The sequence below is a fragment of the Amycolatopsis sp. GA6-003 genome (assembly GCF_046267895.1).
In the GTDB taxonomy this organism is placed as follows: domain Bacteria; phylum Actinomycetota; class Actinomycetes; order Mycobacteriales; family Pseudonocardiaceae; genus Amycolatopsis.
The window spans coordinates 2,729,672-3,185,733 of sequence record NZ_CP176499.1 but is presented as its reverse complement, the minus strand read 5'-3'; the positions used below and the strand labels follow the sequence as shown (position 1 = coordinate 3,185,733).

At 70.5% G+C, this 456,062-nt stretch carries 414 protein-coding genes, 1 tRNA gene, 3 rRNA genes and 4 pseudogenes (2 of these 422 running past the window's edge); 246 read left to right on the top strand and 176 right to left on the bottom strand.

Going from position 1 to position 456,062, the window contains the following annotated elements; genetic code table 11:
* Together F9C12_RS13905 and F9C12_RS13900 are read left to right on the top strand one after the other, a co-directional pair.
* On the top strand, positions 1–127 hold the 3' portion of the coding sequence (locus tag F9C12_RS13905; RefSeq protein WP_409466143.1) for a Zn-dependent alcohol dehydrogenase. It extends 989 nt beyond the left edge of the window; 127 of the gene's 1,116 nt are visible here — the last part of the coding sequence; its start codon lies beyond the left edge, outside the window; it ends in the stop codon at positions 125–127.
* Positions 128–162: 35 nt separating this feature from the next.
* Positions 163–1,419, top strand: a complete 1,257-nt coding sequence (locus F9C12_RS13900; protein ID WP_409466142.1) for an aspartate aminotransferase family protein — start codon at positions 163–165, stop codon at positions 1,417–1,419.
* Between the two features lie 8 nt (positions 1,420–1,427).
* On the opposite strand, the gene F9C12_RS13895 is transcribed toward F9C12_RS13900, so the two are convergent.
* A complete protein-coding gene (locus tag F9C12_RS13895; protein WP_409466141.1) occupies positions 1,428–2,033 on the bottom strand; it encodes a TIGR03086 family metal-binding protein in 606 nt (201 codons plus the stop codon).
* Positions 2,034–2,088: 55 nt separating this feature from the next.
* A complete protein-coding gene (locus tag F9C12_RS13890; protein WP_409466140.1) occupies positions 2,089–2,970 on the bottom strand; it encodes an alpha/beta fold hydrolase in 882 nt (293 codons plus the stop codon).
* 72 nt (positions 2,971–3,042) lie between these two features.
* Between F9C12_RS13890 and F9C12_RS13885 the strand changes: the two genes are divergently transcribed.
* The gene (locus F9C12_RS13885) at positions 3,043–3,645 is read left to right on the top strand and encodes a TetR/AcrR family transcriptional regulator (protein ID WP_409466139.1); all 603 of its coding nucleotides are present in this window, start codon (positions 3,043–3,045) and stop codon (positions 3,643–3,645) included.
* On the opposite strand, the gene F9C12_RS13880 is transcribed toward F9C12_RS13885, so the two are convergent.
* Genes F9C12_RS13880 through F9C12_RS13870 form a run of 3 tightly spaced genes read right to left on the bottom strand, consistent with a single transcriptional unit; the run spans position 3,584 to position 6,890 of the window.
* Positions 3,584–5,761, bottom strand: a complete 2,178-nt coding sequence (locus tag F9C12_RS13880; protein WP_409466138.1) for a molybdopterin-dependent oxidoreductase — start codon at positions 5,759–5,761, stop codon at positions 3,584–3,586. The genes F9C12_RS13885 and F9C12_RS13880 overlap by 62 nt on opposite strands.
* A gap of 53 nt (positions 5,762–5,814) precedes the next feature.
* Positions 5,815–6,429 carry a glyoxalase gene (locus F9C12_RS13875; protein ID WP_409466137.1) on the bottom strand — a complete coding sequence of 205 codons (615 nt, stop codon included), beginning with the start codon at positions 6,427–6,429 and terminating at the stop codon, positions 5,815–5,817.
* Positions 6,430–6,482: 53 nt separating this feature from the next.
* Complete coding sequence (locus F9C12_RS13870; protein ID WP_409182383.1) at positions 6,483–6,890, bottom strand: MmcQ/YjbR family DNA-binding protein; 408 nt, start codon at positions 6,888–6,890, stop codon at positions 6,483–6,485.
* Between the two features lie 49 nt (positions 6,891–6,939).
* Between F9C12_RS13870 and F9C12_RS13865 the strand changes: the two genes are divergently transcribed.
* The 9 genes from F9C12_RS13865 (at position 6,940) to F9C12_RS13825 (ending at position 14,419) form a co-directional block, all read left to right on the top strand.
* Positions 6,940–8,478 carry a PucR family transcriptional regulator gene (locus tag F9C12_RS13865; RefSeq protein ID WP_409466136.1) on the top strand — a complete coding sequence of 513 codons (1,539 nt, stop codon included), beginning with the start codon at positions 6,940–6,942 and terminating at the stop codon, positions 8,476–8,478.
* 118 nt (positions 8,479–8,596) lie between these two features.
* Positions 8,597–9,859: an NAD(P)/FAD-dependent oxidoreductase gene (locus F9C12_RS13860; protein WP_409182381.1), complete on the top strand. Its 1,263-nt coding sequence runs from the start codon at positions 8,597–8,599 to the stop codon at positions 9,857–9,859.
* A 6-nt stretch (positions 9,860–9,865) separates the two neighbouring features.
* A complete protein-coding gene (locus tag F9C12_RS13855; RefSeq protein ID WP_409466135.1) occupies positions 9,866–10,057 on the top strand; it encodes a hypothetical protein in 192 nt (63 codons plus the stop codon).
* A gap of 87 nt (positions 10,058–10,144) precedes the next feature.
* On the top strand, positions 10,145–10,603 hold the full coding sequence (locus F9C12_RS13850; protein WP_409182379.1) for a GreA/GreB family elongation factor: 459 nt from the start codon (positions 10,145–10,147) through the stop codon (positions 10,601–10,603).
* Positions 10,604–10,631: 28 nt separating this feature from the next.
* Positions 10,632–10,862: a hypothetical protein gene (locus tag F9C12_RS13845; protein ID WP_116200055.1), complete on the top strand. Its 231-nt coding sequence runs from the start codon at positions 10,632–10,634 to the stop codon at positions 10,860–10,862.
* A 150-nt stretch (positions 10,863–11,012) separates the two neighbouring features.
* Positions 11,013–11,390, top strand: a complete 378-nt coding sequence (locus F9C12_RS13840; protein ID WP_409466134.1) for a hypothetical protein — start codon at positions 11,013–11,015, stop codon at positions 11,388–11,390.
* Between the two features lie 92 nt (positions 11,391–11,482).
* Positions 11,483–12,481 (top strand): NBR1-Ig-like domain-containing protein, encoded by a 999-nt coding sequence (locus F9C12_RS13835; protein ID WP_409466133.1) that lies wholly within the window; start codon positions 11,483–11,485, stop codon positions 12,479–12,481.
* A gap of 526 nt (positions 12,482–13,007) precedes the next feature.
* Complete coding sequence (locus F9C12_RS13830; RefSeq protein ID WP_409182376.1) at positions 13,008–13,838, top strand: choice-of-anchor P family protein; 831 nt, start codon at positions 13,008–13,010, stop codon at positions 13,836–13,838.
* A complete protein-coding gene (locus tag F9C12_RS13825; RefSeq protein ID WP_409182375.1) occupies positions 13,835–14,419 on the top strand; it encodes a class F sortase in 585 nt (194 codons plus the stop codon). Before F9C12_RS13830 ends, F9C12_RS13825 begins: the two co-directional genes overlap by 4 nt.
* Before the next feature lie 57 nt (positions 14,420–14,476).
* Here the strand turns inward: F9C12_RS13825 and F9C12_RS13820 are convergent, their stop codons facing one another.
* On the bottom strand, positions 14,477–14,971 hold the full coding sequence (locus tag F9C12_RS13820) for a MarR family transcriptional regulator (RefSeq protein WP_409466132.1): 495 nt from the start codon (positions 14,969–14,971) through the stop codon (positions 14,477–14,479).
* Between the two features lie 41 nt (positions 14,972–15,012).
* The gene (locus tag F9C12_RS13815; protein ID WP_409182373.1) at positions 15,013–15,255 is read right to left on the bottom strand and encodes a hypothetical protein; all 243 of its coding nucleotides are present in this window, start codon (positions 15,253–15,255) and stop codon (positions 15,013–15,015) included.
* Positions 15,256–15,357: 102 nt separating this feature from the next.
* Here F9C12_RS13815 and F9C12_RS13810 point away from each other — a divergent pair, with 102 nt between their 5' ends.
* Complete coding sequence (locus F9C12_RS13810; protein ID WP_409466131.1) at positions 15,358–16,731, top strand: FAD-binding oxidoreductase; 1,374 nt, start codon at positions 15,358–15,360, stop codon at positions 16,729–16,731.
* A gap of 144 nt (positions 16,732–16,875) precedes the next feature.
* The gene (locus F9C12_RS13805) at positions 16,876–18,642 is read left to right on the top strand and encodes an MFS transporter (RefSeq protein WP_409466130.1); all 1,767 of its coding nucleotides are present in this window, start codon (positions 16,876–16,878) and stop codon (positions 18,640–18,642) included.
* On the opposite strand, the gene F9C12_RS13800 is transcribed toward F9C12_RS13805, so the two are convergent.
* The 3 genes from F9C12_RS13800 to F9C12_RS13790 are packed head-to-tail and all read right to left on the bottom strand — an operon-like array spanning position 18,608 to position 20,816.
* On the bottom strand, positions 18,608–18,817 hold the full coding sequence (locus F9C12_RS13800) for a DUF1737 domain-containing protein (protein ID WP_409466129.1): 210 nt from the start codon (positions 18,815–18,817) through the stop codon (positions 18,608–18,610). The genes F9C12_RS13805 and F9C12_RS13800 overlap by 35 nt on opposite strands.
* Before the next feature lie 50 nt (positions 18,818–18,867).
* Complete coding sequence (locus tag F9C12_RS13795) at positions 18,868–20,226, bottom strand: DHA2 family efflux MFS transporter permease subunit (protein WP_409466128.1); 1,359 nt, start codon at positions 20,224–20,226, stop codon at positions 18,868–18,870.
* Positions 20,223–20,816 carry an NADPH-dependent FMN reductase gene (locus F9C12_RS13790; RefSeq protein WP_409466127.1) on the bottom strand — a complete coding sequence of 198 codons (594 nt, stop codon included), beginning with the start codon at positions 20,814–20,816 and terminating at the stop codon, positions 20,223–20,225. The genes F9C12_RS13795 and F9C12_RS13790 overlap by 4 nt, the downstream gene beginning before the upstream one ends.
* Before the next feature lie 65 nt (positions 20,817–20,881).
* Here F9C12_RS13790 and F9C12_RS13785 point away from each other — a divergent pair, with 65 nt between their 5' ends.
* A complete protein-coding gene (locus F9C12_RS13785; RefSeq protein WP_409182368.1) occupies positions 20,882–21,475 on the top strand; it encodes a TetR/AcrR family transcriptional regulator in 594 nt (197 codons plus the stop codon).
* A gap of 86 nt (positions 21,476–21,561) precedes the next feature.
* Here F9C12_RS13785 and F9C12_RS13780 read toward each other — a convergent pair whose 3' ends face one another.
* Both F9C12_RS13780 and F9C12_RS13775 read right to left on the bottom strand, forming a co-directional pair.
* Complete coding sequence (locus F9C12_RS13780) at positions 21,562–22,233, bottom strand: peptidylprolyl isomerase (protein ID WP_409182367.1); 672 nt, start codon at positions 22,231–22,233, stop codon at positions 21,562–21,564.
* A 41-nt stretch (positions 22,234–22,274) separates the two neighbouring features.
* Positions 22,275–22,529 (bottom strand): DUF2631 domain-containing protein, encoded by a 255-nt coding sequence (locus F9C12_RS13775; RefSeq protein WP_237598549.1) that lies wholly within the window; start codon positions 22,527–22,529, stop codon positions 22,275–22,277.
* 93 nt (positions 22,530–22,622) lie between these two features.
* On the opposite strand from F9C12_RS13775, the gene dxr reads away from it, so the two are divergent.
* The 3 genes from dxr (at position 22,623) to ispG (ending at position 26,464) form a co-directional block, all read left to right on the top strand.
* Positions 22,623–23,819, top strand: coding sequence for a 1-deoxy-D-xylulose-5-phosphate reductoisomerase (dxr, locus tag F9C12_RS13770; RefSeq protein ID WP_409466126.1), 1,197 nt, complete (start codon positions 22,623–22,625; stop codon positions 23,817–23,819).
* 172 nt (positions 23,820–23,991) lie between these two features.
* On the top strand, positions 23,992–25,194 hold the full coding sequence (locus F9C12_RS13765) for a M50 family metallopeptidase (RefSeq protein WP_409466125.1): 1,203 nt from the start codon (positions 23,992–23,994) through the stop codon (positions 25,192–25,194).
* Between the two features lie 118 nt (positions 25,195–25,312).
* On the top strand, positions 25,313–26,464 hold the full coding sequence (gene ispG / locus F9C12_RS13760; protein ID WP_409182364.1) for a flavodoxin-dependent (E)-4-hydroxy-3-methylbut-2-enyl-diphosphate synthase: 1,152 nt from the start codon (positions 25,313–25,315) through the stop codon (positions 26,462–26,464).
* A 265-nt stretch (positions 26,465–26,729) separates the two neighbouring features.
* Here ispG and F9C12_RS13755 read toward each other — a convergent pair whose 3' ends face one another.
* Positions 26,730–26,984, bottom strand: coding sequence for a hypothetical protein (locus F9C12_RS13755; protein WP_009074603.1), 255 nt, complete (start codon positions 26,982–26,984; stop codon positions 26,730–26,732).
* Positions 26,985–27,059: 75 nt separating this feature from the next.
* On the opposite strand from F9C12_RS13755, the gene F9C12_RS13750 reads away from it, so the two are divergent.
* Positions 27,060–27,875, top strand: a complete 816-nt coding sequence (locus F9C12_RS13750) for a helix-turn-helix domain-containing protein (protein WP_409466124.1) — start codon at positions 27,060–27,062, stop codon at positions 27,873–27,875.
* A 203-nt stretch (positions 27,876–28,078) separates the two neighbouring features.
* Entirely contained in the window at positions 28,079–28,483 is a 405-nt protein-coding gene (locus F9C12_RS13745; protein WP_409466123.1) for a VOC family protein, read from the top strand.
* Here F9C12_RS13745 and F9C12_RS13740 read toward each other — a convergent pair.
* Positions 28,468–28,803, bottom strand: a complete 336-nt coding sequence (locus F9C12_RS13740; protein WP_409466122.1) for a cupin domain-containing protein — start codon at positions 28,801–28,803, stop codon at positions 28,468–28,470. The two genes, F9C12_RS13745 and F9C12_RS13740, sit on opposite strands and share 16 nt — an antisense overlap.
* A 71-nt stretch (positions 28,804–28,874) precedes the next feature.
* On the opposite strand from F9C12_RS13740, the gene F9C12_RS13735 reads away from it, so the two are divergent.
* On the top strand, positions 28,875–29,810 hold the full coding sequence (locus tag F9C12_RS13735) for a GlxA family transcriptional regulator (RefSeq protein WP_409182360.1): 936 nt from the start codon (positions 28,875–28,877) through the stop codon (positions 29,808–29,810).
* Positions 29,811–29,856: 46 nt separating this feature from the next.
* Here F9C12_RS13735 and F9C12_RS13730 read toward each other — a convergent pair whose 3' ends face one another.
* Positions 29,857–32,466, bottom strand: coding sequence for a fibronectin type III domain-containing protein (locus tag F9C12_RS13730; protein ID WP_409466121.1), 2,610 nt, complete (start codon positions 32,464–32,466; stop codon positions 29,857–29,859).
* A gap of 235 nt (positions 32,467–32,701) precedes the next feature.
* Between F9C12_RS13730 and F9C12_RS13725 the strand changes: the two genes are divergently transcribed.
* From F9C12_RS13725 to map, 3 genes are all read left to right on the top strand, one after another.
* The gene (locus F9C12_RS13725) at positions 32,702–34,027 is read left to right on the top strand and encodes a glycoside hydrolase family 27 protein (protein ID WP_409466120.1); all 1,326 of its coding nucleotides are present in this window, start codon (positions 32,702–32,704) and stop codon (positions 34,025–34,027) included.
* A 254-nt stretch (positions 34,028–34,281) separates the two neighbouring features.
* Positions 34,282–35,136 carry a GNAT family N-acetyltransferase gene (locus tag F9C12_RS13720; RefSeq protein WP_409466119.1) on the top strand — a complete coding sequence of 285 codons (855 nt, stop codon included), beginning with the start codon at positions 34,282–34,284 and terminating at the stop codon, positions 35,134–35,136.
* Positions 35,137–35,177: 41 nt separating this feature from the next.
* Positions 35,178–36,035 (top strand): type I methionyl aminopeptidase, encoded by an 858-nt coding sequence (map, locus tag F9C12_RS13715; RefSeq protein ID WP_009074619.1) that lies wholly within the window; start codon positions 35,178–35,180, stop codon positions 36,033–36,035.
* A 71-nt stretch (positions 36,036–36,106) separates the two neighbouring features.
* On the opposite strand, the gene F9C12_RS13710 is transcribed toward map, so the two are convergent.
* Complete coding sequence (locus F9C12_RS13710; RefSeq protein WP_409182355.1) at positions 36,107–36,781, bottom strand: FadR/GntR family transcriptional regulator; 675 nt, start codon at positions 36,779–36,781, stop codon at positions 36,107–36,109.
* A gap of 48 nt (positions 36,782–36,829) precedes the next feature.
* Between F9C12_RS13710 and F9C12_RS13705 the strand changes: the two genes are divergently transcribed.
* The gene (locus F9C12_RS13705) at positions 36,830–38,104 is read left to right on the top strand and encodes a CynX/NimT family MFS transporter (protein WP_409182354.1); all 1,275 of its coding nucleotides are present in this window, start codon (positions 36,830–36,832) and stop codon (positions 38,102–38,104) included.
* Between the two features lie 56 nt (positions 38,105–38,160).
* On the opposite strand, the gene F9C12_RS13700 is transcribed toward F9C12_RS13705, so the two are convergent.
* The 3 genes from F9C12_RS13700 to F9C12_RS13690 all read right to left on the bottom strand — a co-directional run bounded on the left by F9C12_RS13700 (position 38,161) and on the right by F9C12_RS13690 (position 40,683).
* Positions 38,161–38,424 (bottom strand): hypothetical protein, encoded by a 264-nt coding sequence (locus tag F9C12_RS13700; protein ID WP_409182353.1) that lies wholly within the window; start codon positions 38,422–38,424, stop codon positions 38,161–38,163.
* Positions 38,425–38,513: 89 nt separating this feature from the next.
* Positions 38,514–39,908 carry a mycothione reductase gene (locus F9C12_RS13695; RefSeq protein ID WP_409466118.1) on the bottom strand — a complete coding sequence of 465 codons (1,395 nt, stop codon included), beginning with the start codon at positions 39,906–39,908 and terminating at the stop codon, positions 38,514–38,516.
* Between the two features lie 70 nt (positions 39,909–39,978).
* Complete coding sequence (locus F9C12_RS13690; protein WP_409466117.1) at positions 39,979–40,683, bottom strand: M15 family metallopeptidase; 705 nt, start codon at positions 40,681–40,683, stop codon at positions 39,979–39,981.
* Between the two features lie 328 nt (positions 40,684–41,011).
* Here F9C12_RS13690 and F9C12_RS13685 point away from each other — a divergent pair, with 328 nt between their 5' ends.
* Positions 41,012–41,830: a S1 family peptidase gene (locus tag F9C12_RS13685; RefSeq protein ID WP_409466116.1), complete on the top strand. Its 819-nt coding sequence runs from the start codon at positions 41,012–41,014 to the stop codon at positions 41,828–41,830.
* Between the two features lie 19 nt (positions 41,831–41,849).
* Positions 41,850–42,281 carry a GNAT family N-acetyltransferase gene (locus tag F9C12_RS13680; protein ID WP_409466115.1) on the top strand — a complete coding sequence of 144 codons (432 nt, stop codon included), beginning with the start codon at positions 41,850–41,852 and terminating at the stop codon, positions 42,279–42,281.
* A gap of 61 nt (positions 42,282–42,342) precedes the next feature.
* Here F9C12_RS13680 and F9C12_RS13675 read toward each other — a convergent pair whose 3' ends face one another.
* The 4 genes from F9C12_RS13675 to F9C12_RS13660 form a co-directional block, all read right to left on the bottom strand.
* Complete coding sequence (locus F9C12_RS13675; RefSeq protein ID WP_409466114.1) at positions 42,343–43,509, bottom strand: 8-amino-7-oxononanoate synthase; 1,167 nt, start codon at positions 43,507–43,509, stop codon at positions 42,343–42,345.
* A 784-nt stretch (positions 43,510–44,293) separates the two neighbouring features.
* Positions 44,294–46,018: a DEAD/DEAH box helicase gene (locus F9C12_RS13670; protein ID WP_409466113.1), complete on the bottom strand. Its 1,725-nt coding sequence runs from the start codon at positions 46,016–46,018 to the stop codon at positions 44,294–44,296.
* A gap of 320 nt (positions 46,019–46,338) precedes the next feature.
* On the bottom strand, positions 46,339–47,295 hold the full coding sequence (locus F9C12_RS13665; protein WP_409466112.1) for a serine protein kinase RIO: 957 nt from the start codon (positions 47,293–47,295) through the stop codon (positions 46,339–46,341).
* A gap of 931 nt (positions 47,296–48,226) precedes the next feature.
* The gene (locus F9C12_RS13660; protein ID WP_409466111.1) at positions 48,227–49,741 is read right to left on the bottom strand and encodes an FAD-dependent monooxygenase; all 1,515 of its coding nucleotides are present in this window, start codon (positions 49,739–49,741) and stop codon (positions 48,227–48,229) included.
* 92 nt (positions 49,742–49,833) lie between these two features.
* On the opposite strand from F9C12_RS13660, the gene F9C12_RS13655 reads away from it, so the two are divergent.
* Positions 49,834–50,436, top strand: a complete 603-nt coding sequence (locus F9C12_RS13655) for a TetR/AcrR family transcriptional regulator (RefSeq protein ID WP_409466110.1) — start codon at positions 49,834–49,836, stop codon at positions 50,434–50,436.
* 180 nt (positions 50,437–50,616) lie between these two features.
* On the opposite strand, the gene F9C12_RS13650 is transcribed toward F9C12_RS13655, so the two are convergent.
* Positions 50,617–51,603, bottom strand: a complete 987-nt coding sequence (locus tag F9C12_RS13650) for an aldo/keto reductase (RefSeq protein ID WP_409182343.1) — start codon at positions 51,601–51,603, stop codon at positions 50,617–50,619.
* A gap of 83 nt (positions 51,604–51,686) precedes the next feature.
* On the opposite strand from F9C12_RS13650, the gene F9C12_RS13645 reads away from it, so the two are divergent.
* On the top strand, positions 51,687–53,213 hold the full coding sequence (locus F9C12_RS13645) for a phytoene desaturase family protein (RefSeq protein ID WP_409466109.1): 1,527 nt from the start codon (positions 51,687–51,689) through the stop codon (positions 53,211–53,213).
* Positions 53,214–53,490: 277 nt separating this feature from the next.
* Here the strand turns inward: F9C12_RS13645 and yaaA are convergent, their stop codons facing one another.
* Entirely contained in the window at positions 53,491–54,234 is a 744-nt protein-coding gene (gene yaaA, locus F9C12_RS13640) for a peroxide stress protein YaaA (protein ID WP_409466108.1), read from the bottom strand.
* A 66-nt stretch (positions 54,235–54,300) separates the two neighbouring features.
* On the opposite strand from yaaA, the gene F9C12_RS13635 reads away from it, so the two are divergent.
* On the top strand, positions 54,301–55,266 hold the full coding sequence (locus tag F9C12_RS13635) for a GNAT family N-acetyltransferase (protein ID WP_409466107.1): 966 nt from the start codon (positions 54,301–54,303) through the stop codon (positions 55,264–55,266).
* 144 nt (positions 55,267–55,410) lie between these two features.
* On the opposite strand, the gene F9C12_RS13630 is transcribed toward F9C12_RS13635, so the two are convergent.
* Positions 55,411–55,767, bottom strand: coding sequence for a VOC family protein (locus tag F9C12_RS13630; RefSeq protein WP_409182339.1), 357 nt, complete (start codon positions 55,765–55,767; stop codon positions 55,411–55,413).
* 124 nt (positions 55,768–55,891) lie between these two features.
* On the opposite strand from F9C12_RS13630, the gene F9C12_RS13625 reads away from it, so the two are divergent.
* Both F9C12_RS13625 and F9C12_RS13620 read left to right on the top strand, forming a co-directional pair.
* Entirely contained in the window at positions 55,892–57,640 is a 1,749-nt protein-coding gene (locus F9C12_RS13625) for a proline--tRNA ligase (protein ID WP_409466106.1), read from the top strand.
* Between the two features lie 5 nt (positions 57,641–57,645).
* A complete protein-coding gene (locus F9C12_RS13620; RefSeq protein WP_409466105.1) occupies positions 57,646–58,566 on the top strand; it encodes a hypothetical protein in 921 nt (306 codons plus the stop codon).
* Here F9C12_RS13620 and F9C12_RS13615 read toward each other — a convergent pair.
* The 8 genes from F9C12_RS13615 to F9C12_RS13580 form a co-directional block, all read right to left on the bottom strand.
* Positions 58,506–60,677 carry a bifunctional lysylphosphatidylglycerol flippase/synthetase MprF gene (locus tag F9C12_RS13615; RefSeq protein WP_409182336.1) on the bottom strand — a complete coding sequence of 724 codons (2,172 nt, stop codon included), beginning with the start codon at positions 60,675–60,677 and terminating at the stop codon, positions 58,506–58,508. The genes F9C12_RS13620 and F9C12_RS13615 overlap by 61 nt on opposite strands.
* A gap of 233 nt (positions 60,678–60,910) precedes the next feature.
* Positions 60,911–61,612 (bottom strand): HAD family hydrolase, encoded by a 702-nt coding sequence (locus F9C12_RS13610; RefSeq protein ID WP_409467007.1) that lies wholly within the window; start codon positions 61,610–61,612, stop codon positions 60,911–60,913.
* A gap of 30 nt (positions 61,613–61,642) precedes the next feature.
* Positions 61,643–62,053 (bottom strand): YjbQ family protein, encoded by a 411-nt coding sequence (locus F9C12_RS13605; protein WP_409466104.1) that lies wholly within the window; start codon positions 62,051–62,053, stop codon positions 61,643–61,645.
* 16 nt (positions 62,054–62,069) lie between these two features.
* Positions 62,070–62,714 (bottom strand): response regulator, encoded by a 645-nt coding sequence (locus tag F9C12_RS13600; protein ID WP_409466103.1) that lies wholly within the window; start codon positions 62,712–62,714, stop codon positions 62,070–62,072.
* Between the two features lie 24 nt (positions 62,715–62,738).
* A complete protein-coding gene (locus F9C12_RS13595) occupies positions 62,739–63,992 on the bottom strand; it encodes a sensor histidine kinase (RefSeq protein ID WP_409466102.1) in 1,254 nt (417 codons plus the stop codon).
* 484 nt (positions 63,993–64,476) lie between these two features.
* Positions 64,477–64,695 (bottom strand): hypothetical protein, encoded by a 219-nt coding sequence (locus F9C12_RS13590; RefSeq protein ID WP_409466101.1) that lies wholly within the window; start codon positions 64,693–64,695, stop codon positions 64,477–64,479.
* An 8-nt stretch (positions 64,696–64,703) separates the two neighbouring features.
* Positions 64,704–65,813: a fatty acid desaturase family protein gene (locus tag F9C12_RS13585; RefSeq protein ID WP_409466100.1), complete on the bottom strand. Its 1,110-nt coding sequence runs from the start codon at positions 65,811–65,813 to the stop codon at positions 64,704–64,706.
* 17 nt (positions 65,814–65,830) lie between these two features.
* Complete coding sequence (locus F9C12_RS13580) at positions 65,831–66,919, bottom strand: ferredoxin reductase (RefSeq protein WP_409466099.1); 1,089 nt, start codon at positions 66,917–66,919, stop codon at positions 65,831–65,833.
* Positions 66,920–67,012: 93 nt separating this feature from the next.
* On the opposite strand from F9C12_RS13580, the gene F9C12_RS13575 reads away from it, so the two are divergent.
* The 3 genes from F9C12_RS13575 to F9C12_RS13565 are packed head-to-tail and all read left to right on the top strand — an operon-like array spanning position 67,013 to position 68,870.
* Positions 67,013–67,690, top strand: a complete 678-nt coding sequence (locus F9C12_RS13575; RefSeq protein WP_409182329.1) for a TetR family transcriptional regulator — start codon at positions 67,013–67,015, stop codon at positions 67,688–67,690.
* Between the two features lie 4 nt (positions 67,691–67,694).
* Positions 67,695–68,096, top strand: coding sequence for a VOC family protein (locus F9C12_RS13570; protein WP_409466098.1), 402 nt, complete (start codon positions 67,695–67,697; stop codon positions 68,094–68,096).
* Positions 68,097–68,141: 45 nt separating this feature from the next.
* The gene (locus F9C12_RS13565) at positions 68,142–68,870 is read left to right on the top strand and encodes a biotin/lipoate A/B protein ligase family protein (RefSeq protein ID WP_409466097.1); all 729 of its coding nucleotides are present in this window, start codon (positions 68,142–68,144) and stop codon (positions 68,868–68,870) included.
* Positions 68,871–68,952: 82 nt separating this feature from the next.
* Here F9C12_RS13565 and F9C12_RS13560 read toward each other — a convergent pair whose 3' ends face one another.
* Entirely contained in the window at positions 68,953–69,600 is a 648-nt protein-coding gene (locus tag F9C12_RS13560) for a histone-like nucleoid-structuring protein Lsr2 (protein WP_409466096.1), read from the bottom strand.
* A gap of 145 nt (positions 69,601–69,745) precedes the next feature.
* Between F9C12_RS13560 and F9C12_RS13555 the strand changes: the two genes are divergently transcribed.
* Complete coding sequence (locus F9C12_RS13555; protein WP_409466095.1) at positions 69,746–71,140, top strand: dihydrolipoyl dehydrogenase family protein; 1,395 nt, start codon at positions 69,746–69,748, stop codon at positions 71,138–71,140.
* Between the two features lie 25 nt (positions 71,141–71,165).
* On the top strand, positions 71,166–71,735 hold the full coding sequence (locus F9C12_RS13550) for a TetR/AcrR family transcriptional regulator (RefSeq protein WP_409466094.1): 570 nt from the start codon (positions 71,166–71,168) through the stop codon (positions 71,733–71,735).
* A 23-nt stretch (positions 71,736–71,758) separates the two neighbouring features.
* Here F9C12_RS13550 and F9C12_RS13545 read toward each other — a convergent pair whose 3' ends face one another.
* The gene (locus F9C12_RS13545) at positions 71,759–73,966 is read right to left on the bottom strand and encodes a hypothetical protein (protein ID WP_409466093.1); all 2,208 of its coding nucleotides are present in this window, start codon (positions 73,964–73,966) and stop codon (positions 71,759–71,761) included.
* Between the two features lie 268 nt (positions 73,967–74,234).
* Between F9C12_RS13545 and F9C12_RS13540 the strand changes: the two genes are divergently transcribed.
* Both F9C12_RS13540 and F9C12_RS13535 read left to right on the top strand, forming a co-directional pair.
* Entirely contained in the window at positions 74,235–74,738 is a 504-nt protein-coding gene (locus F9C12_RS13540) for a DUF3145 domain-containing protein (protein WP_101435050.1), read from the top strand.
* A gap of 23 nt (positions 74,739–74,761) precedes the next feature.
* Positions 74,762–75,361 (top strand): hypothetical protein, encoded by a 600-nt coding sequence (locus F9C12_RS13535; protein WP_409182322.1) that lies wholly within the window; start codon positions 74,762–74,764, stop codon positions 75,359–75,361.
* Between the two features lie 66 nt (positions 75,362–75,427).
* Here F9C12_RS13535 and F9C12_RS13530 read toward each other — a convergent pair whose 3' ends face one another.
* The 5 genes from F9C12_RS13530 to F9C12_RS13510 form a co-directional block, all read right to left on the bottom strand.
* On the bottom strand, positions 75,428–76,678 hold the full coding sequence (locus tag F9C12_RS13530) for a beta-ketoacyl-[acyl-carrier-protein] synthase family protein (protein WP_409182321.1): 1,251 nt from the start codon (positions 76,676–76,678) through the stop codon (positions 75,428–75,430).
* Positions 76,679–76,729: 51 nt separating this feature from the next.
* Complete coding sequence (locus tag F9C12_RS13525) at positions 76,730–76,975, bottom strand: acyl carrier protein (RefSeq protein ID WP_009074690.1); 246 nt, start codon at positions 76,973–76,975, stop codon at positions 76,730–76,732.
* Between the two features lie 70 nt (positions 76,976–77,045).
* Positions 77,046–78,029 carry a beta-ketoacyl-ACP synthase III gene (locus tag F9C12_RS13520; protein ID WP_409182320.1) on the bottom strand — a complete coding sequence of 328 codons (984 nt, stop codon included), beginning with the start codon at positions 78,027–78,029 and terminating at the stop codon, positions 77,046–77,048.
* The gene (locus tag F9C12_RS13515) at positions 78,026–78,889 is read right to left on the bottom strand and encodes an ACP S-malonyltransferase (protein ID WP_409467006.1); all 864 of its coding nucleotides are present in this window, start codon (positions 78,887–78,889) and stop codon (positions 78,026–78,028) included. The genes F9C12_RS13520 and F9C12_RS13515 overlap by 4 nt, the downstream gene beginning before the upstream one ends.
* 277 nt (positions 78,890–79,166) lie before the next feature.
* Complete coding sequence (locus F9C12_RS13510; protein ID WP_409182318.1) at positions 79,167–80,378, bottom strand: PucR family transcriptional regulator; 1,212 nt, start codon at positions 80,376–80,378, stop codon at positions 79,167–79,169.
* A 152-nt stretch (positions 80,379–80,530) separates the two neighbouring features.
* Between F9C12_RS13510 and F9C12_RS13505 the strand changes: the two genes are divergently transcribed.
* The 4 genes from F9C12_RS13505 (at position 80,531) to F9C12_RS13490 (ending at position 85,242) form a co-directional block, all read left to right on the top strand.
* On the top strand, positions 80,531–81,448 hold the full coding sequence (locus F9C12_RS13505) for an ABC transporter ATP-binding protein (protein ID WP_409466092.1): 918 nt from the start codon (positions 80,531–80,533) through the stop codon (positions 81,446–81,448).
* Entirely contained in the window at positions 81,445–82,659 is a 1,215-nt protein-coding gene (locus F9C12_RS13500) for an ABC transporter permease (RefSeq protein ID WP_409466091.1), read from the top strand. Before F9C12_RS13505 ends, F9C12_RS13500 begins: the two co-directional genes overlap by 4 nt.
* 725 nt (positions 82,660–83,384) lie before the next feature.
* A complete protein-coding gene (locus F9C12_RS13495; protein ID WP_409466090.1) occupies positions 83,385–84,254 on the top strand; it encodes a mechanosensitive ion channel family protein in 870 nt (289 codons plus the stop codon).
* Positions 84,255–84,603: 349 nt separating this feature from the next.
* Positions 84,604–85,242: a nicotinamide riboside transporter PnuC gene (locus tag F9C12_RS13490; RefSeq protein ID WP_409466089.1), complete on the top strand. Its 639-nt coding sequence runs from the start codon at positions 84,604–84,606 to the stop codon at positions 85,240–85,242.
* A gap of 1 nt (position 85,243) precedes the next feature.
* Here F9C12_RS13490 and F9C12_RS13485 read toward each other — a convergent pair whose 3' ends face one another.
* From F9C12_RS13485 to aceE, 3 genes are all read right to left on the bottom strand, one after another.
* On the bottom strand, positions 85,244–85,489 hold the full coding sequence (locus F9C12_RS13485; RefSeq protein WP_009074705.1) for a hypothetical protein: 246 nt from the start codon (positions 85,487–85,489) through the stop codon (positions 85,244–85,246).
* A gap of 76 nt (positions 85,490–85,565) precedes the next feature.
* Complete coding sequence (locus F9C12_RS13480) at positions 85,566–86,777, bottom strand: alpha-hydroxy-acid oxidizing protein (RefSeq protein ID WP_409182313.1); 1,212 nt, start codon at positions 86,775–86,777, stop codon at positions 85,566–85,568.
* 105 nt (positions 86,778–86,882) lie between these two features.
* Positions 86,883–89,678, bottom strand: coding sequence for a pyruvate dehydrogenase (acetyl-transferring), homodimeric type (aceE, locus tag F9C12_RS13475; RefSeq protein ID WP_409466088.1), 2,796 nt, complete (start codon positions 89,676–89,678; stop codon positions 86,883–86,885).
* 399 nt (positions 89,679–90,077) lie between these two features.
* Between aceE and F9C12_RS13470 the strand changes: the two genes are divergently transcribed.
* The 3 genes from F9C12_RS13470 to F9C12_RS13460 all read left to right on the top strand — a co-directional run bounded on the left by F9C12_RS13470 (position 90,078) and on the right by F9C12_RS13460 (position 91,146).
* Entirely contained in the window at positions 90,078–90,512 is a 435-nt protein-coding gene (locus tag F9C12_RS13470) for a DUF3052 domain-containing protein (RefSeq protein WP_009074710.1), read from the top strand.
* Between the two features lie 55 nt (positions 90,513–90,567).
* Positions 90,568–91,032, top strand: coding sequence for a peroxiredoxin (locus tag F9C12_RS13465; protein WP_409182311.1), 465 nt, complete (start codon positions 90,568–90,570; stop codon positions 91,030–91,032).
* A gap of 42 nt (positions 91,033–91,074) precedes the next feature.
* Positions 91,075–91,146: transfer RNA gene (locus F9C12_RS13460), tRNA-Val, on the top strand.
* Between the two features lie 1,154 nt (positions 91,147–92,300).
* Here the strand turns inward: F9C12_RS13460 and F9C12_RS13455 are convergent.
* Positions 92,301–93,485 carry an aminotransferase class V-fold PLP-dependent enzyme gene (locus F9C12_RS13455; protein ID WP_409182309.1) on the bottom strand — a complete coding sequence of 395 codons (1,185 nt, stop codon included), beginning with the start codon at positions 93,483–93,485 and terminating at the stop codon, positions 92,301–92,303.
* A gap of 46 nt (positions 93,486–93,531) precedes the next feature.
* On the opposite strand from F9C12_RS13455, the gene F9C12_RS13450 reads away from it, so the two are divergent.
* Complete coding sequence (locus tag F9C12_RS13450; protein WP_409466087.1) at positions 93,532–94,146, top strand: GntR family transcriptional regulator; 615 nt, start codon at positions 93,532–93,534, stop codon at positions 94,144–94,146.
* A gap of 4 nt (positions 94,147–94,150) precedes the next feature.
* The gene (locus F9C12_RS13445) at positions 94,151–94,912 is read left to right on the top strand and encodes a metallophosphoesterase (protein WP_409182307.1); all 762 of its coding nucleotides are present in this window, start codon (positions 94,151–94,153) and stop codon (positions 94,910–94,912) included.
* Here F9C12_RS13445 and F9C12_RS13440 read toward each other — a convergent pair.
* The 4 genes from F9C12_RS13440 to F9C12_RS13425 all read right to left on the bottom strand — a co-directional run bounded on the left by F9C12_RS13440 (position 94,902) and on the right by F9C12_RS13425 (position 99,796).
* Positions 94,902–96,527 carry a CocE/NonD family hydrolase gene (locus F9C12_RS13440; RefSeq protein ID WP_409466086.1) on the bottom strand — a complete coding sequence of 542 codons (1,626 nt, stop codon included), beginning with the start codon at positions 96,525–96,527 and terminating at the stop codon, positions 94,902–94,904. The two genes, F9C12_RS13445 and F9C12_RS13440, sit on opposite strands and share 11 nt — an antisense overlap.
* A 217-nt stretch (positions 96,528–96,744) precedes the next feature.
* Positions 96,745–97,689 (bottom strand): asparaginase, encoded by a 945-nt coding sequence (locus F9C12_RS13435; protein WP_409466085.1) that lies wholly within the window; start codon positions 97,687–97,689, stop codon positions 96,745–96,747.
* Complete coding sequence (locus F9C12_RS13430) at positions 97,686–99,122, bottom strand: amino acid permease (protein ID WP_409182304.1); 1,437 nt, start codon at positions 99,120–99,122, stop codon at positions 97,686–97,688. The genes F9C12_RS13435 and F9C12_RS13430 overlap by 4 nt, the downstream gene beginning before the upstream one ends.
* Entirely contained in the window at positions 99,119–99,796 is a 678-nt protein-coding gene (locus tag F9C12_RS13425) for a FadR/GntR family transcriptional regulator (RefSeq protein ID WP_409467005.1), read from the bottom strand. The genes F9C12_RS13430 and F9C12_RS13425 overlap by 4 nt, the downstream gene beginning before the upstream one ends.
* A gap of 399 nt (positions 99,797–100,195) precedes the next feature.
* Here F9C12_RS13425 and dnaE point away from each other — a divergent pair, with 399 nt between their 5' ends.
* The 7 genes from dnaE to rrf all read left to right on the top strand — a co-directional run bounded on the left by dnaE (position 100,196) and on the right by rrf (position 113,765).
* A complete protein-coding gene (gene dnaE, locus F9C12_RS13420; protein ID WP_409466084.1) occupies positions 100,196–103,783 on the top strand; it encodes a DNA polymerase III subunit alpha in 3,588 nt (1,195 codons plus the stop codon).
* Positions 103,783–105,252 (top strand): MFS transporter, encoded by a 1,470-nt coding sequence (locus F9C12_RS13415; protein WP_409466083.1) that lies wholly within the window; start codon positions 103,783–103,785, stop codon positions 105,250–105,252. Before dnaE ends, F9C12_RS13415 begins: the two co-directional genes overlap by 1 nt.
* An 843-nt stretch (positions 105,253–106,095) precedes the next feature.
* The gene (locus F9C12_RS13410) at positions 106,096–106,905 is read left to right on the top strand and encodes a MerR family transcriptional regulator (protein ID WP_409467004.1); all 810 of its coding nucleotides are present in this window, start codon (positions 106,096–106,098) and stop codon (positions 106,903–106,905) included.
* 102 nt (positions 106,906–107,007) lie between these two features.
* A complete protein-coding gene (locus F9C12_RS13405; protein ID WP_409466082.1) occupies positions 107,008–108,198 on the top strand; it encodes a low temperature requirement protein A in 1,191 nt (396 codons plus the stop codon).
* Positions 108,199–108,626: 428 nt separating this feature from the next.
* Positions 108,627–110,146, top strand: a 16S ribosomal RNA gene (locus F9C12_RS13400).
* Between the two features lie 302 nt (positions 110,147–110,448).
* Positions 110,449–113,566: ribosomal RNA gene (locus F9C12_RS13395) — 23S ribosomal RNA — on the top strand.
* A gap of 82 nt (positions 113,567–113,648) precedes the next feature.
* A 5S ribosomal RNA gene (gene rrf / locus F9C12_RS13390) occupies positions 113,649–113,765 on the top strand.
* Together the 16S, 23S and 5S rRNA genes form the textbook arrangement of a ribosomal RNA operon.
* Before the next feature lie 675 nt (positions 113,766–114,440).
* On the opposite strand, the gene F9C12_RS13385 is transcribed toward rrf, so the two are convergent.
* The 4 genes from F9C12_RS13385 to lipA all read right to left on the bottom strand — a co-directional run bounded on the left by F9C12_RS13385 (position 114,441) and on the right by lipA (position 118,477).
* Positions 114,441–115,634: an Ig-like domain-containing protein gene (locus F9C12_RS13385; RefSeq protein ID WP_409182299.1), complete on the bottom strand. Its 1,194-nt coding sequence runs from the start codon at positions 115,632–115,634 to the stop codon at positions 114,441–114,443.
* 127 nt (positions 115,635–115,761) lie between these two features.
* On the bottom strand, positions 115,762–116,631 hold the full coding sequence (locus F9C12_RS13380; RefSeq protein ID WP_409182298.1) for a patatin-like phospholipase family protein: 870 nt from the start codon (positions 116,629–116,631) through the stop codon (positions 115,762–115,764).
* Positions 116,632–116,688: 57 nt separating this feature from the next.
* Complete coding sequence (locus tag F9C12_RS13375; RefSeq protein ID WP_409466081.1) at positions 116,689–117,372, bottom strand: DedA family protein; 684 nt, start codon at positions 117,370–117,372, stop codon at positions 116,689–116,691.
* A gap of 103 nt (positions 117,373–117,475) precedes the next feature.
* Entirely contained in the window at positions 117,476–118,477 is a 1,002-nt protein-coding gene (gene lipA, locus F9C12_RS13370) for a lipoyl synthase (protein WP_409466080.1), read from the bottom strand.
* A 128-nt stretch (positions 118,478–118,605) separates the two neighbouring features.
* On the opposite strand from lipA, the gene F9C12_RS13365 reads away from it, so the two are divergent.
* The 4 genes and pseudogenes from F9C12_RS13365 to F9C12_RS13350 all read left to right on the top strand — a co-directional run bounded on the left by F9C12_RS13365 (position 118,606) and on the right by F9C12_RS13350 (position 122,166).
* A complete protein-coding gene (locus F9C12_RS13365; protein ID WP_409466079.1) occupies positions 118,606–119,514 on the top strand; it encodes an ABC transporter ATP-binding protein in 909 nt (302 codons plus the stop codon).
* Positions 119,511–120,284: an ABC transporter permease gene (locus tag F9C12_RS13360; RefSeq protein ID WP_409466078.1), complete on the top strand. Its 774-nt coding sequence runs from the start codon at positions 119,511–119,513 to the stop codon at positions 120,282–120,284. Before F9C12_RS13365 ends, F9C12_RS13360 begins: the two co-directional genes overlap by 4 nt.
* 34 nt (positions 120,285–120,318) lie before the next feature.
* Positions 120,319–120,709 (top strand): annotated as a pseudogene (locus tag F9C12_RS13355) (response regulator).
* A complete protein-coding gene (locus F9C12_RS13350) occupies positions 120,706–122,166 on the top strand; it encodes a sensor histidine kinase (RefSeq protein WP_409466077.1) in 1,461 nt (486 codons plus the stop codon). Before F9C12_RS13355 ends, F9C12_RS13350 begins: the two are co-directional and overlap by 4 nt.
* Here the strand turns inward: F9C12_RS13350 and F9C12_RS13345 are convergent.
* Both F9C12_RS13345 and F9C12_RS13340 read right to left on the bottom strand, forming a co-directional pair.
* Positions 122,147–123,091 carry an oxidoreductase gene (locus F9C12_RS13345; protein ID WP_409466076.1) on the bottom strand — a complete coding sequence of 315 codons (945 nt, stop codon included), beginning with the start codon at positions 123,089–123,091 and terminating at the stop codon, positions 122,147–122,149. The two genes, F9C12_RS13350 and F9C12_RS13345, sit on opposite strands and share 20 nt — an antisense overlap.
* 19 nt (positions 123,092–123,110) lie before the next feature.
* Positions 123,111–123,632, bottom strand: coding sequence for a hypothetical protein (locus tag F9C12_RS13340; protein ID WP_409466075.1), 522 nt, complete (start codon positions 123,630–123,632; stop codon positions 123,111–123,113).
* A 132-nt stretch (positions 123,633–123,764) separates the two neighbouring features.
* On the opposite strand from F9C12_RS13340, the gene F9C12_RS13335 reads away from it, so the two are divergent.
* Both F9C12_RS13335 and F9C12_RS13330 read left to right on the top strand, forming a co-directional pair.
* Positions 123,765–124,376 (top strand): TetR/AcrR family transcriptional regulator, encoded by a 612-nt coding sequence (locus F9C12_RS13335; protein ID WP_409182293.1) that lies wholly within the window; start codon positions 123,765–123,767, stop codon positions 124,374–124,376.
* 25 nt (positions 124,377–124,401) lie between these two features.
* Positions 124,402–125,337: an LLM class F420-dependent oxidoreductase gene (locus tag F9C12_RS13330; protein ID WP_409182292.1), complete on the top strand. Its 936-nt coding sequence runs from the start codon at positions 124,402–124,404 to the stop codon at positions 125,335–125,337.
* A 63-nt stretch (positions 125,338–125,400) separates the two neighbouring features.
* On the opposite strand, the gene lipB is transcribed toward F9C12_RS13330, so the two are convergent.
* The 7 genes from lipB to lpdA form a co-directional block, all read right to left on the bottom strand.
* Positions 125,401–126,144 carry a lipoyl(octanoyl) transferase LipB gene (gene lipB / locus F9C12_RS13325; protein WP_409466074.1) on the bottom strand — a complete coding sequence of 248 codons (744 nt, stop codon included), beginning with the start codon at positions 126,142–126,144 and terminating at the stop codon, positions 125,401–125,403.
* Positions 126,141–126,764, bottom strand: coding sequence for a phosphatase PAP2 family protein (locus tag F9C12_RS13320; protein WP_409466073.1), 624 nt, complete (start codon positions 126,762–126,764; stop codon positions 126,141–126,143). Before F9C12_RS13320 ends, lipB begins: the two co-directional genes overlap by 4 nt.
* Before the next feature lie 2 nt (positions 126,765–126,766).
* Complete coding sequence (locus F9C12_RS13315; protein WP_409466072.1) at positions 126,767–127,645, bottom strand: TIGR01777 family oxidoreductase; 879 nt, start codon at positions 127,643–127,645, stop codon at positions 126,767–126,769.
* A 15-nt stretch (positions 127,646–127,660) separates the two neighbouring features.
* Complete coding sequence (locus F9C12_RS13310; RefSeq protein WP_409182288.1) at positions 127,661–128,146, bottom strand: ArsR/SmtB family transcription factor; 486 nt, start codon at positions 128,144–128,146, stop codon at positions 127,661–127,663.
* Between the two features lie 5 nt (positions 128,147–128,151).
* Positions 128,152–129,252, bottom strand: a complete 1,101-nt coding sequence (locus F9C12_RS13305) for a serine hydrolase (protein ID WP_409466071.1) — start codon at positions 129,250–129,252, stop codon at positions 128,152–128,154.
* 113 nt (positions 129,253–129,365) lie between these two features.
* A complete protein-coding gene (gene sucB, locus F9C12_RS13300; protein WP_409466070.1) occupies positions 129,366–131,153 on the bottom strand; it encodes a 2-oxoglutarate dehydrogenase, E2 component, dihydrolipoamide succinyltransferase in 1,788 nt (595 codons plus the stop codon).
* A gap of 55 nt (positions 131,154–131,208) precedes the next feature.
* Positions 131,209–132,582, bottom strand: coding sequence for a dihydrolipoyl dehydrogenase (gene lpdA, locus F9C12_RS13295; RefSeq protein WP_409182285.1), 1,374 nt, complete (start codon positions 132,580–132,582; stop codon positions 131,209–131,211).
* Between the two features lie 193 nt (positions 132,583–132,775).
* On the opposite strand from lpdA, the gene F9C12_RS13290 reads away from it, so the two are divergent.
* Entirely contained in the window at positions 132,776–133,123 is a 348-nt protein-coding gene (locus F9C12_RS13290) for an oxidoreductase (protein WP_409466069.1), read from the top strand.
* Between the two features lie 422 nt (positions 133,124–133,545).
* On the opposite strand, the gene F9C12_RS13285 is transcribed toward F9C12_RS13290, so the two are convergent.
* Entirely contained in the window at positions 133,546–134,529 is a 984-nt protein-coding gene (locus F9C12_RS13285) for an SMI1/KNR4 family protein (protein WP_409466068.1), read from the bottom strand.
* A gap of 72 nt (positions 134,530–134,601) precedes the next feature.
* Positions 134,602–136,104: a leucyl aminopeptidase gene (locus F9C12_RS13280; protein WP_409466067.1), complete on the bottom strand. Its 1,503-nt coding sequence runs from the start codon at positions 136,102–136,104 to the stop codon at positions 134,602–134,604.
* 102 nt (positions 136,105–136,206) lie between these two features.
* Here F9C12_RS13280 and F9C12_RS13275 point away from each other — a divergent pair, with 102 nt between their 5' ends.
* Together F9C12_RS13275 and F9C12_RS13270 are read left to right on the top strand one after the other, a co-directional pair.
* Positions 136,207–137,064, top strand: coding sequence for a sulfatase (locus tag F9C12_RS13275; RefSeq protein ID WP_409466066.1), 858 nt, complete (start codon positions 136,207–136,209; stop codon positions 137,062–137,064).
* The gene (locus tag F9C12_RS13270) at positions 137,057–137,683 is read left to right on the top strand and encodes a DUF402 domain-containing protein (protein WP_409466065.1); all 627 of its coding nucleotides are present in this window, start codon (positions 137,057–137,059) and stop codon (positions 137,681–137,683) included. The genes F9C12_RS13275 and F9C12_RS13270 overlap by 8 nt, the downstream gene beginning before the upstream one ends.
* 1 nt (position 137,684) lies before the next feature.
* On the opposite strand, the gene F9C12_RS13265 is transcribed toward F9C12_RS13270, so the two are convergent.
* Positions 137,685–137,987 (bottom strand): hypothetical protein, encoded by a 303-nt coding sequence (locus F9C12_RS13265; protein WP_409182279.1) that lies wholly within the window; start codon positions 137,985–137,987, stop codon positions 137,685–137,687.
* A 96-nt stretch (positions 137,988–138,083) separates the two neighbouring features.
* Between F9C12_RS13265 and F9C12_RS13260 the strand changes: the two genes are divergently transcribed.
* Positions 138,084–139,187 carry a branched-chain amino acid aminotransferase gene (locus tag F9C12_RS13260; RefSeq protein WP_409466064.1) on the top strand — a complete coding sequence of 368 codons (1,104 nt, stop codon included), beginning with the start codon at positions 138,084–138,086 and terminating at the stop codon, positions 139,185–139,187.
* 66 nt (positions 139,188–139,253) lie between these two features.
* On the opposite strand, the gene cobT is transcribed toward F9C12_RS13260, so the two are convergent.
* Positions 139,254–140,324: a nicotinate-nucleotide--dimethylbenzimidazole phosphoribosyltransferase gene (gene cobT / locus F9C12_RS13255; RefSeq protein ID WP_409182277.1), complete on the bottom strand. Its 1,071-nt coding sequence runs from the start codon at positions 140,322–140,324 to the stop codon at positions 139,254–139,256.
* A gap of 79 nt (positions 140,325–140,403) precedes the next feature.
* Here cobT and F9C12_RS13250 point away from each other — a divergent pair, with 79 nt between their 5' ends.
* Complete coding sequence (locus F9C12_RS13250; RefSeq protein ID WP_409466063.1) at positions 140,404–141,096, top strand: 2-C-methyl-D-erythritol 4-phosphate cytidylyltransferase; 693 nt, start codon at positions 140,404–140,406, stop codon at positions 141,094–141,096.
* Here the strand turns inward: F9C12_RS13250 and F9C12_RS13245 are convergent, their stop codons facing one another.
* Together F9C12_RS13245 and F9C12_RS13240 are read right to left on the bottom strand one after the other, a co-directional pair.
* A complete protein-coding gene (locus tag F9C12_RS13245; protein ID WP_409182275.1) occupies positions 141,097–142,086 on the bottom strand; it encodes an aldo/keto reductase family protein in 990 nt (329 codons plus the stop codon). It lies immediately after the preceding gene.
* Positions 142,087–142,140: 54 nt separating this feature from the next.
* A complete protein-coding gene (locus F9C12_RS13240) occupies positions 142,141–142,806 on the bottom strand; it encodes a DUF3043 domain-containing protein (protein ID WP_409182274.1) in 666 nt (221 codons plus the stop codon).
* 144 nt (positions 142,807–142,950) lie between these two features.
* Between F9C12_RS13240 and F9C12_RS13235 the strand changes: the two genes are divergently transcribed.
* Complete coding sequence (locus tag F9C12_RS13235) at positions 142,951–143,328, top strand: HesB/IscA family protein (RefSeq protein ID WP_009074796.1); 378 nt, start codon at positions 142,951–142,953, stop codon at positions 143,326–143,328.
* Between the two features lie 64 nt (positions 143,329–143,392).
* Here the strand turns inward: F9C12_RS13235 and F9C12_RS13230 are convergent, their stop codons facing one another.
* Complete coding sequence (locus F9C12_RS13230) at positions 143,393–143,572, bottom strand: hypothetical protein (protein WP_409466062.1); 180 nt, start codon at positions 143,570–143,572, stop codon at positions 143,393–143,395.
* Between the two features lie 155 nt (positions 143,573–143,727).
* On the opposite strand from F9C12_RS13230, the gene F9C12_RS13225 reads away from it, so the two are divergent.
* Positions 143,728–144,717 (top strand): carbohydrate kinase family protein, encoded by a 990-nt coding sequence (locus tag F9C12_RS13225; protein ID WP_409466061.1) that lies wholly within the window; start codon positions 143,728–143,730, stop codon positions 144,715–144,717.
* Positions 144,718–144,995: 278 nt separating this feature from the next.
* Here F9C12_RS13225 and asnB read toward each other — a convergent pair whose 3' ends face one another.
* Positions 144,996–146,930: an asparagine synthase (glutamine-hydrolyzing) gene (gene asnB / locus F9C12_RS13220; RefSeq protein ID WP_409466060.1), complete on the bottom strand. Its 1,935-nt coding sequence runs from the start codon at positions 146,928–146,930 to the stop codon at positions 144,996–144,998.
* Positions 146,931–147,142: 212 nt separating this feature from the next.
* On the opposite strand from asnB, the gene F9C12_RS13215 reads away from it, so the two are divergent.
* Both F9C12_RS13215 and F9C12_RS13210 read left to right on the top strand, forming a co-directional pair.
* Complete coding sequence (locus F9C12_RS13215) at positions 147,143–148,090, top strand: cytochrome c oxidase subunit II (RefSeq protein ID WP_409182270.1); 948 nt, start codon at positions 147,143–147,145, stop codon at positions 148,088–148,090.
* 32 nt (positions 148,091–148,122) lie between these two features.
* Entirely contained in the window at positions 148,123–148,545 is a 423-nt protein-coding gene (locus tag F9C12_RS13210) for a cytochrome c oxidase subunit 4 (protein ID WP_037809532.1), read from the top strand.
* Positions 148,546–148,556: 11 nt separating this feature from the next.
* On the opposite strand, the gene F9C12_RS13205 is transcribed toward F9C12_RS13210, so the two are convergent.
* Positions 148,557–149,459, bottom strand: a complete 903-nt coding sequence (locus tag F9C12_RS13205; protein ID WP_409466059.1) for a DMT family transporter — start codon at positions 149,457–149,459, stop codon at positions 148,557–148,559.
* 83 nt (positions 149,460–149,542) lie between these two features.
* Here F9C12_RS13205 and F9C12_RS13200 point away from each other — a divergent pair, with 83 nt between their 5' ends.
* A complete protein-coding gene (locus F9C12_RS13200; RefSeq protein WP_409467003.1) occupies positions 149,543–150,508 on the top strand; it encodes a GlxA family transcriptional regulator in 966 nt (321 codons plus the stop codon).
* Positions 150,509–150,561: 53 nt separating this feature from the next.
* Here the strand turns inward: F9C12_RS13200 and trpD are convergent, their stop codons facing one another.
* The 3 genes from trpD to F9C12_RS13185 form a co-directional block, all read right to left on the bottom strand.
* Positions 150,562–151,605, bottom strand: coding sequence for an anthranilate phosphoribosyltransferase (gene trpD / locus F9C12_RS13195; RefSeq protein ID WP_409182268.1), 1,044 nt, complete (start codon positions 151,603–151,605; stop codon positions 150,562–150,564).
* A 5-nt stretch (positions 151,606–151,610) separates the two neighbouring features.
* A complete protein-coding gene (locus F9C12_RS13190) occupies positions 151,611–152,024 on the bottom strand; it encodes a hypothetical protein (protein WP_409466058.1) in 414 nt (137 codons plus the stop codon).
* Positions 152,025–152,085: 61 nt separating this feature from the next.
* Positions 152,086–152,511, bottom strand: a complete 426-nt coding sequence (locus F9C12_RS13185) for a ribonuclease E inhibitor RraB (protein ID WP_409182266.1) — start codon at positions 152,509–152,511, stop codon at positions 152,086–152,088.
* Between the two features lie 107 nt (positions 152,512–152,618).
* Between F9C12_RS13185 and F9C12_RS13180 the strand changes: the two genes are divergently transcribed.
* Genes F9C12_RS13180 through F9C12_RS13165 form a run of 4 tightly spaced genes read left to right on the top strand, consistent with a single transcriptional unit; the run spans position 152,619 to position 156,925 of the window.
* Positions 152,619–153,245 (top strand): heme-copper oxidase subunit III, encoded by a 627-nt coding sequence (locus F9C12_RS13180; protein WP_009074819.1) that lies wholly within the window; start codon positions 152,619–152,621, stop codon positions 153,243–153,245.
* 55 nt (positions 153,246–153,300) lie between these two features.
* Entirely contained in the window at positions 153,301–154,119 is an 819-nt protein-coding gene (locus F9C12_RS13175) for a c-type cytochrome (protein WP_037358179.1), read from the top strand.
* Entirely contained in the window at positions 154,116–155,267 is a 1,152-nt protein-coding gene (locus F9C12_RS13170; protein ID WP_409466057.1) for a ubiquinol-cytochrome c reductase iron-sulfur subunit, read from the top strand. The genes F9C12_RS13175 and F9C12_RS13170 overlap by 4 nt, the downstream gene beginning before the upstream one ends.
* Positions 155,264–156,925, top strand: a complete 1,662-nt coding sequence (locus tag F9C12_RS13165) for a cytochrome b (RefSeq protein WP_409466056.1) — start codon at positions 155,264–155,266, stop codon at positions 156,923–156,925. Before F9C12_RS13170 ends, F9C12_RS13165 begins: the two co-directional genes overlap by 4 nt.
* A gap of 62 nt (positions 156,926–156,987) precedes the next feature.
* Here F9C12_RS13165 and F9C12_RS13160 read toward each other — a convergent pair whose 3' ends face one another.
* The 3 genes from F9C12_RS13160 to F9C12_RS13150 form a co-directional block, all read right to left on the bottom strand.
* Complete coding sequence (locus F9C12_RS13160) at positions 156,988–157,440, bottom strand: GNAT family N-acetyltransferase (protein WP_409466055.1); 453 nt, start codon at positions 157,438–157,440, stop codon at positions 156,988–156,990.
* Positions 157,441–157,459: 19 nt separating this feature from the next.
* The gene (locus tag F9C12_RS13155; RefSeq protein ID WP_409182262.1) at positions 157,460–157,744 is read right to left on the bottom strand and encodes an Lrp/AsnC family transcriptional regulator; all 285 of its coding nucleotides are present in this window, start codon (positions 157,742–157,744) and stop codon (positions 157,460–157,462) included.
* Positions 157,745–158,304: 560 nt separating this feature from the next.
* A complete protein-coding gene (locus F9C12_RS13150; RefSeq protein WP_409466054.1) occupies positions 158,305–160,023 on the bottom strand; it encodes a DEDD exonuclease domain-containing protein in 1,719 nt (572 codons plus the stop codon).
* Positions 160,024–160,143: 120 nt separating this feature from the next.
* Between F9C12_RS13150 and F9C12_RS13145 the strand changes: the two genes are divergently transcribed.
* The 4 genes from F9C12_RS13145 (at position 160,144) to F9C12_RS13130 (ending at position 165,817) form a co-directional block, all read left to right on the top strand.
* Positions 160,144–161,541, top strand: a complete 1,398-nt coding sequence (locus tag F9C12_RS13145; RefSeq protein WP_409182260.1) for an NYN domain-containing protein — start codon at positions 160,144–160,146, stop codon at positions 161,539–161,541.
* Positions 161,542–162,486: 945 nt separating this feature from the next.
* Complete coding sequence (locus tag F9C12_RS13140) at positions 162,487–162,708, top strand: hypothetical protein (protein ID WP_037358162.1); 222 nt, start codon at positions 162,487–162,489, stop codon at positions 162,706–162,708.
* A gap of 429 nt (positions 162,709–163,137) precedes the next feature.
* Positions 163,138–164,199: a C40 family peptidase gene (locus F9C12_RS13135; protein WP_409182259.1), complete on the top strand. Its 1,062-nt coding sequence runs from the start codon at positions 163,138–163,140 to the stop codon at positions 164,197–164,199.
* Positions 164,200–164,659: 460 nt separating this feature from the next.
* The gene (locus F9C12_RS13130; protein WP_409466053.1) at positions 164,660–165,817 is read left to right on the top strand and encodes a glycosyltransferase family 4 protein; all 1,158 of its coding nucleotides are present in this window, start codon (positions 164,660–164,662) and stop codon (positions 165,815–165,817) included.
* Positions 165,818–165,823: 6 nt separating this feature from the next.
* On the opposite strand, the gene F9C12_RS13125 is transcribed toward F9C12_RS13130, so the two are convergent.
* On the bottom strand, positions 165,824–166,438 hold the full coding sequence (locus F9C12_RS13125) for a uridine kinase (RefSeq protein WP_409466052.1): 615 nt from the start codon (positions 166,436–166,438) through the stop codon (positions 165,824–165,826).
* A 53-nt stretch (positions 166,439–166,491) separates the two neighbouring features.
* On the opposite strand from F9C12_RS13125, the gene F9C12_RS13120 reads away from it, so the two are divergent.
* The 6 genes from F9C12_RS13120 to F9C12_RS13095 all read left to right on the top strand — a co-directional run bounded on the left by F9C12_RS13120 (position 166,492) and on the right by F9C12_RS13095 (position 173,469).
* Positions 166,492–166,899 carry an SRPBCC domain-containing protein gene (locus F9C12_RS13120; RefSeq protein WP_409466051.1) on the top strand — a complete coding sequence of 136 codons (408 nt, stop codon included), beginning with the start codon at positions 166,492–166,494 and terminating at the stop codon, positions 166,897–166,899.
* Between the two features lie 25 nt (positions 166,900–166,924).
* On the top strand, positions 166,925–168,154 hold the full coding sequence (locus F9C12_RS13115; RefSeq protein WP_409466050.1) for a cytochrome P450 family protein: 1,230 nt from the start codon (positions 166,925–166,927) through the stop codon (positions 168,152–168,154).
* A gap of 114 nt (positions 168,155–168,268) precedes the next feature.
* Complete coding sequence (locus tag F9C12_RS13110) at positions 168,269–169,489, top strand: adenosylmethionine--8-amino-7-oxononanoate transaminase (RefSeq protein ID WP_409467002.1); 1,221 nt, start codon at positions 168,269–168,271, stop codon at positions 169,487–169,489.
* 140 nt (positions 169,490–169,629) lie between these two features.
* Positions 169,630–171,804, top strand: a complete 2,175-nt coding sequence (locus F9C12_RS13105) for a bifunctional SulP family inorganic anion transporter/carbonic anhydrase (protein ID WP_409466049.1) — start codon at positions 169,630–169,632, stop codon at positions 171,802–171,804.
* An 85-nt stretch (positions 171,805–171,889) separates the two neighbouring features.
* Complete coding sequence (bioD, locus tag F9C12_RS13100) at positions 171,890–172,615, top strand: dethiobiotin synthase (protein ID WP_409466048.1); 726 nt, start codon at positions 171,890–171,892, stop codon at positions 172,613–172,615.
* 254 nt (positions 172,616–172,869) lie between these two features.
* Positions 172,870–173,469: a DUF2567 domain-containing protein gene (locus tag F9C12_RS13095; RefSeq protein WP_409182251.1), complete on the top strand. Its 600-nt coding sequence runs from the start codon at positions 172,870–172,872 to the stop codon at positions 173,467–173,469.
* 252 nt (positions 173,470–173,721) lie between these two features.
* Here F9C12_RS13095 and F9C12_RS13090 read toward each other — a convergent pair whose 3' ends face one another.
* Together F9C12_RS13090 and F9C12_RS13085 are read right to left on the bottom strand one after the other, a co-directional pair.
* Positions 173,722–174,438, bottom strand: a complete 717-nt coding sequence (locus tag F9C12_RS13090) for an LON peptidase substrate-binding domain-containing protein (protein ID WP_409182250.1) — start codon at positions 174,436–174,438, stop codon at positions 173,722–173,724.
* Between the two features lie 43 nt (positions 174,439–174,481).
* Positions 174,482–175,117, bottom strand: a complete 636-nt coding sequence (locus tag F9C12_RS13085) for an NUDIX hydrolase (protein WP_409466047.1) — start codon at positions 175,115–175,117, stop codon at positions 174,482–174,484.
* A gap of 153 nt (positions 175,118–175,270) precedes the next feature.
* Here F9C12_RS13085 and nadA point away from each other — a divergent pair, with 153 nt between their 5' ends.
* From nadA to F9C12_RS13065, 4 genes are all read left to right on the top strand, one after another.
* Positions 175,271–176,281 carry a quinolinate synthase NadA gene (gene nadA, locus F9C12_RS13080; protein WP_409466046.1) on the top strand — a complete coding sequence of 337 codons (1,011 nt, stop codon included), beginning with the start codon at positions 175,271–175,273 and terminating at the stop codon, positions 176,279–176,281.
* Positions 176,278–177,927 (top strand): L-aspartate oxidase, encoded by a 1,650-nt coding sequence (locus F9C12_RS13075; protein ID WP_409466045.1) that lies wholly within the window; start codon positions 176,278–176,280, stop codon positions 177,925–177,927. The genes nadA and F9C12_RS13075 overlap by 4 nt, the downstream gene beginning before the upstream one ends.
* A complete protein-coding gene (nadC, locus tag F9C12_RS13070; RefSeq protein ID WP_409466044.1) occupies positions 177,924–178,826 on the top strand; it encodes a carboxylating nicotinate-nucleotide diphosphorylase in 903 nt (300 codons plus the stop codon). The genes F9C12_RS13075 and nadC overlap by 4 nt, the downstream gene beginning before the upstream one ends.
* 61 nt (positions 178,827–178,887) lie before the next feature.
* The gene (locus tag F9C12_RS13065) at positions 178,888–180,057 is read left to right on the top strand and encodes a S8 family serine peptidase (RefSeq protein WP_409466043.1); all 1,170 of its coding nucleotides are present in this window, start codon (positions 178,888–178,890) and stop codon (positions 180,055–180,057) included.
* Positions 180,058–180,345: 288 nt separating this feature from the next.
* Here F9C12_RS13065 and F9C12_RS13060 read toward each other — a convergent pair whose 3' ends face one another.
* From F9C12_RS13060 to F9C12_RS13035, 6 genes are all read right to left on the bottom strand, one after another.
* Positions 180,346–180,723, bottom strand: a complete 378-nt coding sequence (locus F9C12_RS13060; protein ID WP_409466042.1) for a hypothetical protein — start codon at positions 180,721–180,723, stop codon at positions 180,346–180,348.
* A complete protein-coding gene (locus F9C12_RS13055) occupies positions 180,720–181,997 on the bottom strand; it encodes an alpha/beta hydrolase (RefSeq protein WP_409182245.1) in 1,278 nt (425 codons plus the stop codon). The genes F9C12_RS13060 and F9C12_RS13055 overlap by 4 nt, the downstream gene beginning before the upstream one ends.
* The gene (locus F9C12_RS13050) at positions 181,994–183,325 is read right to left on the bottom strand and encodes a WXG100 family type VII secretion target (protein WP_409466041.1); all 1,332 of its coding nucleotides are present in this window, start codon (positions 183,323–183,325) and stop codon (positions 181,994–181,996) included. Before F9C12_RS13050 ends, F9C12_RS13055 begins: the two co-directional genes overlap by 4 nt.
* Complete coding sequence (locus tag F9C12_RS13045; protein WP_009074866.1) at positions 183,322–183,705, bottom strand: hypothetical protein; 384 nt, start codon at positions 183,703–183,705, stop codon at positions 183,322–183,324. Before F9C12_RS13045 ends, F9C12_RS13050 begins: the two co-directional genes overlap by 4 nt.
* Positions 183,706–183,802: 97 nt before the next feature.
* The gene (locus F9C12_RS13040) at positions 183,803–184,102 is read right to left on the bottom strand and encodes a hypothetical protein (RefSeq protein WP_037809581.1); all 300 of its coding nucleotides are present in this window, start codon (positions 184,100–184,102) and stop codon (positions 183,803–183,805) included.
* 16 nt (positions 184,103–184,118) lie between these two features.
* Positions 184,119–184,424 carry a WXG100 family type VII secretion target gene (locus tag F9C12_RS13035; protein WP_037716812.1) on the bottom strand — a complete coding sequence of 102 codons (306 nt, stop codon included), beginning with the start codon at positions 184,422–184,424 and terminating at the stop codon, positions 184,119–184,121.
* A 249-nt stretch (positions 184,425–184,673) separates the two neighbouring features.
* Here F9C12_RS13035 and F9C12_RS13030 point away from each other — a divergent pair, with 249 nt between their 5' ends.
* Positions 184,674–185,636, top strand: coding sequence for a hypothetical protein (locus tag F9C12_RS13030; RefSeq protein ID WP_409466040.1), 963 nt, complete (start codon positions 184,674–184,676; stop codon positions 185,634–185,636).
* Positions 185,637–185,685: 49 nt separating this feature from the next.
* The gene (locus tag F9C12_RS13025; RefSeq protein WP_409466039.1) at positions 185,686–187,128 is read left to right on the top strand and encodes a class I adenylate-forming enzyme family protein; all 1,443 of its coding nucleotides are present in this window, start codon (positions 185,686–185,688) and stop codon (positions 187,126–187,128) included.
* A 54-nt stretch (positions 187,129–187,182) separates the two neighbouring features.
* Here the strand turns inward: F9C12_RS13025 and F9C12_RS13020 are convergent, their stop codons facing one another.
* Positions 187,183–187,887 (bottom strand): S1 family peptidase, encoded by a 705-nt coding sequence (locus F9C12_RS13020; RefSeq protein ID WP_409182241.1) that lies wholly within the window; start codon positions 187,885–187,887, stop codon positions 187,183–187,185.
* 239 nt (positions 187,888–188,126) lie between these two features.
* Here F9C12_RS13020 and F9C12_RS13015 point away from each other — a divergent pair, with 239 nt between their 5' ends.
* Both F9C12_RS13015 and F9C12_RS13010 read left to right on the top strand, forming a co-directional pair.
* Positions 188,127–188,519, top strand: a complete 393-nt coding sequence (locus tag F9C12_RS13015) for a hypothetical protein (protein WP_409466038.1) — start codon at positions 188,127–188,129, stop codon at positions 188,517–188,519.
* Between the two features lie 216 nt (positions 188,520–188,735).
* Positions 188,736–188,948 (top strand): hypothetical protein, encoded by a 213-nt coding sequence (locus tag F9C12_RS13010; RefSeq protein WP_409466037.1) that lies wholly within the window; start codon positions 188,736–188,738, stop codon positions 188,946–188,948.
* A 176-nt stretch (positions 188,949–189,124) separates the two neighbouring features.
* On the opposite strand, the gene eccCa is transcribed toward F9C12_RS13010, so the two are convergent.
* Positions 189,125–193,069 carry a type VII secretion protein EccCa gene (gene eccCa, locus F9C12_RS13005; protein WP_409466036.1) on the bottom strand — a complete coding sequence of 1,315 codons (3,945 nt, stop codon included), beginning with the start codon at positions 193,067–193,069 and terminating at the stop codon, positions 189,125–189,127.
* 136 nt (positions 193,070–193,205) lie between these two features.
* Between eccCa and F9C12_RS13000 the strand changes: the two genes are divergently transcribed.
* From F9C12_RS13000 to eccD, 6 genes are read left to right on the top strand one after another with little or no spacing between them, the layout of a single operon-like run.
* The gene (locus tag F9C12_RS13000) at positions 193,206–193,982 is read left to right on the top strand and encodes a WXG100 family type VII secretion target (RefSeq protein ID WP_409182238.1); all 777 of its coding nucleotides are present in this window, start codon (positions 193,206–193,208) and stop codon (positions 193,980–193,982) included.
* Between the two features lie 27 nt (positions 193,983–194,009).
* Complete coding sequence (locus tag F9C12_RS12995; protein WP_409466035.1) at positions 194,010–195,056, top strand: WXG100 family type VII secretion target; 1,047 nt, start codon at positions 194,010–194,012, stop codon at positions 195,054–195,056.
* Positions 195,057–195,059: 3 nt separating this feature from the next.
* A complete protein-coding gene (locus F9C12_RS12990) occupies positions 195,060–196,406 on the top strand; it encodes a WXG100 family type VII secretion target (RefSeq protein ID WP_409466034.1) in 1,347 nt (448 codons plus the stop codon).
* 5 nt (positions 196,407–196,411) lie between these two features.
* A complete protein-coding gene (locus F9C12_RS12985; protein WP_409466033.1) occupies positions 196,412–196,903 on the top strand; it encodes a hypothetical protein in 492 nt (163 codons plus the stop codon).
* Positions 196,896–197,219, top strand: coding sequence for a YbaB/EbfC family nucleoid-associated protein (locus F9C12_RS12980; protein ID WP_409182234.1), 324 nt, complete (start codon positions 196,896–196,898; stop codon positions 197,217–197,219). Before F9C12_RS12985 ends, F9C12_RS12980 begins: the two co-directional genes overlap by 8 nt.
* The gene (gene eccD, locus F9C12_RS12975; RefSeq protein WP_409466032.1) at positions 197,216–198,592 is read left to right on the top strand and encodes a type VII secretion integral membrane protein EccD; all 1,377 of its coding nucleotides are present in this window, start codon (positions 197,216–197,218) and stop codon (positions 198,590–198,592) included. The genes F9C12_RS12980 and eccD overlap by 4 nt, the downstream gene beginning before the upstream one ends.
* On the opposite strand, the gene F9C12_RS12970 is transcribed toward eccD, so the two are convergent.
* Positions 198,582–199,535: an Lrp/AsnC family transcriptional regulator gene (locus F9C12_RS12970; RefSeq protein WP_409466031.1), complete on the bottom strand. Its 954-nt coding sequence runs from the start codon at positions 199,533–199,535 to the stop codon at positions 198,582–198,584. The two genes, eccD and F9C12_RS12970, sit on opposite strands and share 11 nt — an antisense overlap.
* Positions 199,536–199,630: 95 nt before the next feature.
* On the opposite strand from F9C12_RS12970, the gene F9C12_RS12965 reads away from it, so the two are divergent.
* Positions 199,631–200,950, top strand: coding sequence for an MFS transporter (locus F9C12_RS12965; RefSeq protein WP_409466030.1), 1,320 nt, complete (start codon positions 199,631–199,633; stop codon positions 200,948–200,950).
* On the opposite strand, the gene F9C12_RS12960 is transcribed toward F9C12_RS12965, so the two are convergent.
* Positions 200,895–201,848, bottom strand: coding sequence for a helix-turn-helix domain-containing protein (locus tag F9C12_RS12960; RefSeq protein WP_409466029.1), 954 nt, complete (start codon positions 201,846–201,848; stop codon positions 200,895–200,897). The genes F9C12_RS12965 and F9C12_RS12960 overlap by 56 nt on opposite strands.
* An 85-nt stretch (positions 201,849–201,933) precedes the next feature.
* On the opposite strand from F9C12_RS12960, the gene F9C12_RS12955 reads away from it, so the two are divergent.
* Positions 201,934–202,518, top strand: a complete 585-nt coding sequence (locus F9C12_RS12955) for an NIPSNAP family protein (protein WP_409466028.1) — start codon at positions 201,934–201,936, stop codon at positions 202,516–202,518.
* Here the strand turns inward: F9C12_RS12955 and F9C12_RS12950 are convergent.
* Positions 202,457–203,224, bottom strand: coding sequence for a MerR family transcriptional regulator (locus F9C12_RS12950; protein WP_409466027.1), 768 nt, complete (start codon positions 203,222–203,224; stop codon positions 202,457–202,459). The two genes, F9C12_RS12955 and F9C12_RS12950, sit on opposite strands and share 62 nt — an antisense overlap.
* A 53-nt stretch (positions 203,225–203,277) precedes the next feature.
* Between F9C12_RS12950 and F9C12_RS12945 the strand changes: the two genes are divergently transcribed.
* Entirely contained in the window at positions 203,278–203,538 is a 261-nt protein-coding gene (locus F9C12_RS12945) for a hypothetical protein (protein WP_409466026.1), read from the top strand.
* A gap of 115 nt (positions 203,539–203,653) precedes the next feature.
* Here the strand turns inward: F9C12_RS12945 and F9C12_RS12940 are convergent.
* A pseudogene (locus F9C12_RS12940) lies at positions 203,654–203,896 on the bottom strand (IS5/IS1182 family transposase); the annotation flags it as partial.
* A 138-nt stretch (positions 203,897–204,034) separates the two neighbouring features.
* Positions 204,035–205,126: a type VII secretion protein EccE gene (locus tag F9C12_RS12935; protein ID WP_409182228.1), complete on the bottom strand. Its 1,092-nt coding sequence runs from the start codon at positions 205,124–205,126 to the stop codon at positions 204,035–204,037.
* Between the two features lie 152 nt (positions 205,127–205,278).
* Between F9C12_RS12935 and eccB the strand changes: the two genes are divergently transcribed.
* The 3 genes from eccB to F9C12_RS12920 are packed head-to-tail and all read left to right on the top strand — an operon-like array spanning position 205,279 to position 208,045.
* A complete protein-coding gene (gene eccB, locus F9C12_RS12930) occupies positions 205,279–206,685 on the top strand; it encodes a type VII secretion protein EccB (protein WP_409466025.1) in 1,407 nt (468 codons plus the stop codon).
* A gap of 38 nt (positions 206,686–206,723) precedes the next feature.
* Positions 206,724–207,395, top strand: a complete 672-nt coding sequence (locus F9C12_RS12925) for a response regulator (RefSeq protein WP_409187071.1) — start codon at positions 206,724–206,726, stop codon at positions 207,393–207,395.
* Positions 207,392–208,045, top strand: a complete 654-nt coding sequence (locus F9C12_RS12920) for a response regulator transcription factor (RefSeq protein WP_009074915.1) — start codon at positions 207,392–207,394, stop codon at positions 208,043–208,045. The genes F9C12_RS12925 and F9C12_RS12920 overlap by 4 nt, the downstream gene beginning before the upstream one ends.
* Before the next feature lie 7 nt (positions 208,046–208,052).
* Here the strand turns inward: F9C12_RS12920 and F9C12_RS12915 are convergent, their stop codons facing one another.
* Entirely contained in the window at positions 208,053–208,454 is a 402-nt protein-coding gene (locus F9C12_RS12915; protein ID WP_409466024.1) for a DUF302 domain-containing protein, read from the bottom strand.
* 37 nt (positions 208,455–208,491) lie between these two features.
* Positions 208,492–209,286 (bottom strand): carbon-nitrogen hydrolase family protein, encoded by a 795-nt coding sequence (locus F9C12_RS12910; protein WP_409466023.1) that lies wholly within the window; start codon positions 209,284–209,286, stop codon positions 208,492–208,494.
* A gap of 84 nt (positions 209,287–209,370) precedes the next feature.
* Between F9C12_RS12910 and hisD the strand changes: the two genes are divergently transcribed.
* From hisD to F9C12_RS12890, 4 genes are read left to right on the top strand one after another with little or no spacing between them, the layout of a single operon-like run.
* A complete protein-coding gene (hisD, locus tag F9C12_RS12905; protein WP_409466022.1) occupies positions 209,371–210,696 on the top strand; it encodes a histidinol dehydrogenase in 1,326 nt (441 codons plus the stop codon).
* Positions 210,693–211,802, top strand: a complete 1,110-nt coding sequence (locus tag F9C12_RS12900) for a histidinol-phosphate transaminase (protein ID WP_409466021.1) — start codon at positions 210,693–210,695, stop codon at positions 211,800–211,802. The genes hisD and F9C12_RS12900 overlap by 4 nt, the downstream gene beginning before the upstream one ends.
* Positions 211,799–212,398 carry an imidazoleglycerol-phosphate dehydratase HisB gene (hisB, locus tag F9C12_RS12895; protein ID WP_409466020.1) on the top strand — a complete coding sequence of 200 codons (600 nt, stop codon included), beginning with the start codon at positions 211,799–211,801 and terminating at the stop codon, positions 212,396–212,398. Before F9C12_RS12900 ends, hisB begins: the two co-directional genes overlap by 4 nt.
* Before the next feature lie 11 nt (positions 212,399–212,409).
* Entirely contained in the window at positions 212,410–213,150 is a 741-nt protein-coding gene (locus F9C12_RS12890) for a HEAT repeat domain-containing protein (RefSeq protein ID WP_409466019.1), read from the top strand.
* Between the two features lie 3 nt (positions 213,151–213,153).
* On the opposite strand, the gene F9C12_RS12885 is transcribed toward F9C12_RS12890, so the two are convergent.
* A complete protein-coding gene (locus F9C12_RS12885; RefSeq protein ID WP_409466018.1) occupies positions 213,154–213,891 on the bottom strand; it encodes an MBL fold metallo-hydrolase in 738 nt (245 codons plus the stop codon).
* Positions 213,892–213,908: 17 nt separating this feature from the next.
* Between F9C12_RS12885 and F9C12_RS12880 the strand changes: the two genes are divergently transcribed.
* A complete protein-coding gene (locus F9C12_RS12880) occupies positions 213,909–214,067 on the top strand; it encodes a hypothetical protein (RefSeq protein WP_162836028.1) in 159 nt (52 codons plus the stop codon).
* Between the two features lie 88 nt (positions 214,068–214,155).
* Here the strand turns inward: F9C12_RS12880 and F9C12_RS12875 are convergent, their stop codons facing one another.
* Both F9C12_RS12875 and F9C12_RS12870 read right to left on the bottom strand, forming a co-directional pair.
* Positions 214,156–214,800: a GNAT family N-acetyltransferase gene (locus F9C12_RS12875; protein WP_409466017.1), complete on the bottom strand. Its 645-nt coding sequence runs from the start codon at positions 214,798–214,800 to the stop codon at positions 214,156–214,158.
* A gap of 32 nt (positions 214,801–214,832) precedes the next feature.
* Positions 214,833–217,016 (bottom strand): MMPL family transporter, encoded by a 2,184-nt coding sequence (locus F9C12_RS12870; RefSeq protein WP_409466016.1) that lies wholly within the window; start codon positions 217,014–217,016, stop codon positions 214,833–214,835.
* Between the two features lie 195 nt (positions 217,017–217,211).
* On the opposite strand from F9C12_RS12870, the gene F9C12_RS12865 reads away from it, so the two are divergent.
* Both F9C12_RS12865 and F9C12_RS12860 read left to right on the top strand, forming a co-directional pair.
* Complete coding sequence (locus tag F9C12_RS12865) at positions 217,212–217,790, top strand: TetR/AcrR family transcriptional regulator (RefSeq protein ID WP_409182218.1); 579 nt, start codon at positions 217,212–217,214, stop codon at positions 217,788–217,790.
* A 44-nt stretch (positions 217,791–217,834) separates the two neighbouring features.
* Positions 217,835–218,650, top strand: coding sequence for a class I SAM-dependent methyltransferase (locus F9C12_RS12860; RefSeq protein WP_409466015.1), 816 nt, complete (start codon positions 217,835–217,837; stop codon positions 218,648–218,650).
* A gap of 45 nt (positions 218,651–218,695) precedes the next feature.
* Here F9C12_RS12860 and F9C12_RS12855 read toward each other — a convergent pair whose 3' ends face one another.
* Both F9C12_RS12855 and soxR read right to left on the bottom strand, forming a co-directional pair.
* Positions 218,696–219,244 (bottom strand): RNA 2'-phosphotransferase, encoded by a 549-nt coding sequence (locus tag F9C12_RS12855; RefSeq protein WP_409182216.1) that lies wholly within the window; start codon positions 219,242–219,244, stop codon positions 218,696–218,698.
* Positions 219,245–219,290: 46 nt separating this feature from the next.
* Entirely contained in the window at positions 219,291–219,752 is a 462-nt protein-coding gene (gene soxR, locus F9C12_RS12850; protein ID WP_037713059.1) for a redox-sensitive transcriptional activator SoxR, read from the bottom strand.
* Positions 219,753–219,805: 53 nt separating this feature from the next.
* On the opposite strand from soxR, the gene F9C12_RS12845 reads away from it, so the two are divergent.
* Positions 219,806–220,504, top strand: coding sequence for a thiamine pyrophosphate-dependent enzyme (locus tag F9C12_RS12845; protein ID WP_409466014.1), 699 nt, complete (start codon positions 219,806–219,808; stop codon positions 220,502–220,504).
* The gene (locus F9C12_RS12840; protein WP_409466013.1) at positions 220,504–221,394 is read left to right on the top strand and encodes a transketolase family protein; all 891 of its coding nucleotides are present in this window, start codon (positions 220,504–220,506) and stop codon (positions 221,392–221,394) included. The genes F9C12_RS12845 and F9C12_RS12840 overlap by 1 nt, the downstream gene beginning before the upstream one ends.
* Before the next feature lie 33 nt (positions 221,395–221,427).
* Here F9C12_RS12840 and F9C12_RS12835 read toward each other — a convergent pair whose 3' ends face one another.
* Entirely contained in the window at positions 221,428–221,613 is a 186-nt protein-coding gene (locus F9C12_RS12835; RefSeq protein ID WP_409182213.1) for a hypothetical protein, read from the bottom strand.
* A 131-nt stretch (positions 221,614–221,744) separates the two neighbouring features.
* Here F9C12_RS12835 and hisH point away from each other — a divergent pair, with 131 nt between their 5' ends.
* The 3 genes and pseudogenes from hisH to F9C12_RS12820 all read left to right on the top strand — a co-directional run.
* A complete protein-coding gene (gene hisH, locus F9C12_RS12830; RefSeq protein ID WP_409187070.1) occupies positions 221,745–222,368 on the top strand; it encodes an imidazole glycerol phosphate synthase subunit HisH in 624 nt (207 codons plus the stop codon).
* 201 nt (positions 222,369–222,569) lie between these two features.
* Positions 222,570–223,301, top strand: a complete 732-nt coding sequence (gene priA / locus F9C12_RS12825; protein WP_009074946.1) for a bifunctional 1-(5-phosphoribosyl)-5-((5-phosphoribosylamino)methylideneamino)imidazole-4-carboxamide isomerase/phosphoribosylanthranilate isomerase PriA — start codon at positions 222,570–222,572, stop codon at positions 223,299–223,301.
* Positions 223,302–223,466: 165 nt separating this feature from the next.
* A pseudogene (locus F9C12_RS12820) lies at positions 223,467–223,568 on the top strand (DUF1330 domain-containing protein); the annotation flags it as partial.
* A 1-nt stretch (position 223,569) separates the two neighbouring features.
* On the opposite strand, the gene F9C12_RS12815 reads toward F9C12_RS12820, so the two are convergent.
* From F9C12_RS12815 to F9C12_RS12800, 4 genes are read right to left on the bottom strand one after another with little or no spacing between them, the layout of a single operon-like run.
* Positions 223,570–223,953, bottom strand: a complete 384-nt coding sequence (locus F9C12_RS12815) for a PPOX class F420-dependent oxidoreductase (RefSeq protein ID WP_409466012.1) — start codon at positions 223,951–223,953, stop codon at positions 223,570–223,572.
* A 19-nt stretch (positions 223,954–223,972) separates the two neighbouring features.
* Entirely contained in the window at positions 223,973–224,404 is a 432-nt protein-coding gene (locus tag F9C12_RS12810) for a hypothetical protein (protein ID WP_409466011.1), read from the bottom strand.
* A 16-nt stretch (positions 224,405–224,420) separates the two neighbouring features.
* Positions 224,421–225,389, bottom strand: a complete 969-nt coding sequence (locus F9C12_RS12805; protein WP_409466010.1) for a hypothetical protein — start codon at positions 225,387–225,389, stop codon at positions 224,421–224,423.
* Positions 225,386–225,901, bottom strand: coding sequence for a SigE family RNA polymerase sigma factor (locus F9C12_RS12800; protein WP_409467001.1), 516 nt, complete (start codon positions 225,899–225,901; stop codon positions 225,386–225,388). Before F9C12_RS12800 ends, F9C12_RS12805 begins: the two co-directional genes overlap by 4 nt.
* Before the next feature lie 97 nt (positions 225,902–225,998).
* On the opposite strand from F9C12_RS12800, the gene hisF reads away from it, so the two are divergent.
* From hisF to F9C12_RS12785, 3 genes are read left to right on the top strand one after another with little or no spacing between them, the layout of a single operon-like run.
* The gene (gene hisF / locus F9C12_RS12795) at positions 225,999–226,772 is read left to right on the top strand and encodes an imidazole glycerol phosphate synthase subunit HisF (protein ID WP_037369977.1); all 774 of its coding nucleotides are present in this window, start codon (positions 225,999–226,001) and stop codon (positions 226,770–226,772) included.
* Positions 226,769–227,128 carry a phosphoribosyl-AMP cyclohydrolase gene (hisI, locus tag F9C12_RS12790; protein WP_409182208.1) on the top strand — a complete coding sequence of 120 codons (360 nt, stop codon included), beginning with the start codon at positions 226,769–226,771 and terminating at the stop codon, positions 227,126–227,128. Before hisF ends, hisI begins: the two co-directional genes overlap by 4 nt.
* On the top strand, positions 227,125–227,487 hold the full coding sequence (locus tag F9C12_RS12785) for a DUF1304 domain-containing protein (RefSeq protein ID WP_409466009.1): 363 nt from the start codon (positions 227,125–227,127) through the stop codon (positions 227,485–227,487). The genes hisI and F9C12_RS12785 overlap by 4 nt, the downstream gene beginning before the upstream one ends.
* A gap of 83 nt (positions 227,488–227,570) precedes the next feature.
* Here the strand turns inward: F9C12_RS12785 and F9C12_RS12780 are convergent, their stop codons facing one another.
* Entirely contained in the window at positions 227,571–228,176 is a 606-nt protein-coding gene (locus F9C12_RS12780; protein WP_409182207.1) for a TetR family transcriptional regulator, read from the bottom strand.
* A gap of 96 nt (positions 228,177–228,272) precedes the next feature.
* Between F9C12_RS12780 and F9C12_RS12775 the strand changes: the two genes are divergently transcribed.
* The 7 genes from F9C12_RS12775 (at position 228,273) to F9C12_RS12745 (ending at position 234,820) form a co-directional block, all read left to right on the top strand.
* Positions 228,273–229,835, top strand: coding sequence for an anthranilate synthase component I (locus F9C12_RS12775; RefSeq protein WP_409182206.1), 1,563 nt, complete (start codon positions 228,273–228,275; stop codon positions 229,833–229,835).
* A 172-nt stretch (positions 229,836–230,007) separates the two neighbouring features.
* Entirely contained in the window at positions 230,008–230,478 is a 471-nt protein-coding gene (locus tag F9C12_RS12770) for a Trp biosynthesis-associated membrane protein (RefSeq protein ID WP_409467000.1), read from the top strand.
* A 120-nt stretch (positions 230,479–230,598) separates the two neighbouring features.
* Positions 230,599–231,408: an indole-3-glycerol phosphate synthase TrpC gene (gene trpC / locus F9C12_RS12765; protein ID WP_409182205.1), complete on the top strand. Its 810-nt coding sequence runs from the start codon at positions 230,599–230,601 to the stop codon at positions 231,406–231,408.
* Complete coding sequence (gene trpB, locus F9C12_RS12760; protein ID WP_409466008.1) at positions 231,405–232,622, top strand: tryptophan synthase subunit beta; 1,218 nt, start codon at positions 231,405–231,407, stop codon at positions 232,620–232,622. The genes trpC and trpB overlap by 4 nt, the downstream gene beginning before the upstream one ends.
* On the top strand, positions 232,619–233,410 hold the full coding sequence (gene trpA / locus F9C12_RS12755) for a tryptophan synthase subunit alpha (RefSeq protein ID WP_409466007.1): 792 nt from the start codon (positions 232,619–232,621) through the stop codon (positions 233,408–233,410). The genes trpB and trpA overlap by 4 nt, the downstream gene beginning before the upstream one ends.
* Before the next feature lie 135 nt (positions 233,411–233,545).
* Positions 233,546–234,112, top strand: a complete 567-nt coding sequence (locus F9C12_RS12750) for a Uma2 family endonuclease (RefSeq protein WP_409466006.1) — start codon at positions 233,546–233,548, stop codon at positions 234,110–234,112.
* A gap of 48 nt (positions 234,113–234,160) precedes the next feature.
* Positions 234,161–234,820, top strand: coding sequence for a peptidoglycan recognition family protein (locus F9C12_RS12745; RefSeq protein WP_409182201.1), 660 nt, complete (start codon positions 234,161–234,163; stop codon positions 234,818–234,820).
* A 6-nt stretch (positions 234,821–234,826) separates the two neighbouring features.
* Here F9C12_RS12745 and F9C12_RS12740 read toward each other — a convergent pair whose 3' ends face one another.
* Positions 234,827–236,134 (bottom strand): glutamine synthetase, encoded by a 1,308-nt coding sequence (locus tag F9C12_RS12740; RefSeq protein ID WP_409466999.1) that lies wholly within the window; start codon positions 236,132–236,134, stop codon positions 234,827–234,829.
* Positions 236,135–236,894: 760 nt separating this feature from the next.
* Here F9C12_RS12740 and F9C12_RS12735 point away from each other — a divergent pair.
* The 4 genes from F9C12_RS12735 (at position 236,895) to lgt (ending at position 240,483) form a co-directional block, all read left to right on the top strand.
* On the top strand, positions 236,895–237,050 hold the full coding sequence (locus F9C12_RS12735; RefSeq protein WP_409466005.1) for a hypothetical protein: 156 nt from the start codon (positions 236,895–236,897) through the stop codon (positions 237,048–237,050).
* Positions 237,051–237,080: 30 nt separating this feature from the next.
* Positions 237,081–238,217: an amidohydrolase family protein gene (locus F9C12_RS12730; RefSeq protein WP_409466004.1), complete on the top strand. Its 1,137-nt coding sequence runs from the start codon at positions 237,081–237,083 to the stop codon at positions 238,215–238,217.
* Positions 238,214–239,386 carry a M20 family metallopeptidase gene (locus F9C12_RS12725; RefSeq protein ID WP_409466003.1) on the top strand — a complete coding sequence of 391 codons (1,173 nt, stop codon included), beginning with the start codon at positions 238,214–238,216 and terminating at the stop codon, positions 239,384–239,386. The genes F9C12_RS12730 and F9C12_RS12725 overlap by 4 nt, the downstream gene beginning before the upstream one ends.
* 95 nt (positions 239,387–239,481) lie before the next feature.
* Positions 239,482–240,483, top strand: a complete 1,002-nt coding sequence (lgt, locus tag F9C12_RS12720; RefSeq protein ID WP_409466002.1) for a prolipoprotein diacylglyceryl transferase — start codon at positions 239,482–239,484, stop codon at positions 240,481–240,483.
* A gap of 323 nt (positions 240,484–240,806) precedes the next feature.
* On the opposite strand, the gene F9C12_RS12715 is transcribed toward lgt, so the two are convergent.
* The 3 genes from F9C12_RS12715 to F9C12_RS12705 are packed head-to-tail and all read right to left on the bottom strand — an operon-like array spanning position 240,807 to position 243,706.
* Entirely contained in the window at positions 240,807–241,607 is an 801-nt protein-coding gene (locus tag F9C12_RS12715) for a hypothetical protein (RefSeq protein ID WP_409466001.1), read from the bottom strand.
* Between the two features lie 15 nt (positions 241,608–241,622).
* Positions 241,623–243,323 carry a hypothetical protein gene (locus F9C12_RS12710; protein ID WP_409466000.1) on the bottom strand — a complete coding sequence of 567 codons (1,701 nt, stop codon included), beginning with the start codon at positions 243,321–243,323 and terminating at the stop codon, positions 241,623–241,625.
* A gap of 41 nt (positions 243,324–243,364) precedes the next feature.
* Positions 243,365–243,706, bottom strand: a complete 342-nt coding sequence (locus F9C12_RS12705; RefSeq protein ID WP_409465999.1) for a hypothetical protein — start codon at positions 243,704–243,706, stop codon at positions 243,365–243,367.
* A gap of 397 nt (positions 243,707–244,103) precedes the next feature.
* Here F9C12_RS12705 and gltB point away from each other — a divergent pair, with 397 nt between their 5' ends.
* From gltB to F9C12_RS12685, 4 genes are all read left to right on the top strand, one after another.
* Positions 244,104–248,645, top strand: a complete 4,542-nt coding sequence (gltB, locus tag F9C12_RS12700) for a glutamate synthase large subunit (RefSeq protein WP_409465998.1) — start codon at positions 244,104–244,106, stop codon at positions 248,643–248,645.
* A 68-nt stretch (positions 248,646–248,713) separates the two neighbouring features.
* A complete protein-coding gene (locus F9C12_RS12695) occupies positions 248,714–250,222 on the top strand; it encodes a glutamate synthase subunit beta (protein ID WP_409182192.1) in 1,509 nt (502 codons plus the stop codon).
* A 183-nt stretch (positions 250,223–250,405) separates the two neighbouring features.
* Entirely contained in the window at positions 250,406–253,573 is a 3,168-nt protein-coding gene (locus tag F9C12_RS12690) for a hypothetical protein (protein WP_409465997.1), read from the top strand.
* A 52-nt stretch (positions 253,574–253,625) separates the two neighbouring features.
* Complete coding sequence (locus F9C12_RS12685) at positions 253,626–255,017, top strand: class II 3-deoxy-7-phosphoheptulonate synthase (protein ID WP_409182190.1); 1,392 nt, start codon at positions 253,626–253,628, stop codon at positions 255,015–255,017.
* A gap of 30 nt (positions 255,018–255,047) precedes the next feature.
* Here F9C12_RS12685 and F9C12_RS12680 read toward each other — a convergent pair.
* Positions 255,048–255,179 (bottom strand): annotated as a pseudogene (locus F9C12_RS12680) (wax ester/triacylglycerol synthase family O-acyltransferase); the annotation flags it as partial.
* On the opposite strand from F9C12_RS12680, the gene F9C12_RS12675 reads away from it, so the two are divergent.
* Positions 255,144–255,284: a 3-deoxy-7-phosphoheptulonate synthase gene (locus F9C12_RS12675; protein ID WP_409465996.1), complete on the top strand. Its 141-nt coding sequence runs from the start codon at positions 255,144–255,146 to the stop codon at positions 255,282–255,284. The pseudogene F9C12_RS12680 and the gene F9C12_RS12675 sit on opposite strands and share 36 nt — an antisense overlap.
* Before the next feature lie 30 nt (positions 255,285–255,314).
* Here the strand turns inward: F9C12_RS12675 and F9C12_RS12670 are convergent, their stop codons facing one another.
* From F9C12_RS12670 to pknB, 5 genes are all read right to left on the bottom strand, one after another.
* Positions 255,315–256,529 (bottom strand): wax ester/triacylglycerol synthase domain-containing protein, encoded by a 1,215-nt coding sequence (locus F9C12_RS12670; protein WP_409466998.1) that lies wholly within the window; start codon positions 256,527–256,529, stop codon positions 255,315–255,317.
* A gap of 183 nt (positions 256,530–256,712) precedes the next feature.
* Entirely contained in the window at positions 256,713–257,390 is a 678-nt protein-coding gene (locus F9C12_RS12665) for a hypothetical protein (RefSeq protein ID WP_409182188.1), read from the bottom strand.
* Positions 257,390–258,853 (bottom strand): SPFH domain-containing protein, encoded by a 1,464-nt coding sequence (locus tag F9C12_RS12660; protein WP_409182187.1) that lies wholly within the window; start codon positions 258,851–258,853, stop codon positions 257,390–257,392. The genes F9C12_RS12665 and F9C12_RS12660 overlap by 1 nt, the downstream gene beginning before the upstream one ends.
* 68 nt (positions 258,854–258,921) lie before the next feature.
* The gene (locus F9C12_RS12655; protein ID WP_409182186.1) at positions 258,922–259,131 is read right to left on the bottom strand and encodes a hypothetical protein; all 210 of its coding nucleotides are present in this window, start codon (positions 259,129–259,131) and stop codon (positions 258,922–258,924) included.
* The gene (gene pknB, locus F9C12_RS12650; protein ID WP_409465995.1) at positions 259,128–261,146 is read right to left on the bottom strand and encodes a Stk1 family PASTA domain-containing Ser/Thr kinase; all 2,019 of its coding nucleotides are present in this window, start codon (positions 261,144–261,146) and stop codon (positions 259,128–259,130) included. Before pknB ends, F9C12_RS12655 begins: the two co-directional genes overlap by 4 nt.
* Positions 261,147–261,238: 92 nt before the next feature.
* On the opposite strand from pknB, the gene F9C12_RS12645 reads away from it, so the two are divergent.
* The 3 genes from F9C12_RS12645 to F9C12_RS12635 all read left to right on the top strand — a co-directional run bounded on the left by F9C12_RS12645 (position 261,239) and on the right by F9C12_RS12635 (position 265,043).
* Complete coding sequence (locus F9C12_RS12645; protein ID WP_409182184.1) at positions 261,239–261,607, top strand: Rv2175c family DNA-binding protein; 369 nt, start codon at positions 261,239–261,241, stop codon at positions 261,605–261,607.
* Positions 261,608–261,756: 149 nt separating this feature from the next.
* Positions 261,757–263,928: a hypothetical protein gene (locus tag F9C12_RS12640; RefSeq protein ID WP_409465994.1), complete on the top strand. Its 2,172-nt coding sequence runs from the start codon at positions 261,757–261,759 to the stop codon at positions 263,926–263,928.
* Positions 263,925–265,043: a S8 family serine peptidase gene (locus F9C12_RS12635; protein WP_409465993.1), complete on the top strand. Its 1,119-nt coding sequence runs from the start codon at positions 263,925–263,927 to the stop codon at positions 265,041–265,043. Before F9C12_RS12640 ends, F9C12_RS12635 begins: the two co-directional genes overlap by 4 nt.
* A 17-nt stretch (positions 265,044–265,060) precedes the next feature.
* Here the strand turns inward: F9C12_RS12635 and F9C12_RS12630 are convergent, their stop codons facing one another.
* From F9C12_RS12630 to merB, 4 genes are all read right to left on the bottom strand, one after another.
* Positions 265,061–265,987 (bottom strand): phytoene/squalene synthase family protein, encoded by a 927-nt coding sequence (locus tag F9C12_RS12630; protein ID WP_409465992.1) that lies wholly within the window; start codon positions 265,985–265,987, stop codon positions 265,061–265,063.
* Positions 265,984–267,459 (bottom strand): phytoene desaturase family protein, encoded by a 1,476-nt coding sequence (crtI, locus tag F9C12_RS12625; RefSeq protein ID WP_409465991.1) that lies wholly within the window; start codon positions 267,457–267,459, stop codon positions 265,984–265,986. Before crtI ends, F9C12_RS12630 begins: the two co-directional genes overlap by 4 nt.
* Complete coding sequence (locus F9C12_RS12620) at positions 267,459–268,550, bottom strand: polyprenyl synthetase family protein (protein ID WP_409465990.1); 1,092 nt, start codon at positions 268,548–268,550, stop codon at positions 267,459–267,461. Before F9C12_RS12620 ends, crtI begins: the two co-directional genes overlap by 1 nt.
* Before the next feature lie 71 nt (positions 268,551–268,621).
* Complete coding sequence (gene merB, locus F9C12_RS12615) at positions 268,622–269,266, bottom strand: organomercurial lyase (protein WP_409465989.1); 645 nt, start codon at positions 269,264–269,266, stop codon at positions 268,622–268,624.
* A gap of 103 nt (positions 269,267–269,369) precedes the next feature.
* Between merB and F9C12_RS12610 the strand changes: the two genes are divergently transcribed.
* The 5 genes from F9C12_RS12610 to F9C12_RS12590 all read left to right on the top strand — a co-directional run bounded on the left by F9C12_RS12610 (position 269,370) and on the right by F9C12_RS12590 (position 274,694).
* Positions 269,370–270,254: a methylenetetrahydrofolate reductase gene (locus F9C12_RS12610; protein WP_409465988.1), complete on the top strand. Its 885-nt coding sequence runs from the start codon at positions 269,370–269,372 to the stop codon at positions 270,252–270,254.
* Positions 270,255–270,296: 42 nt separating this feature from the next.
* Positions 270,297–271,976 carry a DUF885 domain-containing protein gene (locus tag F9C12_RS12605; RefSeq protein WP_409465987.1) on the top strand — a complete coding sequence of 560 codons (1,680 nt, stop codon included), beginning with the start codon at positions 270,297–270,299 and terminating at the stop codon, positions 271,974–271,976.
* Positions 271,977–272,027: 51 nt separating this feature from the next.
* Entirely contained in the window at positions 272,028–272,522 is a 495-nt protein-coding gene (locus F9C12_RS12600; protein ID WP_409465986.1) for a GNAT family N-acetyltransferase, read from the top strand.
* 204 nt (positions 272,523–272,726) lie between these two features.
* On the top strand, positions 272,727–273,623 hold the full coding sequence (locus F9C12_RS12595) for a DMT family transporter (protein WP_409465985.1): 897 nt from the start codon (positions 272,727–272,729) through the stop codon (positions 273,621–273,623).
* Positions 273,624–273,701: 78 nt separating this feature from the next.
* The gene (locus F9C12_RS12590) at positions 273,702–274,694 is read left to right on the top strand and encodes a DUF3558 family protein (protein ID WP_409465984.1); all 993 of its coding nucleotides are present in this window, start codon (positions 273,702–273,704) and stop codon (positions 274,692–274,694) included.
* Between the two features lie 98 nt (positions 274,695–274,792).
* Here F9C12_RS12590 and F9C12_RS12585 read toward each other — a convergent pair whose 3' ends face one another.
* Positions 274,793–275,368, bottom strand: a complete 576-nt coding sequence (locus tag F9C12_RS12585; protein WP_409182172.1) for a GNAT family N-acetyltransferase — start codon at positions 275,366–275,368, stop codon at positions 274,793–274,795.
* On the bottom strand, positions 275,365–275,889 hold the full coding sequence (locus F9C12_RS12580) for a YbaK/EbsC family protein (protein ID WP_409465983.1): 525 nt from the start codon (positions 275,887–275,889) through the stop codon (positions 275,365–275,367). The genes F9C12_RS12585 and F9C12_RS12580 overlap by 4 nt, the downstream gene beginning before the upstream one ends.
* Positions 275,890–277,261: 1,372 nt before the next feature.
* Here F9C12_RS12580 and F9C12_RS12575 point away from each other — a divergent pair.
* The 4 genes from F9C12_RS12575 to F9C12_RS12560 all read left to right on the top strand — a co-directional run bounded on the left by F9C12_RS12575 (position 277,262) and on the right by F9C12_RS12560 (position 281,344).
* Positions 277,262–277,675, top strand: a complete 414-nt coding sequence (locus F9C12_RS12575; protein WP_409187066.1) for an SAV_6107 family HEPN domain-containing protein — start codon at positions 277,262–277,264, stop codon at positions 277,673–277,675.
* Entirely contained in the window at positions 277,665–278,429 is a 765-nt protein-coding gene (locus F9C12_RS12570) for a maleylpyruvate isomerase N-terminal domain-containing protein (RefSeq protein WP_409182170.1), read from the top strand. The genes F9C12_RS12575 and F9C12_RS12570 overlap by 11 nt, the downstream gene beginning before the upstream one ends.
* A 175-nt stretch (positions 278,430–278,604) precedes the next feature.
* On the top strand, positions 278,605–279,333 hold the full coding sequence (locus F9C12_RS12565; protein ID WP_409465982.1) for a VOC family protein: 729 nt from the start codon (positions 278,605–278,607) through the stop codon (positions 279,331–279,333).
* Between the two features lie 1,234 nt (positions 279,334–280,567).
* A complete protein-coding gene (locus F9C12_RS12560) occupies positions 280,568–281,344 on the top strand; it encodes an N-acetyltransferase family protein (RefSeq protein ID WP_409465981.1) in 777 nt (258 codons plus the stop codon).
* Here F9C12_RS12560 and def read toward each other — a convergent pair.
* From def to F9C12_RS12545, 3 genes are all read right to left on the bottom strand, one after another.
* The gene (gene def, locus F9C12_RS12555; RefSeq protein WP_009075052.1) at positions 281,277–281,777 is read right to left on the bottom strand and encodes a peptide deformylase; all 501 of its coding nucleotides are present in this window, start codon (positions 281,775–281,777) and stop codon (positions 281,277–281,279) included. The genes F9C12_RS12560 and def overlap by 68 nt on opposite strands.
* Positions 281,778–282,214: 437 nt before the next feature.
* Positions 282,215–286,873 (bottom strand): ATP-dependent helicase, encoded by a 4,659-nt coding sequence (locus F9C12_RS12550; RefSeq protein WP_409466997.1) that lies wholly within the window; start codon positions 286,871–286,873, stop codon positions 282,215–282,217.
* 81 nt (positions 286,874–286,954) lie between these two features.
* Complete coding sequence (locus F9C12_RS12545) at positions 286,955–288,157, bottom strand: hypothetical protein (protein ID WP_409465980.1); 1,203 nt, start codon at positions 288,155–288,157, stop codon at positions 286,955–286,957.
* 141 nt (positions 288,158–288,298) lie between these two features.
* Here F9C12_RS12545 and F9C12_RS12540 point away from each other — a divergent pair, with 141 nt between their 5' ends.
* From F9C12_RS12540 to F9C12_RS12525, 4 genes are all read left to right on the top strand, one after another.
* Entirely contained in the window at positions 288,299–290,125 is a 1,827-nt protein-coding gene (locus F9C12_RS12540; RefSeq protein ID WP_409465979.1) for an Hsp70 family protein, read from the top strand.
* Positions 290,126–290,159: 34 nt separating this feature from the next.
* Complete coding sequence (locus F9C12_RS12535) at positions 290,160–290,354, top strand: DUF3046 domain-containing protein (RefSeq protein WP_037713086.1); 195 nt, start codon at positions 290,160–290,162, stop codon at positions 290,352–290,354.
* Between the two features lie 249 nt (positions 290,355–290,603).
* Positions 290,604–291,647: a recombinase RecA gene (gene recA, locus F9C12_RS12530; protein ID WP_009075062.1), complete on the top strand. Its 1,044-nt coding sequence runs from the start codon at positions 290,604–290,606 to the stop codon at positions 291,645–291,647.
* Between the two features lie 456 nt (positions 291,648–292,103).
* Positions 292,104–292,649, top strand: coding sequence for a regulatory protein RecX (locus F9C12_RS12525; protein ID WP_409182164.1), 546 nt, complete (start codon positions 292,104–292,106; stop codon positions 292,647–292,649).
* 62 nt (positions 292,650–292,711) lie between these two features.
* On the opposite strand, the gene eda is transcribed toward F9C12_RS12525, so the two are convergent.
* Both eda and edd read right to left on the bottom strand, forming a co-directional pair.
* On the bottom strand, positions 292,712–293,335 hold the full coding sequence (gene eda / locus F9C12_RS12520; protein ID WP_409465978.1) for a bifunctional 4-hydroxy-2-oxoglutarate aldolase/2-dehydro-3-deoxy-phosphogluconate aldolase: 624 nt from the start codon (positions 293,333–293,335) through the stop codon (positions 292,712–292,714).
* Entirely contained in the window at positions 293,332–295,272 is a 1,941-nt protein-coding gene (gene edd, locus F9C12_RS12515; RefSeq protein ID WP_409465977.1) for a phosphogluconate dehydratase, read from the bottom strand. Before edd ends, eda begins: the two co-directional genes overlap by 4 nt.
* A gap of 254 nt (positions 295,273–295,526) precedes the next feature.
* On the opposite strand from edd, the gene F9C12_RS12510 reads away from it, so the two are divergent.
* The 6 genes from F9C12_RS12510 to F9C12_RS12485 all read left to right on the top strand — a co-directional run bounded on the left by F9C12_RS12510 (position 295,527) and on the right by F9C12_RS12485 (position 301,668).
* Complete coding sequence (locus tag F9C12_RS12510; RefSeq protein WP_409465976.1) at positions 295,527–296,426, top strand: helix-turn-helix domain-containing protein; 900 nt, start codon at positions 295,527–295,529, stop codon at positions 296,424–296,426.
* Between the two features lie 279 nt (positions 296,427–296,705).
* Positions 296,706–296,993 (top strand): hypothetical protein, encoded by a 288-nt coding sequence (locus F9C12_RS12505; RefSeq protein ID WP_409182159.1) that lies wholly within the window; start codon positions 296,706–296,708, stop codon positions 296,991–296,993.
* The gene (locus tag F9C12_RS12500) at positions 296,990–297,820 is read left to right on the top strand and encodes a hypothetical protein (protein WP_409182158.1); all 831 of its coding nucleotides are present in this window, start codon (positions 296,990–296,992) and stop codon (positions 297,818–297,820) included. The genes F9C12_RS12505 and F9C12_RS12500 overlap by 4 nt, the downstream gene beginning before the upstream one ends.
* 58 nt (positions 297,821–297,878) lie before the next feature.
* Complete coding sequence (locus F9C12_RS12495) at positions 297,879–299,795, top strand: fumarate reductase/succinate dehydrogenase flavoprotein subunit (protein WP_409465975.1); 1,917 nt, start codon at positions 297,879–297,881, stop codon at positions 299,793–299,795.
* Entirely contained in the window at positions 299,792–300,544 is a 753-nt protein-coding gene (locus F9C12_RS12490) for a succinate dehydrogenase/fumarate reductase iron-sulfur subunit (protein WP_409182156.1), read from the top strand. Before F9C12_RS12495 ends, F9C12_RS12490 begins: the two co-directional genes overlap by 4 nt.
* Positions 300,545–301,320: 776 nt before the next feature.
* Positions 301,321–301,668 (top strand): VOC family protein, encoded by a 348-nt coding sequence (locus F9C12_RS12485; protein ID WP_409465974.1) that lies wholly within the window; start codon positions 301,321–301,323, stop codon positions 301,666–301,668.
* A 67-nt stretch (positions 301,669–301,735) separates the two neighbouring features.
* On the opposite strand, the gene F9C12_RS12480 is transcribed toward F9C12_RS12485, so the two are convergent.
* From F9C12_RS12480 to F9C12_RS12465, 4 genes are all read right to left on the bottom strand, one after another.
* Positions 301,736–302,620, bottom strand: a complete 885-nt coding sequence (locus tag F9C12_RS12480) for an amino acid ABC transporter permease (protein WP_409465973.1) — start codon at positions 302,618–302,620, stop codon at positions 301,736–301,738.
* Complete coding sequence (locus F9C12_RS12475; protein WP_409182152.1) at positions 302,617–303,264, bottom strand: amino acid ABC transporter permease; 648 nt, start codon at positions 303,262–303,264, stop codon at positions 302,617–302,619. Before F9C12_RS12475 ends, F9C12_RS12480 begins: the two co-directional genes overlap by 4 nt.
* An 84-nt stretch (positions 303,265–303,348) precedes the next feature.
* Entirely contained in the window at positions 303,349–304,254 is a 906-nt protein-coding gene (locus F9C12_RS12470) for a glutamate ABC transporter substrate-binding protein (protein WP_409465972.1), read from the bottom strand.
* 130 nt (positions 304,255–304,384) lie between these two features.
* Positions 304,385–305,113, bottom strand: a complete 729-nt coding sequence (locus F9C12_RS12465) for an amino acid ABC transporter ATP-binding protein (RefSeq protein ID WP_409187064.1) — start codon at positions 305,111–305,113, stop codon at positions 304,385–304,387.
* Between the two features lie 280 nt (positions 305,114–305,393).
* On the opposite strand from F9C12_RS12465, the gene F9C12_RS12460 reads away from it, so the two are divergent.
* Positions 305,394–306,062 carry a response regulator transcription factor gene (locus tag F9C12_RS12460; RefSeq protein WP_409182150.1) on the top strand — a complete coding sequence of 223 codons (669 nt, stop codon included), beginning with the start codon at positions 305,394–305,396 and terminating at the stop codon, positions 306,060–306,062.
* Between the two features lie 3 nt (positions 306,063–306,065).
* On the top strand, positions 306,066–307,451 hold the full coding sequence (locus F9C12_RS12455) for an ATP-binding protein (RefSeq protein WP_409465971.1): 1,386 nt from the start codon (positions 306,066–306,068) through the stop codon (positions 307,449–307,451).
* Here F9C12_RS12455 and F9C12_RS12450 read toward each other — a convergent pair.
* Both F9C12_RS12450 and F9C12_RS12445 read right to left on the bottom strand, forming a co-directional pair.
* A complete protein-coding gene (locus F9C12_RS12450) occupies positions 307,448–308,365 on the bottom strand; it encodes a TAXI family TRAP transporter solute-binding subunit (RefSeq protein WP_409182148.1) in 918 nt (305 codons plus the stop codon). The two genes, F9C12_RS12455 and F9C12_RS12450, sit on opposite strands and share 4 nt — an antisense overlap.
* Before the next feature lie 19 nt (positions 308,366–308,384).
* On the bottom strand, positions 308,385–309,095 hold the full coding sequence (locus F9C12_RS12445; protein ID WP_409465970.1) for a heparin lyase I family protein: 711 nt from the start codon (positions 309,093–309,095) through the stop codon (positions 308,385–308,387).
* Positions 309,096–309,329: 234 nt separating this feature from the next.
* Here F9C12_RS12445 and miaB point away from each other — a divergent pair, with 234 nt between their 5' ends.
* From miaB to F9C12_RS12430, 3 genes are read left to right on the top strand one after another with little or no spacing between them, the layout of a single operon-like run.
* The gene (gene miaB / locus F9C12_RS12440; protein WP_409465969.1) at positions 309,330–310,808 is read left to right on the top strand and encodes a tRNA (N6-isopentenyl adenosine(37)-C2)-methylthiotransferase MiaB; all 1,479 of its coding nucleotides are present in this window, start codon (positions 309,330–309,332) and stop codon (positions 310,806–310,808) included.
* The gene (locus F9C12_RS12435) at positions 310,805–311,281 is read left to right on the top strand and encodes a hypothetical protein (protein ID WP_409182144.1); all 477 of its coding nucleotides are present in this window, start codon (positions 310,805–310,807) and stop codon (positions 311,279–311,281) included. Before miaB ends, F9C12_RS12435 begins: the two co-directional genes overlap by 4 nt.
* Before the next feature lie 50 nt (positions 311,282–311,331).
* Positions 311,332–313,413, top strand: coding sequence for an NACHT domain-containing protein (locus F9C12_RS12430; protein WP_409465968.1), 2,082 nt, complete (start codon positions 311,332–311,334; stop codon positions 313,411–313,413).
* Positions 313,414–313,464: 51 nt separating this feature from the next.
* Here F9C12_RS12430 and F9C12_RS12425 read toward each other — a convergent pair whose 3' ends face one another.
* Positions 313,465–314,778 (bottom strand): DUF349 domain-containing protein, encoded by a 1,314-nt coding sequence (locus F9C12_RS12425; protein ID WP_409182142.1) that lies wholly within the window; start codon positions 314,776–314,778, stop codon positions 313,465–313,467.
* Positions 314,779–315,003: 225 nt separating this feature from the next.
* On the opposite strand from F9C12_RS12425, the gene miaA reads away from it, so the two are divergent.
* Positions 315,004–315,924 (top strand): tRNA (adenosine(37)-N6)-dimethylallyltransferase MiaA, encoded by a 921-nt coding sequence (gene miaA, locus F9C12_RS12420; RefSeq protein ID WP_409465967.1) that lies wholly within the window; start codon positions 315,004–315,006, stop codon positions 315,922–315,924.
* A 9-nt stretch (positions 315,925–315,933) separates the two neighbouring features.
* Positions 315,934–316,767 carry a diaminopimelate epimerase gene (gene dapF / locus F9C12_RS12415; RefSeq protein ID WP_409465966.1) on the top strand — a complete coding sequence of 278 codons (834 nt, stop codon included), beginning with the start codon at positions 315,934–315,936 and terminating at the stop codon, positions 316,765–316,767.
* 54 nt (positions 316,768–316,821) lie between these two features.
* Here the strand turns inward: dapF and F9C12_RS12410 are convergent, their stop codons facing one another.
* The 3 genes from F9C12_RS12410 to F9C12_RS12400 are packed head-to-tail and all read right to left on the bottom strand — an operon-like array spanning position 316,822 to position 320,917.
* Entirely contained in the window at positions 316,822–317,136 is a 315-nt protein-coding gene (locus F9C12_RS12410; RefSeq protein ID WP_409465965.1) for a putative quinol monooxygenase, read from the bottom strand.
* A 10-nt stretch (positions 317,137–317,146) separates the two neighbouring features.
* Positions 317,147–319,654: a valine--tRNA ligase gene (valS, locus tag F9C12_RS12405; RefSeq protein WP_409465964.1), complete on the bottom strand. Its 2,508-nt coding sequence runs from the start codon at positions 319,652–319,654 to the stop codon at positions 317,147–317,149.
* A gap of 9 nt (positions 319,655–319,663) precedes the next feature.
* The gene (locus F9C12_RS12400; RefSeq protein WP_409465963.1) at positions 319,664–320,917 is read right to left on the bottom strand and encodes an MFS transporter; all 1,254 of its coding nucleotides are present in this window, start codon (positions 320,915–320,917) and stop codon (positions 319,664–319,666) included.
* A 59-nt stretch (positions 320,918–320,976) separates the two neighbouring features.
* Between F9C12_RS12400 and F9C12_RS12395 the strand changes: the two genes are divergently transcribed.
* Genes F9C12_RS12395 through F9C12_RS12385 form a run of 3 tightly spaced genes read left to right on the top strand, consistent with a single transcriptional unit; the run spans position 320,977 to position 324,027 of the window.
* Positions 320,977–321,483 carry an ArsR/SmtB family transcription factor gene (locus F9C12_RS12395; RefSeq protein ID WP_409182135.1) on the top strand — a complete coding sequence of 169 codons (507 nt, stop codon included), beginning with the start codon at positions 320,977–320,979 and terminating at the stop codon, positions 321,481–321,483.
* Between the two features lie 43 nt (positions 321,484–321,526).
* Positions 321,527–322,972 (top strand): GTPase HflX, encoded by a 1,446-nt coding sequence (hflX, locus tag F9C12_RS12390; RefSeq protein ID WP_409182134.1) that lies wholly within the window; start codon positions 321,527–321,529, stop codon positions 322,970–322,972.
* Between the two features lie 53 nt (positions 322,973–323,025).
* Complete coding sequence (locus tag F9C12_RS12385) at positions 323,026–324,027, top strand: hypothetical protein (protein ID WP_409465962.1); 1,002 nt, start codon at positions 323,026–323,028, stop codon at positions 324,025–324,027.
* A gap of 1,024 nt (positions 324,028–325,051) precedes the next feature.
* Here the strand turns inward: F9C12_RS12385 and lexA are convergent.
* Positions 325,052–325,711: a transcriptional repressor LexA gene (gene lexA / locus F9C12_RS12380; RefSeq protein WP_067593639.1), complete on the bottom strand. Its 660-nt coding sequence runs from the start codon at positions 325,709–325,711 to the stop codon at positions 325,052–325,054.
* 982 nt (positions 325,712–326,693) lie between these two features.
* Between lexA and F9C12_RS12375 the strand changes: the two genes are divergently transcribed.
* The 3 genes from F9C12_RS12375 to F9C12_RS12365 all read left to right on the top strand — a co-directional run bounded on the left by F9C12_RS12375 (position 326,694) and on the right by F9C12_RS12365 (position 330,940).
* Positions 326,694–327,287 carry a LysM peptidoglycan-binding domain-containing protein gene (locus F9C12_RS12375; protein ID WP_409465961.1) on the top strand — a complete coding sequence of 198 codons (594 nt, stop codon included), beginning with the start codon at positions 326,694–326,696 and terminating at the stop codon, positions 327,285–327,287.
* A gap of 307 nt (positions 327,288–327,594) precedes the next feature.
* Positions 327,595–328,086: a transcriptional regulator NrdR gene (nrdR, locus tag F9C12_RS12370; protein ID WP_409182131.1), complete on the top strand. Its 492-nt coding sequence runs from the start codon at positions 327,595–327,597 to the stop codon at positions 328,084–328,086.
* A 37-nt stretch (positions 328,087–328,123) separates the two neighbouring features.
* Positions 328,124–330,940: a vitamin B12-dependent ribonucleotide reductase gene (locus tag F9C12_RS12365; protein ID WP_409465960.1), complete on the top strand. Its 2,817-nt coding sequence runs from the start codon at positions 328,124–328,126 to the stop codon at positions 330,938–330,940.
* Positions 330,941–331,369: 429 nt separating this feature from the next.
* Here the strand turns inward: F9C12_RS12365 and F9C12_RS12360 are convergent, their stop codons facing one another.
* Positions 331,370–331,987, bottom strand: coding sequence for a TetR/AcrR family transcriptional regulator (locus F9C12_RS12360; RefSeq protein ID WP_409465959.1), 618 nt, complete (start codon positions 331,985–331,987; stop codon positions 331,370–331,372).
* Positions 331,988–332,111: 124 nt separating this feature from the next.
* Between F9C12_RS12360 and F9C12_RS12355 the strand changes: the two genes are divergently transcribed.
* Positions 332,112–333,071, top strand: coding sequence for a zinc-binding alcohol dehydrogenase family protein (locus F9C12_RS12355; RefSeq protein ID WP_409465958.1), 960 nt, complete (start codon positions 332,112–332,114; stop codon positions 333,069–333,071).
* Positions 333,072–333,110: 39 nt separating this feature from the next.
* Here F9C12_RS12355 and F9C12_RS12350 read toward each other — a convergent pair whose 3' ends face one another.
* Genes F9C12_RS12350 through F9C12_RS12340 form a run of 3 tightly spaced genes read right to left on the bottom strand, consistent with a single transcriptional unit; the run spans position 333,111 to position 334,605 of the window.
* Positions 333,111–333,494, bottom strand: coding sequence for a tautomerase family protein (locus F9C12_RS12350; RefSeq protein ID WP_409465957.1), 384 nt, complete (start codon positions 333,492–333,494; stop codon positions 333,111–333,113).
* Between the two features lie 11 nt (positions 333,495–333,505).
* Positions 333,506–334,027 (bottom strand): DUF4865 family protein, encoded by a 522-nt coding sequence (locus F9C12_RS12345; protein WP_409465956.1) that lies wholly within the window; start codon positions 334,025–334,027, stop codon positions 333,506–333,508.
* A gap of 5 nt (positions 334,028–334,032) precedes the next feature.
* Positions 334,033–334,605, bottom strand: a complete 573-nt coding sequence (locus F9C12_RS12340) for a TetR/AcrR family transcriptional regulator (protein ID WP_409465955.1) — start codon at positions 334,603–334,605, stop codon at positions 334,033–334,035.
* A gap of 26 nt (positions 334,606–334,631) precedes the next feature.
* On the opposite strand from F9C12_RS12340, the gene F9C12_RS12335 reads away from it, so the two are divergent.
* Genes F9C12_RS12335 through F9C12_RS12325 form a run of 3 tightly spaced genes read left to right on the top strand, consistent with a single transcriptional unit; the run spans position 334,632 to position 336,159 of the window.
* A complete protein-coding gene (locus tag F9C12_RS12335; RefSeq protein ID WP_409465954.1) occupies positions 334,632–335,033 on the top strand; it encodes a hypothetical protein in 402 nt (133 codons plus the stop codon).
* Between the two features lie 5 nt (positions 335,034–335,038).
* Positions 335,039–335,530: a hypothetical protein gene (locus tag F9C12_RS12330; RefSeq protein ID WP_409465953.1), complete on the top strand. Its 492-nt coding sequence runs from the start codon at positions 335,039–335,041 to the stop codon at positions 335,528–335,530.
* 53 nt (positions 335,531–335,583) lie between these two features.
* Positions 335,584–336,159 (top strand): hypothetical protein, encoded by a 576-nt coding sequence (locus F9C12_RS12325; RefSeq protein ID WP_409465952.1) that lies wholly within the window; start codon positions 335,584–335,586, stop codon positions 336,157–336,159.
* Here F9C12_RS12325 and F9C12_RS12320 read toward each other — a convergent pair.
* Complete coding sequence (locus F9C12_RS12320; RefSeq protein ID WP_409465951.1) at positions 336,156–338,165, bottom strand: prolyl oligopeptidase family serine peptidase; 2,010 nt, start codon at positions 338,163–338,165, stop codon at positions 336,156–336,158. The genes F9C12_RS12325 and F9C12_RS12320 overlap by 4 nt on opposite strands.
* 107 nt (positions 338,166–338,272) lie before the next feature.
* Between F9C12_RS12320 and F9C12_RS12315 the strand changes: the two genes are divergently transcribed.
* The gene (locus F9C12_RS12315; protein ID WP_409465950.1) at positions 338,273–339,178 is read left to right on the top strand and encodes a neutral zinc metallopeptidase; all 906 of its coding nucleotides are present in this window, start codon (positions 338,273–338,275) and stop codon (positions 339,176–339,178) included.
* Here F9C12_RS12315 and F9C12_RS12310 read toward each other — a convergent pair.
* On the bottom strand, positions 339,171–339,749 hold the full coding sequence (locus tag F9C12_RS12310) for a TIGR03086 family metal-binding protein (RefSeq protein ID WP_409465949.1): 579 nt from the start codon (positions 339,747–339,749) through the stop codon (positions 339,171–339,173). The two genes, F9C12_RS12315 and F9C12_RS12310, sit on opposite strands and share 8 nt — an antisense overlap.
* Positions 339,750–339,830: 81 nt before the next feature.
* Here F9C12_RS12310 and F9C12_RS12305 point away from each other — a divergent pair, with 81 nt between their 5' ends.
* Both F9C12_RS12305 and F9C12_RS12300 read left to right on the top strand, forming a co-directional pair.
* Positions 339,831–341,240, top strand: coding sequence for a PLP-dependent aminotransferase family protein (locus tag F9C12_RS12305; protein WP_409465948.1), 1,410 nt, complete (start codon positions 339,831–339,833; stop codon positions 341,238–341,240).
* Between the two features lie 98 nt (positions 341,241–341,338).
* Positions 341,339–341,770 (top strand): CBS domain-containing protein, encoded by a 432-nt coding sequence (locus tag F9C12_RS12300; RefSeq protein ID WP_409182118.1) that lies wholly within the window; start codon positions 341,339–341,341, stop codon positions 341,768–341,770.
* A 33-nt stretch (positions 341,771–341,803) separates the two neighbouring features.
* Here the strand turns inward: F9C12_RS12300 and F9C12_RS12295 are convergent, their stop codons facing one another.
* Positions 341,804–343,324: a DUF4139 domain-containing protein gene (locus tag F9C12_RS12295; RefSeq protein ID WP_409465947.1), complete on the bottom strand. Its 1,521-nt coding sequence runs from the start codon at positions 343,322–343,324 to the stop codon at positions 341,804–341,806.
* Positions 343,325–343,448: 124 nt separating this feature from the next.
* On the opposite strand from F9C12_RS12295, the gene F9C12_RS12290 reads away from it, so the two are divergent.
* On the top strand, positions 343,449–345,179 hold the full coding sequence (locus tag F9C12_RS12290) for a Xaa-Pro dipeptidyl-peptidase (RefSeq protein ID WP_409465946.1): 1,731 nt from the start codon (positions 343,449–343,451) through the stop codon (positions 345,177–345,179).
* On the opposite strand, the gene F9C12_RS12285 is transcribed toward F9C12_RS12290, so the two are convergent.
* Positions 345,155–345,796: a response regulator gene (locus F9C12_RS12285; protein ID WP_409466996.1), complete on the bottom strand. Its 642-nt coding sequence runs from the start codon at positions 345,794–345,796 to the stop codon at positions 345,155–345,157. The two genes, F9C12_RS12290 and F9C12_RS12285, sit on opposite strands and share 25 nt — an antisense overlap.
* Positions 345,793–346,929 (bottom strand): histidine kinase, encoded by a 1,137-nt coding sequence (locus F9C12_RS12280; RefSeq protein ID WP_409465945.1) that lies wholly within the window; start codon positions 346,927–346,929, stop codon positions 345,793–345,795. The genes F9C12_RS12285 and F9C12_RS12280 overlap by 4 nt, the downstream gene beginning before the upstream one ends.
* 92 nt (positions 346,930–347,021) lie before the next feature.
* Here F9C12_RS12280 and F9C12_RS12275 point away from each other — a divergent pair, with 92 nt between their 5' ends.
* Both F9C12_RS12275 and F9C12_RS12270 read left to right on the top strand, forming a co-directional pair.
* Entirely contained in the window at positions 347,022–347,873 is an 852-nt protein-coding gene (locus F9C12_RS12275; RefSeq protein ID WP_409465944.1) for a M23 family metallopeptidase, read from the top strand.
* A gap of 212 nt (positions 347,874–348,085) precedes the next feature.
* On the top strand, positions 348,086–349,174 hold the full coding sequence (locus F9C12_RS12270; protein ID WP_409465943.1) for a DUF4192 domain-containing protein: 1,089 nt from the start codon (positions 348,086–348,088) through the stop codon (positions 349,172–349,174).
* 550 nt (positions 349,175–349,724) lie between these two features.
* On the opposite strand, the gene galE is transcribed toward F9C12_RS12270, so the two are convergent.
* From galE to F9C12_RS12255, 3 genes are all read right to left on the bottom strand, one after another.
* On the bottom strand, positions 349,725–350,705 hold the full coding sequence (gene galE / locus F9C12_RS12265) for a UDP-glucose 4-epimerase GalE (protein WP_409465942.1): 981 nt from the start codon (positions 350,703–350,705) through the stop codon (positions 349,725–349,727).
* A gap of 90 nt (positions 350,706–350,795) precedes the next feature.
* The gene (galK, locus tag F9C12_RS12260; RefSeq protein ID WP_409465941.1) at positions 350,796–351,980 is read right to left on the bottom strand and encodes a galactokinase; all 1,185 of its coding nucleotides are present in this window, start codon (positions 351,978–351,980) and stop codon (positions 350,796–350,798) included.
* Entirely contained in the window at positions 351,977–352,699 is a 723-nt protein-coding gene (locus F9C12_RS12255) for a metal-dependent transcriptional regulator (protein ID WP_409182109.1), read from the bottom strand. The genes galK and F9C12_RS12255 overlap by 4 nt, the downstream gene beginning before the upstream one ends.
* A gap of 109 nt (positions 352,700–352,808) precedes the next feature.
* Here F9C12_RS12255 and F9C12_RS12250 point away from each other — a divergent pair, with 109 nt between their 5' ends.
* From F9C12_RS12250 to F9C12_RS12235, 4 genes are all read left to right on the top strand, one after another.
* Entirely contained in the window at positions 352,809–353,648 is an 840-nt protein-coding gene (locus F9C12_RS12250; protein ID WP_409465940.1) for a sulfurtransferase, read from the top strand.
* Between the two features lie 72 nt (positions 353,649–353,720).
* Complete coding sequence (locus F9C12_RS12245) at positions 353,721–354,446, top strand: DJ-1/PfpI family protein (protein WP_409465939.1); 726 nt, start codon at positions 353,721–353,723, stop codon at positions 354,444–354,446.
* Positions 354,447–355,027: 581 nt separating this feature from the next.
* Entirely contained in the window at positions 355,028–356,200 is a 1,173-nt protein-coding gene (locus F9C12_RS12240; RefSeq protein WP_409182106.1) for an acetoin utilization protein AcuC, read from the top strand.
* 365 nt (positions 356,201–356,565) lie between these two features.
* Positions 356,566–359,406 carry a GNAT family N-acetyltransferase gene (locus tag F9C12_RS12235; protein WP_409465938.1) on the top strand — a complete coding sequence of 947 codons (2,841 nt, stop codon included), beginning with the start codon at positions 356,566–356,568 and terminating at the stop codon, positions 359,404–359,406.
* Here F9C12_RS12235 and F9C12_RS12230 read toward each other — a convergent pair.
* Positions 359,390–360,418: an acyl-CoA dehydrogenase family protein gene (locus tag F9C12_RS12230; RefSeq protein WP_409465937.1), complete on the bottom strand. Its 1,029-nt coding sequence runs from the start codon at positions 360,416–360,418 to the stop codon at positions 359,390–359,392. The two genes, F9C12_RS12235 and F9C12_RS12230, sit on opposite strands and share 17 nt — an antisense overlap.
* Before the next feature lie 12 nt (positions 360,419–360,430).
* Complete coding sequence (locus tag F9C12_RS12225; protein WP_409465936.1) at positions 360,431–361,594, bottom strand: acyl-CoA dehydrogenase family protein; 1,164 nt, start codon at positions 361,592–361,594, stop codon at positions 360,431–360,433.
* A gap of 103 nt (positions 361,595–361,697) precedes the next feature.
* On the opposite strand from F9C12_RS12225, the gene F9C12_RS12220 reads away from it, so the two are divergent.
* From F9C12_RS12220 to F9C12_RS12160, 13 genes are all read left to right on the top strand, one after another.
* Complete coding sequence (locus F9C12_RS12220; protein ID WP_409182102.1) at positions 361,698–361,883, top strand: ferredoxin; 186 nt, start codon at positions 361,698–361,700, stop codon at positions 361,881–361,883.
* 124 nt (positions 361,884–362,007) lie between these two features.
* Complete coding sequence (locus tag F9C12_RS12215) at positions 362,008–362,889, top strand: 3-oxoacyl-ACP reductase (protein ID WP_409465935.1); 882 nt, start codon at positions 362,008–362,010, stop codon at positions 362,887–362,889.
* Between the two features lie 12 nt (positions 362,890–362,901).
* Complete coding sequence (locus tag F9C12_RS12210; protein WP_409465934.1) at positions 362,902–363,666, top strand: glucose 1-dehydrogenase; 765 nt, start codon at positions 362,902–362,904, stop codon at positions 363,664–363,666.
* A gap of 173 nt (positions 363,667–363,839) precedes the next feature.
* Entirely contained in the window at positions 363,840–364,631 is a 792-nt protein-coding gene (locus tag F9C12_RS12205; protein WP_344267887.1) for an ABC transporter permease, read from the top strand.
* A gap of 1 nt (position 364,632) precedes the next feature.
* On the top strand, positions 364,633–365,493 hold the full coding sequence (locus F9C12_RS12200; RefSeq protein ID WP_409182098.1) for an MlaE family ABC transporter permease: 861 nt from the start codon (positions 364,633–364,635) through the stop codon (positions 365,491–365,493).
* Complete coding sequence (locus F9C12_RS12195; RefSeq protein ID WP_409465933.1) at positions 365,490–366,845, top strand: MCE family protein; 1,356 nt, start codon at positions 365,490–365,492, stop codon at positions 366,843–366,845. The genes F9C12_RS12200 and F9C12_RS12195 overlap by 4 nt, the downstream gene beginning before the upstream one ends.
* The gene (locus F9C12_RS12190) at positions 366,842–367,879 is read left to right on the top strand and encodes an MCE family protein (RefSeq protein WP_409465932.1); all 1,038 of its coding nucleotides are present in this window, start codon (positions 366,842–366,844) and stop codon (positions 367,877–367,879) included. The genes F9C12_RS12195 and F9C12_RS12190 overlap by 4 nt, the downstream gene beginning before the upstream one ends.
* Entirely contained in the window at positions 367,876–368,907 is a 1,032-nt protein-coding gene (locus F9C12_RS12185) for an MlaD family protein (protein WP_409465931.1), read from the top strand. Before F9C12_RS12190 ends, F9C12_RS12185 begins: the two co-directional genes overlap by 4 nt.
* A gap of 34 nt (positions 368,908–368,941) precedes the next feature.
* A complete protein-coding gene (locus F9C12_RS12180; RefSeq protein WP_409465930.1) occupies positions 368,942–370,138 on the top strand; it encodes an MCE family protein in 1,197 nt (398 codons plus the stop codon).
* Positions 370,135–371,337, top strand: coding sequence for an MCE family protein (locus F9C12_RS12175; protein ID WP_409465929.1), 1,203 nt, complete (start codon positions 370,135–370,137; stop codon positions 371,335–371,337). Before F9C12_RS12180 ends, F9C12_RS12175 begins: the two co-directional genes overlap by 4 nt.
* On the top strand, positions 371,337–372,578 hold the full coding sequence (locus tag F9C12_RS12170) for an MCE family protein (RefSeq protein ID WP_409182092.1): 1,242 nt from the start codon (positions 371,337–371,339) through the stop codon (positions 372,576–372,578). The genes F9C12_RS12175 and F9C12_RS12170 overlap by 1 nt, the downstream gene beginning before the upstream one ends.
* Complete coding sequence (locus F9C12_RS12165) at positions 372,578–373,084, top strand: hypothetical protein (RefSeq protein WP_409465928.1); 507 nt, start codon at positions 372,578–372,580, stop codon at positions 373,082–373,084. The genes F9C12_RS12170 and F9C12_RS12165 overlap by 1 nt, the downstream gene beginning before the upstream one ends.
* Entirely contained in the window at positions 373,081–373,569 is a 489-nt protein-coding gene (locus F9C12_RS12160; protein ID WP_409465927.1) for a hypothetical protein, read from the top strand. The genes F9C12_RS12165 and F9C12_RS12160 overlap by 4 nt, the downstream gene beginning before the upstream one ends.
* Here the strand turns inward: F9C12_RS12160 and F9C12_RS12155 are convergent.
* A complete protein-coding gene (locus F9C12_RS12155; protein WP_409465926.1) occupies positions 373,547–374,488 on the bottom strand; it encodes a methylenetetrahydrofolate reductase in 942 nt (313 codons plus the stop codon). The two genes, F9C12_RS12160 and F9C12_RS12155, sit on opposite strands and share 23 nt — an antisense overlap.
* A gap of 25 nt (positions 374,489–374,513) precedes the next feature.
* A complete protein-coding gene (locus F9C12_RS12150; RefSeq protein WP_409182088.1) occupies positions 374,514–374,864 on the bottom strand; it encodes a MerR family transcriptional regulator in 351 nt (116 codons plus the stop codon).
* Positions 374,865–374,960: 96 nt separating this feature from the next.
* Here F9C12_RS12150 and F9C12_RS12145 point away from each other — a divergent pair, with 96 nt between their 5' ends.
* On the top strand, positions 374,961–375,839 hold the full coding sequence (locus tag F9C12_RS12145) for an NmrA family NAD(P)-binding protein (RefSeq protein WP_409465925.1): 879 nt from the start codon (positions 374,961–374,963) through the stop codon (positions 375,837–375,839).
* A gap of 38 nt (positions 375,840–375,877) precedes the next feature.
* Here F9C12_RS12145 and F9C12_RS12140 read toward each other — a convergent pair whose 3' ends face one another.
* Together F9C12_RS12140 and F9C12_RS12135 are read right to left on the bottom strand one after the other, a co-directional pair.
* Positions 375,878–377,023 (bottom strand): GDSL-type esterase/lipase family protein, encoded by a 1,146-nt coding sequence (locus F9C12_RS12140; RefSeq protein ID WP_409182085.1) that lies wholly within the window; start codon positions 377,021–377,023, stop codon positions 375,878–375,880.
* A 44-nt stretch (positions 377,024–377,067) separates the two neighbouring features.
* Positions 377,068–377,550 (bottom strand): hypothetical protein, encoded by a 483-nt coding sequence (locus F9C12_RS12135; RefSeq protein WP_409465924.1) that lies wholly within the window; start codon positions 377,548–377,550, stop codon positions 377,068–377,070.
* Positions 377,551–377,621: 71 nt separating this feature from the next.
* Between F9C12_RS12135 and F9C12_RS12130 the strand changes: the two genes are divergently transcribed.
* The 4 genes from F9C12_RS12130 to F9C12_RS12115 all read left to right on the top strand — a co-directional run bounded on the left by F9C12_RS12130 (position 377,622) and on the right by F9C12_RS12115 (position 385,755).
* Positions 377,622–378,860 (top strand): aminotransferase class I/II-fold pyridoxal phosphate-dependent enzyme, encoded by a 1,239-nt coding sequence (locus F9C12_RS12130; protein ID WP_409465923.1) that lies wholly within the window; start codon positions 377,622–377,624, stop codon positions 378,858–378,860.
* A 64-nt stretch (positions 378,861–378,924) separates the two neighbouring features.
* The gene (locus tag F9C12_RS12125; protein ID WP_409182082.1) at positions 378,925–380,019 is read left to right on the top strand and encodes an FAD-dependent monooxygenase; all 1,095 of its coding nucleotides are present in this window, start codon (positions 378,925–378,927) and stop codon (positions 380,017–380,019) included.
* 27 nt (positions 380,020–380,046) lie between these two features.
* A complete protein-coding gene (locus F9C12_RS12120) occupies positions 380,047–380,511 on the top strand; it encodes a YbjQ family protein (RefSeq protein ID WP_409465922.1) in 465 nt (154 codons plus the stop codon).
* A 105-nt stretch (positions 380,512–380,616) separates the two neighbouring features.
* On the top strand, positions 380,617–385,755 hold the full coding sequence (locus tag F9C12_RS12115) for an RHS repeat-associated core domain-containing protein (RefSeq protein WP_409465921.1): 5,139 nt from the start codon (positions 380,617–380,619) through the stop codon (positions 385,753–385,755).
* Between the two features lie 55 nt (positions 385,756–385,810).
* Here the strand turns inward: F9C12_RS12115 and F9C12_RS12110 are convergent, their stop codons facing one another.
* Positions 385,811–387,607 carry an AMP-dependent synthetase/ligase gene (locus F9C12_RS12110; RefSeq protein WP_409465920.1) on the bottom strand — a complete coding sequence of 599 codons (1,797 nt, stop codon included), beginning with the start codon at positions 387,605–387,607 and terminating at the stop codon, positions 385,811–385,813.
* Between the two features lie 112 nt (positions 387,608–387,719).
* Between F9C12_RS12110 and F9C12_RS12105 the strand changes: the two genes are divergently transcribed.
* From F9C12_RS12105 to F9C12_RS12075, 7 genes are read left to right on the top strand one after another with little or no spacing between them, the layout of a single operon-like run.
* Positions 387,720–388,130 carry a polyketide cyclase / dehydrase and lipid transport gene (locus F9C12_RS12105; protein ID WP_409182078.1) on the top strand — a complete coding sequence of 137 codons (411 nt, stop codon included), beginning with the start codon at positions 387,720–387,722 and terminating at the stop codon, positions 388,128–388,130.
* Positions 388,131–388,139: 9 nt separating this feature from the next.
* Positions 388,140–388,934 carry a metallophosphoesterase gene (locus tag F9C12_RS12100; RefSeq protein WP_409182077.1) on the top strand — a complete coding sequence of 265 codons (795 nt, stop codon included), beginning with the start codon at positions 388,140–388,142 and terminating at the stop codon, positions 388,932–388,934.
* 26 nt (positions 388,935–388,960) lie between these two features.
* Positions 388,961–389,398 (top strand): SRPBCC family protein, encoded by a 438-nt coding sequence (locus F9C12_RS12095; protein ID WP_409182076.1) that lies wholly within the window; start codon positions 388,961–388,963, stop codon positions 389,396–389,398.
* Positions 389,399–390,556, top strand: coding sequence for an ArsA family ATPase (locus tag F9C12_RS12090; protein WP_409465919.1), 1,158 nt, complete (start codon positions 389,399–389,401; stop codon positions 390,554–390,556). It abuts the gene before it with no gap.
* Positions 390,553–391,035: a hypothetical protein gene (locus F9C12_RS12085; RefSeq protein WP_409465918.1), complete on the top strand. Its 483-nt coding sequence runs from the start codon at positions 390,553–390,555 to the stop codon at positions 391,033–391,035. The genes F9C12_RS12090 and F9C12_RS12085 overlap by 4 nt, the downstream gene beginning before the upstream one ends.
* An 8-nt stretch (positions 391,036–391,043) precedes the next feature.
* Positions 391,044–391,970: an ROK family protein gene (locus tag F9C12_RS12080; RefSeq protein ID WP_409187061.1), complete on the top strand. Its 927-nt coding sequence runs from the start codon at positions 391,044–391,046 to the stop codon at positions 391,968–391,970.
* Between the two features lie 53 nt (positions 391,971–392,023).
* Positions 392,024–392,893: an NUDIX domain-containing protein gene (locus tag F9C12_RS12075; protein ID WP_409182072.1), complete on the top strand. Its 870-nt coding sequence runs from the start codon at positions 392,024–392,026 to the stop codon at positions 392,891–392,893.
* Between the two features lie 619 nt (positions 392,894–393,512).
* On the opposite strand, the gene F9C12_RS12070 is transcribed toward F9C12_RS12075, so the two are convergent.
* Complete coding sequence (locus F9C12_RS12070) at positions 393,513–394,301, bottom strand: SDR family oxidoreductase (protein WP_409465917.1); 789 nt, start codon at positions 394,299–394,301, stop codon at positions 393,513–393,515.
* A 109-nt stretch (positions 394,302–394,410) separates the two neighbouring features.
* On the opposite strand from F9C12_RS12070, the gene F9C12_RS12065 reads away from it, so the two are divergent.
* Positions 394,411–394,980, top strand: a complete 570-nt coding sequence (locus F9C12_RS12065) for a TetR/AcrR family transcriptional regulator (RefSeq protein WP_409465916.1) — start codon at positions 394,411–394,413, stop codon at positions 394,978–394,980.
* On the opposite strand, the gene F9C12_RS12060 is transcribed toward F9C12_RS12065, so the two are convergent.
* The 4 genes from F9C12_RS12060 to F9C12_RS12045 are packed head-to-tail and all read right to left on the bottom strand — an operon-like array spanning position 394,977 to position 397,911.
* Entirely contained in the window at positions 394,977–395,432 is a 456-nt protein-coding gene (locus tag F9C12_RS12060) for a YdeI/OmpD-associated family protein (protein WP_409465915.1), read from the bottom strand. The two genes, F9C12_RS12065 and F9C12_RS12060, sit on opposite strands and share 4 nt — an antisense overlap.
* Positions 395,433–395,451: 19 nt before the next feature.
* Positions 395,452–396,591: a glutamate--cysteine ligase gene (locus tag F9C12_RS12055; protein WP_409182067.1), complete on the bottom strand. Its 1,140-nt coding sequence runs from the start codon at positions 396,589–396,591 to the stop codon at positions 395,452–395,454.
* A 10-nt stretch (positions 396,592–396,601) separates the two neighbouring features.
* Entirely contained in the window at positions 396,602–397,147 is a 546-nt protein-coding gene (locus tag F9C12_RS12050; protein WP_409465914.1) for a hypothetical protein, read from the bottom strand.
* Positions 397,144–397,911 (bottom strand): alpha/beta hydrolase, encoded by a 768-nt coding sequence (locus tag F9C12_RS12045; protein ID WP_409182065.1) that lies wholly within the window; start codon positions 397,909–397,911, stop codon positions 397,144–397,146. The genes F9C12_RS12050 and F9C12_RS12045 overlap by 4 nt, the downstream gene beginning before the upstream one ends.
* Before the next feature lie 218 nt (positions 397,912–398,129).
* On the opposite strand from F9C12_RS12045, the gene F9C12_RS12040 reads away from it, so the two are divergent.
* Positions 398,130–398,891, top strand: coding sequence for a lysophospholipid acyltransferase family protein (locus F9C12_RS12040; protein WP_409182064.1), 762 nt, complete (start codon positions 398,130–398,132; stop codon positions 398,889–398,891).
* Positions 398,892–398,911: 20 nt separating this feature from the next.
* A complete protein-coding gene (locus tag F9C12_RS12035) occupies positions 398,912–399,400 on the top strand; it encodes a polyadenylate-specific 3'-exoribonuclease AS (RefSeq protein ID WP_409182063.1) in 489 nt (162 codons plus the stop codon).
* 408 nt (positions 399,401–399,808) lie between these two features.
* Here the strand turns inward: F9C12_RS12035 and F9C12_RS12030 are convergent, their stop codons facing one another.
* On the bottom strand, positions 399,809–400,903 hold the full coding sequence (locus F9C12_RS12030) for a 3-deoxy-7-phosphoheptulonate synthase (RefSeq protein ID WP_409465913.1): 1,095 nt from the start codon (positions 400,901–400,903) through the stop codon (positions 399,809–399,811).
* A gap of 291 nt (positions 400,904–401,194) precedes the next feature.
* Here F9C12_RS12030 and F9C12_RS12025 point away from each other — a divergent pair, with 291 nt between their 5' ends.
* The 3 genes from F9C12_RS12025 (at position 401,195) to F9C12_RS12015 (ending at position 404,024) form a co-directional block, all read left to right on the top strand.
* Entirely contained in the window at positions 401,195–402,220 is a 1,026-nt protein-coding gene (locus F9C12_RS12025) for a 6-phosphofructokinase (protein WP_409182061.1), read from the top strand.
* Between the two features lie 87 nt (positions 402,221–402,307).
* A complete protein-coding gene (locus tag F9C12_RS12020) occupies positions 402,308–403,579 on the top strand; it encodes a S41 family peptidase (protein ID WP_409465912.1) in 1,272 nt (423 codons plus the stop codon).
* Positions 403,580–403,589: 10 nt separating this feature from the next.
* On the top strand, positions 403,590–404,024 hold the full coding sequence (locus tag F9C12_RS12015) for a VOC family protein (RefSeq protein WP_409465911.1): 435 nt from the start codon (positions 403,590–403,592) through the stop codon (positions 404,022–404,024).
* A 45-nt stretch (positions 404,025–404,069) separates the two neighbouring features.
* On the opposite strand, the gene F9C12_RS12010 is transcribed toward F9C12_RS12015, so the two are convergent.
* Positions 404,070–405,815: a putative Ig domain-containing protein gene (locus F9C12_RS12010; protein WP_409465910.1), complete on the bottom strand. Its 1,746-nt coding sequence runs from the start codon at positions 405,813–405,815 to the stop codon at positions 404,070–404,072.
* Positions 405,816–405,949: 134 nt separating this feature from the next.
* On the opposite strand from F9C12_RS12010, the gene F9C12_RS12005 reads away from it, so the two are divergent.
* Entirely contained in the window at positions 405,950–408,790 is a 2,841-nt protein-coding gene (locus tag F9C12_RS12005) for an ATP-binding protein (protein WP_409465909.1), read from the top strand.
* A 30-nt stretch (positions 408,791–408,820) separates the two neighbouring features.
* On the opposite strand, the gene F9C12_RS12000 is transcribed toward F9C12_RS12005, so the two are convergent.
* Positions 408,821–410,257: an aromatic amino acid ammonia-lyase gene (locus tag F9C12_RS12000; protein ID WP_409465908.1), complete on the bottom strand. Its 1,437-nt coding sequence runs from the start codon at positions 410,255–410,257 to the stop codon at positions 408,821–408,823.
* A 10-nt stretch (positions 410,258–410,267) separates the two neighbouring features.
* The gene (locus tag F9C12_RS11995; protein WP_409466995.1) at positions 410,268–410,570 is read right to left on the bottom strand and encodes an ArsR/SmtB family transcription factor; all 303 of its coding nucleotides are present in this window, start codon (positions 410,568–410,570) and stop codon (positions 410,268–410,270) included.
* Positions 410,571–410,739: 169 nt separating this feature from the next.
* Between F9C12_RS11995 and F9C12_RS11990 the strand changes: the two genes are divergently transcribed.
* From F9C12_RS11990 to F9C12_RS11955, 8 genes are all read left to right on the top strand, one after another.
* Positions 410,740–411,966, top strand: a complete 1,227-nt coding sequence (locus tag F9C12_RS11990; RefSeq protein WP_409465907.1) for a glycoside hydrolase family 18 protein — start codon at positions 410,740–410,742, stop codon at positions 411,964–411,966.
* 60 nt (positions 411,967–412,026) lie between these two features.
* A complete protein-coding gene (locus tag F9C12_RS11985) occupies positions 412,027–412,692 on the top strand; it encodes a DUF2461 domain-containing protein (RefSeq protein ID WP_409465906.1) in 666 nt (221 codons plus the stop codon).
* A gap of 157 nt (positions 412,693–412,849) precedes the next feature.
* Positions 412,850–414,274 carry a pyruvate kinase gene (pyk, locus tag F9C12_RS11980; protein ID WP_409182053.1) on the top strand — a complete coding sequence of 475 codons (1,425 nt, stop codon included), beginning with the start codon at positions 412,850–412,852 and terminating at the stop codon, positions 414,272–414,274.
* Positions 414,275–414,310: 36 nt separating this feature from the next.
* Positions 414,311–415,213, top strand: coding sequence for an acyl-CoA thioesterase II (gene tesB, locus F9C12_RS11975; RefSeq protein ID WP_409182052.1), 903 nt, complete (start codon positions 414,311–414,313; stop codon positions 415,211–415,213).
* A 437-nt stretch (positions 415,214–415,650) separates the two neighbouring features.
* Positions 415,651–416,550 (top strand): helix-turn-helix domain-containing protein, encoded by a 900-nt coding sequence (locus F9C12_RS11970; protein ID WP_409182051.1) that lies wholly within the window; start codon positions 415,651–415,653, stop codon positions 416,548–416,550.
* A 13-nt stretch (positions 416,551–416,563) separates the two neighbouring features.
* Positions 416,564–416,767, top strand: coding sequence for a DUF397 domain-containing protein (locus tag F9C12_RS11965; RefSeq protein WP_409182050.1), 204 nt, complete (start codon positions 416,564–416,566; stop codon positions 416,765–416,767).
* 185 nt (positions 416,768–416,952) lie between these two features.
* Positions 416,953–417,159: a hypothetical protein gene (locus tag F9C12_RS11960; RefSeq protein WP_409182049.1), complete on the top strand. Its 207-nt coding sequence runs from the start codon at positions 416,953–416,955 to the stop codon at positions 417,157–417,159.
* 762 nt (positions 417,160–417,921) lie between these two features.
* Positions 417,922–420,933 carry a helix-turn-helix transcriptional regulator gene (locus tag F9C12_RS11955; protein WP_409465905.1) on the top strand — a complete coding sequence of 1,004 codons (3,012 nt, stop codon included), beginning with the start codon at positions 417,922–417,924 and terminating at the stop codon, positions 420,931–420,933.
* A gap of 12 nt (positions 420,934–420,945) precedes the next feature.
* Here the strand turns inward: F9C12_RS11955 and F9C12_RS11950 are convergent, their stop codons facing one another.
* Positions 420,946–422,556: a succinic semialdehyde dehydrogenase gene (locus tag F9C12_RS11950; protein WP_409465904.1), complete on the bottom strand. Its 1,611-nt coding sequence runs from the start codon at positions 422,554–422,556 to the stop codon at positions 420,946–420,948.
* A gap of 67 nt (positions 422,557–422,623) precedes the next feature.
* Positions 422,624–423,232, bottom strand: a complete 609-nt coding sequence (locus tag F9C12_RS11945; protein ID WP_409182046.1) for a TetR/AcrR family transcriptional regulator — start codon at positions 423,230–423,232, stop codon at positions 422,624–422,626.
* Positions 423,233–423,330: 98 nt separating this feature from the next.
* Here F9C12_RS11945 and F9C12_RS11940 point away from each other — a divergent pair, with 98 nt between their 5' ends.
* The gene (locus F9C12_RS11940; protein ID WP_409182044.1) at positions 423,331–424,482 is read left to right on the top strand and encodes an acyl-CoA dehydrogenase family protein; all 1,152 of its coding nucleotides are present in this window, start codon (positions 423,331–423,333) and stop codon (positions 424,480–424,482) included.
* A 27-nt stretch (positions 424,483–424,509) separates the two neighbouring features.
* Positions 424,510–425,652, top strand: coding sequence for a CaiB/BaiF CoA transferase family protein (locus tag F9C12_RS11935; protein WP_409182042.1), 1,143 nt, complete (start codon positions 424,510–424,512; stop codon positions 425,650–425,652).
* Positions 425,653–425,684: 32 nt separating this feature from the next.
* Here the strand turns inward: F9C12_RS11935 and F9C12_RS11930 are convergent, their stop codons facing one another.
* A complete protein-coding gene (locus F9C12_RS11930; RefSeq protein ID WP_409182041.1) occupies positions 425,685–426,206 on the bottom strand; it encodes a GNAT family N-acetyltransferase in 522 nt (173 codons plus the stop codon).
* A gap of 196 nt (positions 426,207–426,402) precedes the next feature.
* Between F9C12_RS11930 and F9C12_RS11925 the strand changes: the two genes are divergently transcribed.
* From F9C12_RS11925 to F9C12_RS11900, 6 genes are all read left to right on the top strand, one after another.
* Complete coding sequence (locus tag F9C12_RS11925; RefSeq protein WP_162836029.1) at positions 426,403–426,570, top strand: hypothetical protein; 168 nt, start codon at positions 426,403–426,405, stop codon at positions 426,568–426,570.
* A gap of 340 nt (positions 426,571–426,910) precedes the next feature.
* Positions 426,911–427,393 carry a hypothetical protein gene (locus F9C12_RS11920; protein WP_037713183.1) on the top strand — a complete coding sequence of 161 codons (483 nt, stop codon included), beginning with the start codon at positions 426,911–426,913 and terminating at the stop codon, positions 427,391–427,393.
* Positions 427,394–427,586: 193 nt separating this feature from the next.
* A complete protein-coding gene (locus F9C12_RS11915) occupies positions 427,587–428,072 on the top strand; it encodes a hypothetical protein (protein WP_409465903.1) in 486 nt (161 codons plus the stop codon).
* A 156-nt stretch (positions 428,073–428,228) separates the two neighbouring features.
* Positions 428,229–429,140 (top strand): lytic transglycosylase domain-containing protein, encoded by a 912-nt coding sequence (locus F9C12_RS11910; RefSeq protein WP_409465902.1) that lies wholly within the window; start codon positions 428,229–428,231, stop codon positions 429,138–429,140.
* A 567-nt stretch (positions 429,141–429,707) separates the two neighbouring features.
* Positions 429,708–430,094 (top strand): hypothetical protein, encoded by a 387-nt coding sequence (locus F9C12_RS11905; RefSeq protein ID WP_409465901.1) that lies wholly within the window; start codon positions 429,708–429,710, stop codon positions 430,092–430,094.
* Between the two features lie 26 nt (positions 430,095–430,120).
* On the top strand, positions 430,121–430,471 hold the full coding sequence (locus tag F9C12_RS11900; RefSeq protein WP_409182037.1) for a DUF3817 domain-containing protein: 351 nt from the start codon (positions 430,121–430,123) through the stop codon (positions 430,469–430,471).
* A gap of 72 nt (positions 430,472–430,543) precedes the next feature.
* Here F9C12_RS11900 and F9C12_RS11895 read toward each other — a convergent pair whose 3' ends face one another.
* Positions 430,544–432,145: a cation acetate symporter gene (locus F9C12_RS11895; protein ID WP_409182036.1), complete on the bottom strand. Its 1,602-nt coding sequence runs from the start codon at positions 432,143–432,145 to the stop codon at positions 430,544–430,546.
* Positions 432,142–432,579 carry a DUF485 domain-containing protein gene (locus F9C12_RS11890; RefSeq protein WP_409182035.1) on the bottom strand — a complete coding sequence of 146 codons (438 nt, stop codon included), beginning with the start codon at positions 432,577–432,579 and terminating at the stop codon, positions 432,142–432,144. Before F9C12_RS11890 ends, F9C12_RS11895 begins: the two co-directional genes overlap by 4 nt.
* 968 nt (positions 432,580–433,547) lie before the next feature.
* Between F9C12_RS11890 and F9C12_RS11885 the strand changes: the two genes are divergently transcribed.
* Genes F9C12_RS11885 through F9C12_RS11870 form a run of 4 tightly spaced genes read left to right on the top strand, consistent with a single transcriptional unit; the run spans position 433,548 to position 439,674 of the window.
* Positions 433,548–437,852 (top strand): nitrate- and nitrite sensing domain-containing protein, encoded by a 4,305-nt coding sequence (locus F9C12_RS11885; protein WP_409465900.1) that lies wholly within the window; start codon positions 433,548–433,550, stop codon positions 437,850–437,852.
* Positions 437,849–438,301, top strand: a complete 453-nt coding sequence (locus tag F9C12_RS11880; RefSeq protein ID WP_009075317.1) for a roadblock/LC7 domain-containing protein — start codon at positions 437,849–437,851, stop codon at positions 438,299–438,301. The genes F9C12_RS11885 and F9C12_RS11880 overlap by 4 nt, the downstream gene beginning before the upstream one ends.
* A 7-nt stretch (positions 438,302–438,308) precedes the next feature.
* The gene (locus tag F9C12_RS11875) at positions 438,309–439,079 is read left to right on the top strand and encodes a DUF742 domain-containing protein (RefSeq protein WP_409465899.1); all 771 of its coding nucleotides are present in this window, start codon (positions 438,309–438,311) and stop codon (positions 439,077–439,079) included.
* Complete coding sequence (locus F9C12_RS11870) at positions 439,060–439,674, top strand: GTP-binding protein (RefSeq protein ID WP_081654960.1); 615 nt, start codon at positions 439,060–439,062, stop codon at positions 439,672–439,674. Before F9C12_RS11875 ends, F9C12_RS11870 begins: the two co-directional genes overlap by 20 nt.
* 134 nt (positions 439,675–439,808) lie before the next feature.
* On the opposite strand, the gene F9C12_RS11865 is transcribed toward F9C12_RS11870, so the two are convergent.
* Positions 439,809–440,372 (bottom strand): dihydrofolate reductase family protein, encoded by a 564-nt coding sequence (locus F9C12_RS11865; RefSeq protein ID WP_409465898.1) that lies wholly within the window; start codon positions 440,370–440,372, stop codon positions 439,809–439,811.
* A gap of 168 nt (positions 440,373–440,540) precedes the next feature.
* On the opposite strand from F9C12_RS11865, the gene icmF reads away from it, so the two are divergent.
* On the top strand, positions 440,541–443,780 hold the full coding sequence (gene icmF, locus F9C12_RS11860) for a fused isobutyryl-CoA mutase/GTPase IcmF (protein ID WP_409465897.1): 3,240 nt from the start codon (positions 440,541–440,543) through the stop codon (positions 443,778–443,780).
* Positions 443,781–443,784: 4 nt separating this feature from the next.
* On the opposite strand, the gene F9C12_RS11855 is transcribed toward icmF, so the two are convergent.
* On the bottom strand, positions 443,785–444,489 hold the full coding sequence (locus F9C12_RS11855; protein ID WP_409465896.1) for a class I SAM-dependent methyltransferase: 705 nt from the start codon (positions 444,487–444,489) through the stop codon (positions 443,785–443,787).
* Between the two features lie 108 nt (positions 444,490–444,597).
* Between F9C12_RS11855 and F9C12_RS11850 the strand changes: the two genes are divergently transcribed.
* Positions 444,598–445,434, top strand: coding sequence for an LLM class F420-dependent oxidoreductase (locus tag F9C12_RS11850; protein WP_409465895.1), 837 nt, complete (start codon positions 444,598–444,600; stop codon positions 445,432–445,434).
* Positions 445,435–445,485: 51 nt separating this feature from the next.
* Here the strand turns inward: F9C12_RS11850 and F9C12_RS11845 are convergent, their stop codons facing one another.
* A complete protein-coding gene (locus F9C12_RS11845; protein ID WP_409465894.1) occupies positions 445,486–447,486 on the bottom strand; it encodes an acyl-CoA dehydrogenase family protein in 2,001 nt (666 codons plus the stop codon).
* Between the two features lie 144 nt (positions 447,487–447,630).
* Between F9C12_RS11845 and kstR the strand changes: the two genes are divergently transcribed.
* The 6 genes from kstR to F9C12_RS11815 all read left to right on the top strand — a co-directional run bounded on the left by kstR (position 447,631) and on the right by F9C12_RS11815 (position 454,237).
* On the top strand, positions 447,631–448,269 hold the full coding sequence (gene kstR / locus F9C12_RS11840; protein WP_409182026.1) for a cholesterol catabolism transcriptional regulator KstR: 639 nt from the start codon (positions 447,631–447,633) through the stop codon (positions 448,267–448,269).
* Positions 448,270–448,569: 300 nt separating this feature from the next.
* A complete protein-coding gene (locus F9C12_RS11835; protein WP_409465893.1) occupies positions 448,570–451,305 on the top strand; it encodes a DEAD/DEAH box helicase in 2,736 nt (911 codons plus the stop codon).
* Positions 451,305–452,456 (top strand): SWIM zinc finger family protein, encoded by a 1,152-nt coding sequence (locus F9C12_RS11830; protein WP_409465892.1) that lies wholly within the window; start codon positions 451,305–451,307, stop codon positions 452,454–452,456. The genes F9C12_RS11835 and F9C12_RS11830 overlap by 1 nt, the downstream gene beginning before the upstream one ends.
* A 58-nt stretch (positions 452,457–452,514) precedes the next feature.
* Positions 452,515–453,336: an SDR family NAD(P)-dependent oxidoreductase gene (locus tag F9C12_RS11825; protein WP_409465891.1), complete on the top strand. Its 822-nt coding sequence runs from the start codon at positions 452,515–452,517 to the stop codon at positions 453,334–453,336.
* Between the two features lies 1 nt (position 453,337).
* Entirely contained in the window at positions 453,338–453,889 is a 552-nt protein-coding gene (locus F9C12_RS11820) for a TetR/AcrR family transcriptional regulator C-terminal ligand-binding domain-containing protein (protein WP_409465890.1), read from the top strand.
* 9 nt (positions 453,890–453,898) lie between these two features.
* A complete protein-coding gene (locus F9C12_RS11815; protein ID WP_409465889.1) occupies positions 453,899–454,237 on the top strand; it encodes a hypothetical protein in 339 nt (112 codons plus the stop codon).
* Here the strand turns inward: F9C12_RS11815 and F9C12_RS11810 are convergent.
* Entirely contained in the window at positions 454,223–454,933 is a 711-nt protein-coding gene (locus F9C12_RS11810; protein WP_409465888.1) for a helix-turn-helix transcriptional regulator, read from the bottom strand. The genes F9C12_RS11815 and F9C12_RS11810 overlap by 15 nt on opposite strands.
* 142 nt (positions 454,934–455,075) lie before the next feature.
* On the opposite strand from F9C12_RS11810, the gene folE reads away from it, so the two are divergent.
* Positions 455,076–455,678 carry a GTP cyclohydrolase I FolE gene (folE, locus tag F9C12_RS11805; protein WP_182890725.1) on the top strand — a complete coding sequence of 201 codons (603 nt, stop codon included), beginning with the start codon at positions 455,076–455,078 and terminating at the stop codon, positions 455,676–455,678.
* On the opposite strand, the gene F9C12_RS11800 is transcribed toward folE, so the two are convergent.
* Positions 455,642–456,062: the 3' end of an alpha/beta hydrolase fold domain-containing protein gene (locus F9C12_RS11800; protein ID WP_409182019.1), read on the bottom strand. Its footprint extends 818 nt past the window's final position; only the last 421 of its 1,239 coding nucleotides appear in the window; the start codon falls outside the window, past its right edge — the gene reads right to left on this strand; the stop codon is at positions 455,642–455,644. The two genes, folE and F9C12_RS11800, sit on opposite strands and share 37 nt — an antisense overlap.

Sequence of the window (456,062 nt, the reverse complement as noted above, 5' to 3'; positions counted from 1 at the left end):
GCACTATCTGCACCACCGCATCGATCTCGACTCGCTGGTGACGCGCGTGATCGACCTGGCGGACGTCAACGAGGCGTTCGGCGACCTCGAGCGCGGCATCGGCATCCGCTCGGTGATCAAGTACTGACGCCCGGACTTCTCCCGAAAGGCACGGACCCTCGCATGGCTCTGGAATCGTCGCGCACCGCCTTCGAACGAGCCCGCCGCAGCGTCGGCGGCGGCGTGGGGTCCGGCCTGCGGGCCGCGATGCGTCCCCACCCGCTCTTCGTGCGGGAGGCCCGGGGCGCGCACGTCTGGGACCTGGACGGCGACCGGTACGTCGACTACGTGCTGGCCTGGGGCCCGCTCGTGCTCGGACACGGCGACCCGCGAGTGCTGGCCGCCGTGTCCGAGACCGCGGCGAAGATGCAGGTGGTCGGCACCGGCCACGCGCTCGAGTACCTCGCCGCGGAGGCAGTCCTCGAAGCCGTTCCGCACGGCGAGCGGCTGGTGTGGAGCAACACCGGAACCGAAGCGGTGCAGGTCGCCCTGCGCCTGGCTCGAGCCGCGACCGGCCGCCGCCGCGTCCTCAAGTTCGCCAAGAGCTACCACGGCTGGCACGACACCGTGTACGCCGGAATGTCCGAAGAGGACAGTGACCGGCCGGCGCGGCCGGGTGGCGAAGGACAGTCGCCCAGCGTGCTGGACGACCTGGTGGTGGGGCGCTTCAACGACGTGGCTCTGGCCGAACGTCTCCTGAACGAGGCCGCCGAACGAGACCTCGCCGCGGTGCTCGTCGATCCGGTGATGAGCAACGCCGGGGTCGAGGCGCCGGCCCCGGAGTTCCTGTCCGCCCTGCGAACTCTCTGCGACCGCCGCGGCGTCGTCCTGATCTTCGACGAGGTGATCGCCGGGTTCCGGATCGCGCGCGGCGGCGCGGCGGAGAAGTACGGCGTGCTTCCCGACCTTTCCGTGTACGGGAAGGCGATGGCCGGAGGATTCACCCAGAGCGCCGTCGTCGGCCGGGCGGACCTGATCGACCAGGTGACGGCGGGCGTCACCCACGCCGGGACCTTCAACGCCAACCCGGTCGCGCTGGCCGCCGTCGAGGCGACGATGCGCGTCTTGGCCGATCCGGAAGTCTACGAGGCGCTTGAGCGGACGTCGGCCGCCTTCGAAGCCCTCGTCGGCGGCGCGCTCGCTTCGGTTCCGGGCAGCGGCGGCTTCAACCGGGTCGGCTCGCTTCTCCAGTATGTCCCCGAGGGCGGGGCGACCGGGCTCCACGGGACGGGAGGGCTCTGGACGGTGCTCCTGGAAGGGATGCTGCGGGAGAAGTTCCTGTTCATGCCGTCCGGCAAGGTTTTCCTGAGCACGGCCCACATCGCGGCCGACCTCGAAGCGACGGCGGAGGCGCTGGAGAAGGTGTTGCGGCGGGCGTGAGCCGCTGGTCAGCTCGGCTGCCAGCCGGGGTCGCGACCCAGCAACCGCAGCAACCGGTCCTGCCCGGACGCTGACTCGCTCGGCGTCCCCGCAGCGGCGAAGAACCGGTGCGTCGTCTCGGCGGCGACCGGAGACTCCGCCAGCCCGGCATAGATCGTTTCGAGATCCTCGCTGATCCACGTGACCAGGGCCGGGTCGAGACGGTCGTTGCCGCCCAAAGCCCGCGCGAGATCCCAGGCGTGGATGGTCGAATCCGCGGCCCGCACGGCCAGCGCCTGGCGGCCGGTGACCTTGCCGAGCGGGTAGTCGAGCACCTCGTCCAGCGCACCGGGACGGCCGAAGGCGACGGCGACCAGCCGCACCGACGCGGGATACGCGGTGAGCGGGTCGTCGCCCAGGGCGTCCACGTCGCGCATGCGCAGGAACTCCTCGCGGGTGCCGCCGGCCAGGAGGTCGACGTAGTTGAGGTTGCCGCGCACCAGATGGTTCACGAGCTGGCGCACGTTCCATTCCGCGCAGGGCGTCGGAGCCGCCCACTGTTCCGGGCGGACGGACGACAGCCGCTGGTCGAATTCGGTGCTGGCGGCGAGGAACCGGCCGAGGACATCGCTCATGCTCGCCAGTCTGGAACCGCCAGGACGCTCTCGCTGGCGCAAATCCGACGTGGCGTTACCCGGCGGCTGCGACGAATTCGGTCAAGGCGGCCACGACCGCGTCCGGTTGCTCGTCCGGGATGAAGTGTCCGGCGTTCGGGAGGACGACGCCGGTCGTGTTGTCCGCCCACGGGCTGAGGGACGCGGCCATGTCGGGGATCGAGCCGTGGGAGCTGGAGATTCCCAGGACGGGGACGGTCAAATGCTGTCGTTCTAGCGCGGCCCGGTTCTGGCGTGCTGATTCCGCGGCCTCCCGGTAGTAGGCGAGGGACGCCCGGAGACCGCCTTCGGCGGCGAGCGCGGCGGCGTAGTGGCCGGTTTCGGTGCTGTCGAACGGGGTCAGGGATTTGGCGTTCAGGAACCAGTCGACGTACTCGCGTTCGCGGCCGGTGAGCAGGGTTTCGGGAAGGCCGGCCACGAGGTGGAACGCGAAGTGCCAGGTCTTCCAGGCTCGCTCGGGGTCCGTGGGGATGGACTCGGGGAGGGTGATTCCGGGGATGCCCGCGTCCAGCAGGGCGACTCCGTGCAGGCGGTCTTCGTGTTTCAGCGCCAGCGAGAAGGCGACCCACGCGCCGATGTCGTGGGCGGCGAGCCAGTACTTCGGCACGCCGAGCGCGGTCACCGCGGCCTGGACGCGCGACGCGACGGTGTGCGTGTCGTAGCTGTCGTGCGGGCGCTCGGAGTGGCCCTGTCCGGGCAGGTCGATCGCGACCACGCGGAAGCGTTCGGCGAGGCCGGGCATCGCTTTGTGCCAGGCCCACCAGGTCTGCGGGAATCCGGCGAGCAGGACGAGCGCGGGACCGTCCGTCCGGCCGCCTTCCACGGCATGGATCCCGTCGACCCAGCGGTGGGCGAATCCGGGCAGGTCGGGCAGCGGCAGTTCGGGGATCGGGTTCATGGCTCGAGCGTAACCCATCTTGAACCGATCAGTTCAAGATGGTTAGCATGGACACCACGACGGAGGTGCGGGATGGCCGGGAAGAAGCAGTTCGAGATGGACGTCGTGCTCGACGCGGCGATGGTCCAGTTCTGGCGGGCGGGGTACGCGGACACCTCGCTGGACGACCTGTCCAAGGCGACCGGGCTGAACCGCAGTTCGATCTACTCCTCGCTCGGCGACAAAGACGCGCTGTACCTGCGCTGCCTGGACCGCTACGCCGCGCGTTACGGGGACAAGTACGACCAGGCCCTGTCGAACGCGGCCGAGGATCCGGTGCGGGCGGTGCGGGAGTTCTTCGAAGTCACCCTCGGCCGCATCGCCGATCCAGACGTGCCGGACGGATGTCTCGTCGCCCAGACCGCGATGGCCATCCCGGTGCTGAGCCCGGAGATCGCGGCGCGTGCTGCCGAAGCGCTGGGCCTGCAGCACGCTCGGCTGCGGACCGCGTTGCGGGCCGCGAAACTGCCGCACGCCGACGATTTCGCGGTGCACCTCGCGGCGGTCAACCAGTCGCTGGCCGTGATGAGCCGGGCTGGGACGAGTCCGAAGCAGCTCCGCGCGATAGTCGAGATCAGTCTGGATGCGCTTTCGCGATCTCACAGAGCGAAGCCCGCAACGGAGAGCTGCCGCTGATCGGATCGCTCGGGCCTTGGCTCAGCACGAGGTTGAGGTTCGCGCTGCCTTCGCCGAACGGCGGATAGCCGGGCTGGCCGAGTTCCCCCGCGGGTTGCCACCAGCCGTGCTGGCCGCAGACGACGTTCGGGCGCAGGTTGCCGTTGAACTTCGCCTTCGCGCGGACGCTTCCCAACGGCGTCTCCAGCCGCACCCAATCCCCGGCGCCGATCCCGCGGGCGGCAGCGGTTTCGGGATGGACTTCGACGGTCGGCTCGGGCGCGGATTTGCGCAGGCTGGTGATTTCCCGATGCTGGGTTTCGCAGAAGAACAACGACTTCGCGCAGGTGAGGATCAACGGGTACCGCGTCGCCAGATCCGGGCGGGAAACCGGGCTGATCGACGGCTCGGTGAAGGTCGGCAGCGGCGGATAGCCGTGTTCCAGGAACGCTTCTGAGTACAACTCGACGAGGCCGGACGGGGTGCGGAAGCCGCGTTGCTCGTACTTGCGGTGGACTGTTTCCAGCGGCAGCCGGATTCCCTCCGGGGCGGCGCGCAGCCGGTCGAGCGTGAGACCGCTGGGTTCGAGCTGATACCGCCAGGCCGCCTCGATGTCTCCGTGGAAGAACTGGTCGCCGAGACCGAGCGCGACGGCGAGATCGAAGACGATCCGCAGATCCGGCCTTGCCTCGCCGCGCGCCGCCACCAGCGGCTGTCGCAATTGGACAGTCGACTGCGCGGCCTGGCTCGTCTCGAACCCGATCCGCAGCGCTTCGGCTTCCCACGCGCTGGTCGCGGGCAGCACGAGGTCTGCCTGTTCCGCGGTCGGGTTGAGGAACAAATCGGTGTGGACAAAGAAATCCAGCGCGCGGAGAGCGTCTCGGCCCCGCGCGCTGTCGCCGTGTGCCATGACCAGGTTGCCGCCGAAGTTGACCAGCGCGCGGGCCCAGTAAGGCACGCCCTCCAGAGCCGCGCGGTAGAAATCCTCGCCGGTGACGAACTCGAACCTCGCCGGGCCGAGCGGACGGTCCTGCACCCCGATGGCCTTGGCTCGCTGCTCGGGCGACAGCAGTTCCCGGCCGTCGATCGGGTTGGTCGGCACGGGGGTGAACAGCACGTTCCCGCCGGGCGCGTCGATGCATCCGGTGAGCGCGTAGAGCTGGCCGATGGCGCGTACGGTCTGGGTCGAGTTGCTGTGCTGCTCCAGTCCGCTCCAGGTGTAGAACGCGACCGGACGTTGTTCCCACAGCAGCCGGGCCGTGGCGACGATCTGCTCCGCGGGCACGCCGGTGATTTCTTGGGCGACCTCGGGCGGATACTTCGCGCATTCCTCGGCAATGAGGTCCCATACCCGGCTCGAGGTACCGACCGGCTGCCCCGCGTTGGTCCACCGTTCGACGAATTCCTTGTCGTACCAACCGTTGTCGATCATCACGTGCGTGAGCGACAACGCCAGCGCCGCGTCCGTTCCGGGACGCACGCGCAGCCATTGGTGGGCTTTGCTGGCCAGCCCGGCGCGCCGCGGATCGACCACGACGAGCTTGGCCCCGCGGCGCAGCGCGGCGGTGGTCGCGGTGGCGTGCGCGAGCCGCGAGACCGACGGGTTGTAGCCCCAGTAGAGGACGCACTGCGCGTGGTCGAGATCCGGCAGGTACGCGCCGGGCACCGGCTCGCCCCAGGTGTAGAGCGTGGCCAAGCGCCGGCCCCAGCCGCAGAGTTCCAGGTAGCTGACGAAGTTGGGACTCCCGAAGGCGCGCCGCAACCGGGTCAGCCATTCGACGGTGTCCGACATCGCCGACGTCGAGGGCGAGGAGCTGCCGAACACCACCGCTTCCGGACCGGATTCCTCGGCGATCGCGGTCAGCCGGGACGCCACGGTCGCCAGCGCCTCGTCCCAGCCGATGCGTTCCCACCCCGGGTCGGCCGCGCCTTTCGGGGCGGTGCGGCGGAGGGGATGCAGCAGCCGGTCCGGATGCGCGACGATCTCCGGCGCGGCCTTGCCTTTGACGCAGATCGCGGCGCCGGTCGGATGGCCGGGCAGCGGGCGGAGCGCGAGCAGCCGCCCGTCCTCGACCGTCGCGGTGGCCCCGCACCTCGACACGCACAGCGGGCAGAACGTCGGCACTTCGGTCGCCATCGCGCACCTCCTTGCTCGTGAGTGCGCGTGCCGGTTCTAACCGGCATAGCCACTCACGAGGCCAGAACCGAAGTCTCCCACACGAATCCGTCCGGGTCCGTGATCCGCCCGGCGTCCCCGCCGATGGTCAGCAGATGCGCGCCCGAACCCTCTTCGGGGACCCCGGCGTCCTTGGCCAGTGCCTTCCGGCCGTAAAGCGCCAGCTTGATCGGGCTCGTCTCGAATTCCACATACTTGCGCCCGTAGCTCTTGCCGACCGCGAGCCCGTGCGAGACGTAGAACTGCTTGGTCGCGGCGACATCCGAAGCGCCCAGCAGCAGCACCATCTGGTCGTACTCCCGGACTCCCGGGCCGGAGTCCTTCTTCGTGGAGGTCGCGACCTTCCAGATCGCGCCGTCCGGAGCCTGCACCACGCCGCCGAAACCCCACAGCGACTTGGCGGCCGGCTTCAGCGAAGCGGCCCCCGCGGCGAGGGCGGCGTCGAGGTAAGCGACGGCGTTGGCGGGCTGGGAAACGGTGAGCGACAAGGTGAATCCGCGGAACCCGGTGCTCGGCGCGGCGGCCTGCCGGAAGCGGAGCCGGTCGCCGAGGTCGAACGCGGCGGTGTAGAAGCGCTCGGCGGCGGCGACATCGGGAACGTCGAGGGTGACGAAGTCGAAGGAAGTCATGCCGTGAACGCTAAGTCCGGCACCAGCCCCGACGCTTCTTGATTCCTGATCGCTTATCGAGCCGGGCGTCCAGCCAGCCACGCCTCGCGCCGGCGCGGGGACGCCCGGGACAGCCAAGCGTCCTCGACGACCTCGGCCAGCTCCTGCCGGGTCAAGGAGCCGAGATGGGCGGCGCGGATCAGCACCGACGGGTGGCCGTCGAAATGCGGGGTGGTGAAAAACGGGCTGTCCGGGTCCTGGACCAGCGCCTGCTTGTCCGATTCGGACGGTACCCAGAACACGATCACGTCCGGGTATTTTTCCCCGGTCTCCGGATCGAACGCGTCCGGCCGCGGCGTCCGGAAGAACACGAACGACTTGCCGCCGACCTGGTAGACGGGGTTTCCTCGGGAGCCGCGCACCACCGTGACGTGGGGCATCCCCAGCGCCAGCTCGTGCACGTCCTCGACCCGCGCCCGCATGACCTGCACGATACGGCTCGAACCGCAGCGCGTCAGGTATGAACAGGGCATGGTCACGCTGGATCGGCTCGTCAACGTCCTCGGTGGGTACGGCGCGCGGTTGTGCTGCTGTCCCGTCGCGCGCGAGGTGGCGCTGCGGGACGTGGTGATGGACGATCCCGCCGACCCGCGCGGGTTGCGCGGCGACGTCTACCTCGCGGTCGGCGTCGATTCGGTGCTCGAAGCCGTCGAACGGGCTGCCGAAGCGCGGGCGTCGGTCGTGTTGGTGCGCGGAGCGACGCCGCCGGGGCCGGAGGCGGTGGCCAAGGCGGAGGACGGCCGGGTCGCGGTGCTGCTGGTGGACCCGGAAGTGTCGTGGGGACAGCTCGCGGGCGTGGTCTACGGCCTGGTGCTCGAAGGCCGCGAGACGGAATCCGGCCGCGGTCCGACCGATCTGTTCGCGCTGGCCGACAGCCTCGCCGACGCACTCGGCAGCGCGGTCACCATCGAGGACCAGCTGTCGCGAGTGCTCGCGTACTCCAGCCGTCAGCAGGGCGCGGACCGCGTGCGGCTGGAGACGATCCTCGGGCGGCGAGTGCCGGACCAGGTGCGCGAGCTGTTCGAGCGCCGCGGAGTGTTCGCGCATCTCGCCGGGTCGGACGAGCCGTTGTTCGTCGAGCCCGATCCCGAGCACGGGCTCACCGGGCGCATGGTCGTCGCGGTCCGGGCCGGGCGCGAGACGCTCGGGTCGATCTGGGTGGAGTGCGAGGAGCCGCTGTCCGACGTCCGGCGCACCGTCCTGCACGACAGCTCCCGCACGGTCGGGCTGCATTTGCTGCGGTCGCGGGCGAGCGCTGACCTCGAACGGCAGGTCGAATCGGACCTGGTGATCCGGCTGCTGGAAGGCACTCCGGACGCGGCCGCCGTGCTGAGCAGGCTCGGCTTGCCGCCCGGCCGGTTCCGCGTGGTCGCGCTCCAGGCGCACATCGCCGACGAACGGCATGCCGCGCTGCTGCTCGCGTTCGAGCGCGCGACCACCGGGTTCGGCTGGTCGCGGCCGGGCCGGAGCACGTTGTTCAGCAACACCGTCTACACCGTCCTGCCCGGCGAGGACGTCGAGACCGCTCGCGCGTGGATCGACGGGATCCGGGACGCGTTGCCCGCGCAGGTCACCGTCGCGGCGGGGATCGGCGCACCCGCGTCCACCGCGGAATTGCCCGCCAGCAGGCGGGAATCCGACGAATGCCTCGCGCTGCACGACGTCCGCCCGGAACCCGGCGCGACCGTCGCGTACGACGAGTCCTGGGACGACATCCTGATCCTCCGCCTGCGCGCCGCGGCGGCAGCGGGCCGGGCCCCGGCACGCGGTCCGATCGCCGACCTGGCCCGGCACGACGCGGTCAACTCGACCAGTTACGTCGCGACCCTGCGCGCGTGGCTGGAGACCCAGGGCGACCTCACCGAAGCCGCCGAACGGCTCGGCGTGCACCCCAACACCATCCGCTACCGGCTGCGCAAGATGGCCGACGTGACGCCGCTGCGGCTCGATCTGCCCGCGAAACGGCTGGCGATGATCATCGAACTGGCCGTCGCCGATCCGCAGGATTGACCGATCCGGACAAACCGCCCTGCGCCGATTGGCCGAACTCGACAAAGACCATCCGCCGGATCCGGGTCATCCTGGCCGCATCAGCACAACCAGCGGCACGGCATCGGCGGAGGAACACATGGGCGATCTCGACCGGAAAGGCGGCGAGCCGCGTTCGGCGATCGTGGTCGGCGCGGGCATCGTCGGCCTGTCGACCGCCTGGTTCCTGCAGGAACGCGGCGTGCGGGTGACCGTCGTCGACCGCGAGGGCATCGCGGCGGGCTCGTCGTGGGGCAACGCCGGCTGGCTCTCGCCAGGGCTGTCGATCCCGCTCAACGAACCCGCCGTCCTCCGCTACGGCCTGCGCACCCTGCTCGACCGGCAGGCTCCGCTGCACGTCCCGGCCACTCCGGACCCGAGGCTGTGGCAGTTCCTCGCCCGCTTCGCGGCGAACTGCACCCACCGCTCCTGGAACCGGGCGGTGCGCGCGAACCTGCCGTTCAACGAGCAATGCCTCGAAGCGTTCGACATCCTGACCGCGAACGGCGTGGACGCGCCGACCATCGACGCGCCGATCACCGCTCTGTTCGAAACCTCGGCGAAGGCGCAAACGCTGGTCAAGGAACTGGACCGGCTCGGCGACGCCGGGCAGAAGGTGTCCTGGACCCAGCTCGCCGGACCGGAGCTGCGCGAGCACTTCCCGCAGGTCACCGACCGGATCGGGGCCGGTATCCGGATCGACGGCCAGCGGTACGTCGACCCCGGCCGGTTCGTCGAATCGCTCGCCCGCGCGGTGGTCGGCCGCGGCGGCACGATCCGGCACCGGTTCGAGGTCGCCGCGATCCGCCGGCACGAGTACGCCTACACCGTGCTGTCGGCGAACGGCCAGACCGTCAATGCCAACGCCGTCGTGCTCGCCACCGGCGCGTGGCTCGGGCAGCTGGCGCACAAGTGGGGCGTGCGCGTTCCGGTGCGCGCCGGCCGCGGCTACTCCTTCACCGTGCCGACCGACGAGCCGGTGCCGAGCCCGATGTACCTGCCGGACATCCGGGTCGCGTGCACGCCGTACCAGGGCGGGCTGCGGGTGGCCGGGACGATGGAGTTCCGCAAGCCGGACGACCCGCTGTACCCGGCACGCGTCGACGCGATCGTCGCCTCGGCCCGGCCGCTGCTCAAGGGCCTGCGCTGGGACCGGCGCACCGACGTCTGGGTCGGCTCGCGCCCGGTCAGCGCCGACGGGCGGCCGGTGATCGGCCGGACCGGCGCGCCGGGGATGTACGTCGCGGGCGGGCACGGCATGTGGGGCCTGTCCCACGGCGCGATCACCGGGAAGCTGCTCGCCGAGCAGATCGTCACCGGCAGGCAGCCCGAAGCGCTGCGGCCGTTCGATCCGCTGCGGTGACCCGCGGTGGCTGAGCCGGGATTGCCCGCCGACCCCGCCGGTCCGCCGCTGACCGGGGACGAGCACGCCGAGCTGCTCTTCCTCCGCGCGGAGAACGCCTTGCTGCGCACCGAAAGGGACATCCTGGTGAAAGCGGCGGGCTGGTTCGCCGCCGACGCCGGCGTGCTCGACCGCCGCACCGAGCCCGAGCCCCGCTGACCGCCGCGGGACTCCTCGAAAGTCCGTGGGGGCTGGACGCCTCCTGCTTGCCCGGCCCCCACGGACGTCCTCCGAAAGGCGCCTCTCATGTCGACCACCTCTTCGCGTCCCTGGCTGACCGCCGACGCGCACGCCCGCCTCGCCGCGGAACTCGCCGCCCTGCAGCGCGAACCCGGCCTCGACGAGGGAGCGGCCGAGCACGACCGGCTCGACCGCAGGCAGCACCGGCAAGCGCGGATCCGGCAGCTCCAGGACCTGCTGCGGAACGCGGTCGTCGGCGAAGACCCGCCCGACGACGGGATCGCCGAGCCCGGGATGGTCCTGACCGTCCGCTACGACGACGGCGGGGTCGAGACGTTCCTGCTGGCCGCGCGCGCCGAGGCCGCCGCCGGTCTCGAGGTCTGCTCGCCGGACTCGCCGCTCGGGCGGGCGCTGCACGGCGCGAAGCCGGGGGAGCAGCGGGAGTACGAGGTGCCCAGCGGCGCGCTCGTGCGCGTCACCCTGGTCGAGGCTTATCCCTACGGGCGCTATCGGAACGACGGCTGAACCCGGTTTGGCGATTACCCTGACAGGGGTGACCGACGAAGAGCTCATCATCGAGTTCGCCCTCGCCCGGCTCGACAACCCGAGCCTCGACCTCGAGGAGGTCGCGGCGCTGCTCGTCCGCCGCGTCGGGCCGGACCGGATGCTCGACCTCGCCGCGCGCAACCTCGAGACGCGCGGCGAACTGCGCGGCGCGATGTTCGAGTCGGCGGTCGAACACGTCTTACGCGTCGTCCTGACGCTGCGCGGTCCGGCTGACTGATCCCTGGACAATTCGCTGACCTGCGTGGACAACTCCGGCCATTGACCGTGGACAGCCAGCGGTTGAGGACAAAACGGGCGGCGCGCTGGGATGAGTGCACCGGGATTTCCCGGCTGTACTCCATTTCCGAATTCGTCCGAGGGGACATCCGTGAAGATCGGCAAGACGCTGACGGCCGCCTCCGCGCTGGGGATCGCACTCGCCGGAATCGCCGCGCCCGCCGCGTCGGCGGAGACCGCGGCCGCGGCTCCGGCGAGCGCGCAGAGCAAGCACACCGCGAGCATCAAGTGCTCGAAGCCGTCCGGGAAGAAGGCCAACTACTCGTGGGGCGACGGGTTGACGAACGTCACCGTCTACTTCAACAACCACTGCTCGCACAAGGTGTCCGCGGGCATCGTGCTGAAGGACATGGACGGCGCGTTGAGCGTGCAGTGCATGACCACCAACGGCGGCACCAGCGGCAAGAAGAAGTTCCACATCGGCGCGGACCACACGGTCGCGCGGATCCAGAAGGGCTGCAAGCTCTGAGCACCGGCCGCTGAACCGCGGGCGGGCCCGGGCTGCGCCGTCCCGGGCCGCCTGGCAACCTCCAAGGGTCGATGTCGATCACGGGAGGTGTCATGAGCGAGCCCGCGGCCGGGCAGCCCCGGGCCCGCCGAGGCCGCAAGCACATCGTGCCCGACGCCGGCGCGGGTCCGGTCGCCCGGTTCGCCCGCGCGCTGCTGGACCTGAAGCGGGAAGCAGGCGACCCGTCCTACGACCGCATGCGCACCGAACTCGGCGCGGCCGCGTCGAAGTCCGCGCTTTCGGCGGCCACGCGCGGCCGCGGCGTCCCGTCCTGGCCGACGACCTGGGAGTTCGTCCGCAGCCTCGCAGTGACCGCCCTCGACCGCGACGAGGAGACGGTGCGGCGCGAATGGCTGGCGCGCTGGGAAGAAGCGGTCGAGGGGCGGTCGTTCGGGGATCCGTCCGGTGCGGAGGCCCGGACGTCTTCGGTGGGCGCACCTTTTGCAGCCCCGGATTCCGCGGCTGATGCTGGTGCGCCGCCGCCCGCTCCGGAGTCCCCGTCCGATGCCGGTGCGCCGCCGCCAGCTCCGGCCTTCGCCGCCGAACCGGTCGCGGCCCAGCCCCGTCGCTGGGGGTCGATCGTCGTCGCCGCGGCCGTGCTGGTCGTGCTCGGGCTCGTGGCCGCGGTGGTGGTCCTGGCCGCTCCGTCCTCTCGCGAGCGCGGGACCGCCGCCCCGGACTACCCGCTGCCCGGCGACGCGTCCGGCTTCGGCGGCGACGGCCTGCCCGGCGACGTCACCTTCCCGGACGGCGCGAAAGCCCGCTACGGCCAGACTTTCACGAAGACCTGGCGGCTGAAGAACACCGGCTCGGTGCCGTGGCGCGGCCGCTATCTGCAGGTCGCCGGAGGCACCACTGTGCTGTGCCCGTCGCCGCCGCGCGTCCCGGTCCCGGACGCCGAACCGGGCCAGCTGGTCGAGGTGAGCGTCCCGGTGACGCCGACCGGCACCGGAATCTGCCACGTCCTGTGGAAGATGACCGACGAACGGGGCGCGCTGGTGTTTCCGGACCGGACCGGGATTTTCTATCAGGTCACCGTCGCGGTGGAGTGATCGAGCGGCCAGGACAACGCGCCCGGAGTCCACAATCGCGGGTCGTCGCTGGTCACCGCCCCGGGAAAGAAAACCGTACCCTTTTCCCCGTTCGCTCGTTTCGCTCCCGCGCATTCCACTGTGGACAATTTCCGTCCGCGCCCGCCCCGTTCCCGGCGCGAATTGGCGGACCCGGAATGGGGCGGTAGCGGTCACATTACGGCGGGTGTCCGGCGCGGACCCTCCGAAGGATCACTCCTCCGGGTGGACCGAGGCGCAATCCGCCATCGGGGCCTCGGTTCTGGTAGCTCAGCGTGAGAAAACCGTCGCGAAGCCGCCGCGTTACATCACTCTTTAGTGGTGAAATTGCGATAATTGTGGTCACTGGAACCGTCTGGCGGGCGCGCTGCGCGACGGATCTTGCTTTGCGTTTCCCGGGCGCCTTGATAATGTCGCGCTCTGCCCGGGACCGGCAGTTGTGCTCGGTCACGCGTGGATTCGGGGATCCGTGCGCCGGCTTCATTCTTGATGTTCGGAAGGACAATTCATGCGTTCTGCCCTGCTGCGCGGACGGACCGTAGCGGTCGCCGTTCCCGCGCTGGCTCTGCTCGCCACCGCCGCCGCCCCGTCGGCGTTCGCCGCCGAGGCGCCCGCCGGCTCGGCCTACGGCGCTTCCGCCTCGGTCTCGCTGCTGCCCGGCGTGCTCGGAGACAAGGGGATCACCGTCGACACCGGCAAGATCGCGCCCTCCTCGACCGCGGGCCCGGAGTCCGCGCAGGTGGTGAACGTGCCACTGAAGGGCCTGGTCACGGCCAAGGTGATCAGCAGCTCGGCGAAGCAGGACGGCAGCACCGGGCCGGTCGACTCCAAGGCCTCGATCGTCGACGCCGCGCTCCCGGTGCTCGCCCCGCTCGCCGGCTCCACCCCCACCGCCCGCGTGATCAGCTCCGAGTGCAAGTCCACTCCGGACGGCATCACCGCCTCGTCCGAGCTGGCCGGCCTCGACCTCGGCAAGATCGGCAAGCTCCCGGTGTCGACCAAGCCGAACCAGAAGCTCGGCGTCGACGGCGTGCTGCAGGTGATCGTCAACGAGCAGATCAAGCACTCCGACGGCAGCCTCACCGTCAACGCGCTGCACATCAAGCTCCTCGGCGGCGACGTCACCGGCGCGCTCGGCAAGGGCGACATCGTCCTCGCCTCGGCCACCTGCGCCAAGGTCGCGGGCAACCCGAGCACCCCGCCCACCACCACGCCGCCGACCACCCAGCCGAGCAAGCCGGGCACCCCGCCCGCCGAGGGCCCGGGCCAGGTCAAGGTCGTGCCGGTCGGCGCGCCGGAGACCGGCGACGGCACGCTGGCCGCGGTGACCGCCCGGTGACGCGTTCCCGGTTCGGGCTTTTCGCGCTCCTGCTGGCTTTCGTCGCGAACTTCGCCCTGCTGGGCTGCGGTTCGGCGGATCAGGCTCCGCCCGCCGCGGCCCCGGCGAGTGCCGCGGCGGCCGCCCAGGAGGTCGCGGACCCGGTCTCGCTCGACGTTCCCAGCATCGACGCGCATTCGTCGCTGGTGCCGCTCGGCCTCAACGACGACAAGACCGTCCAGGTGCCGCCGGTGGACCAGCCGCTGCAGGCGGGCTGGTACCACTTCGGCCCGAAGCCGGGCCAGGTCGGACCGGCGGTCGTCCTCGGCCACATCGACGGCAACCACCAGAAGGGCATCTTCTGGCGGCTGCACGAGATGAAGAAGGGCGACAAGGTCGTCATCGGCCGCAAGGACGGGTCGAAGGCCTCGTTCACGGTGACCAAGGTGGACCAGATCGCGAAGAAGACGTTCCCCACCGAAGCCGTGTACGGCAACACGCCCGATTCGCAGATCCGGCTGATCACCTGCGGCGGCGCGTTCGACCCCGAGAAGAAGAGCTATCTCGACAACATCATCGTGTACGGCACGCTCGACAGCTGAGCGACTGATACCGGGGCCTCGTCGTTTCGCGCTCGGGCGAAGCGGCGAGGCCCTTCTTCATTCCCCGGAAAGCTCGTCGGTCGCGGCCCGGCCCGCTTCGGCGGTGCGGCGCAGGAATCCGGCGATCAGCAGGAGTTCGTCCTCGGTGTACCCGGCGCACAGGTCGTCCATCGCCGAACTCATCCCGCTGTACGCGCGGAACAGCTCCTGCGTGCGTCCCGGCACCGCGCGCACGGTGACCGCGCGCCGGTCGGCCGCGTCGGGATCCCGTTCGCGCACCACCCATCCGCCGCGCTGCAGCCGGTCGAGGATGCCGGTCACGGTCGCCGGGTGCAGGCCCGCCCGGCGGGCGAGCGCGCTCGGGCTCAGCGGTCCGGCCGACGAGATCAGTTCGAGGCAGTCGAGGTCGACGTCCTTGAGCTTCAGCCGTCCGCCGACCTGGTGGTTCAGCAGCGACAGCTGATTGCGCAGTTCCCGCAGGGACTCCTTGAGGGCCACCGTGGTGCGCCGCCTGCGCCGCGCCGTCTCCGTCCCGGATGCTCCGGACGCCATCTGCTCCGCCCTCCCGTTTCTCGCCGGTCAGCGTAGCCGGGTCAGGCGGCGGCGAGCAGCGCTTCCCCGGCCGGGGTCAGCACCGCGGGCACCGGCTGGCCGAGCGGCCCCGGTTCCGCGGCGCGCAGCAGACCGGCGCGGGCCAGCGCGTGCGCGGTGAACTGGTCGCTGCACGGCAGGCCGTCCACGAACAAATCCGGTTCGCAGCTGCAGGTCAGCCGTCCGCGCCCGGCGGCGACGGCACGCAGCATCGCGATCCCGCGGCGGGTGACGGTGGTGGTCATGGCTGCCTCCTCGAAGGTCGCTCTCACCGATACGTCGGACGAGCCGCCCGGATTTCGACCTAACCTGACGGGGAAAGCAGACCGGAAGAAGGCGGGAGCCCCATGCTGATCGACGACCTGCACACCGTCTTGCCGGACGACCGGATCGTGCGGGACCCCGACGTGCTGCGCGGCTACGCGCACGACGAAGCGGAATGGGCCCCGTACGGCGAACCGGCGGTCCTGGTCCGGCCGCGCACCGCGGACGAAGTGCAGGCGACCGTGCGGCAATGCCTCAAACACGGCACGCCGGTGGTGCCGCGCGGCGCGGGGACCGGGCTCTCCGGCGGGGCGAACGCGCTGTCCGGCTGCGTCGTGCTGGCGACCGACCGGATGACCGCGATCAAGGAAATCGACCCGGTGGAACGGCTCGCCGTGGTCGAACCGGGCGTGGTCAACGACGATCTCCGCGCGGCCTGTGCCGAACACGGGTTGTGGTATCCGCCGGACCCGGCCAGCTCGCCGTGGTCGACCATCGGCGGCAACGTCGCGACCAACGCGGGCGGCGTGTGCTGCGTGAAGTACGGCGTGACCCGCGACTACGTGCTCGGGCTGCAGGTCGTCACCGGCACCGGCGAACTCGTCCGGCTCGGCCGCCGCACCGCGAAGGGCGTGGCCGGGTACGACCTCGCCGGGCTGATGGTCGGGTCGGAGGGGACGCTCGGCGTCATCACCGAAATCACCGTGCGGCTGCGGGCGAAGCGCGCTCCGGAGGCGACCGTCGCCGGGTACTTCGACTCGACGGTCGCGGCGGGGGAGGCGGCCGCGGCGATCCGCGCGGCCGGGATCGTCCCGTCGGCGCTCGAGCTGGTGGACCGGCATTGCCTGGCCGCGGTGGACGCGTGGAAGAACATGGGCTTGTCCGCCGACGCGAACGTGGTGCTGCTCGGCCGCAGCGACGTGCCGGGCGGGCACGAGGCCGCGGTGATGGTGGAGTGCTTCGAAAAGGCGGGCGCGACCTGGGCCGCGCAGTCGACCGACGAGGCCGAGGCGGACGCGTTGTTCGCCGCCCGGCGGCTGGCCTACCCGGCGCTCGAACGGCTCGGCCCGGTGCTCACCGAGGACGTCTGCGTTCCGACGCATCTGGTGCCGGAAATGCTCGCCCGGATCGACGCGGCGGCGGAACGGCACAATACGCAAATCGCCAATATCGCGCATATCGGCGACGGAAATCTGCATCCGCTGCTGATCACGCCGGCCGGGGACGACGCCGCGCAGCGCCGCGCGCAGGCCGCGTTCGACGACATCGTCGCCGACGCGCTCGAACTCGGCGGGACGGTCACCGGCGAGCACGGCGTCGGCCTGCTGAAGCGGCCCGGCCTCGAAAAAGAGCTGGGACCAGCGGTTCTCGGCCTGCACCACGCGGTCAAGAACGCCCTCGACCCGCACGGGATCCTCAATCCGGGAAAGGTCGTGGCAGGTCCCGTCCCAAGGTGATTCGGGGGCGGAGTAAATAGTCCACAAAGGATAGCCACGCGTTTGTGACCCTTGTCTCCCCATCGTTTTCCGGCATTGATTGCCTGCCGCAACCAACTTGCTTAGCCTAGCTAAGGGAAGCGGCTGGGAGAGGGGTTTTCGACAGTGGCGGAGCGCAGGACGTATTCGATCGCGGAACTCGGTCCGCGGTACAAGTGGATCGCGCTGTCCAACACGACGCTCGGGATGCTGATCGCGACGATCAACTCCTCCATCGTGCTGATCGCGCTGCCCGACATCTTCAAGGGCATCGGCATCAACCCGCTGGAGCCGTCGAACACGAGCTACCTGCTGTGGATGATCATGGGCTTCCTCGTGGTCACCGCGGTGCTGGTGGTGGCGTTCGGCAGGCTCGGCGACATGTACGGCCGGGCCAGGATGTACAACCTCGGCTTCGCCGTGTTCACCGTTTCCTCGATCATGCTGGCGATCACCTGGTTCGACGGCGACGCGGCCGCGCTGTGGCTGATCGGCTGGCGGATCGTGCAGGGCGTCGGCGGCGCGTTCCTGATGGCGAACTCGTCGGCCATCCTCACTGACGCCTTCCCGGCCAACCAGCGCGGTCTCGCACTCGGCATGAACGGCGTCGCGGCCATCGCGGGCTCGTTCCTCGGCCTGGTCGTCGGCGGCGTGCTCGCGCCGGTGAACTGGAACCTGATTTTCCTGGTGTCGGTGCCGTTCGGCGTGATCGGCACGGTGTGGGCGTACGTCAAACTGCACGACACCGGCGTCCGCCAGCACGCGAAAATGGACTGGTGGGGCAACATCACCTTCGCGGTCGGCCTCATCGCGGTGCTGGTAGGGATCACCTACGGAATCCAGCCGTACGGCACGTCGCAGACCGGCTGGGGCAGCCCGATGGTGCTGTCCTGCCTGATCGGCGGCGCCGCGGTGCTGATCGCGTTCGTGGTGATCGAGACGAAGGTGCCGAACCCGCTGTTCCGGCTGTCGCTGTTCCGGATCCGCTCGTTCAGCTGGGGCAACCTGGCGAACCTGACGGCGTCGCTCGGCCGCGGCGGGCTGCAGTTCGTGCTGATCATCTGGCTGCAGGGAATCTGGTTGCCGCAGCACGGTTTCACGTTCGAGCAGACGCCGCTGTGGGCCGGGATCTACATGCTGCCGCTGACCATCGGCTTCCTGGTGGCCGCGCCGACGTCCGGCATCCTGTCCGACCGGATCGGCAGCCGCGCGCTCGCCTCCGGCGGCCTGGTGCTCACCGCGCTCACGTTCCTGTTGCTGACGCTGCTGCCGGTGAACTTCGACTACTGGGCGTTCGCCGGGATCCTGCTGCTCAACGGCATCGGCATGGGCATGTTCTCCTCGCCCAACCGCGCCGAGGTGATGAACAGCCTGCCCGCCGACGCGCGAGGTTCCGGCGCGGGCATGATGACGACCTTCCAGAACGCGGCGATGGTGCTGTCGATCGGTTTCTTCTTCAGCCTGATCATCGCCGGTCTGTCGGATCACCTGCCGGTCGCGATGTCGCAGGGCCTGACCCAGCACGGCGTCCCCGAGGCGGCCGCGAACCAGGTCGCGCACCTGCCGGCGGTCGCGGTGCTGTTCGCGGCGTTCCTCGGATACAACCCGATCCAGCAGCTGCTGGGCGGCCAGCTCGCGCACCTGCCCGCGGATCAGGCGAGCTTCCTGACCGGCCGCAGCTTCTTCCCGAACCTGATCTCGGGCCCGTTCCAGGACGGCCTCGCGGTGGCGTTCGGCTTCGCGATCGCGGTGTGCCTGATCGGTGCGGTGGCGTCGCTGCTGACGAAGGACCGGAAGAAGGCGTCGGAGTCGGTAGGGGAGGAACTGGCCGCGGTGGCCGGGGAATCCGGTAGCGGGCCTAGCGAGCTGGTTGCTCCGCAGAGCGATCGGTAGCGGGCCACAGTACGGCTTGGGCGACGATCACGTTCTCGCCGTTGAAGGTCAGCGCGGGGCCCTCGTGCAGGCGATAGCCGAGCGCGAGGGCTTCGCTGACCCGGCGGCAGAAGGCGGAATCATCGGGACCGGTGAGGACGCGGTAGACGGGGAGACCGTCTGGGGGTGTGCTCATGGGGCCATGGTGTCGTGAGTGCTAATCGCGGTTCTAACCGGGATTGCCACTCACGAGGCCCTCCGCACCAGCCACGCCGTCCCGAGCGCCCCCACCGCGCCTACGCTGATCGCCAAGAACCCCAGGCGGAATGCCGTGTCCACATCCGGCAACCGCCCCGCGATCAGCACCGCGAACACCGCGCCCCCGAGAGATCCGCCCACCCGCAGCAGGATCGTCACCTGCGCGGCAGCGTCCGGAAGCCGAGCCGGTTCAACGGTCTTGTACGCCGCGATCCCCATCGGCATGCTCACCAAAGCCACCGAAGCCCCGAACCCGGCCAGCAAAACCTGCACCAAAACCCCCGGCGCATCGACCGGCAGGAACACGAACGGCACCGTGCTCGCCACCGCCAGCACCGCGCCCACCAAAGCAACCGGTGCGGCACCGTACCGGTCCACCGCTCGCCCGGTCATCGGCGCGATCGCCGCCGTGGCACCGGCGAAGCCGAGCAAACTCAAGCCAGTGTCAACGAAATCCAGGTGCCGACCCAGCTGGAAATACAGCGTCACGACGATCCCGCTGCCGAAGATCAGCGCGCCGTTGAAGGCCGCGGCCAGGCTCGCCGCGCGGTAAAGGCGGTTGCGGTACAGGGAAAAGTCCAGCAACGGATGCGGATGCCGACGGCACCGCGCCACGAACCAAGCCAGCAAAACGAGACCCGGCAACAGAATCGGCCATTCGAGCCGTCCGGTGTCGCCCCACGTCGTGACGGTGTACAGGACCAGCGGCAACCCGGCGGCGATCAACGCCAGCCCGGCCCAATCGATCCTGCCGGTGACCTCTCGGGAGCCGCGCGGCACGTACCGGAGGCCGAGGAACAAGCCGACCGCTCCGATCGGCAGGTTGATCAGGAACAGCCACGGCCACGAAAGACCGTGCAGGATCAGGCCTCCGGCGAGCGGGCCGAGCGCGGGGGCGACGCTCACCGCGATCCCGAGCGTCGCCATCACCCGGCCCAGCCGTTCCGCGCCGACCTGTTGTCCCAGAACGGTTTGCCCGGCCGGGATCAGGATGCCGCCCGCCAAACCTTGCAGGAAGCGGAAAACGATGAGCAGCACGACGTCCGGCGCGACCGCGCACAATCCCGACGCCACGGTGAACCCGGCCAGCGCGACCAGCCACACGCGGCCGGCGCCGAAGCGTCGGGCCAGCCAGCCGGTCAACGGAAGCGAGAGGGCGAGCGCGAGCAGGTAACCGCTCGCGACCCATTGCGTCACCGAGAGATCCGCGCCAAGGTCGCTGCTGATCGAGTCGAGGCCGATCGTCACGACGGACGCGTCGAGCCCGCTCGCGAACGCGCCGAACACGATGATCCAGCAGATCCGCCAGGTCGCGCGGTCGATCGGGGCGGCGGTGGCGGGGGTCACCGCGAGACCCGCAGGGTGCGCAGCGCGGTCGACCAGTCGACAAGTTCCCCCAGCATCCGCGTCAGGATGCCTTCGTGGTGGTCGGCGGGGGCGAAGGTGCCGGGCTCGGCCATATCCGGAATGACGAAGTCGGTGAACAAACCCAGCGCGACTTGCGAGCGCACGCAGGCGACTTTCACCTCGGCGAGGGTGAGCCGCAGGTGTTCCACCGCGCGCGTGCCGCCGTTGGTTCCGTAGCTGACGAAACCGGCGGCCTTGTCGGCCCATTCGGAAAACAGGAAGTCGATGGCGTTCTTGAGCGCCGCGGGCATGGAGTGGTTGTACTCGGGGGTCACGAAAACGAAGCCGTCGAAGCTGTCGACGAGCTGTGCCCAGTGCCGCGTGTGGTCGTTGCGGTAGCCGCCGATCGCGGCGGGCATCGGCTCGTCCAGGAACGGCAGGTCGATCTCGGCGAGGTCGAGCACCCGCACCTCGGCCCGGTCGCCGAGGAAGGCGGCGGCGCGGTCGCGGGTCCATTCGGCGACCTGCGTGGCCCGGCGGCCGGGACGGGTGCTTCCGGAGATGACGGCGATGCGAAGCGGTGAAGTCATGTCCCGAAGGTACAACGGACGTTGTAGTTTTTGCAACGGTCGTTGTACTTCGGCATACTGAGCCAGTGCGGACGGACAAACAACGCGCTCTGCTCGACGGCGCCCTGCGGGTTTTCGCCCGGGACGGCTACTCGCGCGCCAGCATCGACGTGCTCGCGGCCGAGGCGGGCGTGTCCTCGCGGACGATCTACAACCACTACGGCGACAAAGCCGGACTGTTCCGCGCGGTGATCCTGGACAGCTCGGACCGGGTTGCGCAGCGGCAGATCGCGGTCGCCGACAAACTGCTCGGCCGGATCGTCGACCTGGAGGCCGACCTCGTGGAATTCGGCCTCCAGTGGGCGAAACGCGACCCGGAAACCGAACCGCACTGGGCGCTGGTGCGGCAGATTCAGGCCGACCTGGACCACATCGACCCGGAGACGGTCGCGGCCTGGAAGGAACGCGGCCCGACCCGGGTGCGGCTCGCGCTGGCCGGGCATCTGCGCAGGCTCGCCGCGGAAGGGCACCTGGAACTGGAAGACCCGTCGCTGGCCGCGGTGCACCTCGTCCAGCTCACCGCGGGCAGCGCCGCGGCGGCCGAGCCGGGGGAGGACTGGGAAACGGTGATCCGGTCCGGCGTGGGCGTTTTCCTGCGCGCTTACGCCCGGCCCTCGTGAGTGGCGATCCCGGTTCTAACCGCGATCGCCGCTCACGAGACCCAGCCCACCCGGATGCTTGACGGCCCCCGGCGAGGAGCCGGACCTCAGAAGCCGTAGGTGGCTCGCTCGATCCTGACCGGCTTGGCCGGGAGCCCGTCGAGCGGACCGCGTTCGCTCGGGATGATCCCGGCCGCCACGATCCGGTCCAGGACGTCCATGCCGCGCACCACCTTGCCGAGCACCGAATAGTTCGCCGGGATGTGCGCGAACGAGTGCACGATGAAGAATTCCGACCCGTTCGTGCCCGGGCCCTGGTTGCCCATCGCGACGGTGCCGCGTTCGTAGGTCTCCGCGCCGGTCACCTCGTCCGGGAATTTGTAGCCCGGGCCGCCCTTTTCGACCTCGTAGATGTCGCCGCACTGCAGGACGCCGAGGCGCGCGGAGTTCGTCAGCCGCCAGCACTGCGAGCGGTCGTAGAAACGCTGCAGCACCAGGCTGGCCATGTTCGCGACGGCGCACGGGGCGGCCCCGGCGCGGTCGAGCCGCACGGTGACCGGGCCGTAGTTGTAGTGGAAGGTGACGTCGACCGTTCCGCGGGTGAGCGCGAACGGCAGCGGGCGCAGCACGGGACGCGCCGCCGGGTTGTCCGGCGTCGGGGTGAAGGTGCAGCGCACCACAGGCGGCTTCATCGAGGGGGCAGCTCCGGCCGGGCTCGCGGTGCACAGGGAAAGACCGGCGATGACGGCGGCCGCGAGCGCGGCCCAGCGTGGCTTCATGGGCCCGGAAACTAGCGAAAGCGCGGTCCGGGCGCCAGGGCTTACTTGCGCCAGGCGGTGCGGCTCTTGCGCAGGTCGAGCAGCAGGAGCAGGACGATGAACGCGGCGAGTCCGACGAGCCACACGTTCTCGGTGTTGTTCTCGTGGTTGCCCTTGATCATCACAAGCAGGATGGCCGCGGACACCCAGCCGGCGATGCGGGTGGCCTTCGGGAACGAGCCGTGCCAGCCCCATTCCGCCGACGGCTCGTCGCGCGGGTCGACCTCGGGGCGCTTCTCGACCGCCTTGCCTGCCACGACCACTCCTTCACACCGCCTGACATTGTGCCCTCGCATGATCCCACACCGCTGGCCGCCGCACGGACACGACCCGGGCCATAATGCTTGCTGATGACTACTTCGCGAAGCGTCCTCGTGCTGGGTTCCACCGGGTCGATCGGGACCCAGGCGCTCGACGTCGCCGCACGTAACCCGCAGTTGTTCACGATCGCCGGCCTCGCCGCCGGCGGTTCCGATCCGGCGGCGCTCGCCGAGCAGGCGATCGCGCACGAAGTAGCGGCCATCGCCGTGACGAAGCCCACGGCGGTCGAAGACGTGCAGCTCGCGCTGTATGCCGAGGCGCAGCGCCGGGGGTACTCCCGGGGCGAGTTCCGGCTTCCGCGCATCCTCGCCGGTGCCGACGCGGTGGCCGAGCTGATCGATTCGGTCCCGGTCGACGTCGTGCTCAACGGGCTGCCCGGGTCCCAAGGCCTCGACCCGACGCTGCGCGCGCTCGCCACCGGCGCGACGCTCGCGCTGGCCAACAAGGAATCCCTCATCGCCGGCGGTCCGCTGGTGCTCGCCGCGGCGAAGCCGGGACAGCTGGTGCCGGTCGACTCCGAGCATTCGGCGATGGCGCAGGCGCTGCGGTCCGGCGACGGCAACGAGGTCGCGCGGCTCGTGCTCACCGCGTCCGGCGGCCCGTTCCGCGGGAAGAAGCGCGAGGACCTCGGCGAGGTCACCGTCGAACAGGCGATGGCGCATCCGACGTGGTCGATGGGCCGGTTGGTCACCATCAACTCGGCGACGCTGGTGAACAAGGGCCTGGAGCTGATCGAGGCGTCGCTGCTGTTCGGCGTAGAACCGGCCCGGATCGACGTCACGGTGCACCCGCAGTCGATCGTGCACTCGATGGTCACCTTCGCCGACGGCTCCACGATCGCCCAGGCGAGCCCGCCGGACATGCGGCTGCCGATCGCGCTGGCGCTGAACTGGCCGCACCGCGTGCCCGGCGCGGCAGCCGCGTGTTCCTGGGACACGGCGGCGAGCTGGACCTTCGAGCCGGTCGACAACGAGGCGTTCCCGGCCGTCGAGCTGGCGCGCGAAGCGGGCACCGCGGGCGGCTGCCTTCCCGCGGTTTTCAACGCGGCGAACGAGGAATCGGTGGCCGCGTTCCTGGCGGGCAAGGCCAAGTTCCTGTCGATTGTGGACACTGTGGCGCAGGTGGTGTCCGACGCGGGCGAATGGCGGCGCGAACCCCGCGACGTCGCGGACGTGCTCGCCGCCGAGCAGTGGGCTCGCACGCGGGCCGCCGAGCTGCTGGGATGAGCGCGACCGGTGCGCGAAGCCGCGCCGGACGATGCAACACTGGTTTCACGCTGGCGGCGGATACTTGAACCCGAAACTTCCCGGGTGGTCTCACCGCCGGAAGCCGTGGAAGACGACGAAACCTGCCGCCACCGCCTCGCGGGTCGCGGCTGAGGGGTGAGGTGCTGGGCCCGTGCTTGCCTATGTGATCGGCGTGGTGCTTTTCGCGCTCGCGATCTGTGTTTCGGTCGCGTTGCACGAAGCGGGCCACATGGTCACCGCCCGGATGTTCGGGATGCGGGTCCGCCGGTACTTCGTCGGCTTCGGCCCGACGGTGTTCTCCTTCCGGCGCGGCGAGACCGAGTACGGCCTCAAGGCGATCCCGCTCGGCGGCTTCTGCGACATCGCGGGCATGACCGCGCTCGACGAGGTCACGCCCGAAGAGGCCCCGCGCGCGATGTGGCGGTTCAAGGCCTGGAAGCGGACCGTCGTGATGTCGGCCGGTTCCATTACGCACTTCCTGCTCGGCTTCGTCGTGCTGTATGCGATGGCGGCCACGATGGGCCTGCCGAACGTCGACCAGAAGCCGATCGTCTCCACCATCTCCGACTGCGTGCGCGGCGGCACCACGGTCGCGCAGGTCAACAACCCGGTCTGCCAGCCCGGCGACCCGGCCCCGGCGAAGAAGGCGGGCCTGCTGCCCGGCGACGTCGTGGTCTCGGTGGCCGGCAAGCCGACGCCGACCTGGGACGCGATGGTGGCCCAGGTCAAGGCGGTCTCCGGGCCGGTCCCGGTGGTCGTCGAGCGCGGCGGGGCGCAGCAGACGTTCGTCGTGGACGTGCCCAAGGTGACCCGCCCGGCCGCGAACGGCGGCACCGAATCGGTGGGCGCGGTCGGCGTCGGGGTCGCGCGGAGCATCCAGTACAGCGCGGTCGGCGCGTTCGGCGGCGCGGCGTCGTTCACCGGCGACATGTTCGCCCGCACGTGGGACGGGCTGATGGCCTTCCCGAAGCGCATCCCGGCGGTCTTCAACTCGATCTTCGGCGGCGAACGCGACCCGGACACCCCGGTCAGCGTCGTCGGCGCGAGCCGGCTCGGCGGCGAGGCGGTCGAGGCCGGGCTCTGGCAGGTCTTCCTGCTGCTGCTGGCCAGCCTGAACTTCTTCATCGGCGTGTTCAACCTGCTGCCGCTGCTGCCGATGGACGGCGGGCACATCGCGATCGTCTGGTACGAGCGGGTGCGCGACTGGCTGCGCGGCCTGCGCGGCAAGCCCGCGGGCGGCCCGGTCGACTACACCAAGCTGTCCGCGATCACGATGGTGCTGGTGGTGATCGGCGGCGGCGTCACGCTGCTCACCGTCACGGCGGACATCGTCAACCCGATCCGCCTGCAGTAACCGCGCGCACCGGCCGGGTCACGCACGCGCCCCCGGCCGCCCGACCGGGGGTAACGCTGCTCACCGCGTCGGCTGACTTCGTTGAACCGCGCCCGGGTGGGGTGGGTACGCTGGAAGCGTGACCGTCGCGTTAGGTATGCCCGCTCTGCCCCCGCCCGTTCTCGCCGAGCGTCGCAAGACCCGCCAGCTGATGGTGGGGTCGGTGGGAGTCGGCAGCGACCACCCGATCTCGGTGCAGTCGATGACCACGACGCTGACCTCCGACGTCAACGCCACCCTGCAGCAGATCGCCGAGCTGACCGCGGCCGGCTGCGACATCGTGCGCGTCGCGTGCCCGTCGGCCGACGACGCCGAGGCGCTGCCCGCGATCGCGAAGAAGTCGCAGATCCCGGTGATCGCCGACATCCACTTCCAGCCCAAGTACGTGTTCGCCGCGATCGAGGCAGGCTGTGCCGCGGTGCGGGTGAACCCGGGCAACATCCGCAAGTTCGACGACCAGGTCAAGGAGATCGCGCAGGCCGCGAAGGACCACGGCACGCCGATCCGGATCGGCGTCAACGCCGGGTCGCTCGACAAGCGGCTGCTGGAGAAGTACGGCAAGGCCACCCCGGAAGCGCTCGCCGAATCGGCGATGTGGGAGGCCTCGCTGTTCGCCGAGCACGATTTCCACGACATCAAGATCTCGGTCAAGCACAACGACCCGGTCGTGATGGTGCGCGCCTACGAGATCCTCGCCGAACAGTGCGACTACCCGCTGCACCTCGGCGTCACCGAGGCCGGGCCCGCGTTCCAGGGCACGATCAAGTCCGCCGTCGCGTTCGGCGCGCTGCTGCGCCAAGGCATCGGCGACACCATCCGGGTGTCGCTGTCCGCGCCGCCGGTGGAGGAGGTCAAGGTCGGCACGCAGATCCTGCAGTCGCTGAACCTGCGGCCGCGGAAGCTGGAGATCGTGTCGTGCCCGTCGTGCGGACGTGCGCAGGTGGACGTCTACACGCTCGCCGACCAGGTCACCGCCGGGCTGGAGGGGATGGAAATCCCGCTGCGCGTCGCGGTGATGGGCTGCGTGGTGAACGGCCCCGGCGAAGCGCGCGAGGCCGACCTCGGCGTCGCGTCCGGCAACGGCAAGGGCCAGATCTTCGTGAAGGGCGAGGTCATCAAGACCGTGCCGGAGCACGCGATCGTGGAGACCCTGATCGAAGAGGCCATGCGCATCGCCGAGGAATCCGGCGAATCGATCGGCGAGGGTACGCCGAGCGTCACCGTCGGCTGAGTTTTTCTTCGCGGAAAGGGCTTCTCGGTTTCGGCCGAGGAGCCCTTTTCTTTTGGGCCGAAGCCGTGTGCCAGACGGCGATCGAAGCGGAGGACCCGTTCACGGACGCTAGTCGGCCGCCTCGGTTCTGAAAGCGATCTCGAAGACGACGCCGCGTTCGTGTGTCCGCCAGGACCAGCGCAGGCTCCTCGCTTTCGTACCGCTTAGGAAGAGCCGCGTGCCCAACTCCACGGACGCGGGGGCCGGGGCTCTTCACCCGGCCACCTCAGCCGCGCAGGTGGTGTTGCGCCGCCTCGCGGATCTGGATCCGGACGTTTTCCAGCGAAGCCGCGACCTCGTCGATCTGCCGGATCGCGATCTGCACCGAACCCTGGATCGCGGTCGCGGTGCCGGTTTCGCCGAGCAGACCGAGGACCTGGGCCTGCAGGTCTTCCAGCTCGCCCTTCGTGGCGAGCGCGATTCCGGTCGGCACCTGGTCGGCCAGCAGTTCGAGCTGCTGCGCCTGTTCCTGGATCGTCATCGGGGCTTCTCCTCGTCGTGGGGACCGCTCTCCCGTGGTAGCAGAATCCGCCCGATTCCGGGCTAGCCTGGTCGCGTGAGTCACAGCTGGGCCGTCCGTCCGCCGCATCCGGTGCTGCGGGGCCTGGTCACGCGGTATGTCGGCTACGCGCAGGAGAACGTCACCCTCGAGGTGCACCGCGGGTTGCCGTCGCGGCATCTCACGCTCGTGATCAGCCTCGAGGAGCCGATCCGGTACGCCGGGCTGGCCGGGGCCGGAGCGCTGCGGAGCGTGGTCGGCGGCCTGCACACCGAACCCGCGCTGATCACGCAGGATCGCGTGCAGCGCGGGGTGCAGCTGGAGCTGGATCCGCTCGGCGCGCGGACGCTGCTGGGCGTCACGGCCGCCGAGCTGACCGGCCGGGTGACCGACCTCGCCGACTTCGGCGGCGACCTCGCCCGGCTTCCGGACCGGCTCGCCGAGGCAGGCGATTGGCGCACCCGGTTCGCGATTCTCGACGAGGTACTGGCCGCGCGGGCGGTCGAGCCCGCCGAGCAGCCGCCGGAACTGGACCGGGCGTGGCACGAACTGCGCCGCAGCGGCGGACAGGTGCGGGTCGGCGAACTGGCGCGCGAGGTCGGCTGGAGCCGACGGCACCTGGGAGAGCGGTTCCGCGCCGAACTGGGCCTGCCCCCGAAACAGGCGGCGCGCGTGCTGCGCTTCGAACGCGCGGTCCGGCTGCTGCGGACCGGGCACCGCGATCTGGCTGGGATCGCTTACGCCGCCGGGTATTACGACCAGGCGCACTTCTCGAACGAGTGGCGCGCGCTGGCCGGGTGCTCGCCGCGGACGTGGATGGCCGAGGAGCTCCCAGCGCTGGGTTACCAGCCCGCCGACGGCGATCCCGCTTGAGCGCCACTGCTGAGCGAACGCCGAAGGGACGCCGCAGCTCAGGGCAGGAGTGCCTCCGGCGAGAACGAGGTGCTGGACGAGCCGAGCCAGCAATCCTCAGGCATCGCCGATCTGCGCAGCGCCCGGCTGACGGCTGGCGTTCTCCCCGCAGAGCTCCCGTTTCTCCAAGACGACACGAAGCCCGCCACCACAGAATCAATGGCATGACTCCACCACCGACAGTCTGGCCAGCCTTCCGCTACCGCGATGCCCGCGGCGCGATCCGTTTCCTCACCGACGTTCTCGGCTTCGAAGAAACCCTCGTGGTCCCGGGAGAAAACGGCGTCGCGCACGCCGAACTTCGTTGGCCGGAAGGAGGTGCCGTGATGCTGGGCAGCTGCGGCGGTCCCGCGGACGGCGTGCACGACGACATGAAACCCGGTGCCAGCGCGGTGTACGTGGTCTCGGACCGGGTCGACGAGATTTACGCGCGCGTGCGCGAAGCCGGTGCCGAGATCAGCCTGGAGCTGCACGACACCGGCTACGGCTCGCACACGTTCACCGTCCGCGATCCCGAAGGGAATGCTTGGACGATCGGGACTTACCGGGGCGCTCAGCCTTCGGGGTAGAAGACGAACAGCGTGCAGCCGGTCTCCGTCGCGGGGACATGCCACGACCCGGCCGGGGCGTGGATGAACGTGCCCGCCGGGTAGTCGCGGGCACCGTCGTTGAAGGTGCCGGACACGACGAAGACTTCTTCGGGACCCGGCTCGTGCACGTCGCGCTCCGGCCACGTGCTGCCGGGATCGAACTCGACCACGTTGGCGTGCGCGCCGTTTTCGCCCTTCCACAGCGGGCGGAGGCGGATGCCGGGGAACAGGTCCTTCACCGGGGCTTCGTCGACCGGGACCGACGTGTAGCCCGGCTGAGCAAGGATTTCGGAATGCATGGGTCCCAGCTTGGCTCCCCGTGCGCGCGCGGGACAGTGTCAGGAAAGACGTCATAGGGTACTTTCTTGCCATGCATCGCGTGGTCGCTCTGGTCCGGCCGGTGCAGTCGACGTTCGAACTCGGCTGCGGCGCCGAAGTGTTCGGCACGCCGCGGGACGGCGTGCCGCAGTACTACGAATTCGACGTGTGCACCGAGAATCCCGGCCCGGTGCCGACCTCGGCCGGGTATTCGATGCACGTCTCCCACGGGCTCTCCAGGCTCGCCACGGCCGACACCGTGCTGATCCCCGGCTGGCTGCCGGTCGAGACGCCGCTGTCTCCGAAGGTGCGCCGGGCTTTGCTGAACGCGCACAAACGCGGCGCCCGGCTGGTGACGATCTGCTCGGGCGTTTTCGCGCTGGCTCAGACCGGGCTGCTGGACGGACGATCGGCGACCACGCACTGGGCGCGAGCCGAGCAGCTGCGACGCGATTTCCCGGCAGTGCGCGTGGAACCGGACGTGCTCTACGTGGACCACGGCGACGTCGCCACGAGCGCGGGCGCGGGTGCGGGCATCGACCTGTGCCTGCACCTGGTCCGCCAGGATCACGGAGCGGCGCACGCGGCCCTCGTCTCGCGGCACATGGTGATGCCGACGCACCGCGAGGGCGGGCAGGTGCAGTACGCGCCGCCGCAAGCGTCCGCGGACGCGCTGGACGGCCTGCTCGACTGGGCGGGGGAGCGGCTGGACACGCCGTTGTCGGTCGAGGATTTGGCTGCCTACCTGCGGGTCTCCCCGCGGACGTTGGCCCGCCGGTTCGCGGATCAGCTGGGGACGAGTCCGGGCGCGTGGCTGCTGTCGAGAAGGGTGGCCGAGGCGCGGCGGTTGCTGGAGGAGACCGATCTGCCGGTGGACGCGATCGCGACGCGGGTCGGCCTGGTGTCGGCGGTGAATTTGCGCCGCCGGTTCCGCGCGCGGGTGGGGACGACTCCGGGGGCGTATCGGCGGGCGTTCCGCTTGCGGTGATCGGCGCGCACCGGCAGGGAGGTCCGGTACGCGCCGATCGGCCGGGTTACGCGGTGGTGGTTTGCACCGACACCGCGGGGCCGACGCCGGTTCCGGTGACGGCGGCGATGGTGAACGTGTACGCGGTGCCGGGCTTCAACCCGTCCACCACGCGGGTCAGGCCCTTCTGCGTGGGCTGGCTGACGATCGTGTCGCGTCCGGTGATCTCGATGGTGCGGCCGTCGGACACGGTGATCCGGTAGCCGATCACCGGGGTGGACCCGGTTTCCTTCGGCGGCGTCCAGCGGATGCTCGCCGCGTCGGTGCTCGGCAGCGCCTTCGCCCCGGTCGGGACGGCCGCGAGCTGCGTGCCCGGCTGCGCGACGGTGACCGGTGCCGACGGCAGCGACGGCAGGCCGATCCCGTACCGGTTCCGTGCGGCGACCGTGACCGTGTACGTCTGGCCGTCGGTCAGCTTCGGGATCACCGTGTACCCGGTGCGCGCGAAGTCCTTGGCAGACACCGAAGTCGTCACGCTGTGCTTGCCGTCCGAAGCGGTCAGCACGTAGTCCTGCACCGGGGCGCCGTTTTCCGCGACCGTCGGGTTCCAGGTCGCGTACAGCTGCCCGGACACCGAGAAGGTGCCGATCCGCGTCGGGGCCTGCGGAGCGGACGCGCCGTCGATCCGGCGGTTCAGCACCGAACGGTGGCCCGGTTCGATCCCCGCGTTGTCCACAATGGACTTAGGCGCGGCGGCCGGGTTGTTCAGCAGGTGGTTGCCGGACGTGATGACGCCCTTCTTGTTGCCGTCCGGATCGCCCTGCTCCCAGTAGTTGCCGGAGATGACGGTCGGGTCGTTGTTGCCGAGCGAATCGCGGTAGTCGACGTGCGTGGAGGCGACGTTGGCGTACGCCGCGTGGTAAAGCACGTTGCCGGAAACGGTTTCGTAGGTGCATCCGTTGTCGGTGTAGACCGATTTCCCGAGTCCCCACTGGTCGTAGATGACGTTCCCGGTCACCTTCTCGCCCTCGGCCTGCGACGGGCCGGTGATGCCCTGGGTGTAGATGCCGCCGCCGTCGTCCAGCGAAAGCATGTAGTCGTGGATCAGGTTGTTCGACACCACGTTGTTGCGCGAAACGTTCGGCGTCGCGGGCTGCTTGATCTTGTCCGGCCAGCCGCCCCAGCCCATCGAAATGCCGGAGTACGCCACGTGGTCGATCTGGTTGTGCGACACGACATTGTCCTGCGAATACCCGTTGACGATCGGGACCCCGCCGGTGAATTCGCGCGGCATGCCGTACAGGTGGGTGTTGGTCACCTTGACCCGCGCGGTCAGGTCCGCGCCCGCCGCGTTCGGCTTGCTGACCCCGCCGATTTCGACGCCGTTGCCGGAGATGTCGGTGAACACGCTGTCGGACACGGTGCTGTCCTGCGCGCCTTCGCCGAGGTCGAGCCCGGCCGCGCCGAGGTGTGCGAAGACGGTGTCGGTGAACTCGATCCGGTGCCCGTGCGACATCGAGACGTTGCCGGGTTCCTTCGTCCAGTCCGCGTACGGGCAGGTGCCGCCGGGCGTGAACTGGCACAGCCCCTGCGTGGCCCAGCCGCGTTCGCCGGTGATCCGGTAGCCGGCCTGGATTTCGGAGAAGCCTTCCGGCGACGACGGTTCCAGCCAGGTCGCGTAGGAGAACTGGATGCCGCGGAACGAGATGTCGTGGATCGGCGCTTCGGCGGTGCCGCGGCCGTCCACCAGCTTCTCCAGCGCGGGCATCTCGACGTCGGCCCAGTGCGGGTTCTCGCCCTTGCGCGGCAGGTAGTACACGGTGTGCGCGGAGCGGTCGAGGTACCACTCGCCGGGGGTGTCCAGCAGCTCGAACGCATTCTCCACATAGGACGGCTGGCGTCCGTTGGTGAGATCGCCGGGGCCGACCATGTTGACCGAACGGCCGGGGATGTCGGCGAACATCACGCGCCGGGTCGAGTTGTCCCAGCACGGCTGCGCCATGGTGATCGTCGTGCCCTGCGCCGAGGCGATCGGGCAGCGCGGCTCGGTCCACTGGCCGAGGCCGTTGCGCTCGACGTTCCACAGCTCCTCGCCGCTGGTGTAGACCAGCTCGAGGTCGCTCGGGTTCCGCCAGTGCGCCATGGTGTCCGCGGAGGCGGTGTATCCGGTGTCGGTCGCCTTCACGCTGACCGGGAGCCGGCCGGACGCCCGCTGCGCGCGGACACCGTCGACGTACAGCTGGCGGGTGTTGTCCAGCCCGGCGGGCGCGGGCGCGGAGTAAAGCCCCGGCCGCCCGGCGACCGGACGCCAGCCGGTGACCTGCTTGCCGCCGCTGACCACGGTGCCCGGCGAGCCCTGCCAGACGACCCGGTGGCCGTTCGTGCCGGAATCGGCCGCGTCGAGTTGCAGCGGTTTGTCGAGCCGGTAGGTGCCGGAGGCGACGTGCACGGTCAGGTCGGAATGCAGGTGCGCGGCGCGTTGCCGGACCAGCTGCTGGGCGCGGGGGAGCGTGCGCACCGGCGACCAGGCGGCCCCGGACCCGGAGTCGTTGCCCCACGGCGAGACGTACACGTCCTGGCTGCCCGGCCACGCCGCGGCCGCGCCGGCGGGCAGCAGCGCGGTCGCCGCCACCACCGCCGCGGCCAACCCGAGGGAGCGCGCTGGTCTGAGCTTCATCCGGGACCTCCGTGTTCGCCAGTGAACGACGCGAGCCTGCGCCGCAAGAAAGATAGGATCTATTGTCGACCGTGTCGAGAGGTCGCGAGCGAATATTCCCGGCATTCACGGTGGTGAACAGGGGTGGTCCGGTCGGCGGGTTCCGTCCCGGTTAACGGGCATTGATCTGATGAATCATTGCTGACCCCGGTTCGGCGCGCGTACAACGAAGCGATCCCCGGGAGAGGTGGTCGCGATGAAGCGAAGTCGGATCGGTGTGCTGGCCGCGGCGGCAGCGGTGCTCTTCGGATCGCTGGCCGGAACGGCCGCGGCGGACAGCCAGTCGGTCGAGTCCTGGACGCCGGTGGCGAGAACGCCGCCGATGGGCTGGAGCAGCTGGAGCGCGCTGCGCCGGAAGTTCACCGAAGAGACGATCAAGGCGCAGGCCGACGTCATGCACGACCAGCTCGCCAAGTACGGCTACCGGTACCTCAACATCGACGCGGGCTGGAACGACCACGTCGACGAGTTCGGCCGGGTCGCGGCGGACCCGAAGAAGTTCCCGAACGGCGTCGCCTCGCTGGCCAGGTACCTGCACCAGCGCGGCCTGAAATTCGGCATCTACCTGGTGCCCGGCGTTCCGGCGCAAGCGGTCGCGGCCGATTCGCCGATCGAGGGCACGCCGTACCGCGTGCACGACATCGTCATGCCCGGCGCGGGCAACACCGCGGACGACAAATCCGCGAAACTCGACTTCGGCAAGCCCGGCGCGGCCGCGTACGTCCGCTCGCAGGCGCGGCAGCTGGCCTCGTGGGGCGTCGACTACATCAAAATGGACTTCGTCGGCCCCGGCGGCGGAAAGATCCCCGCGGACAACCGCGAGGACATCCGGCAATGGCACGCGGCGATCCAGGCCACCGGCCGCCCGATCCACTTGGAACTGTCCAATTCGCTCAGCATCGCCGAGGCCGCGACCTGGCAGCGCTACAGCAACGGCTGGCGGATCGAGGGCGACATCGAGTGCTACTCGCACTGCGTCGGCCTGACGAACTGGGATGTCCGCGTCAAACTGCGCTTCGCCGACGCTCCCAAGTGGACGCAATTCGCGGGTCCGGGCCACTGGAACGACCTGGACTCGATCGAGGTCGGCAACGGCGAAGCGAACGGCATCACCCCGGACGAACGGCAGAGCGTCATGACGCTGTGGGCGATCGAAGCCTCGCCGCTGCTGCTCGGCACCGACCTGACCAAACTCGACCCGGACGACCTGAAACTGCTCACCAACCGCGAGGTGCTGGCTGTCGACCAGGCAGGACGGCCGGCGCGTCCGGTCTCGCAGGCGACCCAGCAGCAGGTGTGGTTCAGCCCCGACGGCCACGGCGGCGTGACGGTCGCGCTGTTCAACCTGGGTTCGACGGAAGCCCCGGTGACCGCGTCCTGGGCGGACCTGGGACTGCACGGCCCGGCGGCAGTGCGGGATCTGTGGACGCATCGGAACCTGGGCGTGAGCCGGGACAGCTTCACCGCGACGCTGGCACCGCACGCTTCGCGGCTGCTGCATTTGGTTCCGCGGCACCACTGAGCCCAACGTCCGTGAGGGAGCCATTCACGGACTCTGATTCCCCCAGGGTTCCCTTCACGGACCGCTGGGGAAGAAGCTCCGGAGGCACCCGGGCGGGGTGCCTCCGGAGCGCTTCGGCGTGCGCGCACCCGGTCCGGGCACGGTCGGTGGCGAGGCTCGCCGGGGCGCCGCCGTTCGGGTGCGAGGGCTGTTCATCTCAGCGTGTCGGCCGGCTCGCGTTCCGTTCACCCGGTTCATCTGGCACTCTGGACCCCGTGTTGCGGCTTGCAGGTGCACGGCTGCTCGACGATCGGGACTATCCGGCGGTGCGCGCTGCACTCGCCGCCGACCCGGTGGGCAGCTGCATGGTCAGCGCCCGGGTCGAGGCGGCCGGTCTCGACCCGTGGCGGCTCGGTGGCGAGCTGTGGGCGGCCGATTCCCGTCCGGTGCGCGCCGGACGGCTCACCGGGCTGTGCTTCGCCGGGCCCAACCTGATCCCGTTGCGCGGCAACGCTTCGGCGCTGCGGTCGTTCGCCGACCGGGCTCTGCGTCGCCAGCGCACCTGCTCCTCGCTCGTCGGTCCGGCGCCGCAGGTGCTCGGGCTCTGGGACGAGCTGTCGGCGGAATGGGGACCGGCCCGCGAAGTGCGCGGCGACCAGCCGCTGATGGCGCTGGAAGGCGACCCGCTCGTGCCCGCCGATCCGCAGGTCCGGACCGTCCGCCCGCACGAACTGGACCGCTACCTGCCCGCGGCCGTGGCGATGTTCATCGAGGAGGTCGGCGTCGACCCGCGCGCCGGCGACGGCGGGGCCAGCTACCGCGCCCGGGTCAGCGAGCTGATCTCCACCGGCCGCGCGTTCGCCCGGTTCGAGGACGGCGAGGTCGTGTTCAAGGCCGAGATCGGCGCGATGTCCGCGCGGGTCGGCCAGATCCAGGGCGTGTGGGTGCACCCGGACCGGCGCGGCAGCGGGCTCGGCACCGCGGGCACGGCGGCGGTGGTGAATCGCCTGGTCCACGGCCTCGGCCGGACCGCGAGCCTGTACGTGAACGGGTTCAACGCGCCCGCGCTCGCGGCGTACCGGCGGATCGGGTTCCAGCAGGTCGGCCAGTACGCGACGGTGCTGTTCTGAGCTGGCTGCGCCGCGGCCGGACGAGGTCGTAGGCTGGGGACATGTCCGTTCGCGCCCCGTTGAAGCCCGGTGTCCAGACGCCGCGCCGTGCCGTCCCCGCCGACATCGCCCGCCCCGAGTACGTGGACCGGCCGGCGCCGAAACGGGACACCGGCAACGGAGTGCGCACGCCCGAGGTCATCGAGGCGATGCGGGTCGCGTCGAAGATCGCCGCGCAGGCGCTCGAAGAAGGCGGCAAGGCGGTCAAGCCGGGCGCGACGACCGACGACATCGACAAGGTCGTGCACGAGTTCCTGCTCGACCACCACGCGTACCCGTCCACGCTCGGCTACCGCGGCTACCCGAAGTCGTGCTGCACCTCGCTGAACGAGGTGATCTGCCACGGCATCCCGGACTCGACCGTGATCGAGGACGGCGACATCTGCAACATCGACGTGACCGCCTACATCGGCGGCGTGCACGGCGACACCAACGCGACCTTCCTCGCCGGCGACGTCTCCGAGGAGGTGCGCCTGCTGGTCGAGCGCACCCGCGAGGCGACCGCACGCGCGATCAAGGCGGTCCGCCCCGGCCGTCAGCTCAACGTGATCGGCCGGGTGATCGAGGCGTACGCGAAGCGCTTCGGCTACGGCGTGGTCCGCGACTTCACCGGCCACGGCGTCGGCCCGGCCTTCCACACCGCGCCGACGGTGCTGCACTACGAGGAGCCCTCGGTGCAGACGCTGATCGAGGAGGGCATGACCTTCACGATCGAGCCGATGATCACGCTCGGCACCATCGACTACGACCTGTGGGACGACGACTGGACGGTCACCACGAAGGACAAGAAGTGGACCGCCCAGTTCGAGCACACCCTCGTGGTGACGGCTGACGGCGCGGAGATCCTGACGCTGCCGTAGGGGGTGTCGTGAGTGTTGATCCCGGTTCTAACCGGGATAAGCACTCACGAGGCCCGAACCGGATCTCCCGCTCACAACTCCTCGGCCCGCGCGATCAGCTCGTCCAGGAACCCGGCCGCTTCGGCGGCCGCCCGGTCGGCGTCGCGGGCTTCGATCGCGTTCACCAGCTCCCGGTGCCGGATCTCCTCCGCGTGCTCCGGATTGTCCGAAGTGGACGCCACGCTCGCGGTGATGGCTTCCATCAGTCCGCGGTACAGCTCCAGCAGCAGCCCGTTGTGCCCGCAGCGGACCACGACCTGGTGGAACTCCGCGTCGCTGCGGGCGAAATCGTCGAGGCGGCCTTCGTCCCAGTCGGTGTCGCGCCGGTTGAGGAGGACCCGCAGCTCGGCCAAGTCCTCGTCGGTGCGCGCGGTCGCCGCCAGCCGGGCGCCCTCGACCTCCAGCAGCCGCCGGACGTGCAGCACCTCGCGCAGTTCCGTCCCGCACAGGCGGCGGATCGCGCCGGACACTTCGCTCGTCGCGCGCACGTACGTGCCGTCGCCCTGGCGGACTTCCAAGATCCCGGTGTGCGCCAGCGCGCGCACGGCCTCGCGGACCGTGTTGCGCCCGACGCCCAGCTGCGCGGACAGCTCCGGCTCGGTCGGGATCCGGTGCCCGATCGGCCATTCTCCGGCGGTGACCGCCTCGCGCAGCTGCTCGATGACTTGGTCGACGAGTCCGGCGCGGCGGGTGGTGGCCAACGGCACAGCCTGATCCCTTCATCCAATCATCCTATGTATGGAATAGTAGCGCACATGCCCGCCGATTCCCCCGATTCCGCAGCCGTGTCCACCGCCACCTATTCCGACCGGCTCGAGCTCGAGCTGGAAGGCAGCCTCGAGGAGGAGGTGCCCGCCGGTCGCCGGCCGGGCGTGGTGGCAGGCGGCGTGCTGCTGGCGATCGCGGTGGTGCTGACGGCGATGAACCTGCGGCCGGCGATCACGAGCGTCGGCCCGCTGCTCGCGGAAATGCGCGGCACCCTCGGCGCGTCCGCGGTGTGGGCGAGCATCCTCACGACCCTGCCCGGCCTGTGCTTCGCCGGGGCCGGCCTGGCCGCGCCCGTGCTGTCGCGCCGTCTGGGCATCGGACCGGCGATCGGCCTGGCGCTGACCGTGCTGACCGCGGGCCTGGTGGTGCGGGTGCTCGACGGACCGTACGTCGTGCTCGGCGGCACGCTCGTCGCCACCGCCGGGATCGCGCTGGTCAACGTGCTGATCCCGGTGGTCATCAAGGATTCGTTCCCGGCCCGCGTCGGGCTCATGACCGGCGTCTACACCGCGGCGCTGCAGGGCGGCGGCGCGGCGGGTTCCGCGCTGAGCCCGCCGCTGGAATCGGCCCTCGGCGGCTGGCGGGCCGCGCTCGGCAGCTGGGGCGTGCTGTCGGCGATCGCGCTGGTCGCGTGGCTGCTCGCGGCGCGCGGCACCGGCCGTCCGCCGCGTCCGGCCGCGGGTTCGGCTCCCGCCCGGTCGCTGATGCGCAGCCCGCTGGCGTGGATCGTCACGATCTTCTTCGGCTTGCAGTCGTTCATCGCCTACGTCGTGATGGGCTGGCTGCCGCAGGTGTTCATCGACGCGGGCGTGAGCAAGGCCGACGCCGGCCTGCTGCTCGGCCTGATCTCGGTGATCGCGGTGCCGATCAGCCTGGTGATCCCGCCGATCGCGGCGCGGCAGAAGAGCCAGAGCCCGTGGATCGTCGGAATGGGCGTCTTCGGCGCGGCCGGCATGCTTGGTTTGGTCATCGCGCCCGGGTTCTCGCCGCTGCTGTGGAGCCTCCTGCTCGGCATCGGGATGAGCGTGTTCTCGCTGGCCCTGACGGTGATCGCGCTGCGAGCCCGCACCGGAGCCGAAACGGCGCGGCTGTCGGGAATGGCGCAGGGCTTCGGCTACCTGCTGGCGGCGGTGGGCCCGTTCGTCTTCGGCCTGCTGCACGACGCGACGGGCAGCTGGACGGTGTCGCTGATCGTGCTGCTGGTGGTGATGGTGACGCAGATGGTCTTCGGCGCACTGTCGGGGCGGCGGCGCTTCGTCTGACGAGGTTTCGTGAGTGTTCAAGCCGATTCGCCCCGGCTTGAACACTCACGCACCTGTCAGTTCAGCGCTGCCAGGAACGGCTCGGGCAACTGCCCGGTGCGCCGCACGTCGTCCAGTGCGGCCACCGCTACCGCGAGGCATTCCGCGGTCCATTCGGCCGGCTTCGCCCGCAGTTCCTCCAGCAGCGCCGCTGTCGCGGCCGTAGTCCCGAGTTCGGCTCGCCGCGCCGCGAACATCAGCTCGAGATCCGTGACCTCGCTCCAGCGAGCGGCCAATTCCTCCGCCGGCACCACGATTTCCCCGGCGATCATGTCCGTCATGTCAGTCCCCGCACCTCCGCGGGAACCCTAACAACGCGAGATCCTTGTTACCCGATTCGGGAATCGCTCCACTCTGGGTAGCGCCGGAGTCAGTCCAGCGGCAGATTCAGCAGCGCGTTCTCCACCAGTTCCGGCATCGCCGGGTGGATCCAGTACTGTCCGCGAGCCATCGACCGCGCGTCGAGGCCGAAGCTCATCGCCTGGATGAGCGGCTGGATCACCGTCGACGCCTGCGGTCCGATGATGTGCGCGCCCAGCAGCTGGCCGGTCGCCGGGTCGGCCAGCAGCTTCGCGAAACCGGTGGTGTCCTCCATCGCCCAGCCGTAGGCGATGCCCGCGTAGTCCTGCTTCGAGACCACAAAGGACAGTCCGCGTTCGGTCGCCTGCGCCTCGGTCAGCCCGACCGACGCCACCTGCGGCGAGGTGAACACCGCGTGCGGCACGAAGCGGTGGTCGGCCTGGATCCGGTCGTCCGGGTGCAGCAGATTGTGTTGCACCACCCGGGCTTCGTGGTTCGCGACGTGCTTCAGCTCCAGCGGCGACGAGATGTCCCCGAGCGCGTAAATGCCTTCGACGGACGTCTGCTGGTAGTCGTCCACCACGACGTGCCCGCGTTCGGTGGTGGCGACGCCGGTCGCGCCCACGTCGAGCAGATCGGAGTTCGGCTTGCGGCCGGTGGCGACCAGGATCAGGTCGGCCTCGACCGTCTCCGCGCCCTGCGGGCCTTCGAGGTCCAGCGCGACCCCGGTGTCCGTGCGGCGCGCGCGGACCGTCTTGCGGTCCAGCCGGACGTCGAACCGCTGCGAAGCCAGTTCGGTGAACCGGGCGCTGACGTCCGCGTCCTCTTGGCGCAGCAGCGCGCCGGAACGGTTGACCAGCGTGACCGCCACGCCGAACGACGCGAAGACGTGCGCGAACTCGGCCGCGATGTACCCGCCGCCGAGGACGACGATCCGCTGCGGCAGGTCGTCGAGCCGCATGATCGTGTCGGAGGTGTAGTAGCCGGTGTCGGCCAGTCCCGGCACGTCCGGGATCACCGGGCGCCCGCCCGCGGCGAGCACGAACTTCTCGGCGGTGACGACCTCGTCCGGGCGGCCGTCGGGGAAGCTGACGCGCAGCTGCCTCATCCCGGTGAACCGGCCTTCGCCGCGGTAGACGTCGACGTTGCGGTTGTCCTCGTGGTTCTCGCGGTACTCCGCGCCGCCCTCGGCGATCGGGTCGATCCGGCCGAAGATCCGGTCCCGGATGTCCGGCCAGCGCACCGCGGTGAGCTGCTCGTCCACGCCGAGGCGCGAGCTGCCCGCGGGCGTCGCGGCGACGTCGGCGGCGTAGACGAACATCTTCGTCGGGATGCAGCCGACGTTCAGGCAGGTCCCGCCGAACACGCCCTTCTCGACGATGGCCGTCCGGAGGTCGGCGAACTCCGGCCCGAGGATCGAATTGCCCGATCCGGTCCCGATGATCACCAGGTCGTAGTGCGGCACGGCGGTCCTTCCCGAAAGCGGTCTGCTGCCAGCCTAGTCAACTCCGGTACCCCGCCCGGGTGTTCCCGGATCACTCGCCGTTGGCTGTGAAGTGCATCCGGTCGACCGGCGACTTCCACGCCCCGCCCCACTGCCAGCCCGCCGCGGCGAACGCGCGTACGACCGGGCCGCCGGCGGTGACCATCCCCGGCCGCACCTTCGCGCGGTCGAGGTAGGCGGACGCCAGCTCCGGGAGGACGAGATCGTCCTTGGTGTAGGGATTGCAGAACGGATTGACGTCGACCGCGAGCCCGTACGCGTGCGCGGACCAGTTCTTCTGCCCGCGCATCGGACGGCAGACGAACGCGCTGGTGTCGTTGCCGTCGCCGGTCGGCGGAGCGCCGAGTTCGGCGGGGGAGGTGATGCGCATTTCCTCGATCGGGAACTGCTGCGCGTACAGCTCGCTGAACGCCTTGACCACCGCTGCCGCGGCGTCCTTGCGGACCAGCAGCTCGCCGGTGTGCGCGCGATGATCGAAGCCCCAGAAGGAAAGCGTGACGTACCGGAGGTCGGCCGCCGATACCGGACAGGCGGCCTGCCAGGTGCTGCGCTTGAGCACGGCGTCGGGTACTTCGGCGATCTTCGCGGTGTACGTCGTGCTGGCCGGCGGTGGGAGGAAGTCCTGGGTCGGCAGCGAACGGTTCACCAGTTCGGGTGGAGTCGGCTGGATCTGGCCGAAGCCGTCCGGGCGCAGCGGCAGCGGACGAGCACCCACCTGCCAGGTGACGACGGGCACGCTCGTCGCTGTCCGAGTTGCCGGAAGTGTCGGGCTGGGCGGTGCCGACGGCGCGGTCAACGGGCTCGGCGGGGGTGCCGCGGGAGTGCCGCTGGCACATCCGGCCAGCAGAAAGCCGATCATTGCGCCGGCCGTCGCGGCTGTTTTCCGTCGCATGACTCCAGCTAAGCGAATGCGCTCGGGGCAGAAAGAGTCCACCCGTTCCAGTGACACCGTTTTGGGCTTGGCCCGATTAGGGTAATCGCGGCCGTGTGTGCACGCGCCGGAGTCGGTTGATTCCCGAGCGCGTCCAGGCCGTGCCGTCGTAGTGCCGATGAAGGGAAAACCCATGCCCGCGAAGTTCCGTCGTCCGGTCCTGCTCGCGGCGGGGACGCTGCTCGCCGCCGCGATCGCGGTCCCGGTCGGTTCGGCCTGGGCGACGCCGTCGTCCGATCCCGGTTCGCACGCCCAGCCCCGCATCGTCGGCGGCAGCGAAGCTTCGCTGGCCGACCACCCGTACGCGGTGTACCTCACCGACCAGAGCGGTTCGCAGTTCTGCGGCGCGGTGATCGTGAGCCCGTCCGCGGTGGCGACCGCCGCGCACTGCGCGAAAGCCGTGCCGAAGTCGTCGGTCCGCGTGGTGGCCGGCCGCCAGGACAAGCGCAGCAGCGACGGCGTGGAACTCGGTGTCTCGCGGGTCTGGGTGAACCCGGACTTCAGCGACCCGACGAAGGGCGACGACATCGCGGTCCTCACCGTGCGCGGGCGGCTGCCGTATCAAGCGGCGAAGCTCGCGGGCAAGGACGACCAGACGCGGTACGCGGAAGGCACGCGGGCGACCGTGCTCGGCTGGGGACGGCTTTCCGAAGGCGGGCAGCGGTCGGACGTGCTGCGCAGCGCCGACGTGCCGCTGGTCAGCGACTCCGCCTGCAAAACGGCCTACGACACCTACGACCCGGCGAGCATGGTGTGCGCCGGCTACCCGCAAGGCGGACAGGACGCCTGCCAGGGAGATTCCGGCGGCCCGCTTGTCGAGGGCGACACGCTGGTCGGCATCGTGTCCTTCGGCGACGGCTGCGGAAAACCGGGCAAGCCCGGCGTGTACACGCGGGTTTCGCAGTTCTCCGACGACATCGCGGCGCAGTCCCAGCCGCGGCTGCTCGGCTGAGCTGTGTTAAGCAGGTGGCGTGACGACTCTGCACCGCGCCGCCGGGCCGGACCTCGCCGCTGCCGATCTCTACGGGATTCTCCGGCTGCGGTCGGACGTGTTCGTGGTGGAACAAGACTGCGTGTACGCGGACATCGACGGGCTCGACCTGCTTCCGGAGACGGAACATCTGTGGCTGACTTCCGGCCCGGAGGTCGTGGCCTGCCTGCGCGTCCTGGCCGAGCCGGGCGGCGGGCGGCGCATCGGGCGAGTGGTGACCGCGAAATCGGCGCGCGGGCAGGGGCTGGCGGCGCGGCTGATGGAGGCCGCGCTGGACGGGGCGACGGGGGAGTTCGTGCTGGACGCCCAGACTTACGCGCAGAAGCTGTACGCGCGGTTCGGGTTTGTCGCTGAGGGCGAGGAGTTCCTCGAGGACGGGATTCCGCACGTCACGATGCGCCGTCCGGCCTGATCGCAGGGTTGGCGGCGCGGTGATCGCGGTGGCGTACGTCCCGAGAACGCTCACCGCCGGGCTAGCTGCGGGGAGCGGTCGCCGCGATCACCTTCACCGCGCGGTCGACGTCCGCCTCGGAGAGGTCCGCGCGGGCGGTGAGCCGCAGCCGGGAAACGCCGTCCGGCACGGCGGGCGGTCGGAAGCACCCGACCTGGATTCCTTGCTCCGCACAGGCTTCCGCCCACGCGGCGGCCGCTTGCGGCGACGGCGTCCGCACGGCGACGATGGCGGCTTCCGGGAGATCGACCGGCAGACCGGCGTTCTTCAGTCCCATCGCGAGGTTTCCGGCGTTCTCGACGACCTTTGACGGCAATTCCGGTTCGGATTTGAGCACCTGCAACGCAGTTAACGCGGCGGCAGCGCTGGCCGGCGCGAGCGCGGTGTCGAAGATGAAGCTGCGCGCGGTGTCCACGAGATGCCGGATCACGCGGCGCGGGCCCACGACGGCACCGCCTTGTGCGCCGAGGGCGTGGGAAAGCGTCAGCGTGGTGACGACGTCCGGTGCCGACGACAGACCGGCGGCATGCACCGCGCCCCGGCCGCCTTCGCCGAGGACGCCGAAACCGTGCGCGTCGTTGACGACCAGCGCGGCACTGTGCGCACGACAGATTTCGGCGAGTTCGCCCAGCGGCGCGAGTTCGCCGTCTGAGGAGAAAACCGAGTCCGTGACAACGATCGCCCGCGGTTTGCGGCGCGTGGCCAGCGCGTGCTTGATCGCCGACGGAGACGCGTGATCGACGGCCGCGATGTCCGCACGGGACAGTCGGCAGCCCTCGACCAGCGAGGTGTGGACGTATTTGTCGGTGACGATTGCCGATTCGGACCCGGACAGGGCTGTTACCGCGCCGAGGTTGGCGGTGAATCCGGAGGAGAACACCAGCGCCGCCTGAGCTCCGCAGAACCGGGCAAGCTCGTGTTCGAGCTCCGCGTGGAGTTCGGTCGACCCGGTGAGCAGCCGCGATCCGGTAGCCCCGGCCCCCCAGCGCAACGCGGCAGCGGCGGCTGCTCCGGCGACGCGCTTGTCGCGGGCGAGGCCGAGGTAGTCGTTGCCCGCGAGGTCGAGCAGAGAATGCTGCACGGGCCGCGGGTTCATCCGGCGGGAGAGACCGGCTTCCGCACGCCGCTGGCCTTCGGTTTCAAGCCAGTCGAAGACGTTCTCAGGCAGCAGCGGCGGAGTGTCAGTCACCAAGGCAGTGTCGCATCCGGCGGGGTGACGTGTTTGCGGCCCCCGCCTCGAGAAGTGCGGGAAGCGGGGCGGGGCAACGGAAACCCGGGTGGGGTGGTGACTTTGGGCCTGGTTGGGGGTGAGTGGCGGGTTCGGGGGCGGTCGTTGTGCCGGGGTGTGCGGCTTTCGGGCGGTCGGCTTGGCGGAGGTGGTCCAGTGGGGGATTTGCCTGCTCAGCGGCAGCCGTTGTGCCAGAGGGCGAGCCTCCTGTTCGTCGGCGGTCGCTGTGGTGGAGTGACTTTCGGGGCGGGGCCGAGGGCTGGAGTGCTGTTCAGTGACGACTGCTGCGTCGGGACGCGGCTTTCGGAGGTGAGGGCTGCAGTAGGCAAGACTCCCGCTCAGCGACCGCCGCTGCGTTGGCGAGCGGAGGAGACTGCTGCTCGATGACGGCTCGTCTGCCGGAGGCGTGAACTGATGGCGGCGCGAGGCCCCTGCTCGGTGACGGCTCTGCCGGGTGTGGGCTGATGATGGTGCGAGATCCCTGCTGAGTGACGGCTCGTCTGCCGGGGTGTGGGCTGGCGGCGGCACGAGGCCCCGCTCGGTGATGGCTGCTCTGTCTGGGGTGTGGGCTGGGGACTCCGCTCGGCGACGGCCCCGGTGCCGACGAGCGGCTTCAGGGTCCGGTGACCGTCGCGGGCCGATGGTGAGCCCGGGCTTGTCCGTTGTGGTGTGCGGCGCAGCGGGCGAAACATGTCCGGAAACGGAGAACGGCCCCGCCGAAGCGGGGCCGTTCTTCAGGAATCACTCAGGCGTCGTGTCCGCGGCGCGGGCCGCGGCTCGGGCGCTGAGGGCGACCGGAGCCGCTGCCGAAGCGCGACTGCTGGCGGCTTCGGCTGTAACCGCCACCGCCGCGGTTCTCGCGGGAGCCGTAACCACCTTCGCGTGCGTAGCCGCCTTCGCGACCGCCCTCACGTGAGTAGCCGCCCTCGCGACCGCCTTCACGCGAGAAGCCGCCCTCGCGTGCGTAGCCGCCTTCGCGGGGGCTGCGGCCCTCGTACGAGCCGCGGTTGTAACCACCCTCGCGGGGAGCGCGGTCATCTCGCGAGCCGTAGCCGCCGCGGCTGCCTTCGCGCGAACCGCGGTAGCCGCCGCCTTCGCGCGGGCCTCGGAAGCTTCCGCGGTCGCCGCCGAAGCCGCGGCCGCCCGAGCGGCGCGGGGATTCCCGGCGACGCTCCACCACCGGCTCGCCGCTCGGCTCGCGGGCGCCGGTGATGCGGGACAGTTCCTCGTCCCCGGTGCGGATCATCGTGGTCTCGGCGCGCACGCCGGCCCGGTCGGTCATCCGGCGGACGGTGCGCCGCTGGTCGTGCGTCACCAGGGTGACGACGATGCCGGACGCGCCCGCCCGGGCGGTGCGGCCCGCGCGGTGCAGGTAGTCCTTGTGGTCCGCGGCCGGGTCGACGTGCAGCACCAGGGAGATGTTGTCCACGTGGATGCCGCGCGCGGCGACGTCGGTGGCGACCAGCACCGCCGCGTGGCCTTCCTTGAAGTCGGCGAGGACGCGGTTGCGCTGGCCCTGGGTCTTGCCGCCGTGCAGGGCCACCGCGTGCACGCCGCTCTCGCGCAGCCGCTCGGTGAGCCGGTCGACGTGGTGCTTGGTGCGGACGAACATGATCGTGCGGCCCTCGCGGGCGCCGATCCGGGTGATGATGTCCTGCTTGTCCGCGTGCGAGACCTGGAACAGGTGGTGGTCCATCGTGGTGACGCTCGCGGTCGACGGCGCGACCGAGTGCGTGACCGGGTCGGCCAGGTACTGCCGGACCAGCTTGTCGACGTCGCCGTCGAGCGTCGCGGAGAACAGCAGCCGCTGCCCGCCGGGCGGGGTCAGGTCCATGATCTCGCGGACCTGCGGCATGAAGCCCATGTCGGCCATCTGGTCGGCCTCGTCGAGCGCGATGAAGTTGCAGTCGCCGAGCGAGGCGGTGCCCTGGCGGACGTGGTCCGACAGCCGTCCCGGGGTGGCGATCAGCAGGTCGACGCCTCGGGCGAGCGATTCCGCCTGGCGGCCGAACGACATGCCGCCGACCGCGGTGCGGCACCACAGGCCGAGGGACTTGGCGAGCGGGGTCAGCGAGTCGGCCACCTGCATGGCCAGTTCGCGGGTCGGCACCAGCACGAGCGCGCGGGGGCGCTTCGGGCGGGCCTTGCCGCCGTCGAGCCGGGCCAGGATGGCCAGGCCGAAGGCCAGCGTCTTGCCGGACCCGGTCTGGGCGCGGCCCAGCACGTCGCGGCCGGCCAGCGCGTCCGGGATGGTCGCGGACTGGATCGGGAACGGCGCGTCGATGCCCGCCTCGGACAGCGCCCGCAGCAGCGGCTCGGGCAGGCCCAGCTGGGCGAAGGTCTTCACGGCGGGGGTTTCCACCGTGTCGTCGTGGAGAACGTCTCCACCGGCAGGCCGGTGCCGCGGCTTGCGCTCGGGGCGGCCCGCGCGGGAGCGGGCGGACTGGCCGGAGTCGTACGTGATGGTCACAAATGCCTCTCGGACGTGGCACGTCGCAAGGAGGCCCGGGCTGCCCGCGCGCAGGCAGGGCAAGATGGTGTGGCGATGGGCGTTCACAGGGACGGACCCGGTGCGCCGAGCCATGGCGTGACGCACCGACGGAAATTGCTTCGGATGGCCGCGAGTCCTTCTGCGGACTGTGGAGGCGACGGACACCAACTCATCCACGCCGCCGTTGCGGTCTTGACACACTCTACCTGAGAGAGCGCGGTTGCCCCGCACCCAGGTGCGCGGTTGTGGGCGGGGTCGCAGGTGTGGCCTGCCGCACAGCCGCGGCCCCGCCCCCGCGCTCAGCCGAGACCGGCCGCGGTTTCCAGTTCCCGCACCAGGTCATCGGTGTCGGTGACCTGTTCGGACAGTCCGCGGCTGTGGAACCAGCCGGCGAGGTTCGCGACGTCGCGGGCCAGGAATTCCCGGCCGCGCGGGTTCGCGATCACGTCGACCGCCTGGGGCAGGTCGATCACCATCAGGTGGCCTTCGTGCACCAGGAGGTTGTACGCGGACAGGTCGCCGTGCGCGAGTCCTTGTCCCGCCAGGAGTTCCAGTGCTGACACCGCCTGCCCCCACAAATCGGCCAGCTCGTCCGGTTCGGGACGCAGCTGCGCCAGCCGGGGCGCGGCGGTGCCGTCGGGTTCGCCGAGGAATTCCAGCAGGATCTCGGTGCCGTGCCGCTGCACCGGATACGGCACCGGCGCCCCGATCGTCCACAAGCGACTGAGGACGGCGAACTCCGCCACCGCCCACTGTTCGGCGATCAGGTTGCGGCCGAACGAGGTCCGCCCGGCCATCGCGCGCATCTCGCGGGAGCGGCGCATCCGCCTGCCCTCGAGATAACCCGCGTCGCGGTGGAACAGCTTGTGCTCGTCTGAGCGGTATCGCTTGGCTGCCAGCAGAACTCCTTCTTCTCCGGGAAGGTTGCGGCGCAGCAGATGCACGTCCGCTTCCTTGCCGGTCTTGAGCACGCCGAGATCGGTGTCGACCGCGGCGAGTTCGGTGACCACCCAGTCGGGCCGAGGATGCGGACCTTGGTCGGCGTCGCCCCAGGTGGTCCAGCGGTCGGCGCCGTCGGGCAGTTCGGTTTCGGTGTAGGCGTCCTCGCGAACCTGGGCGAGACGGACGCGCTCGGCTTCGGTAAGCCGCCCCCGGCGGGTCGGGGCGGGCATGTCGTCGTAACGGGGGCGACGGCGCATCCGGCGGTCGGAGTAGTCGGAGGCGTCGGAAAATTCGTCGAAATCGTGCTCGCGCACTGGTGGGTTCTCCTAGATCAGGGTGCCCACCGGGCGAGCGCGTGCTCTAGCCGAGGCGGGCGGGCGGAAGAGGGCAGGACAGCGCCCGGACAATCTCCACGACGCACCTCCCTTGCTTCCGGCAGCCGACGGCTTCCCGCCGGACGGCGACTACCTTGCCGCTCGTTGTGGACTCGCGCAACTGATTTATTTCGCTCCTTCCCGCTGCGGGGGTGTGGGGTTTCTGGTGGTGGCTCGGTGGACGCGGGGTTCTGGTCGGGGAGGGCTTGGTTTGGCGGTTGGAGGACTGAGCTGGGGCATGTGGTGTCTCCCGTCGGGTGGGTGTGGTGTCGAGGGGGTCTTGTCGGGGTTTGTGCGGCGTGCTTGCGTGGTCGGGTGGGTGGAGGGGCTTGGCTCGTGGGTTGGACCGTGGCTGTGCGGCGTGTGAGTGCGGGGTCGGTGGGCGTCTAGTTGGGCTGTGTCCTGTCTCCCGTTGTGTAGGCGCGGTGTCCGGGGGCGTGGCGTGCGGGATGTGCTTGCGTGGTCGGGTAGGTGGAGGGCCTTGGCTCGTGGGTTGGGCCGTGGCTGTCCTGTGCGTGAGGGCGGTGTCGCGGGGCTTCTCGTCCGCCGTTGCCGTGGCTTGTCCGGACGGTCGCGTCGTTGTCCGGGCTGGCGAGGCGGTGTGTTGGGCCGCGGAGCTGGGTTATGTGGTGTCTCCGATCATGGGGGCGTGGTGTCGACGGGGTTCTGGCTGCGGTTTGCGGGACGTCCCTGAGCGGCCACGCGGGCTGGGTGGGCGAGGGGCCGTGGCTCGTGGGTGGGGCCGTGGCTGTCCTGCGGGCGAGTGCGGCGTCGTGGGGCTTGTGGCCCGTCGTTGCCGGGACTTGTCCGCGCGGTTGCGCCGTCCGGGCGGGCGAGAGGGGTGGTTTGGCGGCCCGCTCGTTCAGGCGAGTTATTTCGCGCCTGCCCAGCGGGCGAGTGCGGTGTCGAGGAGTTTCTGGTCGTCGGCTCCCGAACTTGCCCACGCGATTACGCCGTCTGGGCGGACCAGGAGGCTTGGCTCGTCGGCTGGGTCGGCGACGTAGGCGAGGCGGTCGGCCAAGTCGGGGGTTGCGAAGCGGCCGTCGGGGGAGCGGTCGATGAGTACGAAACGGCCGTCGTGGGCGTGGTCGGCCAGGCGGGTGCCGGAGGTCAGTTCTTCGTCTCCGGCGAGCGAGCCGACTGGTTCGGCGGCGTTGTCGGCGACGTCGTAGTGCTGCAGGATTCCGGACGACAGCGCCACGATCCGGTTCATCGCGGCCGGGACCTTGAGCAGTTCGCCGCCGACGATTTTGCGTAGTTGTTCGGTGCGTTCGTCGCCGCGCAGGAGAGCGACTTGGGCGCGGGTCCAGTCGAGTACTGCTGCGCCGATGGGGCGGCGTTCGGTTTCGTAGCTGTCGAGCAGTCCTGCCGGGGCCCAGCCTTGGACGGTCGCGGCGAGCTTCCAGCCTAGGTTCGCTGCGTCGCCGAGGCCGAGGTTCAAGCCTTGTCCGCCTAGCGGGGAGTGGACATGTGCCGCGTCGCCGGCCAGGAAGACGCGGCCGTGCCGGTAGTGCCGAGCCTGGCGGGCGTTGTCGGTGAACCGCGTTGCCCGGCCGTGGATTCCGGTGATGGTCACCGGGACTCCGGTGACGTCGCGGACGGCCTCCTGCAGCTCTTCGACCGACACCGGGACGTCTCGGTCTTCCGGCGGCTGCCGGAAGCGGCTGAGGAAGATGCGGCCGGGGACCGGGCCGTATGCGTAGACGCCGCGCGGTGTCCAGGTCCAGCCGGGGCGCAGGCCGCTCGCGTCTTCGAAGTCGGCGATCGCCTGGTAGCCGGTCATTTCCGGGTCTGTGCCGACGAACTCGATGCCGAGCTGCTTGCGGATGGCGCTCCGCCCTCCGTCGGCCGCGACGAGCCAGGACGCGGTGAGCTCGCCCGCGCTTGTTTGCGCCGTCACGGACTTGTCGGCGGGCTGCACGCCGTGTACTTCGACGCCGCGCCGGAGGTCGACGCCGAGCTTGGCGCAGTGTTCGCCGAGGATCTGCTCGACGGCCTGCTGCGGCACTCCGAGCCCGCCCGACACCGCTCGGTGCGCGGCGAGCACGGGGTCGCTCTGGTCGATCAGGTCGTTGTCGAACAGGAAACCGGCGAAGTGCCCGGCGGCCAGGAACCGGCGGCCACCTCGGGTGGCGGCCTCGACCGTCGGGCCGAATGTGCCGACCGACGCGAGGAATCGCCGCTGCGCCGCCTCCGCCGCGGGCAGCAGGCCGCGCCGGTCGAACAGTTCGGCGCTGGCGACGTTGACCGACCCGGCCTTCACCGTCGGATCCGGCTCCGGCAGCCGGTCCAGCACCGTCACCGCCACCCCGCGCAGCGCCAGCTCCCCAGCGAGGAACAGTCCGGTGGGCCCGGCCCCCGCGACGATCACCTCAGTCCGCTCCATGTTGTGCTCCCCTTTACTCTGTGCCGGACGGCTTAACCAAGTGTGCTTACCGGGTAAGCTTACCAGGTAAAGGTGACACGGAAGGGTGGATCATGCCCAATCGCGGCGATCGAGGCGGGGCGAAGACGCGGGCGCGGATCGCCGAGGTCGCGACCGGGCTGTTCCTGGAGCGCGGGTTCGACGAGGTCACGATCGCCGAGGTCGCCGCCGCGGCCGGGGTGTCCAAGGTGACCGTGTTCTCGCACTTCGAGCGCAAGGAGGACCTGCTCCTGGACCGCCTGCCGGAGGCGATCGGGCTGGTGCGGTCGGCGGTTCGCGAACGGACTGGCGGCGTGGTGGACGCGTTGCGGCAGCTCGCGCTGACGATGCTGGAAGAGGGTCACGTGCTGTCCGGCGTCGCCGGCGACATCGAGCCGCTGATGCGGACGGTCGCGGAGTCGCCCGCGCTGATCGCGCGGCTGCGGGCGTTCGGGTACGAGATGGAAGCCGAGCTGGCTGCCGAGCTCGCCGCGGACGAGCGGTTCTCCGGGGACGCGCCGCTGGTCGCCGCACTGGTGGTGGCGGCTTACCGGACGGTGGCGGTGGAGACGATCCGGCGGCGGCTGGAAGGGGAGGACCTGACTGAGCTGGCGGAGTCGCATCGGGAGCGGTTGATGCGGGCGTTCGACGCGGTGGAGCGCTTGGTCGGCGGGTGAGGCGGACCGCGGCGTCCGGGTGATTTGCCTGGAGCGCGTTCGAGCGAGAGAAGCCTGGCGGGGCCTTCTCGGAAGCCATCAGCCCGGGAAGGTCGGCTGGAAGTCATAGCGGCCGTCGAAGATCCAGAGGGTCTGGGAAGGGGCGACGCTGGAACGCCGGTGCCCAGCGCCGCCTCGAGGTCAGCGGTTGACGAACGCGAGGTGTGCCGCGTCGTAGCGGGCTCCGGCGAAGTTCTCCGGCGCGGCCACCTCCTCGATCGCGGCGAGATCGTCGGTGGTGAGGGTTATGGTCAGGGCCGCGAGATTTTCCTCCAGATACTGCTTCCGTCGCGTGCCTGGGATCGGCACCACGTCCTCGCCGCGCGCCTGCACCCACGCCAGCGCCAGCTGTCCGGTCGTGACCCCCTTCGCGGCGGCCAGTTCCTCGAGTTTCGCCACGATCGCGAGGTTCCGGTCGAGGTTGCCCTCGGCGAACCGGGGCTGGTAGCGCCGCACGTCGTTGTCCGCCATCGTTTCGGTGGTGCGGTAGCGGCCGGTCAGGAAGCCGCGGCCGAGCGGGGAGAACGGGACGATGCCGATGCCGAGTTCGCGGCAGGCCGGCGCGATTTCCGCCTCCAGGTCGCGGGTCCACAGCGACCATTCGCTCTGCAAGGCCGCGATCGGGTGCACCGCGTGCGCGCGCCGGATGGTCTGCGCGCTCGCTTCGGAAAGCCCGAGGTGCCGGACTTTCCCTGCCCGCACCAGTTCTGCCATCGCGCCGACGGTTTCCTCGATCGGCACGTCCGGGTCGACGCGGTGCAGGTAGTACAGGTCGATGTGGTCGATGCCGAGCCGCCGCAGCGAGGCGTCGCAGGCCTGGCGCACGTAGGCGGCGTCGCCCCGGACCTGCGTCGGCTCGCCGAGTCGGTTGGCGATACCGAATTTCGTGGCCAGCACGACCTCGTCGCGGCGGTCGGCGATCGCGCGGCCGATCAGTTCCTCGTTGTGGCCGGAGCCGTAGAAGTCGGAGGTGTCCAGGAAATTCACCCCGAGGTCGATCGCGTGGCGCAGCGTTTCGATCGACTGCGCGTCGTCGGCCGCGCCGTAGCCGTGGCTCATTCCCATGCAGCCCAAGCCTTGCGCGGAAACCGTCAGTCCGCCGAGATTCCGGGTCGGGACGTCGGTCATGGTCGCTCCTTCTGCGCTGGATGCTGTCCCGGGCGACGCTAAGACCTGGAGCGCGCTCCGGGTCAAGCATTAGGCTCGCGGCGGTGGACTACGACGCGGTGATCGTGGGCGGCGGGCACAACGGACTCGTCGCGGCTGCCTATCTGGCCCAGGCCGGACGGTCGGTGCTGGTGCTGGAACGGCGTGCGGAGATCGGCGGGGCGGCGGTGTCGTTCCGCGCTTTTCCCGGCGTGGACGTCCGGCTCTCGCGCTATTCGTACCTGGTCAGCCTGCTGCCGAAGCGGATCGCGGCCGAGCTGGGGCTGGACGTCCGGCTGCGGAGGCGGCGGATGTCGTCCTACACTCCGGCCGGCGACACGGGTCTCCTTGTCGACACGGGGGACGGCGAGCGGACCGGTGCGTCGTTCCGCGCGGTCACTGGGTCCACAAAGGACTATGCGGCGTGGCAACGGTTTTACGCCTCGGCGGCACGGGTGGCGGAGGTGACCTTCGCTTCGCTGACCGAGCCGTTGCCGACTCGCGCCGAGCTGCGGCAACGGATCGGCGACGATGAGGCGTGGGCGACGTTCTTCGAGCGCCCGGCCGGGGAAACGCTGCGCGAGCTGTTCGACGACGACGTCGTGCGCGGGGTGGTGCTCACGGATGCGTTGATCGGCACTTTCGCTTCCGCGGACGACGAGCAGCTCCGGCAGAACCGTTGCCTGCTCTACCACCTCATCGGCAACGGCACGGGCGACTGGGACGTTCCGGTCGGCGGGATGGGCGCGGTCACCGATGCGCTCGCCGACGTCGCCCGTCGCGCTGGAGCGGTGCTGGTCACCGGCGCGGAGGTGCTTTCGGTGACGCCGGATGGCGAAGTTCGTTACCGCCAAGGGGATACGGAACGCGTGGCGGTCGGCGGGCGGGTGCTGGCGAATGTCGCGCCGCGCACGCTCGCCCGGTTGCTCGGTGAAGAACCTGCGGAGTCGCCAGAAGGCGCGCAGCTGAAGGTGAACATGGTGCTGCGTCGGCTGCCTCGGTTACGGGACCGGGCGGTCGATCCGCGCGACGCGTTCGGCGGGACCTTCCACGTCAACGAATCGTTTGCCCAGCTCGAAACTGCCTACCGGGAGGCCGCGGCGGGCCGGATCCCGTCGGTTCCGCCGTGCGAGATCTACTGTCATTCGCTGACTGATCCGTCGATTCTTGGCCCGGCCGAGCGGGCGGCGGGGGTGCAGACGCTGACGTTGTTCGGCTTGCACATGCCGGCGCGGCTGTTCGAAGCGGACAACGACGGGGCGCGGGCGGAGGCATTGCGGGCCACTCTGTCGTCGTTGGACAGCGTGCTCGCGGAGCCGATCGAGGACTGTCTGCTGGCGGATGGGGACGGGGAAGCCTGTATTGAAGCCAAGACGCCGTTGGATCTCGAGGCGGAGCTTGGGTTGCCGCGCGGGCATATTTTCCACCGGGACCTGTCTTGGCCGTATGGCGATGACGAGACGGCTGGGGGCTGGGGGGTTGAGACTGGGTACGAGAGGGTGTTGTTGTGCGGGGCTGGGGCGGTTCGCGGGGGCGGGGTTAGCGGGATTCCTGGGCGTAATGCGGCGATGGCGGTGCTTGGGCGGGGCTGAGTCTTCGGGCTGCTCGTCGCCTGGCGGCGACATTGCGGGCCGGGTGCGGCGGGGCACCCCGAAGCTTGATTGTGCTGACGGTCGGTGGGTGCTTGTCAAGGCGGGAAAGATGCCTTGACAAGCACCCACCGACCGCAGGGAGGCTTCGTATCGGGGTGCGGGGGAGGGGCTGGGTGCACCGATTGTTGGGTGCATCGGGGGCGGTTTCTCGGCCCCGGGGTGGAGTCGGTGTGTTCTGCGGCTGGCTGATCGGGTGGGATTTCCCTCGCCGTTGTGGTCAGTCGGTGAGGAGTTCCAGGGCGTGGTCGCCGGTGCGTTCTACGGTTAGGCCTGCTTTGGTGATTACCCGTACTAGCTGGTCCACAGTGGACGGTTCGCTTCTCGAGGTGGCTAGTACCGCGGCCAGCTTGCCTTTGTAGGCCTTGTTGAAGTGGCTCACTGTGGTGCGGTTGCCGTTGGCGTCTTCGGTGACTACCCGGACGGTGACTGCGTCGGAGCGGAGCTTCGCGAAAGCGGCGTACGTGCCGGAGCGGAGGTCGACTATCAGGCCTTCCACGTCGCGCAGTACTGGTTCCAGGACCGGCTTCCACAGGCCTCTCACGGTGCCCAGTGCGGGAACCGTGTTGCCGCCCGAGAGGCGGTAGGCGGGGATGGGGTCGGTTGCGGCTACGACGCCGAACAGCGACGACGTGACGGCAAGGCGCTGTTGTGCTTTGGCCAGTCCGGCGCGGGTGAAGCTCTTGACGTCGAGCGCGTCGTAGAGGACGCCGGTGTAGCGACGCAGCGCGGGCATCGTCGGGGAGGTCCAGAGCTGGGCGTTGCGGGAGACCTCGTCGGACTGGCGCTCGGAGATCCCCAGCGCGGCGAGGCTCGCCGGGACGTCGGCGGCGAGTTCCACGAGGGCGTCGGCCAATTTGGCGCGCACGGGGTTCAGCTCGGGGAACGACAGCGCGTCCAGGTCCAGCGGCGCGCCCTTGCCGCCGTCGGCCTTGGTTTCTGAAGGGGGGAGGAGCACCAGCACCCCCGGAGCGTAACCGCCGGGTAATCCAGGTGCGGCGGGCGTGTGCCGCTCCTTACTCTGGCCCGCATGGAACTCGCCTGGCGCCCGCTCACGCTCGCCGACGTCGGGGCGGTCGTCCGGCTCTGCACGGTCGCGGAGGAAGCCGACCGCACCGGGGAGCACTGGGACGAGGACGACGTGCGGCAGGAGATGTCCGGCCCGTCGGTCGACCTGCCCGGCGCGAGCGTCGGGGCCTGGGACGGTTCGCGGCTGGTCAGCTACGCCCTGGTCATCCCGCGCGACGCCGCCGAGCCGGTGCACCAGCCGCACGTGGCGTCGCTGACCGACCCGGAGTACCGGACCGACGAGGTCGCTTCGGTGTTGACCGAGTGGCTCGTGCGTACGGCCCGCAGTGTCCACGCTCAGCACTTCCCGGACGCGAAGCTCGAACTCCACGCGGGCGCGCACGAGAACGAGCGCTGGTACCTCTCGCTCCTCGAACGCGGCGGGTTCAAGCAGGAGCGCACCTTCGTGGAGATGCGCGCGGACCTGGCCTCGCTGCCACCGGCGCCGCCGCTTCCGGACGACCTTCCGCTGGCCGCCTGCGAGGAGCGCTACGACGCCTTGGTGCTCGACGCGCGCAACGCCGCGTTCTCCGGGCACTGGGGCAGCACCTGGCTCTCCGCCGACCAGTGGAAACACCGGTTCCGCGACAACAAGGACTTCCGGCCGGACCTGTCGTTCCTCCTCCTTTCGCCGGAACGCGACCGGGTGGTGGCGTTCGTGATGTCGTCGTTCTACGAAGCGGACGCGGCGGCGACCGGCGTGCGGGAGCTGCACGTCAACTACGTCGGCACCCTGGCGGAGGCTCGCGGCCGCGGCCTGGCGTCGGCGCTGCTGGCGCACACCCTCGAAGCCGGTCGCGCGGCTGGCTTCGAGCGGTCGTCGCTGTCGGTGGACATGGACAACACGCACCGCGCGCTCGCGGTCTACGAGCGGTGCGGGTACCGGACGGCCGAGCGCAGTTACGGGTACGTGTTGCCACTCAGCTGACCTCCGTCCGGATCGCTCGCTTCCCGATCGCCGCGCAGGTCGGCTTCGCCCGCGGACCGCGTTCGCCCGCGGCCCGGCTGGTGCGCAGGCCGCACAGGCCGGGCCAGCCGCGATCACCCGGACCGAAGCCGCCTCACCGCATCCTCAATGCGCCCCCTTCCCGGACACGCAGAACACGTTCCCCTCCGGATCCTCCAAAACCGTCCACTCCAGCCCGGGAGCCGAATGGTTCCCCAGCTCCGCCGCGCCCAGCTCCACGAGCCGCCGGACCTCCGCCTTCCGGTCGTCCGCTCCGAAGTCCACGTGGACGCGGTTCTTCCCGGCCCGAGGCTCCGGCACGCGCTGGAACCCCAGCCGCGGCCCGCCCGCGGCGGGGCTCTCCAGCATCACGAACTCGCCGTAGTCCGCCGCCACCGAAACGCCCAGCGCCGCCGTCCAGAACTCCGCCAGCCGCCGCGGCTCGGCGCAGTCGACGGTGATCATGCCCATCTCCAAACCCATGCCCGCACGCTAACCGCGACCACCGACAAAAACCGGGCCCGCCGATAACCCGCATGCGTCGAGGCCGGGGGGTTGACTACTCTGTGCGAAACGTCTAAGGCCCGCTCAGCGCAGGGAGTTCCCAGTGATCACCAGGATGTCGTCGTTGTTCCTCCGCACGCTGCGCGAGGATCCGGCGGACGCCGAAGTGCCCAGCCACCGGCTGCTGGTGCGCGCCGGCTACGTCCGCCGGGTCGCCCCGGGTGGTTACTCGTGGCTGCCGCTCGGCCTGCGGGTGCTGCGCCGCGTCGAGCAGGTCGTGCGCGAGGAGATGAACGCGATCGGCGCGCAGGAGATCCAGTTCCCCGCGCTGCTGCCCCGCGAACCCTACGAGGCCACCAACCGCTGGACCGAGTACGGCGACACCCTCTTCCGCCTCAAGGACCGCAAGGGAGCCGACTACCTCCTCGGCCCGACCCACGAGGAGCTGTTCGCGCTCACCGTGAAGGGCGAGTACAGCTCCTACAAGGACTTCCCGGTCACGCTGTACCAAATCCAGACCAAGTACCGCGACGAGGCGCGCCCCCGCGCGGGCATCCTGCGCGGCCGCGAGTTCGTCATGAAGGACTCCTACTCCTTCGACCTCGACGACGAGGGCCTCGCGCGCTCCTACCAGGCCCACCGCGACGCCTACATCAAGCTGTTCGACCGCCTCGGCATCGAATACGTGATCGTGACCGCCACGTCCGGCGCGATGGGCGGTTCGGCGTCCGAGGAGTTCCTCGCGGTCGCGGAGAACGGCGAGGACACCTTCGTCCGCAGCACCGAATCGGGCTTCGCGGCGAACGTCGAGGCCGTGGTCACGCCCGCGCCCGCCGCCCGTCCGATCGAGGGGCTGCCCGAGGCGCAGGTCCACCACACCCCGAACACGCCGACCATCGAGACGCTCGTCGCGTTCTTCAACGCCGCCGGGCTCGGCCGCGAGTTCACCGCGGCGGACACGCTGAAGAACGTGCTGGTCAAGACGCGTCAGCCGGGTGCCAAGGAGTGGGAGCTGCTCGGCATCGGCGTCCCGGGCGACCGCGAGGTGGACTTCAAGCGCCTCGAAGCGGCGCTCGAACCCGCCGAGGTGGAGCTGCTCGAGGAAGCCGACTTCGCGAAGAACCCGTTCCTCGTCAAGGGCTACATCGGCCCGAAGGCGTTGCAGGAGAACGGGGTCCGCTACCTCGTCGACCCGCGCGTGGTCGAGGGCACGGCCTGGCTGACCGGCGCCGACCAGCGCGACCACCACGTGCTCGACCTGGTCGTCGGCCGCGACTTCACCCCGGACGGCACCATCGAGGCCGCCGAGGTCCGCGAGGGCGACGCCTCGCCGGACGGGCACGGCACGCTCGTCGCCGCGCGCGGCATCGAGATCGGGCACATCTTCCAGCTCGGCCGCAAGTACACCGACGCCTTCGAGGTCGACGCGCTCGGCCCGGACTCCAAGCCGGTCCGGATCACCATGGGCTCCTACGGCGTCGGCGTCTCCCGGCTGGTCGCGGTGCTCGCCGAGCAGAACCACGACGAGCACGGCCTGGTGTGGCCGCGCGAGGTGTCGCCGTTCGACGTGCACGTGGTCATCGCGGGCAAGGACGAGACGGTGCGCGAGGGCGCGGAGAAGCTGGCCGCCGAACTCGACGCCGCCGGTCTCGAAATCATCCTCGACGACCGCAAGGCGACCCCGGGCGTGAAGTTCGCCGACGCGGAGCTGGTCGGCGTCCCGACGATCCTCGTCGTCGGCCGCGGCCTGGCGAACGGGCTGGTCGAGGTCAAGGACCGGCGCACCGGCGAACGCGAGGAAATCGCCGTCGACTCGGTGGTCGACCACCTCGCGAAGCTCGTCCGCGGCTGAAGCAGGTGGGCTGGTTCGGCCGCAAAAGCCGCGCCGACGGCGGGTATCAGGACAACGCCGCGCTGAGCGGTTTCGGCGGGTACGAGCCGTCCGACGCGCCGAAGTCCCCGAGCGCCGGGTCCGGGAAAACCGACCCGGCGCCGGGGCCGTCCGAACCAGCCCCGCAGCCGCCGAGACGATCCTCTGCTCAGCGCAAGGTCAACCTCCGCCTGGTGAAGGCGGTTCCGCTCGTCCTTCTGATCGGGGCGTTCGGCTACAACGTCCTCGCCGGCAAGAGCCACCATCCCGCCAGCACGGACCACGCTCCGCACACCTACCAGCCGGAACCGCGCGTTGTCGTGCCGCCGGTGGTCCCGGGATGGCAGTCAGTGGCGGGCAAGGACGGCAGCTACGCCTACGACGTGCCACCGTCCTGGGAGCCCGCGCCGACCACGCTGCACGGCTGGGACCCCGCCCCCGGATCGCCTGGGCTCACCCTGGCCACCAGCGCGTTCCTCGGCAAGCACAGCTGCAAGGAAGACGCGGTCGGCCAGATCGGCGGCGCGGGTTTCACCACCGAGAAGACCGCTGACGCCGCCGAAGCCGCTCGCAAGGCCGTCACCGATCTGGCCATCAGCGCGTACACCGGCGAAGGCGCTCCGCCCGCGAAGGTGACGCCTGGTGCGCCGGAGAAGAACGACAGCGGCGAGGGCATGCTGGTCCTCGCCGAGGTGACTCCGAGCAACGCGCCGTGCCAGCCGAAGAGCGTGCTGGCCGGGGCACTAGCGCTCAAAGCTGGCGACAAATCGGCCGTGCTGGTCGCGTACTCCGAACAAGGCCGCCCGGGTTCCGCGTCCCGGGACGACCTCGTCCGTATTCTGCGCAGTTACCGCGCGGTCCCGGCCTCGGACCGGTCCACGACCACGCCGCCGCCGGCCACGCGCTGACGCCGCAGAGCCAGCTTCGCGAAGTCCATCAGCCCGGCGTTCGGCAGATACGCGCGGCCGAGCGCGATCCCGATCCGCGGCAGATCGGCTTCATCGCGGTAAGCGAGGTACAGCGGTTCGTGCCGCGGCTGGAACTTCGCCTTGAACGCGTGCAGGGAACGGAATCCGTAGTACGGCTCCATCATCGACCCCAGCGCGTCCAGCATCCGGTCGACCATCTGCCGCGGCGTGCTGTCGTTGCTGCGGACCAGCGGCGCGCCCGAGAGCGACACGAACTTCGCGCCCTCCTCGCGGAACGCCAGGCAGGTCGAGGCGATCAGGAATTCCATCACCGGCCGGAATCCGTGCGCACGGCGGCGCATCACGTCGAGCGTCCAGCCGCCGACCTCGCCGTCGCCGGTGTGCACTGGCAGCCACGACGTCACGCCGTGCACCGTGCCGTCCGCGTCGACCGCGAGACCGACCCGCGTCGCCGGGTCCATCGCCTGGTCCACGCCGCCCAGCGTGAAGCCCATTTCCGGCAGGCCCTTGTCGCAGATCCATTCCTCGGACAGCGCCCGCACCTGTTCGCGGATCGACCACGGCTGTTCGGCGAGCCGCACCAGCCGGAACTCGATCCCGTCCTTCTTGGCGCGGTTCAGCGCGGTTCGCACGTCCTGCCAGGCCTTGCCGCGGAACTCGAGGTTTTCCAGGTCCACCAACGTGTCCTCGGCGACCTGCACGTGCTGCCAGCCCAGTTTCTCGGTCTGCGCGGCGGTCGCCGCGGTCGCGGAGAACACGCACGGCACGAGCCCGGTGTTCTCGCACATCGCGGCGAACTCCCGCAGCGTGCGGTCGCTCGTCCCGTCCGGCGCGACCGGGTCGCCGAGCGCCACCGCGACACCGGCGTGCCGCTGGTAGGCCAGGTACGACGCGCCGTCGGAGGCGACGAAGTAGGTGTTCTGCGGCCACGTCGTCATCCACGAGATGGTGCTGCCGCCGTTGCGGCCCAGCAGAAGCCGCGCGAAGGCCGGGTCCGGTCCGCCGCGGAACAGCTTGCGCCGCCTGCGCCGCGACGGCACGCGGAACGCGCGGCGCGCGGAGATCAGCAGCACCAGCTCGACCCCCCACAAGAGATTGTCCACGATGAACAGCGGCGGGTTGCTGAGGTCGTACTCCTCCCGGACGGCCTGGGTGATAGCGACGACCCCGGCCAGCACCGCCATCTGCGACGCGGCGAGCACGCACAGCGTGATCGCGCACCGCCAGGCGAACCGCGAACCGCGGCGCAGCCCGTTGAGGATCGGCACCGCGATGATGCACAGCGGAAGAAGTTCGTTGCCGGACAACGAGATCGAGTCCGAGGAGCCGAACGGGCCGTCGCCGGGAACCAGCCACATCACCACTTCGGCGACGACCAGCAGCACCAGTCCGGCCGACGCGAGCAGCCGCCATTCGCGCAGCGACGGCTTGTTGGCGTTGCGCGCGGCGGGTCCGGCGAGCCGGCGGCCCAGCGGCAGCGCGAGGACGAGCGCGAAGAAATGCACGAGATCGGCGAGCGTGCCGACATAGACGATCGCTACCCCGGCGTATACGCACAGCGCGGCTCGCAGCCGCAGCCGCCACGGCGTGCGCAGGGTCGCGCTGGTGATGGCGATCGCGGCGAGCGCGCCGCCGGAGAAACCGACGTCGAGCGTGCCGGCGATCCGGTCGGCCCAGGCCCAGCCGGAATTGCGGGAAAGCTCGAGGAACTGCACCGCGACGACCGTCGACACCACTTGCCCGCCGATCGTCACCGCCATCGCGCGCCGCGTGCCGAGATGCCATTCCGCGAATCCCGCCATCAGCGCGAAACTGCCCACCATCGGCAGGTAGAACCACGGGCGCAGCGCGTAGAACGGACCGGTGAACAGCGTCCACCAGCGGCCGTGCTCCAGCGACGGGAGCCCGTAGGCGTAGTAGTGGAAAGCGTGCTGGTGCTCGGCGGCGTGCCAGAGCGAGCCGGTCGCGACCCCCACGATCAGGATCGCGAGCACCACGGTCGTCGTGAACGGAAGCCGGTGCCACAACACCGCTAGGCGGCCGCGTGCCTCTCCGGCCGTGAGGCCGGTTCCCCCCTGTGCGATCGTCATGGGAGAAGTGTGGCGCGGCGATCTTAAGCGGTCATCGGCCGTCGGACCTACTTCTCCCCCTAAGGGACTGCTACCCCAGGGGGACCCGACCCTGGCCCCAAGACTGACCCGCCCTTCGGGTCAACGCTCTCACCAGCGTAAACGGGTTGGCATTCGGTCAATTCGAGGCGTATCCGACCCGGAACAGGGGTTGACAGCAGAACAGCCCGAACGAGTGATCCCAGCCGCTCGCCTCACGGCTCTCCGAGCACCGCCGCGCGGACGGCGGACAGGTCGGCGAGGTCCGGCAGAACCCGGTGCGCGCCGGAGCCCGTCAGCTGTTCGGCGGAAAACCGGCCGGTGGCAACGCCGATCGCCACCGCGCCGTAATCGAGCGCGGCCTCGATGTCATGGGGAGTATCGCCGAGAATGACTACGGATTCCGCGGGGAATTCGATTCCGTGCTTCGCTTCCGCGGCTTTGACGGCGTGCGGGACGAGATCCGAGCGGCGCGGCGAAAGCGAACCGTAGCCGCCGATCTCCAGATCGAGATGTGCGTCGAGACCGAGCGCGGCGAGTTTGTGCCGCGAAATTTCCGGCAGGTTCCCGGTGATGAGACTCTGCACGACCCCGTCGCGCCCGGCGAAATCGGCGAGCGCGGCCGCCGCGCCGTCGAGCGCCCGGCCTTGCACCGGCAGGCTCGCCCGGGCGCGTTCGACGGCCGCGATCAGCTCCCGCCACATCCGCTGGATGGTTTCCTCGTCCGGTTCGATGCCGTGCATCCTCAGCACGTCGGCGGTGATCGCGCGTTCGGTCCGGCCGCCGAAGTCCGGGTGCGTGCGGAACTCCGCGCCAGTCGCCGCGGCGAGCGCGGCTCCGTACCAGCCGATGCCCAGCCCGGTGTAGTCGACGAGCGTGTGGTCGATGTCCCAGAGCACCAGCCGGTGCGCGCGAATGGCGGTCACGCCAGCGATGCTACGGCCGGATCAGCCGGTGAGGTAGCTGAAGCGGACCCGGCGGACGGGGTTGTCGACGTTGGTGTCCACCAGGCACACCGACTGCCAGGTGCCGAGCAGCAGCACGCCGCCGAGCACCGGCACGGTCGCGTACGGCGGGAGGAACGCCGGGAGCACGTGGTCGCGGCCGTGCCCGCCGGTGCCGTGCTGGTGGCGCCAGCGGTCGTCGCGGGGGAGCAGGTCGTCGAGCGCGGCGAGGAGGTCGTCGTCGCTGCCCGCGCCGGTCTCCAGCACCGCGAGCCCGGCCGTCGCATGCGGAACCCACACGTGCAGCAGCCCGTCGGTGGCGTCGGCGTCGCGCAGGAACTTATCGGCTTCCCGGGTCAGGTTGTGCACGACCGCGGTGTTGCCGGTGCGCACCTCGATCTCGGTGGAGTACATACCGCCAGGGTAGGCGTCAGGAATCGAGATAGCGGAGTACGGCGAGCACCCGCCGGTTGTGCCCGTCCGACGGCGGCAGGCCCAGTTTGCCGAAGATGCTCGTCACGTACTTCTCGACCGAGCCCGCGGACAGGAACGCCTCCGCCGCGATCGCCGAGTTCGACCGTCCCTGTGCCATCAGCCCGAGGATCTCGCGTTCGCGCGGCGTCAGCTCGGCGAGCGGACCGGCCTGGCCGGTGGTCGCGAAGAGCTGGCGGACGACTTCCGGATCGAGCACCGTCTCCCCGGCGGCGACGCGTTCGAGCGCGGTGAGAAAGTCCGACACCTCGGCGACGCGGTCCTTCAGCAGGTACCCGACCGCGCCCGCTTCGCCGGCGAGGAGTTGCTTGGCGTAATTGGTCTCGACGTACTGCGAGAAGACCAGGATCGCGCAGCCGCGGCGTTCGGCACGGAGGTCGATTGCCGCGCGCAGGCCTTCGTCGGTGTGCGTCGGCGGCATCCGGATGTCCACAATGGACACGTCGGGCTGGTGCTCGCGGACGGCACCGCGCAGGTCGTCGGCGTTCTTCACTGCGGCGACCACCTCGTGGCCGCGCAGGCCCAGCAGTTCGACTAGGCCTTGGCGCAGGATGGCCGAATCCTCCGCGATCACGATCCGCACGATTTCCCCCTCCTTTCGCCGAGTTTAGCGGGGCAGCGGGAGCGTGGCGGTGACGACGGTCGGGCCGCCGTCCGGGCTCGACACGGTCAGTTCGCCGTCGGCCGGACGCAGTCGTTCGGCGATTCCGGCCAGTCCGCCGCCGGGGATGATCGCGGCGCCGCCCGGGCCGTGGTCGAGCACGGTCAGTCGCAGTACGGCTTCGCGGTCTTCGACCAGGACGGTGCACCGTCCGGTGCCGTGTTTGGACGCGTTGGTCATGAGTTCGGCGGCGGCGAAGTAGACGATCGTTTCCAGCGACGGTGGCGGGCGGCGGCTGAGTTCCACGGTGACTGTCGCGGAGAAGTCGGCTGAGCTGGCCAAAGTGGACAGTGCGAGGCCGAGTCCCTTGTCCAGTGCCGCGGGGTGGATGCCGCGGGCCAGGTCGCGGAGTTCGGTGAGGGCTTGTTTGGCGTTGCTGTGGGCGGCGTCGACCAGGGTGCGGATCTGGTCGAGGTCGACGCTGTCGGTGGCGAGTTCTTCCTTCGCCAGGCCCAGTTTCATGGCCATGGCGACCAGTTGGGCTTGGGCGCCGTCGTGGAGGTCGCGCTCGATTCTGCGGAGCTGCTCCGCCGCGTCGTCGAGTGCGGTGGCTCGGGTTTCTTCCAGGAAGCGGACTCGTTCGCGGAGGCCGGGGTCGGCTGCGAGGGTGCGGAGGAGCAGGCGGTCCGCGGAGGCGATCAGGTGGATGACGGCGGGCCAGGCGGCGAGGATCAGGATGCCGGAGATGCACCAGACGAGGCTGCCGATCCAGTTGTCGCTCTGGATGTTGAAGACCGGCAGGCCGTGGCCTGGCCTGGTCTCGAGGAGCCAGGTCAGCGGGTAGGTGAAGGAGGCGAGGCCGTAGAAGCCGAGGGCGCCGGCGCCGAGCAGGGCCAGGAGGGCGGCGGGGAGGCGGACCAGGAGGTAGGCGACTGAGCGCCAGGCGGCGCGGTCGCCTAGGCGGGCGGTCAGCCAGTTCCAGAGGCCGGGTTTCAGGTCTGGTTTCGGCGGGGGCGGGAGGGGGAGGTCGAGGAGTTTCGCGGCCAGGCGGCGGTGGAGGGCGCCGAAGAGTTTCGCGAGGCGGAGGACGGTGGTGAGGATGCCGATGCCTAGGAGGAGGGGGGTCAGGGCTAGGCCTAGGGCGGTTCCGGCTAGGAGGATTATTACGGAGAGTAAGGGGAGGAGGCCGGTGGTGGCCAGCCAGGTGGCTTCGGCGAGGGATTGGCGCGCGGTGGCTGGCCAGAGGTGGCGGAGGGTCATTCGGTGACCTTGGGGGTGGTGGGGGTGGGTCACCTGGGTGAGTTTGCCTTGGGTTTGGGGGCGGGGGTATGGGGGTGGCTGGGGGTGTGGGGTGGGGGTAGCCCCCGGCTCGTCGCCCTGGCGGCGACATTGCCGGTTGGTGGTTGCGTGGGGCACCCCGATTTTTCATTGTGCTGACGGTTCGGGGGTGCTTGTCAAGGCGGGAAAGATGCCTTGACAAGCACCCCCGAACCGCAGGGCGGCTTTGTATCGGGGGCGGGGGAGGGCTGGGTGCCTCGCTGTTTGGGTGCAGAGGCTGCGGTTTTATGGCTGGGGCTAGCGCCCCAGCGTGGCGGTGGGTGCGTTAGATGCACGAATGCCACATCCGGTGCGTGGGAGGCACCGGATGTGGCATTGGGGGCATTGCCGCGGCAGGCCAGTGAGGGAAACCTTCAGGAACTCTGAGTTCCCTAGGGTTCACGGACCTGCCGAGTGGGCTGCGGAGTCAGTCCGCCTTGGTGGGTTGGTCCAGGCGGGCTTCGTCTTCTTGGGCGCGTTGGGCTGCTTCGCGCATTTCGATCAGGTCCGTGAACCAGTCGCCCGTTTCGCGGGCTATGTCGCGGACTGCGCCGGTGATGATGGTGGCTATGTTGCCGATGTGGGTGGCTGCTGACTCCGTCAGCTCCTGCACGGTGTCCTTGCCACTTTCGAATGGGCCGACCATGGGCTTCCTCAGGCTGCTCGGAGTTGCCGTTCCGGGTCCACGGTAGCGGGCTGGGCCGGTTTTCCGGGGAGGGCCAGCCGCACGATTTTCTTCGCTACCGACCACAGTTGCTTGTGCAGGGGGCCGGTGTTGTACGGCAGGCCGTAGCGTTCGCAGATTTCCCGCACCTCTCCGGCGATCTGCGGGTAGCGGCGCGCGGGCAGGTCCGGGAACAGGTGGTGCTCGATCTGGTGCGACAGGTTCCCCGACAGAATGTGGAACAGCGGGCCGCCGGTGATGTTCGCCGAGCCCAGGATTTGGCGCAGGTACCACTGGCCGCGCGTTTCGTTTTCGGTCTCTTCCTCGGTGAAGCTCTCGACGTCCGCCGGGAAGTGGCCGCAGAAGATGATCGCGAACGCCCACAGGTTGCGGACCAGGTTGGCGCTCGCGTTGCCCAGGAACGTCAGCGGCGCCAGCGGGCCGGTGAGCAGCGGGAACAGGACGTAGTCCTTGCCGATCTGGCGCGAGGCCTTGCGGACGATCCGGCGCAGCACCGGCACGTTTTCCGCCCACGTCCGCTCGCCCTTCACGACCCGTTCGACCTCCAGGTCGTGCAGCATCACGCCCCACTGGAACAGCAGCGCGAGCAGCGTCGCGTACACCGGGTTGCCCAGGTAGTACGGATGCCACTTCTGCGCCGGGTCCATCCGGAGGATTCCGTAGCCGACGTCGCGGTCCTTGTCGACGATGTTCGTGTACGTGTGGTGGATGTAGTTGTGCGAATGCCGCCAGTTCTCCGCCGGCGCGACGGTGTCCCATTCGAACCGCTGCGAGCTCAGCTCCGGGATGCGCGTCCAGTCGTACTGGCCGTGCATCACGTTGTGGCCGATCTCCATGTTGTCCAGGATTTTCGCCGCCGACAGCGCCGCGACGCCGGCCAGCCACGCGGGCGGCAGGAAGCCGGCGAACAGCAGGCCCCGGCCGGTCACCTCCAGCGCGCGCTGGGTTTTGATGATCTTGCGGATGTACTCGAGATCCTCCTCGCCGAGGTCGTCGACGATCCGCTGGCGCAGCGCGTCGAGTTCGCGGCCGAATTCCTCGACCTGGGCGGGGGTCAGGCGGTCCTGCAAACCGGTCATGATGTTTCCTCCGGTGGTCAGGCGTCGATTTCGACGTCCCCGACAGGGACGCTGACGCAGAGCTGGATTTCTTCGTTCTCCTCGCCGGAGACCTCGCCGGTGCGGGCGTTGCGGACGCGTCCGGCGGTTTTGAGCTGCGTGCAGGAGAAGCAGATGCCCATCCGGCACCCGTGCTCCGGCGTCAGGCCCGCGTCCTCGGCCTGTTCGAGCAGCGGCTTGCCGGAGTTGTCGCACTCCCGGCCGCTGCGGGCGAACCGCACCCGGCCCTCGGCCGCCTCCGCGGCGAAGGTCAGCGGCGCCGCGGTGAATTCTTCGGTGTGCAGTTGTGCACTCAACCCTTCGGTTTCGAAGAGTTCGCGGGCGGCGGCCATCAGCGGAGCCGGGCCGCACAGGTACGTCTCGGCCTCGCGGAACCACGGCGCGGCCTTCTCCAGGTGCTCGACGCAGAACAGGCCGTGCAGGTCGCCGCCGCGGCGGGCGTGGGTGTGCGCGTGGACCACGCGGAAACCCGGGTGCCGGGCGGCGAGTTCGGCCAGTTCCTCCCGGTAGAGCGCGTCCTCGGGGGTGTTCGAGTAGTGCAGGAACACGATCTCGCCGGGGTGCCCCTCGGCGACGAGCGTCCGCGCCATCGAGAGCACCGGCGTGATGCCGCTGCCGCCGCTCATCAGCACGATCCGGTCCGGGCGCGGCGACGGCAGCGTGAACTCGCCGTCCGCGGGCGAAAGCCCGACCACCGCGCCGACGGCGGTGTCCTGCAGATGCCGCGACACCAGGCCCTTCGGATCGGCTTTCACGGTGAACTCCAGGTCGCCGCTGCCCTGCGCGCCGCACGGCGAGTAGCAGCGGGTCCGGCGCACGCCGTCGATCTCCACCTGCATCCGCACGTACTGCCCGGCGCGGAAGCCCTGCCACGCCCGGCTCGGCCGCACGGTGAAGGTCACGGTGTCCGGCGTCTGATGCCGCACGGCGGTGACGCGGCCGCGGATCTCGCGCCGCACCAGCATCGGGTCGACCAGTTCGAGGTACCGGTCCGCGCCGTGCGGGGTGAGCAGCGCCTCGGCGAGCGAGACGAGCCCGCGCACGCGGCGCGGGAGCAGTGCGGTCATCACCCCTCCAGAAGTTTGAGTGCACAGTCGTACACTGACTAGTGTGGGGGCAAGGCCCCGGGGCCTGTCAACGCGGAAGCGAGGTGATGTGACGTGGGCCATGCGGCGATCGCCAGTACGCTGCTCGACGTGTCTGCAGCCGAGGAGCCGGCCGGCCCGGTGAGCCGGCAGGAGCGCAAACAGCGCACCCGTCAGGCGCTGCTCGACGCGGCGCTCGACCTGCTCGCCGACCGGAGTTTCGCCAGCCTTTCGCTGCGCGAGGTCGCGAAGGGCGCGGGCATCGTGCCGACGGCGTTCTACCGGCATTTCTCGTCGATGGAGGAACTGGGCGTCGCGCTGGTCGAGGAGACCACGCGCACGCTGCGCGGCCTCCTTCGCGGCGCGCGCACCGAGCAGAGCGGCTACGGCGGGATGATCCGGGCTTCGGTGCGCACGCTGCACCGGCACGTCCGCGAGCACGAGGACCACTTCCGGTTCGTCACGCGCGAGCGCTACGCCGGTGCGGGCGCGGTGTCGCGGGCGATCGCGGTCGAGATGCGGATGTTCTCCAGCGACCTCGCGCTGGACCTGGCGCGCTTCGATCCGTTGCGCACCTGGCCGACCGAGGACCTGCACCTGCTGGCCGACCTCATCGTCACCGCGATGCTCGGCACGGTCGCCGAACTGCTGGAAATCCGCCCCGGCGACACCGCCGCCGACGAGCGGACGTTGGCCGCGGCGGAAAAACGGCTCCGAATGATCCTGCTCGGGGTGCCGCACTGGCAGCCTTAGCGCCATGGCTTTCCTGCACCTGACCGCGATCATCGTCGACGACTACGACGAGGCGATCGAGTTCTTCACCCGCGCGCTGGGCTTCGACCTGGTCGAGGACTCGCCGTCGCTCACCAACGACGGCCGCCCCAAGCGGTGGGTGGTCGTCCGCCCGCCGGGCGGCGAAACCGGGATCCTGCTGGCTCGAGCCGACGGGGAGCGGCAGTCCCGCGCGGTCGGCGAACAGCACGCCGGCCGCGTCGGGTTTTTCCTTCGGGTGGACGACTTCGACGCCAGTCACCGGCGGATGCGCGCCGCCGGGGTGGAGTTCCTCGGCGAACCGCGGACCGAACCGTACGGCCAGGTCGTCGTGTTCCGGGACGTCGCGGGCAACCGCTGGGACCTGCTCGGCCCGGCCGCGTCCTGAGCCTGCTCTACGATCCCGGGGTCCAGCTGATCGTGGAGGAACGTTATGCCGAGCGGGTCGGAAGTCCGGGCCGAATTCGCCGACCCCGCCGAAAACCTGGCGTTCGACGAGGCACTGCTGCGCGAGGGGCCCACGGGTCCGGTGGTGTGGCTGTGGCGGAACCCGGTGTGCGTCGTGGTCGGCCGGGGGCAGCGAATCGCGCGCGAAGTCCGCGTGGCCGAATGCGCCCGCGACGGCGTTCCCGTGCTGCGGCGGGCCAGCGGCGGCGGCACGGTGTTCCACGACCCGGGCAATCTCAACGTGACGCTCGTGCTTCCCGGTCCCGCGCCGCGTCCGCTGGAAATGCTCGGCCTGGTGATGTCCTCCGCAGTGGAGAAACTCGGTCTCCCAGCCAGAATCGGCGACCGCGGCATCTTCGTCGGCGACGCGAAACTGTGCGGCTTCGCGGTTTTCCGGACCAAAGACGTGCTGCTGGCGCACTCGACGTTGCTGGTCGACACCGATGCCGCTCGCGTCGGCGCGTACCTCACCGGTCCGCCGCCGGACCCGAAACCGTTGGATTCGCACCGGAGCAAGGTCGCGTCCCTGCTGGACCACGGGGTGCGGCTGCCGTTGAACGAGGTGGAAGACACCGTGCGCGCGGCCGCGGCGGGACTGCTCGGTCCGCTCCCGCCGCGCGAACCGACGGCGGGCGAGCTGGAACGGCAGCGGGCGTTGCTGTGGAGCCGTTACGAGTACCCGGAGTGGCACGCCGAAGGACGCCAGCGTTCGTAATCGCCTTGTCTCACTGGCATAGCCACGGTGAAGGGCTCCTTGCGGAAATCGGATTTCCGCAAGGAGCCCTTCCTGGAACGAGTCAGCTGCCGGACGCGGAGAACAGCACCGGCGGCACCGCGCTGGCTGCCTTGCGCCGCGGCTTGGCCGGTGCCGGAGCGGCCGCCTTCACAGGCGCGGCTGCCTTCACGGGTGCGGACGTCTTGCCGGTCGCGTTCTTCGCCGTCGCCGCGGCAGGGGCCTTGACCGCGGCGGCCTTCGTCGCCTTGGCCGCGGTCTTGCTTCCCGCAGCACTAGTCGGCTTGGCCGTGGTCTTGCTCGCCGCGGCGCTCGTCGGCTTGGCGGTGGTCTTGGCCGCGACGGCCTTCGCCGGCTTGGCTGCCGCGGACTTGGCGGGAGCCTTGCGCGCGCCGCTCGTTCGGGCGGTCTTGGCGGCCGCGGTCTTCTTGCCGGCAACGGCTTTCGCGCCCTTGCCCGCCGCGGCGGGCTTCTCCGCCGCCGGCTTGGACTCGGCCTTCTTCGCCCCGGCGACGAGCCGCGGCCGCAGCTTGCGCCCGCCCGTCCGGCGGCCCGCCTTGGCGTAGCGCTCCAGCAGCCGCCGGAGCGCCGCCGCGTTGCGGGCGCCGAGGTCGATGTCGTACTCGACGCCGTCCAGCGCGAACGCGACGGTCTCGGCCGCGCGTCCTCCGGTCAGGTCGTCCTGCGTGCGGACAGCGGTGTTCCTCGCCATGGGAGCCTCCCGTGCTCGATCGTGGTCGTGCGTGCAACCGGCACGGCGACGACCCGGATTCCGCGGTGCCGCCGGTTTCTTGCAGCTCTCGGACGAGAATACCGGCAGGCTTGCGCGAACCCGCGCGGTGGTGTGCGCTGTGCGCATGGCAGCAGAGACTTTCGACGTCGTGGTCATCGGGGCGGGTCCGGTCGGGGAAGTGGCCGCCGAACGGGCGGCCAAGGGCGGGTTGAAGGTGGCCCTGCTCGAACACGAACGGTTCGGCGGGGAGTGCTCGTACTGGGCGTGCATCCCGAGCAAGGCGTTGCTGCGCCCGGGAAACCTGCTCGCCGCGGCCAAGCGGATGCCCGGGGTGCCGGTCGGCGACGCGCTCGATCCGGAGAAGGTGCTCGCGCGCCGCGACTGGTTCACCGGCAAGGGCGACGACTCCGGCCAGGTCGAATGGGCGCGCGGCGCGGGCATCGAACCCGTGCGCGGCTCCGGCCGGATCACCGGCGAGCGCGAGGTCACACTCGACGACGGACGCGTTTTCGCCGCCCGGCACGCGGTGATCGTGTGCACCGGCAGCGTCCCGCGCACGCCGAAAATTCCCGGTCTGGACACCGTCAAGCCGTGGGGTTCGCGGGAAGCGACGTCGGCGACCGAGGTGCCCGGACGGCTCGGCGTGCTCGGCGGCGGCGTGGTCGGCGTCGAAATGGCCCAGGCGTGGGCCCGGCTCGGCGCGCGGGTCGACCTCGTGATCACCGGCGAACGTCCGCTGCCGAGGCTGCCGGAGTTCGCCGGCGACCTAGTGCTGGACGGTTTGCGCGAGGCGGGCGTTCGCGTGCACGTGAACTCCGGCTTGAGCGAAGTGTCCAGTGTGGACGGTGGAACGCGGCTGAAGCTGTCCGGCGGCGGCGAGCTCGTCGTCGACGAACTCCTGGTCGCCACCGGCCGCGCGCCCGCGACCAGCTCGATCGGACTGGACGTGCTCGGCCTGCCGACCGACCGCGCGCTCGAGGTGGACGAAAGCGGCCGAGTGTCCGCTGTGGAGGGTGGCTGGCTGTACGCCGCGGGCGACGTCACCGGCCGCGCTTTGCTGACCCACCAGGGCAAATACGCCGCTCGCGTCGTCGGGGACTCGGTCGCCGCCCGGGCTCGCGGCGAGGAGATCTCGACCGAACCGTGGAGCCGCTACAGCGCGACCGCCGACCATCACGCGGTGCCGCAGGTGGTCTTCACCGATCCGGAGGTGACGTCGGTCGGCCTGACCGAGGCCCGCGACGGATCCGCGGACCGGGTGGTGGACATCGACATCGCGGTCGCCGGTTCCTCCCTGCACGCCGACGGGTACCAGGGCAAGGCGCGGATGGTCGTGGACCCCGGACGCGGCGTCGTGCTGGGGGTCACGTTCGTCGGCCAGGACGTCGCGGAACTGCTGCACTCCGCGACGATCGCGGTCGTCGGCGAAGTGCCGCTGGACCGGTTGTGGCACGCGGTCCCGGCGTTCCCGACGATCAGCGAGGTGTGGCTGCGGCTGCTGGAGGCTTACGGGCTCTGAGCCGCGGTTCCGGTAGCGTCGGGGCATGACCAGTGCCCCCGTTCCCGGCCGCCGTGAACGCAAAAAGGCGGCGACCCGCCAGGCGCTGGCCGACGCTGCCCTGCGGATGTTCCTCGAACGCGGCTACGACCAGGTGACCGTGCGCGAGATCGCCGACGCCGCCGACGTGTCCACCACCACGCTGATGAAGCACTTCCCGACGAAGGAAGCTCTCGTGTTCGACCGGGAGCCGGAGGTGGACGAAGCGCTGGTCTCGGCGGTCCGCGACCGGCCGGAGGGCACGTCGGTGCTGGCGGCGCTCCGCTCGCACATGCACGAACGGGCGACCTCCGGCATCCGCGCGGAAGCCGCACCGCTGCTGCGGCTGGTGCGGGAGACGCCCGCGCTCGCCGAGTACTGGCACAAGATGTGGATGGGGCACGAGCACTCGCTCAGCCGCGTGATCGCGGCGGAAACCGGTGCGCCGGAGGACGATCCGCGATGTGCGGTGCTCGCCCATTTCGCGTTGGAGACGGCCTCGCTGGCCGAACGCTCGGACGATCCGCCCCGGGTGGTCGACGCGGCGTTCGACCTGTTGGAGAACGGGTGGGAGTGAGCGGAGGCCGCTGAGCCGTCGCCTCAGGACGGCAGGTGCAGGTCGAGCGCGCCCTTCGCCGCGCGGGCCAGGCCGGGATCGTCCGCAGTGGACGGTCCGGGTTGCCAGACCGCCTGCACGAGCCGCACGCCGTTCCCGTCGATCTTGCTGGCGTAGGCGGCGCCGTCGAACTGCGGCGGGCCGGACGGCCACTTGCCGGTTTCCGTGGCGACGTCCAGGATTCCGCCGCCGCCGGGGTTGTCCGCGATCTGCTTGAGGCGATTGGCCTGTCCGGCATCGGGGAACTCGACCACCGCGACGGTGACCGCGGCCGGCCGGCCGTCCACGAGCGCCGTGTAGCTCGCGCGGCGGACCGCGGAGCAGCTGGTCTGCTGGAGACTCGCTTGCACGTCCCCGAAAGCGTGCGAGGCGCACTTCTGGTCGGCGCTGCTCGCCCGGGGCTCGAAGGTGAGCGTCGGGGCCGGCGGGGCGCTCGACGTGACGCTGCTCGGCACCGGGCTCGGCACACTGCTGGGCGGCGCGCTGCTGGCGGGCGGCGCCGCGGTGGTTTCGTCACCGCCGCTGGTCGCCACGACGATCGCCGACACCACCAGGACGACCAGCAGGACGATCGCCGCGATGGGCACCCACTTGACGGTCCGGGAGGCCGGTTTTCCCGGCTCGGCTCCCGCGCTGGTCGCTCCGGCCGCGGCCACCGGAGCCGGCCGGGCGGGTTGCGGTGCACTGCTCGGCCCGGGAACGTGCACCGGGGCCACCGGCGGAACGGCTCCGCGCGGACGTTCCGTGCTTTGCGGCTTCGCCGGAGACGGCATCTTCTCGGTCGGAGCCTCGGGCGGATCGGCGGACTCGGTGGGCGCTTCGGCAAGCGAGTCCGGCTCGATCGCTGGAATCTCCGGCCGCGGCGGCCGCACGGCGATGATCTTCGGCCGCGGAGCCGGGGGAACGGCGGGTTTCGGCGGCACGGAAGGGGCGCTGGGGGAAGCAACGGCGGATCCCGCGGCGATGGAGGCGTTGCTGCCGCCGGGGAAGACGGGGAGACCGGCGGGGGCTTCCGGCCTTGGCGTGGCCGTCGTGCCGCCGGGGACGGCGGACGGTCCGGCTGGGGTGGCGACCGCGGCTCCGGCACCGGAAGGACCCGAGCCAGCGGCGGCGGGGCTGGAATTGGCCGGTTGACCGGTGGCGGCGGGGGCGGGGCCGGAATTGGCCGGTTGACTGGCGAGGGCCGGGCCGGAGCTGGAACTGGCAGGTTGGCTGGTGGTGGGGGCGGAGCTGGAATTGGTCGGTTGACCGGTGGCGGCCGGGGTGGAGCCGGTGCTGGTCGGTTGATTGGTGGCGGTGGGGGTGGAGCTGGAACTGGCCGGTTGGCCGGTGCCGACTCGGGCGGAGTCCGGAGTTGCCGAGCCAGAACTGGCTGCTGCTTCTGCCACCGCTCCCGGGGCGGCAGCAGCAGGGGCGCTGGTCGCGGGAGCAGCAACAGCGGGCCTCGGCGAGGAGGAGGACTTCGGAGCAGCGCTGCCATTGCTCGCCGGGGTCGCTGCCGCACCAGCCGTCGTCGCCGCGCCAGCCACCCCAGCCCCGGCGCCAGCCGAAGCCGTCACGGGAGAACGAGGCCCGGGCGGGACCGGAACGTCGTCGGCGAACCGCACGAACCCTTCCCCGCGCAAAACCTCGTCCGAAAGCTCCGGCGCGTCCGGGGCCAGCGCGGCGATCAACGCGCGCGCCTGGTCCACCGAGCGCGGATGCCGGGCGGTGGCCAGGGAGACCGTCGCCGCCAGCATGGTCGTCGGCGTCGGGTGCAGGACCCGGACCGGGCCCGCGAGGTCGCCCGGCGGCTGGTCGACGGTCTCCACGTACGGGCCGACCGCCACGATCGTGCCGACCGGGCCGCCGCCGAGTTCCGCGATGCGGCGTTCGCAGTCCTGGGACAGGTCGAGCGCTTCGGTGGCGGGATTGACGTCGTCGCCGTGGACCAGGGGCCAGCCGTCCGCTTTCCACGGGCCGCTCAGCGGGGCTTCGAGGCGCAGGGCCGGGTCGGGCAGGTCCACGCCGATCACGACGAGCACGCCCGCGGGCAGCACCACCACCGCCTCGACCGGACGGTCCCCGGTCGGGCGGGCGCCGACGAGCGCGACGCCGCCGATCACCGTGCTCCCCCGGCCGAGGGAGGCCAGTGCGGCCCGCACGTCTTCCGCGACGCGCGAGGGCTGCTGCCCGAGACGGACCAGTCGCACCGAAATTCTCCTGTCGAATCCGCAGCGTTTCCGGTGCACCACGCTAGCGTGCCGGGCCGCCGGAACCGCGCTCCGCGCCCTCGCGTCGGCGTGCCTCACCACAATGGGTCGTCCGCTGCGACTTGTGGTGTTCATGTGGCCAAACGGCACGGTTGGGGTGCAGAATGTGCTACACAGGTCGGGAACTGCCGTGGAGGCTACGCAACCTGCGCAGAGTTCGAGAGGTCGTAGGGGAAGACGTCCCTCGTCGAACAAGCGGAGGTCAGCAGTGAGCACCCGTGGCAGCACCCGAGGCGTGGTGTACGTCCACTCGTCGCCGTCTGCGGTATGTCCGCACGTCGAGTGGGCTATTTCGGGCACCCTGGGTGCCCGGGTCGAGCTGAAGTGGACGGCCCAGCCGGCCAGTCCCGGACAGCTCCGGGCCGAATGCAGCTGGAGCGCGCCCGCGGGCACCGCCGGCAAACTCGCCAGCGCGCTCAAGGCGTGGCCGATGGTGCGCTTCGAGATCACCGAGGAGCCCAGCGCGGGCGTCGACGGCGAGCGGTTCTGCTTCGCGCCCGGCCTCGGGCTCTGGCACGGCCGCACCAGCGCCAACGGCGACATCGTCGTGGGCGAGGACCAGCTGCGCGCGCTCGTCAGCATGACCCGCGGCGGCGAAACCCTCGCGCACAAACTCGACGAACTCCTCGCCGCCGCCTGGGACGAGGCGCTCGAGCCGTACCGGCACGCGGGCGACGGCGCCCCGGTCACCTGGCTGCACCAGGTCGGGTGAGCGGGGGCGGTACCCTCACCCGGGTGAGCGTTCAGCCGGCCCCGCCTTCCCGCCAGCGGTGGTTGATCCCTGTGCTCGTGGTGGTCCTGTCGATCACCGTCGCCGGGGGTCTGCTCGCCCGCGAGCTGTACCGCCGCCCGGATTCCCCGCGCGCGGCCGACGGCGAGGCCACGGCCCCGTCGGCCACGACCAGCGGCGGCTCGGCCGACAAGTCCGGCGCGGTCGAGGTCGGGGCCACCCCGGACGCCGAGAACCATCCGCAGGACGATGCCGTCCGCACCGTGCTGAAGGCCTATTTCACCGCGCTGAACAAAAAGGACTACGACGCCTGGACGGAGACGGTCAGCGACGCGCGCCGCAGCCGGACGCCGGAAGCGGACTGGCACCGCAACTTCCAGTCCACGAAGGACGTCGACATCCTGCTGTACCGCATCGAACCGGGCGCGCAGGGCACGCTGCGGGCTCTGGTCGGGTTCACCAGCACCCAGTCGCTCAACGAGGCCCCGGTCGACTTCCCGCACGAGTGCATCCGCTGGCGGCTGGTGCTGCCGATGAAATACGAGCACGGCTCGTACCGGATCGACACCGTCGACGGCACGGCGACCGAACACGACAAGTGTTGAAAACTCGGTGAAACGCCGAAGGCCCCGCGGGAAACTACCGCGGGGCCTTCAGCGCGAAAAGGGGACTCAGTTGGCCGGCGTGAACAGCAGCGCCGTGTTGTGTCCGCCGAAACCGAAGGAGTTGGACAGCGCGGCGGTGAGTTCGACCTTGCGGTTCTCCCCGGCCACGACGTCGAGCTGCACCTTCGGGTCCTGCTCGGTGAGGTTCAGCGTCGCGGGCACGATGCCCTCGTACACCGCGAGAATCGTCGCGATGCCCTCGACCGCGCCGGCCCCGCCGACGAGGTGGCCGAGCGCGCCCTTCGGTGCGGTGACCACCGGGTGCTCGCCGATCGCCGACCGGATCGCGGCCGCCTCGCCGATGTCGCCGACCACAGTGGACGTCGCGTGCGCGTTCACGTGGCCGACGTCCGAAGGGGACAGTCCGGCCATCGCCATCGCCGCGCGCATCGCCGCGATCTGCCCGATGCCCTCCGGGTGGTTGCCGGTGATGTGGTAGGCGTCCGACGTCAGGCCGTAGCCGGCCAGCTTCGCGTAGATCCGCGCGCCGCGGGCCTTCGCGCGGTCGGCCCGCTCCAGCACGACGACGCCGGAGCCCTCGCCGAGCACGAAGCCGTCGCGGCTCACGTCGAACGGACGCGACGCCGCGGCCGGGTCGTCGTTGCGCGTCGACACCGTGCGCGCCTGGGCGAACCCGGCGACGGTGATCGGGTGGATGCACGCCTCGGAACCGCCCGCGACCACCACGTCGGCCCGTCCGGACCGGATCATCTCGAAGCCGTTCGCGATGCCCTCGGCCCCGGACGCGCACGCCGACGCGGGCGAGTGCACCCCGGCCCGCGCCTTGAGGTCGATGCCCACGTGCGCGGCCGGGCCGTTCGGCATCAGCATCGGCACGGTCAGCGGCGACACCTTGCGAAGACCCTGCTGGTGCAACAGATCGTTCTGGGTCAGCAGGGTCACCGGCCCGCCGACCCCGGTGCCGATCGAAACGCCGAGGCGTTCCGGTTCGACGTCCGTGTGCTCGTCGGTCTGCTCGGCGAACCCCGCGTCGGCCCAGGCCTGGCGGGCGGCGATGAGCGCCACCTGCTCGCACCGGTCGAGCCGGCGCGCCTGCACGCGGGGCAGGATGTCGGTCGGCTCGACGGCGAGCTGCGCCGCGATCCGCACCGGCAGGTCCAGCTCCTCCGCCCAGTCCGCCTCGATCGTGCGGATCCCGCTGCGGCCGGCCAGCAGACCGTCCCAGGTGGACGCGACGTCCCCGCCCAGAGGCGTGGTCGCGCCCATGCCGGTGATCACGACGTCGATGTTGCTCATGGGAGTCTCCCCAAGGTCGGCTCCGGACCGGGGCCCGGGTACGAAGAGGACTTACTTCGAGTTGGCGGACACGTAGTTCACCGCGTCGCCGACGGTCTTCAGGTTGGCCAGCTCGTCGTCCGGGATCTTGACGCCGAACTTGTCCTCGGCCTGCACGGCGATCTCGACCATCGACAGCGAGTCGATGTCCAGGTCGTCCACGAACGACTTCTCCTCGGTGACGTCGTCCTGAGCCACGCCGGCGACCTCTTCGACGATCTCGGCGAGGCCGGCGAGAATCTCAGTGTTGTCAGCCATCGGTGTTGTTCCCTTCTCGGTTCTTCTGCGGGTCCGCTCGCGGGCACGGCGCCCGCGGGGGAAGTATCGCTCAGGGCAGGACGAACGCCTGCGCGGCATAGGAAAGCCCGGCTCCGAAGCCGACCGCCAGCACCACGTCGCCGCTTTTCGCCGTCCCCGCCTTGCGCATGTGGTCCAGCGCCATCGGGATCGAGGCGGACGAGGTGTTGCCCGAGTACTTGATGTCGTCGGCCACCACCAGGTCCTCGCGCGCCCCCTTGGCGCGCAGCTTCTTGGCGATCGACTCGACGATCCGGAGGTTCGCCTGGTGCGGGGCCAGCACGTCCACATCGGACGGTTCCAGCCCGGCGGCTTCCAGCGCGCGCAGCGCGATCGGCGCGATCTGCGTGGTCGCCCAGCGGAAGACCGACTGGCCCTCCTGGTAGATCCACTGGTGGTCGCGCATGTAGATCAGGTCGACGAGGTCGCCCGCGCTGCCCCACACCACCGGGCCGATGCCCGGTTCGTCGGAACCGCCGACCACCGCGGCCCCCGCGCCGTCGGCGAAGATGATCGCGTTCGCGCGGTCGGTCGGGTCCACCACGTCGGTGAGCTTTTCCGCGCCGATCACGAGGACCTTCTTCGCCGAGCCCGCGCGGACGAGGTCGGAGGCGACGCCGAGGCCGTAGCAGAATCCGGCGCACGCGGCGTTGAGGTCGAACGCGCCGGGGCTCGGGACGCCGATCCGCGCGGCGACCTGTCCGGCCGCGTTCGGGATCGGGGACGGCATGGTGCAGTTGGGCACGATCACGGTGTCCACTTCGGACGCGTCGACGCCCGCGTCGGCGAGCGCGCTGGCCCCGGCGGCGACGGCGTAGTCGACCAGCACGTCGTCCTTCTCGCCGAACCGCCGCTCGATGATGCCGACGCGGTCGCGGATCCACTGGTCGCTGGTGTCCATGACCTGCGACAGGTCGTCGTTCGTGACGATCCGGTCCGGCTGGTAGCTGCCGAAGCCGAGGATGCGGGCGGCGGGCGCGCCCTGGGCGAGGCGCAGGGCAGGGCGGGCGGTCACTGGGCGTCCTCCTCGCGCAGCGCCGCCAGCTCGGCGGGCGACTTCAGCGCGGTGGTAGTGGTGACGACGCCCTTGAGCTGCCGCTTGACCAGGCCGGTCAGGGTGCCCGCGGGCGCCAGTTCGACGGTGCGGTCCACGCCGAGCGCGGCGAGCCCGTCCATGGTGAGGTCCCAGCGGACCGGGCGGGTCACCTGGGCGACGAGCCGGCGCAGGTACTCCGCGCCGCTCGTGACGACCTGACCGTCGGCATTGGACAGCAGCGGGCGCGTCGGGTCGGCCGTGGACAGCGCGGCGGCGTGCTCGCGCAGGGCGTCTTCCGCGGGAGCCATGTAGGGCGTGTGGAAGGCGCCGGCGACCTTGAGGGCGCGGATCTTCGTGCCCTCCATCGGCTCGGCGATGATCCGCTCGATCGCGGCGGCGGACCCGGAGGCGACGATCTGCCCGGCCCCGTTGCGGTTCGCGGCGGCAAGGCCCTGGCTTTCCAGCCACGCGGCGACTTCCTCGGGGTCGCCGAGCATCACCGCGGCCATCGACGTCGGCTCGAGCGCGCACGCCTTGGCCATCTCCGCGCCGCGGACCGCGGCGAGCGCGACCGCGTCGGCGGGGGTGAGCACGCCGGCGATCGCGGCCGCGGCCAGTTCGCCGACCGAGTGCCCGGCGACCGGAGCGTCGTCGGCGACCGGCAGGTGCTCGAAGGACAGCAGGGACAGCGCGACGATCAGCGGCTGCGCGACAGCGGTGTCCTGGATCTCCTCGGCTCCGGCCTCGGTGCCGAGGCGGATCAGATCGAGCCCGGCACGGGCGGACCATTCTTCGACGCGCGCGCGGGCGCCGTCGAGCTCGAGCCACGGAGCGAGCATGCCGGGGGCTTGGGAACCCTGGCCGGGGGAGAGGACTGCGACTGTCACGCTGTCTATGAGACCACGGGTCCCCTCGGGCTTCGGCTGCGGGCGGTCACCAAGTCCGTGCGGCGTTATTGGAGGAAACCTCCAAAGACCCGCCGGAGAACTCGGCCCTTAACCCATCCGCCTTGTGGGATTCAACCAGCGCTTGCCGTGAAGTCTGTCACCCGCCGCGGCCGCCGCGGCTCGGTTCCGGGCACGGGCCGCCATGATCGCCGAGGCCGTCGCGGGCCGATCACCACAGCCCGCGCGCCCGGGCCAGCCTGCCGACCGTCAGCGCGACCCGCAGCACCAGGGCGTCGCGGGCGTCGGTCGGGTTGCGGCCGGTGAGTTCGGCGGCTTTGCGCAGCCGGTACCGGACCGTATTCGGGTGCACGAACAGCGTTTGCGCGCAGCGTTCCAGCACCCCGCCGGTGTCCAGATAGGTCTCGACGGTGCGCTGCAGCGCCGCGCCCGCCTCCTCCAGCGGCCGGGCCACCAGGTCGACCAGCAGCCGTTCCGCGCCGGGGTCGCCGGAGAGGGCGCGTTCGGGGAGCAGGTCGTCGGAGCGGACCGGGCGCGGCGCGGCGGGCCAGCCGACCACCGCGCGCAGGCCGGACAGGGCCTCGGCCGCGCTGTGGTGCGCCTCGGCCAGGGTCGGCACGGTCGGTCCCGCGACGACCGGGCCGTCGGCGAACACCGTCGACATCCGGCTCAGGATTTCGCGTTCCTTCGGCCCGCCCTCGGTGGGGCCGCCGATCACGATCACCAGCCGCGAGCCCTGCACCGACAGCAGCACCGCGCGGCCGACGCGGGCGGCGCGGGCGCGGACGTCGAAAACCACCGTCGGCGGGTCTTCCGACGGCGGATTCCCCACCATGACCGTCGCCGCCGCGGCCGGATCCCAGCCCAGCGCCGCGGCCCGCGAGAGAACGGATTCCTCGGCGTCGCCGCGGACGATTCCGTCGACCACGAGCGCTTCGAGGCGGGCGTCCCACGCGCCGCGCGCTTCCGCCGCGGCGGCGTAGGAATTGGCCGCGGCGAAAGCGATTTCCCTGCCGTAGCGCAGAATTCCCTCGATCAGCGCGGCCCGCTCGGCTTCGGACGCGGCGAATTCGGGGAGCTGTTCTTCGAATACCTCGATCGCGAGCCGCACCATCGCCACGGCCTGGCGCAGGCTGATCCAGCGCGACACTTCGGTCGGCGCGTCGCGGAACGCTTCCGTGGTGAGCTTCAGCGCTTCCTTCGAATCGCGCAGCCACGCGACGAATCCGCTCGCACCGGTCTGCGTGATCAGCAGCACGCTGGCGCGCTGGTCGGCGGGCAGCCGCGCGAACCAGACGAGGCGGCGTTCCATTTCCGCGACGCTCGCGCTCGCCAGCCGCCCGGAGGCGTGCTCCAGGCTGCGCAGCGTTTTCGCGGACAGCCCGTGGTGTTTGCGGGCGGGGCGTCCCGTGGTGTCGGCCATGTCGGATCCGATCCTACGTGCCGCGGCGGCCCGCAACTTTAGGCGGACGCGGCGGCGACCTCAGGCGGTGGGCGGCGGCCTGACGGAGTGCCTAGGATCCCGGGTGGACGGCAGGGGGCCGTCCCGGGGAAAAGAGAACAGGGGGACGGGCCATGCCAGAGCCCGGACTGGAGATCGACGGGATCTCCAAACGGTACGGCGCCGTGGTGGCGCTCGAGAACATGACGTTCGACGTGCGGCCGGGGGAGCTTTTCGGATTCGTCGGCAGCAACGGGGCGGGCAAGACGACCACGATGCGCATCGCGCTCGGCGTGCTGAGCGCCGACGCCGGCCAGGTGCGGTACGCGGGCGAGCCGGTCACGCACGAAACGCGCCGCCAGATCGGCTACATGCCCGAGGAACGCGGGCTGTACCCGAAAATGAAGGTCGGCGAACAGCTCACGTATCTGGCCCGGCTGCACGGAATGCCCAAGGCGGAGGCCAAGGCGTCGAGCGAACGGTGGACCGAACGGCTCGGCGTGGCCGCGCGCCGCGACGACGAGGTGCAGAAGCTCAGCCTCGGCAACCAGCAGCGCGTGCAATTGGCCGCCGCGCTGGTGCACGAACCGCGGATTCTCGTGCTGGACGAACCGTTTTCCGGACTGGACCCGGTGGCCGTCGACGTGATGAGCGAGGTGCTGAAGGAAAAGGCGGCCGAGGGCGTTCCGGTCGTGTTTTCCAGCCACCAGCTGGATTTGGTGGAACGGCTGTGCGACCGGATCGGGATTGTCCGGAGTGGACGGATGGAAGCCTCCGGCACGGTGGCGGAACTGCGCGCGGGCGGGACGACCCGGCTGCTCGTCGACGCGCCGGACGCTCCGGAGAACTGGGCGGCCGGGCTGGCCGGCGTGACGGTCGTGGGCCGCACCGGAGCGGTGACCGAGCTCGAACTGGCCGACGGCGCGGACGACCAGGCGGTGCTGCGCGCCGCGCTGGCGACCGGGCCGGTGCGGGAATTCGCCCGGAGACTGCCGTCCCTGACCGAGTTGTTCCGTTCCGTCGTGTCCGATCAGCAGGAGGCCGCGGCATGACCGGGTCGAACGTTCAGATGAGCCCGTTGTCCGCGGTCGGCCTCGTGGCCGGGCGGGAAATCACCACGCGCGTCAGTTCCAAGGCCTACCGCATCACCACGCTGGTGATGGTGCTGATCGTCGTCGCGCTGGCGCTGGTCTTCAAGTTCTTCAGCGGCGGCGGGAGCGCCGACGCGACGGTCGGCTACGTGCCGGCCGCTTCGCAGCTGGCCGAACCGCTGACCGCGACGGGGAAGTCGATCGGCCAGACCGTCGCGACGGAGCAGGTGCCCGACGAGCAGACCGGCCAGGCGAAGCTGCGCGACGGCTCGATCGACGCGCTGCTGGTGCAGGACGCGAAGCGGGTCCACGTCCAGGTGAAGAAGGACCTGGACGCGAAGCTGAAGAACACGTTCACCGTGCTCGAGGGGCAGCTGGCGCTCAACCAGCAGATCGAGTCCCTCGGCGGCGATCCGGCGAAGGTGCGCCAGGCGACCGCCGAGGCGACGATTGACGAACTGCCGCCGCTCGAAAAACCGTACGACTACAACGGGCAGCAGCTGGTGCTCGGCATCATCGCGGGCATCCTGATCTACCTGTCGCTGATGCTCAACGGGCAGGGCGTGGCACAGGGCGTCGTCGAGGAGAAGACGTCGCGGGTGGTCGAACTGCTGCTCTCGACGATCAAACCGTGGCAGCTGATGGCCGGGAAGGTGCTCGGCATCGGCACCGTCGGGCTGATCCAGATGCTGGCGATCGGCGTCGCGGGCGTGGCGGCCGGGCTCGGGTTCGGGGTGCTGACGATTTCGGTGAACGCGGCGGTCGGCACCGTGATCTGGCTGATCGTCTGGTACCTGCTCGGGTTCTTCATGTATTCGATCGTGTTCGCCGCGCTCGGCGCGCTGGTGTCGCGGCAGGAGGACGTGGGCGGCGCGACGATGCCCGCGCTGATGTTCGTGATCGCCGGGTACGTGGTGGGGATTTCGATCCTGCCGTCGAACCCGGGCAGCCCGCTGGCCGAGGTGCTGTCGGTGATCCCGGTGTTCGCGCCGACGCTGATGCCGATGCGGCTCGCGATGGGCGGCGTGCCGGTGTGGGAGGCGGTGCTGTCGGTCGGTCTGGTCGTTGCGCTCATCCCGGCGCTGATCTGGCTGGCCGCGCGGATCTACCGCAACGCGGTGATGCGCACCGGCGCGAAGGTGAAGCTGCGGGACGCGCTGCGCGCTGCCTGACCGCGAAGCACGGCGGGCCGCGGCGGATTGCCGCGGCCCGCTTTTTCCGGCGCCGGAAAGCCTCTACTCTCGGTGGCCCTGCCGACCGCGTGCGGGACCTGGGCAGCCGAGGCCCTAACCCACGTGGGTTAGCGGCAACGGGTGAGTTGCGTGAACGCCGCCCCCGCGAGCCCGCTGCTCCTTTTGCCCGCAACGCTCCCGTTAATGCCCTTCGCGCAGTGTCGCGCCCGCCCGCTATTGGCGCTTCGCAGTTATCCGGAGCCGCGCGGGAAGATCCGCGCAATTCGCCGTCGCGGGCTGCCCGGCACCGTGAATTCGCACCGCACAGACCGCGCCTCGGCGGGATTCCCGTCCGGACATCTTCGCGGCCTCGCCCAGGTCGGCGCGCAAATCCGCCGGCGGCCCGGCAATCGGGGCGAACATGAAGGCCAGATGAACGGCGGAGAAAACCCGAACCGCATTCGCCTCGGAAGGGCTGGTGAGCGGCGATAAAGAGCCGGAAATGTTCGAGGCCGCTCGGCGCTTGCGGTTTTCGCTGCGCCGAGCGGCCTCGTCTCCCCGGTCCCCACCGGTACGACAAGTATGGCGGCGATTGATCTTCTCGCGCCAGTCGTCTCACTCGATCGTGGTGCACAGCACCCGGGTGCAGTGGGTACCTGTCCTGCGACCCGGTGCGAGAAGGACGGCGCCGGAATCCACGTCGAACCGCGGCGAAGGGAGCCAGCGTGGGTGAACAACTCAAGGACGGACTCGGACAGGCCTGGAATCTGGTGGCCACGTTCGTCCCGAAACTCGTGGGTTTTCTGATCATCCTCTTGATCGGCTGGCTCATCGCGAAAGCCGTGTCCAAAGCCCTCGGGCTCGTTCTCGGAAAACTCGGTTTCACGCGGCTGGTGGAGAAGACCGGGCTGACCGGAATGGTGAAGGGCGCGAATCTCGACGCCACCACGGTGCTCGTGAAACTCGTCTACTACTTCATTCTGCTGATCGCGCTGCAGCTGGCGTTCGGGGTGTTCGGGCAGTCGAACCCGGTAAGCCAGCTGCTGAACGACATCATCGCGTTCCTGCCGAGGATCCTGGTCGCGGTGGTGCTGATCATCGTGGCCGCGGCGATCGCGAAGGTCGTGCGGGACGTCGTCGCCGGCGCGCTGTCGGGCCGTCCGGCCGGGCGGCTGCTGAGCACGATCGCCTACTGGCTGGTGATGGCGTTCGGCATCATCGCGGCGCTGGGCCAGGTCAACATCGCGACCTCGGTGACCGGCCCGCTGCTGATCGCGGTGCTGGCGACCGCGGGCGGCGTGATCGTGGTCGGCTTCGGCGGCGGCCTGATCAAACCGGCCCAGCAGCGGTGGGACGGCTGGCTGGCCAACCTGCAGGGCCAGCTCGGCTCGGGCTCCGGCGGCGGCTCGCGGGAGCCGGGCCAGGTGAGCGGCCAGCACGCGCAGGCCGGGCAGACCCGGACGCAGGCCTACCCGCAGTCGCAGTCGGGCAGCCTTCCGCAGCCCGGCGAGCAGACCCGCCAGATGCCCGCGGACGGCGGCCGGCCGCCGGAGCCGCCGACCCCGCCTGCCGGGTTCGGGCGCGTGGAGCGCTGAGGCAGTACCGGCGGGAAGGGCGATCCGCGGGCGGCGAGCTGATCCGCGGGCCCGCGCCGGGGCCGTGCCGCTGACCGGATTCGAGCCCGGTCGGCCGCTTCGCTGACGGTCGTTCCCGATCCGCGGATCGGGGCCAGGGGCCGCGTTGCTTCGGCAGCGCGGCCCCTTCGGTCTGCCTCGCGTACGCGGGGCTTGCCCGGGACGGAGGCCCGGCGCCACCTCGGCGCCGGGCCTCCGCCGCGTCCGGCCCCGGCGTCCACTGAGCGGGACTGTCTGCAGTCTCACATCGGCCCGGGAATGGCGGCTCCGTGCTGCATGTTGGGAGGCGTAGATCGGAAGGGGTGCCGACGTGGACTTCCTGTTGCACCACGGCGTGACCGTGTTCGGCCAGTGGATCTCGATCGCCGAGCTGGCCGGGCAGCTGTTCGCGCTCGCGGTCGTGTTCCTCGCGCAGCGGCGGATGCTGTGGACTTGGCCGGTGCAGGTCGGCGCGACCGTCCTGCTCTTCTCCGTTTACGCCTCCGCGCATCTCGGCGGGCTCGCCGGGCGGCAGGTCGCGATCCTGCTCATTTCGCTGTACGGCTGGTGGGCCTGGAATCGCCGGACCGACCCGGTGTACGGCGTCGTCGTGCGCAAGGGCCGCTGGACCGAGCGGGCCGTGATGCTCGGCGCGTTCGCGCTGGGCACGGTCGCGATGGCGCTGACGCTCCAGGCGCTCGACGCTTCGTGGGCGCCGTGGCCGGACGCCGCGATTTTCGTCGGGACGCTGGTCGCGTTCGCCGCGCAGGGCGTCGGGCTCGTGGAGTTCTGGGGCGTGTGGCTGGTGGTCGACGCGATCGGCGTGCCGCTGCAGATCAGCTCCGGGCTGTACTTCTCGGCCGCGATCTACCTGGTCTTCGCCGCGCTGGTCGTCCACGGCTGGGTCACCTGGAACCGCTCGGCGCGCACCGCGGCGGCCGCCGAGAAGGCCGTCGCCGCGGCGCGCTGATTCAGGCGCCGAGCGCGAGCTGCCCGTCCGGGGTCAGCTCGGCCGGGGTCCACTGCCCGACCGCGCCGCCCAGCGCCGACGCCGGGCGGACCAGGCCCTCCCGGACGAGGTCGTGCGCGGTCGTCTGGTCGCAGCAGGGCAGGCCGTCGACCCTCAGGTCCGGTTCGCAGCTGCGGGTGAGTTCGGCTCGGCCGGCGGCGATCGCGCGCAGCATCGCCAGTGCGCGGCGGTTCAGCGTGACGGACATGGTCCCTCCCTCGGATGCTCCGAAGGCAGGAGGCGTGATGTCCGTCACTGGATACCGGATTACGCCGAACTGACGCTCACCGGAGCGTCGCGTGGGTCGGGCGCAGGTCGTCCACCCGCCGGACCCCGAGCAACTGCATCGTGCGGACCATCTCGGTGCGCAGGATGTCCACGCAACGCTGCACGCCGCGTTCGCCGCCCGCCATCAGGCCGTACAGGAACGCGCGGCCGATCAGCACCGCGTTCGCGCCGCGGGCCAGCGCGGCCACGATGTCGCCGCCGGACAGGATGCCGGTGTCGACCCACACCTCGGCGCTGTCCTGGATCTCGTCCAGCGTCGCGGGCAGCAGCTCGAGCGGCGTCGGAGCGCGGTCGAGCTGACGGCCGCCGTGGTTGGACAGCAGCACCGCGTCCGCGCCGTGTTTCACCACGTCCCGGGCGTCGTCGACGTTCTGCACGCCCTTGATCACGAGCTTGCCCGGCCAGGTCTGGCGCACCCAGTCGAGGTCGTCGAAGTTCAGCGTCGGGTCGAAAAGCTTGTCCAGCAGTTCCGCGACGGTGCCGCCGAACCGGTTGAGCGAAGCGAAGTTCAGCGGCTCGGTGGTGAGCAGGTTGAACCACCACGCCGGGTGCATCGCGCCGTCCACGAACGTCTTCAGCGTGATCGCCGGCGGGATGGTGAGACCGTTGCGGACGTCGCGCAGCCGCTGGCCCGCGACCGGGGTGTCGACGGTCAGCAGGAGCGTGTCGTATCCGCTCTCCCACGCGCGATTCATCAGATCTTCGCCCGCGCCGTGGTCGCGCCACACGTACAGCTGGAACCATTTGCGGGCGTCCGGCGCGGCCGCCGCGAGGTCCTCGATCGACGTGGTGCCCATCGTCGAGAGCGCCATCGGCAGGTTGTTGCGCTGCGCCACCCTGGCCACCGCGCTCTCGCCCTCGGTCTGCATCATCCGCGTGAACCCGGTGGGCGCGAACGCGAACGGCAGCGCCGAGCGCTTCCCGAGAATCTCCCTGCTGGTGTCCACATCGGACACTCCGCGCAGCACGTTGGGCCGGAATTCCACCCGCCGGTAGGCCTGCCGGGCGCGGCGCAGGCTGTCCTCGAGCTCGGCCGCGCCGTCGGTGTAGTCGAACGCGGCGCGCGGGGTGCGCTTGCGCGCGATCATCCGGAGGTCGGCGATCGTGTGCGCGGCGGCGAGCCGCCGGTCGGTCGGGTTGAGCACGATCGGCTTCGGCCGCAGGATCTCTTTGAGCTCGCTGGGCCGGGGCAGGCGCCGCTGGGTCACGCTCGACCACCTTTCGTCAGGACATCGGATACATCCGATGTCTACCTTAAGGCAGAGGCCCCTCCGGAACACTGTCCCGGAGGGGCCTCTGGCGTCAAGCAGTGGTCACGCGTTGCCGGAGTCGGACGTCTGCGGCCCGGCGGCCGCGACGTCGTCGAGCCGGTAGCGGCGCGCCGCCTCGGCGACCTTCGCCTGGTCGAACTCGCCGCGCTTGGCGAGCGCCGACAGCGCGCCGACGGTGATCGACTCGGCGTCCACCAGGAACTTGCGCCGCGCGGCCGGGCGGGTGTCGGAGAAGCCGAACCCGTCGGTGCCGAGCGTGAGCATGTCGGTGGGCACCCACGGGCGGATCAGGTCCGGCACCGCGCGCATCCAGTCCGACACCGCCACGACCGGGCCGGAGACCTCGGACAGCTTCTGCGTGACGTAGGGAACCCGCGGCGTCCGGTCCGGGTGCAGCAGGTTCTCGTGGTCGATCTCGACCGCTTCGCGGCGCAGTTCGCCCCACGACGTCGCCGACCACACCGCGGCCCGCACGCCCCACTCCTCGGCCAGCATCTTCTGCGCCTTGAGCGCGTCCGGCATCGTGACGCCGGAAACCAGCACCTGGACCTCCGGGCCGTCGCCCTCGGGCGCGTCGGAGTACCGGTAGAGGCCCTTCAGGACGCCGTCGACGTCCAGGTTCTCCGGCTCGGCCGGCTGCTGGTAGGGCTCGTTGTAGATGGTGATGTAGTAGAAGATGTTCTCGCCGTTGCCGTCCGGGCCGGTCTCGCCGTACATCCGGCGGAGGCCGTCCTTGACGATGTGCGCGATCTCGAACGAGTACGCCGGATCGTAGGCCATCACGGCCGGGTTCGTCGCCGCCAGCAGCAGCGAGTGCCCGTCCGCGTGCTGCAGGCCCTCGCCGGTCAGCGTGGTGCGGCCGGCGGTGGCGCCGAGCACGAAGCCGCGGGCCATCTGGTCCGCCGCCGCGTACAGGCCGTCGCCGGTGCGCTGGAACCCGAACATCGAGTAGAAGATGTAGATCGGGATCATCGGCTCGCCGTGCGTCGCGTACGACGTGCCGACGGCGGTGAACGACGCGGTGGAACCCGCCTCGTTGATGCCCTCGTGCAGCAGCTGGCCCTTCTCGGACTCCTTGTACGCCAGCATCAGGCTCGCGTCGACCGAGGTGTAGGTCTGGCCGTGCGGGTTGTAGATCTTGGCGGTCGGGAACATCGAGTCGAGGCCGAACGTGCGCGCCTCGTCCGGGATGATCGGGACGATCCGCTTGCCGATCTCCGAGTCCTTCGCCAGCTCGCGGATGAGCCGGACGATCGCCATCGTGGTGGCGACCTCCTGCTTGCCCGAGCCCTTGCGGACGCCCTCGTAGACCTTGTCGCCGGGCAGCACGAGCGCCTTGGCGGCCTTCGGGCGCCGCTCCGGCAGGAATCCGCCCAGCGCCTTGCGGCGGCCGCGCATGTACTCGATCTCCGGCGAATCCGGGCCCGGGTGGTAGTACGGCGGCAGCTTCGGGTCGCGCTCGAGCTCCTCGTCGCTGATCGGGATCCGCTGGGTGTCGCGGAACAGCTTCAGGTCGTCGAGGGTGAGCTTCTTCATCTGGTGCGTGGCGTTGCGGCCCTCGAACGCCGGGCCGAGGCCGTAGCCCTTGATCGTGTGCGCCAGGATCACCGTCGGCTGGCCGGAGTGCTCCATGGCCGCCTTGTACGCCGCGTACACCTTGCGGTAGTCGTGGCCGCCGCGCTTGAGGTTCCAGATCTCCTGGTCGGTGAGGTCCTTGACCAGGTCCTTCGTCCGCGGGTCGCGGCCGAAGAAGTGCTCCCGGACGAAGGCGCCGTCGTTGGCCTTGTACGTCTGGTAGTCGCCGTCCGGCGTGACGTTCATCAGGTTGACCAGCGCGCCGTCGCGGTCGGCGTGCAGCAGCGAGTCCCACTCGCGGCCCCAGATGACCTTGATCACGTTCCAGCCCGCGCCGCGGAAGTACGCCTCGAGCTCCTGGATGATCTTGCCGTTGCCGCGCACCGGGCCGTCGAGCCGCTGCAGGTTGCAGTTGATCACGAAGGTCAGGTTGTCCAGTCCCTCGCCCGCGGCCACGTGGATCAGGCCGCGCGATTCGGCCTCGTCCATCTCGCCGTCGCCGAGGAACGCCCAGACGTGCTGGTCGGAGGTGTCCTTGATGCCGCGGTCGCGCAGGTAGCGGTTGAACCGCGCCTGGTAGATCGCGTTCATCGGGCCGAGGCCCATCGACACCGTCGGGTTCTCCCAGAACTCCGGCATCAGCCGCGGGTGCGGGTAGGACGGCAGGCCGCCGCCCTCGCCGGCGTGGCTGTACTCCTGGCGGAACCCGTCGAGCTGCTGCTCGGTGAGGCGGCCCTCGAGGAACGCGCGGGCGTACATGCCGGGGGAGGCGTGGCCCTGGAAGAACACCTGGTCGCCGCCGCCGGAGTGGTCCTTGCCGCGGAAGAAGTGGTTGAAGCCGACCTCGTACAGCGCCGCCGACGAGGCGTAGGTGGAGATGTGGCCGCCGACGCCGACGCCCGGCCGCTGCGCGCGGTGCACCATGATCGCCGCGTTCCAGCGGATGTAGCGGCGGTAGCGGCGCTCGATCTCCTCGTCGCCCGGGAACCACGGTTCGTTCTCGGTGGGGATCGTGTTCACGTAGTCGGTGGACGTGAGCGCCGGGACGCCGACGTTGCGCTCCCGGGCGCGCTCGAGGATGCGCAGCATCAGGTACCTGGCCCGCTGCTGGCCCCCTCGCGCCAGCGCCTCGTCGAAGGAGTCCAGCCATTCGCTGGTCTCTTCCGGGTCGATGTCGGGAAGATGCGCCGCGAGTCCGTCACGGATGACGCGTACGCGAGCCGGGGTCTCCTTGCCGGAGGCGCCGTCGTTCTGCGGGGCCAAGGGGTCTCCTTGTAGCTGGTTGTAGCCGTTGTAGCTGGTGGGCGGGAGTGCTCGCCGACGTCCATGGTCGTCCCGGTTGGGGTTCCCGTCACCTGTACTGCCCGGTAACATCGGCCGCCCGAGTGTCGCCACTCCCCGCGCACGGTGTATCGCGCGCGCGTTTTCTCTCCTCCACCCTAAAGGAGGCTCCCGGGGAGGGCTTCGCAGTGGTGGGGTACTGAGTGCCACCCGGAGTCGGGCACGGGGGCGGCGGGCCCCTACGCTGCAGACACGACTTGCCAAAGATCCGGTGTGGACGGTTGCGCGCAGCGCCGCGTCAGTGTTCGCTGTTCGACAACCGAGTATCCGAGTGCGGCGGACCTACCGCCGCGCTCCGTCGTAGTTGGAGGAGTGGAAGCAGTGGTCGCCGCGGGAGACGCAGGCAACGCCGGCGTCGCCGAGAGCCTTGGCATCAAGCCGGACATGGTGGTCCAGGAGATCGGCTGGGACGAGGACGTCGACGACGACGTCCGCGCGGCGATCGAGGAAACCATCGGCGGTGAGCTCCTCGACGAAGACGCGCAGGAGGTCATCGACGTTGTGCTGCTGTGGTGGCGCGACAACGACGGAGACCTCGGGGACGCGCTGGTCGACGCGCGTGGTCCGCTGGACGAGAACGGCGTGATCTGGGTGCTGACCCCGAAGACCGGGCAGCCCGGGCACGTCGAGCCCAGCGACATCGCCGAGGCGGTGCCCCAGGTCGGGCTCGCCCAGACGGCGAACATCAGCGTGGGCCCCGGCTGGCTGGGCACCCGGCTGGTGTCGCCGAAGTCCTCGAAGGCCAAGCAGCGCTGAGGCCGCGATAGGGTGGGCGGCACGCTCGTGTTCGCTCTGGAGAGGAATCGCCGGTATGGCCGTCGAGGTCGGTTCGCAGGCCCCTGACTTCACGCTCAACGACTACAACAAGCAGCCGGTCACGCTGTCGCAGTTCAAGGGCGACAAGCCGGTGCTGCTGGTGTTCTACCCGTTCGCCTTCAGCGGGATCTGCACCGGCGAACTGTGCCAGCTGCGCGACGAGTTCGGCGACTACGACGGCAAGGGCGTCCAGGTCCTGGGCGTCTCGGTCGACACGCCGTTCTCGCTCAAGGCGTGGGCCGAGCAGGAGGGCTACCAGTTCCCGCTGCTGTCGGACTTCTGGCCGCACGGCGAGGTGGCGCAGAAGTACGGGGTGTTCAACGACCAGGCGGGACTCGCCGTGCGCGGCACCTTCCTGATCGACACCGAAGGCGTGGTCCGCTTCGCCGAGGTCAACGCGCCGGGCGAGGCGCGCGACCAGTCGGGGTGGAAGAAGGCGGTCGAGGAACTGACCGCCTGACCGGTTTCGTCCGCCGGGGCGGGGTTTCCCGCTCCGGCGCGCGGGCGCATAGCTCAGCGGGAGAGCACTCGGTTTACACCCGAGCGGTCGCAGGTTCGATCCCTGCTGCGCCCACCGTCGCCGATCGGCCCCATCCGGTGAAGTCTTCACCGGATGGGGTCTTTGCGTTGTCCGGTCCGTTTCCGCGCCCGGGCCGTCCCGAAGCTGTTCCGAACGGTAAAGCCCGGCGTAATGGCGTTCGAGCCCGTGCCGACTAGCACAGGCAGCGCATCACCGAGGAGATCCTGACCGACGGTCCGGTGGCGAAGCATTCCGTCACCAAGGACATCCGGATCGCGAAGTGCCGGCGAAGGGCCCGCTGCTGGTGCCGGTGGCCGACTTCCCGAAAGGCTTGCTGCTGGACGGGCTCGAGGTGACAGTCGATTCGAAAACAGCCGCACCACGGCGCTGCACGGGTCGGAAGCGGTCAAGACCGAGAACGGACGGCGGCAGAACTGGGCGGCGGAAATCCGGGTTCAGATAGGGGCAGTTTCCCGGATCACCCCGACCACCCCGCTGATGTACAAATGCGAAAACTATCATCTCCGGATTTCCCTGCCGCCGGGCTTTACGTGCACACCCACGAAATACACAAGCGAGCGGGGAACCCCGGCCCGGTCGATTTCGACAAGACGATGATCCCGACCTATATGCGGGCCAGGGATCATCGGGCTCTGCCGTACGCGCACTTTTACGCCCGCAACGGCTACGACATGGAACGGATTCTGCATACGCACGTGCTGAACGTGGTCGAAAACCCGTTCGCGACCTTGCGGCTCGCGGCCACTCTGCGTCGAGGCGCTGCAGCGTGCGTCCCTGACGACGCAATTCGCCTTGCGCGCCACGAATGCAGAGCGAGGCGTTCACGTATCCCGCGGTCCTCGAGGAGGACGTCGACGGCCGGGGCTTGGCCAAGGCCGCACATCGACAAGGACCACACCAGCCGCGGCTGACCCCGCTCGCGCGGAACCGCCTCCGGCTGACGTCTTCCGCGTAGCTGCCGCCGAAAGACAGCGCCGCTCGTCTCCCGGCCTGCCCCGAACACCAGAGAAGGCCCCCTGGGCCGGGTTCCCCCATCAATCCCGGCCCAGGAGGCCTTCTCTTTTCTCCCCCTGCCCCGTCGGGCCTGCCCCCTCGACAGGCCCGGCCGCAGCGCACTCCGCGGGTGTACGCGAGACAAGAGGCGGCTTCGGCGGTGCTGGATACTGCGCCAAACGGGTGATCTCGGCTCACCGCGCGAGCGCGGCGACCTCCGCGGTCAGCCGGTCGATTTCCTCCTCCGTGTTGTAGTAGTGCACCGACGCGCGGACCAGGTCCGGGAGGCGGCGGGCGGTGAAGTCGTACTGCGCCGACGACGCGTGCGCGACGCTCGTGTTGATCTTCGCCGCGTTCAGCCGGTCCTTGATGTCGTCCGCGGGCACTCCGTCGACGCTGAACGTCACCAGGCCGCACTTGCGCGCGCCCGCGTCGTGCACGGTGACGCGGTCCAGTTCGGCGAGGCGGGAGCGCAGGGTCGCGGCGAGGGCGGTGACGCGTTCTTCGATCGCGGGCAGGCCCCACTCCAGCGCGTAGTCCACTGCCGCGCCGAGGCCGAGCACGGCGGCGTAATCGCGTTCCCACACCTCGAAGCGCTTCGCGGTCGGGTCGACGACGTACTCGGCGGGGGAGGTCCACTTGGCCGAGTGCAGGTCGAGCATCGCCGGTTCGAGGCGGTCTCGCAGGCGCGGGTGCACGTACAGGAAGCCGGTGCCGCGCGGGCCGCGCAGGTACTTGCGGCCGGTGGAGGTCAGTGCGTCGCAGCCGATGCGTTCGACGTCGAGGTCCAGCTGCCCGGCCGACTGGCACGCGTCGAGCAGGAACGGGATGCCTGCCTCGCGCGCGACGGCACCGATTTCCTCGGCGGGGTTCACCAGGCCGCCTTGCGTGGGCACGTGCGTGACCGCGATGAGCTTGACGTCGGAGTCGATCCGGCGGCGCAGGTCGTTGACGTCGAGTTGCCCGGTTTCGTCGTTGTCCACGACCTCGACGGTCGCGCCGGTGCGGCGGGCGATCTGGAGGTAGGCGATGGCGTTGCTGGCGTATTCGGCACCCGCGGTGAGGATCCGGTCGCCCGGTCCGAACGGCAGCGCGTAGAAGATCGCCTGCCACGAGCGGGTCGCGTTGTCGCTGAGCGCGATGTCGTCCGGAGCGGCGTTGAGCAAGCGCGCGACCGAGGCGTACACGCCGTCGAGGCGGTCCTTCGCCTGCTCTGCCGCTTCGTAGCCGCCGAGCAGGGATTCGGTGCGCAGGTAATCGATCACGGTGTCGGTGACGCGCGCGGGCGGGAGGGCGGACCCGGCGTTGTTGAAGTGCGTGACTCCGACGCACCCAGGCGTTTCGCGCCTTGCGCGGTCGACATCGAAAGTGCTGGCCATATGAACTGAATACAGTATGGGTGAACTGTGTGCAATACTCGCCGGCATGGTCAAGAGACTCATGCGCGGTGAACTTCTCGAAGAGATCACCGCGCGCGTACTCGACGGGCGGCTTCCCGCGGACACCCGGATCAACGAGGTCCATCTGGCGAACGAGCTGGGCGTGTCCCGGACGCCGCTGCGCGAGGCGCTGATCGGCCTCGCCGACCGCGGGCTCCTGGTCGCCGCGCCGGGGCGGGGATTCCTGGTCGCGCCGTTCGACCCGCAGGAGGCGCGCCAGCTGTATCCGCTGGTCGCCGAACTGGAAGCGCTCGCGCTGCGCTGGACGTCGCCGCTCGAACTCGCCTCGCTGCCGGACGCGCTCGACCGGATTTCCGACGAGACAGCGGATTCCGCCGATCTGCCCGCGGCGGACGACCGCTGGCACGCGCTGCTCACGTCCCGCTGCGACAACCCGCATCTGCTGCGCTTGATCGAGCAGACGAAACCGTTGCTCAAGCGCTACGAGACGGCATACTTCGGCGGGCGGGACCGGGTGGCGGAGAGCGTGGCCGAGCACCGCGAGATCGCGGCGGCGCTGCGGGCGGGCGACTTGCCCCGCGCGTCCGAACTGCTGGTCCGGAACTGGGTGAAAGCGTTGACGTACTTGAAGGGGAGCTGATCCGGTGCGGGTCTTCGCGCATTTGTCCGACATCCACCTCGACGGCAGCGAGCGCGCCGACGCACGGGCCGCCGCGGTGACGCGGTACCTGCGAAACCTCGAAAAGCCGGTCGACGCCGTGTTCGCCACCGGCGACCTCGCCGATCACGGCCTGCCCGAGGAGTACCGTCGCGCGGCCGAATTGCTGGACCTTCCGGTGCCGGTAGTGGTCTGCCCGGGAAACCACGACGTGCGCGCGCCGTTTCGCGAGGCGCTGCTGGGCGAACCTGCCAGCGACGCCCCGGTGAACACCGCGACGAAGGTGGCCGAGGTGCTGCTCGTGTCGTGTGATTCGACGATCCCGGGCAAAGGCGCGGGCTACCTCGCCGACGAGACGCTCGCCTGGCTGGACGAGACGCTCGCCGGTCACGACGGTCCGTCGTTCGTCGCGTTCCACCACCCGCCGCTCGACGTCGGCGTGCCGCTGGTGGACGCGATCCGGCAGACCGGCGAAGACCGGCTCGCCGCCGTGCTGAAGCGGCATCCCGGCGTGGCGGCGCTGCTGTGCGGACACGTGCACACCGGCGCGGCGACGGAGTTCGCGGGCGTGCCGGTGCGGATCGCGCCGGGCGTGGTGTCCGGATCACTGCTGCCGGTGGAACCCGGCGCGAGCCGCGGCTGGGACGAAGGCGGGCCGCTGAACTTCGCCAGCCCGCCGTCGCTCCTGCTGCACGTGCTGCACGACGACGGCAGGCTGACGACGCATCAGCGCGCGGTCACCCCGTAAAGACCGGCAGCGTCACGCGCGACGGCCGGGTCTCGTCGTGGAACACCTCGAACCGGTTCGGCATGCCGCGCACGGCGGACGAAACCCGTTCCCCCGTACCGTGATTGCGCGCGAACCGGGGGAACGCGCCACCCGCGACCTGCACGCGCAACCGGTGCCCGCGACGGAAGCGGTACGCGGTCGGATCGAGTTCCACCTCGGCCCGCACCACGCCGTCGGCGTCGGCTTCCGGCTTGCCCGGACGCAGCCGCAGGATCCCGTCGGTGACGTTGCGAGAAATGCCGCCGGGGTCGACGTCGCACAGCCGCACGTACACGTCGGCGTGCGCCAGTTCGGTCCGCACGAACACGGTGGCGGACACGTCGCCGATCACGTCGACGTCGTGCACCAGCGGCTCGCCGGTGAACACCAGCACGTCGTCGCGCGCCTCGACCGCGGAATTGTCGCGCTGCTTGCTCTTTCCCATCAGCAACGGCCCGCCGACGGCCGGGGTCGGGTCGGCCGGGTCGTAGGTGAACGACGTGGGCCGGGCCTCGCCGGGCACCGTTTCGCCGAGGCCGCCGACCGGCCGCAGGTGCGCGTGCGTGGGTTCGGCAGCGGGCGGCCAGTGGTCGAAATCGAGCCAAGTGGCCGCCTTCTGCAGGAAAATCCGCACCGGGGAGCGCTGGAGCTGGGTGCGGTCGCCGGCGAGATGCGCGCGCAGGAAGCCGAGCTGATCCTGGACCATCGTGCGCAAGCTGGCCGGTTCGCCGTGCGACCACGGACCGACGGTGATCCGCGGCGACCGTCCGGCGTCCTGCAGCGTGCGGAAGTCCCGCAGCTGCGCGCGGACGAACAGGTCGTACCAGCCGGTGACCATGCTGACCGGCACCTCGAGCTTCGCGACTTCCGCGCTGTGGTCGGACATCTGCCAGAAATCGTCGTCCGGCTCCGCGTGCGCGGTGACGTCCTGCAGGAACTGCACCGGCTTGCCGATCGCCGCCACGTCCGCGCCCGCGATCGGCAGGGTCGCCATCGCGTTGCGCGTGCGCCGCGTCTGCAGCGGGTTCGGCAGCGCGGCGAACCGCTCCTCCTGCTTCCCGATCAGGGCCGACCAGGACACCATGTTGTCCGCCGCGAGGACCCCGCCCGGGTAAAACGTGCTGACGAATTCCGACGCGGTGATGGCGAGGCACATGGCCTCCAGCGGCGGGTCCAGGTACGGGCCGACCGCCCACTGGGTGTGGCCGAGGTAGCTCGCGCCGGCCATCGCGATGCGGCCGTCGCACCAGGGTTGTTCGCGCAGCCACTCGGCGGTGGCGATTCCGTCCTCGCGTTCGGTGTGGAACGGGCGGAATTCGCCTTCGGAGCCGAAGGTGCCCCGGGTGCTTTGGACGACGGTTTGCAGGCCGTGGCGGGCGAAGGTTTCGCCGAAGAGCTTGGCCAGCGGGCCGGTGCGGCCGTAGGGGGTGCGGATGAGGACTACGGGGCCGGTGTGCTGGCCGGGAGGGGCGTAGCGGTCGGCTAGGAGGTGGGTGCCGTCTCGCATGGGGACGCGGAGGTTCTTGGCGGCGACGGGGGCGGGGGATTCGGCGGGCGGGAGACCGAGCAGTCGGTCGACGATTCGGTTCAGCACGTGATCGAATTTACGCTCGGGGGGCGGCTCGTCGCCTGGCGGCGACATTGCTGCGGGGGTGCGTGGGGCACCCCGAAGCTTGATTGTGCTGACGGTTCGGGGGTGCTTGTCAAGGCGGGAAAGATGCCTTGACAAGCACCCCCGAACCGCAGGGAGGCTTCGTATCGGGGTGCGGGGGAGGGGCTGGGTGCCTCGCTTTTTGGGTGCAGCGGTGCGGTTAGGCGGCTAGTGGTGCTGTTATTCGGAGGGTCGGGTTGGTGAAGGGGGTCAGCAGGTCCTTGTCGATGCCTGTTCGTGCGAGTGCCGCGGTGAGTACTGCGGGGCGGGCTCGGTCGCTGCCGTCGGCGATCTTCAGGGCCACTGCGGTTCCGTTCGGCAGTGCGGCTAGTTGGACTGCTTCGAAGCCGTCCTTCGCGATGAGTCCCGGTATTGCCTGCATCAGGCGGGTGACGTCGCGTCGGGTTCCTGCCACCAGGTCTGGATGCTGCCGAATTCCGTTGGCCACCAACGATTCCGGCGATCCTTCCGGTGCGGTGGCGATTCGCGAAGCTGCGCGCGCCAAGCCTCGCAGAGAGAGTGCGAACAGGGGTGCGCCGCAGCCGTCCGTGGCCACTCGCGGCACGGGTTGTCCGGTCAGTTCCTCCACGGTTTCCCGGATCGCGAGCTGCAGCGGGTGTGCTGGGTCGAGGTAGTCGTCGATGTCCCACTGCTGTTCCCGGCAGACGGCCAGCATCGCGGCGTGCTTGCCGGAGCAGTTGTGCGCGAGCTTCGACGGTTTTTGTCCCGCGGCGATCCAGGCGTCCCGTTCTTCCGGGTCGTACGGCAGGTCGGCGGGGTTGCCCAAGGCGGCTTCGGTGAAGCCGCGGCTGTCCAAAATCGCTTTGGCTGCTTCTAGATGCCGGGGTTCGCCGGAGTGGCTGGCTGCGGCGATGGCGAAGCCGGAGGGGTCCAGGCGCAGTCCGAGCCGGGCCATCGCGGTGGCTTGCAACGGTTTCGCCGTCGAGCGCGGGTACATCGCGACATCAGGGTCGCCTGCCTCGAACAAGGTCGAGCCGTCGGGGGCGAGCACGACGACCGAACCGTGGTGGACGCCCTCGACCATGCCGTCTCGCAGGAGGTGGACCAGGGGGACGTGCCGCGGTTCGCGTTCCTGCGGGATCATGACGCTTCCGCCTTGTCGAACGCGCTCATGTCGATCCGCTTGCGCACGACGAACCAGCCGACCACCAGCGCGACCAGGATCACCGGCAGCGCCAGCAAGGTGATCCGGCCGGTCTTGTCGAAGCCCATCAGCACGACGACCGCGGCGAGGAAGGCGAGCGTCGCGATCTCGGTGTAGGGCGAGAACGGCAGACGGAAATGCGGCCGGGTCACCTCGCCGCGCTTGGCCTTGCGCACGAAAAGCAGGTGGCTGAGCACGATGATCGCCCACGTGCCGAGGATGCCGACGGCGGCGAAGTTCAGCACGATCTCGAACGCGTCCTTCGGCACCACGTAGTTCAGCCCGACGCCGACGACGCACACCGACGACGTGAGCAGGATCCCGCCGTAGGGCACCTGGTTGCGGTTCATCACGCCGGTGAACTTCGGCGCCGACCCGGCCAGCGACATCGAGCGCAGGATTCGCCCGGTCGAGTACAGCCCCGAGTTGAGGCTCGACAGCGCGGCGGTCAGCACGACCAGGTTCATGATGCTGTCCGCGCCGGGCACGCCCAGTTTCGCCAGCACGGTGACGAACGGGCTCTGGCCGGCGGAATAGGCGTCCCACGGCAGCAGCATCGCCAGCAGCACGACCGAGCCGACGTAGAACAGCGCGATCCGCCACATGATCGAGTTGACCGCCTTGGGCACGATCTTCTTCGGGTTCTCCGTCTCGCCCGCCGCGACGCCGACCAGCTCGCACGACGCGTAGGCGAACACCACGCCCTGCACGATCAGGATCATCGGCACGATCCCCGCCGGGAACACGCCGCCGTGGTCGGCGATCAGCTGCGGACCGGGCACGTGGCCGTCGATCGGATGCTGCGTCACCAGCAGGAAGATGCCGACGATCAGGAACAGCACCAGCGCGGCGACCTTGACGATCGAGAACCAGAATTCCATCTCGCCGAACAGCTTCACCGACACGAGGTTCAGCGACAGCACGACCGCCAGCGCGATCAGCGCCAGCACCCACTGCGGGATCGGCGTGAAGAACGACCAGAAGTGCGCGTACAGCGCGATGGCGGTGATGTCCGCGATGCCGGTCGTCGACCAGTTGAGGAAGTGCATCCAGCCGGCGACGTACGCGCCCTTCTCGCCCATGAACTCGCGCGCGTACGACACGAACGCGCCGGACGACGGCCGGTGCAGGATCAGTTCGCCGAGCGAGCGCACCACAAAGAATGCGAAGAGCCCGCACACCGCGTACACGATCGCGAGCGCCGGACCGGCCTGGGCGAGCCGTCCGCCCGCGCCGAGGAACAGGCCGGTGCCGATCGCGCCGCCGATGGCGATCATGTTGATGTGCCGGGATTTCAGCGCCTTGCGGTATCCGGCGTCGCCCGCGTCGGCGGGGCCCGCCTCGGCAGTCGCGGGCAAGGTTTCTTCAGTCACGCGGTGGTACCTGTTTCTGCTTCGCCGGCGCGCGCCGGTCGGACGATCGTGGTCAGGGTCTTCTCGACGTGATCGAGATGCTCGGTCATCGCGGCCGCGGCCGCATCTTCTTCGCACTCGGCGATCGCCGTGACGATGCGCCGGTGCTCGACGTTCGACTGCGGCCGCCGCCCGCCGAGCTGGTTCAGGAACGCCGACTGGCGGGCCAGCGCGTCGCGGATCTCTTCGATCACCTTCGCGAACACCGGATTGCCTGATGCCCGTGCGATCGTGACGTGAAACTGTGAGTCGAGCGCCACCCACGCGGCGTCCCCGGTCTCGGCGTCCATCCGGTCGACCAGGTCGCGCAGCAGGGCGAGCTGGCCGGCGTCGCGGCGGCGCGCGGCGAACGCGGCCACCGGGACCTCGACGTGCCTGCGCACCTCGACCAGGTCGCGGGCCGAGTAGTCGCCGAACGTAAGGTTCTCCGGCGGGCCGCTCGCGGTGACGAACGTGCCGCGGCCGGTGCGCGATTCGGTCAGCCCGAGCGCCTGCAGCCCGCGCAGCGCCTCGCGCACGACCGAGCGGCTGAAGCCGAACTCCCTGCTCAGCGCGGCCTCCGACGGCAGCTGGTCGCCGACCGCGTACTCGCCGCGCTCGATCGCCTGCCGCAGATGGCCGAGGACGGCCTCCATCGCGCTGACGCGCCGGGGGAGCGGTCCGGCTGCCCGGCTGTCAGACAGGTGCACGGACGGATCGTCGGGTCCGGCCCGGCCGCTGTCAAGCGCTGCCCCGGCCCCTTGCTCGGCGGTTGTGGCTTGGTTCACGCGTTCACGCTCCCGGGTGACTCTTCGCGACCCCGCTCCCGGCGCCCGGTTTTTGTCGGTGCCGGGTGCGACCGTGTCCGGGTACTTGAGGGGCGCACCGGCGATCACCACGCCGAACGCGTCCCGGCGCGTCGCGGGCGCGCTCGGCCTACGGAAGAGAGAGGATCCAGACGGAACGGCCGGACCGCGGCGGACTAGGGTGGACAGCCCGGGCCCGCCGCGTCGACCGGAGCCGGGAAGCCGTCTGCCTAGGGGAGGTTTTCGCTGGTGTCGAACGATTCTTTCGTCCACCTGCACGTCCACACCGAGTATTCGATGCTGGACGGTGCGGCGAAGATCGGCCCGTTGTTCGCGGAGGCTGCTCGGTTGGGGATGCCCGCGGTGGGGATGACCGATCACGGGAACATGTACGGCGGGGACGAGTTTTATCAGACGTCGAAGAAGCACGGGATCAAGCCGATTATCGGGATCGAGGCGTATGTGGCGCCGGAGTCGCGGTTTCACAAGAAGCCGGTGTTCTGGGGGCAGGCGTCGCAGCGGGGGTCGGACGAGTTCGGCGAGGGCGGCGACGTGTCGGGCGGCGGCGCGTATACGCACATGACGATGGTGGCGGGGAACGCGACGGGGTTGCGGAATCTGTTCAAGCTGTCGTCGCTGGCGTCGATTCAGGGGTATTACCGCAAGCCGCGGATGGATCGGGAGCTGATCGCGGAGAACGCGGAGGGGATCATCGCGACGACGGGGTGTCCGTCGGGCGAGGTGCAGACGCGGTTGCGGCTGGGGCAGCGGGAGGCGGCGATCCAGGCGGCCTCGGATTACAAGGACATTTTCGGCGCGGGGAATTTCTATCTGGAGCTGATGGACCACGGGCTGCCGATCGAGCGGTCGGTGCGGGAGGGGCTGCTGGAGATCGGGAGGCTGCTGGACCTGCCGCCGCTGGCGACGAACGATTCGCATTATGTGACGAAGGACCAGGCGGACACGCATTCGGCGTTGTTGTGCGTGCAGGCGGGGAAGACGCTGAACGATCCGACGCGGTTCAAGTTCGACGGGGACGGTTATTTCCTGAAGTCGGCGGAGGAGATGCGCGAGTACTGGGACAGGGAGGTCCCGGGGGCGGCGGACAACACGCTGCTGATCGCGGAGCGGGTGGAGTCGTATGAGGACGTGTACGCGCACAAGGACCGGATGCCGGTCTTCGACGTCCCCGAGGGCCACACCGAAGCCTCCTGGCTGCGCCACCAGGTCGCCGAGGGGCTCAAATGGCGGTTCCCGGACGGCATCCCGGACGGCTACGAGGAACGCTGCGACTACGAACTCAACGTCATCGAGGGCAAGGGCTTCCCGGCCTACTTCCTGATCGTCGCCGACTTGATCCAGCACGCGCGGGAGGTCGGCATCCTGGTCGGCCCCGGCCGTGGTTCCGCGGCGGGCGCGCTCGTCGCGTACGCGCTCGGCATCACGAACCTCGACCCGATCCCGCAGAAGCTGCTGTTCGAGCGGTTCCTGAACCCGGAGCGCATGTCGATGCCCGATATCGACATCGACTTCGACGACCGCCGGCGCGGCGAGATGATCCGGTACGCCACCGAGAAGTACGGCGCGGACCGGGTCGCGCAGGTGATCACCTTCGGCACGATTAAGACCAAGGCGGCGATCAAGGACTCCGCCCGCGTGCACTTCGGCCAGCCGGGCTACTCGATCGCGGACAAGATCTCGAAGGCGCTGCCGCCGCCGATCATGGCGAAGGACATCCCGCTGTCCGGCATCGTCGACTCGAAGCACGAGCGCTACGCCGAGGCCGCGGAGGTCCGCACGCTCGTCGAGACCGACGAAGAGTGCAAGACCATCTTCGAGACCGCGCGCGGCCTCGAAGGCCTGATCCGCAACGCCGGCGTGCACGCCTGCGCGGTGATCATGTCGAGCGAGCCGCTCACCGACGCGATCCCGGTGTGGCAGCGCGACGACGGCTCGATCATCACCGGCTGGGACTACCCGTCGTGCGAGGCCATCGGCCTGCTGAAGATGGACTTCCTCGGCCTGCGCAACCTGACCGTCATCGGCGACGCGCTGGACAACATCAAGGCCAACCGCGGCGAGGAGATCGACCTCGACCGGCTCGGCTTCGACGACCCCGAGGCGTACAAGCTCCTCGGCCGGGGCGACACGCTCGGCGTGTTCCAGCTCGACGGCGGCGCGATGCGCGACCTGCTGCGGCGCATGCAGCCGACCGGGTTCGAGGACATCATCGCGGTGCTCGCGCTGTACCGGCCCGGCCCGATGGGCATGAACGCGCACAACGACTACGCCGACCGCAAGAACAACCGGCAGCAGATCAAGCCCATCCACCCGCAGCTGGAGGAACCGCTGCGGGAGATCCTGTCCGAGACCTACGGCCTGATCGTCTACCAAGAGCAGATCATGCAGATCGCCCAGAAGGTCGCGGGCTACACGATGGGCCGAGCGGACACGCTCCGCCGCGCGATGGGCAAGAAGAAGAAGGAAGTCCTCGAGAAGGAGTACGAGGGCTTCGAAGAGGGCATGCGGTCCAGCCCGCTGGTCGAGGGCGGTTTCTCGCCGGAAGCGGTCAAGGCCCTGTGGGACACGATCCTCCCGTTCGCCGGGTACGCGTTCAACAAGTCGCACGCCGCCGCGTACGGCCTGATCGCGTACTGGACCGCCTACCTGAAGGCGAACTACACCGCGGAGTACATGGCCGCGCTGCTCACGTCGGTGGGCGACAACAAGGACAAGTCGGCGATCTATCTGTCGGAGTGCCGCCGGCTGGGGATCAAGGTGCTGCCGCCGGACGTGAACGAGTCGGCTCTGCGGTTCGCGGCCGTCGGGAACGACATCCGGTTCGGCCTGGGCGCGGTGCGCAACGTGGGCGCGAACGTGGTGGAGTCGATCATCAAGACGCGCGAGGAGAAGGGCAAGTACTCCTCGTTCACCGATTTCCTGGACAAGTCGGAGCTGGTGGCCTGCAACAAGCGGGTGATCGAATCGCTGATCAAGGCGGGCGCGTTCGATTCGATGGGGCACACGCGGCTGTCGATGATCCAGGTGCACGAGGATGCGGTGGAAGCCGTCGTCCCGCTCAAACGCCAGGAAGCGATGGGCCAATTCGACCTCTTCGGGTCGTTCGGCGGCGACGACGACGCGGCCGAGGCGGCGCCGTCGTCCTCGCCGCTCGCGCACCTCAAGTTCGGAGAGGAGGAGTACCCGCGCAAGCAGCTCCTCGCCTACGAACGCGAAATGCTGGGCCTGTACGTGTCGGCGCATCCGCTCGACGGGGCCGAGCGCATTCTGCGCAAGCACGCGCCGAAGCCGATCGCCGCGCTGCTCGCCGATCCGCCGAAGGAGGGCGAGGTCGTCATCTCCGGCCTGCTCACCTCGCTCGAACGCCGGGTCAACAAAAAGGGCGAGCCCTGGGCGATCTGCACCGTCGAGGACATGGACGCCTCGATCGAGGTGCTGTTCTTCGCCAAGGCGTACTCGATGTTCGCCGCGGACCTGGTCGAGGACAACGCGGTGCTGGTGAAGGGCCGGGTCAACTGGCGCGAGGACAAGATGTCGGTGTTCGGCGGCGGGCTCGTGCCGCTGGACCTCTCCGAGGTCGGCAACGGCGACGAGGAACCGCCGCTGGTGCTGCTGGCCGCCGCCGAGAAAATCGACCACGCGGTGGTCAGCGAGCTGAAGTCGACGCTGCTGGCGCACAAGGGCGATACGCCGGTGCACCTCAAGCTCGTCGGCAAGAACCAGACGGTGTTCGCGCTTTACGATTACCCGGTGAAGGTCAGTTCGATGCTCATCGGTGAGCTCAAGGGCATCCCTGGGATCACCGCCAACACCTGATGAGCGGGGCGGAGCCGGATCCCCGCCGCTGGCGGGCGCTCGCGGTCACTCTCACCGCCGGGTTCATGACGCTGCTGGACGTCAGCATCGTGAACACGGCTCTGCCCTCGATCCAGCGCGACCTGAACACCGGCGCGGGCACCGTCCAGTGGGTGGTCTCGGGCTACGCGCTCGCCTTCGGCCTGGTCCTGGTCACCGGCGGCAGGCTCGGCGACGCGCTGGGCCGGCGCCGGATGTTCCTGATCGCGCTGGCCGCGTTCGTCGCGACGAGCGCGCTCGCCGGAGCGGCCCCCGACCCGGCGACGCTCGTCGCCGCCCGGCTCGCCCAGGGCTGTGCCGCGGGCATGCTGACGCCGCAGAACAGCGGCCTGATCCAGGACCTGTTCCGCGGCGCCGAACGCGGGCGGGCGTTCGGCATGTTCGGTGCGGTCGTCGGCATCTCCACCGCGGTCGGGCCGGTGCTCGGCGGCGTGATCCTCGCGCTGTTCGGCGACCCGGACGGCTGGCGGTGGGTGTTCTACGTGAACGTGCCGATCGGCGTGCTCGCGTTCGGGCTCGCGATGAAGCTGCTGCCTCGCACGGACCGGCGGAAACTCCGGGTGCGCACGGAAATCGACTTCGTCGGGATCGTGCTGCTGGCCGTCGCGGTGCTGGGCGTGCTGCTGCCGCTCGTGCAATCCGAACGGGGCGGGCTCGGCAGGCTCTGGTGGCTGTTCGGGGCGGCGATCGTCTTCGGCGCGGCCTTCGTGTGGTGGGAACGGCGCGTCGCGCGAAGGAACCGGCCGCCGCTGCTGGACATCCGGCTCTTCACCGGCACTCCGGGCTACGCGAGCGGCGCGGCGGTCGGCGCGCTGTACTTCTGCGGATTCGCCGGGATCTGGCTGGTGTTCGCGCTGTTCTTCCAGCAGGGGCTCGGATACACGCCGCTGCAGTCGGGGCTGGCCGTCACGCCGTTCGCGCTGAGTTCGGCCGTGACGGCGGCGGTCGCCGGACGGCTCGTGGCCCGGTTCGGCCGGAAGCTGACGGTCATGGGCCTGAGCATCGTCGCGCTCTCGCTGCTGTCGGTGGGATTGGTCGTGCAGCTGGTGCCGCCGTCGGCCGCCGGGTTCGCGGTGGCCGGCCCGCTGCTGATCGGCGGGATCGGCGGCGGGATGGTGATCTCGCCGAACACGACGCTCACGCTCGAATGCGTGCCGAACCGGCTGGCCGGCGTCGCCGGGGGAGCACTGCAGACCGGCCAGCGGATCGGCACCGCGATCGGCACGGCCGTGCTGGCGTCGGTCTTCGAATCGGTTGTCGCGACGTCCGGGCACCAGACCGCGCTCACCGCGGCGATGTGCTGCGCGGCCGGCTTGACGCTGGTCGCGCTGGCTTTCGCGACCCTAGAACTCCGCGCCCGCCGACGGCGTGCCATCCTGACGGAGGACCAGCAAGCTGCGCAGTCCGCCGCGAATATTCACCGAACGTGACCTCGCCACGGTGATGCTCCCTATCCGGTGAGCTACTTACCGCCACCAGGTGATACTCCATCCGGGTGACAGGTGACCTTCGGCCCTAGTGCTACTCAGAGCAACCGAGTAGACCTTATGGAGCCTTCAGAACGACACTTTGGCTACCTACAGTGGCAATTCGTTCGATCGACCGGGGATGGGTCGATCGGCCGAGCGGCCCGGGAGTCCGAAGTTCCGGGGAATGGACACCCGGAGTCGCATCCCGGTACGAAATTCGTCGGCGTCCGCGGGGGACCGTACGGCGAATCGCCGGGGCACTGCCCGGAGTGGTCGGCCGAGTGCGCGCGAAGGCAACGGGGCGGGCCCGGGCGAGGGGGAACCGGGCCCGCCCGCCCTTTCCCGGCTCGCTTCCCGTCCGGTCCGGCGTCGCTCGTCCCCCATCCAGCCCGGCCTCACTCCTTCTCCGTCTGGCCTGGTGTCGTGCGTTCCTCGTCCGGTCCGGTCTCGTTCGTCCCCTGTCTAGCGCCGCTGGTTCCCCGCCTGGCCGGATCTCGCTCGTTTCTCATCCGGTCCGGCATCGCTCCTTTTCCGTCTGGCCTGGCCTCGTTCGTTTCTCGTCCGGTCCGGTCTGGTTCGTCCCCTGTCTAGCGCCGCTCGTTCCCGCCTGGCCCGATCTCGCTCGTTTCCCTCATCCGCCCGGCCTCGCTCGGTCTGCGTTCGGTCCGCCCTCGCTCGTTTCCCCCTCCGACCCGGCCCCGCTCGTTCCCCGTCCGACCCGATCTCACTCGCGGCCCCGCGTCCGCTTGACCTTCCCCCGGGGACCGGCCCCACGCTCAGGCCGTTCCGAACGAGGGAGGACCCATAACGGACCTGCTGGCCATCGGCGCGTTCGCGCACCTGGCCCGCCTTTCGCCCAAGGCGCTGCGGCTGTACGACGAGATGGACCTGCTGCCGCCCGCCCGCGTCGACCCGGACACCGGCCACCGCTGGTACTCGCCGGACCAGCTCGGCCGGGCGCGCCGCGTCGTCCAGCTGCGCCGGATCGGGATGCCGCTGCCGCGGATCCGGACCGTCCTCGGCCTGCCGGCGGAAGCCGCGGCGGCCGAGGTCCGCGCGTACTGGGACGAGCGGGAGCGGGAGTGGCGCGCCAAGCGGGAACTCGCCGGGTTCTTCCTCGACCAGTTGGCCGGGAAGGAAACCCCGATGTACGGCGTGTCCGTTCGCGAAGTGCCCGCCCGCACGCTGCTCACCACCTCCGAGCATCTGACCGCCGACCGGATCGGCGCGTTCGCCGCCCCGCTGTTCGCCTTCTTCGGCGGGCCGGCGGTGCCGCGCCCGGAAGGCAGTGCCGGGCGGCCGTTCCTGCGCTATCACGGCGAAATCGGCGAGGACAGCGACGGCCTGGTCGAGTTCTGCTGTCCAATCGACCCCGAAGGCGGGGAGATCGCCCTCCCGGAGATGACGCGCAGCACCGACGAGGCGGGACGCGAGGCCTACGTCACCGTGCAGAAGGCGAACATGCTGACCGCGCTCGGGGCCGAGTCGCTGCACCGCTGGCTGACCGACCACGACGAGCGGGCCGACTGGAAACCCCGGCAGATCTTCCTGTGCGACCCCGGGCAGGCCGACCTCGACGATCCGGTCTTCGAACTGGCGGTCCGGCTGCGCTGAGGCGTCCGCGTTCACCCGGTTCCGGTTGCTCGGGGCGTCGCACTCGCGCCGGGCCGTCGATCATGTTGGGATGGGCCGCGTTCTGCGGAAAGGGGAGCGCACATGGCCCACGAGTCGTTGCCGGGCAACCGGATCCGGGTGTGGTACCGGCCGATGCGACCGCGCGACAGCGGCGAAGGACATCGCGTCTCGACGCCGCTGGAGCTGCTGTTCGACCTGTGTTTCGTGGTCGCCGTCGGCCAGGCCGGCGCGCAGTTGCACCACGCGCTGTCCGAAGGCCACGTCGGGCACGGAGTGCTCAGCTTCGCGATGGTGTTCTTCGCGATCTGGTGGGGCTGGCTGAACTTCAGCTGGTTCGCGTCGGCGTTCGACACCGACGACGTGCCGTACCGGCTCGCCACCCTCGTCCAGATCGCCGGCGGCCTGACCGTCGCGGCCGGCGTGGACAAAGCCTTCGAGGGCGACTTCACGATCGTGGTCATCGGGTACGTCCTGATGCGCCTGGCCGCGGTCACGCAGTGGCTCCGCGCCGCCCGGCAAGCCCCGGAGAGTCGCACGACCGCGTACTTCTACGCGGCCGGGATCACGCTCTGCCAGATCCTGTGGATCGTCCGGCTCGCGCTGCCCGGGACCTCGGGGTTGATCGGGTTCTTCGTGCTGGTCGTCCTGGAACTGGCGGTGCCGGTGCTGGCGGAGCGGCAGTCGGGCACCGCGTGGCATCCGCACCACATCGCCGAGCGATACGGCCTGTTCACGCTGATCGTTCTCGGCGAGACCGTGCTCAGCGCCACCAACGCGGTGAAGGAGGGGATCGCGGAGGGCGAGCACACCGGGGAGTTGGTGTCGCTGGCCGCCGCGGGTCTCGTCCTGGTGTTCTCGATGTGGTGGCTCTACTTCGACCAGCCCGGACACGTCCGGCTCGAACGCGGAAACTCGCTGCGGACCGCGCTGAGCTGGGGCTACGGGCACTACCTGATTTTCGGTTCGGCCGCGGCGGTCGGCGCCGGGCTGGAGCTGGCGGTCGGGTTCGACAGCGGGCAGGTGCACATCAGCGGCATCGTGACCGCGCTGGCCGTGACGATCCCGGTCGCGGTCTTCCTGCTGAGCGTGTGGCTGCTGCACATCGGCCCGACAAACGAATGCCGCCCGATCGCGATCGGCTTCCCGGTCGCCGCGGTGCTCGTGCTCGCCGCGTCGTTCGGCCCGGCGCCGATCCACGTGACGGCGGTCCTCGCGGCGATCCTCGTCGGGGTAACCGTGATCGCGACGCACGGGGAGCGGGAGCCGGGCTGACCGCGGTTCGCGCTGGGTCCCGGATCGACGCAGGTCAGGGGCTTGGCGCGAAAAAAGGAACCCCCTGTTCGAGGGCTGTTTCGGGCCGTGTAATGTTCTCTTCGTCGCCAGGGAGACCGGGCGGCCGCCGGGGCCACGAACCAAGCTCCCACAGTAGTGGTAGAGTGGGTGGTCCCAAAACCTCCGGAGCTGAACCAGCCCCCGACGAAGCCTCGAGCTTCAGAGGGTGTAGAGTTGGACTCCGGAAAAACAAAAGCTTGAAATAACGCATCGAGCTTGGCCTGGTTGATTCCGGGGCTGGTTCGGGGTGTGTTGCTTGAGAACTCAACAGTGTGCTAGTGAACTAAGCCAGTAGAGCTTATATGAAACCCCCTCGTCGGGGTTTCCTTTGAGAATATGATTGAGAGTAGTCTCGATCGAACTGTTCATTGTTGGAGAGTTTGATCCTGGCTCAGGACGAACGCTGGCGGCGTGCTTAACACATGCAAGTCGAACGCTGAACCGGTTTCGGCCGGGGATGAGTGGCGAACGGGTGAGTAACACGTGGGTAATCTGCCCTGTACTCTGGGATAAGCCTGGGAAACTGGGTCTAATACCGGATACGACCTTCGGAGGCATCTTCGGGGGTGGAAAGTTCCGGCGGTATGGGATGAACCCGCGGCCTATCAGCTTGTTGGTGGGGTAATGGCCTACCAAGGCGACGACGGGTAGCCGGCCTGAGAGGGTGACCGGCCACACTGGGACTGAGACACGGCCCAGACTCCTACGGGAGGCAGCAGTGGGGAATATTGCACAATGGGCGCAAGCCTGATGCAGCGACGCCGCGTGAGGGATGACGGCCTTCGGGTTGTAAACCTCTTTCGCCAGGGACGAAGCGAGAGTGACGGTACCTGGATAAGAAGCACCGGCTAACTACGTGCCAGCAGCCGCGGTAATACGTAGGGTGCGAGCGTTGTCCGGAATTATTGGGCGTAAAGAGCTCGTAGGCGGTTTGTCGCGTCGGCCGTGAAATCTCCACGCTTAACGTGGAGCGTGCGGTCGATACGGGCAGACTTGAGTTCGGCAGGGGAGACTGGAATTCCTGGTGTAGCGGTGAAATGCGCAGATATCAGGAGGAACACCGGTGGCGAAGGCGGGTCTCTGGGCCGATACTGACGCTGAGGAGCGAAAGCGTGGGGAGCGAACAGGATTAGATACCCTGGTAGTCCACGCTGTAAACGTTGGGCGCTAGGTGTGGGCGACATTCCACGTTGTCCGTGCCGTAGCTAACGCATTAAGCGCCCCGCCTGGGGAGTACGGCCGCAAGGCTAAAACTCAAAGGAATTGACGGGGGCCCGCACAAGCGGCGGAGCATGTGGATTAATTCGATGCAACGCGAAGAACCTTACCTGGGCTTGACATGCGCCAGACATCCCCAGAGATGGGGCTTCCCTTGTGGTTGGTGTACAGGTGGTGCATGGCTGTCGTCAGCTCGTGTCGTGAGATGTTGGGTTAAGTCCCGCAACGAGCGCAACCCTTATCCTACGTTGCCAGCGCGTCATGGCGGGGACTCGTGGGAGACTGCCGGGGTCAACTCGGAGGAAGGTGGGGATGACGTCAAGTCATCATGCCCCTTATGTCCAGGGCTTCACACATGCTACAATGGCTGGTACAGAGGGCTGCGATACCGCGAGGTGGAGCGAATCCCTTAAAGCCGGTCTCAGTTCGGATCGCAGTCTGCAACTCGACTGCGTGAAGTCGGAGTCGCTAGTAATCGCAGATCAGCAACGCTGCGGTGAATACGTTCCCGGGCCTTGTACACACCGCCCGTCACGTCATGAAAGTCGGTAACACCCGAAGCCCATGGCCCAACCCGCAAGGGAGGGAGTGGTCGAAGGTGGGACTGGCGATTGGGACGAAGTCGTAACAAGGTAGCCGTACCGGAAGGTGCGGCTGGATCACCTCCTTTCTAAGGAGCACAACACATCCACCAGGCCGGGATACCCGGACCAACCTCGGTGGGGTGGCTGGAACTCAAGTGCCGAATGCGTGCTTGTTCCGGTTGCTCAAGGAATTGTGGAACTACTGGTTATGGGTTCTCGCGGTGGTGATGCCGCCGACTCAGTACTGCGTGGCTTCGGCTGCGCGTGGAACGGCGGTCGCGGATCCGGGCGGGTTCTTGTTTGCTGGCACGCTGTTGGGTCCTGAGGCAACACACGTTGTTTCTGGTGTGGTGTTTGAGAACTGTAGAGTGGATGCGAGCATCTTTGTGGTCAAGTTGTTAAGGGCACATGGTGGATGTCTTGGCTTCAGGAGCCGATGAAGGACGTGGGAGGCTGCGATATGCCTCGGGGAGCTGTCAACCGAGCTGTGATCCGAGGATTTCCGAATGGGGAAACCCAGCACCAGTGATGTGGTGTTACCCGCCGGTGAATATATAGCCGGTGTGGAGGGAACGCGGGGAAGTGAAACATCTCAGTACCCGCAGGAAGAGAAAACAAAAGTGATTCCGTGAGTAGTGGCGAGCGAAAGCGGAAGAGGCTAAACCGTTTGCATGTCAAGCTGTCAGGCGTTGTGCGGGCGGTGTTGTGGGACCCACCTTGGAGAGACTGACATTTCTCCGGATGTACGCGATGGTTAGCGGAACGCCTTGGGACGGGCGGCCGGAGCGGGTGAGAGCCCCGTACGCGAAAGCTGTCGTCGTAGGTCTTGGTGGTGTTCCCGAGTAGCAGCGAGCTCGTGGAATTTGCTGTGAATCTGCCGGGACCACCCGGTAAGCCTAAATACTTCCTGGAGACCGATAGCGGACGAGTACCGTGAGGGAAAGATGAAAAGTACCCCGGGAGGGGAGTGAAAGAGTACCTGAAACCGTGTGCCTACAAGCCGTCAGAGCCTTCGGGTGATGGCGTGCCTTTTGAAGAATGAGCCTGCGAGTTAGTGCTGCGTGGCGAGGTTAACCCGGGTGGGGTAGCCGTAGCGAAAGCGAGTCTGAATAGGGCGATACAGTCGCGTGGTCTAGACCCGAAGCGGAGTGATCTACCCATGGCCAGGGTGAAGCGACGGTAAGACGTCGTGGAGGCCCGAACCCACTTAGGTTGAAAACTGAGGGGATGAGCTGTGGGTAGGGGTGAAAGGCCAATCAAACTCCGTGATAGCTGGTTCTCCCCGAAATGCATTTAGGTGCAGCGTCGCGTGTTTCTTGCCGGGGGTAGAGCTACTGGATGGTCTAGGGGCCTTACCGGGTTACCGAAATCAACCAAACTCCGAATACCGGTTAGTGAGAGCGCGGCAGTGAGACGGCGGGGGATAAGCTTCGTCGTCGAGAGGGAAACAGCCCAGAACACCAGCTAAGGCCCCTAAGTGTGTGCTCAGTGGGAAAGGATGTGGGATTGCCCAGACAACCAGGAGGTTGGCTTAGAAGCAGCCACCCTTGAAAGAGTGCGTAATAGCTCACTGGTCAAGTGGTCCTGCGCCGACAATGTAGCGGGGCTTAAGCACACCGCCGAAGCTGTGTCATTCACACAATACATCCGCGAGAGCTTTCGGGCTCTTGTGCAGTGGTGTGGATGGGTAGGGGAGCGTCCTGCATCCAGGGAAGCGGCCGCGGAAGCGAGTCGTGGAGGGTGCGGGAGTGAGAATGCAGGCATGAGTAGCGAATGCAGAGTGAGAAACTCTGCCGCCGGATGACCAAGGGTTCCTGGGCCAGGCTAATCCGCCCAGGGTAAGTCGGGACCTAAGGCGAGGCCGACAGGCGTAGTCGATGGACAACGGGTTGATATTCCCGTACCCGAGCATGTGCGCCCATGGCGAGGCGGTTGACACTAACCACCCGAAGCCGCGGACGATGTCTTCGGACGGAGTTCGTGTGTGGAGCGTGGGACCTGATTCCGTAGTAGTCAAGCGATGGGGTGACGCAGGAAGGTAGCTCCGCCAGGCGATGGTTGTCCTGGTGTAAGCGTGTAGGCCGTCATGTAGGCAAATCCGCATGGCATATAGGCTGAGACGTGATGCGTAGCCGTTTGAGGCGAAGTGGGTGATCCTATGCTGTCGAGAAAAGCCTCTAGTGAGTGCATGCACGGCCCGTACCCCAAACCAACACAGGTGGTCAGGTAGAGAATACCAAGGCGATCGGGTGAACTGTGGTTAAGGAACTCGGCAAAATGCCCCCGTAACTTCGGGAGAAGGGGGGCCAAACACCTTGAAGTCCCGTGCGGACGGAGGGGTGGTTGGCCGCAGAGACCAGCGGAAAGCGACTGTTTACTAAAAACACAGGTCCATGCGAAGTCGCAAGACGATGTATATGGACTGACGCCTGCCCGGTGCTGGAACGTTAAGAGGACCGGTTAACTCACTTTGTGGGTGAAGCTGAGAATTTAAGCGCCAGTAAACGGCGGTGGTAACTATAACCATCCTAAGGTAGCGAAATTCCTTGTCGGGTAAGTTCCGACCTGCACGAATGGCGTAACGACTTTCCGGCTGTCTCGACCACAGGCCCGGCGAAATTGCATTACGAGTAAAGATGCTCGTTACGCGCGGCAGGACGGAAAGACCCCGGGACCTTTACTATAGTTTGGTATTGGTTTTCGATTCGGCTTGTGTAGGATAGGTGGGAGACTGTGAAGCTCGGACGCTAGTTCGGGTGGAGTCGTTGTTGAAATACCACTCTGGTCGGATTGGGAATCTGAACCTCGGACCATGATCTGGTTCAGGGACAGTGCCTGATGGGTAGTTTAACTGGGGCGGTTGCCTCCTAAAGGGTAACGGAGGCGCCCAAAGGTTCCCTCAGCCTGGTTGGCAATCAGGTGTCGAGTGCAAGTGCACAAGGGAGCTTGACTGTGAGACAGACATGTCGAGCAGGGACGAAAGTCGGGACTAGTGATCCGGCACCTCCTGGTGGAAGGGGTGTCGCTCAACGGATAAAAGGTACCCCGGGGATAACAGGCTGATCTTGCCCAAGAGTCCATATCGACGGCATGGTTTGGCACCTCGATGTCGGCTCGTCGCATCCTGGGGCCGGAGTAGGTCCCAAGGGTTGGGCTGTTCGCCCATTAAAGCGGCACGCGAGCTGGGTTTAGAACGTCGTGAGACAGTTCGGTCCCTATCCGCCGCGCGCGCAGGATACTTGAGGAAGGCTGTCCCTAGTACGAGAGGACCGGGACGGACGGACCTCTGGTGTGCCAGTTGTCACGCCAGTGGCATGGCTGGTTGGCTATGTTCGGAAGGGATAACCGCTGAAGGCATCTAAGCGGGAAGCCTGTTCCAAGATGAGGTATCCCACCCCTTTGCGGGTTAAGGCCCCCAAGAGACGATTGGGTTGATAGGCCAGAAATGGAAGCACAGTAATGTGTTGTCGAGTTGACTGGTACTAATAGGCCGAGGACTTGCCCACGAAGATGTTGCGCATCCACTCTACGGTTCTGAAACACCACACCGGTCACCCTTCACAGGGTGGGTGTGTTGTTTCGGAGTGTTTCGGTGGTTTTAGCGTCAGGGAAACGCCCGGTCCCATTCCGAACCCGGAAGCTAAGCCTGACTGCGCCGATGGTACTGCAACCGAAGGGTTGTGGGAGAGTAGGACACCGCCGAACTTAACGTGACAGTCTGGGCCCCGGTCCGAGAACCCTCGCTGGTTCTCCCGGGGCCCAGACTCATTTCCCGGTCGGAAAAGGCCCGGACCCCCGCGTGGGTCCGGGCCCTTTGTCGTGTCCGGGTCACAGCGACAGCCCGCGGTTGGCGTCGGAGAGACGATGCGAGGAGAACGCGGCCGGTGACGGAGAATCGACGCGTCCACCGGGACGGGGCAACCAGCAACGTCGGGCTCGTGGGCGGAGAATCGATGCCTCCGCGGCGAAGGAACAGCCAGCAACAGCCGGGCTGATGGACGGAGGATCGATGCCTCCGCGGCGAAAGAACAGCCAGCAACAGCCGGGCTGATGGACAGAGAATCGACGCGTTCGCCGCGAAGGAACAGCCAGCATCCGGCCCGGGGGACGGAGAGTTGACGCCTCCGTCGCGATGCGGCAGCCAGCAGCACCGGGCACTGGCGAGCCGCCACCGGGCTCTGTCGCCTTCCGCTCAGCCCTTATCCGTACGGGTTCAAGGGTTCCGGCAAAGCCTGCGGCGAAGCAACCGGGTGCGGACGTCGTCTCCTAACCCCGGCTTCGTCCTGTTCTGGGCAACAAAAAGAGGGTGCCGGAGCACGAAGCCCCGGCACCCTCTGTGGAACCGTCACCCGAACCTGGCCCCGAACCCGGGCCGCTGGCTTACTTCAGGGCTGAGCCCTTCTGCCAGTCGGTCCAGGACTTGGACCAGTCGCCGTACAGGTCCCACACCGGGAGTTGCGGGCCGCCCGAGTTGGTGACCTCTACGACGTCTCCCAGGCCGAAGTTGTTGAAGAACCATTCGGCGTTCGCGGCGTTCAGGTTGATGCAGCCGTGCGAGACGTTCGAGTTTCCCTGCTGTCCGACGCTGTTCGGGTTCTCGTGGACGAACTCGCCGTCGTTCGAGATGCGTTCGGAGAACTTCTCGTTCGAGCGGTACGCCTTCGGGTCCGGCGGGCACACGCCGTACGTGCAGGAGTCCATCGTGTAGTTCGCCTGCTTGTCCGAGATGACGTGCGGGCCGAGATGGGTCGGGGTCGCGTCCTTGCCCATCGAGATCGGCATCGATTTCACCATCGAACCGTTGTGGAAGATCTGCATCTGCTCGCTGTTGCCGTCGGCTTTCGCGATCCACGAATCGTGCACCTTGTACGTTTCGGTGCGATCGTCCGCTCCGTACACGCCATTTCCGAAATCGACGCCGTAAATCTTCGCGGTGACCGTCAGCGTGGTGCCCGGTTTCCAGTATTCCTTCGGCCGGTAGTGGACGTTCTTGTCGTCCATCCAGTACCAGCTGCCGTCCTGCTTCGGCGACGACTCGACCGTCAGCGCCTTCTCCACGGCGGCTTTGTTCTTCACCGCGGTGCCGAAGCTGAAGACGATCGGCTGCCCGACACCGACGCCGGTGCTCTTCACCGCGTTCGGGGCCGGGATCAGGTTCGCGTTCGCCTGCTTCTTCGGCGACAGCGTGGTCACCTGGCCCTGCTGTTCGACGGTTTTCCCGTCCGCCCCTTGGGCATGCGCCTTCACCTGGTAGGTGCCGCCGTAGCCGAGCACCTCGGTGGTCGTCCAGCTGAGCTTGTCCGGAGAGAACTCGCCCGCGACGGGTTTGCCCTTGGCGCTCGTGACCGTGACGTCCGTGAGCTTCCCGTTCGCCGCCTTCACGACGATCGGCGTGCTCGGGCTGATGCCGGACGCGTTGGCCGGTTCGATCGACACCGACGCCGGCGTCGCGGTCTGGTTCGACCCGCCAGGAGAACCGGGCGCGCCGGCGTCGCCGCCGGAGGAACAGGCGGAAAGCAGCAAGGTCGCCGCGAGAATTCCGGCGAGCGGAAAAAATGTCTTCTTCGGGAACATTATGTCTCTTTTGTGAGGGTCCAGGAACGGCAGGTTCAGCTGCAAAACTACGCGATCGGAAAGACGCCTCGACCGGCGGATCGGTGCATTAGGGTGACGCGGATCACCCTCGCGATTCCGCGGCGGATCAGGACCGCAGCAAACCGGGTGCTCCGTAGAGGCCGGGGCCGTCGACGGTCAGCTCTTTCAGATAGTCCCGGGCGGCGTGGTAGGCCTCGGACGCCAGATCGTCGGTGCGCGAGAAGTCCAGCGGGCTCACCCGGACCGGCGCCGGGCCGGGCAGGTAGACCACCGGCACCGACCGGGCGGCGACCGGGGCTTCCAGAACCGCCTGGTTGCGCATGCTGATCATCGCGGTGAACATCATCACCTCGGCGAACGTCCGCGGCGCGCCGGGCATTTTGCCGGGAAACGCGCAGTCCAGGACGACCAGCGACTTCGCGCCCATGCGCAAGGCCTGCCGCATCGGGACATTGGCGACCAGGCCGCCGTCGTAGAGGAGCCGGTCCTCGTGCGGCACCGGCGGGTAGATGCCGGGGATCGCACAGCTCGCCAGCAGCGGGGCTTGCAGCGGCCCGGACGTGAGCAGGACCGGCTCGGCGGTGTCGACGTCGGTGGTGACGACGCCCAGCGGCAGTGCCAGGTCTTCGAACCGGCGGCCGGCGCCGAGGTGGTCGTCGATGATCTTGGCGAGGCCGGTGTTCGGGAACAAATGGGTTTTGCTGTGCCGGAGCGTGCGGACCTGGCTGAACACGCCGCCGGGGAAAGCCTCGGCTTTCGTCATGTGCGCCCAGATGTCGCGCAGCCGCGGGAGCCGGTCGTCGCCGGGAAGGGACAGCACCGCGGCGTTCAGCGAGCCGACGGACGTGCCGACCGCCAGATCCGGCGTGATGCCCGCTTCGTCCAGGGCCTGCAGCATGCCCACCTGCAGCGCGCCGAGACTGCCGCCTCCGCCGAGGACGAACGCGACCGGCTTCGGGAGGTCTAAGGCCTGCATACGGTCGAATCTAATCCGCTGACCGGCTTCCGGGCGGGTGACTTCGGGTGAGCTAGGTCAATTGCCGGTGCGGGCGGGCTCTTCCGGCCGCTCGTCCGGGGACGGGGACGGGGACGCAGACGACCCGCCCAGCGCCTTGCGTTTCTTCAAGCGCAGCAAGAAGAACACCAGCACCCCGACCACCAGCGCGGCCACCACGAGGAATCCGGTGTTCATCGCGCTTTCGACCTGCTTGGCCGCCTCGCCCAGCGCGGCGCCGAGACTGATGTGCACGAGCGACCAGCAGAGCGCCCCGGCGGCGGTCGCGGGGAGGAATTTCCGGAACGGCAGGTTCGACGCTCCGGCGGCGGCCGGGGTCAGCGTGCGCAGCACGGGCAGGAACCGCGCGAAGAACACCGCCCACGCGCCGCGGCGTTCGAGCACGCCGGTGGCCTTGTCCCAGGCGTCGAGCCCGTATTTGCGGATGAGCTTCGTCTCGCGCAGCCTCGGCCCGAACTTCCGGCCGAGGGCGTAGCCGATCGAATCGCCCAGCGCCGCGCAGACGGTCACGACCGCCCACAGCGTCAGGAAGCGGGGCACGGACGTCGCCGTGGTCGCCGCGATCAGCAAGCCCGACTCGCCCGGGGCGATGAAGCCGAGGCCGATCGTGCACTCGGCCAGCACGAGCCCGCCTGCCGCCGCGACGAGACCCGGTTGGGGGAGTGCCTGCAACCAGTCCAGGATGTCCGTTACTAAAGCCACACCATCACTTTACTGATTCTTGGGAATCGCGTGCCACGTTAGGGGGACCCGGAGACGAATGAGGGGCCCCGGTGCGTAATCGGGGCCCCTCGGCGGGACGGCTTCAGCGGGACAGCAGGCTGCTGGCTTCCTGAGCAGCGGGTCCTTCGGCTGCGAGGTGGGCGAGGTTCTCCGGCAATTCCTCGCCCCGGTGGGCCTTGGTCTGGGCGTAGAGCCGTCCGGCGCGGTAGGACGACCGCACCAACGGCCCCGCCATCACGCCCGGGAACCCGATCGCCTCAGCGGTCTTGGCGTGTTCCACGAACTCTTCCGGCTTGACCCACCGGTCCACCGGGTGATGCCGCGGCGACGGGCGCAGGTACTGGGTGATCGTGATGATCTCGCACCCGGCGTCGTAGAGATCCTGCAACGCGACCCCGACCTCCTCGGGGGTCTCGCCCATGCCCAGGATCAAGTTCGACTTCGTCACCAACCCCGCCGCCCGAGCCTGCGTGATCACATCCAGCGACCGCGCGTACCGGAACCCGGGACGGATCCGCTTGAAAATCCGCGGCACCGTCTCCACGTTGTGCGCCAGCACCTCCGGACGCGACCCGAACACCTCCGCCAACTGCTCCGGCTCCGCATTGAAATCCGGAATCAACAGCTCCACACCCGTGCCCGGGTTGAGCGCGTGGATCTGCCGCACCGTCTCCGCATACAGCCACGCACCGCCGTCAGCCAGGTCATCCCGGGCCACACCGGTGATCGTCGAATACCGCAAACCCATCGCCTGCACGCTCTCCGCGACCTTCCGCGGCTCCGTCCGGTCCAGCGCAGCGGGCTTGCCGGTGTCGATCTGACAGAAATCACACCGCCGCGTGCACTGATCCCCGCCGATCAGGAACGTCGCCTCCCGGTCCTCCCAACACTCGTAAATGTTGGGACAACCAGCCTCCTCACAGACAGTGTGGAGACCTTCGCGGCGCACCAGACCCTTGAGTTCGGTGAACTCCGGACCCATCCGCACCCGCGTCTTGATCCACGACGGCTTCTTCTCGATCGGCGTCTCGCTGTTGCGCACCTCAAGCCGCAACAACTTCCGCCCCTCCGGTGCAGCACTCACGGCCTCCACCCTACGCCGGGATTTTCCGGTGAACCGGACCCGATCCACCCCCTGGACGGCGCGGAATTCCCCGGAATCTCCCAGAAGCTCGGCGGGTTCCCCCGGACCGGCCCGGCACGCTCGCCGGCATGACAGCGATCGAAGTACGCGGGCTCACGAAACGGTACGGGCCCGGCACCGTGGTGGACGATCTGTCGTTCAGCGTCGAGCCCGGGCAGGTCACCGGGTTCCTCGGGCCGAACGGGGCGGGCAAATCCACGACGCTGAAGATGATCACCGGCCTCGCCGCCCCGACTCGCGGGTCGGTGACGATCGGCGGCCGGCGCTACCGGGACCTGCCGGCGCCGCTCACGGAGGTCGGCGCGCTGCTCGACGCGGGTGCGGTGCACGGGGCCCGCCGGGCGCGCGACCACCTTCTCGCGCTCGCGGCGAGCAACCGGCTGCCCCGGCGGCGGGTCGACGAGGTGCTCGCGCGCACCGGCATGGACAGTGCGGCCGGGCGGAAGGCGGGCGGGTTTTCGCTCGGGATGCGGCAGCGGCTCGGCATCGCGGCCGCGCTGCTCGGCGATCCCCGGGTGCTGATTTTCGACGAACCGGTGAACGGACTCGACCCCGAGGGCATCCGCTGGATCCGGGACTTCATGCGCTCGCTCGCCCGCGACGGACGCGCGGTGCTGGTGTCCAGCCATCTCATGAGCGAGATGGCGCAGACCGCCGACCGGCTGATCGTCATCGGCCGGGGCAAGCTGCTCGCCGACACCGCTACCGCCGACCTGGCCGGTCAGCCGGGCCCGGTGCTCGCCCGCGCCGCCGATCCGGACGGCTTCGCCCGCCATCTGCTCGCCGCCGGCGCCACCGTGCGGGACAGCGCCGGACGGGCGCTGGTCGTCTCCGGCCTGACCAGCGACGAGATCGGAAAACTGGCCGCGTACCACGGGGTGGCGCTCGCGGAGCTCACGCCGCAGCGGGTTTCGCTCGAGGACGCGTTCCTCGCGCTCACCGAGGACAGCACCGAGTACCAGGGGGTGGTCGCATGATGGTCTCCGGCACCCTCCGGGCGGAGTGGATCAAGCTCCGCAGCCTGCGTTCCACCTGGTACACCGTGGCCGGCCTGTTCGCCGCCGGGCTCGGCATCACCGCGCTCGCGACCGCTTCGGCGGGCACCGAGTACGCCAAGGCGACGGCCGCGGAACGCGCGGCCTGGGACCCGACTGGCCTCAGCCTGAAGTCCTTCATCGTCGCGCAGCTGGTCATCGGGGTGCTGGGCGTCCTGGTCGTCACGTCGGAATACGCGACCGGCCTGATTCAGATGTCGCTCACGGCGATGCCTCGGCGGTCTCGGCTGCTGGCGGCGAAGGTGGCGCTCGCCGCGGCCGTCGCCGTCGTGGCCGGGCAGCTGCTGATGTTCGCCGCTTTTCTGATCGGACAAGGGTTTCTCGCCGGTCAGCAGCTGCCGCACGTGAGCCTCGGCGACCCCGGGGTGCTCGGTTCGGTGGCGGGCGGCGGGCTGTACCTCGCCGCGATCGCGCTGCTCGCGGTCGGCCTCGGAACGCTGATCCGGGCGACCGCGGGCGCGCTGGCCGCGCTGGTCGGGATCGTGCTGCTGGTGCCTGCGGTCGCCGACCTTTTCCCGTCCTGGATGCAGTGGCTTTTCACGTTCTGGCCGTCAAAGGGCGCGGCGGCGATCTTCTCCGGCAAGCTCGGTTCGGCTTACCCGAACCCGTGGCTCAACCTCGCCGGGCTTTACGCCGCGGTGGCCGTGGTGCTGGCCGTCGCTTTCGCGGCGTTCCGCAGGCGGGACGTGTGACCGTGGTCTCCGTACGCTGGCGTTCATGGCAGGGATGACGCCCGCTCGGCTGCTGGTGGTCGACGACGAGGCCACCGTGCGGCAGCTGCTGTCCGCGGCGTTGCGGTTCGCCGGGTTCGAGGTGAGTTCCGCGGCGACTGCAGGCGAAGCAGTCACGCGCGCCGCGGAAGAGCCGCCTGACCTGGTGCTTCTCGACGTGATGCTGCCGGACGCCGCAGCGGGCCGGTGCCGGTGCTCTTCCTCACCGCTCGCGACCGGCAGGCGGACAAGGTCGCCGGACTGTCGCTGGGCGCCGACGACTACGTGACCAAACCGTTCGACCTGGAGGAGCTGATCGCTTGCGGCGCAAGGTCGACACCGGCGAGCCCAAGCTGATCCACACCGTGCACGGCGTCGGGTACGTGATGCGGGAGCCGCGGCGGTGAGGCATCCGCTGCGCCGGATGTCGTTGCGCACCCGGCTTCTGCTGATCACCGCGGGGCTGCTGCTGGCCGGGCCCACGCTGATCAGCGCCGTTGTCTCGGAGCGACTGGAGCGCTACCAGCTCGACCGGATCGACACCCAGCTGCGCGGGTTCACCGAGCTGATCGCACGCGTGCCGTCCGGCGGGCTGCCCGCGGGCGACCCCCGGACGTCGGTGCTGGACCCGGCGCTGGACCTGATCGGCGCCCCGTACGTGGTCTATCTCGGCGCGAACGGCGCGGTGACCGGCGGGATCCATTCGTCGCGGCTGGCCGCGGAAACCCTGCCCTCGCCCGGGGAGCTGCGGTCGGTCCCGGCGCACGGCCCGCCTGCCGAGCTGCGGGCCGCGAACGGTTCGCAGCGCTGGCGCGCGGTCGCGGCTCCGGCCCCGGGCGGGACGGTGATCGCGGCGGCTCCGCTCGCCGAGGCGGACGCCCTGCTCTCCCGGTTGCGGACCAGCAGCGTGGTCACCGGCTCCGTGCTGCTCGTGCTGCTGACCGCGGCGGGCTGGTTCGCGCTGCGCGGCGGACTGCGTCCGTTGCGCCGGATCGAGCACACCGCGGCGGCGATCGCGGGCGGCGATCTCAGCCGCCGGGTGCCCGGGATCGCCGCGCCGGGAACGGAAATCGGCCGCTTGGCGGGGTCGCTCAACACCATGCTCGGACAGCTGGAGCGCGCCTTCGCCGACCGGACCGCCTCCGAGGCGCGGATGCCGACCTTCGCCGCGGACGTCAGCCACGAACTGCGCACGCCGCTTTTCGGGATCAAGGGCACCGCCGAGCTGTACCGGATGGGCGCGCTCCCGAAACAGTCCGATGTGGACGAAGCCATGCGCCGGATCGACCGGGAAGCGGTCCGGCTGGCCGCGCTCACCGAGGACCTGCTTTTGCTTGCCCAGCTGGACGAATCCCCGGAAGCGCAGCTCGACCGCGCGCCGATGGACCTGCGCACGCTCGCCGGCGACGCCCGGCACGCGGTGCGCGCGCTCGACCCGTCGCGGCCGGTCGAGCTGACCGGCCCCGGCGGCGAGGGCGGGCCTGGTCCGGCGCCGGTGAACGCTGATGAGGCGCGGTTGCGGCAGGTAGTCACCAATCTCGTCGGCAATGCTGTCGCGCACACTCCGCCGGGCACCGCGGTTCGCGTCGGGGTCGGGACCGTGGCCGGCCGGGCGGTGCTGGAGGTCGCCGACGAAGGCCCGGGAATCCCCGCGGCGCAAGCGAAACGGGTCTTCGACCGGTTCTATCGCGCGGACCGTTCGCGCGCCCGGACACCTGGGGCGAACGCGGGTCTGGGGCTCGCTATCGCCCGGTCGCTGACGCGCGCGCACGGAGGCGAACTCGAATTGCGCACCGGGGTGGGGGAGGGAGCGTGTTTCCGGATCGCGTTGCCGCTGCTGGAGTTCAGCGCGGATCGGGAGTGACGCCGGTCAGCTCGGCGGTCAGCTCCCACAACCTGGTCCCGGCTTCCGGATCCCGGGCCGGGGCGAGGGTGCGCACCTTCGCCGGACGGCCGCGGACGGCGAAAACCGGTCCGAGGTAGTCGCCGCCTTCGACGTCCGGGGCGGTCGCGGCGTACAGCTGCGGCAGCGCGCCGTGCTCGACGCGCTGGGCCAGCAGCATTCCGCCGAGCTTGCCGATTTCCCGGAGTGCGGTGCGGAGCACGGGATTCCGGTACGAGCTGGCCATGTTCGTGGTCAGCCCGGTCGCGGTGTAGCCGGGATGCGCCAGCACGCTGCGCACGGTGGAATCCGCCGCGCGCAGGCGCCGGTCCAGTTCGATGCCGAAGGTTTGGTTCGACAGTTTCGCCTGGCCGTACGCGGCTGCCGCGCGGTACGGACGGCGTTCGGCGTTCGGGTCGTCCAGGTGCAGGTGCGCGCCGATGGCGGCGACGCTGGACAGCGTGACGACGCGTCCGGCCGGTGCGCCGCGGAGGGCGGGCATCAGCAGCCACGTCAGCGCGGCGTGCCCGAGGTGGTTCGTGCCGAATTGCAGCTCGAAACCGTCCGCGGTGCGGCCCTGCGCGGTGGCCATCACCCCGGCGTTGTTCATCAGCACGTCGAGTGCGTCGCCGGCGAGTTCGCGCACCTTGGCGGCGGCTTCGCGGACAGACGCCAGATCGGCGAGGTCCAGCCGAACGAGTTCGGGTTTGGCTCCGGAAGCCACGGCGCGGACCCGGTCGAGCGCGGTTTCGCCGCGCTCCGGCGAACGGCAGCCGAGCAGCACGCGCGCGCCGTGCGCGGCGAGGACTTCCGCCGAACGCAGGCCGAGGCCGGAATTCGCACCGGTGATCAGGACGGTCCGGCCGCTCTGGTCGGGGATCCGGGCCTCGGTCCAGCGTTCGCTCATCGGGCTAGCTAACTACACGTCACGCGCTCGGCGCGAGCAGGCGCAGCAGATGCCCGACCGGGCCGCGCCTGCGGACCGGGCCGGCGTCGCCGGCGCGCAGGAGCGCCTCGAGCGTCCGCCCGACCTTGACGATCTCGTCGGCGGGCTCCTCCGGTTCGGCGAGGCCCGCGGTGAGCGCCAGCATGTGCAGTTCGGTGCGGTGCAGCGGTTCCAGCGCCGGGCAGCGCTCGAGCGCGCCGTCCAGCACCGCCCGCAGGTCTTCGTGGTCGTGCTGCGCCTGCCGCCACGCCCGGGTGACGGCGTCGACCTGGTCGCCGGGCAGCTCCGCCTCGTCGGGGTCGGCGAACTCGGCGCGCAGGTAGCCGCTGAGCAGCTGCGTCCACTTGTACTGCAGCGCCAGCAGCAGGTTCTCTTCGGTGCCGAACTCTTCGGCGGCACCGGGGATCTCGGCCAGCGACAGCGGCGCCCGGGGCGCCCGCCTCGCCTGGCGGACAGCGGCATCGAGGATCTCTCGCCGCCGGTAGAAGTCGGTCCAGCTCATGGTGTGGCTCCCCTTCCGTGACCCGGGCCATACTGCCGGTCTGCGGCATACTCCCGGTACGGACCTGACGCGGCCAACATACCACGGGTATGGTCCGGCGACCCCCGGCGTAAGGTTGTGAGCGTGCCGACAATGAGGTCCCGACGACTCGACTACTCCGAGTCGACCCGCTCCGCCCTGGTCGACAGCGCGGTCGAACTGTTCACGAAACGCGGATACGCGGGCACCTCGCTCGACGAGGTGGCCAAACGCGCCCGCGTCACGAAAGGCGCGCTGTACCACCATTTCAGCGGCAAGCAGGCGCTCTTCGAGGCCGCGTTCGAACAGGTGGAAAGCCTGGTCTACGACCGGCTGCAGAAGATCATGACCGGCGACGGCGAGCCGTGGGAACGCGCGATGGGCGGGCTGCAGGCGTTCATCCGCAGCTGTCTCGACCCGTCGTACCAGCGGATCGCCATCCACGAGGGCCCGGTCGTGATGGGCTGGGAACGCTGGCGCGAGGCGGAGGAGCAGTCCAGCTTCGGGCTCGTGCGGTCCGGGCTGCAGCTGCTGGTGGACGCGGGCGAGGTGGAGCCGGTGCCGGTCGACCTCACCGCGCGGCTGCTGTTCGGCGCGCTGTCGAGCGCGGCCACCGAGATCGCCGGCGCGGCCGATCCGAAGAAGGTCGGGGCCGAGATCGAGGACGTCATCACGCGGATGCTGACCCGGCTGCGCCGTCCCGCGGAGCGGCCCGCCGCGGGGTGACGGATCCGCCGTTAGGCTGGCGGACATGGACTTGAGGATCTTCACCGAACCCCAGCAGGGCGCGAGCTACGACGACCTGCTGCGGGTCGCGCGGACCACCGAAGCCGCGGGATACGACGCGTTCTTCCGCAGCGACCACTACCTCAAGATGGGCAGCGCGGACGGCCTTCCCGGGCCGACCGACGCGTGGATCACCCTCGCCGGCCTCGCCCGCGAGACCGAGCGGGTCCGGCTCGGCACGCTCGTCACCGCGGCCACCTTCCGCCACCCCGGCCCGCTCGCGATCTCGGTCGCGCAGGTGGACCAGATGTCCGGCGGGCGCGTGGAATTCGGCCTCGGCACCGGCTGGTACGACGACGAGCACACCGCCTACGGCCTCACCTTGCCGCCGCTCAAGGAGCGGTTCGACCGCTACGCCGAGCAGCTCGCGGTGATCACCGGCCTGTGGAAGACGCCGGCCGGGGAGAAGTTCTCCTACTCCGGCGAGTACTACACGCTCGCCGATTCGCCCGCGCTGCCGAAGCCCGCGCAGTCGCCCGCGCCGCCGGTGATCATCGGCGGGGGCGGCAAGAAGCGCACCCCGGCGCTGGCCGCGCAGTACGCCGACGAGTTCAACCTGCCGTTCGTGGACTCCGACACCGCGCTCGCGCAGTTCGAGCGCGTCGACGCAGCGGCGGAGGCGATCGGCCGCAACCCCAAGGAAATCCTGCGTTCGGTCGCGCTCGTGCTCGCGGCGGGCCGGGACGAGGCCGAGGTCGCCCGCCGGGCCGGGGCGATCGGACGCGAGGTGGACGAACTGCGGGCCAACGGACTGGCCGGGACCGCGGCGGAGATCGTGGACCGGATCGGGCAGTGGCGGGAGAAGACCGGGATCACCCGGCTGTACCTGCAGGTGCTCGACCTTTCCGACCTCGACCACATCGAGTTCGTGGCCTCCGAGGTCGCGCCGCAGCTGGACTGAAAGCGGTGAGGGGAACCCTGAGGGAAGCAGAGTCCCTCAGGGTTTCCCTCACGGACGGTCAGGTCAGTTCTGCAGGGCGAAGGTGACGCCGGGGGCCTTCGGGGCCTCCGGACGCGGCAGCCAGCGGTCGTCGCTCACCGGCAGTTCGCCTTCGAGCGCGGCCAGCACCAGCTCCTTCGCCACCGGCAGCACCTCGGCGACCGGGACGTCGCGCTGCAGTTCCCAGGACAGCGACGTGGTGCCCGCGTCGCGGATCCCGCACGGCACGATGTTGTCGAAGGCGGCCAGGTCGGCGTTGCAGTTCAGCTCGAACCCGTGCATCGTCACGCCGCGCTGGACGCGGATGCCGATCGCGGCGATCTTGCGCTCGATCCCGCGCTCGTCGGCCGGGATCCACACGCCGCTGCGGCCCTCGACGCGGCCGGAGCGCACGCCGAACCGGTCGCACACCGCGATCAGCGCCTCCTCGAGGCGGCGCACGTAGTGCATGACGTCGATCGGGTCGGCGAGCTTCAGGATCGGGTAGCCGACCAGCTGGCCGGGGCCGTGCCAGGTGATCTTGCCGCCGCGGTCGACGTCGATCACCGGGGTGCCGTCGGCGGGCCGGTCCTCGGGTTCGGTGCGCTTGCCCGCGGTGTAGACCGACGGGTGCTCCAGCAGCAGCATGGTGTCCGGCCCGGTTTCGTCCGCGCGCGCGGCGAGGATCTCCCGCTGCAGGTCCCAGGCCTCGGTGTAGTCGATCGTCCCGATCTCGCGCACGACGAGGGGCTCGGTGGCGATCCGGCAGCTTGCGCTCGAAGAACTCACCGTTCGAGGCTACGCCTTTCGCCCGGCGGAACGGGAATCAGCCGGAGTGCGGTCGCTGACACCAGCCCCACGCCGAGCACCGCGAGCACGGCCCCGACCGTGTCGGTGACCCAGTGCACGCCGAGCACGATCCGGCAGGCCGCGGCCAGCACGGTCGCGGCGGCGGATATCCCGATCGCCCACCGCACGAACCGCGGCCGGAGCCAGGCGCAGAGCAGCACCACGACCAGGCTCGTCGTCGCCACGGAAACGACGTGGCCGCTGGGGTAGCTCAGATCCGGGTACACGCGCGGACGCTGGCGCTGAAACACCGGTTTGAACGCCAGGCTGGTGAACCGGCACAGCAGGAGCACCACGGCGAGCCGCACGCACAGCGATAACCGCGACCGGTCCCGCAGCACGATGGCCAGCAGCACCGCGCCGAGCACATACGGCAGCACCGGGCCGAGGACGTTCGTCACCACGCCCGCGATCTGGCCGGCCAGGCGAGTGTCCTGTCCCCGCAGGGCCGTGGCGACCTCGGCGTCGAGCTGCAGCGGCTGCCGGTCCACGAGCAAGCCGAGCCCGAGGAACGCGGCGAACAGCACCACGCCGACGACGATCCACCGGAAGCGCGGCATCGTCACGTCGCCGCGGCGAGCGCGCTGTCGACGGTGCGGTGCCGGAATTCGTACCCGCTCGCCTCCAGCTTCCGCGGCACCGCGCGCTGCCCGAACAACGCCATCTCCTCGGCGGCCTGGCCGAGAGCGAGCTTCATCGCGATTTCCGGCACCCACCACGGCGCTGGCCGGTGCACGGCGCGGCCGAGGGCGCGGGTGAACTCGGCGTTGGTGACCGGGATCGGTCCGGTGAGATTGACCGGTCCGGACAGCGAATCGTGCTCCAGAATGTGCAGGAGGGCACCGATTTCGTCGTCCAGCGCGATCCACGGCAGGTACTGGCTGCCGTCGCCGAGCCGTCCGCCGAGCGCGAGGCGGAAAAGCGGGCGCAGTACGTCGAGCAGGCCGCCGTGGCGGGCCAGGACGAGACCGGTGCGCACCGAGACCACGCGGGCGTTGGCCGCCGCGGCCGTCGCGTTCTCCCATTCGACGCACATCTCGGCGAGAAAACCGTTGCCGGCCTTGGTGTTCTCATCGACCACAGTGGACCCGGTGTTGCCGTAGTAGCCCACCGCGGAGGCATTCACCAGCACGCCGATGCCATGCTCGGCGACCGCTTCGGCGAGCACTTCGGTCGGCTCCACGCGGCTGTCGAGCAGCTGCTGTTTGCGCATTCCGCTCCACCGCCCGGGCAGCAGCGGTGCTCCGCACAGGTTCACCACCGCGTCGACGCCGTCGAACGCGCCGTCGTCGATCCGTCCCGACGGCGGGTCCCAGCCGCTCTCGTCTTCCGCCCGCGCGGTGCGCCGCACCAGCCGGCGCACGTCGTGCCCGGATTCGCGCAGCCGTCCGGTCAATGCGGTGCCGAGGAGACCGCCGGAGCCCGCGATGAGTACCCGCATGCCTCTGATCGTGTCCTATCGGCCGGGCTCGCGCACACCCGGGCGGAGCTGACCGGCGACGTCGGCGGCGGCGGTCAGCAGCACCAGCGCGGGAATCGCGGCGGTCGGCTTGAGCCGGTAACTGCCGCGCCGGTCCTGCTCGACCAGTCCGGCCGCGGTGAGCGCCTTGAGGTGGTGATAGAGCCGTCCCGGAGAGCTGAGTTCGGCGGCTTCCCGCAGCGCCGCCCCGGTCTGTGCGCCGTCGCGGGCGAGCAGCCGGACGAGCGCGATCCGGTCGGTGTTCGCCAGCGCGGCCAGCACCTCGGCGCGCGGCGCGTCCGGCAGCGACAGCGCCGCCGGGACGGCGAGCCGGATTTCCCAGCGCAGCTCGGGATCGGTCAATTCCCCCTGATAGCCGACGATCCCCTGCGGACTGTCCAGGACGGGTTCGGCGGGCCGTCCCTCCAGCGCGGCCATCCGGCGTTCGAGCGCCGCGACGCGCTCGGCGAGGTCCTCGGTCATGCGGGTCAGTGTCCCAGCGCGCGCTCCAGTGCGGCGAAGGTGTCCGGGAGGTACAGCGCGTCGACGCACAGCCGCATCAGCCCTGGCAACTCGCGCAGATCGGCGGCCGTCGCGTTCTGGAGCAGGAGCGTGCCGGTGCTCGGAGCGCGGTCGGGCCACAGCACGTCGAACGCCAGCACCAGGACGGTGGACAAGCTGCCGCCTTTGAACAGCAAGGCGTCCGCGCCCGGCGGCTTCCGCTCCGGGAACTGGGTGAGGATCTGCTGCGCGAGGACAGCGGCCCGGTCTTCGCTCCCGGCGATTTCGCGGTGCAGCCCGAACAACTGCGCGGCAGTGCCCTGGCCGGTTCCCGCGTCCCAGCTCCTGGTGTGCTCGGGCGTCGGCGGATGGGCGAAGACCCGCGGAATCACGGTGGCGCGGAACGCCGCGTCGCGGACGAACCGGTTCGTCAGCGCGTCGCCGAGGGCGCGGCGGACCGCGCTCGGGGTGCCGGGCGGCGGACAGTACTCGGGGAACACCCACATCAGCGTTTCCCCGCAGAACATCCGGATGTCGGGGCGATGCCAGCCACCGCGCGCGGCGGCGCGGCGCAGCGCCGCGTCACCGAGCCGGGCGTGCAGGTAGTCCGCGGCGGCGTTGTCGCTGACCAGAATCATCAGTTCGGCGATCTGGTGCAGCGGCACTCGCTGCTCCGGGTCCTTCGCGATGCCGAACTCGTCGCACGGGATTCCCAGCAGCGTGAGGGCTTCGTGGTGCGTGCCCTGACCGAGGACGCCGTCGCCGAAGAACGGATGCCGGGCATCCCAATCGCCGACGCGCACCGGCTCGTCCGGATCAAGCCGTCCTTCGGCGACCGCCGTCGTGTAGGCGAGCAGATGCACTGCCTTGACCGCGGAGGCGAGCGGGCGTTGCCGGTCTGGCAGGTGCTCGAAGCGCCTGCGGTCGGAGAAGACCGCGGACACGTCGTCGCGGCGCGCCGCCAGCCGGGCAAGCCAGCCGTCGGGAGTGGATTGGTCCGGGGGAGCGGCCAGTGCGAGCGAGGGCAAGACGAACGTGGCGGCCCCCGCTGCTGCGACCGACGTGAGCAAGCTTCGCCGAGTGAGCATGAGATCAGATTACTCCGGAATTCCGAAGTTCCGGAATACATGAATATTCGGAAACGGCGAAGGCCCCCGCACCCGTGGCGGGTGCGGGGGCCTTCGGCCGAGCGGCTGCCGGGTCAGAGACCCAGCTCGTCCTCGAAGTTGCCCTCTTCCAGCCGCTGCTTGATCGTGGTCAGGAAGCGGCCGGCGTCCGCGCCGTCGACCAGGCGGTGGTCGTAGGTCAGCGGCAGGTACGCCATCGAGCGGACCGCGATGGTGTCGTTGCCCTCGGCGTCGCTCACCACGACCGGGCGCTTCACCACGGCGCCGGTGCCGAGCATGCCGGACTGCGGCTGCACGATGATCGGCGTGTCGAACAGGGCCCCGTTGGAGCCGATGTTCGTGATGGTGAAGGTGCCGCCGGTCAGCTCGTCCGGCTTGACCTGGTTGGCCCGGGCCCGCGCCGCCAGGTCGGCGATGCGGTGCGCGAGACCGGCCAGGCTCAGCTCGCCCGCGTCGTGGATCACGACCGAGAGCAGGCCGCGCTCGGTGTCCACCGCGATGCCCAGGTGCACGGCGCCGTGGTAGGTGATCTCCTTCGTGTCCTCGTTGTAGGACGCGTTGACGTTCGGGTGCTGCTTGAGCGCCTCGACCGTCGCCTTGGCGAAGAACGGCAGGAACGTGAGGTTGACGCCCTCGCGCTCCTTGAACGCCGCCTTCGCGCGCTGGCGCAGCTTGGCGATCTTGGTGACGTCCACCTCGTGCACCTGCGTGAGCTGCGCGGAAACCTGCAGCGACTCGCGGGTCTTGGTGGCGGTGATCTGCCGGATCCGGCTCGCCTTCTGCACGGTGCCGCGCAGGGCGGCGACCTCCGGCGAAACCGCGGCGGCGCGCGGCGCGGCCGGAGCGGCGGCGGCCGGGGCAGCAGCCGGGGCGGAAGCGGCCGGGGCCGGAGCCGCCTTCTGCTTGGCCTCGGCCGCGGCGAGCACGTCCTGCTTGCGGATGCGGCCGCCGACTCCGCTGCCGGTCAGCGACGCGAGGTCGATGCCGTGCTCGGAGGCGAGCTTGCGCACCAGCGGCGTGACGTACGGGCCGTCCGCGGAGCCGTTGTCCGCCGGGGCCTGGGCGGCCGGAGCGGGCTTGCTCTCCTGCGCCGGAGCCGGAGCGGGCTTGCTTTCCTGAGCCGGGGCCGGAGCCGGGGCGGGCTTGCTCTCCTGGACCGGGGCCGGGGCGGGCTCGGGCTTGCTTTCCGGAGCGGGCTTGCTTTCCTGCGCCGGAGCGGCGGCCGGGGCGGCGCCCGCGTCGCCGATGACCGCGAGCACTCCGCCGACCTCGACGGTCTCGTCCTCGCCCGCGCGGATCTCCAGCACGGTGCCGGCGACCGGCGACGGGACCTCGGTGTCGACCTTGTCGGTGGAGATCTCGAGCAGCGGCTCGTCGACCTCGACGGTCTCGCCGACCTGCTTCAGCCAGCGGGTGACGGTGCCCTCGGTGACGCTCTCGCCCAGCTCGGGCAGCTTCACCTCGGTGCCCGAACCGCCCGCGGCCGGAGCGGTGTCCGGCTGCGACGGGGCGGACTCGGCGGGGGCGGCGGATTCGGCCTGGGCAGGGGCTTCCTGCTGCTGGGCGGGCTCGGGCTCCGGCTCGGCCTGCTGGGCCGGGGCGGAGGACTCGGGCACGCCGCCGGTGCCGTCGTCGATCACCGCCAGCTCGCCGCCGACCTCGACGGTGTCGTCTTCCTTGGCGCTGATCTTCACGACCGTGCCTGCCACCGGCGACGGTACTTCGGTGTCGACCTTGTCGGTCGAGATCTCGAGCAACGGCTCGTCGACCTCGACGGTGTCGCCCTCCTGCTTCAACCACCGGGTGACGGTTCCCTCGGTGACGCTCTCGCCGAGCTCCGGCAGCGTGACGGAGTAGGCCATTGTTCGCTGGCTCCCTTGATCGCTAAGACGTGGTCTGGATTGTGCTGGTTGCGCGTCAGCTGTGCACGTGCAGCGGCTTGCCCGCGAGGGCGAGGAACGCTTCGCCGAGTGCCTCGGTCTGCGTGGGGTGCGCGTGGATCAGCGGGGCGACGTCCTCCGGGAACGCCTCCCAGCTGTAGATCAGCTGCGCTTCGCCGATCAGCTCGCCGACCCGGTCGCCCACCATGTGCACGCCGACGACGGGGCCGTCCGGCGCCTTCACCAGCTTCACGCCGCCGGAGGTCTTGAGGATCTGGCTCTTGCCGTTGCCGCCGAGGTCGTAGGTGAACGTGGTGACGTCCGAACCGTACTTCTCCTTGGCCTGGGACTCGGTGAGCCCGACCGAGGCGACCTCGGGGTGCGAGTAGGTGACGCGCGGGATGCCGCGCTCGTCGATGGCGCGCGGGTTGAGCCCGGCGATCTCCTCGGCCACGAAGACGCCCTGCTGGAAGCCGCGGTGCGCGAGCTGCAGGCCCGGCACGATGTCGCCGACCGCGTAGACGCCTCCCAGGTTGGTGCGGAGCCGGTTGTCGGTGAGCACGAAGCCGCGCTCCATAGCGACGCCCGCCTCCTCGTAGCCGTGCCCGGCCGAGTTCGGGCCGCGGCCGACGGCGACCAGCAGCAGGTCGGCCTCCAGCGTCTCGCCGGACTCCAGCGACACGCTGACGCCGTTGTCGTCCTGCTTCGCGCCGGTGAACTTCACGCCGGTCTTGAAGGCGATCTTGCGCCGGCGGAACGCGCGCTCCAGCTGCTTGGAGGCGTACTCGTCCTCGTTCGGGACCAGCCGCGGGAGCGCCTCGACCACGGTGACGTCGACCCCGAAGGAAGCCCACACGCTGGCGAACTCCACGCCGATCACGCCGCCGCCGAGCACGACGACCTTCTTCGGCACGTAGTCCAGCGTCAGCGCCTGCTCGCTCGCGATGATGCGGCCGCCGAGCTCGAGGCCGGGCAGGGTGCGCGAGTACGAACCGGTGGCCAGGATGACGTTCTTGCCGGTGTAGCGGGTGCCGTCGACCTCGACGGTCGTGCCGCCGACGAACCGGCCGGTGCCCTCGACGAGGTTGACCTTGTGCGCCTTGGCCAGGCCCTGGAGGCCCTTGTACAGCCGGGAGACGATCCCGTCCTTGTACTTGTTCACCCCCGCGATGTCGATGCCCTCGAACACGGCCTTGACGCCGAAGGTCTCGGCGTCGCGGGCCTCGTCGGCGACCTCGGCGGCGTGCAGCAGGGCCTTGGTCGGGATGCAGCCCCGGTGGAGGCAGGTCCCGCCCAGCTTGTCCTTCTCGATCAGCGTGACGGAAAGGCCCAGCTCGGCCGCGCGGAAAGCCGCGGCGTAGCCGCCCGATCCGCCTCCCAGGATCACGAGGTCGGCGGAGGTGTCGCTCACTTCAATAACTCCTCGGCAGCGATAGGGGTGGAGCTTCGGTCGCCGCGGCACCCGGTATAACCGCGCGCGCGACAACCGCCATCTTGTCACTACGCCGATCGGCGTTGCGACCTAGCCGGGCCAAGGCGGCGCTGCGACACCGGCCACACACGCGACTGGGAATAATGAAGTCCGGACTCTCGCCGGAAGAAAGGTGGTCGAAGTGGGGATCTTCGACTCGTTGCGCCGCCGCGGAAGACGCGGCCCGGCCGCCGGAGCAGGACGCTCCGGAGGCTCGGGCGACACCCGCTACCTGGAGGAATGGGCCGCCGCGCGCCGCGGGGTGGAGGCTTTTGTCGAGCCGAAAACCACGGTGACTGACACCACTGTGGTGCTCGTCGCGCACGACGGCGAATGGACCCGCCGCCGGATCGGGAGTCTCGATGCCGCGCAGCGGTTCGGGCGGAAGCACACGATTCCGGTGTACGAGGTCGCGCGGGTGGGTTATCCGAAGCGGATGCGGGAGTACACCGAGCGGCGGAAGCGGCGGCCGGGTGGGTGAGTTGGGGGCGTTGGTGCTCGGCTCGTCGCCTGGCGGCGACATTGCCGGTTAGTGGTTGCGTGGGGCACCCCGAAGCTTGATTGTGCTGACGGTTCGGGGGTGCTTGTCAAGGCGGGAAAGATGCCTTGACAAGCACCCCCGAACCGCAGGGAGGCTTCGTATCGGGGTGCGGGGGAGGGGCTGGGTGCCACGCTCTTTGGGTGCAGATGCTGCGGTTTTAGGGCTGGGTGCGTCGCTGTTGGGTGCATCGGTTGCGGTTGCGGTTGGGGGCCGGGTGCCTGGCTCGTTTGGTGCGGCGGTTGCGGTGGGGGCCGGGTGCCTCGATGTTTTGTGCATCGGCGGCGGTTTTTGGGCTTGGAAAGTCGTGCGGGGAGCCCTGAGGGCGTGAGGGTTGTCCGCACGGATTGCAGCGGGTGGGCGGGTCAGGCGCTTGCTTCCAGCAGGCGGTGGTGGTGTTCCAGCAGTGCGCGGAACGAATCGTGTGCGGTGCTGCCGTAGGTGAGGTCCACTTCGACCGTTCGCCAGCTGTCGCCGGTGTGGGTGAGCAGGATCGTGGCGGGGTCGGAGACGATCACGACTGTTCCGTCCGCGCGCAGTTCGCGGGCGGGCAGCAGGCGGGGGAACACCACGTCCGCGGGTAAGCCGTCCGCTAGTGACAGGAATTCTCGGTAGTCGTCGGGCAGGTGGAAGCCGAGGCGTTGTTCGGCGGCGGCGAGGTCGGCGGGCGATGCCGGGGCGGGGGCTCGTTGGCCGCGGAGCCGGAGGATCGACTCGAGCAGTTCCGGCAGGCTGGCCGGGCCGGTCGGATAGCGTTCGCGCAGGGCGGCGATCAGTGCGCCCGCGCAGTGGTCCGGCCATTCCGGGCCGAGGCCGAGCGGGTCCGCGCCGTCGACCAGTCGGGCGGCGAGCGGGCGGGTGGCGGCGAGTGTCGCGACGTCCGGGTTGGGGTGGCTTTCCACGAGTGCGGCCCATGCGTCGAGGTCGGCGGCGGCGAGTGCGTCGCGCACGGGGTCGGGCCGCTGCGGCGCGATCGCGGAGACCACGCCCGCGACTGGAGAGCCGGCGAAAAGACCGTCCAAATCGGACGATCGGCGGGCGAGGAAAGCTTGGTGGGCTTGTTCTTCCGCGTCTAGGTCGAGCGGGACTAGTGCGTCTGCCCATTGTGGACGGTCGCCGCGTGCCTCGAAAAGCATCGCCCAGGCGCGGGCACGGACGGCGTCGTCGGCGAGTACGGACGTCGGGCGTCCGGTCACTGCATGCCATTGCGTGGCAAGGCGGTCCGCGGCGGTGAACGCGCCCGCGGTCGCGAGAAGGAGTGCGGCGTGCCCGATCCGGCGGTCAGCGGCGGCCTCGTCGGCGGTGAGCACCTCGCGGACGGCGGTTTCGAGGTAGTCGTCGCGCTGCATGAGCGCGAGCGTGCCACAACGACGGAGGCCCCGCACCGAGCGCGGTGCGGGGCCTCCGGTCTAGTGCGTGAATCAGCCCTGGTCGGCGATGTCCGCCAGGACCGCGGCGATGGTGCGGACCGGGACGCCGGTGCCGCCCTTGCCGGTGTAGCCCCACGGGGCGCCGGAGTTGAAGGCCGGGCCCGCGACGTCCAGGTGCACCCACGGCAGGTCCGCGGGCACGAACTCGCGCAGGAACACGCCCGCGACGAGCATGCCCGCCCAGCGCTGGCCGGTGACGTTCGCGATGTCCGCGAGCCGCGAGTCGAGGTCGCCGCGCAGTTCGTCGGGCAGCGGCATCGCCCAGCCGCCCTCGCCGGTGGCCTGCATGATGCCCGCGACGCGGTCGCGGAACTCGTCCGAGCCCATCACGCCGGAGATCCGGTTGCCCAGCGCGACGACCTGCGCGCCGGTCAGCGTGGCGGTCTCGATCAGGTAGTCCGGGTTCTCCTCGGCCGCGCGCACGATCGCGTCCGCCAGCACGAGCCTGCCCTCGGCGTCGGTGTTGAGCACCTCGACGGTCTTGCCGCCGTACATGGTCAGCACGTCGCCGGGGCGGTAGGAGGTGCCCGAGGGCAGGTTCTCCGCCAGCGGGATGTGCGCGGTGACCTCGAGCGGGTACTTCAGCTTCGCGGCCAGCACGACCGACGCGAGCACGGCGGCCGCGCCCGACATGTCGGAGGTCATGTGGTCCATGTTCGCGGCGGGCTTGAGCGAGATGCCGCCCGAGTCGAACGTGATGCCCTTGCCGACCAGCGCGACCTTCTTGCGCGCCTTCGCCGGCTTCCAGCTGACCCGCAGCAGGCGCGGCGGCCGCGACGAACCGCCGCCGACGCCGAGGATGCCGCCGAAGCCCTTGCGCTTGAGGGCCTTCTCGTCGAGCACCTCGAACTCGAGGCCGTTCGCGTCGGCGAGCTTCTTGGCGCGGTCGGCGAAGGACGCCGGGAACAGGTCGTTCGGCGGGGTGTTGATCAGGTCGCGGGCGATGAGCACCGACTCGGCGATGAACCCGGCCGCCTTCAGCGTGGCCTTGTGCTCGCGCGCGGTGCCCTCGGCCGGGCTGACCAGGTCGGCCTTCGCCAGCGGGCCGTCGCCCTTCTCCGAGCGGTACTCGGTGAAGACGTACGCGCCGAGCGCGATGCCCTCGGTGGCGGCGTGCAGGTCCACGGCCGAGAGCGTGACGAACGCCCGCTCGGTGCCGCTCAGCGCGCGGGCCGCGGCACCGGCCGCGCGGCGCACCTGCTCCGGGGTGATCGCCCCGTCCTTCGGCTTGCCGAGGCCGACCGCCAGCACGACGCCCGCGGGCAGCTTGCCCAGCGTCGGCAGCTTCACGACCTCCTCGGCCTTGCCGGTCGCGCCGAGCGTGCCCAGCACCTCGGCGAGCTTGCCGTCGAACGCCGCGTCGGCCACCTCCGCGCCGGCGGCCAGCTCGAGGCCGTCCTCGCCCTGCAGGGTGCCGATCACGACGACGTCGGCGCGGGTCTTGCCCAATGCCGCATCCGTGTTCTCGGAGAGGGCAAGCTTCGGCACGGTCACTTCTGGCTCCTCGCGACGTCGCGGTGGCGCCGGGCGATCTGCCCGGTCGATCGTGAGCCATGCTAATGACAAAGCCATCCGGACGGGGGAAGGGGGATCGCGGTGCGGCTCGCGGGAGCACTCCTGGTGACGCTGGCGGCGGGGGCCGCCGGGGCCGGGTTTTGGGTGCTCGCAGGGGTTGTGCTCGCCGCGCTGGCCGCGATCGGCGGTTCCCGGCTGCCCGCGCTCGCCGACGATCCGGGTGGCCGGATCGTCGGCGGATTATCCCGGCTGGCGCAGGTCGTCGTGCTCGCGCAGGCATTCGGCGCGTATGTGTTCCCGCTGCAGCCCGGATACGCCGCCGCGGCGCTGGTCGTCTTCGTCGCCGCTGCGGACTTCGCGGGGCTGCGCCTGCCGAACCTGCTGGTCAAGTGGCTGCTCGGCGTGCTGCTGGCCGCCGCGGCGGTCCTCGTGGCGATGTGCCTGGCGGTCGATCCGGTGTCGCCTGCGGGCGGAATCGGGACGCCGGACGTCGCCGGGATCGTCGTCGCGGCGTTGTTCCTGCTGCCGTTCCTAGTTCCGGAACCGGGGGAGCGCGGCACCGGACGCGCACTCGTCCTGGGTCTTGTCGCGGTCGTGGTCACGGCGGTGACGCTGCTGCAGCTGGGTCCGGTCCGGCTCGGGTTGTCCGGGACGGCGATGCGGGATCTGCTCTCCGCCGCGGACGCCGGACAGCTCCAGCCGTTGCTCACGGTGATCGCAGTCCTGGCGACTCTCCCCGCGGCATTCACGACTTTCGTCGGTGCGCGACAGCGGTTTGCGCCGTCCGGCGGGGCTCTCGGCGCGGCGGGCGCACTGCTGGCGGCGGCCGCCGCGGCGTTCGTCCCGCTGTCGGCGGTGCTGCTCGCGGCCGGGCTCGGCGCGGTCGCGGAACTGCTGCTGCGGATGCGGGTTCGTCGCTACCGTGGCGTCCATGACTGAGCACCGCTGGGCGCCGGGACAGACAGTCGTCGAACGTTTCGTCCGCCCGGACGGCAGCATCGGCCAGCACCATCCGCTGCGGGTGGTCGCCGACGACGGCGAGACGCTGCTCGGCTGGCTCCCGCTCGGCACGCCGATCGTCGGCAGCAGGCTCGCGGACGGCCGGTCGCTGCGGGAAGCGCCGCTGGAACAGCGGTTCCGCGAGCCGCGCGTGCGGGTGCGAGACATTTGGCACGGCACGTCGACGCTGCGGCTGATTCCCGACCGCGCCTGGTCGTCGGTGTGGTGGTTTTTCGAGGCGGACGGCCGGTTCCGCGACTGGTACGTGAACCTCGAGCTGCCGCGCGGGCGCACCGAGACCGGCCCGGACCGGATCGACGGGATCCTCGACCTGGTCGTGACGCCGGGCGCGGGCTGGAAGTGGAAGGACGAGGACGAAGCGGAGGCGGCCGTCGAGGCGGGCCGGCTGACCGCGGCCGAACTCGGGAAGCTGCGCGCCGAGGGCGAACGGCTGGGCGCGCTGGCCGAGCGGGGCGCGTTCCCGTTCGACGGCACGCACACGGACTTCCGGCCGGACCCGGACTGGCCCGCTCCGGAGCTGCCGGCCGGGTTGGTCTGACCTACTGGGCCAGCAGGACGAGCCCGATGAACAGCACGATGTTGACGACGAGCAGGATCACGACCGATTTGGTCGGCACGTCCTTCGCGATCACCTTGCCGTGCAGGTTCTTCCACCAGTAGATGCCGAACCCGGCGACGACCAGGCCGAGGAAGAAGCCGAACCCGCTCGACAGCAGGCCCCAGCCGACCATTCCGAGCAGCCCCGCGCCGAAGGTCAGCAGGGCGGCGGTGCCGAAGGTCTTGACGTCCGGCCCGGCCCCGGGCCCGGCTTGGCGTGCTGGTTGAGTGCTCACGGCCGCCATCGTAGTGGGGTGACGCTGCGAGCGGGGGCCGGTGCAGCGAGTAAAACCACAGGACTTCCGACTAACGTGCTTCCGACCAAGCGCTATCGTCTATGCATGACCACAGCGACGCAGTTCACCCACGTTCCGAACCCGAGCCCCGCGAGTCCTGAACGCGTCGCCGAGGTACTTGCCAAGCCGGGGTTCGGCACGTACTTCACCGACCACATGGTGACCGTGCGGTACAGCACCGAAAAGGGCTGGCACGACGCCAAGGTCGGGCCGTACGAACCGTTCACCCTCGACCCGGCCACGTCCGTGCTGCACTACGGGCAGGCCATCTTCGAGGGCCTCAAGGCCTACCGGCAGCCGGACGGCTCGATCGCCGCGTTCCGGCCGGACGCCAACGCGGAGCGGTTCCGCGACTCCGCCGATCGGCTGGCGATGCCGAAGCTGCCGGTGGAGACCTTCGTCGACGCGCTGCGCGAGCTGATCGCGGTGGACGAGCGCTGGGTGCCGACCCGTGAGGGCGATTCCCTGTACCTGCGCCCGTTCATGATCTCCACCTCGGCCGGCCTCGGCGTGAACAGCCCGGCCGACGAGTACGTCTTCGCGGTGATCGCCTCGCCGGCCGGCTCGTACTTCAGCGGCGGCGTGAAGCCGGTCAGCGTGTGGCTGTCGACCGAGTACGTGCGCGCGGCCCCCGGCGGCACCGGCGCGGCGAAGTGCGCGGGCAACTACGCGGCATCCTTCGTGGCGCAGGCGCAGGCCGTCGAGAAGGGCTGCGACCAGGTGGTGTGGCTGGACGCGGTCGAACGCCGCTGGGTCGAGGAGATGGGCGGGATGAACCTGTTCTTCGTCTTCGGCTCGGGCGACGACGTCCGCGTGGTGACGCCGGAGCTGACCGGTTCGCTGCTGCCGGGCGTCACCCGGAAGTCGTTGCTGCAGCTGGCGAAGGACGCCGGGCACAAGGTCGAGGAACGCCGGATCTCCACCGACGAATGGGAGAAGGCGGCCGCCTCGGGCGAGCTGACCGAGGTCTTCGCGTGCGGCACCGCGGCGGTCATCACGCCGGTCGGCCACGTGAAGCACGGAGGCGGCGAGTTCTCGATCTCGGGCGGCCGCCCGGGCCCGGTCACCATGGCGCTGCGGGAGCAGCTGGTCGGGATCCAGGAAGGCACCCGCCCGGCTCCTGCGGGGTGGATGGTTCCGCTCAGCTGACGTTTCAGCTCTCCGTGAGGGGAGCCCGGAGGGAATCTGCTTCCCTCCGGGCTCCCCTCACGGCTTTCAGGACGAGAGCGGCCCGGAAACCCCGGATTGTTCGTGGGTGGTCATCTCGGCGAGCACCCGCGCGGCCATCATCAGCAGCGGGAGCGCGGTGACCGCTCCGGTGCCTTCGCCGAGGCGGACGTCGAGGTCGAGCAGGGCTCCGAGGTCCAGGTGTTCCAGCGCGAGCGCGTGCGCGGGTTCGCCGGTGAGCTGTCCGGACATCCACCAGCGCCGCGCGCCCGGTGCGAGTTCCTCGGCGACGAGCGCGGCGGAGCAGACCACCAGCCCGTCCAGGACCACCGGCGTTCGGCGGACCGCCGCCTGCGCGAGGAAGCCCGTCATCGCGGCGATGTCGGCCCCCGAGGACGTCCGCAGCAGGGCCAGCGGGTCGGCCAGTACCGCGCGGGCCCGGCGCAGTGCGTCGCGAACCGCGGCGGCCTTGCGCATCCACGTGTTGTCGTCGATGCCCGAGCCGCGGCCCACCACGGCGACCGGTTCGCTTCCGGTCAGTGCCGCGACCAGCACCGATGCCGGGGTGCTGTTGCCGATTCCCAGGTCGCCCGCGATCAGCAGGTCCGCGCCGCCGTCCACCTCGGCGTCGGCGATCTTCCGGCCGGCGTCGACCGCGGCGCGCACCTCGGCGTCGGTGAGCGCGTCCTCGACGTCGATCGAACCCGAACCGCGGCGCACCTTGAACTCGCCGATCGACCGCATCGCCGATTCCTCGGTGTCCACGGCCATGTCGACCACGCGCACGCCCGCGCCCGCCGCCGCGGCGAGCACGTTGATCGCCGCGCCGCCGGTCAGCATGGTGCCGACGAGCTGCGACGTGACTTCCTGCGGATACGCCGAGACGCCCTTCTTCGCGATGCCGTGATCGCCGGCGAACACGACGACCCGCGGCCGGGTGAACGGCCGCGGCGGGGCCTGACCCTGGCACGAGGCGATCCAGACGCCCAGCTCTTCCAGCCTGCCGAGCGAGCCCGCGGGTTTGACGAGCTTGTCGTGCAGCGCGATCGCGCCCGACCGGGCCTGGTCGCTCGGCGGTTCGATCTCGCCGAACTCGATGCCCGTTTCGCCGGTGTCCACAGCCAGGTTTCCTTTCGCCGCTGGGCGTCCCGGCGCCCAACCTACCGCCGCCCGGACCGGGCCCTTAGGGTCGGTCGGCGTGCGGGAATCGACGGCGGCCGGGGTCGTGCTGGCCAGTGGTGCGGGGACCCGGGTCGGGGCCGCGCTCAACAAGGTGTACCTGCCGGTCGCGGGCAGGCGCGTGGTGGCGTGGTCGCTGGACGCGTTCGCCGCCGTGCCCGGGATCGGCGTGCTGGTGCTGGTGATCCGGCCCGAGGACGCGCCGCTGGCCGAAGAGGTGCTGGCCGGGATGAGCGTCCCGGTGGAGATCGTGCCCGGCGGCCCCACGCGGCAGGCTTCCGAACTGAACGCGCTGCGCCGCCTCGCGCCGCGAATCGCCGACGGGACAGTGGATTCCGTGCTGCTGCACGACGGGGCCCGCCCGCTGGTGAAGCCGGAGCTGATCTCCGCGGTCCTGGAACGGACCCGGGAAGACGGGGGAGCGGTGCCGGGCCTGGCCGCGGACGACGTGGTTTCGATGGCCGGACCGGACCGGGTGGCGGGACCGCTGCCGGGCGCGATCCGGGTGCAGACCCCGCAGGGCTTCCGGGCGGAACCGCTGCTCGCGGCGTACGAACAGGCTGCCGCGGAAGGATTTCTCGGCACCGACACGGCTTCGTGCATGGAGCGGTTCTCCGCGCTGCCGGTGCGCTGGGTGCCCGGCAGCGGGGAGAACGTGAAGATCACCTATCCGCACGACCTCGCGGTGGCGGAGCGGTTCTTGCGGCGATGATCAGGGGGAAACGGTCAACGCCGGGTCGGTGACCACGACGTCGCCCAGCGCCTCGTCGATCGCCTTGAGCAGCTCCGGCTCCAGCTTGACGCCGGCCGCCTTGACGTTGTCCTGCACCTGCTCCGGCCGCGAGGCCCCGATGATCGCCGACGCCACGTTCGGGTTCTGCAGCACCCACGCGATGGCCAGCTGAGCCATCGACAGCCCGGCGTCGGCCGCCAGCGGCTCCAGCTTCGCGACCGCGGTCAGGGTCTTCTCGTCGAGGAACCGCTTCACCATGTTCGCGCCGCCGTTCTCGTCGGTCGCGCGCGAACCGGCGGGCAGCGGCTGGCCCACCTTGTACTTGCCGGTCAGCACGCCCTGTGCCACCGGCGACCAGACGATCTGGCTCAGGCCCTCGCGCTCGGAAGCGGGCACGACCTGGGACTCGATGACGCGCCACAGCATCGAGTACTGCGGCTGGTTCGACACGAACGGGATCTTCAGCTCGCGGGCGAGCGCCGCGCCGCGGGAGATCTGCTCGGCGTTCCACTCCGAGACGCCGATGTAGAGCGCCTTGCCCTGGCGGACCAGGTCGGCGAACGCCTGCATCGTCTCCTCCAGCGGCACCGTCCGGTCGAACCGGTGCGCCTGGTAGAGGTCGACGTAGTCGGTGCCGAGCCGCTTGAGCGACGCGTTGGCCGACTCGATGATGTGCTTGCGCGAGAGGCCCTTGTCGTTCGGGCCCTTCGGACCGGTCGGCCAGAAGACCTTGGTGAAGATCTCCAGGCTCTCCCGGCGCTGGCCCTTGAGCCCGCGCCCGAGCACCGACTCCGCCGCGGTGTTGGCGTAGACGTCAGCCGTGTCGAAGGTCGTGATCCCCGCGTCGAGCGCCGCCTTGATGCAGGCCTGCGCCTGGTCCTCCTCGACCTGGGACCCGTGGGTCAGCCAGTTGCCGTAGGAGATCTCACTGATGTTGAGGCCGCTGCGGCCGAGACGTCGAAACTCCATGCCGACAGCGTAAACGTTTCGTTCGCGAGGCTAACGACCTGTGTGCCGCACGGCTCAGTTCGGGATCGGGTCGCCCGGCTTCAGCCGCGGCTTCGGGACCCGCAGCTTGCGGATCTGGCTCGCCCGGACGAAGGCGTACCAGCCGATGCCGCGGAACGCGGTGGCCGGCTCCTTCGGGAAGCGCGCGCGGGCCAGCTTCGAGATCTTGCGGCCGTTCACGACGCCCTCGATGGCCATGACCAGCAGCATCGCCATGCAGACCAGCGTGACGTACTGCTGCACCGCCACCGCCGCCGCGGGCACCAGCAGGGTGAGGAACACCAGGATCGCCAGCGGCATGAACAGCCCGAGGAGGTTGCGCCGGGAGTCGACCAGGTCGCGCACGTACGCCTTGACCGGGCCCTTGTCGCGCGGCGGAAGGTACTTGTCGTCGCCCGACATCATCCGCTCGCGGCGCTGCCGGGCGGCCTCCCGGCGCTCTTCCTTGCTGACCGGGTTGGCCTTGCGCAGTTCCTTGTTGCGCTTCATCGCCTCGCGCATCGAGGTGGGCGGCGGCGCGACCGGGCCGCGCTTGCGTCCCTCGGCCTCGCGCCGCTTCGGCGTCGCCTTGCCCTTCCCCGGCGTGTACGCCTTGCTGGCGACCGGGGATTCGACAGTGGCGGCCTCGGCCGCGGACTCGTCGGCGGCGGGGTCAGTGGTGCTTCGGCGCAGGAACCTCACCTCACCAGGGTATTGCAGGCGTCACGGCTTTGTTCACCAGGTCGTTCCATATGCGACGATGGAGGGGAACAGATCGGGCGAGTCCCGTGTTGTGCCTAGGACACGAGATGTACCCGCAGCGAGTTCGACCAAAGAGGGAGTGCCATGACGACCGCTGAGCAGACCGGTGCGGCTGCGGCCGAGACCGCCGAGGAGACCCACGGCGTGACGTTGACCGACGCCGCGGCCGCCAAGGCGAAGGCGCTGCTCGAACAGGAGGGCCGCGACGACATGCACCTGCGCATCGCCGTCCAGCCCGGCGGCTGCGCTGGCCTGCGCTACCAGCTGTTCTTCGACGAGCGCACGCTCGACGGCGACCTGTTCCGCGACTTCGACGGCCTGCGCGTCGCGGTCGACCGGATGAGCGCGCCGTACGTGTCCGAGGCCGTGATCGACTTCGTCGACACCATCGAGAAGCAGGGCTTCACGATCGACAACCCGAACGCCACGGGTTCCTGCGCCTGCGGCGACAGCTTCCACTGAGCCCAGAGCCACGAAAACGGGCCCCCGCGCGAGTGCGCGAGGGCCCGTTTCGGCGTTCGGGGGCTCAGACGTACGCGTCGAGATCGGCGACCTGCGCGTGGCAGGCGTCGTCGACCGCCCACGGCCGCGCGGCCCGCGGGAGCTGGTCCTGCTCGGAGGGCCGCTCGGGCCGCAGCGTGGACGGCAGATGGGCGCAGTCGGCGATCAGGTCGCCGATGGTTTCCGGTTCGGTCGCGAGGTTCACGAACCTCACGCTATTCAGCCGGACTTGAACGGAAAACGAGTACCGGCCGGTAGTGTCGGAAGGTGGCGCGAAAACTACCCGGAAGGGTCATGACCAGCGGGTAACTTGCGTCAGGGCGCGAAAACGACAGTTCATCCACCCCGTGAGGAGAACCGGTGGCAGACAAGCCCAGGATCGCCGTGTCCGGCAGCATCGCGACGGACCATCTGATGCACTTCCCGGGGAGGTTCGCCGAGCAGCTCGTCGCCGAGCAGCTGCACCGGGTGTCGTTGAGCTTCCTCGCCGACGACCTCGTCGTGCGCCGCGGCGGCATCGGCGCGAACATCGCGTTCGGCCTCGGCGTGCTCGGCGTGCGGCCGGTGCTGGTCGGGGCCGTGGGCCAGGACTGGGCGGACTACCAGTCGTGGCTGCAGCGGCACGGCGTCGACACCTCGGGCGTGCTGGTGTCCGAGGTCGCGCACACCGCGCGCTTCGTGTGCACCACCGACGAGGACATGTGCCAGATCGCGACGTTCTACGCGGGCGCGATGGCCGAATCCCGCAACATCGAGCTGGGGCCGATCTCCGACCGCGTCGGCGGGCTCGGGCTGGTGCTGATCAGCCCGGACGACCCGGAGGGGATGGTCCGGCACGCGCAGGAGTGCCGGCAGCGGGGGTACACGTTCGCGGTCGACCCGTCGCAGCAGCTGGCGCGGATGGACGGGGCGCAGGTGCGGTCGTTCGTCGAGGGGGCCAAGTACCTGTTCAGCAACGACTACGAGTGGGAGTTGCTGCTGCAGAAGACCGGCTGGTCCGAGGCCGATGTGCTGGAGCGGGTCGGGCTGCGGATCACCACGCTCGGGGAGAAGGGCGTGGAGATCGTCGGGCGGGACGGGACCGCGCTGCAGATCGGGGCGGTGCAGGAGCGCGGGAAGGCTGATCCCACCGGGGTGGGGGACGGGTTCCGGGCCGGGTTCCTCGCCGCGATCGACGGCGGGCTGAGCTTGGAGCGGGCCGCGCAGTTGGGGTGTTTGATCGCGGTGCTGGTTTTGGAGACTGTGGGGACGCAGGAGTGGACTTTGGAGCGCGAGGAGGCGCTGGGGCGGTTGAGGGAGGCGTTTGGGCCGGAGGCTGCTGAGGAGATTGCTTCGGTTTTGCCTGGGTGACGGGCTTGGGGCCTCGGGCGGCTCGTCGCCCTGGCGGGCGACATTGCCGATTGAGTGGTTGCGTGGGGCACCCCGAAGCCCGATTGTGCTGACGGTCGGTGGGTGCTTGTCAAGGCGGGAAAGATGCCTTGACAAGCACCCACCGACCGCAGGGAGGCTTCGTATCGGGGTGCGGGGGAGGGGCTGGGTGCCTCGCTCGTGGGTGCGCTGGTGCGGTTTTTTTTGGTGTGCGGGGATCCCCGAGGGAAAATGATTCCCTCGGGGATCCCGTCTTGTTGTTAGAGCTTGACTGGGTAGGTCGGTTCTGGGATTTCCGGCTTGATGCGGTGTTCCACGAAGATGCCGTGCCACAGCATGAAGACCAGCAGTGCCCAGAGTTGGCGGCTGCGGTCCAGTTGGCCTTCCTTGTGTTCGTCCAGCAGGCGCAGCACCGCGTTCTTGTCCAGCAGCTCGTCGGTCTTCGAGTCGCTGATGATGCCGCGGGCCCAGTCGTACATCTCGTTGCGCAGCCACAGGCGGATCGGGACCGGGAAGCCCAGTTTCTTCCGGTTCAGCACGTGGCCGGGGATGATTTTCGCCAGGGCCTGGCGCAGCGCGTACTTCGTGGTGCCGTGGGCGAGTTTCTGGTCCAGCGGGATCGAGGCGGCGACCTTGAACACCTCGGCGTCCAGGAACGGCACCCGCAGCTCCAGCGAGTTCGCCATGGTCACCTTGTCCGCCTTGACCAGGATGTCGCCGCGCAGCCAGGTGTACAGGTCCACGTGCTGCATGCGGGCCACCGGGTCCCAGCCGCGGGACACGTCGTACCAGGGGGCCGTCACGTCCTTGAAGCCGACGCCTTCCTGGTACGTCCGCAGGACCGCGCGCAGCTGATCGTCGCGGAAGTTGCGGGCGTTGCCGTAATAACGGTCTTCCAGCGGGAGCGCGCCGCGGCGCAGCAGGTCCTTGCCTCGGGTGCCTTCCGGGATTTTCGTGGACACCTTGCCCAGCAGCTTGCGCACGCCGCCGGGGATTTTCTCGAACGGGGCCAGCGAGATCGGCTCGCCGTAGATCGTGTAGCCGCCGAAGAGTTCGTCCGCGCCTTCGCCGGACAGCACCGCCTTCACGTGCTTGCGGGCCTCGCGCGCGATGAACCACAGCGGGACCAGCGCCGGGTCGGCCACCGGGTCGTCCAGGTACCAGACGATGAGCGGCAGCGCCTCCATCATCTCGTCCGCCGACACCGTGCGGACCACGTGCTTCACGCCGATCGCCGCGGCCGACTCGGCGGCGACGTCCACCTCGGAGTAGCCCTCGCGCTCGAATCCGGTGGTGAACGCGATGAGGTTCGGGTTGTGCTCCTTGGCGAGCGTCGCGGTCGCGGTGGAGTCGATGCCGCCGGAGAGGAACGCGCCGACCGTCACGTCCGGGTCCGAGATCATGTGCTTGCCGACCGAGTCGCGCATCACGTCGGCGATGCGCTCGTACAGCGCCTCGGCCTCGGCGGCGCCGTTCACCGGCTTCGCCGCGAACTTCGGGTGGAAGTAGCGGGTGAACTCCGGCTTCCCGCCCGGCGAGAGGCGGAACGAGGTGCCCGACTCGACGCGGCGGATCGCGGTGTGCAGCGACTCCGGCTCCGGCACGTACTGCAGGACCAGGTAGTGCTGCAGGGCCGTGCGGTCCAGCTCCTGCGCGACGCCGAGCGTGTCCGACAGCTCCAGCAGGCTCTTCTTCTCGCTGGAGAACGCGGTGCCCTTCGGGCCGGTGCTGTAGTAGAGCGGTTTGATCCCGAACGGGTCGCGCGCGCCGAAAACGACCTTTTCCGCCGAATCCCAGATCAGGAACGCGAACATGCCGCGCAGCTTTTCGACCGCTTTGTCCCCGAGGTAGTGATAAGCCGCGACGATCGCCTCGCCGTCGCCCTCAGTGGCGAATTTCGCACCGAATTTTTCGGCAAGCTCGTCGCGCAGCTCGCGGTAGTTGTAGATCTCGCCGTTGAAGTTCAGCGTGTACCGGCCGGGAGCCTCGGCCGGGCCCCACACGAGCGGCTGGTGCGCGTGGTCGACGTCGATGAAGGCGAGCCGGTTGAAGCCGTACACGACCTCGGCGTCGGCCCAGGTGTCCTGCTCGTCAGGGCCGCGGTGACGCTGGCAGCGCATCGCCGCGCCGACGCTGCCGCGGGCGTCCGCGGCGTCGTTTTCGGTCGCGCAGATCAGTCCAAGCAGGCCGCACACGTGTACTCACACACCTCAGGGTCGGGCCGGTCCGGGGAAGGGCCCAGTATGCCGGTGCCGGACCCGCCGCCCGGAAAGCGGGTGACGCGTGGCGCAACTGGTTACCCCTTGGTCAGCGCGAGCGGCGAACTCGGCTAGGCTCCGCCTGTCACGAAGATCGGTCGAAGAAGGCTCGGTGTGAGAGGGCCTGTTGGGTGAAAGGGCAGGGCGCAGTGGGAAAACCAGAGCGCACCCCGGTGGGTAAGCGGGTCGGGCGGGTCGCCGCGCTGGCCGTGCTGGTGGCGCTGACCGCGACGGGCTGCTCGGGAGACGAGATCCTCCGTTTCGGATGGCCCAAGGGCGTCACGCCGCAGGCCGACCAGATGCGCACCCTCTGGACGTGGACGGTCATCGCCGCGCTCGTCGTCGGCGCGATCGTGTGGGCCCTGATCTTCTGGACCGCGATCTTCCACCGCAAGAAGAAGGGCGCGGCCGCCGAAGGCCCGGACGACCTGCCGCGGCAGTTCCAGTACAACATCCCGCTGGAGATCTTCACGGTCGTCCTGCCGACGATCATGGTCTGCGTGCTGTTCTTCTTCACCGCGACGACCGAGAGCAAGGTCCTCGACAAGAAGCCGAACCCGGACGTCGTCGTCGACGTGGTGGCCTTCCAGTGGAACTGGGAGTTCAAGTACGAGGGCGACAACGCCAAGCGCCCCGACGGCACCCAGGTGAGCACCGTCGGCTCCTCCGGCGAGATCCCGCTGCTCGTGCTGCCGACGAACAAGACCATCGAGTACCGGCTCCGCTCGACGGACGTCATCCACTCGTTCTGGGTCCCCGAGTTCAACTTCAAGCGCGACGTCATGCCGGACCCGGAGAAGAACAACCAGGACAGCTCGTTCCAGAACTCGATCGACCGCGAGGGCTCGTTCGTCGGCCGCTGCGCCGAGCTGTGCGGGACGTACCATTCGGTGATGAACTTCGAGGTGCGGGCGCTGTCCCCGGACAAGTACGACCAGTACCTCAAGCTGCGCACGGAGACGAACCCGAAGACCGGCAAGCCGAACACCGCGTCTGAGGCGCTGGCTTCGATGAACTGCGGCGAGCTGTGCAGCCCGTACGCGGTGACCACGAAGCCGTTCAACACCGACCGCACCGCGCGCACCGCGTCCAACTGACGGCGAACCAGAAGGAGCAGGGGACCAATCCCATGAAGGTCGAAGCCCGGATTTTCTACATGGTGGCGGGGTTTGCCGTCCTCATGACCGCCGTCTACTGGGTCATGACCGCGCTCTTCACCACCGACCAGAAGGCGGAGCCGGTCGGCATCGTCGCGCTGTTCCTGACCGGCGGGCTGGCGTTCCTCGCCGGCAGCTACATGCAGTTCGTGTCGCGCCGGATCGAGGAGCGCCCGGAGGACCGCGAGGACGCCGAGATCAGCGACGGCGCCGGCGAGCTGGGCTTCTTCAGCCCGGGCAGCTACTGGCCGGTCGCGCTGGCCGCGGCGGCCGGGCTGGCCGGCCTCGCCCTCGCGTTCTTCCACATCTGGCTGCTCGTGATGGCGATCGTGGCGCTGCTCATCGCCGTCGGCGGGCTGGTGTTCGAGTACCACACCGGTCCCGAGCACGACTGAGTTCTTCCGCTTCACCGCGACGCCCGGCTGGGAATCCCCGGCCGGGCGTTTCGCGTTTCCGCGCGCTGCGGGGCCAGCGCGGCGGCGAGCACGGCCAGCATCCCCAGGCCCTCGGCCCAGGTGAGCCGGTGCCCGAACGCCAGCAGGTCCACCACGACCGCGACCACTGGGTACAGGTAGGACAGCAGCGCCACCGTCGTGGTCGGCAGTTTGCCGATGCTGGCGTACATCAGCACGTACATCACCGCCGTGTGCACGGTGCCGAGGAGGGCGAGCCACAGCAGCCCCGGCGCCGAACTCGGCAGCGGCGTGAACAGCAGCGCGGGCGCGAGGACGATCGCGCCGACCGTCAGCTGCACCGCCGCGAGCAGATGCGGCCGGATGTGCTTGAGCTGCTTCGCGATGAAGGACGCACCGGCGTAAAGCAGGGCCGCGCCGAGCGCGAGCGCGATCCCGGCGAACCGCACTGGTTGCCCGTCATCTCCTTGTGCGGAAAGGGAAATCACCACCACTCCGGCGAAGGCGACGCCTGCTCGCGTGAGATGGGAACGGCCGACCTTCTCGCCGAGGAACATCGCCGCCATCCCGACCAGGAGCAGCGGCTGCGTGTGGTAGACGACCGTGCTGACGCCGATGGACGACAGCGAGTAGGACGCGAACAGCAGCACCCAGTTGCCGACCAGCAACAGGCCGCCCGCGACGGCGAGCAGCAGGTCGCGCCGGGTCGGCCGCCAGTCGCGGAACCAGCCTCGGGCAAGGGACCACAAGACCAGCAGGACACCGCCGACGAGGCAGCGCGCGAACGCGACCGCCGGGGCGGCCGCGCCGCTTTCGAGCACGACCGCGCCGATCGTTCCGGACAACGCCATCGCCGCGGACCACTGCAGGACCGGGCGCGATTCGGGGTTCTTCATGCGCCCCAGACTCGCCTTCGCGGCGACGCTCAACCAGTGTCAGAGATGACAATGACCGCAAAACTTGTGACATGCTGGCCGGCATGGACGTGCACCGGGTGGCCGTGCTGCTCGCGGACCGGGTTTCGCCGTTCGAGCTGGGGGTCGCGTGCGAGGTGTTCGGCACCGACCGCAGCGCGGACGGCATGCCCGGCTGGGACTTCGGCGTGTGCTCGCCGGACGGGGCGGAAGTGGCCAGCTGGTCCGGATTCGGCCTGTCCGGACTGCGCGATCTCGGCTTCGCGGCGTCCGCCGATTTGGTGATTGTGCCCACCCAAGCACCGCGGACCGCGCCGCCGCCGGAGCCGTTGCTGGACGCGTTGCGCGCCGCCCGGGAGCGCGGCGCGTGGGTGGCCGGGTTCTGCGCGGGAGTGTTTTCCCTTGGCTACGCGGGGCTTCTGGACGGTCGCCGCTGCACCATGCACTGGATCTACGAACCGGAATTCCGCCGGTTGTTCCCTGCCGCGGAAGTGGACCCGCAAGCGCTTTACGCGGACGACGACGGCGTGTTCACCAGCGCCGGGACGGTCGCCGCGGTGGACCTGTGCCTGCACCTGGTGCGGCGGTTGCGCGGAGTCGCGGCGGCGACGGCGTTGGCCCGCCGGATGGTGGCCGCACCACACCGCGCCGGTGGGCAGGCGCAGTTCGTGCAGGCCCCGGTGCCCGCGACGGCCGCGCCGGACGACGCGGTAGTCGCTGAAGCGCTCGAATGGGTGGAACGCCGGTTGGACCAGCCGTTCACCGTCGCGGAGCTGGCCCGCCGCAGCGGACTGGGGGAGCGGACGTTCCTGCGCCGGTTCTCCGCCGCGACCGGGACGACTCCGCACCGCTGGCTGACCGAACGCCGCCTCGACCGGGCGCAGGCGCTGCTGGAGGAGGGCTCGCTCTCGGTGGAGGACATCGCGGTGGCGTGCGGGTACGCGTCCGCGGCGGCGTTGCGGCACCAGTTCTCGCGGCTGCGCTCGACTACGCCCAGCGCTTACCGGACCGCCTTCCGCAGAAGTCCGTGAGGGGAACCCCGAGGGAATCAGGGTCCCCCTCACCGACGTTGGCTGCGTCGAGGTCAGCGCTCCGCGGAGGAGAACGCGATCCACCGGTCCAGCAGCGCCGCTGCCGCACCGCTGTCGATGGCCTGGCGTGCTCGGTCCAGGCCCGCCGCCAGATCGTCCTCGAGCGAATCAGAGAAGCCGGTGAAGGCGGCCAGCGCGGCGGCGGCGTTCAGCACCACCGCGTCGCGCACCGGGCCGGTCTTGCCGCTGACCAGTTCCCGGACGACCTCCGCGTTCGCCGCGGCGTCGCCGCCGCGCAGGTCCTCGGCGGTGGCGCGCGGGATGTCGAGCGACTGCGGGTCGAGGGTGCGTTCGGTCACCGTGCCGCCGGAGACCACCAGCACTGACGTCGTCGTGGTGGTGGTGATCTCGTCGAGGCCGTCGTCGCCGCGGGCCACCAGCACCGACATGCCGCGGGTGGCGAAGATCTCCGCCAGGGCACGGGTTTTGTCGGCGTAGGCGCATCCGATCAGCGCGCTCTGCGGCTGCGCCGGGTTGGTGAGCGGGCCGAGCAGGTTGAACGTGGTCGGCACGCCCAGTTCGCGCCGCGGCGGGCCGGTGTGCCGGAACGCCGGGTGGAAGGCCGGCGCGAAGCAGAACCCGATGCCGATCTCCTCGAGCGACGCGAGCACCGCTTCCGGCGGCAGGTCGATCTTCACGCCGAGGGTTTCCAGCACGTCGGCCGCGCCGGACTTCGACGACGCGCTCCGGTTGCCGTGCTTGGCCACCGGCGCGCCCGCCGCCGCCGTGACGATCGTCGCCATCGTGGAGATGTTCACCGAATTCGACCGGTCGCCGCCGGTGCCGACGATGTCCACCGCGGGACGGCTCAGCGTGATCCGCCGGGCGTGCGCCAGCATCGCGTCGGCCATGCCGGAGATCTCCGCGGGCGTTTCGCCCTTGGCGCGCAGCGCGACCGCGAAGCCGCCGATCTGCGCCTGCCCGGCGCTGCCGGACATGATCTGGTCCATCGCCCACGCCGTGTCCTCCGCGGACAGGTCCTCGCCGGCGATGAGCCGGGTGAGCAGCGCGGGCCAGGTGTGCTGGGTGGCGCCCACCGGGCTCAGCCGCCGTTGACGGCGGGGACCCGCCCGGCGCGCAGCACGCCGGCGACGGTTTCCGCCGCGGTCAGCGGGTCGAGGGGGTGCACCAGCACGGCGTCGGCCAGCGCCCAGGTGGCGAGCCATCGGTCGTCGCGGCGGCGGACGGCGACGACGATCGGCGGGCAGTCGTCGATCTCGTGCTTGAGCTGGCGGGTCAGGCCGATGCCTCCGGTCGGCTGCGCCTCGCCGTCGAGGATCGCGAGGTCGACCGAGCCCGCGTCCATCTCGGCGAGCACGTCGGCGATGCCGGCCGCCTCGACCCACTCGATGCGGCCGAGGTCGGCCGCCGGGCGCCTGCCGACGGCGTTCATGATCGCCTCGCGGACCTCGGCCTTGTGGCTGAACACCAGGATCCGCTGGGACTGCTCGCTCATTGAGCACGCCTCCGTCTCGTCACGGGTGGAACAGCCGCGATCGTATCGGCCGAGACGCATCTCACGCGGACGCGGTGGGCGAGTCACCCGGTTGCCGAGCCTCCCACCCCGGAGCGTCGCCGCCGAGCCGCTGCGCCAGCCCGGCCATCCGGGACCGTTCCTGGGCGCAGTGCAGGGCGTCCAGCACCTGCACCCGCCGCGCGTGCGCCAGCACCCGGTCGCCGTCGCGGCTTTGCTCGCGCAGGTCGTAGCCGTCCTGCGCGAGAATCGCCGCCGCCTCTTCGATCCGGTCCGCCGGAAGCACGAGGTGATGGACGAGCACCGCGGGCGCTTCGCTTGCCCAGCCGGGTGAATCGGCGAGCACCGCCGAGTCCGCGACGGCCGGATCGAACGCCGAAACGACGGTCCGCAGACCGGGCGCGTCCGGGTCGAGAACCGCTTTTCCCGGCTTTCTCGCCAGGTCACGGAGCTTCTCCAGCCAACTCACCAGTAGCTCCTTCCGCCGCCGGCCCGCGCCTCGCGCGCGGGTGTGACGCGAAGCTCCCACGACCCGCCGCAGACCCGGCGGGCGGGGTGCCGTCGCGAGAGGACATAATGCGATCCGTGACAACGGCAGCTCCCACCATCAGCCAGCGGGTCCACTCGCTGAACCGGCCGAACATGGTCAGTGTCGGCACCGTCGTGTGGCTGTCCAGCGAACTGATGTTCTTCGCCGGACTGTTCGCCATGTTCTTCACCGTCAAGGCGCAGAACCCGGCCGGGGCGTCCTGGCCGCCGCCGTTGCACGGCGAGGAGTTCCACCTCAACGTCGCGTACGCGATCCCGTTCACGGTGATCCTCGTGCTGTCGTCGCTGACCTGCCAGTTCGGCGTGTTCGCCGCGGAGCGGGGCGACGTCTACGGCCTGCGGCGCTGGTACATCGTGACGCTGATCATGGGCGCGATCTTCGTGTTCGGGCAGGCGAACGAGTACCACAACCTGGTCGAGGAGGGGCTCACGATCCCGTCCGGCCCGTTCGGCACGGTGTTCTACCTCGCGACCGGTTTCCACGGCCTGCACGTGATCGGCGGGCTCATCGCCTTCGTGTTCCTGCTGGTCCGCACGAAGCTCAGCAAGTTCACTCCGGCGCAGGCCACCTCGGCGATCGTCGTGTCGTACTACTGGCACTTCGTCGACATCGTGTGGGTAGGCCTCTTCGCGGTGATCTACATCCTCCCCTGATCTCCGCACCGCCCACCACAAAACGGCCTGAACTGACAGCAAGGGTTGCCGCAAGATGACCACCAGCACCAAATCCTCGGAGCGCCGGTTCCGCGCGCGCTCGAAGATGCGCAGGCGCCTCGCGGGCGTGCTCGCACTCGGCGTCGCCCTGGTGGGGGCCGGCGCCCTGTACGCCGTCTTCGCCCCGGAACCGCAGACCGCGCAGGCACAGGGCGACCCGGCGCTGCTGCGCCAGGGCGAGCAGGTCTACAACAACACCTGCATCGAATGCCACGGCGCGAACCTCGAGGGCGTCAAGGACCGCGGTCCGAGCCTCATCGGCATCGGCGACGCGGCCGTCTACTTCCAGACTTCCTCCGGTCGGATGCCCGCGGCGCGCCAGGAGGCGCAGGTCGCGCGGAAGCCGCCGAAGCTGACCCCGAGCGAGATCGACGCGGTCGGCGCGTACGTGCAGGCGCACGGCGGCGGCGCGCAGCGTCCGGAAGAGCGCGGCGAAGCGCTGCGCGGCAACGACCCGGCGCGCGGCGGCGAGCTGTTCCGCCTCAACTGCGCCTCGTGCCACAACTTCACCGGCCGCGGCGGTGCGCTGTCGGCGGGCAAGTACGCGCCGCCGCTCGACCCGGCCACCGAGGAGCAGATCTACGACGCGATGCTCACCGGGCCGCAGAACATGCCGAAGTTCTCCGACCGGCAGCTCAGCCCGGAGGAGAAGAAGGACATCATCGCCTACGTGAAGTCGGTGTCCGACGGCAACAACGACCCGGGCGGCAACGGTCTCGGCGGGGTCGGCCCCGCCTCGGAAGGCGTCATCGCCTTCGTCGTCGGAATCGCCGCTCTCGTCGGCATTACGCTGTGGATTGGATCGAAGGCATGAGTGCCGAAGGGCCCAAGCCGCCCTCGGAGGCGGAGCTGGCTGAGATGGACCGCGACGAGCTGCTCAAGCTCGGCGGTCAGCTCGACGGCGTCGAAATCGTCGAGTACCCGGAGCCGTGGCCGGTCAAGGACACCCGCGCGGAGCGGCGCGCCCAGCGCCACGTCGCGTTCTGGTTCGCCCTGTCCGCGCTCGCCGGCCTGGCGTTCGTGGTCGTGATGGCCTGGCCGAAGTGGTGGGAGTACAAGGACCCGAGCGACCCGAGCGGGCACGCGACGTACAGCCTGTACACCCCGGCGCTCGGCGTCACGCTCGGCCTCGCGGTGCTGGCGCTCGGCATCGGCGTGATCCTCTACACCAAGAAGTTCGTCCCGCACGAGGTCGCGGTGCAGCAGCGCAGCGACGGCCCGTCGGCGGAGGTCGACCGGGCCACCATCCTGGCCCACCTGGCCGACGCCGGGACCCGCAACGGCATCGCCCGCCGGTCGCTGATCAAGCGCACCGCCGGAGCCGGCGCGGGCGCGCTCGGCCTCGCGGTGGCGGCCCTTCCGATCGCGTCCTTCATCAAGGACCCGTGGAAGGACACCGAGAACAAGGACGGCCTCTGGCACACCGGCTGGCAGCCGAACTTCCCGGGCGAGAAGGTCTACCTGCGCCGCAACACCGGCAACCTCGAAGAGGACGTCAAGAACGGCGTCGCGCTGGTCAAGGCCGAGGACCTCGACGCGGGCGCGATGGAGACGGTCTTCCCGTACCGCGAGTCGGAGAAGGGCGACGAGAAGAAGCTCGCCGCCGCGCTGATGCGGGTCGACAACCCGGTCATGCTCATCCGGCTGCGCCCGACCGACGCCGCGCGCGTGGTCAAGCGCAAGGGCCAGGAGGACTACAACTTCGGCGACTACTACGCGTACACGAAGATCTGCAGCCACGTCGGCTGCCCGACCTCCCTGTACGAGCAGCGCACGAACCGCATCCTCTGCCCGTGCCACCAGTCGCAGTTCGACGCCCTGCACTACGCGAAGCCGATCTTCGGCCCGGCGACGCGTCCGCTGGCCCAGCTTCCGATCACGGTTGACGAAGAGGGATACTTGATCGCGAAGGGCGACTTCAACGAGGCCATCGGACCGGCCTTCTGGGAGCGTAAGTCATGAGTTCACTCACCACGCCGACCAAGGGCACGAGCGCACTCCAGAAGCACCTGGGCGAGGCCGCGGACAACGCGGACCAGCGGTACAAGCTGGCCAAGGGCCTGCGGCACCAGATGAACAAGGTGTTCCCGACCCACTGGTCCTTCCTGCTGGGCGAGATCGCCCTGTACAGCTTCATCGTCATCCTGCTGTCCGGGGTGTACCTGACGCTGTTCTTCGACCCCTCCATGCAGGAGGTCACCTACCACGGCAGCTTCACGAACATGCAGGGCATGCAGATGTCCCAGGCGTTCAAGACGACGCTGGACCTCTCGTTCGACGTGCGCGGCGGCCTGTTCGTGCGGCAGCTGCACCACTGGGCGGCGCTGATCTTCGTCGCGTCGATGATGGTGCACATGCTCCGGATCTTCTTCACCGGCGCGTTCCGCAAGCCGCGCGAGGCGAACTGGGTCATCGGCGGCCTGCTGCTGATCCTGGGCATGTTCGAGGGCTTCTTCGGCTACTCGCTCCCGGACGACCTGCTGTCCGGCACCGGTATCCGGGCGACTCTGTCCGGCATCGTGCTGTCGGTGCCGGTGATCGGCACCTGGATCCACTGGGCGCTGTTCGGCGGGGAGTTCCCCGGCGACCAGATCATCCCGCGCCTCTACACGCTGCACATCCTGCTGATCCCGGGCATCATGCTGGCGCTGATCGGCGCGCACCTCGCGCTGGTCTGGTACCAGAAGCACACCCAGTTCCCGGGCGTGCGGCGCAAGGAGACCAACGTCGTCGGCGTGCGGATCATGCCGTACTTCGCGCTCAAGGGCGGCGCGTTCTTCACCCTGGTCGTGGGCGTGCTGGCGTTGATGTCAGGCCTGTTCCAGATCAACCCGGTGTGGAACTTCGGGCCGTACAACCCGTCGATGGTGTCGGCGGGGTCCCAGCCGGACTTCTACATGGCCTGGGCGGACGGCATCCTCCGGATCTGGCCCGCCTGGGAGCTGTACCTGGGCAACTACACGGTCCCGGCGGTGTTCTTCGCCGGCGGGCTCGGCATGCCGATCCTGTTCGCGCTGCTGCTGACGTATCCGTTCCTGGAACGCAAGCTGACGAAGGACAACGCGCACCACAACCTGCTCCAGCGGCCGCGCGACGCACCGGTCCGCACCTCGCTGGGCATGATGGCGCTCGGGTTCTTCATGATGCTCGAGCTGTCCGGCTTCAACGACATCATCGCCGACCAGTTCGACATCTCGCTGAACGCGACGACGTGGGCGGGGCGCATCGGCGTGCTGATCGTGCCGCCGCTGGCGTACTTCTTCACCTACCGGATCTGCCTGGGCCTGCAGCGGTCCGACCGGGAGGTGCTGGAGCACGGCGTCGAGACCGGCATCATCAAGCGGCTGCCGCACGGCGAGTTCATCGAGATCCACCAGCCGCTGGCGGGCACGGACAGCCACGGCCACGCGATCCCGCTCGAGTACCAGGGCGCGGCGGTGCCGAAGAAGATGAACAAGCTCGGCACCGCGGGCACCGCCGTCCCGGGTTCGTTCTGGACCCCGGACCCGGCGGAGGAGACGAAGGCGCTCGAGCGCGCCCGCGGCAACGGCCACGGGAGCGGGCACGGGAAGCTCGAAGGTTCGCAGGAGACGACCACCGAGGTCGGTTCCGGGCACTGAGCCCCACGCAGAACGCCGGAAGGCCCCTTCCTCATCGCGAGGGAGGGGCCTTCTTCGCTGTGCTAGAGCCGGATGCGGGCGACGATCTCCTCGTCGTCCATTTCGCCGGTCGGCTGGAAGCCCAGCCGCTCGTAGAAGGGCCCGGGGCTGTGCTTGCCCGGCATCCAGCTGACCGTCACGGACTCGGCGCCGCGGCGGCGCGCCTCGGCGAGCACCTCTTCGACCGCGAACCGTCCGTAGCCCTTTTTCTGGTGTTTGGCGGCGATGTTCAGCCGCCAGAGGTAGGAGCGGTAGTAGTCGGTCGGATTGTCCGGGTCGAAGGCGGCCATGACGAAGCCGACGAGTTTCTTCCCGGCGTAGATCAGCCTCGGCCAGGCGATGTCGTACTGGACATAGGCTTCGGCGAGAGAACAGGCGACCGGGGCCACATAGTCCCGCTGGTGCTTCGCCACTTTGAGCTCGCAGGCGTCTTCGACGTTGTCGACCGTGACTTCGACCAGTCTCGGGGTCGTCATGCGAAGTACGGTAGCGCGGTCAGGCCCCTTCGACGCCGATCTCGAACGCGGAGTCGGTGTCGGCGCGCGAGTAGGACCGGAACGCGATGTGGGTGACGGTGTCGAGCACGCCGCGAACCTTGCCGATCCGCCCCGGGATGAGGTCGGCGAGGTCCTCGTGGGCCTGCACGCGCACGGTGGCGATGAGGTCGACGTCCCCGGCGCACGAGTAGACCTCGGACACCTGATCGAGATCCGCGATCGTCTGCGCGGCCTGCGGGATTTCCTCGGCCTCTACGTTGATCAGCACGATCGCCGTGATCACAGGGTTCCTCCCGGTTGCTGGCGGTAACTCGTCGAGCGCGATCGTAGCCGGGAACGCGCCCGAGCACGCCGCTGCGGTGCACCGTGTTTCAGGGGCGGCCGGTTCCGGCTTCTCGGCGCTTCAGCCCGCGACGTGTTCGAGAGACCGGGCATCAGCGACCCGGGCAAGCCACGATTGCCATCCCGCGACCGCGGCGGGCTCTGCCCACGGCCGGGTCGTGCGAACGAGCCGCGTCCCAGGCCGGGCCAGCCACCGCAGCAGGTTCGCCCTGCGGCGATGTGGTACTCGTCCTGCCGTGCGGTGGCGAGCATGCCGCTGCGGGGCGGCTCAGCCTGCGACGTGTTCGAGAGACCGCGCTTCGGCGGCTCGGGCGAGTCACGATTGCCATCCCTGGAGGGCGGCGGGCTCGGCCCACGGCCGGGTCGTGCGGACGAGGCGGGTCCTTGGGAGAGCCGGTCCCGGCCTTCTCGCTAGTTCGCGCTGCGAAGGAGCGGTTTGCCCTGCGGCGATGAGGCACTCGAGACCGGCGGCACGGTGCCGAGCAGGCCGCTGCGGGCGGCTCAGCCCGCGACATGTTCGAGAGACCGCGCATCAGCGACCCGGGCAAGCCACGATTGCCATCCCGCGACCGCGGCGGGCTCTGCCCACGGCCGGGTCGTGCGGACCAGCCGGGTCCCAGGCCGGGCGAGCCACCGCAGCAGGATCGCGACCTCCTCCCCAGGCGCGCCACGCAGCGGACCGTCCCCGGGCAGCACCGTTTCCCCTGCGGCGACCAGGGATTCCACCACCGGCATCGGCGGCACCCCCCGGCGCGCGACCCCGGCGGAGGCGAGCCTGCCGTAGCGGATGACGGACAGTTCCCAGCCGCCGTTGCCGTCCGGGGCGGCGGCGACGAGTTCCGCGACCGACGCGAGCGCGGCCTGCCGGTGCGCGCGGCCGACGGCCCGGACCAATCCGGCCAGTTCGTCGCGGTGGCGGGCGGCTTGTTCGTAATGCCTTCGTTCCGCCATCTCCTCCAGCCTCGCCGCGGCCAGGTGCAGCGGACGGCCGTCGTGGCCTGCGATGAGTCCTCGGGCGGCTTCGACGGCGGGGGAGTATTCGTCGACGGTCTGCCTGCCCGCGCACGGCGCTCCGCAGCGGCCGAGTTCCGCCAGCACGCACGGGGTGCCGGACGCGGCGGTGGCGGAGATGCGTTGAGTGCAGGTGCGCAGGCCGGAGGCGTCGGCGAGGGTTTCGGCGGCGGTGCGCGCGTCGGCCTGGCTGCGGAACGGCCCGAGCGTGCCCGCGCGCGGCAGGCGTACCACGGAAAGCCGTGGGAAAGCCTCGTCGGTGAGGCTGATCCACCAGGCGTGGTGCGGGTTTTTCGAGCGCCGGTTGTAGGCCGGCCGGTGCGCGGCGATCAACCGCAGCTCGCGGATCTCCGCTTCGAGGGAATGCGCGCACTCGATGGCGTCCACACGCTCCGCCAGCGCGACCATTTCCCGGATCCGGCCCCGGCTCTCGGAACCGGTGAAATACGTCCGCACGCGCCGTCTCAGGTCGCGCGCGGTGCCTACGTACAGGACTTCGTCGCGCGGTCCCTTGAAGAGATACACGCCGGGCCGCGACGGGAGGTCGGCGGCGAGGTTGCGCTTGCGCCGCTGGGCTGGCGTGACGTCCGGGAGGTAGTCGACCAGCTCCTCGACGGTGTGCACGCCGAGGTTGCCGACGCGCTCCAGCAGAGCGTGCAGGACGTCGGTGGTGGCGCGGGCGTCGTCGAGCGCGCGGTGCGTCGGCCGGGTGCGCGCGCCGAGCAGCATGGACAGCGACGACAACCGGTAGCTGCGTGCTTCTTCCCTCGGAATGACCCGGCGCGCGAGCTTCACCGTGCAAATGACCGTAGGGCGCGGCCAGACGTAGCCGTGGCCTTCGCAGGCGGCCTTCATGAAGCTCGTGTCGAAACCGGAGTTGTGTGCGACCAGCACCGTGCCGGAAATGAACTCCAGGAACGCGGGCAGCACGCGTTCGATCCGCGGCGCGTCGTAGACCATCGCCTGGGTGATCCCGGTCAGCTCGACGATCTGCGGCGGGATCGGCGTGCCCGGGTTGACCAGCGTCGCGAACTCGCCCAGCACCTGCCCGGCGCGGACCTTGACCGCGCCGATCTCGGTGATGCCGTCCGGACCTGGTTTGGCGCCGGTGGTCTCGAGGTCGAACACGACGAACGTGGTGTCCCGCAGCGGGGTGCCGAGCTCGTCGAAAGCCAGCTGAGCCTGGGCCGGCCTCGGTCGGGTCTCCATGATCGCGCACAGTAGGACCCACCACCGACAATCTCGGCGCGCGCCGTCCGCGGCCGGATGGTGACCAGCGGAACGGGCCGGTGCGGCGCGGGATCCGGCGGCGGGGCCTACCCTGGACCAATGCACCCTCAGCCCGTCGAACCGGAGGAAGCCGCGGAGGCCGTCGGCCCCTCGGCGGTTCCGGCGCGGGCGGAGGACGACCCCGAGGCCGCGGAAGCGGGGACGTGTCCGGAACCGGCGACGTGGACGAGCCTGCCGGAGGCGGTGCGCGAGCGGATCGCCGAACTGGCCGCGGCCGCGGTCGCGAAACTGCCGGTCGCGGACGTGCCCCGGCAGTTGCGGCCGGTCGCGAAGTTCGCCCCGGCCAAGCGCGCGAAGCTCGGCGGCACCGCGCTGCTGGCCGCGCTGGGGGATTCGGCGCAGTTCCGGACGGCGGTCCTGGAGTGGCTCCGGGAGCACCGGACCGACGCGCTGGACCCGAACGTTTCGGATTCCGTCTCGGCCGCTGCCGCCGCGGTGCTGCTCGGCGAATCCGGTGCGGCCGGGCGCGTGCGGCTGGTCGCGAAGAACGCCGAGGAAACCGCGCTGCGCGCTGAGCGGGACGCGGCGCTGGCCCGGAACCAGCGGCTGGAAGCCGAGATCGCCGAGCTGCGGGCCGAGCTGGAGGAGGCGCGCGGAGCGGTCGAGAGCGCGCGCGGCGAACGCGAGGCCGAGGTCGAGAAGCTGCTGCGCCGGCTGCGCGAGCAAGGCGTGCTGCTGCGGCAGGCCAAGGACGCGGCCGAGGCGGCGCGTGCCGAGCTGGCCGACGGGGGAGCGGCGCGGGAACGCGAAATCGAGATGCTGAACGCGCAGCTCGAACGGGAACGCCGCCGGGTCGCCGCCGAACGCGCCCGTGCCGAACGGGCGGTCGCGGACGCGGAGCTGGCCCGGCAGTCGGCGCGCGAAGCCAGGGAGGCCGACGAGGTCCGGCTGGCGTTGCTGGTGGACACCATCGACGGCGCCGTGCACGGTTTGCGCCGCGAACTCGCTCTGGGCGACCGCGGCGCGCGGCCCGCCGACATGGTGAGAGGCGCACGGTCCGGACTCGGCCCGGGCGGGCGGATCCAGGACGTCACGGCCCTCGACCGGCATCTGGCGCTGCCGAACGTCCACCTCATCGTGGACGGCTACAACGTCACCAAAACGGGTTATCCGGAGCTGGCGCTGGCCGACCAGCGAGACCGGCTGGTGCACCAGCTTTCAGCGCTCGCGGCGCGCACGTCGGCGGAGGTCACGGTGGTGTTCGACGGGGCCGGGGTGCTGTCGGTGCCCGCCGCGGTGCCGCGCGGGGTGCGAGTGCTGTTTTCCGAGCGTGGCGTGCTTGCCGACGACGTGATCCGGTCGCTGGTCGCGGCCGAGCCGAAGGGCCGCCCGATGGTCGTCGCGACGTCCGACCGGGCGGTGGCGGATTCCGTCCGAGCGGCCGGCGCGCACCCCGCTCCGGCGGCGGTGCTGGTCAGCCGATTGGGTCGAGTCTGAGCCTGCCGCGACGTTCGGCTCCCGAAATTGTCGGTGGTGCTTCCTACCGTTTGTTCCCGAGGCGATTCCCGGAACCGGTCCGGGGCCTCGCGGACGGACGGAGGCTCGGCGATGGTCGAGAACAAGCGGTTCGAGTTCGGTTATGGCGCGTTGGCGGACTCGGCTGGCGAGGGAGTTCGCGCCGCGGCTGATCCCGGGGATCGGGCCGGTGGCGCGGCTGAGCTGTCCCGGCCGCCGGACCGGGGCGGTCACCCGGGCGGTCACCCCGGCGGGGTGGATTCGGCGGTGAGTCTTGCCACTGGGGTGAGTCCGGACACCGGGCAGGCGCGGGACCGGGATCTGGAGGCGCGCCGGGAAAGCGGCGTTTCGGCTGGTTCCGCCGGGCGTGCGGCGAGGGTGGCTGGCGCGGGTTCGCCGGGCGGGGAGCAGGTGCGGCTCGGCGCGGTGGAGGCGCCTGCTGCGCCGGGATCGTCAGGCCGGGAGCGCGAGCGGTTGGGTGCGCCTGGTGTTGCGGAGTCTGAGGGTTCGCGTGGCGCGGGGTGCGGCCGGTTGGATCTGCCTGGTGTTGGGGACGCTGCGGGCTCGAGAGGCGGGGAATGCGGGCGGTTGGGTGCGCTTGGCGTCGAGGGGTCCGCGGAGTCGTGGGGCGAGGAGCGCGAGCGGCTGTTTGCGTCTGATGTTGGAGAGTCTGCGGGCTCGTCAGACGGCGAGGGCGAGCGGTTGGATGCGCCAGGCATTGAGGAGTTTGCGGAGTCGCGAGGCGGGGAGCGCGGGCGGCTGGATGCCCCTGACAGCAAGGAACCCGCGGCCTCGCGAGGCGAGGAAGAACTGGCCGACCCAACCCGGCCCCGGCGCGCGGCACGGCAGCGTCCAGGGGCGGCCCGAAGCGCGCGGCGGGCGAAATCCGTTGCCTCCCAAAGGGAAGAGCGGCGGCCAGCCGGTGCGGTGGACGTCGCCGTCGAGGACATCGACACGTTCGTCGTCGACTGCGACCGGTGTGCGGTGCGCGGGGCGGCGTGTGCCGATTGCGTGGTCAGCGTGCTGCTCGGGCCGCCGGTCGGCCTTGTCTGGGACGCGGACGAGCGGCGGGCTGTCGACGCGCTCGCCGAGGCGGGGATGGTGCCGCGGCTGCGCCTGGTTCCGGAGACTGACAGTAGGTCGGCGTGACACCAGTGGGTGACACTGGCTCGCCGAGCGGTCGCCTCGGTGCGGTGAACGGTAAGTAGTCGAGAGGCTCGTTTGTGCAGCCGCAGGGTATGACCCATGTCACATTGAGCTGCCGTGCTGGTCCGATGGTGTTTCGGCGGACTACGGAGAGTTTTTACGGGGGGCCCGGTGGACGCGCCGACGGTCTTTTCGTAACCTGGCCGAGATCTCGCGCCAGGCAGCTGTCGGACGACGGCGACGCGGGATCGCCGCCGGTTCGGCTTTGTCGGGGAGTCAGGACCGGAACCAACCACCGTGCGCGGGAAAAGCTGTTGTGGAACACGACGGCCGGAACGCGGGCGGACAGCGTGCGCGAAGAGGGCCCCCGACCTCTTCCGCGCCGGGGTTCCGGCCACGGCGGCCCGACGAGCAAAGGAGACCCGCGCGGCCGTGCAGTCGCATCCAGTCAAGCGCGTGGTGTCAGGCGCCCTCGCGGCCGCCTCGGTGATCGCAATCGTCACCGTGGCGCAGCCGGCGGGCACCGCAGCCGCTTCCCCCCTCCCCGTCCTCCAGGCCCCGCCGGACTCCGGTTCGGACGCTCTCGCTAGGTACCGCGACCTCGCGGCGCAGGCGGAGAAGGCGAACGAGGACCTCCTCAAGGCCAAGGACGACCTCGCCGCCCGTCAGGGCGACCTCGACAAGGCCAACGGAGACGTGGGCAACGCCCACAACCTCGCCGCGCAGGCCGCCGAGAACGAGAAGAAGTACAAGGTCGACGTCGACAAGTTCGCGAACGCGTCGTTCCTGTCCGGCGTGCAGATGAACAAGCTGTCCGCGCTGCTGGCGGGCACGTCGACGCAGGAGTTCCTCGACCGTTCGTCGGCGCTGGACCAGATCGCCTCGCAGAAGGCCGCCGCGCTGGAGAAGCTCCAGGGCGCGGTCGACCAGGCCAAGGCCGCCGAGAAGCTGGCCGCCGACGCCGCGCAGCGGGCCACCGCGGCACGCGACGCGGCGGCGAAGCTGACCGAGGACATCACGGCCAAGAAGAAGACGCTCGACGACCAGGTCGCCGAGCTGAAGAGGACGCAGCCGCTGCTGAGCGCGTCCGACCGCAACGCGCAGAAGGACACCGGCGGCGACGTCTCGGTGGACCTCGCGAACGCGGGCCCGGCCGCCGCGGCCGCGGTCCAGGCCGCGCTGAGCCAGCGGGGCAAACCCTACGAGTGGGGCGCCACCGGGCCCAGCTCGTACGACTGCTCGGGCCTGATGCAGTGGGCCTACCGGCAGGCGGGCATCTCGCTGCCGCGCTCGAGCCGCGAGCAGAGCACCACCGGCACGCCGGTCCCGCGCAGCCAGCTGCAGCCCGGCGACCTGGTGTTCTACTACTCGCCGGTCTCGCACGTGGGCATGTACATCGGCAACGGGATGATGGTGCACGCGCCGACCACCGGCGACGTCGTCAAGATCTCGCCGCTGCAGAGCCAGTACGTGGGCGCGCGCCGGGTCGCCTGACCGGACGTTCTCGCTTCCACCGGGGCGGTGCCGCGATTGCGGTGCCGCCCCGGTTTTTTGTGTGCCGGGTGCGTGCGGCTGGTGGTGGCGTCGGGGGTTTCGCAGCTGCGGGGCCAACAGGGCGAGTGGCGGCTGTCTGGGTGTTTTGTTTTCGCTGGGCGGTGTCGCGACTGCGGTGTCGTCTCGGTGGTTTGTGGACGGGTGCCTGCCGCTGGCGGTGTCGTCGGGTGCGCAGTTGCGGAGTCGGTGCGTGGGCGAGCGCCGGGCCGCCGGGCCGGGTGTTCTTCACCGGGTGACGCCGCAGGCGCGGTGCTGCCCCGATGAAGCGGGACTGAGCGGTGCCGTAGGCGGTGCTGTCGGGTTCGTCGTCGCGGAGCTATGCGCGCCCCGCGTCGCCTGGCTGGACGTTCTCCCTTCACCGGGCCGCTGCCGCTCAACCGCTCGTCGGTAGCCTGCGGGGGTGCTCAGGACCCTGCTCGTGACGAACGACTTCCCGCCGCGCCCCGGGGGCATTCAGAATTACCTCAATTCCCTCGCTACCCGGCTGCCCGCGGACGAGCTGGTCGTCTACGCGCCGTCCTGGGAGCGCAGCAGTGGATCGCACGTCGAGTTCGACGCGGCCGCGCCGTTCGAGGTCGTTCGGCATCCGACGTCGTTGATGCTGCCCACTCCCGACGTCCTGCGGCGGGCGAAGCAGATCATGCGCGCTCGCGACTGCGAGGCCGTCTGGTTCGGGGCCGCCGCGCCGCTTGCGTTGCTTGGGCATTCGTTGCGGCAGGCTGGCGCGCGGCGGATCGTCGCGTCCACGCACGGGCACGAAGTCGGCTGGTCGATGCTGCCGGGCTCGCGGCAAGCGCTGCGGCGCATCGGCGAGACAGTCGACGTCGTCACGTACGTCAGCAAGTACACGCGCAACCGGTTCGCCGCCGCGTTCGGGCGGCATGCTGGGCTGGAGATGCTCCCCAGCGGGGTCGACACCACGGTTTTCGCGCCCGACCCGGCTGGTCGCGAGGAAATTCGTGCTCGGCACGGGCTCGGGGACCGGCCGACCGTTGTGTGCGTTTCGCGGCTCGTCCCGCGCAAGGGGCAGGACATGCTGATTTCCGCGCTGCCCGCGATCCGCGAGCGGGTGCCGGGGGCGGCGTTGCTGCTCGTCGGGGGCGGTCCCTACCGCAAGCGGCTCACTCAGCTGGCCGAGGCACTGGGCGTGGCCGACGACGTGGTCTTCACCGGCTCGGTGCCGTGGGAGGAACTGCCCGCGCACTACAACGCGGGCGACGTCTTCGCGATGCCTGCCCGCACGCGCGGCAAGGGGCTCGACGTGGAAGGGCTCGGCATCGTCTACCTGGAGGCGTCCGCGACCGGGCTGCCGGTGGTCGCGGGCACGTCCGGCGGCGCGCCGGAGGCGGTGCTGGACGAGGTGACCGGCCACGTGGTCGACGGGCGCGACCCGGGGCAGCTGGCCGAGACCCTGTCCGCCTTGCTGTCCGACCCGGTCCGCGCCCGCCGGATGGGCGAGGCGGGTCGTTCCTGGGTCGCGGAGAACTGGCGCTGGGACACGATGGCGCAGCGCCTCTCGACGCTCCTGGACGGCGATCCGGTGGCAGCGGTGCGCTGAACCGGCTCAGGGTTCGTAAATAGCGGGGTGGCGAGGGTCGTCCATGCGGACCACGACGTCCGCGAGGGCGCTCGGGTCGACCTCGTTCTCGTAGCGTTCGTAGGCGGGCAGCGCCCATTCGTCGGAGACGCGGCGGCGCAGCGCACCCGGCGAAAGCCACAAATGCACCACGAAATCGAACGCCAATCCCGCGCCCAGCAAGAATTCCCCGTCGACCAGGACGACGCCGCGATCCGGCACCGGGACGCGCGGCAGCCTGGTCGCGCGGTCGCGTTCGGCGTCCCACAGCGCGGGCAGCACTTCTCCGCTTCCGTCGTCGGCGAGCGGATCCAGGACTTCCCGGCGCAGCCCGCCCACATCGAGCCAATCGGTGTACCGCGCGTCCGGATCCTGTTTGCCGTGCTCGAAACGGAGTGACGCTGGTCGCAAAAACCCGGTGGCGGGCACGTGCAGCGCGGCCCGGCCGAGCAGCTTCAGCGGGCCGGTCAGCGCCTCGGCGAGCGGGCCCGTTCCGGCCGCTCCGTCGATCGCGACGGCGATTCGCCGCAGGTGAGTGAGCGCGTCGACGCGTTCGGTCAGCTCGGCGGCGAGGGCGTCGGGGGAAATCGGGCGGTAGCGCACGATCGCATGATCCCGCACCGGTTTCCGTCGGTCCCCGATGCCATGATGGCGGCATGGCCAACGAGGAGGGCAAGACCGGGCGGAGTGGTTGGGAGACAGCCGTTTCCCGCACGATGCCGTACCCGGGCAGCCGGGTGTGGGAGTTCTTGACGGGGGACGGCGTGGAAATCTGGCTCGGCCCGGGGGTCGAGCTGCCGCGCGAACGCGGGGCCGGATACGAGACCGAACACGGCACCATCGGCGAAATCCGCAGTTATTCCGAGGATCGGCTGCGGCTCACCTGGCGTCCGCCGGACTGGGATCACGATTCCCTGCTGGAGCTCGAGGTCGCGGATCTCGGCAGGCGCAGCACGCTGAAGATCCGCCAGGAACAGCTCGCGGACGTGGCGGAAAAGGCCGAGCAGCGGGCATATTGGAAACAAGTGGTCGAGCGCGTCGAGGCGGCATTGGCCGAACGCTGACCGAACCGCACAGGGGGTCGCAGCAGTGAGCGTCGACGAACGGACGGAAGAACTCCCTTTCGCGGACGAGGAATTCTGGCAGAGTCCGCACGAATGGCTGGCGCAGCGACGCGAATCCGGCGCGGTGTGCCCGATGATCGCCCGGCGCGGCATCCCGTCCTACCTGGTCAGCGGATACGAGCAGGCGCGCGAGCTGCTCAACGATCCGCGCGTCAGCAAGGACAGCTCGGACGTGGCGCGCGTGGTCGCGGCGAAGGTCGGCCAGGACGTCCAGGGGCCGGACTTCAGCACTCTGCTCACCCGGCACATGCTCAACAGCGATCCGCCGGTCCACACCCGGCTGCGCAAGCTGGTGAACAAGGCGTTCACCGCCCGCACTGTCTCCCGGCTGCGGCCGCGGATCCAGGAGATCGCCGATTCGCTGCTCGACGGGATGGCCGGGCACGAGCAGGTCGACCTGGTGCAGGCGTTCGCCGAGCCGCTGCCGATCACCGTGATCTGCGAGCTGCTCGGCGTGCGGGTCGAGGACCGCGGCGAGTTCACCGCCTGGTCGCACACGCTGCTGTCGTTCGCCGCGGACGAGGAATCCCAAGCCGCGGCGGCGACCGAGATGCAGACCTACCTGCTGCAGCTGGTCGAGTGCAAACGCACCGAACCGGCCGAAGACCTCCTTTCGGACCTCGTGCACGCCAGCGACGAAGGCGATTCGCTCGACCAGGACGAGCTGATCTCGATGGCGTTCCTGCTGCTGATCGCCGGGCACGAGACCACGGTCAACCTGATCGCCAACGCCGTGTTCGCGTTGCTGCGCGCGCCTGAACAGGCGGAGAAACTGCGCGCCGACCCGAGCCTGCTGCCGGGCGCGGTCGAGGAGTTCCTCCGGTTCGACGGGCCGATCAACTTCGCGACGCTGCGCTACACGGTCGAGGACATCGAGGCGGGCGGCGTCACCATCCCGGCCGACGAGTTCCTCAACATTTCGCTGCTGGCGGCCAACCGGGACCCGGAGAAGTTCCCCGACCCGGACACGCTCGACGTCACCCGGCCGCCCGGCGGGCACCTCGCGTTCGGGCACGGCATCCACTACTGCGTGGGCGCGCCGCTGGCCCGGCTGGAAGCGCAGATCGCGCTCGGCTCGCTGCTGGCGCGGTTCCCGAAGCTGAGCCTCGCCGTGCCGGCCGAGGAGATCGTCTACCGGCCGAGTTCGCTGGTGCACGGCGTGCTGGCGCTGCCGGTGCGGCCGAACGGGGGGTAGCGGCTCTCACTGCGGGCCCGCCCGCCGCCCGGTTAGGGTCGGCGGGTGGAATCCAGTGCTGCCGCCGACCTCCTCGCCCTCGACGCCGCGCACGTGTGGCATCCCTACGCGCCGATGCCGAGCCGCGTGCCGCTTCTGCTCGTGGAAGAGGCGAGCGGGGTGCGGTTGAAGCTCGCCGACGGACGGGAACTGGTCGACGGCATGTCGTCCTGGTGGGCGGCGGTGCACGGCTACCGCAACCCGGTGCTCGACGCCGCGCTCGCGGACCAGGCCGGGCGGATGAGCCACGTGATGTTCGGCGGGCTCACCCACGAACCGGCGATCACGCTCGCGAAGACGCTGGTCGAGATCACCCCGGACGGGCTCGAGCACGTGTTCCTGTGCGATTCGGGCTCGGTTTCGGTCGAGGTCGCGGTGAAAATGTGCCTGCAGTACCAGCGTTCCCGCGGGCTTCCGGGCAAACACCGGCTGCTGACTTGGCGCGGCGGCTACCACGGCGACACGTTCACGCCGATGAGCGTCTGCGATCCCGACGGCGGCATGCATTCGCTGTGGCGCGGAGTGCTGCCGGAACAGGTTTTCGTGCCGGCACCGCCTTCCGGCTTCGACACCCCGGTCGATCAGTCCTATGTGGACGAACTGGCGAAGGCGATCGAGCAGCACGCGGACGAACTGGCCGCGGTGATCGTCGAACCCGTGGTGCAAGGCGCGGGTGGCATGCGGTTCCACCATCCCGGGTACCTGCGCGCGTTGCGCGAGCTGACCCGGGAACACGACGTGCTGCTGGTGTTCGACGAGATCGCGACCGGATTCGGCCGTACCGGAAAGCTTTTCGCGGCCGAGCACGCTGGCGTGACGCCTGACGTGCTGTGCGTCGGCAAGGCGCTGACCGGCGGCTACCTCACGATGGCCGCCGCGTTGTGCACGCCCGAAATCGCCGACGGCATCGCGCGCGGCGAGCTTCCGGTCCTCGCGCACGGCCCGACGTTCATGGGAAATCCGCTGGCTTCGGCGGTCGCCAACGCTTCGCTCGGCTTGCTGGCGGAAGGGCGCTGGCGGGCCGATGTCGCGCGGATCGAAACCGCGCTGCGCCAAGGACTCGAGCCGGCCCGGGAGCTGCCGCACGTCGTGGACGTGCGGGCGCTGGGCGCGATCGGCGTGCTGCAGCTGGATCACGAGGTGGACATGGGGGTCGCGACCGAGGTGTTGACGGCCGAAGGCGTGTGGCTGCGTCCGTTCCGGAACCTGATCTACACGATGCCGCCGTATGTCAGCACCGACGACGACCTGGCGGTGATCACGTCGGCGATGCGGGCCGCCGCCGCGAAGGCCTGAGGTTACTTCGGGTTTTGTGTGGCTGGCCGTAGTGGATCTTGGCTGGTCACGCAACCCGATCGTGGGTTATTCGATAAATATCCACTCCATAGAGTGGGACATAGCGGACATTTCACGGCGTTACCGGTTTCCTGGTCGGCATGAGACGACTTGCCGTGCTTCGCCACGACGTGCCCGCCTCGCTCGTGGTTTTCCTCGTCGCGGTCCCGCTTTCGCTCGGGATCGCGCTCGCGTCCGGCGCCCCGATCGTCGCCGGGCTGATCGCCGCCGTGGTCGGAGGGGTGGTCGCTGGCGCCCTCGGCGGCTCTCCGCTGCAGGTCAGCGGGCCCGCCGCCGGGCTGACCGTGCTGATGGCCGAGACGATTTCGACCTTCGGCTGGGCGGTCACCTGCCTGATCACCGTCCTCGCCGGGGCGCTGCAGATCCTGTTCGGCCTGAGCCGGGTCGCGCGGGCGGCGCTGGCCATCTCGCCGGCGATCGTGCACGGGATGCTCGCCGGCATCGGAGTCACGATCGTGCTCGGCCAGCTGCACGTGCTGTTCGGCGGGAAGGCGCAGAGTTCGGCGCTGGAGAACATCGCCCAGCTGCCCGCGCAGATCGCCGCGCACCACGACGCCGCCGCGCTGATCGGGATCCTGACCCTCGCCATCCTGCTGGCGTGGCCCAAACTTCCCGCCGCGGTAAGGAAAATCCCCGGCCCGCTGGCGGCGATCGCGGTCGCGACGGGCGTGTCCTTGGCCGCCGGGATGACGCTGCCGCGCGTCGAACTGTCCGGCGACCTGCTGCAGGTCCGCTTCGCCCCGCAGCTGCCGGACGGCGGATGGGGCCAGGTCGCGGTCGCGGTCATTACGATCGCGCTGATCGCCAGCGTCGAGAGCCTGCTGTCCGCGGTCGCGGTCGACAAACTGCAGAACGGCCCGCGCGCCGACCTGAACCGCGAGCTGATCGGCCAGGGCACGGCGAACATGGTGTCCGGCGCCCTCGGCGGGCTTCCGGTCACCGGCGTGATCGTGCGCAGTTCCACCAACGTCGCGGCCGGGGCGCGCACGCGGGCGTCGGCGGTCCTGCACGGCGTGTGGGTGCTGGTGTTCGTGGTCGCGCTCGCCGGGGTGCTGGAGTCGATTCCGCTGGCCGCGCTGGCCGGGCTGCTCGTGCACGTCGGCGCGAAACTGGTCAATCCGGGCCACCTGCGGCAGGTGCTGCGACACGGCGATCTTCCGCTCTACCTGGTGACCGTCGCCGGGGTCGTCGTGTTCGACCTGCTGACCGGCGTGCTCGCCGGGATTGTGCTGGCCGTGTTGCTGATGCTGCGCCGCACCGTGTGGTCGGGCGTGCATGCCGAGCACCACGGCGGCGAATGGCGCGTGATTGTCGAAGGCGTGCTGACGTTCCTGTCGGTGCCGCGGCTGACGAAGGTGCTCGGCACGATCCCGGCGGGGTCGAAGGTGACGCTGGAACTGGTCGCCGACTACCTCGACCACGCGGCGTTCGAAAGCCTTTCCACCTGGCAGCAGGCGCACGAACGGACCGGCGGCACGGTGGTCGTCGACGAGATCGGGCATCCGTGGTTCGCCAAGGGCAAGGAAGGCCGTCCGACGCTCCGGCGCACCGCGGCGGCCGGCGCGATGCCGAGGTGGCTGGCGCCGTGGTCGGCCTGGCAGGCCGTGGACGTGCGGGTGCCCGGCCAGCGCACGCACCGGGGCGCGACCGAGTTCCAGCGCCGGGCCGCTCCGCTGCTCAAGGACGTCCTCAGCGGGCTCGCGCACGCGCAGCAGCCGCACACGCTGTTCATCACCTGCGGCGATTCCCGGATCGTGCCGAACCTGATCACCACGTCCGGTCCGGGCGATCTGTTCACCATCCGCAACATCGGCAACCTGGTGCCGCCCGGGCAGGCCGATCCGTCGACCAACGCGGCGATCGAATTCGCGGTCGGGGTGCTGCAGGTGCGGGAGATCGTGGTGTGCGGGCACTCGTCGTGCGGTGCGATGGGCGCGCTGGCCAGCGGTCCGCCCGCGGACACCGCGCTCGCGACCTGGCTGGTGCACGCCGAGCCGAGCCGGAAGCGGTCCGGTCCGGTGACTCTCGACGGGCAACGGCCGGAGCGCGAACCGGACCGGCTGGCGCTGCACAACGTCCTGCAGCAGCTGACGCATTTGCGGCAGTACCCGCTGGTCGCCGAGGCCGAAGCCCGCGGCGAGCTGGTGCTGACCGGCTTGTACTTCGACGTGGGCGCGGCGCAGGTGTACCTCGCCGACCCGGCGAAGGGGGAGTTCGTGGCCGCGGGAGCGCCCGCGGCGGCCCCGGCCGGCTGACCCGGGCCCTCGCGCGCGCCTCCGGGTGCGCGCGAGGGCGCCCCGAGTGTTGACATCGGGGGGCACGGCAATATCTTGATGGCTCGTGACGACGCTCGTGATAACCGGAACTGGGACCGACGTCGGCAAAACGGTCGCCACCGCGGCGATCGCGGCGCTGGCCCTCGCGCAGGGACAACGCGTCGCGGTGCTGAAGCCCGCGCAGACCGGCGTGGTCCCCGGCGAGGCGGGCGACCTCGCCGAGGTGGTGCGGCTGGCCGGCAAGGACCTGACGATCCGCGAACTGTGCCGCTTCCCGGACCCGCTCTCGCCGGAAGCCGCTTCCCGGCGGTCCGGGCTTCCCACGGTGGGCCCCGCCGAAATCGCCGCCGCGGCCAGCGAGCTGGACGCCACGCACGACCTCACGCTGATCGAGGGCGCGGGCGGGCTGCTGGTCCGGTTCGACGCGGAGGGGAGCACGCTGGCGGATGTCGCGTGGTCCTTGGGCGCGCCGGTGGTGCTCGTCGCGCAATCCGGGCTGGGGACGCTCAACGTCGCCGCGTTGACCGCTGAGGTGGCCACCCGGCGGGGCCTGAACGTCGTGGGCGTCATCATCGGCTCCTGGCCCGCCGACCCCGATCTGGCGTCGCTGGAGAACCTCCAGGACCTTCCCGTGGCCGCCGGCGCCCCCTTGCTGGGCGTTCTCCCCGCCGGACTGGGCTCCGCAGATCGCGACTCCTTCGCCGAACAAGCCCGCCGCGGCCTGTCGCCCTGGTTCGGCGGCGAATTCGACCCAGAAGCCTTCACCGCCGCCGCCAACACCCACAACTAACCCCGACTACCCCGGTCGGTGCTCCGCAGGGCCTACTCGCCCACCCCCGAGAAATCGCCCCGGTTTCTGGACTGAGCGATCCGATCGGCCCCCCGGGCCGAGCGGATCGGGAGGGAAGAAACCGGATGAAGGCGATTTCTCCGCCGCGACGAAGTCGCGGCAATCAAACACCGACGAAGTCGCCGCGGTCGGGCACCATTACTCTCAGTTCCGCACACTCGCAGGGAACGCACGCGTAGGGAAGGGAGCCTCGGGTGGTCGATTCCGCGGGCAAGGCGGCGCATCGGTCTTCGGCGGCGGCTGAGGGGTGGTCGGTGCCGGTGTTGTTTCCGCCGCGGCGTCCGAGGGTGGTGGTGAAGGCTGATCTGCTGCCCGCGGTGAGTGTTCTTTCGACTGCGGCTTTGCTGGGGATTCCGCTGGGCTGGCTGTGGTCTGTGCTGGCTCCGGCGGAGCGGGTGCGGGTGATCGGGACCACTGGCCAGCTGGCTCCGTTGGAGCTGGAGAGCTGGCATCGGTTCGACGATCTCGCGGTGTTCGGGTTTTTGGCGATGGCCGCCGGGTTGCTGATCGGGCTCGTGGTGTGGTTCTTGCGGGAGCGGCGGGGGCCGGTGGTGCTGGTGGCTGCCGCAGGCGGGGCGTTGCTGGCGGCTTGGCTGGGGACGCAGATGGGGCCCGCGTTCGCCAATGCGAAGTATTCGGTGGATGCTCCGCCCGCGTTGGGGGCGGTGGTCGAGCAGGCGCCTCGGATCGAGACGGGGTGGGTGGTTTTGGCCGCGCCGTTGGTGACTTGTTTGGTTTATGCGTTGATGACGGCGTGGAACGGGCGGGAGGATCTTGGGCGGCGGCTTGGGTGAGGTGGCTGTTCGGGGTTCGGCTCGTCGCCCTGGCGGGCGGCATTGCCGGGTTTAGCGGGTGCGTTGGCCCCCCGATTTTTTAGTGTGACTACGGCGCTGGGGTGCTTGTCAAGGCGGGAAAGATGCCTTGACAAGCACCCCAGCGCCGTGTTTTTGGCTTCGTATCGGGAGCGGGGGAGGGGTGGGTGCCTCGCTTGTTTGGGTGCACCGGTGCTGTTGGGCGGGGTTGGGAATCAGGGGCGGTGAAGGGCGCTAGTTCAGGTCTGCTGGTTTGGTGAAGGTGGCCAGTTCTGTGGGGGGCAGCGGGACTGCGCCCAGGGTTTCCAGGAAACCTGCTTCTCTCGTTAGCAGGCGGCAGACTATGCGCAGGCGGCGCAGCGGGTTGGTTTCCTCCAGCAGCAGCTGCCGGTCTTCCAGCGGGAGCAGGCAGTCGGCGGCCAGTTGGTAGGCGAGTTCGCCCAGGTCGGCGTCATCGTGGGGCGGGTGCCAGTCGTCTGCGTGCCAGGCGGCTTCGCAGTAGCGTTCGTGGGCGCCTCGGGCCACGTCGGCCAGTTGGCGGGCCGTTGCTTCCGCCGCGGCGGGGACTGGGTCGTCCGGGAGCCAGTCGACCACGGCCATCAGATACGGCGCGGACCCTCGGTGCAACTCGCGCAGGCGGAAGCGGCGGGCGGCTCGGGTGACTACGTCGTAGCGGCCGTCGGGGAGGCGTTTCGCTTCGCGCAGGATCGTGCTGCAGCCCACGCCGTACACATGGTCCAGACCACTGACCTCGCGGACCAGCGGGGCGCGCAGGGCGACTACGCCGAATTCGTGCTCCGGGACGTTGCCGGTGACCAGGTCCGCGGTGAGCTGCCGGTAGCGCGGTTCGAAAATGTGCAGTGGCAGGTGGGTGCCGGGGAGCAGCACTGTTTGCAGCGGGAACAACGGCAGGGTCGCCGTTCCGCTGGGGCACTGCTCAGGCTCGGTCACGGCGTCCACGGTACGGGCTGCGGAGCCCCGCCGCAGTTCGTGTTTACCGCCGCGGCGGGGGTTTCAGGACCGCGAAAGGGTCGGTGATGTGCATGTCTTTCGCGGCGAAAGAAAACAGCGCCGCAGGTCGTCCGCCGGTCCGGCCGGGGGGTGCGGTGTGGCCGGTGGGGACTAGCAGGCCGCGCCGTTGGAGCACGCGCTGCAGGTTCGTCGCGGACACTTTGTAGCCGAGCGCGGCGGAGTACAGCCCCCGCAGCGCGGAGATGGTGAATTCCTCTGGGGCCAGCGCGAAACCCAGGTTGGTGTAGCTCAGTTTCGACCGCAGCCGGTCGCGGGCGCGCAGCACGATGGCCTCGTGGTCGAACGCGGTGCGCGGCAGGGCGTTCACGTCGTGCCACTCGGTGTCTTCCGGGACCGCCGGGTCGACATCGGAGGGGACCAGGCCGAGGAACGCGGTGGCCACCACCCTGGGGCCGGGGACGCGGTCGGGGGCGCTGAAGACGGCCAGCTGCTCCACGTGCTTCAGCTGGCGCACGTCGACCTTCTCCGCGAGCTGCCGCCGGATGGAGGTTTTCACGTCCTCGTCGGGGCGCAGCCGTCCGCCGGGGAGCGACCAGCGGCCCAGGTGCGGATCGAGCGCTCGGCGCCACAGCAGCACCCGGAGTGTGTCCGAGCGCACTTGAAGGACTGCCGCCAGAACCTCGTGGGCGAGGGGGGCTCGGGTGTTAATATGGCTTCGCACGGTTTTCGATTATAAGGCGAAAACCGGGATGGGGAGGAACCGGGGTCGGCTCCGGTTCCGAGGCCGGCGATTCTCGAGAGGGCCGAAGACATGACCACCACGCTTGACCAGGATCTGACCCTCTACGGCGGGGTCGAGGCGGACGCCGACTGGGCCGCCCGCGTGCGGGAACTAGCCCGCAAGCGCGACGCGGTGCTGCTCGCGCACAACTACCAGGTCCCGGAGATCCAGGACATCGCGGACTTCACCGGCGACTCTCTGGCGCTCAGCCGCATCGCGGCCAGCAGCGACGCGTCCACGATCGTCTTCTGCGGCGTGCACTTCATGGCCGAGACCGCGAAGATCCTGGCCCCGGAGAAGACGGTGCTGATCCCGGACGCGCGGGCCGGCTGCTCGCTCGCCGACTCCATCACCGGCGCCCAGCTGCGCGAATGGAAGGCCGAGCACCCGGGCGCGGTGGTCGTCTCGTACGTGAACACCACGGCTGAGGTCAAGGCTGAGACGGACATCTGCTGCACGTCGTCGAACGCGGTCGACGTGGTCGCCTCCATCCCGGCTGACCAGGAAGTTCTCTTCCTGCCGGACCAGTTCCTCGGCGCGCACGTCAAGCGCGTCACCGGGCGCGAGAACATGCACGTCTGGGCCGGGGAGTGCCACGTGCACGCCGGCATCAACGGGGCCGAGCTGGCCGCGCGCGCCGAGGAAAACCCGGACGCCGACCTGTTCATCCACCCCGAATGCGGCTGCGCGACCTCGGCGCTCTATCTGGCGGGCGAGGGCGCGGTGGCCCCGGAACGGGTCAAGATCCTGTCCACCGGCGACATGGTGCACGCGGCGCGCGACACCAAGGCGACCTCGGTGCTCGTGGCCACCGAGATCGGCATGATCCACCAGCTGCGCAAGGCCGCGCCGGAGATCGACTTCCGCGCGGTGAACGACCGGGCGTCGTGCCGGTACATGAAGATGATCACCCCGGCCGCGCTGCTGCGGAGCCTCACCGAGGGCGCGGACGAGGTCCACGTCGACCCGGAGACGGCCTCGCGGGCCCGGGCGTCGGTGCAGCGGATGATCGAAATCGGGCAGCCCGGCGGTGGAGAATGAGCGGCCTAGTTAACGCCGAAGAGGCGAAAACCGCACCGGAACCGTGTTGGGAAGCGCGGGCCGATGTGGTGGTGATCGGCAGCGGCGTGGCGGGGTTGTCAGCGGCGCTGCGGGCTCGCGAACTCGGGCTGCACGTGCTGGTCGTGACCAAGGCGGCGGTCGCCGACGGCAACACCCGGTGGGCGCAGGGCGGCGTGGCCGTGGTGCTCGACGGCGAGCGCGACGAGGGCGACACGGTCGAGAAGCACACAGCGGACACGCTCACCGCCGGAGCCGGGCTTTGCGACGAGGACGCCGTGCGGTCGATCGTCGGCGGCGGTCCGGCGGCGGTCACCGAGTTGCGGCAGAACGGCGCGGTGTTCGACCGCGGAACGAGCGGGCTGTCGCGGGCCCGAGAGGGCGGGCACAGTGCGTTCCGGGTGATCCACGCGGGCGGCGACGCCACCGGCGCGGAGGTCGAGCGCGCGCTGGTCGCGCAGGCCGGGGAACGGCGGATTCCGGTGCTGGAGCACCACCTCGCGGTCGACGCGCTGCGCACGTCCGCGGGCGAGGTGGCCGGCGTGACGGTGCTGGACCGCAACGGCGTGCCGGGGGTCGTGCGCGCGTCCGCGGTGGTGCTGGCCAGCGGCGGGTTCGGGCAGTTGTACCAGGCGACGTCCAATCCGGAGATCGCGACCGGCGACGGGCTGGCGCTGGCGTTGCGCGCCGGTGCGGCGGTGGCCGACCTCGAGTTCGTGCAGTTCCACCCGACGGTGCTGTACACGCCGGGCGCGCGCGGACGGTGCCCGCTCGTCACGGAAGCGGTGCGCGGCGAGGGTGCGACGCTCGTGGACGGCGCGGGCGCGTCGGTGATGGCCGGGGTGCATCCGCTCGGCGATCTGGCTCCGCGCGACGTCGTGGCGGCGGCGATCACCCGGCGGCAGGCGCTGGCTCCCGGCGGCATCGACGATCACGTTTTCCTTGACGCCACGGGCATTCCCGGCTTCGCGAAGCGGTTCCCGACCGTGCACGCGGCGTGCGCGGTGCTCGGGATCGATCCGGCGGTGGACGCGATCCCGGTGACGCCCGCAGCGCACTTCGCGTGCGGCGGCGTGGTGACCACTGTGGACGGACGCTCGACCGTGCGCGGGCTGTACGCGGCTGGCGAGGTCGCCCGGACCGGATTGCACGGGGCGAACCGGCTGGCGTCCAACAGTCTTCTCGAAGGGCTGGTGGTCGGACGGCGGGCCGCGGAGGTGGTCGCCGCGGATCTGGCCGCCGGGTTGCTGCCGGATCCGGCGCGAGGGCGGATTCCGGAAAGGACAGTCGCGCCGGCGGCGGAACGCGATGTGCTGCAACGGGTGATGAGCCGGTACGCGGCGATCGGCCGGGACGCGGACGGGCTCGCCGCGGCGGGTTCGGCGCTCGATTTGTCCACAACGGACAGTCCGCTGTGGACGCACGGCGCGGTGGAGGACGCGGCGCTCACCGTGGTGGCGCAGGCGTTGCTCGCGGCGGCGGAGCGGCGGACGGAATCGCGGGGATGTCACGTGCGGACGGACTTCCCGGAGCGGGACGAACGGCTGCGGCGGAGCCGGCTGATCCGGCTGAGCCCGTCGGGACAGCCGGTGCTGGTCGAGGCGGCGTCGTTGGAAGGGGTGGCATGAGCGGGGAATTTTCCGAAGCGGTCAAGCAGGCGCTGGTGGTGGACGGGCTGGACGTCGCCGATGTCCGGCGGGTCGTCACCACCGCGCTGGAAGAGGATTTGCGGTACGGGCCGGACGCCACGACGGCGGCCACGGTTCCGGCGGACGCCCGCGCGGTGGCGGAGCTGACGCCGCGCGTCGCCGGGGTGGTGGCCGGAATTCCGGTGGCGCTGGCGGTTTTCGACCAGGTGCTCGGCAGCGACTACGAGGTGGTCTCGATCCGCGAGGACGGTTCGCCCGCCGTCGCCGGGGAGCCGGTGCTCGTGCTGCGCGGCCCGGTGCGCGGGCTGCTGACCGCGGAGCGCACGGCGCTGAACCTGTTGTGTCTGCTGTCCGGAGTGGCGACGGCGACCGCGGCGTGGGTGTCCGCGATCGAGGGAACCGGTGCGGCGGTAAGGGATTCGCGCAAGACGACGCCGGGGTTGCGGCTGCTGCAGAAGTACGCGGTGCGGTGCGGCGGCGGTGTGAACCACCGGATGGGGCTCGGCGATGCGGTGCTGATCAAGGACAACCACGTGGTCGCGGCCGGTTCGGTGACCGCGGCGCTGGCGGCGGCCCGGGAGCACGCGCCGCAGCTGCCGTGCGAGGTCGAGGTGGACGATCTGGCTCAACTGGACGAGGCGCTGGCCGCTGGGGCGGACGAGGTGCTGCTGGACAACTTCACGCCGGAGGAGTGCGTGAAGGCGGTCGCGCGGCGCGACGAAGTGTCGCCGAAGACGCGGCTGGAGTCGTCCGGCGGGCTGACGCTCGAGGTCGCGCGGCCGTACGCCGAGTCCGGGGTGGACTACCTCTCGGTCGGCGGGCTCACGCATTCCTCGCCCGCTCTCGATCTCGGGATGGACTTGGCCGACGAGCACTGACCCTGTCGCCGCGGCCCGCTCTCCACTAGAATCTCCTTGTCCGACAAGGGGAGGGGCCGCGGTGCGGGGAATTGCCGCCGGAGCGGTGGCCGCGCTCGTGGTGCTCGGCCTGCCCGCCGCGGCGACCTCGGCCGGGGCCGCCGCGTGCGCGAATCCGTCCGGTCCGTACGCCGGGGCGGTGTCCTGGGGGCAGCGGCTGGTCAACCCGCCGCGGCTGTGGGCGCTGACCAGGGGCGAGGGTCAGACCGTCGCGGTGATCGGCACCGGTGTCGACAAACAGAACGCGCAATTCGGGCCCGGGCAGGTGCTCGGCGGCGCCGGCACCGCGGATTCCGACTGCGACGGACGCGGCACGATCGCCGCGGGCATCGTCGGCGCGCAGCCGGCGAACGAGACCACGTTCACCGGCGTCGCGCCAGCGGTGAAGCTGCTTCCCTTGCGCTACACCGAAAGCAACGGTTCCTCTTCGGACGGCGGCGGCGATCCCGGTGCGCTGGCGGGCGCGATCGACACGGCGGTCGACCGCGGCGCGGGAGTGATTCTCGTGGCGGTCCCGGCGGGATCGGACAGCCCGGCGCTCGGCGCGGCGCTCGACCACGCGAAGTCGCGCGGGGCCGTGGTGATTTCGGCCGCGGCGGCCACTCAGCAAGGGGCGCATACCTATCCGACGGCTTCGAAGGGCGTGCTCGCGGTCGGCTCCACGGACGAATCCGGCGCGCCAGTGCAGACCGAAGCCGGGGATTACCTCGGAATCGCCGCGCCCGGCGCGAATCTGGTGAGCACGTCGGCGGGCGGCGGGGGCGCGATCGCGCACCGGTGGCCGATCACCGACCCGGGCCTGGCCGCGGCTTACGTCGCCGGAGTGGCCGCGCTGGTTCGCTCGGCGCATCCGGAACTGAAGGGCGAGGAGGTGGTGAACCGGTTGATGCTGACCGCTTCCCGCCCGCCGTCCGGGGCGCACGATCCGCGCCGGGGCTGGGGAATGGTCGACGCTTACGCCGCGGTGTCGTCGGCGTTGCCCGCCAACGCACCCGGCCCGAGCGCGGCGGCGGTGCGGACCGAGCTGCCCGCGGTGGCTCCGGCCGCGGCACAGGCCCGGCCGACGTCCGATGTGGCGGCGGGGGTCGTCGCGGTGGGCGGGGTCGCGGTGGCTGCCGCGGCGGGGATCGGCGTGGCGGCGTTCCGGAGGGGGCGGCGGCGCGGGTGGCGGCCGTCGCGGTTTCGGGCCTGAGTGCGGGTTCGGGGGTTGTGAGTGCCTATCCCGGTTCTAACCGTGATTGCCGCTCACGAGGCGGTTGGGGCTGGCGGGTGCGGGGCAGCGGGGTGAGGCGGGTGCGGCTGCGGGTTCGGGGGTCGTGAGTGGCGATCGCGGTTCTAACCGCGATAGGCACTCACGAGGCGGCTGGGGCTGGCGGGCGCGGGGCAGCGGGGTGGGGCGGGTGCGGCTGCGGGTTCGGGGGTCGTGAGTGGCGGTCCCGGTTCTAACCGTGATAGGCACTCACGAGGCGGTGGGGCGGGGCTATTCGGGTGGGACGCTTACTAGGCGGGTCGAGCCGATGATCGCCACCCCGCGGCCGTCGCGGGCGATGTGCACGCTGAAATCCGCGCCGTCGCGGGAAAAGCGGGCGATCACTTCGCGGTAAGTGCTGCGGTCGTACCATTCCCAGCCCGCTGTTTCCAACGTCGGCCGTACCGCTTCGGTCAGCACTCGCAACGCGGCGGGACTGTTCTCCAGCCGGACTCCGTACTGCCAGCACACCAGTTGTCCCGGCCGGGCGGGATCGCAGTCCAGTTCACCGTCCACTGTGGGCAGTGCGCGAGCCCCGAACGCGGCGGCCACGCTGTCGATGACGTTCGTCAGATCGGCGGCCAAATCCTTCAGCTCGCGCGTGATCACGGCAGCACCGCCGGGACCGGCGCGGGCGCTTCGGTGACGTGGCCGCCGGTGAGCACGCCGTAGATGTTTTCCCACGAATCCGAACCCGGCTTGAGCACGCCGCTGTGCGAGGACAGGCCCCACTGCACGTTTCCGGCGGCGTCGCGGCCGGTGGTCAGTTCGGTGACGCCGGGGAAGGTGTCCGGGTCGGCGCCGTGGCCGATGCCGGTCCATTCCAGTGCCCCGGCGTTGCCCTGGGCGAGAACGATCGGGTCGAGCGGTGCGGTCATCGAATACCGCTGCACGCCGGCCTGGCTCGGCGGCAGGTCCGCTGGGCTCCATACGCCGTGTCCCATGCCCGCCGACTCTACGTGCAGCACCCGGTCCACTGGCAAGCCTTGCTGGTCAGCGAGCCCGACGGTGGCGCCGCCGTAGCTGTGGCCGATCGCGGTGATGGTGGCCGCTCCGCCGGTCTGGGCGTCGACCTGGCCGCGCAGTTCGTCGCCGAATGCCTTGAGGTTCGGGGCCATCGTCTGCGCGTAACCGGCTTCGGCACCCTCGGTGGTGACGTTCTGCGGGAACACCCCGTCGGCCCACACGACCATCGCGGTCCGGCCGCTCGGGTCGGCGGCGACGAGGCTGCGGCCGAGGTCGGCGTAGGACTGGAAGGTGTCCATCCGGGTGTGCACGCCGGGCACGAAAAGCCCGACGTTGCGCGTGCCCGGCTGGATCGAGCCGACCAGTTCGGCGATCCGGCCGTTGCCGGACGGATCGAACCGCAGGATCTGCCGGTGGTCGTCGACAATGCTTTGGTACAACGCGATTCGTCGCTTCGAGCGGGCGATGGCGTCCGGATCGGACAGTCCGGCGAGGCGGGTCCGTTCGGCGGCGAGCGCGTCGGAAACCTTCATCCGGTTGGCCGCGATGGTCCCGGCCCAGCCGCCGCTGCCGGCGGATTTCCCGGCAGCCGGAATCGGGTCCTCGGGCAGGAGCGAGCGGTACATCGCCGCCACCTGCTCGTCGGCGCGCCGGTAACCCGCCGACGAAGCGGTGAGGCCGTCGCGAAGGACCTGGGCGCGGACGACGCGCTGGTCGACGTCCGCGGCGAGTGCGCTGAGCGTTTTCGCCAGCCCGGCAGCACAGCCGGACGACGCGGACACCTGGCCGAAGGCCGTGGCGGGCACTTTTTCGCCCGCCACGGACTGCTGCGCGGCCCGGAGCGCCCCGGCCCGAGCGTCCAATTCGGACGCCGCGGTGGCGAGTTTCGCCGGGGCGACCCGGTAGCCGTCGGTCACGGCTGGTCGGCCGGCTCTTCGCCGACGACCGAGGGCGCGACCGGAGCCTGCTGGCCCCACACGTTCTCGGTTTCGACGAGCCACGCGGGAATCCGCCGTCCGGAGCCCAGGTCGGCGCCGGCGCCCATGCCCATCGGCATCATGGGCATCATCGGCATGGCGCTCTTGGCCGCCGCGCCCGCCGCTCCGGCGGCTCCGCCCGCGAGTCCGCTGAGGACGTTCGACGGGGCGTTGCCGGCCAGCCCGGAGTGCGCGGCCGGAGCTTCCCCGGAACCGCTGAGGCCGCCGCCGGACGGAATGCCGCCGCCGTCGATCGACGGGGCTTCCCCGCCGCCGACCGGGATTCCTCCGCCGCCCCCGCCCGCGGGGCCGGCTCCGCCGCCGAGCTTCGCTCCCGGCGGGAGTTCCGGCGACTTGTCCTTGCCGTCCTTGTCTTTGTCCTTGTCCTTGGCGCCGCCCGTGGCCCACGACGGAACCTTCGGCATGATCGAACCGAACCGGCCGAACGCGGCCGCCGACGCGGCGGCGAGACCGGCGGTGAACATGTCGCCGAACAACGGGCTGCCCGCCGTCTGCGCCGGGTGCCCGGGCTGGGAGCCGGGGACCTGCGTGCCGTCGGTGGGCAGCGGGTGCGAGTCGACCGGGGCGCCGACCGAGGTGCCGCCGTCCGGGCTGTTGCCGATCGGGCCGGGGGCGCCGCCGGTGGAAGCGCCGCCGCCGGGGACCGGCTTGGGCGGGGGAGCGGCCGCGTTCGGCGACACCGGGATCGACTCCTCGGCGGTGTCGTAGTTCGTCGCGAGGTTGTTCATCACGACGATCGCCTTCGCGTGCGCGGAGCCGGCGGCGTTGGCGGCCTGTTGCTGCGCTTCGACGTTGGCGATCGCCTGCTGCCGCTGCTGGGTCGCGGCGATGATCGTGGCCGGCGGGGCGTCCGGGGGAAGCAGCGGCGGGTTGACCGCCAGCGCGACGTCGGCGGGGGAGACGTCCGGCACCGCGACCGGCGGCGGCATCTCGGCCTTCGCCTTGGCCAGCGCGTCCGCGGCGTCCTCCAGCATGTCGCGCATGCCCTGCGCGGTGACCGCGACCTTGCGGATGCCGCCGACCAGGTCGGTCATCATCGTCCGGTACTGGTCGGCCGCGCCGCCGGTCCACGCGCTGGAGAAATCGGTGAGCTGGTCGGACAGGTTCTCGGCCTGGTCGTACAGGCCGCGCGAGGCCGAGTTCCACTGTTCGGCCGCGGTGCGCGCGGTGGTCGGGTCGCCCGCCTGCAGCATCGCGTAGAGCTGCTGGTGGGTGTAGCCGGCGAAGTTGGTGCGAGGGCCGCTCATGCGTTCTTACCCCCTGAAGAATCGAGGCCCAGCAACGAAAAAAGCGGGTCGAGCAGACCGGTCTGCTGACCCGAGCGGTGCAGGTCGCCCGCGACCGACTGGTCGGCCTGGGCGTATCCGTCGGCGACGGTGGTGGTGACGTCCTGCGCGAACGTGATCGCCCCGCGGACCTGCTCGAGCAGGCCCTGCATCTCGGCGACCGCGGCGCGGTGGGCGTCGGCGAGCGAAGCGGCTTCCCCGAACTCCCCGAACAGCAGCGGATGCTCCCCGAGGGTGCGCAGGAAGTCGTTCGGCCGGGACATCGCGTGGATCTGGGTTTCCAGCTCCCGGACGAAGTCCGTCAGCGATTCCAGGTGGACGTAGTACGACTGGTCGGGCATCGGCCGGTGACCTCTCGTGCGGCAGGACGCGGGAAAGCCGGCCGTCCGGAGCGGGTGGGGGGTGGGCCCGCTCCGGACGACCGGCGTCGGGGCCGGATCAGGCGAACAGGCCCTGGTTGCGGTTCTCCAGCTGGTGCTGGAGATCGTGGGCGTCGCCGACCTTGGTGCCGAACTGCGCGATGATCGCGACGATGTCGGCGGTCGCCTGGCGGAGCCGGGTCTCGGACGCGCGCGCCGCCTCGCCGGCGGAGCTGCCCGAGGCGTACCAGGTCTGGGTGATCGGCTGCAGGTTCTGGTGCAGCTGCTCGAGCTGGGAGGTCAGCGCCTTCGCCTTCGCGGCGAGCGACGCGGAGCTGTGCTGCAGGGCCCCGAAGCTGATTTCTACGACGTCAGCCATGGTGTCTGGTCCTCTCTCAGGGGTTGAGGCGAGGGATCACGTTGCCCTCGACGGTGTGGCTGACGCTCTGGAAGCTCTGGTGCACGTCGGAGTCGCCCGCGTTGTAGTTCGCGTGGCTGGTGTGCACGAGCTGCGACATGGTGTCGAGCTCCCGGACGGCGGCGCCCATCTTCTCCTGGAGCCGGCGCTGCAGGTCCCAGAACGCGACCGCCTGGTCGCCCTTGTAGTTCCGCAGCGTCTCGGTCAGCTCGGACTCCAAGCTGGCCATGGTCGTCTTAGCGTTCGAAGCGGTTTCCTCGAAGCCCTGGACGGCGCGCGTCATGGCAGCGGAATCTGCCTGGAATCCCGGACTGGACATCTGACGGGCCACCTCCTTCCCTCTCGTGGAAAATCCCGGTGCGCGGCGGGCCGCGCGGTGTGAATGTCACGCTAGAAAAAGACCGGGTGTGGTCAAACGGCACAACTGCCGGTCGCTTTGACGGCACTATTACCCACAGGTGGGGTGCGCCCTACCGGCGAGACGGGGGACGACGCCAGTGCCCGGCGTCGCGCGCGAGACCAGGCTGGCCGCATGGCTTGCTGGGGATTACGGCTGTTCCGGCTGCACCGCCCGCTCGGCGTGCTGGCCGGGGCGATGGTGCTGCTGCTGGTCGCGTGCGGGTTCGGGCTGCTTCTGGATGATCGCACGCTCGTCAACGCGCCGTTGTGGGCGAAACCGTTCAAATTCGCGGTGTCAGTGGCGTTGTACGCGCCGACGCTGGCGTGGCTGCTGTCGCTGGTGCAACGCGGCCGCCGGGCCGGATGGTGGATGGGCACGGCGTTCGCGGTCGGGATGGGCACGGACATGGCGCTGCTGGTATGGCAGGTGCTGGTCCAAGACCGTCCGCTGCACTTCAACCACGCGACGCCGGCCGACGTGACGATCGGCAATCTCCTCGCCACCGGCGCGTTCACCGCGTGGGGCGCGACCGCGGCGGTGGTCGGGTTGCTGCTGTTCCAGAAGCTGCCGGATCGCGCGCTGACGTCCGCGCTGCGGTGGGGAACCGCGCTCGCGGCGGGCGGAATGGGACTGGCCTTGACGATGTTCTCGGCCAGCCCGGCGCAGCAGCGGATGCTGGACGGCGGCGGGAAACCGGCGATGATCGGCGGGCACACGATCGGTCTCGAGGACGGCGGGCCGGGGTTGCCGCTGCTGGGCTGGAGCACGGTGGGCGGGGATCTGCGGATCACGCACTTCGTGGGGATCCATGCGATTCAGGCGCTGCCGTTGCTGGCGCTCGCCTTGGCGGCGTTGTCTCGGCGGTATCCGGTGCTGTCGAACGAACTCGTGCGGCTTCGGCTCGTGCGGACCGGCGCGGTCGGGTACGCGGGGGTCATCGTGATTACGGCGTGGCAGGCGATGCGGGGGCAGTCGATTGTGCGGCCGGACTTTTGGACGCTGGCCGCGACTGCCGGATTGGTCGCGGTGGTGGTGCTGGGCGGCGTGCTGTCGGCGCGGGTTCCCGATGAGCGGCATGCGCTGAGGGGATTCTGAGATCTCTCCGGTACCCCTTGGCGGGTTGGCCCGACGAGAGGACGGTGTGATGGCATTTCCCCAAGACCTGCTGGATTCGCTGCGGCGCGCGCCGGACGCGATCGCGTTCGAGCGCGGGCGGCGGCGGGTGCGCCGGGGTGAACTGCTCGAACTGGTCGGCCGGTTCGCCGCCGGGCTGCGGGCGGCCGGGATCCGGCCGGGGGACGGGGTCGGGCTCGCGACTGGGGTGACGCCGGAGGGGTGGGCCGCGCAGATCGCGGTGCAGGCGCTCGGGGCTCGCGCGGTCGGGGTGCGGCCTGGGATGCCTTCAGCGCATCTGGCCGCGGTGCTGGACGGGCTGGCCGCGGTGGTGACTGACGCCGGATTCCCGGAGCTGACGGGAGTGCGGACGCTTCCGATCGGGCCGGAACTCCTTGCCGCGCATGAGGAACCGGTGCCGTGCGGGAAGCCGGAGGACGTGGGCTGGGTGGTGTTCACCAGCGGGAGCACGGGGGTGCCGAAGGGGGTCGCGTACCGGTTCGACGCGCTGGCCGAGTTCGGGCTTGAGCAGCGGGCAGGGGATTCGGCGGAGGACTATCGGCGGTTTCTGCTCTTCGGCACGTTGAGCAGTGCGGTGATGGTGTTGCATTTGCAGGCTTGTTTGCTCGCGGGCGGGACCGCGGTGATTCCGGAGGGATTGCCGGACTTTCCCTGGATATTGCCGCGGCTGGAGATCACGGCCGCGTTGGTGACGGTTCCCCGGCTGTACCGGATGCTGGATGTGCTGCGGGAGGAGGAAATCGATCTTTCCGGGCTGCGGATGCTCACCGTTGCCGGGTCTCCGGTGGAACCGGGGTTGCTGGCAGAGGGATTCAAGCGAATCGGGCCTGCGTTGCGGCAAGGGTACGGGCAGACCGAGACCGGGAAATTGACCGTGCTGGACGCGGCGGATGTCGCGAAGCATCCAGCGGCGATCGAATCGGTGGGATTGCCGGTCGAAGGGGTCTCGCTGGAGGTGCGGGACGCGTCGGGGAAGGCGGTTCCCGCTGGGGTGACGGGAGAGGTTTTCGCCCGTACCGCAAGGGCTTTCGCGGGCTACTGGCGCGATCCCTCGTTGAGCGCGACGGTGCTGGCCGACGGCTGGGTCCGCACCCAGGACATCGGGCGGCTCGACGAGAACGGGTTTTTGTATTTGACCGGACGCGCCCGGGACGTGGTGATCGTGAACGCGGTGATTCATTACACCGGGCCGATCGAGCGCGCGATCGCCGCGCATCCCGCCGTGGATCAGGCTTATGTCGTCGCGGTTCCGGACGTACGGACCGGGGAAGCGGCACACGCGTTCGTGGTCGCCGCTCCGGGGCGCACGCCGGATCCGGAAGAATTGCGAACGGCGGTCGCCGCGGAATTGGGGGAGGCCGCGGTTCCGGCTTCGTTCACTGTGCTGGACGAGGTGCCGGTCGCGGAATCGGGAAAACCGGACAAGGCCGCGCTGCGCGCCCTCGTCCGGTAGCCCCGCGGGGTTCCGGCCTGCCGCGCACGGGGACGGCAGGCCGGACCACGCGGATCAGACGCCCGCGGTCTGCTTGATCCAGTCCCGGCTGTTGGCGACGCTGGCGTAGTTCTGCGTGCCGTGTTCGTCGCTGCCGGAGTTCTCGCCGGTCGAGCAGACGCCGACCTGGACGCCGTCGGCCAGCTGCGGGCCGCCGGAGTCTCCGTGCCAGGAGGAGCCGGTGACGCCCTTGCTCGCGATCGCCTTGCCGTTGAAGGCGTCCGTGCTTTCGCCGGTCACCTGGACGTCCGCGGTCTTCAGGGTGTCCGAGGGCGGGCTCTGGTCCTTGGTGCGGCCCCAGCCGTAGATCTGGTTGGTGGCACCGGTTTCCGGGTCCTTGTCGGCGAGCTTCATGTACGTCGTGTCCACTGCGGACTTGAGGTGCAGCAGCGCGATGTCGCCGTTCGGGGAAGCCTTCTGCTCGTCGACCGCGGCCTCGGTGCCCTGGCCCAGCGCGACGTCGCCGACCTTGACGTGCATGCCGCCCTTGTTCAGGCAGTGCTGCGCGGTGAGCACCCACTGCGAGGCGATGATCGTGCCGGAGCATTCGAAGCCGCCGTAGTCGGTGACGTCGTCCCAGAACACCTGGGCGCCCCACGGGGCCGACTTCACGGTGTCGCCGCCGATGATGTGCGTGTCGGCACTCGCCGGGACCGCTGCCCCGGCCCCGAACGCCATCGCAGCCCCGGCGACCACGGCCGCCGCTTTCGCGTAACGCATGGAAAATCCCTCCGCGTCGGTGGTGATTTCCCGACCGTAGGCAACATCCGGAAATCCGGTAACCTACGGAAGTCGGTCTTCGATCCACGTTTCGCGGAGCGTGCGGCCGGGACCCGGGTCGCTTCGAGCCGCCGGTAGACCTCGGCGCGGACTGCCTATGCTGGCAGGGCTGGAGGCAAGGGAGACCGGGGAGCGGGATGCATACGGTGACGCTCGGCGCGCCGCGCGGAGATCGTCTGGTGATCGCTGTGCACGGGCGGATGCATCCCGGCGCGGACGATTTCTGGGACGGTAACTGGCTCGTCAGCCCGATCGAGATCGTGGCGGGCGGGTTCACCGCGCGGCTGGACGCCGGGTTGCGGGCCAACGAGCTGCGGGAGTTCCGGCAGGAGCTGGCGGCTTGCCCGGAGTCCGGCGGCAGCGCGCGGCTGACCTCGCTGGAGGACTGGCTGGACCTGACGGTGACCGTCGAGGACGGCCAGGCCGAGGCGGAGGGCGTCGCGGTCGCTGATCATTCGAGCGGGAACCAGCTGACGTTCCGGATCGAGGGGATCGAGTACGCGCAGGTGGCGAAGGTGGTGGCCGGGCTGGCCGCGATCGAGGAGGCTTATCCGGTGCTCGGGCGTCCGTGAGCGGGTTGCCTCGCTGGGGGTTCCGTGGGGGTTGATCGACGCGGCGGTGCGGTGGCCGGGTGAGGCTGTTCTTGCCGGGGGGGCTGCCCCGCCGGTGGAGCACGCCTGGGAGAGGCGGAGCGAGGTGCCCGCTGAATCCGGGGTGGGACGGCGGTTGGCCGCGATGGAATCGTTCGCGCGCGGAGAAGTGACCGGTCCGGCGTTCGCCAGGGCGTGATGGCCTGCGAAATCCGGTTGTACTGCCGGACCGGCGGAATCAGTGCGGTTGCCGGGTTCGAGGCGTTGACGCTCAGCGGAGACGTCGAGTGGTCGGCGGTGTGGCGGGCGAAGTCGTTGGGGGACGTGGTTCCGCACGACGACGGCTCCGGCTTCGCGCCGGGCTGGAACCGCTCGCGGCGTTCGTGCGGACGAGGCTCGACAGTTCCGTGATGACGCATCCGGTGTACCGGGAATTGGCGCGGGTTCGTCGGGGCATGCCTGATCATGCTGGAACGGGCCGGTATCCCGGTCGAAGACGTTCCGCCGCAGTGAGGTACCCGCGGAATGGGACGTGAGCTACTTCAGCCACCTGACCCACCAAGAGGTCTTCCTCGACTGACCCCCGCTCAGTCCTCCACCGGCTTGGTCCACGCCACCTGCACCAGTTCCACCCCATGCCGTCGCGACACCAGCGTCCCCCGGCCGGCCGGTTGTGGCGAGGGCTTCACATCGCCCAGCAGTGCGCCCTCTTCCTTCCCGCCGGACATGACCAGACCCGGCGAGCCCAGTTCCCGCACCCGCTGGATCACTGCCTCGTACAAGCCCCGTCCGGCGCCGCCGGAAGACCGGGCCAGGATCAGGTGCAGGCCGATGTCCCTGGCCTGCGGCAGGAATTCCAGCAAGGGCAGCAGCGGGTTCCGTCCGGCGGTGGCGACCAGTTCGTAGTCGTCGATCACGACGTACAGGTCCGGGCCTCGCCACCACGAGCGGTTGCGCAGCTGGTCGGGCGTGACGTCCGGGCCGGGGAGGCGGTTGCGCATCGCGGTCGCGCATTGGTTCACCAGGTCGGTCAACGTGTTCTCGGCGCCGGCGTAGCCGAGCAGGTGCGGTTGGTCCACCACGCCCAGCAGGCCCCGGCGGTAGTCGCCGACCAGGATCAGGGCCTCGTCGGGCGTGTTGGCCGCGCAGATGCCGGTGATGAGGGCGCGCAGCAGGGAACTCTTGCCCGATTCGACGTCTCCGAAGGCCAGGAAGTGCGGGTCCGTCCGGAAATCCAGGTGGACCGGGCGCAGGGTGGATTCCGCCAGCCCCAGCGTGATCCGGCCGTGCGGGGCGGCGGGCAGCGAGTCCAGCGGGACTTCCGGGGGCAGCAGGCGGACTTGCGGAGCACGCGGGCCGGTCCAGGCCGCCGACACTCGGCGGACCAGGTCCAGGCCGCCGGCGCCGACGGTTTCCGGGCGTTGGTCGGAGTCGATGCGCGGGAGAGCCGCGAGGAAGTGCAGTTTGTCCGCCGTCAGGCCGCGGCCGGGGCGGTCGGCGGGGACGTTTTGGGCTACCTTGCGGTCGATCGACGAGTCCGCCGGGTCGCCGAGGCGCAGTTCGAAGCGGGTGCTGATGGCGTCGCGCAACTGCGCGCGGGCGCCGATCCACTGGTTCAGCGAGACCAGGACGTGGATGCCGAAACCCAGACCACGTTGCGCCAGCGCGGTGATTTGTTCTTCCAGGCGTTCGTACTCCGACCGGATGGTGGTCCAGTTGTCCACGAACAGGAACACGTCGCCGAACTCGCGGTCGTCGCTGCTTTCGGTGAACTCGCCGCGGCGGCTGCGGAAGGCGGCCATCGATTCGATTCCGTGCGCGGCGAAGAATTCTTCCCGCTGCTCCAGCAAAGTCACGAGTTCCGCGACGACTCGGCGGCAGCGTTGCGGATCGCGGCGGGTGGCGTAGCCCGAGACGTGCGGCAGGCCGGCGATCGGGGCCAGCGCGCCGCCGCCCATGTCGAGGATGAAGAACTGCACCTCGGCGGGAGTGTGGGTGAGCGCGAGCATCGCCGCGATGTCCTTCATCAATGTCGACTTGCCGCTTTGCGGTGCGCCGACGATCACCGCGTTGCCCGCCGCACCGGAGAAATCCGCCCAGAGCATGTCGCGGCGTTGCTCGAAAGGCTTGTCCACCAACGCGACCGGGATGGTCAGCTTGCCGTTGCCGCCCCAGCCGAGCGGACACAAACCGCGGTGCGGGTCTTCGCCGATCGGGGGCAGGAGCTGGTCCAAAGTGGGCGGTTCGGCCAGCGGCGGCAGCCAGATCTGGTGCGCGGCCGGGCCGCGGCCTTCCAACCGGGACAGCATCGCGCCGATGATGGTTTCGCCGGTGCCCTTCTCCGGGGCTTCGGCGGCGGGTTGTTCGGCGACCGGCACTTCCACCGGGGCCAGGGTGAACGGCAGGACGCCCAGCTGCTGTCCGTCGGAGCGCACGATGCGGCTGCGTGGCGGGAGTTCGCCGGACACGTAGGCGGCTTTGAGCCGGATCAGGGTGTCGTTGTCGGACTTCAGGTAGGCCGAACCGGGCACCGGCGGCAGTTGGTAGGCGTCGGCGACACCCAGCACCGCACGGCTTTCCGCGGCGGAGAACGTCCGCAGGCCGATCCGGTACGACAAGTGCGAGTCGAGCCCGCGCAGGCGGCCTTCCTCGAGCCGCTGCGAAGCCAACAGCAGGTGGATCCCCAGCGAACGACCGAGCCGTCCAATCGCGACGAACAGGTCGATGAACTCCGGCCGCGAGGACAGCAGCTCGGAGAACTCGTCGATGATCACCAGCAGCGACGGCAACGGCTGCAGCGGCGCGCCGTCCGCGCGCGCCTTCTCGTAATCGCGCACCGACGCGTAGTTTCCGGCCGCGTGCAGGAGTTCCTGCCGCCGCAGCAGTTCGCCGTTCAGCGCGTCCGCCATGCGGTCGACCAGCGCGAGGTCGTCGGACAGGTTCGTGATCACCGCGCAGGTGTGCGGCAGGTTGGTCATGCCGGCGAACGTCGCGCCGCCCTTGAAGTCGATCAGCGCGAGGTTCAGCTTCTCCGACGAATGCGTGACGGCCAGCGCGGTGACCAGCGTCCGCAGCAGTTCGCTCTTGCCGGACCCGGTCGCGCCGATCACCAGCCCGTGCGGGCCCATGCCGCCCTCGGCGGATTCCTTGAGGTCCAGTTCGACCGGACGGCCTTCCGGGTTGACGCCCAACGGAATCCGCAGCCGGTCGCGCGCCGGGCGCGGGGCCCAGGTGACGGTCGGGTCGGTGTCGCGCGGGTCGCCGATGCCGAGCAGCCCGGCCAGGCCGAACGTCGAGGACATCGGTTGTTCGCTGACCACCGCGCCGCCTTGGTGCAGCGGCGTCAGCATCCGGGCCAGCGCCTCGGCCGCGCCGTGGTCGAGCCGGTCCGGCATGCCGAGGAAGCCGAGCCGGGCGTCGGTGCCGTCGAGCACGACCATGCCGAGCTGTTCCGGGGAGACGTGCAGGCTCAGCAACCGGTCGGTCGACGTCGCGCGCGGCTGGTCGCCGCCGATCTCCAGCACCGTGATCCCCAGCCGGCCTTCTTCGGCCAGCAGCCGGGGTTCGCCGTGGGAGTCGCCGCCGTCGACGACGAGCACGAGATGCGGCAGGTCCGCGGAGGGACCGCGGCGCGAGAACGCCGGACGGTCGCCGAGGTCCGGGCCGAGCAGCCGCGCCAGTTCCGCGGCGTTGTCGGCGAACAACCGCCGCGGGCCGGTCGCGTCGGCGAGCGCCGGAGCGGTGGCGTGCGGAAGCCACTTCGCCCATTCCCAGTCGTGCGCACGGTCCGGCGCGACGCAGAACGCCACCCGCAGGTCGGTCGGGGAGTGGAACGTGACCAGCTGCGCCAGCACCGCGCGGGTCATCCCGAGCACGTCGAACCGGCGGCCGGACAGCGTCGCGGCCGCATACGAGCGCAGCGAGATCGAAACCGGCAGGCCCTCCACGGTCGAGAAGGTCTGGATGAAGTGCTTGAGGTTGGTGGAGGAAACCGGGTCCAGCTCTTCCAGCGGCGCGATCTGCGGCGCGCGCAACGGCGTCGCGAGCGGCTGCGGGCCGGTGGCCGCGCGCACCGTCGCGAACGAGCGGTCGCTGCGGCGGCGGTCCCAGTGCTGGTCGGTTTCGACGTACGCCCACAGGTCCGCCGGATCCGGCTGCTGCGCGATCAGCGTGGCGCGCTGCGAGTCGGCGACCGCGCGCACGCGCGTGCGAAGACCGGCGAGATACCGCTGGTAGTCGCGGCGTTCCTCGTTGATCTGCGCCTTCTTCGCCATCCCGCCGCGGCCGAGCGACATCACGATCATGCCGCCCATCGCGGTGACGAACAGCGCGCCGAAGATCCAGGTCATCACCCCGCCGTCGCGTCCGATGTAGACGAACGACATCGCGCCCATGCCGAGCATCATCGGCAGGAACATCATGAGCTGCAGCACGCCGCCGGAGCCGCTCTTGGGCAGCATCGGCGGGGACTGCAGCAGGATCTCCCCAGGCTGCTCGCCGAGCGGGCCGAGGCGGTCGCGGGTGGAACTCATGCCCCGTATTTTGGCCGCCCGCTGTCCGGTCGCGGTGGGTACTTTTGCCGTCCGCTCGCCCGGCGGCGCGAACTTACGCTCTGCGCAGACGCCCCGCACCGGTGCGTCGACCGCAGGAGACCGGGAAGGGAGCGCCATGGGCACGACCGGCGAGTACCGGGCCGAGCCGGAGGCCATGCGCTCCACCGTCGGCAACGTGGGCGCGGTCATCGCCCACGGCATCAACGCCGTCGCGGACCTGGAAAAACTCGTCCTGCAGCCGACGACGTTCGCCAGCTTCGGCAGCGTCGTCGCGGCGGCGAACGAGGCGCTGCACTCGCAGCAGGTGACCGCGGTGCGCTCGCTGCTGCAGCTGCTGCAGGAGATCAACGGCCTGGTCAAGCACAGCGCCGACGCTTACCAAAGCGCCGACGAAGCAGTATCCGAGGGCTACGGCGGGGGCGGGAGCCATCCGGCGCCGTCGCTGACCTCGATCTGGGGAACCCCGCACGCGGCGCACCTGGCCGCGGCGGCGATCACCGACAGCGCCGGCGCGCACGGGGAACCGTCCTCGGTCGGCAACGTGCTGCGCTACCTCGGCGACGCGGACCTCGGCCGGCTCGCCGAACATCCGCTGACCGACGCCCGGTTCCACGGCGTCGCGGACTTCAACGAGTGGCTCGCCGGCGACGCCGACAACCAGGCGCGCGTCGGCCTGATCGAGGTTTATTCGGGCACCGCGCGCACTTTCGGCGACGTGCCCGGCGGCGTGCACAGCGGCGACGTCGTCGTGGTGGAGCCGCTGCTGCTGCCCGACCACCACCCGGTGATCGGCGTCGCCGGGGACGGCGGCGCGCTGTACAACCACGGCCCTGTCGATCCGGGCCTCGGCGGACTGGCCAAGGTCAGCGTGTACCGGCCCGCCTCCGTCTGACCCCGACCCCCGACCAAGTGAGGTCCGATGCTCTTCCCGAACTCCAGCGCGATGGACGCCACCGCATCCGGCGGCGGCCCGATCACCGTGCTGCCGCAGATCGTCACCGGCCAGCCGGAGCAGATCGCGAAGCACGTCCTCGACCTGCTGCACAAGGCCGCCGAGCTGACCTCGCTCTACACCGAGCTGAGCAAGGCCGCAGACCAGCTCGGCAAGGTCTGGTCCGGCGGGGCGTCGGAATCGGCGCTGCAGAAGATCTCCCATTCGCTCGACCAGCTCACGAAGATCATCAACGTGATCGAGAAGGGCGCCGAGCTGCTCGGCGTCTCGGGCACGCTGGTGAAGGCGGCGCAGGAGGCGTACCGGTCGGTGGTCGCGGCGGTGAACCCGACCGTCGCGTCGCTGATGTCGAACTGGTGGACCTACGGGGCCGCGGTCGCGCTTTCCACCGCCACCAGCGCCACGCTGCGCGGATTCATCACCGCGGTCGGCGGGCTGCTGAAGGCGCTCGGCGCGGGCGACCTCGCGAACCAGATCACCCAGGTCGCGACGATCATCGGCGACATCGAAAAGCTGTTCCACCACGGTTCTTCCGACGCCAGCGGCGCGGCGGGCAACGCGGCCATCTCCGGTACTCCGGTCAGCGCGCCGCAGCTTCCCGCGCCGGTCGCGAGCGCGTCCGGGCAGGCGGCGATCGGCGGCAGCGGCGGGGGAGTGCCCGGCGCCGTCCCGTCGTTCACGAACTACACGCCGCCGGCGTTGTCCCACGGCGGCGGCTGGTCCTCCGGCAGCGGGACCGGCGCCGGAGCCTGGCCGTCCGGCGGCGGAGCCGGAGCGGGCGCCAACCCGGGCAACAGCTGGATCCCGGTGGACCCGGCTCCGGCTCCGGCCCCCGCGCCTTCGGTGCCCGGGCAGTCGACCGGTGCGCACGAGGTCGTGATCCACACCGACCTCACCACCGGGAAGTCGACCGTCGAGGCTCCGGCCGGGCAGGACGTGGACATCGACGTCGACGTCACCTACCAGGGCAAGCACTTCCAGCAGCACGTCGACATCGACGCGAAGGGCGCGTAGCCGGTGGCCGTGGACGCGTCCGGAGTCGTCAGCTCGGTGCTGTCGAACTACCGGCAGGTGCTGGTCGAATACCAGCGCCGGGTCACCGGCGACCCGGCGGCGCTCGAAGCGGCGGCGAACCGCTGTGGCACCAACGCGTCCACGATTACCGGCAAGGCCACCGAAATCGCGGACGCTGCCACGGCATTGCACGCTGACTGGGACGGCGCTGCGTACACCGCGTACGCGACAGCAGCGTCCGAGGTCGCGCACGCGTTGACCGAAGACGGCACGAAGCTGGCTGATCAAGGCAAGCGACTGTCGATGGCCGGACAGCTGTTGCGGTGGGCGCGTTCTGGGGTCGACTCGGTTCTTTCGCAGTTCGATCAGTACGGCGCGCAGCTGATCAATCAGGCGCGTGCGGCGGATCCGAACGCGGTGAGCGCTTTCCTCGCCGCGGCAAGGGATTTGGGCGAGCAAGCGGTCGCGGCGGCCGGGCAGGTCGCCGACGAGCTGTCCGACGCGCTGGCGGAGTTGTTCCCCGCGCCGTGGGCCGGGCCGATGAGCAAGCCGGGCAAGCTGGGCAAACGCGTCTACGGCCCGTTGTCCTGGGTCAACGGCGACACGCTCGACGGACGCAAGCGGCCGCGTTCGGTGCCGTCGTGGTTCGGCAATTCCGGCTGGAAGAAGCTGACGTGGAACGGCCTTGAGGGCACCCGCGCGCCGAAGAAGGCGGACACGCCGTTCGGGCAGCCGAAGCAGAAGACCGCGATCGGCCGGGCCACCGAGATCACCTACTACAAAACCGCGCACGAGCAAGACGGCTTCATTCCGGAGTACGACGGGAAAATCTCCTCGCAGGGCTGGGACGCGAAGGCGTCCGGCCACGCTGAGCTGGGCTTCCGGGAGGACATCGGGACCAGCGGAAGCTACGGTGTCGCGCACGGCAGCGCTCGCGGTTCGGCGTTCGCCGGCGGCGAGGTCAGCGGTTCGGCGCAATTCGGCGTGCACGGGCTTGGCGTGCACGCCAACGCTTTCACCGGCGGCAAGCTGGAGGGCCAGGTCGCGGCGGATGTCGCCGGGGTCGGCGTCGGCGCGAGCGGGAGTGTCCAATATGGAATCGGCGCTCAGCTCGACGGCCAGTTCGTTTACGACAACGGCCATCTGAAGATGAACTTCAAGGCGGGCGCGGCGCTGGGGCTGGGCGCGGGGATCGGCGCGAAGATCGACATCGACCTGCCGAAGGTCGGCGCGGCGGTCGCCGAATACGGCGGCGCGGCGATCGACGCGGTCGGCGACGCGGCGGGCCAGGCGGCGGACGCGCTGGGCGGGGCTTGGGACGACGCCGTGCAGTATGTGGGTTCGTGGTGAGCGCCATGGCGGACCTGGTGACGCTCCCGCTGGGCTTCGACGTCCCGGACGGCTGGACGCCGGTGCCGCCGATCGCGCCCGGGCTGGTTTTCGTTGCCGTGCACCCGGATCCGAAGGCGGACTTCACGCCGAACATCACGCTCGGCGTCCAGCAGCGCCAGGATTCCCCGCCGATGAAGGACATCGCCGGCGAGGCCGTCGAACGGCTCGGCCGGACGATGGCGTCGCTGGACGTGCTCGACTGGCAGGAGGTCGGCGGTCCCGCCGCGCCCGGCTGCACCCAGACGGTGCGGATGCGCACCGGCGAAGGCCAGGAGCTGCTGCAGATCCAGGTGTTCCTGACCGTGCCCGGTCCGGCCGGGCGGGTCGTGCTGGAACTGGTCTGCACGGCCGATCCGCGGGACGCGCGCCCGCTCGTCCCCGACTTCCGGAAGTTCGTCGCCAGCGTGCACGTCCGCCGGGAAACCCCGCAGGAGAAGGAGAACGACGGTGACTGAACCGTATGCCGTGCCGGACATGGACGAGCTGCTCGCGCAGGTCCGCAAGCAGACCGAAGAGGTGCAGCGGATCCAGCGCTCGGTCGAGGCGATGGAGGTCAAGGCCGCCTCCCGGCAGAACGAGGTGACCGTGACGCTGCGCGGCGACGGCCGGTTCACCTCGGTCGACATCGACCAGCGCGCGATCCGCGAGTTCGACGCGCGCACGTTGTCGGAGATCGTCCTCGAAGCGGTGAACGCGGGCCTGCAGAAGCTGGCCGAGGCGAGCAGCGCGAAGTTCGCCCCGGTGATCGAGGCGGCCAGGTCCCAGCAGTGAGCGCGCCGGCCGTCGCCGGGTCGACCCGGCGCGTCACGATCGTCACCCCGCGCGCCAGGGTGGACGTCGCGCTGCCGCAGCAGAGCACGTTCGCCGAACTGGTGCCGCAGCTGGTCCGGCTGGCCGGGGCGGCCGGGCAGGCGTCGGCCGAGCATCCGGGCTGGGTGCTGTCGCGGCTCGGCGGCGCGCCGCTCGCGCTCGGCCTCACCGTGGCCGCCGCGCAGGTGCGCGACGGCGAGGTGCTGCACCTGACCCCGCGCGAACGTCCGCGCGGCCCGCTGCTGTTCGACGACGTGGTCGACTCGATCGCGAGCGTCGGCGAATCCGCGTCGACCGCGTGGGGGCCGAAAATCGCCCGCCGGGCCGGGATTACGACGGCCGCGCTGCTGTTGTTCGCGGGCGGGCTGCTGATCCAGGCGTCGCTGGCGGGCAGCGTGCTCGCGCCGATCGGCACCGGGCTGCTCGCGATCGTGCTGCTGCTCGGCGGCGGCGCGCTGAGCCGCGCGTACGGCGATTCGGGCGCGGGCGCGGCCGGTGCGCTGGCTGGGGTCGGCGTGGCGTTCCTGGCCGGAATGTCTTTGCTGCCCCCGCATTCGGTGTTCTCGCTGTCTGCCGGACCGCTTGCCGCTGGCCTCGCCGCGGTGACTGTCTACGGCGTGCTGGCCGCGGTTTCGGTGGCGGACCGGCTGCCGTTCTTCGTCGCGGTCGTCGGTTCGGCCGGGATTGGCGCGATCGCGACCGGCGTCGTGCTGCTGACCGGTGCGAAGCCGGTGGCCGCGGCGGCTGTCGCGGCTGTGTTGGCGACTGCGTTGGCCGCCGTCGCACCGATGCTCGCGTTGCGGCTCGGCCGGATGCCGCTCCCGCGGGTGCCGGACGACATGGAATCCTTCCGGGCCAACGAACAACCGTCGCTCGGCGCGGAAATGGCCGGCCGGACCACGTATGCGCAGGCGTTGCTCACCAGCCTGCTGGTGGCGCTCGGGCTCGTGGTGCTCGGTTCGTCGATCGTGCTCACCACGGGCGGGGCGTGGGAAGCTGGGCTGGCGGCGCTTCTCGGGACGGCGTGGATCCAGCGCTCGCGCGCGTACGCGGGCCGCACGCAACGGCTGGTGCTGGTCGCCTTCGGGCTTGTCGCGTTGCTGACCGCGGGTTTCTGGCTGATCGCGGCGAACCAGCGGATCGCGCTGCTCGCGGCGGGGCTGGCGTTGGTGCTGGCGGCGGTGGTGTCGCTGATCTACGCGACGCGGGTCGCGCGCGGGGTGCGGTCGCCGTATTGGTCGCGGTTGCTGGATGTCTCGGAGTTCCTGGTGTTGTTGTCGCTGGTGCCGTTCGTGGCGTTGATCGCGGGGGTGTACGAGGCGGTCAGCGGGTGAGTGGGCTGGCGGCTTTCAGCGTTCGCAGGACGGGTGCGGTTTCGCAGGAGCGGATGCCGGGCAGCGCGCCGAGCCGGTGGGTGAGGTAGTGGTGCAGGGCTGGGGGATCGGTGCAGAGGGCGTGGGCGAGGAGGTTGGTCGGGCCGGTGGTCGCGGCTACGACGGCTAGTTCGCGGTGGGTGGCGAGTTCGGTGGCGACGGCGTCGAGATCGGCCGGGGCCACCGCCATCCACAGCAGTGCTTGCGTGGTCGCGCCGAAGAGCCGGGCGTCGATTTCCACGTCGAAGTAAAGGGTTTCCGCCGCTCGCAGGTCGGCGATCCGGCGCGCGACGGTCGCCGCGGACCAGCCCGTGATGGTCGCCAGTTCGGTCTGGCCCAGGCGGCCGTCCCGTTGGAGTGCGGTGAGCAGGGGCTCGTCGGCTGCGGTCGCTTCGGCAGTCGTGGCGCGGGTTTCCGGTTCCAGCTGACGACGTTGGGCGTCGGTCAGGACCTCGGCGCGGCCGAGCCACGCGGTGGGACCGCCGTGGTACAGGTGCAGCAACTGGTGCGCGGAGACGGCGGTGATGCCGGTCGTGCGCGGGATGTCGTGCAGCAGCAGGCCGTGCTCAGGCGTGGAGCCGTTGGCGCTGTGCACGATGACGCAGATTTCCGTGCCGCCGCCGGCGAGTTTGACCCACGTCGTGTCGGTGCGGCGGACGAGTGCGTCGGCGACCCGCTGCGCGACCGCCGGCACGACGGTGAGCCGCACGAGCCACTGCGTCTGCCCGGCGCGATGCGGTGCGGCCAGCCCGACGACGCGCAGTCCGGCTTCGGCGCGCAGCCTCCGGTAGCGGCGCGCGACGGTCTGCGTCGAGACGCCCAGGACGGCGCCGATCCGCGCGAACGGGGCGCGGCCGTCGATCTGGAGCGCGTGGACGAGGGCGTGGTCGAGGTCGTCGAGCATGGCTCGATTCTGCACGAAAGTACCCGGAATGGAAGATTTCTGCTCGTTCGCGGCGGTGGCTGGAATCTTGCCCGGCCGCTGCCCAGTCTGGCGGCATGAACGACGCACGCCGTTGGGCCGCGCTGGCGGTCCTGCTCGTCGCGGAAGCGATGAACCTCCTCGACACCACGATCGTCCAGGTCGCCGCCCCCGCGGTGCACGCCGAACTGGGCGGCGCGGCCAGCACGATTTCCTTCTACACTGCCGGGTACACGCTGCCCTTCGCGCTCCTTCTGATCACCGGCGGACGGCTCGGCGACATCCTCGGCCGCCGCCGCACCTTCCAGCTCGGAGCAGCCGGTTTCGTGCTCAGCTCGGCCCTGTGCGCGGCCGCGTCCAGTCCCGGGTTTCTGCTCGTTTTCCGGTCCCTGCAAGGAGCTTCGGCCGCTCTGGTGATCCCGCAGACAATCGGGCTGATCCGCGTCCTGTTCGACGGCGCGGCCCGTGCGCGGGCGCTCGGCATGATCGGCCCGGTGATGGGACTGGCCGCGGTGAGCGGTCCGGTTCTCGGCGGACTGCTCACCGACGCCTGGTCGTGGCGGTCGGTGTTCCTGGTGAACGTCCCGCTCGGACTCGCCGTGCTCGCCGCGTCCGGGCTGCTCACGGAAGACCGGTCCGCCTCCCGGCCGCGCCTTGACCTGCTCGGGACCGGCTTGGTCGTGCTGGGCGCGGGGCTCGTGGTCTACCCGCTGCTCACGCAGTGGAACGGATACCTGGTCGTCGCCGGGGTAGCAGTGCTGGCGATTTTCGCTCTGCAGCAACGTTTTCGCGGCGGTCTTATCGAGCGCAGTCTCTTCCGCGGCCTGGGTTTTCCGGCCGGACTGGTGACGTCAGTGCTGTTCTTCGCCGTGATGACCGGCCTGACCCAAGTCGTCGTCCTGTTCCTGCAACTGACCCAGCATGCCGACGCCCGGACCGCCGGACTCTCGTTGCTGCCGTGGTCGTGCGGCCTGGCCGTATCGTCCTTTGTGGCCGGACGCTGGCTCGTTCCGCGCTTCGGCACTCGGATTCTCTTCGCCGGCGCGGGTTTCCTGGCGGCGGGGATCGCCGGGATCGCGCTGGGCTGGCCGCTGCTGGTCGCGCTGGCGGTCGCCGGAACGGGGACCGGACTGTTCACCGTGCCGTTCTTCACCGCGGCGCTCGCGCTCGTCCGCCCCTCGGAAACGGGTTCGGCGGCCGGGCTGCTGAACGCGGTGCAGCAACTCGGCGGAACCGTCGGAGTTTCCGTGCTGACCACGGTTTTCCTCGCCGCCGACGTGACGGTCGCGTGCTGGAGCGCGGTCGGCTTGACCGTCGCGGCCGGGCTGACCGCGCTCGGGCTCATCCGCGGAACGCGCGCCGATAGTCCGTCGGAGCTGTCCCCAGCCGGAGGGTGAAATGGCGGCGGAGGTTGGCCGCCGAACCGAGACCGCTGCGTTCGCCGATCAGGCCGATCGGCAGGTCGGTGGATTCCAGCAGGCTGCGGGCGCGCAGGACGCGCTGGTCGAGCAGCCATTGCAACGGCGTGGTCCCGGTCGCTTCGTGGAACCGGCGGACGAACGTGCGCGGGCTGACCCCGGCTCGGCGGGCCAGCTGTTCGACGGTCAGCGGCTGGTCGAGGTGGCGCGTCGCCCAGTGCAGCACCGGCCCGAGCCCGGCGTCGTCGGTCTCCGGGACCGTCGCGGAGACGTACTGCGCCTGGCCGCCGCCGCGATGCGCGGGCAGCACCATCCGGCGCGCGACCTCGTTGGCGACGTGCGCGCCGAGGTCGCTGCGCACGACGTGCAGGCAGAGGTCGATGCCCGCGCTGCGGCCAGCGCTGGTGAGGACTTGTCCGTCGTCCACGTAGAGCACCGACGCGTCCACCTGGACCCGCGGGTACCGCATGGCGAGAGTGGCGGCGTACATCCAATGCGTCGCCGCGCGCCGGCCGTCGAGCAGCCCCGCCGCCGCGAGCGCGAACGCGCCGGTGCACAGCGAAACGATTCGCGCGCCTTGGGCGGCGGCTTCCTGGATCGCGCTGACCAGGTGCGCCGGAATCGGTTGTCCACTTTGGACGCACGCGTACGGCAACGCGGGCACCAGCACGGTGTCGGCGTCCTTGATCGTGTCGAGACTGTGGCCGGCGTGCTGCCGGAAGCCGAATTCGGTGCGGGTTTCCGGCTTCGCCGCGCAAAACCGCAGCTCGTACCAGGGATCGGCGAGGTCGGTCCGGGACGGCCCGAACACCTCGGCCGCGATGGCCAGCTCGAACAGCGGCATGTCGTCGACCAGCGCGACCGCGACGGTTCGCATGGCTTACAGGATACGGCAGGAATTGTGCGAAAGGAGTCAGTCCTGCCACTCGATCTCGATGCGGCGAGGTGGCAGATTCGCTGCCGTGACCGTCGTGGAACTCCGCCAGTACACCCTCCGGCCAGGGCAACGGGACGTGCTGATCGACCTGTTCGACCGCGAGCTGCTGGAACCGCAGGAAGCCGCGGGCTGCACGGTCGTCGGCCAGTTCCGCGACGAGGACGACCCGGATCGGTTCGTGTGGTTCCGCTCTTTCCCGGACCTGGCAGCCCGGCACGCCGCGCTGACGGCGTTCTACCTCGAAGGCGAGGCCTGGCGGCAGCATCGCGACGCCGCGAACGCCACCATGCTGGACAGCGACAACGTCCTGCTGCTGCGCCCCGAGGTCGACTTTCCGATGGGGCCGCGGCCCGTCGAGCCCGCGTCGCGGGTTTTGGTGCTCGTCGGCCCGGCCTCTCTTGCGTTGCCGGGGCCGCTCGCTTCCTTCGTCACCGAGCCCGCGGAGAACACCTTCCGCGCGCTGCCGGTGCGGGAAGGGGAGAACGTCCGGGTGGGGGTCTGGACGTTCCCCGATCTTGTCGCGTTGCGGGCTTTCGAACGCCAGCTGCCTAGGAACGACGAGGTACAGCGGCTGCGCTTGGCTCCGACGGCGCGGTCTGCGCTGCGCTGATCCGTTGCGCGACGAGCTGGTCGAGGCGCTGCCAAGCTGGGCTGTCGAGATGCTTGGCGAGCAGTTCGACTACCTGGCGAGGCACCTTCCGGAAGTCCGGCAGATCGGAGGGCAACGTCATCCGCTGGCCGAGTTCGGCGGCCGCGTCGGCGATCGCGTCGAGCCGGGGATCGTCGGGATGCCACTCGATCGCCTCGTCGTACGCGCGGAGAACGGCGACATACTCCGGATCGTCCAGCAACGCGGTGCGGCTGACGAGGATGGCGCGGGCGACGTCGGGAGCCAGCGCGTACGCGAGGATCCAGCCGTCGCGGATCGCGTTCTCGTGGCGTTCGGACAGCCCGATCGGCTTCAGCCGCTCCAGGAACGCGACGGCTTCGGGCGGCAGGCAGAGCCGGTCGGGCCGACCGAGGTCCCGCAGCCGGGCGCGGCGTTGTTCGAGCTGCCGGATCCGGTCGCGCAACTCGGCGTCGATCCGGGCGAGCGCGGTCTCGTCGGCGTTCAGTACCTCGGGGATGCGCGCCAACGGAACTCCCGCTTGGGCGAGCGCGACGATGCGGGCCAGGTCGATGACTGCCTGCGCGTCATAGCGGCGGTATCCGGAGGCGTCGCGTTCGGGCTCGGGAAGGAGCCCTTTGGCGTGGTAGACGCGGACCGCCTTGGCCGTAACCCCGGCTTGGCGGGCGAGCTGGCCGATGGTGAGCATGGCCCAGTATCGCGCTTGACCTTGTCCCAGGGGCAAGGTTGGAGGCTGGCGGCATGCACGATTACGACACCCTGCGCGCGCTCGCCGACGAAGGGAACGAAACCGCACTGGACCGCCTCGCCGACCTCGCCGACAGCCGCGGCGACCTGGCCGAACTGTCCGACCTGCTGGACGAGGGCAGCGAACACGCCGGCCGGTTGCTCACCCGGCGGGCAGTGGAGAGGCGCGATCTGCGGGAACTGCAGCGGCTTTCGGACGCGGGGAGCAGCGAGGCGGAGACCGAACTGGAACGGCTGCTTCGCGGGGATTCCTGAAGTCCGTGAGGGAAATCCTGAGAGGGTGTTGTGGAACCTGGGTGGTTAGTCGTTGGTGTCTTGGGCTAGCGGCGGGCTGCTTCGGTTTCGATGGGGCCGTGGGGTTCGATGTGTTTGCGAACTGGATCATGGCCTCGGCGTGTGCCGTCTTGCGTTCGTAGTGCGGGTCAAGCGTCTCCCGCCTCGTGAGCCAGCCGAAGGTTCGTTCCACCACCCGCCGTCGGGGCAGCACCTGGAACCCTCTCCCATCCGCGTTGCGCGGCACCGCCATGATCTCGACGGTCTCGTTCTCGCGAGCCCAGGCCACGAGAGTGGCGTCTTTCGAGTTGACGTAGCCGCCGTCCGCGCCCAGCAGTCCGCTTGCACACACAGACGCACACCCGGCCCGATGATCACCACACCGAACCGGCTACCACCACCGACACACCGAGCCGATCACCAGGTTCCACAACACCCTCTCAGGGTTTCCCTCATGGACTTCCCGGCGGGTTGGGTTTCAGGTCAGCGCGAGCGGCAATGTCCGCCGCACCGCAGCCGCGTGCCCGCCGTGCAACGGAACCGCCGAAACTCCCTGCGGCACGGGTGCTTCCTCGGCTCGCGCGCCCACCCGGATGGTCAGCTCCAGCTTCTCCCGCCCGCCCGGCGTCCGTCGCAGGGTCGCGGACGTCGCGGTGAACGCCGCGCCGGGCACGGCTACTCCCAACGTCCGCGCGAGACCGCGCGAGGACCGCGGCGAGTAGCACGTCTGCGTGAGCCCACCCCATTTCCACGCGCGCCAGAAATCCCCGTCGGACTCCGGGTTGCCGGTCGAAACGCCCAGCGCCACCCGCAGTTCGTTGGTCAGCTCGCCGGCCTCCAGCACCGTCGACGGGAAGCCCGCCTCGGCCAGCGCCACCATCAGGCTCAGCGCCGCGCTCGCCGTGCTCCGCAGCGCGCCCAGTTCGCCGCCGCCGCGGGCGAGGGCGGCGATCGGCGCGTCTTCCGGGCGGTAGCGCACCGCGAGCCAGCGCACCCGGTACACCCGCGAATCCCGGGGCACCGCCCAGGTCAGCAGCTGCACGGCGGCCAGCGGGATGTCCGGGTTCTGGAACGTGGTGCGGAGGATGGCCAGCAGCTCGTCCGTCGACGGCTCTCCGGGACCGGGCGTGAGACGGACGATCGCGCTCCAGTCGCCGTCGACCTCGGCGACGCCGAAGCGGTTGCCCGCGCGGTCGACGTGCTGCCGCACCTTCACCGGACCGGCGATGCGCAGCAAGGCGTCCGGACTGTCGCGGCGGCTGTCGTGGCGACGCAGGCGATGCGCGAGCCACGTCCACGTCCAGCTGGCGAAGTGCCGTCCGCCGACCCGCACCGAAGTCGTCACCACCAGCAGGCCGGCCAGCACGGCGACGGTGATCCGCATCGGCTGGGCCAGGCCGTGGACGGTGAAGGCGAGCAGCAGCGCCAGCGCGGCGATCTCCCATCCGGCCGCCTGCAGCGGGCGGATCGGCAGCAGCCACGGCCACGGCGCGGTACCCGAAATCCCGGCATGCCCGCCGGCACCGGGGGCGCGGGCAGGCGCCGGGGCTGGCGGCGCGGACACGGACAACGCATTCCCCTCTTCCCCGGGCAGCGACCCGGCCCCGCGAACGCTAGCGTCCCCGCGCGGGCGCGTGGGCGTAAAAATTACCCTCGTGCGCGTCCGGGGAGCTGTTTAGCCTGCGCGGGAAGCGGTGGTGATCTCCAGGGGGCCGGGACAGCGTGTGGACGCAGCGGGACCAGATCCAGGCGTACCAGTTCCTGCGCCGCCGTCTCGTGTCCGCGCTCGTCGCCGCGGACGCCAACCATCCGGTGTCGCCCAGCCGCCGGCTCGTGCTCGGCACGGTGCTCGGCATCGGCGCGGCCCTGCTCGTGACCGCGGTGTTCGGCGTGATCGGCCTGGTCAGCCCGTCCGGCGGGAAGGACTGGCTGGCCGGCGGCAAGGTGATCGTCGAGGAGGACAGCGGGGCGAGGTTCGTGCTCGGCGCGGACGGCGCGGTACACCCGGTGCTCAACTACTCCTCCGCCCGGCTGCTCGCCGGCGGCAACGGCCACGAGACCGTCACCGTCCCGGCCGAAAAGCTCGGCACGGCCCCGCGCGGCACGCAGATCGGCATCGTCGGCGCGCCGGATTCCTTGCCCAGCACCCTGATCACCGCCCCGTGGACCAGTTGCAGCCGCACCACCCAGGACGCGCCCGCGTCGGCGGAACCGCTCGTCGCCGTCCTGCTGGAAGCGGCCGCGACCGGGGTCGAGCTGCCGCGCGATTCGGGCGTGATCGTCCGCGTTCCGCAGGGCGGCCGGTTCCTGCTCGCGGGCGGCCACCGGTACCGGCTGAGCGACGAAGCCGCGGCGGCCCTGCAATTCGACAGCTACCCGACGATCAGCGTGGCCGCGCGCTGGATCGACACCGTGCCCGCCGGACGCGACCTCGGCGAGATACCGGTCGAAGGAGCGGGAACCCGCGGCCCGCGCGTCGGAACGCAGGAGACGCGCGTCGGCCAGGTGCTGTCGGTCGTCGACCCGATGGCCGGGCCCGCCAACGCCTCGACCTACTACCTCGTCCGCCCGGACGGTCTCGAACCCGTCGGCCAGACCGAAGCCGCGCTGCTCGTCACGACCCCGGCGAACGAATCGGCGTATCCGGGCCGCCCGGAACCGGCGCGGGTCCGCGCGGCGGACGTCGCGGCGGTGAAGAAGGTCAGCGAACCCCGCTCCGGCGGCGCGGACCCGGCGGCGTACCCGGACCGGATCCCCGGCAAGGCGCCGATCACCGGCAGCGCGGTGACCCTGTGCGCGCAGAACAGCCGCGTGACGGTCTCGGCGGACCTGCCGGTGCCGCCCGGCGCCCGCGCGCTGCCGGTGCAGAGCCGGACGGACGCCCGGGTCGCGGACGTCGTGTACGTCCCGCCCTCGCGCGGCGCGGTCGCGACCGATCCCGGGTCCGGCACGATTTATCTCGTCACCGACACCGGCCGGAAATATCCGGTGGCGGACAAGACGGCGCTCGCCTCGCTGGGCTACGGTTCGGAGTCCGGGCATCCGGTCGCGGGCGGGCTTCTCGCGCTGATGCCGACCGGTCCCGCGCTGGATCCCGCCGTGGCCGGGCAGCCTGCGGGAACGGGGTGAGCGAACCGGTGACCACGACAGCGCAGCGACCCAGCGACGTGCCGGACCGCCCCGAATCCCCGGCTCCGGGCAGCATCCAGGTCGCCGTCATCGAAGACCACCCGCTGTACCGGCGCTCGGTGGAACGCGTCCTCGCCGAGGCACCGGACGTGGAACTGGGCGCGGTGGTCGACTCGGTCGCCCGCTTCCACGTCGCGCGCCAGCCGCCCGGAAGCGTCGTCCTGCTCGACCTCGGCCTGCCGGGCGTCGCGGGCGCGGCCGCGGTGCTCGAGGTCGCCGAGCTGGGCCATCACGTGCTGGTGGTGTCCGCACAGGCCGAACCGGAGACGGTGCTGGCCGCGATCGCCGCCGGGGCCAAGGGATTCCTGTCGAAGGACGTCGACGTCGACGAGCTGCTGATCGCCATCCGCGCGGTCGCGGGCGGCGGCGCGTACGTGTCGGCCGTCGTCGCCGGGATGATCATCAAGGACAACACCGACCGCCCGGTCGCCCGGCCGGAAATGGAGCTGTCGCCGCGCGAAGTGCAGGTGCTGCGGCTCGTCGCGGCGGGCGAACGGGACGTCGACATCGCGCGGATCCTCGACATCGGCGTCCGCACGGTGCGGGGCTACCTCGACCGGATCCGCGACAAGACCGGCGAACGGCGGCGCCCCGGCCTCGTGAAGGAAGCGATCCGCCGCGGGCTGGTGGGGAAGGAAACACTGAGGTGAAAGCCGACGAGGGGCGGCGCCGGAGCGGACCCATCCAGGTCGGGGTGATCGAAGACCACCCGCTGTACCGGGACGCGGTCGCGCGCGTGCTGAACGAGGCCCCGGACATCGAACTGGGCGCGGTAGCCGACTCCGTGGCGCGCTTCGCGGTGCAGGACCAGCCGAAGGGCAGCGTGGTCGTGCTCGACCTGAAACTGCGCGGCGTCCAAGACGCGGCGGCGGTGCTCGAGGTGGGGCAGATGGGGCACAAGGTGCTGGTGGTGTCCGCACATGCGGAACAGCCGGAGGTCCTGGGCGCGATGCAGGCGGGGGCTAAAGGCTTCCTGTCGAAGGACGTCGACGGCGACGAACTGCTGCGCGCGATCCGGACCATCGCGGAGGACAACGCGTACGTCTCGCCGACCTTGGCCGGAATGATCATCCAGGACAGCGACGAACGGCACGCGGGGCCGAAGATCGTGCTGTCGGAACGGGAGAAACAGGTCCTGCGCCTGGTGGCGGCGGGGGAGCGGGACGTCGACGTCGCGGAAATCCTGGACATCAGCGTCCGGACGGTGCGGTCGTATCTGGACCGGATCCGGGACAAGACGGGGGAACGGCGAAGGGCGGGGTTCGTGCGGGTGGCGATTCGGGAAGGGTTGCTGCGCTGAGGTTTCCCTAGGGAGCCACTGCCTGCCGGACCAGACCGGCCAGGCCGGACTCGATGGCCGCGAGCGCTTGCTCGCTTCCGGCGCCGAGTCCGTGCCGGTCCGCGAGCCACCTCGCCTCGTTGTAAGTCAGCCAGGTCTGGCCCGCTTCGTCCTGCCACGCGAGTGCTTTCACCGGGAGATCAATGCCGCTGGTCTGCCGGTCCTGCATGAGCGGCGTGCCGCCCTTCGGATGGCCGAAGACCAGCAGTTCGGTCGGCCGGAGTTCCATTCCGGCCCGGGCCGCGTTGCCCGCGTGGTCGATCCGGGCGAACACGAGCAGACCCGCGCCGGTCAACGCGGTCTCCAGGCGGTCGATCGTCACTCCGACGGGCCAGGGGCTGGCGACCGTGAGCAGGCCGTGGCCGGACATTTCTTCCTTCCGCCGCTCGGATTCCTGGCCGGGGGCTTCACAACCGCCGGTTGGCCAGCGCCCCGGTAGCCGTCCGAGCCTTGCCCGCGACCTCCGGCTCCACGTCCACCACCAGCATCTCCGCCCCCGCCCCAGCCTGCGCCTCCACGCGGCCGAACCCGTCCGCCACCAGCGAGTACCCGATCCCCGTCGGCGCCTTCGGATTGACCTCCACCCCGGTCACCGACGGATCAGCCTGTCCGCAAGCCGCCACCCAGCAGCCCGAGTCCAGGGCCCGCGCTCGCACCAGGACTTCCCACTGCTCGCGCTTCCCGGCCCCCGCACCCCACGACGCCGGGACCGCCACCACGTCCGCCCCGTCGTCGGCCAGTCGCCGGAACAGTTCAGGGAACCGCAGGTCGTAGCAGGTGGCGACGCCGAAGACCGTGCCCTCCGCGGAGAACGTCACGACCTCCGAGCCCGGCGCGACGGTGTCCGATTCGGCGAATCCGAACGCGTCGTAGAGGTGGATCTTGTCGTACCCGAGATGCTGCCCCAGCCCGGTGATCAGCAGCGTGTTCCGCACCCGCCCGTCGTCCGCGGGCGTGAACATCCCGGCGATCACCAGCACGTCGTGTTCCGCGGCGATCGCGGACACCGCCGACGCCCACGGGCCGTCCAGCTGCTGCGCCACCGGGGCGAGCGGGCGGCCGAACCGGGCCATCGTCGCCTCCGGGAAGACCGCCACGCGCGCGCCGGCGGCCGCCGCGGCCTCCACGCCGGAGCGAACCGTTTTCAGGTTTTCTTCCGGGTCGTCGCCCGAGTTGAGCTGGCACAACGCGATCCGGGGCACACGAGCCTCCCTGGTCCGGGGACAGCGGGTCTTCACCGAGTATCCCTGCCGGGAGCGCGCGGGCCACCTCGTACCCTGGTGTCCATGTTGAACCGCACCGACCTGCGCGGGCAGGTCCCCTCCGCTGCCGAGCTCCGTGCCGCGCTTCCGCGCGCCGAGTACGACGTGGACGCGGCGCTGCATCAGGTCAGGCCGGTGGTCGAGGCGGTCCGCGACCGCGGGGTCGAGGCGGTCCTCGAGTTCACCGAGCGGTTCGACAAGGTGCGCCCGGAGACGGTCCGGGTGCCCGCCGAGGAGCTGGCCAAGGCGCTGTCCGAGCTGGACCCGCAGGTCCGCGCCGCTTTGGAAGAGTCGATCAAGCGCGCCCGGAAGGTGCACGCCGACCAGCGCCGCCAGGACGTCACGACGCAGGTCGTGCCCGGCGGCACGGTCACCGAGCGCTGGGTGCCGGTCGACCGCGTCGGCCTGTACGCGCCGGGCGGGCTCGCGGTGTACCCGTCGACCGTGGTGATGAACGTCGTCCCGGCGCAGCTGGCCGGCGTGCGCTCGCTGGTGGTGTGCTCGCCGCCGCAGGCCGCGTTCGGCGGGCGGCCGCACCCGACGATCCTGGCCGCGGCCGCGCTGCTCGGCGTAAACGAGGTGTGGGCGGTCGGCGGCGCGCAGGCGGTGGCGCTGGTCGCGTACGGCGGCGTCGACACCGACGGCGCCGAGCTGGCGCCGGTGGACATCGTCACCGGGCCGGGCAACATCTTCCTCACCGCGGCCAAGCGCCTGGTCCGCGGCGTGATCGGGATCGACTCCGAAGCCGGTCCGACCGAGATCGCGATCCTCGCCGACGAGACGGCCGACCCGGCGCACGTCGCCGCCGACCTGATCAGCCAGGCCGAGCACGACCCGCTCGCCGCGAGCGTCCTGGTGACCACGTCCGAGGAGCTGGTCGACGCCGTCGAGGCCGAGCTGGCCGAGCGGGTCGCCGCGACGAAGCACTCCGAGCGGGTCGGCCAGGCCTTGGGCGGCAAGCAGTCCGGCGTCATCCTGGTGTCCACTGTGGACGACGGACTCCGCGTGGTCGACGCGTATGCCGCCGAGCACCTGGAAATCCAGACCGCGAACGCGCGCGAGGTGGCCGCGCGGGTGCGCAACGCCGGGGCGGTCTTCGTCGGCGCGTACGCCCCGGTTTCGCTGGGCGACTACTGCGCGGGCTCGAACCACGTGCTGCCCACCGGCGGATTCGCCCGGCACTCCTCGGGCCTGTCGGTGCAGAGCTTCCTGAAGGGGATCCACGTCGTGGACTACTCCGAGGACGCCCTGCGCGAAATCGCCCCCCGCGTCGTCGCCCTCGCGAACGCCGAAGACCTGCCCGCGCACGGCGAAGCCGTCACCGCGCGTTTCGAAGGAGACGGCCGATGAACGAAGCCACCCCCGGCGGCGAGATCACCCTCGCCGACCTCCCGCTGCGCGAGGACCTGCGCGGCCGCACCCCGTACGGCGCGCCGCAGCTGGACGTCCCGATCCGGCTCAACACCAACGAAAACCCGTACCCGCCGCCGCCCGAGCTGGTCGCCGACGTCGCCGAGGCCGTGCGCGCCGAAGCCGCGTCGCTGCACCGGTACCCGGACCGCGACGCGGTGGCGCTGCGCACCGAGCTGGCGGACTACCTGACGGTGTCCACGCGGGTCGTGCTGTCCGAGGCCAACGTGTGGGCGGCGAACGGGTCGAACGAGATCCTGCAGCAGATCCTGCAGGCGTTCGGCGGTCCCGGCCGCACCGCGCTGGGCTTCGAGCCGTCGTACTCCATGCACCCGATCATCGCGACCGGCACCCGCACCGACTGGCTGCCGGTGCCGCGCCGCGCGGACTTCTCGCTCGACACCGCGCAGGCCGCCAAGGCGGTCGCCGAGCGCAAGCCGGACATCGTGTTCGTGACCAGCCCGAACAACCCGACCGGCGGGTCGATCCCGCTGGACCAGCTGCGCGGCGTGCTCGACGCGGCCCCGGGGATCGTGGTGGTGGACGAGGCGTACGCGGAGTTTTCCTCGCAGGCCAGCGCGATCGAGCTGATCGCGGAGTACCCGGCGAAGCTGATCGTGTCGCGCACGATGAGCAAGGCGTTCGCCTTCGCCGGCGGGCGGCTGGGCTACCTCGCCGCCGCACCGGCCATTGTGGACGCTCTGCAGCTCGTCCGCCTGCCGTACCACCTTTCCAAGATCACCCAGGCGGCCGCCCGCGCCGCACTCCGGCACGCCGACGCCACCCTCGCGTCGGTGCACAAGCTCTCCGCCGAACGCGACCGCGTCGTGGAAGCCTTGCTGGGCTTGGGATTCACCCCGGTGCCGAGCGACGCCAACTTCGTCCTCTTCGGACAGTTCAGCGACGCGCCGGCCAGCTGGCAGTCCTATTTGGACCACGGCGTGCTGATCCGGGACGTGGGCATCGAAGGCCACCTGCGGGTGACCGTCGGCACCCCGGAAGAGAACGACGCTTTCCTCGAAGCGAGTAAGGAAGTCAAGCGATGAGCCGCGTCGGCAAGGTGGAGCGCACCACCAAGGAATCGTCCATCCTGGTCCAGCTGGACCTCGACGGGACCGGCCAGGTCGAGATCGCCACCGGCGTGCCGTTCTACGACCACATGCTCACCGCGTTCGGCGTGCACGGCTCGCTGGACCTGAAGATCGAAGCGACCGGCGACGTCCACATCGACGCCCACCACACCGTCGAAGACACCGCGATCGTGCTCGGCCAAGCCCTGCGCCAGGCGCTGGGAGACAAAAGCGGCATCCGCCGTTTCGGCGACGCGTGGATCCCGATGGACGAAACGCTCGCCCACGCGGCGATCGACGTGTCCGGCCGCCCGTACTGCGTGCACGTGGGGGAGCCGGAGCAGTTCAACGCGTTCACGATCGGCAACAACTACCCGTTCGTGCTGACCCGGCACGTCTTCGATTCGTTGGCGTTCCACGCGCAGATCGCCTTGCACGTCCGGGTCATCCACGGCCGCGACCCGCACCACATCGCGGAAGCGGAGTACAAGGCGGTGGCACGGGCGCTGCGGGCGGCCACGGAACCGGACCCGCGGGCCGGCGGGATTCCGTCCACGAAGGGCGTGCTTTAACGGCTATGGACGTGCGCAGTTCTCTGAAAGAAGTACTGCGCTCTCCCGATCCGGAGGCCGCGGCACTGGCGACGGAGCTGGTCCGAGCGGAAGATACGGGAATCGACGACGCGATACTCGCAGTGGCGACCTGCGGGACCCGGTCTGGCGCAGTGGTAACGCTGGCGATCCGGATCCTCGTGGAGCGCGACCGCGACCGTGCTCCGGCACCGCTGCTCGCCCTCGTCCCGGACGGACGGGTCAGAGCCGAGGACCGTCGGCCGTCCTGGCCGGTCAAAGCTCCGATCGTCACCCGGTATCGATTCGGCTTCAGCCGCCTCCGGCAGCTCGACCCAGTGGGCCAGTACGAGAGGGTCCTCGACTGTTATCCCACCGCGGTGCGGATGGACGCGGCAGTCGGACTGGGGGACTCCGGGGACATCAGCGCTCTTGACCCCTTGGCGAAGGCGTTGAAGGACCGCTTTCCCGCGGTGCGCACGCTCGGCGCGGACGCGGTCCGCAGGCTGGGCAACGCGGGATTGCGCGAAACAGTGCGGGAGCACCCCGTCCGGGATCTGCTGATCGAGCTCCTCCAGGACACCCTCCGGGAGACGAGGGTCGCCGCCGCGCGGGCACTCGGTTCGCTGGGGGAGTTCGAGGTTCTGGAGGAGCACCGGCCGAAGTCGGCTCGGGAGCAGCGCGAATGGGCGAGGATCAGGCAGGGCGAGATTCCGCCGCTGAAACGAATCTGGCCGGGGGATCTCACGATCTGACAGTCACACGCGGAACACCGTGCGCGGCGCGGCATAGGCCACCGGCCCGGGAAAGTGTTCTGCGGCAAGGCGAACCGCGTCGCGTGGGGTGAGTGGGTGGCCTAGATGCGTGAGCACCAGCCGCGCAGCGCCCGCGGCCGCGCGGCCTGCTTCGGCTGGGGTCAGGTGTTCCGCGGAAGGCTTGATGCTGTCGGCCTCGCACAGGAACAGGTCCGTCCCCGTCGCCAACGTGGTGAGCGCGTCGCAGGGGCCGGTGTCTCCGGAGTACGCGAAAGTCCGCGCCCCGTCGGTGATCTGCACCCCGAACGCCGGGAACCCGTGCGATACGGCCACCGATTCCAAGCGCAGGCCGCCGGCTCGGGTGCGGTGGCCGTCGTGCAGTTCCCGGACGGCGAACGCCTCCTCGATCGGCGCGCGGCCGGTATTGCTGAGGAACGCGGAGAGCCGCGCCGCGGTGCCTGGCGGGCCGTAGAGCGGGATCGGCCGTCGCAGGGTCAGGTCGGCGAACAACAGTGCGTACACCGCCGGCAACAGGTCCGCGACGTGGTCCGCGTGCAGATGCGAGATCCAGATCGCGTCCAGGTCCGCCGGCGAGACGTGTTCCTGCAGGGCGGCGAGGGTGCCGGGCCCGGCGTCGAGCCAGATCGCGGTGTCCTCGTGGCGCACCAGGTACCCGGAGCAAGGCGCGTCCGGGCGCGGGTACGGCGTCGCGCTGCCCAGTACCGTCACGGTGAAAGCCATGTGGCACGCTAACCCCTGTGAGCAAAGAGCTGATCGCGGTCCTGCTGCTGGCCCTCGGCGGCTTCCTGGCCGGCGGGGTGTACTCGCTGTGGAAGACCGCGAAGTTCTTCGCCGTGGTGCTGGGCATCGCGGCGGTGCTGGCGATCGGCGGGGCCATCGCCTGGCTCGTCAGCTGACCACCGCGGACCCCCTCCGCCGCCGCAACGCGGATCTCCCCACGACCCATCCGCGGCTCCCCATCGCGAACCCTGGCATTCTCACCGGCTACGCCGCCAACGGCTGATAAATGCACTCGGCCAGCGTCGCGTGCTTCTTCCACCCCAATGTCTCGTACAGCGCCCGCCCGGCATCGGTCGCCCCGAGAACGCCGAGCACGGCCCCGTCCGCGATCGCGCGGTCGGCGAGCGAGCGCATCACGAACCCGCCCAATCCGCGTCGCCGGTGGGCCTCCTCGGTCGTCACCCGGTCCACGATCACCGCGTCGCCGACCCTCGCCATCTGGCCCTTCGCCGCCTGCTCGCCCGCCGCGTCCAGCATCCGGAGGAACGTGACGGCACCGCTGACCTCCACGGAAACCGTGTAGCCCTCCGGCTCAACCGGCCGCGTGGCCAGCAAATCCGTCGCCATCAGGTGCCCGGTGTCCTCCCAGGCGACCACCCAGCCGTCCGGGAGCCACGGCTCGATCGTCGCCGGCTCGGCAGGCGTTTTCAGCCACGTCCGAGGTTCGCTGACCGCGCCGGCGGCAGCGCGGACCAGCGACTCCTCAGCTTCCGGCAGGACGTGCCTGCCCACCTCGGCGGGATTGTCCGGCACCTCGACGTAAAGCCCCCACGGCTTCTCGACCGGCGGCGGTGTCCGCCGCGACAACGCCCATCCCGCTACCCACGTCCGCACCGTCTCTTCGATCATGAAAGCAGGGTACGAACCACCACCGACAAAAATCAGACTCGCGTGAGTTCGCGCCGGTCGTCGCCGGGCGAACCGAGCTCGCGGACCAGGCCCTCGCCTTCGACGTCGACGTTCGGCAGGATCCGGTCGAGCCACTTGGGCAGCCACCACGCGCCGCGCCCGAGCAGCGACATCACGGCGGGAACGATGGTCATCCGGACCACGAACGCGTCCACCAGCACGCCGAAGGCCAGGGCGAAGCCGATCGACTGGATCAGCGTCGATTCGGCCAGCACGAACCCGGCGAACACCGAGATCATGATCAGCGCCGCCGCGACGACGACGCGCGCCCCGTGCCGGAACCCGGTCGCCATGGCCTCCTGCGGCTCGGCTCCGTGCACGTGCTCCTCGCGCATCCGGGTCACCAGGAACACCTGGTAGTCCATCGCGAGTCCGAACAGGACGCCGATCAGCAGGATCGGCAGCATGCTCGTGATCGGTCCGGTCGAGGCGACCCCGAGCAGGTCGGTGAGCCAGCCCCACTGGAACACCGCGACCACCGCGCCGAAGGTCGCGACCACCGAGCCGAGGAAGCCGAGCGTCGCCTTCAGCGGCACCACGACCGACCGGAACACCAGCATCAGCAACACGAACGCCAGCCCGACGATCAGCGCGAGGTAGGGCAGCATCGCGTCGGACAGCTTCTGCGAGACGTCGATGTTGGCCGCGGTCTGGCCGGTCACCGCGAGACTGCCGCCGGTGCGTTCGGCCAGCGGCGCGGATTGCGCGCGGATCGCGGACACGAGGTCTTCGGTCTGCGTGCTGCTCGGGCCGCTCTTGGGGATCACCGTCAGCAGCGCGGTGTCCCCGGCGGGGTTGACCCGCGGCGGCGTCACGGCGGCGACGTCCGGCAGCTTGCCGATATCGGCGGCGGCCTGCTTCAGCGCGGCCGGGTCGTGGTTGGGGCCGGTGTCGACGACGACCAGCAGCGGTCCGTTCGCGCCCTCGCCGAAGCCCTTGCTGACCAGGTCGTACGCCTTGCGCTGAGTGGTGTCCGGCGCGGCGGTCGAGTCGTTGGGCAGGCCGAGCTGCATGCTCAGCGCGGGAATCGCGACCACGGCCAGTCCGACGAGCGCGGCCAGCAGCACCGGAACCCGGTGCCGCGCAACGAAACGCGCCCAGCGCTCACCGTGCGTCGGGCCTTCGGTGCGGCGGCGCACGCGAATCTTGCTGCTGCCGACGCGGGCGCCGGCGAACCCGAGCACGGCGGGCAGGAGCGTCAACGCGATGAGCACAGCGACCACGACCGTCGCCGCGGCGGCGACGCCCATCTGGCCCAGGAACGGAATCCCGACCACGGTCAGCCCGGCGAGCGCGATGATGACGGTGAGCCCGGCGAACACCACGGCGGAACCCGCGGTGCCGACCGCCCGACCCGCCGCTTCCTCAGGTTCGCGGCCCTCGGCCAGTTCGTGCCGGTACCGGGAAACGATGAACAGCGCGTAGTCGATGCCGACCGCGAGGCCGATCATCAACGCCAGCACCGGAGTGTTGGAGTTCAGCTCCAGCGAACCCGACGCCAGCATGATGCCCGCCATCCCGACGCCGACCCCGACCAGCGCGGTCAGCAGCGGAATCCCGGCGGCCAGCAGCGAACCGAACGTGATGATCAGGACGACCGCCGCGACCGCGACGCCCAGCCCTTCGGTGGCCCCGGTCGCCGGGATGCCCTGCACCGCGTCGCCGCCGTATTCGACCTGGTACCCCAGCTGCTTCGCGTGATCACCGGTGGCCAGCAGCGCGGCGCGGTCGGAGTCGCTGAGCTCGAAGCCTTTGACCTGGTAGCTGACCTGCGCGAGCGCGACCCGGCCGTCCGGCGAAACGGACTTCGCCTGGAACGGATCCACGACCGCGGCCACCTTCGGCGCGGACTTCAGCTTGCCCACCACGGATTCCACGGCCGCCTGGCCCGCCGGATCGGTGACCTGGCGCCCCGGCGGCGCGGCGATCGCCACGCGCGCGGTGCCGCCGCCCGCCGCGGCCTGCGGGAAGTGCTCGGCCAGCCGGTCGATCGCCTGCTGGGATTCGGTGCCGGGGATGGTCACCGAATCCGACAGCTTGCCCGACAGCGTGAGCGCGCCCGCGCCCAACGCCGCGAGGACAAGCGCCCAGATCGCCGCCACGAGGGCCCGGCGGCGGAACGACAGCCTGCCGAGCCGGTACAGGAAGGGTGCCACGAGTCGTCTCCGTTTCGCGCCCGAAGCGGGCTCTCCGCACTGGGAATCGCCCTTTCGAAGCTAGCCGTTCGGCAAGGGACTGCCAAGCCGATCGGCTAGGATGTGACTAGCCGCACGGCAAGTTTCGGGCTAGTCGCCCGGCAAGTACCATGAGGGGCCGCGGAGCAGCGCACTCCGCTTGAGGAGGAGGGCGCGATGACGACCGTCGAACCGGTCGCGGACACCCGGACGAGGCTGCTCGCCACCGCGCTGCGGCTGTTTTCGGAGCACGGCGTGGAGGGCACGTCGCTGCAGATGATCGCCGACGAGCTGGGCGTCACCAAGGCCGCGGTGTACTACCACTTCAAGACGAAGGCGGAGATCACCGAGGCGGTCGCGGAACCGGGCATCCGGGAGCTGGACGAACTGGTCGTGGAGGCGGCGAAGCACCGGCGGCACAGTGCGCGCGTCGACCATCTGCTGGACGGTTTCGTGGATCTCGTGGTGCGGCACCGGGTGCTGGTCGCGTTGTTCTCCAGCGATCCGGGCATCGACGCGGCGCTCGCGAAATCTCGGCACGGCGTCGAAGGGTTCAAACAGGCGCTGATCTCGATCGTGGCCGGGCCGGAGCCGGACGTGACCGCCCGCGTGACGGCGATGGTGGCGTTCATCGGCATCGCGATGACCGGCGGTGCGCCCGATCTGGCCGAGGTGGACGACGAAACGCTGCGGCAGGAGCTGATCGGAGTGGGGCGGCGGCTGCTCGGCAGGCCGCGCCGCCGTCTCAGCTGCTGAGAGTCTTGTTGCAGTATTTGGGAATGCTCTTTTAACCTCGGAGCATGTCTTCGGAGAGCGCTTACGGGCAGGGGCACGCGGAAAGCGTTGTACGGTCTCAACTCTGGCGCTCCGTCGACAACTCGGCGGCCTATCTGGCGCCGGAGCTGCGTCCCGGGTGCAGTGTGCTGGACGTCGGCTGCGGCCCCGGGACGATCACGGTGGACCTCGCCCGCCGGGTGGCCCCGGGCGAGGTGGTCGGCATCGACGTGTCGGAAGCCGTTCTGGAGCAGGCGCGGGCGCACGCGCGGCGCGAAGGGGTCTCCAACGTCCGGTTCGAGCGCGCCGACATCACGACGGCCCCTGAGCTCGGCCGATTCGACATCGTGCACGCGCACCAGGTGCTGCTGCACCTGACCGATCCGGTGGCAGCGCTGCGGCACCTGCTGACGCTGGCCAAGCCCGGCGGAGTGGTCGCCGCCCGCGACACCGATTACGCCGCGGCGTTCTGGTGGCCGGCGGACTCGCGGCTGGACCGCTGGCTGGAGGTCTACCGCGCGGTCGCGCACGGCAACGGCACCGAGCCGGACGCCGGACGGCGATTGCTGGCCTGGGCGCACGCCGCGGGCGCTCGCGACGTCACGCCGAGCGCCTCCATCTGGTGCCATTCCACGCCGGAGGAACGGGCGTGGTGGGGCGGCATGTGGGCGGAACGGATCCTGGACTCCAAGATCGCCGAGCAGGCCGTGGCGGGCGGGCACGCGTCCGCCGAGGACCTCCGGGAGATCTCCGAGGCATGGCGCGCGTGGGCAGCCGATCCGGACGGCTGGTTCTCGATCCCGCACGGCGAAATCCTGTGCCGCGTCGCCGAAACCGGCTGATTGCCGCTTCAGCCGCGCAGTTCCTCGGCGGTGAGCTGGTACGAGCTACTCGGAAACCGTCAGAAATTCCGCCGGAACCGCCGAAGTCAGCCACACCCCGTTGTCGCTCACCTGGAACACGTGCCCGCGTGCGGCCATTTCCGCCGCGGAAACGGTGAGCACCACCGGTTTCCCGTGCCGCGACCCGACTTTCCACGCCGTTTCGCGGGTCGCCGACAAATGCACCGCGTGCCGCTTCATCGGCCGCAGTCCTTCCGCCCGGATCGCCGGGAGGAATCGCGTCGCCGTGCCGTGGAAGAGGATTTCCGGCGGTCGCGCGTCCGGCAATTCCAGGTCCACGCGGACGCTGTGCCCCTGATTGGCGCGGATCAGCGTCCGCGTCTCGTCGAAGGCGAACCGCTGTTTGGCGCAGTTCGCGACGACCTCGTCCAGTTCCGCGCGGCTCACCGGAAACCGGTTGCGGGCCAGTGCCGCCAGGAGTTCGCCGACCGGGACCCAGCCGCCAGGGGAGAGGGTGAGGCCGAGCCCGCCGGGATCGTGGCGCAGGTGCCGGGACAGTCGTTTGGATACTCGGGTTCGATGTTTCTCGTTCATTGCCGCCCGCAGTAACCCACACCGAAGCACTGGCGCGCAACGGAATTCAGATGCCGCCCTCCAGCACCGGGCGGAGCTTGCTGGCCCCGGGGCCGAACCGGGCGAGTTCGTCGTCCGCGTTGTACAGGCCGCAGCTGCGCAGCGAAAGGCAGCCGCAGCCGACGCATCCGGTCAGCCGGTCCCGCAGCCGCTGCAGCGCGTCGATCCGGGCGTCGAGTTCGGTCTGCCATTCCCGCGACAGCCGGGCCCAGTCCGCCTTCGTCGGCGCGTGGTCGGCGGGAAGCGTCTCCAGTGCCGCGCTGATGTCCTCCAGCGACAGCCCGACCCGTTGCGCGGCGCGGATGAACGCGATCCGCCGCAGCACCGAACGCGCGTAGCGGCGCTGGTTGCCCGCCGAGCGCTCGGAGGTGATCAGGCCGCGCTCTTCGTAGAACCGCAGTGCCGTGTGCGGAACTCCGCTGCGTTCCGCGACCTGGCCGATGCTCAGCTTGTCCGCCAACCTCGTCATTGCTTCAGGTTAGCGCTTGACCTTCAGTTTGGTCGAGGTTGCATCGTCGGGGCATGACCACGACGACCTCCGAGCCGGGCTACGCGGACCTGCCCCGGCTGATCTCGCTGATGACCGGCGACGACAAGCACCACGCGGCCGCGGAGTCCACAGTGGACGTCCTGTGGGTGCTGTTCGACCGCGTGCTGGACCTCGGCCCGGACACCGCCCGGCGGCCCGGGCGCGACCGGTTCCTGCTGTCCAAGGGGCACGGGCCGATGGCGTACTACGCGGTGCTCGTCGCGAAAGGATGGCTGGACGAGGACGAACTCGCCGACTGGAGTTCGGCGCGTTCGCGGCTCGGCCACCATCCGGACCGCGTCCGCGCGCCCGGAGTCGAAATCTCCAGCGGCTCGCTCGGGCACGGCTTGCCGATCGCCGTCGGCGCCGCGCTCGGCCTGCGGGCCCGCCGGTTCAGCTCGCGCATCGTCACGCTGGTCGGCGACGCCGAACTCGACGAGGGCTCCAACCACGAGGCGATCGTCGTCGCCGCGCGGCTCGGGCTCGACAAGCTGACCGCGGTCGTGGTGGACAACCAGTCCTCGACACACGGCTGGCCAGGCGGCATCGCGCGCCGCTTCGAAACCGAGGGCTGGGCCGTGCGCACGGTCTCCGGACGCGACCACGAAGCGCTGTACGACGCGTTCACCACCCCTCATCCCGGACGGCCGCTCGCGGTCGTCGCCGTCGTGGAACCGAAAGGCGCGCACTGATGCCGAACATGCGGGACACCTTCCTGGCCACCGCGGAGGAAATCGTCAACCGCGATCCGGATGTGGCGATCGTCCTCGCCGACATCTCGGCCGCATCGCTCGCCGAGGCCGCGCGCCGGCATCCGGACCGGGTCGTCAACGTCGGGATCCGCGAGCAGCTGCTGGTGAGCACCGGCGCCGGGCTCGCGCTGGCCGGGCTGCGGCCGATCGTGCACACCTTCAACGCGTTCCTCGTGGAGCGCGCGTTCGAACAGATCAAATTGGACCTCAGCCACCAGGAACTCGGCGCGGTGCTGGTGTCGTACGGCGCTTCCTACGACATGCCGATGGAAGGCCGCACGCACCAGGCGCCCGGGGACGTCGCGCTGATCGACACCCTGCCCGGCTGGTACGTGCACGTGCCCGGCCATCCGGAGGAGGCGCGGCGGCTCCTGCTCGATTCGGTGCCCGGGGACAGCCGGACGTACCTGCGGCTGTCGGCGCAGGAGAACGCGCGGCCGCATCTGGGCGTCGGGCTGCAGACGATCCGCCAGGGCACGCGCGGCGTGGCGATCGCGGTCGGGCCGATGCTGGACCGGGTGCTGCAGGCGGCCGAGGGCATGGACCTGACGGTGCTCTACACCTCGACGGTGCGCCCGTTCGACGCCGAGGGCTTGCGCGCCGCGGTCTCCGGAGTGGCCGATGTCGCGCTGGTGGAGCCGTATCTCAAGGGGACTTCCGCGCATTGCGTCGCCGACGCGCTCGCGGACCGGCCGCACCGGCTGCTGAACCTCGGCACCCGCCGGGACGCCGAGGTGCGGATCTACGGGACGATCGCCGACCACGATCTCGTGCACGGGCTCGACCCGGGTTCGATCGAGTTGTCCTTCAAGGAATTCTTCACCGGATAAGGCGAGATTCCGGCAGCGGGCAACCGCCCGGGGTCACCAGCGGCCGTCGGCGCGCCGCACCGGGTTCGCCGTGCGCGCGGTCGGCCGGCGCGCGAGATCGACCTCCGCGCGGGTCTTCTGCGGCGGGATGATCAGGTCCCTGAACTGCGGGAACGGAACGCTGTCGATGTCTTCCCGCCATGCTTGGAACATCCGGCACAGCAGATCGGACTCGGACATCTCGTCCTCTTTCCGGGTCCGGGGGCGCCGGCGGCGCCCACACATAGCCGGGTGGATACCCGTTCGGGGCGGGAATCAAACGGGGTCGGAACGGATTTCTCCGGGGGGCTACGCTCGGAGGCGTGTCTCGTGTGGTGATCCTCGATTACGGTTCCGGAAACCTCCGCTCCGCCGAGCGCGCCGTCGCGCGCGCGGGCGCCGAGGTGGAGGTCACCGCCGATCCGCGGGCCGCGCTCGAGGCCGACGGTCTCGTGGTGCCCGGCGTCGGCGCGTTCTCGGCGTGCATGAGCGGGCTGCTGGGCGTGCACGGGCACCGGATCATCGGCAAGCGGCTGGCCGGCGGCCGTCCGGTGCTGGGCATCTGCGTCGGCATGCAGATCCTGTTCTCGCGCGGCGTCGAGCACGGCGAGGAGACCGAGGGCACCGGCGAATGGCCGGGCACGGTCGAGCGGCTGCACGCCGACGTGCTGCCGCACATGGGCTGGAACACCGTCCGCGCGCCCGCCGATTCGCAGCTGTTCGCCGGGATCGACCCGGAGGAACGGTTCTACTTCGTGCACTCCTACGCGGCGCGGAAGTGGGAGCTGGACTCCGGCCTGTCCGGCCAGCAGCCCAAGGTGACCTGGGCGAACCACGGAGAGGATTTCGTCGCCGCGGTCGAGAACGGGCCGCTGTGGGCGACCCAGTTCCACCCGGAGAAGTCCGGGGACGCCGGGGCTCGGCTGCTGCGGAACTGGCTGGGCACGCTGGCGTAGCCGGGTTTCTTGCCGGGCAGGTGGCTGCTGCGGGACTTGCTGGGCACGCTGGCGTAGCCGGAGTTCCGCCCGGACCGGCGGCTGTGCCGCTGCTCACTTCGCCGGCGCCGCCGGACGTCCGCCCCGCCCAGCTCGCCGCGGCATCCGGCCGCGCGGACATCCCCCGGAAGGCGCGCCGGCCCCGCCGCTTAGGCTGTGCGCGTGACTTTCACGCTCCTTCCCGCAGTTGATGTTGCCGACGGCCAGGCGGTCCGACTCGTCCAGGGCGAGGCGGGCACCGAGACCTCCTACGGCAGTCCGCTCGAGGCGGCGCTGCAGTGGCAGCGCGACGGCGCCGAGTGGATCCATCTCGTGGACCTCGACGCGGCGTTCGGCAAGGGCAGCAACCGCGAGCTGCTGGCCGACGTCGTCAAGCGGCTCGACGTGCAGGTGGAGCTGTCCGGCGGCATCCGCGACGACGCGTCGCTCGAGGCGGCGCTGGCCACCGGCGCGCGCCGGGTCAACCTCGGCACCGCGGCGCTCGAGGACCCGGACTGGACGGCGAAGGTCGTCTCCGAGTACGGCGACCGGGTCGCGATCGGGCTCGACGTGCGGATCACCGAGGCCGGGCACCGGCTGTCCGCGCGCGGCTGGACGTCCGACGGCGGCGACCTGTGGGAGGTCCTGGAGCGGCTCGACCGCGACGGGGCCAGCCGGTACGTCGTCACCGACGTGAGCAAGGACGGCACCCTGCGCGGCCCGAACCTCGACCTGCTGCGCGAGGTCACCGCCCGCACCGACGCCCCGGTGATCGCCTCCGGCGGAGTGTCCAGTGTGGACGACCTGCGCGCGCTGGCCGCGCTGGCGTCGGACGGCGTCGAGGGCTCGATCGTGGGGAAGGCGCTGTACGCGGGCGCGTTCACCCTGCCGGAGGCTCTCGCCGCGGTCCGCTGACGGCGGGAATCGTTGCCGCGCAACGAAACTTCGGGACCCCGGCCAGCGTTTCCCGCGGGCGGACGATTACCCGCGAAGTAATCGACTCCATGCACCGGCGCGGACAGGATGAGTTGGCAGGCAACGAAATCCATCCCGAGGAGCGCCGACATGACCGCCTACGCGCTGCGCACCGACCACTTGGTGAGCGACGTGATCCTGGCCGACGGCTGCGGTCCGGACCACGATTCGGCCGCGATGGCCGCTCGTCTCCGCGCGGCAGCGTGACTTATCCGGCGAGTTTGACCGCGATCCCGATCGTCCGTTCCGGCCCGCCGCGGAGGCGGCTGAAGAACATCGTCACCCGGCCGACGAGGCCGTAGTCCCGGGCGATGACGCCGCGGATGCGTTCGGTGCCGGCGGCGTCGAGCAGCCGGGCGGTTCCGTGCACTTCGGCGCCGTGCACGCGGCGGCCGCGGACGTCGCACGCTTGCAGGCGAACTTCGCTGTTGTTGCGGATCCGCTTGACCTTGCCCGCGTTGCGTTCCGAGAACAGGACGAGTTCGTCGCCGTCGCGGGAGGCCCATACCGGGGTCGGGACCGGGCGGCCGTCGCGGCGGAAAGTGGTCAGCACGACGTACTTCTCGGCGCCGAGACGCTCCAGTTCGGACATAGCCCTACGGTAGACGGCGTCACGATCCTTGGCAGCGGTCGGCGGGCGGAGAGCCGGGCGTCGTCGGCACGGCGACCGACGTGCCGTGGTCAGCCACCTTTTCCAGCACCGCGTGGGTCGCCGCCACATAGCCCCAGGTGAACAGGACCACCACGGCCGCGCACAAGCCGAGGGCCGCCTTTCGCGCCCGGATCCGCCCGAGCAGCACCGAAATCGCGGCTCCGGCGAGAAGGAACAGCACCAGGGAACTGACCTGCCACAGCGTCACGCCCAACCCGGACCACGGCACGAGAGAGCGCAACCGGCAGGTCAGCTGCTCGCCCGCGGTGAGCTGCGCGAGATAGTTGGCTCCGACGCACCAAGCCACCAGCACGGCGATGACCGCGGCGCCGACGCCGACCGTGTACGCCGCTCGCGCGAGAGTGCTCCGAGACTCCCCCAGTTCGGACATGGGCTCACGGTAGCGGTCAGCGGGTGCCGAGCCATCCGTATTCCGGTGCCGAATCCAGCACGATCCCGTCCGCCACCGCGACGAGCTGCTCGCGCGGCAACCGGCCGGAAACGGTCAGCCAGCGTCCGGACGACAGCCGCACGGCGACCAGCGCGTCGGCCGGTCCGGCGGCGGGCACGTAAGCCCCGGGGAGACCGCGCACCCGCACCGGCCCGGCCGCGCCGAGCGCGGGGGAGCTGCCACCGAGCTGCACGCGCACCTTGCCGCTCGGGCCGCTCGCGTCGAGCACGGTCGTCGCGTCGTCGGCACTGCTGCCGCGCACCGTCGTGGCCTCTTCGTGAAGACCGGCGGGCAGCGGCCCGAACCGCGCCTCGCCGCGGATCCGGACCGGCTCGACGGTCACGGACTCGGCGACCTGCTCGGCCGTCGCGCGCGCGTCCGGGACGCCTTCGACCTTGGCGGTCAGCACGTAGCGGTGGTCCGGCATCCAGGTCAGCGTGGCGATCGTGTCGGTCGGGCCGGTCACCATGCCGACCCGGCCGTGCACCACGACCTGGTCCCGCACCGCCGAAATGCGCAGCGCGGTCTGGGCCCATTCCGGATCGGCCGTGGAATGCGCCGCGAGTTCCACCCGGCTCGCGCCGGACTGCCATTGCCGCACCTGCGCGGTGGTCCCGGGCCCGCCGGAGCGGTACTGCTCGGTGAAGCCGTCCGGCAGCCAGCCCGGCGTGTACGCGAGCACCGGCCGTCCGGCGGCCGGCGAGAGCTGCGCGGGTGCTTCGGTGACCGTGTCGACCACCAGCGGCACCCCGGCGGCGACCGCGATCACCGCGGCGGCCGCGGCGACGAGCGCGAGGCGAGGACGGCGTCGGCGCTGGCGGGCCCGCGCGAGCGCGTTGAGCACCTGGTGGCCGTCCGGCGCCCGCTCGGCGAGCCGTTCGAGGCTGTCGCGCAGCAGCGTCTCGGTCTCGTTCGAGGGGGTCATTCTCCTGCTCCGGTGGTGAGGGCGGGCGGCAACGACGGCAGGCCGGCGCGCAGCGTCGCCAGCGCGCGCGAGATCTGGCTGCGCACGGTCGAGACGCCGCAGCGGAGGAAATCGGCGATTTCGGCGTCGGTGTAGTTCTCGTAGTAGCGCAGGACGACCGCGGCGCGCTGTTTCCGCGGCAGGGTGGCCAGCAGGGCGAGCATTTCGTCGCGTTCGTCGTAGGCGGTGCTGGGATCGGCGGTCGGCGGGCCGAGCGCGTCGAGCACCGTGTGGTTCGACGGCACCACGCGGCGGGCGGCGCGGCGGCGCCACGAGAGGTACTCGTTGGTGATCATCCGGCGGACGTAGGTGGGCGGCGAATCGATCTTCGACCAGCGTTCCTGCGCGCGCAGGAGCACGTCCTGCACGATGTCCTGCGCCAGGTGCGGGTCGTTGGCGAGGACAGTCGCGTAGCGCAGCAGCCCGTCGAGGCGCTCCGCCACGAACTCGTCGAAACCGGTGGTCACGATCATCAGACGCGCGAGCACCCGGTTTTGATGCTTCGGATCCGGAATGAGTGACGAAGCCGTGGCGGCGGGCTTGACCGGGCGGCCGACTAGGCTGGACGGCATGGCTGTGGCGGTTCGGGTGATTCCCTGTCTCGACGTCGACGCGGGCCGGGTCGTGAAGGGCGTCAACTTCGCCGACCTGCGCGACGCGGGCGACCCGGTGGAGCTCGCGCGGCGGTACGACGCCGAAGGCGCCGACGAGCTGACCTTCCTCGACGTCACCGCGTCCTCCGGGGACCGCGAAACCACCTTCGACGTGGTCCGCCGCACCGCCGAGCAGGTCTTCATCCCGCTGACCGTCGGCGGCGGCGTGCGCTCGACCGACGACGTCAACCGGCTGCTGCGCACGGGCGCGGACAAGGTGAGCATCAACACGGCCGCGATCGCGCGCCCGGAGCTGCTGCGCGAGGCGTCGCGCCGGTTCGGGGCGCAGTGCGTCGTGCTGTCCGTCGACGCGCGGCGGGTGCCGGAAGGCAGCGAACCGACCGCGTCCGGCTTCGAGGTGACCACGCACGGCGGCCGGCGCGGCACCGGCATCGACGCGGTGGAGTGGGCCGCGCGCGGCGAGGAACTCGGCGTCGGCGAGGTGCTGCTCAACTCGATGGACGCGGACGGCACCAAAACCGGCTTCGACCTCGAGCTGATCGGCCTGGTCCGCAAGGCGGTCCGGGTCCCGGTGATCGCCAGCGGCGGCGCGGGCGCGACCGAGCACTTCCTGCCCGCCGTGGAAGCCGGCGCGGACGCGGTGCTCGCGGCGAGCGTATTCCACTTCGGACAGTTGACGATCGGCGACGTGAAGGGCGCGCTGCGCACCGGAGGGGTGGTCGTGCGATGAGCCTCGCGCCGGAAATCTCCGCTCGGCTGAAGCGCAACGCGGACGGCCTGATCGCCGCGGTCGTGGTGGACCACGCGACGTCCGACGTGCTGATGATGGCCTGGATGAACGACGACGCGCTGGAATCCACGCTGACCACCCGCCGCGGCACGTACTGGTCGCGCAGCAGGCAGGAACTGTGGGTGAAGGGCGAGACCTCGGGGCACGTCCAGCACGTCCGCGAAGTCCGCATCGACTGCGACGGCGACACCGTGCTGCTGCGGGTGGACCAGACCGGCCCGGCGTGCCACACCGGAACGCACACGTGCTTCGACACCGGCGACCGCCTGCTGCTCGCGGACGAGAGCGCCGCGTGACCGTCGTCGCGAACGTGCTGATCGGGCTGGTCGCCCTGATCCACCTGTACATCGTGGTGCTGGAGATGGCCCTGTGGACCACGCCGAGGGCGCGCGCGGCGTTCGGCACCACCGAGGAATTCGCCCGCGAGAGCAAGACGCTGGCGGCGAACCAGGGGCTGTACAACGGATTCCTGGCCGCCGCGCTGATCTGGGGCCTCATCGCCGCGGACCCGGCGGGCTTCCAGCTGAAGCTGTACGGCCTGGCGTGCGTGATCGTGGCCGGTCTGTACGGGGCCGTGACGTCTTCGAAGCGGATCCTGCTCGTGCAGGTGCTGCCCGGCGGGCTCGCGCTGCTCTTCCTGCTGCTGTCGCGCTGAGCCTCACGAGGGCGGTTGAGGCTGGCGGGGAGGTTGTGAGTGGCAATCCCGGTTCTAACCGTGATCAGCACTCACGAGGGCTGCTAGTCGATGTCCCCGGTGAGATAACGCTGCAAAGTCGGCGCCACCGCCGCGATCAGGGTGTCCGCCTCCGCCTCCACCATCGGCGGGAACCGGGCCACGTACCGGACCAGTCCCATCCCCACCAGCTGCGAAGCGCACAACGCCACCCGCAGTTCGCGCCGGTCGCCGCCCAGGTCGCTCAGCAGGCTGGTGAAGAACTGCAGGAAGAACTCGCGCAGCACGGTGCTCGCCGCTTCGTGTCCGGCGATGCTGCGGATCAGCGCCTGGAACGTGTCGCCGCCCGCGCCGTCCCAGCGGGTCAGGAAGGTGCGCGCGATCCGGACGCCCAGTTCGTCGACCGGGCCGTCGCGCAGGACCGTGACCAGTTCCGCCGGTTCGAACGGCAGCTTCAGCACCGCTTGCGCGAACAGGCCCTCCTTGCCGCCGAACCAGTGGTTGACCATGGCCGCGTCGACGCCGGCGCGCGCGGCGATCGAGCGGACCGTCGCGCGTTCGTAGCCGTTCTCGGCGAACACCGCGCGGGCGGCTTCGAGCAGCACCGCGCGGGTGTCCTGACCAGCGGGGCGGCGGCCGCGGCGGCGCGAGGTAGTGTCTTCGGTGCTCACCGGACCATCTTGACCGGTGGCCGCCTCGAATTCAACAGTCATTGAATTGAGAGCCCGCTGACCGGCTGACCCGGCCGTAGCGGCACAATGAGGCGCATGGTCAGCTCAGCAGCCACGTCCCCGGCCGGGCCCGGCCCGGTCAGCCCGTCCCGCGCCGAGTTCCGCGCGCTGGCCGAGAGCCGCCGCGTGATCCCGGTGGTGCGCCGGGTGCTCGCCGACGGCGAGACCCCGCTGGGGATCTACCGGAAGCTCGCCGCCGACCGGCCCGGCACGTTCCTCTTCGAATCGGCCGAGAACGGGAAGTCGTGGTCGCGCTGGTCGTTCGTCGGCGTGCGCAGCCCGGCCGCGCTGACCGTGCGCGACGGCAAGGCGGTCTGGACCGGCACCCCGCCGGACAACCTGCCGGCCGAGGGCGACCCGCTGCAGGTGCTGCGCGCGACCGTCGAGGCGCTGCACACCGAACCGCTGCCCGGCCTGCCCCCGCTGACCGGCGGGATGGTCGGCTACCTCGGCTACGATTCCGTGCGCTGGCTGGAAAAGCTGCCCGAGCTGGCCGAACGGGACCTCGACATCCCCGAGCTGACCATGCTGCTCGCCACCGATCTCGCCGCGTTCGACCACCACGAGGGCACCGTCACGCTGATCGCCAACGCGGTCAACTGGGACGACTCCGCCGAACGCGTGGACGCCGCCTACGACGACGCGCTGGCCCGGCTGTCGGCGATGACCGAGCAGCTGCGGGTGCCCGCGCCGCCGACGGTCGCGACGTTCGACCGGCCCGCGCCGGAGTTCCGCCGCCACCGCAGCAAGGAGGACTTCCACGCGGCCGTCGACAAGGCGGTCGAGGCGATCAAGGCCGGCGAAGCGTTCCAGGTCGTGCCGTCGCAACGGTTCGAGATCGAGACCGGGGCCGACGCGCTCGACGTGTACCGCGTGCTCCGCACCTCCAATCCGAGCCCGTACATGTACCTGCTGCGGCTGGAGGGCTTCGACATCGTCGGCTCCAGCCCGGAATCGCTGGTGACCGTCCGCGACGGCCGCGCCACCACGCATCCCATCGCGGGCACCCGCTGGCGCGGCGCGGACCCGGAGGAGGACGCGCAGCTGGCCAAGGACCTGCTCGCGGACGAGAAGGAGCGCGCCGAGCACCTGATGCTCGTCGACCTCGGCCGCAACGACCTCGGCAAGGTCTGCAAACCGGGCACCGTGCACGTGGTCGACTTCTTCCAGATCGAGCGCTACAGCCACGTCATGCACATCGTGTCCACGGTGACCGGCGAGCTGAAAGACGACGCCACTGCGTTCGACGCGGTCGCGGCCTGCTTCCCGGCGGGCACCCTTTCCGGCGCGCCGAAGGTCCGGGCGATGCAGCTGATCGAGGAGCTGGAACCGGTGCGCCGCGCGCTGTACGGCGGCGTGGTCGGCTACCTGGACTTCGCCGGCGACGCGGACACGGCGATCGCCATCCGCACCGCGCTGATGCGCGACGGGACCGCGTACGTGCAGGCGGGCGGCGGCGTGGTCGCGGACTCGGTCCCGGACTACGAGGACACCGAATCGCTCAACAAGGCCCGCACCGTGCTGTCCGCGATCGCCGCGGCGGGCACGATGATCCCGGCGGGGGAGCTGGACCCGGCTGAGGACGCGGCCGGTGTCTGAGCGGTCCGGGGAGGCGGAACCGGCGCGAAGCGCGGAAGCCGCCGGGAAGTCGCCGGACGCGGAGGAATCCGCTGCCGCGGCACCGGCGGACAACGGGAAAGCGCGCCGTCCACTGTGGACGATCATCCTCGCGCTCCTGCTCGGCGCGCTGGCGCTGTGGGGCGCGTCCCGGATGGTGTGGTTCGCCGAATTCCGCGACGAGGGCGTGCGCGGCACCGTCCTGCACACCGTACTCGGCGAACAGCGCGCCACCGCGCTCGTGCCGCTCGCGATCCTCGCGCTGGCGGGCGTCGCCGGGGCTGTCGCGACCGGCGGCTGGCTGCGCCGGGTGCTCGGGATCGTGCTGGTGCTCGCCGGTGCGGCGGGCGTCTGGACGGGCGTCGACGGGATCAAGTTCGGCGGGTTCGCGCCCGGGCTGCCCGGCACGGAAATCGTGCTCGGCCACCTGCTCGCGGTGCTGGGCGGAATTCTCGTCGCGCTCGGCGGGTTGGCAGCGATCAAGTGGGCGGGCGCCGCGCGCAAGCTCGGGGCCCGTTACGCCGCGCCGGGGGCCAGGGCCGCGCGCAAGGATCCGGACACCGAGCTGTGGGAGGCGCTGTCGGAGGGGGACGACCCGACCGACGGCGGGGATCCGCGGCGCTGAGCAACCCGGAACCGGCCGGTCATCGAGCGGGGGTTAGCATCGTTTCGGCGGGAAGGGGAAGGTTTTTGTGAGCGAGCTTGCGAGTGGACCCAGGAGTGCGGCAGCGAGTAGGGGCGTCCGATGAGCGTGCTCGAAGACATCGTCGCCGGCGTGCGCGAGGACCTCGCGCAGCGGGAATCCGCGCTGCCGTTCGACGAACTGAAGGCCAGGGCGGCCAAGGCCGCGCCGCCGCGTGACGTGATGGCGGCCCTGCGCGAATCCGGCATCGGCGTGATCGCCGAGGTGAAGCGGCGCAGCCCGTCCAAGGGCGAGCTGGCCGCGATCCCCGACCCGGCCGCGCTGGCCCGCGACTACGAGGACGCCGGCGCGCGCGTGATCAGCGTGCTCACCGAGCAGCGCCGCTTCGGCGGCTCGCTCGCCGACCTCGACGCGGTGCGCGCCGCGGTCGACATTCCCGTGCTGCGCAAGGACTTCATCGTCAGCCCGTACCAGGTGCACGAGGCCCGGCTGCACGGCGCGGACATGGTCCTGCTGATCGTCGCCGCGCTGGAGCAGAACGCGCTCGCCGCGCTGCTCGACCGCGTCGAATCGCTCGGCATGACCGCGCTCGTGGAGATCCACAACGCCGAGGAGGCCGACCGCGCGCTCGAAGCGGGCGCGAAGGTCATCGGCGTCAACGCGCGCAACCTGCACACCCTCGAAGTGGACCGCGACGTGTTCTCCCGCCTCGCGCCCGGCCTGCCGATGGACGTGTTCAAGGTCGCCGAGTCCGGCGTCCGCGGCCCCGGCGACCTGATGTCCTACGCCGGGCACGGCGCGGACGCGGTGCTGGTCGGCGAGGGCCTGGTGGCCTCCGGCGACCCGAAGGGCGCGGTCGTCAAGCTCGTCACCGCCGGTTCGCACCCCGCCTGCCCGAGGCCGTCGCGGTGACCGAGCGCGGCAAGCACGATCCGGACGAACGCGGCTACTACGGCCCGTACGGCGGCCGGTTCATGCCGGAGGCGCTGATCGGCGTGGTCGACGAGGTCGCGGCGGAGTACGAGAAGGCCCGCCACGACCCTGAATTCACCGCCGAGCTGAACCGGCTGCTCACCGAGTACGCGGGCCGTCCGTCGCTGCTGACCGAGGCCAAGCGGTTCGGCGAGCACGCCGGCGGCGCGCGGGTGTTCCTCAAGCGCGAGGACCTCAACCACACCGGTTCGCACAAGATCAACAACGTGCTGGGCCAGGCGCTGCTCACGGTGCGGATGGGCAAGAAGCGCGTCATCGCGGAGACCGGCGCGGGCCAGCACGGCGTCGCGACGGCCACCGCGTGCGCACTGCTCGGCCTCGACTGCGTCGTGTACATGGGCGAGGTCGACACCGAACGGCAGTCGCTGAACGTCGCGCGGATGAAGCTGCTCGGCGCCGAGGTCGTGCCGGTGAAAACCGGGTCGCGCACGCTCAAGGACGCGATCAACGAGGCGCTGCGCGACTGGGTCACCAACGCCGACACCACGCACTACCTCTTCGGCACCGCCGCCGGCCCGTCGCCGTTCCCGATGATGGTGCGCAATTTCCACCACGTCATCGGCGAGGAGGCGCGGACGCAGATCCTGGAGAAGGCCGGCCGGCTGCCGGACGTCGTCGCGGCGTGCGTCGGCGGCGGGTCCAACGCGATCGGCATCTTCTCCGGTTTCTACGACGACCCGTCGGTGCGGCTGGTCGGCCTCGAGCCGGGCGGCGAGGGCATCGAGGGCAACCGGCACGGCGCGACGCTCACCAAGGGCAGCCCGGGCAACCTGCACGGCGCGATGTCGTACCTGCTGCAGGACGAAGACGGCCAGACGGTCGAATCGCATTCGATCTCGGCGGGCCTCGACTACCCGGGCGTCGGCCCGGAGCACGCGTGGCTCAAGGACTCCGGCCGCGCCGAGTACCGCCCGGTCACCGACGCGGCGGCGATGGACGCGTTCCGGCTGCTGTCGCGCACCGAGGGCATCATCCCGGCGATCGAATCGGCGCACGCGCTCGCCGGGGCCCTGGAACTGGGCCGCGAGCTGGGCCCGGAGGGGCTGATCGTGGTCAACCTGTCCGGCCGGGGCGACAAGGACATGGACACCGCGGCCCGCTGGTTCGGGCTCGTGGACGGGGAGGGCAAGTGAGCGGCCTCGACGAGCTGTTCGCGGCGACGCGGGCGGAACACCGGGCCGCGCTGGTCGGCTACCTGCCCGCCGGCTTCCCGTCCGTGGACGGTTCGAAAGACCTGCTGGCCGCGACCCTCGACGGCGGAGCGGACCTGGTCGAGGTCGGCGTCCCGTACTCCGACCCGGTCATGGACGGCCCCACCATCCAGGCGGCCGCCGAAGCGGCGCTGGCCAGCGGATTCCGGCTGAAGCAGCTGTTCGAGGTCGTGGAATCGGTCTCCGCGCGCGGCGGCCGCGCTGTGGTGATGACGTACTGGAACCCGGTGCACCGCTACGGGGTGGACGCGTTCGCCCGCGACCTGGCCGCGGCCGGGGGCCTGGGCTTGATCACGCCGGACCTGATCCCGGACGAGGCCGACGAGTGGATCGCCGCGTCCGAGACGCACGGACTGGACCGGATCTTCCTGGTCGCGCCGTCGTCGTCGGAGGAACGCCTGGCGAAGACCACGGCGGCGTCGTCGGGCTTCGTGTACGCGACCGCGGTGATGGGCGTGACGGGCGCCCGCGACGCGGTGGGCGTGCACGCGGAGGACCTGGTGCGGCGGACCCGCGAGCACACGGAGCTGCCGATCGGCGTGGGCCTCGGAGTGCGGTCGCGCGAGCAGGCCGCGCAGGTGGCCGGGTTCGCGGACGCGGTGATCGTCGGATCGGCACTGGTCACCGCTGCGGCGAACGGTCCGGACGGCGTGGCGAAGCTGGCTGCGGAGCTGGCGAAGGGCGTGCGCGAGGCGGTCGCTCCGGCCTGATCCCGGGTCGAAGGCCGGAAACTGTCAATGGTCGTTCGTACTCTCTCGGTATGCAGAAGAACCGAGGAGGAGAACGGAGATCATGGCAGACTGGACCCGGCACGAAAGACCGAGCGCAGGCGGAGGTGACCCGTGTTGGCCACACCGACGGGACTTGAGTTCCGAGTCACCGCTCCGCCCGGCGGCTGGACGGTGGAAAGCGTTCTCGAGCTGTCCGACGAGGAACGGGCGCGCAACGTCGTCGAACTGGTCGACGGGGTGTTGCACGTGAGCCCGCTGGCGAGGCTCGAGCACCAGAGGCTGGTCGGCCGGTTGTGGGGTCAGTTGAGTCCCGGAGCCGCACCCCGCTGTGAAGTGCTTCCCGGAGCCAATCTCGTGCTGGGCAACCGGAACGACCGGCTGCTCATCCCCGATCTTGTCGTCAGTACGGCACCCGGCCTCGAAGGGGTCAGCCTCACCGAGAAGCAAGTGCTGCTCGTCGCGGAGATCGAATCGCCCTCGACCAGGGTGCAGGACCGGATTCTCAAGAAGGCCCTCTACGCCGAAGCCCTCATCCCGTACTACCTGCTCGTCGACCCGGAGCAGGAAGCCGCCACCGTCTACGCGCTCTCCGACGGCGAGTACCTGCCGCACGCCAAAAGCGAGGGCGGCGTGCTCACGCTGGCCGAACCGTTCCCCGCGGAGCTGGATCTGCGCGGGTGAGCGGCCAGTTGTACGCATCGTGTACGCCGTCCGCGCACAGTGCGGCGCATGGCTTTCGACATCGGACAGGTTCCCCGGAGGACGTTCCTGCGCGGGGCGGCCGGCGTGAGCGCTGCCGCGGCGGCGGGGCTCGTGCTGCCCGGCTTCGCGGACGCCGCGGACGCACCGCGCGTCTACAGCTGTGCGGAATGGGGTGCGCGGCCGCCCGCTGATCCGCTCACCACGCTCGACCATCCCGCCGATCGCGTGCTCATCCACCACATCGACTGCCCCAACAGCACCGACTATTCGCTCGAGCACGCGTTCCAGGTCGCGCGCGACGACCAGGCCGACCACATCGACAACAACGGCTGGTCCGACACCGGCCAGCACTTCACGGTCTCGCGCGGCGGCTACCGCCTCGAAGGACGGCACGGCAGCCTGGACGCGTTGCGCAGCGGGAAAAAGATCGTCCGCGCGGCGCATTGCCCCGGCCAGAACGACAACGCGATCGGCATCGAGAACGAGGGCACCTACATGCAGGTCGCCCCGCCGAAGGCGCAGTTCGATTCGCTGGTGGTGTTCGTGGCGTACGTGTGCCGCCAGTACGGCATCCCGGTGAAGGAGATCAAGGGACACCGCGACTTCTACAACACGGACTGCCCGGGCGACAAGCTGTACGCGATGCTGCCCGAGCTGCAGTCGAGGGTGGCGGCGTTGCTTCGTTGACCGGGTTCAGTGCAGGAAACGCATGGCCTGGCACAGTTCCGCGGGTTCCAGCGATCCCAGCTCGGCCACCTCGGCGCGGCGCACGTCCGCCAACGTGGTGGCCAGCTGGGGTCCGAACGCGGCCCGCAGCACGTCGTCAGCCTCGAAAGCGTCGACCGCCTCCGCCAACGATTCCGGCAACCTCGCGACGCCAGCCGCCGCGGCGTCCGCGGGGGAGAGCGATCCCGGGTCCACGCCGACCGGTTCCGGCAGGCGCGCCTCCGCGTCGATGCCCGCCTGTCCGGCGAACAGCAGTCCGGCTACCACCAGATACGGGTTCGCGGTGAGGTCGAAGCACTTCACCTCCAGATTCGCCGCGGTGTCCCGCTGCCCGGCCGCGCCGCGGACCAACCGCAGCGGCGCTTCCCGGTTTTCCAGCCCCCACGCGGTGAACACGCCTGCCCAATGGTGCGGTTCCAAGCGCAGATAGCTGACCGCCGACGGCGCGCCGACCGCCAGCAACGCGGGCAGCCGCCGGAAAATCCCCGCACCGAAGGATTCCGCGGCCGAAGTCAGCCCGAACGGCCCAGTGCCGCCCGAGCACAGGTTCCGCCGGTCGTCCCAGAGGCTCAGGTGCACGTGCCCGCCGTTGCCGACGCCGCCGGGCTCGAACTTCGGCGTGAACGACGCGCGCAGTCCGTGCTCGGCGGTCACCGTGCGGACCGTTTCCCTTGTCAGCACTGCCAAATCGGCTGCCCGCACCGGATCCGTGGCGGCGATCGACAGCTCGAACTGGCCCGCCGCGTACTCCGGATGGATCTGTTCCACCTCCACCCCGCGACGATCCAAAGTGGACACAAGCGCGCGGAGGTACTCGTGGTTCGCGCTCAGCCGCGAGTATCCGTAGGCCGGGCCGGGCAGCGGGACCCCGTCCGCGTCGGTCGCGATCCACTCCAGTTCGAACGCCATCCGCGCGGTCAGCCCGCGCTCGGCGAGTCGGGCCACCGCGGTCGCGGCGAGCGCGCGGCTGTCCTGCGGGTGCGGCTGTCCGTCCTGGTCGTAGCGCCACGCCGGGGCCCACGCCCAGCCGGGTTGCCCGGCGAGAACGGCGAGCGCGTCGAGGTCGGGGTGCAGCCGCAGGTCGCCGACGGGGCCGAGGGAGTGCTCGCCGCTCGCGATGCTGTCGGTACCGAGGAAGAAATCGAACGAGTTGGACGCGCCGACGCCCCACGCGGCCGCCTTCGCCAGCCTCGCCACCGGCACCGCTTTGACCCGCGAAATCCCGGAGTTGTCCACGAAACTCAGCGCGACCAGCTCGACGCCCGCCTGCTCCATCCGGCTGGCGGCGGCAGCGCCGAGTTCCGCGAGCTGGTCGCGGTCGAGTCCCGAAGGGATGGATGGCAAGGCGCGCTCCTTCACTGGACGAGGTTTAGCCGGTCGGCGCTGGTTGTTCCCGGCGCCTCGGATGTTCACTGGGTACTCCGCGGGGAACGGAGCGCTTCCGTGTCCGGAAACCGTCCCGAATTACGGCGCACCTTGTCAGTCTGGCAGGCCGTCGCGCTCATGGCACCCAGCATGGCCGCGAACATCAATCCACAGCAAACCGCCGCGGACCAGCACGCCGAATCGGTCTACGCGCTCGTCGGCGCGACCCTCGGCCCGCGCGCGGGCGTCGTGGCCGGTATCGGCCTTCTCGGCACGTACACCTTCTACGCCGTGGTCACCAGTTCCGCCGCAGGCGTTCTCGGCACGGCGTTTCTGACGCAGGTCGGAATCTGGCCGCATCCGCCGTCGTGGGGACCGTTCGCGCTCACCGCGGTCGCGCTGTTCGGCAGCGTCCGGCTGCTCGCCGGCGACGCCCCAGCGGCCACTTCACGCTGCAGGTTTTCGCGCCGGATACCGGAGTCTCCGGCCTCTTCCTCGGCGCGGTGTTCGGTTTCCTGTCGTTCGCCGGTTTCGAGGCCGCCGCGACGCTGGGCGAGAGATCCGAGACCCGCGCCGCAACATCCCGCGCGCGATTCTCGGCCGCGACGCCTTCGACGGACGCGGCATCGGCCGGATCTTCGCCCAGGGCACACCCGCCGTCGCCGTCACGATGGTCGCCCTCGCGGCCGCGCTGATCATCCTGCTGTGCGCGGTGTTCTTCGACGCGACCGCAGAAGACACCTTCGCCTGGGCAGGATCGATCGGCACCTTGATCCTGTTGGTGAGATACCTGCTCACCACGCTCGGCGCCCGGATTCGCCCGTAGGGTGGGGGAGAGGCTTGCTGAGGGAGACAGATGACCGGACTGCTGGATTTCGTCGCGGACCTGCCGTTGGTCGACCACCATTGCCACGGCGTGCGCACAGGTGGCCTCGACCGCGATGGGTTCGAGCGGATGCTTACCGAGGCGGACACCGTGTCGCCGCTCGGGACGTCGTTGTTCGATTCGCTGATCGGCCTCGCCGTGCGCGAGCGCTGCGCGCCGGTCCTCGATCTGCCGAAGCACGCTCCGGCCGACGACTATCTCGCGCGCCGTAAAGAACTCGGCGCACAAGAGGTCAACCGGCGATTCCTGCGCGGCACCGGCAGCACGGATTACTTGCTGGACGGCGGTTTCCTCCCCGAAGCCCTCACCGCCACGCAAGACTTCGCCGAGCTGGCCGACGCCCGCGCGCACGACATCGTCCGGCTGGAACAGGTCGCCGAGGACGTCATTCGCGGCACCACCGCCGCACGGTTCGCTCAGGACTTCGCCGCGGAGCTTGACCGCCGCACCTCGAATGCGGTGGGCGTGAAGTCGATCGCGGCTTACCGGGTCGGGCTGGAATTGTCCGGGGAACGTCCGGCTCCCGCCGAGGTCGAAGCCGCGGCCGGGCGGTGGCTGGCGCGGGTCGAGGCGGGCGAACCGGTCCGGCTGGCTGACGAGGTACTGCATCGCCACCTGATCTGGGCGGGGATCGACCGGCGGCTGCCGGTGCAGTTCCACGTCGGCTACGGGGACTCCGACGTCGACCTCCATCGCTGCGATCCCTTGCGGCTCACCGGTTTCCTGCGCGCGACCCGCGAAACCGGCGTCCCGGTCCTGCTGCTGCACAACTACCCGTTCCACCGCAACGCCGCCTACCTCGCGCAGGTCTTCGAGCACGTCTTCGTCGACGTCGGCCTCATCACGCACAACGCGGGCTTCCGCGCGCCCGCGATCCTGGCCGAGACGCTGGAGCTGGCGCCGTTCGGAAAGCTGCTGTTCTCGACCGACGCGTTCGGCCTGGCCGAGCTGTACCACCTGGGCACCGCGCTGTTCCGGCAAGGGCTGTCGGACTTCCTGCGCGCCGCGCTCGCCGCCGACGCACTGTCCGAAGTGGACGCGGTCCGGCTGGCTCGCTTGGCCGGACACGAAAACGCGGCCCGGATCTACCGGCTGGAGCGGAAATGAACGACCTCGTCGAGGCCTGGCGCGCCGCGCTGGCCGAGGAACTGCCCGCGGCGGTCGAACTGCGCCATCGGATTCACGCCGACCCGCGCGCGTCCGGCGACGAGGACGACACCGCCCGGCTCGTGGCCGCGGCGCTCGGCGAGGGCGAACGGGTCGCGAAAACCGGACGGCTGATCGAAATCTCCGCACCGCACCCAGGCCCGGCGGTAGCTCTGCGCGCCGAGCTGGACGCACTCCCGGTAATAGAGCGCACCGGGGCCGGATGGGCGGCGAAGACCGGTCTGATGCACGCCTGCGGCCACGACGTCCACCTCGCCGCGCTGACCGCGGTCTGCCGAGCCGCGCGCCGGGTGGAAGTCCCGCGTCCGCTGTATGCGATCTTGCAGCCGCGCGAGGAAACGTCGCCGTCCGGAGCGCTGGACCTGGTCGAATCGGGCATTCTGGAAGAGCGCGGCATCGACACCGTGATCGGCGCGCACGTCCAGCCGCGGCTTCCGTACGGCGTCGTCTCGGCCGCGCCCGGGCCGGTGAACGCGTCGACCGACGAGTTCGAGGTCGTCCTGCACGGCCAGGGCGGGCACGCCGGGTATCCGCACCTCCTGCACGACCCGGTGCTGGCGCTCAGCCACCTCGTGGTGAGTCTCCAGCAGATCGCGAGCCGCCGGATCGACCCGATGCACGGCGCGGTCTGCACGATCGGCCGGGTGAGCGCGGGCACGGCGGCGAACATCGTGCCGAACACGGCGTCCGCGTTCGGTTCGCTGCGGCTGATGCGCGCGAGCGACCGCGAACGCGCCCTGGAGGCCCTCGACGAGATCGTGCACGCCACCGCCCGCGCCTACGGCTGCACCGCCGACCTGCGGATCAGCCCGTGCGAACCCGTCCTGGTCAACGATCCGGCGCTGGCCGCCGCCGCGCGGACCTGGCTGGAACGCGGAGGCGCGGACGTCGACGTCGATTTCCGGTCCTTCGGCGCGGACGATTTCGCGCATTACTGCGGCGACGGCGTCCGCGGCCTGATGCTTTTCGTCGGCCTCGGCGAGACCGCGGGCGCGCCCAGCCTGCACGGCGAAACGTTCCTGCCCGAGGACTCCGCGGTCGGCCAGGTCGCGGACGCGCTGCTCGCCGGGTACCTCGCCGCGGCCTCCGACCAGGAGTATCCGGGCTGACCGGCGGCGGCCGTGACCGGTCCGTGACCGGGTCTTGACCCAGGGTTCCGCGGCACCGGGACCACGACCGGGGCCCGACGCGCTACGGTGGCCGCGTGTACTCCGCAGCATTCCTGGCCACGATCCCGAGCCCCGACCAAGGCGTCTGGCACCTGGGCCCGATCCCGATCCGGGCGTACGCGCTCTGCATCATCGCCGGCATCATCGTCGCGATCTGGTGGGGCGAGCGGCGCTGGGAAGCGCGGGGCGGCACCAAGGGCACCGTCCTCGACGTCGCGGTGTTCGCGGTGCCGTTCGGCCTGGTCGGCGGCCGGCTCTACCACGTCATCACCGATCCCGAGCTGTACTTCACCGAGGGCAAGAACCCCTGGAACGCCTTCGCCATCTGGGACGGCGGACTCGGCATCTGGGGCGCGGTCGCGCTCGGCGCGGTCGGCGCGCTGATCGCCTGCCGCCGCCGCGGGATCCCGCTGCCCGCGATGGCCGACGCGATCGCGCCCGGCATCATCGTCGCGCAGGCGATCGGCCGCCTCGGCAACTACTTCAACCAGGAGCTGTACGGCGCGCACACCGACCTGCCGTGGGGCCTGGAGATCTACCAGCGCTTCAACCCGGAGACCGGGGCCCCGGACGCTCTCGGCGGCATCGCGACCGGGCACATCCCGCTGCCGGAAAGCCCGGTGCACCCGACCTTCCTGTACGAGCTGGTCTGGAACCTGCTCGTCGCGCTGCTCGTGGTGTGGGCGGACCGCAAGTTCAAGCTTGGCCACGGCCGCGCGTTCGCGCTCTACGTCGCGGGCTACACCGTCGGCCGCTGCTGGATCGAGCTGATGCGCACCGACACCGCCAACCACATCCTCGGCCTGCGGGTCAACGTGTGGACCTCGATCCTGCTGTTCCTCGGCGCGATGGCGTACTTCATCGTCGCGGCCAACCGCGGTCCGCGCGAGGCCCCGGAAACGTTGCGCAGCAAGGGAGACGAGCGGGACGCCGTCGAGTCCACTTCGGACGAAACGGCGGAGAAGCCGGAGCCCGGCGAGAACACGGTGGACGCCGGGTCTTCCTCGGGGGAGAACGGCAACCCCGAGAAATCCTGAGCAACGCTCGGCACATGAGGCCTCGCCCGGGTTGGGCGGGGCCTCATTTCTGTGCGGGCGGCGGAAAGTCCGTGAAGGGAACCCGGAGAGGGTGTTGCGGAACCTGGGTGGTTAGTCGTTGATGTCTACGCCCGCCGGATCCCGGTCAGGATCCGGCGGGCTACGGGGCGGTCCTGCACCGCCGCGGACGCACCCGCTAGACGCACACCCGGCCCGATGATCATCACACCACGTCGGCTACCGCAGTCGACCCACCGAGGCGATCACCGGGTTCCGCAACACCCTCTGCGGGACAGATTTCCCTTCACGGACTTCCGCGGGCTTCAGCCGAGGAAGGAACCGCCGAAGTAGTCGTCGTCATCGCCGGGGTCCGGTCGCCGGGTACGGCGACCGGACGAGGGCGGCGGCTGCGGTGCGGACCGCTTCGGCCGGTCGCCCCGGTCGGCGAGGGGATCGGCGAAATCGTCCTCCGGCTCGGGTTCCGGGGCGCGATGCCGCGGCGGCGCGGGAGGAGCGGGCGGTTCCTCGCGCGGCGGAGCGGGCGGGGGAGGCGGCGTCCGGTCGGCGAGCGGATTGTCGTTCGAGTACTCGTCGGGCTCCGGAGCGGGCGGCGGCGGGGGCAGCGGCCGGGAGCTGCTCGCCAGCGGGTCCGCGGCGGAGAAGCCGGCGGGCTTGTCCGGCGAGTCCGGATAGGTCGCCCGTCCGGTGTCCGCCAACGGGTTCCCGGCCCCGCCGGTGCGGGCCTCGAGGATTTCCTCGGGGCTCTGGCCCTCCTCCAGTTCCTGGAGGATCTCCTTGGCCTCGCTGAGTTTCTCGTCGGCGAGCGCGCGGACCTCGGGGTCGGCGAAGGCCCGGCCCGCGGCGACGTCCTCCCAGGAGAATTCGCCCGCGTCGACCTTCCGCTTGATCAGCCGCAGCTGCGCGGGGGCGTCCGGACGCGAGGCGGCCCGCTTGATCGCCTCGACCCGCTCCGGAGTGTCGGTTTTGGGCAGCGGGCGGAGCTTGATCTTCTCCAGGTCCTTCAGCAGCTGCTGGGACTTGCGGACCGTCCGGTCGAGCGCGGCCTCGGCCTCCCGCAGCTCCGGCGTCTTCCACGAATCGTCCGCGGTGACGGGATGGGACATCTCGGCAGTTCCTCCTTAGTCGATGCGGCCGTGGATCCGGCCGCTCGCCGAGCGACGGGGCGGATGGGACGGCGGATGGTTCGCGGGCGGGTGGCTCGGCTGCTGCGGCGGATGGCTGGGCTGCTGCGGCGGCTGGTGGTTCTGCTGGTTCTGCGGGGGCTGGTGCTGCGGACCGTCCGGCTGGGACCGCTGGCCCTGCCCGCGTTCGCCGTCCCCCGGCGAACGGTCGCGTTCGTCGCCGGAGCGGCGGTCGCCGGTGTCGCCGGAAGTCCGGTCGCCTTCGTCGTCGCCGCCTTCGCGCGAGCGCCGGTTCTCCGCGTGCGCCTCGCGCGACTCGTTGACGCCGTCCTTGCCCGCCTGCACGGCGTCCTTGGCGTCCTGGCCGATGCCCTTGGCGTTGTCCTTGATGTCGCCGACGTCGCCGCCGATGTTCTTCGCGATGTCGACCAGATCCCCGATGCTGCCGACGTCCTTGATCTTCTGCAGCTGCGACCCGATGTCCTTGATCGAGTTCCAGATGTCCTGGACCCGCGTGATGATGTCCTGGATCATCTCGATGATCGAGATCAGCGCGTTGATCAGCGGGATCAGCTCGGACAGCGCGGTGATCGCGTCGGCGATCCAGCCCGCGATCGGGACGCACGCCTCGGCGGCCATCACCAGCAGCCGGTCGATCAGGCTCTTCAGCAGGTCGAGCGCCTTGGCCGCGAGCTTCTTCGACGTGTCCGACAGCAGGTCGAAGCCCTTGGCGATCAGCGACGCGATCCCGGCCTCGGCGGCGAGCCCGGCCCGCCATCCGGCCTGCACGTACGCCTTGTGCTCCAAGGAAGCCATGCCGTGCCAGGAATCGCTGACGATCTTCTCGTTGGCGACCATCACCTCGGAGAAGGCCTTCATCGCCTCGGAGATGTTGCGCCACGCCTCGGCGTCGGCCGACATCTTCGAGAAGTCGCCGGTGAGCGGTTCGATGAACTGCTGGGTGAGCGTGGTGCCGGTGAACTTCTGATACACCCACTCGACGGCCATCACCTCGACGCCGGCGTCCTTCACCAGCGCCTGGACGTCGTCGCCGGAGGTGTCTTCCGGCGGCTGCAGCAGTTCGACGATCGAATCGCCGCGGTCGAACTCCCCGGCGCTGCCGGGCACCCCGCCGGGCTCGCCGCCCGAAGCGCCGGTGCCGCCTTCTCCGCCGTTGCCGCCGCCCTCGCCGCCCTCGCTGCCGGAGCCGCCTTCGTCGCCGCCTTCGCCACCGGAGCCGCCCTCGTCGCCGCCCCGGCCGCCGCCTTCGTCGCCGCCCTCGTTGCCTCGGTCGCGGCCCCGGCCGTCGCCGCCTTCTTCGCCGCCGTCTCGGCCATCTCGGCCATCCCGCCCGTCTCGGCCGTCGCGCCCGTCGCGGCCCTCCCGGCCGTTGCCGTTGTCCCCGCCGGAGTTGCCGCCGGTGCCGCTCGGATGCGTCTGGTCGTCCCCTCCGGACGGACGGCGTCCGCCCGGACCGGTGCCGGGCTGCTGGCCGCCCGGATGCCCGGGCTGGTTTCCGCCCGGAGGCGGCTGGTTGCCGGGATGACCGGGCTGGTTGCCGCCGGGAGGCGGCTGGTTCCCCGGATGCGGCTGGTTGCCGGGATGCGGCTGGTTTCCGCCCGGGCGGGACGGCGGATGCGTCGTCCCCGTTCCCCCGGGGTGGTGGCCGCCGCCGTGTCCGCCGCCGTGCCGTGCCATGTCTGTTCCCCCTCGTCAGAACCGTGTGGTGCGGATGCGCATCAGGCCGCGCCGCGGCCGGAGTCGATGCCGTCGAACTGGTCGACGAACTGCTGCAGCAGCTGCGCGGAATTGGCGTCGTGGCGCGCGTAGGCCTGCGCCGCCTGCTTGACCCCATCCGACAGCGAGGTGAGCCGCGAGTGTCCGAAGTCGAGCGTGCCGCCATACAGGTTCGCGACCAGCTGCACCACCGGCTGCAGCACCACGAACAGGCCGGTGAACCCGGAGGTGTCGCACGCGGTGGAGCGCATGTAGTCGTTGATCTTGCTGATCTTCTCGTGGAGGCTGTCGAGCACCTCGGCGTACTGGTTCATCGTCTCGACGTCGACTTCTATGCCGGACATGAAAGAAACCGCCCTCCCCGTGAGCTATTCGGTTGCCGAACACTATGGCAACCGACGGTCACCGAGTGTGGGCGGTTCCCGGAAATTGGTGCGATTACCTGGGGAGATCGGGCGAAGGGGACGAAGCGGGCGCATCGACTTCGTCACGCGAGGGGTGCGCCGGGCCGCCCGGGGGCTTATGCTTCGCGGACCGAAGCATCGGGAATCCATCCGGAACTATGTCGTTCCGCGCTGCCGGATCGTTACCGTTCTTCCCCGTTCGGGGAGCTCCGAGGCGCTGCTGGGGTGTTTCCCAGGTGTTAAAGTCGCGCTAACAAGCGGGCCATCGTCGTCCCGTGCGCTCCCCGCGGCCGGTTCGCCGGCCACCGCACGAAACGACGAAGGAGGTCCCTTTTCCATGATCTTCTCCGCCATCCCCGGCAAGCAGGGTCTGTACGACCCGGACACCGAGCAGGATTCCTGCGGCGTCGCCATGGTCGCCGACGTCCAGGGCCGCCGCACGCACGGCATCGTCACCGACGGTCTCGCCGCGCTCACGAACCTCGACCACCGCGGCGCCGCGGGAGCCGAGCCGACGAGCGGCGACGGCGCCGGGATTCTCCTGCAGCTGCCCGACGAACTGCTGCGCGCCGAGGCGGGCTTCCCGTTGCCCGGCCGCGGCGCCTACGCCGCCGGGATCGCGTTCCTGCCCGCCGACGACGAGCAGCGCCGCAAGGCGATCGGCCTCACCGAACGGATCGCCGCCGAAGAAGGGCTCGCCGTCCTCGGCTGGCGCGAGGTCCCGGTGGACACCGACGGCGCGGAAATCGGCCCGACCGCGCGTTCGGTGATGCCGCACTTCGCGATGCTGTTCGTGTCGTCCCCGCACGGCGAAACCGGCCTTGAGCTGGACCGGCTGGCCTTCTGCCTGCGCAAGCGCGTCGAGCACGAAAGCCTCGCGTCCGGCTGCGGCACGTACTTCCCGTCGCTGTCGGCGCGCACGATCGTCTACAAAGGCATGCTCACGCCCGAGCAGCTGCCCCGGTTCTTCCCCGATCTGCGCGATTCCCGGCTCACCAGCGCGATCGCGCTCGTGCACTCCCGGTTCTCCACCAACACTTTCCCGTCGTGGCCGCTCGCGCACCCGTTCCGGTTCGTGGCGCACAACGGCGAGATCAACACGATCCGCGGCAACCGCAACCGCATGCGCGCCCGGGAAGCGCTGCTCGAATCCGACGTGCTCCCGGGCGATCTTTCGCGGCTGTACCCGATCTGCTCGGCCGACGCGTCGGACTCGGCGTCCTTCGACGAGGTGCTGGAGCTGCTCCACCTCGCCGGCCGCTCGCTGCCGCACGCGGTGCTGATGATGATCCCGGAGGCGTGGGAAAACCATCCCACGATGGATCCGGAACGGCGTGCTTTCTACCAGTTCCACGCCAGCCTGATGGAACCGTGGGACGGTCCGGCGTGCGTCACCTTCACCGACGGCACGCTCGTCGGCGCGGTGCTCGACCGCAACGGCCTGCGCCCGGCGCGCTGGTGGCGCACCGCCGACGACCGCGTGGTGCTGGCCAGCGAGGCCGGAGTCCTCGACGTGGCACCGGAAAACGTCGTCGCGAAGGGCAGGCTGCGGCCGGGCCGGATGTTCCTCGTGGACACCGCGGCGGGCCGGATCGTGGACGACGAAGAGGTCAAGTCCGCGCTCGCGCGCAAACAGGCCTACAGCGACTGGCTGCACGCCGGGCTGCTGAAGATCGCCGAGCTGCCCGACCGCGACCACGTGGTGCAGAGCCACGATTCGGTGCTGCGCCGCCAGCTCGCTTTCGGCTACACCGAAGAAGAACTGAAGATCCTGCTCGCGCCGATGGCCGCCAACGGGGCCGAGCCGATCGGGTCGATGGGGTCGGACACCCCGGTCGCCGTGCTCTCCAAGCGGTCGCGGCTGCTGTACGACTACTTCAAGCAGAACTTCGCGCAGGTGACCAATCCGCCGCTGGACGCGATCCGCGAGGAGCTGGTCACGTCGATGAGCCGGATCATGGGACCGGAGCGCAATCTGCTCGCGCCCGGGCCCGCGTCGTGCCGGCACCTGAACCTGCCGTACCCGGTGATCGACAACGACGAGCTGGCCAAGCTCATCCACATCAACGACGACGGCGACCTGCCCGGTTTCGCCTGCAGCGTCCTTTCCGGACTGTACGAAGTGGACGGCGGGGCGGACGCGCTGGCGGCGGCGCTCGAGCGGGTGCGCCGCGACGCGTCCGAGGCGATCGCGGCGGGCGCGCGCACGCTGGTGCTGTCCGACCGCGATTCCGACCACCGGATGGCGCCGATCCCGTCGCTGCTGCTGGTTTCCGCGGTGCACCACCACCTGGTGCGCACCAAGGAGCGGCTGCGCGTCGCGCTGGTCGTGGAGACCGGCGACGCCCGCGAGGTGCACCACATCGCGCTGCTGCTCGGCTACGGCGCGGCGGCGGTGAACCCGTACCTTGCCTTCGAAACCATCGAAGACATGATCAGCCAGGGCGCGATCACCGGCATCGAGCCGGCGAAGGCGATCCGCAGCTACGTGCAGGCGCTCGTCAAGGGCGTCCTGAAGATCATGTCCAAAATGGGCATCTCGACAGTCGGCGCGTACACCGCGGCGCAGGTGTTCGAAGCCCTTGGCCTGAGCCAGGAACTGCTCGACGAGTACTTCACCGGGACGTCGTCGAAGCTCGGCGGCGTCGGGCTGGACGTGCTCGCCGAAGAGGTCGCGGTGCGGCACCGCCGGGCGTACCCGGACAACCCGACCGACCGGGTCCACCGCGGGCTCGACACCGGCGGCGAGTACGCGTACCGCCGCGAGGGCGAGCTGCACCTGTTCACGCCGGAGACGGTGTTCCTGCTGCAGCACGCGTCGAAGACCGGACGCGACGAGGTCTACCGCAAGTACACCGAAGAGGTGCACCGGCTCTACCGCGAGGGCGGCACGCTGCGCGGGCTGTTCAAGTTCCGCGAGGGCGCGCGCGAGCCGATCCCGCTGGACGAGGTCGAGCCCGCGTCGGCGATCCTGCGCCGGTTCAACACCGGGGCGATGTCGTACGGCTCGATTTCGGCCGAGGCGCACGAAACCCTCGCCATCGCGATGAACCGCATCGGCGGCCGGTCCAACACCGGCGAGGGCGGCGAGGACCCGGAGCGGCTGTACGACCCGCAGCGGCGCAGCGCGATCAAGCAGGTCGCGTCCGGCCGGTTCGGCGTCACCAGCGAGTACCTCGTCAACGCCGACGACATCCAGATCAAGATGGCGCAGGGCGCGAAACCGGGCGAAGGCGGGCAGCTGCCGCCGAACAAGGTGTACCCGTGGATCGCGCGCACCCGGCATTCGACGCCGGGCGTCGGGCTGATTTCGCCGCCGCCGCACCACGACATCTACTCCATCGAGGACCTGGCGCAGCTGATCCACGACCTCAAGAACGCCAACGAGAAGGCCCGCATCCACGTGAAGCTGGTGTCCTCGCTGGGCGTCGGCACGGTCGCGGCGGGCGTGTCCAAGGCGCACGCGGACGTCGTGCTGATTTCCGGGCACGACGGCGGAACCGGCGCGTCGCCGATGAACTCGCTCAAGCACGCCGGGACGCCGTGGGAGATCGGGCTCGCCGAAACGCAGCAGACGTTGCTGCTCAACGGTTTGCGCGACCGGATCACGGTGCAGGTGGACGGCGCGATGAAGACCGGCCGCGACGTCGTCATCGCGGCGCTGCTCGGCGCCGAGGAATACGGCTTCGCGACCGCGCCGCTCGTCGTGGCGGGTTGCATCATGATGCGCGTCTGCCACCTCGACACGTGCCCGGTCGGCGTCGCCACGCAGAGCCCGGAGCTGCGCAAGCGCTACACCGGACAGGCCGACCACGTGGTGCGGTACTTCGAGTTCGTCGCCGAGGAAGTGCGGGAAACCCTGGCCCAGCTGGGATTCCGTACCCTCGACGAGGCGATCGGGCACGCCGAGATGCTCGACACCGACGAGGCAGTGCGGCACTGGAAGGCCTCGGGGCTCGACCTCGGCCCGATCTTCGAGATGCCCGCCGAAACGCCGTACGGCGGGGCGAAGCGGCGGGTGCGCGAACAGGACCACGGCCTGCAGCACGCGCTCGACCGCACGCTCATCCAGCTCGCCGAGGCGGCGCTGGAGGACGCACATCCGGTGCGCCTGGAACTGCCGGTACGCAACGTGAACCGCACCGTCGGCACGCTGCTGGGCTCGGAGATCACCCGCCGCTACGGCGGCGAGGGCCTGCCGGACGACACGATCCACGTGCGGCTCACCGGGTCGGCCGGGCAGTCGCTCGGCGCGTTCCTCCCGCGCGGCATCACGCTGGACATGGTCGGCGACGCCAACGACTACGTCGGCAAGGGCCTGTCCGGCGGCCGGATCGTGGTCCGCCCGCACCCGTCCGCGAGCTTCGCCGCCGAACAGCAGACGATCGCGGGCAACACGCTGGCCTACGGCGCGACGTCCGGCGAGATGTTCCTGCGCGGCCAGGTCGGCGAACGGTTCTGCGTCCGCAACTCCGGCGCGACGGTCGTGGCCGAGGGCGTGGGCGACCACGCGTTCGAGTACATGACCGGCGGCCGCGCGGTGGTGCTCGGCCCGACCGGGCGGAACCTGGCGGCCGGGATGTCCGGCGGCAGCGCGTTCGTGCTCGACCTGGACCGGGCGAAGGTCAACCAGGACATGGTGGACCTGCTTCCGCCGGACGCCGAGGATCTGGCCTGGCTCAAGCAGATCGTGCAGAAGCACCACGACCTCACCCGCTCGGCCGTGGCCGCGTCGCTCCTGGGCGACTGGACCCGGCGCGCGGCGGCGTTCACCAAGGTGATGCCGCGCGACTACCAGCGGGTCCTCGATGCGGCGAAGGCAGCGCGTGCGGCCGGCCGCGACGTCGACGAAGCGATCATGGAGGCAGCTCGTGGCTGACAATGGGCGGAGCCGCGGCTACGAGTGCCGGCTGGGCGCGGGTATCCCGCAGAACACGGAGGCGGCTCGTGGCTGACCCCACCGGTTTTCTCAAGTACGAACGGCAGGAACCGAAGAAGAAGTCTTACGAGGAAAGGCTTTCCTCGTGGGGCGAGGTCTACGCGGACGTGCCGCCGGAGGAGCGCAACGAGCAGGTGCGCACGCAGGCGTCGCGGTGCATGGACTGCGGCATCCCGTTCTGCCATTCCGGCGGTTCCGGCTGTCCGCTGGGCAATCTGATCCCGGAGTGGAACGACCTCGTCCGCCGCGGCGACTGGGCGGCGGCCAGCGATCGCTTGCACGCCACCAACAATTTCCCGGAGTTCACCGGGAAGCTGTGCCCGGCTCCGTGCGAGGCGGGCTGCGTGCTGTCGATCTCGCCGCTGTCCGGCGGACCGGTGGCGATCAAGCGCGTCGAGGAGACGATCGCGGCGCAGTCGTGGGAAGCCGGATACGTGCAGCCGCAGGTGTCCGAGGTGTCCTCGGGCCGCAAGGTGGCCGTCGTCGGCTCCGGTCCGGCCGGGCTCGCCGCCGCGCAGCAGCTGACCCGCGCGGGCCACGAGGTCACCGTGTTCGAACGGGACGACCGGCTCGGCGGCCTGCTGCGGTACGGCATTCCCGAGTTCAAAATGGAGAAGAAGGTCCTCGACCGGCGGCTCGCGCAGCTGCGCAAGGAGGGCACGAAGTTCGTCACCGGCTGCGAGGTCGGCGTCGACCTGTCGGTGGAGGACCTGCGCGCGCAGTACGACGCGGTGGTGCTCGCCGTCGGCGCCCTGCGCGGGCGGGACGACCGCACGACGCCGGGCCGCTCGCTCGACGGCATCCACCTGGCGATGGAACACCTGGTGCCGGCCAACAAGTTCGTGGAGGGCGACGGCCCGTCCCCGGTCGACGCGAACGGCAAGCACGTCGTGATCATCGGCGGCGGCGACACCGGCGCGGACTCCTACGGCACCGCCACCCGGCAGGGCGCGCTGTCGGTCACCCAGCTCGACCAGTACCCGATGCCGCCGCAGACCCGCGACGACGAGCGGTCGCCGTGGCCGACGTGGCCGTACATCCTGCGCACCTACCCGGCGCACGAGGAAGCGGGCGAGCGGAAGTTCGCGGTGGCCGTGAAGCGCTTCGTCGACGACGGCAACGGGCACGTCAAAGCCGTGGAACTGCAGGAAGTCCGCGTGCGGAAGGATCCGGAAACCGGCCGCCGCGAGGTCATCCCGGTCACCGAAGAGGTCGAAACGCTGCCCGCGGACCTGGTCCTGCTGGCGATCGGCTTCGAAGGCGTCGAGGAAATGCCGCTGCTGGAGGGCCTGGACCTGACCCTGAACCGCCGCGGCACCCTGTCGTGCGGTTCGGACTGGCAGACGGAAACCCCCGGAGTCTTCGTCTGCGGCGACGCCCATCGAGGCGCGTCGCTGGTCGTGTGGGCCATCGCCGAAGGCCGCTCGGTGGCGGCCGCGGTGGACACCTTCCTGACCGGTGCTTCGGACCTTCCGGCTCCGGTGCACCCGACCGCGTTGCCGCTCGCGGTGGTGTGATCCCCCCTGGCTCGGGCCCCGGCGCAACGGCGCGCCGGGGCCCGTTTCTTTCCCGTGCTGACCGGGCAGTCCCCCCGGCGGGCAAGCAGGTTCGGCAGCGACGCTGTCCGGTGCCGCCAGGGTCGGCTTCCGGCCAAGCCGACCCGGTTCGTGAGAAGCTGAGCTGTCGGAGGGGGTCTCCAGGTGGACGAGCGGATCACGAACCAGGTCCTGGGTCCGGTGACGGGCAAGGTCGTGCAGATCGGCCACGCCGAGTCGGTCGTCGTCCACGCGGGGTCGCCCGCCCGGTCCCGCTACCGGCAATGGGTCCGCCAGGTGGCTCCGGAACACCTCGTCGGCCGCGAGACGGAACTGGCCGAACTGGCCCGGTTCTGCACCGCTCCGGACGGCGCTCCCGCGTACGCGTGGTGGCGCGCGGCTCCTTGGACGGGCAAGTCCGCCCTGATGGCCTCGTTCGTGCTCTCGCCGCCCGAGGGAGTCCGGGTGGTGTCGTTCTTCGTCACTGCGCGCTCGCTCGGCGACGACACCCGCGAGGCCTTCGTGGACGTCGTCCAGGAGCAACTGGCCGAAGTCCTAGGCGCGGCGAAGGATCCCGAAGCGCGAAACCTCAACGCGGTCTTCGCCGAAGCCGCCGCGCACTGCCGGAATCGCGGCGAGCGCCTGGTGCTGGTGGTCGACGGCCTGGACGAGGACCGCGGCGCGAGTTCCGGCGGGCACAGCATCGCCGCGCTGCTGCCGTTCCCCGAAAACGGCCTGCGCGTGATCGTCGCGAGCCGCCTGAACCCGGACGTCCCGCCCGATGTACGCAGTGATCATCCGCTGCGGGCGCCCGGCATCGAGCGCCTCCTGGCGCCTTCGCCCGCGGCCGTCGCGGCGAAGGCCGACATGGAGCGCGAACTCGACGCGCTGCTCCAAGACCAAGAGGACCTGCTGGGCTTCCTGGTCGCGGCTCGCGGCGGACTCAGCAGCGACGACCTGGCGCAGCTGACTCAGCGCCGCCCGCGCGACGTCGAACGGGTCCTGAACAGCGTGGCCAGCCGGTCGTTCACCCGCCGCCCGGCGCATTGGCGGCCCCGCGAAGCCCCGGCGGTTTTCCTGCTGGGCCACGAGAACCTGCACCGCGAGGCCGTCGAAGCCTTCGGCGCCGAACTGTCCCGTTACCGCGAGGCGATCGACGAATGGGCCGCCGGATACCGGTCGGCGGGCTGGCCGCCGGGCACTCCCCAATTCCTGCTCCGCGGCTACTTTCGGCTCGTCCAGGAGAGCGGCGACGTGGCGACCCTCGTGGACCTTGCCGGAGACCCGGCGAGGCACGAACGCCTGCTCGACGTTTCCGGCGGCGATCTGGCCGCGATGGGAGAGCTGGAGGCCGCCCGCACGGCCTTGCTCGCGTCCGCCGAACCCGACCTGGTCCGGTTGATCACCCTCGACACGTACCGCGACAACTTCCGCGACCGCAACAAGATCACGCCGGTCCGCCTGCCCGCGGTATGGGCCGCGCTGGGGCAGTTCGACCACGCCGTGGCGCTGGCGCAGGCCATGACCGATCCGCGGTCGCGCACGCGAGCACTGCTCGAACTCGCCGGTGAGCTGGCCCGCGCCGGACAGGCCGAGCGAGCCGAGCGGCTGGCCGACGACGAACACGACCCCGAGCTGCGCGACTCCGTGCTCGCCGAAACCGCGGTGGCGCTGGTGCACCGCGGAGACTCCGCGGCCGCCGCGCGGATCGCGGACCGGGTGAGCGCGGATCAGCGCCGGCGGATCGCCGCCGTCGCCGAACCGGACTTCTCCCGGGCCGGGCAGCTGGCCGGGGAGATTTCCGGGGAAGACCTCCGGGACCGGACGCTCGGCGAACTGGCGGTCCGGGCGGTCGAAGACCTGGACGCGGCCGTCGAACTGGCCGGCGCCGTGACGCACGAACTGCGCCGCCACGAGATCTTCGACGAGCTGGCGGATCGGCTCGTCCGGCGCGGCGAAGCCGACCGCGCCCGAGCTCTCGCGCGGGAGAACAGTTCCGCCGGAGTGCTGTTCCGCCTCGACCTCATCGCCGAATTGGCCGCGTCGGACGACCCGGCGGGAGCTGTCGGCGCGAGACTCCGCGCGGAGGACCGCGAGTACACGTTCGTGCCGGTCCTGATCGAGTTCCTGGCCGGGACCGGCAGGCTGGGGGAGGTCCCCGCGGTGCTGGATTCGATGGCCAACCCCTTCGCGCGGCGCGAAGCGACCACCCGGTTCGTCCGGGCGCTGGCAGCCGCGGGCGAGGCCGGCCAAGCCTTCCACTGGACCGCCCAGTACCCCGCCGCCCGCCGGTCGTCCTTCGACCTGGGAGCCGAGGCGGACCGGTTCGTGATCCTGGCGGACGCTCTGCTGGCGGCGGGGGATCGCGCCCGCGCGCGGCAGGCGGCGGAGCGGGCGGAAGCGCTGACCCGCCGTCCGGTCGACGACCCGCGCGCGGCGGCGGCGATCAGCGCGCTGAGCAAAACTGTCGTCGCGGCCGGAGACGTGCGCCGGGCGGAGCTGCTGGCTCCGCTGGTGCAGTCGGAGCTGCAAGGGCTGGCCGAAATCAGGTCGCTGGCGAGCCTGCTCGCCGAAAGGGGGGATCCGCGGATCGCCGAGAAGCTGATCCGCGGCGTCGAGTTCTGGTCGGCGATGCGAGAACCCGTGACCCTGCTCGCCCGCCGGCTCCGCGCCGAGGGCGACCGCGCCGGGCTGGCCCGGATCGCGGACTACGTCCGGAGCCGGGTGAAGGAGGCGCCCCCGGACGGGTCCGGCTGGAACGAATCGCGCGCGGCCATCGTGATGCTCGCGGCCGTGGGCGAACCCGCTGAGCTGGTGCGGCTGGTGGCCGCCCGCCCGGAGGAGGCCAACCTCGGCTTCGCGATCGAGGACGCGATGGCGAACCTGGCGGCCCGGGGAGAGGCCTCCGCGGCTCTCGAGCTGTGCGGATACCTGGACGAGCGCGACGTGGTCCAGGCCCGGCGGGTTCTCGTCCGGGGCCTGGCCGCGGCCGGGCATCTCGGCCAGGCCGAAACCGTGCTCGAGAGCGTCGGGAACGAGCAGGAACGCGAACGGCTCACCCTGGCGTTCCTGCCGGAACTCGCCCGGCACGACCTGCCCCGCGCGCTCGCCCGGGCCCGGCTGGTCGAATCCGCGGAGGACCGCGCCCGGCTCCTGGTCGAAATCTCCGCCGCCGCCCCGCCGGGCGAACGCCGCCGGATCCTCGCCGAAGCGGTCGCCCTCGACCACTGGTCCGTCATCGTCCCCGCACTGGACACGGACGAACTGGCCGGTCTCCTCGACGTGGCCGACCGGTTCGGGGCCCTCTACCGCCAAGACGCCCCGGACGCGTGACCCTCGCCGCCCACCGGCTCCGGCTTGAGCGGCAGACCCTATCCTGAGACGCGTGAACTGGACAGTCGACGTTCCCGTAGACACTCTCCCCGAGCTGCCGCCGTTGCCTCCTGAGCTGCGGGACCGCCTCGACACCGCTTTGTCGCTGCCCGCCGCGCAGCAGCCGGAGTGGCCGGACGCCGCGCTGGCCAAGCGGGTGCGCGGCGTGCTGGAGAGCGTGCCGCCGATCACCGTGCCCGCCGAGATCGACCGGTTGAAGAGCCGGCTCGCCATGGTGGCCCGCGGGGAGGCGTTCCTGCTGCAGGGCGGCGACTGCGCGGAAACGTTCGAGTCCAACACCGAACCGCACATCCGGGCGAACCTGCGCACGCTGCTGCAGATGGCCGTGGTGCTCACCTACGGGGCCAGCCTGCCGGTGGTGAAGGTCGGCCGGATCGCGGGCCAGTACGCGAAGCCGCGCTCGTCCGGCACCGACGCGCTCGGCCTTCCGGTCTACCGCGGCGACATCATCAACTCGCTCGTCGCCAAGCCGGAGCTGCGGGTGCCGGACCCGGGCCGGATGATCCGCGCGTACGCGAACGCCGGCGCGGCGATGAACCTGGTCCGCGCGCTCACCGGGGCCGGCATGGCCGACCTGCACCAGGTGCACGACTGGAACAAGGACTTCGTGTCCTCGTCGCCGGCGGGGGAGCGGTACGAGGCGCTGGCCGCCGAGATCGACCGCGGCCTGCGGTTCATGAACGCCTGCGGCGTCACCGACACCTCGCTGCAGTACACCGAGATCTTCGCCAGCCACGAGGCGCTGCTGCTCGACTACGAGCGCGCGATGCTCCGGCTGGACCAGGCCGACGCGGCGAACCCGAAGCTGTACAACCTGTCCTCGCACTTCCTCTGGATCGGCGAGCGCACCCGGCAGCTCGACGGCGCGCACATCGCGTTCGCCGAACTGCTGGCGAACCCGATCGGGCTCAAGATCGGCCCGACCACCACGCCCGAGCAGGCGCTGGAATACGTCGAGCGGCTCGACCCGCGCAGCGAACCGGGCCGGCTCACGCTGATCTCCCGGATGGGCAACGGCAAGGTCCGCGAGGTGCTGCCGGCGATCGTGGAGAAGGTCGAAGCGTCCGGGCACAAGGTCATCTGGCAGTGCGACCCGATGCACGGCAACACGCACGAATCGTCCACCGGCTACAAGACCCGGCACTTCGACCGCATCGTGGACGAGGTGCAGGGTTTCTTCGAGGTGCATCGCAAGCTCGGCACCTACCCGGGCGGCATCCATGTCGAGCTGACCGGCGAGGACGTCACGGAATGCCTGGGCGGGGCGCAGGAAATCTCCGACATCGACCTGTCCGGCCGTTACGAGACCGCCTGCGATCCCCGGCTCAACACCCAGCAGTCGCTGGAGCTGGCGTTCCTGGTCGCGGAGATGTTGCGCGGCTGATCTTCCGCCTCGTGGGTGCCGGTTGGGTGCTCACGAGGCGTCCAGCAGTTCGGCCGCGGATTTGGCGACGGCGTCTCGCAGCGACCCGAGGTCGGTCACGGCGTCCGCGTTCGCTTGTAGTCCGATGTGGACATTGTTCTGCCAGTGCGCGACCGCGATGCCCGGCGGCACGCGCGCATCGTGGACGAGACCGCCTGTGACCCCCGGCTCAACACCCAGCAGTCGCTGGAGCTGGCGTTCCTGGTTGCGGAGATGCTGCGCGGCTGATCTTCCGTCTCGTGGGTGCCGGTCGGGTGCTCACGAGGCGTCCAGCAGTTCGGCCGTCGATTTGGCGACGGCGTCTCGCAGCGACCCGAGGTCTGCCACGGCGTCCGCGTTCGCTTGCAGTCCGATGTGGACATTGTTCTGCCAGTGCGCGACCGCGATGCCCACCGCTTGGTGCGGCGCGAGCGGCACGAACGGGTAGACCTCGGTCAGCGGCGCGCCGCCGAGCGCGTACCGGGCGGGCGGAACCGGCACGGTCGTCACCACCAGATCGAACAGCAGCGGCGCGGCCAGCCCGGCCGTTCGCGTCCCGAGCCGGTGCAGCACGGCGGGCATCCGGTCGGCCAGCAACGGAAAAGCACCGGCCCCGCGAGAAGGCCCGGCAGCCTTGTTGCGCGTCATCGCCGCGCGCACCTCGGCCAGCCGTCGCACCGGATCGTCCGTTCCGATCGGAAGATCGCACAAATAACCGGAAAGCTTGTTCCCGCCCCATTGCTCGGCCGCCCTCCCGCGCACGCTCACGGGAATCAGCGCGCGCACCGACCGTCCCGTCGCGCGAATGCCGCGATTGATCAGCCATTCGCGCAACGCACCCGAAAGCACCGCGAGGACCACGTCGTTCGTGGTCCCGCCGTGCGTTCGCCGGATCCGGCGAAGATCAGCCGAGGCCAGCCGGGCGAAACCGAGGCGTCGTCCGGCGGTGGCGGGTGCGGCGAACGGGAGGCACGGCGGACGGGCCGCCCGGACTACCGACGACGCGATTCCCGCTGTCTCCACCACATCCCGCGCCGCGTCAAGCGGCGTGCGCGGCCGCGGAACCGCCGGTGCGGGCTCCGGAAGCGGCAATCCGTCTAGGAGTCCTACCGTGACGGCGTACGCGCCCGCTCCGTCGGTGAGCGCGTGGTGCAGCTTGAGCAACACCGCGAAGCTTCCGTCCGGAAAACCCGTCACCACAGCGAGTTCCCACAACGGACGGTGCGGGTCGAGCGGTTCGGCGAGCCACTTCGCCGCGAACTCCGGCAGCGGGTCCGGATCGTACAGGGTGGTCAGCCGGTGGTGCCGAATGTGTTTCACCGCCTGGAAATCCGGGTCGTCCACCCAGGCCGCGGAACCGGGCGGGAACAGCCGGGCGCGGACTTTCCGGCGCAGCGGCCGAATATTCGCCGCGCGCCGCGCGAGCAGCGCGGTCAGCCGGTCCGGGTCGATCGGCGCGTCCGGCGCGAACACCAGTGCCGCACCCATCTGCATCGGCGCGGTTTCCCTGGAAAGGCAAAGAAAAGCGACATCGAGCGAGCTGAGCGGGACAGGCGCCATGGTCCACCTTCCAGCGTCCGGCGTCGAGGGCGAATGTCGAGGGCGAAAGTCACGACACTACTCGGGTGTGACCGGCGGACGGCCGTTATGTTTCCCGGACGCTAATTCCCCGGAATTTCACTCTCCTGGGGCACGGCGCCGCTGCGGCAGGCCAGGCCCGGCGGACTCGTGCACCTCCGCGGCGATCTGACGCAGCGCGACGCCGTTGCCCGGCCGCTTCGGCAGCCCGGGCCACAGTTCGCCGGCTTCGAGCGCCGCGGCGCGCAGCCGTCCGCCGTCGAGTTTGGTGTGCGTTTCCGGGATCTCGCGGTCGAGCCACTGCACGATCACCTTCAGCGGACCGGCGCTGGGCAGCGGCCACACGAACACCGGATGCTCGTAGTGGAAGTCCGACCCGCTGCCTTCCTCGACGCGCAGCACCGGTTCGTGCGGTTCGCCCGCGCTCGGCACCGAAACGGTTTCGGAACTGGCCCGGCCGCCGTCCGGGAACAGCACGCCGACCAGCAGCGAGTTGTAGTCCGGGATCCGCCGGTGGCCGATCAGCGGCGCGCCGTCCATCCGGTCGCGCGAGTACACCGCGATCCGCAGCGTCATCGCCTCCGGCCACACCTCGACCGCGCGCAGCGCCACGATGGTGCGCTCGGAGCGGCCCAGCGGCGTCGGCCACGGCACGAGCGCGGGCACGATGTGGTCGGCCGGCGGACCGGTCCACGGACGGCCCTCGTAGCCGAACAGCTCCCGCTCCCGGACCGGGAACACGGGTCGCTCGCGAGGACCGTCCGTGAAGAAGCTCATCAGTCCTCGCGAGCCGCGGAATCGGGCTGCTTGGTCCCCATGGCGTCCATCAGCTGGCGGGCGAGGCCGAGGCCCGTGCCGCCGAGGGAAAGCGCCTTGGTGAACATGTCCGACATCCCGTCCGCGCCGTTCAGGACCACCATGTGGTCGACATTGCCGAAGGCCTGCGCGCCGGCTTCGACGATTTCCGGCCAGCGCTCGGCCAGCTGTTGTGCTACCACAGCCTCCTGGTTCTCCGCCAGTGCAGCCGCGCGCGCCTTGATCGACTCGGCCTCGGCGAGCCCCTTCGCCTTCGCTGCTTCGGCTTCGGCCAGACCCTTGGCTTTCGCCGCTTCGGCGTCCGCGAGCCCCTTGGCCTTGGCCGCCGCCGCTTCGGCCTCGCCAGTGGCCTTCGTCGCGCTCGCGCTGGCTTCCGCGCGCGCCTTCGTGGCCTGCGCTTCGGCCTCCGCCGCGGTCTTGACCCGGGTCGCGTCCGCGCCCGCCCGCAGCTCGGTTTCCTTCGCCTGTGCTTGCGCGCGGGCGATTTGCGCGTCGCGTTCCGCGTCGGCCGTGGTGCGCGTTTCGTACGCCTTCGCGTCGGCCGGTTTGCGGACCTGCGACTGCAGCCGCTGCTCGGACAGCGCCGCCTCGAGTTCGGCGGCCCGGGTCTCCTGGACCACGACCTCCTGGCGCGCGGTCGCCTCGGCCAGCGGACCGGACTGGCTCGCCTTCGCCTTGGCCTGGTCCACCTCGGCCTGGTACCCGGCCTGCTGGATCTGGCTCTCCCGGATCGCGCCCGCCTTGCGCGCCGCCGCGATCTGCTCGGCCTCGGTGGCTTCCTGGTCGCGCTGCGCCTCGGCGATCCGCGCGGCGGCGGCGATCGCGGCCGCGTGCGGTTTGCCGAGGTTGACGATGTAGCCGGACTCGTCGTCGATCTCCTGGATCTGCAGCGAGTCCACGATCAGCCCGAGCTTGATCATCTCGGTGGCCGACGACTGGCGGACCTCGCCGGTCAGCGCGTCGCGGTTGTGGATCATCTCCTCGATGGTCAGCCCGCCCACGATCGAGCGCAGATGCCCGGAGAACAGCTCGTGGATGGTGTCGTTCATGCCCTTCTGCTGGTCGAGGAACCGGCGGGCGGCGTTCGCGATCGAGGCGAAATCGTCGCCGACCTTGTAGATCACGACCGCTCGCACGGTCACCGGAAGACCCTGTTTCGTCACGCACGAGACCTGCAGGTTCACGCCCCGGGTGTCCAGCGACAGCCGGCGCGCGGTCTGGAAGCCGGGCAGCACGTTCACGCCGCGTCCGGTGACGATCTTGAACCCGAGGCTGTCGGCGGTCTCGCTGCGCTCGACCCGGACGCCCCAGCCGGAGATGATGAGCGCCTCGTTCGGCTCCGCCACCTTGTAGAGGATCCGCAGAAGCCCGAACAGCAGGATCACGGCCACGACCGCGATCACCGCGATGACCCAGATTTGCATCGCCCTCGCCGCACTTTCCGTAGTCAGCTGGAACGGCGCTCAAGCGCCGCCAGCACCGCGACGGCGCCTCAAGCGCGCAACGGTTGCCACCTTTCCACGTAGACCGTGCGCGGGGGCTCGAAATCGACCACCAGGACCGGAGTGCCCACGGCGAACGTCGTCTCCGGTTCGGCCGGATAGGCGTAGAAGGCCTCGGTTCCGCCGCGGACGCTCAGCAGCACCTCGCCGATCAGTCCCGGCCCGACGGTGCCGGTCACCCGCCCGCGGCTGCCGATCATCCGCCGAACCCCCGGATCTTGACCTTGGTGCCCTTGGGCACGAACGAGCCGGGGGCCGGGTCCTGCTGCAGGACGAAGTCGAAGCCGCCGTGCCCGTGGCCGTTCCCGTCGCCGCCCTTGCGGTCGACCTCGAGCCCGGCCTCCTTGAGCTGCTGCGCGGCCTGGTCGAACGGGCGGTACCGGACGTCCGGGACCTGCACCGCGTTCGAGACCCAGACCTTGACCTTCTTGGTCCCCGGCTGGCCAGGGCCCGGGTCGGTGCGGGTGACCGTGCCCGCGGGCACGTTCTGCGAGAACTCCTCGCCGCCGTCCTGCGGCTGGAACCCGGCCTGCCGGAGGATCTGGAACGCCTCGTCCTTGGCCCGTCCGGTGACGTCCGGGACCGGCGGAAGCGGTTCCTGGCCCTTGGACAGCACCAGCGTGACCTGGCCGCCCACGTCCAGCGGGGTGCCCGCCGCCGGGCTCACGCTCACGACCGTGCCCTGGGGCGCGGTGTCGCTGTACTCCGGCGTGCCCTGGACGAGGGTCAGCTTCTGCTCCTGGATCGCCTTCGTGGCCGCGTCGAGCGAGGAGCCGACGCGGATTTCCGGCACCTTCGGCTTGCCCTTCGAGACCACCACGGACACGGTGGCCTCCTGGTCGAGCTTGGTGCCCGGGGCCGGATCCACCCTGATCACCTTGTTGGCTTCGACGGTGTTGTCGAACTCCTGGCTGTAGCGCGGGTTCAGCTTCGCCGCGCGCAGCTGGTCGCCCGCCTCGGCCTGGGTCAGCCCGGCGAGCTTCGGCACCGTCGTGGTCGTGACCTTGGAATCGCTGAGGATGAACGCGAACGCGCCGATCAGGCCGCCGAGCACGAGCACCCCGGCGACCGCCAGCGCGATCAGCTTGCGCTTGTCGCGCGGTTTCCGCGGCTCGTCGGACGCGGTGGCGGGCGCGGCGGGCGGCGGTCCGGCCGGGGGAGGCGCGACGGGCACGGCGCGGGTCATGGCGCGCGTGCCGCGAGGGCCGGAGACCGGCATGGTCTGCTGGTCCGCCGGAACGTGCTGCTGGACGGCCGGGATGTTCGGCAGGGTGCGTTCTACGTCGGAGATCCGGTCGCCGTCCGGCGGCGGGGGCACCGGCACCGCGACCGGCTGCAGTCCCAGCTCGGCGCGCGCGGCCTGCAGCCGCGCGAGGAACTCGCCCGCGTCGGCCGGGCGCTGGTCGGGATCGCGGCGGGTGGCGCGCAGGATCAGGTCGTCGAGCACCGGCGGCAGGTCCGGCCGCAGCTCGCTCGGCCGCGGGACGTCGTCGTTCACGTGCCGGTAGGCGACCGAGATCGCGGTGTCGCCGGTGTAGGGCAGCCGGCCGGTGAGCATCTCGTACAGCAGGATGCCCGCCGAGTAGACGTCGCTGCGGGCCGTGGTGTCGCCGGTGGCGACCTGTTCCGGGGCCAGGTAGCCCACGGTGCCGAGGATGACGCTCGAACTCGTGGTGCCCGCGCTGGCCACCGCGCGGACCAGGCCGAAGTCGCCGACCTTGACCACGCCGCCGGCCAGCTGCCCGCTGCGGCCGATGAGCACGTTCTCGGGCTTGACGTCGCGGTGCACCAGCCCCGCGGCGTGCGCGGCGGCCAGCGCGGCCAGCACCGGCTCCGCGACGCTCAGCGCGAGCGAGACGTCCAGCTGGCCCTGCTCGTCCAGCAGGTCGCGCAGCGTGCCGCCGTCGACCAGCTCCATCACCAGGAAGGCGAGCCCGGTGTCCTGGCCGGCCGGGGCGTCGAAGCCCTGGTCGTGCACGGCCACCACGTTCGGGTGATGCAGCTGGGCGGCCGAACGCGCTTCGCGCACGAACCGGTCGACGAACGACCGGTCGTCGGCGAACCGCGGGTCCATGATCTTGATCGCCACCGCCCGGTCGAGGCGGGTGTCGAGGCCCCGGTAGACGGCCGACATCCCGCCCCTGGCCAGCAGCTGGTCAACGCGGTACCGGCGTTCGAGCAGGGCGCCGACGAGGCTGGGCTGGGTGCGCGTCACGGTGGGCAATCGTACGGAAGGCCGCGCGTGCCGGGGCGGGTCACCCGTGCGTACCAGCGGGCCGGACGGGGGAATGTGGCACAGTGTCACGTGTGAGTGGGATTCCTGTCGCCGACGACATCCTCGACGCCGCGGTCGCGGTCAAGCCGTTGCCGGAGGTGGCGGCCGCATTGGGCGTCTCGGCCAACAAGGTGCGCCAGATGCTGCGGGACGGCGAGCTGATCGCCGTCCGGCGCGACGGCGAACTCTGCGTGCCCGCCGACTTCTTCGTGAAGGACGGCATCGTCAAGGGGCTGGCCGGCACCATCACCGTGCTCGCCGACTCCGGGTTCAGCCGCACCGAGATGCTGCGCTGGCTCTTCACCGCCGACGACACGCTCCCGGGCAGCACGCCGATCAACGCGCTGCGCACCAGCCACGGCACCGAGGTCAAGCGGCGCGCGCAAGCGATGGCGTTCTAGGACCTTCCCGCAGTGCTCCGGACGGGCTCGCTCAGTGCCCTCCGGGACAGAACCCGCGTTTTTCGTTGACGGGGTCAATTGGCTCGGTCCATCGTCGGAAACCGTCCTGAAAATCCTGCTCGGCCGCATGCTGGAGAGGAGCATCGGGCATGAGAGGACGGGTTTCCGGAAAACGCTGCGCACTCGCGTCGGCTGTGCTGGTGCTGAGCGGTTCCGCGGTGCTGGCGCCGCCCGCTGTCGCCGCGGTCTCGCCCTTCGCGGAATGGGCGGCGCAGGCCCGCGAAGTCGCCTTGCCGACGGGGGACCGGCTCACGGTCTTCCCTGGCGCGAACGGCGGTACGGATTACGCCTTTTCGTCGCCGCCGCGCACCGCTTTCCAGTCGTATCAAACCGACGGCGGCGACCGTTATGTCATTCCGGCCGACGCTGTTCCCTTTCTCGGACAGCTGGACAAATCGCTGTTCGACGTCACCGCGCTCGCCCGGGAAAAGCCCGGGAAAATCCCGCTGGATTTGACCTTCCCCGCCGGGACGGCCCCGTCGGCGCTGCCCGGCATCACGCTCGTCTCGGCCGCCGGGAACACCGCGACCGGCTACCTCGAAAACCCGGCGGAATTCACCGCTGAACTGCATCGGCGCATCGCCGCCGACACCGCCGCCGGACGTCCGCCGGGCAGCAGCGTCCTGCCCGCGAAAATCCGGCTGGCCGGCGCGCCCGGCGAAGCACGGCCGCAGTACCCGATGAAGATTCTCGAACTCCGCCTCGCCGATCTGCGCGGCCGCTCGGTCAACGGCCTGGTGTCGCTGGTCGACACTGATTCCGCGGCCAGGCTGACGCGGCAGGTCGAGGTCGACGGCGTCGCCCGGATCGCGGTTCCCCGGGGGCATTACGCCGCGTCCGCCAGCTTCTCCGACTTCGACGAGACCGGGAAACTGACCGCCGCGCGGACTTCGTGGGTCGAGGGGTTCGTCGTCGAGGACTCGCCCGGCGTGCAGACGTTGACGGTGGAAGAGAAGCACGCGACCGCCGAGATCACGGTGACCGCGCCCAAGGCGGCCGAGCAGGACCTGCTCGTGACCAGCTTCTACCGCGAGGACGCGACCGGCCGCGGATTCGCCGCCGGCGTCGCGGGCGGCACGGTCAAGCAGTACGTGCGGCCGGTTCCGAAACCGGCTCAGGGCGTGCTGCACTACGTCGTGCAATGGGGCGGCAAAGCGCCCCAGCCCGAGGACCGGTACCGCGTCGATCTCTCGTTCGCCAGCGAGGGCATCGCCGAGGACCAGTCGTTTTCCGCCAAGGAGAGCGAACTCGCGACGGTCCGGGACCGGCTGTACGCCGACCCCGCCGACGCGATGCCGGTCGCGATCGAGAACGGCCCGGTGGACCCGGTGATCGAGCGGCACGGGCTCGGCGCGTTCGGCTTCTTCGTCCCGGCTCCCGGCGTGCTCACCGACTATCTCGGCACCGCGCACACCGGGAACTGGGTGCAGTACGAGCAAACGGGCTCGACGCGGATGCTCATGACCGCCGATCCGCGCGTCTACCGGCCGGGCAGCACCACGACCGTCGACTGGTCGCGCGGTCCGCTGACCGCCGGTCTCGGGCAGTGGGCCCAAGGCAGGCTGTGCGAGGTCTGCTACGCGGGCGGCACGGTCTCGGTCGCCATCCAGGTGCTGCGCGACAGCGTGCCGGACCACACCGCGATCCCGTTGTCCTTGATCCCGAAGACGCATTTCTCCTTGTACCGGGACGAGAAGCAGGTGTTCGACGGGGACGCCTACGGGCTGACCCTCGACGTGCCGGAGACGCCGGCCACTTTCCGCGGCGTGCTGGACGTCGACCGGACGGCGATGCCCGGCGTCAGCCAAGCCGGAAAACTGCGGACCGAGCTGACGATGCGGTACGACCCCTCGGGGCCGGACGCCTCGCTGCCGGCCCCGCATCGGTGCCTGGCCAGCGATCGGACGCGGCCGTGCCGGATCATGGGCGCGCTGACTGTCGACTACCACCTGGACGCGGATCTCTCCACGACGTCGTCTTCGCCGCTTCAGGTGCTCGAACTGCATGTCGGCCACGCCGCGTACAGCGGTGCCGGATCGCATTCGCCGATCACCTCCGCGACGGTTTCGGTGTCCGCGGACAACGGAGCCACCTGGCAGCCCGCGCAGGTCTTCGGGCTGTTCGGCGAATACGTGGCGGTATGGCGGAATCCGCCGGCCGGAATCTCGCCGTCGCTGAAGGTGACTGCGCGAGATCTGGCGGGCCACGCGATCACGCAGACGATCAGCAACGCCTACACCGTCGGGAAGGCCGAGCGATGAAACGCATTCTGGCCGTGTTGCTTCTCCTCGCCGCGTTCGTCCCGTCCGTCGCGTCCGCCGCCTCACGCGACATCTGCGGCCCCGCCGCACCGGGATTCGCCCGCTGTTACGCCAAAGTGGACAGTCGCGCTTCCTTGCGCGCCAACGGATATAGCCCGGCTGATCTGCGTTCCGCCTACCGGCTGCCCGGGACCGGCGGCGCGAGCGAAACCATCGCCATCGTCGACGCCGGCGACGCCCCGACCGCCGAAGCGGATCTGGCGGTATATCGACAAACCTACGGTCTCCCGCCCTGCACCACGGCGAACGGCTGCTTCCGCAAGGTCAACCAGCGGGGCCAGACCGCTCCGCTCCCGCCGCGGCGGGGCGGCTGGCAGGTGGAGATCGCGCTGGATCTGGACCTGGCCTCCGCCGCCTGCTCGGAGTGCAGAATCCTGCTGGTGGAAGGAGACGACGCGTCCTTCGAAGCGCTCGGCACCTCGGTGGACACCGCGGTGAAACTCGGCGCGACGATCGTGTCGAACAGCTACGGCGCGCCGGAAAGCCGCCGGTCCGCCGAGCTTGCCGGGCACTACCGCCATCCCGGCGTCGCGATCGTCGCGTCGAGCGGGGACGGCGGGTTCGCCACCCCGAATTTCCCCGCGGTGTACTCGAGCGTCATCGCGGTCGGCGGCACGTCGCTGTCCAAAGCGGACAACGCGCGCGGCTGGACCGAATCGGTGTGGCAGGGCGCGTCGAGCGGATGTTCGGCCTGGGTGGCGAAACCGGCGTGGCAGAAGGACCCGAACTGCCCCGGCCGGACCGTCGCCGACGTCGCCGCGGTAGCCGATCCCGCCACCGGACCCGCGGTCTACGAAACGGCAATCCTGCGCGGCTGGGCGGCAATCGGCGGCACCAGCGCGTCCGCGCCGTTCATCGCCGGAGTCATCGCGCTCGCCGGGCACCACGGCCAGTATCCGGACGCCTCGCGGCTGTACTCCGGGAAACTCAACGACGTGGTCGGCGGAAACAACGCCCAATTCGAGGAATGCGGCGGCGATTACCTGTGCACCGGCGTGCCGGGATACGACGGCCCGACCGGAAACGGGACCCCGGACGGACTGGCTGCTTTCTGACCGCCCGCCAGGCCGAGTCAGCGATGGCGTCCCGGCCGGGACGCCATCGCACGCCGCACCAGCGCAGGCACCGCGACCGCCAGCCTGCGCCCCGTGCCGACGACCGCGCGCCGGTTCAGCACGGCGTAATCCATCGCCTCGATCTCGTCCAAAATGCCTTCGTACAACGTGATCGCGGTCTGCACACAAGGCCGGGATTCCGGGCGCAGCAACGGAATCCCGGCCTCCGCCCGCCGGTACACCGCACGCGTGCGCGAAACCGCCACCGCCAGCGCCGCCCGCACGCGAGGATCTGGCCGGGCGCTCCGCCGCGCGTCCAGCAACACCGCCCGGTCCACGCCGAACGCCGCCAGCTCCTCGGTCGGCAGGTACAACCGGCCGCGGTCGAGGTCCTCGCCGACGTCCCGGAGGAAATTGGTCAGCTGAAACGCTTCCCCCAGCGCGGCCGCGCTCGGCGCGGCTTCCTCCAGCGGCACGACGGTCCCGAACACCGGCAGCATCTGCAGCCCGATCACGCACGCCGAACCGTAGATGTACTCGGCGAGATCGGCGTAAGTCGCGTACTCGGCGACCGTCAGGTCCATCCGCATGGAATGCAGGAACGCGTCCACCAGCTCCCGGCCGAGGTCGTAGCGGCGCACGGTGTCCGCGAGGGCGGCCAGCACCGGATCGGCAGGCACCCGGCCGTCGTAGACCTCGTCGACGAGCCCGGCGACCTTGTCCAGCGCGACCGCCGGATCGGTCCCGGGCTCGGGGTTGTCGACCAGTTCGTCAGCCATCCGCGCGAAGCCGTACAGCGCGTGCGCGGCCGGCCGGGCCCGCGCCGGAAGCAGCCGGGTGGCCAGGAAAAACGTGCGGCCGTGGTGGGCGTTGATGCGCCGGCACTCGGTGTACGCGGCGCGCAGCGCCGGCTCGGCGATCCCGGCCGCGTCGAGTTCGCTCACCGCCCGGTGATCCTTTCCGCGGCGAGCCGTCCGGAGATCAGCACCGGCGGGATGCCGACGCCCGGCGTCGTTCCGCATCCGGCGAGCACCACGTTTTCCGCCGCCTTCACCAGGTTCGCCGGCCGGAACGGGCCGGTCTGCGAGAAGGTGTGCGCGAGCGAGAACGGGGTCCCGGCGGCCAGCCCGCGCGCCGCCCAGTCCGCCGGGGTCAGCTGTTCGTCCACAATGTACTCGTCGCGGAACCCGGCGAGCCCGCGCGATTCCAGCGTCCGCACCAGTTCTTCGCGATAAGCCGGGCCGACGCGCGCCCAGTCGATCGGGCCGGTGCTGAGGTTCGGGGCCGGAGCCAGCACGGAGACGATCTCGCCGCCGTCGCCGGCGAGCGCCGGTTCGGTCGCGGTCGGGCGCGTGACCAGCAGCGACGGATCGCTCATCAGCTTGCCCTCGCGGACGATCTCGGCGAAGGTGCGTTCCCACGCCTGGCCGAAGAAGATCGTGTGGTGGTCGAGTTCCGGCCACGAACGGTCCGCGTGCCCGTGCAGCACGAAGGCCGACGGCGAGTACTTCAACGGCAGGAGCCGCCGCGGCCGCGCGCCGATCAGCCGGTACGCCGCCGAAAGCTCTGTCGCGAGCACCACGGCGTCGCACTCAATACGCTCGCCCGAGCGCGTGCGTACAGCGCGTACGCGAGATGACACGCGCTCAAGCCAGGCGGCTTCCGTACCGAATCGCAGCTCGGCACCAGCGCGCGTCGCAGCGTCGGACATCGCGCGCGCGATCGCGCCCATGCCGCCGCGCGGGTAGTACACGCCGCCGACAGTGTCCATGTACGCGATGACGCCGTACGCGCCGAGCGCACGCGCGGGATCGAGACCCGCGTACAGCGCCTGGAAGGAGAAGAGCCGCCGTACGCGCTCGTCGCGCAAGAAGCTGGAGACGCGCGGCCCTAACCGGCCGAAGCCGCCCAACGCGGCGAGCTTCACCAGTTCCGGCCGGACAAGATCCAGCGGCGAATCGAAGTTCGCGCCGATGAAGTGATCCTTCTGCGCCGCGTACAGCTCGGTGAGCCAGCGCCGCAACCGCCGGTACCCGGCCGCCTCGGCCGGTCCGGCGAACGACCGGATCTCGGCCTCCATCGCCTCGCCGTCGGTGTGCACGGCGAGCGTGCTGCCGTCGGCGAACCGAGCCCGGTACGCCGGATCGAGCCTGGTCAGCGGCACCGTGTCGGCCAGCGATTCGCCGACCGCGTGCAGGGCTTCGTCCACCAGTTCCGGCATGGTCAGCACGCTGGCCCCGGTGTCGACCGCGTTCGCGCCGAAGTCCTGCTGGCCGGCTCGTCCGCCGGGCATCTTCTGCTGCTCCAGCAGCGTCACCCGCCGTCCGGCTCCGAGCAGGTGCAGTGCCGCCGACAGCCCGGCCAGTCCCGCGCCGACGACCACCACGTGGTCGGCGTGCCCGTTCACCGTCCGCATCAGAACTTCCGCTGGGTAGCCAGCCGGATCAGCCCGGCGAGCGCCGACGGGGCGGGCTCGGCCAGGTGCGCGCGGTCGAGCGCGGCGTTCGCCGAGGCGGTCAGTTCGTCGATCCGGCGCTCCACCGCGGCCACCGCGCCGACCGAGGTCAGCGCCTCGCGCACCTGGTCGACGGTGCCGCTGGTGAGGTCGGCGGCCCCGATCGCGGCGGCGATCGCCTTGGCCGCCGCGTGGTCGCCGCGCTCCTCGGCCAGCTGCAGGCCGAGCGCCACGAGCAGGGTGCGCTTGCCCTCGCGCAGGTCGTCGCCGGCGGGCTTGCCGGTCACCGAAGGGTCGCCGAACACGCCGAGCAGGTCGTCGCGCAGCTGGAACGCCACGCCGACGTCGCCGCCGAACTCCAGCAGGGTGGCGATCAGCCGCTCGTCCGCCCCGGCGAGCGACGCGCCGAGGTGCAGCGGCCGCTGGACGGTGTACGCGGCGGTCTTGAGCCGGTCGATCCGCAGCGCGGCCTCGGGCGAGGCGTCGCCGACGGCCTGCGTGCGGACGTCGAGGTACTGCCCGGCGAGCACCTCGGTGCGCATCGCGCGCCAGGCCGGGCGGGCCGCCGCGATCGTGGCCGCGGGCAGCGGGGCCTCGGCGAACATGTCGTCCGCCCAGGCCAGCGCCAGGTCGCCCACCAGCACCGCGCTGGCCAGCCCGAACACCGACGGCGAACCGAGCCAGCCGCGGTCGGCGTGCAGTTTCTCGGCGGCCACGTGCACGGTCGGCTTGCCGCGGCGCGAGTCGGAGGAGTCGATGAGGTCGTCGTGGATCAGCGCGCAGGCCTGGATCAGCTCCAGGCTCGCCACCGCCTGCAGCGCGCCCTCGGCGAGCGGACCGGACGCCGCGCCGCCCGCGCCGCGCCAGCCCCACCAGGCGAACGTCGGCCGGATCCGCTTGCCGCCGCCCAGCACGAAACCGGACAGGGCCTCGATCCCGGCCGCGACGCTCGGTTCGGTGCACAGGATCTCGCTCCCCGCCCGGCCGAGGAAATCGGCCAGCGCACGCTCCACGTGCGCGGGGAGGTCGGCGTCGAATCCGGGCGCGTCCATGCCCTCATCCTCCGGGACGAGGGCGGCCGGGGTCACGCCGGGCGCCCCCGGATGTGGCGCACCAGACGCGGTCAGCCGCTCCGGAACGCGTCAGGGCTCTTGCTCGCCGCGAAGTACGCCGCCGCCTCGGCGGGTCCGCGCGGCCGGTAACCGGGTTCGAGACAGCCGGCGTACCAGTCCTTCGCGAGATGCCACAGCGCGTCGAGGCCGAGCAGCTCGCCCGGACTGTCCACACAGGACTCGGCGCAGTACAGCCGCTGCTCGCGGCGGTCGCCGGCGAGCCGGTCGGGCGAGACCGGGAAGTACGCGACCTGCGGGCCGCTCGGCGGCTGGTCCCGCCGCACGACCAGCGCGGACGGCTCGCCGCAGCCGGGACACCGCGTCGCCACGAGCACCTCGGGCTCGCCGGAAACGAGGTGCGGGATCGCGAACGAATCCCAGGCGCAGCCGCCCCACCACATGGTGTGCTCGCCCATCACCGCGAACCCGAGCGGAACGGCCGCGAACGGCGCGGCCAGCGCCACGTGCTCGCATTCGTCCAGCCACAGCCATCTCGGGTCGGCCATCCGGTGCAGCGCCTGTTTCGCCACCGCGAGCGACCCGTGCGCGGCGGCGGCCAGCTCGGGCGCGGTGGGCGGGCGGCCGCGGGAGGCGAACGCGCGGTAGACCGCCACGCGCACGTCTTCGTCCCAGGCCAGATCGTCTTCACTGCTCATGGCTCGCCTCCCCGGGAGGGTTCGCCCACTGACGGTACGCGCGTGGCCAAGCCCACCCGTCGGCTCTGCCGCGGCTCGAGGCGAGCCACTACCATTTCCCTTCATGACGTCGGTGATCGAAAGGCTGCGGGGGGACGGGCCCGCGTTCTCCGTCGAGTTCTTCCCGCCCCGCGACGAGGCCGACGAGGCGATCCTGTGGAAGGCCATCCGCGAGCTGGAACCGCTGGACCCGGCGTACATGTCGATCACCTACGGCGCGGGCGGCTCGAGCCGCGACGGCACCATCCGCAGCATCGCCCGCGTCGCCACCGAAACCACGCTCTGCCCGATGGCCCACCTGACGGCGGTCGACCATTCGGTGTCCGAACTGCGGAACGTGATCGGCTGGTACGCGGCGGTCGGCGTGCGCAACATCCTCGCGCTGCGCGGCGACCCGCCCGGCGACGTCTACGGCGACTGGGTGCCGCACCCCGAGGGCCTCACCTACGCCGAGGAACTGGTCGCGCTGGTCCGCTCGCTCGGCGACTTCTGCGTCGGCGTCTCGGCGTTCCCGTACGGCCACCCGCGTTCGGCGGACCTGGAATCGGACACGAAGCACCTGGTCCGCAAGTTCCGCGCGGGAGCGGATTTCGCGATCGCGCAGCTGTTCTTCGAGGCCGAGGACTTCCTGCGGCTGCGCGACCGGGTCGCCGCGGCGGGCTGCGACGCGCTCGTGCTGCCCGGCATCATGCCGCTGACCACTCTGCGGACGCTGCACACGACGATCAGGCTCTCCGGCGCTCCGGCGTCGCAGCGGCTGCTGGACCGGCTCGAACCGTTCTCCGACGACCCGAAGGCGTTCCGCGCGGCCGGGCTCGACTGGGTCACCGAACTGTGCGAGAAACTGATCGCCGAAGGCGTGCCCGACCTGCACTTCTACACGTTCAACCGGTCCAAGGCGACGCGCGAGGTCGTCACCCGGCTCGGACTCGTGCCCGCCCGCGCGTAACTCTGTGGGCTCCGGGCGCATCCGGCCGGTAGCGTGCCGGACATGGCTTCCACCGAACAGAGCGTTCCGGAGATCTGCGACCGGTACGTCGACGATTACGTGGCCGTGGACCCGGTCGCGGCCACTATGCTCGGCGTCGCGGGCTACGACGACCAGCTGACCGACTATTCGCCCGCGGGCCACGACGCCCGCGCGGACCTGGCGCGGCGCGCGCTGGCCGCCGTGACCGCCGCCGAACCGGCGAACGCGGGGGAGCGGGTCGCGAAGGCCGTGTTCACCGAGCGGATCGGCCTCGAGCTGGAGATCCACGACGCGGGTCTCGACGCGGCTTCGCTCAACGTGATCGAGAGCCCGGTGCAGGGCCTGCGCATGGTCTTCGACCTGATGCCGACCGACACCCCGGACGACTGGGCGAACGTCGCGGCCCGGCTGCCGAAGGTGCCCGAGGCGCTCGCCGGGCTCCGCGCGTCGCTGCTGGCTTCGGCCGACCAGGGGCGGGTTTCGGCGCTGCGGCAGGTTTCCAAGGTCGCCGAGCAGTGCGACACGTGGGCCGGGCTCAAGGACGGCCCCGGTTTCTTCGCGAGCATGGTCGCGGACGCGGGGGTCGATTCGCTGAAGTCCGAACTGGCCGCGGGCGCGCGGGCGGCGGACGAGGCGTTCGCGGAATTCGCCGGATTCCTGCGCGCGGAACTGGCTCCGAAGGCTCCGGTGAAGGACGCCGTCGGCGAGGACACCTACCGGCTGTGGTCGCGCTACTTCATCGGCGCGGAGCTGGACCTGCGCGAGGCGTACGAATGGGGCTGGCACGAATTCTCGCGGCTCGAAACGGAAATGCGCGCGGTCGCGAACCGCATCAAGCCCGGTTCGACGCCCGCCGAAGCCGCCGCGGTGCTCGACGCCGACCCGCGCTACCGCGTCCAGGGCCGTCCGCAGTTCGAGGCGTGGATGCAGCAGCTGTCCGACGACGCGCTGAAGTCGTTGCGCGGCAAGCACTTCGACATCCCGGACCGGCTGATGGCGCTGGAGTGCAAGATCGCCCCGCCCGGCGGCGGCGTCGGCGCGTACTACACCGGACCGAGCGAGGACTTCAGCCGCCCCGGCCGGATGTGGTGGTCGCTTCCCACCGACCGCAACGAATTCACCACCTGGCGCGAGGTTTCGACGGTCTACCACGAGGGCGTCCCGGGCCACCACCTGCAGATCGCCACGGCGGTCAACCAGGCCGAGACCCTCACGAAGTACCAGCGGCTGATGACGTTCATCTCGGCGCACGGCGAAGGCTGGGCGCTGTACGCGGAACGCCTCATGGAGGAGCTGGGCTACCTCTCCGACGACGGCGACCTGCTCGGCATGCTGTCCGAACAGCTGTTCCGCGCCGCCCGCGTCGTGGTCGACCTCGGCATGCACCTGGAACTGGAAATCCCGGCAGGCACCGGATTCCACGAGGGGGAGCGCTGGACGCCGGACCTCGGCCTGGAGTTCATGCTGACCCGCACGATCACCGACCAGGCGCACGTCCGCGACGAGATCGACCGCTACCTCGGCTGGCCCGGCCAGGCCCCCGCGTACAAGCTGGGCGAACGCCTGTGGCTCGCGGCCCGCGACGAGGCCCGCGCGCGGCAGGGTTCGGCGTTCGACATCAAGCAGTTCCACACCAAGGCCCTGCAGATGGGCGGCATGGGACTGGACACGCTGCGCGAGCAGCTGGCGCAACTGGACTGAGACTGCTTTCCCGGGCCGGTGTTCCCGCACCGGCCCGGGTGTCTTTCCCGCATGTTGACCGCTCAACCCCTTGCCACGGCCCGGCTCGACCTGCTGCCGCTGTCCGTCTCACACGCCGAGGAGATGGCCGTCGTGCTGTCGGATCCGGCGCTGCACACGTACATCGGCGGCGCCCCGGACTCATTGGCAACGCTTCGGTCCCGTTACCGGCGGATGACCGCGGGCTCGCCCGATCCGGCGGTCTCCTGGCTGAACTGGGTGATCCGGTTGCGCGATTCCGGCCTGGCCGGCACCGTCCAGGCGACAGTTCGCGACGCGGTGGCCGAAATCGCCTGGGTGGTGGGAACTCCGTGGCAGGGCCAGGGCATCGCCACCGAAGCCGCGCGCGGACTGGTCGAATGGCTCGACCGGCAGCCGGTCGACGCGATCATCGCGCACATCCACCCGGAAAACCGGGCCTCCGCCGGAGTGGCGGCCGCCGTCGGGCTGGTCGCGACCGAGGAGCAGCAGGACGGCGAGATCCGCTGGCTCCGGCAAACCCGTTGATCGTCTCCCCGTCCTCTGGTTAAGCTCCCGCCCGTGCACCGGATCTTCCTCGTCACCCCACCCCCGCGCGCCTGAGCGGGGTAGTTTCCGCCGCGTGCGCCCGCAACCGGGCCCGCGGCCGCTGGGTGCTGCCGTGAACCGGCCTGTGCACGCTGCCCCGCGTCGTCGATCTCCGATTCCTTCGACGCAGGAGCCCTTTTCCGCATGTCTGTTTCCGTAATTTCGCGCGCCCGCTCGACGTCCGCGCTCGTCCTGGCCGGCGTGCTCTGGGGAACCGGCGGCCTTTCCGGGTCGCTGCTCGGCCAGCAAGCCGGTCTGCACCCCCTGGCCGTCGCCACCTGCCGGCTGCTCATCGGCGGCGCCGCGAGCGCGGTTTACGTCGCCCTCACCAGCGGCTTTCGCTTCCCCGCCAAGCAAACCTGGCGTCGTCTCCTCCTCATCGGCACCCTCTTCGCCCTCTTCCAAGCCAGCTACTTCGCCGCCGTCGCGCTCAGCTCGGTCAGCGTCGCGACGATGACCACGATCGGTGCCGCACCCGTTGTGCTGACTGTGTTTTCCGCAGTGCGCCACCGACGCGCACCCCAGCTGTGGACCCTGGTGTCCGTCGGCGGCGCCGTCGCGGGACTGGTGCTGCTGCGCTGGTCGCCGGAGACCGCTATATCACCAGCCCGGCTGGTCAGCGGCCTCGGCTTCGCACTGCTCGCGGCGACCGGATTCGCCGTGCTCACGCTCGTCACCGCGAAGCCCGTCGACGGCCTCGACCCGTTGGCTACCACGGCCTTCGGCTGTCTGACCGGCGGTTTGCTGCTGACCCCTGTCGCGCTGTGGCTCGGCATGAACCTGCCCGCCCGCGCCGACGTGCTGCTGCTGGCGGTGTACTTCGGCGTGGTCCCGACAGCCGTCGCGTACGCCGCGTACTTCCGCGGTCTCGGCGGTGCCCATCCGGTGCTGGGCGCGCTGTCCGCGCTGCTGGAACCGCTTACCGGAACCGTGCTTTCGGTGGTCTTCTTGCACGAACGGCTGAGCGCGTTCGCGTGGGCGGGCGCCGTGCTGCTCGTCGCGGCGCTCGCGGTCGGCTACTGGCGGCCCGAACCCCGATGACGATGCCCATTCACGGACTGTCCGCATTCTTGGATATTTCGCCACGAACGGGTGGCTCGCTCCACTACGGTGCCGTTCATGATCACCGACAATCGAACATTCCGGGCATCGACGCTGGCCGCGGGGGCGACACTGCTCGCCCTGCTCGCGGCCTGCGGCGGTGGCTCGGCCGCGGACGCCGGCTCTCCCTCCTCCGCCGCGAAACCTCCGATCACCGATCCGGCGGTGCAGGCGGCGGCCTTGCGCACCGTGGACCCGTGCGCGCTGCTGGACAGCAAAACCCTCGGCGGCCTCGGCGCCCCGGACCAGTCGAGCCTTTCCTCCTCGGAATGGGGCGAGTGCAGCGTCGACGTCAAAGCCGCCGGGGGCAAGAAGATCGAGCTGGTGCTGCGCGTCGGCGACCAGCTGATCATGTCGAAGGACCCGGCCGAGAAGCTCGAAGGCCTTCCGCTGGTCGTCGACGGCGACAAGCCCGGGTCGTGCTGGGTCTCGGTCGTGACGTCGTTCGAGCAGTCGCTGGGCATCACCTTCCAGACCAAGGCCCCGGGCGGCGACGCCTGCGCGCCCGGTCGCGCTGCGCTGACCAAGGTGGTGCAGGCGCTGCACAACTCCCCGCCGCAGTACCAGCAGGTGCCCGGCTCCGTGCTGACGACCGATCCCTGCGCGGTGGCCAGCAAGCAGGCCGTGGAGACCGCGCTGGGGCAGAAGTCGTTCGTGGAGCCCAAGAGCCTGCACGAATGCGACTTCTGGTCCGGCGAAGGCACGCACTACCCGCAGGTGTCGGTGCACCTGTACCAGGGCCTGCCCGCCGACGCCGAGGACGGCCAGCCCGCCGACCTCGGCGGCGGCGTCACGGCCATCCAGAAGAAGGACGAGGACAGCAGCGTGGTCAGCTGCGACGCGACCTGGCGCAAGGTCGAAACTCCGAAGGAAGACGAGGCGCGCGGGTACGGCGAGATCGTCTCCGTGCAGTTCAGCGGCGAACCCGCCAGCGGTCTCGACGCCGCCACCGCCTGCACGAAGGCGGTCGCCGTGGCCAAGACGGTGGCACCGTCGCTCGGCCACGCCTGACAGCTCGCATCAGCCGGTGCGCGGGGCCTTCTGGGGGCCGTGTTACGCGGTAGGCAAACGCGCCGTGCGTCCGGTCCGGCACCGGGCGCGCGGCGGCCCTACCGCGCGTCGAGGGGCAACGACCGGCCCAGAATCGCGAACGGCCGCGGATCGCCGGTGAACTGGTAATCGCGCAGGACGTCGACGAACCCCATGCGCCGGTACAGCTTCCACGCCCGGCTCGTCCCCTCGGGCGTGGAGAGCAGGACGTTCGCGCTGGGCACGCCGTCGAGGAGCCGGCGCAGCAAGTCCTCGCCGATCTGCTTGCCCTGGTTCTCCGGGCGCACGTGGATCTCGGTGAGCTCGAAGTAGTCCGCCAGCCAGCGCTCGGCTTCCTCCGTTCCGGAGCGGCGGGTGAGGCCGTGCCGGACCTGCTCGTGCCACCACTGCCCGGCGCGGCCCTTGTAGCCGTACGCGATGCCGAGCAGGACGCCGTTGTCGTCGAGCGCCGCCATGCAGCGCCAGCCCTCGCGCAACGCGTGCGTCAGCCACATCGGCGCGCGCTGCTCGGCCGTGCCCTCGGGATAGCGCATGGCGTTCACGTAGATCGCCAGCGCTTCCGGCAGCCGGGACCGGAACTCGTCGGCGGAGAGCTGCACGTAGCGGGAGCATCCGGAGGAGGGCATGGCGGTCACAGTCGACCATCCTCCCCTTCGCCCGCGAGATCGCCCGGGGTGCCCCCGGTCAGCGCGACGAGCGCGGCGAACGTCGTTGGGAACACCGATTTCGGATGCCCCGCCGCGGCCCACACCTCGGAATATTCGCGCAAGGCGGTGTCCACGACCGTGACGAGCTTCTCCGGATGCCCGACCGGAGCGACGCCCCCGATCGGCTGCCCGGTGTGCTCCCGGACGAACGCCGCGTCCGCCTTGCCGACGTCGGCGACTCCCGCGAGTTCCGCCAGCCGGGACTCCTTCGCCCGATGCGCCCCCGAGGTGAGGGCGAGCAACGCGACCTCGGCCCCGTCGCTCGTGCGGGCCCGGAAGACCAGGCTGTTCGCGATAGCGCCGACCGGCACGCCGAGAGCCTCCGCGGCCTGCGCGGCAGTGCGCACTTCGGCGGGCAGGACCCGCACTCCGGCAGCGGCGGCGTGCTGCCCGGCCTCGCCCAGCGCGGCGGTGACCTTGGCGACAGCGGGATGGTCGTGGGTGCTCACCCGGTTATGAGACCACGCCGGTGCGGCCGTGTCCCGCACCACGTGCCCGGATTCCACCGGCGGGGTTGAGCGGAGTGGCCGGCGCGGCTACTCTGGAAATAGATCGAACAGACGTTCGATACCCGGTGGGAGCGCACCGGCCGGTCCCGGGGTGGGGGAAGCACCTCGGGCCCCCGGCCGGGCCCACCCGAGCAGGAGGAGGGTCGCCATGTCCGTCTCGGTCGTGTCCCCCGCGGACCGTGCTGCCGAAGCACGCCCAGACCGACCTGGCGTGGGCGAACAGCTGACGTTCGGCTCGCAGCTGGAACGGCCGGTCGGTGCTGAGGACGCTGCTCGTGTTGCGGGGGATGGTGTTGTTCGACCGTCGGCTTCCGGGGGTGCCTCCGGTGGTTCGGTTTCGTCGTCGGCTTCGGTGACTGGCTCTGTGCAGCCTGGGCTTGATCTGTGGTCGGTGCCGGAGACCGGTGCTGCCGGGTCGCCTGCTTCGGCGGCCAGTTCTGCTGAGGTGTCAGTTTCGGTGGCCAGTGCTGCTGAGTCGATTGCTTCGGAATCCGGTCTCGGCGCGGGGCCTGCGTCGGAGAGCGGTTCTGCTGGGGCGGTTGCTTCGGCGGCCAGTTCTGCTGGTTCCGTGGGTTCGGAACCTGGTCCCGACTCGTTGCTCGCGCCGAAGAGCGGTTCCGCTGGGTTGTCTGCTTCGGCGACCAGTTCCGCCGGGTCGGTTGCTCCGGAAACTGGTCCCGGCTCGCCCGCGTTGGAGCGCAACTCTGCTGGATCCGCTGCTTCGGCAACTGGCCCAGGTTTGTCTCCCGCGCCGGAAAACCACTCCGCCGCGCCGTCGACGTCGGAGTCTGGCGCTGGTCAGCCTGGTGTTCCGGCGACGGAGTCTGGTCCGTCGCCTGCCGTCGGCTCTGGCGAACCTGCTGGTTCGAAGGCGGGTTCCGACGTGCTGTCCGCATCGCGAAACGGTTCTGCTTCGGCGGCGGATGCTGCCCCGGAGCCCGCCCTGGATTCGTCGTCCGAGCCGGGAAGTGGTTCCTCCACGTCGGCCAGCTCAGCCCGGCCAGCTGCCTCGAAGCCCGGCCCGGACTCGCGGCCCGCACCGGAAAGCAACCCCTCGGCGTCGTCGGTTTCCCCGGCCACTCCAGCCGAGCCCGCCCCTCCGGCGCTGCCCCTCGCCGCGGGGAACAGCCACACCACACCGGCCAACCCCCAACGCCCCCGCGCCTCCCGGGCCGTGCACCACGTCCCGGAAAACACCGTGCCCAGCTCCCCGCCGCCGAGGCAGGTAGTCCACCGCACCCGGGCCGCGGTCCGGCCGTCCGCCGAACCGGCGGCTCGCCGTTCCGGCGCCCAGGGCCAGCCGCAGCTTCCGTTGTCCCTGCGCCCGCCCGCCGCTCCCGAGGCGGTCACCCTTCTGGCCCAGGCCAACCGCGGACTCGAGCACGCCGAAAACGAACGCGACCCAGCCGAACGCTTCATCGGCGCCTACCTCGCCGCCCTCCGCGGGGCGGGAGCGGTGCTCGCCGTGCGAGGGCGTCCGCGCCGGGGCCGGGGCCGTCCGGCCAGCGGCTGGGTGCTGCTCGACGCCGTCGCCCCCGAACTGCGGGAGTGGTCAGCTTTCTTCGCCGACCACTCGGAAACCCGGGCCGCCGCCGAAGCGGGCATCACCGGCCGCGTCACCGCCGAGCTCGCCGAGGGCCTGCTGGGGGCGACCGCCCAGTTCCTCGAACTGGTCCGCCGGGTCGTGCACGGCCTGCCGATGTCCGGGGAAGCTCATGTCGCGTGAACTCGGCACGGTCGATCACGGCCGACTGCTCGAGGCGTTCTCCGCGGAGGCGCGGCTGCTGGGGGAGGTGGCGCACTCGGCGTCACCCGATTCGCCAGTGCCCACCGCCCCCGGCTGGACGTTGAACGAGCTGCTCAAACACGTCGGCTCGGTGTACTGGCAGGTGCTCGGCTGGATCCGCGAAGGCCGCCGCCCCGAGGGGTGGCGCGAACCCCTGCCCGGCCAGCCCGTGGTCGATTTCTACTCCGCTGCCCGCACCGAGCTCGAAGTCGAACTGGCCAACCACGACCCGGCCGCCCGAGCCGCCACCTGGTGGTCCGCCGATCCGACTTACGGGTTCTGGCGCCGGCGCCTGCTCCACGAAACCCTCGTGCACCGGGTAGACGCGGAAAACGCGGCCGGAACCGGCGACTCGGAAGTCCCGGACGACCTGGCCGCCGACGGCGTCGACGAGGCCCTCACCCTCTACTTCGGACACAAGCTCACCACCATGGGCATCTCGGGAACCCGGAACGGCACCGTGGGTTTCCACACCGGCGGCCACAGCTGGATCGCGAGAGCGGGCCCCGGCGAGACAGAGGCCTGGCGCTGCTCTCCCCGGGAAGCCGACGCCGCGGACGCGATCGTCACCGGTCAGCCCGCGAACGTGTACCTGTGGCTGTGGGGAAGAGTCCCGGTGACCATGGTCCACACCGACGGAGACCACGAGCTGTCCGCCCAAACCTGGGCCCTGCTGCGACTGGCCACCAGATAGCGGTCGAGAACCGAAAGCGGGGAAGCTTCCCGGTTCCGCCCTCTTTCCCGGCCACCGCGGCGATCCGGCCGTGCCGGCAAGCGCGATACCCCCGCGCTTGCCGGCACAGTTCTTTCCCCCGATTTCGCCACCGCGATCCGCCGTTTTCGTCGGCCCTGCCCGTTACCGTGGCGGCATGGCACCACGTCCGGTCCACCTGGTCGTCGCCGCCGAACAACCGGCACGGCTTGCCCGCTTCTGGTCCGATCTGCTCGGCTGGCGACTCGCCACGGAATCCCCAGCCGAGGCCGCCGTCCAACCCCCGCCCGGCGACGGCTGCGACCTCACCCTGCTCTTCGCCCCGGCCACCCGTCCGAAGACCGGCAAAAACCGTCTCCACCTCGACCTCTCCAGCACGTCGGGCGAGAACCAGCGCGAAACAGTCGCCCGAGCCGTTTCCCTGGGCGCACGCCCGATCGACATCGGCCAGCGCGACGTCCCGTGGATCGTCCTGGCCGACCCCGAAGACAACGAATTCTGCGTACTGGAACCCCGCGAGGAATACGCCGGCTCCGGCGCCATCGCAGCGATCGTCGTCGACGCGGCGAACCCCGCTCAGCTAGCCCGCTTCTGGTCCCCGCTCACGGCTTGGCCGATCGCCGCCGAAGAGCCAGCCGTCACCACCCTGCGCAACCCGGCCGGCCGCGGCCCCGCCCTCGAATTCCTCCGGGCGAAGACCCCGAAGCACGGCAAAAACCGGCTCCACCTGGACCTCGCCCTCGCCCTCCACGACGACCACACCGCCGAAACCCGCCGCCTCCAAGCCGCAGGCGCCCACCCCGTCCCGGCCGACCAGCCCCACGTCGCGCCAACCGACTTCACCGACCCGGAAAACAACGAATTCCGCCTGCTCCCCCCACTCTGACCCGGCACCGCTGTTTCCCTCAGATCACGCAGTACCGGCCACCCTCTGACACACCCGAAACATCACAGGACGCCGCCGGTTACGCACGTCGGGAACGGTTAGTCCCATGGACATGCCTACGACGCCCCGCAACCTCCTCGCGAACGCCATCCCCAGCGAGCCAGCGCGCCTCCCGCGCTCTCGCTCCGAGCCGGACCCCAGCCACCCGAACGAAAACCGCCGACTGACCCGCGCCTGGCGAGTCCGGGTCCGCTCCGACGATCACCCCGGCACCCTGGCCCGCTTCGCCATCCGGCTGGCCGACCTCGAATGCCGCATCCTCGGCCTCACCAGACACCCGGCCCCCGGCGGAGTCCTGGACGAATTCGTCCTGCAGCCAGCAACGGGCTTGCCCCCGCACCTCCTGATAGACGCCCTCCGCGACGAAGGCGGCGACTGCCTGGGGATGACCGAAACGACCATCCCCGACCTCCGCGCCCCGGCGCTCGCCCCCGAGGAGCCGATCGCCGATGCCGCCGCCCGGGAACTCCTCACCCCGCCCTCGAACACACCCACCGCTGACATCCGGAAATTCCCTGGCCCGGCAACAACTGCGTTCCCCGCCGTAGAGACACGCACCGAGCTCCCTTCACGGCCACCCGACCCCTCGGCAGCCGCTACCGAGGAGATAGCCGGTGTTTCGAAGACAATCGCGTTCCCCGCTACCGGAAAGATGCGAGCTGAGGACTCCGCGCGAGAATTGCGTGCACTTTCAACGGCAACGGCGACAGGCCAAGAGACTGCCTCCGCGCCCAGCGCAGAGGAAGAACGTGCCTCGGCAAATGCTTCCTCCGCCGCGGAGAATTCGCCTATTGCTTTCCCCGCTGATCGAGAGGCCGCTTCCGCCTCGGGGAAGATGTCCGCCGAGATCCGGGAACTTCCTGCTCCAGCGGCCTTTACCCACGATGCGGATTCCGCAGCCGAGGCACGCAGCGTCTCACCGGCACCTGCACTCCCTCTCGCGGGGGAGTTGTGCGTCGGATCCGATGCCCGGGAATTGCCCGTTCCACCAACACCTGTCACCGCCGAGCGAAAGACGTCCGCCGAAGCCGAACCTGGGCAACTCCGTTCCCAGAGCGCCACTCCCGCACGAGCCGAGGTCGCCGAAACCACCATTCGCGGACTTCGCGACCCGGCCTCCACCGCGCTCTTCGCCGCCCGGCAGGCAATCGCCGATCCTGGTCGTCGTGCGCCGATGTTGCGGATGGTCCTGTCCGCCGACCTCGTCACACTCGTCCCGGTAAGCGAGGCCAACCCGGGACGCACGGAAGGCGGCCACCGAGCGGTTTTCCCCTTCGGCGACGGGCAGGCGTTCGTCGCCCGGCGAAGGTGGGTGGCATTCGCCGAACCCGAACTCGCCCAGGCGACGGCGTTTCTGGAACTGCTCGCCGCGGCCGAGCAGAATCTGGCCGGCCCGGTCCTGCTCGACCGTCCGGACGGGGCAGCGGTCGTTCTGCGGCTCGGCACTCCGCGGGACGTCGACGCGATCGGCGCAGTGCATCTCCGCTGCTCGGCGAAGACGCTGTTCAACCGCTACCACACCGGGATGCGCACGGTCCCGCGGAAATGGCTGCACCGCTTGCTCATGCCGCCGCGCGGAACCAGTCTGCTGGCAGTGTGCGGCCGGGACGTGATCGGGTTCGGACAGCTGATTTCCCAACTGGACGGCACCTCGGAGGTTTCCCTGCTCGTCGAGGATGCCTGGCAGCGACAGGGAATCGGCACGGCGTTGCTGGCCCGGCTGGTGGCCCTGGCCGAGGCCGGCGGGACGACGGAACTGACCGCAGTCCGGCTTCCGGGCAACGACGCCATGGCCCGGACCGCCGTTCGCGCCGGACTGCGGGTCGAAACCAGCCCGGACGACAGCACGGTGCTCCGGCTCGTCGCGGATCGGACGCCGAGGGTCAGCGGTTCCAGAACCAGTCTTTGCCCCGCGCCTCGCGCAGCGCCTGCTTCTTCCGGTCGGGGGTGAGCCGGTCGAGGTAGAGCTTTCCGTCGAGGTGGTCGGTTTCGTGCTGGAGACACTGGGCCAGCACGTCGACGCCCTCGACCTCGATCGGCTCGTTGCGCAGGTCGACGCCGCGCACGACGGCGTGCTTCGCGCGGACCGTCGGGAACCACAGCTCCGGCACGGACAGGCAGCCCTCGCCGATTTCGTGCGTTTCCTCGGACAGGTGGACGATCTCCGGGTTGATCACGTACCCGGTCAACCCGCCGACGTCGTAGCTGAACACCCGCAACCCGACCCCGATCTGCGGCGCGGCGAGCCCCGCCCGGCCCTCCGGCTGCACGCTGTCGAGGAGGTCCTTCACCAGCGCCTCGATCTTGCTGTCGAACGTGGTCACCGGGTCGCACACGGACTTGAGCACCGGGTCACCGAAGTAGCGCAACTCGCGCATCGCCATGATCGAACGTCCTTTTGTCCACCGAGGGGCCAGGAGAAGTCTAGTGACACCACCTGCTTCCCCGACGCCGGTACACCGAGCCCGGCCGTTCGCTGTCCGGCCGAGTCCGCCCGCGCCGCCTGGCAGAGCCCGCGCGCTCGCTGTCCGGCCGAGTTCGCTCACCGTCTGGCAGAGCCCGCTCGCTGTCCGGCCGAGTCCGCTCGCGCCGTCTGGCAGAGCCCGCGCGCTCGCTGTCCGGCCGAGTCCGCGCGCCGCCTGGCAGAGCCCGCGCGCTCGCTGTCCGGCCGAGTTTGCCCGCGCCGCCTGGCAGAGTCCGCTCGCTCGCCGCCCGACCGAGCCTGCTCGCCGCCTGGCAGAGTTCGGCTGATCGCCGCCCGACCGAGTCCGCCGGACCGGCCCGCGTTCGCCGACTTGGCCGCGCCGCCACCCCGGAAACGTCAAGCTCTCAAACGGAGTCCCTTCGGAGTCGCGCGGAAGCCGGCCTCCTGCAGGATCTCGGCCAGCTCCGAGGTCAGCGCGTGTTCTCCGTCCGCGCGTTGGACGGCCAACTGCCCCAGCCAGCCTTCGCGGACCGCGGTCGACAACGCGGCCGCGGCGGCTTGCAGCGAGCCGCGTTCCTCGGTGAAGCTCAGCAACGATCGGCCGCCGCGTTCGACGTACAGAGCTGGCACGCCGTCGACCAGCACCGCCAGCGCTCCGGCTTTACGCGCCGGACGGTGTTTCGTATCCCCGGTCGCAGCGGGCCAAGACAGCGCCGCACCGTACGGCTGTGCTGGATCCGCGGCGGCGAGCACTACGGCCCGAGGATTGTCGTTTCGGGCCGCTGAGGCGGGCGCGGTGCTGGATAACGCACGCAACCGGTCGACCGCCCCCTTCGCGGCGAACTGCGCAGCCCCGAGCCCTTCCACGACGTAGCCGCGAATGACCTGTCCGGTGTCTTCCATACCGCGCAACACCTTGTAGATCCCGGAAAACCCGCCGGTGACCCGTTCGGTGTCGAGCGCGCCTCGGGTGAGGACACCGTGCCGTTCCAAGAACGCCTCGGTGCGGGCATGGGCACGCCGCGTCGGGTCGGCCTCCCGAGGCGGCGTCAGCGCCCAGCGCCCGGCTACGGTCGGCGGCCCGCTGCGCGACGGCATTGCCGGACGCCCGGCGCGCATGCGGGCGTACCGGCCCCGTGGCGCTTGCCGCCGCGGTTTGTGCGCGCCGTGGCCGGCGACCTGTGCGCGCAACGGAGCGAGCGTGTCGCCGGTGACCAGCCCGGCCCACACCAGATCCCACAGCGCGGCCACGACGGCACCGTCGTCCGGCGGTTGCTCCAGACCCGGCGTGACCCGGTCGACGAGCTGCCGGAAGAACAACGCTCCGCCTTCCAGTGCCCTCACGATCGCTTCGTGCAGCGGACTGGTCGGCGGATTCTCTTCGACTTCAGGCAGCAGCAGATCCGCGACGTCGGACGGAGCCAGCGCCAGCCAGCCGTCCCCGCCGGAGAGCGAGCCACAGCCTGCCCACGTGACCTCGCCCGCGGTGGTGAGTTCGTCGAGCAGCGCGGGGGAGTAGCCCGGCAACCGGCTCGGCAGGATCAGCGATTCCACCGCGCTCGCCGGCAACGGCGCACCGGCCAATTGTTCGACCACCGACAGCACGTCGTCGGCCGTCGGCGCGGACCGCAGGCGCGCGCCGATTCCGTGCCACGCGGGCAAAAACCGGCCCAGCGCCGCCGGTTCCACGGGCTCGACCTCTGCCCGCAGCCGGGCGAGCGACGCACGCCGCAACCGCCGCAGTACGGCCGCGTCGCAGTATTCGACGCCCACGCCATGGGTTTCCGGATGCCCGACCGGACTCAGTTCGCCGCGGACCAGCCTGCCTTCGCCGGTAAGCCGGTCGAGCACGCCGGTGACAACAGCCGTGCCCAGCCCGAACCGGTCCGCCGCCGCTGTCGCGGAGAACGGGCCGCGGGTCCGCGCGTAGCGGCCGAGCAGATCGCCCAGCGGATCCGCCACCGGCTCGGTGAACGCCTCGGGCACGCCGACCGGAAGCGCGACGCCCAGCGCGTCCCGCACCCGTCCGGCGTCCTCGATGGCCAGATAGCGTTCCTCACCGCCGATGCGCACCTGGATCGCCCGCCGCGCCGACGCGAGTTCCGCCAGCCATTCCGGCTGGATCCCTCGTTCCCCGGCTTCCGCGACGGACAGATCGCCGAGGAACCGCAACAGGTCGGCCGCGTCCTCCGCCGACCGGGCGTGCCGATCCGGATCGAGCCGCTGCAACGACCGTTCGACCTCGGCCACGGCCTCGGGATCGAGCAGCTCGCGAATCGCCTCCGTGCCCAGCAATTCCGCCAGCAGCGCGGAATCCAGCGACAACGCCGCCGCTCGTCGCTCGGCCAGCGGAGCGTCCGTCTCGTACAGGAACATCCCGACGTAGCCGAACAACAGGCTTCGGGCGAACGGCGAAGCGGCAAGCGTCTCCACCTCGACCAGCCGGACCTTCCGCGCCCGGACGTCCGACATCAGCTCCCGCAGACCGCCGACGTCGTAGACGTCCTGCAACACCTCGCGCATGGCCTCCAGCACGACCGGGAACCGCTCGTACTTCGCCGCCACCGACAACAGTTGCGACGCCCGTTGCCGTTGCTGCCACAGCGGGGTGCGCCGCCGCGGATCCCGGCGCGGCAGGAGCAGCGAGCGCGCCGCGCACTCGCGGAACCGAGCCGCGAAGACCGCCGAGCCGCCGACCTCCGCCACGATCAGCTGCTCGACCTCCTCCGGATCCAGCAGGACGTCGTCGGCGGTGATGGCGACTTCGCCGCCGTCGGCATCGAGCGCGTCGGGCAGCCGCAGCACGATGCCGTCGTCGGAGTGCGCCACCTGGGCGTCGACGCCGCGGTTTTCCCGCAGCCGCGCGGCGATCGCGAGCGCCCACGGCGCGTTGACCTGCGCGCCGAACGGCGAGTGCAGCACGATCCGCCAGTCGCCCAGCTCGTCGCGGTAGCGCTCGAGCAGGATGACCCGGTCGTTGGGCACGTGCCGGGTCGCCGATTTCTGTTCTTCCAGATACGCCAGCAGGTTGTCGCAGGCGCGCTGGTCGAGCCCGGCCGCGGCGGCCCGGTCCCGCGCCGTCGCGGTGTCCGAAGTGGACAGTTCGCGGACGAACGCGCCGAGCGCCCGCCCCAGTTCCAGCGGCCGTCCGGCGGCGTCGCCCTTCCAGAACGGCATCCGGGCGGGCTGGCCGGGGGCGGGCACGACGATCACCCGGTCATGGGTGATGTCGGTGATCCGCCACGACGAGGTGCCGAGCAGGATCGTGTCGCCGACCCGCGATTCGTACACCATCTCCTCGTCGAACTCGCCCACGCGCGAGCCGGGTTTGCCCTCGTCGCCCGGCGTCATCACGGTGAACAGCCCGCGGTCGGGAATCGTGCCGCCGGACGTGACCGCCAGTCGCTGCGAACCCGGCCGTCCGCGCAGCTCGCCGCCGACCCGGTCCCACGTGATGCGCGCCCGCAGCTCGCCGAACTCCTCGCTCGGGTAGCGGCCGGCGAGCATGTCGAGCACCGCGTGCAGCGCGTCGTCCGGCAGCGAGCTGAACGGAGCCGCCCGCCGCACGAGCGCCGCCAGGTCCGGCACCGTCCACGGTTCGAGCGCCACCATCGCCACGATGTGCTGGGCCAGCACGTCGAGCGGGTTGCGCGGGTACCGCACCGCCTCGATCGCCCCGGTCGCCATCCGTTCCGCGACGACCGCGCACGACACCAGATCGCCGCGGAACTTCGGGAACATCACGCCGGACGACACCGCTCCGACCTGGTGCCCGGCCCGGCCGACGCGCTGCAGCCCGGACGCGACCGTGGGCGGGGCCTCGATCTGCACGACCAGATCCACCGCGCCCATGTCGATGCCGAGTTCGAGCGACGACGTGGCCACCACGCACGGCAGCCGCCCGGACTTCAGTTCCTCCTCGACATGGGTGCGCTGTTCACGGGACATCGACCCGTGGTGCGCCCGCGCGACGACCGGCTCCGCACCCGTCGTGACGCCGGACTGCCCGACCGCCTCGGCCGGGAACGCGTCGCCCCGGGACAGACCGGTCTGCTCGGCCGCGAGTTCGTTGAGCCTCGCGGTGAGCCGTTCGGTGAGCCGCCGCGAGTTGCCGAACACAATGGTGGAGCGGTGCGCGCGGATCAGCTCCAGCACCCGTTCCTCGACCGCGGGCCAGATCGACGGCCGCTGCACCGCCGCCCCGGACACTTCTTCCTGGGTGCCGATCCCGCCCTCTGACGGCAACTGCGACAGCGACGTGAGGTCGTCGAGCCGCTCCATCGGCGAGGGCGCCGGCCCGTCGAGGTTGGCCATGTCCTCGACCGGCACCTCCACCCGCACCTGGATCGTCTTCGCGAGCTTCGGCTGCACCACGGTGACCGGACGGCCGCCGGCGAGGAACGCGCTCACCTCGTCGATCGGGCGCACGGTGGCCGACAATCCGATGCGCTGGGCCGGTTTGGGCAGCAACGCGTCGAGCCGTTCCAGCGACAACGCCAGGTGCGCGCCGCGTTTGCCGCCCGCGACGGCGTGCACCTCGTCGACGATCACCGTCTCGACGCCCTTGAGCGATTCCCGTGCCGAGGACGTGAGGAGGAGAAACAGCGACTCCGGAGTGGTGACCAGCACGTCCGGCGGGGTTTTCCCGAACGACCGGCGCTCGGCCGCCGTGGTGTCGCCGGTGCGCATGCCGACCTCGATCTCCGGCGCGGGCAGGCCCAGCCGGTGCGCGGCCTGGGAGATGCCCGCCAGCGGCGCGCGCAGGTTGCGCTGCACGTCGACCGCCAGCGCCTTCAACGGCGAGACGTACAGGATCCGGCACCGCTCGCGCGGGTTCGCCGGCAGCGGTTCCGAGGCCAGCCGGTCCAGTGCCCACAGGAACGCGGACAGCGTCTTGCCGGACCCGGTGGGCGCCACGACCAGGGCGTGCTGCCCGGCGTGTGCGGCCCGCCAGGCCCCTTCCTGCGCGGCCGTCGGGGCGGCGAAGGCTCCGGCGAACCAGGTTCTGGTCGCCGGGGAGAAGAGGTCGAGCACGTCGTTTGCCACGGGATCCATCATGCGCGGCGCCCCCGACAATTTCCGGGGCCCGGGCAGTGCGGTCCGGTCCGGATCCCCTCGTGTGGGTGACCGATCGGCTTAGATCGCGTACTTCCACACGGTCAGCGAATAAGCCGAATACCAGGCCCCGGCCAGCACGAACACGGTCGTCGCGGTGATCATCGTGGACCTCGTGCGACCGGCCAGCCCCATCGCTACGGGCAGCAGGAGCGCGAAGTCGGGGAGCAGGAACCTCGACTTCAAAGCGGGCAGCCCGGCACTGCACAGGACCAGCGCCACGACGCCCACCGCGTAGGCAGCCAGCGGCCACGGCATCCGCCGGCCGGTCACGCAGATGACCGCGAGCGCGATCGCCGCGACCGTCACGAGCACGACGAGCGTTTCCCAGGCATTGCCCGAGGTGAAAAGCGTCTGCGTGATCCACTTCCAGGCCTCGGCGCCAGCGTCGAACCGCGTGTTCCAGCCGCGAAGCTCCACGTCCTGCCAACCGGTCAGGCTGCCGGTCTGCACCGCGACGAACATCCAGTACCCGAGCAGGCCGAGCGGCGCGACGAAGACGCACACGAGCGCGTTCCACCGCTGTCGGTTCCGCCACACGTCGAGCACCGCGGCGAGCACCACGACCGCGACCAGCACGCACGCGGTCGAGCGGGTGAGCCCGGCGAACAGCGTCGCGCAAGCAGCGAGGTACCACTTGCGTTCGAGAACGCCGACCAGCGCCCACGCGGCGAGCGCGGTGAAGAGCGACTCGGTCATCACCATGCTTTCGGCGATCGCCATCGGCGCGGCGCCCCACAGCACGGCGAGCAGCAGCCCCGCTCGAGGACTGTGGACGAGCCGGCCGATCCGGTACATCGCCGTCGCCGCCGCGATCCCGGCGAGTGTCGACAGCAGGAGGGCCGCCCCGAAGTACGTCACCCCGGGCAGCTTCTCGAACAGCCCGGTCAGGGCCGGATACAGCGGGAAGTAGCCGTACGACGCGTCGGGATAGGGCAGCCCGGCGGCGTCGAGCGGATTGCTCACGCCGGTGTAGCTGTGCTCGGCGATCTGCAGGTACCACCAGCCGTCCCAGGACTGCAGCCGTTCGCCGAGCGGCAGGTCCCGGGGAGCGGCCATGGCGGCGAGCACGCCGACGCCGACCAGCCGCACCACGAGGTACAGCACGGCCGCGTGCAGGTAGCTGGAACGGCCCCATTTGGCCGCCGCCACCCGCACCGGGTGCGCCGGACCGCCCGCCTGGCCGAACTGTTCCCGGCGGGTCTTGTCCACTAGCTCTGTCATTGCCTCCCCGTCCTCGGAAGACGAGACGTTCCGTCGCTTCCCGGGGTTGCGCGCGCCGCGAGTTTCGCGGGTCCGCACGCACGGTGACCGGGCACGTGGCAGCATCTCCGCCAGCGCTGCTTGAGTCGAGGGGAAATTACTGTGCGGATCCTGTCGGTGGACCTCGGGACGTCCAACACCGTCGCCGTCCTTTCCGCGCACGGCAGGCCGCCGCGCGTCGTCGAGGTCGACGGATCGGCCAACATGCCCTCCGCGGTCTTCGCCGGGGAAGACGGCACGCTCATGGTCGGCCGGGACGCCGAACGTCGCGCGCGGCTCGACCCGACGCGGTTCGAGCCCAACCCTAAACGGCGCATCGACGAGCAGACGCTGCTGCTGGGCACGGACGTCGTGCCGGTCAACGAAGCGCTCGCCGCGATCCTGCGCCGGGTGCTCGACGAGACCACCCGCCAGCTCGGCGGCGAGCAGCCGGACGAGGTCCGGCTCACCCACCCCGCGCAGTGGGGTCCGGTGCGCCGCAACGTGCTGCTGAGCGCGGCGCGGCTCGCCGGCATTCGCGGGAACGTGGTCCTCGTGCCGGAGCCAGTCGCCGCCGCGGCGCACTTCGCGTCGTTCCCGGAGCGTGCGTTGGCTCCAGGGCAGGCTCTCGCGGTGTACGACCTCGGCGCGGGCACGTTCGACGTCGCAGTCGTCGGCGCGAACCAGAACGGCTACACAGTGCTCGCCGAGGACGGCCTGCCCGACCTCGGCGGCCTCGACGTCGACCAGGCGCTGATGGTCCACGTCGGACGTGAGGTGTCGCACTCGGACCCGCAGCGCTGGCAGAGGCTGCTTCGCCCCGAGTCCACTGCGGACCGGCGTACGCGACGCGCGCTGCAAGAAGACGTGAAGGCCGCGAAGGAGGCACTGTCTCGGCATCCGCAGACAGAGGTGCCGATGCCGGAGCCGTTCAAGGACGTGCTGGTCACGCGCGGAGAGCTCGAAGGCTTGGTGCGTCCGGCAATGCTGCGCAGCGTGGAGTTGCTTTCGCGGACGCTGCGTTCGGCTGGGCTCACCTCGGATCGTCTCGCCGGCATCTACCTCGTCGGCGGATCGAGCCGGTTGCCGCTGGTCGGATCGATGATCACGGAGAAGCTCGGCGTCGTTCCCACGAGTCTCGACCAGCCTGAGACGGCCGTCGCGCTGGGTGCGCAGCATGTCGCTAAAGACGGACTGTCGATGCGTACGCAGAACGTCGAGGGCCAGGTGGCGTCTGGTGCGCCGTACGCGCCGCCTGCTGCGCCACAGGGCAACTACTCGGCGTACTCGCCGACGCAGCCGCAGCCGATGCCGCCGTTCCAGTCTTCGCCGGCACCGTCGAACTTCCCGACGTACACGCCCGCTAAGCCGGAGAAGAAGAGCCGTACCAAGCTGTGGATCGGCATCGCGGCTGTGGTGGTTGTGCTCGCGGCTGGGCTGACTGTGTTCCTCACGACAAAGGGCTCGTCGGTGACGACGTACACGGCTGAAGAGTGCCGTACGCCAGGGCAAGCCGACTCGTCCGGCATGACCGGCTGCATGCGTCAGCTGGCGGGCAAGGTCGCTGAGAACGGCGGCTGTGCTCCCGGCATGGGCAACGGTCCCGCCGCTCCGGCGAAGAGCCTCGGGCCCGCGTCGACGTGCGCCGCGCCGGGGCGCGCGGGCACTCAGGTGACGTACGTGCAGGGGCAGTCGGCAGCCGAGCTGAAGCAGTACACCGACGGACTGCTGTCCTCCGCGGGCGGCGACCGCACCGAAGCGGACTGGAAGGGCAACGCGCTCGAAGGGCACTACGCGGCGGCGGCCGGGCAGTCCTCGGCGGTCCTCGTGTTCACCGTGAAGGACCGGCCCCTCGTCGGGTTCCTCTATCAGGTGAATTCCGGCGGGCAGGCGGCCACGCCGGGCGCGCTGGCCGACTACTTCGAACAGCACGTCCAGCCGGGGGAGTGATCCCCGTTCGATCGGGAAAGCTAGCATTCGCCCGATGCGTATCACGGTGTTCCGACGGCTGATGGCCGAGGAGTTCGGGTCCGGACGCGCCGAGATGCTCGCCAAGGACCACGTGTTCAGCGGGCTCGGCGGGCGCACGGTCGAAGAGGCGCTGAGCGCGGGAACGCCGGCCAAGGAGATCTGGCGAGCGGTCTGCGTCGAGTTCGAGGTGCCACCGGAACGGCGCTGACCTGGGGTTTCCCGATTCCGGTCGGCGCGAAGGGCGAAAACCGCGGCGGATGGGCGTGTCGCCGCGAGCCTCGAACATCTGTTCGTCTATGGTGTTGTGCACAACGGGGCCAGCGATCCACAGATCGGTCGCCGCGCCTGGAATTGTCGGTCCCTCCCCGTAGCGTCGGACCGGACAGGGTTTGACCGCCGGACAAGCCCGACTGGACAACCGAACACACACAGGCCCCAACCAGCGAGGTGGACTTCCATGCCAGCAGCACCCGACAAGGACAAGGCGCTCGAGCTCGCCCTTGCGCAGATCGACAAGCAGTACGGCAAGGGCTCGGTGATGCGGCTCGGCGAGGAGTCCCGGCCTCCCATCGCCGTGATCCCCACCGGCGCGATCGCCCTCGACGTCGCGCTCGGCATCGGCGGCCTGCCGCGCGGCCGGGTCGTCGAGATCTACGGACCGGAATCCTCCGGTAAGACCACGGTCGCCCTGCACGCGGTGGCCAACGCCCAGCGCAACGGCGGCATCGCGGCGTTCATCGACGCGGAGCACGCGCTCGACCCGGAGTACGCGAAGCGGCTCGGCGTCGACACCGACGCGCTGCTCGTGTCCCAGCCGGACACCGGCGAGCAGGCGCTCGAGATCGCGGACATGCTGATCCGCTCGGGCGCGCTCGACATCCTGGTCATCGACTCCGTCGCGGCCCTCGTGCCGCGCGCGGAAATCGAGGGCGAGATGGGCGATTCGCACGTCGGTCTCCAGGCCCGCCTGATGAGCCAGGCGCTGCGGAAGATCACCGGTGCGCTGTCGAACTCCGGCACCACCGCGATCTTCATCAACCAGCTGCGCGAGAAGGTCGGCGTCATGTTCGGCTCGCCGGAGACCACCACCGGCGGCAAGGCGCTGAAGTTCTACGCGTCGGTCCGGCTCGACGTGCGCCGCATCGAGACGCTGAAGGACGGCGGCGAGCCGGTCGGCAACCGCACCCGCGTGAAGGTCGTCAAGAACAAGGTGGCCCCGCCCTTCAAGCAGGCCGAGTTCGACATCCTCTACGGCATGGGCGTCTCGCGCGAGGGCTCGCTCATCGACATGGGCGTCGACCAGGGCATCCTGCGCAAGTCGGGTGCCTGGTACACGTACGAGGGCGACCAGCTGGGCCAGGGCAAGGAGAACGCCCGCCGGTTCCTGCGCGACAACCCGGACATCGCCAACGAGATCGAGAAGCGCATCAAGGAGAAGCTCGGCATCGGCCCGCAGGTCGACGCCGAAGCCGAAGCCGTGCCCGCGCCGGTCGACTTCTGATCCGGGGAGGGGAGGGGATCGGCGGGTTCCCTCCCCGGTGCTCGGGTCGAACACCGGTCCGCCGCTGAACCCGATGCGGTGTTCCGCGACGGCTTCGCCGGGGTGCGGCGGCGTTCCGGTTGCGTCGGAGCTTTGTCGTCCCGCGGAAGGTTTCGGGCAGGACGGGCGGGCGTGGTTCGGCGGATGGCGGACGGGTCGGTCGGCGCGGGCGTGGTTCGGTGGATCGCGGACGGGTCGGTCGGCGCTGTGCGCGTGGTCAGGTTGAGGCTGCGCGTGGGCCGGTAGAGGTTGCCGGTGCTGGGCTTGGCGGTCCGGGCCAGTGCGGGTTCGGCGGCTGTCGCCAGCCGGGAGTCGCACCGGTGCCGGTGCCGGGCTGTGGCGTCGGGCGGCGGAAACGGGTGCAGAGGTGACGGTGTCGTCGTTCTCAGCAGCGGCACCGGGAAGAGGAGTGCGGGCGTGGCCAGGGTGCCGAAGGTCGAACCGGCGGAGTTGCCTCCGGAGGAGCGGGCGAAGAAGGCCAAGGAGATCTGCTTCGACCTCCTCGCCGCCCGGCCGCGGACGGTCGACGAGCTTCGGCAGGCTTTGCAGCGCAAGGGTTTCGACAGCGAGACCGTGGAAACCCTGCTCGGCAAGCTCGACCGCGCCGGTCTGGTCAACGACGCCGAGTTCGCCGAAACCTGGGTCCGCAACCGGCACGCCAACCAAGGGCTGTCGCGCACGGCGCTGGTCGCGGAGTTGCGGCGCAAGGGCGTCGACGGCGAGATCGCGGCGCAAGCGGCCGAGGAAGTCGACCGGGACGCCGAGGAACAACGGGCTCGCGAACTGGTGCGGAAGCGGCTCGGGTCGCTCGGGAACGTCGACGAGCAGACCGCGATCCGCCGTCTGCTCGGGTTCCTCGCGCGGAAGGGGTATCCGCAAGGCTTGGCCTACACGGTGATCCGCGAGGAGCTTCGCGAGTTCGGGGCGGAAGCCAGCATGCTGGACGACGTGACGGTCGACTGACCGGCCCGCAGCACCAAGAAACCCGCCGCCTGCAGCCAGAGGCGACGGGTTTCCGGAACGGCTCAGCGCAGCGCGGCGGCTTCGGCAGCCAGCTTCTCGATGGCAGCGAAGTCCTTGTCCGCCACCAGCTTCGCGGGCGTCAGCCACGATCCGCCGATGCAGCCGACGTTCGGCAGCGCCAGGTACGACGGGGCCGACGACAGCGTGATCCCGCCGGTCGGGCAGAACTGCAGCTGCGGCAGCGGCCCGGCGATCGACTTCAGGAACGCCGCGCCCCCGCTGGCCTCCGCCGGGAAGAACTTCAGCGTGGTCAGCCCGCGTTCGGCCAGCCGCATCGCCTCGGACACCGTGCTCGCGCCCGGCAGGAACGGCAGCCCGGTGGCGAACGCGGCGTCCAGCACCGCGTCCGTGCAGCCCGGCGTCACCAGGAACTTCGCGCCCGCGTCGGCGGCCTGTTTCGCCTGCTCCGGCGACGTCACCGTGCCGGCGCCCACGACGATGTCCGGCACCTCGGCCGCCACCCGCTCGATCGCGGTCAGCGCGACCGGCGTGCGCAGCGTCAGCTCGATCACCCCGATCCCGCCGGCGAGCAGGGCACGGGCCGTCGGCACCGCGTCGTCGGCGTCGTCGATCACCACGACGGGCATCACGGGGGACAGGGCGAGCAGGTCCGTGCCGGTGGTCACTGACCGACCTCCTGGGTCTGGAGAGCATACGAGGACTCGCCCATTGTCCCGCTTCCGAATGGCGGAACGCCCCGGGCGAGGTCCAGCTCCGGAGTGAGCGCCCCGAACACGCTCGCGCCCTGGTCAGCCGGGCCGACCGCGCGGCGCAACGCCCCGAACAGCTCCCGCCCGGTCCCGCTCCACGCGGCCTCCGACGGCGGCGCGTCCGCCAGGTCCCGGCGCGCCAGTTCGTCGTCCGCGACCAGCACGTCCAAGCTTCCGGACCGAGCGTCGAACCGGATCACGTCGCCGTCGGCGATCCGGGCGATCGGCCCGCCCACCGCGGCCTCCGGCGTCACCTGAATCGCCGCCGGCACCTTGCCGGACGCACCCGACATCCGCCCGTCGGTGAGCAGCGCGACCCGGAACCCCCGGTCCATCAACACGCCCAGCGCCGGGGTCAGGCCGTGCAGCTCCGGCATCCCGTTCGCCTGCGGACCTTGCTGCCGCAGCACCACGACCACGTCCCGGTCCAGTTCCCCGGCCTCGAACGCGACCCGGAACGCGTCCTGCGAGGTGAACACCCGCGCCGGCGCCTCCACCACGCGGTGCTCCGGGGCGACTGCCGACACCTTCGTGACCGCCCGGCCCAAGTTGCCTTCGACCATCCGCAGCCCGCCGTCCGGGGCGAACGGCCGCCACACCGGACGCAGCACCTCTTCGTCGAGGCTGCGCGTCGGCACGTCCCGCCACACCAGCTCGCCGTCCGACAAGATCGGCTCCTGGGTGTACCGGCGCAGGCCGGGGCCCGCGACGGTGAGCACGTCCTCGTGCAGCAGCCCCGCGTCGAGCAGCGTGCCGACGAGGAACTGGATGCCGCCGGCCGCGTGGAAGTGGTTGATGTCCGCGCTGCCGTTCGGGTATACGCGCGCCAGCAGCGGCACGACCGCCGACAAGTCCGAGAAATCGTCCCAGCTCAGCTGAATCCCCGCCGCCGCGGCGATCGCCACCAGGTGCATCGTGTGGTTCGTCGACCCGCCGGTAGCCAGCAGCGCCACGATGCCGTTCACGAACGCTTTTTCGTCCAGCACCTGCGAAATCGGCGTGTACGCCTCGCCTCGGGACAGCTCGACGACGCGTCGGCCAGCCTCTTCGGTAAGCGCCTGCCGCAACGGCGTGTTCGGCGGGACGAAGCTGGCGCCCGGCAGGTGCAGACCCATCACCTCAACCACCATCTGGTTCGAGTTGGCGGTGCCGTAGAACGTGCAGGTGCCAGCGGAGTGATACGAGGCGGCTTCCGCGTCGAGCAGGTCTTCCCGCGTCGCGAGCCCTTCCGCGTACAGCTGCCGCACCCGGGCTTTTTCCTTGTTGGGCAAGCCAGAATTCATCGGCCCGGCAGGCACGAGGATCGCAGGCAGATGCCCGAACGACAACGCGCCGATCAGCAATCCCGGCACGATTTTGTCGCACACGCCCAGCAGCAACGACGCGTCGAACATGTCGTGCGACAACGCGATCGCTGTCGCCATCGCGATCACTTCGCGGCTGAACAGCGACAACTCCATGCCCGGACGCCCCTGCGTGATGCCGTCGCACATCGCGGGCACGCCACCGGCGAACTGGGCCACGCCTCCAGCTTCGCGAACCGATTTCTTGAGCCAGGCCGGGTACTCCTGCATCGGCTGATGAGCGGAGAGCAAGTCGTTGTAGGAGGACACGATCGCCACGCCAGGCGCGCGCAACTGGCGAAGCGCCTGCTTGTCGACGCCGTCCATGGCGGCGAATCCGTGCGCGAGGTTGCTGCAAGCGAGGCCGCGGCGGACCGGCCCCTCCTCGAAAGCGGCCGCGCTGCGAGCGAGGTACGCCGCCCGCGTGTCCGCACTGCGCTCGGCGATCCGGTCAGTGACGTCGGCAAGCACGCGGTGCACCGCGGCGGTCGGGTTCGGGTTGCTGCTCATCTCAAGCTCCCGGCTCGTGACGGGTTCGCGAGACGACGGCGCTGGCGTCGCGGGAACGTGACGGTGCACACGGTAACCCGAAAACCTGCCGGAAACAAAATCGATTCAGAAACCCCCTGTGGGGGTGACGTGCGGAGGTTCAGGACAGCCCGGGTCGCTGGCGTCTCGGCCGCGGCCGATGACACGGATCGGGCGACAGGCCTAGGTGTTAGCAATGTGGAACAGGCACTATCCGCGGCTGGAGGTGACAGTGGATGCGAGATTCGGACACGCCCACTCCGCAAGAGCGCGCTTTGGGCAGGGAATTGCGGAATGCCCGGATCGAGGCGAGCTTCGGTCTGCGCGAACTGGGACGCTGGGTCGGGGTGGAGCCGGCGCTGCTGTCGAGCTGGGAGCTGGGCGAGGAGGTGCCGACGCTGGAGGACGTGGCCGGGGTGCTGGGTGCGCTCGGCGTGGTCGGCGAGAAGAAAACGCGCATCATGGAACTGGCGCGCGACCTGGCCGGGACGAGCTGGATCATGCCCGGCTCGCAGGCGAACACGGCCCATTACGCGCTAGTGGCCGGACACGAGCGGAACGCCGAGTCGGTGACTGTGTGGGCTCCGCTGGAGATCCCGGAACTGCTGCAAACCCCCGACTACGCGCGGCTGGTGTTCGGCCCGAGCCTCTGGGACAGCGAAATCCTGGAGCAAGTCGTCGAGAACCGCTTGAACCGCAAGAGAATCCTGTTCGGCGCGGAGGCGGTCGAGACGCAGCTGTTCATCGGTACCGAAGCACTGCGAAACGACCTCGGAGACGCCGAACTGATGCTGCGGCAGCTGCGGTACCTCATCGAGATCGCGGCGACGGTGAACATCCGCCTGGCCCCGAGCGAGGCCGTCACGGCGGGCGCGTTCAGCTGGTACCGGCAGCGGGATACAACGGATGTCGTGTACTTCCCGCATGAGCGCGCAGGTGTCTTCCTGTCCGGGCGGGAAGCCGCTCCGTACGTGGGAACTATCGAGCGGCTGGCCGAGTCCGCGCTGTCTTTGGAGGATTCGTTGGACTGCCTGTCGGCCGCGGCCGACAGGTTCGAGGAGGAGGTGAAAGCCCAACGGCAGGCGAACGAGGCCGGACTGACGAACCTCCTGACGGGAGAGGATCCGGCTGGGTAGGGGCTTGTCGCGTAGGGTGATCGCGGGATGACTCTCTGTCTGCCGGAGGTCGTTCCGGCAACCGGTCGGGGCTTGGGGTTTGCGGGGGAGGACGTCCCAGAGACGGCCCAGACCCCACTTTCGGCCCCTATCTGGCGAGAAATCCCCAGGTCAACAGCTACCGCATGCCTTCTTCTGGTAAATGTGCTACTTGTCACAGTGCACCGCGCGAGGCAGAGTCGTACTTGGCGGCGTTGATCGTCACCCGAACTGCCGGCCCCACCACCAGGGAGGCTTCCGATGTCCACCACAGAGATCGCCGAACTTCGGCGCACCATCGGCCAGTTGCGGCAGTGCGTGGGCGCATTGCGGTCGCGCTACGGCGACGCGTCCGCGGTGCGCCGGCTGGCCAACGACGTCGAGCGGCTCGACATCGACAGTGCGGAGCTGGACGGGCATCCGCCTGCTGTGCCCGCGCAGGCGAAGCCTCTCGAGCGCGTTCCTGTCCCGGATACTCCCTACGATCCGGCGCTGTGGAGCGGTGCCGACGACGAAGGTGTCGGTGGCTACAAGCGCGACCAGCGGTGAGCGCGCCCGCTGACAACGACGTCAGCCGCGCCCGTACCGGCGTTCGGGCGCCGGGGCGGGCGCGGCTCGCCGACCGGACATTGCGCACCGACCGGTGGTGGCTGGCGCCCCTGCTCACTGTGCTGGGGCTGGCCACCTTCGTCGTTTACGCGACTGTCCGGGCGTTCGTGCGCACCGCCTACTGGGTGCCCGAATACCACTATCTGACGCCGTTCTACTCGCCCTGCGTGTCCACTTCCTGCGTCCCGGGATCGAGCCACTTCGGGCACTGGTTCGGCGAGATGCCGTCCTGGCTGCCGCTCGGTGTGCTCGTGCTGCCGTTCCTGCTCGGGTTCCGGTTGACCTGCTACTACTACCGCAAGGCCTACTACCGCTCGGTCTGGTTCTCCCCGCCGGCCTGCGCGGTCGCCGAACCGCACGCGCGCTACACCGGCGAGACGCGGCTGCCGTTGATCGTGCAGAACGTGCACCGGTACTTCTTCTACGTCGCGTGCGTGGTTTCGCTCGTCAACACCTACGACGCCGTCGTCGCCTTCCAGAGTCCCAGCGGGTTCGGCTTCGGGCTCGGCAACGTGATTCTCGTGGTGAACGTCGTGCTGCTGTGGGCGTACACGCTCTCCTGCCACTCGTGCCGGCACGTCACCGGCGGGCGGCTCAAGCATTTCTCGAAACATCCCGTCCGGTACTGGATCTGGACGCAGGTCACGAAGCTCAACACCCGGCACATGACCCTCGCGTGGACGACGCTCGGCACGCTCGTGCTGACCGACTTCTACGTGATGCTCGTGTCGAGCGGCGCGATCTCCGACCTGCGATTCGTGGGCTGAACCCCGGAAATCCAGCAGCGCAAGGCAGTTCTCCCCAGCTCGTGAGGTGGCTTATTCCATGACCGAGGTCGAACGGCACAGCTACGACGTGGTGGTGATCGGTGCCGGCGGCGCCGGTCTGCGCGCGGTGATCGAAGCGCGCGAACGCGGGTTCAGCGTCGCGGTGGTGTGCAAATCCCTGTTCGGCAAGGCGCACACGGTGATGGCCGAGGGCGGCTGCGCGGCGTCGATGGGCAACGCGAACTCGAACGACAACTGGCAGGTGCACTTCCGCGACACCATGCGCGGCGGGAAATTCCTCAACAACTGGCGGATGGCCGAGCTGCACGCCAAGGAAGCGCCGGACCGCGTCTGGGAGCTGGAGACGTACGGCGCGCTCTTCGACCGCACGGCGGACGGGCGGATCAGCCAGCGCAACTTCGGCGGGCACACGTATCCGCGGCTCGCGCACGTCGGCGACCGGACCGGGCTCGAGCTGATTCGCACTATGCAGCAGAAGATCGTTTCGCTGCAACAGGAAGACTTCAAGAAGTACGGCGACTACGAGGCGCGGATCAAGGTCTTCGCTGAATGTACGGTCACCGAGTTGCTGCTGGACAAAGGCGCGATCGCCGGAGCGTTCGGCTACTGGCGCGAAAGCGGCCGGTTCGTGCTGTTCGAAGCGCCTGCGGTGGTGCTCGCGACGGGCGGCATCGGCAAGTCGTTCAAGGTGACGTCGAATTCGTGGGAGTACACCGGCGACGGGCACGCGCTCGCCCTTCGTGCCGGCGCGAAGCTGATCAACATGGAGTTCGTGCAGTTCCATCCGACCGGGATGGTGTGGCCGCCGAGCGTGAAGGGCATCCTCGTCACCGAGGGCGTGCGCGGCGACGGCGGGGTGCTCAAGAACTCCGAGGACAAGCGGTTCATGTTCGAGTACGTGCCCGAGGTGTTCAAGGGCCAGTACGCGGACAGCGAAAGCGAGGCCGACCGCTGGTACACCGACCAGGAGAACAACCGCCGGACGCCGGACCTGCTGCCGCGCGACGAGGTGGCGCGGGCGATCAACTCCGAGGTCAAGGAGGGGCGCGGGTCCCCGCACGGCGGCGTGTTCCTCGACATCGCGAGCCGGCTGCCCGCCGAGGAGATCCAGCGGCGGCTGCCGTCGATGTACCACCAGTTCAAGGAACTCGCCGACGTCGACATCACCAAGGAGGCCATGGAGGTCGGCCCCACCTGCCACTACGTGATGGGCGGCGTGGAGGTCGACCCGGACACCGGCGCGGCGAGCGTGCCCGGCCTGTTCGCGGCGGGCGAGTGCTCCGGCGGCATGCACGGGTCGAACCGGCTTGGCGGCAACTCGCTGTCGGACCTGCTCGTGTTCGGCCGGCGCGCCGGACTGGGCGCGGCGTCCTATGTGGACGGTCTCGAGGATCGTCCCGCGGTGTCGCAGTCCGATGTGGACGCCGCGGCCGCGATGGCGCTCGAACCGTTCAACCCGCCCGCCGACGGCACGCCGGAGAACCCGTACACCCTGCACACCGAGCTGCAGCAGTCGATGAACGATCTCGTCGGCATCATCCGCAAGGCCGGGGAAATCCAGCAGGCGCTGGAAAAACTCGCGGACATCCGCCGCCGCGTGCGGCTGGTGACGGTGGAGGGCCACCGGCAGTTCAACCCCGGCTGGCACCTCGCGCTCGACCTGCGGAACATGCTGCTGGTGAGCGAATGCGTCGCCCGCGCGGCGCTGACCCGCACCGAAAGCCGCGGCGGCCACACCCGCGACGACTACCCGTCGATGGACCCGGACTGGCGGCACCGGCTCCTCGTCTGCTCCGCGCGGCCAGGCGACAACCCGCTCGTGCCGGACGTCGACGTGGCCGTGAAGGAGCAGACGCCGATGCGGCCGGACCTGCTCGAGCTGTTCGAACTCGACGAGCTGGGCAAGTACTTCACCGACGCCGAGCTGGAGAACCACTCCGGGAGGACCGCGTGAGCTACCAGGCGAAGTTCCGCGTGTGGCGAGGCGACGCGACCGGCGGCGGCCTGCAGGACTTCACCGTGGAGGTGAACGAGGGCGAGGTCGTGCTCGACATCATCCACCGGCTGCAGGCCACCCAGGCCGCCGACCTCGCCGTGCGCTGGAACTGCAAAGCGGGCAAATGCGGTTCCTGCTCCGCGGAGATCAACGGCAGGCCGCGGCTGCTGTGCATGACGCGCATGTCGACGTTCACCGAAGCCGAGGTCGTGACGGTCACGCCGATGCGCACCTTCCCGGTGATCCGCGACCTCGTGACCGACGTGTCGTTCAACTACACGAAGGCTCGCGAGATCCCGTCTTTCACCCCGCCGGAGGGGCTGAAACCCGGCGAGTACCGGATGCAGCAGGTGGACGTCGAGCGCTCGCAGGAATTCCGCAAGTGCATCGAGTGCTACTTGTGCCAGAACACCTGCCACGTCGTGCGCGACCACGAGGAGAACAAGGAGGCTTTCGCCGGGCCTCGCTACCTCATGCGGATCGCCGAGCTGGAGATGCATCCGCTGGACGTCGCCGACCGCCGCGACGCCGCGCAGGACGAGCACGGGCTCGGGTTCTGCAACATCACCAAATGCTGTACCGAGGTGTGCCCGGAAGGCATCCACATCACCGACAACGCGCTGATCCCGATGAAGGAACGCGTCGCCGACCGCAAGTACGACCCGATTGTCTGGCTGGGGGACAAGCTGTTCCGCCGGAATCGGTGACGTCCGCCCGGGGTGGTGGGCGGTGCGGTCGCGGACCTGTTGGTGGTGGGCTGCGGCCGCGTGCCGGTTCGCGGGAGTGGGCTTGTCTGCCCGGTGGTGGCGGGGTTGCCGGTTCCCGGGGTGGGCCTGGCTCAGCCGTGGTGGCGGGGTTGCCGACTCACGGAGTGGCTTGCTCGCGGTGGCGGGCGTGCCGGTTCGCGGGTGGGCCTGGCTTGCTCGCGGTCAAGGGTTTGCCGGTTCGCGGAGTGGCTTGGCTCGGCCGCGATGACAGGCCTGTCCGTTCCCGAGGTGAGCCTGCCCGTGCACGGTAGCCGTGCCTTCCACGGTGGCTCGCCTGCTCGTTCACGCGCTCCGGGTCCGCCCTTCGGAGGCGAGGACGGCGCACGCGCGGCAGGTGGCGTATTCAGTTGTGGTTGGGCAATAGGCGGTTCCTCCTTGCCGGTTGAGTCTGGTCATGACGGCGGGTCGACCCGGCGGCTGTCTTCCGTGCGGCGCGCCGCGATTTCCGTTTCCGGGCAGCGCGATCTCACCGCGCGCAGGCGAGACCGCACCGACCAGTGCGCTGGCCAACGCACTGGGAGAGAAGGGAAATCGCGACGGCCGCTACGAGAACGCTCGTGGGCTCACATCACATGCGATGCACTTACTTCGATGAGATCAACGTTAGCAGGACCCGCGGTCGGACGGCATCACTCGATCGGCTCGATCGCGCAGGCTCGATCGCGCAAAGGACGATTTCCCTTGTACCCAAAGGACTTCAGGAAGGACAAGAAGCCATGATCACCGGTGCCCACGTGATCCTCTACAGCAAAGACGCAGCAGCAGACCGGGAGTTCCTCAAGGACGTACTGGAACTGGGCCACGTAGACGCAGGCGAAGGCTGGCTCATTTTCCGCCTGCCCCCAACGGAACTGGCAGTGCACCCCACCGACGGAGAACCCCAGCAGGAGTTCTACCTGATGTGCGACGACCTAGCCGAAACAGTCCGGCAGCTGACCCAGAAGGGAGCCGAAGCGGACGGCGAGCCAACGACCGCATCCTGGGGCACCCGAGTATCCCTCCGCCTCCCCAGCGGCAGCCTCCTCCCGCTGTACCAGCCACGCCATCCGACAGCGCACGGCTGAAAACAAAGAAACCCCCAGCGCCGCAAAGAAAAGCAGCGCCAGGGGCTTCAAGCGAAACAAGAAACCGTCAGAGCGGCCCGCCACGCAGGCCGCCAGTCGCCGCGGTGGTGAGTTCCGCAGCGTCCTTGGCGCCCGTGTCGATGTGCTTCTTGCTGCGGCGGTTGCGTCGCTCCAGGTAAGTCGCGAGCGCGGTCAGCAGCAGGCACATCGCGATGTAGATTGCGGCGGCCACGAGGGTCGACGGGACGATCGGACGGCCGAAGGCGCCCTGGCTGCCGATGTAACGGGCGTAGTACAGCAGCTCCGGGTACGTCACGAGGAAGCCGAGCGCGGTGTCCTTGAGCAACACGACCAGCTGGCTGATGATCGTCGGCAGCATCGCGCGCAGCGCCTGCGGCAGTAGGACCGTGAACATCACCTGCGTCTTGCGCATGCCGAGCGCGTACGCGGCTTCGCTCTGGCCCTTCGGCAGGGACAGGATGCCCGCGCGGAAGACCTCCGCCAGCACCGAGCCGTTGTACAGCGTCAGGCCAAGGACCACCGCGAACAGCGGCGACGTGTCGACGCCGAGGGTCGGGAGGCCGTAGTAGAACAGGAACATCAGGATCAGCAGCGGGATCGCGCGGAAGAACTCCACGACGGCCGTGCAGACTCCGCGCACCCACGCGTGGTCGGACAACCGTCCGGCGGCGAACACCGCGCCGAACACGATGGCCAGCACCGCGCCCAGTGCGAAGGCCTTCACGGTCGCCAGCACGGCGTTCGCGAGGTCGCTCTGCACCTGGGAGTACTGCAGCCACTCCCATTTGCGGCCGGTGAACTGGCCGCTGTCGATGAAGCGGTAGATCACGAACGCGATCAGCGCGGCCACCACGACGATGCCCAGCACCGCGTAGAGCCGGTGCCGCATCCGCGCTTTCGGGCCCGGAGTGTCGAAAAGAACCGTGCTCATCGGGCCACGCTCCAGCGCTTCTCCAGGCTGCGCTGGATCAGCGACAGCACCGACACGAGGATGATGAAGCCGAGCGCGACCCACAGCAGCGCGATCATCTGGTTGTCGCCGCGTTCGGACACGTACTGCCGGATCGCGCCGGCCTCGGCGACCGAGAACCCGCTGGCGATCGTCGTGTTCTTCAGCAGCGCGATGAGCATGCTGACCAGCGGCGGCACGACCGAGCGCAGCGCCTGCGGGAGGACGATGTCGCCGAGGATCTGCCCGGACGACAGGCCCAGCGCACGGCCCGCCTCGGCCTGGCCGACCGGCACCGTGTTGATGCCCGAGCGCACGACCTCGCAGATGAACGCGGACGTGTAGATCGTCAGCGCCACCGCGGCGGTCGGGAAGTAGTCGATCTTGACGATGTCGAGCAGCGGGTAGGCGAACACGAGGAACGCGAACACCAGCGTCAGCGGCGTGTTGCGCAGGACGGTGACGTACGTCGTGCCGATCGCGCGCAGCACCGGGACCGGGCTCACCCGCAGCATCGCGAGGATCGTGCCCAGCACCAGGCTGCACGCTCCCGCGATCAGGAACAGTTCGATCGTGGTCAGGAAGAACGGACCGAAGAGGTCCAGATTGTCGAGCAGGACGTCCATGGAGCCTTCCCCGCGTCCGTGTGCCGATAGTGGGTGTACGGCGGCCGGTGGGCGAAAGCTTCGCCCACCGGCCGCCGGATCAGGTCAGTACCGCTCGATGGCCGGCGGCGTCGCGGGCGCGCCGGACTTGCCGAGGGTCGCGTCGTAGATCTTCTTCCAGGTGCCGTTGGTCTCGGCGGCCTGCAGCAGGTCGTCGATCTTGTCGCGCAGCACCTTGTCGTCCTTGTTCAGGCCGATGCCGTAGGGCTCCTTCGAGAACGGCTTGCCGACGACCTTGAAGCTGTCCGGGTCCTGCGCGGCGTAGCCCTTGAGGATCGCGTCGTCGGTGGTGACCGCGTCGACGTCCTTCGTGGTCAGCTTCTCCACGCACTGCGAGTACTTCTGGAACTCGACGATCTGGTCGGTCAGCTTCTTCTCTCGCACGTTCTGGATCGGGGTCGACCCGGTGACCGAGCAGACCTTCTTGCCCTTCAGCGTCTCCGGGCCGGTGATCGAGTTGTCGTCCTTGCGCACCAGCAGGTCCTGCCCGGCCTGGAAGTACGGGCCGGCGAACGACACGAGCTTCTTGCGCTTGTCGCTGATGGTGTAGGTGCCGACGTAGAGGTCGACCTGGCCGTTGGCGATGGCCTGCTCGCGCGCGGCCGAGTCGACCGTCGTGTACTTGATCTTGTCCTCGCTGAAGCCGAGGCCGGCCGCGATCATCCGGGCGATCTCGATGTCGAAGCCCTGGAACTTGCCGGTCTTCGGGTCCTTCTGGCCCAGCTCGGGCTGGTCGTCCTTGACGCCGATGGTGATCGTGCCCGCGTTCTTGATCTTCGTGAACACCGGGGAGCCGTCGAGCTTGACGTCCTTGGCCACCTCGTAGGTCGGCAGCGCGGCGGTGTTCGTGGTGGCGTCCCCGCCGGGACCGGCCGGGGCGCCTTCCTTGCCGCAGGCCGTGAGCAGCAGCCCGCCGGCGAGCAGGGCGGCCGCGAGGGTGCGGATCCTCATGTCAGTCTCTCCAATATCTGTCCGGGAAACATCTGTCCGGGAACGTCGGTACCGGTCGGGGTAGCGCCGATGGACACGGCCGATTACAGCCACCTCGGGCCCGGGGCGCCGGGGGATTCCCCCGAACGGGTCAGTGGGTCAGGATCTTGCCGAGGAAGTCCTTCGCACGGTCGGATTTCGGCTTGGTGAAGAACTCCTCGGGCGTGGTGTCCTCGACGATCTCGCCGTCGGCCATGAAGATCACGCGGTCGGCGGCGCGGCGGGCGAAGCCCATCTCGTGCGTGACCACGAGCATGGTCATGCCGTCCTTCGCCAGCCCGGTCATCACGTCGAGCACCTCCTGGACCATTTCCGGGTCCAGCGCGGAGGTCGGCTCGTCGAACAGCATCACCTTGGGCTTCATCGCGAGCGCGCGGGCGATCGCCACGCGCTGCTGCTGGCCGCCGGACAGCTGGGCCGGGTACTTGTCGGCCTGGTTCGCGATGCCGACGCGCTCGAGCAGTTCCATCGCCGTCTTGCGGGCCTGCGCCTGCGCGGTCTTGCGCACCTTCACCGGCGCGAGCATGACGTTCTCGAGGATCGTCTTGTGCGCGAACAGGTTGAACTGCTGGAAGACCATGCCGACGTCGGCGCGCAGCGCGGCGAGCGCCTTGCCCTCGGCGGGCAGCGGCACGCCGTCCACGGCGATCTCGCCGGAGTTGATCGGCTCGAGCCGGTTGATCGCGCGGCACAGCGTCGACTTGCCCGACCCGGACGGCCCGAGCACGACGACGACCTGGCCGCGCGGCACCTCGAGCGTGATCTCGCGCAGCACGTGCAGATCGCCGAAGTACTTGTTCACGGCGGCCGCCTTGATCATCGGCGTCGCCACCTCGGTGGTCATCGTGGCCTCCAGAGCTCCGTTGGTCAGCGGCGTCCGCGGAACCGGGGTTCCGCAACGCTTGCGGAAACCTACTACCGGGACATCTCTTGTAAAGACGGCTTGAGCAATACTTAGGGTTTCAACTACGTATCGGATGCGGCCGTCGGGGCGGCTTTCAGCCTAGTCGGGACTGTGGCCGCCGCCACGCACCGTGTCCGCGGGGCGTGGCGCCCCAGAGTGCGGCTACCGTGGTCTGGATCACCGGGGAGGAGCAAGCGTGCGCGTGCTGCTGGTGGAAGACGACGACCGGGTCGCCGGGGCGCTCGTGCCCGCTCTCATCCGCCGCGGCCTGGCCATGCAGCGGCTTCCGTCCGGGGCCGGGGTGCTGGACCGGGTCCACGACGTCGACGTGATCCTCCTCGACCTGGGGCTTCCCGACGTGGACGGCGTGGTGCTCTGCCGGCAGATCCGGGCGGTCAGCGACGTCGCGGTGATCGTCGTGTCCGCGCGCGGCGAGGTGAACGACCGGGTGCACGGCCTGCGCGCCGGCGCCGACGACTACCTGGTCAAGCCCTACGACGTGGAGGAACTGCTCGCGCGGGTCGAAGCGGTGCGGCGCCGCCGAGGGGAACGGGCCGCGCCGTCCGTGCCGGTGGTCGAGGTCGGCGACGTCCGGATCGACCTGTCGAGGCACGAGGTGCTGGTCGCGGGCGAGCCGATCGCGTTGTCCCGCAAGGAGTTCCAGGTGCTGGCGCTGGTCGCGGCCGCGGGCGGCGCGGTGTGCTCGCGCGAGCAGGTGCTGAACGAGGTGTGGGGACACCGCGGCGCGGCGGAGAGCCGTTCGCTGGACGTGCACGTCGCCACCCTGCGCACCAAGCTCGGCCGCCCGGCGCTGATCGAGACGGTCCGCGGCGTCGGCTACCGGCTGGGCATCCGGCGGGACTGACCGATGCGCGTCCGGCTGCAGGGCATCGTCGTCACGCTCGTCGCGCTGCTCGTCTTCGGGCTCGGCATCCCGCTCGCGCTCAGCATCGCGAGCAGCCTCCAGCAGAAGCTCTTCCTCGACCGGCTCACCGACACCTCGCGGTTCGCCTCGCTCGCCCAGCGTCCGCTGCTCGACAACCAGCTCGGCCGCCTCGAACCCGAACTGCGCCGGTACACCGAGGTGTACGGCGTGAAAGTGGTCGTGGTGAACCAGGACGGCGACCCGGTGCTGAGCTCGGTGAGCGGCGCCGTCGACCGGGCCTCGATCCAGGTGCCGGTGAACGAGGCGCTCGCCGCCCGTCCGCCCGAAGCCGGGCCGCTGCTGCTGCCGTGGGCGGCGAAACCGCTGGTGCTGGCCGAGCCGATCCTCATCGACGGCGAGGTGCGCGGCGCGGTGGTGACCGAGTCCGCGACCGATCACGTCCGCACCCAGCTGCTGTGGCAGTGGCTGCTGCTGGCCGCGTGCGCGCTGGTCGCGTTCGGGCTGGCGCTGCTCGTCGCGCTGCCGGTGGTGCGCTGGACGCTGCGCCCGGTCCGGCGGCTGGACGAGGCGACCGGTGCGCTGGTCGCGTCCGTGGTCAGCGGCCGGGAGGCGGAGCCGGTGGGGGAGAGCGGCGGCCCGCCGGAGCTGCGGCAGCTGGGGCGGTCGTTCGACCGGATGGCGGCGAGCGTGTCGGAAGCGCTGGCCGCGCAGCGCGCGTTCGTCGCCGACGCCTCGCATCAGCTGCGCAACCCGCTGACCGCGCTGAAGATCCGGCTGGGCAACCTCGACGGCCAGGTGACCGACGAAACCGCGGCGGCCGACCTCGAAGCGGCGCAGGTGGACGCCCGGCGGCTGAACCAGATCCTCGACGAGCTGCTGTCCATGGCCCGCGCGGAATCCGCGGGCGGCGAGCTGGTTTCCGAAGACCTCGCCGAGGTGATCGCCGACCGCGTCGCCGACTGGTCGGTGGTCGGCGCGGCTCGCGAGGTCTCGCTGGAGAGCGCGGTGGACGTCGACGGCGCGCGCGTGCTCGTGCCGCCGCGCGGGCTGGAGGTCGTGCTCGACGCTTTGCTGGACAACGCGCTCAAGTTCAGCCCTTCCGGCACCTCGGTCGAAGTGGCCGCGAAGGTCGCCGGGGACCGCGTGACGGTTTCGGTCCGCGACCACGGCCCCGGGCTGCGCGAGGACGAACTGGAGCGGGCGGCCGACCGGTTCTGGCGGAGCACGGCGCATCAGAACGTGCCCGGGTCGGGACTGGGGCTGGCGATCGTCACCGAGATCGTCCGGCATTCCGGCGGCGAGCTGAAGCTGTCCCTGCCCGAGGGCGGCGGGCTGCGGATCGAGATGGACTTCCCGGTCGCGCGCTAGACCTTCTCCGCGCGGTAGTACGCCAGCGCGCCGGGATGCAACGGCAGCGGCCCGGTCTCGATCCCCGGATGCACGTCGATCGACAGCGCCGCCCGGTTGACCGCCGCCAGCCGCGGGCGGGCGTCGTAGAGGCCCTTGGTGAGCGCTTCGGCGACGTCGGCGGACATCGAGGTGGGCACGACCAGGAAGTTCGGCACCACCAGCGTCGTGACCGGACCGTGCTGGTCGTAGGTGCTGCCGGGGATGGTCGCGGTGCCGTACACCGGGCTGAACCGCTGCATGCCCGGCATCAGGCTGGACATGTCGAGCAGCCGGAGGCCGACCTTGCGGTTGTATTCGGTGATGAGCGGCGTCGGCAGCCCGCCGGACCAGAACATCGCGTCGATCCGGCGGTCGGCCAGCGCGGCGAGCGATTCCTCCAGGCTCAGCTGCTTCACCGAGACCGAGCTTTTCAGCCCGGCGACCTGCAGCACCCGGTCGGCGATGTACTCGACGCCCGATTCCGGCGAGCCGACCGCGAGGTGGCGGCCGCGCAGCATCGGCACCGAGGTGTAGGGCGAATCCCTGCGGACGACGATGTGCAGGTAGTCGTCGTGGATGCGGGCCAGCGCGGCGAGCTTGCCGGGGTGCGCGGCCGCCGCGTCCGCGGCCAGGTCCGCGGCGACGAACGCGACGTCCGCGCCCCCGGAAAGCACTCGGTTGAGGTTGTCGCGCGACCCCTGGGTGGCGAGCACCTCGGGCGTCTCGATGCCGAGTTCGCCCGCCCACGCCGAGGCCAGCGGCCCGGCGAGGTCGTGGTACACGCCGCCCACCGAGCCGGCCGCGACGCGCAGGTGCAGGTTCGCGAAGCTCGGCCCGCACCCGCTCAGCAGCACCGTGAGCACTGCCAGCGCCGCCGTCAGCCTCCATCGCATGGGCCGATGGTGCCAGAGGTCAGCCGGTGACGTCGGCCAGGCTGTCGCCCATCCGGATCTTGGTGAGCCACTGCGTCGCCGTCTGGTCGGCCTGGTGGTAGACGCCCCACTTCAGGTAGTTGCGCGTTCCGTCGATCGTGGTGCCGGTGTAGGTGGTGGACCCGTCGGAGAAGGTCTGCCGTTGGCCGTCGAACCAGAACTGGATCGTGCCCTGGGTGCGGTCGGTGAAGATCCGGAAGGCGATGTCGTGCCACTGGTCGTTGGAGACCGGCGCGGACCAGAGCTTGACGCTCGTGTGGTCGGTCGTCCACTCCTCCAGCTGGAGCCTGCCGCCGGAGATCTTGAGGACGATCGGGTGGTTCGCGGTGCCGTCGCTCGGGCTGCACTTCAGCTGGAACACGTAGCGGCTGGTGGAGTCGGTGATGCGGTACTTCGACGACCAGCCGAGGTAGAACGTCTTGCCCGCGGCGAGGTCCGGGCCGACCGCCTCGCAGCGTTCCTCCTGCGCGAGCTGCTCGGCGACCCACACCTTGCCCTTCACGGAGTCGGCGGTCTTGAAGTGGCCGTCGGCGCACTGGATCGAGTTGAACGCGCCGACGCCGTCCGCGGGGTCGGCCGACCAGCTGACCGACTGCGGAGCCGGAGCCGGGGCCGCGGTCACCGGGGCGGCCGCGACGATGGCGAGCGTGCTCGCGACGACTGCCGCTGAGCAGGCGAAAACCTTGCGCACTTTTCCTCCTGGGCGGCGGCGGTCCGATTCGGAACAATGGCGGTGAGCATATCTTCGGCACCGCGCGGAAAACAATAGCGGAAATTGTTTCCGGGGGTCGGGCCCAGTGCATTTCCGTTCCCGGTCAACGGCACATTTCCCGGTTATCGGAATTCCGGGACGGGGGCGTCGCGCAACGCCCCGGCGGGCGGGTGCCGGGTCCGGCGCGGGACACGGGGTTTAGGCTGGACGGCGATGAACGCGAAAACGTACCAGATCCGCACGTTCGGCTGCCAGATGAACGTGCACGACTCCGAACGGCTCGCCGGGCAGCTCGAGGAAGCCGGCTACGTCCCCGCTCCCGCGCAGGCGAAGCCGGATCTGGTCGTGTTCAACACCTGCGCCGTGCGGGAGAACGCGGACAACAAGCTCTACGGCACCCTCGGGCACCTCCGCCCGGACAAGGTCGCCAATCCGGACATGCAGATCGCCGTCGGCGGCTGCCTCGCGCAGAAGGACCGCGGCGACATCGTCAAGCGCGCGCCGTGGGTCGACGTCGTCTTCGGGACGCACAACATCGGCTCGCTGCCCGCGCTGCTGGAGCGCGCGCGGCACAACGCCGAGGCCGAGGTCGAGATCCTCGAATCGCTCGAGACGTTCCCGTCCACGCTGCCCGCGCGCCGCGAATCGTCCTACGCGAGCTGGGTGTCGGTTTCGGTCGGCTGCAACAACACTTGCACGTTCTGCATCGTGCCGTCGCTGCGCGGCAAGGAGCGCGACCGCCGTCCCGGCGAGATCCTCGCCGAGGTCGAGGCGCTGGTCGCCGAGGGCGTGCTCGAGGTGACCCTGCTGGGCCAGAACGTGAACTCCTACGGCGTCGAGTTCGGCGACCGGCTCGCGTTCGGCAAGCTGCTGCGCGCGACCGGCGGGATCGCCGGGCTGGAGCGCGTGCGGTTCACCTCGCCGCATCCGGCCGCGTTCACCTCGGACGTGATCGACGCGATGGCCGAGACCCCGAACGTCTGCCACCAGCTGCACATGCCGCTGCAGTCCGGCTCGGACCGGGTGCTGCGCGAGATGCGCCGGTCGTACCGGTCGGCGCGGTTCCTGAACATCCTCGACGAGGTGCGCGCCGCGATGCCGGACGCCGCCATCACCACCGACATCATCGTCGGGTTCCCCGGCGAGACCGAGGAAGACTTCCAGGCGACGCTCGACGTCGTCCGCGCCGCGCGGTTCTCCAGCGCGTTCACCTTCCAGTACTCGAAGCGCCCCGGCACGCCCGCCGCGGAGATGGACGGCCAGCTGCCCAAGGAGGTCGTGCAGGAGCGCTACGACCGGCTGGTCGAGCTGCAGAACGAGATCTCCTGGGAAGAGAACCGCAAGCTGGTCGGCCGGCGGGTCGAGCTGCTGGTCGCCGCGGGCGAGGGACGCAAGGACGCCGAGACGCACCGGATGAGCGGGCGCGCCCGCGACGGACGGCTGGTGCACTTCACGCCGACCGGCCCGGCCGTCGACCGCTCGGTCCGGCCGGGCGACGTCGTGGAGACGGTGATCAGCTACGGCGCGCCGCACCACCTGGTCGCCGACGGCGACCTCCTGACGCATCGCCGCACGCGGGCGGGCGACAACGCCGAAGCCGGTCTTCGGCCCAAGACGAGCGGGGTCACCCTGGGACTGCCGGGCTTCGGAGCCCCGGCGCAGCCGGCCCCGGTGAGTGGGTGTGCGGGATGAGCGAACCGGGAACGCCGGCCGAGGTCGACCGGCGCCTCAGCGAGGAAATCGACGACGCGGGCCGCCGCGTCGCGCGCACGGTCGAGCTGGGCAGGCGCGGATTCACCATCTCGGTGCTGATGTTCGTGCTGCTCGTCGCCCAGATCCTGCCGTGGGCCCAGGGCCGCGCGGGCTGGGAGACGCTGGCCGGCGAGGCGGGCGGGGTGCCGCAGCTGTTCGCCGTGACGTCCACCGGCGTCGGCGTGTTCATCGGCGCGGTCGCGCTCGTGTCGCGCCGCTGGTGGGTCGCCTGGTGCTGTGCCGCGGGCGGCTGGTTCGCCTCGGTCGACGGCCTGCTGGCGATCTGGTCGCAGCAGTCCGCGCACGCCAGCGGAGCGGCAGGCGACGGTCCGGGAATCGGCATGATCGTGGCGTGGATCGCGACGATCGTCCTGGCGACGCTCTGGATGCGGACGGCGTTCTCGCGCTCCTGACCCCGAACCGCTCCGCCGGTGGATAGGCTCCCTTGCGGGAGGGGGTCGGGATGCCGGACGAGGGCGTGCACAACCACATCGGCAGCGTTTACGCGGGCAAGGTCATCCAGGCCCGCGACGTGCAGGTGACGTTCGCCGCCGGACAGCCGGAATTCGATGTCGACGACTACGCGCACGCGGTCTCGCAGTGGGCGCTCGATCTTCTGGTCGCCGGCAGCGCCGAAGCGCCGCTGCGGCTCGGCGATCTGCACGGGGACCAGCTCGTGCGCGCCGCGGCCGGCGGACCGGTCGGCACTTTCTGGGAAATGCTGCGCGAGCACCCGAATCTCGTCCTTCGCGGCGACCCGGGCGCCGGGAAGTCGACCATGCTCCGCTGGATCGCGCACTCGCTGGCCCAGCGGCAGCTGAACGGGCAGAATCCGGACTGTCTCCCGGTCCTCGTCCACGCCCGGGTTTTCCGGCGCGGCTCCCCGCTCGCCGCGGCGATCCGCGCGGCGGTGCTGGCGGAACTCGGACCGCTGCTGCTGGACGATCTGCCTTCGGACCTCTTCGCCCAGCCCGCTCCGGGCGACCGGCCGTGGCTGGTGCTGGTGGACGGGCTCGACGAACTCTCCGGCGCCGACCGGCTGCACCTCGCGTTCTCCGCGATCACCAGCGCGGCGCGGCGGCACGGGTTTCTCCGCTTCGTGGTCGCGACCCGGCCGGTGCCCACGGTCGATCGCGCCGAGCTGCCGATCTTCGACCTGCTGGGGTTCGGGGAGGATTCGCTCGCCGAGTTCGCGCAGCGGTGGTTCGAGGCCCGCCGGATCCCGGAACCCGCGGTGGCCGCCGCCCTGCTGATCCGGCACGTCCGCGAGCGCGAGATCGGGAGCTGGGCGGGGAAGCCGCAGGTCGCCGGGCTGTTGTGCGGCGAGGTGGTGCGCTCCGGAGGCCGCAATCTCCCGGTCGCCATGGTCGATCTCTGCGACCTGCTGGTCCGTGCGCTGGGCGCCAGCCGGGTCGTGTCCGTGCTCGAGCGGGCCGCGGCCGAACGGTACTTCCGGGACGCGGATCTGCCGCTTCTGGACAGTATTCGGGGCGAAGTTCCCGGTTTGGACGCCGCCGCGGTGCGGAAATTGCTGCGGGGCAACGAAATGTTCGTCGCGACGCCGGGCGGGATCGACTTCAGCCACGCCACGGTGGAGGAGTACTTCGCGGCTCGGTTCGTGGTGCGCCGCTTGGCCGCTGCCGCCGCCGAAGAGCGGTTCGAGGCGGTAGTGCGGATAGTCGACCTGCTGTCGCCGGGCTACGCGTTCGCGGTGTCGCAGGTGCCGCTCTTCGCCGTCGAGATGTGGGGCCGGCGCGGGCTCGACCCGAACGACCTGATCCTGGATTTCCTGTACAGCGCGCCGGAAAAGTTCTGGTCGCTCGCCCGGCGGCTTCGCTCGGCGGGCGTGGTTTTCGGCGAGGCGCTGCTGGCCGAGTTCGCCGAGTCGACCCTCGGCATCGACCTGGACGAGGCCGACCGGCTGGGCACCGCGGAGACCCTGCTCGACCTGGACGAACTGAACGGAATCCGGCGGCTGCTTTCGATCGCCGCCGACGTGGACCTCCAGGACGCGGTCCGCCTCGACGCGATCGGGCAGGCGGTGCGCAGGAGCCCGGCCGCCGCGGCGGCGATGAACTTCCTGGTGCGGGCCCGCGAATCGAGCTGGGAGTACCCGGACAACGAAGCTGCCGCGCTCGAGCTGGCGGCCACTGGCGGGGAAGACGACGACCGGCTGGCCGGGCTCGACTTGATCGCCCACTGCGAGGTTCTGCCCGACGAAGTGCGGTTGCGCGCCGCCTGCGTCGCGGTACAGGCCGAAGGGCACGAAGCGTATCTGCGGCTGCTCAAGCTGCGGTTCGGCGGCAAGCTGACCGCGCTTCTGGGCGAGGAGGCGGTGCACGGGCTCGTCGAGGCGTGCACGGTGCTGCGTTCGATGGCCGCGGATTCCGACCTGCCAGCCGAAGTGCGGCTCGAAGCGGCGGACGAACTCGCCTATGCCTACGACGACTCCGCCGCGGAAGCCTTCCGCGCCCTCGCCGAAGACCCGCACCTGACCGAATCGCACCGCCGGCGCGCCGCCGAAGCCCTGGCGGACCTGGACTGAAGGCGAAAGGGCCGGTACCCGCGGGTACCGGCCCTTGTCCCGCGCTCGAACTCAGCGGTCGGCGACCGCGGCTTCCGCGGCCTCCAGCCATTCCCGCCACTGGGCGGCCTGTTCCTCGGCCTTCTTCGCCCGCCGCTCGTCCCCGGCGGCGCGGGCCTTCGCGGCCTGCGATTCGAACTGCTCGACGCGCTCCCGGAACTGCGCGGCTCGCGCCTGCGCCTCCGGGTCGGTGCGGCGCCAGCGGCTGTCCTCGGCCGACTTCACCGCGTCCTGCACCGCCTTGAGCCGTCCGTCCAGTTCGCGGATGCGCTCGCGCGGGACCTTGCCGATCTCGTCCCACTGCTCCTGGATCCGGCGCAGCGCCGCCTTGGCCGCGTCGAGGTTGGCCGCCACGTCGATCTTCTCGGCCTCGACCAGCAGTTCTTCCTTGCGCTGGGCGTTGCCGGCGAACTCCGCGTCGCGTTCGGAGAACACCGCCGAGCGGCGGGCGAAGAACGCGTCCTGCGCCGCGCGGAACCGCTGCCACAGCGCCTCGTCGCTGTCCTTCGGAGCGCGTCCGGCGGCCTTCCACTCGGCCATCAGCTCCTTGTACCGGCCCGCGGTGGCGCCCCAGTCGTCCGAGTCCGACAGCGCCTCGGCCTCGGCGATCAGCTCTTCCTTGCGCTGCTTCGCGCTCGCCCGCTGCTTGTCCAGCTCCGCGAAGTGCGAGCCGCGGCGGCGGTTGAAGGCCTCGCGCGCCTTCGAGAAGCGCTTCCACAGCTCGTCGTCGGTCTTGCGGTCGACGCCCTTGACCGTCTTCCACTCGTCGAGGATCGCGCGCAGCCGGTCGCCCGCGGCCTTCCACTGGGTGGACTCGGCGGCGATCTTCTCCGCCTCGTCGGCCAGCGCCTGCTTGCGCGCGACCGCGGCGGCCCGGGCTTCCTCGCGCTCGTGCTTGACGTTGACCAGCGCCTTCTCCGCCAGCCCGATCACGTACTCGAGCCGCGCGGCGAGCGCCTTCAGGTCGCCGACCACGGCCGCCTCGCCGAGCCCGTCGCGGATCTGGGTGGCGCTCGACAGCGCGTGCTTCGGGTCGCCCGCGCCGGAGTTCAGCCGCGTTTCGAGCAGTTCGACCTCGGTGCGCACGTCGTCGAAGCGGCGCGCGTAGTGCAGCAGGCCCTCCTCGGGCGTGCCGGCCTGCCAGACCCCGACCTCGCGTTCGCCGTCGGCGGTGAAGACGTAAACGGTGCCTTCCCCGTCGACCCGGCCCCAGGTGGCGGGGCTGGGCTCGGCGGGCGGCACCGGAGGCGCGGCATGACCGGCGCCCTGCGCATGCGGCACCGGGTGCGGTGCCGGGGTGCCGGGGGACGTGTTCTCCTGGGCCATCGCAGGCTCCTTATCGCCTGTACGCCCGCGGCTGCGGGCGCCCCGCCGCGGGAGCGGGGCCGGGTTACGCTGGTGTCGTGCTCTGCCGGGGGCATGGGGCCCCAGCGGCATTCAAGCAGCTCAGCGCGCGCCGTGGTACTGGATGAGCCGCCTGAAAGCGTTGATCCTACTTCTCCTTGACGCTCCGTGCCCGCGTCCCGCCCCGGCCGGGTACCGTTCTGCGGCGTGATCAGCCCTGCTCAACGGCCTCGTCCGGTGGCCGTCGTCGGCCCCACCGCCACCGGGAAGACCGCGTTGGCCGTCGAACTCGCGCTGGCGCTGGGCGGCGAGGTGGTGAACGCCGACGCGCTCCAGCTCTACCGGGGCATGGACATCGGCACCGCCAAAGCGACCGCGGAGGAACGGCGAGGGGTCCCGCACCACCTGCTGGACGTACTCGACGTGACCGAGACCGCGTCGGTGGCCGCCTATCAGCGGGACGCCCGGAGCACGATCGAGCGGATTCTCGCCGCCGGCCGGGTTCCGGTGCTGACCGGCGGCTCCGGGCTGTACGTGCAAGCGGTGCTGGACGATCTCCGGTTCCCGGGCACCGACCCCGCGGTGCGCGCACGGCTCGACGAAGAGGCCGCCGAACTCGGCACCGCCGCGCTCTACACCCGCCTGGGGGAGCGCGATCCGGTCGCCGCGGCGGCGATCCTGCCCACGAACACCCGCCGCATCGTACGGGCGCTGGAGGTCATCGAGATCACCGGCGAACCGTTCTCGGCGAACCTGCCGAAACCGGGTCCGGCACGCTGGGACACCGTGCTGATCGGGATCGACCGCGAGGTCGCCGAGCTGGACGAGCGCGTCGACCTGCGGGTGGAGCGGATGTTCGAGGCCGGTCTCGTGGACGAGGTGCGCGCGTTGCTGGGCCGCGGTTTGCGGGACGGGAAAACGGCTTCGCGGGCGCTCGGCTACCAGCAGGTCCTGGCCGAGCTGGACGGAGAAGGCGACTTCGCGGCGGCCGCGGCGGCGACCGCGCAGGCCACGCGGCGGTTCGTGCGGCGGCAGCGTTCGTGGTTCCGCCGCGACAAGCGGATCCAGTGGTTCGACGGCGGATCGGCAGACCTGGCCGCGCGGGTCCTCGCCGCGCTCGACCAGTAGCCTGGACGCATGGGCGGCATCGAATTCCTCAAGGGCCACGGCACGCAGAACGACTTCGTGCTGCTGCCCGACGCGGCCGGCCGCCTGGACCTGACGGCGGAGCGGGTCGCCGCGCTGTGCGACCGGCAGCGGGGCATCGGCGCGGACGGCGTGCTGCGCGTCGTCCGGGCGAAGGCGATCGGCGAAGAGTCGGCAGGCGAGTGGTTCATGGACTACCGCAACGCCGACGGGTCGATCGCCGAGATGTGCGGCAACGGCACCCGCGTTTTCGCGCGCTACCTGGTCGACGCCGGGCTGGCCGAGGCGGGCGAGTTCGTCATCGGCACCCGCGCCGGCGACCGGCCGGTCGTCGTGCACCCGGACCGTTCGGTCACCGTGCAGATGGGCCCGGCGGCGATCACCGGCACGTCGGTCACCGTGGTGGCCGGGCAGCCGTTCTCCGGGGTCGCGGTGAACGTCGGCAACCCGCACCTGGTGTCGGTCACCGAAACCGACATCGCCGGCCTCGACCTGCGCGACCAGCCCGATTTCGACCACGATTTCTTCCCGGCCGGGGTCAACCTGGAATTCGTCAACGTGCTCGGCGAGGGCGCGCTGCGGATGCGCGTCCACGAACGCGGCGTCGGCGAGACGCGCGCCTGCGGCACCGGCACGGTCGCCGCGGTGGCCGCCTCGCTGCACCTCGCGGGCAAGGACACCGGCGAGTCCACAGTGGACATCCCGGGCGGCCGCGTGACGGTCACCGTCGGGCGCGGCGAATCCACGCTGACCGGGCCGGCCGAGATCGTGGCCCGCGGCGAGCTGGACGAAGCCTGGTGGGCCGCCGCCGGTTCGCCGGCCTGAGCGGCAAGCCGGGGACAGAACCCGGCCCGCCGCTCCCGGCCGGCCGCGGCGGAGTCAGCTCGCCGGCGGGATTTCCCGGGGCCGGTCGTACATCCGCACGTCGCGGTCGACGGTCAGCGGCAGCACGCGGCCCACGCCGATCTCCCGGAAGTGGTCCGACTCGCGATGCGCCTTGAACGCCGCGTCGTCGGCGTACTTCTCGATGCTCACGTACCGCCCCGGCGTTTCGTCGGAGCGGAACACCTCGTACGACAGGCAGCCCGGTTCTTCGCGGCACGCGGCCGCGAACTCGTGCAGCACCTGGCCGAACTCTTCGGCGTTCTCGGGGCTGCTGGACACATCGGCGACGACGAGCACGTAGGAATCCACGAAAACCACCCTACGGGGTCGCGATCTTGACCTCGAGCGAAAAGTCGCCGTTACTCGTGGCGACCTCGCCGATCGCCCCGGCGAGCCGGACATCCGAGGCCACCGCGGCGAACCGGGTCAGCGTCTCCGCCGGGCCGCCCACGGTCAGCGTCTCGACCGGCGAGCGCATCGACACCTTCGCGTCCGTCTTCGCCCGCCGCACCGCCGCGATCACCTCGCCCGCCAGCGTCAGCAGCGACGGATCACCGTCGACCACCGGCGCCGACGGCCACGGCGCCCGGTGCACCGAGCCCTTCTGCCACCACGACCAGATCTCTTCGGTGGCGAACGGCAGCACCGGCGCGAACATCCGCACCAACGCCGACAGCACCGTCCGCAGCGCCACCTGCGCCGATTCCGCCGCCTCCGCGCCGAGATCGCCGTACGCGCGGGCCTTCACCAGCTCCACGTAGTCGTCGCAGAACGTCCAGAAGAACGTCTCGGTCACCTGCAACGCGCGCGCCTGGTCGAGCGCCTCGAACGCGGCCGTCGCTTCCTCGAGCACCTTCGCCAGCGCGGCGAGCACGGACCGGTCCAGCGGTTCCGTCGCGGCCGATTCCGGCTGGGGAGTCCCGAGGCCGAGCACGAATTTGCTCACGTTCAACAGTTTCGTCGCCAGCCGTCGCCCGACCTTCATCTGGCCTTCGTCGACCGCCGTGTCCACGCCGGGCCGCGCGCTCGCCGCCCAGTAGCGCACCGCGTCGGAACCGTGCCGCTCCAGCAGATCCGCCGGCGTGACGACGTTGCCGACCGATTTCGACATCTTCTTCCGGTCCGGGTCGAGCACCCAGCCGGAGATCACCGCGTCGCGCCACGGCAGCACGCCTTCCTCCAGCTCGGCGCGGACCGCGGTGGAGAACAGCCAGGTGCGGATGATCTCGTGCGCCTGCGGCCGCAGCGAGAACGGGAACACGCGGCGGAACAGGTCGTCGTCGAGGCTCCAGCGCCCAGCGATCTGCGGCGTCAGCGACGACGTCGCCCAGGTGTCCATCACGTCCGCCTCCGCGACGAAGCCGCCCGGCACGCCGCGCTGTTCTTCGGTGTAGCCCGGCGGAACGTCGGTGCTCGGGTCGACCGGCAGGCTCGCGTCGTCCGGCGTCAGCACCGCGTCGTGGTCCGGCTCCCCGTCGGCGTCCAGCGGGTACCAGACCGGGATCGGCACGCCGAAGAACCGCTGGCGGCTGATCAGCCAGTCGCTGGTCAGGCCCTCGACCCAGCTGCGGTAGCGCACCCGCATGTGCGGCGGGACCCAGTTCAGCTCCTCGCCGCGCTCCAGCAGTTTCGCGCGCAGGGCGTCGTCGCGGCCGCCGTTGCGCAGGTACCACTGGCGGCTCGTGACGATCTCCAGCGGCTTGTCGCCCTTTTCGTAGAACTTCACCGGATGCGTGATCGGCCTCGGCTCGCCGCGCAGCGCGCCCGCCTCGCGCAGGAGGTCCACCAGGATCTGGCGTCCAGTGTGGACAGTCTTGCCCGCCAGCGGTTCGTATCTGGCGGCCGGAACACCGTGCGGCGGTTCGGAGCGGAACCGGCCGTCGCGGCCCAGCACCGGACGCGTTTCGAGCTGCAGCGCGCGCCACCAGGTGACGTCAGTGGTGTCACCGAAGGTGCACACCATCGCGATGCCGGTGCCCTTCTCCGGATCCGCGAGGTGGTGCGCGTGCACCGGCACCTCGACGCCGAACACCGGCGTGCGCACGGTCTTCCCGACAAGGCCTTGGTAGCGCTCGTCGTCCGGATGCGCGACGAGGGCGACGCACGCGGGCAGCAACTCGGGCCGCGTGGTGGAGATCAGCACCTCCGCGCCGTCGTCAGCGGTGAACACGAGGTCGTGATACGCGCCGGGACGCTCGCGGTCTTCCAGTTCGGCCTGCGCGACCGCGGTGCGGAAGGTGACATCCCACAGCGTCGGGGCTTCGGATTGGTACGCCTCGCCGCGCGCGAGGTTGCGCAGGAACGCGCGCTGCGAGATTTCCGTGGTGGCCGGGTCGATCGTCTGATAGGCGAGCGTCCAGTCCACCGAAAGCCCGATGCTCCGCCAGACCTCCTCGAACACCTTCTCGTCGGTTTCGGTCAGCTGGCGGCACAGTTCGACGAAATTCCGCCGGGACACCGGAATCGCGTTCTTGCCGGGCTTTTCCGGCGGAGTGAAAGACGGGTCGTAGGGCAGCGACGGTTCGCAACGCACGCCGAAATGGTTCTGCACGCGGCGTTCGGTGGGCAGGCCGTTGTCGTCCCAGCCGACCGGGTAGAAGACCGAACGGCCGCGCATCCGTTGGTAGCGCGCGAGAACGTCGGTGTGCGTGTAGGAGAAGACGTGCCCGATGTGCAGCGAACCGCTCGCGGTGAGCGGCGGCGTGTCGATCGAGTAGACGTCCGGGCGAGTCCGGTCGAACCGGTATACGCCTTCGCGTTCCCACACCGGTACCCATTTGGCGGCCAGGCCGTCGACGCGGACTTGGTGCGGGATCTTCTCGTTCATGCCCGCACTTTACGGGGCGGGTACAGCGATTTCCCCGCCCGCGGGCAGGTCCCGCATGCGCCGCAGCGGCGAGCAGATCACCCACAGCGCGCCCGCGACCGGCCCGACGGTGCCGATCGCCAGCGCGCCGGCGAGCCCGAGCCATTCGCCGAGCCCGCCGCCCAGCAGCCCGCCGAGCGGCAGCGCTCCCCAGACGACGAACCGGACGCTCGCGTTCATCCGGCCCAGCAGCCGGTCCGGCGTGATCGCCTGCCGGTAGGAGACCTGGGCGATGTTGTAGAGGATCACGCCGAACCCGAACGCGGCCATCCCCAGCCCGGCGAGCGCGATCCGCCAGTCCGGTCCGGCGAGCAGGACCAGGATCTCGCCCGGCCAGAACAGCACCGGGACCAGCCAGATCGACCGGGCCTGCCCGATCCTGCGGATGATCGGCCCGGCGCACAGCGCGGCCGCGATGCCGCCGACCCCGCTCACCGCGAGCAGGCCGCCGACCTCGGCCGGCTTCAGCCCGGCGGTGCGGGTCAGGAACAGCACCTGGACGGCCTGGACCACTCCGCCGAAGAAGTTGGAGGTGGCGGTGCAGGCGACGATCGCGCGCAGCGGCCGGTCGGCGAGGACGAACCGGAGGCCTTCGAGCATCTGCGGCACCAGGCGGTCGTGCCCGGCGCGTTCCGGGAGGGTTTCGACAGTGCGGATGCGCCACAGGCACAGCGCGGACGTGAGGTAGCCGAGACCGGTGACCAGTACCGTGCTGGCCGCGCCGACGACCTGCACGAGCACGCCGGCGAGGCTCGGTCCGGCGATCTGCGCCGACGACTGCACGCCCTGCAGCTTCGCGTTGCCTTCCAGCAGCTTCTCGCGGCCGACCAGCGCGGGCAGATACGCCTGGTAGGAGACGTCGAAGAACACCGTCGCGAAGCCGACGAACAGCACGACCGCCAGCACCTGCGCCATGGTGAGCACGCCGGCCCACCAGGCGAGCGGGACGCTGAGCAGCAGCACCCCGCGGACCAGGTCGGCGGCGAGCATGAGCGGCCGCTTGCGCATCCGGTCCACCCAGACGCCCGCGGGCAGGCCGAGGACCAGGAAGCCGAGCGTCTCGGCCATGGTCAGCAGGCCCATCTCGAACGGCGTGGCGGCCAGGGTGACGGCAGCGAGCAGCGGAATGGCCGTGACCCCGACGAACATCCCCAGCTGGCTCGCCGTGTCCCCGGCCCACAGCCTGCGGAAATCGGCGTGGAAGAACAGTGAGTCACGACGCACCCGATCGAGTGTCGCCGAGTGATTGGAAAGTGTCAATCACTTTGTTTAGGCTGCTCTCCATGTCGCTGCACCGACGTCCCTCCACCGAAGCCGAGGCGGCCGCGCTCGCCTCCGGAATACGGCTGCGCATCATCCGGTTGACCTCGTTCGAGGCGATGACGAACAAGGAGCTGGCGGCGCGGCTCGGCCGCGACCCGGCGACCACGCTGCACCACGTGCGGCGGCTGGTGGACACCGGTTTTCTCGTTCCGCAGGAACCGCGCCGGGGCGCGCGCGGGGCGAAGGAGATCCCGTACCTGTCCACCGGGCTTTCCTGGCAGCTGGACAACGCCGGCGAGGACGCCGTCTCGGTCAACCAGGCCATGCTCGAGGCCTACCTGGCCGAAATGGCCGAGGCGGACCTGGCGGAGACGGAGACGACCCGGCTCGTGGTCCAGGTGCCCGCCGGCGACGTCGCGGAGTTCAAGCGGCGGCTCGACGGATTGCTCGAAGAATTCAAGGCCAGACCGCGTGATCCGGCCTCGGAACGCACGGCCGTGTACGTCTCGGTCTATCCCAGCAGGTAATCCGTTCGGTTCCCGCGGCGAAACGTGGGACCATGGAGGCACGATGACAGAACAGACACACGAAGACTTTTACGACGACAACGACCCCTACGACCCCTCGGTCGGGGAGATGGAGCTCGAGGACCGCGCGTCGCTGCGCCGGGTCGCGGGCCTGTCGACCGAGCTCGAGGACATCACCGAGGTCGAGTACCGGCAGCTTCGCCTGGAGCGCGTCGTGCTGGTCGGCGTGTGGACTGAAGGCACCGCCCAGCAGTCCGAAGCGTCGCTGGCCGAACTGGCGCGACTGGCCGAGACGGCGGGCTCGGAGGTGCTCGAAGGCCTCGTCCAGCGGCGGCAGAAGCCCGACCCGGCGACCTACGTGGGTTCCGGCAAGGTGCGCGAGCTGCGCGACGTGGTCGTGGCCACCGGAGCCGACACGGTGATCTGCGACGGCGAGCTTTCGCCCGGCCAGCTGCGCCAGCTGGAGGAGAAGGTCAAGGTCAAGGTGATCGACCGGACCGCCCTGATCCTCGACATCTTCGCCCAGCACGCCCGGTCCAAGGAGGGCAAGGCGCAGGTCGAGCTGGCCCAGCTGCAGTACCTCGTCCCGCGGCTGCGCGGGTGGGGTTCGGCGCTGTCCCGGCAGGCAGGCGGCCGCGCGGGCGGCGCGAACGGCGGCGTGGGCCTGCGCGGGCCTGGTGAGACGAAGCTGGAGACGGACCGGCGGCGGATCAGCAAGCGCGTCGCGAAGCTGCGCCGGGAGATCGCCGCGATGGACACCATCCGCGAGACCAAGCGCGGCAGGCGCGTGGCCAACGAGGTGCCGAGCGTGGCGATCGTCGGCTACACCAACGCCGGCAAGTCGAGCCTGCTCAACGCCCTGACCGGGGCCGGAGTGCTGGTGGAGGACGCGCTGTTCGCCACCCTGGACCCGACCACGCGCCGGGCGCAGACGGCCGACGGGCGCACGTTCACGTTGACCGACACCGTCGGGTTCGTGCGGCACCTGCCGCACCAGCTGGTGGACGCGTTCCGCTCGACGCTGGAGGAGGCGGCCGACGCCGACCTGCTCCTGCACGTCGTGGACGGATCCGACCCGGCCCCGGAGGACCAGGTCAACGCGGTGCGCGAGGTGCTCGCCGAGATCACCCGCAGCCGCAAGGAGCCGCTCCCGCCGGAGCTGCTGGTGATCAACAAGGCCGACGCGGCCGACGACGTCACCCTGGCCCGGCTGCGGCACGCGCTGCCCGGTTCGGTGCAGATCTCCGCGCGCACCGGTTCGGGCGTGGCCGACCTGGCCGAGGTGCTGGCCGAGCGGCTGCCGAGGGCGGAAACGGTGATCGACGTGCTGGTCCCGTACTCGCGGGGCGAACTCGTGTCGCGGGCGCACGCGGAGGGCGAGGTGCTGGAAGAGGAGCACGTCGCCGACGGCACGCGCCTGAAGGTGCGGGTCCGGGCCGACCTCGCCGCGGCTCTGCGGGCGTTCGAGACCAACGCCTCGGCGCTCTGAACGTCTTCCGTAGTGCACGGTCCGAACGGGCCGTGCACTACGGAGGTGAACTGGTGCGGGTCGTCCTGGCACTGACGGCTGTCTTGCTGCTCGCGGGCGCGGTCCCGGCCGCGGCAGCTCCTGCTCCCGAAACGCTGTGCCAGGTCGCGGACAAGCGCCTCAACGAGCTGTCCGGCTTGGCTTCCGACGGCGAACACTGGTACGCGATCAACGACGGCGGCACCAAGGTGCAGGTCTTCGTCCTGGACCGGAAATGCCAGGTCAAGGACGTCCTGACGGACCCGACGGACCCCTACGACGTCGAGGACCTCGCCCGAGGCAAAGACGGCACGCTGTGGCTGTCGGACACCGGGGACAACCGAGCCAAACGCGAAACGGTCGCTGTGCTGGAGCTGAAACCGGCTGGTGGCGCGGCAGTCGTGCACCGCCTGACTTACCCGGACGGTCCGCACGACACGGAGGCTTTGGTCCTGGACCAGTCCGGCACGCCGTTCCTGGTGACCAAGGACCTGCTGGGCACCTCGAAGGTCTACCGCCCTTCGGGCCCGCTGGCGGCGCCCGGACCGACGAAGCTGGAGCAGGTCGGCACCCTGCGAGTCCACAGCACCGACACCCCAGGCGGCCCGGTGGGCTCGTTCGGCTCGGCACTGATCACCGGAGGCGCAACCAGCGCGGACGGCAAGGTCATCGCACTCCGGACTTACACGGACGCGTATTTGTACGCCGCCCCGGACGGGGACGTGGCGGCGGCTTTGCAACGAGAGCCGGTCCGAATCCCGTTGCCGAACGAGAAACAGGGCGAGGCCATCGCGTTTGAACCGGACGGCACGTTGCTGTCCGCGAGCGAAGGCGTCGGAGAACCAGTGCGGGCAATCAAGAACGCGACGGCGTTGGTCACCCCGCAAGCCCCTGCACCGAAACCCGGCGGTGCCGCCACGCCACAACCAGCCGAGCCGGACTCCGGCGGTTTCCCGCTCGTCCCGGCTGCCGCCGTTGCCGCGGTGGTGGTGCTCGGTGCTTGGTTCTTGCTGGCGAGGAAACGCCGCCGTTCCTGACGCGCCTGTTCCCGATGGGGCACCCGTTCTTGATGCACTGGTCTGGGCGCGGTGCTTTCTTGATGCGCTGTCGCTCTTGGCGTGCCGCTCCGGTCGGGGAGTTGCAGTTGCGTGCTGTTCTGCGTGCCGCCCCGATGGGCGAGCTGTAGTCGCAGTGCCGTTCTTGATGTGTCGCTCTGAGCGGGGAGCTGCAGCCCGCAGTGCCGTACTTGGTGCGCCGCTCCGATTGGGAGCTGCAGCCCGCAGTGCCGTACCTGGCGCGTCGCTCCGATCGGGGAGCTGCAGTGGCGGCGCCGTTCTTGGCATGCCGCCCTGATTGGCGGGCTGAAGCCCGCGATGCCGTTCTTGGCGCGCCGCTCTGATCGATGAGCGCAGTGGCGGCGCCGTTCTTGGCGTGCCGCTCTGATTGGCGAGCTGCAGCTCGCGATGCCGTTCTTGGCGTGCCCGCTCTGATCGATGAGCGCAGCCGCGCCGCCGTTCTTGGCGTGCCGTTCCGATTGGGGAGCTGCGGTCGCGGTGCCGTTTTTGCCGTGTCCGCTCCGATCGGTGAGCGCAGCCGCGCCGCCGTTTTTGGTGCGTCACTTCGGTCGGGGAGCAGCAGTCGGTCTTGCGATGGGCACCAGCGGCGATCGCGGCGGGTTTGGTGGCGGCGTGGCTGGATGCTGTTCCAGCCGGACCTCCACCGGGGAAGGCGCGCCGCTCCAACCGGCGGGGCCGCAGCCGCGGTGCCGATCTTGGCGCGCAGCCGCGTCTGGCAAGGCATCGCGCGCCCGCGTTGAAACCCGACGGTGCCGGTACCTCCCAGCCTGCCGAGCAGGACTCCGTGGCTTCCCGATCAGCCCCGCCGCCGTCGCCGCATCTGGCAAGACGCGTCCCTGGCACCGCCATTGACGCGGTCCCGCTTCGCCCATGCCGCTGCTTCTGTCCTAGCGCTGCGCCTGGCGCAGCCCGCAGCCATCGGCAATGCCCGAACCCTGATGCTCGCCCCCTCGCCCCGGACCGGGGGAGGGGGCCAAGCCACGGCTCAGAGTCGGCGCAGTACCGCCACGACCTTGCCCAAGATCGACGCGTCATCGCCAGGGATGGGTTCGTACGCGTCGTTGTGCGGCATCAGCCACACGTGTCCGTCCTTGCGCTTGAACGTCTTCACCGTGGCCTCGCCGTCGATCATGGCAGCGACGATGTCCCCGTTCTCCGCGGCGGGCTGTTGCCGGACCACGACCCAGTCGCCGTCGGTGATCGCGGCGTCCACCATTGAATCGCCGGTGACGCTCAGCAGGAACAGTTCGCCCTCGCCGACGATTTCGCGCGGCAGCGGGAAAACGTCCTCGACGGCCTGTTCGGCGAGCACCGGACCGCCTGCCGCGATCCGGCCGACCAGCGGCACGTAGGCCGCCTTCGGCACGGACGGCTGCTGGTCCATCTCGATGCCCATCGGGTTGTCGTCCGTGGACGCGAGCACGCCCACCGCGCGCGGCCGGTTCGCGTCGCGGCGCAGATAACCCTTGCGCTGCAGCGCGCGCAGCTGGTGCGACACCGACGACGTGGACGTGAGCCCCACCGCCTCGCCGATCTCGCGCACGCTCGGCGGGTAGCCGAAGCGGCTCACCCACGTGCGGATGACGTCGAGCACCTGCTGCTGGCGGACGGTCAGCGTCTCGTCCACGTCGTACACCTCCGGCATGGCGCTCACCTTCCCCGTGCTCTCGTGGCCGGACTCGCGCGCGGATTGTGCGGACGCCTTGCCTTGCGAGGCCCCCTTGGCCCCTTTCGCCGCGGTGCCCTTCACCGTGTCCTTCTCCAACGCTGCGTCGCCTCCAGCCGTCCCGCGGTCGCCGTGTCGGCGTCCCGCGCGTGTCCGCGTGCGCCGGTCCGGAAGCCGCGTTTTCCGCGACCGCCCGTCCGGCGGCACCCGCCGGAGCCGGTCCGGCAGATGTCCTGGTCACCGACGTTAGCCACCCCGCGCGACGATTTCAAACATCTGTTCGATCGACACGCCGTGTCCTCTCGATTTTGTCGGTGCGGGGTGGTAGACCTTCGCACGGACGTTCGATAGAACGCCTGTTCGATCTGGACCGCTGCGGCGCAGGTGAACGGCCCGGACCGGACGGATCCGCAGGTCACGAGGAGGTTCCGCGATGTCGATCCTGGCAGATCGAGGGCTCGTCCGCCCGCTACGGCCCGTCCCCGCCGTCCGCCCCGCCGAGGGCGGCCCCACGCCGGACGGGGCGGCCCCGACCCGGAGGGAACCCGGCTCCGGCGGCCCGGCACGCCGTTCGCGGCGGCGAACCGAGCGTTCAGACGCCACCCGAAAGGATGGTGTTCCGGGGGAGGTCGGAGCCGAATCGGGCGCTGATCCGGGCTCGGCGGCAGGTTCCGCGGAGGTGGTGGAACTCCGCGGCCGGACCGGTGCCCGGCGCGGTCTTGGCGCGGAACGGCCCGGCGAGGGTTCGCGCGGCGAGGCTGGACGGCGGCGTGCCTGGCGGGCGGCGGAGGAGGCTGGGCTTGCCGGTGGCGAGCTAGTCGAGTCCGGGCGGTCAGCGCGGGGCGCAGCGGCCGGACGCGTAGGTGCGCCGTCGGCGGGGGAGTCGGGTGGCTTCGCGCCCTCCGTCGGGCGGGGTTCCCGGTCGGCGGGCGAGGCTGTCGCGCCGCGGTCCGCCCTCGCCGTGCGGCCCGCTGAGCGAGCGGGGTTCCAGACGTCGGCACCGTCCGCCGAGCGGGCCGGATTCCCGACGTCGTCCCCCTCCGCCGTCGAGACCGAAGAAGCCCCGGCCCGCAACCCCCGCCGCCGCACCCCGGTCCGGCACCTGCCCGCCGCTGTCCCGGCCAACCCCGCCCGCACCGCGCGCGAGCGGCGGGGCGAGTCGTTGCGCCCGCCGTCCCGGCAGCGGGTCGTCGCCGGACAGCGCGGCGGCTCGGCTTGCCAGGCCGCGGCCCGGCCGTCGGTGCGGTGGCCCTGGCTGTTCGCGATCGCCTTCGCGGCCTGCCTCATCGTCACCGGGCTCGGCGTGTTCGGCGCCGGAGTGTCCAGCGGTCCGGTGCCGACGCGGACCGCGTCCGTTTCCGTCCAGCCCGGGGATTCGCTCGGGGCTCTCGCCGCCCGGTTCGCGCCGGATGCCGACCAGAGCGCGGTCGTCGAACGCATCAAGGAGCTCAACAACCTCGACGACACCGCCCTGCTGCCCGGCATGCCGCTCACCGTTCCGGTCGCCTGGTCCGTCGCCGGGCCGGGCGGGGAATCGGGCGCCGCCGGGTCATGACTCTCGGAAACCACCCGGTCGCATCTTGCGCAACCGGTCTTTCACCCTCTCGGGTTTCTTGCGTCCGCCCCGGAGGCGATCTAAGGTCTACCCCTATATCTAGTAGTTACACCGCTGTAGTTGGTCCACAGGTAGGGGTAGACTGGCGGCAGTTGTCCACAGCCGGCCGGCAGTTGCCCACCGGATGTCCACAGGTCGATCACCAGGCGCGGGGTCGCGCGCGGTGACCGCGGTCCAGGCCGTAGCGTGGCGGCAGGGGCCGGTCGGGACAGGAATCGACCGGCGCGGAGGGGAAGGTGATCGGCGGATGAGGTGCCCGTTCTGCCGGCATGCGGACTCTCGGGTCGTCGACTCCCGAGAGGTGGACGAGGGACAGGCGATCCGGCGGCGGCGTTCGTGCGCCGAGTGCGGACGGCGTTTCACCACGTCGGAGACGATGGTGCTGGCCGTGGTCAAACGGTCCGGCGCCACCGAGCAGTTCAGCCGGGACAAGGTGGTCAACGGCGTGCGGAGGGCCTGCCAGGGCCGTCCGGTCGACGACGACGCGCTGCAGAAGCTCGCGCAGCGCGTGGAGGAGTCGATCCGGTCCGCCGGGCTGGCCGAGATCCCCAGCCACGAGGTCGGCCTCGCCATCCTCGGGCCGCTGCGCGAACTGGACGGCGTCGCGTATCTCCGGTTCGCCAGCGTCTACCGCTCCTTCTCCTCGGTCGAGGACTTCGAGAAGGAGATCTCCGATCTGCGGAAAGCCATGGCGGGAACTGCGGACGACCAGGAAGGCGAGCGCGCCGGGGACGACTGAGCCGTCACCGGTCGCGGGGAGCGAGGGACAGGACCGCATGACCGAAACCGTGGGAACCGGCGCCGCGGCCGGACAGAACAAGAAGCCGAACAAGGGCCTCACCGTCCGGCGGGTCTTCACCACCGAGGGGACCCACCCCTACGACGAGGTCGCGTGGGAGACCCGCGACGTCGTCATGACGAACTGGCGCGACGGCAGCGTCAACTTCGAGCAGCGCGGGGTCGAATTCCCCGAGTTCTGGTCGGTCAACGCGACCAACATCGTCACCAGCAAGTACTTCCGCGGCGCGGTCGGCAGCCCGCAGCGCGAGAGCAGCCTCAAGCAGCTCATCGACCGCGTGGTGCGCACCTACGTGAAGGCGGCCGCCGAACACGACTACTTCGCCGGTCCGTCCGACCTCGAGATCTTCGAGCACGAGCTCACCTGGATGCTGCTGCACCAGGTCTTCAGCTTCAACTCCCCGGTGTGGTTCAACGTCGGCACGTCCTCGAAGCAGCAGGTGTCCGCCTGCTTCATCCTCGCCGTCGACGACACGATGGAGTCGATCCTCAACTGGTACCGCGAGGAAGGCCTGATCTTCAAGGGCGGCTCCGGCGCGGGCCTCAACCTCTCGCGCATCCGGTCCTCGAAGGAACTGCTCACCTCCGGCGGCACCGCGTCCGGCCCGGTCTCGTTCATGCGCGGCGCCGACGCGTCCGCGGGCACCATCAAATCCGGCGGCGCCACCCGGCGCGCGGCGAAGATGGTCGTGCTCGACGTCGACCACCCGGACATCGAGGAGTTCATCCAGACGAAGGCGCGCGAAGAGGAGAAGATCAAGGTCCTCCGCGACGCCGGGTTCGACATGGACCTCTCCGGCTCCGACATCTCCTCGGTGCAGTACCAGAACGCGAACAACTCGGTCCGCGTGTCCGACGAGTTCATGCACGCCGTCGAGAACGGCACGGACTTCGGCCTGCGCGCCCGGCTCACCGGCGAGGTCATCGACCGCACCGACGCGAAGAAGCTGTTCCGCAGCATGGCGCAGGCGGCGTGGGAATGCGCCGACCCGGGCGTCCAGTACGACAGCACGATCAACGACTGGCACACCTGCCCCGAATCGGGCCGGATCACCGCGTCGAACCCGTGCAGCGAGTACATGCACCTCGACAACTCGAGCTGCAACCTGGCGTCGCTCAACCTGCTGAAGTTCGTGTCCGAAGAGGGCACGTTCGACGCGCCGCTGTTCGCGAAGGCCGTCGAGTTCGTCATCACCGCGATGGACATCTCGATCTGCTTCGCCGACTTCCCGACCGAGCCGATCGCCGACACCACGCGCAAGTTCCGCCAGCTCGGCATCGGCTACGCCAACCTCGGCGCGCTGTTGATGGCGCTGGGCCACGCGTACGACTCCGAGGGCGGCCGCGCGCTCGCCGCCGCGATCACGTCCCTGATGACCGGCGTGTCCTACCGGCGTTCGGCCGAGCTGGCCGGCGTCGTCGGACCGTACGAGGGCTACGCCCGCAACGCCGAGGCGCACCAGCGCGTCATGCGCAAGCACGCCGCGGCCAACGAGCTCGTCCGCACCTACCACAGCAACGACGCCGCGGTCCGCGCGCTCGCGGCGGAGGAGTGGAAGAAGGGCATCGAACTCGGCGTCCGCAACGGCTGGCGCAACGCGCAGGCCTCGGTGCTCGCGCCCACCGGCACCATCGGCTTCATGATGGACTGCGACACCACCGGCATCGAGCCGGACTTCTCGCTGGTGAAGTTCAAGAAGCTCGTCGGCGGCGGGTCGATGCAGATCGTGAACCAGACCGTGCCGCGCGCCCTGCGCGTGCTGGGCTACCAGGACGAGCAGGTCGAGGCGATCGTCGAGTACGTCGCGCAGCACGGCCACGTGGTCGACGCGCCGGGCCTGCGCCCCGAGCACTACGAGGTGTTCGACTGCGCGGTCGGCGACCGGTCCATCGCGCCGATGGGTCACGTGCGGATGATGGCCGCGGTCCAGCCGTTCATCTCGGGCGCGATCTCGAAGACGGTCAACATGCCGGAGTCGGCGACCGTCGAGGACGTCGAGGAGATCTACTTCCAGGGCTGGAAACTCGGCCTGAAGGCGCTCGCGATCTACCGCGACAACTGCAAGGTCGGCCAGCCGCTGTCCACGGCGAAGAAGAAGGAAGCCGCGGCGGAGGCCGAGCCGGAGAAGGTCGTCGAGTACCGCCCGGTGCGCCGCCGCTTGCCGAAGAAGCGCCCGAGCCAGACGGTGTCGTTCACCGTCGGCGGCGCCGAGGGCTATCTGCACGCGGGTTCGTACCCGGACGACGGCCTCGGCGAGATCTTCGTCAAGCTCGGCAAGCAGGGCTCCACGTTGTCCGGCGTGATGGACGCCTTCTCGATGTCGATCTCGGTCGGCCTGCAGCACGGCATCCCGCTCGAGTTCTACGTCTCGAAGTTCTCCAACCTGCGCTTCGAACCGGCGGGCATGACCGACGACCCGGACATCCGGATCGCCACGAGCGTCATGGACTACCTGTTCCGCCGCCTGGCGCTTGACTACCTGCCGTACGAGAAGCGGGCCCAGCTGGGCATTTTCACCGCGGACGAACGGTCGGCCGAGGTCGAGGCGAACTACGGCGGCCAGAACCTCGACCTCGACGCGTTGCGCGGCAGCGTGGACGCCTCGCCCGCTCCCGCCGAAGAGTCCACAAAGGACACTTCGGTGCGGGACGCGCACAGCACGGCCGAGCTGATGGAACTGCACCTCGGCAAGGCCGCGGACGCACCGCTCTGCATGACCTGCGGAACGAAGATGCGGCCCGCCGGCTCGTGCTACGCCTGCGAGGGCTGCGGGGCGACGTCCGGCTGCAGCTGACCGGACCTCGACGGAGGGGGCGTGGCGATGCCGCGCCCCCTCCGCCCGTTGCCGGCCTGCCTCGGCACCCGGGGACCGCGCGCCAGTGAGCGGCGAGGCCGGGTGCCGCGGAGATTCCTGCCCTCTGTGCGGTGGCTACGGCTTGCCCTGGGGCTGCGAAGTGGCCGAGATGGAGAGCGCATCGCAGCGAGATTCAGCGCGTGGTGTGCGGTGGTGGCGGCTTGCCTTGGGGTGGCGAAGTGGCCGAGGTGGTGGGCGTGGCGCGGTGAGACTCAGCGCGTGCTGAGCTGCGGCTACGGCCCGCCTTGGCAACGAAGTCGCCGAGATGAAGGGCGCGTCGCGGCGAGATTCAGCGTGTGGTGTGCGGTGGTGGCGGCTTGCCTTGGGGTGGCGAAGTCGCCGAGATGAAGGGGCGCGTCGCAGCGAGACTCAGCGCGTGCTGTGCGGCGACAGCCCGAGCAGCGGCAGCCACGCCTTGTCCACGATCTCGACGATCGCCGCGTCTGGCACCGAGCCCATGGTCATCAGCATGTCGTGCCGCATCAGGTCGAAGGGCAGGTTCACGACGCGTTCGGACTGCGGTGCCTCCGTGAGTTCGCCGCGCTCGACGGCGCGGTCGACGAGCGTGGCGAAGGGAGGCGGCTGGTCCGCGATGCGAAGGCGGCTGCGCAGGTCGCCGAAGCTGGTGCCGGTTTCGTGGAAGTAGCTCGCCAGCTGGAGGTGCAGGAGCACGACCAGGCGGGCTCGCTCGGTGTTGACCGTGCGCAGGAGGGCGAGGGCGTCCTCGCGCAGGCTGCCGGTGTCGGGGAGGTCGAGCGGGCGCCAGTGCCGGGCGAGCGTGGCGAGGAGGAGATCCTCGCGTTGCGGCCAGCGCCGGTACAGCACTGGCTTGCTGGTTCCGGCGCGCGCCGCGACGGCCTCGTAGGTGAAGCCGGGGTAGCCCTGCTCGACGAGCACCTCCCAGGCGGCATCGGTGAGCGCGTTTTCCAGGGCCGCACCCCTGCGCCGGGTCGGAGTGCCCTCCGTGCGCCGTTGCTCGCTCACCACTGCCCTCCGGACGGTCGCGTTCAGCCGGTCGGTTAGACCCGCTTGCGTATCTTAACGCCCGGTCGTAAGCTCGGAGTCATAAGATACGGAACCGTTTCTAAACGGGTCAGGAAGGGGAAACCGCATGTCCATGATCAACGCCGCGCTCGTCGAGTCCTTCGACCAGCCGCCGCACTACCGCTCCGTCCCCGCCCCCGAGGCCGGCCCCGGCCAGGAGACGGTGGACGTCCTCGCCGTCGGCGTGCACCCCGCCACCCGCGGCATCGCCGCCGGCAAGCACTACACGAGCCCCAAGACCCTGCCCGCGCTGGCGGGTGCGGACGCGGTCGTCCGCCGGGCGGACGGCAGCCTCGGCTATGTCATGACCATGGGTGCCGGAAGCCTGGCCGAACGCATCGTCGTCGATCCGGCCGCGATCATCCCCGTCCCGGACGGAACCGATCCCGCGCTCCTCGCCGCCACCATGAACCCCGCCCTGTCGTCGTGGACCGCGCTGCGCACCCGCGTCCCGTTCCAGGCCGGGCAGTCGGTCCTGGTGCACGGCGCGACCGGCAACGCGGGCTCGACGGCGGTCAAGGTCGCCAAGCACCTCGGCGCGGGACGGCTGATCGCCGCCGGACGCAACCGCGCCCGCCTCGACGAAATCGCGAACGAGGGCGCGGACGCCGTCGTTCAGCTCGTCCCCGACGAGGACGCCACCGCGGCCGCGCTCGCCGAGGCCGCCGCGGAGGTCGACGTGGTCCTGGACTACGTGTGGGGGCCGCCCACCGAACTCGCCATGCGCGCCGTCCTCGGAGCGCGCACCCAGCACACCCGATTGCTCGACTGGGTGCAGATCGGCGGCATGGGCGGCGACGCGATCACCCTGTCCGGGCACGCTCTGCGCTCCTCCGCGTTCCGCATCCTGGGCAGCGGCTTCGGCGCGGTGGACACGGAGGTGATGCTGCGGGAGTTTGCCGAGCTGGTCGCCGCGATCGCCGCCGGAGGCATGGCCGTGCGCCCGCATCCGTTCCGGCTCGACCAGGTCGAGGAGGCGTGGGCGCACCAGGACGCGCCCGGCGAGCGCACCGTCATCCTCTTGTGACGGCAACGGCAAGCGACCAGGCTCGCCGAGATTTCCGCGTCAGGACAGCATTTGCGCGACCCCGTCGCCCAAGGACCAATCCGCCTCGCCGTTCTCCGTCAAGCTGAAGAACACATTCCGCGGTTCGATTCCCGTCGCCTCTTTGATGAGTTCGGTCGCTCGCCGGTACAGCGCGGTTTTCTGCTCGTCGGTGCGGCCGGCGCGCATGGTGATGGCGACGTACACGATCTCGTCGTCGCGGCGGACGCCGAGATAGCTCGGGTCGTACCGCAGGCGGTCGGGAGCGTGGCTGTTCAGGATCTGGAACCGGTCGTCGGCGGGGACGTTGATGGTTTCGGTCATCGCCTGGTGCACGGCATCCCCGATGGCGGGGAGGCGGTCGGCGTTGGGTTCGGACAGCACGTCGATGCGGACGAGCGGCATGGGTACCTCTTTCAGCTCAGGCGGTCGATGTTCGGGCGGGACAGGTGAAGCACCCGGTATTGGACGTCGGTGTCCTCGGCCGGGGTGGTGGTCCAGAGGGTGAAGCGCACGAGTTCCCAGCGACGCGGGTCGATGGCGAGCGCGGTGGTGTGCACGGCTGGATTGTGGGACAGCCGCGCGAGCTCGGCGAGTTCGCGGTCGATGCTTCCGGAGAGCTGCTCAACGCGTTTGGTCGCGAATTCCGGTGCGCTTGCTCGGGCCGGACCGGCCAGGCAGCGGGCACCCGTCCAGTGTTGCACCGGCGGACGGCCGAAATCCTGGACTATGCCGTCGAATCCGCCGCCGCCCCACAGGAATCGGCTCATTCCGGCGGTGTCGGCCCAGAGATAGAACGGCGCGTACTGGTTGGCGCGCACCAGATATGCCTTCAGGCCCAATCCGGGGAACGCGTCGGTGCGGTGGCCTCGGGTGGCGACTCGGTGCCGGATGTCGTAGCCGTCGGGCAGGTCGATTTCGTACTGCATGGCGTACATCGAGGTCACCGCCGTTCGAGGAGGGCGAGCGCGCCGCGGACTGCTGTGTCGAACGGCTCGACCGTCCCGGACGATCGCGCGAGGACGTATCCGCCTTGCAGCACCGCGACCAGCGTTGTCGCTGTCGTGGCCGGGTCAAGGTCGGGCGGCAGTTCGCCGTTCGCGACGCCCTCGCTGAGTACTTCGGCGAGCCGGTCGCGCAGCCAGTCGAACGTTTCTTCCAACGGCGCACGCAATTCCGGACTCGTGACGATCTCCGGATCCAGCGCCAGCCGCCCGACCGGGCAGCCGCGCAGGACATCCCGCTCGCGCAACAGATAAGCGGAAACGCGCTCGACCGCTGTGCTGCCTCGGGCGAACGCGGCCTCGGCGGAGGCGCGCAGATCGTCGGCGTTCTGCCGGATCGCGGCGAGCGCCAGGTCGGCCTTGCCGCTGAAGTGGTGGTACATGCTGCCTTGCCCGGCTCCGGCGCGCTGCTGGATCGCCTTCGGGCTGGTGCCGACGTACCCCCGCTCCCACAGGAGGTCCTGGGTGCTCGCGATGAGCTGGTCTCGGGTGGACACGAGCTCACTGTACATACCAGTAGGTACAGAAACAAGCCCGGGTGCGGGCCGCTGGCAGCGAGCGTCAGCATTCCGGCGGAACCGTCCGGCGGATCGAGCGCGTGGCCACGCATCCGGGCTATGCGCTGCAGAGCGAAAGCATTCCCTTTAACCGCAACGACATCGCGCTGCTCAAGCTGGACGGTCCGGTCGCCGAGAAGCCGATCCGGCTCGCCTCCCAGCCGGGAGCGCCCCGGGCGCCGACGCGGCTGCTGGGCTTTGGCACCACCGTCGACACGTACGATCCGGCGCGGACCCGGCGGACGGTGGGAGCTCATCGGCGTCACCTCGGGTCCGGGCTCCGAGCGGGCGGCGTGTGCGGGCGGGCCGGGCTGTACAGCAGCGTTCCCGCGTACGCCGACTGGATCCGGTGGACGATCCGCTCGAACCGGGGAGGAAACTAGCGGCCGTGACTCTCGTGTCGGCGGGCTACCGGGCAGTGCAGCGGATCAGCGAATTCGTGTCGATCAGCGAATGCGTCGCGGAGGTGCGCGACGACGATTGGTTCCGCGACCTCGTCCTCGCCCGGCAGACCGGGTTCGACGTCCTCGAGGTGGGCTTCGCGCCGGAGGAAGCCGAGCCGATCGTCCGCGAGATCCTCGCGGAAGGCTGGGACCGCGAGACCAGTGCCGTGCTGAGCCGGATCGCGGAAGGCCTGCGCCCGTCCGGCGAATTCCTCGGGTTCGAGCTGGTCGGCTACGACGGCGGAACCTGGCACACCTGGCGCTGCCTCGGCGGTCTGGTCGACGACGTCCGCGCGGCCACCGGCATCGTGCCCGGCCGGCACGGGCTGATCGAGAGCGAGGACGCTGCCCGTCAGGCCGCGCGCTGGCTCACCGAATCCGGCCTTGGCGACCCGAAAGTGTTCGACTGGGCCGCCGCCGGGCTGTTTCTCCGGTAGCTCCACCGAATCTCCACCTTCTCCCCGCGGCACCGGCACATCCGCGCGGCAGCATGACCGCCGTGGACTGGAATGCGGTGTTCGAGGCGGAGGCGCGGCGGCGGAAGGTCCGGCCGCAGCCGGCGTGGGGGAGCGGAGTGCGGCTGGACCCGGTGGTGGCGCGCAGCGTCCGGCGGTTCCAGCCGCTGCCGGAGGAGGACCGGCGGCTGGTCGACCGGCTGCTCGCAACCGCCGGTCCGCCGGGGAAAAGCGACGTGATGAGCCAGCTGATCTCCGACGTGCTCGCGCTCGGCTACTACCGCGCGTTGCGGGACGGCACTCGCGACCCGCTCACCACGGAGGTCGCCGCGCGCGTGCTCGCCGGGCTGGAACGGCGGCTGGGCCAGCACGTGGACCGGTTGCGGCGCTGGAAAATCGCGGCGACCGCACGATGGCGAGCCAGGGCGATCCTCGAAACCGGCGGCGTGATCGTCGGCCACGGACGCGCGCTGCGCCGGCTCGGCGTGCCCTGGCTCGCCTTCGTCACCGACGCCTGGGCGCGGTTCGAACGAGCCCTCGCGGAGGTCCGCAAAGAACCGCCGCTCCGCCCGGGGCCGCGCGTGCGGGCGCGGCCCCGGGGTCTGGTCTAGGACAGCTTCGACCAGAGGAATTCGTACGCGACCGCCGAACGGAACGCGAGTTGTTCGTTGTCCGCCGCCGCTCCGTGGCCGCCCTCGATGTTCTCGAAGTACTCCACGTCGTGGCCCTGTTCCCGCATCCGCGCGACCATCTTGCGCGCGTGCCCGGGATGCACCCGGTCGTCGCGGGTGGAGGTGACGAACAGGATCGGCGGATAGCCGCCGTCCGCCGAAACCTTCTGGTACGGCGAGTACTTCGAGATGTACTCCCACTCTTCCGGAACGTCCGGGTCACCCCATTCGGCCATCCACGACGCCCCGGCCGGCAGCAGGTGGTAACGCTTCATGTCGAGCAACGGCACCTGGCACACGATCGCGCCGAACAGCTCCGGGTAGCTGGTGAGCATGACGCCCATCAGCAGCCCGCCGTTGCTGCCGCCCTGAATGCCGAGCCGTTCCTTCGTCGTGATGCCCCGCGCGACGAGATCGCGCGCCACCGCGGCGAAGTCCTGGTACGCCTTGTACCGGTTCTCCTTCACCGCCTGCATGTGCCATTCCGGGCCGTATTCGCCGCCGCCGCGGATGTTCGCCACCACGTACGTGCCGCCACGCGACAGCCAGGCCCGGCCGACGACCCCGCCGTACGACGGGGTCAGCGAAACCTCGAAACCGCCGTAGCCGTACAGCAGCGTGGGGCCGTTTTCCGCGCCGGGCGGGCGGACCACGAAGTACGGGATCTTCGTGCCGTCGTCCGAGGTGGCGAAGTACTGGCTGACCTCGATGCCGGTCGCGTCGAAGAACTCCGGCGCCTGCTTCAGCACCTCGACGTCGCCGCCGACGACGCCGCGGGTGAGGGTGGACGGCTGGACGTAGCTGGAGGAATCCACCAGGTACTCGTCGTCGACGTCCGGTTCGGTGTCGACGATCTGCGCGCTGCCGAATTCCGGCGCGCCGCCCAGTTCCGCCTCGGCCCAGCCGTCCGGGCCCGGCGTCAGCACGCGCAGTTCGGACTTGACGTCGTGCAGCGTGGCGAGGAGGAGGTGGTTGCGGGTCCACGTGTAGTAGTCCAGCGAGGTGTGCTCGTCCGGCGTGAACAGCGCGGTGAATTCGCGGTCGCCCGCCTTGAACGCGTCGTAGCGGATCGCGAGGAGCGTGCCCGCGGGGTGCTCGGCGCCGCCGACGGTCCACGCGCTGCGCGGGTGCACGAGGAGCCATTCGCGGTGCGTGGAGACCTCGACGTCCTCGGGCAGGTCCAGTTTGGTCAGTCCGGAGGGGGTCCGCTCGAAGTACTCGGTGCGGTAGAAGTCGATCGCCCGGCGGACGAAATCGCGTTCGAAGCCCTCGGTCGGGTCGTGGTAGGCCATCATCGCGACGTCGTCCGGCTTGCCCTCGGCGACGAGAACCGCGTCTTCGAGCGGGGTGCCGCGCCGCCATTCCTTCACCAGCCGCGGATAGCCGGACGTGGTGAGCGAGCCGGGGCCGAAGTCCGTTCCGAGGTACACCCGGTCGGCGTCGATCCACCCGATCCGGTGCTTCGCTTCCGGCAGGGTGAACCCGTTCTCCACGAACTCGTGCGCGTCGAGGTCGAACTCGCGGACGACAGTCGCGTCCGCGCCGCCCCGCGACAGCTGGACCAGGCCGAGCCGGTGCCCGGGACGCAGCACCGCGGCGCCCTTCCAGACCCAGTTCTCGCCTTCGGCCGCGGCGAGCGCGTCGACGTCGAGCAGAATCTCCCAGTCCGGTTCGGCGGTGCGGTACTGCTCCAGCGTGGTGCGCCGCCACAGCCCGCGCGGGTGCTCGGCGTCCTGCCAGAAGTTGTAGTAGTGCGTTCCCCGGCGCACGACGTACGGGATCCGCCCGCCCGCGTCGAGCACCTCGCGGATCGAGTCCCGCAGCTGCCCGAACCTCTCGCTCGCGGTGAGCGCGTCCAGCGTCTCCGCGTTGCGCGAACGGACCCATTCGAGCGCCTCGTCGCCCGTCACGTCTTCCAGCCACAGGTACGGATCTTCGACAGTCATGCCGTCCAGTCTCGCTGTCCGGCGCGGATCCGGCCAGGAGCCCGGCGTTCCCGTTTCGTGATCCAGCCCGGCGGGCGGTCTCCGTATGCTGGCCGGGAGGGGGAGGAATGACGTATTACGCCGGAGGCTCGTGGCCTCCGCCCGAGCCGCAGCCACCGCCGCCGCGCCGGAAGGCGGGCAAAGCGCTGGGCGCGGTCGCCGCGGTGGCGATCGTCGCGGTCACGCTCGCGCTGATGGCCGCGGTGCCGCACGAGGTGTCCGGGCACGCGATAGCGGCTCCGGACGGCGACGCGATGCCGGACCGGCAGGACGCCAAACCCGTGCGCAAGCTCAGCGGCAACCCGCTGCTGGCCGACGGGGTCGCGCTCGGGCGCGTGGCGTGCGACCTGCCCGAAGTGAACCGCGACCCCGAGCAGCTCAAGACGTTCTACACCGCGCTCGTGGGCTGTCTGAAGCAGGCGTGGCAGCCCGCGCTGGACAAGGCGGACGAGCCGAACCTGCCGGTCAAGGTGTCGGTCACGCTGCCGAAGACCAGCGCGTGCGGCAACGCGCCGTCCCGGGACGAAGCGGTCGCGTACTACTGCGGCGGCGACGCGACGATCTACGCGCCCACCGAGTGGATGCTGTCGGACGCCGGGCTGAGCCGGGCGCGGCACCTGGCGACGCTCGCGCACGAGTACGGCCACCACGTCCAGCGCGAGAGCGGCATCCTCGACGCGGCGAGCGCGGAGATGGGGTCGCCAGAGCCGACCAGCGACGCGGACAAGGCGGTCGTGCGCCGGATCGAGCTGCAGGCGAACTGCTTCGGCGCGCTGTTCCTCAACGCCGCGGCGGACCGCGGGTCGATCAGCCGGGCCACCGCGAACGCCGCCGTAGCCGACTACGGCCGCGCCGACGACAGCGGCGACCACGGCACCCGCGCGAACCAGCTGGCCTGGGCGAAAGCTGGCTACACCGGAGCCGGACCGGCCGCGTGCGACACCTGGTCGGCCCCGGCGGACAAGGTCAGCTGACCCGCCAGAGCGGGTCGCGGCCGAGCCGGCCGAGGAACTGGTCCAGCTCGCTTTCGTCGGTGTCGACGGGCACCACCGGCGCGAAGGTTCCGCGCTCGACGCGTTGCTTCGGGTCGGTCGGGATCATGAGCGCGAATTGCAGTGCGGCGTGCACCGCTTCCGGCACCGGGACGTAGGCGACGTCGAGGGCCTTGGCGATGTCCCAGCCGTGCGCGACGGTGTCGACGAGGTGCATCGCGATCGCGACTGTGCCCGGAAAGGTGCCGAAGGTGTTGATGGCGATCTGGCGCTCCGCGACGTCGGCTTCGCGGTACGCGGCGAGGTAGTCGGTCACTGAAGCTGCGTACGCGGCGTACGGGTCTTCGCCGAGCTGACCGCTGTCCCAGTCCTTCGCGGAGCCGTTGCGCGCGGCTTCGGCGAAGGCGTGGTTTTCGCTGACTTGGTGGCGAAGCAGGTCGGCGAGCGTCCAGCCGGTGCACGGCGTGGGCCGGTCGAGGTCCGCCGCGGTGATCTTCGAGACGATCGGGTCGAGGACGAGCAGGGACTGCCGGTCGAGGTCGAACGTGGTCATGGGCTCACGCTAACCGGCGGATCGGTCCAGGAAGAGAGCCAAAACGGAGCCAACTGCGGTGGACCAATCTAGGCTGGACGCGTGGACCTGCACCTGGACCTGTCCGGCACTCGCGGCCACCGCGACGAGATCTACCGCCAGATCCGCGAAGCGGTGCTCGACGGACGGCTCCGCGACGGCGACGTGCTGCCGCCGACTCGGGAACTGGCGCACCGGCTCGCCGTCTCGCGCACCACCGTCACCGCGGCATACGAACGCCTCACCGCGGAAGGATTCCTCACCGGCCGGGTCGGCGCGGGAACCTACGTGCGCGCCGGCGCCGCACCCCGGCCCGCCGAACCGGCGGGGCTCGCCGAGGGCGTCCAGCCGCGTCCAGAGTGGACAGACGTGCCCGCGCCGCCGAAAGCGTTCACCCACCCGCCGGAGTTCGATTTCCGCGCCGGAGTACCGGATGTGCGGCTGTTTCCGTTCGATACCTGGCGTCGGCTGACGACCCAGGCGTTGCGCAGTTCCCAGGCGGAACTGATGACTTACGGCGAACCGCAAGGCGACCCCCGGCTGCGCACCGAACTGGCGCGGCACCTCGCGGTGTCCCGAAACGTGCGCGTGCGTCCCGAACATCTTGTGATCACTTCGGGTGCGCAGCAGACGATCGACCTGGTCGCCCGGGTCCTGTTGCGGCCTGGCGACCTGGCAGCGGTCGAAGATCCCGGGTACCCGCCGCCGCGCCTGCTTCTGGGCACGCTCGGAGTACGCGTCGCGCCGGTTCCGGTGGACGACGAAGGCATGGTGGTCGACGCGATCCCGCCGGGCACTCGGCTGGTGCACGTGACGCCGTCGCACCAGTACCCGCTCGGGGTCGCGATGTCGCCGGCTCGCCGGCGGGCGCTCCTGGATTGGGCGGAAGACAACGGGGCGGTCGTGGTCGAGGACGATTACGACACCGAGTTCCGTTACTCCGGGCGCCCGCTGGAACCGTTGCACAGCGTGGATTCTCACGGCCGGGTGGTTTACGTCGGCTCGTTTTCGAAGGTTCTGTCGCCCGCGCTGCGACTGGGTTTCCTCGCCGCGCCGCCCGCGCTGGCGGAGGCGATCGTGAAGGCGAAATACCTCGCCGACTGGCACTCCCCGGGCATCGAGCAAGCGGTGGTCGCGGCGTTCATCGCCGAAGGCGGGTTCGCCCGGCACGTCCGCCGGATGCGCGGCGTCTACCGCGCCCGGCACGACCTTCTCGTGGACGGCCTCCGGGCCGAATTCGACGACGTGCTGGAGCCGGTGCCCGCGTCGGCGGGGCTGCACCTGAGCGCGTCGGCGGACCGGGACTTGCGCGGCTTCGCGCGGAAGGCGGCCGGGGCGGGCGTCCGGCTGTTCTCCCTCGGCGATTTCTCCGTGGCGGCGCGGCGGCACGGGCTGCTGTTCGGCTACGGCGCGATCGCGGCGGAGGACATCGGACCCGGCCTCGCCCGGTTGCGCCGGGTGTTCGACGGCTGAGCCCGTTACCACGAACGGACGCGTCCCGCTGGACTTTCGCAGTCGGCAGCGGGGCCCTAACCTGTGGTGACCCGACTCACCGAGGAGAGGGCATCGCCATGCGGATTGCGGATGTGCTTCAGCGCAAGGGCGCGACGGTCGCCACTGTGTCGCCGGGGGCGACGGTCACCGAGCTGCTGGCGGCGCTCGCCCGGCACAACGTCGGCGCGATGGTCGTGGTGGACGCCGAGGGCGGGATCGCCGGGATCGTGTCCGAACGCGACGTCGTGCGCAAGCTCGCCGAGCACGGGTCCTCGGTCCTGCAGGGGCCGGTCGCGGACATCATGACCACCATGGTCGCCAGCTGCACCCCGGACGATCCGGTGGACCGGCTCAGCGTGGTGATGACGCAGCGGCGGATCCGGCACGTGCCGGTGCTCGACGGCGGGCGCCTCGCCGGCATCGTGAGCATCGGCGACGTGGTGAAGATCCGGATGGAGCAGCTGGAGCAGAGCCAGGAACAGCTGGAGGCCTACATCTCCCAGGGCTGACGGGTCACTCGCGCATCTCCCCGGGCTGAGAAGTCACTCGCGCCAGCCGCTGAGTTCGACGCCCTTCGCGACGTCCACCCGGTAGCCGAGCGAGACCGTCGCGGACGCCCCGGGCGCGATCGTGAGCCGCCAGGTGAACTGGCCCAGTTCGGTGCGCTCGACCGGCTCCGGGCTGAGCCGCAGGTCCCGCACGGTGATCGCGTCGTCCCGGGAGACCGGTGCCTGGTCGAGCACGGCCACCACAGCTTCGCGCGGGCTGTGGTTGGTCACTGTGGTCAGGTAATCGGCTTCGCGGCGGCGTTGCGCGGAGAACGTCGCCTTGCCGGCACTGCGCTTGACCAGTTCGCGTTCGACGCGGATCCGGTCGTCGACGCCTAGCGCGAGTTCGCGTTCCTCACCGGGAGCCCACAGCTCGAGCTGCGTGCTGCCGACGAATTCGGCTTCGTGGAACACTGCGGCGCGACCGGCGCGAAGCGTGTGCTCGCCGGTGTTGACCACCTTCGCGCGCAGGTACGCCTCTTCGGCCTGCGTCGGCGCGGTCACGTAGTCCAGTTCCGCGGTGAAGTCCAGCTGCGCGAGCGTCGTCCGGTGGCCTTGCGCGCCGGACGGGATCGCGACCTGGCGAGCAGGCCGGAAGGTGACCGCGGTGGTGCCTTGCTCGACTTCGGCGACGTGCGCGGCGAAGCCGTCTCGACCGGCAGGCGCTGCGCCGCCGTACGCCATCGCGGCGGGCGCGGGCGGCACCATCGAGCGCCGTTCCGGTTGCTGTCGGTCCAGGTACCAGGGCTGGAGTTCCGGGATCACGACAGTGTTCGCCGGACGCGCGGTGGACAGCGTCAGCTCGCACTCCGGCCAGTCCTCGCCGGTGTGCTGGCTGACGAGTCCGTACGAGGTGACGGTGACGTCAGTGCCGCGTACGCGGACGTCGTACCCGGGCTCCCAGCGTGCGCCGGGGACCACATAGGACAGTTCGATTTCCGCGGTGGCAGGGGATTCCAGCTCCACCACGATGGTCGAACTGTCCTGTTGGGACTGTGCGCTGCGCGTCTCGATCTGACGGTCGAGCGCGGCGAGGTCTTCGCGCAGCCGTTCCAGCTTCGTGGCGAGCGCGCGACGTTCCTTGAGCGCCACGGCTAACTGCGTGCTGAGCGCTTCGCTCACCTCCTGGACACGCCCCGGTTCCGCGTCGCCGCCAGCCAACGCCTTCGCGAAGCTCGCTCCGCTGCGTCGCGAGACGCCGGTCAACAGGTCGACGCGCGCCGCCGCTGCGCTCTCGTCGTCCGCGACCTCGTCGACAGTCGCTTGTGCCGCGCGACGCTGCTCCACGAGCGCGCGCAGCGTTGGGTCCGCAGGCGCGGCGTGTTGCGCGTACGCGACGTCGACGCCAGTGACCAACGCGTCGCCCGCGCCGCTGACGCGCACCGAAGCAGCGTCGAGCGACAGGGGGAGACCCGTGATCTCTACGCGGGACCCGTCAGCCGGAGTGACTTGACAGCGGCGGGTGACGCGCGCGTGCTGCGGATAGACCGTGACCGTGACTATCGGTGCGTCCATTGCTCCGACGTTAGTCGGTTGACGCGACTTGCGGTTGACGGAACTCTCAACTTGCTCGCCTGCTTCGTCCAGCTTGGGGGTTCTGGTGGGAGTTGCCGCTCGAATCGCTGCCGTTTTCGTCGCAGTGGCCACGTTGTCCGTGCCCGCGGTCGCTGAAGCCGCTTCGCCGCCCGCGCCGGTTTTCACCGACGGCCAGGCGCAACCGGTGTTCGATCCGGCTGACGTCATCCGCGAAGACGTCTGGGTCACCGCGCCCGTCGACAGCGACCACGACGGCAAGCCTGATCTCGTACACGCGCAGGTGGTGCGTCCGCGCGCTACGGAGCAGGGCATGAAGGTGCCGGTCGTGTACGAAGCGAGCCCGTACTTCGCGGGCGGCAACGACGTACCGAACCACCCCGTCGACACCGAGCTGTACGTGCCGGGGCCGCACGTCGCGGCACCGATCGGCTGGAGCTACCAGAACTACTTCACCGCGCGCGGATTCGCTGTCGTGTACGGCGAATCCCTCGGCACCGGGCTGTCGACCGGCTGTCCGACGACCGGCGACGTGAACGAGACGATCGGCGCGCGCTCGGTGGTCGACTGGTTGAACGGCCGAGCTTCCGCACACGACCAGGCCGGGGCGCCCGTCACGGCGAGCTGGAGCACCGGGAAGACCGGCATGATGGGCGTGTCGTACAACGGCACGTTGCCCAACGCGGTGGCCAGCACCGGCGTCGAAGGGCTCGAGACGATCGTCCCGATCGCGGCCATTTCGAGCTGGTACGGCTACTACCGCAACGCCGGCGCGGTGGTGGCTCCCGGCGGATACCAGGGCGAGGACACGGACGTGCTCGCCGGCTACGTCTACTCGCGCGCCGACCGGCAGGTCTGCCGTCCGGTGCTCGACGGCCTCACCGCCGCGCAAGACCGCTTGACCGGGGACTACAGCCAGTTCTGGGACGTGCGGAACTACCGCGACGACGTCGGCAAGGTGCGCGCGTCGGTGCTCGCGGTGCACGGGCTGAACGACTGGAACGTGAAGACCGAGCAGGTCGCCAGCTGGTACGAAGCACTGAAGAAGCACGGCGTCGAGCACAAGATCTGGCTGCACCAGTCCGGCCACGCGGACCCGATTTCGTTGCGCCGCGACGTCTGGCTCACCACGTTGAACAAGTGGATGTCGCACTACCTCTACGGGGTCGAAAACGGGATCGAGCGCGAGCCGAAGGCGACCATTCAGCGCGAGGACAAGTCGTGGGTCGACGAGGCCGAATGGCCCGCGCCCGGCACCTCGGACGTCGAGCTGCACCCGTGGCCGGGCGGACGTTCGACCGGGGCACTCGACCGGCAGCCGGTGCCCGGGCGTCCGACCGTCGAGACGCTGGCCGACGATGCGAGCAAGAAGATCGAACAGCTCGCCGACGCGGCGTCGTCCGGGAACCGCTTGCGCTACCGCACTTCCGCGACCACCGCGCCGGTCCGGTTGTCCGGCACGGCGAAAGCCGAGCTGCGGCTGTCGTTCGACCGCCCGGCCGCGAACGTCACCGCGGTGCTGCTGGACCGCGCGCCGGACGGCACTTCCCACGTGATCAGCCGCGGGTGGACGGATCCGCAGAACCGGATCAGCCCGTCGGTCACCTCGCCGATCACCCTCGGACAGCGGTACCGCATCGAGGTTTCACTGATGCCGAAGGACTACGTCGTGGCCGCCGGGCATCGCCTGGAGTTCGTGCTGGCGTCCAGCGACCACGACTTCACGCTGCGGCCGGAGCCGGGCACCGGGCTGTCGCTGGACCTGACCGGGACGACGGTGACGCTGCCGGTCGTCGGCGGGAAGCAGGCGTTCTACTCGGCGATCCCGGCGCGGTAGGCGAAGGCGACGGCCTGGGCGCGGTCGCGCAGGCCGGCCTTGGCGAAGAGGTGATTGACGTGCGTCTTCACCGTCGCCTCGCTGACCACGAGGGTGCGTGCGATCTCGGTGTTCGACAGCCCGCCCGCGATCAGCCGCAGCACCTCGACTTCGCGCGCGGTGAGGCCTTCCAGCTCCTTCGTGCGCACCGGTGCGCGGCTGGTCGCGGCGGCTACCAGCCGTTGCTGGAGCGCGCCGTCCACAGTGGACTGACCAGCCGCCGCCGAGCGGAGCGCACGGACGATCGCGTCGGCGTCGGCGTCCTTGGTGAGGAAGCCTCGTGCGCCAGCCTTGAGCGCGGCGAGCAGGGACTCGTCGTCGGCGTACGTGGTGAGGACGACGACCTCGGTCTTCGGATGCTGCGCGCGGACGAGTTCGGTTGTCTCGACGCCGTCGCGGTGGGGCATGCGCAGGTCGACGAGCAGTACGTCCGGCTGGTGTTCCGCGACAAGGTCGAGTGCCTGTACGCCGTCCGCCGCCGCGCCTACCACCTCGATGCCGGGCAGCAGCCCGAGCAGCGTGACGAGCCCTTCGCGCACTACTGCCTGATCGTCGGCGAGCACCACGCGCAGCGTCACGCCGGCACTGTCAGCTGAATCCGCCATCCGTCCTCCCCATGGCCGCATTCGAGCTTCCCGTTCAACAGTGCGACCCGTTCGCCCATGCCTCGCAAACCGTATCCCGGTGACGGCGGCTCCGGCGGACGACGGCCTTGGTGGTCGATGATCGTTAAGTCGACTTCGTCGTTCTTGAAGGACACCGTGACGTCTACCGCGGGACCGCCCGCGTGTTTGCGCGAGTTGGCGAGGGCTTCCTGTACGGCGCGTACGAGCGTCGTGCCGACAGCTGCGTCTAGCTCGCGCGGTTCGCCTTCGAGCATCAGGTCGGCGCGAGAGCCGGTGTCGAGCCTGTACGCGGCGAGAAGGTCTGAAACCGAACGCTCCACGGGTACGGCGTCTTCGCGCAGCGCGGCGACGGCCTTGCGTGCTTCGGCGAGACCGTCCGTCGCCAGCTTTTGCGCGCGTTCAATCTGCGCGAGGGACTCTTCGCTCGCACCGTCGCGGACCAGCATCAGACGCGCGCCTTGGAGATTGAGCGCGAGACCGGCGAGGGAGTGCGCGAGGACGTCGTGCAACTCGCGGGCGATGCGTGCGCGTTCGGCCAGCGCGGCCGCGCGGGCGTGCTCCTCGCTGGCGGTCTGGGCGCGGGCGAGCGCGAGTTCGGTCTGCTCCAGCCGTTCCGCGCGGCTCCGGCGGTTGACGGCGAGCAGCACGATCACGACGAGGATCGCGAAGAGGGCGACAGCGTTCAGCCAGTCGAGGTCGTAGGTGATCGACCAGACGAGGATCGCCGCCGACGCCACCGCGAGGGCGATCCCCGACGCGATCCGGCCGCCCACGCGCAGGGTGTAGAAGGCGGCGCCGAACATCGCTGTCGAGGTCCAGCTGCCCGGCTGCAGGATCCAGAGCGCTCCGGCGGCCGCCACCACGGCGATCATGGTCGCGGGCATCAGCCAGCGCGGCTTCGACTCCCGGGTGAGCCAGAGCGCCGGGACGGACAGCACGAGGACCAGCCCGATCAGCGGCCACGTCGACGGGCGCGCGTTCGGTATCGCGAACAGGGTCGGCACGGCGAGCACGCCCCAGCGCACCCAGTCGGCGCCCTCGAACCGCCGCCGCGCCTTGGCGAGCGAGGCCGCCGGTGTGCCCATGGGCCCTCCCGAGTCGTCTTGTACGGAAAATGTACTGGCTCGGGCTTGGCTGGAGGGCGTCGGACATTTCCCCCACCAGGAGGTACGCCCCCATGTCGAGAGTGAGCCGGTTCGCGGCGGTCGCGGCCGCGGTGGCCTTGCCCGCGTGCGGCCTGACCCTCGCCGTCCAGCCGGCGGCGTCCGCGGCCCCCAACTTCCAGGTGCCGTTCAAGTGCGGCGTCACGGTCACCGCGGCCACCTTCAGCGGCCACAACCCGGCCAATTCGGTCGACTTCCAGAAGTCCGGCATCACCGGCATGCCGGTGCTCGCGGCCGCGCCCGGGACGGTCACGCGCGTCGCGAACGAGGGCAGCACCAGCTACGGCCGCTGGATCGAACTGGACCACGGCGGCGGCTGGCGGACCCGGTACGCGCACCTGTCCGAGCAGGAAGTCTCGGTGGGCCAGAGCGTCGGGCAGGGCAAGGAGATCGGCAAAGCGGGCGCGACCGGCGGGGTGACCGGGCCGCATCTGCACTTCGAAGAGAACTTGAACGGCGTGACGCAGAAGGCCGTGCTGAACGGCGTCGCGGTGCCGTACTACGGCAAGAAGGACTTCACGAGCAAGAACGGCTGCGGCGGCAACCCGTACTCGGCGACGCAGGTGTGCGGCTCGGGCTTCTCGGTGATCGACCAGCAGGCGCTGGGGACGGCGGGCACCGCGTACCTGCTGTACAACTCGACCTCCAAAGAGAACTGCGTGACGACCCTGAAGGCGGTTTCCCTCGGGACGGCCAGCCCGGTCTCGGCGTTCCTGGAGGTGCAGAGCTCGACCAGGGCGACGGATTCGGGAAGCTTCACCTACTACGCCGGCCCGGTGAAGAAGAGCGCCGGTTCCACCTGCGTGAAGTGGGGCGGTTCGGTCGGCTCGTCCGCGTACGAGAGCCCGTTCGAACACTGCGGCTGAGGGGTTTCTGGCGGTGCTGCCGGAGCCTGGCCGGGCTCCGGCAGCGTTGTATCCATTGTGTCTATTGTGGATAGTTGTGGTCGATGCACCCGGCACCGACAATTTCCCGGGGTTCTCCTCGCCGGTGCCGTTGTTGTCCACAACCACCCGTTGTCGTCCACAGATTTGCCGCACCGGCCCCGATCCGCGGATTCGCGGCGCACAGTGGAGGCGTGACCACCTCGACGCCGCCCGGCATCTCCCGGGCCACCCTCCGCAATCCGGCCGACCTCATCGCCTCGCTCCCGTACCTGCTCGGGTTCCGTCCCGCCGATTCCCTGGTGCTGCTGGGCCATCGCGTCCCCGGCACCACGATCGGCCTGATGCTGCGCGCGGACCTTCCGCCGCGAGAACTCCAAGCGCAGCAAGCGGATGCGCTGATCCCGCGCTTCGCCGACCGTGAGCACAACGGCGTCACCGCCGTCCTCGTCGGCGGCTCGCCCGGCGAAAACGGACCGCCTCATAGACAATTCGTAGCCGAGCTGGAGCGTGTCCTCGCCCGGCACGATCTCCGCCTGTTCCATGCACTGTGGACCCCTTCGGTCGAACCCGGGGCGCCATGGTCGTGCTATCGAGACCCGGACTGCGTTGGCGTGCTGCCCGATCCACAGGAAACCGTGATCGCCGCCGCGACCACCGAGGCGGGCTTCGTGGTCTTCCGCAGCCGCGAAGAGCTGGCCGCTGTGCTGGAACCCCGGTCTCCGGAAGCGATCGCGCGCCGCGCTGCCTTGCTGGCTTCCTCTCCGGAACCGTTGCGCGGCCCGGGAATGTCGGAGAGCGATGTCCTGGACGCCGCGGCAACCGAACTTCGCGACGCGTTCCTCCGCCAACGCCACGGCGCGGGCCCTCCCGACGACGACCAAGCCGTCCGGCTCGCCCACGCGCTGATGCTCACCCCCGTCCGCGACGCCTGCCTCGCCCTCGCGGTCCCGCCGCACACGTCGCTGACCCGAGAGGCGGAGGAGGTGTGGCTGACGCTGGTCCGCGAACTCCCGCCGCCGCACCGAGCCGAGGCCGCGCTCCATCTTGGCTACACCGCATTGATGCGCGGGGAAGGCGCGCTAGCCGGGATGGCCCTGGCAAACGCGGTGGAAGCCGATCCGGAGCATTTGGTGGCGCAGTTGCTGCAGGCCGCGTGGAACATCGGCACGGACCCGGCAAAACTGACCGGCCTAGCCGACTACGGCACGGCGGTCGACCTCGGGCTGTCTCCGCCTCCGGAACCGGGGAGCGCTTCGGGCCCGCCGCGGGGGATGCGATGACGGTTGCGGCCGATCGCCAGTGAGGTCCGCTCCGGTGGGGAACGGCTGTGTGCGGCGGAATACCGGTCGCTCCGGCTGGTCTTCGTTTCGGGCTGCAGGCCAGGCCGGTGGTCCTTGGCCGGACCTTGTCACCCGCGCCGGGGCCGCGTCTCGCCGGTGTTCCGTTGCTGGCGGGGGAGCGATGAGTCCACAGTGGACTCTCGATGTCCTGCTTCGGGCGCTCTCGAAGCAGGACATCGCGGGGCGGGTCCTCTGCAGTCGATCGCCAGTGCCGTTCGCTCCGGCCGGGAGCGGCTGTGTTCGGCGGAATACCGGTCGCTCCGGCTGGTCTACGTCGGGGGCCGCAGGGAAGGCCGGTGGTCCTTAACCGGACCGTGTCACCCGCGCCGGGGACGCGCCCCGCTGGCGATCCCCGGCTGGCGGAGGCCAGACCGGTCCACAGCGGACTCCCGAGATCCTGCCTCGGCGCACCCGAAGGACGCCCGGCACGACAACACGGGGCAGGACCTCGCCCGAGCCCCCGCCCCGGACCGCCTTGCCCGGACCGCCGTCAGGAACGACGCGACTGCGTGAACTGCCAGGCGTCCGACACGATCCCGTCGAGGTCGGTCAGCTTGGGCGTCCACCCGAGTTCGCCGTTGGCCTTGTCGCTCGAGGCGACCAGCACCGACGGGTCCCCGGCGCGGCGCGGGGCCACGACGGCGGGGATCGCGTGCCCGGTGACCCGGCGGCAGGCTTCCACGACCTCCAGCACCGAGAACCCGGTGCCGCTGCCGAGGTTGTAGATGCGGTGCTCGCCCTCGGCGGCGTGGCGCAGGGCGAGGAGGTGGGCGTCGGCGAGGTCGACCACGTGGATGTAGTCGCGGACGGCCGTTTTGTCGGGCGTCGGGTAGTCGTCGCCGTAGATGGAGATGTGTTCGCGGTCGCCGGTCGCGACCTGGAGGACGAGAGGGATGAGATGGGTTTCGGTGGTGTGCCGTTCGCCGAACGCGCCGTAGGCGCCGGCCACGTTGAAGTACCGCAGGCTCACCGCGGCGAGGCCGTGGGCGCGGGCGAAGCTGGTGATCGCGTGGTCGATGGCGAGCTTCGACGCGCCGTAGGTGTTGGTCGGCTGCGTCGGGGCCGTTTCCGGGATCGGCGACACGTCCGGCTCGCCGTAGGTCGCCGCGGTGGAGGAGAACACCAGGCGCGGCGTGCCGTGCTTCTTCATCGCCTCCAGCAGCCGCAGCGAGGTCACCACGTTGCCTTCCCAGTACTTCGCCGGGTCGGCCATCGACTCGCCCACCAGCGACTTCGCGGCGAAGTGCAGCACGCCGTCGAAACCTTCGCCGAGCAGGTCCGCGGCGACCTCGGCGGCGTCGCCCTCGACGAAGCGCGCCTGCGGGTGCACCGCGTCCGCGTGCCCGGTCGACAGGTCGTCCACGACGGTGACCTGGTGACCCGCTTCGATGAGGCGGGCGGCGCACACGCTGCCCACGTACCCCGCGCCGCCCGTCACGATGAGCTTCAGGGGGCTTTGCTGGTCCGTCACGTCAAGGCCTTTCTGCTGAGGGGTGGCGACTCTGCGGCACAGTCTCCCCTCACCACGACGCGACGGACCCTCCGGGGGTTGCTCCGGAAATCAGGCCTCGTCGCGGCCCGCGCCGCGCGACGGCACCGCCGTGAACATCCGCGGACGGCGGAATCCGGCCTGCTCGCAGGCGGTTTCGACCGCGGTGCGCACTCCGTCCAGATCCTCGTCGCGGACCAGCGCGATCGCCGAACCGCCGAACCCGCCGCCGGTCATCCGCGCGCCCAGCGCTCCGGCCGTGCGGGCCGAATCGACCGCGAGGTCCAGCTCTGGCGTCGAGATGCGGTAGTCGTCGCGCATGCTCACGTGCGAAGCATCGAGGTACGGCCCGATCTCGGCCAGCTTCTTCTCGCGCAGCAACGCGACCACGTCGAGCACTCGCTGGTTCTCGGTGACCACGTGGCGCACCAGCGGAACCAGGTCCGCGGGCAGCTGCGCGAGGGCTTCGTCGAGCCCGTCGAGCGTGACGTCGCGCAACGCCTTCACGCCGAGCAGTTCCACCGCGCGCTCGGTGCCGCGCCGCCGCGCGCCGTAGCCGCCGTCGGTGTGCGAATGCTTGGTGCGGGTGTCCATGATCAGCACCCGGAGCCCGGCCTCGGAAAGCGGGAACGGGACCTGCTCCATCTCGCCCGAACGGACGTCGAGGAACAGCACTCGCGAGTCCTCGCAGCACAGCGACGCGGTCTGGTCGAGCAGCCCGGTGGGCGCGCCGACGAAGTCGTTCTCCGACCGCTGCACCCAGCGCGCGATCTCCGGACGCGAGGGGGTGCCCGCTCCGCCGTCTTCGAGTTCCACCCCGGCCACGCCCAGCAACGCCAGCGAAACCGCGCATTCCAGCGCGTGAGAGGAGGAAAGCCCGGCCCCGGACGGCACGTCGCCGGCGATGACCACGTCGGCTCCGCCCGCGTAGCCCTGGTCGCGCAGCACCCACGCCACCCCGGCGGGATACGCGGCCCATCCGGCGACCGAACCCGGTTCGAGCGCGGCGATGTCGTGCGGACCGGAGTGCTGCAGCTGCCCGTCGTCGCCGAGGGTGGCGACCCGGAGCTTGCCGTCCTCGCGCGGGGACGCGGCCGCGGCCAGCCGGTGCGGGAGCGCGAAGGGCAGCACGAAACCGTCGTTGTAGTCGGTGTGCTCGCCGATCAGGTTCACCCGGCCCGGCGCGGACCACACGCCTGCCGGGGCCCGCCCGTGGACGTCCTGGAACGCGCGCGCCGCGTCGGTCGCCGGGGTCACTTGGCGAGCGCCAGCACGGCGTGCAGCGCCGCGGTGGACACCTGCGCAGTGGTTTCGGTGCCCTTGACCTCGACGGTCGCGCTGCCGCCGGACGCCTTGCCGACCGTGACGAGCCCACCGGGCACGATCCCGACCGTGCGCAGCTCGGTGAGCAGCGACTCGTCGAGCTGCACGTGCTCGGCGATGCGCCGGATCTCGACGTCGCCGCCGCCGGTGCGGGCGAACTCGTCGAGGCGCACCAGTCCGTCCTCGGCGCGCGGCGCGGGATCGCCGTCGCCGAGCTTGTCGAGGCCGGGGATCGGGTTGCCGTACGGCGACGTGGTCGGGTGGTCGAGCAGCTTCACCAGCTTGCGCTCGACGGCCTCGCTCATCACGTGCTCCCAGCGGCACGCCTCGTTGTGCACGTGCTCCCACTCGAGGCCGATGACGTCGACGAGGAGGCGCTCGGCGAGCCGGTGCTTGCGCATGACCGCGACGGCGAGGTCGTGGCCGTGGTCGGTGAGCTGCAGATGCCGGTCGTCGGCGACGACGACCAGCCCGTCGCGCTCCATCCTGGCCACGGTCTGGCTCACGGTGGGCCCGCTCTGCTGCAGGCGCTCGGCGATCCGGGCCCGCAGCGGGACGACCCCTTCCTCTTCGAGCTCGTAGATGGTACGCAGGTACATCTCGGTGGTGTCGATGAGATCGTTCACGCTGTCCCCTTCGTCCGCGTAGCTCATCGTAGTCGTTGGCCCCGACAGCGACGGCTCGCCTCGGCGTAACGGCCCGGCCTCGCCGAAAAGTCCTGCCCTGGTGCGCGAACCGCGTCCGGACCTGCAGGATGGGGCCATGCGACCGTTGATCTCGCCCGCTGAGCTCGCCGCGTTCCCCGACCGAGACCGTCCCGTCGTGCTGGACGTCCGCTGGCGGCTCGGCGGACCGCCCGGAGCGGAGTCCTACCAGGAGGGACACCTGCCGGGAGCGGTGTTCGTAGACCTCGACACCGCGCTGGCCGCGCCGCCCGGCGAGGGCGGCCGCCACCCGCTGCCGGATCCGGCCGTGCTGCAGCGTGAGCTGCGGAAAGCCGGAGTGCGGACCGGGCATCCGGTGGTGGTCTACGACGACGCCGACGGTTCGGTCGCCGCGCGCGCCTGGTGGCTGCTGCGCTGGGTCGGCCATCCGGAGGTCGCGGTGCTCGATGGCGGTTACGCAGCGTGGTTGGCTGAGGGGCGGGAAGTGACCGCCGAAGCGCCTTCGCCGGAGCCGGGCGACTTCGAGGTCCGGCCGGGCGCCATGCCGGTCCTGTCGGCGGACGACGCGGCGGCGCTCGCGCGCGAAGGCGTGCTGTTCGACGCGCGGGCACACGTCCGCTACACCGGCGAAACCGAGCCGGTCGACCCGCGGGCCGGACACATCCCGGGTGCGGTCAGCGCGCCGTCGTCCGAGCACGCCGGCGCGGACGGGCGCTGGAAGTCGCCGTCCGAGCTGGCCGAGCGGTTCGCGTCGCTGGGCTTGACCGACGGGGTGCCGGTCGGCGCGTACTGCGGTTCGGGCGTCACGGCGTCGTCGGTGGTGCTCGCGCTGGAGGTTGCCGGGCATCCGGAGCCGGCCGCGCTGTATGCGGGGTCGTGGTCGCATTGGTCGCGCGATCCGGAACGTCCCGCGGCCACCGGTCCCGAGCGAGGCTGACTTCGCCGGAACTTTCCGCGCTGTGCGCCGACTTCTCGTCCGGAAGGCTTTTCCAGGCGAGAGGCGGCGTTCATGGAACGAAGAACATTCCTGCGCGGATCGGCGGCGGCCGGAGCGGCGATGGCGGCTGCGTCCGCCGCGGCACCGGCTGCTGCTGCGGCGACTCCCCAGGCGGCCGCGGGGCGGCGACCGTTGCGGGTTCAGGTGGTGTTGTTCGACGGCGTCGAGGAACAGGACTTCGCCGGTCCGTACGAGGTGTTCTCCGCAGCGGGCATGCACACGAAGCGCGGCACGGACGTTTCGTACGTGCGCGTCGACGGACCTGGCGTCGTGCGCGCGGCGTACGGGACGAAGGTGGAGGTCGAACGCGGCTGGTCGCCGCAGGACGCCGACATCATCGTCGTGCCCGGCGGCGGCTACGCGAAGCGGAACGGACCAGGCATCTGGGCGGAGATCGACCGCAAGGTGCTGCCGGACGCACTCGCCGCCGCGCCGCGCAAAGGGCTGACCCTGGCGTCGCTCTGCACAGGCACGCTGCTGCTCGGCGCGGCCGGACTGCTGCGCGGCCGCCCGTGCACGACACACCACGGCGCGACCGAGACACTCGTCCAGCAGGGCGGCGTGCTCAAGAAAGCCCGCGTAGTCGACGACGGCAACGTAGTCACCTCGGGCGGCATCACGAGCGGCCTCGACCTGGCCTTGTGGCTGGCAAAACGAGAACTCGGCTCCGACGCGGCGGCCGGGCTGGAAGAGATGCTCGAGTACGAAGCGCGCGGCGTCGTCTGGACGCGCGGCTGAACCGCTTCCGTCGCGGAACCCGGCTCGGACACGGTGGGGAAGTGGCATGCGACTGAGTGACTTCCCCGCCGCGGAAGAGGGCCCGGGGCCTGGCAGTTGAAGCGGCGTACGGCTGAGCCGCTTCCCACCGCGGAACGCGGCTCGGGCGCGGCGGCACGCGACGTGCGGCTGGGTGGCTTCCCCGCCGGGGAACGTGGCTCGGGGCGTCGTGCCCCACTGCGGATTGCGGCCCAGGGGCGCGGCGTGACTTGCGGCTGAGTCGCATCCTCCCCTCGGAAGCGGCCTCGGGGCGTGGCGGTTGAGGTGGTGTGCGGCTGAGTGGCTTCCGCACTGCGGAATGCGGCTCGGGCGCGGCTTCCTCGTGGCGGAACGGCTTGGGGCGCGGCGGTTCGAGCGACGTGTGGCTGGGTGACTTCCCTGCTGGCGGAATGCGGCCCGGAGACGCGACGGCAAGTGACGTTCGAGTCGCTTCCTCGCTGCGGAAGCGGGCTCGAGGCGTGGCGGTGAAGCGGCATGCGGCCGAGTGACTTCCCCGCCGCGGAACCCGGCTCGGGGCGGGGCGGGGAAGTACAGTGCGGTGCATGTCGTCGCCTGCAGTTGTCTGGGATCCGTCGCTGCTGAAGTACGACCTGGGCGGGCAGCATCCGTTCAACCCCGTCCGGCTCGACCTCACCGTGCGGCTGGCCGCTGAGCTGGGCGTGCTCGACGACGTCGAACTGCTCGTGCCCACCGCCGCGGGCGACGAGGAGCTGCTGCGCGTGCACGCTCCCGAGTACCTGGCCGCGGTGCGGGAAGCTCCGGATGTCGGGTGGGACGTCGGGCACGGGCTCGGGACCGACGACAACCCCGTGTTCCCCGGGATGCACGACGCGACCGCGCTGGTCGTCGGCTCGACGTTGCTCGCCGCGCGCAAGATCGCCGGCGGCGAGGTGCGGCGGGCAGTCAACATCGCGGGCGGGCTGCACCACGCGATGCGCGATCACGCCTCCGGTTTCTGCATCTACAACGACTGCGCGATCGCCATCTCATGGCTGCTCGACCACGGCTTCGACCGCATCGCGTACGTCGACACCGACGTGCACCACGGCGACGGCGTCCAAGCCGCGTTTTACGACGACCCTCGCGTGCTAACCGTTTCCATGCACCAGCACCCGTTCACGCTCTGGCCCGGGACCGGCTACTCCGCCGAGGTCGGCAAGGGCAAGGCAGCCGGCACGGCGGTGAACATCCCGCTGCCGCCGCACACGCGGGACCCCGGATGGCTGCGGGCGTTCGACGCGGTGGTTCCGGCTGTGCTGCGGGAGTTCGAGCCGCAGCTGCTGGTCACGCAGTGCGGGGTCGACTCGCACGAGGAAGACCCGATGGCGGACATGTCGCTGTCGGTCGACGGACACCGCACCATCTACTCCACGCTGCGCGACCTGGCCGAACGCTACGCGAACGGCCGCTGGCTGGCCGTCGGAGGCGGGGGATACCAGCTGATCCGCGTGGTGCCGCGCTCGTGGACGCACCTGATGGCGACCGTGCTGGACCGCGACGTCCCGCCGGAAACGCCGCTGCCGCCCGGCTGGGTCTCGACGGTCCAGCGCGCCGCCCCGGCCGCCGACCTCCCCGCCGCGATGACCGACGGCGAGGACACCGCCTTCAAACCGTGGGGCGACGACGCGGACGACCCGGTGGACATCGCGATCCGCGACACCCGCCGAGCGATCTTCCCGCTGCACGGCCTCGACCCGGACGATCCGAGGGACTGACCATGCCCGACCACCCGAGCCACCCCGCGACCGGCGACCCCGGTGCGGGCGACCCCGCTCCCGACGCCCGCACCACGGGCGCATCCGGCGGAACCGATGCTCCTAATCCCGGCCGCGACGCCCGTTACCGCGCGGGAGGGCCTGGCGCGGTTGGAACGCCGGAGCCGGGTGATGCTTCCGCCGGAGCACGGGGTTCGGGCGCCGATGGCAGGCACGGAGGAACCGGCTCGTCAGGCAGATCCGCGTCGGGCGGCGAGCCGAGTGCGTCCGGCGGGGCTTCAGCGGCGAACCCGGCGGCGAGGGGGCGTGCGGCTTCGGAACGGCATGCTTCGGCAAGGGAATTTCCCGTCGCGGGAGGCGATGCGATGTCCAGCGAGTTCGGAACCGGTGACCCAGACGCGGCGGGGCGCGGTGCGGCTTCCGGCGAGTCTTCGGCGAATCCGGCAGCGGGCGGAAGCGGCGAGGGGCACCGGCCCGCCGTGAGCGGCGAAGCGGAGAAAGGCGCCGCCCCAGAACACCCCGCCGCCGACGGGAAGCGCGATCCCTACGACTACCCCCGCGATTGGGAAGCCGACGTAGTCCTCTCCGACGGCGGCACTGTCCACTTGCGACCCGTCGTTCCCAGTGACGCCGACGGGCTTGTCGCCTTGCACAGCAGGCTGTCGGACCGCACGCGTTACTTCCGCTACTTCGGCGCTTACCCGCGCATTCCGCCGCGGGATCTTGAGCGGTTTTCCACTGTGGACCACCACGATCGGGTTGCGTTTGTCGCCTTGTTGGGGGACGACGTGGTTGCGGTGGGGCGTTACGAGCGGCTCGACCAAGGGCCTTCGGCGGAGGTCGCGTTCGTTGTCGACGACAAGCATCAGGGGCGGGGGCTCGGGTCGATTCTGCTGGAGCATCTCGCTGCGGCGGCATCAGAGTGTGGGTTGCGGCGGTTTGTCGCCGAGGTGTTGAGCGAGAACGCGGCGATGGTGCGCGTGTTCCGTGACGCGGGCTATCAGGTCAGCCGCGCGATCGAGGAAGGCGTGTTGCATCTCGAGTTCGACATCGACCCTACCGAGGAATCGCTCGCGGTTGCCCGGTCGAGGGAGCAGGCGGCCGAGGCGCGGAGTGTGCACAATTTGCTCCATCCCGAGACCGTGGCGGTGATCGGGGCGTCCGCGGATCCCACCAAGGTCGGGCACGTGGCGTTCGCGAACCTGCTCGCGGCGGATTTCGCGGGGGCCGTCTATCCGGTCAATCCGGAGCATCGGTCTGTTCGCGGGGTGCGGGCGTATCCGTCCGTGCTGGACATTCCGGATCCGGTTGATCTGGCGTTGGTGGCAGTGCCCGCGGAGGCCGTTGAGTCGGTGCTGGACGCGTGTTTGGCCAAGGGCGTCAAGACGCTGGTGATCGTGTCCGGCGGGTTCGCCGAATCGGGGCCGCTCGGGTTGCACGCGGAGTTGCGGCTGGTCGGCGAGGCGCGGGCGCACGGGATGCGGGTGGTCGGGCCGAATGCGTTGGGGGTGCTGAACACCGCCAAGGACGTTCGGCTCAACGCGACGCTCGCGCCGCGGTTGCCGAAGCGGGGGCGGACCGGGTTCTTTTGTCAGTCCGGTGCGCTGGGGACGGCGATTCTCGCCGACGCGGGGTCGCGCGGGCTCGGGTTGTCGACGTTCGTGTCGGCGGGCAACCGGGCGGACGTGTCCGGCAACGATCTGCTGCAGTATTGGGAGACCGATCCGGACACCGATCTGGTGTTGCTGTACCTGGAGTCGTTCGGCAACCCGCGCAAGTTCGCGCGGCTGGCTCGACGGTTGGCGCGGTCGAAGCCGATCGTCGCGGTGAAGTCCGGGCGGCATGCGGTGCGGCCGCAGCTCGCGGCGACGTCGGCGGAGGTCGACGAGGCCAGTGTGCAGGCGTTGTTCGAGCAGGCTGGCGTTGTGCGGGTCGAGTCGCTGGCGCAGTTGTTCGACACGGCGCTCGTCTTCGCGCATCAGCCGTTGCCTGCCGGACCGCGGATCGGGATTGTCGGGAACTCCAGTGCTATCGGGTTGCTGGCCGCGGATACCGCTCGCGCGGAGGGGTTGCGGCTGGCGTTCGATCCGGTCGACATCGGGCCGCAGGCTGGACCGGACGAGTTCGCGCGAGCGGTGCGCGAGGCGTTGGATTCTCCGGACACCGACGCGTTGATAGCGGTGTTTGCGCCGCCGGTGGCGATTCCTGGGGCTGCGTACGCGCGAGCGTTGCGCGAAGCGGTGTCGGAGATGAAGCAGTCGAAGCCGATCGTCTCGACGTTCCTTGCCGCGGAAGGCGTGCCGGACGAGTTAGCGGTGCTGTCCGACGACGGTGTGCCGACGCGTGGGTCGATTCCGTCGTATTCGAGCCCGGAGCGTGCGGTGAACGCGTTGGCGCGCGTCGTGCGGTACGCGGCGTGGCGGCAGCGGCCGCAGGGGACGTTGGTGCGGCCTGGCGGGCTGCATGTGGAGCAGGCGCAGGAGATCGTGCGCGAGTTGTTGCCGGAGGACGGCAGTTCGACGCTGCTGTCGGACGACGACGTGGTGCGGTTGCTCAGCTGTTACGGCGTGGATGTGGTGCCGTTCCGGGTGGCGTCTAGCGAAGACGCAGCTGTAGCGGCGGCGGCAGAGCTTGGCTATCCGGTCACGTTGAAGGCGGTCGACGAGCGGTTGCGCGGACGGCCGGACTTCGCGGGCGTACGGCTTGACCTGATGTCCGAAGAGTCCGTACGGGTCGCGTACCGGGATCTGTGCGCGGTGTCTGGCGACGAAGACGTGTACGTGCAACAGATGGCACCGAAGGGGCTGTCGTGCGCAATCGGGCTGCAGGACGACCCGTCGTTCGGCACGCTGGTGTCGTTCGGGCTGTCCGGGTTGGTGAGCACGCTGCTCGGCGATCGCGCGTACCGGGCGGTGCCGTTGACGGACGTTGACGCGGCGACGCTGATCCGTGAACCCCGTACGTCGCCGTTGCTGACCGGGTATCGCGGTGACGAGCCCGCGGACCTCGCGGCGTTGCAGGACATGGTGTTGCGCGTCGCGGCGCTCGCGGAGGACAACCCCGAGGTGCGGTCGCTGGCGTTGGATCCGATCCTCGCGTCGCCGGACGGCGCGTTCGTCGCCAACGCGCGGCTGGTGGTGGGCGCACCGCCGACGCGGCCGGATACCGGACCGCGTCGGCTGCGGCACATCACGCCGTTGGACTGACTACCAGTTCGCCGAGGGCCAGCAGTTGCTCCGTCGCGCCGCCGCTGGTGAATTCCAGGCGCTTCGCGGCGGCGAAGTAGCGGTGCACGGGGTGTTCGACGTCGATGCCGACGCCGCCGTGCAGGTGCACCGCGGTGTGTGCGACGCGATGTCCGGCTTCGGCGGCCCAGAACTTCGCGGTGGCGACGTCTTCGGCGGCGGGAAGGCCTTCGGAGAGCTTCCAGGCTGCCTGCCACAGCGTCAGGCGTACGGCTTCGACGTCGATGTACGCGTCGGCGAGCCGGTGTCGGACGGCTTGGAAGCTGCCCAGCACCTTGTCGAACTGCTTGCGTTCACGCGTGTACGCGGCCGTCAGTTCAAGCGCGCGCTCCAGCACGCCCAACTGTTGAGCGCAAGCGCCGAGAGTGCCGCGAAGGCGCAGCTGTTCGCCGACATCGCCGAGGGCGACGCCGGGAGTGTCGGACAGCGTCACCAAACCAGCGTCAGCATGGTCAGTGGTGGACTGCGCTTCGATAGAGACCCCGTCCGCGTCTTTCTCGACGATGTACACGCCGTCGTTGGCTTCGACGAGCAACGCGTCCGCGAAGGCACCGAAGGGGACGGCGGTCTGCGTACCGGTGAGGCGTCCGTCTGAAGCGACGAAAGAGCCACCCAACGCGACAGCGAGCACGGCTTTGCCGCGAGAAACCGGAAGCAGCCATCGCTCAGCCAGCGAAGGGTCGGTGAGCACCGAACCTGCCTGGACGACCGACGACAGATAGGGGACCGGGGCGACCGCGCGGCCGATCTCGATCAGGACGGAACACTGCTCCAGCAAGCCGAAACCACCGCCGCCGACCGTCGCGGGCAGGGCGGCGTCGAGGACTCCGGAGCTGGCCAGAACAGTCCACAGTGGAGCGTCGAAGCCGCCGGATCCGTGCGGGCCCAGCGATTCCGCGGTGACCCGGTCGGCGAGGATGCGCCGGGTCAGTGCGGAAAGGTCGGTTTGTGCTTCGGTGAGAGAGAAGTCCACCGGGAGAACTCCTTAACGTGTCACGGGCTGGCCGAGGGCGGTGGCGGCGACGATGTCGCGCTGCACCTCGTTGGTGCCGCCGCCGAAAGTGAGGATCAACGCCGAACGGTGCAGCCGTTCCAGCCGTCCCGCGAGCACCGCGCCGGGGGACCCGTCGCGCACCACGGCGGCCGCGCCGACCACCTCCATCAGCAGCCGGTACGCCTCGATCGCCATCTCGGTGCCGTACACCTTGGTCGCCGACGCCTCGGCCGGGCCCAGTTCGCTGGCCGCGGCGGCCCAGGCGATCTTCCAGTTCCGCAGCTTCAGGTACTCGGCATAAGCGTGCACGCGCGCGAGGTGCGTGCGGACCCATTCGCGGTCGGTCAGCGACTCCGCGCGGGCCCATTCCACGACGTCGGCCAGCGCTTTCCGCACCGGCGCGGCCGAGGTGAGCGCGACGCGTTCGTGGTTGAGCTGGTTGGTGATCAGCGGCCAGCCGGCGTTCTCCTCGGCGACCCGCGACGTGACCGGCACGCGAATGTCGTCGTAGTAGGTCGCGCTGGTCCCGGGCCCGGCCACGGTGTGCACCTTCGTCCAGGAGAACCCCGGCGCGGAGGTCGGCACGATCAGGATCGACAGGCCCTTGTGCTTGCGCGCCTCCGGATCGGTGCGCGCGGCGAGCCACACGTAGTCGGCGTACTCGATCAGGCTGGTCCACATTTTCTGGCCGTTGACCACGTACTCGTCGCCGTCGCGGACCGCCCGCGTGCGCAGCGAGGCGAGGTCGGTGCCCGCGCCCGGTTCGGAGTAGCCGATCGAGAAATGCAGCTCGCCCGCGGCGATCTTCGGCAGGTAGAACGCCTTCTGGTCCGGGGTGCCGAAGCGCATGATCGTCGGGCCGATCGTGTTCACCGTCAGGAACGGCACCGGCACCCCGGCGACCGCCGCCTCGTCGGTGAAAATCAGCTGGTCGAGCATGCTCCGGTCCTGGCCGCCGTACTCGCGCGGCCAGCCGAGCGCGAGCCAGCCGTCCTTGCCGAGCTGCCGCACGATTTCCTTGTACGCCAAGCCGTCGCCGTACTCGCCGCCCGGCGCGGCGAGGCTTTCGCGCCGCGCCGGCGTCATCAGTTCGGCGAAGTAATCCCGCAGCTCGGCAGCCAGTGCCCGCTGCCGCGGCGTGTAGTCGATCCGCACCCGTCACCTCCACCCCGCCGGTCTCGTTGTGGTGTCGTACCGGGCCCCGGCGGTAAGCTAGAACCTGTTCTAGTTGTACCAGGAGTGGCGGACGGGAGGAAGCATGGAGGTCAGTGTCGACCGGTCGCTGTGCGAGGCGAACGCGGTCTGCGTGGGGTTCGCGCCGGAGGTCTTCGATCTCGACGACGACGAGAACCTGGTGATCGGACCGGTGCCGGACGAAGAAGTAGAACGTGTTTCGCAAGCGGTCACCAACTGCCCGAAAAACGCCCTGTTCACAACCGATTGATCGGGGCTTGCTCAATACGAGAACAGATTCTAGTCTGGGCAGCGACAGGCAGGCTTCGACGAGGAGGCTCGCGGGTGGAACCGACCGCAGGGAACACGTACGGCGACCGGGTTGGAGCGGTTCGATGACGCTGGAGGGCAAGGTCGCTGTCGTCACCGGGGCGGGAGCGGGGCTCGGCCGGGCCGAGGCGCTCGCGCTGGCCCGCGAAGGCGCGTCCGTCGTGGTCAACGACGTCGGCGAGGCGAAGGACGTCGTGGCCGAGATCGAACGGCACGGCGGCAAAGCGCTCGCGGTGGCCGGGGACGTCTCGGCCTCCGAGACCGCGAAGGAGCTGCTGTCGGCCGCGGTGGACCACTTCGGCAGCCTCGACATCGTCGTGAACAACGCGGGCGTGCTCCGCGACCGGATGCTGTTCTCGATGTCCGACGAGGACTGGGACAAGGTCATCGCGGTGCACCTGCGCGGGCATTTCCTGCTGTCCCGCAACGCCGCCGCGTACTGGCGCGATCGCTCCAAAATGGAGGGAAAGCCGGTGTACGGCAGGCTGGTGAACACCGCGTCCGAGGCGTTCCTGGTCGGTTCTCCCGGACAGCCCAACTACTCGGCGGCCAAGGCCGGGATCGCGGCGCTCACCGTGTCCGCGGCGCGCGGGCTGGCGAAGTACGGCGTGCGCGCCAACACGATCTGCCCGCGCGCCCGCACCGCGATGACCGCGGATGTCTTCGGCGAAGCACCCAAGGACGGACTGGATCCGTTGTCCGTCGAGCACGTTGCTCCGTTTGTCGCATTCCTCGCTTCCCCGGAGGCGGACGCGATCAACGGCCAGGTTTTCGTGGTGCACGGCGGCATGGTCGCGTTGCTGAAACCGCCGTCGGTCGAGGAGCGGTTCGACACCGCGAACGGAGCCTGGACCACCGGTGAACTCGCCGCGACCGTCGGCGCGCACTTCGCCGGTCGCGACCCGGAGCGGATGTTCGCCGCGACCGACCTGCTTTCGCTGCCCTGAACCGGAGGACGCATGACTGAGCACCGGCTGTCCGGCAAGGTCGCCCTCATCACCGGCGCGGCCCGCGGACAGGGCGCGGCCGCCGCGCGAGCGTTCGTCGCGCAAGGCGCGAAGGTGGTGATCGCCGACGTCCTCGACGACGAAGGCAAGGCGCTCGCCGCGGAACTCGGCGACGCGGCGGTGTTCTGCCATCTCGACGTGAGCGACGAGGACGGCTGGACCGCGGCGGTCGAGACCACGATCGCCGAGTTCGGGCCGCCGACGGTGCTGGTCAACAACGCCGGGGTGCTGTACTTTTCGGAACTCGCGAAGACGCCGCTCGCCGAGTACGAACGCGTCGTGCGGATCAACCAGATCGGGGCGTTCCTCGGCATGCGCTCGGTCGTTGAACCCATGGCCGGGGCCGGCGGCGGCTCCATCGTCAACGTGTCCTCTGTGGAGGGTCTGGCCGGGATGCCGTTCCTCGTCGCCTACACCGCGACCAAGTTCGCGATCCGCGGGATGACCAAGGTCGCCGCGCTGGAACTGGGCCCGCGCGGGATCCGGGTCAACTCGGTGCATCCGGGCATGATCGACACGAAAATGGTGTCCGACGCGGCGGGCGCGGACGTGGACGTGTCCTGGGTCGGCAAGAAGGTCGCGCTCGGCCGGGTGGGCCGCGCCGACGAGATCGCGCCGCTGCTGGTGTTCCTCGGCAGCGACGAGAGTTCGTACTGCACCGGTGCCGAGTTCGTCGCCGACGGCGGGGCCACCGCGACGCATGCGCTGAAATTGTGATTGCGGAGCGAAGCTCCTCCGCTGAGGGCGGCGGCGGGGGCATGGACGGGTGTGAACGGTGCTCGTGCGCCTAGGGTGACGGCTGGGGGCCGGAGGGACGGGAGTGAACACCGCTAACCGAAATCGGCGGGCGGGGATGGGCAAGACTCGGGGGTGACTTACTGGGAGGTGCGGTGGGCGGAAGCGGCTCGGTCACTCTCCCGGGCACCGCGGCGCTGACCCAGGTCGGCCGGCTCGCCACGCTGTCCTGGGAGGTCCTGCGGGCGATCTTCAAGCGTCCGTTCCAGTTCCGCGAATGGATCCAGCAGTGCTGGTTCTTCGCGAGCGTGACCATTCTGCCGACGGCGCTGGTCGCGATCCCGTTCGGCGCGGTCATCGCGCTGCAGCTCGGATCGCTGACCACGCAGATCGGCGCGCAGTCCTTCACCGGCGCCGCCAGCGCGCTCGCCATCGTGCAGCAGGCGAGCCCGCTGATCACCGCGCTGCTGGTCGCCGGGGCCGGGGGAAGCGCGGTCTGTGCCGATATCGGCGCGCGGAAGATCCGCGAGGAAATCGACGCGATGGAAGTGCTCGGGGTCAACCCGATCCAGCGCATCGTGGTGCCGAGGGTGCTCGCCGCGATCGTGGTGTCGGTGCTGCTCAACGGCCTGGTCAGCGTCGTCGGCGTGCTCGGCGGCTACTTCTTCAACGTGGTCCTGCAAGGCGGCACGCCCGGCGCGTACCTGGCCAGCTTCAACGCGCTCGCGCAGGTGCCGGACCTCTGGATCAGCGAAATCAAGGCGTTCCTGTACGGCTTCGTCGCGGGCGTGGTCGCCGCGTTCCGCGGGCTGAACCCGGCGGGCGGGCCGAAGGGCGTCGGCGACGCGGTGAACCAGGCGGTGGTGATCACCTTCCTGCTGCTGTTCCTGATCAACGTCGTGCTGACCGCCGTGTACCTCAAAGTCGTGCCCCCGAAGGCGCTGTGACATGACCGCCGAACCGATCGAGCAGCCGCGCACGTCCGACCGGACGCTGGAGATCATCGCGCGCCCCGGCGCGAGTCTCGAAGGACTCGGGAAACAGCTGTCGTTCTACGGCCGGGCCTTGGCCTGGTCGCCGCGCACGATCCGCCGCTACGGCCGCGAAACCACCCGGCTGCTCACCGAGGTCTGCTTCGGCACCGGCGGGCTCGCGGTGATCGGCGGGACGCTCGGCGTGATGATCGGCATGACGCTGTTCACCGGCCTGATCGTGGGCCTGCAGGGGTATTCCGCGCTGAACCAGCTCGGCACCGCCGCGCTCACCGGGTTCATTTCGGCTTACTTCAACACCCGCGAGGTCGCTCCGCTGTCGGCCGGGCTCGCGCTGTCGGCCACCGTCGGCTGCGGGTTCACCGCGCAGCTCGGCGCGATGCGGATCTCCGAGGAGATCGACGCGCTCGAAGTGATGGCCGTGCCGAGCATGCCGTACCTGGTCACCACGCGCGTGCTCGCCGGGGTCACCGCGGTGATCCCGCTGTACGCGGTGGGCCTGCTCTCCTCCTACCTCGCGTCCCGGCAGATCACCATCTGGCTCTACGGCCAGTCCGCGGGCACGTACGACCATTACTTCACGCTGTTCCTCCCGCCGGAGGACGTGCTGTGGTCGTTCGCCAAGGTGATCGTGTTCAGCGTGCTGGTGATCCTTTCCCATTGCTACTACGGCTATACCGCGTCCGGCGGGCCGGCCGGGGTGGGCGTCGCGGTCGGCCGCGCGGTGCGCACGTCGATCGTGCTGATCTCGGTGCTGGACTTCTTCCTGAGCCTCGCGATCTGGGGCGCGAACACGACAGTGCGGATATCCGGATGAGTACCCGTCGAGAGTTGCGCAAACGGCTCCAGTACCAGCTGCTGGGGCTGGTGTTCCTGGTCGTGGCGGCGTTGTTCTTCACCACGACGATCGCCGCGTACCGCAAGGTGTTCACGCCGGTCACGCTCGTGAAGCTGGAGACCGACCACGTCGGCAGCCAGCTGCGCGTCGGCGGCGACGTGAAGGTGCGCGGCATGCTCGTCGGCGAGATCCGCGACGTGCGGCCGGTCGGCGACCACGCGGAGCTGGAACTGGCGCTGCAGCCGGACAAGACCGACGTGATCCCGTCGAACGTTTCGGCGCGGCTGCTGCCGAAAACCCTGTTCGGCGAACGCTATGTCGCGCTTCAGCTGCCCGAGCGGCCGCAGCGGCCGATCAAGGCGGGCGACGTCATCCCGCAGGACCGCAGCAGCACCGCGATCGAGCTGGAGCAGGTGCTCAACCACGTCATGCCGCTGCTGCAGGCGGTGCAGCCGGAAAAGCTGTCCAGCACGCTCAACGCCGTGTCCACCGCGCTCGACGGACGCGGGAAGAAGCTCGGCGAGACGCTGACCCAGCTGTCTGACTACCTCGGCAAGCTCAACCCGTCGCTGCCCGATCTCAAGGCCGACATCACCGGGCTGGCCAACGTTTCCGGCATCTACGACAAGGCCGCTCCGGACGCGCTGCAGGCGCTGGCGGACCTCACCACGACGACGCAGACCGTGGTGGAGAAACAGCGCGGCCTGACCGATCTGTACGCCTCGGTGACCGGCACCGCCACCGACCTGACGCGCTTCCTGGAAGTCAACAAGGACAACATCATCCGCCTCACCACCGCCGTGCAGCCCACGCTCGACGTGCTCGCGAAGTACGCGCCGGAATACCCGTGCCTGTTCAAGCAGCTGGCCGGGACGGTGCCGAACGCGGAGCTGGCGTTCGGCAAGGGCACCGCGCATCCGGAGGTCAGCCGCGTGACGATCGAGTTCTCGGCGAGCCGCGGCAAGTACCTGCCCGGCGTCGACGAGCCGAAGTACGACGACAAACGCGGCCCGCGCTGCTATCCGCAGGTGCCGAAACCCGGCCGCTGGCCGCAGTATCCGCCGGACGGCGCGGTGAAGGACGGGGCGACCAAGCCCGCGCCGCCGCACGATCCGGACGGCACGCTGCCCAGCGATTTCACCGACGGCCCGCTGCCCGGCGGGTCCGGGTCGACCGGCGGCGCGCCGAGCATCGTCGGGTCGGCCGACGAGCAGAAGCTGCTCGACCTGCTGGCCTCGCCGACGCTGAACACCACGCCGGACCAGGTGCCGGGCTGGTCGTCGCTGCTGGTCGGGCCGCTGTACCGCGGGGCGGAGGTGGAGCTGAAATGAGGTCGTTCGTTCCCGCCCTGGTCAAGATCGGCATCTTCGCCGTGGTCACCGTGCTGCTCACCGGGATCCTCGCCACCACGATCGCGAACACGAACTTCGGCAGCACCGCGTCCTACGTCGCGAAGTTCACCGACGCGTCCGGCCTGCAAGCCGGCGACGACGTGCGGATCTCCGGCGTGAAGGTCGGCCAGGTCGAGACGATCGCGGTCGACCAGGGCGAGCAGAACTACGCCGAGGTGCGGTTCCTCGTCGAGTCCGCGTACAAGCTGCCCTCGCTCGCCACCGCGACCATCAAGTACCGCAACCTCGTCGGCCAGCGCTACCTCTCGCTCGGCACCGACGTCAGCGGCGGCGACACGCTGTCTCCCGGCGACACCATCCCGCCGGAGCGGACGAAACCGGCGCTGAACCTGACCGTGCTGTTCAACGGGTTCAAGCCGCTGTTCAAGGCGCTGGACCCGAAGGAGGTCAACCAGCTCTCGGCCGAGATCGTGCAGGTGTTCCAGGGCGAGGGCGGCACGATCACCAGCCTGCTGTCGCACACCGCGTCGATCACCACGTCGATCGCGGGCAAGGACAAGGTGATCGGGCAGGTCATCGACAACCTCAACCAGGTGCTCAGCACGGTCAACGCGCGCGGCTCGCAGCTCGGCGACCTCGTCGACCAGACGCAGCGGCTGGTGAGCGGGCTGGCGCAGCAGCGCAAGCCGATCGGCGACGCGGTGGGCGCGCTCGGCGACCTCACCAACGCGACCGCGGGCCTGCTCGCCGACGCGCGGCCGGTCGTGCAGCAAGACGTGACCCAGCTCGGGAAGCTGGCGAACAACCTCAACGATTCGCAGCCGCTCATCGAGCACCTGCTGCGGGTGCTGCCGGGCAACCTGGAGAAGTTCACCCGGACCCTGAGCTACGGCAGCTGGTTCAACTACTACCTGTGCGGGATCGAAGGCACCATCGGCATTTCCTCGCTGGACGTGACCCTGCCGATCGTCCCGGTCCCCGGCACCGAACGCGCGCCGAGGTGTGGCCCGTGAAACGACTCAAAGACCGCAACCAGGCCGGCGTCGGCGCGGTGACGCTCGTGCTCATCGTGCTGGTGACCGCGGTGACGTACTTTTCCGACAGCATCCCGATGTTCGGCAACGGCACCACCTACACCGCGGCGTTCGCCGAGTCCGCCGGGCTCGCGCCGGACAACGAGGTGCAGGTGGCCGGCGTCAAGGTCGGGCAGGTGACCTCGGTGGAACTGGGGCACAAGCAGGTGCTCGTGAAGTTCCGGGTGAAGGGCGTGCGAGTCGGCGACGCGTCCACGGCGTCGATCGAGATCAAGACGCTGCTGGGGGAGAAGTACCTCGCGCTGGACCCGAAGGGCGGCGGCACGCAGGCGCCCGGCGACACGATCCCGGTGCAGCGCACGCGGACGCCGTTCCAGCTGCAGGACGCGTTCAACCAGCTGTCCACCACGGTCGGCGACATCGACACGAAGCAGCTCGCGCAGAGCTTCACCGTGCTGTCGGATTCCCTCAAGGACAGTCCGAAGTACTTGAAGGACACGCTGTCCGGGCTGTCGGCGTTGTCGAAGACGGTGTCCTCGCGCGACGCCGATCTGCACACGCTGCTGGCCAACACGAGCAAGATCTCGAAGACGCTGTCCGACCGGAACGCGCAGCTGCAGCAGGTGATCAGCGACGGGAATCTGCTGCTGACCGAACTGCAGCAGCGCCGGGAACAGATCAGCACGCTGCTCAAGGGCACGCAGGAGATCTCGAAGCAACTGTCCGGGCTGGTCGCGGACAACCGCACGCAGCTGGGGCCGACGCTCGCCGCGCTCGGGAAGGTGACCGATGTGTTGCAGCGCAACCAGGGCAACCTCGACCGGAGCCTGCAGCTGATGGCTCCGTTCGCCCGGGTCGGCGCGAACGCGACCGGCAACGGGCGCTGGTTCGAGGGGTACCTGTGCGGCCTGCTGCTGCCGACGATCACGGTGGGCGGACTGTCGATCAACCCGGAGGGCTGCACGCCGCCGATCTCCGCACCTGATCAGGGGGTGGGTGGACGATGACTACCGCCGACGTACTTTTTCCCGCGGAGGCGTCATGACTGTCGAAACCAAAGCGGGACGGAGCCTGCTCACCTGGCTCTCCTTCGCTTGCGTGGCCGCGCTTTTGCTTACCGCGGGGATCTACCTGGTCCTGCGCGACACTGGCGGCATAAAACTTTCGGCGTATTTCGGGAAAACCGTCGGCCTGTACGCCGGATCGTCGGTGCGGGTGCTCGGCGTCGCGGTCGGCGAGGTCACCGCGGTGACGCCGGAAGGCCAAGCGGTGCGCGTGGACATGAAGGTGAACGACGACGTGCCGATCCCGAAGGACGTCGGCGCGGTCGTCGTCTCGCCGAGTTTGGTGAGCGACCGCTACGTCCAGCTGACTCCGGCGTACGACAGCGGCCCGACGCTCGCGAGCGGAACCGTGCTGGCGCGCGACAAGACCGCGACGCCGGTCGAACTGGACGACCTCTACGCGAGTCTCGACAAGCTGTCCACCGCGCTCGGACCCAACGGGGCCAACAAGAACGGCGCGTTCTCCGATCTGCTGGACACCGCCGCGGCCAATCTGAAGGGCAACGGCAAGGACCTGAACTCGACCGTCACCCGGCTCGCCGAACTGGCCGGCACGCTCGACGATTCGAAGGACGACCTGTTCTCCACGGTGAAGAACCTGAACTCCTTCACCTCCGCACTGTCCCAAAGCGACAGTCAGCTGAACGAGTTCTACCAGCGGCTCGCGGACGTCAGCGGCTTCCTCGCCGACGATTCGCACGACGTCGGGGCCGCGCTCGAATCGCTGTCCACGTCGCTGCAGGACGTGAAACAGTTCGTGGCGGACAACAAGAACGGGCTTTCGTCCAATGTGGCCAAACTGGCGTCGCTGACCAAGGTGCTGGTGGACCAGCGGGCCGCGCTCGCCGAGGTGCTCGACATCGCGCCGACCGGGGCGACGAACTTCATCAACACCTACGACGCGGCGTCCGGCACGATCGCGGTGCGCGACAACCTGAACGAGATCACCAACCCGCCGATCCTCACCGTCTGCCGGCTGATCAGCGCGGGCACGCCGAAGCCGCTGCCGGACACGCTCGGCACCATCTGCAAGAAGCTCGCGCCGGTGCTCGACGGCACGCTGAAGCTGCCGTCGATTCCGCAGGCGCTGAACTCGTTGCAGAACGGCCAGCTGCCGCCGTTGCCGCTGCCGCTCGTCGATGTGCTGACGCAGAAACCCGGAGGCACCAAGTGAACCGCCTCCGCAAACGGCTGGCGGGCGTGCTCGCCGGGGTGCTGGTGCTCGCCGGATGCAGCGACGGCGGGTTCAACGGCCTGTACTCGACGCCGTTGCCCGGCGGTCCGGACGTCGGCGACCATCCCTATCACGTCACCGCGTTGTTCACCGACGTGCTGGACCTGGTGCCGCAGGCGAACGTGAAGGTGAACGACGTCGCGGTCGGCCGGATCGACCGGATCGCGCTCACGCCGGACACCCGGTCCGCGCTCGTGTCGATGACGGTGAACGGCGACGTCCAGCTGCCCGCGAACGCGCGGGCCGAACTGCGTCAGTCCAGTCTGCTCGGCGAGAAGTTCGTGCAGCTGAGCGCGCCGGCCGCGGAGAAGCCGACGGGCAAGCTCGCCGACGGGGCGCAGATCCCGCTCGGGCGCACGAACCGCAATCCGGAGATCGAAGAGGTGCTGGGCGCGTTGTCGTTGCTGCTCAACGGCGGCGGCGCCGACCAGCTGCAGAACATCAGCCGCGAACTCAACGACGCGCTGTCGGGCAACGAACCGCAGATGCGCGCGCTGCTGTCCCGAGTGGACGAACTCGCCACCCAGCTCGACGGGCACAAGGGCGAGATCCTGCGGGCGATCGACGGGCTGGACAAGCTGTCCACCACGCTCGCCGGGCAGAAGCAGAACCTCGCCACCGCGCTGGACAAACTCGCGCCGGGGCTGAAGATCGTCGCCGATCAGCGCGACCAGCTGGTGGGGATGCTGAACGCGCTGAACAAGCTGTCCGGCGTCGCGGTGGACACGGTGAACCGCAGCCGGGACCAGCTCGTCGCCAACCTCAAGGCGCTCGAGCCGACGCTGCGCCAGCTCAGCGCGGCGGGCAAGGACCTGCCGAACGCGCTGCGGATCCTGCTCACCTACCCGTTCCCGGACTACGCGGGCAACGTGATCAAGGGCGACTACGCGAACGTCGACGCGCGGATCAACCTCGATCTCGACAAGCTGGTGCAGAACTTCACGAACTCGTCGCAGCCGCCGTTCCAGCTGCCGACGCCTTCGGTCCCCGCGTCGCCCGGCGGTGCTCCGCCCGCTGCCGGGCAGGGGATGCCGCAGCTGCCGTTGCCGCTGCCGAACACGCCGTCCACGGGCGGAGCGAAACCGGGGTACGGCGGGGTCTTGGGCGGTCTGCTCGGCGGTCTGGTGGGAGGCGGCTGATGAACACGCGCAAAACCCGGATCCAGCTGCTGGTGTTCTTCGTGATCGCCGTCGTGTCGGTGACGTACGCGGGCGGCCGTTATGCCGGTCTCGACCGGATTTTCGGCAACCGCGGATATCACGTGACGCTCAAATTGCCGGATTCCGGCGGGGTTTTCGTGAACTCCGAGGTCGCCTACCGCGGGGTGACGGTCGGCCGGGTCGGAGCGATGACGCTCACGCCGCACGGCATCGACGTCCGGCTCGACATCGACTCCGGCGGCCCGGACATCCCGTCCGCGCTGCACGCGCAGGTGGCGAACCGGTCGGCGGTGGGGGAGCAGTTCGTGGACCTGCTGCCGGACCGCGAATCCGGACCGTACCTGGAGGACGGCGCGGTGATCGCGCAGGACCGCACGTCGCTGCCCGCGACACCGGATTCCGTGCTGACGCATCTCGACGGCCTCGTCGCGAGCGTTCATCCGGAGTCGTTGAAGACCGTGGTGGACGAGACGTACGACGCGTTCGCCGGATCCGGGCCGCAGCTGCAGAAACTGCTGGACAGCACCAGTTCGCTCACCGCGACGGCCGCCCAGTACGTGCCGGACACGCAGGGGTTGCTGGCGAATTCGCGCACGGTTTTCGCGACGCAGGAGCGGCAGGCGCAGAACATCACGGCGTTCGCGTCCGGATTGAAGACGATCGCCGGGCAGTTGAAGTCGTCGGATCCGGCTCTCCGCAAGGTGATCGACGAGGCTCCGCAGCTGAGCCGCCAGATCAGCGACGTGCTCGCGACTTCCGGGACCGACCTCGGGGTGCTGTTCGCGAACTCGCTCACCACCGCGCAGGTCACCTCGATGCGGAAGGACGCGATCGAGGAACTGCTGGTGGCGTATCCGGTGATCTCGGCGTTCTCGCCGACGACCTCGCCGGACGGGACCGGGCATCTGGGCGTGGTGTTCAACTTCTTCGATCCGCATTCGTGCACGAAGGGGTATGAGGGCACGAAACAGCGTCCGGCCAACGACACGAGCGACGCGCCGGTCAACATGAACGCCTACTGCGCGGAGCCGCCGGGCAGCCCGACGGAGGTGCGGGGTGCGCAGAACGCGCCTTACGCGGGGAAGCCGCCCGCGATTCCGGCCGCGCCCAAGGCTTCCGCGCCTTCGGACCAGGGTTCGCAGCAGCAGTTGCCGGGCCTGCTGGGGCAGCTGACCGCGCCGTTGAAGGGCGGGCTCGGGGCGTTGCTGGGCGGTTCGTGATGGCTGCGGGCATCTTCCGGAACGAGCGGGTGCTGACCGCGCTCGCCGCGGTCGCGGTGCTGGCCGCCGCGTGGTTCGGCTGGTCGTGGTGGAGCGCGGCGCACGACGACAGCCTGGCCCGCGGCCGGGCCCGGGACGCCGTGCTGGCCGCCGCGAGCACTCAGCTGGTCACGCTGAACACGATCGACTACCGCACGAGCGCGGTCGACGTGGACCGCTGGATCGCCGCGACGACCGGCCAGTACGGCAAAGACCTTTCCGGCGACCGGCAGCTGCAGATCGACCGGGCGAAACGGACCAAAACCGTGTCGACGGCTTCGCTGGTGCAAGCCGCGGTCACCGACCTGAACCCTGCGGAGGGAACGGCCCGGTTGATCGCGGTGCTGAACGTCCGCGTGAGCACCGGCGACGGCGCGCCTTCGGCGAAACAAGCGCGGCTCGCCGTGGACTTCGCCCGAGACGGCGACACGTGGAAGATCGGCGGCGTGCAGGCGGTGGGCTCGTGAACCGCCGGACAATCACCGCTGCCGTGGCCGCGGTCGCGCTGGCGTGCGCGGTGTGGTTCGGGGTGCAGACGTCGCTGCTGCAGCCCGAGGACGACGAGGCGATGGTCGACCCGGCGGCGACGGCGCAGGTCACCGAGCAGGTGAGTGCCGCGGTGAAGGCGGTTTTTTCTTACGACTACGCGAATTTGGACCGCACCGCCCGCGCTGCGGCCGATGTGCTGACCGGTCCGGCGGTGGGGCAGTACCAAAGCCAGTTCGCCGCGGCTCGGCAGCGGGCGGAGAACGAGAAGCTGGTTCGGACGACGACGGTGCGTACGATCGGGGTTCGCTCGTTGCGGGGTGATGACGCGAGTTTGCTGCTTTTTCTTGACCAGCAGACGATTCTGCCCGGGGGTGGTGCGCCTCGGTCGGGGGTGGGGCAGTTGTCGGTGACTGCGCATCGGACTGATGGGCAGTGGAAGATCACCGCGCTGGATCCGCTGTAGCCGTCCGGCCGAGCAACCCGCTCACCTCGCGCGCAAGAGCCACCGAAGCCTCGATCTCGACCTTCCGGATCGAGACGCTCTCCACGAGAAACCCGAACGGCATCCCGAGCTTGCGGCAGAACCCGGCCAGTTCCCGGGCGTTCGCCAGGCACTGCTCGTACGACTCGGCCAGCGTGTCGTCCGCGTGCCGAAGCGAGTTTTCCAGCCAGCGCGGGACGTGGACGCCGAGCCACTTCAGGAATGCCAGCGTTTTCGCCGAACCGCAGACCGAGAGGGTGAAGAGGACCGGTTTGGGGTCGAGTCCCTGCTCGCGGCAGGTGTAGAAGTAGTCCGAGACCATGCTCTTGGCCGCGTCGGCGCTGTAGATCACCTGCGAGATGAAGTACGCGCAGCCGGCCCGCTGCTTCGCGATCAGCCGGAGGTGTTCGTCCGGGCGTTCGGTGATGGCGACGCCGCCGAGCAGCAGGTCCGGGCGCACTTCCCGGCGCAGCGCGTGCGCCTCGGACAGCCGGGTGTGCACCTCCTTGCCCTGCGAGGACGCGCCGACGAAGACGGACAGCACGCGGTCGGTGTCGGCGGTCCGCAGCCAGTCCCGCAGTTCGTCGCCGGGGTACTTGCCGACGCAGCGGTAGATGACCGCGGGACGGTCCCACTCGGTGAGATAGTCCGCGTGGTAGACGGCCGGATCGAGGGTCGGCAGGTACGGGAACGGCCGTTCCTCGGGATTGCGGTCGCTCTCGTCGTCGATGTCGTAGAGGGCGAGCCCGTCGACGTCCAGCGAGGCGAGCCTGGCCAGCGTGGCGGCGGTGATCTCCTGGATCCGCTCCGGCGAGGTGCTCAGGCGGGGCGGGGTGATGCCGAACAGGAGGACGCCGCTGTCGGCGCTGGTGAGCAGCTGCTGGAGAGTGTGGTCCGCCATGGGCGGAAGTTAGCAGCCGGGGCCGTCAGGTCGCGGTCCGGCGCTGGATCACTGTGTCCAGCGCCGCGCGGGACGACTGGAGGCGGGCCAGCGCCGCGTCGATGCGGTCGCGCTCGCCGCGCAGCCGTTCGAGCACTCCGTCGCAGGCGGGCGTGAGCGGTTCGTCCCGGACGCACGAGCCGATCTCGGCGATCGTCGCGGTGGGCAGGCCCGCGGCGAGCAGCTCCCGGATCCGGCGCACCGCGCTGACGTCGGCCTCGGCGTACTCGCGGTAGCCGTTCGGGGTGCGGGCCGGGTGCAGGAGGCCCTGTTTTTCGTAGTACCGCAGCAGCTGCTCGTCGACGCCGGTCCGCTTGGACAGTTCCCCGATGCGCATGTGACCTGGCTCCGATGACTTGACCTTGTAATCGGTTTCAAGGATTAGCGTCGCGATCGCCGAAGTCAAGCAGCAGTGATCCAGGAGGAATGACAAGTGACGAAGGTGCTGGTCGCGGGGGCCACGGGAATGCTGGGCAGCGAGATCGCGGCGAGCCTGCTGCGGCGCGGCGCGCAGGTGCGGGCGCTGGTCCGGCCGGAGAGCGCGGGGGCCGAGACGGCGCGGACGCTGAAGGAACGGGGCGCGGAAATCGTCCAGGGCACGCTCGATCGGCCCGACCGCGCGCTGGACGGCGTGGACGTGGTCGTCTCCGCGGTGCAGGGCGGCCCGGACGTCGTCGTGGACGGGCAGCTCGCCCTGCTGCGCGCCGCGGAGAAGGCGGGAGTGTCCCGGCTGATCCCGTCGGATTTCGCGGTCGATCTGTTCCGGCTCGACGACGGGGACAACGTCTTCCTCGACGACCGGCGGAAGGCGCACGAAGCGTTCGCCGGCGCCGGGGTGCAGGTGACGTCCGTGCTCAACGGCGCGTTTCACGAGGTGATGACCGCGCCGTTCCTCGAAATCGTGGACTGGGAGAAGGGAACGTTCAGCTACTGGGGCGACGGCGACGAGCCGTGCGACTTCACCACCGTCGCGGACACCGCGGCCTACACCGCCGCGGTGGCGCTGGACGCGGACGTCTCCGGACCGGTCCGGGTGGCCGGTGACGTGTTGTCCATGAAGGACTTCCACGCGGCGTTGGAGCGCGGTTCCGGGCGGAGCCTCTCGCTGCGGCGCCTCGGCGGCACGGAAGAGCTGGCGGCGGAGATCGAGCGGCGCAAGGCAGGCGCGGCCGGGCCGACGGATTACGTTGCGCTGCAGTACATCTGGGCGATGGTCACCGGGAAGGCGAAGCTGCGTCCGCTGGACAACGGCCGTTACCCGGACATCCGCCCGACCGGGATGGCGGAGTTCGCCCGCCGGTTCGCGAGCTGAACGATCGTGGCCTCAGGCTGGGCCTGAGGCCACGTGCCTCACTCCGCGAACGGGCCGCCGTCCCCGAAGACCTGCTTCGCGAACCGCTCGCCGACCAGCCGGTGCGTCGCCGCGTCCGGATGCAGCGCGTCCGGCAGCGGGTGCGCGGCGAAATCCTCTTCCCCGTACAGGGAAAGCCCGTCCACGTAACGCAGTGCCGGATCCTGCCGGTCCCGGACGATCCGGGCCAGCTCCTCCCGGATCACCTTCAAGGTCAGCTTTCCCTCCGCCACCGAGGCCGGATCGCCGGTCGCCTTGAACCGGAGCGTTCCGGTGCTGAAGTCCGGCGCGCCCGGTCCCGGCGTGTCCTCGTGGATCGGGCAGAGCAGCGGCGAAACCACGACCAGCGGGACGTCCGGATGTCCCTCGCGGATCGTGTCCAGGAATCCGTGCACGGCCGGGCCGAACGCGCGCAGCCGCATCAGATCGGCGTTCACCACGTTGATCCCCAGCTTCACGCTGAGCAGGTCGGCGGGAGTGTCGCGAAGGGCCCGCGCGGTGAACGGGTCGAGCAGCGCGCTCCCGCTGAAGCCCAGGTTGACCAGGTCCACCCCGGCGGCCGCGGCGGCCAGCGCGGGCCAGGTCTGCGACGGGCCCGCCGCACCGGTGCCGTGGCTGATCGAACTGCCGTGGTGCAGCCAGACCCGGCGCGCGGGCGGCGGCGGGGAGACCGGGGCGGTGGTGCGCAACGCGACCAGCCGGGTGGTTTCGTTGTGCGGCAACCAGATCTCGACGTCCTTGGCCCCGGCGGGCAGGTCGGAGAACCGGACCGTGCCGGACGGGCCGGGGCGGGTTTCGCCCTCGCCGGTCATCATGTCGAGGATCAGCTCGTCGCCGCCGGACACCGTCGCGGAGCCCGCCGGGCGCCCGTTCAGCACCAGCTCGTAGACGCCGTCCGGCAGCGGCGGCACGCCGGCGTAGCCCACTTTCGTGCGGTGCGTGTCCAGCTCGATCGCCGTCGATTCGGTGCGGAACGCCAAGCGCACGCCGGACGGCTGGGTCTCCGCCATCGCGAGCCTGCTGTCGGTGTTCTGCGCCCGCGCCCGTGCGGTCAGCCGGTGCGGCAGGAGCCCCTGCGGCGTGCGTTCCAGTTCGAGCGCGCCGCGCACGAACTCTTCGCCGATCTCGGTGGTGATCCACTGCATGCCGCCGAGTCTGCCGTCCGCGGCCGCCCGCCGCCAACGGGATATCAGCCGTCCCAGACCCCGGGGCCCTGGCGCAGCACCGCGACCGGGGCGGCTTCGGCGGACGGCCACAGGTCCAGCACGTACCGGAAATGCTCGCCGAACTCGTGGTCGTGCCAGTCCGCGTCCGGCGGCCCGCTCTCCACATAGGACACTCGGACCCGGTACCGCCCGGGCGGTACCGCGATCCGGTGCTCCTGGCGGGCGTAGCCGGCGGGACCGGCCAGCGTCGCCTCGCCGCCGGGGACGTCGAGATCGGCTTCCACCACGTGGGACGCGTCCGGCCGCACCGGCGGCGCCGCCGCGGCGGCCGACACGTCGACCTCGACCCAATCGGAGCGCGCGGTCGCCACGGAGAGCGACGACGGCTCTACCGCGACGCGGTGCTCCGCGACCGCCTCGGCGGTCCACCCGCCGTCGCCGGGACGCCAGGCGTCCTTGTCCCGCAAGGAGAACTGCCGCTGCTCGGCATGCACCAGGTACCGCACGGGCCCCACGCTAGCCCACGAGAGCCGGGGGTCGCCCAAACTGGCTTGTGCGCGCGGTTTAGCGTGGTGGTATGACCACAGCTCCTGTCGATGTCGACACTGCCCGTCGCGACTACGCCGCGCTGGTCGAGCGCGGACTGTCCCTGGACATCACCCGCGGCAAGCCGTCGCCCCGGCAGCTCGACCTGTCCGCGGATCTCCTGACGCTGCCGAACGGCCAGTACCGGGCCGAGGACGGCACCGACACCCGCAACTACGGCGGGCTCAAGGGGCTGCCGGAGCTGCGCCGCATCTTCGCCGAGGCGCTGCAGGTGCCGGTCGACCAGCTGTTCGCCGCGGGCAACTCCAGCCTGGAGCTGATGCACGACACCATCGCGCAGGCGATGCTGAGCACCCTGCCGGGCGCCGCGCGCCGCTGGGCCGACGAGCCCCGGATCGCGATGCTGTGCCCGGTGCCCGGCTACGACCGGCACTTCGCGCTCGCCGAGCGGTTCGGCATCGAGCTGATCCCGGTGCCGATGACCGAGACCGGCCCGGACATGGACGTGGTCGAGCGGCTCGTCGCCGAGGACGCCGCGGTCAAGGGCATCTGGTGCGTGCCGAAGTACTCCAACCCGACCGGCGTCACCTTCAGCGCCGAGGTCGCCGGGCGGCTCGCCGCGATGCCGGCCGCCGCGCCGGACTTCCGGATCATCTGGGACAACGCCTACGCGGTGCACCACCTCACCGACGACGAGCCGGAGCTGGCCGACATCCTCGCCCTCTGCGCCGAGGCCGGGAACCCGGACCGCGCGTTCGTGTTCGGCTCCACCTCGAAGATCACCTTCGCCGGGGCCGGCGTCGGGTTCTTCGGCGCGTCCGAGGCGAACCTGGCCTGGTGGCAGAGCGTGCTCAGCAAGCGCACCATCGGCCCGGACAAGGTCAACCAGCTGCGCCACGCGCTGTTCCTCAAGGACGCCGACGGCGTCCGCGCGCTGATGCGCAAGCACGCCGAGCTGATCGCGCCCAAGTTCGCCGCCGTCGACCGCATCCTCTCCGAGGAGCTGGGCGACCTGGCGACCTGGACCAAGCCGACCGGCGGCTACTTCATCTCGCTGACCGTGCCCGAGGGCACCGCGAAGGAGGTCGTGCGGCTGGCCAAGGAGGCGGGCGTCGCGCTGACCCCGGCCGGGGCCACCCACCCGCACGGGAACGACCCGGCCGACGCGGTCATCCGCATCGCGCCGACCTTCCCCGAGCTGCCCGAGGTGGAGGAGGCCGTCCGCGCCCTCGCCGTCTGCGTGCGGCTCGCGGTCGCGCAGCGCGCCTGATCCCCGGCCGGTGCCGCCGCCACCCGCTACGGTGGCGGCGGCACAGTCGTATCCAGGGGGCGCGATGCGGGTTTTGATCGCCGGCGGCGGAGTCGCGGGCACGGTCACGGCGATGGCGCTGCGGCTCGCCGGGCACGAGCCGGTCGTGTACGAGGCGCACCCCAGCGGGGGAGCGGACGCGGGCGCGTTCCTCGTCGTGATGCACAACGGCATGAACGCGTTGCGCGCGATCGACGCCGACCGGCCGGTGATCGAAGCGTCCTTCGCCTCGACCGGCATGGAACTCGTCGGCCCGGACGGGACCACCCTCGGCGCGCACGAGTTCGACCGCGAACTCGACGGCCCGCGCACCCTCACTCGTGCCGCGCTTTACCATGCGCTGCAACGAGAAGCGCAACGCCGGGGCATCGAGATCGTCCACGGCAAGAGGTTGGTCTCCGCCGCTGACGGCGGCACCGCGACGTTCCAGGACGGCACCACCGCGTCCGGCGACGTGCTCGTCGGCGCGGACGGCCTGCATTCCGTCGTCCGCACGCTCATCGATCCCCAGGCCGAGCCGCCGCGCTTCACCGGCCTGACGGTGGTCTACGGGTACACGCGCGCCGGAGGACTTCCTGCGGCACCCGGCATTTACCGGATGTTCCGCGGCAGCCGCGCCGCGTTCGGCTACACCACCGACCCGGACGGCGCGACGTACTGGTTCGCCCGCGTCCCCGACGAGGAGCGCACGCGCGCCGAGATCGCCGCCGTCACCCCGGAAGGCTGGCGCGAGTTCGCCCACGCCGCGTTCGCGGACGATCCGCTGCCGTGCGCCGCGATCGTGGCCGCGACCGGCGACAACGTGCACGGCGGCCATTCCTACGACCTGCCGACCACCCGCGTGTGGTCGACGCCGTCGATGGTGCTGGTCGGCGACGCTGCCCACGCGGCGTCCCCAGCGGCCGGGCAGGGCGCGTCGATGGCGCTGGAAGACGCGGTGGTGCTCGGCCAGTGCCTGCGCGACCTGCCGGACGCACCCGCGGCGTTCGCGGCCTACGACCGGCTGCGCCGCGCCCGGGTCGAGAAGCTCGTGGCGGCCAGCGCGGGCCGCGACGTCGGGGAAGAGCGAGGGTGGGCATACCGGCATCATCTGGACTGGACCGCGCGAATCACAGCGTGAGCGGCTCGCCGACGATACGATCCGCGCATGACTCAAGCCGCGCCACCGCAGCAGTTCCCGATTCTGCTGTCGACGATGAACGATCTGCCCGGGTACCGCGTAGTCCGCGTGTTCGGCGAGGTTTTCGGGCTCACCGTCCGCAGCCGCAACATGTTCTCCAACATCGGCTCCGGGTTCAAGGCGATGGGAGGCGGCGAGCTCAAGGGCCTCACGAAGCTGCTGTCCGACTCGCGCCACGAAGCCCTTTTCCGGCTGTGCCAGGAGGCCATGCAGCACGGGGCCAACGCCGTGCTCGCGCTGCGCTTCGACTGCAACGAGATCGCCGGCACGGCCAGCGAGATCGCCGCGTACGGCACCGCGGTGTACGTGGTCCCGGACGGCGCCCAGCAGGCTCCGCAGCAGCAGGCCCCGCAACAGCAGCAGGCCGCCCCGCAGCAGCAGTACGCGCAGGCGCCGCAGCAGCAATACCAGGCTCAGCCGCCGCAGGCCTGAGCCGCGGGACAGCTTTGCCCGTGCGTCCAGCCGTTTCCTGGACGCACGGGCGCCTAGCGGGCGAGGCCGGAAAGCGGCGGCGGGCCCGCGGATAGCGTGGTCCGGGTGAGCAACCCGTTGATCGCGGAGACGAAGGACTCGACCAAGGCGTATTCGGGCATCACCCTGCTCGAATCGGGCGAGATGGTGAAGTCCGGCATCGAATCCGGCGACTGGGCGTCGATCGCGATGGGGGCGGTCGGGGTCGCGCTGGACGTGCTGTCGACCGCGATGGATCCGTTCGGGTCGATCCTGGCGGCGGGCGTCGGCTGGCTGATCGAGCACGTAGGGCCGCTGAAGGAGGCGCTGGAGGCGCTCACCGGCAAGGCCGACGAGATCAAGGCGCAGGCCGAGACGTGGCAGAACGTCGCCAAAGAGCTGGAGAGCATCGGCAAGGACCTGACCGCCTGCGTCGAGAAGGACCTGCGGAGCTGGACCGGCGAAGCGGCCGACGCCTACCGCGAGCGCACCGAGGACGTCGCGAATCTGCTCGGCGCGGCGCAGAAGGGCACCGAGGGCGCGGCGTCCGGGGTGAAGACCGCGGGCGAGGTCGTCGCGGCGGTCCGGATGCTGGTGCGCGACATCATCGCGCAGCTCGTCGGGCACCTGATCAGCTGGGCGCTGCAGGTGCTGTTCACCGCCGGGATCGGGATGGCGTGGGTGCTGCCGCAGGTGGTAGGCGCCGTCGCCAAGACCGCCGCGCAGCTGGCCCGGATCACCAAGCAGCTGGTCGCCGCGCTCAAGGCGCTGATGCCGCTGCTGAAGAAGGCGGGCGTCCTGTTCGAGGACGCGGCGAAGGCGTTGAAGGGCGTCAAGGGCGGCAAGGTCAAGCCGCCGGACGCGCCGAAGAACCTCGAACCGAAGCCGAAACCCAAGCCGGAGAACGAAAAGGGCGGCGATTCGACCACCGCCTCCGGCGATCATTCCGGGCCGCCGAAGGACGAGGTCAACCCGCGGGGCAATCATTCGCCGCCGCCGAAGGACGAGACCAAACCACAGGGCGGCCACTCCGAGCAGCCGCCCCCGGCGGACCGGAGCGGAAACCAGGGCGGCAACCAGGGCGGCACCGGCAAGACGCCGCCGAAGGACGACCCGAAGCCGGCCGACACCCGGGGCGGCAAGGACGAGTGCAAGACCGCGGGCGACCCGGTCGACGTCGTGCGCGGCTCGGTCCTGCTCGAGGCGGTCGACCTCGAACTGCCGAGCCCGCTCGTGCTGGAACGGCTGCACGTCTCGGCATACCGGTCCGGACGCTGGTTCGGCCCGAGCTGGACGTCGACGGTGGACCAGCGGCTCGAAGCCGATGCCGGAGCCGTCCGGTTCTACGCGGCGGACGGCCGGATCCTCGTGTATCCGCGGGCTGGAGCCGGGGAACCGGTGCTGCCGCTGGAAGGCCCGCGCCGACCGCTGACCGCGACCGACGACGGATACCTGCTCGCCGACCCGGTCCACGGCACGGAATTGCGCTTCGGCCCCGGACGCGGCGGCGTTTTCCCGCTGCTCGCCGCGACCGACGCCGCGGGCGACCGGATGGAGGTCGAGTACGCCGAAAGCGGCGCACCCCGGCTGATCCGCCATTCCGCGGGCTACCGCGTGGCGCTGGACTCCCAGGCGGGCCGCGTCACCGCGATCCGGGTGCTCGGCGACGGCCAGGAACCGGTGCTGGTCCGCAGCTTCGGCTACGACGATCGCGGCCGGCTGGTGCGAGTCTTCAATTCCTCCGGCCTGGCCACGCAGTACGACTACGACGCCGATGGCCGGATCGCCGGCTGGCAGGACCGCAACGGCGTCTGGTACCGCTACCTCTACGACGCCGAGGGCCGCTGCGTCCGCACGGTCGGCGACCGGGGCGTGTACGACGGCGAGTTCGCCTACGACCGCGAACAGCGGATCACCCGCTACACCAACGCACTCGGCCACGTCACGGAATTCCACTTCAACGAAGCCTCGCAGCCGACCAAGGACGTCAGCCCGCTCGGCGCGACCACAGTGTCCACTTGGGACCGTTACGACCGGCTGCGGTCGCGCACCGATCCGCTCGGCCGCACTACCGGTTTCGAGTACACCGACGAGGGTTTGCTGACCGCGGTCGTCCGCCCGGACGGCAGCCGCGCGCACGTCAGCTCCGCGCCGGACGGCACGCTGACCGTCACCGTCGAGACCGCCGAACGCACCTGGCGGCGGGTCTATCCGCCGGGCACCGCACCGGATCTGTTCACCGCGCAAGCCGGGATCGCGGCGACCGGATTCGCGCAGGACCGCCAGCTGACCGGGGGAGAACCGGCGCGCGCGGAGCCCGACCCGGTGCGCCGCGACCAGTTCGGCCGCCCGCGCGTGGCGGCCGACGGAACCCGCTTCGGCTGGACGGTCGACGGGAGCCAGGCCAGCCGGATCGGCCCGTCCGGGCGGCGCGAGGAATGGCGTTACGACGCCGAAGGAAACCTCGTGGAACGCGTCGACGCGCGGTTCGAATACGGCCCCTTCGACCTGCCGGTCGCGAAAATCGACGCCACCGGCGCCCGCACCGCCTACGAGTACGACACCGAGCTTCAGCTCGTCCGGATCACCAACCCGGCCGGTCTGACCTGGCACTACACCTACGACGCTGACGGCAGGCTCGTCGCGGAAACCGACTTCGACGGCCGGGAGCGGCAGTTCGCCTACGACGCGGCGGGCCAGCTCGTGCGGTCGGTCGACGGATTGGGCGTAATCACCGAGTACAGCTATGACGTGCTAGGCAACGTGATCGAGCGCCGCACGGAAAGCGGGACCATCCGCTACGAGTACGACCCCGTCGGTTTCCTCACCCGGGCCACCGAAGGTTCCTGCGTACTGGAGATCGAGCGCGACGAAGACGGCCGCGTAGTCCGGGAATCGGTTGACGGGCGCGCGGTTTCCTATGTGCACGAGCCTTCCGGCCTCCGCCGCACCACTCCGTCCGGCTCGGTCAGCGAGTGGAGTTTCGACGACGAGGGGAAGGCGGTCGCGCTGTCGACCGCCGGACACGAAGTGCTCTTCCGCCACGACGAAGCGGGCCACGAGGTCGAGCGGGTGCTGGGCGGAAACACCGTGCTGGCACAGGCTTTCGACGCGGAACACCAGCTGGTCGCGCAGACTTTGGCCGCGGGCAGCCAGGTCCGGCAGCGGCGCGAATACCACTACCGCGCCGACGGTCACCTGGTCGGCGTGGACGATTCGCTGTCCGGCCCCACGCGGTATCAGCTCGACGCCGTCGGCCGCGTCACCGCTGTGGCCCGGCGGGACGGCCAGGAGACCTACCGCTACGACGCGTCGGGCAACATCCGGCACGCGCAGCTCTCGTTCGCCGAACCGGACGCCGGTCCGCGCGACTACACCGGAAACCGGCTCGCCGCGGCGGGCGCGGTGCGCTACGTCCACGACGGCCAGGGCAGGCTCGTCGCCCGCCACGAGAACTCCCGGACCTGGACCTACCGCTGGGACGCGCAAGACCGGCTGCTCGCGGTGGAAACCCCGGACGGCGTCCAGTGGCGCTACCGCTACGACCCGCTGGGCCGCCGCATCGCGAAACAACGCTGGCTGCCCGGCGCGGACGCCCCGGCCGAGGAAACCCTGTTCTGCTGGAGCGGGCAGCTGCTGGTGGAACAGGAACACCGGCTGGCCGATTCCGCGCCGCTCACCCTGACGTGGGACCACCTGCCCGGCACCGTGCGCCCGGTGGCGCAGACCGAACTGCTGGGCACGAGCGCCCGGTTCTTCTCGTTCGTCACCGATCCGGTCGGCACCCCGGTCGGTCTGGTGGACGCCTACGGCACGGTCGCCTGGCGAGCCGCCGGCTCGCTGTGGGGCCGCACCCGCCCGGGCGGCACGCCGCTGCGGTTCCCCGGCCAGTACGCGGACGACGAAACCGGCTTGCACTACAACGTTTTCCGCTACTACGACCCGGGCACCGGCCGCTACCTGAGCCAGGACCCGCTCGGCCTCGCCCCGGCCCCGAACCCGGCTTCGTACGTGCCCAACCCGCTCGCCGACGCCGACCCGCTGGGGCTGGGAAACTGCCTGACGCGGCAGAAGTCCGGCCCGGACGACGAAGCGCGTCCGAACGAGACTCCGGGCGGCGGGAACAACGCCGGGCACGTGCAGGACACCAACCCGTCCTCGGCGCCGCCGCGCGAACCCGCCCCTCCGCCGCGCGAGCCGACCCCGCCGCCCCGGGAACCGACCACGGCTTCGTCGGCCCCGCCACCGCCACCGCCTCCGCCGCCGGGCAAAGTCCCGGGCGCCCCGGTGCCTCCGCCGCCGGGCAAAGCCCCCGGCGGACCTCCGGCAGTTCCTCCTCCGCCGCCGGGCAAGGTCCCGGGCGGCCCGCCGCCCGCGAAGAAGCCCGGCCTGTCGCTGGAAGAGCAGATCGCGAAGCGGAAGGAAGCGCTGAACAAGACGGAGGTCGTCAAGAAGGAAGAAGCCCCGCCGTACAAGATGAAAGAGGGCGACGAGGCCAAGAAGGACAAGGAGCGGGTCGACCACAAAATCGACGACACCGTCGCCAAGTTCAAGGACCGGAAGCCGCCGCTGCAGGACCCGCCCGCGGTGCTGCGCGTTCCGGACGATCCGCGGTTCAAGATGAGCACGAAGGTGTCGGAACTGCCCGACTACCTCAAGCACAATCTGCGCGAAGGCGACAACGACAAGACCCTCGCGGAAATGCTCGGGTACCAGAAGAAGGATTTCGTCGACGAGCACGGCCGCCCGACCCCCGACGACGCGAAAGCAGGCGATTTCGTCCACCGGGAGGGCGGCGCCGGGTACAACCCGCGCGACAACGCGATCGTGATGGATCCGCGCAAGGGCGACAACGAGATCGCGCACGAACTGGGCCATGCCCTCCAAAAGGAGAACGGCGGCCACACCCGGAACAACACCAACGGTTCGCTTCTGGAGTACCACAACGTGCTCAAGAACGAGAACCTCGTCAACGAGGGCCTTCGCGACAACTACATGCTCAAGCCGGGCATCAAGCCGAAACCGGGCGAGACCTACGACAGCATGGTCGACGAAATCAACCGCATGCCGAACGCCGAGGTTCGCAAGCACAACCTGGACATGCTGAAAGAAATCGACGAAATACTGAAGGAACCCCGGTATGCCGGGAAAGCGGACAAGATCCGCGAAAACCTCGTGCTGGAATACTTCAACAATCCGAAAATCCAGGCGCCGGTCGCACTGTGACGGCACGAAAACGGGCCCGCGCCGGGAATGGCGAGGGCCCGTTTTCCGGTCCGGGTCACTTCCGGTACAGCGCCTCGATGTCGGACGCGTAGTTCTTGCTCACCACGTTGCGCTTCAGCTTCAGGCTCGGCGTGATCTCGCCGCCCGCCTCGGTGAAGTCGTTCGCCAGCACGGTGAACTTCTTGATCGACTCCGCGTGCGACACCTGCTTGTTCGCCTCGTCGACCGCCGCCTGGATCTCCGCGCGCAGGTCCGGGTCCTCGGCCAGGTCGGACACCGTCGCGGAGTCCGGCTTGCCGTGCTGGGACTTCCAGGCCGGGAAGTACTCCTCGTCGATCGTCACCAGCGCGGCGATGAACGGCCGCTGGTCGCCGACCACCATCACCTGGCTCACCAGCGGCGCGGCCTTGATGGTGTCCTCGAGCCCGGACGGGGCGACGTTCTTGCCGCCCGCCGTCACGATGATCTCCTTCTTGCGGCCGGTGATCTTGAGGAAGCCTTCGGAGTCCAGCTCGCCGAGGTCGCCGGTGTGGAACCAGCCGTCGGTGAGGGCTTCCGCGGTCGCTTCCGGGTTGTTGTAGTACCGGCCGAACACGACGTCGCCCTTGAGCAGGACCTCGCCGTCCTCGGCGATGCGCACCGAGGTGCCCGCGACCGGACGCCCGACGGTGCCGACGCGGAACGCCGCGCTGGTGTTCACGTTCGCCGCGGCGGACGTTTCGGTGAGGCCGTAGCCCTCGAACACCGGCACGCCGATGCCGCGGAAGAAGTGCGCCAGCCGCGCGCCCAGCGGAGCCCCGCCGGACACCGCGGCGACGCAGCGGCCGCCCAGCGCGGCGCGGAGCTTGCCGTACACCAGCTTGTCGAACACCAGGTGCTTCGCGCGCAGGCCGAGCGAAGCGCCGCCCTTTTCCTGCGCCTCGCTGTACGCGACCGCGGTGGCCTCGGCGGCGTCGAAGATCTTGCCTTTGCCGTCGGCGTGCGCCTTCTGCTTGGCGGTGTTGTAGACCTTCTCGAACACGCGCGGCACGGCGACCACGAAGGTCGGCCGGAAGGTGCCGAGGTCCGGGACCAGGTTCTTCACGTCCGGCGTGTGGCCGAGGGTGACGCGGGCGGTGAGCGCGGTGATCGCGATCGCGCGGGCGAGGATGTGCGCCAGCGGCAGGAAGCACAGCAGCGAGTTGCCCTGCTCCATCAGCTCCGGGAAGGCCTCGATGTCCGCGCGGATCTCGGCGAGCAGGTTCCGGTGGGTCAGCTCGACGCCCTTGGGCCGCCCGGTGGTGCCCGAGGTGTAGACGATGGTGGCCGTCTCGTTCGCGGTCACGCCGCGACGGCGGGTGTGCAGGTCCTCGTCGGAGACCTCGGCGCCCAGCGCGGTCAGCTCGTCGACCGCGGGGGAGTCGCCCTCGATCTGCCACGTGTGCTCGAGCGTGCTGAGCCGCCCGCTGATCTCCTCGACCGCTTTCCGGTGCGCGCCGGTCTCCACGACGACGGCCTTGGCCGCCGAATCGGAAAGGATCCAGTACACCTGTTCGGGCGAAGACGTTTCGTAGATCGGCACGGTGACCGCGCCCGCGGCCCAGATCGCGAAGTCGACCAGCGTCCACTCGTAGCGGGTCTTCGACATCAGCGCGACCCGGTCGCCGTGCCCGACGCCCGCCGCGATCAGGCCCTTGGCCACGGCCGCGACCTGGTCGGCGAAGTCCTTCGCGGTCACGTCGAGCCAGGTGCCCTCGACCTGCCGCCGGAAGCTGACCACGTCGGAGAACCGCTCCGCGTTCGCCCAGACGACATCGGCCAGGTTCTCGTCGTCGGTCACCGGCTTCCCGGCGGGGGCGCTGTATTCGCGCACGTGGACCTCCGTGTTCGACGCGTGCGGTTACCCGCCAGTCAACTTAGCGTGCCGTAGACCTTAAGACCATGCTGGCACGGGGCGCGCGGCGAGGTCGTGACATCGTGTCCGGGTGCACGAACCGCCAGCACTCGATCTCGTAGACGAGACCTTCCTCGTGGTGCCCCCGTCCACCGTCGCGGCCGCCTTCGCCGACCCGCGCTCGTGGCGGCGGTACTGGCCGGACCTGGAATTGCGGGTCTACACCGACCGGGGGGACAAGGGCCTGCGCTGGACCGTCACGGGCGCCTTGATCGGTACCATGGAGGTCTGGCTGGAACCTGTTCTCGACGGCACCGTGCTGCACTACTTCCTCCGGGCCACGCCTGCCGGTCCCGGCGGCGTCCCGCGCGAGCTGAGCCCGCGCGAACTGCGCCGCGAATTCGACCGGCGGGCGCGCGCGGCGAAGGACGTGGCGCTGGGGCTGAAGGAGATCCTCGAGGACGGGCGCGAGCCGGGGGTTCCGCCCCGGACCGTCGAGTAGGAGGCTCTTGTGCGGGTTCACGTCGTTTCGGACGTGCACGGCAACGCCGACGCGCTGAAGCGGGCGGGGGACGGGGCGGACGCGCTGGTCGTGCTCGGCGACCTGCTCGACTTCGTCGACTACCACGACCACGACAAAGGCATCATGGGCGTGCTGTTCGGCGCGGAGAAGGTCGGCGAGTTCGCCCGCCTGCGCCGCGAAGGCACCAGGGACGAGACGGTCGCCTACTCGCGCACGCTGTGGGCCACCCTGGACGACCCGGCCGCCGCGGTCGACGAAGCGGTCCGCGAGCAGTACTCCACGTTGTTCGCCTCGATGACCGCGCCCACGTACGCGATCCCCGGCAACGTCGACGCGCCTTCGGCCTGGCCGGAGTTCGCCGGCGAAGGCGTGCACCTGGTCGACGGCGAGGTCGTCGCCATCGGCGGGCTGCGGTTCGGCTTCGCCGGCGGAGCGGTGCTGCCCGACGGCGTGCTCCCGCGTCCGCGCAAGGGCGCGGCGTGGCGGCCGTACCTGCGGGCGCGCGAGGAGTTCGACGCGGCGGTTTCGCTGCTGGACGAGGTCGACGTGCTCTGCACGCACATCCCGCCCGCGGTGCCCGAACTGACCTACGACGTGGTCGCGCGCCGCGCCGAACTCGGGTCGAAGGCGCTGCTGGACCTGATCCGGCGGCAGCGTCCGCGCTGGTCGGTGTTCGGGCACGTGCACCAGCCGCTGGCCGTGCGGCGCCGGGTCGGGCACACCGAGTGCCGTAACGTGGGTCACTTCAAGGAGACCGGGCAGCCCTACGTGCTGCGCTGGTGACTGTGCTGTCCGGCTACGCTTCGTCCATGGCCGAGCAGTCCACGCAGTCCATCGAGGTCGACGCCGAGCCCGCACGGGTCATGTCGGTGATCTCCGATTTCCCCGCGTACCCGGAGTGGACCAAGGCGGTCCGCGAGACCGAGGTGCTCGCGACCGACGACGCGGGCCGGGCGAAACAGGTGAAGCTGACCCTCGACGCCGGGCCGATCAAGGACGTGTACACGCTCGAGTACGACTGGGACGACGACGGTCTCGGCGTCAGCTGGCACCTGGTCAAGGGCCAGATGCAGAAGGCGCAGAACGGCCGGTACGCGCTCGAACCGCTCGGCGGCGGGCGCACCCGCGTCACCTACACGCTGTCGGTGGAGCTGGCGCTGCCGATGATCGGGCTGCTGCGGCGCAAGGCGGAGAAAATGGTCATGGACACCGCGCTCAAGGAGCTCAAGCGCAGGGCCGAGGGCTAGATGCGGATCCTGCTGTTCACCGGCAAGGGGGGTGTCGGGAAGACGACGCTCGCCGCGGCTACCGCTGCCGCGCTCGCCGGCCGCGGCAGGAAGACGCTCGTCGTGTCCACCGATCCGGCGCATTCGCTCGGCGACGCCTTCGGCACGCCGCTGGGCGCCGAACCCTCCGAAGTGGACCTTCGCCGCGACGGCACGCCGGCCGGGCTGTGGGCGGCGCAAGTCGACTCCCGGGCGCTGGCCGACCGCACCTGGCACGAGCTGCGCGGCGAACTGCGGAAGGTGCTGGCCGGAGCCGGTCTGGACGTGCTGGACGCGGAAGAGCTGACCGTGCTGCCCGGCGTCGACGAACTGCTCGCGCTGAGCGAGGTGCGGCGGCTGGCTTCGCAGGGGCCGTGGGAGACCGTGGTGGTCGACTGCGGGCCCACCGCGGAAACGCTGCGTTTGCTTTCGCTGCCGGAAGCCGTGTCGGGCTACCTGGGCCGGGTGTTCGGCAACCGCCGCGTCGCGGCTTCGGTGCGGAAGCTCGGCGCACATCTCGACGCGCTGCGGGAGCTGCTCACCGACCCGCGCGTAACGACCGTCCGGCTGGTGCTGACGCCGGAACGGGTGGTGGTCGCCGAGGCCCGGCGCACGCTCACGTCGCTGGCGCTGCGCGGCATCGCGGTCGACGGCCTGATCGCCAACCGGCTCATGCCCGCGCCCGGATTCTGGCGCGGTTCGGCGGCGAAGTGGCTGCGCACCCGGCGGGACCAGCAGGACGCGGTGCTGGCGGAACTGGCCGAGGCCGGCTTCGGCCCGGACGAACTGGCCCGCGTCGAGCACCGGGCGAGCGAACCGGTGGGCGCCGAGGCGCTCGCCGAGCTGGCCCGCGAGCTGTACGGCAGCCGGGACCCGTTGTCCGGCAACGGAAAACCGGTCACGCCGCTGCTGTCGGTGGCTGCCGACGGCGACGGTTTCCGGCTGCGGATCGCGCTTCCGCTGGACCGGGATTCGGCGGTCGACCTCGCCCGCGTGGACGACGACCTGGCGATCACCGTCGACGGGTTCCGCCGGCTCGTCGCGCTGCCCGAAACGCTGCGCCCGTGCCGGATCACCGGCGCGGAATCCGACGCCGAAGGCCTGGTGGTCAGCCTGGCCGGGAACCAGGGATCCGGATGAGCGAAGAGCATGCCGAGGGGGCTGCCGGGTGGTCCTCGGACGGCCTGAAGCTGGCCGAGGAGATCCGGCTGCTGGTCGAGATGGTGATCGAACGCGCCGCGCCGTGGCTGGAAGGCGTCATGGCGGCCGGGCACGGGGACCGCGCGAAGCCCGAAGAGCCGGGCGCGCCCGATGTGGAGGACAGCACTTCGGGATGCGGGTGGTGCCCGCTGTGTGCGATCGTCGCCGTCGTGCGCGGCGAGCGGCCGGAGTTCGTGGCCCGGGTCCTCGAACAGGCGGCGCAGCTCGTCGCGTTGCTGCGGGCGGTGCTCGCGGACCGGTGGGAGCCGGAGGAGGGCGTGCACATGCCCGGGTTCCGGCCCGCCGCGCATCCGCCCGCCGCGGCGGAGGCGTCGGCTTCGGAGCCGTCGTCGCGGGTCCAGCACATCGTCGTCCGCAAGCGCGCGGACTGCAGCCGGAGCGGGAGATCTGATTGCTGACCGTAGGGGTGGACGTCGGCGGCACCAGCGTGCGCGCCGGCGTCGTGGACGAGCGCGGCTCGCTGCTCGACACGGCGCGCGTCGGTACGCCGAGCGAGGAGAACGCGCTCGAAGACGCCATCGCCGGGGTCGTCGAGACCCTGCGCAACCGGCACGACGTCGCCGCGGTCGGCCTTGCCGTGGCCGGGTTCGTGGCCCGGGACCGCCGCACGGTGATGTTCGCGCCGCACCTGGCCTGGCGCAACGCCCCGGTGGCGGACCGGATCGCCAAGCGCGTCGGCCTGTCGGTGACGCTGGAGCACGACGTCAATTCGGCGGTCGTCGCCGAGCATCGCTTCGGCGCCGCGCGCGGGGCCGGGGTGGCCGCGCTGGTCGCGCTGGGCACCGGAATCGGCGCGGGGTTGCTGCTGGACGGCGAGATCTACCGGGGCGCCCACGGGGTCGCGCCGGAACTCGGCCACCTCACCGTGGTGCGCGACGGCCGGGCTTGCCCCTGCGGGAAGTACGGCTGCTGGGAGCGCTACTGCAGCGGTACGGCGCTGGCGGCGACGGCGGTCGAACTGCTGGCGCGGTACCCCGGCCGCTCCACCGTGCTGTCCCGGGAAATCGCCGGCGACCCCGGTTCGGTCACCGGCCGCCGAGTGGCCCGCGCGGCCCGCGACGGCGACCCGATCGCCTTGCGCGCCATGGCGGAACTGGCGAAATGGCTCGGCGAAGGGCTCGCGCTGGTGGCGGACGTCTTCGACCCGGAGATCATCGTGATCGGCGGGGGAGTGTCGGAGTCCGCGCCGCTGTTCCTGGACGAGGCCCGGGAGCACTACGCCGGCGCGATCACCGGCGCGCGGCACCGCCCGCTGGCCCGCATCCGCACCGCGCATCTGGGGGACGACACGGCGATCGTGGGCGCGGCGGCGCTGGCGATGGACACGTTGTGAGCTGGTTCTGACCGGGATTAACACGTACAAGGTTCTGTGGAAGGCTGGGCCGGGTGACGCCGACGACCGCCAACCGCTTCGTGCGGTGCTCTTGCGGCAGGCAGCACTGGGGTGCGTTCGGTGCGGCCGGGTTGTTGTTGTGCGATCCCAGCCGCGGGGTGCTGCTGCAGCGGCGCGCGTGGTGGGTGCACAACGGCGGCACGTGGGCCTTGCCCGGCGGCGCCCTCGAAGCCGGGGAGACCGTGCATGAGGCCGCCGCTCGGGAAGCGTGGGAAGAAGCCGCGATCCCCGCGTCCGCGTTCCGCGCGATGTCCGCCTCGGTGCTGGACCACGGCGAATGGCAGTACACGACCGTGCTCGGCCTGGCCGACAGCGCGTTGCAGGCCCAGGTCGCGAACGAGGAAAGCGCCGAGATGCGCTGGGTCCCGCCGGACGAGGTCGCCGCGCTCGACCTGCACCGCGATTTCGCCCTCGCCTGGCCGGTGCTGCGCGAGCAACTGGGCCGGGAACTGGTGCTGGTGGTCGACGCGGCGAACGTGATGGGCTCCCGCCCGGACGGCTGGTGGCGCGACCGCCGAGGCGCCGCGGAACGCCTGCGCGACCAGCTGACCGCCCCCGCGGAGAACGGCCTGCGCGACGACGTGACCGGAATCGGCGCGGGCCCGGCGTGGTCGTGGTGGCCCCGGGTGGTGCTGGTGGTCGAGGGCAAGGCCAGAGGAGTGGAACCGATCCCGGGAGTAGAGGTCGTCGCGGCGGAGGCCGACGGCGATTCGAAAATCGTCGAGGTGACCGCCGCGGCCCGGCAACGCCCGGACGACCACGTCGTGGTGGTGACGGCGGACCGGGAGTTGCGCGGCCGGGTGGGTGATTTGGGGGCGCGGGTGCTGGGGCCGGGGGTTTTGTTGCGCGAGTTGGGCGGCTGATCGGTCGCCGCGGCGATCGTGGTTGTTCCGTCGTCGCACGGCTGCGTTTCGGGAGGCCGGGTCGTCGTGGTGCGTGGCCGGGTGGGTGATCTGGGGGCGCGGGTGCCGGGGCAGGGGTGTTGCGGGAGTTGGGCGGCTGATCGGTTGCTGCGTGGGAGGTCGCGCTGCGGTGGCGGGTGTTTGCGAGGTGCGCGGCCGGGTGGGCGAGCTTGGGGCGCGGGTGCTCAGGCCGGAGATTCTGCTGCGGAATCTGCGCGGTTGATCGGTCGGCGTGCGATCGGGGTGTTTGTTGTTGCGCGGCTGGGTTTCGGGGGTCGCGAGTCGCGCGACCGGGTGGGAGATCCCGGCGCGGGTGCTCCGGACCGAGGGTTTTGTTGCGGAAGTCGGGCGGCTGGTCGGTCGGCGCGCGATCGTGGTTGTTCCGGCGTCGCACGGCTGCGTTTCGGAAGCGCGCGCCGCGGTAGCGGGTGTTCGCGAGCTTCCCGGCGCGGTGAGCGTCTCGGTGCGCCGCTGCTGGGGCCGGGGACTCTGCTGCGGGAACTCGGCGGCTGATCAGTCGCCGCACGCTCCCGAACTTCCCGGCCACCTAAGCGATCCCCACAACACCATCCAGCAACCGTCACACGGTCTTCACCGCCCCCGCGTCGATCAGGTAGTCCGCTCCGGTGATGCTCGCCGCCAGCGGTGACGCTAGATACGCGATCAGCGCGGCCACCTCGTCCGGTTCGACCAGCCGTCCGGTCAGCATTCCGGCGCCGGCGGGCAGGCCGGCCAGCAGATCCTCCTGCGACAATCCCATCGACGAAGCCAGTTCGGCCCCGTAGCTGTCCGGGCCTTCCCACAGTGCGGTGCGAACCGGTCCCGGTGAGACAGTGTTGACTCGTACTCCCTGCGGTCCGAACTCCTCCGCCAGTGCTTTCCCGAACGCGGTCAGCGCGGCTTTCGCGGTGGTGTAAGCGATCGGGCCCGAATGCGGCATCCGCGCACCGTTCGAGGAGACCGTCACGATCGCGCCCCGGCGTTCGATCAGATGCGGCAGCGCGGCGCGCGAAGCCCGGACCGCGGCGAGGAAGTTCAGCTCCAGCAGGTCTGTCCACTGGCGATCGGTGACCGACAGGAAACCGCCCGCTTGGCCGCTGGCGCTGTCGCCGCCGCCGACGTTGTTCACCAGAACGTCCAGGCCGCCGAGTTCCGCGACGGCTTGTTCGAGCAACAGTGCGGGGCTGTCTGGGGCGGAGAGGTCCACCGCGACGGGCACTGCGCCGGTTTCCTTCAGTTCCGGCGTGATCGTCCGGGTGGCGGCCACCACTCGCATTCCTTCGCCGATCAGCGCGGACACCGTGGCCAGCCCGATTCCCCGGCTCGCTCCGGTGACGACCGCGGTCTTGCCGGCCAGTTGCAGATCCATCGGTGAAACTCCCCTGAGTCGGGTCAAGTACGTTGCAGCTAAGCTATCAGTTGCAACACTGATGACGCAACTAAGAACCGAACGGCAACCATGGCGTAAACTGGACGGCATGGAGAAACGGGCCCGGCGCGCGGACTCGGAACGGACGGCCCAGGCGATCCTCGAGGCCGCCGAACGCGTGCTCAGCGACAACCCGGCGGCGACCATGGAGCAGATCGCGGAGGCAGCCGGGGTCTCGCGGACGACGGTGCACCGCCGGTTCGCCAGCCGGGAGGCGCTGGTGGACGCCATGACCCTCTGGGCGACGCAGCAGTTCCGCAACGCGCTCGCCAGCGTCCGGCCCGACGTCACGCCGCCGCTGGTCGCGCTCTACCAGGTGACCGCGAACGTGCTGCGCGTCAAGCTCCGGTGGGGGTTCGCGATGAACGCGCACCCGGCGGAAGAAGGCGTGCTGACCCCGGACGTGCTCGCCCAATGCGACGTTTTCTTCCAGCGGCTGGAGGAAAGCGGCGCGCTGCGGCCCGGCGTCGACCTCGTCTGGGCGCGCCGCGTGTACTGCGCGCTCATCCACGAAGCGGCGCAGGACCAGGACTCCGACGACGACCCGGACGCGCTGGCCGCTCGCGTCGTCGACACCGTGCTCGGCGGCTTCGGCAAACCAGGCGTGACGCTGGGCTAGGGAAGCCCGTCGCCGGCCAGCTCCGCGACGATCTTCGCGATCCGGCGCCGCCGCGTCTCGGCGCGCTTGGCCGACGTGACCGCTTCGGCTCGTTCCCGTTGCGCGGTAAAGGAAAGCTTGTCGAACGCGGCCCGCGCGCCGGGTCGTTCGGCCAGCGCCGCCGCGAGGTCGTCCGGCATCTCGACGGTCCGCTCGGCCAGGTCGGCTTCGAGCGTGACCTCGACCGTCTCCCCGGCGGCGACCCCGGCCGCCGCCCGGTTCGCCGCGCTGAGCGGCAGCATGAACTCGCCGGAGTAGACCGCGACCGTGCTGCGGTAGGTGTGCGGGCCGATGGTCACCCGCACCTTCGGCCGCCTCCCCTGGTCGAGAGCCTCGACGACCTCGGCCGGGACCCGGAAGCCGGTGGCGGTTTTGCCGTTGAGTTCGACAAGCGTCCGGAACGTATGCGACATCGCTGCCTCCCAGCCCCAGCTAAGCGTGCGGCACGCCGTCGCGCATCTCGGTGACCAGCGCGGCGACCACGGCCTTCAACGATCCGTTGTACTGCTTCGCCACCGCTCGCTGCCGCTGGTAGCTCGCGCCGACCCGGAGAATGTTCTCGACATCGCGCAGCTCGCGCACGCAGTCCAGCCGTCGCGCGACTGGTTCCAGGCGATCCAGCAGCTCGGCGAGGTCTTCGGTGACGAGGCGTTCGCGGCCGGCGGCGTCGAGGATGACGATCGCGTCCAGGCCGTAGCGGGCGGCGCGCCACTTGTTCTCCTGCACGTGCCACGGCGGGAGCACCGGCAGTGTTTCGCCCTTGTCGAGACGGGCGCTGAAGTCGTCCACCAGGCATTGCGTGAGCGCCGAAATCGCGCCGACTTCCTGCAGCGTCGGCAGCCCGTCGCATACGCGCATTTCGATGGTGCCGAAGTGCGGGGCCGGGCGGATGTCCCAGCGGATCTCGGAAAAATGGTCGATCACGCCGGTGGTGAACATGTCCTCGACGTAGCCCTCCAGCTCCGCCCATTCGCGGAACTGGAACGGCAGCCCGGCGGTCGGCAGCTGCTGGAACATCAGCGCCCGGTTCGAGGCGTACCCGGTGTCCTCTCCGGACCAGTACGGCGACGACGCGGACAGCGCCTGCAGGTGCGGCGCGTAGCGCAGCAGCCCGTCGAGCACCGGCAGCACCTTGTCGCGGTGGTCGAGCCCGACGTGGACGTGCACGCCGTAGATCAGCATCTGCCTGCCCCACCACTGGGTGCGGTCGATCAGCTTGGCGTAGCGCTCCTTGTCGGTCACCTTCTGCCGGTACCACGAGGAAAACGGGTGCGAGCCCGCGGAGAACACCTCGACGCCCAGCGGGTCGGCGACCCGGTGCACCTCGTCGAGCGCCTCGTCGAGGTCGCGTTTCACCTCGGCGACCGTGCGGCAGACGCCGCTGACCACCTCGATCGTGTTGAGCAGCAGTTCCTGTTTGATCCGGGGATGCTCGGCGGCTCCGTCCGGGCGGACCGCGGCGAGCAGGTCCTCCGCGACCGACCGCAGTTCGCCGCTGCGCCGGTCCACCAGCGCGAGTTCCCATTCCGCGCCGACGGTGGACCGCCGGGACGCCTGGAAGTCGATCCGCATGCCCGCCCGGTCAGACCTGGGCGCCGTTGCTGGGGTCCGCGCCCGGCGGCGGGCCCTGGCGCACGCGCAGCAGGAGCAGCGCGATGCCGGTGGCGAGCGAGAGGATGCCGAGCGGCGTGGCGAGCGCGGGGCCGACCCCGATCAGGTTCGGCACGATCAGCAGCAGGAGCCCGACGACGAAGAACAGCAGCACGACGAACGCGCCTTTGCGCCAGCGAGGCAGCGGCGGCGGCTCCGGCGGCACGTAGTGCTCGTCGTCCTCGGCCGGGTCGCCGGAGAACATCGTGGCGTCCCATTCGGTGCCGCCGGTGCGCCAGCCCTCCGGCGACGGGGGAGCGGACGGCGCCGGCGGGTCTGCGGCGGGCTTCGGCTTGGCCTTGCCCGCGTCGGGTTCGGCTCCGGCGGACGCCTCGGGTTCGGCGGAGCCGGGGCGTCCGCCGGAGAACGGGTCCTCGTCCAGGAACACGCCCACGCCCTCGGCCCGGAGGTCGGCCACGATCTCGGCGAACGTGGCGTCGACGTCCTCGGGCCCGTCCGCGCCTTTCCCCCGGTTCATCCGGCACCCACCTGTCCCGCCCGCAGCTTCCGGGCGAAGTCGACACTGCGGCTGAAGATCAGTTCCGCGTCGTGGTCCTGCGTCGCGACGTGGAAGCTGTTCTCCAGCACCACCTCGGTCACGTCCGTGCTCGAGATGCTGTCCAGCACTATCCGCGAGTTCTCGGGTTCGACGACGTGGTCGACCCGCGAGTGCAGCAGCAGCACCGGCTGCGTCACCTTCGGCAGGTCGGCGCGCACGATCTTCCACAGCCGGGCGAGGCTCGCCGCCGCCCGCACCGGCGTGCGCGGATAGGCCAGTTCGACCTCGCCGGGCTTCGCGATGTCGTTGCCGATCGCGCGGATCGACGGGACCACTCGCGACAGCAGCGGCAGCACCTTGGCGTCCAGGCTCAGCCGCGTGACCGACGGGTTGACCAGCACGAGGCCGGAAATGTCCGAGCCGAATTCCTCGGCGAGGCGCAGCGTGAGCGTCCCGCCCATCGACATCCCGCCGACGAACACCTGGTCGCACTCCGCGCGCAGCGCCAGCAGCGCCTCGCGGACGGCCCCGTACCAGTCGTGCCAGGTCGTCCGGTTCAGCTCGCGCCAGTGCGTGCCGTGGCCGGGCAGCAGCGGGCAGCGCACCGCGAAGCCCTCGGCGGCCAGGTGCCGGCCCCAGGCGCGCATGCCGTCGGGCGTGGCGGTGAATCCGTGGCAGAGCAGGAAGCCGGCCCCGGAGGAACCCGGGTGGGAGAACGGTTCCGCGCCGGCGAGCACGCCCATCACGAACGCCCTTCCGAATCGAAGCGGTGGAGTCCTCCCATGCTCTCACGCCGAAGCCGGGTTGTGGGGCCCACTCCGGAAGCGAGGATCCTTCCGGTCCCGCTGTGAGATGGGTCGCTGCCGCCGGGTGACCGCCCGCTCTCGCGTTGTGCCGCCCGGTGCTTGTTCCGTACCCTGACCTGCCGGGGCCCGCGCGGGCAGGAAAGGACTGGAACCCGGTGCTGTACTGGCTGATGAAGTGGGTGTTCATCGGGCCGCTGCTGAAGACGCTGTGGCCCACCAAAGTCGTCGGCGCCGAAAACATCCCCGAGACGGGTGGCGCCATCCTCGCCGGCAACCACCTCGCGGTCGCGGATTCGTTCTTCATGCCGCTGCGCGTCAAGCGCAAGGTCACCTTCCCGGCGAAGTCGGAGTACTTCACCGAACCCGGGTTCAAGGGCCTGCTCAAGAAGTGGTTCTTCACCGGCGTCGGCCAGTTCCCCATCGACCGCTCCGGCGGCAACGCCGCGCAGGCCGCGCTCGACACCGCGATCCGGCTGGTCAAGGACGGCCACCTGCTCGGCATCTACCCCGAGGGCACCCGTTCCCCGGACGGACGGCTGTACAAGGGCAAAACCGGCGTCGCCCGGATCGCGCTCGAATCGCGCGGCGTGGTGATCCCGGTGGCGATGATCGGCACGGACAAGGTCAACCCGATCGGTTCCAGGATGTGGTGGCCGCGGCGGCTCGAGGTGCGCTTCGGCAAGCCGCTCGACTTCTCCCGCTACGAGGGCCTGGCCGGCGACCGGTTCATCGAACGGTCCATCACCGACGAGATCATGTACGCGCTGATGGAGCTGTCCGGCCAGGAGTACGTCGACATCTACGCGGCCAAGGCCAAGGAGCTGCTCGCCGCCGAGGCGGCCGGGGTGAAGCCCGCGGTGCCGGCGCAGCCGAGCGCCCTGGACGCCGATCGGGTGCCGGAGACGAAGGCCGGGTAGGGCCCTACTAGAGTTCCCCGGTGCGTTTTTTCTACGACACCGAGTTTATTGAGGACGGCGTGACGATTGACCTCGTGTCGATCGGTGTCGTTGACGAGCGTGGGCGCGAGTTCTATGCCGTGTCCACCGATTTCGACCCCGGGCGGGCCGGGGCTTGGGTGCGGGAGAACGTGCTGCCCAAGCTGCCGTCCCCGGCGGATCCGGCCTGGCGGAGCCGGGAGCGGATCCGGGAGGATCTGCTGGAGTTCTTCGGGAAGCCGCCCGGCGGGATCGAGTTGTGGGCCTGGTTCGCGGCGTATGACCATGTGGCGCTGGCGCAGTTGTGGGGGCCGATGCCCGCGTTGCCTCGGCAGTTGCCTCGGTTCACCCGGGATCTGCGGCAGCGGTGGGAGGACGCCGGGAAGCCGAAGTTGCCTGCTGCGCCTGGGGATCAGCACGACGCGTTGGCTGATGCTCGGCATAACTTGCAGCGGTGGGAGGTTATTGAGGAGGCTTTTCGGAGGCGGTGAGTTTTCGGCGGGGCTGCGGGGTCGGCTCGTCGCCTGGCGGCGACATTGCCGGTTAGTGGTTGCGTGGGGCACCCCGATTTTTCATTGTGCTGACGGTTCGGGGGTGCTTGTCAAGGCGGGAAAGATGCCTTGACAAGCACCCCCGAACCGCAGGGCGGCTTTGTATCGGGGCGGGGGAGGGGCTGGGTGCCTCGCTGTTTGGGTGCAGCGGTGGCGGTTTTAGGGCTGGGTGCCTCGTTCGTGGGTGCAGCGGTTGCGGTTGGGGGAGCTGGGCCTCGCTGTTTGGTGGCGGTGGTTTAGGGCCGTGAGGGGAAAACCTGGGGGGAATTCGAGTCCGGGGGGTCCCCTCACGGACCGTGTAAGTCGTGAGGGGAACCCAGAGGGACTGGGGCTGTGAAGGCGGCCTCGCTAGCTGCTGCGGCGGGTGCGGACTGCGGTGGCCAGGGTGTCCAGCAGGGTTTCGGTGGTGTCCCAGTCCATGCAGGCGTCGGTGATGGACTGGCCGTAGGTCAGCTTCTCCGGGTGGCCCAGGACCAGGTCTTGGCGTCCGGCAACCAGGTTGCTTTCCAGCATCAGGCCGGCGATTCCGCGTTCTCCGGCGGCGATCCGGCCGGCCAGGTCGCGGACGACTTCCGACTGGCGGACGTGGTCCTTGCCGCTGTTGCCGTGGCTGGCGTCGATCACCAAGCGTTCCGGGAGGCCGGACTTCGCCAGGCGGGCCAGGGTTTCCTCGACGGTCGCCGGGTCGTGGTTCGGGCCGGAGGAGCTGCCTCGCAGGATGACGTGGCAGTCCGGGTTTCCGGAGGTCGTCACCAGGGCTGCCAGGCCGTCCACGTTGATGCCGGGGAAGACGTGCGACGCGGCGGCGGCGCGGGTCGCGTCCACGGCTACCTGGATGTCTCCTTCGGTCGAGTTCTTGATGCCGACCGGCATGGACAGGGCGCTGCACAGTTGCCGGTGGACCTGGCTGGCCGCCGTGCGGGCGCCGATCGAGCCCCACGTGACGATGTCCGCGATGAACTGCGGGGTGATCGGGTCCAGGAATTCGCAGCCGACCGGGAGGCCCAGCGCGGAGACGTCCAGCAGGAGTTTCCTGGCCAGCCGCAGGCCCTTGTTGACCGCGAAGGTGCCGTCCAGGTCGGGGTCGTTGATCAGGCCCTTCCAGCCCAGCGTGGTGCGCGGCTTTTCGAAGTACACCCGCATCACGACGTGCAGGTCTTCGCGCAGCGCTTCCGCCTTCGCGGCCAGGCGGCGGGCGTAGCCGAGGGCGGCTTCCGGGTCGTGGACCGAGCACGGGCCGACGATCACCGCGAGGCGGTCGTCGCGGCCGTCGAGGATGTCGACCGTTTCCGTGCGGCCGGTTTGCACCACTTTCGCGACCGCGGCGTCCACCGGATGGTCTTCGCGCAGCAGGGCGGGCGAGATGAGGGGGCTGACCGACGTGGTGCGGCGGTTGTCCAGCGTGCTCGCGTCGGCGGGGGCGGCGACGAGGGGGGTGCTCATGTGCGGGTGGTTCCTTCCTGGTGGACACCGACCCGCGGGGGACTCGCCGAGCCGGTTCGAGATCCGGCTCGGGTGGAGGTCAGCGCAGGTTCACGCGGCCGTGCCCACCCGGGGCCGGCTTCGTAAACCAGAAATAGCGCTGCACGCCGCCCAAGGTAACACACCGCCGCGAGGGCCCTGCCCGGACCGGATCGGGCAGGTGGTCCGGCCTGCACCGATCCAGATGAAAGCCGCTACGCTGTCCGCGGACTGTGACTGGACTCTCCCTGCGAGGAAGACGGAGGCAACAGAATGCGTGTCGGTGTGCTGACGGGGGGCGGCGACTGCCCCGGCCTGAACGCGGTCATCCGCGCGGTGGTCCGCAAGGGCGTCGAGGTGCACGGCTGGGAGTTCGTCGGCTTCCGCAACGGCTGGCAGGGCCCGCTGACCGGCGACAGCCGGCCGCTCGGCCTCGCCGACGTCGAGGACATCCTCACCCGCGGGGGCACCATCCTGCGGTCGTCGCGGACGAACCCGTACAAGGTCGACGGCGGCGTCGACCAGATCCGCAAGGTGCTCGCCGACCAGGGCGTGGACGCGCTGATCGCGATCGGCGGCGAGGACACCCTCGGCGTCGCCAAGCGGCTGACCGACGACGGCATCGGCGTCGTCGGCGTGCCCAAGACCATCGACAACGACCTCGGGGCCACCGACTACACGTTCGGCTTCGACACCGCGGTCTCCATCGCCACCGAGGCGATCGACCGGCTGCACACCACCGCCGAATCGCACCACCGCGCCCTCGTCATCGAGGTCATGGGGCGGCACGCGGGCTGGATCGCGCTGCACTCCGGCCTCGCCGGCGGCGCGAGCGTGATCCTGGTGCCGGAGCGGCACTTCTCCGTGGACCAGGTCGTGCAGTGGGTCGAGCAGCGCTTCGAGAAGGAGTACGCGCCGATCATCGTCGTGGCCGAGGGCGCGCTGCCCGAGGGCGGCGAGGAGAAACTGCTGACCGGCGAGAAGGACGCCTTCGGGCACGTCCGGCTCGGCGGCATCGGCAACTGGCTGGCCGACGAGATCTCCGAGCGCACCGGCAAGGAATCGCGCGCGGTCGTGCTCGGCCACGTCCAGCGCGGCGGCACCCCGACCGCGTACGACCGGGTCCTCGCGACGCGCTTCGGCCTGCACGCGGTGGACGCGGTCGCCGACGGCGACTTCGGCGTGATGGTGGCGCTCAAGGGCACCGACATCGTCCGCGTGAAGCTGTCCGAGGCGACGGCCGAGCTGAAGACCGTGCCGCTGGAGCGCTACCAGGAAGCCGAGGTCTTCTTCGGCTGAGGTTCTCCGGTGGTAGGGGCAACCCCACCACAGCGCCGGGGGCGCGCGGTATTCCGCGCGTCCCCGGCTTTTTTCTACTCTCGGCTCGTGCGAATCTTCCTGGCGGGTATGGCGATTCTCTCGGTGACCACGGCTCCGTCTACTGTGGACGGTGTCTGGCGGACCGACGGGTACGGGCAGCTGGTCCAAGTCTCCAGCGGCAAATTGACGACCTATGACGTGACCAAGGTCAGCTGCCTGCCCGGCGCGCTGTCCGGAACCGGCGACGGGACCCGGTTTTCGACCAATGAAGGCTCGGTTGTCACCATCCGGGCAGGCCGGATGAGTTTCGACGACAACCTCGGCGTGCGGTCCCTGCGTCGCGTCCCCGGCGGGTTGCCCGCGGAATGCCGGGCTTCCTCCGCGGACCTGTTCGACGTTTTCTGGCACAGTTTTGCCGAGAACTACCCGTTTTTCCGGGCCAAAGGCGTCGACTGGAAGTCCGAAGGGGACGCTGCCCGCCGCGAAATCACCGCGCATCCCGAACGGCTCTACGACGTCCTTTGCGGCCTGATCCGCCCGCTGCACGACGCTCACGTCGGCCTGCTCGCGGCAGGTCAGCATTGTTCTTCACCCCGTCCTGGCACACCGGATCTGAAAACGACCGTCCCGCGCGCGATCGCTGTCGCGGACGCGAATCTCGGCACGCCGGTTCAACGCTGGGCCGACGGAGCCATCGCCTACGCCGATCTGCCGGAGGGCCGCGGGTATCTGCGGATCAGCGGATTCCACGACTACGCCGACACTTTCGCCGCCAGCAGCGAGGTGCTGGGGAAAGCGCTCGACGAGATCTTCACCGCCGACCGGGTGCGCACGCTGCGCGGCCTGATTCTCGACCTGCGCGTCAACGGCGGCGGAGACGACCCGCTCGGCCTGCAGGTCGCCGCCCGGCTGACCGACGTACCGCACTTCGCCTACGCCAAACGCGCGCGCAACGACCCGGACGACCCAGCGAAGTTCACTGTGCCGCAACCATTTTTCGTCCAACCCGCCGCAGCGCCACGGTACCCCGGCCCCCTGACAGTTTTGATCGGAAACCTGGACGTCTCGGCGGGGGAGACCTTCCTGCAGGCGCTGCTGAACCGGCGTCCAAGGCCAGTCCTGATCGGACAGCCCACCCAGGGCGCTTTCTCCGACCTGATGGAGCGGACGCTGCCGAAACCAGGCTGGAAGGTGGCGTTGCCGAACGAGGAATACCTCGACCCGCACGGCCGCACCTACGACGGCGCCGGCATCGGCCCGGACGTCCCGGTCCCGGTCTTCGCCCCGGACGATCTCGCCGCCGGACGGGACCCGGCGCTGGCCGCCGCCCGCCGGTAAGGTGAGCGCCATGGGGTCGGTCAAACAGTTCCAGGTCACTTTCGACTGCGCGGAACCCGCGCGCGTCGCCCGCTTCTGGTGCGAGGCGCTCGGGTACGTCGAGCCGCCGCCGCCGGAAGGATTCGCCGACTGGGCCGAGTTCGACCGGACCCAGCCGCCCGAGGAACAGGGTTCGTGGGCGGCCTGCGTCGATCCCACCGGGGTCGGGCCGAGGCTGTACTTCCAGCGCGTGCCCGAGGGCCGGGTGGTGAAGAACCGGGTGCACCTCGACGTGCGGGTCGGCAGCGGGCTGGTCGGCGAGGAACGCCTGGCGGCGCTGAAAGCCGAGGCCGAACGGCTGACGGCGCTGGGCGCGTCGGTGGTGCAGGTGCTGGAGGCGGACGGCGTGAACGAGTCGTGCATTCCGATGCAGGACGTCGAGGGCAACGAGTTCTGCCTGGACTGACGAAGCCGCCGTGCCGCGGGGTGCGGCACGGCGACTCTCCAACGATCAGGAAACGGATACGTTCGCCGGAGCGGTGAACGCGCCGCCCGACACCTGGTAGATCTGCGACACGGTGAGGCTGCCGCCGGCCGGGATCGTGTCCTGCCCGGTGATCACGACGTGCCCGGTCGATCCGGACGCGGTGCCCGGGTTCGTGTTCGACAGGGACTCGTTCGAGGCCAGGTCGAACGACAGCGTCCAGCCGTTCGCCGCCGACGTGCCGCCGTTGGTCAGGGTGAAGTGCGCGAAGGCGCCGAAGCCGTAGTCGTAGTCGGTGGTGAACTTCGCGGTCAGCTTGCCCGCCGGAGCCGTCGTGACGGTCCAGGTGAACGGAGCCTGCGCGGTCGCCCCGGCGGAGTCGGTGGCGGTCACGGTGACGTTGCTGGTGCCCGCGGCGCTCGGCGTGCCGGTGATCGAGCCGGACTTGCTGTCGATGGCCAGTCCGGCCGGGAGGCCGTCCGCCTTGTAGGTGTACGGCGAGGTGCCTCCGGAGGCGGTGACCTTCAGCGAAACCGCCTTGCCCACCACGCTGTTCTGGTTGCCCGGGTTGCTGACGCTCAGCTTGCCGTTGGTGCCGCCGCCGGGGGTCAGGCCGGCGACGCCGTGCGGCGTGCCGAGGCCGGTCGGGCCGTCCCAGCCGGTGCCCGCGTTGCAGATCACCGTGCCGCAGTTGCCGTTGCTGCCCGAGGTGACGTCGTTGAAATCGCCGGTGTGCGCGTACGGGTAGGTCGCGGCGTTGTCGCCGTCCTTCGGCGTGCCCGCGAGCGCCCAGATCCCGGCGACGATCGGCGTGGCCAGGCTGGTGCCGCCGTACTGCGACTGCTGGCCGTTGACGTAGATCGTGATGCCGGTGTTGGGATCCGCGTCGGCCGAAATGTCCGAAGTGGCCCGATTGTCGCACGCGGTGCTGATCCCGTTCTGGAACGCGGGCTTGCCGAATTTGCTCGAACAGCCGCTGCCCGCCTTGGACCAGGCGGTTTCGGAGTAGCCGCCGCCGGACGCGGTCAGCGTCGTGCCGCCGACCGCGACCACCTCGGGAGAAGTGGCCGGGTATTCGGCCTGGGAACCGCTTTCGCTGCCCCAGTCGCCGGTGGCGGCCAGCACCGCGACGCCCGGGTGGTTGTAGTGCTGCTCGGCGTCCGACGGGATCGCGCTCTCGTGGTCGGCGTAGCTGTTGGACACGATCTTCGCGCCGAGCCGGACCGCGCTGTCGACGGCCGCCGCGAGGTCGCTGTCCTCGTTGGTGTTGGCCTCCACCAGCAGGATCTTGCAGTCGGGGCAGAGCGCGCTGACCGCGTCGACGTCGATGGCCATTTCGGTCGCCCAGCCCGAATCGGTCTTGGACGGAAGCGTGCTCGTGCCGTCCTGTCCGACCACGGTCAGGCAGCCGTTCGCCTTGGTGCAGGAGCCCAGGTTCCAGTGCGACCGGTAATCGTTGAGGTCCTTTTCGATGCCGGGGTCGTCGAAGGCGTCGACGATCGCGACGGTGGTCCCGCCGCTCTTCATCCCGGCGACGCCGTAGGCCTTCTGCAGGTCGGCCGGGCTCATCGCGCTGGCCGGGCGGGCTCCGGCCGAAACCAGTTGCACCGCCTGGCATTTCGCGTAACCGGCGGGTGCGCTGGCGCACGACGCCGGGCTCAGCTGGGGGCTGGCGCCGGCGCCCGGGGCCGAGAGCGCCGCGACCCCCGCTCCCAGCGCGAGCGCGGCGCCGGCGGCGGCCAGCCGTCTCAAGGTCATTCCTGCACGCATCATCGCGTCCTTCCTCGTACGCCGCTGCCCGGAAGGCGGGCGAAAAGCGGTGCCGCCATTGGATTTCACCGAGGCGGCGCGAACCAGGAACAACCGGCACAACCGGCCGTTGTGCCGGGGAACCCGACCTTCGGGGGATGTCCCGCGCCCCGGGGCGAGCGACCATGGACCGGCGGGAGGTGCGGGACATGCCGGACGGCGCGACGGAAACGTTCGACCGGACGCTGGTCCGGTTGCGCCGGGCAGCCGGGCTGACGCAGGAACAACTGGCGCAGCGCTGCGGGCTGAGCGCCCGCGGCGTGGGGAATCTCGAACGCGGGCAGCGGCATCCGCGCCGCGTCACCGTGCAGCTCCTCGCCGACGGTCTCGCGCTGCCCGAATCCGCCCGCGCCGAACTGCTCGCGGCCGCCCGGCGCGGCAGGCAGCGTCCGGCCGGCCCGGTCCCGCCGCCCCCTCCGGCGCCGGACCTCATCGGCCGCACCGAGGAACACGCGTTGCTGGACAAGCACCTTTCCGGCACTGGCAGGCCGTTTCTGGTCTTCGCCGGGCAAACCGGAATCGGCAAGACCCGGCTGCTCGCCGAGGCCGCGAGGATGGCCGAGGCGCGCGGCACGGCGGTGCTCTCGACGGCGTGCTCCCGGCACGGCGGGGAGCCGTACGCGCCGCTCTCCGAAGCGTTCGCCCGGCACCTCTCCGAACATCCCGCCGGGCCCGGCCTGGCGTTCCTGCTTCCCGAACAACGCACCGCCGAACCGGCTCCGCCCCGGTGGCTGATGTTCGCCGAAGCAGCGCGGTTTCTCGACACGCTGGCGCGGCGGCACGGCGTGCTCGTGCTCCTGGACGACCTGCAATGGGCCGGTCCGGACGGGCTCGCGCTGCTGGCTTCGCTCGTCCAGGACGTCCGGCCGGACCGGGTCCGGTTCCTCGCCGCCTATCGCGACACCGAAATCGCAGCGGCCGAGCCATTGGCCGACACGCTGCTCGACCTGTACCGGAAAGGCTTGCTGACCCAGCATTCGCTGTCCCCGCTGGCGGACGAGGACGCGACGACGCTGCTGCGGCACAGCGCCGGGACCGAGGTGGGGCACTCCGCCCGCGACCGGGTGCTGCGGCTCGCCGGCGGTCTCCCGTTGTTCCTGGTCCAGTTAGGACACGTACTGGGCAGAACCGGCAAACCGCCCGCGGAACTGCCGTGGGGCCTCGCGCACGCGGTGCGCCGGCAAGTCGGTGCATTGCCCGAACGCACCGCCGAGGTGCTGACGCTGCTGGCGGTGGGGCAGCAGCGGATGGACCCGGACGTGCTGGCCGCGGCAGCCGGGCTGGATCCGGCCGAACTGTCCGAGGTGCTGGCTCCCGCGCACACCGCGCGGCTGCTGGACGAAAACGCCGAGGGCGTCCGGCTGACTCACGAACTGGTCGCCGAGGTGGTGAACGGAGATCTGCCGCCGAGCCGACGGCATGTGCTGCACCGGAGACTCGCCGAGGCATTAGGCGGCGCGGCGGCGGCCTACCACTACACGCACGCGCAGGACACCGAACGCGCCGCGCAGACTCTGCGGCACGCGGCGGAAAACGCCAGCAGGCAAGCCGCGCACGACACCGCCGCCCAGCATTGGGGCGCATTGGTGGATCTGCTGGATCGCACCGGTTCGCAACCGGCGGTCGCCGAAGCCGCCGAAGCCTGGGCGGCCGCACTCGCCGCGGCCGGTCGGTACGACGCCGCGCTCGCCGCCGCCGAACGCGCGCTTTTGGGGTACCGCAAGGAAGGGGACGAAGAACGGCAACGCCTGGTGATCGCTCGGATCGGCTACCTGCATTACCAGCGCGGCACTCCGCGGGAAGGCCTGGCCCGCATCGCGCCGACGCTGACCGAAGACCGGCCCGGCGGATCGGCCGTACGGCTGCGGCTGGCTCGCGCCGCCAACCTCTACCAGAGCACGCGCTACCGGGAGTCCGTCGAAGTCTCCACCGCCGCGATCGTCGCGGCGGAAGCGGCGGAGGACGAGCACGGCCTCGCTGGCGGACACCTGCGTCGCGGACTCGCGTTGCGCCTGCTCGGCCGCAACGAGGAAGCGCTGGCCGATCTGCACACCGCTGCGGCCACCGCGGAATTGTGCGGCGACCGGGAGATCGTCGTCCGCGCGCTGACCGGGGTTGCGGTGCTGCACCACTATCGCGGCGAACTGGCCCGGGCGGACCGGCAGTTCGACCGGATCCTCCGGCTGGCCGAGGAACTCGGCGACCGGGAGCTGCTCAGCCGAGCAGTCTGCAACGTCGGCGCGAGCGCGGTTTACGTCGGCCGCTGGGGCGACGCGCGACGGCGGTTCAGCCAGGCACTGGAACTGGCCGGACACGGCCGCTCGCCGATGTGCGGCGCGATGGCCCTCATCGGCCGGGGTGCCTTGTGGTCAGCCTGCGGCCGCTACGACGCGGCAGCCGACGATCTGACCCGAGGGATTCGGCTGGGCCGCGAAAGCGACAATGCCGACATCATCTGCAACGCGTCCGCCCAGTTGGCGGAGAACGACGTGCGGACGGGCCGACCTGAGCGAGGCGTGCGCCGGTTGCTGCCTTTGCTTGCGCTGCAAGGGGAACGCAGCTGGCAGATGACGGACGCGCTGCCGTTTCTCGCCGAAGCGCAACTGGCCGCCGGTGCTCCGGTCGCCGCCGGGGAGACCGCCGCGGAGGCGGTGGCTTGTACCGAGCACATCGAGCACATCCTCGCCCGCACGGATGCTTTTCGGGTGCAGGGACTGGCTTTTCTCCGGCGTGGGGCGGTTTCGCCGGCGGAGGAGAGCATGGAGGAAGCGCGGTCGCTGGCTGAGCGGATGGCTTCGCCGTACCTGCTCGCCCGGGTGAGCGCGGCGCTTGCCGGCTTGTCCGCCCACCACGGCGACTCCGTTGCGGCGGCTCGGCATCGGGGGCGGGCGGAGGAGCTGTTCACGGAGCTGCGGCGGGATGCGTTGGCGGAGGACTGAGCAGCGCGAGCTAGTGTCCACTGTGGTCAGTCAGATCCGTGCCAATTCGTCCAGCACCCCAGCAGCCTTCGCGATGTCGTCGGTCAACGGCCGATCCTCCAGCCGCTCATCCAGCACCTCCTCCGCCGCCGCGAACGCCGCCCGTACCGGCAGATCCACCAGCTCAGCTCTCCGGATCCGCAACGCCCGCACCGCCGCTACCAGCTCGCAAGCCAGCACCTGCCGATAAGCAGAAGCAGCCGCCGTAGCCGCCCGCGCGGCCTGGGTCGAGAAGCTCGCGTGGTCCTCGATCCCGCGCGACACCACCGCGGTACCGAGCGTCGCGGGCAACGCCGCCTGCCGCAGTTCGGTCAGCGCGTCATGTGCCACGTACTCCAAAATCATCACCCCGGAACTCCCCGGCGGCCCGACCGCGAGAAACGGCCGCAGGCCGGTGAACTCCGGTTCCACCAAGTCGCCCAACCGGGCCACGGACAGCTCCGCGACCTGATGCACCGTCGCGCGGGCCTGGTCGAGCGCGGTCGAGACGTACGCGGTGTGGAAGTGCGCATGGTGGTAGGCATCGCCGTGCACTGTGGAGATCATCGGGTTTTCCGTGCTGGCATTGATTTCCACGGCGAGCACGTCCCGCAGATAGTGGATCGCGTCCAAAGCCGGGCCCTGTACTTGAGGGAAAGCGCGCAGACCGAAGGGATCCTGCAGCCGACGCCCCGGCTTCGGCGTGCCGTGCATGCCCAACAGCCGACGCATTTCTGCCGCGCAAGCTACCTGCCCGGCGTGCGGACGTGCTTCGTGCACAGGCGTCGCGTACGCCTCGGGGTTGCCGTCGAGAGCGACGTACGTGAGCGCGGCGACGGCGTGGCTCGCGCGGGTGAGCGTGTCCAGGCTCATCGCCGCGAGGGTCGCTTCGGCGAGCGTCGCGGCGTTGCTGCTCATGAACGCCAACGCATCGCCCGCGTGCACCGGAACCGGTGGCACCGAACCGATCGCCCACTCGCGTTCCCCGGCCAGCGCGAGCGCGGCTTCCGCCAGGGGAGCGAGGTCGCCGGTGCCGATCGCGCCCAGCCGGTGCACTACGGGAAGCGCTCCGGTGCGCACAGCTGAGGCGAGCGCGCCGATCAGTTCCGGGCTGATCCCCGACCGGCCGGCGAGCAGCTGGTTGAGCCGGATCAGCAGCATCGCGCGGATCTGGCCGTCCGGCAGCAGTTCGCCGCTGCCGCCGGCGTGGCTGCGCAGCAAGCGAAGCCCGTGCTCGGCGGGCTCGTCCACCGCGTCGTCCTTGTTCGCGCCGACGCCGGTGGTGCGGCCGTAGACCACTCGCCGCGTGCTCAGGTCCTCGGCCAGCTTCCACGAGTGCTCGGCGGCCCGCAGCGCGGCGATCGACACGTCGATCGCCAGCGGGCCTTCGGTGTGCGCCGCCGTGACCACGTCGGTGCACCGCAGGGTCCGGCCGTCCACTCGGATCACGGCGTGCTCCTCATTCGGTTTCGTCGAGCCGCTGTTCGAGCGCGTCGAGCCGGTCCGACCAGAACTGCCGGTAGGGCGCGAGCCACGCGTCCACTTCGGCCAGCGGTTCGGCGCGCAGCCGGTAGCAGCGGCGCTGCGCGGAGACCCGCACGGTCACCAGCCCCGCCTCCCGCAGCACGCGCAGGTGCTTGGACACGGCGGGCTGGCTCAGCCGCAGTTCGGCCACCAGTTCGCCGACCGACCGCTCGCCCTTGAGCAGCAGGTCCAGCAGCGCGCGGCGGCGGGGTTCGGCCAGCACGTCGAAGGTCTGCATCACCCCGGAAATCTGCCTCGCGGGGCATATGCCTGTCAAGGAATGCGCGTACCGCCGAATGTCCGTTTTATGGTCTAAACCATTGACCTGGTGGTCTAGTCCACTTACGGTGCGATTGTCCCCACCGTCATCAGGTGAGCACCGACGGTGACTCCTGAAGGGAGCAACGATGCTTCGCTTGCGCAGAAAACGCCTGCTGGCCTTGGCCGGCCTGGCGACCGCCGCGTTCGCCGCCGCGGCCGCGCTCGTCCCCGCCGCTTCGGCCGCCGCCCCGGCGAGAACCGAGGCCGCGTCCGGCAAGGTGGTCGGCTACTTCACCGACTGGGGCATCTACGACCGCAACTACCACGTCAAGAACATCGAGACGTCCGGATCGGCGAACAAGCTCACGCACATCAACTTCGCCTTCGGCAACGTCACCGGCGGCGGCTGCGCGATCGGCGACGCGTGGGCCGACTACCAGAAGACCTACGACGCGGCGGGCAGCGTCGACGGCGTCGCCGACACCTGGGACCAGCCGCTCGCGGGCAGCTTCAACCAGCTCAAGAAGCTGAAAGCCAAGCACCCCGGGCTGAAGGTCATCTGGTCGTTCGGCGGCTGGACCTGGTCCGGCGGCTTCGGGCAGGCCGCGAAGAACCCGGAAGCCTTCGCGAACTCCTGCTACAACCTGGTCAACGACAAGCGCTGGGCCGGGCTGTTCGACGGCATCGACCTCGACTGGGAGTACCCGAACGCGTGCGGCCTCACCTGTGACACGAGCGGTCCCGACGCGCTGAAGAAGCTGCTCGCGGCAGTGCGGGCGAAGTTCGGCTCGTCGAAGCTGGTCACCGCCGCGATCACCGCGGACGGCAGCAACGGCGGCAAACTCGACCTCACCGACTACGCGGGCGCCGCACAGTACGTCGACTGGTACAACGTGATGACGTACGACTTCTTCGGCGCCTGGGCCGCGCAGGGCCCGACCGCGCCGCACTCGCCGCTCACGTCGTACAACGGCCTGCCGACGCAAGGGTTCTACTCGGACGCGGCCATCCAGAAGCTCAAGAGCAAGGGCGTTCCGGCCTCGAAACTGTTGCTGGGCATCGGTTTCTACGGACGCGGCTGGACCGGCGTCACGCAGAGCGCGCCGGGCGGCACGGCGACCGGACCGGCTCCGGGCAAGTACGAGCAGGGCATCGAGGACTACAAGATCCTCAAGACCAAGTGCCCGGCGACCGGCACCGTGGCGGGCACCGCGTACGCCAAGTGCGGTTCCAACTGGTGGAGCTACGACACCCCGTCGACCATCGCGGGCAAGACCGCGTACGCGAGGTCGCAGGGGCTCGGCGGCACATTCTTCTGGGAGCTGTCCGGCGACACCTCGAATGGCGAGCTGATCACCGCACTCGCCAAGTAAGCATCGCTCGATCCCGCCGGGGCGCCGATTCTGTCGGTGCCCCGGTTTATCGTGCTGCGGGTGAAGTTCAGCGGATTCGGAGAGCACGCCGTCGAGTTCTACGACGGGTTGCTCGCGGACAACACCAAGGCCTACTGGGACGACCACGTCGCGATCTACCGGGAGCACGTGCGGGCTCCGATGGAGGCGCTGCTGGCCGAGCTGGAGCCGGAGTTCGGCGCGGGCCTCGGCGAGGCCAAGGTGTTCCGGCCGTATCGCGACGTCCGGTTCGCCAAGGACAAAACGCCGTACAAGACGCACTGCGGCGGCGTGATCGAGGCCGGCCGCGGCGGGGGAGCGTACTACGTCGAGGTGGGCCCGGCCGGGCTGCGCGTCGGCGGCGGCTGCTTCCACCTGGCGCCGGACCAGCTGGCCCGGTACCGCACGGCGGTCGACACCGAACTGCACGGGCCCGCGCTGGAGAAGATCCTGGCGAGCCTGCGGAAGGCGGGCTGGGAAATTCTCGGCGACCGGCTGAAGTCGAAGCCGCGCGGGTTCGCCGAGGACCATCCGCGGCTCGACCTCCTGCGGCACCGTTCGGTGTACGCCGTGCGAGCCTGGGAGCCGGACGATTTCCTGCACGAGCGCGAGGCGCTGGACCGGGTCCGGAAATCGTGGCGCCAGCTGCGGAAGTTCAACGAATGGGCGCGCGACCACGTGGGCCCGAGCGAGCGGCCGCGGCGCTGAGCCGGACATCCCCCGCACGGGTGGTTCCGGGCGGTCCTGCGCGGTGCTCCCGCGCAGCGCACGCGGACGGCCGGAACTGAATCCTTCCCGTGTTCTTCCGCCGGAGTTTCGGGATCGGTACAGACGCGAGCGGCCCGAGCGACTAGGCTCTCCGGACGTGAGCCGACGCGCGAAGATCGTTTGTACATTGGGTCCCGCGACCTCCACGCCGGAGAAGATGCGGGCACTCGTCGACGCCGGGATGGACGTCGCGAGGATGAACTTCAGCCACGGCAGCCACAGCGACCACAAGCAGGTCTACGACCTGGTCCGGTCCGCGGCCGCCGAAACCGGCCGGGCGGTGGGGATCCTCGCCGACCTGCAGGGACCGAAGATCCGGCTGGGCACGTTCGCCAGCGGATCGGCGGAATGGCACACCGGCGACGTCGTCCGGATCACCGTCGAGGACGTCGCGGGCACCCACGACCGGGTCTCCACCACCTACAAGGGACTCGCCAAGGACGCCAAGCCGGGCGACCGGCTGCTGGTCGACGACGGCAAGGTCGGCCTGGTGGTCAAGGAGGTCGACGGCCCGGACGTCGTGTGCGAGGTGACCGAGGGCGGACCGGTCAGCAACAACAAGGGCGTGTCGCTTCCCGGCATGGACGTCTCGGTGCCCGCGCTGTCCGACAAGGACATCGAGGACCTCGAGTTCGCGCTGCAGCTGGGCGTCGACTTCATCGCGCTGTCCTTCGTGCGCTCGCCGGCCGACATCGACCTCGTGCACCAGGTCATGGACCGCGTCGGCAAGGGGCGGCTCCCGGTCGTCGCGAAGATCGAGAAGCCGGAGGCGGTCTACAACCTGGAGGCCATCGTGCTGGCCTTCGACGCGGTGATGGTCGCCCGCGGCGACCTCGGCGTCGAGCTGCCGCTCGAGCAGGTCCCGCTGGTGCAGAAGCGCGCGATCCAGATCTGCCGCGAGAACGCGAAGCCGGTCATCGTCGCCACGCAGATGCTGGAATCGATGATCAACAACTCCCGCCCGACCCGCGCCGAGGCGTCCGACGTCGCGAACGCGGTCCTCGACGGCGCGGACGCGGTGATGCTGTCCGGCGAGACGAGCGTCGGCCGGTACCCGATCGAGACGGTCCAGACGATGGGCCGGATCGTCGAGGCCGTCGAGACGGATTCGCCGGTCGTGCCGCCGCTGTCGCACGTGCCGCGCACCAAGCGGGGCGTGATCTCCTACGCCGCCCGCGACATCGGCGAACGGCTCAACGCCAAGGCGCTGGTCGCGTTCACGCAGTCCGGAGACACCGTGCGCCGTCTCGCCCGGCTGCACACCCGGCTGCCGCTGATGGCGTTCACGCCGGAGCAGAGCGTCCGCAGCCAGCTGGCGCTGACCTGGGGCACCACGACGCAGATCGTGCCGAGGGTGGACTCCACGGACCAGATGATCCAGCAGGTCGACCACGCGATGCTCGAAATGGGCAAGTACCAGCGCGGCGACCTCGTGGTGATCGTCGCGGGCTCCCCGCCCGGGACCGTCGGGTCGACGAACCTGATCCACGTCCACCGGCTCGGTGAAGACGACCACGCATAAGGGACGTGCCGGAACCTTCGCGCATAAGGTTCCGGCATGACTGAGATGGCCAGGGAAGCCGCCACCGAACTCGACACGAGCCCCGGTGGCGGCGGACAGCCGGTGCTGGACAAGCTCGTCGCGCTGCTGGACCTGGAGAAGATCGAAGAGAACATCTACCGCGGCGTCTCGCCCGCGCACTCGCCGGTGCGGGTGTTCGGCGGGCAGGTCGCCGGGCAGGCGCTCGTCGCGGCGGGACGGACCGTCCCGGAGGAGCGGCGGGTCCATTCGCTGCACGCGTACTTCATCCGCGGCGGCGACCCGAGCGTCCCGATCGTGTACGAAGTGGACCGGATCCGCGACGGCCGCTCGTTCACCACCCGGCGCGTGGTCGCGGTCCAGCACGGCAAGGCGATTTTCTCGCTGTCCGCGTCGTTCCAGAAGGACGAACCGGGCATCGACCACGCCGAGACGATGCCTGCCGACGTGCCCGATCCGGAGTCGCTGCCGACCCTCCCCGACCTGGCCGCCGGGTACGGCCTGCGCCACGCCGAACGCCCGCGGCCGATCGACATCCGCTACCTCGGCGATCCGCCGTGGGTCACCCGCACGACCGGCGAACGGCCCACGCGGCACCGCGTCTGGATGCGGGCCGACGGAACGCTGTCCGACGACCAGCTGCTGCACGTCTGCGTGCTCACCTACGCCTCGGACATGACGCTGCTCGACTCGGTCCTCGCGCGGCACGGCGTGTACTGGGACGTCGACCAGGTGCTCGGCGCGAGCCTCGACCACGCGCTGTGGTTCCACCGGCCGTTCCGCGCCGACGAGTGGTTCCTCTACGACAGCACGTCGCCGAGCGCCTCGGGCGCCCGCGGGCTGGCCACCGGCCGGTTTTTCACCCGCGACGGCCTGCACGTCGCCACCGTGGTCCAAGAAGGACTGCTCCGGGTCCGGTGAGGACGGTCGCCCGCCGATGACCACTTAGAGTGGCTGTCTGCAGAGGAAATCGCCGGAAACCGTCACACTCTCGTGGCGAAATTGCGCGGGAATACCCGTCTGAGTAATACCGTGAAGCAAAGGAAGGTGCCCGGGGCCGGTCGGGGGGCGGCCCCGGACACCGTGGTCGTCGGCATTCGGCCGGTGGCCGCGAATAGCCGAGGGCGGCCGTCGTCTAGCCTGCTCAGGGCTTCGGCGCGGCTGGATTCGCGTCTCGGCCCGCAGGATGCCAGAGTACAAGCGCAGTCTGCACAATGCAGGTCGGAACCAGATCGGAACCAGTGCCGGCCGGCTCCCGCCGCGACAGCGGGAATTCGCCGGTGTTATTACTCCACTGACAAGTCGATCAGCTGGTTAGATATGCAGTGCGGGCAACAATACGGACCGGAGGTGCTGCCGTGGCGAGAGGCCAGGGACCGACCGTTCGCCGCAGGCGCCTCGCGAGCGAGCTGCGGAGGCTGCGCGAAGCCGCCGATCTCACGATCGACGAGGTCGGCGAGAAGCTGGAGTGCTCGGCGTCCAAAGTGAGCCGCATCGAGACCGGCCACGTCGGCGTCACCCCGCGCGACGCGCGGGACATGCTCGCGCTGTACGGCATCACCGGCGACGAGCAGGAAGCGCTCGTCCAGCTCGCGCGGGAAGCGCGCAAACGCGGCTGGTGGCACGCGTACAACGAAGTCTTCACCGGCACCTTCGTCGGCCTCGAAGCCGACGCGAGCTCGCTGCGCGCGTTCCAGGCGCTGCTGGTCCCGGGCTTGCTGCAGACCGAGCGCTACGCGTTCTCGGTGATCCGCGCCCTGCGCCCGGACGCCGAAGAGGCCGAGACCCGCCGCCGGGTCGCCGCGCGGATGGCCCGGCAGCAGCTGCTGACCGACGACCCGCCGGTCGAGTACTGGGCGGTGATCGACGAGGCGGTGCTGCACCGCGTGGTCGACAGCGCCGAGGTGATGGCCGAACAGCTGTACCGGATCACCAAGATGGCCGAGAAGCCGAACGTGACCGTCCAGGTGGTGCCGTTCGGAGCCGGGGCGCACCCCGGCATGGAGGGACCGTTCCTCATCATGGGCTTCCCCGAGCAGGCCGATCCCGACGTGGTCTACGTCGACGACAGCACTTCCAGCGGCCTGTACCTCGAACAGCCCGACGACGTCCGGCGCTACGCGCTGATGTTCGACCACCTGCGCGCAGCAGCGCTCAAACCGGACGATTCGGTGGCGCTGATCACCGACGCGGCCGGCCGGTTCGCCGAACAGGCCGCCGCGGTTGAGGAACCGAGGAAAACCAACCTGAGACAGTGAGGATGTGGGGACCATGACGGCCGACCTTTCCGGCGCCCAGTGGCGCAAGAGCAGCTACAGCGGCGGCGGCAACGACTGCGTGGAGGTCGCCTTCGTCGCGGGCGGCGCCGCGGTGCGGGACTCGAAAGACCCGGAAGGCGGAGCCTTCCGCCTGCCCGCCGCCGGCTGGCGGGCCCTGCTGGACGCGGTGCGCGCCGACGGCCAGGGGCAGGCTTGATCCGTTCGCTCGACTGAGTACCGCGCGAAGACCCCTTACCCCGCTCGACCTGGACTTCCCGGGTCGCCGGCGCGGGTAAGGGGTCTTTTCGCGCCGCGGGATGGGCGATCACCCGATGCCGGGGGCGGGCCCTCAGCACGAAAGTGGACGTCGGCAGAGAACGACGACCCGCTGGGGAGAAGAAAATGAGCGACTACAACTGGGACGCCACCCGCGCCGAGGTGGACTACCGGATGGCCGAACTGCGCCGGGCCGCCCGCCAGGCCCGCTTGAGCCGCGGGAACCGGGTGGTCCGCTGGGTACGGGCGCACCGCCTCACGAACGTCGAGGTGCCCCGCCAGGAAAGGCGCACGGCGACGGTGCCGGAGGCCAGGGCGCGACATAGCGCTTGAGCCCCGGTCCGCTGAGCCGCGCAGGCGCACAGGTGTGGGGGACGGCAAGGGGGTCGGGCGGGGCGGCTGAACCAGAACACGGGTTCCGGTTCGGCCGCTCCGTCCGCCGGAGTCTGCTCGCGCGTTGCTGGCACGGGCTTTGCGGGGAGCACGTCCGCTGGGGACCGCACTGGGCGACCGGGGTCTGCTTCCACGTCGTCGCGGTGGGGAGGGCTGTGAGGGAACCTTCACGGGCTTTGCCGGAGTGCTTCTGCTGGGCTGCGTGCTGCTTGCGAACCATCCGGGTGCCTTTCCGCGGGAAGCTCGCTGCGGCCGGGTCAGCCGGGGATCTTCGCGACCGGCCCGGCGGACTGGGGTCTGCTCGCACCTCGTCGCGGTGGCGAGGTCTGTGAGGGGCACCTACGGACTTGCCGGAGTGCGTCCGCTGTGCAGCGCACCGCCGCGAGCCACCCGGGGTGCCTCCCAAGCGAAGCTCGTTGCGGTCGTGCGGATCAACCTGCGATCTGCCGCCCAGCCCGGCGACTGGGGCCCGCCGTCACGGTGCGGAGGCCCGCGAGGGGAATCTTCACGGACCTTGCCGGAGCACACCGCACCGCCGCGAGCCACCCCGGTCCTTCCCCGCGGGAAGCTCGCCGCGGCCGCGCGGAGCACCCCGGGATCGCCCAGCATTGGCTCGTTCGTCCGCCAGCCGGACGGAGATCACTGGCCGAACCGGCCGCCACGGGGAAATCGATGCCGGAACTGTCGGGGGTGTAGGTGAGAATGCATCTCGTGCCTCGTCTCGGTTCCGGTATTCCGCTCGTCGCCCGCACGCAGGAGATGCGTCGGCTGCGCGCGGCCTTCGCGCGCGCTGAACGCGGAGAAGCAGGTGCGGTGCTGATCTCGGGGGACGCCGGGGTCGGCAAGACCCGTCTGCTCACCGCGCTCGGGGAGCACGTCGCGGCGTGCGGCGGGCTCGTGCTCACCGGCCGGTGCATCGACGTGCGCGACGGCGGTCTGCCCTACCTGCCGTTCGCCGAGGCGCTGGCTCCGCTCGGGTCGTCGGCCGATCCCGCGGTTTCGGCGGCGGTGCGGGCGCGGCCCGCGCTCGGGATGCTGCTTCCGCAAGGCGATCCGCGGCCCGCGGCGACCGGCGACCACGGGCAGGTTTCGGAGGGGGAGCGCGAGGGCGTCCGCCGGGTGCGGCCGGAGCAGGACCTGGGCCAGCTCCAGCTGTTCGACGCGGTGCTGGGGGTGCTGACCGAGGTCGGCCAGGCGCGGCCGGTGGTCGTCCTGCTCGAAGACCTGCACTGGGCCGATTCCTCCACCCGCAACCTGCTGTCGTTCCTGCTCAGCCGGTTGCGCGCGCAGCGGCTGCTGGTCGTCGGCAGCTATCGCGAGGAGGACGTCCACCGCAGGCATCCGCTGCGCGGCCTGCTGTCCGAACTGGTCCGGCTGAGCACGGTGGAACAGCTCGCGCTGGCCCCGTTCGGCCCGGCCGACGCGCGGGCGTTCGTCGCGGCGCTGGCCGAGGAACCGCTGTCGCCGGACGTGGTCGCGGACATCGCGGAAAGATCCGAGGGCAATCCGTTCTTCGTCGAGGAACTCCTCGCCACCGGCGCCGATTGCCGGGACCTCCCGGCCGGGCTCGCCGAGGTGCTCCTGGCCCGGCTCGAACGCTTTCCCGCCGAGACCCGACGGGTGCTGCGCGTCATCTCGGTCGCCAACGAGTCGGTGTCGCACGCCGCGCTCGCGCAGGTGGCCGGCATCGGCGACCTGGAGCTGGACGAGGCGTTGCGGGAAGCCGTGCAGCACCACGTCCTGGTGATCGAGAACGGTTTTTACACCTTCCGCCACGCCCTGCTGCAGGAAGCGGTGTACGCGGACCTCCTTCCCGGCGAGCGCACGCGGATGCACGCCGGATACGCGGCGCGGATCAAGTCGATGCCGCAGGGCCGCGGCCACGACGCGAAGCTGGCCTTCCACAGCCTGGAAAGCCGCGATTTCGACACCGCTCTGCCCGCCTTGCTGCGCGCCGCCGACGAGGCGGAGAAACTCGGTGCCCCCGGCGCGGCTCTGCGGCATATCGAGCAAGCACAGTCCATTTGGGACGCCGTGGCCCCGGAAAACCGTCCGGAGGGCGTGGACGAGCTGAGACTGCTCAGCGAGGCCTCGTACTTCGCGGGCACTTCGGGCGAACCGGAGCGCGCGGTGGCGTACGCGCGCTCAGCCACCGAAGCCCTCAAGCCGGACGCGTCGCCCGAGCACGCGGCGAAGGTCTGGCGTCGGCTGGCCGAAACGCTGCTCACGCTGGAAGGCACGTTCGACGAGGCGGTCCGGGCCATCGAACGGGCCTGGGAGCTGGTCGCGGACCGGGAACCGAGCGGTGCGCGGGCCTGGGTGCTGGCTTCGCGGGCCGGGTTCCAGCGGCTGCGCGACCAGCCGGACGAGGCGCTGGCCAGCGCGCACACGGCGGTCGCCGACGCGCGTGCCGTCGGTGCGGTCGGTGCGGAAGCATCGGCGCTGGTCACGCTGGGCACGCTCGCCGACAGCGCGGGCGATGCCGACGAGGCCCGGGAGCGGTTGCGCGAAGCCGAACGCAAGGCGCACGACGCGGGAGCCTTGAACGTCGAGATCCGCGCGATGTACTTCCTCGCCCTCAGCTACGACGACCAGGCCGAAATGGACCTCGCGCTCGCCCACGCCGCCCGCGGGGTCGCGCGGGCCGAGGAAACCGGGCTCACCTGGAGCACGTACGGGCTCGAACTGCGCGCCCGGCTGCTCTACCTGCGCTACCTCAGCGGAGACTGGCCGAAGGAAGACGCCGCGGGCCGCGCGCGGCGAGGCGTGTCCAGCGCGGTCGCCGCGCGGATCTTGGCCAACTGGGTGCTGTTCCTGGTCGGCCGCGGCCGGTTCGCCGAAGCCGCCAAGGCGTTGCCCGGCCTCCGCGAGCAGTGGACGGCAGACCTGCAGATCGCCTTGGCCGCGGGCGACGCCGCGATCGAACTGGCCGCCTGGCGCGGCGAGCATGCCGAAGCGCTGCGGATCACCGACGAATTGGTGCAGTGGCTGGAAAAAGTCGAAACCGGGTTGCTGGGCGGGATCCGGATCGTCGCGCTGGCGATCCCGTCGGCTGCCGCGTTGGCGGCCGAAGCCCGGGCCAAGGGCGACCAGTCCGCGGCGGCCGCCTTCGCAGCCACCGGCCGGCGGCTCCTGGACCACGGCCGCCGCTGTGCTGCCGAAGGCCATCCCCGCTCCGGGACCATGGGCCCGGAAGGGCGGGCGTGGCTGGCGAGGATGGAGGCAGCCGCGTCGGGGCTCGAAGGACCAGCCGATCCAGACCTGTGGGCGGAGGCGGCCGAGGCGTATTCCTACGGTGCGATCTACGAACAGGCGGTCTGTCGCTGGCGGCAGGCGGAAGCGCTGCTGGCCACCGGACGACCGGGTGCGGCCGAAGCGTTGGAGGCGGCGCATTCGGTCGCGGTGAAGCTGGACGCGGTTCCCCTGCGCGACGCGGTGAGGGATCTGGCGCACCGGGCCCGGGTCGAGCTGTCCGGGGTAGAAGCGGCGGCGCCCGCCCGGCCGCAGCTGAATCCCCTCACCGACCGGGAACGGGATGTGCTGGAGCGCGTCGCGCTCGGCCGCACCAACCGGCAGGTGGGGGAGGAGCTGTACATCAGCGAGAAGACGGTGAGCGTGCACCTGTCGCGGGTGATGGCGAAGCTGGGTGCGAGCCGCCGGGCGGAAGCCGTCGCGATCGCTTACGACCGGGGTTTGCTCACCGCTCCCGAGTAACCGCGAGTCCCCTTACCGCCCCGGCAGCCGCCGCAGCAGTTTCATGCTCACCGTCATGAACCGGGCCCACACCGAGCCCGGCACGCCCTTGGGCGGGCGCAAAGCCAGGCCGCGCTGTACGGCGATCGACTGCGGTTCGGTGTACTTCAGCAGCCCCTCGGCGCCGTTCCGTCGCCCGGCGCCGGAGTCCTTCATGCCGCCCATGGGCACCCCGACGGTGCCGAACGTCGCCGCGTAACCCTCGTTCACGTTGACCGTGCCCGCCTTCAGCCGCGCGCCGATTTCCCAGCCCGCGCGGCCGTTCCGCGTCCAGACGCTCGCGTTCAGCCCGAACGGCGTGTCGTTGGCCCGCTCGATCGCGTCCGTGACATCGCTGAACCCGTAGATCGAGACCACCGGTCCGAACGTCTCCGAAGCGAACGGGGTCATGCCGGGCCGCACGTCCGTCAGCACGGTCGGCTCGTAGAACAGCGGCCCGAGATCCGGCCGCGCCCGCCCGCCGGTCAGCACCCGCGCGCCCTTCGCCCGGGCGTCTTCGACGTGCGCCGACACGGTTTCCAGCTGGCTCTTCGAGGTCAACGACCCCATTCCGGCGCGGTAGTCCAGCGAACCGCCGAGCCGCAACGCCGCCGTCCGCGCCACGAACTCGCGCGTGAACTCCTCGCGGATGCTGTCGTGCACGTAGATCCGCTCCACCGACACGCACAGCTGGCCCGCGGACGAGAAGCACGCCGTGACCGCGCCGGCGGCGGCCTTGGCGATGTCCGCGTCCGGCAGCACGATCATCGGGTTCTTGCCGCCCAGTTCGAGCGAGTAGCTGGTCAGCCGCTGCGCGATCCGGCCAGCCAGGTCCTTGCCGGTCGGCGTGGACCCGGTGAAGCACAGGTAGTCGCATTCCTCCAGCAGCGCGTCGCCGATCTGCGAGCCGCGGCCCAGCACGATCTGCCACAACCCGGCGGGCAGCCCGGCCTCCTCGGCCAGTTCCTGCAGCCACAGCGCGGACAACGCGGTCTGGTTGTCCGGCTTCTGCACCACCGCGTTCCCGGCGACGAGCGCCGGGAAGACGTCCATCGCGGTCAGCGCGAGCGGGTAGTTCCAGGGCGAGATGATCCCGACGACGCCCTTGGGGTGCCGCAGTTCGCCCGCCCGGGTCAGGCCCGGGATCACGCCGGGGGCGCGGCGCGGCGAGAGGATTTTCGCGCTGTGCTTGCCGTAGTAGGCCGCGACCAGCACGGTGGCGCTGACCTCGTCGAACGCGTCGATCCGGGCCTTGCCCGCTTCGACCTGGACGAGGTCGAGGACTTCGGCCTGCCGCGCGAGCACCAGGTCGTGCAGCCGCACGAGGAACTGCTGCCGCCGGGCCACCGGCAGCGCCGCCCACTCACGCTGCGCCTCGCGCGCGGAGGCGAACGCGGCGCGCACTTCGGCGTCGTCGGCCTGGGGGAGCGAGGCGATCGGCTGTCCGGTGAACGGCGCGGTCATCTGCACCGGCGCGTTGTCGGCGCCGCCGGTCACGCGGGCCACGAGCGCGGCCGCGCGGGCCGCGGACGGAGCGCCCGCCACACCGCCGACGGTCGCGGGCAGGGACTGGCCGGTCAGGTTCGCCGGGGTCGTACTCGTCATCGAGCGCACCTTCTTCCGTGCGGGGCCGGGTGTTACCGACGAGTACACCATACCGGCGGTATGGACACTAGTCGCCCGAGTACAGCAGCACGGCGATCCGCTTCCACTCCTCCAGCAGCTGACGGCGCCGGCGCGGGTCGCCGCCCAGCTCGGCGTCGAGGGCCAGCCCTCGGGTGAGGTTCACGGTGAGCCAGAACAGCATCTCCGCCCGCTCTTTCGGCAGGTCGCCGGCCACTTCGCTGATGTGCCCGAGCGTCGCCCGGCCCAGCGCGCGGTCCACCGGCCGGATCGCCGCGCGCAGTTCCGGGTCGGTCCGGGCGGCCACCCACAGCTCGGTGACCGCGGTGGACAGCGTGCCGGAATAGCCCTCCCACAGCAGATCGATCGCCGCCGCGACGCCGGACGCGCCGCCCGGCAGCGAGCCGAGCGAGGCGGCGAGCTGGGTGCGCAGCTTCGTGGTGAGGTGCTCGACCGCGGCCGCCATCAGCTCGGCCTTCGTGGCGAAGTAGTGCTGCACCGCGCCCTTCGAGACGCCCGCGCGGGTGCAGATCTCCTGCACCGACGCCCGCGAGTACCCGATGTCGACCAGGCAGTCGATCGTCGCGTCCAGCAGGGCGGTGCGCGTCTGCTCGCGGCGTTCGGCCTGGGTGCGGTGTCCCCGGGCGACCTCAGTCATCGCGGCTCCTGCTTTACGTACCGGACGGATGGGATGTACATTCCGCTCAGAACTTACCTGCCAAGCGTCATGTTTTCCAGTTCGCGGGAGGCCCAGCCGTGCCGTTGCAGATCCAGAAGAGCTCGTGGAGCACCACCGAACTCGAAGACCTCCGGGAGCTCGCCCGGTCGTTCCTGCAGAAGGAATTCGTGCCGAACCAGGAGCGCTGGGCGGCGGAGAAGAAGCTCGACCGGGAAATCTGGACCAAGGCCGGCGAACTCGGCCTGCTGTGCCTGTCGATCCCGGAGGAGTACGGCGGGGGCGGCGGCACCTTCGCGCACGAAGCCGTGCTGTACGAGGAGCAGGCTCGCGCCGGCGACAGCGCGTGGGGCGTGACCGTCCACAGTGGAATCGTCGCGCACTACCTCCTGGCGTACGCGTCGGAGGAGAAAAAGCGCGAGTGGCTGCCGAAGATGGCCACCGGCGAGCTGGTCGGCGCGGTCGCGATGACCGAGCCGGGCACTGGTTCAGACCTCCAGAACATCAAGACGCGCGCGGTCCGCGACGGCGACCACTACGTGATCAACGGCGCGAAAACCTTCATCACCAACGGTTTCCACTCCGACCTCGTCGTGGTCGCGTGCAAGACCGACCCGGACGCGGGCGCGCAGGGCGTCTCGCTGATCGTGGTCGAGACCAATACCCCGGGCTTCCGCCGCGGCCGCGTGCTCGACAAGGTCGGGCTCAAGGGGCAGGACACCGCCGAGCTGTTCTTCGACGACGTCCGGGTGCCCGCCGCGAACCTGCTCGGCGACGCCGAGGGCCAGGGCTTCATCCAGCTGATGCTGCAGCTGCCGCAGGAACGGCTGATCATCGCGGTGACCGCGGTGGCCGGGCTGGAAGCCGCGGTGAACCTGACCATCGACTACACCAAGGAACGCACCGCGTTCGGCCGCCCGATCTTCAATTTCCAGAACACGAAGTTCAAACTCGCCGAGGCGGCGACGGAAGCCGCGGTGGCGCGCGCGTTCCTCGACCAGTGCATCGAACGGCATCTGCGCGGCGAACTCGACGTGCAGGGCGCGGCGATGGCGAAACTCTGGACGACGGAGCGGGTGAACAAGGTCGTGGACGACTGCCTGCAGCTGTTCGGCGGCTACGGCTACATGACCGAGTACCCGATCGCGCGGGCCTGGGCGGACGTGCGGATTTCGCGGATCTTCGGCGGCACCAGCGAGATCATGAAGGAAATCATCTCCCGCACGCTCTGAAAAACGTTGCCGCGAAAGGACTTCGCCGTGAAACAAGGTCCGCTCGCCGGGCTGCGGGTGGTGGAGCTGGCCGGGCTCGCGCCTGCTCCGTTCGCCTGCATGATCCTGGCCGACCTCGGCGCCGACGTGATCCGCGTCGACCGCGCCACCCCGGGCGCCGACGTGCTCGGCATCCCGAACGACCCGCTCGCCCGCGGGCGGCGCTCGGTCGGGGTGAACACGAAAACGCCCGAGGGCGTCGAGCTGGTGCTGAAGCTGGCCGAACGCGCCGACGTGCTGATCGAAGGCTTCCGGCCGGGGGTCGCGGAGCGGATGGGCATCGGCCCGGAGCAGGTGCACGCCCGCAACCCGCGGCTCGTGTACGGCCGGATGACCGGCTGGGGCCAGGACGGCCCGCTCGCGTCGGCGGCCGGGCACGACATCAACTACATCGGCGTCGCCGGCGCGCTCGACCCGATCGGCCGGGCGGGCGAACGCCCGGTGCCGCCGCTCAACCTGGTCGGCGACTTCGGCGGAGGCGGCCTGATGCTCGCGATGGGCGTGCTGGCCGCGCTGCACGAGCGCACGACGTCCGGCCGCGGCCAGGTCGTGGACGCGTCGATGGTCGAAGGCGCCGCGCTGCTGACCACGAGCCTGCACGGGATGCGCGCGGCAGGCGTGTGGCCGGGGGAGCGCGGCGAGAACCTTCTCGACGGCGGGGCCCCGTTCTACGACACCTACGAGACCGCGGACGGCAAATACGTCGCCATCGGCGCGATCGAGATGCGGTTCTGGGCGGACCTGGTCAAGGTGCTCGGGCTGGAGAACGAAGACCTGCCGATGCACGTCGACCAGAGCCAATGGCCGCGGCTGCGCAAGATCCTGGAGGAAGCGGTCGGCCGGTTCACGCGCGACGAACTGGTCGCGCGGGCGGAAGGCACCGACGCGTGCCTCACCGCGGTGCTGTCGCCGTGGGAAGCCGCCGAGCATCCGCAGAACGCGGCGCGCGGGACGTTCGTGAACATCGGCGGCACGGTGCAGCCCGCTCCGGCACCGCGATTCGACCGGACGCCCGCCGCCACGCCGGAAGCGCCGCACGAGAAAGGCGCGGACACCGCGGAAGTGCTGGCAGAGCTGGGGTACGACGAGGCTGCGGTGGCGGCGTTGAGGGAGGCTGGGGCGATCTCGTGAGTGCTGATCACGGTTAGAACCGTGATCAGCACTCACGACGGCAGATCGGAACGGATCACCGAATAGAGAATGTGATCGCGCCACTGCCCGTCGCGGAAGTCGAACCCGCGGAGAATTCCTTCGCGGGTGAACCCGGCCTTCTCCAGCGAACGCTGCCCGGCCCGGTTGCCGACCTCGGTGCTGGCCTCGACGCGGTTGAACTGCGTGTGCGCGAACAGATAGCGCACGAGTTCCCGCTGCGCTTGCGCGCCGAGGCCGTGCCCGCGCGCCTCCGGCAGCAGGACCATGCCGATGTTCCAGCAGTAGGTGTGCGGGCCGGTTCGCGTGCGGTGCCACGACACGAGCCCGAGCGGACGCTCGTCGAGCGTGGGGACGAGCATGCCGTGGTCGGTCGTCAGCATGCCGTTTTCGCGCCAGAGCCGCCGGACGTAGCCGGGGTCGTGCCAGCCGAACCACTGGTGCTCGCCGACCGTCTCCGGGTCGTTGGTCAGCGACTCCAGCAGACCGAGGTCGGACTCGCGCACCGGGCGGAGAGTCACTGCGCCGTCGTCCATCGCCGGAGCCTATCGGGGGCGCTGGCCGGACCCCGTTCACCCGATGGTGACCGGGGTCACCCGGACGTGAGCTTTCTGGCTTGATCGGGGCCTGCGACGGGCCATTCCGGCGTGCCGTCATTACAGTGGGACCCGACTCTGCCGAGGCGGGGCCGGCGTCCGACCGGGCGCCGGGGGAGCGGAGGGGGACGAAACCATGTCGAGCGGCCTGAAGAAGATCGTCGTCGTCGGAGTGGTCGCGCTCGTGCTGTTCTTCCTGATCACGCAGCCCACCAACTCCGCGGCCTTCGTGCACCGCGTGCTCGGCTGGCTCAAGGACGGCGCCGAAGCGATCGTCACCTTCTTCAAGAGCCTCTTCGCCTGACCCCGGTTTTCCCGCTCGCCGGGGCGCTTCCGCGCGCCGTCCGGCCAACTAGTCACGCTTTGTCACCGGATCCCGGGATTCGGGCACTTCGCTCGACCATCCGGGTGGATTGGTCCCTGAAACCGCCTGGTCACCGAATTTCCGGGGTCCGGGGTATGGCGGAGAAAGCGGGTGCCGCCCTACGGTGCTCACATTGCGTGATCAGCCGGTTCTCCGGTCCCCCGGGAACCGGGTCACGGCGGGTATTCGGCCCGGTCACGCGTGGGGAGCCAATCGTGGACGCGCAACGGGGCAGGCGCTCGAAAACGCCTGCCCGTCGGGGACCGATGAGGAGGCAGGGATGACCGGAGATCCCGGAGTGGACGCGTTGATCCGGCAGTGGTCGGCCGAGCGCGAGAAGACCCCGGAGGAGCAGGAGGTCGACCGCATCGCCTCGGCCTGGCTGGCCGACGCGCCGGCCGCTCCGCCCGGCATCCCCGGCCAGCGCGCCCGGTCCGGACCCGCCCGCTGGGCCCCGGTCGAGGCCGCCGACCCCGGCTACCTCGACGCGATGCGCGCCCGGCTGCCGGAGGTTCCGGAAGAACTGCTCGTCGCCGCCGCGGGCTGGTGGCAGATGGTCGGCGACGTCGCCGAAGCGCAGCAGTGGTGGGACGCCGGGATCAGCCCGCTGGACCAGCGCGCCCTGGACTACCGCGCGGCCGGTCTCGCCCCGTCCGACCTGGCCCGGAGGCTCGGCCCGATGACGGTGCTGCAGCACCTCCGCCGGGGCAGCGCGCCCGCGTGGTGCGTCGCGCGGCTGGCGCGGCAGCAGAAGCCCGCCTGATCGTCCTGCCGGTCTCGCCGCTGCTGACGCGGCGGGAGAAGAAGCCTGTTTGACAGCTGTGTTGCCTGGCCGGCGAATCGGCCAGGCAACACGGCGAAAGCGCCCGGAAATGTCTGGCACTCTCCCGGACCGGGTCGCTAAGGTTCGCGCTCGGCGCCGATTCTTCGGCGCGGCCGCGGACCGGGGAGGCCGGATGCCCATCGCCGAGGCGGAAGCCTGGCGTCGCGAGTTGCTGAGCGTCTGCGCACTCGACCTTGGCGCCGAGCCGGTTCCGCAAGAAGAACTCGACCGTCGCTGTGACCGCTACGTCGAACTGGCCGACCTGGCCAGCGGCGACGAAGGGCCCGCGGCGGTCGCCGCGCTGATCGCGTCGCTGCGCGCCGAGCAGGATTACGGCGCTCACCAGGCGGTTTACGGCGCTTTGCAGCGCTTCCCGGCGAACGACATCGTCGAGGGCGCGATCCTGGCGGCGGCCGACCTTCTCGCTCTTCCGCGAGACAACAGCGGTCAAGTGCTGCAGCTCGTCACTCTCGTGGCCACGCCCGCGGACCTCGAGCACTTCCGCCGTCGCTCGCACGGGTTGGAACCGGGCGTGCGGCAACGGCTGCACAGCCTCGTCCAGACCCATGAACAGGACGAATGGCTCGCCGGGGAACGCTCTTTCGGCAGGTTGCGCTGAGTTTTGTGCGGCGTGAACCGTCCACCTGCCGGGACCCGGATTACCCGGACGGGTGAACCGGCGCGGCGGGGAACCTGACGCTGCGCGCGTAACGCTAACCTGCGCGGGCTCGTTGTGTGTTGCGAACCCCAAGCCATGCTGGAGGACCGGAGTTTCGTGCCCGCCACCGGACAGACCCCCGACACCGCGCGGACCGGGGACGAGACCGCGGCTCCCGCCGCCGCCCCCTCGCCCGCCCGGCGCGGCCACGGCGCCGCGCTCGCGGTGCGGCTCGCCGTCGTCGTCGCGGTGCTCGCGGTCGCGGGCGGCGGGGTCTGGATCGTCACCAGGGCGGCCGCCCCGGAAGCGAGCCCCACCACGACCGACATCCCGGCGCTGAGCGTCAAGGCGGTCGACGTCAAGCCCGGTTCGATCGCGCCGGTCAACGCCGTCGTCGCGGGCGGGGCGGCGGACCAGGGCACCGCGCCGCAGTCCGCGCGCCCCACCGGCGGCGACCCGCTGCAGGCCTGGGCGGACAAGGTCGCGCCGGTCACCGGCATCCCGGCCCGGGCAGTACGCGCGTACGGCAACGCGGAACTCGCGATGCGCGAGGTCGACCGCGGCTGCCACATCTCCTGGGCGACGCTCGCCGGCATCGGCCGCATCGAGTCCAACCACGGCCAGTACGGCGGCGCGGTCCTCGGCGCTGACGGCCGCCCGTCGAAGCCGATCATCGGCGTCCCGCTCGACGGTTCTTCCGGCGTCCGCGCGATCAGCGACACCGACGGCGGCCAGCTCGACGGAGACCCGGTCGCGGACCGCGCGGTCGGCCCGATGCAGTTCATCCCGGGAACCTGGCGGAAGTGGGCGTCGGACGCCACCGGCGACGGCCGCGCCGACCCGCAGCAGATCGACGACGCCGCCCTCACCGCCGCCCGCTACCTGTGCGCGGGCGGCCGAGACATGGCCAGCCCGGCGGGCTGGTGGGCGGGGATCCTGTCGTACAACAACTCGACGGAGTACGCGCAGAAGGTCTTCGGCCTGGCGGACGGCTACGCGAAGGCGGCACAGAAGGTGCAAGCGGGCTGACGTGCGGGCTCGTCCTCGGGCCGGGCGGGTGCCGTCGGGGCTCAGTGGCGTGTGGTGCACGGAGGGTGCGAGCGGGCTGACGTGCGGGCTCGTCCCTGACGGGAGCCCGGCCGCTGTCGTGCGGGGTTGCGGGTCGGCCGTGCCGGGCGGGCTCAATGGCGTGCGGTGCACAGAGGGTGCAAGTGGGCTGACGTGTGGGCTCGTCCTCGGGCCGGGTGGGTGCCGTAGGGGCTGAATGGCGTGCGGTGCACGGAGGGTGCGAGCAGGCTGACGTGCGGGCTCGTTCGTGCGGGGAGCCCGGTCGTTGTGGTGCGGGTCGGCGGGGCCGGGCGGGTGCCGTCCGGGCTCGATGGCGTGCGGTGCACAGGAGGCGCAAGCGAGCTGGCCCCCGGCTCGCGCCACTCCGCACCTCGCCCCGGCACGGGCGGTCGGAGGCGGCGGTCCGCCCCATGAGGTCTCCCCGGCACCGCGCGCCCAGTTGGCGGCGGCTGCCCGCGGGTGGGGTCCCGGTCACGACCTCGCCGCCTCTCAGGAACGCTTTTCCCGGCCAGTGCTAGCGTCGATACCGTGCCCGCAGATCCCGGCCCGGCCGCGTCCCCGCTCGGGCGCCGGCTCCTGATCGTCGCCACGAGCGTCGTGAGCCTGGCGCTGTGCTGCGGGCTGGCCTGGTGGCAGTGGGACCGGTTCACGTCCGCCACCGGCACCTTCCAGAACCTCGGCTACGTGCTGCAATGGCCGCTTTTCGGGCTGTTCCCCGCGTTCATGTTCTGGCGCATCAAGAAGCTGCGCGAACGCGAAGAGGAAACCGCCGGGCACAGCAAGCAGGCGCCATCCCCAGCCCCGGTTCGCGTGCCCGCGCCGCGACCGGCCGCGGCTCCCGTCGAGGAAGACGACGAACTCGCCGCCTACAACCGTTACCTGCGCGAGCTCAACGCCCGCGACCAGCAGTCCTGAACGCCCGCGGAAGTGAGGACGCTCCCATGACGACCAGCACCGACGGTGCCGCCCCGACCCGCCAGTCGAAGGTGTCCGGCTCGCTGACCCGGTTCCGGGCCAGCGCGTACGTGACCGGCGTCGGCCTGCTCGCCCTGTGCGCCACCATGATCATCGAGTACGGCTTCGGCAACGCCACGCCCGCGCAGGTGTACTCGCCGATCCACGGCGTGCTCTACATGATCTACCTGGTGCTCACCATCGACCTCGCGATCAAGGCCCGCTGGTCGATCAAGAGCACCGTCCTGGTGCTGCTGGCCGGGTGCGTCCCGTTCGTGTCGTTCGTCGTCGAGCGCCGGGTGACCCACCGGGTGCAGGCCGGGCGCGACATCTTCTGAGCCCACGAAAAAAACCGCGGCGCCCGGAACGCTTCCGGGCGCCGCGGTTTTTTCGCAGCGGCAGGCGCGGGGTCAGGAGCCGAAGCCGACGCCGGTCAGCGACCGGACCTCCATCTCCGCGTGCTTGGCCGGATCGCTCTTCGCGCGGCCGACGAACGTGCCGATCGCGCCGCACAGGAACGACACCGGGATCGACACCAGGCCCGGGTTCTTCAGCGGGAACCAGTGGAAGTCGACGCCGGGGAAGATCGAGTCCGGGGCTCCGGACACGACCGGCGAGAACAGCACCAGCACGACGCAGGCGATGAGCCCGCCGTAAATGCTCCACAGCGTCCCGGTGGTGTTGAACCGCTTCCAGAACAGCGAGTACAGCAGGGTCGACAGGTTCGCCGACGCCGCCACCGCGAGCGCGAGCGCCACGAGGAACGCGATGTTCTGGCCGTTGGCGAGGATGCCGCCGACGATGGCGAACCCGCCGATCACGACCGCGGTCAGCCGGGCGACCCGGACCTCGTCCTCCGCGTCCGCCTTGCCGCGCTTGACGACGTTCGCGTAGACGTCGTGCGCGAAGGAGGCGGACGCGGTCAGCGTCAGCCCGGCCACCACGGCGAGGATCGTCGCGAACGCGACCGCCGAGATGACGCCGAGCAGCACCGTCCCGCCCACGTGCAGGGCCAGCAGCGGCGCGGCCGAGTTCTCGCCGCCGGGCGCGGCCTTGATCTCGTCCGGGCCGACGATCGCCGCCGCGCCGAAGCCGATCACCAGCGTGCACAGGTAGAACACGAACATGCACGCGGTCGCCCACACCACCGAACGGCGCGCCTCGCGGGCGTTCGGCACGGTGTAGAAGCGCATCAGCACGTGCGGCAGCGAGGCGACGCCGAGCACCAGCGCCAGCGACAGCGACACGAAGTCGAGCTTCGTGGTCCCGTTCTTGCCGTAGGAGCCGCCGGGGGAGAGCAGGTCCTTGCCCATCGGGCTGTGGTCGGCGGCCGCGCGCAGCAGGCTCGAGAAGTTGAAGCCGTACTTGCCCATCAGGAACACCGTGATCAGCGAGGCCGCGGTGAGCAGGATGGTGGCCTTGATGATCTGCACCCAGGTGGTGCCCTTCATGCCGCCGAGCAGCACGTAGGAGATCATCACCAGCCCGACCACGGTGATCACCAGCGCCTGGCCCCACTTGGAGTGCACGTCCAGCAGCAGCGCGACCAGCCCGCCCGCGCCCGCCATCTGCGCGAGCATGTAGAAGAAGGAGATCACCAGCGTCGACGTGGCCGACGCGGCGCGCACCGGGCGCTGTTTCATCCGGAAGCTGAGCACGTCGCCCATCGTGAAGCGGCCGGTGTTGCGCAGCAGCTCCGCGAGCAGCAGCAGGTCGACGAGCCACGCGACGAGGAAGCCGATCGAGTAGAGGAAGCCGTCGTAGCCGTTGATCGCGATCGCGCCGGCGATGCCGAGGAACGACGCCGCGGACAGGAAGTCGCCGGACAGCGCGACGCCGTTCTGCCGTCCGGTGAAGGCGCTGTCGGCGGTGTAGTAGCCCGACGTGGACGAGCGGCGGTTGCCCGCGCGGTAGACCACGTAGAGGGTGATCGCGACGAACAGCGCGAACACCCCGGTGTTGATCAACGGGTTGCTCGCCGAAGCTCCTTCGGCGAGCGAAGCGGTAGTCACTGAGGGGTTCCTTCCGGGACAGCGGCGGCCTTCGCGCGGATCTCGGCGGCGCGCGGGTCCATCTCGCGGTCGGCGAAGCGGACGTACAGCGCGGTGATGGCCGCGGTGGTGACGAACTGGCCGAGGCCGAGCAGCATGCCGACGTTGACCAGGCCGAAGACCGGCGTGCTCATGAACTCGCCCGCGTAGGCGGCGAGCACGACGTAGGCGAGGTACCAGACGAAGAACCCGATGCTCATCGGGAACACGAACCGGCGGAAGCGGCTGCGCAGCGAGCGGAACTCGGGGCTGCGCTGGATCTGCTCGTAGTCCGGGCCGCGCTTGCGGCGCCTGCCGCGCGGGGCGGAGCCGCCTCCTTCGCGGTCGAACAGCGCGGGCATCTGGCCGGTGTCCTCGGCGGCGGCCGGTCCGGTGGTGCGCGCGACGTTGTGCATGGCTGCCTCCGGCAACTTGCGCGGTGGATGGCGGCGGGCATCGTTCGAGAAAGCGCCCGGATCGCCCTTGCGGACTGGGAGGCGGCCATAGTAACGACGCCGCCGGAACGCGGAAAAAGCCGGTTCGCGGGGGCATCGGAAATTCCTTTTCGCCCGGGAAATAGCGCGAAACGGCGCGTCCGGGCAGATCACGGGCTGATCACTCGGAATAGTGAGCGCCGATGTCACGGGGAGTGTCCGGGTCCGGTCCGCGTTGCGGCAGACGGCGGAGTGACGGGCCGGGCAAGATCCACTACGGTGACCGGTCGTAGCCGCCGGGCGGGGCGGCCGCTCCGTTTCGGCGGGCAGGTCGCGGGCCGGGCGGGGATTCCCAGGCAGGGAAGGGAGGCTGGCAAAAATCACCGGGTCGGGCGGCGCGTCGCTGCATCTCCACAACATCGGGTTCAACTTCCGGGGGCGCCCACCCGATGGGGGCACGGAGCGTAGTCCCATCGAGGGGGTCGCTTACCCTGTGTGGGCTAATCGGGTGACGGCCGGACGCCGAGGCCGAGAGCGCCGGGTAACCGGAATTCCCGCGCCGGGCGCCCCGCGCCGAATCCGCGGCTCCGCGTTGCCGAGTTTCGACTATTTTCCCAGGTCAGCCCCCCGATGCGGAACGCAATAACGCAGGCGGCGATTGGTGTACGATTCTTTGGCCCCAGCCGCCCGCAGCGATCGATAGGCGCAGACAAGTTGATCTCGACCACCGCCGTGCAGTCCGCAAGTTGCGTCGTGCACGTGCATAGTCCCGGGAAGCCGATCGCCTCCCGGACCGGTGCCGGATCAGCACGGCCGTGCCCGCCCCCGGTCGGACGCGCGGGCAGGCGGACCGCGGGACTCCGCGCCGGGAGCGCGCTGCGCACCGGGAGCGGACGGAGCCGCGGGGACCGCCGACGGGCCGCCCCGACGCCGGACAGGGAGTCACTTTCGTGACCGTTGCAGGAGAAGGCCAAGTGCCTGTGGAGAAGCTGCTCGGCCGCCCGCCCAAGCGGCCGCGCTGGTCGTCGGGCTGGCGCGCGGCGTTGCGCTGGCGGGACTGGAGCCTGCCGGTCAAGCTGTCCGCGGTCACGATCGTCCCCATCGTGCTCGCGCTCGTCCTCGGCATCACCGCCATCGCGGGCCAGGTCTCGCGCTCGAGCGACTACCAGCGGATCGACCGGCTCGTCGCGCTGAGCACCCAGCTGCGCGCGCTCACCGACGGGCTGCAGCGCGAACGCACCCAGACCGCCGCCCAGCTGATCGCGGGCACCTCGGGCGTCACCCCGGAACTGAAGGCCGCCCGCGCGGCCACCGACGCCGCGGTCGCGCCGTTCACCGAGGCCGCCGCCCGGGTCGGGGCCGACGGTTCGAGCGTGTCCGGCGCGGTGAACTCGGCGACCGCGCAGGTCAACGAGATCGCGGTGATCCGCCAGCAGGTCGGGGCGGGCCTGCTGAACGCGGCCGAGGCCGTCGGCGACTACAACGCCGTCACCAGCGCGCTGATCGGAGCCGACACCGCGGTGTCGGCGGGCGCGAGCGCCGACGCGCTCGGCAGCACCCCGAGCGCGCTGCACGACCTCGAAGCGGCGAAGGAACAGGTGTCGGTCACCCAGTCCCTGGTGAGCTACGGCATCTCCGCGGGCACGCTGACCCCGCAACAGCTGAGCGACGTGCGCGACGCCGAACTGCGGTTCGACGACCGGGTCGCCGACTTCAACGCGGCCGCCACCGCTCCGCAGCGCCTCGACTTCGAGAGCACGATCAAGCCGGACACCTCCTACGACCGCAAGCGGATGCTCGGCACCGTGCTCGGCGGGCAGGGCGTCTCCACCGACGACGCGCTCAAGCGGCTCTCGGCGCAGGAGTGGAACAACGCCTCGAACGCGGTGACCTCGCAGCTGACCGAGGTCTCCGGCCGGATGAGCGCCGACCTCACCGCGGCGTCGTCCGCGCTGGTCGAGGACGCCGGGAGCAGCGCGGGCCTGCTGGCCGTGCTGCTGTTCGCGGCGCTCGCCGCGGCGGCCGCGGTCGTGTTCGTCATCGCCCGCCAGCTGCTGCGCTCGCTGAAGGTGCTGCGCCGCAGCGCGCTGGACGTCGCGGAGAAGGACCTGCCCGAGGCGGTCCGCAACATCCAGGAGGGCCGCGCGCAGAGCGTCGAGGTCGAACCGGTGCCGGTCCAGGTGCAGGACGAGGTCGGCGAGGTCGCGCGGGCGTTCGAGAAGGTGCACAGCCAGGCGCTGAAGCTGGCGACCGAACAGGCCGCGATGCGCGCCGGCTACTCCAGCGTGTTCGTCAACCTGTCGCGGCGCAGCCAGAGCCTCGTGCAGCGGCAGCTGCAGCTGATCGAGCGGCTGGAGCGCGACGAGGAGGACGCCGACCAGCTCGCCACGCTGTTCCAGCTCGACCACCTCGCCACCCGGATGCGGCGCAACAACGAGAACCTGATGGTCCTCTCCGGCGCCGAGCCGGGCCGCCGTTCCGGCCAGCCGGTCGCCACGCACGACGTGCTGCGCGCCGCGGTGTCGGAAATCGAGCAGTACCAACGGGTTTCGGTGCAGCACCCGCCCGCGGTGAAGATCGTCGGGTTCGCCGCGAGCGACGTCCAGCGGCTCATCGCGGAGCTGCTGGACAACGCGACCGCGTTCTCCGCGCCGGAAACCCAGGTGACGGTCGCGACGCGGCTCGCCGAGGACGGTTCGCTCAACGTCGACATCCTCGACAAGGGCATCGGCATGAACGAGTACGAGGTGGTGGAGGCCAACGGCAGGCTCACCGACTCGGGCTCGGTCGACCTCGCGACCTCGCGCCGGATGGGCCTGTTCGTGGTCGGCCGCCTCGCCGGCCGCCACCGCATCGGCGTTTCGCTGCACGGCGGCAAGGACATCGTCGGCGTGCGGGCCACCGTGGTGGTGCCGCCGGAACTGGTGATGACCGGACTGGCCACGACGCCGGGCGACCGCTCGGAACCCGGCGCGCTGCCCGGTCCCAAGGCGAGCCTCGCCGCCCCGCCCGCCGCGCCCGGCGGACTGCCGCGGCGCCAGCGTCCGGCCACCAACGGGTCGGCCGTGCCGGGTCTCGTCCCGCAGCAGGGCGGCAACTCCGAGGAAGCGCAGCGGTGGCCGTCGGCCGGCGACCTGGCCGGCTTCTCCGGGGACAAGGTCGCGCGTCCGCCGTCCGACCTCGAGGTGTCCGGCACCGCGCTGTTCAGCCCGATCCCGCGCGACGACGACGCGCCCGCCCCGCCGCCGCCCGCGCCGAAGCTGCCGCAGACCGTCGACGTCCCGCCGCCGCGTCCGGAGTCCGAACCGGAACCGGCCGCGGAAACCCGCGACGAGCGCGACGGCGAACTGCCCTCGGGCAAGGACCTGTTCTCCGCGGCCAACGCGACGACGCTGAGCGACTGGTGGAACCAGGCCGCGCAGCAGGTCCCGGAGGTCCCGCCGCCGTCCGCGGCCGAGACGACGATCGAGAACACGCCGATCTTCGACGAGATGCTGTCGGCCTGGTTCCGTTCGCCCGCGCAGCCTCCGCCCGCCGCCGCTCCGGCCGCGTCCGGCAAGGCCGCCGCGGAGCAGGAGGAGGACAAGGACCAGCAGCGCAACTGGGATTTCGCGAGCGACGAGAACTGGCGGACAGTGCAGGCGCTGTCCCAGGTGGAGCCGACCGCGTTCACCAAGTCGGGCCTGCCCCGGCGCCGCCGCGGCGAGCAGCTCATGCCGGGCAGCGCGACGCCGGAACCGGCGGCTCCCGCGGCCGAAACGCAGGGAAGCGACCTCCCGGTCCGCGACCCGGCGGACGTGCGCGGCCGGTTGAACAGCTTCCAGCGCGGCGTCACGCGCGGACGGCAGGAAGTCCGCGGGGCCGCATCGGAAACCGCTGGCGCGGCAACGGATTCCGCGGCCGCTTCGAGCGCCGCGACGTCGCCGGAACGGGCTCGCGCCCACGACGCGGCGCTCCGGCGGCGGCAGACGGTCGCCGGCGCGTTCGGCGTTCCCGCGGACCAGAACCGTCCGGGCGGGATGCCGCAGCGCACCCCGGGCGCGACGGACGCGCCCGCCGGGTTCGGCGAGCGGCCCGCCGACGCGGACTCGTCGAACGAGACGGCGCCCGTGCAGGCCGTGCCCCCGGCGTTCGACCCGGACGGCGGCTGGCCGCGCCAGGAACCGGCCGCGCGCACGGAACTGCCCGCGCCGCAACCGAATCGCACCGTCCGGCCGGACAAGCCGGACAGCCTGCCGACCCGCCGCAAGGGCGCGAGCAGCCTCCCGCCCGCCCCGCCGACCGCCGACCCGAACCAGGTCCCGGCCGCCGTGGCCGGACTCGAGGCCGCGGTGTCCGGCGCCGGGCAGACCGCCGCCGACCAGGTTTCGGCGAACGGGCAGACCGCGACGCCGGAGAAGACGGACAGCCCGGCTTCCGCGAACGGACAGGCAGCCGCTGCGTCCGCTTCGCAGGAGACCTCCTTGTGGGGCAAGCCCGCCGAGAACCCGGGCCCGGCTTCGCCGCTGACGACGTGGCGCGCCGCGCAGGCTCCGGCCGCCGCGCCGGGCCAGCCGACGGAGAACGCGGAGCAGGCTGGCCCGACGGCCGACCAGGCCCCGGCGGCTCCGGCATCCGCTTCGGCTTCGGCGCAGGGATTGGCCGGGGGACTGGCCGGGGGACTGGGCCAGACCCGGACGCCCGGACAGAACCTCCCGGGCCAGTCCGGAAGCCAAGGCCAGTCCGCGACGCAGGGCCAGTCCGGAAGCCAAAGCGCGTCCGCGACGCAGGGCCAGTCCACGACGCAGGGGCAAGGATTGTGGGGGCAGCCCGCGACGCAAGGACAGACCGGGTTGTGGGGTCAGCCGCTGGTGCCGGGACAGGCTCCGGCGCGGCAGTCCTCCGCCGGGCCGGACGCCCCGCAGGCCCCCTCGGCTCCGGCCGGTTCGGACGGTTCGGCGAGCCCCGCCACGACTCCCGCCGAAACCACCACTGAGTGGAACTTCGGTTCCGACGAGGGATGGCGGGCCGTCCAGTCGGTGTCCCAGTCGACACCCGCCTCGTTCACTTCGGCAGGATTGCCTCGGCGCCGTCGAGGAGAACAGCTTCTTCCCGGCAGCGCACCGCCGCCCGCCGGGTCGGCGAGCCCCCGTCCGTCCCGCGATGCGCACGACGTGCGCGGTCGCCTGAGCAGTTTCCAGCAGGGGATCCAGCGCGGCAGGCACCGCACCGCGCAGGCCGCTGAGAAGAACCACGAAACATTGGAGGGTGAATGACCTCGCCGAATGCGGCCCAGCCGCAGCAGAACCAGTTCGGCTGGCTGGTGAACGACTTCGCCGACCGCGTCCCGGGCGTCGCGCACGCGGTCGTCGTGTCGGCCGACGGTCTCCTGCTGACGGCCTCCAACCGGCTGCCGCTCGACCGCGCCGACCAGCTCGCCGCCGTGGCGTCCGGGCTCGTCAGCCTCACCCAGGGGGCCGCCCGCTGTTTCGAGGCGGGCGCGGTGCGCGAGACGGTGGTCGAGATGGAACTCGGCATCATGGTGCTGATGTCCATCAGCGACGGCTCCTGCCTGGCGATCCTCGCCGCGCCCAACTGCGACATCGGGCAGGTCGCCTACGAGATGACGATGCTCGTCGACCGCGTCGGCCAGATCCTGACCCCCGAGCTGCGCGCGCAGCTGCAGGGCGCCGGGGGCTCGCTGATCGGCGAACCGGTGGGATGATGGCGCGATGAGCCAGGGGTCCGGATTGTTCGGCGAAGAGCCCGGTGCCGGCGGCGAGCCCCCGCGCGGGGACGAGCCCGCCGCCGGGGACGACGGCACGTTCGCCGACGTCCTCAACGGGTTCAGCCTTGATTCGGGCCGCTCGCGCAGAAAACGGAAGAAGAGCGGCAAAGAAAAGAAGGAATCCCAGTCCCCAGTGCCGCCCGCCGCGGGAGCGCACGCGGCAGCGGACCCGCCGGCGGCACCCGTGCCGCCGGCCGACCAAGGAGATGGTGTGACCTCTCTCGTCTCTCCACCGGGCAGTACGGACTCCGACGGCCCCAGACCGGGCGGGCTCTTCGACCCGGGACCGCCGAGCGGCGAGTTCTCGATGCCGTCGGCGATCGTCCGGCCCGAGCGCCACGATCGGGTGGACCCGGCCGAGGAGACGTCGATCGTGCGCCCGTACGCTCTCACCGGCGGGCGCACCCGGGCGAACTACGCGCTCGAGCTGGAGACTCTGATCTCCACCAAGGACCATGTCGCCGCGGGGGGCTTCCCCCAGGCGGCGGCGGAGCAGATCGAGAGCATCTCGATCATGGAAGCGTGCCGGACCCCGCGTTCGGTGGCGGAGATCGCCGCGGTGCTGTCGGTGCCGCTGGGGGTGGCCAGGGTGCTGATCAGCGACGCGGCCGACGCCGGCCTCGTCACCGTGCACCGGACGATCTCGGGCCAGGACGGCGCCGAAGCACACTTGATGTTGATGGAAAGGGTTTTGAGTGGACTCCGTCGGCTTTAAGGCACCGCGGGAAACCGCGCCCCCGACCATGACATCGGCGAAGATCGTGGTGGCGGGCGGCTTCGGAGCGGGCAAGACGACCTTCGTGGGCTCGGTGTCGGAAATCGTTCCGCTCACCACCGAGGCGATGATGACCGACGCCAGCCGCGGCATCGACAACCTCGACCAGACCCCGTACAAGACGACCACCACGGTCGCGATGGACTTCGGCCGCGTCTCGCTCGACGCGGACCTGATCCTCTACCTGTTCGGCACGCCCGGCCAGCAGCGGTTCTGGTTCATGTGGGACGACCTGGTGCGCGGCGCGATCGGAGCGGTCGTGCTCGCCGACACCCGGCGGCTCGCGGACTCCTTCGCGCCGATCGACTTCTTCGAAGACCGCGGCCTGCCGTACATCGTCGGCGTGAACACCTTCGACGGCGTGCTGGAACACGACATCAATGATGTGCGCGAGGCCTTGTCGATCGACGCGAGCATCCCGATCGTCCGATGCGACGCCCGCGAGCGCGAATCGACCAAGCAGACGCTGATCACGCTGGTCGAATACGCGATGCGGCAGTGGATCGCGTTGCGGGCCGCGAAGGCCCACCAGTAATTTGCCGCCGGCTCCGCCGTCGCGGCGGATCGCCGTTGAGCCGGCGTCTGGAGGGGCAGCGCATCCGGCCTGGGGGCCGTGAGCACTGCCCCTCCAGACCCCGGCGCGATCCCGCGTCGGGGTCGAGGTGAGAGTCAGCGCTTCGTGCGGTAGCGGAGCAGGACGACCGTGCCGTCGAAGGTGCGGGTTTCGAGCAGTTCCAGTTCCGCGCGGTCGGCGCCCTCGGCGAAGGGGCGTTTGTCTCCGCCCAGGACTACCGGGTGGACGCAGACCAGGTACTCGTCGATGAGCCCGCGGCGGCCGAGTTCGGCGGCCAGGGCGTAGCCGCCCATCAGGACGATGTCGCCGTCCGCGGCTGCTTTGTGCTTGGCGACTTCCTCGGTCAGGTCCCCGCCGGCGATCCGGGTGTTCCAGGCGGCCGAGGTCAGGGTGCGGGAGAAGACCAGCTTCGGCTTCTTCCGCCACAGCGGCGCATAGGCCAGGTCGTGCGGATGGTCGGAAATGGACTCCGCGTCGGGCCAGTAGCCGGACATCATTTCCCATACTCGGCGGCCGTAGGCGAACATCGCGGCACGCTGCGAGAGTTCGTGCGAGTAGCCCGAGAGTTCCGGGCCCATGACGGGCCAGTCGAACTCTCCGGCGGGGCCTTCGACGCAGCCGTCCAGCGACGTGTGGACGAGATAGACCAGGTCGGCCATGGCGGGCTCGCTTCCGTGCGGGTTCGGGTCGCCAGGAGGTCGGAGCCGGTGCGGCCGACTGGACATCGTCGCCGGAGAAACTTTTTCAGCGGTCGCGAAGCACCCTTGAGAGCCGGGTCACTTCGGGCTCGGGTTTCCAATAGTAGGAAGTCCTAGTAAATTGGGAGGATGAGCGGCAGCGACCTGTACCGTCCCGCGAACCCGGTCCGGTTCGTCACGGCTTCCAGCTTGTTCGACGGCCACGACGCCTCGATCAACATCATGCGGCGGATCCTGCAGTCCCAGGGCGCGGAAGTGGTCCACCTTGGCCACAACCGTTCGGTCGACGAGGTGGCCACGGCCGCCATCGCCGAGGACGTCCAGGGGGTCGCCATCTCCGCCTACCAGGGCGGGCACGTCGAATACTTCAGCTACCTCGTCGAGCTGCTGAACGAGCGCGGCGCGGGGCACATCAAGGTGTTCGGCGGCGGCGGTGGCGTCATCGTGCGCGAGGAGATCGACCTGCTGCATTCGCGCGGCGTGGCGCGGATCTTCTCGCCGGAAGACGGCTACGAAATGGGCCTGCCGGGCATGATCAACCTGATGATCAAGGCCTGCGACAGCGACCTGTCCGCGCAGCCGCCCGCCTCGGTCGACAAGCTGCTGTCCGGCGACGTGCCGGCGCTCGCGCGGGTGATCACCCAGCTGCAGCGCGAAAACCTGCCGGAAGACTGGCTCGCCGCGATCACCGAGGCCGCCGGGCGGCGGCAGGTCCCGGTCCTGGGCATCACCGGCACCGGCGGTTCGGGCAAGTCCTCGCTGACCGACGAGCTGATCCGGCGTTTCCGGCTCGACCAGGAAGACAAGCTGCGCATCGCCGTGCTCGCGGTGGACCCGTCGCGGCGCAAGGGCGGCGGCGCGCTGCTCGGCGACCGGATCCGGATGAACTGCCTCGACGGTTCCCCGGTGTACTTCCGCTCGCTCGCCACCCGCACGACCAGCGGCGAGATCCCGGCCGGGCTGCGCGAGTCGATCCTGGCCTGCAAGGCGGCCGGGTTCGACCTGGTGATCGTGGAGACGCCGGGCATCGGCCAGGGCGACGCGGGCATCGTCGACTACGTGGACGAATCGCTGTACGTGATGACGCCGGAGTTCGGCGCCGCGTCGCAGCTGGAGAAGATCGACATGCTCGACTTCGCCGACGTGGTCGCGATCAACAAGTTCGAGCGCCGCGGCGCCGAGGACGCGCGTCGGGACGTCGCGCGCCAGCTGGTGCGCAACCGCGAGGCGTTCGGGTCCGCGCCGGAGGACATGCCGGTGTACGGCACGAGCGCGGCGAAGTTCAACGACGACGGCGTGACCGCGCTGTACCAGCACCTGCGCGACATGCTCGCCGAACGCGGGCTGTCGGTGTCCGCCGGTACGCTGCCGGAGGTTTCCGGCAAGGTCTCGACGGACGCCAGCACGATCATCCCGGGCAACCGGGCGCGCTACCTCGCGGAGATTTCCGAGACGGTGCGCGGATACCACGAGCAGACCGAGAAGCAGGTCGCCGCGGTACGCAAGCGCGAGCACCTGGCCGCGGCCAAGGCCGCACTGTCCGAAGTGGACGCCAACACGGACGCGCTGGACGGACTGCTCGCCGCCGCGGAGTCCGATGTGGACGGCGAGTCGACCAAGCTCCTCGAACGGTTCCGGGCGCTCGCCGAGGACTACCGGCAGGACGAGCTGGTGGTGAAGATCCGCGACAAGGAGCTGCGCACCCAGCTGTGGCGGGAAACGCTGTCCGGCAACCGGATCCCGCGCGTCGCGCTGCCGCGCTACAGCGAGTCCGGCGAGCTGCTTTCCTTCCTGCGCCGGGAAAACCTGCCCGGCTACTTCCCCTACACCGCGGGCGTGTTCCCGTTCAAGCGCGAGGGCGAGGACCCGGCGCGGATGTTCGCCGGCGAGGGCGACGCGTTTCGCACGAACCGCCGGTTCAAGCTGCTGTCGGCCGATTCCGAGGCCAAGCGGCTGTCGACGGCGTTCGACTCGGTCACGCTCTACGGCCACGACCCGGACACCCGCCCGGACATCTACGGCAAGGTCGGCACCTCCGGCGTCTCCATCGCGACGCTGGACGACATGAAGGCGCTCTACGACGGTTTCGACCTGACCGCGCCGAACACCTCGGTGTCGATGACGATCAACGGCCCCGCGCCGACGATCCTCGCGTTCTTCCTCAACACCGCGATCGACCAGAAGCTCGCCGCGTTCCGCGAGGAGCACGGACGCGAGCCGTCCGAGGCAGAGGTCGCGCAGCTGCGGGAATGGACGCTCAAGAACGTCCGCGGCACCGTGCAGGCGGACATCCTCAAGGAAGACCAGGGCCAGAACACCTGCATCTTCTCGACCGAGTTCAGCCTCCGGATGATGGCCGACATCCAGGAATGGTTCATCGAGCACGGAGTGCGCAACTTCTACTCGGTGTCGATCTCCGGCTACCACATCGCCGAGGCCGGGGCGAACCCGATCTCGCAGCTTGCCTTCACGCTCGCCAACGGGTTCACCTACGTGGAGTCGTACCTGGCGCGCGGCATGGACATCGACGATTTCGCGCCGAACCTGTCATTCTTCTTCTCCAACGGGATGGACGCGGAGTACTCGGTGCTCGGCCGGGTCGCGCGGCGGATCTGGGCGGTCGCGATGCGCGAGCGGTACGGCGCGAACGACCGGTCGCAGAAGCTCAAGTACCACGTGCAGACCTCCGGCCGGTCGCTGCACGCGCAGGAGATGAGCTTCAACGACATCCGCACCACGCTGCAGGCGCTGTGCGCGCTGTACGACAACGCGAACTCCTTGCACACCAACGCGTTCGACGAGGCGATCACCACGCCTTCGGAGTCCTCGGTGCGCCGCGCGATGGCCATCCAGATGATCATCAACAAGGAGTGGGGCCTGTCGAAGAACGAGAACCCGCTGCAGGGGTCGTTCATCATCGACGAGCTGACCGACCTGGTCGAGGAGGCCGTGCTCACCGAGTTCGACCGGATCTCCGAACGCGGCGGCGTGCTCGGCGCGATGGAGACCGGCTACCAGCGCGGCCGGATCCAGGACGAATCGCTGCTGTACGAACGCAAGAAGCACGACGGCTCGCTGCCGATCATCGGCGTGAACACCTTCCGCAACCCGAAGGCGGGCGAGGACGACGTCGAGGTGGAGCTGGCCCGCGCGACCGAGGACGAGAAGCAGTCCCAGCTGCGCCGGCTCGCCGAGTTCCAGCAGAGCCACCGCGAGGAGGCGCAGCAGGCGCTCAAGGCCCTGCGCGAGGCGGCCACCCGCGGCGGCAACCTGTTCGACGTGCTGATGGATGCCGCGCGGGTGTGCTCGCTGGGTCAGATCACTGAGGCGTTTTTCGAGGTGGGCGGCCAGTACCGGCGCAACGTCTGAGGCGTCACGCCCGGTCGGCGGCCAGCCGCCACACCGGGGCGAGGACCCGGCCCTGCTCGTCGACGTCCAGCGAGTCGAGCGCGGTCGGGTCCGGCGGTTCGCCTTCCCAAAGGGCGGCGACCGCGGCGAGCAGGCCCTCGCGGGTCATCGCGGTGGTGTAGACGGCCGGTTCGAGCACCCGGATCGTCCAGCCGTTGCCGACCGTTTCGCGCAGATTCTGTTCGGTGATCCGGTACGGGATCGGGAACGCCGCCGGCACCTGGTCGGAGAAGCAGAAGAGGTTCAGCCGCGCGCCGGGTTTGGTCGCGCGCACTAGCGCCGCCACGTACGCGTGCCGCTGCTCTTCGTCGAGACAGTGGTACAGCGCGCTGTCGAGGATTGCGTCGAAGCGGCCTTCGTATCCCTCGAGCCGGGTCGCGTCGGCCTGCGCGAAGGTGACGTCCAGACCGCGCTTCGCGGCCGTTTCGCGGGCTCGGGCGAGCGCGGTCGGCGCGCCGTCGAGACCGGTCACCCGGTGCCCGCGAGACGCGAGGAACATCGCGTTTTCGCCTAGCCCGCAACCGATGTCGAGCACTTCGCCGTGGAAGCCGCCCTCCGCTTCGAGCGCGACCACCGCGGGCTGCGGGCCGGCGATGTCCCACGGGATCTTCTCCCCGATCGGGGTCTTGCCTTGGTACATGTCCTCGAAGTCGACGTCCGTCACGTCCATCCGGAGCCTCCCTATTCAACGGGTGATGATTTAACGCTAGCGGACAGGGCCGGTGATCTGTCAACAGCCCGCGGGAATACCTGCCCGATCCGCGGAGTAGAAGGAGGCATGGATTTCGGGATCTCGACGTTCGTGACCGACGAAGGCATCCGGCCCGACGTGCTGGGCGAGGCAGCGGAGGAGCGCGGGTTCGCGTCGCTCTTCCTCGCGGAGCACTCGCACATCCCGGCGAGCCGCGAAACGCCCTACCCCAGCGGCGGCGAACTGCCGCGCGTCTACTACCGCACGCTCGACCCGTTCGTCGCGCTGACCGCGGCCGCGGTGAACACCTCGAACCTGCAGCTGGGCACCGGCGTCGCGCTGCTGATCCAGCGCGACGTCATCCACACCGCGAAGGAGGTGGCGTCGCTCGACCTGGTGTCGCGCGGACGCGTCGTCTTCGGCGTCGGCGCCGGCTGGAACCGGGAGGAAATGGTCAACCACGGCACCGATCCGAAGACCCGCGGCGCGCTGCTGAACGAGCAGATCCAGGTGCTCAAGCAGATCTGGACGCAGGAGCAGGCCGAGTTCCACGGCAAGCACTTCGACTTCGACCCGTTCTTCGCGTGGCCGAAGCCGGTGCAGACGCCGCATCCGCCGATCTACGTCGGCGGCGCGAGCGACGCGGCGCTGAAGCGGCTGGTCGAGCACGGCGACGGCTGGATTCCCAACCCCGCGGTGACGCCGGACGAGGTGCGCCGCGTGCGCCGGCATCTCGCGGACGCGGGGCGCGCGGACCTGCCGTCGACGCTCTTCGGCGGACCGGCCGACGCGGACGCGATCAAGCAGTACGCCGACGCCGGGCTGAACCAGTACGGGTTCATGCTGCCGACGCTGCCGGAGGCGGAAACGCTGGCGCTGCTGGACGAATACGCCCAGCTCGCCGCCGCTCACCGGGCGGAATAACGGGTGCTGAAGGGCCCCTCGATGCCTTCGAGGGGCCCTTCGCCGGCTGGGTCAGCGCGGCAGGCCGAGCACGCGTTCCGCGGCGGCGGACAGCAGGACTTGCGTGGTGCCGCCCGCGATGGACAGGCAGCGGGTGAGCAGAAACTCTTGCGCCGCCGGGGTTTCCGCGACCAGCTCCGGTGCGAGTTCGAGCGCGAACTCGGCCGTCTCCTGCCGATGCCGCACCCCGAGCAGTTTCGCCACCGAAGATTCCGCACCCGGGCCGAGGCCGTCCAGCCGTCGCAGTGTCGCGCGCAGATCGAGCACCGAACACGCGCTGCCCTGTCCGATCAACGCGCCGAGCCGGTCGCGGTCCACGTCCTCCGGCGCGGATTCCAGCAGCGCCTCCACGTTTTCGCCGACCGCCGAACCCCGGCCCAGCGCGACGCGTTCGTTCGCCAGCGTCGTGCGCGCCAGTTTCCAGCCCGCGCCGGGTTCGCCGACGACATCGGCGTCCGGGACGAACACGTCGTCCAGGAAAACCTCGTTGAACACGCTCCGCCCGGTGATCTCGCGCAGCGGGCGCGTGGTGATCCCGGCGGCGCGCATGTCGACCAGGAAGTACGTGATTCCCTTGTGTTTCGGGACGTCCGGGTCGGTGCGCGCGAGACAGATCGCCCAATCCGCCTGGTGGGCGAGCGACGTCCACACCTTCTGCCCGGTCAGCAGCCAGCCGCCGTCCGTCCGGCGCGCCACGGTGCGCAGCGAGGCGAGGTCCGAGCCCGCACCGGGCTCGCTGAACAGCTGACACCACGTGACCTCGCCGCGCAGCGTCGGTTTGGCGAAGCGTTCGCGCTGGTCGTCGGTGCCGTGCGCGAGGATGGTCGGCACCGCCCAGCCGCCGATCACCAGGTCCGGCCGTCGGACGTCCGCTTCGGCCAGCGCGGCGTCGATCCGCAGCTGCGTCGCCGCGTCCGCGCCCATTCCGTACGGCTGGGGCCAGTGCGGGGCGAGCAATCCGGAGTCCGCCAGCGCGGTGCGGCGGTTTTCTTCCGGCAGCGTGGCGATTTCCGCGACCAGCCGGGTGATCTCGGCGTCCTCGCCGACGTTGACCCCGAGCGTCCGCCGCTTTCCGGCCAACGCCAGGTCCGCAGCCCGCTTCCGCCATCGCGGAGAACCGCCGAGCCATTGCCGCAACGCCAACGCGCGGCGCAGGTACAGGTGTGCCTCGTGCTCCCAGGTGAACCCGATTCCGCCGAGCACCTGAATGCAGTCCTTCGCGTTCTCGACCGCGGCGTCCAATGCGACCGCGGCAGCGCTCGCGACGGCCAGCGGATCACCGACGGCCGAGGCTGCGTCCCAGGCCAGCGCTTCGGCCGCTTCGGTGCGGCACAACATCTCCGCGCAGAGGTGTTTCACCGCCTGGAAAGCGCCGATCACCTGGCCGAATTGCTCCCGGACCTTGGCGTATTCGACGGCGGTGGTCAGGCACCAGCGCGCCACGCCCGCGGCTTCCGCGACCGCGAGCGTCGCGGCGAGATCGCGGACGTCCGGCAGGTCCAGCACCTCGCCCTCCGCGGTGGCGCTGACCCGCCCCAGCGACCGGGAAAAGTCGAAGGGAGCCAACGGTTCCACCGCTGTTCCGGGCGGGACCAAGACGTACTGTCCGCCGCGCGGCACGAGCAGCCACGACTCAGCGTCCGCACCGGGTACGGTCGCCGATTCTTCGAGCTGCACCGCGACCCGCGCGGTGCCGTCGGCGATCTCGGCGGCGAGTTCCTTCGCGTGCTCCGCGAGCAGCAGCCCGGCCAGCGCGGTGCTCAGCAGCGGCCCCGGCACCAGCGCTTCCGCCGCGGCGGCGAGCCCCGCCGCGAGGTCGGCGACGGTCCCGTCCGCGCCGTTCACCGACGCGGGCAGCGCGATGCCGGCGAGGCCGAGCGCGGCGAACCCGTCCGGCAGACTGGCGCCCGCGGTTTCGGCCGCGCGCACGGCGGCGATCGGATCGTGTGCCGCCGCCCAGTCCCGCACGGCGGCGGCGAGCGCGGTTTGTTCCTCGGTGAGCGCGACCGGCATCGGTCTCCTCCTCGCGGGGTACAGAGCTACTGGCGAGTGTAGAACGTGTTACAGTTTTTCCGCCAGGCGGTCGCGAGTTGAACCTTTCTCCAGGGCAGGTACGCTTACCCGGAAACTGGAACGAGTTCCGTAAGGCAAAGGGGAATGGCGATGCCGGGGAAGGCGAAGGCGCCGGCGGCGAAAACGCGGGCGAACGGCCTCGGCGCGATGGGCGAGGAACTGGGCTCCGCGGCCCAGCGGGACCGCCGCCGCCGCATCATCGACGCGACGCTGGCGCTGGCCTCCAAGGGCGGCTACGACGCGGTGCAGATGCGCGCGGTAGCCGAGAAGGCCGACGTCGCGCTGGGCACGCTGTACCGGTATTTCCCGTCGAAGATTCACCTGCTCGTGTCGGGCCTGGCGCAGCAGTTCGAGGCGGCGCACGAGAAGATCCAGCGCAGCGCGATCCCCGGCGAAACGCCCGCCGAACGCCTGATGTTCGTCCTGGGCCGCAACACCCGCCTGATGCAGCGCGACCCGCATTTGACCGAGGCGATGGTGCGCGCGTTCATGTTCGCCGACACGTCCGCGGCCGCGGAGGTGGAACTGGTCGGCCGCCTGATGGAGGACATGTTCGCGAGCGCGATGGGCATCGACGACCCGACGGAGGCGGACCGCGACATCTTCCACGTGGTGGCCGACGTGTGGATGGCGAACCTGGTCGCCTGGGTGACCCGCCGCGCCTCCGCGGCGGACGTGGCCAGCCGCCTGGAACTTTCCGTCCACCTCCTGCTGGACAAGTAACCGCCCGCACGACCACCCCGCCACCGCCACCGCCCACCGCGAGCCCCCACCCACCCAAGCCGCGCACCAAAACCGCACCGCCGCACCCAAACAGCGAGGCACCCACCCCTCCCCCCGCCCCCGATACGAAGCCTCCCTGCGGTTCGGGGGTGCTTGTCAAGGCATCTTTCCCGCCTTGACAAGCACCCCCGAACCGTCAGCACAATCAAACTTCGGGGGCCCCACGCCACCCAACACCGGCAATGTCGCCCGCCAGGGCGACGAGCAGAATTGTCAGACCAACCAGCTACCGTGCGAGGGGTGGAGTTCGACCAGACCACCCAAGCCACCTACCTCCCCTCCGACCCCCCGCGCGAGGGAGTTCTGGCCCTGTGGGGCGACGAGATCGAGGGAGACACCCCGATCCAGCTCGTCCTGCCCGGCGGCGGGAAATTCGCCCGCACCGAGGTGGTCGCGCGGCTCGTGCCGCTGGCGAAGGCCATCCCGCGGCTGCTCGTGGTGCCGGACGAAACCAGCCCGGCGCTGGCGGCGTGGTCAGCGGTGGTCAACGCCGGGGTCAACCTCGTAGCGCGCGGACGGTTACGCCCAGCGGCCACTCCGAGCGGCCTAGCCACTTGGCGCGTAGGCCCGCTAGACGCAGCGGACGAGGAACTCCTGCGCGGCCTCGCCGCGGCGTTGCCCCCGGAAGCACACGCCCTCCCGCTTTCCGGCGTCAAACGCATCCGACTGCACTCGCCGGAATCGCTCGTTCGCGCAGTGTGGGACGCAGCAGCGGACGTGCTGGTGCGCAGCCCGGCGGCGGCCGTCGGATCCGGCGGGGCGGCGTTCGCGGAAGTGCAGCCGACGCTGCTGGACCCGGACGGCGCGGCCTGGCTCACCGAGTTGGAAGCCCGCCGCCCGGACGGCGCGCAACTGCTGTTGCGGATCGAAGCGACCGACGAGGAATTCTCCGGAGTCCTGGCCGTCCGGTCCACCCTCGAACCGAGTCTGGTCGTCGAAGCGGCCACGCTGTGGGACGCGCCCGAGGCGGTTCTGCACCGGCTGGGCGACCAGGTGGAAACGCAGCTTCTGCTCGGCCTGCGGCGAGGCGCGCGAGCCTGGCCGCCGCTGGGCCGGATCCTGTCCGAACCGGCGCCGACCACGCTGCCGCTGTCCGACGACGAGGTGGTCGACCTGCTCGGCACCGGTGCTCGCGACCTGGGCGGCGCGGGCATCGAAGTGCTGTGGCCCAAGGATCTTTTCGCCGGGGAAGTGCGGGCGAAGGCGAGCGTCACGCAGGCTCCGGCGAGCGAATCCGGTCCGGCGTTCCCGCTCAACGGCCTGCTGGAGTTCCGCTGGCGGCTCAGCCTCGGCGGCAGCGAACTCACCGACGAGGAGGTGGCGGCGCTCGCCGAGGCCAAGCGTCCGCTGGTCCGGCTGCGCGGGCAGTGGGTGAAGCTCGATCCCGCGCTGCTGGCGCGGATGCGGGCCCGGCGGTCGCGGCTCACCGGAGCCGAAGCGCTGGCCGCGGCGCTCACCGGTGAGCTGGAGGTCGACGGCGAACGCGTGGAGTTCGCGCCGCAGCCGGCGTTGTCCGGGCTCGCCGAACGCCTGCGGGAAAGGGAGCCCGCACCGGTCGAGGAACCGGCGGGGCTCACCGCCACTCTGCGGCCGTATCAACGCGCCGGGCTGGGCTGGCTCGTCGCGATGACCGACCTCGGCCTCGGCGCGTGTCTCGCCGACGATATGGGGCTGGGCAAGACAATCCAGCTCATCGCCCTGCACCTGCACCGCCGCGCGCTGGCCGCGGGTCCGACGCTCGTGTTGTGCCCGACTTCGCTGCTGGGCAACTGGGAACGCGAGTTCGGCAAGTTCGCGCCGGACGTTCCGGTGCGCCGGTTCCACGGCGGCGGACGGCATCTCGACGACCTGGCCCCGGACGAGGTCGTGCTCGCCACGTACGGGGTGCTGCGCCGCGACCGGGAGCTGCTGTCCGAAGTGGACTGGGGCATGGTCGCCGCGGACGAGGCGCAACACGTCAAGAACCCGTTGTCCGCCACGGCGAAAGAGCTGCGGCAAGTGCCCGCGGCAGCCCGCGTGGCGCTCACCGGCACGCCGGTGGAGAACCGGCTCACCGAACTGTGGTCGCTGCTCGACTGGACCACGCCGGGGCTGCTCGGCCCGCTGGAGAAGTTCCGCCGCACGGTGGCGCGGCCGATCGAACGGGACCGCGACGAGACGGTCACCGGACGGCTCGCCGCGACGGTCCGGCCGTTTCTGTTGCGCCGCCGCAAAACCGACCCGGACATCGCGCCGGAGCTGCCGCGGAAAACCGAGACCGACCGGTACGTCCCGCTCACCGCCGAGCAGACCACCCTGTACGAGGCGGTGGTGCGGGAGAACCTGGCGCAAATCCGGGAGGCGCAAGGGGTGCAGCGGCGCGGTCAGGTGCTGAAGCTGCTCACCGAACTCAAGCAGATCTGCAACCATCCGGCGCACTACCTCAAGGAAAGCGCCGGCGTGCTGAGCGGGCGGTCGGGCAAGCTCGCCGCGTTCGAGGAACTGCTGGACGTCATTCTCGACGAGGGCGAGAGCGTGCTGGTGTTCAGCCAGTACGTGCGGCTGTGCCGGTTGCTGGAGCGGAGGCTCGCCGAACGCGGGCTGCCGACGGCGCTGCTGTCCGGCGAGGTCGGGCCGAAGCAACGCGACGAGATGGTGGCCGCGTTCCAGTCCGGCGAGGTGCCGGTGTTCCTGTTGTCGCTCAAGGCGGGCGGCGTCGGGCTCAACCTCACCCAGGCCACGCACGTGATCCACTACGACCGGTGGTGGAACCCGGCGGTCGAGGACCAGGCCACCGACCGCGCGTACCGGATCGGGCAGGACCGGCCGGTGCAGGTGCACCGGCTGATCGCCGAGGGCACGCTCGAGGAACGCGTCGCCGCGGTGCTGGAAACCAAGCGCGGGCTGGCCGACGCGGTCGTCGGGGCGGGGGAGGACTGGATCACCGAGCTGTCCGACGACCAGCTCGCCGACCTCGTCCGGCTCGGGAGCGGCTGATGCCGCCGCGGCGGACGTTCGGGAGCCGGTGGTGGGGCCGGGCGTGGGTGGAAGCGCTGGAGCAGCGGGCGAAACTGGACCCGAACCGGCTGCCGCGCGGGCGGACGTACGCGCGCAAGGGCGTCGTGGACGAGCTGGCGGTCAGCGCGGGCGAGATCACGGCGTGGGTGCGGGGAAGCCGTCCGGAGCCGTACCGCGTCGCCATCCGGATGCGCGAGTTCAGCGCGCGGGAGTGGGAGAAGCTGCTCGACGTCGCCGGCCGCCGGCTCGGGCACGCCGCCGCGCTGCTCGACGGCGAACTGCCGGAGGAGCTGGCCGTCCAGGCGCGCGAGGCCGGGGCCGACCTGCTGCCCGGTCCCGGCGACCTGCGGCCGCGCTGTTCCTGTCCGGACAGCGCGAATCCGTGCAAGCACGTGGCGGCGGTGTACTACCTGGTCGCCGACGAGGTGGACGCCGATCCGTTCGTGCTGTTCACCCTGCGCGGCCGGGGCCGGGACGAGGTTTTGGCTCAGCTGCGCGAAATGCGGACCCCGAGCGCCCGCCAGGTTCGAGCCCCTGAAGTCGGCCTGACGCCGAAAAAGGCGTACTCGCGGCGGATCGCGCCGCTGCCGCCGTTGCCCGCCGTCCCCGGCGAACCCGGTCCGCCCGCGGTGCTCGACCTCGATCCGCCCGCCCGCACCGGCCTCACGTCCGCCGCCCTCGCCGCGCTGGCCGCCGACGCCGCGTCGCTCGCGCTCGACCTCCTGCACACGCGGGATGCCTTGGCGGACTTGACCTTTGCCGAGGACCTGGCCCGCCGCGCGGCCCGGCCGGGTACCGACGTGTTCGGGCTCGCCGAGGCCGCCGACGTCGCGCCGTCGGAGCTGATCGTGGCGGCGCAGGCGTGGCGGGAGGGCGGCCGGAGCGGGCTGGCGGTGCTGCGGGAGACGTGGAGTCCCGGCCCCGGCCCGATGGCGGCGGCGCGCGCGGAACTCGCGGAACTGCCGGGGGAGGTGAAGGTGTGGCGCAACCGGGTGACGGTCGGGCCGGTGCAGCTGCGCTACGGCCGGGACAGCCGGTGGTACCGGTTCGTGCGGGTCGCCGGGCAGTGGTGGCCGGACGGACCTCCGGCCGGGCAGCCGGTCGATCTCGCCTATCCCGCGGAGAGCTGATTCACTTACGCACAGTGAAACGAGACGGTCCGTCTCGTTTCGTGCTAGCTTGTGCGGCATGACGAGAACCTGGGTGATCACCGGCGCCAGTCGCGGACTGGGCCGGGCGTTGGCGCTGGCCGCCGCGGAAGCGGGCGACCGGGTGCTGGCGACCGTCCGCGCGCCGGGCAGTGCGCCGGAGCACCGGAACGTCGTCGAGCACGTGCTCGACGTGCGGGACCGGGCAGCCGCGCGGGAAACCGCGCAGCGGGCGGTGACCGAGCTGGGCGGACTGGACGTCGTGGTGAACAACGCCGGATACGGGCTGGTCGGCATGGCCGAGGAGGTAAGCGAGACCGAAGCGCGGGACATCCTGGAGACGAATCTGCTGGGCGCGTTGTGGCTGACCCAGGCGGCGCTGCCGGTGCTGCGGGAACAGCGGTCGGGGCACGTCGTGCAGATTTCCTCGGTCGGCGGTGCCGGTTCGGTGCCCGGCTTCGGGCTGTACAGCGCGAGCAAATGGGGTCTGGAGGGGATGAGCGAGGCGCTCGCGCAGGAGGTCGCGGAGTTCGGCGTGCGGGTGAGCATCGTCGAACCGGGCGGGATGGACACCGAATGGGCGACCGGCAGCATGCGGTTCGCCGCCCCGAACCCGGCGTACGACGGGCTGCGCGAGCGGATGTTCGGCACGGCGGCCGTGCCGTGGGCGGCCACCGGCACCGGCGGCGGCACCCCGCCCGCGGAGATCGCCGCGGAGATCCTGCGGCACGTCAACGACCCCGCCGACCAGCGGCTGCGCGTTCTGACCGGAGCCGATGCCCCCGGGATGGTCGCGACCGCGCTGTCGGGACGGCTGACGGATTACCGGCAGGACAAGCGTTTCGCCGACGCGGAGAGCTGACGTGGCCCGCGCCAGCACCCGGGCCCGCGTGCACGCCGCGGTGCTCTCGCTGGCCGCCGAATCCGGTTTCGGCGGCCTGACCATGGAGGGCATCGCGGCCCGCGCGGGCGCCGGGAAGCAAACGCTGTACCGCACGTGGTCCTCGCCCGCCGCGGTCCTGCTGGACGCGCTGCTGGAACAAACCCTCGACGCCTCCGGCGAAGTCGCCATCCCCGACACCGGCGACCTGCGGGCGGACCTGGAAACCTTGGTGCGCGGCATGATCGCGGAACTGACCGATCCGGCGACAGACCGCCTGCTCCGCGCTGTGACTGCGGAACTGCAAACCGATCCGGCTATCGGCGCCGAAGTCCTGGACCGCCTGCTGGGCCCGCAACTGCGCGCGCTCGCCGACCGCCTGGCCCGCACGGAGATCGAAGCCCCGGAGGACGGCGCGGAACTGCTGCTGGGCCCGGTTTTCCACCGCTGGCTCCTGCGCACCCGGCCGTTCACGGAGGACTGGCCGGCCGCGCACGTGGAGCGGGTGCTGCGCGCGGTGTCGTCCGGCGGCTAGTTTTGCGCAGTGCCAAGAAAGACAGCGCGATCCGATCCCGGCAGGTGGGCGCGGCAACGCCCGCTCATGCTCGGCCATTGCCAGGCTTGGAAAGCTGACCTCGAAGCTCTCGGCCCGGCGCGCGACGTGGTCGTGGAGCTGTCCCCGGAGTCCGCGCCGACCACTGGCTGGAACTGGTTTCTCGCCTTCGACATCGACGGCATCGAGTTCGAAGCGTTCGTCGCGGCCGATCTCTCCACGGCCGCCTTCGAAGACGTTCGGGGCGTCTTCGAAGACCACGTCAAGTTCGACGACATCCCGGATTACCTCGCCCGCCGATTGAAGCAGGCCAGGTCAGCTACCGCCTGACTCCGTCCCTCGAAGCTCCACGCAACACCCGCCGTCGCGAGGCGGGATCCGAGCCGTCGACACCCCTGGGACCTGCAGTCCTTCCACGACGCCGGTCAAGAAGCGGTCCGTCATTCCGCACACCAGGTCGGGCGCGCGCTTGGCCAGCGGCTGGAACGGGCAGTTGCGCAGTCGCAGGCAGACCGGTGTCTCGCGGTTCGGCTCGAATCCGTGCCGGGCCAGGACCGTGCTCGTCAGCGTCAGCCCGCGTTCGGTGCCGAGGCGGCCCGGCTTGGCACGTTCGCGTTCGGCCGCGCCTGCCGCGGAGCCGTGGCGTCCGGCCTCGCGCAGGGCGGCTTCCCGGGCCGGTTCGCCGGGAGCTGCCGACGCGACCGCGTCCACCAGGATCGCGGCCAGGACGTCCGGCTGCCGGGGCGGGATGGTGATCGCGAAGTCGGTCGCGGCGGGTTCGTAGACCTTCGGGGCGCGGCCCACTTTGCGCACGCCGCCGACGGTCTCGTAGCGGGCGCGCAGCAGCCCGGCCGTCACGAGTTTGTCCAGGTGGAACGCGGCCAGCTTGCGCGAAATGCCGACCGCGGCGGCCGCCTCCTCGCGCGTCACCGGGCGGCCGGCGTCGCGGATGAAGGCGTACATCCCCCGGCGCAGGTCCTCGTCCAGCGCCGCTACCGCGCGGATGGTCGCCAGGTCACTCGTCACACACCCACGATAACGCCCAGCGAGGTTCCCCGAACCCGCCACCTGGCTTGTTCACCTGGTCACATTGACTCCGCCGGACAATAAGACAAAGATTTATCGGCGAAACCCTGTCCCGCCGCCTCCCGAAGCCCGAGGATCGCCCATGCAGTCGTCCGGAACCGCCCTCCGCGTCGTCCACGAGCCCGTCCCCGGCTTCGACCTGGCCGCGGCCGAAAACGCGGCGGGGGACTTCCTGCGCGCGCTCGGCATCAGCCTCGACTCGGAAAGCCTGCGCGGCACCCCCGGCCGGATGGCCCGCGCGTACGCCGAGCTGTTCACACCGCGCTCGTTCGACCTCACCACGTTCCCCAACGACGAGGGCTACGACGAGCTGGTGCTGGCCCGCGACATCCCGGTCCGGTCGGTCTGCGAACACCACCTGCTGCCGTTCATCGGGGTCGCGCACGTCGGGTACCTGCCGGGCGAGCGGATCCTCGGACTGTCGAAGCTGGCGCGGGTCGTCGAACACTTCGCGTGCCGCCCGCAGGTGCAGGAACGGCTGACGAAGCAGATCGCGGGCTGGCTGGGCGACCAGCTGTCCCCGAAGGGCGTCGGCGTGGTGATCGAGGCCGAACACACCTGCATGACCCTGCGCGGCGTGCAGGCGACCGGCTCGTCCACGGTGACGTCCACGCTGATGGGGACGCTCCGGGAGGACGCGCGGTCGCGTCAGGAGTTCTTCTCGTTGACCGGCGTGAACGCCTGAGCGTAAGCCCAGTCCAGGAAGTGCTCCACCCCGCGCACCACGTGCGTGCTGCGGATGGAGGGGAACACGTCGAACGCGTGCTGCGCCCCGGCCAGTTCCGCGTACGCCACCGGATGGGCGGACTTGGCCCGCAACCGGGCGACGAACTCCCGTGCCTCCGCGACTGGCACCAGCGAATCGTGTTTGCCGTGGATCACGAAGAACGGCGGGGCGTCCTCGGCGATCCGGTCCAGCGGGGACGCGGCGAGGTAGTCGTCCAGCCGGTGTTCCGGTGCGAACACTCGCCGCGCCATCAGGCTTTCCAGCCGGTACCGGCTTTCCGCCTCGCCGGTCGACGCGGCGATGTCGTACACGCCGTAGTGCGGCACGCAGGCCTGCACGCTC

Excerpts from the sequence above, each read along its gene's own strand:
- F9C12_RS12365 (WP_409465960.1), top strand. The coding sequence starts at position 328,124 with ATGACCGAAACCGTGGGAACCGGCGCCGCGGCCGGACAGAACAAGAAG.
- F9C12_RS11925 (WP_162836029.1), top strand. The coding sequence starts at position 426,403 with ATGTCGAGCGGCCTGAAGAAGATCGTCGTCGTCGGAGTGGTCGCGCTC.
- kstR (WP_409182026.1), top strand. The coding sequence starts at position 447,631 with ATGGCGATGCCGGGGAAGGCGAAGGCGCCGGCGGCGAAAACGCGGGCG.
- F9C12_RS11890 (WP_409182035.1), bottom strand. The coding sequence starts at position 432,579 with ATGCACAACGTCGCGCGCACCACCGGACCGGCCGCCGCCGAGGACACC.
- F9C12_RS13580 (WP_409466099.1), bottom strand. The coding sequence starts at position 66,919 with ATGACCGCACTGCTCCCGCGCCGCGTGCGCGGGCTCGTCTCGCTCGCC.
- F9C12_RS12775 (WP_409182206.1), top strand. The coding sequence starts at position 228,273 with ATGGTCAGCTCAGCAGCCACGTCCCCGGCCGGGCCCGGCCCGGTCAGC.
- F9C12_RS12480 (WP_409465973.1), bottom strand. The coding sequence starts at position 302,620 with ATGAGCACGGTTCTTTTCGACACTCCGGGCCCGAAAGCGCGGATGCGG.
- F9C12_RS13345 (WP_409466076.1), bottom strand. The coding sequence starts at position 123,091 with ATGAGCGAACGCTGGACCGAGGCCCGGATCCCCGACCAGAGCGGCCGG.
- F9C12_RS13505 (WP_409466092.1), top strand. The coding sequence starts at position 80,531 with ATGCCAGAGCCCGGACTGGAGATCGACGGGATCTCCAAACGGTACGGC.
- F9C12_RS12945 (WP_409466026.1), top strand. The coding sequence starts at position 203,278 with ATGCACGATTACGACACCCTGCGCGCGCTCGCCGACGAAGGGAACGAA.
- F9C12_RS13105 (WP_409466049.1), top strand. The coding sequence starts at position 169,630 with ATGAGACGACTTGCCGTGCTTCGCCACGACGTGCCCGCCTCGCTCGTG.
- F9C12_RS13025 (WP_409466039.1), top strand. The coding sequence starts at position 185,686 with ATGGCATTTCCCCAAGACCTGCTGGATTCGCTGCGGCGCGCGCCGGAC.
- edd (WP_409465977.1), bottom strand. The coding sequence starts at position 295,272 with ATGAGCAGCAACCCGAACCCGACCGCCGCGGTGCACCGCGTGCTTGCC.
- F9C12_RS13150 (WP_409466054.1), bottom strand. The coding sequence starts at position 160,023 with ATGGAGACCCGACCGAGGCCGGCCCAGGCTCAGCTGGCTTTCGACGAG.
- F9C12_RS12670 (WP_409466998.1), bottom strand. The coding sequence starts at position 256,529 with ATGCAGATGGGTGCGGCACTGGTGTTCGCGCCGGACGCGCCGATCGAC.
- F9C12_RS12425 (WP_409182142.1), bottom strand. The coding sequence starts at position 314,778 with ATGGCCCAGGAGAACACGTCCCCCGGCACCCCGGCACCGCACCCGGTG.
- dxr (WP_409466126.1), top strand. The coding sequence starts at position 22,623 with ATGACTACTTCGCGAAGCGTCCTCGTGCTGGGTTCCACCGGGTCGATC.
- F9C12_RS11945 (WP_409182046.1), bottom strand. The coding sequence starts at position 423,232 with ATGACTGAGGTCGCCCGGGGACACCGCACCCAGGCCGAACGCCGCGAG.
- F9C12_RS12220 (WP_409182102.1), top strand. The coding sequence starts at position 361,698 with ATGGAGGTCAGTGTCGACCGGTCGCTGTGCGAGGCGAACGCGGTCTGC.
- F9C12_RS13560 (WP_409466096.1), bottom strand. The coding sequence starts at position 69,600 with ATGGCGAGGAACACCGCTGTCCGCACGCAGGACGACCTGACCGGAGGA.
- gltB (WP_409465998.1), top strand. The coding sequence starts at position 244,104 with ATGATCTTCTCCGCCATCCCCGGCAAGCAGGGTCTGTACGACCCGGAC.
- F9C12_RS12915 (WP_409466024.1), bottom strand. The coding sequence starts at position 208,454 with ATGTCCGGCCACGGCCTGCTCACGGTCGCCAGCCCCTGGCCCGTCGGA.
- F9C12_RS12960 (WP_409466029.1), bottom strand. The coding sequence starts at position 201,848 with ATGCGAACCGTCGCGGTCGCGCTGGTCGACGACATGCCGCTGTTCGAG.
- F9C12_RS12435 (WP_409182144.1), top strand. The coding sequence starts at position 310,805 with ATGAGCGAACCGGGAACGCCGGCCGAGGTCGACCGGCGCCTCAGCGAG.
- F9C12_RS12745 (WP_409182201.1), top strand. The coding sequence starts at position 234,161 with ATGGCTTTCGACATCGGACAGGTTCCCCGGAGGACGTTCCTGCGCGGG.
- nadC (WP_409466044.1), top strand. The coding sequence starts at position 177,924 with ATGAGCGGGGAATTTTCCGAAGCGGTCAAGCAGGCGCTGGTGGTGGAC.
- F9C12_RS12560 (WP_409465981.1), top strand. The coding sequence starts at position 280,568 with ATGTTGCGGATGGTCCTGTCCGCCGACCTCGTCACACTCGTCCCGGTA.
- recA (WP_009075062.1), top strand. The coding sequence starts at position 290,604 with ATGCCAGCAGCACCCGACAAGGACAAGGCGCTCGAGCTCGCCCTTGCG.
- F9C12_RS12705 (WP_409465999.1), bottom strand. The coding sequence starts at position 243,706 with ATGTCCGGCATAGAAGTCGACGTCGAGACGATGAACCAGTACGCCGAG.
- F9C12_RS12860 (WP_409466015.1), top strand. The coding sequence starts at position 217,835 with ATGTCTTCGGAGAGCGCTTACGGGCAGGGGCACGCGGAAAGCGTTGTA.
- F9C12_RS13160 (WP_409466055.1), bottom strand. The coding sequence starts at position 157,440 with ATGACGACCCCGAGACTGGTCGAAGTCACGGTCGACAACGTCGAAGAC.
- F9C12_RS13030 (WP_409466040.1), top strand. The coding sequence starts at position 184,674 with ATGGCTTGCTGGGGATTACGGCTGTTCCGGCTGCACCGCCCGCTCGGC.
- F9C12_RS12805 (WP_409466010.1), bottom strand. The coding sequence starts at position 225,389 with ATGACCCCCTCGAACGAGACCGAGACGCTGCTGCGCGACAGCCTCGAA.
- F9C12_RS13330 (WP_409182292.1), top strand. The coding sequence starts at position 124,402 with ATGGACTTGAGGATCTTCACCGAACCCCAGCAGGGCGCGAGCTACGAC.
- F9C12_RS12345 (WP_409465956.1), bottom strand. The coding sequence starts at position 334,027 with ATGTACGCCATGCAGTACGAAATCGACCTGCCCGACGGCTACGACATC.
- F9C12_RS13340 (WP_409466075.1), bottom strand. The coding sequence starts at position 123,632 with ATGAGCTGGACCGACTTCTACCGGCGGCGAGAGATCCTCGATGCCGCT.
- F9C12_RS12950 (WP_409466027.1), bottom strand. The coding sequence starts at position 203,224 with ATGCTCACCATCGGCCAGCTCGCCCGCCAAGCCGGGGTTACGGCCAAG.
- F9C12_RS13270 (WP_409466065.1), top strand. The coding sequence starts at position 137,057 with ATGACTGAGCACCGCTGGGCGCCGGGACAGACAGTCGTCGAACGTTTC.
- F9C12_RS13875 (WP_409466137.1), bottom strand. The coding sequence starts at position 6,429 with ATGACTTCCTTCGACTTCGTCACCCTCGACGTTCCCGATGTCGCCGCC.
- sucB (WP_409466070.1), bottom strand. The coding sequence starts at position 131,153 with ATGGCCTACTCCGTCACGCTGCCGGAGCTCGGCGAGAGCGTCACCGAG.
- F9C12_RS13655 (WP_409466110.1), top strand. The coding sequence starts at position 49,834 with ATGCCCAATCGCGGCGATCGAGGCGGGGCGAAGACGCGGGCGCGGATC.
- F9C12_RS13320 (WP_409466073.1), bottom strand. The coding sequence starts at position 126,764 with ATGCCGCGCTTCCGGTGGATCGTCGTCGGCGTGGTGCTGTTCGCCGCG.
- F9C12_RS11990 (WP_409465907.1), top strand. The coding sequence starts at position 410,740 with ATGCTTCGCTTGCGCAGAAAACGCCTGCTGGCCTTGGCCGGCCTGGCG.
- F9C12_RS13380 (WP_409182298.1), bottom strand. The coding sequence starts at position 116,631 with ATGCAGGCCTTAGACCTCCCGAAGCCGGTCGCGTTCGTCCTCGGCGGA.
- F9C12_RS13790 (WP_409466127.1), bottom strand. The coding sequence starts at position 20,816 with ATGACTTCACCGCTTCGCATCGCCGTCATCTCCGGAAGCACCCGTCCC.
- F9C12_RS12130 (WP_409465923.1), top strand. The coding sequence starts at position 377,622 with ATGACCACAGCTCCTGTCGATGTCGACACTGCCCGTCGCGACTACGCC.
- F9C12_RS12995 (WP_409466035.1), top strand. The coding sequence starts at position 194,010 with ATGCTCTTCCCGAACTCCAGCGCGATGGACGCCACCGCATCCGGCGGC.
- F9C12_RS12295 (WP_409465947.1), bottom strand. The coding sequence starts at position 343,324 with ATGGACGCACCGATAGTCACGGTCACGGTCTATCCGCAGCACGCGCGC.
- F9C12_RS11900 (WP_409182037.1), top strand. The coding sequence starts at position 430,121 with ATGACGACCAGCACCGACGGTGCCGCCCCGACCCGCCAGTCGAAGGTG.
- F9C12_RS13305 (WP_409466071.1), bottom strand. The coding sequence starts at position 129,252 with ATGCTCACTCGGCGAAGCTTGCTCACGTCGGTCGCAGCAGCGGGGGCC.
- F9C12_RS12485 (WP_409465974.1), top strand. The coding sequence starts at position 301,321 with ATGATCACCGGTGCCCACGTGATCCTCTACAGCAAAGACGCAGCAGCA.
- F9C12_RS12660 (WP_409182187.1), bottom strand. The coding sequence starts at position 258,853 with ATGCAAATCTGGGTCATCGCGGTGATCGCGGTCGTGGCCGTGATCCTG.
- F9C12_RS12325 (WP_409465952.1), top strand. The coding sequence starts at position 335,584 with ATGACCGCCGTGGACTGGAATGCGGTGTTCGAGGCGGAGGCGCGGCGG.
- F9C12_RS13110 (WP_409467002.1), top strand. The coding sequence starts at position 168,269 with ATGCCGAGCCGCGTGCCGCTTCTGCTCGTGGAAGAGGCGAGCGGGGTG.
- F9C12_RS13200 (WP_409467003.1), top strand. The coding sequence starts at position 149,543 with ATGGACGTGCACCGGGTGGCCGTGCTGCTCGCGGACCGGGTTTCGCCG.
- F9C12_RS12010 (WP_409465910.1), bottom strand. The coding sequence starts at position 405,815 with ATGATGCGTGCAGGAATGACCTTGAGACGGCTGGCCGCCGCCGGCGCC.
- F9C12_RS12815 (WP_409466012.1), bottom strand. The coding sequence starts at position 223,953 with ATGTCCGAACTGGAGCGTCTCGGCGCCGAGAAGTACGTCGTGCTGACC.
- F9C12_RS13590 (WP_409466101.1), bottom strand. The coding sequence starts at position 64,695 with ATGGTCGGCCCATTCGAAAGTGGCAAGGACACCGTGCAGGAGCTGACG.
- F9C12_RS13820 (WP_409466132.1), bottom strand. The coding sequence starts at position 14,971 with ATGGCGTCCGGAGCATCCGGGACGGAGACGGCGCGGCGCAGGCGGCGC.
- F9C12_RS12465 (WP_409187064.1), bottom strand. The coding sequence starts at position 305,113 with ATGATCAAGGCGGCCGCCGTGAACAAGTACTTCGGCGATCTGCACGTG.
- F9C12_RS13745 (WP_409466123.1), top strand. The coding sequence starts at position 28,079 with ATGACTCCACCACCGACAGTCTGGCCAGCCTTCCGCTACCGCGATGCC.
- folE (WP_182890725.1), top strand. The coding sequence starts at position 455,076 with ATGCAGTCGTCCGGAACCGCCCTCCGCGTCGTCCACGAGCCCGTCCCC.
- F9C12_RS13425 (WP_409467005.1), bottom strand. The coding sequence starts at position 99,796 with ATGGAGGCCGTCCTCGGCCATCTGCGGCAGGCGATCGAGCGCGGCGAG.
- F9C12_RS12840 (WP_409466013.1), top strand. The coding sequence starts at position 220,504 with ATGCCGAACATGCGGGACACCTTCCTGGCCACCGCGGAGGAAATCGTC.
- F9C12_RS13020 (WP_409182241.1), bottom strand. The coding sequence starts at position 187,887 with ATGCGTTACGCGAAAGCGGCGGCCGTGGTCGCCGGGGCTGCGATGGCG.
- F9C12_RS11960 (WP_409182049.1), top strand. The coding sequence starts at position 416,953 with ATGAGCGACTACAACTGGGACGCCACCCGCGCCGAGGTGGACTACCGG.
- F9C12_RS13705 (WP_409182354.1), top strand. The coding sequence starts at position 36,830 with ATGCCCGCCGATTCCCCCGATTCCGCAGCCGTGTCCACCGCCACCTAT.
- tesB (WP_409182052.1), top strand. The coding sequence starts at position 414,311 with ATGACTGAGATGGCCAGGGAAGCCGCCACCGAACTCGACACGAGCCCC.
- F9C12_RS13285 (WP_409466068.1), bottom strand. The coding sequence starts at position 134,529 with ATGCAGCGCGACGACTACCTCGAAACCGCCGTCCGCGAGGTGCTCACC.
- F9C12_RS12140 (WP_409182085.1), bottom strand. The coding sequence starts at position 377,023 with ATGCAGTGGATCACCACCGAGATCGGCGAAGAGTTCGTGCGCGGCGCG.
- F9C12_RS13615 (WP_409182336.1), bottom strand. The coding sequence starts at position 60,677 with ATGACGATCGCACAGGGGGGAACCGGCCTCACGGCCGGAGAGGCACGC.
- miaB (WP_409465969.1), top strand. The coding sequence starts at position 309,330 with ATGAACGCGAAAACGTACCAGATCCGCACGTTCGGCTGCCAGATGAAC.
- F9C12_RS13780 (WP_409182367.1), bottom strand. The coding sequence starts at position 22,233 with ATGAAGCCACGCTGGGCCGCGCTCGCGGCCGCCGTCATCGCCGGTCTT.
- F9C12_RS13415 (WP_409466083.1), top strand. The coding sequence starts at position 103,783 with ATGAGCGGGGCGGAGCCGGATCCCCGCCGCTGGCGGGCGCTCGCGGTC.
- F9C12_RS13525 (WP_009074690.1), bottom strand. The coding sequence starts at position 76,975 with ATGGCTGACAACACTGAGATTCTCGCCGGCCTCGCCGAGATCGTCGAA.
- F9C12_RS12590 (WP_409465984.1), top strand. The coding sequence starts at position 273,702 with ATGATCACCGACAATCGAACATTCCGGGCATCGACGCTGGCCGCGGGG.
- nadA (WP_409466046.1), top strand. The coding sequence starts at position 175,271 with ATGACCACCACGCTTGACCAGGATCTGACCCTCTACGGCGGGGTCGAG.
- valS (WP_409465964.1), bottom strand. The coding sequence starts at position 319,654 with ATGAACGAGAAGATCCCGCACCAAGTCCGCGTCGACGGCCTGGCCGCC.
- hflX (WP_409182134.1), top strand. The coding sequence starts at position 321,527 with ATGACAGAACAGACACACGAAGACTTTTACGACGACAACGACCCCTAC.
- F9C12_RS13045 (WP_009074866.1), bottom strand. The coding sequence starts at position 183,705 with ATGCCCGACCAGTCGTACTACGTCCACCTGGAATCGCTGACGGACTTC.
- F9C12_RS12635 (WP_409465993.1), top strand. The coding sequence starts at position 263,925 with ATGAAACGCATTCTGGCCGTGTTGCTTCTCCTCGCCGCGTTCGTCCCG.
- F9C12_RS13570 (WP_409466098.1), top strand. The coding sequence starts at position 67,695 with ATGGCTTTCCTGCACCTGACCGCGATCATCGTCGACGACTACGACGAG.
- F9C12_RS12970 (WP_409466031.1), bottom strand. The coding sequence starts at position 199,535 with ATGCTCGACGACCTCGACCACGCCCTCGTCCACGCGCTCCAGATCGAC.
- F9C12_RS13365 (WP_409466079.1), top strand. The coding sequence starts at position 118,606 with ATGACAGCGATCGAAGTACGCGGGCTCACGAAACGGTACGGGCCCGGC.
- def (WP_009075052.1), bottom strand. The coding sequence starts at position 281,777 with ATGGCGATGCGCGAGTTGCGCTACTTCGGTGACCCGGTGCTCAAGTCC.
- F9C12_RS12050 (WP_409465914.1), bottom strand. The coding sequence starts at position 397,147 with ATGAACCGGGGGAAAGGCGCGGACGGGCCCGAGGACGTCGACGCCACG.
- F9C12_RS12450 (WP_409182148.1), bottom strand. The coding sequence starts at position 308,365 with ATGCGATGGAGGCTGACGGCGGCGCTGGCAGTGCTCACGGTGCTGCTG.
- F9C12_RS12510 (WP_409465976.1), top strand. The coding sequence starts at position 295,527 with ATGCGAGATTCGGACACGCCCACTCCGCAAGAGCGCGCTTTGGGCAGG.
- F9C12_RS13405 (WP_409466082.1), top strand. The coding sequence starts at position 107,008 with ATGGCCCACGAGTCGTTGCCGGGCAACCGGATCCGGGTGTGGTACCGG.
- F9C12_RS12835 (WP_409182213.1), bottom strand. The coding sequence starts at position 221,613 with ATGTCCGAGTCCGATCTGCTGTGCCGGATGTTCCAAGCATGGCGGGAA.
- F9C12_RS11930 (WP_409182041.1), bottom strand. The coding sequence starts at position 426,206 with ATGGACGACGGCGCAGTGACTCTCCGCCCGGTGCGCGAGTCCGACCTC.
- F9C12_RS13175 (WP_037358179.1), top strand. The coding sequence starts at position 153,301 with ATGACCACCAGCACCAAATCCTCGGAGCGCCGGTTCCGCGCGCGCTCG.
- merB (WP_409465989.1), bottom strand. The coding sequence starts at position 269,266 with ATGAGCAGTGAAGACGATCTGGCCTGGGACGAAGACGTGCGCGTGGCG.
- F9C12_RS12240 (WP_409182106.1), top strand. The coding sequence starts at position 355,028 with ATGTCGTCGCCTGCAGTTGTCTGGGATCCGTCGCTGCTGAAGTACGAC.
- F9C12_RS13180 (WP_009074819.1), top strand. The coding sequence starts at position 152,619 with ATGCGATCCGTGACAACGGCAGCTCCCACCATCAGCCAGCGGGTCCAC.
- F9C12_RS12155 (WP_409465926.1), bottom strand. The coding sequence starts at position 374,488 with ATGGCGGACCACACTCTCCAGCAGCTGCTCACCAGCGCCGACAGCGGC.
- F9C12_RS13555 (WP_409466095.1), top strand. The coding sequence starts at position 69,746 with ATGGCAGCAGAGACTTTCGACGTCGTGGTCATCGGGGCGGGTCCGGTC.
- F9C12_RS13550 (WP_409466094.1), top strand. The coding sequence starts at position 71,166 with ATGACCAGTGCCCCCGTTCCCGGCCGCCGTGAACGCAAAAAGGCGGCG.
- F9C12_RS13810 (WP_409466131.1), top strand. The coding sequence starts at position 15,358 with ATGCTGATCGACGACCTGCACACCGTCTTGCCGGACGACCGGATCGTG.
- F9C12_RS12210 (WP_409465934.1), top strand. The coding sequence starts at position 362,902 with ATGACTGAGCACCGGCTGTCCGGCAAGGTCGCCCTCATCACCGGCGCG.
- F9C12_RS13530 (WP_409182321.1), bottom strand. The coding sequence starts at position 76,678 with ATGAGCAACATCGACGTCGTGATCACCGGCATGGGCGCGACCACGCCT.
- F9C12_RS12770 (WP_409467000.1), top strand. The coding sequence starts at position 230,008 with ATGGTGTGGTTCGCCGAATTCCGCGACGAGGGCGTGCGCGGCACCGTC.
- F9C12_RS13740 (WP_409466122.1), bottom strand. The coding sequence starts at position 28,803 with ATGCATTCCGAAATCCTTGCTCAGCCGGGCTACACGTCGGTCCCGGTC.
- hisB (WP_409466020.1), top strand. The coding sequence starts at position 211,799 with ATGAGCCGCGTCGGCAAGGTGGAGCGCACCACCAAGGAATCGTCCATC.
- F9C12_RS13385 (WP_409182299.1), bottom strand. The coding sequence starts at position 115,634 with ATGTTCCCGAAGAAGACATTTTTTCCGCTCGCCGGAATTCTCGCGGCG.
- F9C12_RS13565 (WP_409466097.1), top strand. The coding sequence starts at position 68,142 with ATGCCGAGCGGGTCGGAAGTCCGGGCCGAATTCGCCGACCCCGCCGAA.
- F9C12_RS12340 (WP_409465955.1), bottom strand. The coding sequence starts at position 334,605 with ATGTACAGTGAGCTCGTGTCCACCCGAGACCAGCTCATCGCGAGCACC.
- hisD (WP_409466022.1), top strand. The coding sequence starts at position 209,371 with ATGTTGAACCGCACCGACCTGCGCGGGCAGGTCCCCTCCGCTGCCGAG.
- F9C12_RS13735 (WP_409182360.1), top strand. The coding sequence starts at position 28,875 with ATGCATCGCGTGGTCGCTCTGGTCCGGCCGGTGCAGTCGACGTTCGAA.
- F9C12_RS13725 (WP_409466120.1), top strand. The coding sequence starts at position 32,702 with ATGAAGCGAAGTCGGATCGGTGTGCTGGCCGCGGCGGCAGCGGTGCTC.
- F9C12_RS11875 (WP_409465899.1), top strand. The coding sequence starts at position 438,309 with ATGAGCCAGGGGTCCGGATTGTTCGGCGAAGAGCCCGGTGCCGGCGGC.
- F9C12_RS13830 (WP_409182376.1), top strand. The coding sequence starts at position 13,008 with ATGCGTTCTGCCCTGCTGCGCGGACGGACCGTAGCGGTCGCCGTTCCC.
- F9C12_RS11880 (WP_009075317.1), top strand. The coding sequence starts at position 437,849 with ATGACCTCGCCGAATGCGGCCCAGCCGCAGCAGAACCAGTTCGGCTGG.
- F9C12_RS13265 (WP_409182279.1), bottom strand. The coding sequence starts at position 137,987 with ATGGCGGCCGTGAGCACTCAACCAGCACGCCAAGCCGGGCCCGGGGCC.
- F9C12_RS13435 (WP_409466085.1), bottom strand. The coding sequence starts at position 97,689 with ATGATCCCGCAGGAACGCGAACCGCGGCACGTCCCCCTGGTCCACCTC.
- F9C12_RS12655 (WP_409182186.1), bottom strand. The coding sequence starts at position 259,131 with ATGATCGGCAGCCGCGGGCGGGTGACCGGCACCGTCGGGCCGGGACTG.
- F9C12_RS12235 (WP_409465938.1), top strand. The coding sequence starts at position 356,566 with ATGTCCAGCGAGTTCGGAACCGGTGACCCAGACGCGGCGGGGCGCGGT.
- F9C12_RS12275 (WP_409465944.1), top strand. The coding sequence starts at position 347,022 with ATGTCGAGAGTGAGCCGGTTCGCGGCGGTCGCGGCCGCGGTGGCCTTG.
- F9C12_RS12600 (WP_409465986.1), top strand. The coding sequence starts at position 272,028 with ATGTTGACCGCTCAACCCCTTGCCACGGCCCGGCTCGACCTGCTGCCG.
- F9C12_RS12470 (WP_409465972.1), bottom strand. The coding sequence starts at position 304,254 with ATGAGGATCCGCACCCTCGCGGCCGCCCTGCTCGCCGGCGGGCTGCTG.
- F9C12_RS12565 (WP_409465982.1), top strand. The coding sequence starts at position 278,605 with ATGGCACCACGTCCGGTCCACCTGGTCGTCGCCGCCGAACAACCGGCA.
- F9C12_RS13120 (WP_409466051.1), top strand. The coding sequence starts at position 166,492 with ATGGCCAACGAGGAGGGCAAGACCGGGCGGAGTGGTTGGGAGACAGCC.
- F9C12_RS13860 (WP_409182381.1), top strand. The coding sequence starts at position 8,597 with ATGGGCGATCTCGACCGGAAAGGCGGCGAGCCGCGTTCGGCGATCGTG.
- F9C12_RS13190 (WP_409466058.1), bottom strand. The coding sequence starts at position 152,024 with ATGAGCGAGCAGTCCCAGCGGATCCTGGTGTTCAGCCACAAGGCCGAG.
- F9C12_RS12800 (WP_409467001.1), bottom strand. The coding sequence starts at position 225,901 with ATGATCGTGACCACCGGTTTCGACGAGTTCGTGGCGGAGCGCCTCGAC.
- F9C12_RS11825 (WP_409465891.1), top strand. The coding sequence starts at position 452,515 with ATGACGAGAACCTGGGTGATCACCGGCGCCAGTCGCGGACTGGGCCGG.
- F9C12_RS13890 (WP_409466140.1), bottom strand. The coding sequence starts at position 2,970 with ATGAACCCGATCCCCGAACTGCCGCTGCCCGACCTGCCCGGATTCGCC.
- F9C12_RS12195 (WP_409465933.1), top strand. The coding sequence starts at position 365,490 with ATGAGTACCCGTCGAGAGTTGCGCAAACGGCTCCAGTACCAGCTGCTG.
- F9C12_RS11920 (WP_037713183.1), top strand. The coding sequence starts at position 426,911 with ATGACCGGAGATCCCGGAGTGGACGCGTTGATCCGGCAGTGGTCGGCC.
- F9C12_RS12885 (WP_409466018.1), bottom strand. The coding sequence starts at position 213,891 with ATGGCTTTCACCGTGACGGTACTGGGCAGCGCGACGCCGTACCCGCGC.
- F9C12_RS13465 (WP_409182311.1), top strand. The coding sequence starts at position 90,568 with ATGGCCGTCGAGGTCGGTTCGCAGGCCCCTGACTTCACGCTCAACGAC.
- F9C12_RS11955 (WP_409465905.1), top strand. The coding sequence starts at position 417,922 with ATGCATCTCGTGCCTCGTCTCGGTTCCGGTATTCCGCTCGTCGCCCGC.
- F9C12_RS11830 (WP_409465892.1), top strand. The coding sequence starts at position 451,305 with ATGCCGCCGCGGCGGACGTTCGGGAGCCGGTGGTGGGGCCGGGCGTGG.
- trpC (WP_409182205.1), top strand. The coding sequence starts at position 230,599 with ATGAGCGTGCTCGAAGACATCGTCGCCGGCGTGCGCGAGGACCTCGCG.
- F9C12_RS12165 (WP_409465928.1), top strand. The coding sequence starts at position 372,578 with ATGGCTGCGGGCATCTTCCGGAACGAGCGGGTGCTGACCGCGCTCGCC.
- F9C12_RS12350 (WP_409465957.1), bottom strand. The coding sequence starts at position 333,494 with ATGCCGCTCGTCCGCATCGACGTGCTGTCCGAACCCAACGCCGACCGC.
- F9C12_RS12640 (WP_409465994.1), top strand. The coding sequence starts at position 261,757 with ATGAGAGGACGGGTTTCCGGAAAACGCTGCGCACTCGCGTCGGCTGTG.
- F9C12_RS12085 (WP_409465918.1), top strand. The coding sequence starts at position 390,553 with ATGAGCGAAGAGCATGCCGAGGGGGCTGCCGGGTGGTCCTCGGACGGC.
- F9C12_RS12855 (WP_409182216.1), bottom strand. The coding sequence starts at position 219,244 with ATGAACGAGAAACATCGAACCCGAGTATCCAAACGACTGTCCCGGCAC.
- F9C12_RS13315 (WP_409466072.1), bottom strand. The coding sequence starts at position 127,645 with ATGCGGGTACTCATCGCGGGCTCCGGCGGTCTCCTCGGCACCGCATTG.
- F9C12_RS12610 (WP_409465988.1), top strand. The coding sequence starts at position 269,370 with ATGACGTCGGTGATCGAAAGGCTGCGGGGGGACGGGCCCGCGTTCTCC.
- F9C12_RS12735 (WP_409466005.1), top strand. The coding sequence starts at position 236,895 with ATGGTCGCCCTCGCGGCCGCGCTGATCATCCTGCTGTGCGCGGTGTTC.
- F9C12_RS12090 (WP_409465919.1), top strand. The coding sequence starts at position 389,399 with ATGCGGATCCTGCTGTTCACCGGCAAGGGGGGTGTCGGGAAGACGACG.
- hisI (WP_409182208.1), top strand. The coding sequence starts at position 226,769 with ATGAGCCTCGCGCCGGAAATCTCCGCTCGGCTGAAGCGCAACGCGGAC.
- nrdR (WP_409182131.1), top strand. The coding sequence starts at position 327,595 with ATGAGGTGCCCGTTCTGCCGGCATGCGGACTCTCGGGTCGTCGACTCC.
- F9C12_RS12985 (WP_409466033.1), top strand. The coding sequence starts at position 196,412 with ATGGCGGACCTGGTGACGCTCCCGCTGGGCTTCGACGTCCCGGACGGC.
- F9C12_RS12875 (WP_409466017.1), bottom strand. The coding sequence starts at position 214,800 with ATGATCGAAGAGACGGTGCGGACGTGGGTAGCGGGATGGGCGTTGTCG.
- F9C12_RS12015 (WP_409465911.1), top strand. The coding sequence starts at position 403,590 with ATGGGGTCGGTCAAACAGTTCCAGGTCACTTTCGACTGCGCGGAACCC.
- F9C12_RS13660 (WP_409466111.1), bottom strand. The coding sequence starts at position 49,741 with ATGGAGCGGACTGAGGTGATCGTCGCGGGGGCCGGGCCCACCGGACTG.
- F9C12_RS12725 (WP_409466003.1), top strand. The coding sequence starts at position 238,214 with ATGAACGACCTCGTCGAGGCCTGGCGCGCCGCGCTGGCCGAGGAACTG.
- F9C12_RS11865 (WP_409465898.1), bottom strand. The coding sequence starts at position 440,372 with ATGGCCGACCTGGTCTATCTCGTCCACACGTCGCTGGACGGCTGCGTC.
- F9C12_RS13245 (WP_409182275.1), bottom strand. The coding sequence starts at position 142,086 with ATGGAGTTTCGACGTCTCGGCCGCAGCGGCCTCAACATCAGTGAGATC.
- F9C12_RS11850 (WP_409465895.1), top strand. The coding sequence starts at position 444,598 with ATGGATTTCGGGATCTCGACGTTCGTGACCGACGAAGGCATCCGGCCC.
- F9C12_RS12505 (WP_409182159.1), top strand. The coding sequence starts at position 296,706 with ATGTCCACCACAGAGATCGCCGAACTTCGGCGCACCATCGGCCAGTTG.
- dapF (WP_409465966.1), top strand. The coding sequence starts at position 315,934 with ATGGGCGGCATCGAATTCCTCAAGGGCCACGGCACGCAGAACGACTTC.
- F9C12_RS13205 (WP_409466059.1), bottom strand. The coding sequence starts at position 149,459 with ATGAAGAACCCCGAATCGCGCCCGGTCCTGCAGTGGTCCGCGGCGATG.
- F9C12_RS13515 (WP_409467006.1), bottom strand. The coding sequence starts at position 78,889 with ATGCTCGCTCCGTGGCTCGAGCTCGACGGCGCCCGCGCGCGCGTCGAA.
- soxR (WP_037713059.1), bottom strand. The coding sequence starts at position 219,752 with ATGACGAGGTTGGCGGACAAGCTGAGCATCGGCCAGGTCGCGGAACGC.
- F9C12_RS13880 (WP_409466138.1), bottom strand. The coding sequence starts at position 5,761 with ATGGCGACCGAAGTGCCGACGTTCTGCCCGCTGTGCGTGTCGAGGTGC.
- lexA (WP_067593639.1), bottom strand. The coding sequence starts at position 325,711 with ATGCCGGAGGTGTACGACGTGGACGAGACGCTGACCGTCCGCCAGCAG.
- F9C12_RS13145 (WP_409182260.1), top strand. The coding sequence starts at position 160,144 with ATGCACCCTCAGCCCGTCGAACCGGAGGAAGCCGCGGAGGCCGTCGGC.
- F9C12_RS12845 (WP_409466014.1), top strand. The coding sequence starts at position 219,806 with ATGACCACGACGACCTCCGAGCCGGGCTACGCGGACCTGCCCCGGCTG.
- F9C12_RS13035 (WP_037716812.1), bottom strand. The coding sequence starts at position 184,424 with ATGACGCGCGCCGTCCAGGGCTTCGAGGAAACCGCTTCGAACGCTAAG.
- F9C12_RS12430 (WP_409465968.1), top strand. The coding sequence starts at position 311,332 with ATGCCGGACGAGGGCGTGCACAACCACATCGGCAGCGTTTACGCGGGC.
- F9C12_RS12250 (WP_409465940.1), top strand. The coding sequence starts at position 352,809 with ATGCGACCGTTGATCTCGCCCGCTGAGCTCGCCGCGTTCCCCGACCGA.
- F9C12_RS13885 (WP_409466139.1), top strand. The coding sequence starts at position 3,043 with ATGGCCGGGAAGAAGCAGTTCGAGATGGACGTCGTGCTCGACGCGGCG.
- F9C12_RS11965 (WP_409182050.1), top strand. The coding sequence starts at position 416,564 with ATGACGGCCGACCTTTCCGGCGCCCAGTGGCGCAAGAGCAGCTACAGC.
- F9C12_RS13010 (WP_409466037.1), top strand. The coding sequence starts at position 188,736 with ATGGCCTGCGAAATCCGGTTGTACTGCCGGACCGGCGGAATCAGTGCG.
- F9C12_RS12315 (WP_409465950.1), top strand. The coding sequence starts at position 338,273 with ATGACGTATTACGCCGGAGGCTCGTGGCCTCCGCCCGAGCCGCAGCCA.
- F9C12_RS12865 (WP_409182218.1), top strand. The coding sequence starts at position 217,212 with ATGACGACCGTCGAACCGGTCGCGGACACCCGGACGAGGCTGCTCGCC.
- F9C12_RS12595 (WP_409465985.1), top strand. The coding sequence starts at position 272,727 with ATGTCTGTTTCCGTAATTTCGCGCGCCCGCTCGACGTCCGCGCTCGTC.
- F9C12_RS13850 (WP_409182379.1), top strand. The coding sequence starts at position 10,145 with ATGTCGACCACCTCTTCGCGTCCCTGGCTGACCGCCGACGCGCACGCC.
- F9C12_RS13050 (WP_409466041.1), bottom strand. The coding sequence starts at position 183,325 with ATGAGCGGCCCTCGCACCAACTTCGCCGGCTACACCCACCAGCAGCTC.
- F9C12_RS12545 (WP_409465980.1), bottom strand. The coding sequence starts at position 288,157 with ATGACAGAGCTAGTGGACAAGACCCGCCGGGAACAGTTCGGCCAGGCG.
- F9C12_RS12665 (WP_409182188.1), bottom strand. The coding sequence starts at position 257,390 with ATGAGCTTCTTCACGGACGGTCCTCGCGAGCGACCCGTGTTCCCGGTC.
- F9C12_RS12200 (WP_409182098.1), top strand. The coding sequence starts at position 364,633 with ATGACCGCCGAACCGATCGAGCAGCCGCGCACGTCCGACCGGACGCTG.
- F9C12_RS13210 (WP_037809532.1), top strand. The coding sequence starts at position 148,123 with ATGAAGGTCGAAGCCCGGATTTTCTACATGGTGGCGGGGTTTGCCGTC.
- F9C12_RS12255 (WP_409182109.1), bottom strand. The coding sequence starts at position 352,699 with ATGAGCTACGCGGACGAAGGGGACAGCGTGAACGATCTCATCGACACC.
- F9C12_RS12965 (WP_409466030.1), top strand. The coding sequence starts at position 199,631 with ATGAACGACGCACGCCGTTGGGCCGCGCTGGCGGTCCTGCTCGTCGCG.
- F9C12_RS12310 (WP_409465949.1), bottom strand. The coding sequence starts at position 339,749 with ATGACCACGTTCGACCTCGACCGGCAGTCCCTGCTCGTCCTCGACCCG.
- F9C12_RS12550 (WP_409466997.1), bottom strand. The coding sequence starts at position 286,873 with ATGGATCCCGTGGCAAACGACGTGCTCGACCTCTTCTCCCCGGCGACC.
- icmF (WP_409465897.1), top strand. The coding sequence starts at position 440,541 with ATGAGCGGCAGCGACCTGTACCGTCCCGCGAACCCGGTCCGGTTCGTC.
- F9C12_RS13485 (WP_009074705.1), bottom strand. The coding sequence starts at position 85,489 with ATGTCCGTCACGCTGAACCGCCGCGCACTGGCGATGCTGCGCGCGATC.
- F9C12_RS12045 (WP_409182065.1), bottom strand. The coding sequence starts at position 397,911 with ATGGGCGTGCTCGCCGGCGCGGAACCGTTCTCCCACCCGGGTTCCTCC.
- F9C12_RS12060 (WP_409465915.1), bottom strand. The coding sequence starts at position 395,432 with ATGTCGCATACGTTCCGGACGCTTGTCGAACTCAACGGCAAAACCGCC.
- F9C12_RS13360 (WP_409466078.1), top strand. The coding sequence starts at position 119,511 with ATGATGGTCTCCGGCACCCTCCGGGCGGAGTGGATCAAGCTCCGCAGC.
- F9C12_RS12300 (WP_409182118.1), top strand. The coding sequence starts at position 341,339 with ATGCGGATTGCGGATGTGCTTCAGCGCAAGGGCGCGACGGTCGCCACT.
- F9C12_RS12810 (WP_409466011.1), bottom strand. The coding sequence starts at position 224,404 with ATGTCCGAACTGGGGGAGTCTCGGAGCACTCTCGCGCGAGCGGCGTAC.
- F9C12_RS11855 (WP_409465896.1), bottom strand. The coding sequence starts at position 444,489 with ATGGACGTGACGGACGTCGACTTCGAGGACATGTACCAAGGCAAGACC.
- F9C12_RS13170 (WP_409466057.1), top strand. The coding sequence starts at position 154,116 with ATGAGTGCCGAAGGGCCCAAGCCGCCCTCGGAGGCGGAGCTGGCTGAG.
- F9C12_RS12715 (WP_409466001.1), bottom strand. The coding sequence starts at position 241,607 with ATGTCCCATCCCGTCACCGCGGACGATTCGTGGAAGACGCCGGAGCTG.
- F9C12_RS12070 (WP_409465917.1), bottom strand. The coding sequence starts at position 394,301 with ATGGATCTGCAACTGGCCGGCAAGACCGCGGTCGTCACCGGAGCGAGC.
- F9C12_RS12730 (WP_409466004.1), top strand. The coding sequence starts at position 237,081 with ATGACCGGACTGCTGGATTTCGTCGCGGACCTGCCGTTGGTCGACCAC.
- F9C12_RS12710 (WP_409466000.1), bottom strand. The coding sequence starts at position 243,323 with ATGGCACGGCACGGCGGCGGACACGGCGGCGGCCACCACCCCGGGGGA.
- F9C12_RS12455 (WP_409465971.1), top strand. The coding sequence starts at position 306,066 with ATGCGCGTCCGGCTGCAGGGCATCGTCGTCACGCTCGTCGCGCTGCTC.
- F9C12_RS13510 (WP_409182318.1), bottom strand. The coding sequence starts at position 80,378 with ATGGCCGACACCACGGGACGCCCCGCCCGCAAACACCACGGGCTGTCC.
- F9C12_RS12095 (WP_409182076.1), top strand. The coding sequence starts at position 388,961 with ATGGCCGAGCAGTCCACGCAGTCCATCGAGGTCGACGCCGAGCCCGCA.
- F9C12_RS13605 (WP_409466104.1), bottom strand. The coding sequence starts at position 62,053 with ATGTACTCCACCGAGATCGAGGTGCGCACCGGCAACACCGCGGTCGTG.
- F9C12_RS13815 (WP_409182373.1), bottom strand. The coding sequence starts at position 15,255 with ATGACCACCACCGTCACCCGCCGCGGGATCGCGATGCTGCGTGCCGTC.
- F9C12_RS12475 (WP_409182152.1), bottom strand. The coding sequence starts at position 303,264 with ATGGACGTCCTGCTCGACAATCTGGACCTCTTCGGTCCGTTCTTCCTG.
- F9C12_RS13455 (WP_409182309.1), bottom strand. The coding sequence starts at position 93,485 with ATGGCCAGCACTTTCGATGTCGACCGCGCAAGGCGCGAAACGCCTGGG.
- F9C12_RS12005 (WP_409465909.1), top strand. The coding sequence starts at position 405,950 with ATGTCCCGCGCCCCGGGGCGAGCGACCATGGACCGGCGGGAGGTGCGG.
- F9C12_RS12280 (WP_409465945.1), bottom strand. The coding sequence starts at position 346,929 with ATGGGCACACCGGCGGCCTCGCTCGCCAAGGCGCGGCGGCGGTTCGAG.
- F9C12_RS12065 (WP_409465916.1), top strand. The coding sequence starts at position 394,411 with ATGGAGAAACGGGCCCGGCGCGCGGACTCGGAACGGACGGCCCAGGCG.
- map (WP_009074619.1), top strand. The coding sequence starts at position 35,178 with ATGTCCGTTCGCGCCCCGTTGAAGCCCGGTGTCCAGACGCCGCGCCGT.
- F9C12_RS13335 (WP_409182293.1), top strand. The coding sequence starts at position 123,765 with ATGAGGTCCCGACGACTCGACTACTCCGAGTCGACCCGCTCCGCCCTG.
- F9C12_RS11950 (WP_409465904.1), bottom strand. The coding sequence starts at position 422,556 with ATGACGAGTACGACCCCGGCGAACCTGACCGGCCAGTCCCTGCCCGCG.
- F9C12_RS13260 (WP_409466064.1), top strand. The coding sequence starts at position 138,084 with ATGACCACAGCGACGCAGTTCACCCACGTTCCGAACCCGAGCCCCGCG.
- F9C12_RS13835 (WP_409466133.1), top strand. The coding sequence starts at position 11,483 with ATGAGCGAGCCCGCGGCCGGGCAGCCCCGGGCCCGCCGAGGCCGCAAG.
- F9C12_RS12355 (WP_409465958.1), top strand. The coding sequence starts at position 332,112 with ATGTCCATGATCAACGCCGCGCTCGTCGAGTCCTTCGACCAGCCGCCG.
- F9C12_RS12320 (WP_409465951.1), bottom strand. The coding sequence starts at position 338,165 with ATGACTGTCGAAGATCCGTACCTGTGGCTGGAAGACGTGACGGGCGAC.
- hisF (WP_037369977.1), top strand. The coding sequence starts at position 225,999 with ATGGCTGTGGCGGTTCGGGTGATTCCCTGTCTCGACGTCGACGCGGGC.
- F9C12_RS13650 (WP_409182343.1), bottom strand. The coding sequence starts at position 51,603 with ATGACCGACGTCCCGACCCGGAATCTCGGCGGACTGACGGTTTCCGCG.
- F9C12_RS13585 (WP_409466100.1), bottom strand. The coding sequence starts at position 65,813 with ATGACCGGTTTGCAGGACCGCCTGACCCCCGCCCAGGTCGAGGAATTC.
- F9C12_RS12495 (WP_409465975.1), top strand. The coding sequence starts at position 297,879 with ATGACCGAGGTCGAACGGCACAGCTACGACGTGGTGGTGATCGGTGCC.
- F9C12_RS13900 (WP_409466142.1), top strand. The coding sequence starts at position 163 with ATGGCTCTGGAATCGTCGCGCACCGCCTTCGAACGAGCCCGCCGCAGC.
- F9C12_RS13595 (WP_409466102.1), bottom strand. The coding sequence starts at position 63,992 with ATGACCCTCCGCCACCTCTGGCCAGCCACCGCGCGCCAATCCCTCGCC.
- F9C12_RS12215 (WP_409465935.1), top strand. The coding sequence starts at position 362,008 with ATGACGCTGGAGGGCAAGGTCGCTGTCGTCACCGGGGCGGGAGCGGGG.
- F9C12_RS11845 (WP_409465894.1), bottom strand. The coding sequence starts at position 447,486 with ATGCCGGTCGCGCTCACCGAGGAACAAACCGCGCTCGCCGCCGCCGTG.
- F9C12_RS13630 (WP_409182339.1), bottom strand. The coding sequence starts at position 55,767 with ATGGGTTTGGAGATGGGCATGATCACCGTCGACTGCGCCGAGCCGCGG.
- F9C12_RS11995 (WP_409466995.1), bottom strand. The coding sequence starts at position 410,570 with ATGCAGACCTTCGACGTGCTGGCCGAACCCCGCCGCCGCGCGCTGCTG.
- F9C12_RS13895 (WP_409466141.1), bottom strand. The coding sequence starts at position 2,033 with ATGAGCGATGTCCTCGGCCGGTTCCTCGCCGCCAGCACCGAATTCGAC.
- F9C12_RS13700 (WP_409182353.1), bottom strand. The coding sequence starts at position 38,424 with ATGACGGACATGATCGCCGGGGAAATCGTGGTGCCGGCGGAGGAATTG.
- F9C12_RS12605 (WP_409465987.1), top strand. The coding sequence starts at position 270,297 with ATGGCTTCCACCGAACAGAGCGTTCCGGAGATCTGCGACCGGTACGTC.
- F9C12_RS13865 (WP_409466136.1), top strand. The coding sequence starts at position 6,940 with ATGGTCACGCTGGATCGGCTCGTCAACGTCCTCGGTGGGTACGGCGCG.
- F9C12_RS12900 (WP_409466021.1), top strand. The coding sequence starts at position 210,693 with ATGAACGAAGCCACCCCCGGCGGCGAGATCACCCTCGCCGACCTCCCG.
- F9C12_RS13755 (WP_009074603.1), bottom strand. The coding sequence starts at position 26,984 with ATGACGATCCAGGAACAGGCGCAGCAGCTCGAACTGCTGGCCGACCAG.
- F9C12_RS13235 (WP_009074796.1), top strand. The coding sequence starts at position 142,951 with ATGACGACCGCTGAGCAGACCGGTGCGGCTGCGGCCGAGACCGCCGAG.
- F9C12_RS12245 (WP_409465939.1), top strand. The coding sequence starts at position 353,721 with ATGGAACGAAGAACATTCCTGCGCGGATCGGCGGCGGCCGGAGCGGCG.
- F9C12_RS12740 (WP_409466999.1), bottom strand. The coding sequence starts at position 236,134 with ATGGAGCAGGCGGGCGTCGAGCTGGTCGCGCTGAGTTTCGTGGACAAC.
- F9C12_RS13730 (WP_409466121.1), bottom strand. The coding sequence starts at position 32,466 with ATGAAGCTCAGACCAGCGCGCTCCCTCGGGTTGGCCGCGGCGGTGGTG.
- F9C12_RS13635 (WP_409466107.1), top strand. The coding sequence starts at position 54,301 with ATGGAACTCGCCTGGCGCCCGCTCACGCTCGCCGACGTCGGGGCGGTC.
- F9C12_RS13310 (WP_409182288.1), bottom strand. The coding sequence starts at position 128,146 with ATGACCGAGGACCTCGCCGAGCGCGTCGCGGCGCTCGAACGCCGGATG.
- F9C12_RS13685 (WP_409466116.1), top strand. The coding sequence starts at position 41,012 with ATGCCCGCGAAGTTCCGTCGTCCGGTCCTGCTCGCGGCGGGGACGCTG.
- F9C12_RS12125 (WP_409182082.1), top strand. The coding sequence starts at position 378,925 with ATGCGGGTTTTGATCGCCGGCGGCGGAGTCGCGGGCACGGTCACGGCG.
- F9C12_RS13800 (WP_409466129.1), bottom strand. The coding sequence starts at position 18,817 with ATGAGCACACCCCCAGACGGTCTCCCCGTCTACCGCGTCCTCACCGGT.
- F9C12_RS12170 (WP_409182092.1), top strand. The coding sequence starts at position 371,337 with ATGAACACGCGCAAAACCCGGATCCAGCTGCTGGTGTTCTTCGTGATC.
- crtI (WP_409465991.1), bottom strand. The coding sequence starts at position 267,459 with ATGCGGACGGTGAACGGGCACGCCGACCACGTGGTGGTCGTCGGCGCG.
- F9C12_RS12395 (WP_409182135.1), top strand. The coding sequence starts at position 320,977 with ATGTCGCTGCACCGACGTCCCTCCACCGAAGCCGAGGCGGCCGCGCTC.
- F9C12_RS12150 (WP_409182088.1), bottom strand. The coding sequence starts at position 374,864 with ATGCGCATCGGGGAACTGTCCAAGCGGACCGGCGTCGACGAGCAGCTG.
- F9C12_RS13500 (WP_409466091.1), top strand. The coding sequence starts at position 81,445 with ATGACCGGGTCGAACGTTCAGATGAGCCCGTTGTCCGCGGTCGGCCTC.
- F9C12_RS12025 (WP_409182061.1), top strand. The coding sequence starts at position 401,195 with ATGCGTGTCGGTGTGCTGACGGGGGGCGGCGACTGCCCCGGCCTGAAC.
- F9C12_RS13075 (WP_409466045.1), top strand. The coding sequence starts at position 176,278 with ATGAGCGGCCTAGTTAACGCCGAAGAGGCGAAAACCGCACCGGAACCG.
- F9C12_RS12570 (WP_409182170.1), top strand. The coding sequence starts at position 277,665 with ATGTCGCGTGAACTCGGCACGGTCGATCACGGCCGACTGCTCGAGGCG.
- eccCa (WP_409466036.1), bottom strand. The coding sequence starts at position 193,069 with ATGAGTTCCACCCGCGACCGCCTCGGCCCGCTCGGCGAGCAGCCTGGG.
- F9C12_RS12180 (WP_409465930.1), top strand. The coding sequence starts at position 368,942 with ATGACTGTCGAAACCAAAGCGGGACGGAGCCTGCTCACCTGGCTCTCC.
- F9C12_RS13870 (WP_409182383.1), bottom strand. The coding sequence starts at position 6,890 with ATGCGGGCGCGGGTCGAGGACGTGCACGAGCTGGCGCTGGGGATGCCC.
- F9C12_RS12120 (WP_409465922.1), top strand. The coding sequence starts at position 380,047 with ATGACTCAAGCCGCGCCACCGCAGCAGTTCCCGATTCTGCTGTCGACG.
- F9C12_RS13000 (WP_409182238.1), top strand. The coding sequence starts at position 193,206 with ATGGGCACGACCGGCGAGTACCGGGCCGAGCCGGAGGCCATGCGCTCC.
- F9C12_RS12055 (WP_409182067.1), bottom strand. The coding sequence starts at position 396,591 with ATGCGGATCGACTTCCAGGCGTCCCGGCGGTCCACCGTCGGCGCGGAA.
- F9C12_RS12620 (WP_409465990.1), bottom strand. The coding sequence starts at position 268,550 with ATGGACGCGCCCGGATTCGACGCCGACCTCCCCGCGCACGTGGAGCGT.
- F9C12_RS12535 (WP_037713086.1), top strand. The coding sequence starts at position 290,160 with ATGCGTATCACGGTGTTCCGACGGCTGATGGCCGAGGAGTTCGGGTCC.
- F9C12_RS13450 (WP_409466087.1), top strand. The coding sequence starts at position 93,532 with ATGGTCAAGAGACTCATGCGCGGTGAACTTCTCGAAGAGATCACCGCG.
- F9C12_RS13165 (WP_409466056.1), top strand. The coding sequence starts at position 155,264 with ATGAGTTCACTCACCACGCCGACCAAGGGCACGAGCGCACTCCAGAAG.
- F9C12_RS12030 (WP_409465913.1), bottom strand. The coding sequence starts at position 400,903 with ATGAGCACCCCCCTCGTCGCCGCCCCCGCCGACGCGAGCACGCTGGAC.
- F9C12_RS12190 (WP_409465932.1), top strand. The coding sequence starts at position 366,842 with ATGAGGTCGTTCGTTCCCGCCCTGGTCAAGATCGGCATCTTCGCCGTG.
- F9C12_RS11915 (WP_409465903.1), top strand. The coding sequence starts at position 427,587 with ATGCCCATCGCCGAGGCGGAAGCCTGGCGTCGCGAGTTGCTGAGCGTC.
- F9C12_RS13040 (WP_037809581.1), bottom strand. The coding sequence starts at position 184,102 with ATGGCTGACGTCGTAGAAATCAGCTTCGGGGCCCTGCAGCACAGCTCC.